The sequence below is a fragment of the Leucobacter sp. USHLN153 genome (assembly GCF_037145615.1).
Taxonomy (GTDB): domain Bacteria; phylum Actinomycetota; class Actinomycetes; order Actinomycetales; family Microbacteriaceae; genus Leucobacter.
In genome coordinates this window covers 113,873-575,245 of record NZ_JBBCXE010000002.1, presented here as the reverse complement: position 1 = coordinate 575,245, position 461,373 = coordinate 113,873, and the positions used below count along the sequence as shown (strand labels likewise).

Below are 461,373 nucleotides of genomic sequence, written 5' to 3'. Positions count from 1 at the left end.
ACTTTTCGGTACGGCAATTGATGCAGCAGCGCGGCGAGCTCCCGGCCGATCACTTCCGCATCGGCGTGTACTTCGCGGATAGCGACGTCAACATATATCAGATGCGCCAGTGGTACGCGCCGCTTCGAAAGCTCTCCGAGCAGTGGCCGGTGCTCGTGCTCGCGCGTAACGCTGCCGGCGCGAGCGCACTCATGCGGGAGAGCGGGCTCGATGTGGAGTTCGTGCAGCGGGTGACCGACCTTGAGCGCACGGTCGCCTCCCAGCGACTCGACGTGGTGCTCTACGTGAATCAGAACACGCGCAACTTTCAGATGATGCGCTACGGGCGTCGCTTCCACGTGTTCGTGAATCACGGCGAGAGCGACAAGATGTATATGACGAGCAATCAGCACAAGGCGTACGATTTCGCGTACGTCGCGGGTGATGCGGCTCGCGAACGGCTGTCACGAGCGCTGTGGGAGTACGACGTCGAGGCGCGCACGATCCCGATCGGTCGTCCCCAGGCGGACCACCTCGTCGGCGAGCCTCCCTTCACCCCTGATGAGCGCACCGTCGTACTCTACGCACCGACGTGGGAGGGGGACCGACCCGCCGCGAGCTACGGGTCCATCGCCTCGCACGGCGAGACGCTGGTGCGGCAGCTGCTCGCGACCGGTCGCCACCGCGTCGTCTATCGCCCCCACCCGCGCAGCGGCGTCGTCGACAGCGACTTCGGTGCCGCGAACGCGCGTATCGTCGCCATGCTTGAGGAGGCGAATCGGGAGGACCCGCGAGCCCAGCACGTCTACGACACGAGCCCCGCGATCAACTGGCAGCTCAGCCTCCCGGATGTCGCGATCTGCGACATCTCCGCAATGGTGTACGACCGCCTCGCCACCGGGAAGCCGCTCATGGTCACGCGGCCGACATCGCCCGAGGCCGTGGTCGACGAGGGCGGTTACCTGAGCGTGTGCGAGTGGCTCGACGCTGGTGAGACACTCGACATCGCGGCCGTGCTCGATCGCGTCATTGGGGACGACACCGCACGCGAGCGCCTTGTGACCTGGTCCCAGCACTACTTCGGCGATACATCTCCGGGCGCTCCGACGCGTCGTTTCCATGCGGCGATTGCGGATCTCCTGGCGCGTGCCGACCTGCACAGGTCGAACGAAGCGCGCCGAGCCGGGGAACCGCGCCAGGCAGGGGAGCCGCTGCAGGAGGCGGAACCGCTCGATTAGGCGGGGTGGTCGGCGTTGTAGCGATCCACCACATCGTCGATGGGCCCGTCGAGCACCAGCTTGCCTCGATCGAGGTAGAGACCACGCGTGCAGAAGGTCCGAAGGTCGCGCTCGTTGTGCGACACCATGAACAGCGTCTTGCCCTCGGCGAGGAGCTCCTCGATGCGGCCGTAGCACTTCGCGCGGAACGCCTTGTCGCCGACCGCGAGCACCTCGTCGACCAGGAGCACCGGCTCGTCGAGCTGAGAGATCACGGAGAAGGCGACGCGCACCTTCATGCCGCTCGAGAGGTGCTTGAACGGGGTGTCCGTGACGTCCTCCGCGCCCGCGAAGCCGATGATCTCATCAAAACGCGCGGCGATCTCCGCGCGGCGCAGGCCGTGCAGGCCGGCCATCAGCCACACGTTGTCCCGTACGGTCAGGTCGCCGACGAAACCGCCGGTGATCTCGATCAGCGGGGCGACCCCGGCGTTCACGCGCACTCGGCCCTCGTCGGGGAACAGCACGCCGGCGACGAGCTTCAAGAGCGTCGACTTGCCCTGGCCGTTGCGGCCGACCACGCCGATGGCCTCGCCCGGGCGCACATCGAAGGAGATATCCCGGAGCGCCCAGAATTCGCCCGGTCGGCTGCGGCGCTTGCGCCCGGCGAAGAGGTCCTTGAAGTTGCGCCGGGAACCGCGGTTCCTGCGGAAACGAACGCCGAGGCCCGTCGCGGAGATGATGTGATCCGTTGTCGCGACGGACGCCTCGTGAGAGTTGCTGGACACGTTAGAGCTCCTTCAACACGCCGCCGATGGTGCGGCGGAAGACGAGAATGCCGACTCCGAGGAACACCAAGGTGATCAGCGCCGACACGCCCATGAGCGCCCAGTTGATCTGATCCGGGAAGAACCCAGCGCGGAACATGGCGAAAATGCCTGAAAGCGGGTTCAACCAGGCGATCGGCTGCGCGAACTCGGGGAGGTCCGAAGCGCCGTAGATGATGGGCGAGGCGTAGAAGAGCACGCGCAGCACGAGCTTCGTGGCGCGCTCCAAATCCCGGAAGTAGACGGTGAGCGGAGCGATGATGAGTCCGACGCCGAGAACGAGCGTCGCGAGCAGGATGACCGCGACGGGCAGCAACGCGAGCCCCCAGCCGACACGCGCACCGGTCGCGATCGCGAAAATCGCGAGTACGGGCAGGCTCAGCAAGAACTCGATGCCCTTCGAGCAGACGAGATGACCGACCCAGATCCAGCGCGGCAGAGATACCGAGCGCACGAGTTTCAGGTCGCGCTGGAATGCCTTCGAGGCATCCGAGATTGAGCCGTTGACCCAGACCCACGGCAGCATGGCGGTGAGGAGGAAGACGATGTAGGGCTGCTCGCCGACCGTGCGGTCGAACACCTGTGTGAAGACGAACCAGTAGATAAGGCTCATGAGCAGCGGATCGAGGATCGACCACACGTATCCGAGCAGAGAGGTCGAGTACCGCACCTTCAGATCGCGCTTGGTGAGAAGCCACAGCGTCGACCAGGCGCTCGCGCGTCGGGATAGCTGGCGGGGTGCAGAAGTCACACGGCTATTCTGCCGCGTTCTCGAGCGCGCGGTCGCCAGACGACTGCTCGGAATACTTTGCTAAATTAGATGCCGTGCCGCCCGTAACTCCGTCAGCCATGCCCGCGCCCGATCCCCGAGGGGGGTCGACGCCCGGCGAACCGGCGGCAACGGGAGACCGAAGCGCCAGCGCCGGCGCGGCGTCTCGAGTGCGATCGAGCCGATCCGTCGGTGCGCAAAATGCACCGGTTCGCCCCGGCAGCGGCTCATTCGAACCCGCCGCTGACGCCGAGCCGGAAGCGCAACCCGCGTCGAGCAAGGAAGAGCCCGCGGCGGAGACGCGATCGCAGCGCACCGGCCGTGTCGAGGTGCCCGTGCCCTCCGTCGTGCGGGCTCGCGAGCGCGGTCGTATCGCCGAGCAGAATCCGGTCGTGCTGCGTACCGAGATGCTGACCAAGACCTACGGTTCCGTGGTCGCAGCGGGCGACGTCTCGCTCGATGTGCACGCCGGGTCGTTCACGGGTTTCGTCGGGCCGAACGGCGCGGGTAAGACCACGACCCTCTCCATGATCAGCGGGCTGCTGCGTCCCACGTCGGGACGCGTGACGGTCGGGGGAGTCGATGTTTGGACCGACGGCCCCGCTGCCAAGCGTTTGATCGGCACGCTGCCTGACCGACTGCGGCTCTTCGACCGGCTCACGGGGGCTCAGTTGCTGTATTACAGCGGCGTGTTGCACGGGGTGAAGGAGGCCGCCGTAGCTGAACGCACCGCAGAGCTCTCCGAAGCGTTCGGGCTCGAGTCGGCGCTCGGTCGACTCGTCTCGGATTACTCCGCGGGAATGCAGAAAAAGATCGCTCTCGCGTGCTCGATGATCCACGCACCCGAGGTGCTCGTGCTCGACGAGCCGTTCGAAGCGATCGACCCGGTTTCCGCCGCGAACGTCACCGACATTCTCGAGAAGTACGTCGCGGGTGGTGGCAGCGTCGTGATGTCGAGCCACAGCCTCGACCTCATTCAGCGCGTCTGCGATCACGTGTCGATCATCGTCGACGGCAGCGTCATAGCGCAGGGAACGGTTGACGCCGTGCGCGATGGCATGAGCCTCGAGGAGCGGTTTGTGCAGCTCACGGGTCAGAGCGAAGCAAGGAAGGGGCTCGAGTGGTTGTCCGGCTCTTCCGACTCCGAGTAGCCCTTCTCGGCGGAGGCTTCCGCGGCTCGTTCGGCCGGGCACTTCGCACCACGGTCGGGTATCTCGTCCTCGCGGCGCTCGCGCTGCTGCTCGCCGCAGCGCCCCGCACGCTGCTCGATGACGTTGGGCAGCGCGCCGTTGCTGACGTCATCATCGGCGGAAGCCTGCTCGCCGCGGTCTTCATCGTTCCGTTCTTCGAGAACCGTCGCATGCTTGAGCCGCGCCAGTTCGCGCAGTTTCCCTCGGGCGCGGGTTCGGTCGGAGCATCGCTCCTCCTTTCCTCGGTGCTCACCTGGTCGTTCGTGCTCCTCGTACTGTGGCTGCTTGCGCTGGCGGTGCTCCGCCCGGAGTGGGGCGCAGCGGGAGCCATGGTTCCGTCAGCCCTCGTGCTCGCGGCGGTGCTTGCAATCTGCAGTGCTCGCGTCACTGCCCTGATTTCGCGGTTGCTCGCGGGCGAGCGGTACGCGGGTGCGCTTCGCACCGTCGGCGTCGTGCTGGTGGTTGCGCTCCTACCGCTCGCCGTGTTCGCGGGTGAGAGCGTCTTGGGCGCGGGGGGCGCGCAAACGGCCGCGGGAGCTGCCGATGTTCTCGCTCTGACTCCCTTCGGAGCTCCGTTCGCGGCGATTCAGCAGGCCGCTGCCGGTGATGGCGACGCTGCTCTCACGTCGCTGGGGCTGCTCGGCGGGGCGATCCTTGTGTTGCTCGCGATCTGGTTCCCGCTCGTGGCTCTGGCCAATCGCAGCATCGAGCGGCCGATCTCGCCGGGTACCGCTCGCGTCGGGCTGGGATGGTTCGAGCGCTTCGCCGCCACGCCCGCGCAAGTGATCGCTGCCCGCGAACTCACGTACTGGTCGCGCGATCCGCGTTATCGCGTGGCGCTCTTCGCGATCCCGCTCGCGCCGATCCTGATGCTCGTGGCCTTTTGGGTCGCCGGCGCGGACCTGCGGGCGCTTGCGCTCGTGCCGCTCCCGGTGATCCTGCTGCTGCTCGGGTGGTCGCAGCACAACGATGTCGCCATGGATTCGACGGCGATCTGGGAGCACGTGGCCAGCGGCACCCGGGGCCGCGCGGACCGGGCGGGACGCCTCGCTCCGGTGCTCATGATGGGCGTGCCGCTCGCCGTTATCGGTTCGAGCATCACGGTGACGATCGTCGGGGACTGGCGGGTGCTGCCCGCGGTCATCGGCATGAACATCGGCGTGCTGCTCGTCGCCTGCGCGGTTGCGTGCGTCTTCTCCGTATTGACACCGTACCCCGCCACTCGGCCCGGTGACAGCCCGTTCGTGCAGCCGCAGTGGTCGGGTTCGGGATCGGGGCTCGCGCAGACGCTCTCGATGATCCTTGCTTTGGTGCTCGCTCTGCCACCCGTGTGGTTCGCGGTGCAGGCGATCATCGATGTCGAGTTCGGGCCGAACATCGCCGCGCTGGCAATCGGCATCGGCTACGGGATCGTCGTGCTGATCCTCGGTGTGCTCATCGGCGGGTGGCTCTTCGACCGGAGCGGCCCCGAGCTCATCGCGGTGGCCCAGGTGTTCGACTAGCCCGTGAGAGGCGGATCGCGCCGGGAGCAGTCGCGCTGCCCCGATGCCGCCGGAGTACACTGTGCGCATGGGATTCTTCACGCGTAATGACTCCGACACCGCGGGCGGCACCGATGTGCTCGACCGCGATCTCGAGAAGCTGCTCGAGGACGCGAAGATCGAAGACGGCGACCACGAGCGCTTCTCGCACTATGTTCCCAAGGACAAGATTCTCGAGTCCGCGGTGACGGGCAAGCCGGTGCGCGCTCTGTGCGGCAAGAAGTGGACGCCCTCGCGCGATCCCGAGAAGTTCCCGGTGTGCCCGGATTGCAAGCGGGTTTACGAGCGCATGAAGAAGTAGCTGGCGATCAGCGGTACTCGGTGGGAATCGCGGGGTCGCCGCGAGTGAGACTCATGGCTACCGGCGGCAGCTCGGCCAGTCGCGCCGCGTGACGCTCGCGCGCGGCTGCGATGCCGTCGCGGCCGGCGTGCTGCCGCTGCACCTCGCCATCGATGACGAGCGGTTCGAGCACGGATCGACCGTCGGCGTCCGTCCCCTCGGCTGTGCCGCTCGGTCCGTCGCCGAGGAAGATCAGCTCGGCGGTCGCGACTCCTGCATTCGAGTAAGCGCGGCGCACGCTCTTGCGCCCTCCGACCGAGGCTTTCTCCGCGGACTTCTTCGCGACCGACACCCACTCGCCCCGGTCGTTCTCGTGAGCGACGAGCTTGTAGACCATGCCCATGGTCGGGGTGCCCGATCCTACGACCACCGAGGTGCCCACGCCGAAGCTGTCGACGGGCGCCGCGGCGAGGGCCGCAACGGTGTGCTCGTCGAGGTCATTCGTGACGGTGATGCGGGTGCGCGTCGCGCCGAGGTCGTCGAGGAGTCGCCGTACGCGCGCCACCACGATCGGCAAATCGCCGGAGTCGATGCGCACCGCACCGAGTCCGGTGCCCGCGACTTCGATCGCCGTGCGCACGCCTTGATCGATGTCGTAGGTGTCGACGAGGAGGGTGGTGCTGGTTCCGAGGGCGTCGACCTGAGCCTGGAAGGCGGCGCGCTCGCTGTCGTGGAGGAGCGTGAAGCTGTGGGCGGCAGTGCCCATCGTGGGGATGCCGTAGCGGCGCCCGGCTTCGAGGTTCGAGGTCGCGGTGAAGCCGGCGATGTAGGCGGCACGGGCCGCTGCGACGGCGCTGTACTCTCCAGTGCGGCGGGATCCCATCTCCGCGAGCGGCTTGCCCGCAGCGGCGTGGCTCATGCGCGAAGCGGCGGTCGCAACTGCCGAGTCGGCGTTCAGGATGCTCAGTGCGAGCGTCTCGAGGAGCACGCCCTCGGCGAATGACGACTCGACCGTAATGAGGGGAGAGCCGGGGAAGAACACTTCGCCCTCGGGGTAGCCCCAGATGTTACCGCTGAAGCGGAAGTCGGCGAGCCAGTCGAGGGTGCGCGCGCTCACGACCTGCTCCGTGCGGAGGAACTCGAGCTCCGGCTCCGTGAAGCGGAACTGCTCGATGGCGTCGAGGAGGCGCCCGGTTCCCGCGACGACGCCGTAGCGACGGGCGCCCGAGAGCCGCCTCGCGAAGAGTTCGAATACGCTGCGTCGATGGGCGGTGCCTGCCTGCAGCGCGGCGTCGACCATCGTCAACTCGTAATGGTCGGTGAGCAGCGCCGTCGAGGAATGCACGCCGTCAGCTTAGCCGGTGGGGTGCCCGGCTGGCGTACCGTGAGCCGGTCGTGGACGGGAGCGGAGCGACGGCACGACGGTGCGGTTGCCTGGAAGGGTTCGCTGCAGTGGAGCGCGGTGCGGTTGCCTGGCGAGGGTCGGAGCGCGGTGCGGTTGCCGGGCATGGGTTCGTTGGCGGCGGATCAGCGGAAATCCCGTGACGCCACTCCGACTGGCGCCGCCAGCGGTTCGAAGGTCTGGGCGATGACGTTGATCACCCCCTCGGGAGAGCGCTCGAGCACGCCGCGGATGATGAGCGCCGGCGACGCCCGCGCGACGAGACGGTTGCGCGCCCACACCTGAGCCCAGGTGACGATATTGACGGTGCCGGCCTCGTCTTCGAGTGTGAGGAAGGTGATACCGCTCGCGGTGCCCGGCCGCTGGCGGTGCGTCACGAGCCCCGCGACCTCGACGATGCTTCCGGGAGGGGTGTGCAGGGCGCGATCCGAGCGGATTATCCCGCGTGCGTCGAGCCCTTCGCGGAGCAGTGCGAGCGGATGGGTGCCCGTCGCCACCCCCGTGGTCCACAGATCGAGGGCGGTCTGCTCTGCCGCGCTCAGCACCGGGAGCAGCGGCGGCTGCACGTGCACCGCGATGCCGGGGAGGAAACGCTCGCGGTTGTCCGAGGCCGGGGCTGCCGCCCACAGCGCCTCGCGTCGGTCGAGGCCGAGGCTCTCGCACGCCCCCGAGGCGGCAAGGGCCTCGAGCCGGGTGCGGTCGAGGTCGGCGCGCCGGGCGAGGTCTGCGAGGTCGCGGAACGGCCCCGCCTCGCGGGCGCGGGCGATGCGCTCCGCGGTGTCGAGCTCGATGCCGCGGATCTCGGTGAGGCCGAGGCGCACCGCGAAGGCGCCGTCGCGGCGGTGCAGCGCGCTCGTATCGGGGGCGCTGCGGTCGAAGGGGCCCGGCGCTGGATGCTGCAGCACGAGGCAGTCGTCGGAGCCGGTCGGGGCGCGGCGATCAGCCGCCTGCGTGCCCTGTGCGCCTTGCGCACCCGGGGCACCTTCCGTGCCCTGCGTACCCTGCGTACCCGGGGTACCTTGCGCGCTCTGCGTACCCCGCGTTCCCGGGGTACCTTGTGCGCTCTGCACCCCCTGCGCGCCCCGCTCATCGGACGCATCGAGCGGCTCGAGCCCCGACAGCGCTCCCGAGCGCTGCACATCGGGCGGTCGCACCTCGACCCCGTGGCGGCGCGCGTCCTCGACGAGCGACCGAGGTGAGTAGAAGCCCATGGGCTGCGCGCGCAGCAGGCCTGCGAGGAACGCGCCCGGGTAGTGCAGCTTGCACCACGAGCTGACGTAAACGATGAGCGCGAAGCTGATCGAGTGGCTCTCCGCGAAACCGAAGCCCGCGAACGCCTCGATCTGCTCGTAGACGCGCACGGCCTCGTCGCCGGTGATGCCGTTGCGCGCCATACCCTCGAACAGCTTCTCCTTCAGACTGTCGATGCGCTCCTGACCGCGCTTCGACCCCATCGAGCGGCGCAGCAGATCCGCGTCCTCGCCGCTGCAGCCGCCGATCGTCATCGCCATCTGCATGAGCTGCTCCTGGAAGAGCGGCACGCCCATGGTGCGCTCGAGCACCGGGATGAGTTTCGGGTGGGGGTAGGTCACATCCTCCTGCCCGTTCTTGCGGCGAAGGTAGGGGTGGACAGCGCCGCCTTGGATGGGGCCGGGACGAATCAGCGCGATCTCGATGACGAGATCGTAGAACCGGCGGGGGAGGAGGCGCGGCAGCGTATTGAGCTGCGCCCGGCTCTCGACCTGGAAGACGCCCACCGCGTCGGCTCGGCACAGCATGTCGTAGACGGCTTCCTCCTCTTTCGGCACGGTCTCGAAGGTCAGCCGCTCACCGGTGGCCGCGGCGATGAGGTCGAAGGTGTGGCGCAGCGCGCTCAGAATGCCGAGCCCGAGCATGTCGAACTTGACGAGACCCATGGTCTCGCAGCCCTCTTTGTCCCACTGCAGCACGGTGCGGTGCTCCATGCGCGCGTGCTCGATGGGGCAGACCTCGCCCACGGGGCGCTCCGTGAGTACCATGCCGCCTGAGTGGATGCCGAGATGCCGGGGAGCCTTCAGAAACTCCTGGGCGAGTCGCTGCACGGGTTGGGGGATCGGGCTCTCCGGATCCTCCTCGATCGTGCGGCGCCGCTCGAGCCCGCGCGTCCAGGCGCGCTGCTGCCCCGCGCTGTACCCGAGCGCCTTCGCGGCGTCGCGCATCGCGGCCTTGGGCTGGTAGCTGATGACGTTCGCGACCTGGGCGGCGTTGCGCCGGCCGTAGCGGTCGTAGACGTACTGGATGATCTCCTCGCGCCGCTCCGAGTCGAAGTCGACGTCGATGTCGGGCTCCTCGTCGCGCAGGCTCGACAGGAACCGCTCGAACGGGAGGTCGTAGTAGATGGAGTCGACCGAGGTGATGCCGAGCACGTAGCAGACAGCGGAGTTCGCGGCCGAACCGCGCCCCTGGCACAGAATATCGCGGCTGCGGGCCTCGCGGACGAGGTCGTGCACGATGAGGAAATAGCCCGGGAAATCCTTCTGCTCGATCACCTCGAGTTCGCGTTCGATGCGGGCGCGATGCGACTCGGGCATCGACGCGCCGTAGCGCCGTTCGGCACCATCCCACACGAGCGAGCGCAGCCACGACATCTGGGTGTGCCCCTCGGGGAGGTCGAGCTTCGGGAGTTTCGGCCGGGCTGCGCGCAGCGGGAAGGCGAGCTCGCGCGCGAGCGGCACAGTGCGGGCGACGGCGTCAGGGAAGCGCGAGAAGCGTCGCAGCATCGCGACTCCACTGCGCAGGTGGGCGGCGCCGGATGCCGGCAGGTACGAGTCGAGCTCGGCGAGGCTGCGTCGCGCGCGGACCGCGGCCATCGATTCGGCGAGCGGCGCCTGCGCGGCGGTCGCGTAGTGCACGTTGCCGGTCGCGAGCGTGGGCAGGCCGCTGAGAGCGGCGAGTTCGGCCAGCCGATCGTTACGGGGGTCGTCGCCGGGGTGGCCGTGCTGGGTCAGTTCGACGTGCACATTGTCGCGACCGAAGAGCGCGGTGAGTCGGTCGAGTTCGGCGAGCGCTCGGGTGTCGCCATCGGTGCGGTTGGGCGCGGTGTCGAGGGAGCGTCTCACAGCACCCTTGCGGCAGCCGGTCAGGATCGCCCACTCGCCGCCCGCCGCAGCCGCGAGGGCCTCGAGTTCGTAGACCGGCCGCCCCTTCTCGCCGCCGCCGAGCTGGGCCTCGGTGATGGCCGCGGCGAGACGGTGGTAGCCGCCCGTGCCACGTGCGAGGACGAGGAGATGGGTTCCCATGGGGTCCGCAGCTCCGAGCTGCGGCGCGTCGAGGTCGAGGGAAAGTTCAGCGCCGTACACGGTGAGGGGTGGCGGGGGCGGTTCGGGATCGCCCGCTGCGCGGGCCGCCTCGGCGCGGTCTGCCTGGCGGCGTGCCGCGGCGTCTGCGGCGTCGGCGAATGCGGCGGCTCCGTAGAACCCGTCGTGATCGGTGAGCGCGATGCCCGTGAGGCCGAGGCGGGCGGCCTCACCCATGAGGTCTTCGGGAGACGAGGAGCCGTCGAGGAAGCTGAAGTGCGAGTGCGTGTGGAGCTCGGCGTACGGCACGAATCCCGGCGCAGTGGATACCTTTGTGCCGGCCGCGCTCTCGGGAGGCGCTCCCGTGTCAGCCGATTTCGCGGGCTGCACCTCGGGAGCCCGGCCCGAGAGTCGACGCTCGAACTCGGCCCAAGAGAGGTCGGAGTTGCTCCAGCGCATGCGCTTCCTCCCGTTCTGTGATCAATGCGGTGGTCAGGGTGGTCAGGGTGGGTTGGTCAGGGTGGTTAATGGCGGTCAAGGGAGATCAGGGTGGTCAAGGCGGATGGGTGCGGTCGAGGGCAATTAGTCGTATCGGCCCTCCGCGACCCACGCGCCGCCGTGAAAGACGAGGAGCCATGCATCGCCGTCTGCGAGCTGCACCTGGAGGCGGAACCGCTCCGAGACGCCCTCCCACCAGCGCTCGCGCACCGCCCACGGCTGCGACCACGCCGTGACGGTCGGGGCGAACGTCGTGTCGCCGACGCGCAGGTGGGCGGGCTGCGCGGTAAGCAAGTCGTCAGCGTCGACACCCACGATCTCACCCGCGGTGTCGAGAAGCGCGGCTTGCGGAGGCCGAGGAAACACACGGCTGGGCGCGGGGCCCGCGAGTGCACCCGGCCAAGGCCCCGAAGCCGCCCGCCTCCCGCGCTGCCCCGACCGCGCGGTGCTCCACGGCACGAACTGCTGCCGATCGCTCAGCATCCTGCCCCCGGTGAGCGTCATCGTGCCGACGCCGGTGTGACCGAGGCGACTCTGTGCGCGACTGAGGTGGTGGTGCACCCGCTCGTCTGGCTCGGTGCTCCACAGACCCGGCTCGTGCGCTGCCACGCGGTCGGTGTGCACGGGAACAATGCGCACCCGTACGACGCCGGCTCCTCCGCGCTCGGTCTCCCGCGCGGCCGAAGCAGCCTGCCAGCGAATTCGGCCCAGGGTGTCGACCGCGGTGAAGTGCCGGGGATGCGCCCACTCCCGCTCGTGCCGCGAGCCGACATCGTCGGTGAGTTCCACGCGGAGCGCCGTGCACACGAGGCGCTCCTCGATCAACCCGCTGATGAAGCGCTCCGCGAGGGTGCTGCACGCGAACGCCAGCTGCTCGGCGGTGTCGACGGGGGCGTCGAACTCGAGCTCCACGGCGAGTTCGCGCACCGGCGCGCGCGGGCGCACCTCGGCGCCGTGCAACGCACCCGCGGCGGTCGCGCGCCGGTGAGCCGTAAGCCCCTGCGGGCCGAACCGCTGCCGCACCGACTCCTCGGGCAGCGCGGCGAGCGCGCCGAGCGTACGGATGCCGAGCCCCTGCATGGTCTCGGCGAGTGCGGGTTCCATCGCGCGAGTCACCGGGAGCGGTGAGAGGAACGCCGCCGAGGCCCCGGCCGCGACGATGCGAAGTCCTTCGGACGGCGCGGAGACTTCAGGGTCGCTCGGCGCGGATCGCGCGGCCTGCTCCGCCGTGAACCGGCCATCGGCGATCCCGATGCGGATCTCAGGGAGCCCCAACTCCGCTGCGAGCCCGAGGAGCGCGGATCCCGCGGGCTCCTCTCCGCCGTAGTAGCGCGCCGGCCCGCGCGCTCGCATGGCGCAGAGCCCGGGCCGCACGACCTCGACTCCCGGCACCAGCTGCTCCAGGCGGGCGACGATGGGAGCGAATCGACGTTCATCGGTCTCGGGTCGATGCGGGTACACGGCGAGTTCGGGGCAGCGGGTCTGCGCTTCACGCTCGCGGAGTCCCGTGCGCACGCCCTCCTGCCGGGCTGCTTCGGTGCACGCGATGACGATCCGGTTCGCGATGAGAGCGAGCGGCGCCTCGATGGTGAGCCCGTCGGCTCCGTCATCACGCAGCAGTGCGTGCACAGGCCAGTCTGGAACCCAGAAGACGAGTGTGCGTTCGGCGGTCATGAGGCGACCAGACGACGAACCGGAGCGGTGCCGGGCTCGGCAAGTGAGCCTCCCGCGAAGTGCACAGTGTGGTGGCGAGCGCCACGCCGATCCTGCGACTGCACCACTAACTCTCGGTCGGAGAGCAACCCCGAACCCTGACCCAACCCCTGCCAGCGCACCTGGGTGACGCGGAGCGTGGATTCGGGGCGGGGCCAGTCGCCCGTGACGACAAGCGCGGCATCGTGCTCCCGCAGCCGCGCCGAGATGCGCTCGGTCTCGCCGGGGCTGGGGCGCGACGTCGGGGTGAGTAGCACGAGGGTGAGCACCTCGGCGAGCGCGCCGGTCAGACCCATCGCGTCGTCACCGGGGTCGGGGATCACCACGCAGCGCTCGAGCGAGATGCCGAGGGCCGCAGCCGCCTCCGCGCCGAAGGTCGGATCACCGATGACGCCGCACCACAGGCCCGACTGCGAAGCCTCCGAAAGTAGCGCGAGAGCGAGCTGGCGCGAGCCGTGCACGGCGTAGCTGCCACCCATGCGCAAGCCACCGCCGGGGAGTAACGGACTCAGCCCCGCATGGGTCGGAAGCACGCGCTCGTCGAGCCGCACCGGCTGCATCTCGGAGATGCGCTGCTGCAGCGAACGGACGGTCGCGGGGGAGTTCATGCAGGTATCTTCGAACATATGTTCGAATAAATCAACTTCGGATTTACGGCGCGTCGAGTCGGCAAAACTCCTCCGAATCGAGGCTCTCCGACGGCGGTAGGATGGGGGAGATGAACGAGGACGAGCTAGACGATTACGAGCGCGAAGCCGAGCTGTCGCTGTTCCGCGAATACCGAGATATCGCGAGCCAGTTCCGCTATGTCGTCGAGACCGAGCGGCGCTTCTACCTGGCGAACGAGGTCGACCTGAAGCGCCAGGACGCGGGCAGCGATTTCTACTTCGAACTCGCCATGACCGACGTCTGGGTCTGGGATGTGTACCGTGCCGACCGCTTCGTGAAGTCGGTGCGCGTGCTCACGTTCAAGGACGTGAACGTCGAGGAGCTGTCGGCACGCGAGTTCGCGCTGCCGCAGGAGCTCGCGCTCGACGAGTAGTCGTGCGACGCTGAGTCGGCTGTCGTTGAGATGAAGCGGGCCCAGATCGCGCGGGGCCCGATGATGCGGGCCCTGATGTAGCGGGCCCTGATCGCGTGAAACCGGATGGGGTAAGGCGGCTTGCTGCCTCTGCCGGTTGGAAGCGGCAGCCCCGATGAACTGCTCACAGCTCGAACCTTCCGGGTGATCCGCCGACTTCTCCACAGTTCCGACTGAAGCGCTCTTCCCCGCACCCACCAGCGACGAGGCTGGTGTGCCAGGAGGTGCATCATGGAGCGCACAGCAGCAACGACGGAAGTTCCGAACCGTACGCAAGGGAGCGACGAGCAAGCCCCACTCGCGCACAACCAAGAGCTCGGAGCGCGGGGCGAGGCTCTCGCGGCGGAGTACCTCGAGGGCTTGGGGTACCGCATCCTCGAACGGAACTGGCGCATCCGCGGTGGCGAACTGGATCTGATCGCGCTCGAGAGCGGCACGGTGGTCGCGGTCGAGGTGAAGACCCGGAGCGGCGACGGATACGGGAGTCCGTTCGCCGCGATCACGGCGCGGAAAGCGGCGAGGCTGCGCAGGCTCTTGCTCGACTGGGTGCGAAGCCACGAAGTCGGGGCGGGGCGGTTGCGGATCGACGCGGTCGCGATCACTTTGCGTTCCGGGGCCTCTCCGCGCATTGAGCACCTGCGAGGCATCGCGTGAGCGGGGTCGTCTGTCGGGCTGCTTCAGTCGCCCTCACCGGGCTCGAGGGTACGACCGTGATGGTGGAGTCCGCGGTGTCGCAGCAGCTCCCCGGGATCGCGATCATCGGTCTCCCTGATACGGCGCTTGCAGAGGCGAAACTGCGGGTGCGAACGGCGACCGCGCAGGTCGGGCTGCCCTTATCCGACCGCTTTCACACCATAAATTTAAGCCCAGCCTCCCTGCCGAAACACGGGTCTGGCTTCGACCTCGCCATCGCGCTCGCAGCGCTCGCCGCATCGCGTCATCTCCCACCCGAGGGGCTCGAGAGCGTGGCGCACCTCGGAGAGCTCGCCCTCGACGGAGGGCTCCGCCGGCCAGCGGGCCTCCTCTCCCTCGCCTCTGCGGCCAGGGCACTCGGTTTCCGAAGAGTAATGGTGCCCGAGGAATGCGGGGAGGAGGCGGCGCTCGTCCCCGGCATCGAAGTGGTCGCCGTGCGTGATCTCGGGAGCGCAGTCGCGTGGTATCGCGGGGAACTCGACCGCGGTCGGATCGTGCTCCCAGGAGCGGAGCCGAGCGGTACGGGCGCGAACCGCGACGGGTTTCACGGAACGCAGGGTGCCGCCGTCCCCGACATGCGCGACGTCATCGGGCAACCCGAAGCGGTGGAGGCCATGGTGATCGCGGCCGCGGGGCGGCATCACCTCTCGTTGCTCGGCCCGCCCGGAGCGGGGAAAACGCTGCTCGCGACACGTCTGCCCGCGCTGCTGCCCCCGCTCACCGATGATGCCGCGCTTGAGGCGAGCAGCATTGCGTCGCTCGGAGGATCGACGGTGACCGAGTTGGTGCGACACCCGCCGTTTGAAAGTCCGCACCACACGGCCTCGGCCGTCTCGATCATCGGTGGGGGTCAGGGGAGCGAGGTGCGGCCGGGCGCGATCACGCGCGCCTGCCACGGCGTCTTGTTTCTCGACGAGGCGCCCGAGTTTCCACGGATGGTGCTCGATGCGCTCAGGCAGCCGCTCGAGACGGGAAGGATCGAGATCCATCGCTCTCGGCTGCGAACGGTATTGCCGGCGCGGGTGCAACTCGTCCTCGCTGCGAACCCCTGTCCGTGCGGCAACGCCGGTTCGCCAGACACGGCTTTGCGCTGCCGGTGCACTCCGCGTGCGCGGACCTCGTACCAGCAGAGAATCTCGGGTCCGCTCTCCGACCGGATCGACGTGCGGCTGACGCTGCACCGTGTATCGCGGGTGCTGCTGGAGGAGCCGGAGGAGCATCGTCCATCGAGCGAGGAGTTGCAGGCGCGCGTCATCGCCGCACGCGCCTCAGCGGCCGAGCGGTGGAGGGGCGCCCGGTGGTCGGTGAACGCGGATGTGCCCGGCACCTCACTGCGGAGCGGGCCGTTCCAACTTCCGCGCGGCGACACCGCGGTGCTGGACCAGGCCCTCGCTCGAGGCGCGCTCACGCTGCGCGGGTACGACCGTGCGCTGCGCGTGGCATGGACGATCGCGGATTTGGCCGGGCGCGACAGGCCGCGTCGGGCCGAGGTCGCGCAGGCGCTCGTACTTCGCGGAGGTGATTTCGGATGACGAACGTTGCGCTGCAGGTGCACGAAGACGCACAGGTGATGCGGCTCCTCGCGCGGTTGGCTCCGTCCACGGTAGATGATGAAATTGCGCCGACAGTCGTATTCGCGCGAGCGGTGTGGTCCCGGCTGATCGAACCCGGGGACGCGATCGCGGGCGAACTGATCCGCGGTCTCGGCGCCGTCGAGGCGCTCGAAACACTCCTTTCGTTGGATGGAGCGAAGGCAATCGCGCAGGCCGCGGCCAGCAGAGGGACCGAGCTCGACTGGCGCGCGCTCGCCGCCGCACTCAAACGGTGGCTCCCGAGGCTTGATCGTGCGGAATCCGTGCGTGACCTCGAGGGCGCCGTCGCAGCGGGGTTGTCCATCGTCGTGCCCGAGTCCTCAGAGTGGCCGCCGACGCTCGATGACCTGGGTCCGCACGCTCCGCAGATGCTCTGGGTGCGCGGTGACGCGTCCGTGCTGGGTATGACGTCGCTCGCCGTCGTCGGCGCACGCGCCTGCACTGGCTATGGTTCGCACGTCACCGCGGAACTGACGGATGCCGCCTGTGCCGCCGGCGTAGCCATCGTTTCGGGCGCGGCCTACGGCATCGATGGGGTGGCGCACCGCGCTGCGCTCGCCGCAGGGGCTCCGACGATTGCCGTGCTCGCGGGTGGTGCGGACCGCCCGTATCCGAACGCCCACGATTCATTACTGAATCGGATCGCCGAAGCGGGAGTGGTGTGTTCCGAGATGGTGCCGGGCTCAGCGCCCACTCGTTGGCGCTTTCTGCAGCGGAACCGGTCGATCGCGGCGCTGGCGCGGGCGACCCTCGTGACTGAGGCGGGATTCCGTTCCGGGTCGCTGAACACTGCCGGGCACGTGGCCGAGCTCGGTCGGGACCTCGGGGCGGTTCCCGGCCCGATTACGAGCGCCGCGTCGGCGGGTTGCCACCGACTCATCCGTGAGTATGGCGCGACGTTGGTGACGAACGGGGCGGAGCTTCGAGAGTTTCTCGACGTGTCGCCCGGAACGGGGTCGCTCGTGAGCGAAGCCGGGGCACCCGCGAGCGCTACGGATGGCGGCGGTTCCCGGGGCGGTTCAGAGGAACGCCAGCCGTCGTTACATCGACGCCTGATCGATGCGCTCCCGCTCCGGGGCGCGCGCTCCACCGACGAGGCCGCGTTGGCGGCCGGGGTAACGCGGGTGGAAGCGCGCTCCGGGTTCGCGGAGCTTGAAGTGCTCGGCCATGTGGCTCGTGCGAGGGATCCTAATGGGGGAGAACCCCGCTGGCGATTGGTGAAGCAGTGATGAATGCGCTGCGAACTGATGAGCCGACGCCGGAGGTCTCACGCTCCGCAGTGCGTTTTCCGTGTTATATGCCGCTTATGCGGCAAGTGCGCTATTCGTGTTGTACGCCGCTTATGCGGCGAGAAGCGGGTTGCGCTGCACCCACTTCGAGGCTTCCGTTTCCGACAGCACGGCGAGGCCCCGGGGCGTGTGCGAGATCGCGAGCAGCGCCTTGATCCACTCGGGATTGAGCTGCGGCGATTTTCCGCCGGAGAACCGGAATGCGATCGGGGAGTGCTCCGAAATCCACACCTCGTGCCGACCGCTTCCCTGGTTGACCCCGAGCGACCAGCTCAGGAAGAAGCCCTCCCGCTTGGCGAGCTTCATGCCGATCACAGCCTTGATATGCGCAAGCGTGCGATCTTCGAATTCGTATTCCCGTTGTCCGTGCAGTAAGTACCCCATGTCTGAAGTATGTCAGAAATTAAGCAATTAAAAAAGTAAATACTCGATGAACGCGCGCTGCGGGTGGCCGAGGAGTGATTCGGGCCCGAGCGAGGACAATGTATATATGCAAGTGACGGTGGATCTCGCGGTCGATCGGTTCCTCTCCGCTGTGGAACTCGAGTACGGCTATTCCGAGCACACGGTGCGGGCATATCGGCGGGACCTCGTCGACTTCGTCGCCTACGCAGAGGAGCAGGGCGTGTCGAGCGTCAACGCCTGCAATATCGAAGTGATGCGCGGCTGGCTCTGGGCTCGCCAGCAACGGGGTCTCGCGTCGGCAACCCTCGCTCGCAACGTCGCCACGCTCAAGTCGTTCGGTGCCTGGCTCGAGCGCACGAGACTCGTTCCGGGAAATCCGGCGTCGCGACTGCGCGCTCCGAAAGCCTCCCGAGAGCTTCCCCGGGTCCTCGCTGATGAGCAGATGTCGCGTGTCCTCGAGCGGGTCGCCCGGCGCGCGGATCCCGATCGGCCCGAGACGCTGAGAGATCACGCGGTGCTCGAGCTCCTCTACGCCTCGGCTCTGCGCGTCTCCGAGCTCTGCGCACTTACGGTCGCCGGAGTTGACCGTCGCGAGCGTACAGTGCGCGTTCTCGGCAAAGGGAATAAAGAGCGGATCGTGCCCTTCGGGGTCCCGGCGGCACATGCTCTCGAGGCTTATCTGAATCACGGGCGTCCGCAGTTGCTCGTGCGTGCGTCGAACGCGCAGACAAGGCAGGTGTCAGCCTCGGCTGCGGATTCGGGGGAGCGGTCAATCGCTGGGGAGAAGGGCGCAGTCGGTCGAAGCGGCGCGGCCGGAGGGCATGAAATCTCCGTGCAATCTCTCTTCCTCGGCAATCGAGGGGGAAGACTCACGACCAACGCGATCTACCGGATGGTGGCGCGCGAACTCAAGGGCGAGCCCGGTGGTGGGCCGAAGGGTCCCCACACGCTGAGACACACCGCGGCAACTCACCTACTGAATGGTGGTGCTGATCTACGCGTGGTGCAGGAGATGCTCGGGCACTCGAGCCTCTCGAGCACGCAGGTCTATACGCACGTATCGACCGAGCGTCTCGCGCAGAGTTATCGGCGCGCTCACCCCCGCGCGTAGCAGCGTCGGCGCCGAGTCGCTCCTACCAGGGCAGCAGCACTGGGCGCGTGAAGAAATACCTCGCGGGATCGACGTAGATGTTGTCGACTCGTACCCCGAGGTGTACGCACGCTTCGACGCAGTGGCCGCCCTCGCCGACAGTGCCGAGCTTCGCACCGAGTCCGACCCGGTCACCCTTCGAAGGCTCGGTCTGATCCGCATCGACCGGCTCCAGCGAATAGGTGATGCGCTCATCGACTCGAACGGAGACGACTCCGCGACCGGCCACTCGCCCGGCGAAGGTCACCACACCACCTGCGGGAGCACTCACCGAGGCGCCAGGCTGCGCAGCCAGATCGAGCCCGCGGTGTCCCGGTCCGTACTCGTGCGTCGGTGCTTCGAATCGCGCAAGAATGTCGAGCCCGCTCGCGATCGGTGGAAGCCACCGCACGGGAACCGGCTCCTCCGCCCACGACGCTGCCGGTGATAGAGGGAAGAGAGCGAGCGCTGCGACCAGGAGCACGAGAAGAAATGGACGCCGCGGTGGAGGGCGAAATGTCTGGATCATGCCTCGAGCATCGCAGCGGGGAGGAGGCTCGAGCCTCCGGGAATCGATGCTTGTGGAGCGAAGCAGTCCGGCGCATCAAGACTCGGGTCTGTGGACGCATCAATCCGCGCCTTCCGCTGGTGTACACTAGTCCAGCACCTTGTAAGAGGTGACTTCGCGTGCCCACGCATCGGAGAAATGCCGACGGTCCTTGTTCTTTCGAGAGCGAGGTGGCTGATCCCGAGGGCACCAGGATCGGGTCGCAATCGCGACTGATGACAACCGCATATAGGCGCGCCCGGGAGGGTGCCCAGAATAGGAGGACGGCAATGGCCGTCGTAACCATGCGCCAGCTGCTCGACAGCGGCGTCCACTTCGGACACCAGACCCGCCGTTGGAACCCGAAGATGAAGCGCTTCATCTTCACCGAGCGCTCGGGCATCTACATCATCGACCTGCAGCAGTCGCTCGGCTACATCGACGCCGCGTACGACTTCGTCAAGCAGACCGTTGCCCGTGGCGGCAACATCCTCTTCGTGGGCACGAAGAAGCAGGCCCAGGAGGCTATCGCCGAGCAGGCGACCCGCGTCAACCAGCCCTACGTGAACCAGCGCTGGCTCGGCGGTCTGCTCACCAACTTCCAGACCGTGACCGGTCGCCTGGAGCGCATGAAGGAGCTCGAGCAGCTCGACTTCGAGGGCACCACGAGCGGCTTTACGAAGAAGGAGCTCCTGCTCAAGAAGCGCGAGCTGGAGAAGCTGCAGAAGTCGCTCGGTGGTATCCGCAACATGGGCAAGACCCCGTCGGCGCTCTGGGTGGTCGACACCAAGAAGGAGCACCTCGCGATCGACGAGGCGAAGAAGCTCGGTATCCCCGTGATCGCCATTCTCGACACCAACTGCGATCCCGACGAGGTCACCTACCCGATCCCGGGCAACGATGACGCAATCCGCTCGGTTGCGCTCCTCACCCGTGTGATCGCCGACGCTGCGGCCGAGGGCCTCATGGAGCGTCACCAGAAGCCCTCCGAGGGTGCTGAGCAGGCCGCTGAGCCGCTCGCCGAGTGGGAGGTCGAGCTGCTCAACGCCGACGCTCCTGCCGCTACCGAGGCTCCGGCTGAGGAGGCCCCGGCTGCTGAGGCGCCCGCCGCGGAGGAGGCTCCGGCCGAAGCCGCTGCCGAGACCCCGGCCGCCGAATAGTCCACCTCTGACCGTTCCATCGAACGACCACATAAGGAGTCACACATGGCTGCAGTAAGCATGGCCGCTGTGAAGGAGCTGCGCGACCGCCTCGGCGCCGGCATGCTCGACAGCAAGAACGCCCTCATCGAGGCTGACGGTGATATCGAGAAGGCCATCGAGATCCTGCGTCTCAAGGGTCTGAAGGGCGTCGCCAAGCGCGGCGACCGCGAGGCGAGCGAGGGTCTGGTCGCAGTCCGTCAGGCTGAGGGTTCTGCGACGATGATCGAGCTCGTTTGCGAGACCGACTTCGTTGCGAAGAACGAGAAGTTCATCGCGCTCGCTGAGCGCGTGCTCGACTCGATCGTTGCTGCCGGCGCGTCCACGGCCGAAGAGGCCCTCGCGGCTCCCGCCGAGGGCAAGACCGTCGCTGACGTCATCACCGAAGAGGCCGCCATCATCGGCGAGCGCATCGAGATCCGGAAGGTCTCGCGCATCGAGGCTCCTGCGACCTCGGTGTACCTGCACCAGACCTCGAAGGATCTGCCCCCGCAGATCGGCGTGGTCGTGGGCTACGAGGGCGACGACGCCGATGCTGCGCTCAGCATCGCTCGTCACATTTCGTTCGCGGATCCGCTGTACCTCGACCGCGAGGACGTTCCCGAGGCTGATGTCGAGAAGGAGCGTGCGCTCGTTACCGAGATCTCGAAGAACGAAGGCAAGCCCGAGGCGGCTCTGCCGAAGATCGTCGAGGGTCGTCTGACCGCGTTCTTCAAGCAGGTCGCGCTGAACGAGCAGGTGCACGCCCTCGACGCTGACAAGCGTGAGGTGCGCAAGGTGGCCGAGGCCGCCGGCATCAAGGTCACCGGCTTCGCGCGCAGCAAGGTCGGCGCCTAGCCACAGACACCAGGACCCGGGCCGAGAGGCCCGGGTCCTGTGCTGTGTCCGCACTATCATGGCCTCGGGCGCACGCGCGCAACACCCACGCGCCCGAGTCCACCTGAACGACTCAAGGAGAGACACCACATGACGAAGACCGCCGATCGCAAGCGCCGAGTAATGCTCAAGCTCTCGGGAGAGGCGTTCGGAGGTGGAACTCTGGGTGTGAATCCCGACGTCGTGAGTCAGATCGCGCGCGAGATCGCGGGTGGTCTCAGTGACGCCGAGGTCGCCGTGGTCGTCGGCGGCGGCAACTTCTTCCGCGGCGCTGAGCTGTCGCAGCGCGGAATGGATCGCGCCCGCGCAGATTACATGGGCATGCTCGGAACGGTGATGAACGCGCTCGCGCTGCAGGATTTCTTGGAGCAGGCGGGTGTCGAGACCCGTGTGCAGTCAGCCATCACGATGACGCAGGTGGCCGAAACATACATTCCGCTCCGTGCTGTACGGCACCTCGAGAAGGGCCGCGTCGTGATCTTCGGCGCCGGCGCCGGCCTGCCGTACTTCTCCACTGACACGGTCGCCGCGCAACGTGCGCTCGAGATCGAGGCTGACGAGGTGCTCGTCGCGAAGAACGGCGTCGATGGCGTCTACACCGCCGACCCGCGCCATAACCCGGACGCGACGCGGATCGACCAGATCACCTATAACGATGCGCTCGTCCAGGGCTTGAAGGTGGTCGACTCGACTGCTTTCAGCCTCTGCATGGACAACGGCATGCCCATGCGAGTATTCGGCATGGAACCCGCTGGCAACGTGACCGCGGCGGTGCGCGGAGAGGTGCTGGGCACGCTCGTCCATCCGTAGTCCTCGGGCCGGATCTATGTCCGTCCCGCCCGCTAAGCTTGAACCACGAGCGTTTTCACTAAGGAGTACACCGTGATCGATGAAGTCTTCGCCGACGTCAAGGAACGTATGAACCGGGCAGTCGAGTCAGCGAAGGAGAACTTCGCGACGGTGCGCACCGGCCGGGCGAACCCGTCGCTACTGCAGAACGTGCAGGTGGACTACTACGGCACGCCCACCCCGCTGTCGCAGCTTGCCTCTGTTCAGAATCAGGACGCGCGCAGCCTCCTGGTCACCCCTTACGACAAGGGCGCGATGAAGGACATTGAACAGGCGATTCGCGATATGCCGAACTTGGGAGCGAATCCCTCGAACGACGGCACCGTCATTCGCCTGTCGCTTCCCGAGCTTACGGCCGAGCGCCGCAAGGAGTTCGTGAAGATCGTCAAGAGCAAGGCGGAGGACGCACGCGTCGCGATCCGCAATGTGCGTCGCTCTGGTAAGGACGACTTCGACGCGCTCAAGAGCGAGGTCGGTGAAGACGAGCTCGCACGCGCAGAGAAGGAGCTCGAGGCCATTACCAAGCAGTTCATCGAGCAGGTAGACGAGGCGCTGAAGCGTAAAGAAGCCGAGCTGCTGGAGGTCTGATCCGGATGGCCGGTTCAGAACGACGCGACGAGATTCGGCACGCGCTCGAATCAACTCGGGCTCAGCTCGAGGCGACGAACGCGCGGATCGAGGCGCGAGCCGGCCGTAACCTGGTCTTCGCCATCACCTCGGGCGTCGTGTTCGGCGCCGTCTTTCTCGCGAGCCTGTTGCTCGTGAAGCAGCTGTTCGTCGTGTTGGTCGCCGCCATCGTGGCGATCGCGCTGGTCGAGCTGGCTGCGGCGTTCCGCGTCGCCGGTCGGCGTGTCTCCCGAGTTGGTGCGGCGCTCGGCGGCGTTGTCGTGGTGGGCGGAGCCGCGCTCTGGGGCCCTCAAGGCATGCTGCTCGGTCTCTTCGCGGGATCCCTGCTCCTTATTGTCTGGCGTGTCATCGAGGGTGTCGCTCGCGCGGGCGAGGTTCCAGCGAAGACCGTTGTTCGTGACGTGTTCTCCGGCCTGTTCACGCTGGTCTACGTCGCGTTCCTCGCGTCGTTCACGGTGCTGCTCGTGGCCGCTGAGAACGGGCAGTGGTGGGTGTTCGCGCTCGTGGTCGTCGTCGTCTCGGTCGACGTCGGTGCGTACGCCGCGGGCGTGACGCTGGGCAAGCACAAGATGACGCCCCGCATTAGCCCGAACAAGACATGGGAAGGGTTCGCGGGCGCGGCCGTGGTCGCGGCCGGAGTCGGCGTTCTGGTGTCAGTATTCACGCTCGATCAGCCTTGGTGGGTCGGCATCATTCTCGGCGTCGTTGTGCTCTTCACAGCGACGGGTGGCGACCTCACGGAATCCTTGATCAAGCGCAATTTGGGAGTGAAAGACATGAGCTCATGGATCCCGGGCCACGGGGGGTTCCTCGACCGTCTCGATTCGATTCTTCCGTCAGCGGTGGGCGTGTACGGCGTCGCGCTCATTGCGGGGGTGGTGTGATGCCTCGTCGTTCTCAGCGAACCAATGAGCAAGCGGACGAGAATGGGCGGGTGCACACGTCCTTCCCACTGGCCGCCGGGTCGCAACTCGGTTACGACCAGACTCACGTTGAAGACTTTCTCGCGTCGGCGCGCGTCGCGTATGAGGGCTCGAAGAGTGGCAGCGCATTGACCTCGGACGATGTTCGGCGCACGGCCTTTCCGATGAAGCGAGGAGGGTACGCGCCGCGCTACGTCGACGCTGCGATGGATCGCCTGGAAGAGGTGTTTTTCGAGCGAGAGCGGCGCGCCCGCATGCGCGAGTCCGGCGAGGATGCCTGGTGGGAGGAGACACGTCAGCTTCTTTCGGAGGTTCGAGGCCGAATTCGCCGGGATCGTGGCAAACGCTTCCACCGGCGTGGGTGGTTCGCCACTGGCTACCGTCGATCGCAGGTCGACGCGTTTCTCGACCGTATCGGCGAGATGTTCGATAAGCGCGAGCTGGGGCTGCAGCCGGCAGAAGTTCGCGATGTCGTGTTTCATTCGGAGTGGCGCGGTTACGACGAGGAGCAAGTGGATGCACTTCTCGACAGCGTTGTCGAACTCATTCTCTCGACGCGCTGACCGAGCCTAGGATTGCATCCACTGCCACTCGGGTGACATATTGCAACGCTTGAGGCGGCTTGTCTCCCGTCACAAGCTGAGATAGAATCGTTACATTGTGTCTGTTGTGAATGCGAATCCCGTTTCCCGCTGGTCGAGACTGCGCGGCCCCTTCGCTGGTGTCGCGGTTGCCGGGTTCCTGAGCGCCGCCGTCGTGGCCCCGTTGGCCATGCCGAGCGCTCCTGCCGACGCGGAGACCATGGCATTCCAGCAGCGTATCCATCAGGAGTTTGTGCCGAACACTACTGAGGAAGCGGATCTCGTCTTCACGGACGTGGGTGTCGTCGAGCTTCCCGACCCTGAAGAGGTACGGAAGAAGCAAGAGGCGAAAGAAGCCGCGCAGGCGCAGAAGGAAGCTGAGGAAGCTGCCGCTCGCGCTGCTGAAGAGAACGCCGGTACGAGCGGCGACGCGGGTGTGGGCGCACCGCCGAAGTACACCGGCGGAGGGTCGCCTGCGGAGTGGATGGCCGCAGCAGGTATCGCTGAGGCCGATTGGGGCTACGTCGATTACATCGCCTCGAAGGAGAGCGGTTGGAATCCCAATGCCACGAACGCGAGCTCCGGCGCCTGCGGTCTGATCCAGGCACTGCCGTGCAGCAAGGTGCCGGGCAGCGGCTACGATCCAGTGGATAATCTCCGTTGGGCATCTGGCTACGCCACCGGTCGCTATGGCAGCTGGGCGCAGGCGTACGCATTCTGGACCGCGAACCACTGGTGGTGATTGGTCGCTATGGCGAAGAGCCGGCGGCCCAATAAATATCAGAGAGCTGCTGCGGCACCGGAGCGGGATCTGAGCGCCCTCGCAAACGGCGGCGCTCGCCGGGAAGTGCGCGCTGGCGGGGAGTGGTGGGTTCGAGAGATCTCGTCTCAGCGCGCTGCAAAGATATACGTGTGTCCGCTGTGCGGCACCGACGTGCCTCCGGGGCAGGCGCATGTCGTTGCCTGGCGCGCTGATCACCTGTTCGGCGACGACGCGGCGGTGCGCGACCGGCGCCACTATCACGCACACTGCTGGCGCCTGCGGTAACTCAGCGCCCGGCGGCGTTGCTCAGAAGAGCGTCGGGGGAGCGGCAGCCGCCTCGACCTCGACGGTCGGTGACGGCGCGGCACCCGCAAGTCCCGGCCCGACCTCCGGCTCGCGTCCCGCCTGGAATGCCGTGGCGACTGCACGCGCGCGCAGATCCGCCGCCTCGTTCAGCGGGTGACCGGCGTGCCCCTTCACCCACTCGAACGTCACGTTTCGGCCCTGGAGTGCCGCGTCGAGCCGCTCGAGCAGCTCGCGATTCAATACCGGCTTCCCGTCGGCCTTGCGCCATCCCCGACGCTTCCAGCCGGGCATCCACTGGGTCAGCGAATTGATGACGTACTGGCTGTCGCACAGGATGCGGAGCGGCTCGTCCGAGCGATCCGCGGTGGCGGTGAGCAGGTCGAGGACGGCCATGAGCTCACCCTGATTATTGGTGGCTCGCGGCCATCCGCCCGCGCGCCACTGCGTGTCGTCGACGACCCACGCCCAGCCTGCGGGCCCCGGATTACCGAGTGCCGATCCGTCTGCTGCTGCCGTGAGTACCATGCCTTCCATCCTGCCAGAACCGCAGCTGCGCGCCGGATAGGCTGGAACGGTGAGCCGCTACGAGAGGATGGTCGATGCCTGAGATCACGAGCAACACGGTGCTGCGTTCGCGGCGCGAAGACATCGAACTGCATACGGAGGACGGCCTGACGCTCTACGGCGAGCTCGCGCTCCCCGCAGATCACGAGCCGCTCGCGACGCTGGTGACGTTGCATCCGCTACCAACGGCGGGCGGCTTCATGGAGTCGCACGTGCTGCGGAAGGCAGCCAACCGGCTTCCCGAGCTCGCTCGTCTCGCGGTGCTGCGCTTCAACACCCGGGGCACGTCATCGCCTCGTGGCACGAGCGAGGGGACATTCGGCGACGGCATCTCCGAGCGTTTCGACGTCGCGGCCGCGATGGCGTTCGTGCGCGAGCGCAATCTGCCTCACCCGTGGCTGTTGGGATGGTCGTTCGGCACCGAGCTGGCCCTGAAGTACGGCCTGGAGCACGACATCGACGGCGCTATTCTGCTCTCGCCTCCGCTGCACCGAGCCACGCCCGCAGAGGTCGCCGCGTGGCAGCAGGCGGAGCCCGAGCTCGTCGCGGTCATTCCCGAGTTCGATGACTACCTGCGCCCCGATGCGGCCGCTGAGCGCTTCGCAGCTGTGCCACGCATGCGCCTCGTCCCGGTCGAAGGCGGCAAGCACCTCTGGGTGGGGGAGAAGCAGACCCGCCGGGTGCTCGACGAGATCGTTGAGACTGTCGGGACCGCCGAAACGCCGCTGCCGGGAGAGGTGCCTGACTCGCGTCTCCAGGCTTGACGCGGCCTCCCACCCTGACGCTCGCCCCGAGCCCGACTCTCCTCTTCAATCCTCGTGTGCGCCTCCAGGTGCGGACCTCTGAGCAGGCCGGCGAGACGAGGGATCGAGGCGGGCAAGACTTGCCCGCCTCCCAGCGCCAGGGTCAGTCGCGGCGGGCCTCCGCGTCGTCTTCGCTGGCTTCGGCCGTCGATGAAGATTCGGCCACGAAGTCGGCAGCGCCGGCCTCGAGTTCGAGCTCCCGAGTGTCGGCACGAACGGCTTCATCGATCGGAGGCTCGGACGCCCCGGGGGCGAGTGCCTCCGCGACAGGCTGATCTACGAGTCGACCAGCGACCGAGCTCATCTTCTGAGCGTTGGTGATGACTTCGCCGAGGCTTTCAAAGTAGCGAGCAACGGCGCCTCGCTCGACCTTCAACTGCGTCATGCGATCTTCTGCGGCGGCGAGCACCCGTGTCGCGCGGTCCTCGGCTGCGACGAAGGTCGCCTGCGCGCGCCGCTCGGCCTCGAGGACGATCTCCGCTGCCTGGCGTTCTGCCGTCGCGCGCACATTCCGTGCGTCCTGAGTGGCCTCCGCGCTCACGCGCTCGTACTCTTCCCGGGCTGCTTCGAGCTGCACGCGCAGTTCAGCGAGCTCTGCCCGCGTGGCCGCGATCTCGCGTTCTGCGACTTCCGCGGCGGCGTGCTGGCGCTCCGCCAGCTCGCGCTCGGTCCTCTCGCGCTGCTCCGCGGTTTCGCGCGCGAACTCCGCACTTTCGCGCTCGATCCGCTCTGTCATCTCCTGCACTGCCTGTTCGGTCTCGGACCGGAGCTCCGCAAGGCGCGTCTCCTCCGCGTGCCGGTGCTCGGCGAGCTCAGCAAGGGTGTCGACCCGCAGCAGATCGGTCTCCTCGGTGACCTCTGCGCGCTTCGCCGCGACCTCTCGAGCGATCGCCGCCTCGTGGGCTTCTCGTTCCTGCTGCAGGTCAGCCGCGTGCTGCTCGCGCGCCGTTGCGATCTCTCGCTCGTGCTCTGCGCGTTCGCGTGCAACATCTTCCGCGAGCTTGGCGCGCTCGCGCTCGATCTGGAGTTCGAGCGTTTCACGTTCGAGGCCGATCGCTTCCGCCGCCTCCTCACGAGTGATGCGCAGGCGTTCCGTCTCCGCGGCGCGTTCGGTCTCGAGGCGCTGCTCGTGCTCACGTACCTCTGCGGCCAGGCGCTCCGAGTGCACGGCGTCTTCGTCACGGAGGCGAGCAGCGAATTCAGCTTCAGCCCGTTCGTGGGCGCGGCGCTGCTCCTCGCGCGCAGAAGCGATCTCGCGCTCATGAGCCGTGTTCTCCGCGGCGATCCGCTCGCTGTGGGCGTCCCACTCCGAGATCACGCGATCCTGGTGCGCCGCCAGCTCGGCACCGAGCCGGGCGTCGTGCGCCTCGGACTCTGCGGTGATACGACTCTCGTGCTCCTCGCGGGCCGCGGCGAGTTCGGCGAACAACTCTTCGCGCTGTGCGTCTCGATCCGACTCGAAAGCGGCGCGCTCCCGCGCAATGCTCTGCTCGTGCGTCGCGCGTTCCGCCGCCATCGTCTGCTCGTGCGTCGACCGCTCCACCGCGATGTCGCGCTCGTGCGCCGTGCGCTCCGATACGAGCGCGCTGCGGTGCTCCTCGAACTCTCGGGAGATCCGTGCGTCGTGGGCTTCCCGCTCACGCGCGATGTTCTCGTCGTGGGCGTCCCGCTCCGACGCGATGGCGCTCTCATGGGCGGCCCGCTCCGTAGCGATCGCGCTCTCGTGCTCTGCCCGCTCCGCAGCGATTGCATCGTTGTGAGCACGACGCTCGCGCACGATGAGCGCGTCGTGCTCCTCGCGCTCGCTCGTGATCGAGTGCTCGTGCGCGGCACGCTCCTGAGCGAGGCGTGAAACGTGCGCCGCAAGCTCATCGGAGAGACGGATGTCGTGCTGCTCCCGCTCGGCGCTGAGCTCCGCTTCCTGTGCGGATCGCTCAGCGCTCAGAGCCGCATCGTGTGCCTGCCGCTCAGCGTCGATCGACTCCCGGTGCTGCGCGAGTTCGACGGCGATGGTCGCGTCGTGCTTATCGCGCTCATCTGCGAGTGTGTTGCGATGCGTTGCCAACTCCATCGCCAGCGTGGCCTCGTGCGCTTCCCGAAGTTCGACGAGCTCGGCATGGTGACGCGCAGTCGCGGCCTCCCGCTCCTCGCGCGCGACGCTGTCCGCCTGCTCTCGCTGGCGTTCGGCCTGATTGGACAGTGTGGCAATCGCGCTTGCGGCGGATTCGCGTTCGCGGGTGAGTACGGCCTCGTGTTCGGCTCGCTCCTGCGCGAGGCGCGCCGTGTGCGCCTCGAGCTCACCGGCGATACGGCGCTCGTGCGCCGCGCGCTCGTCAGCGATCGCCGCGTCGTGTTCAGCGCGCTCCTGAGCGATGCGCCCGCGAAGGGTCTCCTCCTCAGCCGCCAGCGCCCGCTGCTTCGCGCTGAAATCCGCCTCGAGTGCCCGCTGGCGCTCCGTGTGCAGCTCCTCGAGTTCGGCTTCTTCACGCTGCCGCCGGGCCTCGAATTCCGCGCGAGCGCGTTCGCTCTCCTGCACGAGGCGCGAGCGCTCGAGCTCGGCATCGCGCTCGCTTTCCGCGCGCTGCCGCTCGAACTCTTCGGCCTGCCGCTCGGTCTGCAATTGCAGCTCCAGCGCAGTGGAGCGCGCTTCCGAAGTGACGCGTTCGGCCTCGAGGTGAGCTGCCGCGAGCGTAGCAGCCCCGTCGCGCTCAGCTGTTTCACGTGCCGCGATCGCCTCGCGCTCGGCGGAGCTCCGCGTCAACTCGGCCTCGCGCCGGGCTTCCTCGATCAGTCGCTCCCGCTCGGCGTTCGATTCCGCACTCTGCGTCGCGATATCAGTGCGTGCGCCCGTCAGGATGATCTCGGCCTGCTCGGACGCGGAGACGAGGAGCTCATCTGCACGGGTCTGCGCCTGGGCGAGAACGCGACGCGCCTCTTCCTCGGTCGTGCGACGCAACTTCTCCGCGTCGAGATCGGCCTGGGCCATGAGACGCTGTGCGTGATCCTCTGCAATCTGCAGACTCTTCTCAACCCGGAGACCGAGCCCGGAGTAGCCGGAAGCGCCGAGCTCCGCGATCTGCTCCTGCAGCTCTGAGATCAGGGCGCGCTGATCTTCTCCCGTTTTCGTCGCGTCCCGGTGCGCCGACTGCAGGGCTTCGATGTGCGACTGCAGCATGGTGATGTGCCCCGTGAGGGCGCTCATGCGCTCGTCTACCTCTTCACGGTTGTAACCGCGGAATGCGGGGGAGAACGGCTGAGCTGTATCGGACACGGGGCCTCCGGTGTCTGGCAATCGAATCGGCGCTTCGGCACGGCGATGCCGCGGCGCGAACAGAAGTGTTCCCCACGATAGCGCAAGCCACACCGGGTGACAGGGCCGGTCAAAGGCCGTGCAGCACGCTCGCGCGGTGCCTTGCAGCATGCCTGCACAGCGCGACCCAGTACGCGACCGCGAGGCGCTTCGCCGCCGACGAACCGCTACCCGCCCGCACCCGCGCGCAGACGGTGCTCGACGGCGTTCAACATATCCCAGGGATCCTCGGGTAGCGTTGCACGGTAACGTTTCTGTGCCACAGGGGCGCGGAAAGTGGCGGACGTGCAGTCGTGCGCGTCCTCGTCCTAAGACCTTATTGACCATCGAGCTCGCCGAGTAGAGGAGATCCTGTGCGACATGCGATAGCGATCGCGGTGCTGGTGCTTTCCGGGGTTCTCCTGCTTCTGGGAATCGGGCAGCGCACCTTCCTCGCGGGGCCGTCGGAGATCCGCCTCCCGGTCGATACTCAGTCGGAGACGCCCTTCGCCGTCATTGACGGTGCCGAGTTCGCGAAGCTTCCCGGCCAGGCGAATGTCGTGGTGACGGGCAAGGATGCATTTGTCGCAACGGGCATGAACCGAGACGTCGCGGGCTGGGTTGAACCGTTCCCGCACGCCGAACTCTCGATCGACGATCGCGACCAGCAGCTCCTCAGCGCCCTCATCCCGGCGGCGTCCGACGAGGATGCTGAGAAATCCGAGTCGGTTCCCGAGAAGGGGTTGGACCCGCGGGGAAGCGACCTGTGGCTCGAATCGCGCATGATCGAGGGGGCGGGCTCGGGTACGGAGCCGGGCACCTTGCGCGTGCCGGTATCTCTGGCCCCGGACCAGTCCGTCATCATCGCGACTACGGGAACCGCGCCGATCCCGCAGGACATGGCGCTGGTGTGGGTTCAGGACCGCGAAACGCCGTGGGCCGGGCCGCTCCTGGTGTCCGGTGCGATCCTCGCCCTGGTCGGCGCGGTGCTGTACTTGCTCGCGGTCGACTACGACCGACGCGCGTTGGGGCCGCGCCGAGGGCGCCGAGGTCCGCTGCAGGGGATTCGCAATGTCTTCGGCGGCTCGCCCCGGAGGCGCGCGTCCCAGAATCCGCCCGTGGTTTCGGAGCGCAGTTCAGAGGGGGACTCATGAATTACGACGTGCAGGATCGCGCTGCCGACGTGCGTGCCCGCGGCGATCAGCAGAAGCGCGTCCGACATGCCCGGCGAGTGCTGCCCGTGATTGGCCTTGCAGCTGTGCTCGGTCTGACCGGCTGCTCTGCCGACTACTGGCCCCAGTTCGGTGAGCGGCAGACGGAAGAAGCGCCGTCCGCGCAACCCTCGTCGATCGCTCCGGTGCCAGTGTCTTCGGCCCAGCTGCATCGGATCGTCGAGCAGGTTGCGGCAGATGCGAACGCCGGTGACGACGCCCTGGACGCATCCAAGATCGAGGATCGCTTCGTCGAAGACGCGCTCGAGCAGCGCGCATCGAACTACAAGATCAGGTCCGCGGTCCCGGATTATGCAGTAGTGCCGCCTCGAATCACCGATGACGAGCTCGACTACTCGTTGGTGCAGAGCACCGAATCGTGGCCGCGCACGGTGTTCGTCACGGTCGCGTCGACCTCGGGCGAGACGACGGCGGACGCCGCTGCCGACGGCACCGCCGATGCGAGTGCAGATGGTGCGGACGGCGGCGACGACGCGGAAGCGAAGAAGACGTCACCCTCGCTGGCGCTCATTCTGACGCAGCAGTCGGCCCATGAAAATTTCCAGGTTTCCCGAGTGATCGCCCTCCAGGGCGGCATTTCGATGCCTGAGGCCGCACCCGCGGAAGACGGTACGGCGCTCCTGGCGAACGACATTTCGACCCTCGTGCTGGCGCCCGAAGACGTCGGCGATGCCTACGCCGCCGTTCTGCAGGACGGCACGGACGTTCCGGAAGCCAAATACTTCTCGCTCGAGGGCGACACGATCCTCGAGAACTACGGCAAGGCGCGCGCGAAGACGGCGCAGGCGACCGCCGACGACAAGGGGCAGACCATGAAGTACTCGGCGGTCGCCCGGCAGGGTGAATCGCCGGTGGTGGCGCTCTCGACAGGAGCGGGCGGAGCACTCGTCGCGACAACGGTGATGGACGAGCAGATCGTTGACGCGGCGGGCGGGCGATACAAGCCGCAGGCGCAAGCCGCGATCACGGCTCTTTCAGGGCTTGAGGGCGAGCAGGAGCGGATCGTGCAGCAGGTCGCACACCAGATGTTGTTCTTCGTACCCAGCAAGAGCAGCGACGATCCGAAGATCACGCTGCTCGGCGTCACGAGCGAGCTCGTCGGCGCCTCGAACTGAGCGGAATGGAGCGAGAGAGATGAGTCAGCAGATGCCGGAGCGTATCCCCGGGGGCGGGATCGACCTGAGCCACATTGCCGCGCGCAACTCGTCGGCCGGGTCGGCCCAGCCGACAGCCGGAGCACCCGCGGGAGGTGCGCCGTCGACTTCCGCGGGCACCGTGGTCGACGTCCCCTCCCTCGTGCTCGACGTCACGGACGCGACGTTCGAGCAGGCGGCGCAGCTCTCGACGATCGTGCCGGTCGTGGTCGATCTGTGGGCCGAGTGGTGCGAGCCGTGCAAGACGCTCGGTCCGGTGCTCGAGAAGATCACGCGCGAGCTCGGCGGGCGCGTGCTGCTCGCGAAGGTCGATGTCGATGCGAATCCCGGCCTCGCTCAGGCGTTTCAGGCGCAGTCGATCCCGACCGTGGTTGCGCTCGTTGGCGGCCGCCCGGTGCCGCTGTTCCAGGGCGCGCTGCCCGAGCAGCAGGTGCGGGAGTTCTTCGGTCAGCTGTTGCAGCTCGCGGAGCAGCACGGCGTCAGCGGGCGCGTGAGCGCGCCGGACGCGGTTGACTCGGAGGAGAGTGGCGAACCCGCTGAGCCCGCGATCCCCGCGGCGCACCTGCCGGCCGTGGAAGCCGCCGAGCGCGGTGATTACGCCACGGCGATCACGGAGTGGGAAGCCGTGCTGACGCGCGCCCCCGCCGATGCCGAGGCCCGCGCAGCGCTGGTCCAGGTGAAACTGCTCCATCGTTTGCAGGGCAAGACGGCCGACGCGATCCGCTCAGCCGCCGCTGCGGCGCCCGGCGACGTCGACGCTCAGCTCGCTGTTGCCGATCTCGATGTCTCCGGTGGGCACGTCGAAGACGCGTTCCTCCGCCTGCTCGACCTCTTCCCGGCGCAGGACGAGACGGGCCGCACCGCGATCCGCGAGCGCCTGCTTGAGCTGTTCGAGGTCGTGGGCGTTGCGGACCCGCGCGTCATCGCGGCGCGCGGCCGCCTCGCAAGCCTGCTCTACTGAACGGAGCCCGGTGATGGCGGCACCCCGCGCCTACCTCGATCACGCGGCTACCTCGCCGATGCCCCGGGATGTGCTCGCCGCGTACACGGCAGCGCTCGGAACGGTCGGCAACCCCGCGTCCACGCACGGTCACGGTCAGCGCGCGAGCGAGGCGCTGGAGGAGGCGCGAGACCGCGTCGCCCGCGGTCTCGGTTGCGACCGGGCGGAGCTCATCTTCACCGCGAGCGGCACGGAGTCGATCAATCTCGCCATCAAGGGCCTCTACTGGGCACGGCGACGCGCCGGCTCGGGGCCGGTGCTCCTCATCGCAGACGGCGAGCACCACGCAACGATGGAGGCGGCCGAGTGGCTTCGCGACGCGCAGGGGGCGCGGATCGTCGGTCTCGCGCTCGACGCGGCGGGGAGACTCGATCCGGTAGACCTCGAACGAGCCATCGCCGAGCACGGCGCTGAGCAGATCGCGCTCGTCTCGTTTCTCTGGGCGAACAATGAGGTGGGCACCGTGCAGCCCGTCGCGGAACTGTGCAGGATCGCGGCCGCCCACGGCATTCCCGCGCACGTCGACGCCGTCTCCGCGCTGGGGCAGGTGCCCGTCGATTTCGCCGCTTCGGGAGCATCCGCGGTCAGCGTGTCGGCGCACAAGATCGGCGGCCCCGTCGGCGTCGGAGCGCTCGTGCTCGGGCGGCGGGTCGTGGCGGATGCGCTGCTGCACGGTGGGTCGCAGCAGCGCTCGCGATCCGGAACCCAGAATGTCGCGGGGGCGGTGGGCTTCGCGGCGGCACTGGACCTCGTGCTCGACGCGAAGACCGATCCCGCACCTGAGCGAACGCGCCGAATGAAGCGGATGCGCGATCGTCTGGTGGCGGGCATCCAGGCGGCGGATCCTACCGCCGTGCTGCGCGGCGCGCCTCCGGGGCCGGAGCGGCTGCCCGGCAACGCGCACTTCACGTTCCCGGGGTGCCAGGGCGACTCGCTCGTGTTCCTGCTGGACCGGGCGGGGGTGTCGGTGTCCGTCGGGTCAGCGTGCCAGGCGGGCGTCGCCGAGATCTCGCATGTGCTCCTTGCAATGGGGCTTCCGCCCGAGACCGCCGCTGGTGCGCTGCGATTCACGCTCGGCCCTGAGACGACGGACGAGGAGATCGACGCGCTGCTTGAAGCGCTTCCGGCTGCGCTCGAGTCGGCTCGCGCGGCCGGTCTGAGCTAGGCGCGCCGGTCGTCTTTTCGGGACTCGACGGGCTTCGTACCCTCGACTAGGCTGCTGCGGTGAAGATTTTGGCAGCCATGAGTGGCGGGGTGGACTCAGCGGTAGCCGCGGCGCGCGCCGTCGAAGCCGGCCATGAGGTCGTCGGAGTGCATCTGGCGTTGAGCCGGATGCCGGGCACGATCCGCACCGGCTCGCGCGGATGCTGCACGATTGAGGACGCGATGGATGCGCGCCGTGCGGCGAGCCTGCTTGGCATTCCTTTTTACGTGTGGGACCTGAGTGAGCGCTTCGCGGAGGATGTGGTCGACGACTTCATCTCGGAGTACGCCGCGGGTCGCACGCCGAACCCGTGCATGCGATGTAACGAGAAGATCAAGTTCGCAGCGCTCCTCGATAAGGCGATCGCGCTCGGGTTCGACGCGGTCGCGACGGGGCACTACGCCACCCTGCAGCCGGGAACGCACGGCACGGAACTGCACCGCGCGAGTGCGTGGGCGAAGGATCAGTCGTACGTGCTCGGTGTGCTCACCGAGCGCCAGCTGGCCCACTGCTACTTCCCGCTCGGAGACACGCCGTCGAAAGAGCTGGTGCGAGCGGAAGCCGCCGAGCGGGGCTTGCAGGTCGCGCAGAAGCCGGACAGCCACGACATCTGCTTCATCCCCGACGGCGACACGCGCGGATGGCTTTCGGATCACGTCGCGCGCGAGCCCGGCGAGATTCTTGACGAGGCGGGCGAGGTGGTCGGGCAGCACGACGGCGCGCACGGCTACACCGTGGGTCAGCGCCGCGGACTACAGCTCGGCCGACCGGCCGAGGACGGGAAGCCGCGTTACGTGCTGTCGATCCGTCCGGTGTCGAATCAGGTCGTCGTCGGACCGAAGGAGCACCTCGCGATTTCGCGGATCGCGGGCGGGCGATTCAGTTGGGCGGGGGATCCGGGTTTCGACCTTGAGGAACGGTTCGCGTGCGAGGTGCAGATTCGGGCGCACGCCGAGCCCGTCCCGGCGTTCGCGCGGCTCGAAGCGATTCGCGAGGAGGAGCGGACCGAGCAGCACCGCGTCGGCGCGACGCACGAGGTCGTCGTTGATGTGGACCTTGAGCACGCAGAACCGCTGATGGGAGTCGCTCCCGGGCAGACGGCCGTGCTCTACGTCGGCACCCGTGTGCTCGGCCAGTTCACCATCGATCGTGCCGTGTCGGCCGAGGTTCTCGCAAGCCGCTCATGAATGTCTGAGGCGGCTCCTACACTGGAACCGTGAGCACCACCGCGCAGATTCCCGAAGATTTTGAGGCCGCCCGCGAGGAGGCCGCGCGCCTCTCGGAGGAGATCGCGCGGCTGCGCGTCGCCTACTACTCGGAGGGTGCGAGCCTCGTCTCGGATGCCGAGTACGACGAGATGTTTCATCGCCTCGAGGCGATCGAGCGAGAGTTCCCGGAGCTCGCGGGCCAGGACAGCCCGACGCGCGAGGTGGGAGCGGCGATTGTCTCCGCGGGCTTCCCCGAGCATGAGCACGCCGAGCGCATGCTCAGTCTCGACAACGTGTTCTCGGTCGAGGAGTTTCGCGACTGGGCGGTGAAGACGCGATCGGCGGCTGGCAGGGAGGTGCGCTGGCTCTCCGAGCTGAAGATCGACGGCCTCGCGATCAGCCTCGCCTACCGCGACGGAGCGCTGGAAACCGCGACCACGCGCGGTGACGGTCGCGTCGGCGAAGATATCACGGAGAACGTCGACCTCATCCCGGTGATTCCGCGGAGGCTGACGGGCGATAGCTTTCCTCCCTTCTTCGAAGCGCGCGGTGAGATTTTTCTCGAGAGCGAGCAGTTCGAAGCTCTGAATCGGCGGCAGCACGAGCTGCAGGCGGCCTTCTTTGACGAGCAGCGAGCAAAGGGGCGAAGCGAGGAGCAGATTCCGGTGCGCTACCCGGAGTTCGCGAACGCGCGCAACACCGCCGCTGGGAGCCTGCGGCAGCGGGCGGAGAAGAAATCGGAGGCCGACCTCGCGCTGATGCGGGATCGGTTGGGCCGTCTCTCGCTGTACGTTCACGGCATCGGAGCGTGGCCCGACCCACCGATCGCTCACCAGTCGGAGGCGTACGACCTCCTCGCCCAGTGGGGCCTGCCGGTGTCGCCGCACTCCCGAGTGTTCGACTCCATCGACGAGGTTGTCGCGTTCATCGAAGATCGAGGGGAGCATCGACACGATGTCGAGCACGAGATCGATGGCGTCGTAGTCAAGGTGGACGAGCTCTCGCTCCACGACGAGCTCGGGGAGACGAGCCGGGCTCCGCGCTGGGCCATCGCCTACAAGTACCCGCCGGAGGAGGTGCACACGCGGCTCCTCGACATCAGGGTTGGCGTCGGGCGCACCGGGCGCGCAACGCCATATGCGGTGATGGAGCCCGTGAAGGTCGCGGGCTCGACGGTCAGCCAGGCGACGCTGCACAACCAGCAGGTGGTTCGGGCGAAGGGCGTTCGCGTCGGCGACACCGTGGTGCTCCGCAAGGCGGGAGACGTGATCCCCGAGGTGCTCGGAGCGGTACTCGAGCTTCGCGACGGCAGCGAAGAGGAGTGGCAGATGCCGGAGAACTGCCCCGAGTGCGGCACTCCGCTGCGCCCGATGAAGGAGGGTGACATCGACCTGCGGTGCCCGAATGCTCGGGCGTGCCCGGCGCAGGTGCGCGGGCGCGTGGAGCACATCGGTTCGCGAGGTGGTCTCGACATCGAGGTACTCGGGGAGATCACAGCGGCAGCGCTCACTCAGCCCGAGATTCCGGCCGAGCCACCGCTCGAGACCGAGGCGGGGCTGTTCGATCTCACGGTTGAGCAGCTGGTGCCGATCGAGGTCATCGTGCGCGACAGCGAGACGGGGGAGCCGCGTCGAGAGGAGAACGGGGAGCCGCGTCGCCGCAAGCCGTTCCAGAAGACCGAACGCTATTACCCGGAGCCCTGGGACCGGGCGTCTGCCGCCGCGCGGCGAAAGGCCGGCGTGAAGCAGGAGGAGCGGGTCGTCGCGTCGCGGGATGCGGAGACGCTCATCGCCGAGCTCGAGAAGGCGAAGACCAAGCCGCTGTGGCGGCTCCTCGTCGCCCTGAACATCCGGCACGTCGGGCCCGTGGCGGCGCGCGCGGTCGCCGAATGGTTCGGTTCGCTCGACGCCATTCGTGCAGCCTCGCAAGCGGAGCTCGCGGAGGTCGAGGGCGTCGGGGGAATCATCGCGGAGTCGCTCATCGACTGGTTCGAGGTCGACTGGCACCGAGAGATCGTGGATCGCTGGACCGAGGCGGGCGTGCAGTGGGCGACTCCCGGGCACCCGGGTCCCGGAGCGGCCGCGGCCGCGGGAGGCGTGCTGGCGGGGCTCACCGTCGTCGCAACAGGGTCACTCGAGGGCTTCACGCGCGACGGCGCGAAAGAAGCCATCATCTCAGCGGGCGGCAAGGCAGCCTCGAGCGTGTCGAAGAAGACCGACTTCGTCGCCGCGGGGCCCGGTGCGGGCTCGAAGCTGACGAAGGCCGAGGAGCTCGGCATCCCCGTGCTCGACGCCGAGCAGTTCGCGGTGCTTGTGCAGCAGGGGCCGAGCGCGCTGCAGCTGGGCAAGGAGTCGGGCGAGGCCGAGGGGTCTGACGGCGCGGAAGACGTCCCCGCAGCGACGTCATGAGCTGACTTATGCACACGTTATCCACACATTGTGAATGAGTCGTGAGTTTCCTATGAGTTGCAGGTAGCGTCTCGAGTGAAGCCTGAGCGACCCATGTACGGATCGCGATGCAAGACGGAAGGAGCGGTGATGACGACGAACTCGGGAACGGTGCAGCGCGCGGCGTGGGCGACGCAGGATCCGCTGCTCACGGAGTATTACGACACCGAATGGGGGATGCCGCTCTTCGAAGACGATGAGGTGTTCGAGCGGCTGAGCCTCGAGGCATTCCAGTCTGGTTTGTCATGGCTGACGGTACTCCGTAAGCGAGAGGCCTTCCGTGAGTCGTTTGCAGGCTTCTCGATCGAGCGCGTGGCGGCATTCGACGACGCCGATATCGAGCGGCTCCTCATGGACGCTCGGCTGATCCGCAACCGACGAAAGATCGTCGCTACGATTTCGAATGCCCGAGCGGCAATCCGCCTGCGCGAGGAAACCGGTGCGGGGATCGCCGAGTGGGTCTGGCGATACCAGCCCGAGCGATCGCCGGCTCCGCGAACAGAGGAGGAAGTGCCGAGCGTCTCGCCGGAGTCGCGAGAGCTCGCGAAAGAACTCAAGCGTCGCGGCTTCTCGTTCGTGGGGCCGACGACCGTGTACGCGCTGATGACTGCGATAGGAATTGCTGACGCTCACCTGCTCTCGAGCCACCGAAGGGGCTGCTCAGGTCTCTGGGCGGCCGGCGGGAGCCGAACGGAGCTGCCGCTCCCATTCACGAGGACGTTCGTCGCCGGCAAGGAAGTGGTTCTGCCCGAGCCTTCAGGGGTCGCCGTCGCGGCGGAGCCGCGGGGCGCTCAGCGCGCCGCCGATAAGATGGAGCCCGTTCCCAACAGACCCCTCCCGATGGAGCAGCATGCCTGAACCTAGCGCGGCGAGCACCGAGATCACGGCATCGACCGTGGAGCATCTCGCGGGCCTCGCCCGGATTGCCCTTACTCCCGACGAGATCACATCGCTCACGAGCGACCTCGATTCGATTCTCACCAACGTGGCGAAGGTGGGCGAGGTGACGAACGCCGACGTGCCGGCCACGAGTCATCCCATTCCGATCAACAACGTCACTCGACCGGACGTGGTTGCCGACGTGCTCACACGCGAAGAAGCACTGGCGAACGCGCCCGAGGTGACCGACGGAATGTTCCGGGTGTCCTCGATTCTCGGTGAAGAGCAGTAGGGCGGGGCAATGACTGAACTGACGCAACTGACCGCCGCGGACCTCGCGGCGAAGCTCGCCTCCGGTGAGGTCTCCTCGGAGGAGGCCACTCGCTCGCACCTCGACCGCATCGCCGAGGTCGACGGAGCGCTGAACGCGTTCCTCGCGACCGACCGCGAGGCGTCTCTCGCAGCCGCGCGCGCCATCGATGCGCGCCGTGCGGAGGGCGCGGAGCTCGGCGAACTCGCGGGCGTGCCGATCGCGATCAAGGACGTGCTCGTCACGACGGACATGCCGTCGACCTCTGGCTCGAAGATTCTCGAGGGCTACCGCTCACCGTTCGACGCGACCGCGGTGGCGCGGGTGCGCGACGCTGGGCTCGTGTCCATCGGCAAGACGAACATGGATGAGTTCGCGATGGGCTCCTCGACGGAAAACTCCGCGTATGGCCCCACGCTGAACCCGTGGCGACTCGATCGAGTACCGGGCGGCTCGGGCGGTGGCTCGGCTGCCGCCGTCGGAGCCTTCGAAGCCCCGCTCGCGCTCGGTTCGGACACCGGCGGTTCGATCCGTCAGCCCGCCGCACTCACGGGAACAGTCGGCGTGAAACCGACTTACGGGGGAGTGAGCCGCTACGGCGCGATCGCCCTCGCATCGTCGCTCGACCAGATCGGCCCTTGCGCGCGCACCGTGCTCGACACCGCGCTGCTGCACGACGTCATCGCGGGGCACGACCACCACGATTCGACCTCGCTCGACCATGCCTGGCCGTCGATGGCGGGGGCCGCTCGCGGCGGCTCCGACCCCGCGAGCCTGCATGGGCTCCGCGTCGGCGTCGTGAAGCAGTTGATGGTCGATGGCCTGCAGACGGGCGTCGCCGAGCGGTTCGAGCAGGCGCTCGCGCTCCTCACCGAGCAGGGTGCGGAGATCGTCGAGATCGACGCACCGCACTTCGAGTACGCGGTTGCCGCCTACTACCTGATCCTTCCCGCGGAAGCGTCGAGCAATCTCGCGAAGTACGACTCGGTTCGCTTCGGCCTCCGCGTCGCTCCCGAGGGCGGCGGCACCGTCGAGAGCGTGATGAGCGAGACTCGGGCCGCTGGGTTCGGACCCGAGGTGAAGCGACGCATCATCCTGGGCACGTACGCCCTTTCGGCGGGCTACTACGACGCCTATTACGGCAGCGCACAGCAGGTGCGCACCCTCATTCAGCGCGACTTCGCCGCCGCGTTCGAGCAGGTCGACGTCATCGCGTCGCCGACCGCTCCGACGACGGCGTGGGCACTCGGTGCGCACGCGGGGGATCCGCTGCGCGACTACCTGAACGACGCCACGACGATTCCGGCGAACCTCGCGGGTCTCCCGGGCATGAGCCTTCCGATCGGAACGGCGAGCGAAGACGGCATGCCCGTCGGCCTGCAGCTCATGGCCCCCGCGTTCGAGGAGGCACGCCTGTATCGGGCCGGCAGCGCGATCGAACAGCTCATCACCGACCGCGACGGCTCACCGTTCTGGGCACAGGCCCCGGCTCTTGACGCGGCATCCATTGCATCGGCTTCGACCGGAAAGGCAGCGAACTGATGGCGAAGACGAAGCTCATGGACTTCGACCGCGCGCTCGAACTCTTCGAACCCGTGATCGGGCTCGAAGTGCACGTCGAGCTCAACACGAAGACCAAGATGTTCTCACCCGCGCCGAACGTCTTCGGCTCGGAGCCCAACACGAACCTCGCACCGGTCTGCCTCGGCCTCCCCGGCTCGCTCCCCGTGCTCAACCACGAGGCGGTGCGCTACTCGATCAGCCTGGGCCTCGCGCTCGGCTGCGAGATCGCCGAAGTGTCGGGCTTTGCCCGCAAGAACTACTTCTACCCGGACATGGGCAAGAACTACCAGATCTCCCAGTACGACGACCCGATCGCGCACGACGGCTCCGTCGAGATCGAGCTCGCCTCAGGTCGCGTGGTGCACGTGCCGATCGAGCGGGCGCACATGGAGGAGGACGCCGGAAAGCTCAACCACGTCGGTGGTTCGACCGGTCGCATTCAGGGCGCTGAATACTCGCTCGTCGATTACAACCGGGCGGGTGTGCCGCTCGTCGAGATCGTCACCCGACCGATCTTCGGCGGTGAGGCGGACACGCCGGAGATCGCGGCGACATACGTCTCCACGATCCGCGACATCGTGACGGCGCTCGGTATTTCCGATGCCCGCATGGAGCGCGGCAACCTGCGCTGCGACGCGAACGTCTCACTGCGCCCGCGTGGAAACGAAGACGCCGGTATGACCGTACTCGGCACGCGCACCGAGACGAAGAACGTCAACTCGCTGCGGTCGATCGAGCGCGCGGTGCGGTTCGAGATCCAGCGGCAGGCGCAGATCCTCTCCGACGGTGGCTCGATCACCCAGGAGACGCGCCACTGGCACGAGGACACGGGGGAGACCTCGCCCGGCCGTCCGAAGAGCGACGCGGATGACTACCGCTACTTCCCGGAGCCCGACCTCGCCCCGCTCACGCCGTCGCGCGACCTCGTCGAGGAACTGCGCGCCCAGCTGCCGGAACACCCGACGCTGCGCCGCCGCCGCCTTCGCGAGTCGTGGCAGTTCTCGGCGCTCGAGTTCCAGGACCTCGTGAACGCGGGGCTGCTCGCGACGATCGAGGCGACCATCGCCACGGGCGTCCCGCCCCAAACCGCACGCAAGTGGTGGACGGGCGAGATCGCGCGCATCTCGAACGAACGCGGCGCGGTCTCCTCCGACCTCATCACCCCCGAGCAGGTGGCCTCGGTCGTCGAGCTGATCGACGCGGGCACGCTGAACGATAAGCTCGCGCGCCAGGTCATCGCGGGGATCATCGACGGGGAGGGCACCGCGACCGAGATCGTCGAGGCCCGCGGACTTGCGATCGTCTCCGACGACGGCGCCCTCATTGAAGCAGTCGACGCGGCGCTCGCGGAGCAGCCCGACGTGCTCGCGAAGATCCGCGACGGCAAGGTGCAGGCCGCCGGCGCCATCATCGGCGCGGTGATGAAGGCCATGCGCGGTTCAGCTGACGCGGCACGAGTGCGCGAACTCGTGCTCGAGCGGGCCGGACAGGCTGGCGAATAGTCCGGCGCGAACACCCTGCGGGCCCCGTGTGCGATAGCTGCACACGGGGCCCGCTCGATGTGCCGGGGGGGGGGATGTTAGCGCGAGTCCTCGTCGATCCAGTCCATCGACTTCGTGACCGCCTTACGCCACTGGCGCAACAGGCGCTCGCGCTCGGCGACGTCGAGCTGCGGTTCCCAGCGCCGATCCTCTTGCCAATTCGCGGTGAGATCCTCGAGCCCGCCCCAGAAGCCCACGGCCAGCCCCGCGGCGTAGGCCGCACCGAGCGCAGTCGTCTCGGCGACGACCGGCCGTACCACTGGCACTCCGAGGATGTCGGCCTGAAACTGCATGAGCGCGTCGTTCGCCACCATGCCTCCGTCGACGCGAAGCTCGGAGAGGGCGACGCCCGAATCCGCGTTCACCGCGTCCAGCACGTCGCGCGTTTGATACGCGACCGCCTCGAGGGCGGCGCGCGAGATGTGCCCCTTGTTCGCGAAGCGAGTCAGCCCGACGATCGTGCCGCGTGCCTCGGGCCGCCAGTACGGCGCATACAGACCCGAAAACGCCGGGACGATGTAGACGCCACCGTTGTCGGGCACCGTCCTCGCCAATTCCTCCACTTCGGGTGCGCTGCCGATGATCCCGAGCTGATCTCGAAGCCACTGGATCAGTGAGCCCGTCACCGCGATCGACCCCTCGAGCGCATAGTGCGCGGGCCCGTCGCCGAGCTGATAGCCGACCGTCGTGAGCAGCCCGTTTTTCGAATGCACGATTTCTTCGCCCGTGTTGCAAATGAGGAAGCAGCCCGTGCCGTAGGTGTTCTTCGTGTTGCCGACCGAGAACGCGGCTTGCCCGAAGGTCGCCGCCTGCTGATCCCCGAGGATGCCCGCGATTGGCGTCTCCCGCAACAGCGACGACGCCTCCGCGACGCCGTACACCTCTGACGAGGATCGAATCTCGGGGAGCATCGCACGCGGCACCCCGAACACCTCGAGGATGTCGTTTCGCCACTCCAGCGTGCGCAGATCCATGAAGAGCGTGCGCGATGCGTTCGTGACGTCGGTCACGTGCACGCCGCCCTCCGGTCCGCCCGTGAGATTCCAGATGATCCAGCTGTCGGTCGTGCCGAACAGCAGGTCGCCGGCTTCGGCTGATTCGCGGGCGCCGGGCACATTCTCGAGGATCCACGCGACCTTGGTCCCGGAGAAGTAGGTCGCGAGCGGCAGGCCCACGGTGCCCTTGAAGCGGTCAACGCCGCCGTCAGCGGCGAGTCGGTCCACGATGTCCTGCGTCCGGGTATCCTGCCACACGATCGCGTTGGTGACCGGCCTGCCGGTGCGCCGATCCCACACAACGGTCGTTTCGCGCTGGTTAGTGATGCCGATCGCCGCGATGCCGTGCCGCGTCAGGTCGGCGCGCGCGAGCGCAACGCCGATGACTTCCTGCACGTTGCGCCAGATCTCGAGCGCGTCGTGCTCGACCCAACCGGCACGCGGCATGATTTGCGCGTGCTCCTTCTGGCCCGACGACACGATGGTGCCGCGATCGTCGAAGATGATGGCGCGGCTCGACGTGGTGCCCTGGTCGATCGCGATGATGTAGTCGGACATCAGTGGCCTTTCCCGGAAGATCGAAGCGGAGCGTCGGCAAGGAGGCCCAGATCGACGCGGTGATGCGTTCGCAGCAGGAGGGCGCAACGTTCGATCTCCGCCGAGATCTCGGCCTCGTCCCAGCCGAGGGCCGGTGCGATCGCCTCCGCCGCAGCGCGCACCCGCGAGGTCTTGAGCCCGCCGCGGAACGCGAGGGACGTGCGGCGCAGGAGGAGATCGTCGAGGTGTACGACATCCTCAATGGCTGCGAGATGCGCCAGCTCGTCAGCGGTGTAGCCGGGGAGCTGCTCGAGTTCGGGATCGTGCTCGGGCGTCGCCCCGAGCACCTCCACCGCGCGCGTGCCGTATCGCTCGAGCAGCTGCTCGACGCGCGCGCGATCCCGCCCGTCGGAGTGCTCCGCAATCCACCGCGTGCGCGCCGCGTCACTCCGTGGGAAGCGTTTGCCGCCGCCGATGCTGAGCGACTCCGTGGTCATCTTGCGTGCCGCGCCCAAGATAGCGAGCGTATCGTCGGCCAGGTGAGCCGCGAGCGCCCGGAAGGTCGTCCACTTGCCTCCGATGAGGCTGAGGATCGGCACGCCCTCGCGGTCCGCGCGCTCAATGCGGTAGTCCCGTGAGACGAACCCGGGCGCGGTGTCGTCGTGCCGCGGAAGCGGACGGATGCCGGAGAACGTGTAGACGATGTGCGAGCGGTCGACCGTGATGCTCGGGAACACGCGCGCGATGAGCGCGAAGAAGTAGTCGATCTCCGCGTCGGTGCAGACCGCGGGCTCGCTCGGGTCCGCGTCGATGTCGGTGGTGCCGACCAACACGCGGCCGCCGAGCGGGTAGATCAGCACGATGCGCCCGTCGGAGTGCTCGAAGAACACCTCGCGCCCTCGCGTCGCGGCGAGGAGCTCGGGGTGGTCGAGCACGATGTGGGAGCCCTTCGTGCCGCCCATGAACGCGGTCTCCTGACCGAGCGCGCGGTTGGTGAGATCGGTCCACGGCCCGCTGGCATTGAGGATCACCCGGGCGGTCACATCGAACTCGCTGCCGGCGACTGCATCCCGGAGTCGCACCGCGCCCCGCTCGAAGCCGATCGCCGAGACGTAGTTCGCCGCCCGCGCGCGGCTCCCGCCCGCCACGCGACCGTCATGCAGCACGTCGAGCGCAAGCCGTTCCGGATCGTGCATCGACGCATCGAAGTATGTCGCGGTGTACCGTACATCGGGGTGCAGATCCGGGAGCTCGCGGAGGGACCGTCGCCTCCCGATGAAGCGGTGGCGGGGGAGCTGCCCGCCGTCACGGGAGAAGGTGTCGTAGAGCGTGAGCCCGATCTTGATGAGCGCGGCGCCCCGTTCCCGCGGCTTCCCGCGACCGTGCGTGACGAGTAGGCGGAGGGGCGCTGAGAGCAGGCCCGAGAACGTCGAGTAGATGGGGATGGTGGTCTGCAGCGGACGTACGTAGTGAGGTGCGGTGCGGAGCAGCCGGTTACGCTCCGCGACGGCCTCTTTGACGAGCCGGAACTCGCCATTCTCGAGGTATCGCACCCCGCCGTGCACCATATGGCTGGACGCGGAGGAGGCGCCCGAGACGAAGTCGCCGCGCTCGACGAGTGCGACGTCGACGCCCTGCAGTGCGAGCTCGCGGAACGTCGCGATCCCGTTGATGCCGCCCCCGACGATGAGCACATCGGCTTGGGGCCGATCCCGCAGACTCGCGACCGAAGGGCGGAGAGATGGGCGGCGTTCGTTCATCGGTGCAGACCCTTTCGACGTTGTGGCCAGCCTGTCGTATGAGCCCGCACCCGTGCAAGCCGCCCCGCCCGCGCGGCTAGAACGCGCGCGCACCCGAGGCCGGGAGTCGTGACCAAGAACACGGCGGCCGAGCAGCTCGCAGCCCGACTCCATTCGTGATGAAATAGCACATATGTTCGAAGCGCCGCGTGAGATTGCTTCCATGCTGCATGTCGACATGGACTCGTTCTTCGTGTCGGTCGAGTTGCTCGATCGGCCGGAACTGCGCGGTCTTCCGGTCGCAGCAGCCCACGACACGGCGCGCTCGGTCGTTTCGAGCGCGAGCTACGAGGCACGTCGCTTCGGCGTGCGGTCCGCGATGCCGGTGGCCCGGGCGAAGCAGCTCTGCCCGCATCTCGTGCTCGTCCCACCGACATTCGCGAAGTACCGCGCCGCCTCGCGCGCCGTCATGGCGATCTTCGAGGAGTTCACCCCGCTCGTCGAACCGTTGAGCATCGACGAGGCCTTCCTCGATGTCGCGGGGAGCGTGCGCCTCTTCGGGCCGCCCGCCGAGATCGCGCGTGCGATCCGCAGCCGCGTGCGGGAGCGTACGGGTCTCCCGGCTTCTGTGGGTCTCGCCGGCACCAAGTTCGTCGCGAAACTCGCATCGCAGCGCGCGAAGCCCGACGGCATCCTGGAGATCCCGCCGGAGCGCACGCTCGAATTTCTGCACCCGTTGCCGATCGGCGCCATGTGGGGCGTCGGGCAGGCAACGGAGCGGGCGCTCCACTCACGCGCGATCCGCACCGTAGGAGATCTGGCGCGCGAGCCCGTGCACTCGCTCGAGCGCCTCGTCGGTGCCGCCAGCGCGCATCGCCTGCACGAGCTCGCGAATGGGCGCGATGCCCGCCGCGTGGAAACGTCGCGCAGCGAGAAGAGCATCGGGCATGAGGAGACCTTCGAGCACGACGTCACGGATGCGGCGACCCTGCACCGGGAACTGCTCCGACTCGCGACGCGCACCGCGGAGCGACTTCGGGCGGCGGAGATCGAGGCGCGCACCGTGTCGATCAAGGTGCGCTGGAGCAACTTCGAGACGATCACGCGTTCGCGGACGCTGTCACAGGCCAGCGCGGCGACGCAGCGGCTGTATCAGACAGCCCGGGAGCTGTTCGACGCACTCGGTGAGCGAGGCCGCGCGGTGCGGCTTATCGGAGTTCGCGCCGAGCAGCTTATCCCTGTCGGCACTGACATGGCGGCCCTGTGGGGCGATGATGATGAGTGGCGCGCGGTCGATGACGCCGTCGACGAGGTGCGCGGCAAGTTCGGGGCGGCGGGCGTGAGCCCGGCGAGTCTGCTCAAGGGGCGAGGCACGGTGGTGGATCCGCGATCCCTCGAGGCGCCCGGCCAGGCCGGCGACTAAGCGCCGACGGGCTCAGCTGTCCTCGTCCTCATCAACGGCATCGTCGTCGGCATCCGCGCCGGACTCACCGGCGGCGAAGATCGCGAGCACGGACTCGAGAATCGCGGCGAGCCAGTCGAAGACCAGCACGGTGCCTCGCGTCTCCTCGTCCTCGAGGAGTCGTTCGCGATCGTCCGACTGGTCGAGTCCGATGCGGGCCGCAATCGCGAGACGGAGCGCGGTCAGGGTGCGCACCCAGGCGGGAAGCGTCTGCGGCGTGATCTCCACCTCGACCGGCGAGGTGCTGGGCGCGCCCCCTCCGAGACCGAGCGCCGCGGTCACGTCCATGGCGTCCTGCAGTTTTCGATTGATGAGACCCTGCTCGGTGACGCTGCGGTACGCGCTCGCATCCGCCTGGCCCGAGTATGCGTCGGGAAACAGACGCGCGAGCGCCGGATCCTCAGGAGTCTCGTCCGACCCGCCGACCTCGAGGCTCGCGAACAGCGGATCGGGATCGAGCGTCGTGCTGCTGTGGCTCTCGAGCAGCTGGCGCAGCTGGGTGACGAGCTGGTCGAGCATCGCGGCCTCGTCGAGATCGAGCAGCAGCCGCAGGCCGCCACCCGAGAGGGGAAGAAGTTTCACTGTTCGCCCGCCTGCCGCACCGTCGCCCAGAGCCCGTATCCGTGCATCGCCTCGACGTGCAGCTCCATCGCCTCACGCGATCCTTCGGCTACCACGGCGCTGCCGTCGTGGTGCACGCGGAGCATGAGGACCTCCGCGCGATCCGCCGAAAAACCGAAGTGCTGCTGAAACACGAACGCGACATACGACATCAGGTTCACCGGGTCGTCCCAGACCACCGTCTGCCACACCGGCTCCTGCATCTCCTGGGGCGCCTCCGAGCGCTGCGTCTGCGTCGCGTGCATCATCCCCACCCGAGTTCGTGGATGCGGTTCTCGTCGATCCCGTAAAAGTGCGCGATCTCGTGAACGAGCGTCACCCGGATCTCGTGGGCGAGCTCTGTGACGTCTTCGCAGTGCTCGAGCAAGTTCTCGCGAAACAGGATGATGCGATCGGGCTCCTCGCCGTACCCGTACACGCCGCGCTCGGCGAGCGAGAACCCCTCGTAGACGCCGAGCGTGTCGCTGCCATCCTCCGGGCGATCTTCGACGAGGAAGATGACATTGTCGAGCCGCGAGAGCATGTCGTCATGCAGCGAATCGAGGCCGTCGGCGACCATCGATTCGAACGCCTCGTGCGAGATGTCGAGCATGTCATCACCCTACACAGAAGCCACGGGCCACGGGGAGGAGCGTCGCGCCCGCCGGAATCGAACTCGGCATGATGAGCAGCGCACCGTCGCCGATACACTAACTCGTGGGGCACCACGGGAAAAGGGGACTGAGTGGCATCTGCACGCGCGATGGTGAGGGACCGGGTGTTTGCTGCGCCCTTCGTCGTGGTCGCACTGGCCGCTCTGATCGTGGGGATCGTGGGGCTCTTGAGCGCGGATCCGCGTTCGTGGACTCTGGTGCTCACCGTGATCGCGGGCGTCGTGCTCTGCGGACCATTTCAAATGGGAATCGGGCACGGGCGCGGGTATCCGACAATGGGCGTCGCCATCATCATGCTCTCGGTCGGTCCGGTCACCGGAGACCCGGTGCTCGACGTGTGCGTTTGGGCCATCGGCGTCGCGATTTCGCAAACGGTGCTGCGGCGAAGCGTGATGCACACGCTCTACCTCACGGGCGCGAGCACGGTGAGCGCGATCGGCTTCGAGGCGGTGAGCGAGGCGTTCCTGTTTCTCGGAAACTGGCACTGGATCGCCTATCTGCCCGCGAGCATCGCCTATTACGGCATCTTCCTGCTCGTTGAATTCATCCGTCAGCGCACGAGGTCGTCGGCAGACCGCGGCGTTTCGGCGGCGGAGGTGCACCCGGGGCGCCTGGCGCTCGTCGCCGTCATTGCGGCGGGGACCGCGATGCTCATGGAATACGTCGACACGATGGTGATCCCCTGGCTCGAGCGAGGGAACGATGTGGATCGCAGCCCGTTCGTCGTGCTGCTCGCCGGGGCGCTCTTCTACGTCTTCGCCCAGCGCTCGCGGTCAGCGGACGTAGAGGCGCGCCTGGGAGCGGTCGCGAACGCGGCGATCGAACTCCCGCGACAGGACAGCTCGGCGCTGAGTTCCACCCTGGTGGCTCGTGCGCGATCGATCGTTCGCGCCGACGATGTGGAGTTGCGCAGCACGGCGCCCGAGCGGCACGAGATCGGGGCGGAAGTTCGGCTCGAGTCTGGGCTCGGGCAATACCTGGTCGCGTCCCGCAAAATCGGCGGCGGATCCTTCACCAGAGACGATGAGAGTTCACTCGCGACCCTCGCCCACATGGCGAGCGAGGCCGCCCGCGTGCAGGAAGAGGTGGACACGCTCGAGCACCGTGCGAACACCGATCCGCTCACCGGCCTGCCGAACTACGGGTCGTTCCAGAAGGCACTCGTCACCGCAAACGAGTACCGCGCCTACCACCAGGGCATCGCGCTCCTTTTCATCGACCTCGACAACTTCAAGCGTTTGAACGACACGTTTGGGCATCGCGCCGGCGACGAGTTGCTGCGCTCCGTCGCCGAGCGACTGCAGCGCTCCGCCGGCGGTGGCGACTTCGTGTCGCGCGTTGGCGGGGATGAGTTCGTCGTGATCCTCACGGGCCTCATGACGGTCGATCACGCGAAGGAATCGGCGGATCGGATCGTCGCCGCGCTCAGTGAACCGATCGAGCTCGAGGGCCATACAATGCGTCCGCTCGTGAGCGCGGGACTCGCGTTCTCGAGCCACCGCGAGATCGACGCGCAGTCGCTCGTGGAAGACGCGGATCGCACGATGCTCAGCGCAAAGCGCTCCCGCCGAGCGGAGGGGTCGATCGAGGGGAGCACAGTCAGTGTGTCGTCTCACCGCTCGACGCGACTCAACGAGATCGTCGCCCGAGCCATCCAGAGCAACCGGCTCATTCTGGCGTTCCAGCCGATCATCGACATGTCGACCGACCGACTCTGGGCGTTCGAGGCGCTCACGCGCTACGTGGATCCCGAGCTGGGGCCGATCTCCGCGCCCTCCCTCATCGCGCGTGCGAAGAGTCTCGGGCTCATGAACGAGCTCACGAAACAGGTCATTACGAAGGCGCTCGACGCGGCCGAGCAGTTCCGTGCGCTCGCTCCGACCGTCGACTGCATGACGGTCAATCTCGAGCTCGGCCAGATCAGCGACTCGGAGTTGGGTCCGTTCATCCGCGAGGCAGCGGCCGCGCATCCCGACATCAAACTCTGCATCGAGCTCAACGAGCGCTCCCTGCGCACGGTTAATGACGAGCTACGCCGGGACGCCGAGCGGCTCCAGGAGGCCGGGGTGATCCTCGCGCTGGATGACTACGGCTCGGATGACTCGGTCGTCGGCGCGCTCGTGCACTTCCCGATGGACATTCTCAAGATCGACCGGGGGTTGATCGACAATCTGAAGGACGCACGCCAGCGCGAAGTGGTGAAGGCACTGCAGGGGTTTGGCGACAACCTCGGACACACGGTGATCGTCGAGGGCATCGAGACGCGCGAGATGGCCGATGTATTGCAGGGGCTCGGTGTGCGCGACGCGCAGGGCTACTACTTCGGGCGGCCCCAGCCGTTTGCAGTGACGATGGAGCGGCTACGCAAGTACGGCATCACGGCCGACCTCAACGCCGCGACCGCTGCTTCCTAGAAGGGTTCTCCGCCGGGCGAGGGGGGAGTGACGTCGACTCCGCCGCTCAGCCGCGAGATCGCCTCCTCAGCATCGAACGCGGGGTCCGGCTCGATGAACGCATCCACGACACCCATGAACGAGAGCGCGGCAACTGACCACGACTCCTCGTCGACGCCATTCGCTCGCTCGATCGAACGCGTGAAGTGTGCTTCGACCAGCGGGGGCACGGTTGCGCGCACAATCCCAAGCCCCTCGATCACTGAGGCGGCGGCGACGGCGAACGGCTGATAGTCGTTGTTGAACATCGGCCGAAGGCGATAACCGACGGTGGGCAACACGTTGCGGTAGAAGTTCTCCATGGTTTCGACGAACGACATTTCGCTCGCGCGCAGCGCCTCGAGCACTCGAGCGCGCGCTTCGCCCTCGGGCCATGCGCTGATCGTCGTGGAGAGCGCCGCGTAGGTGCGCCACTTGCTCGAGGCGGTGACGACTTCGAAGTTGTACTCAGCCGCGGTGCGGATGATGTCGATCAGCACACTTCGACGGCCCTCCGCGGAGCGGAGGTCGCCGACCCGCATGCTCAGGTACTGCCACGTCGTCAACAGCGTCTCGGTGTCGGCACGATCGATCTGAGCCTGGTTCGCGAGTTCAATGAACAGGTCCGCAAGAAATGCGTCATGTGAGACCCACGATTGGGCGAACTGCTTCGGGCTGAGCCCTGCCTCAGCGGTGAGGCGATCGATCACCGTGCCGTTGATGCCGAGTGAGAGTCCGACGGTCTCCACATGCCGCACAGCGGTCGCCAGCATCTTCGCGCGAAGGTCCGTGCTGTCGGAGCGTGAACCCGCATTTCCGGGCCAGTTCCAGTTGTCTACTTGCACCGTGCCCCCTCAAATTCGGCGAGTGTAGTGCCTCATCGTATCACCCGAGCTTTCACCCTCCGAGGGACGCGCGGGCGCGCGTCCGCGAATCTCGTTTTCGTTTTTCGGCGGATTATGTCGAAACGACTCGCCGAAGGTTGTGTTCGGTGCAACAAGCAGCACTTCTGGTGCAAAATGTGAGTACACAGGAGCTGTTCGTGGACCGATTGGGGTTTCATGGCGCTTCCATAGCCCATCCGGCTGTGCAGCCTCAGGAGGACCCGGCGTTGTCGCACATTGATCGATCGGTCACGAACCACGATGTCATACCAGTCATCGACTCCGACATCTTTCTCGACCGGCCCGACGCCCGATTTTCTGTCGGGCTCATCGCCGTCAACGACGTCGCGTTGCCGGGCCTCGAGTCCGAGTACGTCGCGCACTTCGAGCTGCGCCGCAAGGTATATGTCGATCAGACCGGGCAGCTCGACGCGAGTGAACTGCAAGACGACGGCACCGACCGCGATCCCGACGACGCGCGATCCGTCACCTTCGCAGTCTTCGAGAACTACGACGACGGCGTGCGCGTGCTCGGTGTCTCGCGGCTGATCATTCGGGGAGACGATCGGCCGCTCCCCGTCGAGGAGTTCTGCCCGGATTCGTTCACGGGTCGCGAGCTCAGCGCACGGAGCGTCGAGGTGTCGCGGGTGATTGCGCGCCACGAGAAGGCCGTGATGCAGGAACTCGTGCAGTGGCACCTTTTCGCGATCATGCTCGCCTACATTGCGAACCACGACCTCGAGCGCACCTTCGCGATCATCGAGCCCTGGCTCGAACGTCACCTCCAAGGGTCAATCGCGATTTCGCGGATCGGCAAGCCTCGCTACGTCGAGCACTACCTCGACTACAACCTCCCCATCGAGATCGACATTCCCGCTTCCGCAGAGCGTGTGAACGCACGGAACGGTGGCTTCATCGATCAGTATCGCGAGGCTGAGGGGCTCATGACATATGTGGGCCGCCTGCCCAAGCGATCCGCTCATGAGGTTGTGCGTTGATCGCGAAGACGGTTAGCGCTCCGGAATTCTCCCGCAACTACGGGTTCTGGAACGAAGACGAACAGCGTGCGCTGACCCAGTCGCGCGTGGCGATCGCGGGCGTCGGCGGCGACGGCTTTCAGCTCGGCTTGAAGCTCGCGCGCATGGGCGTGCCCGCGTTCAGCGTCGCGGATCCCGAGGTGTTCGAGCCCGAGAACATGAACCGGGTCGAGGGCGCGACAACGTCGACGTTCGGGCGGCGCAAGGCCGAGGTGTTTCGCGAGCGCGTGCTCGACATCAACCCCGACGCTGTGGTCGAGGTCTTCTTCGACGGTGTGATTCCCGAGAACGTCGAGCCGTTCATGCATGGCGCGTCGCTCGTGCTCGACGAGTCGGAGCTGACGCGGCCGGAGATCGGCTCGCTGATCGCCCGGCGGGCTCGAGCGCAGGGGATTCCCGATCTCCTGGTGATGAATGTCGGCTTCGCCGCTCAGGTGACGTCGTTCGCCCCGCAGTCGGAGTGGACCTTCGAACGGTTCATGGGCTTCCGCGCGGACACGCCCCTCGACGAGATCGCAGAAGCGGGCGTCGATCTCTCCCGGTGCCTGCCCTATATACCCGCATACACCGACCTGCGCTCTCTGCAGACGGTCATCGGGGAGGAGGGGCACCCGCCCGCGTCCCTGCCGTCGATCTCCATTGGTGTCGATGTCGCGTCCTCGATCGGCAGCGCGCAGGCGTTCCTGCACCTCACCTCGGGCGTGCGCAACCGCCGCCGGTCACCGATTTGGGCGCCGCGGATCGCCTACACCGACGCGTACCGACTGCGCACTCGGGTGGTGCGCGCCGGCAAGGCTGCGCACACGCGCGGGCTGCTCATCGCCGCGGTGCGTGACCGGCTCGGTATGAACCCGCGCGGCGCCTACACGCACGCGGATATCGCGCGCCGCGCCTCCCACTGAGCGGGCATCGTCACGCGGCCGCTCCTGGTCATTGCCGCATCAGCAGCAGTTTGCGCCTTGAACACACGCCGTTACTCGTTTGCGGGTGTGATGCAGGCGGAATCTCCGACGTGTGCTGCTGACTCACCCTGTCTGGCCTGAGTAGTGGGTCTACGCGGCCGCGACGTATCCGACGAGCGCGAGCGCGACGCACGCGATGAGGATGCCGACGCCGTTCAGCGCGGCGGACCAAGCTCGGCGGTCCAGCGCCAGACGCACGGTCTCGATGCTCGCGGTGCTGAACGTCGTGTAGCCGCCGAGCACGCCGATCGCGACGGCCTCGCCCCAGAGCGTCGGCGCACCGCGGCTCATCAGCCCGGTGACGATGCCGAGCGCGAACGACCCCGTCAGATTGACGAGCGCTGTGCCCCAGGGGAATCGGGCGCGCACCCGTGCAGGAACCGCGTTGTCGACGAGATAGCGGAGGGCGGATCCGACGCCTCCCGCGAGCGCGACGACTACCACGGTGAGCGCGTTCACGACCGCACCTCACGCTTCTGCGAGACGCGCCTGGCGAGGAGGATCCCGAGAACCGACGCTACCGCCCCGAGCAGCACCGTTCCAACCGCGTAGAGTGCGGCCGTACCCGCGCGCCCATCGTGGATGAGCAGCGCTGAATCGGTGGCGAGCGTGCTGTAGGTCGTGTAACCGCCCAGTACGCCGGTGCCGAAAAACAGCCTGGCGATCCTGCGCCCGCCCGTGTCGGAGCCGCGCAGCGCGAGCGCCTCGAGAAGCACGCCGAGGATGAAAGCGCCGGTGAGGTTGATGAGGAGGATCCCGACCGGCACACCCCCGGCCTTCGGGATCGCCTCGCTCAGCAGGAACCTGGCCGCGGTGCCGAACACGCCGCCCGCGCCGACCAGCAGGGCAGCGCGAAGGTGTTGCGCGAACCCGGGGCTCGGGGGAGCAGTGGCGCTCGGTTCGATTTCCATGGAACCTCCTCGCCTTCGAGTATGCCCCTCGTGAGCGTCGAACTCTGACGCGCCCGTCGGCGAGGGAGTCCCGCTCGCCAGACAAAAGAATCCCCGGTGCGCATTGCACCGGGGATTCATATTCGGGGTGGCTAACGGGACTTGAACCCGCGACCACCGGCACCACAAGCCGGTGCTCTACCGACTGAGCTATAGCCACCATGCTGTCCTTACCCACCGGAGCGGATCAGGCAACCCCACAATCATAACGCATAGCCGAGGTGCGTTGCCAATCGCGTCCCCTCTGGGGGATTTTCGGCGTGTTGCAGGGGAGAGGGCCCGCGCTACTCCGAGCGCTGCACGAGATCCGTGTACAGCTCGCTCGCCCGCTTCGCGAGTTCAGCAGCACCCGCCTTGTCAGGCCCCGGCTGTGCCACCATGGTCGCGTCACGGAAGTAGGCGAGCTCCTGAATCGACTCCGCGATGTCCGCGAGCGCTCGATGTCCACCGCGCTTCTCGGGGGCGCCGAAGTACGCGGCAGGGTACCAGCGGCGAGCGAGCTCCTTGATCGTCGACACGTCGATGCTGCGGTAGTGCAGGCGCTCCTCGAGCGTCGGCAGGTACTTCGAGATGAAGCGGCGGTCCATGCCGATCGTGTTCCCGGCGACGAGCGGCCGGCGCCCTGCGGTGACGAAGCGCCCGAGGTACTCGATCACCTGCGCTTCGGCGTCTGCGAGGCTCGCGCCCTCCGCGATCCGCGACAACAGCCCCGACTTCTCGTGCATCGAGCGCACGAAATCGTTCATCTGCGCGAGCGCCTCTTCGCCGGGGTTGATGACGATCTCGAACCCCGGGTCGAGCGGCTTGAGATCGAAGTCCGTGACGATGATCGCGATCTCGCAGAGCCCATCGGCGTCGACGTCGAGCCCGGTCATCTCGCAGTCGATCCAGACGATCTGCTCTGCTGGGGTGTTCGACACGCTTGCTCCTCGCTTCTGCTGCTTCGCGCGGGCGCTGACCCGCATCGTTGCAGTCTACTGCGGCGGTTTTTGGAAAGGCCGGGCGCGCCAGGCTGATGCGGTACGGAGTGCAGGATCGCGGTAGGTCGACGCCGTCCCTCCGCGACGGCCCGTCCGCGCACACCGACTAAACTGGACGCTATGGCAGTGCTTCCCATCGTGATCTCCGGCGAGCCCGTGCTGCATCGCCCCGCGGCCCCCGTCACCGAGTTCGATACTGAGCTGCGAACGCTCGTCGACGACATGTTTGAGACGACGGTCGCCGCTCCCGGAGTGGGTCTCGCAGCCCCTCAGGTGGGCGTGGGCAAGCGCATCTTCGTGTGGATCTACGACGACCAGGACGAGGCACCCGAGCGCGGGGTCGCCATCAACCCGGAGTTGTGGATCACTCCCGCGGATCCTGGCCTCCCCGACGAGGACGAGGTCGAAGGCTGTCTCTCGTTCCCGGGGGAGCGCTTCGCCCTTCGCCGTTCTCCGCGCGCCCTGCTGCGGGCGCAGGACATCGACGGAAAGCGCTTCGAGATCACCGCCAGCGGGTGGTTCGCGCGCATTTTGCAGCACGAGTACGACCACCTCAACGGCCTGCTGTATGTCGATCGACTGGTGCACCCGGAGAATCGCGGGGCGCAGAAGGCCCAGCGCAAGAACGGCTGGGGTAAGCCGGGCCTGAGCTGGATGCCGGGCGTCGACGACCTCGAAGGTTAGCGCGTCGATCTGACGGTGCCTCGAGATTGCGTCGCAGTGCCGACATTTCCCGGCAGTCTTTGGCAGACTGATGCCATGAGCCTGCACCTCACTGATGATCCCGCCGCCGACAAGCTTCTTTCGGAGAACCCCCTCGCATTGCTTATTGGAATGCTGCTGGATCAGCAGATCGCGATGGAGGTCGCGTTCGTGGGTCCGCTCAAGATTCAGGAACGTGTGGGCGCGGTCGACGCGGAGAAGATCGCGCAGGCGGATCCCGAAGAGTTCCTCGCCGCCTTCAAACAGACTCCTGCGGTGCACCGCTTTCCGGGGTCGATGGCCACACGCGTGCAGACGCTCTGCCAGACCATCGTTGACGAGTGGGGCGGAGACGCCGCAGCACTCTGGACCGAAGGCTCGCCCGACGGCAAGACCGTGCTGAAGCGCCTGCGCGCGCTCCCCGGCTTCGGCGAGCAGAAGGCGAAGCTCTTCCTCGCGCTGATCGGTAAGCAGCTCGGGTTTTCGGGCGCCGGTTGGCGAGAGGCCGCGGGCGCGTACGGCGAGGAGGGCTCGTACCGAAGTGTCGCCGACATCACATCGCCTGAGTCGTTGCTCAAGGTGCGCGAGACGAAGCGGGCCGCGAAGGCTGCGGCGAAGCGCGGATCGGGGGCGTAGCGGCGTGCAGGGGAAACTGGGGGAGCCGGCAGCATCGGAAACGCTGCCGAACGGGGCTGCTGCGTTCACCACGTCTGCGGAGCGCGTTGTCGCGTATCTGCAGAAGCACACGCCGCTGACGGACTGGTCCGTTTCGCGCGTTACGAACGGCGAGCAGATCCACGTGCACGTGCAGGAGACTGAGGTGATTTCGTCGGGTGCCCGTATCAGTTGGGATGAGTCGTTCTGCAGCCGAATGTCGGCGGGTGCGGCTCACGTCGTGCGTGATTCCCTCGCCGACCCCGACTACTCGGACCTTCGCTTCGCGGAGCGGATCGGCTCGTACGCCGGGTACACGATCCATGACGACCGTGGTGAGCTGTTCGGCGTGCTGTGCGGAGCGCGTACGACGCCGCTTGAGACCGAGGAGACGATCGACGAAGAGCTGATCCGCCTGCTCAGCGAGCTGCTCTCCACGCAGCTCGAGCTCTCCCGCCGGATCGACCGCGAACGGCGGAGCATTGCCATCGCTGATGCCCTCGCGCACTCGGATGCGCTCACCGGCCTGCTGAACCGGCGCGGTTGGGATCGTGTAGTCGCGGATGCGCAGGAACGCGTCGATGCGTTCGGAGATCCGGTCGCCGTCGCGATCCTTGATCTCAACGGGCTGAAATCAGTCAATGACAGTATCGGCCATTCTGCGGGCGACGGGTTGCTCGAACGGACGGGTGTAGCGCTGAAGGAGGCTGCGGGCCCCGAGCATCGGGTGGCGCGGATCGGCGGCGACGAGTTCGCGATACTCGCCAATGGCGTGAGTCCGCGTCAGGTGCCGGAGCACTTCGAGCGCTTCACGCGCCGGCTCGAGGCAGCGGGAATCTCGGCGTCGCTCGGGGGAGCTGCGTCCATGCCCGGGCGAGTCACGCTGCGCGAGGCGATCGATGTTGCCGACGCCGAGATGTATGCACGAAAGCAGGCGGCGCGCGCTTCCTAGGGGTCGGTGCTAAGCGAGCCTTGTGAGGCGACGGCACTGGTCGACAAAGCTTTGCTTTGGCGGAATGAGTGCCCCCGGCAGGATTCGAACCTGCGACCAACGGATTAGAAGGCCGTTGCTCTATCCACTGAGCTACGGAGGCGCCCTACGAGCGTACACCGAGACGAGCAGGCGAATTGCGCAGCCCACCGACTGAGGTGGTGCCCCAATTCCTGCCAAGCGCACTGCGTGCGAAATGTGCCGTCGCCCCATCGGAACTTCCGCACCACACCCGTGACCAGAACACCGCTCCGCAATTCGCGCTAGCGTTGCACGTGCTGTGCTCACTGCCCGTCCGGCGGCAGACTGCGATGCGCAGCGAAGAAAGAAGGCGTTACAGCGTGTCAGGTTCGAGGCAGCGGCTCCCGTTCGAGGTGTGGGCGCTCGTCGCCGGCGGGTTTACGGTTGCGCTCGGCTACGGCGTCGTGGCCCCAGCGATTCCGCAGTTCGCGCTCGAGTTCGATGTGTCGGCGTTCGCGGCGTCGGCGATCGTCAGCGCATTCGCCCTCATGCGGCTCGTCTCTGCACCGCTCGCGGGATGGGTGGTCGACCGCCTCGGCGAGCGGCGCACGTACATCATCGGGATCCTCATCGTTGCCGTCTCGACGGGCGCCGCGGCACTCGCCGGCGATTACGTGCAGTTCGTCGTGCTGCGGGGCGTCGGCGGTATCGGTTCGGCGATGTTCACGGTTGCCGCGACCGCCCTGCTCATCAAGGTCAGCCCGCCCGCGGCGCGGGGACGAGTCGCGAGCGTGAACGCAGCCGGATTCCTGCTCGGTGGCTTGCTCGGCCCGGTTCTCGGTGGCGCTGTCGCGGTCTTCGGGCTTCGCGCGCCGTTCGTCTTCTACTTCGTGATGCTCATCATCGCCGCGAGCGTCGTCGCTATCGCGCTGCGCACATCGACGCACGCCCGACGCGCCCCGCGCGGCGCCGAGAAAGCGGAAGACGAACTCTCGTTCCGCGCGGCCCTCCGCATTCCCCAGTACCGCACGCTGCTCCTCTCGGTCTTCGCGTTCGGGTGGTCGTCGTACGGCGTGCGCGTATCGGTGATCCCGATCCTCGTGGCCGTGACCTTCCACGGCGACGCGACGCTCGCGGCGTGGGTGCTCGCCGCGTACGCCGCGGGCAACGCGATCCTCATCTTCCCGTCGGGACGCTGGAACGACACGATCGGCCGAAAGCCGCTGCTCATCACCGGGTCCGTGATCCTCGCCGCCGGGTACGTAGCGTTCCCCGCCGCGCCGCACATCTGGGTGGCGATCATAGTGATGTTCGTCGCGGGGGCAGGATCCGCACTCGTGAATCCGGGTCAGCAGGCAGTGCTCGCAGACATTCTGGCCCAGCGACGGGGCGGCAGCGTGGTCGCCGCCTACTCGATGACGAGCGATCTCGGCGGGGTGCTGGGCCCGTTGGTCGCCGGAGCGATCGTCGACGCGGCGGGCTTCGGATGGGCGTTCGGAGTGACGGCGGCGCTCATCGCGCTCGCGGCGGTAACGTGGGTGCTGACCCCCGCGACGCACCCGCCTCGCGACCTCCCGGCCGCCGAAGCTGCAGTCAAGCGCTAACCGTCATCAGCGAGTCCGCTGCCAACATACAAATATGTGCAATTGCGGCTGTGTTGAACGCGGATCGTGTGTTGAACGCGGTCGAAGGCGGTTGAACGCGTGACACAAGTCCCGAATGCACGCCAACCCGCCGCCTACTCGAAGCGGTTCACCATCGCGTGGGCCGCGCGCTCCACATAGTCGCGGAACGCTGCGTCGTGCATCGGAGGCAGCGCGACCTCGTCGAGGGCTGCGAACATGTGTTTCAGCCAGCGGTCCCGCGCGTCCGGCGTCACCGCGAAGGGCTGATGCCGCATGCGGAGGCGCGGATGCCCCCGCCGCTCCGAGTACGTGGTCGGTCCGCCCCAGTACTGCTCGAGGAACGCCTGCAGCCGCCAGGTCGCGCCCTCCCAATCAGCATCGGGGTACATGGGGGAGAGCACCTCGTCCTCGCGCACCCCGCGGTAGAACGCCTCCGCGATGCGGCGAAACGTCTCGGTACCCCCGACCTGCGACCAGAGCGTCTCGGTTACCGCGTCCCCGCCCTCGCCCGAGCGAAGTGTGAGCCGCGGCACGGGCGTCGGCCCCGGCGCGGACCCGGCGGAGCTCGAGCCAGAGTCGGGGCCGGAGCCGGGCGTGAGCGGAATGTTCGTCATGCGGTGCCTCCTGGGGGCCGGGGGAGTTCGTCGGCGAGCGTGATGTCGTGCTCGCGATACGTGCGGCGCAGTTCGGCCCGGATACCGCGCTGCACCTCCCACTGCGCTTCGGGCCGTGTACGCACGGTGAGCCGCAGGGTCGCGCGATCACCGTACACGCTCTCGAGGCCGAGAAGCTCGGGTGATCCGGTGACTTTGCGCGCGTAGCGCTCGGAACGCAGCAGTTGGTTCGCCGCCTCGAGGGTGACGTCGGAGACGTGTGCGAGATCCTGCCGGGCGTCGACCGTGATGTCGATGACGGCCTGGCCCCAGCCCTGGGAGGCGTTACCGAGCGTGAGAATCTCGCCGTTGCGGATGAACCACAGCGTGCCGTCCATCGCGCGCACCTGGGTGACTCGGATGCCGACGTCCTCCACTGTTCCGCTGATCGCGCCGATCGTCACGATGTCACCGACACCGAGCTGATCCTCAAACACCATGAAGATGCCGTTGAGGATGTCCTTGACGATGTTCTGCGCGCCGAAGGCGAGTCCGGCGGCGACGATTCCCGCTGAGGTGAGGAGCGCAGCGAGGTTGACGCCGAGCTGGCCGAGAATCAGGATCAGCGCGATCACGACGATGGTCCACGTGATCACGGCGCGCCCCACGGTTCCCAGCGTCCGCGTGCGCTGCACCGCCCGAGCGCTCACGTAGGGAGCAGCGCGGATCTCGGAAGTCGCGTCGACGTCCTGCGCCTTCTTCACGCCGCGCACCACATGTGTGACGGTGCGCATGAGGAGGCGGCGCAGCAGCCAGTTCAGGAGCACCGCGAAGATCACGATCACCGCGATCGTGAGCGGCACCTGGTAGGTGATCAGGAACGTGTGAAACGCGTTCCCGACCACCTCCTCAACGCCTTCGCCGTCGTCCATGGACTACGCCTCCTGGTCGGCCGCCTGCACGCGCAGTGCGCGCTCGACGCCGGCGAGGTGCTCGCTGACCATGCGGCGGAGCGCTGCCGGTGCCTCCGCGTTGGCGCCCAGCCAGGCACGCGTCGCATCGGTCAGTGCCTCGTTCGCGAGTTCGGCCGGGAAGAAGCCCTCGACGAGCTCCTCGGCGATCGCGTAGCTCCGCGACTCCCAGACGGGGAGCAGCGCGCCGAAGAAGCGCTCGACGTAGGGCTCGAGTAGCGCGAGGTCGTGCGTGCGCGTGAAGCCCGCGGCCGTCGCCCGCACGATCGCGTTCGGCTTGTCGGCATCGTCGAAGACCGACGCCCAAGCGCGCGCCTTCGCGTCGGCGGTCGGCAGCGCCGCACGAGCGTGAGCGGCCGACTGGTTGCCAGTTGCGGTGCGATCCTCGTCCTGCCGCGCAGCGATCTGCTCCTCGGTAGCGCGACCGCCAGCGGCGAGCGAGACGAGCAGCTCCCACCCGAGGTCCGTATCGATGTCGAGACCGTCGAGCGTGAGTGCACCGTCGAAGAGGCCCTGCACGGTGTCGAGCTGCGCGTCGGTGCGAGCGAGCTGCCCGAAGGACTTCACGAACTGGAACTGACGGTCGGAGTCCGGTTCCGCGTTCACGGCGAGCTGCCAGAGCGCATCGGCGACGCGCTCGAGCGTGGTGTCACGACGATCACGCGCGACGTAGCTCGCGGATGCGAGGAGCAGCTGACCGAGCAGGGTGCGCAGCGTGGTGGAGGCCGACTCGCTGCCGACGTGCGCGAGCACGATGTCGATGAAGCGGCTCGCGGGGAACTCGCCGTCGCGCGTCGCATCCCACAACGTGCCCCAGAGCAGGGCGCGGGTAAGCGAATCCTCCGCGCTCCCCAGGTGCTCCGCGGCGGTCGCGAGCGATCGCTCATCCAGGCGGATCTTCGCGTACGTGAGATCGTCATCGTTGAGCAGCAGCAGCGCCGGCTGCTCAGTGCCCACGAGCTCGGGCACCTCGGTGCGCTCGCCGTCGACGTCGAGCTCGATCCGCTGCGTCCGCCGCAGCACGCCGTTCTCGACCGCATAGAGTCCCACAGCAATGCGGTGGGGGCGGATCGTCGGGTACTCGGCGACCGCGGACTGCGCGATCTCGAAGCTCGCGTACCGGCCCTCGTCGTCCAGCTCGAAGACGGGCCGCAGGGTGTTCACGCCCGCGGTCTCGAGCCACAGTTTCGACCACCCGGTCAGGTCGCGCCCGCTGCGCGCCTCGAGCTCGGCCAGCAGATCCGTCAGCTCAGTGTTGGAGTGATGGTGCTTCACGAAGTAGTCATGCACCCCCTGCATGAACGGCTCGCGGCCCACCCACGCGACGAGCTGCTTCAGCACGGAGGCGCCCTTCGCGTACGTGATGCCGTCGAAGTTCACGAGCACGTCTTCGAGGTCGCGGATCGGGGCGACGATCGGGTGCGTCGACGGCAGCTGATCCTGCCGGTACGCCCACGACTTCTCGGAGGCGACGAACGTCGTCCAGCACTCGGTCCACTCCGTCGCCTCCGCAACCCCGAGCGTCGACATGTACTCCGCGAACGACTCGTTCAGCCACAGGTCGTTCCACCATCGCATCGTGACGAGGTCGCCGAACCACATGTGCGCGAGTTCGTGCAGGATCGTGACGACGCGACGCTCGCGCATCGCGTCGGTCACCTGGCTGCGGAAGACGTACGCCTCGGTGAAGGTGACCGCACCCACGTTCTCCATCGCGCCCATGTTGTACTCGGGCACGAAGAGCTGGTCGTACTTGTCGAAGGGGTAGGGGTAGTCGAACTGCTCCTCGAAGAACGCGAAGCCCTCGCGCGTCTTGTCGAAGATGTAGTCGGCGTCGAGGTAGGGCGCGAGCGACTCGCGGCAGAAAACGCCGAGCGGGATCGTGCGGCCGTCGCGGCTCGTGAGCTCCGAGCGCACCACGTGGTACGGGCCCGCGATGAGCGCCGTGATGTAGCTCGACATCACGGGAGTCGGTTCGAACGTCCAGGTGGAGATCGCCTGATCCGCCCAGTCCGCACCCTGCGCTTCTGCGCGCGACCCCGCCGAGACCGGCTCTGGTGTCGGCTGGTTGCTGACCACCTGCCAGCGCGCGGGCGCCGTAATCGTGAACCGGAACGTCGCCTTCAGATCAGGCTGCTCGAAGACCGGGAACATGCGTCGCGAATCCGGCACCTCGAACTGCGAGTACAGGTAGACCTCGCCATCCGCGGGATCGACGAAGCGGTGCAGGCCCTCGCCCGTGTTCGTGTAGCGCTGCGTCGACTCGATCCGCAGCACGTTCTGCTCAGCGAGGGTCGGCAGCAGGATCCGCGAATCCTCGAACACGACAGCGGGGTCGAGCGCGTCGCCGTTCAACTCCACCCGCTCCACCGACTCGGCAATGAGATCGATGAAGGTCGCCGCACCGGGGGTACCCGTGAAGTGCACCGTCGTGACCGCGCCGAAGTGCTGCGCACCCCGCGTGAGGTCGAGCGCCACCTCATAACGATCGGTCGAGACGACTGCGGCGCGCTCCTGCGCCTCCGCGCGGGTGAGGTTCGTTCCTGGCACTGATGCTCCTGACGATCGGGGATACGTAATGCACCCAGACTAGGCCCGGGACTTATCAACGCGCTCAGAGCGGGGCGGTGCGTTCGATGCGGAAAGCCGCCGCGCTCGCCGCAGTGTCGGTGGGCGCGCGTAGAGTGACGATCATGGCTCGCACACTCGGATCTTCGGACCTCGTCGTCTCCTCCATCGGCCTCGGCTGCAACAACTTCGGGAGGCCGGGCAGCCCGACCGAGGGCCAGAACGGCACCGACGCGGTGATCGGCGCGGCGATCGACGCCGGCATCACGCTCTTCGACACGGCCGATCTGTACGGCTACGCGCACGGGCGCAGCGAGGAGATGATGGGGCGCGCGCTCGGCGCACGCCGCGACGAGATCGTGCTCGCCACGAAGTTCGGGCATCCCGACTCGGGCGCTCCCTATACCGGGAAGCGCGGGTCGCGCGAATACATCCGGGCCTCGGTCGAGGGGTCGCTGACGCGGCTCCGTACTGACCGGATCGACCTCTACCAGATGCATATGCCGGATCCGGAGACCCCGATCACCGAGACCCTTGCCGCGCTCGACGAGCTCGTGGAGGAGGGCAAGGTGCGCGCGTACGGCCACTCGAACTTCTCTGGTGAGCAGATGCGGGAGGCAGCGCGGGCCGCGCAGCAGCTAGGCGCCCGTCCCTTCATCTCCGCGCAGAACGAGCTGAGCCTCGTACAGCGGGCGGCGGATCGCGAGGAGGTTCCAGCCGCCCGCGAGCTCGGGCTCGGCTTCCTCCCGTTCTTCCCGCTCGCGAACGGGCTCCTCACCGGTAAGTTCGCGCGGGACCGCTTCCCCGCGGACAGCCGCATCATGCGGCAGCGCCCGCACATCGCGGAGGACGCGGACTGGGACGCGCTCGACGCGTATCGGGAGCTCTGCGCCGAGTGGGGCGTCACGATGCTGGAGGCGACTCTCGGCTGGCTGCTCGAACACGAACCGATCTCGAGCGTGATCGCCGGAGCGACCTCCGTCGAGCAGGTGCGGCAGAACGCCACCGCGGGGGAGCGCTGGCGCCCCGATCACGCTCAGCGCGAACGCATCGAGGAGCTCTTCCCGGTGCCGACGGGCCGGAAGTAGGCTGAGCCGCATGAGTATCGAAACGTCAGCAGCAGTGACATCCCCGGCCGTCTCCGAGTCGCCCGCCGTGGAGTTCTGGTTCGACTCGATCTGCCCGTGGTGCTGGATGACGAGCCGCTGGCTTTCAGACGTTGCTGAGCAGCGCGGCTTCATGGTGCAGTGGCACCCGGTGAGCCTGCAGGTTATCAACGAGGGCAATGACGTCGGGGATCACGCGGCAGGCATGCGTCAGGGTCACCGACTCGGGCGGGTCGCGGTGGCGGTGGGTCGGGAGCACGGCGCCGAGGTCGTCGGCAAGCTGTACACGGAGTTCGGCACCGCGATCCACCCCGGTTCGCGCAGCGACTTCGACGGGATCATCGCTGACGCGCTCGAGAAGCTCGGCCTCGACGCAGGGTTTGCAGCGGCCGCTGACGACGAGCAGTACGACGAGGAGCTGCGTGGGAACAGTGCGCACGCGCTGGAAATCGCCGGCCCGGACGTGGGGGTTCCGGTGATCTCGGTGAACGGCGTCGCGTTCTTCGGCCCCGTGGTGACGCCCGCGCCCCAGGGCGAGCAGGCGCTGCAGCTGTGGGACGGAATCGTCGCCGCCGCGAGCGTGCCGGGCTTCTACGAGCTCAAGCGGGGCCGCACGAAGGGCCCGCAGTTCTAACGCGCTGAGTTGCTGCCGTAGCGTGCGCGTCGGCGTCGCCCCGGCCGCGCGCCGCTGACGGCAACCGCACCGATAGAATCTTCGCCATGCGTATTCACGTCGCCACTGACCACGCCGGACTCGAATTCAGCCAGCAGTTGCAGGATCATCTGCGCGCCGAAGGGCACGAGGTGATCGATCACGGACCCGCCGAATACGATGCGCTCGACGATTACCCGTCGTTCTGCATCAACGCGGCTGTCGGGGTCGCGCGTGATCAGCGGGACGGGGTCGAAGCGCTCGGCGTCGTATTCGGGGGCTCCGGGAATGGCGAGCAGATGGCCGCGAACAAGGTGGTCGGCATCCGCGCGGCGCTCGTCTGGAACGAATCGACCGCGGCGCTCGCGCGCGAGCACAACAACGCGAACGTGATCTCGATCGGTGCGCGTCAGCACGACGTCGCCGACGCGATCCGCTTCATTGACCTCTTCATCGCGACGCCGTTCTCGGGCGACGAGCGCCACGTGCGGCGGATCGGGCAGCTCGGCGAGTACGAGCGCACCCGGGAGATCGTCGGCAAGCAGGTCGACAGTCTGTAATGCCTGAAGGCACCAAGCCGCTTCATACGAAGCATGGCTTCGCGCGGCGTATGTGCCGAGGCCGCCCTCGGCCTCGGTTGATCGAAATGCACCAAGCCGCTTCAGGCGAAGCATGGCTTCGCGCGGCGAACGTGCCGAGGCCGCCCTCGGCCTCGGAGAGTGAAATGAGCGAGTAACGATGCCTGAAGGCACCAAGCCGCTTCAAGCGAAGCATGGCTTCGCGCGGCGTATGTGCCGAGGCCGCCCTCGGCCTCGGTTGATCGAAACGGGAGCACATGCCTGAAGGTCATTCCGTCCACCGCATCGCCCGGCAGTTCGCGGTCAATTTCGTCGGCACCGCTCCCGAGGTGTCGAGCCCGCAGGGGCGCTTCGCGCAGGGCGCGGCACTGCTGAGCGGTCGCGAGATGCTCGACGCGCGCGCCGTGGGCAAGCAGATGTTCCTCGAGTTCGCGGGCGACCACTGGCTGCGCGTGCACCTCGGCATCTATGGTGCGTGGGACTTCTCCGGTCAGGTGCGGGTGCACCCATCGATCCAGATCCACGGGCAGACTCCGGGTCACTCGAAGCTCGGACAAACGGGGGAGTACTCGCGCCCGGACCGCCCCGTCGACCGCGACGCCGAGGACTCGGTGACCTCGATCGGAGCCCCGCGCCGCGTGCGCATGGCCGAAACCGATCGCGCGACTACGGAACCGACAACGTTCCCGCCCGAACCGGTCGGTCAGGTGCGCGTGCGCCTGCTGAACAACCTCGTGTGCGCCGACCTGCGTGGTCCGACCGCCTGCGAGGTGCTCACACCGGGCGAGGTCGATGCCGTCGTGCAGAAGCTCGGCCCCGACCCCGCGAACGCGAACACCCCCGCGGAGCGCGAGCGCTTCGTGGAGCGGGCGCTGCGGAAGAAGACACCGATCGGGCTCGTGCTCATGGATCAGTCGGTGATCGCGGGCATCGGCAACGTCTACCGGGCAGAGATGCTGTTCCGCGCAGGCCTGGATCCGCACACCCCCGCGAACACCCTAGACCGCACGGTGCTCGAGGCGCTCTGGGACGACTGGGCGCACCTGCTCGAAATCGGCATCACGGTCGGGCAGATGATCACTATCGACGGGCTCACCGGAGACGCCTACCAGCGTGCGCTCATGGATCGCGACGAGCGCCACTCGGTCTACAAGCTCGAGGGCACGCCCTGCGCGCGGTGCGGCACGAACATCTCGCTCGAGGAGTTCGGTGCCCGCAAGCTCTACTGGTGCTCGGGCTGCCAGACCTGACGCAGTCAGGTGAACGGCCATTTCTGGCCGTTCATGCAGCCCCCGGTGCCGTCTCGGCGCCGGTGCAGCGCGTTGCTCAGCGCACGCGCGTGGCTGTCAGACCTAGACCGCGCGTAGCCGGGAGTAGCGGGCACGCTGGCCTTAGCCACCCGATCGTGCTCCAGCACACGCGATCCTGCCCCTGCGATGCTGTTATGGCCAGATCTTCTGTTGAAGGCGGATCGTGCGATCCTGACTGCGCGCAGCGATCCCGAGAAGTGTGGCATAATTGAACCTTGTGCCACGGTGCGGCACTGCCGCGAGGGTCCGCACGAACCGTGAGCCTCTTACTTCAGTACTTTTCGATATCCGCGTTCCGACTTGCGGCGGGCGCAGAGAGTAGACAACCATGCAGAAGCTTGACCTGGTCGATGCCGCGTCGCTCAAGAGCGACATCCCCGATTTCCGCGCCGGCGACACCGTCAAGGTGCACGTGAACATCGTCGAGGGTAACCGCTCGCGTGTTCAGGTGTTCCAGGGCATCGTCATTGCTCGCCACGGCGAGGGCGTCCGCGAGACCTTCACCGTCCGCAAGATCAGCTTCCAGGTGGGCGTCGAGCGTAAGTTCCCGGTGCACTCGCCCGCGATCGACAAGATCGAGGTCGTGAGCCGCGGTGACGTGCGTCGTGCGAAGCTCTACTACCTGCGCGGCCTCACCGGCAAGAAGGCGAAGATCAAGGAGAAGCGCGAGGTCTAAGCCCCGCTTCTTACCGACGTGCCACTGGCATGCGGCTTTCAGGCTCCCCCCGGGAATAGGGTGGGAGCCTGAAGTGTCTAATGCGCGGCGCGTGCCCGCACGTTCCCAACGACAGGGGCCCTACATGAGTGAAGCCGAGGCGACCGCCTCTTCGCGACACACCCGTCGAGGAGGTGTCATCGGTTTCCTCCGTGATCTGCTCGTCATCATCCTGATCGCGGTACTCCTGTCGTTCTTACTCAGGACGTTCTTCGTGCGGAGCTTCTTCATTCCGTCGGAGTCGATGCAGCACACGCTCGAGATCGACGATCGCATCCTGGTGAACCAGTTGGTGCCCGAGCTGGTGCCGGTGCATCGCGGCGACATCGTCGTGTTCAAGGATCCGGGCGGCTGGCTGCTGCCCCGTGGCACCGAGCCTCCCCGCGGCTTCGCGAAGTTCCTGCAGTCGATCGGGCTCGCCGCAGACACGAGCAACGAGTACGTCGTCAAGCGCGTCATCGGCGTGGGCGGCGACCGGGTCGCCTGCTGCGACGCGCAGGGGCGCATGACGGTGAACGGGGTGCCCCTGACCGAGCCGTACATCGTGAAGCCGGAGGGCGAGGAGCGCGCCTCGGCGATCGACTTCGACGTCACGGTGCCCGAGGGGTCGCTCTGGGTGATGGGCGACAACCGCTATCAGAGCAAGGACTCGCGCTACAACCAGGATCAGCCGGGCAGGGGCTTCGTTCCCGAAGACGAGGTTGTGGGTCGCGCCTTCGTGCTGAACTGGCCGCTCGATCGGTTCACGTGGCTCGGCTCACCGAAGGGAACCTTCACGGGCGTCGACGCCGCGAAGGAGAACTGAGTGACCGGGGTGATGGCGCCGGCGGGTGAGCGGCGCGCGGCACCGAGAGCGGCGAAGGATCCCTCGCCCTCGAAGGACCCGACCCTCGAAGCGGAACTCGCGTATTTCGCCGCGGGAGCGGAACTCGTCATCGGGATCGATGAGGTGGGACGCGGCGCGATCGCGGGGCCCGTCGCCGTCGGCGTGCACGCCGTGGTCGCCGGCACGATCGCGTTCCCGAAGGGCCTCAGGGACTCGAAGCTGCTCAGCGAGAAGCGCCGCGATGTGCTTGCACCGCTTGTGCACGCGTGGGGCGCCGGCGGCGTCGGATACGCGAGCGCGCAGGAGATCGACGAGCGCGGGATCACCTCAATGCTCGGAGAGGCCGCGCGCCGAGCACTGTTGCAGCTCCGAGCGACCGGGGTGGCGGTGGAGCGCGCCGTGATCCTGCTCGACGGCTCCCACGACTGGCTGTCGCCGGTGCTCCGCGCACCCCTCGACGTGTGCACCCGGGTGGGGGCGGATCGCGAGTGCGCGAGCGTGGCCGCCGCCTCAGTGCGGGCGAAGGTCGCACGCGACGCTCTGATGCGCGAGGCGGACGAAGCGCACCCAGAGTACGCGTGGGCGTCGAACAAGGGCTACGGTGCGCGCGCCCACTACGCGGCGATCGAGACAGTGGGGCTCACCGAACTCCACCGCCACACCTGGATCAAGCGCGGTAGTCTGAACGGGTGAGTTCGCAGGTTACCGACGTGTTCGCGCCCATCGGGGTGTTCGACTCGGGCGTCGGAGGCCTCACGGTCGCGCGAGCGATTCGCGACCAGCTGCCCGGCGAGTCGATGATCTACATCGGCGACACCGCTCGCACGCCCTACGGGCCGCGGCCGATCGCCGAGGTGCGGCAGTTCGCGCTCGAGATCCTCGATGGGCTCGTCGAGCAGGGCGTGAAGATGCTCGTGATCGCCTGCAACACGGCCTCCGCCGCAGTGCTGCGCGACGCGCGCGAGCGTTACGACGTGCCGGTCGTCGAGGTCATCGGGCCGACCGTGCGGAGCGCCGCAGCGATCACGCGGAACCAGCGGGTCGGCCTCATCGGCACCCAGGGCACGATCCAGTCGCGCGCGTATGACGACCTCTTTGCAATGCGCCCCGAGATCCGCCTCACCTCCGCGGCCTGCCCGCGCTTCGTTGATCTGGTGGAAGCGGGTGAGACCAGCGGACCGCTCGTGCACGAGATCGCCGAGGGGTATCTCGCGCCGCTCGTCGCCGAGGGCATCGATACGCTCGTGCTCGGCTGCACGCACTACCCCTTTCTGCGCGGTGCGCTGCGTCAGGTCGTGGGACCCGACGTCGCACTCGTGTCCAGCGACATCGAGACGGCGAACGAGGTGTTTCAGGTGCTCACGGAGCGCGGGCTGCTGCGCCCTCCGAATTCCGGTGAGCCCGAGCTGCGCTACGAGGCGACCGGCCCGGACACGGCGAGCTTCGTCGAGCTCGCGCGGCGCATGCTCGGTATCGGCATCGACTCGGTCGACCGAATCGAGACGGGCGCGATCCGCCTGCCGGGTTGATGACCCGAGGCTGGAGGGCCCGGCGCGGCCCTTGCCCGCTACTTCTGGCCGAACCGCCAGAACGAACCGCCTGAACCAGTTTTTATTTCACCAGCAAGCCTTTCGGCTCAACCGCAACGGGAGCACCACATGACCGAGACACTTCGCACCGACGGGCGCACCCCGCAGCAGACACGCCCCGTCACGATCGAGCGCGGATGGAGCGCTCAGGCCGAGGGCAGCGCGCTCATCTCCTTCGGCGCGACGAAGGTGCTCTGCACCGCGTCGTTCACGCCGGGCGTGCCGCGCTGGCTCATGGGCAAGGGCACCGGCTGGGTCACGGCCGAGTACTCGATGCTGCCCCGCTCGACGAACGAGCGCATGCAGCGGGAATCGGTGAAGGGCAAGATGGGCGGACGCACCCACGAGATCTCGCGCCTCATCGGGCGCAGCCTCCGCGCGGTCATCGACACCCAGGCCCTCGGTGAGAACACGATCGTGATCGACTGCGACGTACTCCAGGCCGACGGCGGCACGCGTACCGCGTCGATCACGGGCGCATTCGTCGCTCTGGCCGACGCCCTCGAGTGGGCGCGGGCGCAGGGCCACATTGCGAAGAAGGCGCAGCCGCTCACCGATAGCGTCTCGGCGATCTCAGTGGGCATCGTTGACGGCGTGCCGCTCAGCGACCTGGCGTACGTCGAGGACTCCCGCGCTGAGACCGACATGAACGTCGTCGTGACGGGATCGGGCGACTTCGTCGAGGTGCAGGGCACCGCCGAGGGGGCGCCGTTCAAGCGTGCGGAGCTCGACGCGCTGCTCGACCTCGCGCTTGCGAGCAACGCTGAGCTCGCCGAACTGCAGCGGGCGACACTCGCGGAAGGACGCTGATCATGGCAACCGTGGTGCTCGCATCGCACAACGCGCACAAGCTCGAGGAGCTGCGACGAATCCTCGGCCCGCTGATCCCCGGCATCGAACTCGTGGGTTACGACGGCCCCGAGCCGGTCGAGAACGGACTGAGCTTCGAGGAGAACGCGCTGATCAAGGCGCGCGCCGCTGCCGCTCACACCGGGTTGCCCGCGATCGCCGACGACTCCGGCATCGCGGTCGAGGTGCTCGGCGGCTGCCCGGGAATCTTCTCCGCTCGCTGGGGCGGGCCGGCTCGCGACGATCGCGCGAATGTCGATCTGCTGCTCTGGCAGCTGACCGACGTCGCTGATGAGCATCGCGAGGCCGGCTTCGTGTGCGCGGCGGCGCTGGCGCTTCCGCCAGAGGCGGACGCGGACGCGGTGGAGGCGGGCGTGGACACGGCAGATGCGGACGCGGATGCAGCGGAGTCGGACGCGGACGGGGCAGCGCGCGACACCGACACCGACACCGATGCCGCGATCGCTCCGCGCGAGATCTGCGAGCTGGGCGTCTGGCCCGGTCGGGTGCTGCGTGAGCCCGCGGGGGAGCACGGCTTCGGATACGACCCGATCTTCCAGCCGGAGGACGAGACGCGATCCGCCGCCGAACTGACGAGCGCCGAGAAGGACGCCCGATCGCACCGCACGCGCGCGTTCACCGCACTCGCTCCGGCGATCCGCGAGCTCGTCGGCACCGAGGGAACGGGTGCCGGGGAAGCACACACTGCGGAAGCAAGCGCCGGGGGAGCCAGTACCGCGGAAGCAAGCACCGCGGAATAGGCACTGCGAAAAACGCAAGAGACCCAGCGCGAGCAGCGCGCCGAAGACGTCGGCTTGTGCGGCCCCATGGCCCGAGCCCGAGTGCCCCGAGCGGAAACCTCGCACCGAGGTCCGCGACGACGCGGCACCCAACACACGAGTGACATCATTTCGACATCAGAGATGGAGACCACACGATGAGTGCAACATCGCCGGGTGGCTTGGTGCGCCCGGATGTGACCGAGGCCGACGCCGTAACGATTGCTCGCGAGTGCTACGGGCTGGAGGTGACCGCAACCGAGCTGGGCAGCAACCAGGATCGGAACTTCGCCCTCACCGAGCCCGACGGAAAGCGGAGTGTACTGCGGGTAGATAACCCGGTATTCGAGGATGACGCCAGAGAGTCGCAGCACGCGGCGCTCGAGGCCTATCGCGAGGCGGGCGTCGCCGCTGCAGCGGTGCTGCCGGGCCTCGACGGGAAGCTGACGCAGCGGTGGAACGGGTTCGCGGTGCGCCGGAGCGAGTTCGCGGCGGGGGAGCCGATGGTCGATCTCGGCTACTTCGCCCCCGTCGTGCTTCAGGAGTTCGGTGCACTCGCGGCCGCGTCGGTCAACGCGCTCGCTGCGCTCTCGCACCCCGGGCTCGGCCGCGCCCACATGTGGGACATGCGCGTCGCGTTCGACGAAACCGTGCAGCTCGCGCCCTCGATCGACGACGAGGAACTGCGGGAGCGGGTGCTGCTGGCGGCGAGGGAGGCGTGGAGCGCCCTGACGCCTTTGGTCGACGCGCTGCCGGTGCAGGCGATCCACGGCGATCTCACCGATGACAACGTGATGGGGCGTCGCGCGGATGACTCGCGCGTGCACCCTGCGACCGTGCTCGATCTCGGCGACCTGTCGTACGGATGGCGCGTCGCCGAACTCGCCGTCACCGCGAGCTCGCTCCTGCACCACGAGCCCGAACGACCGCTGCGGCTGCTCGACACGATCAGCGCGTTCCACGCCGACGCGCCGCTATCGGCCGCCGAGGCGCGCGCGGTCTGGCCGCTGGTCGTGCTGCGCGCGGCCCTCCTCGTCGCGAGCGGCTGGCGCCAGCTCGAGATCGACGGTGACAACGAGTACGCGCGCGAGCGCACGGATGGGGAACAGGCGATTTTCGACGCAGCCACCTCGGTGCCGCTCGCCGAGGTGACGGAGCAGGTGCTCGCGGTGCTGGGGTTCGCCGGGGTGCCTCACGGTGATGGACTGCGGCTCACGGCGGTGCCGCGCGTGGAGCGCGCGAGTGGGCAGGCGGGCGAGACGGGCTCTACGCGCGCGGTCGAGACCGGCCCTGCCGATCCGCTCCGCACCCTCCTTCCCGCGCTCGAGGGATCGGTCGCGATGATCGATCCGGGCGTCGAAGCAGAGGATCTCGCCTCGGGCGCCTGGCTCGCGGACGACGCGGAGGCGGCGCTCGTTGATCGCGCTCTCGAAGCCGGCCATGGTGCGGCCGTGCTGCCCTACGGAGTCTTCCGTCTGACGCGCACCGAGATCGACAGCGCGGACGCCGGGGACACCTGGCCGATCGCAGCCGAGGTCTGGGTGGCGCCGGGCGAGGAGCTCTCCGTCGTCGCTCCCGTCGGCGGCACGGTCGCGGCCGCGACGGAACAGGGCCTGCTGCTCGAGCTCGCTGACGGCTGGCTCCTCGCGATCGATGGCGCCGGATCGCGTGTCGCCGACGGCGCCACCGTCGCGGGCGGAGAGATCGTCGCGTCGCTTGCGGTCTCGACCGATCCGCGCCCGCTCGCCATTACGCTGTGCCGGGACCACGCGCTCGAGGGGGCGGAGCCCCCGATCCTCGCCGTGGAAGAACCCGAGCCCGGCCGTGCGCCGCTCGTCGCTCCCGAGCGCGTGGCCGCCTGGCGCCGCCTCACGCACGACCCCGCCGTGCTGCTCGACCTCCCGAGCCTCGCGCAGCACGACGAGGCCAGCGACGAGCTGACGCGACGCGAGCAGATCTTCGCGAGCGCGCAGGAGCGCTACTACGAGCGCCCCATGCAGATTGAGCGGGGCTGGCGGCACCACCTCATCGACACGACCGGTCGCTCATACGTCGACATAGTGAACAACGTGACCGGGCTCGGCCATGGGCACCCCGGCGTGGCCGACGCCATGAACCGCCAGATCCGCCTGCTGAACACCAACTCGCGCTTCCTCTACCGCGAGCTCGCCGAGTACAGCGAGCGCCTCCTCGCGCTGCTGCCCGAGGGCTCGGGGCTCGACACGGTGCTGCTCGTCAACAGCGGATCCGAGGCGGTAGATCTTGCGCTGCGCCTCGCGCAGGCCGCGACCGGGCGGAAGACCGTTGTCGCGCTGCGGGAGGCGTACCACGGGTGGACGATGGCGTCGGACGCCGTCACGACGAGCGCCTACGACAATCCCTTCGCGCTCGAGAACCGACCCGAGTGGGTGCACGTCGCCGACGTGCCGAATCGCTTCCGGGGCACCTACCGCGGCGACGACACGGGCGCGCAGTACGCCAGCGACCTGGGTCGCGACCTCGATACGCTCGCGGCCGAGGGGCGCGACGTGGCCGGCTTCATCTGCGAGTCGGTGCTCGGAAACGCGGGCGGCGTGCTGCTGCCCGACGGATACCTCGCGGAGGTGTACGAGCGGGTGCGAGCGGCCGGTGGTCTCTGCATCGCCGATGAGGTGCAGGTCGGCTTCGGGCGCATGGGGTCGAGCTTCTGGGGCTTCGAGCAGTCGGGGGTCGTTCCCGATCTGATCACGATCGCGAAGCCCATGGGCAACGGGTTCCCGATCGGCGGGGTCATCACGTCGAAACGCGTCGCCGACGCGCTCGCGACGCAGGGCCAGTTCTTCTCGTCGGCGGGCGGCAATCCGCTGAGCTGCCGCGTCGGGCTCGCGGTGCTCGACGCGATGGAGCAGGAGGGGCTGCAGGAGAACGCGCGGGTTGTCGGTGAGCGGCTCGCGAGCGGCTTCCGCGCGCTCGGGGAGCGGCACGATATCATCGGCCCGGTGCACGGCGAAGGGCTGTACCTCGGGGTCGAGTTGGTTCGGGATCGCGGCACGCTCGAACCGGCCACCGCCGAGGCAGCGGCGATCTGCGAGCGCCTGAAGGAGCTCGGCGTGATCGTGCTCACGACGTCTGAGCGTTCGAACGTGCTCAAGGTGAAGCCGCCGCTCTGCCTCACCGCGGAGAGCGCCGAATTCGTGGTCACGACGCTCGATCGGGTGCTCACCGAGGGCTGGTAGGCCGGGTGGGGCGCGTGGCGCCCCACCGATCCGCCCCGTGGTGGGGCGCGTGGCGCCCCACCGATCCGCCGCCTTGCATCGATGCGACGCAAGTGGGCGTTTCGCGCTGCCCAAGCGGCTATTCGCGTCCCATCGCCGCGCATTGCCGACCTCGTCAAGCCGTTTACCGCGACGACACTTGCGCGACCCGGTGGTGACACTCGTACGCCGCGAGCGCGACATGCAGCGCTGGTGTGATGAATCCGACACTGCCCCGACTGTGAAGGACCTGTGGTGCCCAAACTCATACACATTAGAAATGCGGCTGTGACGCTCGGCGTCGCGTCGATCCTGCTCTCCGGTTCGACGGCCGCGGTTGCGGCGCCCGGAGCCCCAGTTCCAGATGACACGGCCGGAGCTGCCGACGCCGCGCCGGGTCTCGTGATCAATGAGATCGAGACCGACGGGACCCCCGACTGGGTCGAGCTCTACAACGCCGGCGATGCGGATCTCGACGCGTCGTCGTTCGTCGTGCGCGACCGCGAGAACGGCGTCGAGAAGGTCATCCCAGAGGGGACCACGGTGCCCGCGGGCGGCGTGTACCTGCTCGAGGGCGACGACGTCTTCAAGTTCAAGAAGAACGACCGGCTGAGCCTGTTCTCGACGGACGAGACGCTGCTCGATGCGTACGAGTGGGGCGACTTCCATCTGAGCACCTGGGGTCGCGTGCCGAACGGCACCGGCGATTTCGTGCAGCTCGCGGAGAAGACGCCGGGCGCGCTGAACCCTTCGGGTGCGGCCGAGGAGCCGGGGGAGGAACCCGGCGAGGAGCCGCAGCCAGAGACCCAGCCGTGGCAGAACATCCGCCTGAACGAGGTGACGTCGGCGAACGACGACCCGTATCACGACGCCTACGAGCTCTTCAACAGCGGCGAGGTGGATATCGACGTTGCCGCCTGGCTGCAGAGCGACAGCGGCAGCACCCCGGCGCCGCTCGACGCGCCGAACGGCACGATTGTTCCCGCGGGTGGCACGCTGGTGCTGCTCTCGAATCAGGGTCTCAGCAGCGACGGCGACTCGGTGAAGCTGTTCCTGGCGGACGGCACGACGCTCGTCGACGCGGTCTCGTGGAATCAGATGGACGCGCAGCCCGGTTCATGGTCGTTCTGCACGATCGACGGCGTCGACGGCTGGGCGCACACCGAATACGACAGCTGGGGTGAGGCGAACGACGAGTCGTGCGCATCGCGCATCATCGATCCGCACGACCCCGCCGGCGAGGTCGACTGCCAGACCGAGCCGCCGAGCGACCTCGGCGAGGCACTCGCGGGCGGAGTCGCGTGGCCAGGCAGCCAGGACTGGCGCGTCGCGGACGAGCTGTGCCAGTTCAACTCCGCTGTGTCGGGCCAGGACGTCTCCGGACTCGACATCGACCCGAACGCTCCCGATGTCATGTGGGCGGTCAAGAACAAGAGCCATGTGTATCGCCTCGTGAAGCAGGGCGAGCTCTGGGTGAAGGACACTGCGAACGACTGGGCCGAGGGCAAGAGCCTCGTATTCCCGAGCGGTGAGGGCCAGCCCGACACCGAGGGCATCACGGTCGGCGCCGACGGATTCCTCTACATGACCACCGAGCGCGACAACCTCAATAAGAAGGTCGCCCTCGAGAGCGTGCTGCGCTACGACCCGAGCGAGGCCGGCACCGTGCTGCACCCGACCGCGCAGTGGGTTGTCACCTCCGACTTCGCAGACGTCATCGACCCCGCGAACGGCGACGACTCGAACCTCGGCTTCGAGGCGATCACGTGGGTGCCCGACGCGTTCCTCGTCGAGCACGGTTTCGTGGACCAGAACACCGGTGAGGCCTATGACCCCGCCGACTACCCGGGCCATGGCACGGGGCTCTACTTCCTCGGACTCGAGAAGAACGGGCACCTCTACGCGTACGCACTGGGCGAGGGCGGCTCCAGCGCCGAGCGCGTCGCGACCGTCGATTCGGGAATGCCGCGCATCGCCGACGCCCAATGGGATGCGGACGCGCAACGCCTCTGGGCGGTCGCCGATGACAGCGTCGGCGGATCCGCCACGCTGCTCGAGCTCGGCGCCTCGGGCGAGTTCGCCGTCGATCGCGTCTTCGACCGCCCGACCGGCCTCGCGAACCTCAACCTCGAGGGCTTCGCGATCGCGCCCGACGCGACGTGCGTCGACGGTGTGAAGGAGGTCGTGCGCTCGGACGACGGCAATAACGGCGGGCACTCGCTGTGGACGGGCACGATCGCGTGCGACTTCCTCGCGGGCGGTGCTGGTGGCGGCGGTGCCGGCGCTGGTGCCGGTGCCGACGGTGGTGCAGATGGTGCTGGTGCGGTCGGCGGCGGATCGGCGGCTGACCCCGCGCCCGTCCTCAACGACGCAGCGCCGGGAGCCGCGAGCACCGCGAAGACCGGCGCGCTCGCGTCCACCGGCAGTGATGCTGCAACGCCGGCGCTCCTCACGGGAGGTGCCGTGCTCCTCCTGCTCGCGGGCGCCGCCGCGTTGACCGCTCGGCGCCGCCGCGCGTAGCCACCGAGCGAAGGCGCACGTAGCGTCGCGGACCCCGCCTGCGCGAAGGCGCACGTAGCGTCGCGGATCCCGTCTGCGCGAAGGCGCACGTAGCCTCGCGTACCCCCCCCGAGACCGAGTGTCTTTGCCGAAACTGAGCCTCTTTTACCCGCGAAGACGCTCGGTCTCGGCGAAGACACTCGGTTTCGGCGTTCGTAGGATCGGCGCTCGGCCGCGGGCGGGCGACGCGGTACCGCATTCGCGCGCGCGTGGTGTCGGCGCCGAGCGATCCGCCGCCGCGCCCCGCGCGCTCATGCGTATCCTTGAACCGCGCTGCGAGGTCTCGGAGGTGCGCGCGATGGAGAAGATCGACTTCAAGAGGTCGCTCGACGGGTTGCAGGCCCGACGGGGCGAATTCCGGGTGCTGGAAGTTCCCGAGACGCGGTACCTCATGATCGACGGGCACGGGGATCCGAATACGTCCGCCGGGTACGCCGAATCGCTCGCCGCGCTCTACCCGGTGGCGTATCAGCTCAAGTTCATGAGCAAGCGCGAGCTCGGCCGCGACTACGTCGTGCCGCCGCTCGAGGGCCTCTGGTGGGCGACGGACATGGAAGCATTCACGGTCTCGCGCGACAAATCGCAGTGGGACTGGACCATGATGTTGATGGTGCCCGAGTGGCTCGACGATGAGAACGTGGAGCGCGCCATCGAGCGGGCGGGGGAGAAGGAGGCTCGAGCGCTTCTCAGCGCGGTGCGTTTCGAGGGGCTCTCGGAGGGGATCTGCGTGCAGACGCTGCACGTCGGCTCGTTCGACGACGAGGGTCCGGTGCTCGAGCGCATGCACGACGAGTTCATGCCGGCGAACGGGCTCCGCTTCGCCGGTAAGCACCACGAGATCTACCTGAGCGACCCGCGGAGAACGGCCCCGGATCGCCTCCGCACGATCCTTCGCCAGCCGGTCGTGCGCGTTTCACCCGCCGAGATCGACCCCGATCCACGACTTCGACCGCGATCCCGGTGAATCCGGGGTCGAAGTCGGTGGCGCGGGTCGATCTCGACGCAGGACGGGTGCGCGGGTGCGCCGTTCAGCGACGCCCGGGCCGCCCCGGCCGCTAGTGGGCGCCCGGGTCCTGCTCCTCGCGGGGATGCGGCTCGGCGACGCCCAAGTGCAGGTGCTCGCCGCGCGCCCGCGCGTCGCGGTTCGCCTTCACGAGGCTCGCAACCGTGGCGATCGCCATCGCCACGACGATGAACCCGAGCGACACCCACGTCGAGATCTCGGGCACGGGAACGTGGTGGCCTCCGTTGATGAACGGCAGCTCGTTCTCGTGAAGCGCATGGAAGATGAGCTTCACACCGATGAACGCGAGGATCGCGGCGATACCGAACTTCAGATACTCGAGACGCTCGAGCAAGCCACCCAGCAGGAAGTAGAGCTGCCTCAGGCCCATGAGCGCGAACACGTTGGCGGTGAACACGATGAAGGCGCTCTGCGTGATCCCGAAAATCGCGGGAATCGAGTCGAGCGCGAAGAGGAGGTCGGTGACGCCGAGCGAAATGAGTACGAGCAGGAACGGCGTGAACATGCGCTTGCCGTCGACGGTCGTGCGGAGCTTGCCGCCCTCGTACTGCTCGCTGAACGGCATCACCTTCTTGACCTGGCGGGTGATCCAGCTCTCGCCCTCCTCCTCGTGGGCGCCGGGCTTCACCTGCTGCCAGGCGGTCCAGATGAGCCACGCGCCGAAGATGAAGAAGACCGCGATGAAGCGCTCGATGATCGCCGCGCCCACCAGAATGAACGCGCCGCGGAAGATGAGCGCGAGCACGATCCCGATCATGAGTGCGCGCTGCTGATACGCGTGCGGCACCTTGAAGCTCGCGAGGATCAGCACAAACACGAAGAGGTTGTCGATCGAGAGGCTGTACTCCGTGAGCCAACCCGCCAAGAACTCCGTGCCGTGCTGCACGTCGCCGAGCAAGAAGATCGCGCCGGCGAAGATCAGCGCGAGCAGCACGTAGAAGCCAACCCAGAGGCTCGCCTCCCGCATCGACGGGACGTGCGGCCGGTGAATGATGAGCGCGAGATCGATGACGAGGATCGCGACGAGCGCGATCATGGATCCGATTTCGAACGCGAGCGGGAGGACTGATGTCACCGGCGTGTACTTCCTTCGGCAGGGCGCGGCGGGCGCGCGAAATGGCCGAAAGTCTCTTCCCGACGCCGCCGGCCTGAGCCGGGACGCCGCGCCCGCACCGGCGACGCTACGGAGCGACGCGTATTGACGACACGGGCGAAACGGAATACTCCCCTTCGTTCGGCCCAGTGTACTGGGTCGTGCGCGCGGGCGGCCCATAGGAGCGCGGGGCTGCAATGCGAGCGTGGCGATCCGCCCCCTCCGCTGGGTTCGAGCGCGGCGGGGTGTGCGAGACCGATACCGCACGCGCGGCACCTCACCGAATCCGAGGGTGCGCCGCGCTACGATGTGCTCACCGAAATCGGACGAGAGGGCCCACCACGTGAGTAAGCGACCCACACCCATCCAGCGCAGTGCGGAGACCGGCCCCGGGCCCGCGTCACGCACCCTCGCCGCGTTCATCTTCGCGAGTCGTTGGCTGCAGGCGCCGCTGTACCTCGGGCTGATCGTTGCGCAGGCGGTCTATGTGGTGCTCTTCTTCGTGGAGCTGTGGCACCTGATCGAGAACGTGATTTCGACCGGCCACATCAGCGAGACCGATGTCATGCTGAGCGTGCTTGCGCTCATCGACATCGTGATGATCGCGAACCTGCTCATCATGGTGATCATCGGCGGATACGAGACCTTCGTGTCGAAGATCCGCGTCGAGGGGCACCACGACGAGCCTGAGTGGCTCTCGCACGTGAACACGAACCTGCTCAAGGTGAAGCTCGCGGTCTCGATCATTTCGATCTCGTCGATCCACCTGCTGAAGACCTTCATCGAGGTGGGGCGCATGGACGAGGGAGTGGTGCGCAACGCCGACGGGTCCGTGCTCTACTCCACCGAGGGCGTGATGTGGGAGGTCGGGATCCACCTCGCGTTCATCGTCTCCGCGCTCGCGCTCGCGTGGATCGACCGTATGAACCAGCACCACGCGGCCGCACCGCAGGGCGGGCTCAGCGCGGGCCGGATCGAGGCCGGACTTCGGGGCGATGGAGGCGCCGAGGCGGTGGCCCAGGCGGCGGATCGCGCCGTCGATGACGGCGACTTCGTGACGGTGCGCGTTCCCGCAGGCACGCAGCTCCCTCCGGGTTTCGAGGTGGTGAGCAGCGACCGCTAGGGTGGGATGCGGCCGGGCCTCCCGGCGCACGCGCGAGTGGCGGAATTGGCAGACGCGCTGGATTTAGGTTCCAGTGTCCTCGGACGTGGGGGTTCAAGTCCCCCCTCGCGCACGAACGGAAAGCGACCTCATCTCAGATGGGGTCGCTTTCTTCGTTCGTGCTGGCGCGAGGGGGGACTTGAACCCGTGAGGGCGTGGGCAGCGGGAGCAAGCGTTGCTTGCGATCTGCCCGCGACGGAAGTGGCATCGGAGATGCCGCGAGCGGGGCGGATTGTCGCCGCAGGCGGGGATCCGCGCAAGTCCCCCCTCGCGCACGAACGGAAAGCGACCTCATCTCAGATGGGGTCGCTTTCTTCGTTCGTGCTGGCGCGAGGGGGGACTTGAACCCGTGAGGGCGTGGGCAGCGGGAGCAAGCACCGCCCGAGCATCTTTGCTCTGCCCGAGTGTCTTTGCGAGTACAAGACGCTCGGTTAGGGCAAAAACACTCGGTTTGGCGTGGACAGTACCGCGGGGCGAGCCCGGGCCCACGGCGCGTATGGCGCAGAGCCCAGATGCGTGAGTCTCAGGCCCAGCGGAATCGCGGTGGTAGACTCCTGCTATGCGTTTGCGGGCTCTGCTTCTTCACTGCCGCGACGGGGCTTAGTCCATCGGCCACCCGTCGCGGAGTTCGCGCACGGTCGATCCACCGCACATTCGATGCGAAATAGTTTCGCTTGAGTCGGTGTTGAACAGCACGGCGGCGTGAAAACGCAGTGGTTGATTTGCACGGTGCCAGGTGCACAGAACCGGGAAGAGAAGCAATATGAGTGAGCAGACCGCGTCAGGGGCGACCGCAGGGCCGCGGACCCTCGCCGAGAAGCTGTGGGACGACCACGTCGTCGTCAAGGGTGAGAACGGTGAACCGGATCTCATTTACATCGACCTCCACCTCATCCACGAGGTGACGAGCCCGCAGGCCTTCGACGGCCTGCGCGTGGCGGATCGCCCGCTGCGCCGGGTCGATCTCATGATCGCGACCGAGGATCACAACACCCCGACGCTCAACATCACGCGCGAAATCGAGGATCCCACCAGCCGCCTGCAGATCGAGACGCTTCGGAAGAACGTCGCCGAGTTTGGCGTCCGCGCGCACCCGCTCGGGGATTCCGAACAGGGCATCGTGCACGTCGTCGGACCGCAGCTCGGGCTCACCATGCCCGGCATCACCGTCGTGTGCGGAGATAGCCACACGTCGACGCACGGCGCGTTCGGCGCGCTCGCATTCGGCATCGGCACCAGCGAGGTCGAGCACGTCATGGCGACGCAGACGCTCCCGCTCAAGCCGTTCAAGACCATGGCGATCAACGTCGAGGGCGAGCTGCGTCCGGGCGTGACCGCGAAGGACATCATCCTCGCGGTCATCGCGAAGATCGGCACCGGCGGCGGGCAGGGCTACGTGCTCGAGTACCGCGGCTCTGCGATCCGCGGACTGTCGATGGACGGCCGCATGACAATCTGCAACATGTCGATCGAGGCGGGCGCCCGCGCAGGAATGGTCGCGCCCGACGAGACCACCTTCGAGTACGTGAAGGGCCGCCCGCACGCCCCGCAGGGCGCTGACTGGGACGCGGCGGTCGAATACTGGAAGACGCTGCCCACCGACGAGGGTGCGGTGTTCGACGCCGAGGTCTTCATCGACGCGAACGAGCTCGAGCCGTTCGTGACCTGGGGCACGAACCCCGGCCAGGGCGTGCTGCTGAGCGACACCGTCCCTGATCCTGCCACCATCGAAGAGCCCAACGAACGCGCCGCCGCTGAGCGGGCGCTCGAGTACATGGACCTGACTGCCGGTACTCCCATGAAGGAGATCCCGGTCGACGCCGTGTTCATGGGCTCGTGCACGAACAGCCGGCTCGACGACCTCCGTACCTTCGCCGAGCTCATCAAGGGCAAGCAGAAGGCCGAGGGCGTGCGCCTCATGGTCGTGCCGGGCTCCGCTCGCGTGCGCGCCGAGGCGGAGGCCGAAGGCATCGATCGCATCGTCGAGGCGTTCGGCGGAGAGTGGCGCTTCGCGGGCTGCTCGATGTGCCTGGGAATGAATCCGGATCAGCTCGCCCCGGGCGAGCGCTGCGCATCGACCTCGAACCGCAACTTCGAGGGGCGCCAGGGCAAGGGCGGGCGCACGCACCTCGTGTCTCCGCTGGTGGCCGCGGCGACCGCGATCCGCGGCACGCTCTCGAGCCCGTGGGATCTGCAGGAGGACGCCGCGCGCGGCATCACGCACGACGCCCTTGAGGGCTCCGAGGCCCCGACCCGCCGCCGCATCCCGATCATGCCCGTTTCCGAGACGGCAGGAGCCTGAGCCATGGAGAAGTTCACCACGATCACCGGCGTCGCGGCGCCGCTGCAGCGCTCGAACGTCGACACCGATCAGATCATCCCCGCTGTCTTCCTGAAGCGGGTGACAAAGACCGGCTTCGACGACGCCCTCTTCTACCACTGGCGGCAGGACGAGAACTTCGTCTTGAACCGGCCGGAGTTCCAGGGTGCGGAGATCCTCGTTGCCGGCCCCGACTTCGGTACGGGCTCCTCGCGCGAGCACGCCGTCTGGGCGCTTCGCGATTTCGGCTTCAAGGTCGTCATCTCGCCGCGCTTCGCCGACATCTTCCGCGGGAACTCCGGCAAGCAGGGTCTGCTCGCAGCGCAGGTCGAGGAGGATGACGTGAAGCGCATCTGGGCCGCCATCGAGGCGCAGCCCGGCGTGCAGCTCACGGTGAGCCTCGAGGACCGCACGGTTTCGGTGGGCGACCTGACCGTGCCGTTCCAGGTCGACGACTACACTCGTTGGCGCCTCATGGAGGGCCTCGACGATATTTCCCTGACGCTCCGCAACGCGGATGCGATCACCGAGTTCGAGGCGAAGCGCCCGAACTGGATGCCGACGACAACGCCCGTGGAGGCTGTATGACCGAGCAGGTCGACGCACAGACAGATACGATCGACGCCGCAGCCGAGGCCGAAGGGCTGAAGCAGGACGCTCAGCGCGCAGGCGCTCGCGTGGGGCTGACCTCCGATGAGATCATCATCAACGGCGGCCGCCCGCTGCAGGGCCGCATCGAGGTGCGCGGGGCGAAGAACCTCGCGACGAAGGCGATGGTCGCGGCACTCCTCGGCAAGAGCCCGAGCATCCTGCGCAACGTCCCGAACATCTCGGACGTGCGCGTGGTTGCAGGTCTCCTCGCTCTGCACGGCGTGCTCGTGACGAAGGGTGAGCAGCCCGGAGAGTGGCGGCTCGATCCCTCGAACGTCGAGGTCGCGCACCAGGCCGACATCGACGCGCACGCGGGTTCCTCGCGTATCCCGATTCTGTTCTGCGGCCCCCTGCTCCATCGCTTGGGCGAGGCGTTCATTCCCGATCTCGGGGGGTGCCGGATCGGGGATCGCCCGATCGACTTCCACCTTGATGCCCTCCGCAAGTTCGGTGCGGTGATCGAGAAGCTTCCGAGCGGCATCAGCCTGACGGCGCCGAACGGTTTGCACGGCGCGGACATCGAGCTGCCGTATCCGTCGGTCGGCGCGACCGAGCAGGTGCTGCTCACGGCGGTGCTCGCCGAGGGCCAGACGGAGCTGCGCAACGCCGCGATCGAGCCGGAGATCGTCGACCTGATCTGCATCCTGCAGAAGATGGGCGCGATCATCTCCATGGAGCCGAACCGCGTCATCTTCATCGAGGGTGTGTCGGAGCTTCGCGGCTACGACCATCGCGCGATTTTCGACCGCAACGAGGCCGCGAGCTGGGCCGCTGCCGCTCTCGCGACCAAGGGCGACATCTTCGTGGGCGGCGTCGAGCAGGAAGAGATGATGACCTTCCTCAACGTCTTCCGCAAGGTCGGCGGCGACTTCGACGTGAAGGACGACGGGATCCGCTTCTGGCACCCGGGCGGAGAGCTCAAGCCCGTCACCATCGAGACCGACGTGCACCCCGGTTTCATGACCGACTGGCAGCAGCCGCTCGTCGTCGCGCTCACCCTCGCTCAGGGCCAGTCGACGATCCACGAAACGGTGTACGAGAACCGCTTTGGCTTCACCGATGCGCTCGTGAAGATGGGCGCCGACATCGTCGTGTACAAGGATGGCCTCCAAGACGAGAACCGTCGCGTGAAGCGCCGCGAGTTCGAGCAGGCCGCGGTCATCACGGGGCCGACGCCGCTCCACGGCGCCGACATCGAGGTGCCGGATCTGCGGGGCGGGTTCAGCCACCTCATCGCGGCTCTGACCGCCGAGGGGCAGTCGAAGGTCACGAACATCGGCATCATCTCGCGCGGGTACGAGAACTTCATCGAGAAGCTCCGCTTGCTCGGCGCCGACTTCGTATACAACGGCTGAGCGCCCTCGCGCAGACCGCTCGATCAGGAGAAGCTGCGAATGCGGCGGTGACCGCGAGGCGCATGCCTCCGGAAACCGCCGCTCCGCGATAATGGACGTATGACTGACACGGTGAAGTTCCGCAGCCGGCTTTCCGCGGAGAAGCGCCGACCTTCCATTTTTTGGGTGCTCGCCAGCCTGATCCTTCCGCTGTGGTCGCTGATGGTGCGGTACCGGTTCACGCCCGCTTCGAAGCTGCCCGAGCGGGGGCCGTTCATCCTCGCGCCGAACCACTACAGCGAGATCGACCCGATCGCGATGGGTGCGGCGGTGTGGCACCTCGGCCGCCTGCCGCGCTTCATGGCGAAGGCGAGCCTGTTCAAGATTCCGGTGTTCGGTTGGCTGCTGCGTTCGTCGGGGCAGATCCCGGTGCAGCGCGAGGGCGTCGCGCGCAGCGCGGGCCGCGATGGCAACCCGATGAGCGCTGCCGCCCAGCTCATTGAGCGCGAAGCCGGGGTGATCGTGTACCCGGAGGGGACGCTGACCCGCGATCCTGACCTCTGGCCGATGCGCGGAAAGAGCGGCGCGGTGCGCCTGGCTCTCGAGTCGGGGATGCCGCTCATCCCGGTGGCGCACTGGGGCACGCAGGAGCTCATGCCGCGGTATGCGAAGCGCCTGCACCCGTTCCCGCGGAAGACGATTCACGTTTCGGTGGGGCAGCCGATCGACCTGAGCCAATACGCTGGCCGGCCGCTCGATCAGAAGGTGATCAACGAGGCGACGCGAGCGCTGATGGACGCGATCACGGCGCTGCTCGAGGAGCTGCGCGGGGAGCAGGCTCCGAAGGAGCGGTGGGATCCGAGTAAGCACGACCAGAGCGAAACGGGACGTTTTTGAGCGCGAAGACCGCACCTGCGACCGAAGGAAGCGCAGCCCGCAATCGCGGCCGGAAGGTGGCGGTCATCGGCTCCGGCAGCTGGGGCACGACATTCGCGAAGGTCCTCTCCGACGCCGGATGCGATGTCACCATTTGGGCGCGACGCCCGGAGGTCGCGAATGAGATCCAGGTGGCGCGACGCAACAGCCAGTACCTCCCCGGCGTGAACCTTCCCAAGTCGCTGAGCGCGACGACCGAGCTCAGCACTGCCCTCGCCGGCGCCTCGCTCGTCTTCCTAGCGGTCCCGAGCCAGACGCTGCGACAGAATCTGCTCGACCTCGAGCCCTACCTCGATCCGCGATCCGTGCTCGTCAGCCTCGTGAAGGGCGTTGAGAAGACGACGACCATGCGCATGTCCGAGGTGATCGCGGACACGCTGGATCTCGATCCCTCGCGGATCGCTGTCCTCTCGGGGCCGAACATCGCCCTTGAGATCGCCAAGGAGCAGCCGACGGGGGCGGTCGCGTCCTGCGCCGACCTCGCCGTCGCTCAGGAGGTCGCGACCGCGGCGAACGCTCCGTACTTCCGTACCTACGTCAACACCGACGTGACCGGCACCGAGCTCGGCGGTGTGCTGAAGAACCTCATCGCGCTCGCGATCGGCATCGTCGACGGCGTGGGCTACGGCGAGAACACGAAGGCCGCGATCATCACGCGCGGTCTCGCTGAGATGACCGAGTTTGCGGTGGCTTCGGGGGCGGATCCCGCGACGCTCTCCGGGCTCGCCGGTCTCGGCGACCTCATCGCGACCTGCCAATCGCCGCTCTCTCGAAACAACACTGCCGGCCGGCTCATCGGCCAGGGCTACTCGCAGGAGGAGACGCGCGAGCAGATGCAGCAGGTCGCGGAGGGCATCACCTCGGTGCCGCCGGTGCTCGAACTCGCTCGCGAGAACGGGATCGTCATGCCGATAGTCGAGCAGGTGCAGATGGTGCTGAGCGGCAAGATGGCGCCGAAGCACCTGGGCCCGCATCTCGCGACCGAGGATGACGTGCCGCAGGCTGAGCTGACCCTCGGCGCCCCGCAAACGAGCAGGTTGAAGCGCCTGCTGAACCGTCTTAAAGGAGAATCCGCGTGACCGTGACTGAATCCGATCATGCAGCGTCCGCACAGACGGCGGAGAAGCGCACCGTGGTGCTGCTTTTCGGTGGACGGTCCAGCGAGCACGGTATTAGCTGTGTAACGGCCGCCGGCGTGCTTCACGCCATCGATCGCTCACGCTTCGACGTGATTCCGGTCGGCATCACGAAGCAGGGTGCCACGGTACTCATGCAGGAGGAGGACCTCGCCGGCTACCGCCTCGATGCGACCGCGCTGCCCGAGGTGCCCGACAACGGCACCCGCGTGCTCTGGCCGGCATCGACGGCGACGCGCGCGATCACCGTCATCGATGAGTGCGGGTCCCTCCGGAGCCTCGGCCACGTCGACGCCGTGTTGCCGATGCTGCACGGACCATACGGCGAGGACGGCACGGTGCAGGGCATGCTCGATCTCGTTGACCTGCCCTATGTCGGCAGCGGCGTGCTCGGCTCGGCGCTCTGCATGGACAAGCACGCGGTGAAGACAGTGCTCGCGGATGCAGGTATCGCCGTCGCGCCCTGGAACACGGTGACGCGTTCGCAGGTGGAGCAGGATTCCTCGGGCCTGAGTTCGCTCGATGAGGGCCTCACCTACCCGCTCTTCGTGAAGCCCGCGCGCGCCGGGTCGAGCGTCGGGGTGAGCAAGGTGACGGAGCCCGCGGGTCTTGCTGCGGCGCTCGAGGTGGCGTTCGCAGAGGATCGCACGGTGCTCATCGAGTCGGCGATCGTGGGCCGCGAGGTCGAGATCGCGGTGCTGGAAGGGCGCGGAGAGTCGCGCCCGCGCACGAGCTCGGTCATCGGCGAGATCGTGATTTCGGGGAACGGCTTCTACGACTTCGAAGCGAAGTACCTCGGTGGCGCGGGTGTCGAGCTCGAGCTGCCCGCCTCGGTGACGGATGCAGAGTTCGCGGCGCTGCAGCGCGATGCGGTATTGGCCTTCGAGATAGCGCAGTGCGCCGGGCTCGCGCGCATCGACTTCTTCCTCACGGAGGAGGGGCCGGTGCTCAACGAGGTGAACACGCTTCCAGGGTTCACGCCGATCTCGATGTATCCGCGTCTCTGGGAGGAATCCGGGCTGGGCTACACCGAGCTGATCACCGAGCTGATTGAACTGGCGATCGAGCGGCGTCCCGCGTACTAGGGAGGCGTTGACTCGCGGGGTGCAGGGCCTCCTCGAGGATGCGCCCCGGGCCTACTGCTTCTCGCTCGGGATCTCGAAGGTGTCGGAGAGCGCCGTGCACTCGCGCTCCTGGGGGAGCTGCTGCACCACCGCGTTCAGATCGACCGTGGTCTCGGTGCCGCTGACCTGCTCCGAATCGACGTAGACCGAGATGCCGGGCGTGCGCCCGTAGGGCTCGAAGCGATAGATCGGGGCAGCCGAGTCGTCGATGACCCAGTCGACTCCGTTGACGTCGACGCACTCGTCGGTTGTGGGGCCCGTGGGGTCGGTGCCGCAGACCAGCTGCACGGCACCGTTGCCCCAAGCGCCGGTGGACTGGGCGTTCGTCGTGCGGCGATCCTGCCCCGCAACAGTATCGGGCAAACGCACGATCACGCTGGCGCAGGCGGGATCGTTCGCGCCGGGGGCCGCCTCCATCGGGATGGTCGGTGCGCAGCCCGCGAGCGTCGCGCCACCCAGCAGCGCGAGGGAGAGTGCAGCGGTACGGCGGGCGCGAGAATTCACGTCTGCAAGCCTACTCGGGGCTGGCTGGTCGCTGGCCGGACGCGAGGGGCGGTGGCGCAGTGGTGCGGAGGGGGCGGCGGCGCGGCCGGGCGGCGAATGCGACGGAGCGAAGAAGCGGCACCCGGTAGCTTGGAACCGTGCAAGATCATGAGGGGTCAGGGGTGACCGTCGGTGAGCTGGGGGAGCGGGACGTGCTTGCGCGGGTGCTTGCGCGGCTCGGTGATGCGGACGCGTCCAGCGTCGGCCCCGGTGATGACTGCGCGGTGCTGCGACACGCCGGCGACGTGGTGGTGACGACCGACACGATGATCGAGGGGCCCGACTTCCGCCTCGCTTGGCACGACGGTTTCGAGCTCGGCTGGAAGCTCGCGGCGACCAACCTCTCGGACGTCGCGGCTATGGGCGCGCGACCGACGGCACTCACCGTGGCACTGGCGGTGCCGCGCGAGACCCCGGTTATGCTGCTCGAGCGCATCTCGGAGGGGCTCGACGCGGCCTGCCGGGCGCTGGCGCCGGGCTGCGGGGTCGTCGGCGGCGACCTCGGGCGCGCTCCCGTCGTGACGGCGGCCGTGACCGCCCTCGGCGACCTCGAGGGCCGGGCGCCGGTGCTGCGCTCGGGCGCCCACTCGGGGGACGTCATCGCGTACGCGGGCGAGCTGGGCCTCGCGGGACTCGGGCTGTCCCTCCTCTTCGCCGAGGCAACCGACGTCGATGGTACGGCGCACAACCGCACGCTGGGCCAGCTCTGGAGCGAGCAACCGGAGGCGCTGGCCGCACAGCTCGCACCCGCTCCGCCCATTCCGCTCGGGGTCGCCGCTGCGCTCGCGGGCGCGACCGCGATGATGGATGTCTCCGACTCGCTCTCCATCGATGCCGAGCGGCTATCTCGGGCGAGTGGCGTCCGCCTCGATCTCGATCCCTCGCTGCTCGAGGCCGGTTTCGGCGAGCAGCAGGGCATCTCGGTGTCGGTCGAGGCGATGCTCGCGGGCGGGGAGGATCACGGTCTGCTTGCCACCTTCCCCTCGGGCGCCGAACTCCCCGCCGGATTCCGCGCGATCGGTGCGGTGCGCGAGGCTGGCGCAGGCGGTGCGCTGCTGCTCGACGGGGAGCCCCGAAAAGCCCGCGGCTGGGACCCGTACACGGTGCGGCTGCCCGGCTCGAACTAGTACGGGCTCGGCCCGCCCGCACCCGCTACTGCGCGCGGGCCGTCAGCCGCAGCGCCGCCCAGAGCTCGGCTCGCGTGTCAGGGGATTCGAGGTCTGACTGGAGCAACTGCCCGGCCGTCTGCACCCGCGTGCGCAGCGTGTGGCGGTGCAGGCCGAGCTCGGTCGCGGCGGCGCTCGTCTGCCCGTGGTGAGCGAGCCACGTGCCGAGCGCCTCCTCGATGCGGTCGCCGTGGCGTTCGTCGTGCTGCCGCACCGGCGCGAGGAGCAGCATGGCCCGGCGCCGCGCCTCCGGCTCCTCGTCGAGGAGGTGCAGCACGCCCTCGTGCAGGGCCGGCAGGTAGTCGATCGGGCCCGTCGACGCCGAGGCGACCGCGCGATCGAGCGCGAGCCCGGCCTCGACGACCGAGGCGCCGATGCGGTCGAGCGGGCCACGGCCCGAGATGCCCGCGGGCAACTCGTGAGTGGTGAAGAGGCGGCGGATCGCGGGGAGGTGACGAGCCTCCGCCACGATGAGCGGAGACCCGTCGACCGTCGCGGTGAAGAGGCCGGGGCTCCCGGCATCGAGCGACTGGAGATCCTCGGCGAAGCTCGGCGCCGGGTGATCCGCCGCCGCAAAGCGCACCACCACCACATCGCCCACCGGAAAACGACTCAGCACGCCGTGGGAGAGGCGTTCGGCGAGATCGAGGTGCTCGGCGATGAGGAGCTCGGCGATCGCGTTGCGGAGCGCAGCCTGAGCCGAGCGGATGCCGCTGCGATGCTCGAGCTGCACGGTGGCGAGTGCGGCGACGAGCCCGTGCAGTGCGCGCTCCGCGGTGTCGGGCACGCCGCGCTCCTCGATCGCGAGCACGCCGAGTACGTGGTCGTGGCGGCCGAGCGCCTGGAGCTGCATCCCGGATCCGTCCTGCGCTTCGATCCGCGCCGCGCTCACCCCTCGGTCGAGAATGCGCCTAGCCTCGCGCCGCACGCCGTCGGCCGGGAACCCGGCGCGCTCTGACTCGGGCGAGAACTCGACGAGCCGCCCGAAACGATCGACGATGCACACCCAGCGTCCGAGCCGCGCCGATGCCTCGCGCACCGCAGCACCGAGGCCGTCGCGGTGCAGCGACGCGTTCGCGACCGCGCGTTGCGATTCCAGCGACCACAGGTCGCGATCTCGCGTCTTGGCTTCGAGCAACCGCGCGGCCGTCTGCACGATCTCGATGAATGCCGTGTCGTAGGGGACGCGGAAGAGGGGGAGGTCGAGGCGATCGCACGCCGCGACCACGGGCGGCGGCACGCGGTCCCAGTGCAGGCCCACCGCGAACCCGAGCGCGGTCACGCCCGTCTCGATCAGGCGTCGCACATAGTCTTCGGCGTCGGCGGCTTCGTGCATAGTGCCGAAACGTGCTCCCGTTGTGAGGAGCACGGTGCGCGGTGTGAGAAAAGGCGTGGGATCTTCAAGCTCACTCACGTGCACCCACTGGACCGGTCGAGCCGCTGCCTCAGGGCTCGCCCCCGCGATCATCGCGAGTTGCAAGTGGTATTGATGGAGGAGTTCGCCGAGTTCGATCGTGGGGGAGAGCGCCGGCGCTGAGACGCTCGCCGCGGGGCTTGAGGGCGGGACGACGTGGACGCTCGCGCTCGATGCCATCGCAACCTCCTGCTACTCGTGCCGCTGTGGCGAAACATGCTCGGGTAAAACATCATTCTGGCAGATTACGAACCATGTCACACCGGATAGGCTGAACCGCGAACCACAAGCCCGAGGCAGTGCGCAGCGGGCGCCCTTCGAACCTCAGAGGAGTTTCAGTCATGGTCGATGTCATCGGCGGCCCGTCGCTTCCGCAGGAGCGCAAGCTCGTCACCAGCATTCCCGGCCCGAAGTCGCAGGAGATGCTCGCACGCAAGAACGCCGCGGTCGCCGCGGGCGTCGGCGTAGCGCTCCCCGTATCCATCGTTGCCGCGGGTGGCGGCGTGATGGTCGACGTCGACGGCAATTCGCTCATCGACCTCGGCTCCGGCATCGCCGTGACCGGCGTGGGCAACGCGGCTCCCGCCGTCGTCGAGGCCGTCACCAACCAGGTGCAGCAGTTCACGCACACCTGCTTCACGGTCACCCCCTATGAGGGCTACGTGCAGGTTGCGGAGAAGCTGAACGAGCTGACGCCCGGCGATCACGAGAAGCGATCGGCGTTGTTCAACTCGGGCGCCGAGGCTGTCGAGAACGCGATCAAGATCGCTCGTCACTACACCAAGAAGAACGCGGTCGTCGTCTTCGACCACGCGTACCACGGTCGCACCAACCTCACGATGGGCATGACCGCGAAGAACACGCCCTACAAGGACGGCTTCGGCCCGTTCGCGCCTGAGGTCTACCGCGTGCCGACGTCGTACCCCTTCCGCGACGGCCTCTCCGGCGCCGACGCGGCAGCCGTTGCGCTGACCCAGATCGAGAAGCAGGTCGGCGCGAGCAACCTCGCCGCGATCATCATCGAGCCCATTCAGGGCGAGGGCGGCTTCATCGCTCCGGCCGAGGGCTTCCTTCCCGCGCTGCAGGAGTGGGCGACCGCGAACGGCGTCGTCTTCATTCTCGACGAGGTGCAGACCGGCTTCGCTCGTACCGGCGACCTGTTCGCAGCGAACCACGAGGGCGTCGTGCCCGACCTCGTCACCACGGCGAAGGGTATCGCGGGCGGCCTGCCGCTCTCCGCGGTGACCGGCCGCGCCGAGATCATGGACTCGGCTCACTCGGGCGGCCTCGGCGGCACCTACGCCGGCAGCCCGATCGCGTGCGCCGCTGCGCTCGCGACGATCGAGACCTACCAGCGGGAGAATCTCACCGAGCGCGCCCGTGAGATCGGCGCCATCATCGGCGAGTTCTTCGCCGATCTCCAGAAGAACGACGATCGCATCGGAGACATCCGCGGCCGCGGCGCCATGCAGGCGATCGAGCTCGTCGAGTCCGGTTCGAAGAAGCCCGCAGCGGCGCTCACCAGCGCAATCGCGAAGGCGGCAGGCGAGAAGGGCGTGATCCTCCTCACCTGTGGCACCTACGGCAACGTGATCCGCTTCCTGCCGCCGCTCGCGATCTCGGACGAGCTGCTGCGCGAGGGCCTCCAGGTCGTCGCTGACGAGCTCGCCGCCAACTGATCCAGCACCGCAGAAGAATTCGAAAGGACACCGAACATGGCTTTGAAGCCGAACGAGCAGGAACTGCTCAACCGCGTGGAGTCCGGCCTCGGCATCGGGGGCAAGTGGGAGCCCTCGAGCTCCGGCAACACCCTTGACGTGCATGACCCCGCAACCGGCGAGGTCATCAAGTCGATCGCAGACGCGACCGTCGAGGACGCCGTGCGCGCGCTCGACGCCGCGGTGGACGCGCAGGCCAGCTGGGCGGCCACGCCGAGCCGTGAGCGCTCCAACATCCTCCGTCGCACCTTCGACCTCCTCATGGAGCGCAAGGAAGAGTTCGCGCTCCTCATGAGCATGGAGATGGGCAAGCCCATCGCCGAGGCTCGTGGCGAGGTCAACTACGGCGGCGAGTTCCTGCGCTGGTTCTCCGAGGAGGCCGTGCGCGTCCCCGGTGACTACCGCCAGAACCCCGAGGGCACCGGCACGATGATGGTCTCGCAGATGCCCGTGGGCCCCTGCTACTTCATCACCCCGTGGAACTTCCCGCTCGCGATGGCGACCCGCAAGATCGCTCCGGCGCTCGCTGCGGGCTGCACCGTCGTGATCAAGCCGGCGGCGCTGACCCCGCTCACCACGATCTTCTTCGCGCAGCTGCTCGAAGAGGCGGGCCTGCCCGCAGGTGTCGTGAACGTGGTCGCAACGTCGAAGTCGAGCGCGCAGTCGAGCGCTCTGCTCGCCGACACGCGCCTGCGCAAGCTCTCGTTCACCGGCTCGACGCCGGTCGGCGTGAAGCTGCTCGAGGCGGCCGCGCAGAACGTGCTTCGCACCTCGATGGAGCTGGGCGGCAACGCGCCGTTCATCGTCTTCGAGGACGCGGATCTCGATAAGGCCGTTGAGGGCGCGATGCTCGCGAAGTTCCGCAACGTGGGCCAGGCCTGCACCGCGGCGAACCGCATCATCGTGCACGAGTCAGTTGCTGACGAGTTCGCGCGTCGCGTCGCCGAGAAGGTCGCCGCGATGACCATCGGACGCGGCGCCGAAGAAGGCAACGACATCGGCGCGCTCGTCGAGGAGAAGGCGGTCACCAACACCGCTCGCCTCGTGCAGGACGCTGTCGAGACCGGCGCGACCGTGCTCACCGGTGGAGAGGCGCTCGACGGCCCCGGCTACTTCTTCCAGCCCACCGTGATCGACAAGCTCACCCCGCAGGCTGCGATCATGCGCGAGGAGATCTTCGGGCCGGTGCTCGGCATCATCCGCTTCTCCACCGAGGAGGAGGCGGTCGAGATCGCGAACAACACCGAGTACGGTCTCGTGAGCTACGTCTTCACCGAGAACATCGGTCGCGGTCACCGCATGATCGAGAAGCTCGAGACCGGCATGATGGGCCTGAACACCGGGCTCGTGTCGAACGCGGCGGCTCCGTTCGGTGGCGTCAAGCAGTCGGGCATCGGGCGCGAGGGCGGCTTCGAGGGCATCCACGAGTTCCTCTCGTCGAAGTACACGCTGCTGCCCCGCTAAACGGGCAAGCGTTTCGGGATCGGCGCGATCCTCCGCACTCACTGAGTAGCGGGGGATCGCGCCGATTCTTTTTGCCCACGCTCGCCACCGCATACCGGGTTGCGCGTCGCGGCTGTTTCACGTCGTAGTCCGTCGATGTGTTCCTTTCGAGTGAAGCGCGGTGGTCGCGCTGAAGTCGGGTCTCCGGGACGCGCATACCGGTCCCTCAGGGTAAAGCGTGGGGAAAGAGATTTCAAACACTGCAAACCTTGAAAAAAGGCGGCGAAACCCCATTGGTTAATGACACGTTTAGCTCCGTTAGGTCTTGATGTTCGTCGAGAGAAGGGCACGAGAGAACTGACACCCCACCAGGAAATAGGCGGCACCAATGTTCAAAGGAGATCGTATGAAGCACAAATTCGCAAAGATGACCGGAGCCGCAGTGCTTGCTGTGGGGCTCGCCGTTAGCGGCGCGGGCACCGCTAATGCTGCCAGCCAATTCATTCACGACGGTTATTGGCAGTACGGGGTGAGCAGCACTGTCAATTGGACGGCTTTCACACCCAATAAGTATCCCTCCAAGCTAAAGAATCTGGTGTTGCAACAGGGCGCCGCGGTTAACCGCTTCAACTTCGACCATTGGGTTGTTGTTGCCAATGTGCAAATGAAGCGCCACCCGACGCAGAACTGGCAGGGCATCAACTGGTAAAGAGGCTGGAATTTTAACGCATCTAGTACGTTGTGCCCGGATCGCGCATGGAAGCGTAGACGCGAGCCGGGCTTGTAACCCAAGGGTGATTTCACATGAAGAAGCTGAACGCGAGCATTGCGATCGCCACGGTGTTGCTCCTCACCGGGTGCGGCGGCGCAGATGTGGCGAACGAGAAGAGTGACGCCGAGGCCAGTTTTTCCGGGCCCTATGCGGCCGAGTTCAAGGAATCGTATGAGCAACTCGAAGACGCGAAGGTCAAGGAGTACTTGCGCGACGGAAAAATATCGGAAGCCGAGTTCCAAGCGGTGAGTGCGGACCTTGTTGCTTGCCTAGAGCCTCAGGGGATCACCTTCAAAGGTTATGACGAGTACGGAAATTCGAGCTTGGAGGGCGACCCTGCGCGCGTAGCAAACGAAGACCTGCAAGAGCGCATAAGCGAGTGCACGACTTCCACGGGCGAGTCAGTTGTTGCGCATTTGTACTTCATGGCCAAGCGGGACCCGGGAAGAGAAGTCACTGAGCAGACTCAAGTCGATTGTCTCATCCGGGCAGGGGTCGTGCCTCCCGAATTCACTCTCGAGGAACTCAACGCTGGCGCGCTTAATGAGATGTATCCCCCCGAGTTTTTGTATGAACCGCCCGGCGAAGAAGTCCGAACCAAGATGGAAACGTGCCAAAATGACCCGCTGCATGCGTACCAAGATCAATGACTCTTCGGAAGCCGAAACTGCGTCAGATTCTCGGCTCCGCGCGCTCGGAGAATCGAGGATTGTCGCGTCAATCAGGTCCGCGAAGGGGTGGCGCTGTAGCCATCCTGTTCATCGGAGCCGTCGCAGTTCTTGTCGTGGGCGTTGCCGCAGGGCAATACCTCGTGCCCAGTCAGGTACCTCCATCGCTCGCGGAGGCAGCCGCCACGACCTCATTTGATGTTGAGGAAGTGAGCTTTGATGATAAGCGCACCGTGCAGCTCGCTCTGGAGATTGGCGAGGACAAGGTCCTCCCATTCCCCCTCGAAGGTAGGGTGACCGGAACGTCGTGCGCAGCAGGATCAGAGATCCACTCCGGCCATGTGATTGCAGAGGTGAGCGGCAAACGCGTGCTCGCCCTCAGTACGGCTGTTCCTCTCTGGAAGTCACTGGAGCCGGGTGACGAGGGAGCAGAGGTTGACGCGCTTCGGCGAGAATTGATTCGGATGGGCGCGGATCTCATGGAGACCGGGCCCGCGAATCAGGCGGTTCTCGACGTGCTTGATGCGTTGTTCTCCGCCGATGCAGAAGTGCCCCCTGCGAAGCTAGAAGAGGTTCCCGCGGAGCAAATCATGTGGATTCCAGCCCCCGCAGTCACAATGTTGAAGTGCGGCGGGGCCATCGCGGACGAGGTGACAGCCGGAGACGAATTCGGGACGATTGCGGGTGCTCTGACGGCCGCTCGTCTGACGCCGATGCCGGACGATCTCGTGTCGGGGGCTCGGGTGCTGAGAGTCGCCGGGCTCGAGGTTCCGATGGATAAGACGGGTGTCGTGTCTGCGCCGGAATCACTCGCTGCCATTGCAGAGTCCGCGGACTACCGAGCGATCCGTTCTGCCGCGAGTGCCAGCGGAGAAGAACGGGCGGAGGCCGGCCCCTCGCTGATTGGAGAACTTGCGCTCAAATCCTCGAAATCCGCTTGGGCGGTGCCCGCGTCGACCGTGTACGAAGCGGTCGAAGATGTGGGCTGCGTCGCATTCACGGGCGGCACCATCACGGTAAGGATCGTCGGCTCACGTCTGGGGAAGACCTACGTGCTTCCTGCTCAAGAGGCAGAAGAGATGCCCGCACGAGTTCACGCGCCCGGACAGCAACCAGAATCGTGCTCGGCGCCATGACGCTTGAACTTCGAGGTCTCGGGCATCGCTTTAGCGCCGCGAATCCTTGGCTCTTTCGCGGCGTCAACGAGACTGTGCTTCCCGGTGAGCGATGTGCGTTGACTGGCCCGAGCGGGAGCGGCAAGAGTACGTTGCTTTCGGTCATCGCTGGGTGGCTTGCGCCCCAAGAAGGCGAGGTCTTACGAGAGGGGCTGCACCGCGTGCAATGGGTGTTTCAAAACCCCCACGGAGTCGCACGCAGGTCAGCTATCGATCATGTGTCTCTCCCGCTCCTCGCGAGCGGTGTGCGGCCCTCGTCGGCGGACGCGCAGGCGGGCGAATTGTGCGACCGAGTCGGATTGCCCTACTTGCGAGATCGTCGACCGTTCGCGATGCTCTCTGGTGGCGAAGCGCAACGACTGATGCTCGCGAGGGCGTTCGCCTACAAGCCGGACTTGCTGCTCGTCGATGAGCCGACTGCGCAGCTGGATCGCGCGAGTGCGGCAAACGTGAACAGTGCGATCGCGGCGCTCGGGTCGGAGGGAAGCACCGTGCTCATCGCGACGCATGATCCCGACACGGCGAACGCCTGTGACCGGCAAGTTGATCTCGCACGCTATCGCACGAATGTCACTCATTGCAGCGAGGTCAGTTCGTGAAAGCTGCCGGAGTTTTCCGTGAGGCCAAAAGGGACATGGAAAGCGGCGCATCGCGCACGCTCATGCTCTGGATCGCATTCGTCGCGCTCACCGCACTGCTGGTCATGTACGAGCTGTTCTCGATCATAGGAATTATAGATGAGGCAGTTGCATTTCAATCAGCGGGTGCGAATACTCGCATTGTGAACGCTCCGTCGCGAATCGATGGGGCGGCGTGCGATGCGCTGTCGCGCGAGCACGACATGCAGAGTGCCGCCTTCCGCGCCGAACCCACCCAGCTGAAGATCTCAGCCATGAAGTCAGTGCCTCTCGAGCAGTGGATCGCTACTCCAGGAATTGCTGCGGTTCTGGCCGCGACGGACTCAGAAGGACGTCCCGCGACGGGCGCCGGAGCTCTCGTCAGCGAACAGGTGGTGGAGCTTCTTGGATCAGGAGGCATTCCCATAGGTACGAACTCTGGGAAGCTCACGATCGCCGGAGTATTTCCCCATCCCGACGACGGAAGATCCACGGGCATCGGATTTTCTGCCGTATATCCAGACGTCGTGCAAGAAGCTCCGTACGATCAATGCTGGGTGAAGAGTTGGCCCGAGCACCCTGAGGCGCTGTCGCTCCTCAACTCGGTCGTCATTCCCAGCACCGACCCGGATGTGGAGCCGGCGCAGCTGACCCAGTGGAACACCACTCTCGGCGCAAGTTTCGATGGTGCTCACCAGTTCGCTTATCGTCTGAGCAGGTTCACTAGCTACGTTTCGCTCCTCATTGGCGTGTCCCTCGGCTTTTTCGCAGTGCGTACTCGAAGGCTCGAAATCGCCTCGGCGCTTCACGCGGGTGTCTCAACGCGTGCGCTCGTGGCGATTCAGCTTCTGCAGCAGAGCGTGTGGGTGTTCCTCGCAAGCGTCGTCGTCGGCAGCGCCGCATGGGTCGTTGCGGTGACTCACAGAGGCTCGCTCGAGTCGCTCATGGATGCGGCCTCGCGGATTATCGTGCTCGGAGGAATCGGTGCGCTGGGTGGCGTCATCGCGGCTGTGTTCACGATTCGAGAGCGCGCGCTCTTTATGTACTTTCAGAACAGGAGTTAGCGGCCTTCGGTCGAGAAATGGAGTACAGAATCCCTGAAGGTGTAAGAGTCGAAGCCTGTGTGCCCTGCTGCCCGATGCCACACTTTGCAATTTCGTTCTGGAACATGAACGAGCGGTTTTGCTGAGGGACGGCTTTGCTGGCGCACGCCCGTAACGGTCGCGAGAGGACATTCGCCTACGACGCGCGGCTCAGCGTCCCAATCACGTCTCCGTCGACGTCGCTGACCTCGAGCTCGTCGCCAGACACCTCGGCCGTCGCGAGATCAGCCAGCCAGGTGTCGACGTCTTCGCAGGCCATGAGCGTGGTTGCGACTTCGCCGAAGTCGATCGAGTTACCGTCGATCTCGGCGGTCCCAGTCAGGCGGTTGCACCCGTCGCTCCCTGAGAACGAGCCGTCCTCCTCGATCGTGAGAAACGGCATTCCTGGGCTGCCCTCGTCACCCCAGGTTGCGGCGACCGCGGCCGAATCGCCGCTCGCGCAACTCGCGAGAGAGACGAGGCAGGCGGTGCCCAAGAGTGCCAGGGCGGTGCGTCGGAGTGAACGGTACATAGCGTGATTCCTTTCGATGCGGGTACTGAAAAGCGGGTGCGGATCGGGCGGAGCGCCGCGCGGGGCGCGACCTCGAGGCGCCGCCCCGCGCTCAGTCCTCGGAGCCCACGGCGCCGGCCGGAATTTCCTCCGGCCGATAGCGCGGCAGTCGGGACGCGGGAATTGCGGCCAACGCGCTGACGCCCGCGAGCAGCAGGAAGCCGAGCTTCAGCGTCCGGAGGCGCTGCTCCTCGTTGATCGCGATCGCCGCCTCGACCTGCGCGTCATCCGCGGTCGTCGCCGAAAGCAATGAACGCAGTTCATCGTTGCTCACGAAGTTGGCGTTGTCGAGGTCGACCTGGGCGACGAGCTCCGGCGGCAGATCGGGGTGGTCGGCAACGGCGCTGCCGATCCCGAGCCCCAACGTGGTCACCAGCACCGCACCCATCACCGCGGTGCCGACTGCCGATGCGAGATTCTGCGCGGTGCCGCGGATCGAGCCGACGTCGCCCGCCGCGTGCGTCGGAGCGGCGGTGACGAGCACGTTGAAGACGAGCGTGACGAGCGCGCCCTGCCCGATGCCGAAGGCGATGAGGCCGATGATCGTCGGGAAGGTCTCCCAGTTGTTGTTGACGACGAACGCGAGCCAGAGCAGCGCGATCGTGGTGAGGCCGAACGAGAAGAGTGCGATGGTGCGGGGGGTGTAGCGCTTGTAGAAGCGCACGATCAGCGTGGCGGTGACGAACACGGTGAGGTTGAACGGCATCATCGCGAGCGAGGTGTCGAACGGTGTGCGGCCCTGCACGACCTGGATGTACGTCGGTACCGTGAAGTTCACCGCAGCCTCCATCGCCACGATGATGAACATGGCGTAGACGGCGGCGCGTTCGGTGGGCTCCTTGAGCACGCTCAGGTCGACGAGCGGCACTTTGCCGCGGGCTGCCCGGCCGTTGGTCCACAAGAAGAACGCCTGCCCGAAGATCAGGCCGATCACCACGAGCAGGGGAGCGGGGGAGAAACCGAAGATGCTGAACGGGGCGCCCGGTTCGGCGAAGAGGATCCCCCAGCCGTTCAGGTTGTTGAAGCCGAGGGTGAGGAGCACGATGCCGACACCGATGAGGAGGGAGGCGATGAGGTCGATCTTGATCGCGGAGTTGCCGTGATCCTTCCGCAGCCGGAAGCTTAGGACGAACACGAGCGCCGCGAGTAGCAGCGTGATGCCGAACACCGGACGCCACCCGACGAGCGTGCCGAGCGTGCCGCCGATGAGGAACGCGCTGACGCCCGAGAAGGCCCGCGCCGACCCGAGGGAGCCGACCGCCGTGGCCTGCTGGTCTCCCTCGTAGTTCTCGGCGATGAGCGCGACGAGCGCCGGCACGATGATCGCGGCGGAGGCCCCCGCGAGCACCTGGCCGGTGATCGCCCACTCGACGGTCGGGGAGAGGATCATCATGAGCGACGACCCCGCGAAGACCAGGACGACGATGCGGAAGATGAGCACCCAGCCGACGCGCTGCCCGAGCTTCGCGCCCGTCATCACGAGCGCCGCGACCGCGATGCCGTAGACCACGATGGTGGTGCTCGCCACGGTCGGCGGTACGCCGAAGTCTTCGACCATTCCGCCGAGCGAGATGGGGAGCGCCGCGACGTTGAACGACATTAGCACCTGGGCGAGGAAGAGCCCGACCATCGGCGCCCAGGAACGTCTGGGTGCGGTGTCGGATGCTGCACGAACGTGCGTGGACGGGTTACTCATGGGATTCCTCCGATCCGGAAGCGCCGCCTCGTGCGGAGGCGAAGAGGTTGAGGCCGAGCGAGCGCGACAGGTGCGCGCACACGCGTTGCCCGCGCACGCTGTTGCCCGCCGCATCGAGGAGCGGGGAGTAGGCGCCGATGCCGCCCTTCCCCGGTGAGATGGCGACGACGCCGCCGGAGACGCCCGATTTTGCCGGGAGCCCGATTTCGAAGAGCCATTCTCCGGATCGCTCGTACATCCCGCACGACGCGAGCACCGTGAGCGTGTCGCGGCACACCTCTGACGAGACGACCTGTTCGCCGGTGATGGGGTTCACGCCGCCGTCGGCGAGGGTCGCGCCCATCACGGCGAGGTCGTGCGCGGTCACCGAGAGCGCGCACTGCCGCGTGTACACGTCGACGGTTTCGAGGGGATCGGGATCGAGCCGCCCGTAACTCTGCAGCAGCTTGCCGATGGCGCGGTTGCGGTGGTTCGTCGCGGTCTCGGAGCGGTACACGACCTCGTCGACGGTGAGTTCTCGCGCCGCGAACCGGGAGAGGCCCTGGCGCACCCGCTCCCAGCGCTCGTCCGATGACGCCGCGGGAATCAGGGCCGTCGTCGCGATCGCCCCGGCGTTGACCATCGGGTTCATCGGGCTCCCGTCGTTCAGCTCCATCGCAATGAGCGAGTTGAACGGGAGGCCCGTGTTGTTCACGCCGACGCGCTCGTGGACTGCGGCGTGCCCGATCTCGTCGCAGACGAGCGCGAACACGAACGCCTTCGAGATCGATTGGATCGAGAAAGCGATGCCGGTCTCGCCCGCCTCGTGCAGCGCGCCGTCGGCCCCGACCACGCTGAGGCCGAATGCTGCGGGATCCGCCTCGGCGAGCTCCGGAATGTAGTCGGCGACGGTGCCTTCTCCGAGACCCGTGTATCGCGCGTGCGCCTCATCGACGATTCTCTGCACGATCGGGGGCGGGGGCAACGAGCCCGTCGAGACCTGCTGCGCAACTCCGAGAGCATCGTGTTCGAACATTCGATCTCCTCCCCCTATGGAGTGCACCGATACGTCGCACGATACGCCTGAGGTTCACTCATGGGAAGATGCGAATCTGCTTTTTCTTCCCTATACGAGGACCGAAGGCGAGCGGGGCGCGCGGCGCACGGAGGACAGGGAGGGAGCCGCGTCTCAGGGAAATCGGATCGCTATTCCGCGACGGGCTCGGCCCACCACAGCACGGTCTCGCCGTACCGCTTCTCGCGAATCGGCTCGAGCCCGCCCGGCCATCGCGGCTCGGGGGAGCGACTGCTGCGCTCGACCAGCACGGCCCCGCCCTCGGCGACGAGCGGCGCGAGGGCGACGAGATTCTCGGCGAGCTCTGACTCGGCAAGGTCATACGGCGGATCCAGCATCACGACGTCCCAGCTCCGCCCGGAAGGCTGTGCCGAGTCCAATTCCGCGTACGCAGCGAGAAAGGCCTGTACTGACTGGCGAACGACGTCGATCTCGGGGGCCTCGGCGGTCGCCTTCGCGAACGCCTTCTGCACGGTGCGCGCGTTGCGACGCGCCACGTCGGCGGCCGGAGGGTGCTTCTCGACGAGCGTCACCGAGCTCGCGCCGCGGCTCGCGGCCTCCAGGCCGAGCGCGCCCGAGCCCGCATAGAGATCGAGTACGCGGGTGCCCTCGATGAGGTCCCATGATCCGAGTGTCGAGAAGATCGCCTCGCGCACGCGATCGCTCGTCGGACGGGTGCCCGCCTTCGGCACATCGAGGCGCAGGGATCCGGCGGCCCCCGCAATGATTCTCGTCACGCCTCGAGCGTAGCGCGTCGGAGGTCGGCGATACGCTGGAGACATGTCTCGCGCGACCCTCAGCACGCCACTCCCGGGCGTGGTCGGCGCGCGCACGGCGAAGCCGCTCGAACAGGCCTTCGGCATGCGAACGGTGGGCGACCTGCTGCTGCACTTCCCGAGGCGCTACTCGAGGCGCGGCGAGCTGACCCCGCTGAGCGGCCTTCCGGTGGGTGAGCAGATCTCGGTCGTCGCTCAGGTGCTCGACGTGCGCCAGCGGCAGATGCAGCGCCGCAACGGCAAGCTGCTCGAAGCACGGATCACCGACGGCACGGGAACGCTCACGCTCACCTTCTTCAACCAGGAGTGGCGCGCGCGAGAGCTGCTCCCCGGCAAGCGGGGCCTCTTCGCCGGCAAGGTCAGCGAGTATCGGGGCGCGCTGCAGCTGCAGCACCCGGTCTACGAACTCTTCGACAACCGCGATGACGCGCCCGGTGCCGAGCAGCTCGACGAGGCAGCGGCGAAGGCGTGGGCGGAGACGCCCGTGCCGATCTACCCGGCGACGGCTCAGCTGCCGACATGGACCATCGGGAGCGCGGTCGGGCTGGCGCTCGACGCCCTCGGCGAGGTGATCGATCCGTTGCCGACCGAGCTGCGCGAATCGGAGGGCGTGCTCGCGCTCGGCCTCGCGTTCGAGCGAATCCACCGCCCGCAGCACGACGCTGACTGGCGCGGCGCGCGCGATAGCTTCCGGTTCCGCGAGGCCTTCGAGCTGCAGCTCTCGCTGCTGGACCGCAGAAGGCGTGCGGGGCTCGAGCCGAGCACTCCGCGGCAGCCGCGCCTCGAGGGTGGCGCGCTCGCACGGTTCGACGCGGCGCTGCCGTTCGCGCTCACGGGCGACCAGTCGCGTGCGGGCGCGACGATCGCGGCCGAGCTCGCAGCTCCGCACCCCATGCACCGTCTCCTGCAGGGCGAGGTCGGCTCCGGCAAGACCCTCGTCGCCCTTCGCGCGATGCTGCAGGTCGCCGACGCCGACGGGCAGAGCGCGCTGCTCGCGCCGACCGAGGTGCTCGCGTCGCAGCATTATCGGTCGATCGTCGAGGCGCTCGGGCCCGAGCTGTGCGCCGAGCTGAACCCCGTGCTGCTCACCGGTCGCATGCCCGTGGCCGAGCGCAAGCGCGTGCTCCTCGCGCTCGTCTCGGGGGCGGCGCACATCGCGGTGGGCACTCACGCGCTGCTGAGCGAGGGGGTGACGTTTCTCGACCTCGGGCTCATCGTCGTCGACGAGCAGCACCGCTTCGGTGTCGAGCAGCGCGAGGCGCTCAGGCAGAAAGGTTCGCAGCCGCACGTGCTCGCGATGACGGCGACACCAATTCCGCGGACCGTCGCGCTGACGGCCTTCGGCGATCTCGAGGTCACGACCATCCGGGAGCTGCCGCCGGGGCGCCAGGGCATCGAGACGTTCACGGTGCCCGAGATCGAGATGCCGAATCGGGCGGCGCGCGTGTGGGCGCGCGCGGGCGAAGACGTCGCGGCCGGTCGGCAGATCTACGTGGTGTGCCCCGCGATCGCGCCGGGTGAGACCGAGGACGACTGGGAGTCCGAGCAAGAAGCGGAGGGCGCCGCGGAGCGGGGAATTGCGAACGTCGAACAGACGATCGCGGAGCTCCGCGCGAAGCCGGAACTTCAAGGCGCCGTAGTCGCGGGGTTGCACGGCGGAATGCCGTCGGACGAGAAGGACCGCACGATGCGAGGTTTCGCCTCGGGTGACATCGACGTGCTCGTCGCGACGACGGTCATCGAGGTCGGTGTGAACGTGCCGAACGCCTCCATCATGATCGTGTGCGACGCCGACCGCTTCGGTATTTCGCAGCTGCACCAGCTCCGCGGCCGGGTGGGGCGCGGCGAACACGCGGGCCTCTGCCTCTTGATGACGCGGGCTGAAGCCGGGTCCCTTGCGCGCGAACGCATCGAGGCCATCGCGGCGACCTCCGACGGCTTCGCGCTGGCGGAGGTCGATCTCGAACTGCGCCGCGAGGGCGACATCCTGGGCACTGCGCAGTCGGGCGGACGCTCGACGCTTCGCCTCCTTCGGGTCGCCGAGCACGGGCCGCTGATCGCGCACGCCCGCGAACTCGCGCGAGAGATGCTCGAGCGCGATCCCGAGCTGGAGTCTGCCCCCGAGCTCGCCGCGATCGTTGCTCGTGAGCACGAGGCCGGTGTGCTCGACAACCTCGCGAAGTCGTAGAACGGTACCTCAGTACCATCCTCGTCATCCCGGGGAGCGATGCGTGCGAAGCGCACTCAGACCTACCGTGGAACTGTCACCGCACGATGCGCACGCAGCGCTCGTGTGATCACGACGAAGACGGAGGAAACATGATCGAGGCGCGAGGTCTCACGAAGCGCTACCGGGGCAAGACCGCGGTCGACGACATCAGCTTTACCATTCGACCCGGGCAGGTCACCGGCTTTCTCGGCCCGAACGGCGCCGGCAAGTCGACGAGCATGCGCCTGATGGTCGGGCTGGATCGGCCGAGCGCCGGCACGGTCACCGTCAACGGGGAACGCTACGCCGACGCGCCCGCGCCCCTCGCGGAGGTCGGCGTGCTGCTCGACGCGAAGGGCGTGCACCCCGGCCGCAGCGCACGAAGCCACTTGCGTGCGCTTGCGGCGACGCACCGGATTCCTGATCAGCGCGTGACAGAGGTGCTCGAGCAGACCGGGCTGTCGAGCGTCGCGCACCGCCGCGTCGGCGGCTTCTCTCTCGGGATGGGGCAGCGCCTCGGCATCGCGGCCGCACTGCTGGGGGATCCGCGGGTGCTCATCCTTGACGAGCCGGTGAACGGGCTCGACCCCGACGGCGTGCTCTGGGTGCGGCAGCTGCTGCGCCACCTCGCGTCCGAGGGCCGCACCGTGCTGCTCTCGAGTCACCTCATGAGCGAGATGGCGCAGACCGCTGACCACGTCATCGTGCTCGGCCGCGGCAAGGTCGTCGCTGACGCGCCGATCGGCGAATTCACGGCGACGGGTCGAGCCGAGCGCGTCACCGTGCGCAGCCCGCAGGCAGCCCGATTCGCGTCGGTGCTCATGCAAGCGCGTCCGAACGTCGCGCTCGAGCCGCTCGGAGACGAGGGCTTCACCGCGCAGGGCGTGTCCTCCGCCGAGATCGGCGACCTGGCCGCGATGCACGGCGTCTCGCTGCACGAGCTCACGCCGATCCGGGCGAGCCTCGAAGACGCCTACCTCGAACTCACGCGCGGCGAGGTCGAGTACGCCGCACCGCAGGCGCGCTGATCCGCTATCGAAGCAACGAAACGAGATACACATGACTTCCACACTGACTTCCGCGGGCGGCGCAGCCGCCGCTGATCCGCGCCCGGCCGCCGCGTCGCCGCGCCCCTCCGTCACCCGTCGCGCCACCTTCGGCGGCGTCGTGAAATCGGAGCGCATCAAGCTCTTCTCACTCCGCAGCATCAAGCTCACGCTCGGCATCACGGTGCTGTTCGGGATCGGACTCAGCGCCCTGGTCGCGATCGTGTTCAGCGGCGAACTGCGCGATGCGGCGACCGGTGGCGGGATGGGGTTTCTGACCACGGACGACGCGGGGCTCAGAAGCTACCTCATGCTGGTGGCGACCGTGGCGACCCCGTTCCTCGCCCTCATCTTCGGCGTGCTGGGCGTGTTCTCGATCTCGAGCGAGTACTCGAGCGGCATGATTCTGTCGACGCTTGCCGCGGTACCGAAGCGCTGGCCGGTCTTCTTCGCGAAGGGCCTCGTGCTCGCGCTGGTCGCGGGCGTCGCTGCCATCGTGCTCACCGCAGGTGGGCTTGCTGCCGCAGTGCTCTGCTACCCGGACGCGGCGCCGCAGCTCGCGAACGGGATGGTGATCTCCGGCGCGCTCGGGGCGGTGGCTTACCTCGTGCTCACCGCGCTCCTCGCCTTCGGCGTCGCGGCGCTGCTGCGTTCGACGGCCGGCGGCATCGCGGTGATCGCGGGCCTCGTGTTCGTGCTGCCCATCGCCTTCGAGCTGCTCAGCATGACGGGGTGGGAGTGGGTTTCGGAGCTCGCTCGGTTCCTGCCGTCGCAGCTCGGCCAGGTGATGGGCGCGGGAATTAGCGAGTCGACCACGAGCGCGGCCGTCGACCCGGCAATGGGAGAATCCACGGGGCCCGATCCGCTCACCTTCTGGGGCGCGTTCGCAGCGATGGGAGCTTGGGTCGTCGTATTCGTCGCCCCCGCGGCGGTGCTCTTCGCTCGTCGCGACGCGAAGTGAGGTACGTGGGATCGGCCGCGTTCGCGTGGCCTGCGCCCGGAGCTCGACAGTTAGGGTGAACCGTATGACGCCTGCGTCCGAGGTGCGCCTCCCGAACCCGCCCGGGGTGATCCGGCGGGCGATGGCGGCGCACCCGCGCGCGGTCGATGTCACGATCGTCGTCTGGTACTTCATCGGCAGCGCGTTCGGCATTGTGCTCGACGTCATGACGTCGTGGAGCTGGAACGAGGATGCGCAGGCGGGCGAGTGGGGCGGCATGCCGCTGCAGCTCACCTGGCCGTGGGTGCTCATCACGATCGCTCGCATCTTGGTGATCGCCGCGGCGCTGCTGTTCCGGAGGCGATTCCCGCTCGCGGGGCTGATCGCAATCGTCGTCGTGACGTTCGGCGAGCAGGGCATTCAGGCGGTGGCGAACGGGGTCGCCCTCATGTTCCTCGTCTATGCGGTTCCGGTCTACCGCAGCGTGGCGGCGGGGTGGCTCGGCTACGGGATCGCGGTCGTCGGGGGAGCGCTGCAATCCGGCGTCGCGCTCCTGCGGGGGACCGGCAGTCTGGGCGGCGCCAACCCCGTCGATGTGTTCGTCGCCGAATCGAGCGCCGTCACCAGCGTGGGTGAGTTCGTCACCATCACCGTCATGGGCGCGATCTGGTTGCTCGCGGTGCTCATGCTCGGCATCAACCTCGGCAACCGGCGCCGCTACCTCGCGGCCATCATCGACCGGGCGCACCAGCTCGCGCGGGAACGCGACCAGCTCGCCCAGCTCGCGGTGGCGGAGGAGCGTTCGCGGATCGCGCGGGAAATGCACGACATCGTGGCGCACTCCGTTTCCGTGATGATCGCGCTCTCGGAGGGGGCGGCACGCGCTGCAGCCGCCGCGCCCGAGGCCGCGGTGGACGCGATGCAGCGCAGCGCCGAGACGGGGCGCACCGCGCTCGCCGAGATGCGCCGGCTGCTCGGGGCGCTGCACGCGCCCGATGAGCAAGCGGCGCTGCTGCCGCAGCCGGGGGTCGAGGACCTGCCCGAGCTCGTCGAGGGTTTTCGGGAGGCGGGCCTCGACGTGGCGCTTTCCGTCTCCGGTGACGCGGCGGGGGACCGCGGGCAGGATCTTGCGATCTATCGGATCGCGCAGGAAGGGCTCACGAACGTGCTGCGCTACGCCGGCACGGGTGCGCGGGTGCAGGTCGAGCTGCAGCGCGACGAATCCCGCACGACGCTGCTCGTCCGGGACTTCGGGCCCGCCCTGGGCCGGCCGTCGCCCGTCTCCGGCGTTGGATCGGGCCGGGGCCTTGCGGGGCTCGCCGAGAGGGCGAGAGTATTCGGCGGGCGGATCGAATCGGGCGCGGTACCCGCTGCCGAGGGTGACGGCTGGCGGCTGTGGGCCGAGCTTCCCGTCAACGCCGAGGCGCGCGGGTCAGAACACGCTGAGCGCGAAGACGAATTGAGCACGAGGGACAACATGCGATGAGCAACGAAACCATTCGGGTCATGCTGGTCGACGACCAGGAACTCATCCGCACCGGCTTCCGCCTGGTGCTCCTCGCGGAGCCCGGGGTCGAGGTGGTTGCTGAGGCGTCTGACGGCGCGGAGGCACTGCAAGCGATGGAGAGCCTCGAGCCGGACGGTTGCGACATCGTGCTGATGGACGTGAGGATGCCGGGCATGAACGGGATCGACGCGACCCGCGCGGTCGTCGAGCGCTTCCCGCGAGTGCGCGTGATCGTGCTCACCACCTTCGACCTCGACGAGTACGCGACGGGGGCGATCCGCGCCGGCGCCAGCGGATTTCTGCTGAAGGACGCTCGCCCGACCGAGCTCGTCGATGCGATTCGGAGAGTGGCCGCGGGCGACGCGACGATGGCCCCGAGCGTGACGCGGCGCTTGCTCGAACAGCTCCGCGGCGGCAACGCGACGCTGCTCGACCCCGAGGAGTCCAGCGCGGGCGGTCTCGATGACGCGTTCGGGGCGCTGACGGAACGCGAGCTCGACGTGCTGCGCCGCATCGCGGAGGGCAAGAACAACGCAGAGATCAGCGCGGAGCTCTTCCTGTCGGAGTCGACGGTCAAGACGCACGTGGGGCGCGTACTCGCGAAGCTCCAGTTGCGCGATCGGGTGCACGCGGTGATCTTCGCGAAGCAGCACGGGCTGTAGCGGGCATGGCGCCGCCCGGCGGCCCGAAAAACTCTCGCGACAACATCGTACGAAGTGTAAGCTTCCTAAAGTCTGATGATTCGAACCAAGGAGTTCCGTTGCGCCCGTACCTGAAGCATTCCCGCCCCGCCGCCCGACGCGCAGCCCTCGGCGGTGTCGCCGTGTTCGCGCTGCTCCTCACCGGCTGCGCCGGCAGCTCGAATGCGGCGGAAGGGTCCGGGGCGACAGAGGACTCCGCGGACGCGGGCGCGTTCCCCGTGACGATCGAGCATGCGCTGGGGGAGACCACGATCGAAGCCCAGCCTGAGCGGCCGGCGGCTGTTGGTTGGGGAAGCGCCGACGTGTCGATCGCACTCGGATTCGTGCCGGTGGGGATGCCGGAGCAGGCCTACGGGGACACCGATGGTGACAACCTGCTCGAGTGGGTGCGCGACGCGATCGACGAGGCCGGCGCTGAGGTGCCGCCGCTCTACTCGGAGGTGGACGGCGTGCCGTTCGAGGCGATCGCCGACACCGAGCCCGACGTGGTGCTCGCCGCGAACTCGGGCCTCTCCGATCAGGACTTCTCGACGCTGAGCGAGATCGCGCCGACCGTCGCGTACCCCGATCAGCCCTACGGCACCGGCTGGCGTGAGACCACGGAGCTCGTCGGCAAGGCGCTGGGCAAGGAGACCGAGGCGAAGGATCTCGTGGCCGAGGCCGAGCAGACGATCTCGGACGCCCTCGCCGAGCACCCCGATCTCGAGGGGAAGACCGCCATGGTGGCGTGGGTCGACGCCCAGGATCTCGGCAAGATTCAGGTGTACACGCCCGCGGACACGCGCGTGCAGTTCCTGGAGGACCTCGGCTTCACGATTGCTCCGGGAGTCGTCGAGCTCTCCGAGAATCAGGACGGTTTCGTCTTCAGCATCAGCGCTGAGGAGGCGGACAAGCTCGACGCGGATCTCGCGATCATGTTCGTGCAGGGCGGCGACCTCTCGACGATGGAGAAGGACCCGCTGTTGAGCAAGATTCCCGCCGTAGCGAACGGCACCGTCGCGCTGATCAACGACGAAGACCTGCTCATGGCGCTTTCCTCGCCCTCGGTGCTGTCGATCCCGTGGGCGATCGACGAGCTCACGGATCGCCTCGACGAGGCCGCGGCGAACGTCCGGTGACCGTCGCCGCGGAGACCGCGCAGAGGAGGCGACGCTCGGTCGTCGCCCCGGCGGTGCTTGCCGCCGCTCTGCTCGGCGCCGCGGTGCTGCTGTCGCTCGCGATCGGCGCGCGCAGTGTGCCGATCGCAGAGGTCTGGGCGGCGTTCTCCGCTCCCGAGCTTGACTCCACCGATCAGGCGGCGGTGCTCTCGCGAGTGCCGACGGCGATCACGGGTCTGCTCGTGGGTGCGGCCCTCGGGGTGGGAGGTGCGCTCATGCAGGGTATGGCGCGCAACCCGCTCGCCGATCCGGGCCTCCTCGGTGTGAATGCGGGCGCGGCGCTCTTCGTCGTGCTCGGCATGTCGGTGATGGGCGTGCAGCAGCCCTTCGGTGTGGTGTGGCTGGCGTTCGCCGGGGCGGCGGCGGCCGTGGCGTTCGGCTACGGCGCCGCGGCGGCGAGCCCCGGTGGAGCGACGCCCGTGACGCTGGCGCTCACGGGTGCGGCCATCACGGCGCTCGCCGGTTCGGGCATCGCCGCGATCGTGATCGCGGACGAGGCGACCCTCGACCGCTACCGTTTCTGGCAGCTCGGTTCCCTCACCGGGGCGCCCCCGCAGACCCTCGCTCAGCTCGGAGGATTCCTCGTACTCGGCCTCGCGGTCGCCGTGTTCTGCTCAGGTAAGCTCAACGCGCTCGCCCTCGGCGACGACGCCGCCCGCGGGCTCGGCGTGCGCGTCGGGCTGGTGCGCGTGATGAGCGCGGCCGCGGTGGTGCTCCTCTGCGGCACCGCGACCGCGCTCGCCGGCCCCATCGGTTTCGTCGGACTCGCGGTGCCCCACGCGGTGCGCGCATTCGCGGGTACGGACTATCGGCGGATCGTGCCGCTCTCTGCCGCCGTCGGCGCCGCCTTCCTGCTCGCGTGCGACATCATCGGGCGTCTCATCGCGCGCCCCGGCATCCTCGAGGTCGGGCTCGTCACCGCGGCCGTGGGCGCGCCCATCTTCATCGTGCTGCTGCGACGCGGAAGGATGGTCGGCGTATGAGTGCGTTCGCGACGCTGCGCCGCCGCGAGAAGGCCCGTCGTCCCGCAAGCCAGCTTGCCGACGTTCGTTCTGCCGAGCGTGTCGTTCCCGACCGCCTCCGCCACGACCGGCGCCGGCGAGCCCTTCGCGACGCCGGGCTCATCGTCGTGCTTGCCGTGCTCGTCCTCGCCCTCGCCGCGCTCACGCTCACGTGGGGCACTCGATTCACGCCGCCGGCCGACGTCTTCGCCGCGCTCACCGGCGAACGCGTGCCGGGCGTCTCGTTCTCGGTCGTCACGATCCGGGCGCCGCGCGCGCTGGGCGCGATCCTTGTCGGCTGCGCCTTCGGGCTCGGCGGCATCATGTTCCAGACGCTGCTCCGCAATGTGCTCGCGAGCCCCGACGTCATCGGCATCTCCTCGGGTGCGAGCGCTGCCGCCGTCGTCGCCATCGCATTCTTTGCCGCGTCGGGCACGTCGGTGATGCTCGCTGCCACCGTCGGGGCACTCGGCGCGGCTCTCCTCATTTGGGCCGTGGCATGGCGGCGCGGGCTCTCGGGAATGCGCTTCGTGCTCGCCGGCGTCGCGGTGGGCGCCGGTCTGCAAGCGGTCATCGCCTACGCGCTCACGCGCACCGACGTGAAGCAGGCGCAGGAGGCGCTCGTGTGGATGTCGGGGTCGCTCTCGCGCAGCCTCTGGGATCAGGTGCGGCCGGTCGGCCCGATCCTGCTCGCTCTCATCATCGTGGGCCTCATCGCCGCCCGCCGTCTGCCGCTGCTGGCCCTGCACCCCGATACTTCCCGGGCACTCGGCGTGCGCGAACAGCGGGAGCGCATGCTCCTGATCGTGCTCGCCGTACTGCTCATCTCGGTCGCGACGTCGCTCGCCGGGCCGGTCGCGTTCGTCGCGTTCCTGTCAGGCCCGGTGGCCGCGCGGCTCGTTCGGCGGACCGAATCCAGGCCGATCGCCGCGGCGCTCGTCGGCGCGATCGTGGTGCTCCTCGCCGACGCCGTCGCCCAGCACGCCTTCCCCGCGCCGCTGCCGGTCGGCGTCATCACCGGCGCCATCGGCGCGACGTTCCTCATTGTTCTGCTCATGAGAGGGAGGACCCGAGTATGACCTCGCATCGCCTCGCCGCCACCGGCCTGACCGTCGGGTACGACGCCGAACCCGTGATCGCGGATCTCGACCTCGCGCTCCCCGAAAGCGGCATCACGATGATCGTCGGCGCGAACGGCTGCGGCAAATCGACGCTACTGCGGGCGCTGGCTCGGTTGCTCCCCGCGCGGGACGGCGCCGTGCTGCTCGACGGTGAGCCGATCCACCGCATGCGCACGAAGCAGGTCGCGCGCGTGATCGGACTGCTGCCGCAGGCCCCGATCGCGCCCGAAGGGATCACGGTCGCCGAACTCGTCGACCGCGGCCGCACCCCGCATCGCGAGTGGTTCGGGCGACGCCACGGGCGCGACGACGAGGTGGTCGCCGAGGCGATCGCGCTGACGCACCTGGAACCGTTCGTGGATCGCCCGATTGACTCCCTCTCGGGCGGCCAACGGCAGCGCGCGTGGATCGCGATGGCCCTCGCCCAGGAGCCGGACATCCTGCTGCTCGACGAGCCGACGACGTATCTCGACCTCGCGCATCAGGTCGAACTGCTCGAGTTGCTCGTCGACCTGCAGCGCCGACGCGGCACGCAGATCGTCGTGGTCATGCACGAGCTCAACCTCGCGACGCGGTACGCGGATCATCTCATCGCAATGCGGCACGGCCGCGTGATCGCGCAAGGACCCCCGGCAGAGGTGGTCACCGATCGACTCATCGCTGACGTCTTCGGGCTCGCCGCGATCGTCGTGCCGGATCCCGTCGCGGGAACGCCGATGGTGGTGCCACTCGGTTCGCCGCGGCCGGTCGAGTCGGCTCCCGCGGCGTCTGGTGGGGAACCGTCGCCTCCAGCCGAATCCGCTCCAGCCGATTCCGCTCCAGACGGATCCGCTTCAGTCGAATCCGCGCCCACCGGACCCGCGCCAACCGGCCCCGCGCCCACCGGACCCGCTCCCGTCAGAAAAGCAACGAGCACAGAGGAGAACGCCGCATGAGCCTGAACGCCTATCGGGTCTTCGACGTAACCGCGGTCGACGTGAGCCGCCCATCCCCGAACTTCGTGCGCGTGGTGCTCGGGGGCGCGGACCTCGCGAGCTTCGGTTTCGTCGGCATCGACCAGCGCGTGAAGCTCCTCCTGCCGAACCGACTCGGGGAGGTACCCGAGTTCCCGGGCGAGACCGGATGGTACGAGGCGTGGGCCGCGCTCCCAGACGAGGAGCGGCCGCCGATGCGCACCTACACGCCGCGCAGCATCTCGGGTAGCGGCGCCGACACGCGCCTCACGATCGACTTCGCACGGCATACCGCGGATCCCGGTCCGGCCTCGAGCTGGGCCGAGACCGCGAAGGCGGGCGATGTGCTACGGATCGTCGGGCCCGACGCCGCCTTCGACGGGCCCAATCGAGCGCTCGGCTGGATCCCGCCCCGCGACGCCCGGCGGTTCCTCATCGTCGGCGACGAAACCTCACTCCCGGCGATCGCGGGCATTCTCGTGACGCTCGAGTCTCGCGACTGCGCCAGGGTGATTCTCGAGGTGGCGGATCGCGAAGATGCCGCGCTCCTCTGCGCCGACGCTCTGATCGCCGCGGGCACCGTGAAGCTCACCGTGCTCGAGCGGGATCCCGCCCAGCCGGGCGCGGCGCTCGTGGACGCGGTGCGAGCCCTCGACGAGGTGTTCCCCGGCGCGCCGGCCGATCCGCATGTGTTGCCCCTCAGTGGGGACGAGTTGCGCGAGATCGACGTCGACCGCGAGGTGCTCTGGGAGGTGCCCGGGATGGACGAGCTCACCGGCGCGCCGCTCGACAGCGATGCGCGGCAGTCCGAGGGGTACGCCTGGCTCGCGGGGGAGGCGGGAGCGATCAAGGCGATCCGCCGCCACCTCGTCGCCGAGCGGGGAATCGATCGACGGTTCGTCGCGTTCATGGGGTACTGGCGCCGCGGGCGATCCGAGAACTGATGCTCGGAGAGATGCAGCGTCCGATCCGCATTCCGCAGTGCAAACAATCAGCGAAACCCGCGCCCCTCACCTCTAGGCTGAAGTCATGACGAATATCGCTGTGGTTCCCGGCTCCTTCGATCCCGTCACGATGGGGCACCTCGACGTGATCCTGCGGGCCGCCGGCATCTTCGATGAGGTGCACGTGCTCGTCGTGCACAATCCGGGAAAGTCCGCGATGCTGCCGATCTCGGAGCGCACCTCGTTGATTCAGCAGTCGCTCGCGGACGCGAACGCGCCGTCGAACATCACCGTAGCGTCGTGGTCCGTGGGGCTGCTCGTCGACTACTGCACCGAGGTCGGCGCGTCCGTGCTGGTGAAGGGGATCCGCTCCCAGATCGACGTGTCGTATGAGACGCCGATGGCCATCATGAACCGCAGCCTCGCCGACGTCGAGACGGTGTTCATGCTGCCGGACCCCGCGCATGCGCACGTGTCGAGCACGCTCGTGCGGCAGGTGTCGGAGATGGGTGGCGACGTGAGCCTCTACGTGCCGTCGGCGGTTGCGCGCTTCCTGGAGCGGCGACGGCCGGCCTGAGCGGGGAGTGGCGCCCCGGGCTTTGACAGCCGCGCGGGGTAGACTGCTGCGGTGAATACGAGCCGTGTCTATCAGGAGAACATCCGCGACATCATCAATCGTCCGGGGGAGATGCGTGAGCGTTCGCGCACGCTGACGGTGCCCGAGAAGTTCGGGGAGGGGCTCGCCGAGATTCGAGAGGGTGCCGAGCTGCGGCTCGACGTGCGACTCGAGTCGGTGCACGAGGGGATCCTCGTCTCCGCTGACGTCGAGACGACCATGCACGCGGAGTGCGGCCGCTGCCTGAAAGATTTCACCACGCCGTTTCAAGTCGAGTTCCAGGAACTTTTCGCGTATACTCCTACGGAGGCCGACGAGTATGGGGTTCACGGTGATCACGTGGATCTTGAACCCCCGCTCCGAGACGCGGTAGTGCTTGCACTGCCGTTCCAGCCTGTGTGTCGCCCGGACTGTCCGGGGCTCGATCCCGAGTCCGGTGAGCTGCGTGATGCCGAGGCTGCGGCGACGAGCACTGCGGGAACCGACCCGAGGTGGGCGGCGCTGGCGGGTTTTGCTTCGCAAGAGGCAGGCGCTTCCCAGGGGGCGCAGACCAACGCAGTTGAGGCTGAAGAAGACCACGGCTCGGGTGAGATTCCCGGGTCTGAAAGCAAGTAGGAAAGAGAGCATCATGGCTGTTCCCAAGCGGAAGACGTCGCGATCGAACACCCGCCACCGCCGTTCGGCGTGGAAGGCGGAGGCGCCCACTCTGGTGAAGACCGTCGAGAACGGCCGCACCGTCTACAGCCTCCCGCATCGCGCTCGCGTCGTCGAGGACTCGCAGGGCAACGCCCTCTTCCTCGAGTACAAGGGCCGCAAGGTCGCCGACGCCTGAGTTGACTCAGAGTGTTGCAGAGCCGTCGGGCTCCTCGAAAGGGGACCCCGGCGGCTTTCTCCATGCATTCGGGGTTCGGGCCGATCCCGAACTCGTCGAGCTCGCGCTAACCCACCGCTCATGGGCGTATGAGCACGGCGGCACCCCGCACAACGAGCGCCTCGAGTTCTTGGGCGACTCGGTGCTCGGGCAGGCGGTCACCGTCAAGCTCTTCGAGACCTTTCCCGACTTCACCGAGGGCGAGCTCGCGAAGCATCGCGCTGCCCTCGTGTCGACGGTTGCGCTCGCAGAGGTCGCCCGGGAGCACGGACTCGGCGAGATGCTGCGCCTCGGGCGCGGCGAGGAGCTGACGGGCGGGCGCGAGAAGGAGTCGCTGCTCGCGGACGCGGTCGAGGCGGTCATCGGCGCGGTGTACCTGTCGACCGATCCCGAGACGGCGACCCGGTTCGTGCTCGATCTCATTGAGCCGCTGCTCGACGACGCCGACCGGTTTCTCGAATCGCTCGAGTCGTTGGACCCCAAGACGTCGCTGCAGCAGGAGGCGTCCCGGCGCGGTCTGCCGCAGCCGCCGTTCGAAACCTCGGGCACGGGGCCGGATCACGATCGGCGCTACCGCTCGAAGGTGAAGCTCGACGGCGTGACCGGCGTTGGCGAGGGCACGAGCAAGAAGGCTGCAGAGCTTGCGGCGGCGCGCGACGCTGTGAACAATCTCCGTCGGCCGGCGAAGCGCGGGCGTGCCTGAACTTCCCGAGGTCGAGGTGGTGCGGGCGGGGCTCGCCCCCGCGGTGACCGGCGCGCGCGTTGCTGCGGTGCAGGTGCTCGACCCGCGCGCGCTCAAGCGGCACCTGCCCACCGCCGGTGACGACGGGCTCGGCGGGCACGGGGTGACGCTCACCGCTGCCGCCGGGGCCGCGCGCAGCGCCGACTTCGAGCGTCGCGTCGCGGGCATCACGCTCGGTGCCCCCGAGCGGCGAGGCAAGTTCCTGTGGATCCCGACCTCGGCTGCGGCCGTGAGCGGCGAACCGCTCGCGCTGCTCGCGCACCTCGGGATGAGCGGGCAGATGCTTTTGCGCGCGCACGACGCTGACGACGACCGGCACGTGCGGATCCGGATGTGGATCGAGCACCCCGATCACGGCGAACTGCGCGTCGACTTCGCCGACCAGAGGCTCTTCGGATCCCTCGCCCTCGACGCTCTGCGTCCCGCAGCCGATGGACCGGACCTCGTGCCGACGCAGGCCGCGCATATCGCGCGGGACCCGCTCGACCCGGCATTCGACGACGCCCGCTTTCTGGCGCTGTTGCGGACGCGCGCTTCGGGCGTGAAGAAGCTCCTGCTCGACCAGACGCTGGTCAGTGGCGTCGGCAACATTTACGCCGACGAGGTGCTGTGGCGCGCGCGATTGCACCCTGAGACACGGGGGGTGCGAGTCGGGCCGCGCAAGGCGGTCGAGCTGCTCACGGCGCTGCGGGCGGTGTTCGCGCAGGCGCTCGCGGAGGGCGGCACGAGCTTCGATGCGCAGTATGTGAACGTGAACGGTCAGGCGGGCTACTTCGCGCACAGCCTCAATGCGTACGGTCGCACTGGAGCGCCATGCGCCCGCTGCGGCGAGCCGATCCGCCGCCTCGTCATCGGAGGCCGCTCCTCCCACTTCTGCCCCCGCTGCCAGCGGCGTCGATAGCGCTCCTGCGGGAGCGGTCGCGCTGCTCGCCTAAAATCCGCGTCCGCCCGGGGCGAAGGCTCTTCGCGGGCGCGATGGTACGCGAGTAAGGGTCGGAGATTATCGGATCATCTACGTCGTTCAGGACGCTGTCTTGCTAATCGTGGTTGTCGATCTGGGGCACCACGAGTGCGTGGCAATAGCTTCAGTGGGCGCCAAGCGGTTGAGCAAGACGAGACCGGGCGTGGGGGAAAAGAGGGACGCCAAGATCGAGCCACTCGGGCTGCTGATCTCCATACGGCATTGCTTGCGGGTGAGTCGAGCGGCGAAGCCGAACCGTTCGACATCGACGTCTTTATGACCGATGTGAAGCGTTGACTGCGTACCGGCTTATCCCGGATGAACCCGTTTCGGTACTTCGACTGAGGGCCCCGTCAGCCGGAATTGACCCTATGCGCCGCCAGCGACGCGGATCGTGTAGGGGCTACCGTCGACGCTCCAAGCAGCCACGGAGGCGCCTGAGGTCGGCACGCACCATCGCCGCGTCGCGCGCGAAATCGGCGTCGGTCACCCCCGGCAGGCGGTAGACCGTGAACACCACTTCGGCGCCGTCATCGTTGCGCAGCACGCGCAGCGGATTGTGCACGACGCTGCCGTCCGGCAAAACGACGTCGTGGTCGAGGATCCCGAACTCGACCGGTCCCGTAAACCGCACCTCGACCGTGCCCATCGGCGAATCGGTGATCCACCGCCCGCCCTCGTTGCGGATGCCGGCCGAGAGTCCAGCCGCCCAGCGCGGCAGGTTCGAGGGATCGCCGGCGAATTCGGCGACGCGTTCAGGTGAGCAGTCGATGCTCTGGGCGATGTGTTCGGCGGTGAACGTCATGATCCCAGTATCGCCGCGTTCGGCTCAGGGGATCGAGGTAACTTGCGACGCGTGTCGGTGCGTATCCTCGGACGACACGCACCGAAAGTTGCCCGGATCGCACCTGCATCGCGGGGGGAGGGCGGCTCCCTGCCGGCAGTGTCGGTACGCTGGGAGCGTGCGAGAACGGAAGCGTCAGCTGTGGCATCAGACCCCCTGGGACGGGCAGCCGGGGTTTTGGGCGGCTTGGCGGCGGTTCTTCTATCAGTTCGAGGGCACCGCGCAGCTCGGCGACCCGAACGAACCCGCGTACGTGGCGCCGAAGGATCCCGCGTGCCCGATTTGCGGCGCCCCGATGAGCGAGCACGAGATCAACCGCGGTGGCCCGGGCAAGCCGACGCACCTGAAGTGCCCGCCGCGGGATGCGGCCGCAGAGGCGCCCTCGAGCGCCCAAGACTAGCTCCCGTTACCTGATCCCGTCGAGGATCGTCCGTGCCCGCTCCGCCTCCGCGGCCGCGATAGTACCGAGGTCGCCGGCATCGCCGAGCTCCGCGCCCTCTTCGGGGTCCTCGATCTCCGCGGGCGACGCCCGAGCATCCTCCGCCAGAGCGACGGCCTCCGCGAGTGCCGCCTCTGCGGCCGTCGCTTGCCCGCCCGTCAGGAGCGTCTCGCCCAGTGCGACGCCGGCCCGCACACGCAGATCCAGATCGACCGGCGCATCAAGCAGTGCTTCGAGGGTGCGGATCGCCTGAGCGTTAGCACCCGCATCGGCCAGGGCTAGGGCGCGCTGAAGTGCGAGCTCCGGGTCGTAGGTCTCACTCGAAGGCGTAGCGGGATCACGAGGCATGAGAGGATCCCGCGCGGCCATGATCACAGCGTACGCCGCTCTACCGACAGCGAAAGAGAAAGTTCGGCCCCGCACGAGCCTCGACCTCGACCTCGCCCCCGCGCAGCGCGCCGAACGCGCCGCGCGCCACCCGTGCCCTAGTGTGATCACACAACGGCAGGAAGGATCGGCGTGCACCTCAAGAGCCTCACGCTCAAGGGCTTCAAGTCCTTCGCGCAGCCGACCACCTTCCAGTTCGAGCCCGGCGTCACCGCGATCGTGGGGCCGAACGGCTCTGGCAAGTCGAACGTCGTCGACGCGCTCGCGTGGGTCATGGGGGAGCAGGGCGCGAAGACGCTGCGCGGCGGCAAGATGGAGGACGTCATCTTCGCCGGTACTTCGACGCGTGGTCCCCTCGGCCGCGCGGAGGTGAAGCTCACGATCGACAACTCCGACGGCGCGCTGCCGATCGAGTACTCCGAGGTCACGATCAGCCGCACACTCTTCCGCAACGGCGCGAGCGAGTACGCGATCAACGGCGACTCGTGCCGCCTGCTCGACGTGCAGGAGCTGCTGAGCGATTCGGGGCTCGGCCGCGAAATGCACGTGATCGTGGGGCAGGGCCAGCTCGACGCGGTGCTGCGCGCGACCGCCGAGGATCGCCGGGGTTTCATCGAGGAGGCCGCGGGCATCCTGAAGCACCGCCGCCGCAAGGAGCGCACGCTCCGCAAGCTCGAGGCGATGGAGACGAACCTCACCCGGCTGAACGATCTCGCGGGGGAGATCCGCCGCCAGCTCAAGCCGCTTGGTCGCCAGGCCGAGGTGGCGCGCGCCGCGAAGGGCATCGCGGCCGAGGTGCGCGACGCGAAGGCGCGACTGCTCGCGGACGATGTGCACCGCCTGCGCACTGAGCTCGACGAGCTGGCCCGCGACGAGTCCGAGCAGCACTCCGAGCGCATCGTGCTGCAGGAGCAGGTCGAGCAGAAGCAGCTGCGCATCGAGCGGATCGAGCAGGAGCAGCAGAGCGACGAGCTCGATGCGGCGCGGCGCGTGACGATCGGGCTGGAGTCGGTGCAGTCGAAGCTGCGCGGCCTTTACGCGCAGACGCAGCAGCGCCTGACGTTCCTCGCGACGCAGGCCGAGGCGCCCGAGCAGCTCACCCGCGTCACGCGCGCAACGGTCTCGGATGCCGCGGAGGAGGCGCAGAGCCTCGACGCGCTCATACCCGACGCCGAGGCGGCCTGGCAGCGCGCGCAGTCGGCGACGCGAGGCGCCCAGCAGGCGCTCGACGCGATCGACGAGCACATCGCGGAGCAGAGCGAGCTCGTCTCGAAGCACGACCTCACTCTGTCGCAGCTGCGTGGCCGCGCCGAGGCCGCCGAGCAGAAGCGCGCGACGGTCGCGCAGGAAGTCGAACGGCGCGAGCACGCGGTGGAGCAGGCCGAGGCGCGCGCGGAGGCCGCGAGGCTCGAGCTCGAGAACTTCGAGGAGCGCGAACAGCTCGCCGATGCCCCCGAGGAGATCCCGGCGGAGGAGCGCGATCGGGACTACCGTGACGCGCAGGATCGCCAGGCGCTCGCAGACCAGCGCCGCGACGAGGTTCGAGATCAGCTGCACCGTCTTGAGCAGGAGCTCGCCGGACTCGAGGCCCGCGCTGCGGCGCTCACCCGCACCCTCGATCAGCGAGACGCCTCGGCGGCGCTGCTCGACGCTGCGCCAGATGGGGTGCGCGGTCGCGTGGCTGACCACGTGCGGGTCGTGGAGGGTGCGGAGGCGGCGGTGGCCGCGGCGCTCGGCAGCTTCGCCGACGCGTTGCTCGCGGACGACGCCAAGGCCGCGGGCACCGCGGTGGAGTCGGCGCGAACCGAGGATCTCGGACGCCTGCGGGCGGTCGTCGCGCACGGCACCGCTGGCGACGACACCGCGGTCGCAGGCGCGACGCCCGTGCTCGGGGCGCTCATCGAGGCGCCCGACGGCGTCCGCGCCATGCTCGCCCGCAGCTACATCGCGGAAGACCTCGAACACGCGTTCAGCGTCGCCGAAGCGCTCGGAGAGCGATGGCCGGAGGGCGGCTTCTCCGTCGTGACGAGCGAGGGCGACGTCGTCACAGCCCAGACGGTGAGCGGCGGATCGGGCCTCGCGCCGTCCCGCCTCGAGTTGACGGCCGAGCTCGAGCAAGCGGTGCAGCAGCGCGCCGCGGTGGCGGAGGCCGTTGCTGAGCACGAGGCGGAGCTCGCCGAGCTGCGCGCCGCGTCGGCACGGGCGAAGTCGGACGCGCAGGAGGCGTTCGCCGCGATGCGAGCGGCCGACGCCCGCCTCGCGGAGGTATCGAAGGAGCGGAATCGGCTGTCGGCGCGCGCTGAGTCGGCCGCGGCCGAGGCGGAGCGGGCGCGGCAGGCGCTCGTGGCGGTCTCCGCGACGGCCGAAGGCGCTGCCGTGGAGGCCGAGCGCGCGGAGCAGGCCCACGCCGATGCGGCGTCGAAGCCCCGTCCGATCCTCGACGCGAGCCAGCGAGCTGGTCTGCTCGCCGAGGTCGAGCGCGCGCGAGCGGCTGAGCTCGAGTCCCGGCTCGCGCTCGAAACCTCCCGAGAGCGCGCCCGAGCCGCGCACGCCCGAGGCACAGCGCTGGAGGAGCAGTTCCAGGCCGAGCGGCGAGCCGCTGAGGAGGCTGCGCGCCGCGCGGTGCTGCGTTCGCGGCAGGTCGCCCAGGCAGAGCGCGTGGCCCAGATGCTCCCGGCGATCCTCGACGGCTGCGACCGCTCGCTGACCGAGGCGCGCCTGGAGCAGCAGCGCGCGGAGCAGGAGCGCGCCCGCCACAGCCAAGAGCTCACGCTGCTGCGCTCGGAGGAGTCGGAGCTGCGGCGGAAGCTCCAGAGCCTCACGGAGCGCGTGCACGGCGCCGAGCTGAAAAGCTATGAGCGCAAATTGCAGCTCTCGGCGCTGCTCGAGCGCTCCGGCAACGAGCTCGGGCTCGTCGAAGACGTGCTCGTCGCCGAGTACGGGCCGCACGTCGGCATCCCGATTGAGCCGGAGGGCGGCGAGACGGTGGCCGAGAACACCTCGAGCGCCGACGCGACGACGACCTCGCACGCATTCGCGAACGATCTCGAAGCGGAGCTCGCCGCAGAGTTGGGCCTGGCACCGGCGGCGGATCCGCCCCCAGTCGCCCCCGCTCGCACCGGCGAGCTCGCCGACCCAAGCGCCGACAGCACCGGCCCCGACACCGCCGACGCCCAAGCCGCAACGACCTCGACAACAACAGCTGTCGCGACGGCCACACCAACCCGCCCGTTCGTCCGTGCTGAGCAGGAGCGCCGCCTCGCCCAGGCCGAGCGCCGCCTCGCCGAGCTCGGGCGCATCAACCCGCTCGCGCTCGAGGAGTTCGCGGCGCTGGAGCAGCGGCACACCTTCCTCTCTGAGCAACTGCAGGACCTCACGAAGACCCGCTCCGATCTGCTCGCGATCATCGAGGAGCTCGATGCGAAGATGCAGGGCATCTTCGCGGCCGCGTTCGAGGACACGCGTGAGGCGTTCGCCGAGGTCTTCCCGATCCTGTTCCCGGGCGGATCGGGGGAGATCGCGCTGAGCGACCCCGACGATCTGCTGCGCACGGGCATCGACATCGCGGTGCGGCCGGCCGGCAAGAAGGTCGAGCGCATGTCGCTGCTCTCGGGCGGGGAGCGCTCGCTCGCGGCGGTCGCCTGGCTAATGGCGATCTTCCAGGCGCGCCCGAGCCCGTTCTACATCGTCGACGAGGTCGAGGCAGCGCTCGACGATGCGAATCTCGGGCGACTGCTGCAGGTGTTCGAACGCCTCCGCGAGAACTCGCAGCTCATCATCATCACGCACCAGAAGCGCACCATGGAGATCGCCGACGCGCTCTACGGGGTGTCGATGCGGCACGACGGGATCTCGGCGGTGGTCGGGCAGCGCGTGGGGCGCGAGGAGGCATAGGCGACCGCGATCCTGCCACCCTTCTGAGCGAGCGGAGACCGGCGCGCAACCGGCGTGGCGCCTGGGAAGTACGTACTTCTGGTCACAGGATGCTCACGATCGAGCTCGGCGTGCGTCTCGGCACCAGATTCCGCGTGCATCTCGATATGCTCGACGTGTATGTCGCAGAGGCGCGACATCGTAATGCGAAAGGCAACATTCATGCGGAGAATTTCTCGAACAGCTCTCGGTGGGATTGCATTGCTCGCGAGTGCCGGATTGGTGTTGAGCGGTTGCTCGACGACCTCGACCGAGGGCGGCGGGGCCGAGGGAGGCTCCGACAGCGACGCGGTGACCGAGCTGAAGATCGCAACGCTGCTGCCGCAGACGGGCGCGCTGGAGCACCTCATCTACGGACCGCAGGGGGCTGTCAAGCTGGCGATGCAGAACATCAACGATGCGGGCGGCGTGCTCGGCAACGATGTCACGGTCGTCGCCGAGGGCAACGAGGGTGACAGCAACGACCCCACCGTGATCGCGAAGAGCGTCGACGACATCATCGGCGCCGAGCCGGCATTCGTGCTGGGCGCAATGGGCACGAGCAACACCAATGCCGCGATGCCGAAGCTCACTGAGGCCGGCATCCTCATGGGCTCGCCGTCGAACACGGGCATCGCGCTCGCGGGCATCAACCCGCTGTACTTCCGCACGATCGCGTCCGACACCATTCAGGGCAAGGCGCTCGGCAACCTCGTCGTCAAGGACGGCCGCACGAGCATCGGCATCCTCGCGCTGAACAACGACTACGGCCAGGGCCTGCGCGACAACCTGCAGAGCACGGTCGAGGATGCCGGCGTGGAGGTGACCTACGGCGCCAAGGGCGACGGGCAGGAGTTCCCCGAGGGCCAGACCTCGTTCTCGTCCGAGGTCTCCGCGGTGCTCGCGACCGACCCCGAGGCGATCGCGATCCTCAGCTACATCGAGGCGCAGCAGATCATTCCCGAGCTCAAGGCGCAGGGCTTCGACCTGTCGAAGCTGTACCTGGTCGACGGCAACACCACGCCGTACCCGGACCTCGACCCCGGCACGCTCAAGGGTGCGCAGGGCACAACCCCGGGCCGCACCGTCGATGACGGCTTCGAGGCGGAGCTCGCCGAGGTGTTCCCCGACGTGTCGAAGAGCCTGAACTTCGCTCCCGAGGCGTACGACGCGGTCATGCTCGTCGCGCTCGCTGCGCAGCGGGGCGGATCGGCCGATAGCGAGACCATCCGCGACAATCTGCTGGCCGTCTCCGGTGCCGACGGTGGCGAGAAGTGCTCGACGTTCGAGGACTGCCTCGCGCTGCTCGAGGACGACAAGGACATCCAGTACACGGGCCGCGCCGGCATTGGGCCGTTGAACGAGGACAACGAGCCCTCGACCGCCCTCGTCGGCATCTACCAGTTCGACGGGGAGAACACTCCGGTCCCGGTCGACGAGATCCAGGGCTAACACCCAGCGCACGCAGCGGGCGGGCCGGTTCTTCGAGGAACCGGCCCGCCCGTTCTGTGCGCGCGATGCTATTCAGCGTCAGTGCCGGCGCCGCGCGCCCGCTCGGCCTCGGCCGCGCCGCGATCGGCCTTCGCCTCGACATCGGTGGCGAGCGTGCCGAGGTAGAGCTCGATCACCCGCGGGTCACTCGCGAGATCGCGGCCCGTGCCCTCGTAGGCGTTCGCGCCCTGATCGAGCACGTAGGCGCGGTCGCAGATCTGGAGGCAGCGACGGGCGTTCTGCTCTACCATCACGATGGTCACGCCCGTCCGGTTGATCTGCCGGGTGCGGATGAACGTCTCGTCCTGACGCACGGGGGAGAGGCCCGCGCTCGGCTCGTCGAGGAGCAGCACGCTCGGCTCCATCATGAGCGCGCGGGCCATCGCGACCGACTGGCGCTCGCCACCCGACAGGGAACCCGCCTGCTGCCGGCGCCGCTCCGCGAGCATCGGGAACAGGTCCCAGATTTCCGCGATCCGTCGCGAGAACTGCCTCGGGCGGAGGTACAGCCCCATCTGCAGGTTCTCCTCGATGGAGAGCGACGGGAACACGTTGTTCGTCTGCGGTACGAAGCCGACGCCCTTGCGCACGAGCTGGTTCGTACGGGCCGAGGTCACGTCCTCGCCCTTCAGTGTGACGGTGCCCGAGCGAATGTTCACGAGCCCGAAGAGCGACTTCAGCAGCGTCGACTTCCCGGCCCCGTTCGGGCCGATGATGCCCACGAGTTCGCCCGACCGGGCCTCCAGGCTGCAGCTGTTCAGAATGTTGACGCCCGGCAGGTATCCCGCGTCGAGACGGTCCGCCTTGATGACGACGTCGCTCGACGTCGCTGCTGCCGATGCTGCTGGTGCGGTGGCGCTCATCGCTGCTCCTCGGTAGTGGCGTCTTCGGCCTGGGTCTCGGCGGCGACCTCCGACGCGATGGCGGTGAGCACACCGGTGGTGAGCACGTCGTCGTCTCCGAGGTCGCGATCGTGGTGGGCGCCGAGGTAGGCGTCCACGACGGCCTCGCTCGTCATGATCTCCTCCGGCAGGCCCTCCGCGATGATCCGCCCCTGCGCCATCACCACGACCCAGTCAGAGATGTGGCGCACCATGTGCATGTCGTGCTCCACGAACAGCACGGTCGTGCCGGTGTCGCGGAGCTGCTCGATGTGCTCCAGGAGACTCTGCGTGAGCGCGGGGTTCACACCCGCCATCGGCTCGTCGAGCATGATCATCGCGGGCTCTGACATCAGTGCGCGCGCCATCTCGAGCAGCTTCTTCTGCCCGCCCGAGAGACCGCCGGCGAGATCGTCGCGCTTCGTGTCGAGCTTGAACCGCGCAAGGATCTCCTCGGCGCGCTCGACGTTCTCGCGTTCGCGCGCGGCCCAGATGGGCTTGATGAGTCCGGCGAAGAGGTTCTCGCCGGGCTGGTTCTTCGCGCCGACGAGCATGTTCTCGAGCACGGTCATGCGCGACAGTGCCTTCGTGAGCTGGAAGGTGCGGATCATGCCAGAACGCGCCACGCGTGACGCGTTCGTGCGGGTGAGCGCCTTGCCGTTGAAACTCCAGCTCGCGCGGTCGGGGCCGGACGAGAACGGACGCGCGGCGTTCGAGGGCGCGTCGAAGCCGGTGAGGAGGTTGAAGAACGTGGTCTTGCCGGCGCCGTTCGGGCCGATGAGCGCGGTGATCGCGCCCCGCTGCACCTCGAGGTGATCGACGTGCACGGCGACGTTGCCGCCGAAGCGACGCGTCACCTGATCCACCGTCAGAATCGAGTCGGGCTTCGATACCCCGGGCTGCTGTTCGAGCAGCGCGAGCTCCCGGCGCAGCGCCGCGCGGTCGTACGGGTATTCAGACATTGAACGACAGCTCCTTCTTATCTCCGAGGATGCCCTGCGGTCTGAATATGACGAGCAGCATGAGCATCACTCCGATGAGCACCCAGGCGAGCTGCTCGGTCTGCTGAGAGTTGAGAATGGAATCCGGCACGAACTCTCCGGCAACGCTCGTGATCACGAGGCGCACGACGAAAAAGAGGATCGCGCCGAGGAGCGGCCCGAGGATCGTCGCGGCGCCGCCGAGCAGCATGATCATCCAGAGGTTGAAGGTCGTGGGACGCCCGAAGCTGTCGGGGTTGATCGACGCGGGCAGCGACATGAGGATGCCGCCGAAGCCGCCCATGACACCGCCGATAACGAGCGCCTGCAGCTTGTATGAGACCGTGTTCTTCCCGAGGCTGCGCATCGCGTCCTCGTCCTCGCGAATGCCCTTGAGCACCCGGCCCCACGGGCTCCGCATGAGGAGCCAGGTGATGAGCAGGAAGAGGAACACCAGCGCCCAGGCGACGAGGCGGCTCCACCAATCGTCGACCCCGACGTTCGTGTAAGTGAAGCCGAGGATCGTCGTGCGCCCCTCGGGGAACGGCGACAGAGCGTTGAACTCCTCGCGGAAGTTCGGGCTCTGAATGCCGCTCGGGCCGCCGGTGATGGGCGTGAGGTTCGCGAGGCGCGCGACGTTGCGCACGATCTCCGCGGCGCCGATCGTGACGATCGCGAGGTAGTCGCCGCGGAGCTTCAGCGTCGGGATCCCGAGCAGCAATCCGAAGACCGCCGAAGCGAGGATCGCGATGACGATCGCCGGCCAGAAGCCCAGGCCCGCCATCACTGAGATGACGAAGCCGTAGCCGCCGATCAGCATGAAGCCGGCCTGGCCGATGTTCATCAGGCCGGTGAAGCCGAAGTGGATGTTGAGGCCGATCGCCGCGACCGCGAAGGCCGCCGTCGTCGGCGAGAGCGCGGTCTGCACGATCGAGCCGAGCAGGTCTGTCCAGAATTCCATGTGTCCGTCCCCGCCCCTTAACCGATCCGCTCTTTACGCCCGAACAGGCCCTGCGGCCTGACGAGCAGCACGATGATCAGAATGAACAATGCCGCGGCGTGCTTGAGATCGCCGGGCAGCCAGATGTTCGCCATCTCGACGACCAGCCCGATGAGCATGGCGCCGACGAACGCACCGAACGCCGTGCCAATGCCGCCGAGCACCACCGCGGCGAAGAGCAGCAGCAGGAAGTACCAGCCGGTGTTCCACGCGACGCCGTTGAGCACGAGGCCGAGGAGGATGCCGGCGAGACCCGCGAGCGCGGTGCCGACGGTCCACACGCCGCGGATCACGGTGTCGACGTTGATGCCCGAGGCCTCGGCGAGCGCCGGGTTGTCGGAGACGGCGCGCGTGGCACGGCCGAAGCGCGTGTACTTCATCGCGATGCCGACCCCGATGATGGCGAGGAGCGCGATGCCCATTGCGACGTACGACTGCACGGTGAGCGTGATGCCCCAGATGGTGACGGTATCGGGCGTGCGGGTGACGATGCGCAGGATGCTCGCGCCGAAGAAGAACTGGAAGAGGTTCTGCAGCGCGATCGAGAGACCGATGGATACGATCATGAGCTGCATGAGGCTCAATCGTCGCTTCCGCAGCGGTTTCCAGAGTCCGACGTCCTGCAGGTAGCCGAACGCGGCCATGATCGCGACCGTGATGAGCCCCGCAACCCAGACGTTGCCCGTGAGGCGCATGAACAGGAAGGCGAGCATGCCGCCCATCGTCACCATCTCCGCGTGCGCGAAGTTGCTGATGCCGGTCGTGCCGAAGACGAGCGAGAGTCCGAGCGCCGCGAGCGAGAGCAGGAGGCCCATGCGAATGCCCGAGGCGAACTGCTGCCAGAACCGCGGCCATGAGAAGCCGTCTCCCGCGGTCGCCTGCGCGGCGCCGGGGGTGGCTGTACTCGCGTCGGCCCCAGCGTCAGCGCCGGGGACGTCGGTGCCGGACACGTCGGTGCCGGGCTCGGCGGCGCCATCGGCGGTACCGCTTGCCGGGGCCTCGTCGTTGGGCTCGGGTGTTGCCTCGGAGTCGGGCGTGTCGGCGGGAGCTTCGGCCGCCGCCTCGTCGTCGGTCAGTGGGAAGAGGGCGCTCGTGGAGTCGTAGAGCGCGACCTCGAGATCGCGGCTCGACGCGTTCTTGAAGAACTGCCCCTTCGGCAACGTCGCTGCGTCGACGCTCACGGTGTATGTGCCAGCCTCGGTCACCTCGAAGCTCCAGCGGCCGTCATCGCTCGTCTCCGTGTTCTGCTCCTCGGCCTCGCTTCCAGCCGGGCCCGAGAGCTCCAGGGAAACGCCGGGCGCCGGATCGCCGGCACTCGTCTTGATGATGCCCTGCACACAGCCGGTGTCGGGGCTCGGCGCGCAGTCCGCGGCGTGCGCGGCCGCGGGAAGCCAGAGTGTGGTGAGGATCGCGATGAGGGCGGCGCAGATCAGCGTCACGGCGAGGCGAAGCCTGCCGAGCTCTGCGCGCGAGCCCGCGCGGGTGAAACGGGAGCGGACCAGGGGTGACGTCACGCTGCCTCCGATGGATTGCGCGGCGTCGACTCCCCGTCGACGCTGCTGGGAAGGTTCAAATACAGCTTGATGCTAGCGGAGTCGCGGGACGTCGTGGAACCAGTACCCGCCGCTACGGCACCGGTAGACTCGTCGCATGGCTGAGCGATCCTGGTCCTTTTCCAAAGCGTTCCGCAATCTGTTCAGCGGTCCCGAACTCATTACCGAGGAGACCTGGGACGACCTCGAAACCGCCCTCATCACCGCAGACTTCGGCCCCGATGTGACGGAGGCGGTGCTCACCACGCTGCGCAGCAATGTGGAACGGCACCGCGTCACCGAGGTCACCGAGCTGCGGCGCATGCTGCGCGATGCGATCGAGGAGCGGCTTGCTGCCTACGATCCCACGCTGCGTCTCTCCGAGCGCCCCGCGGTCATCCTGGTCGTCGGCGTGAACGGGGTGGGCAAGACCACGACGATCGGTAAGTTCGCGAAGTATCTGACGGCGTTCGACAAGCGGATCATCGTGGGCGCGGCCGATACGTTCCGAGCGGCGGCCGTCGAACAGCTCGGCACCTGGGCGGATCGCGCGGGCGTCGACATCGTGAAGCCGCAGCAGGCGGGGCAGGATCCGGCATCCGTTGCATTCCAGACCGTGCAGCGGGCGATTGAGCAGAGCTACGACATCGCCATCATCGATACGGCAGGCCGTCTGCAGACCAAGGGCGGGCTCATGGACGAGCTGGGCAAGGTGAAGCGCGTGATCGAGAAGCAGGCCCCGGTCGCCGAGGTGCTGCTGGTGCTCGACGCCACGACCGGTCAGAACGGGCTCGCGCAGGCGGAGGCGTTCATCGAGCACGCCGGCGTGACGGGGCTCGTGCTCACGAAGCTCGACGGCTCCGCGAAGGGCGGCTTCGTGCTGTCGGTGCAGGAGAAGACCGGGCTCCCCGTGAAGCTCGTCGGGCAGGGCGAGGGGATCGGAGACCTCACGGGCTTCACGCCCCACGTCTTCGCTCAACAGCTCATCGGCTAGGGCGGTTGGGCGAGCACGGAAGCTCGTCGGCTGAAGCGGTTGTTCGGGGCGCGGCGCCCCGCTGATCGCCGTGCGCGAAAACCGGAGCGAAAGCTCGTGCGGGGGAGTAGACCTGAGCGTGAGGCCAGACGGCCACTGCACCCAGATGCGCCGCCGAGCCCCTTCTCCCCACCCGGGAGGAGACTTCGAGAAAGGCAGCACATGCAGCACCTCACCGTCCTCGGCACCGGAGTCCTCGGCTCCCAGATCATCTTCCAGGCCGCGTACTTCGGCAAAGACGTGGTTGCGTACGACATCAATGACGAGATTCTCGCGAAGCTTCCCGAGCGCTGGGAGTATCTGAAGCCGCAATACGCGCGCGACCTCGGCGCCTCTCCCGAGGATCTCGCTGCGGCCGTGAGCCGCATTCGGGCGACGACGGATCTCGCCGATGCGCTGGCGGAGGCCGAACTCGTCATCGAGGCGGTCCCCGAGAACCTCGAGATCAAGCGAGACACCTGGAAGCGGGTCGGTGACTTGGCCCCCGCCTCGACGATCTTCGCGACGAACTCGTCGACGCTGCTGCCGAGCGATATCGCCCCGTCATCGGGCCGCCCGGAGCGCTTCCTCGCGCTGCACTTCGCGAACGAGGTGTGGAAGAACAACACGGGCGAGGTCATGGGGCACGCGGGAACCGATCCCGAGGCGTTCGAAGCGGTGGCCCAGTTCGCCGAGGAGATCGGTATGGTGCCGATCCGCGTACTCAAAGAGCAGCCCGGTTACGTGCTCAACTCCTTGCTCGTTCCGCTGCTCGACGCGGCGAGCGACCTGCTCATGCGCGGCGTCGCGACCCCGGAGGACATCGACCGCACGTGGCGCATCGCGACGGGCGCTCCGCTCGGCCCGTTCCAGATCTTCGACGTTATCGGCATGATGACGCCGTACATGCTGAACAAGGACAGCGACAAGCCGGGTGCGCGCGAGTTCGCCGAGTACCTGAAGCGCGAGTACATCGACAAGGGCTACCTGGGTAAGGGCAGCGGGCGCGGGTTCTATCGCTACGAGTAACGATAGAATGGCGGCGCTATGGCTACTTTCGGAAACCTCTCGGCGCGACTGACCGACACCCTCAAGAACCTCCGTTCGAAGGGCAAGCTGTCGGCGTCCGACGTCGACAGCACGGTCAGGGAGATCCGCCGTGCGCTGCTCGAGGCGGACGTCGCGCTCGACGTCGTGAAGGCTTTCACCGCGACGGTGCGCGAGCGTGCGCTGGGCGACGAGGTGAACCAGGCGCTCAACCCGGCGCAGCAGGTCGTGCAGATCGTGAACGAGGAGCTCGTCGCGATCCTCGGCGGCGAGCAGCGTCGTCTGCAGTTCGCGAAGAACCCGCCGACCATCATCATGCTCGCGGGCCTGCAGGGCGCCGGTAAGACGACGCTCGCGGGCAAGCTCGCAAAGTGGCTCCGCGACCAGGGGCACACGCCGCTCCTGGTCGCGTGCGACCTGCAGCGACCCAACGCGGTAACGCAGCTCGGTGTCGTCGCCGAGCAGGCAGGCGCTGACATCTACGCGCCCGAGCCGGGCAACGGAGTCGGTGACCCGGTGAAGGTGGCGAAGGACGGCGTCGCCGAGGCCAAGCGCACGCAGCACGACTTCGTGATCATCGACACCGCCGGTCGTCTCGGCGTCGACGCTGAGCTTATGCGCCAGGCGTCCGACATCCGCAAGGCGACGAACCCAGACGAGGTGCTCTTCGTCATCGATGCCATGATCGGCCAGGACGCGGTCGCGACGGCGCAGGCGTTCCAGGAGGGCGTCGACTTCACCGGCGTCGTGCTCACGAAGCTCGACGGCGACGCACGCGGTGGCGCGGCACTCTCCATTCGGAGCGTGACTGGGCGGCCGATCCTCTTCGCGTCCACGGGTGAGGGCCTCGGCGAGTTCGAGCCGTTCCATCCCGATCGCATGGCGAGCCGCATTCTCGACCTCGGTGACATCCTCACGCTCATCGAGCAGGCCCAGCAGGCCTTCGACGAGACCGAGGCGCGCAAGGTCGCCGAGAAGATCGCGAAGGACGCCTTCACGCTCGACGACTTCCTCGGGCAGATGCAGCAGTTGCGCAAGGCGGGCTCGCTGAAGAAGATGATGGGCATGCTGCCCGGCATGGGCAAGATGCAGGCGCAACTCGACAACTTCGACGAGCGCGAGATCGTGCACACCGAGGCGATCATCCAGTCGATGACGAAGGCGGAGCGAGAGAATCCGAAGCTGCTGAACGGCTCGCGGCGCCTGCGCATCGCCAAGGGCTCGGGCATGACGGTGACCGACGTGAACCAGCTCGTGCAGCGCTTCGAGCAGGCCGCGAAGATGATGAAGACTGTCGCTCGAGGCGGCGTGCCGCAGATCCCCGGAATGGGGCCGATGCCCGGCATGGGTGGCGGCAGCGGGCGCAAGAAGCAGCAGCCGAAGGGCAAGGGCAAGCAGCGCTCGGGGAACCCCGCGAAGCGCGCACAGGAGGCCGCGGGCGTTGCAGCGAAGGCCGCTGCCGCTCCGGGTGGGTCCGGTTTCGGGCTCGGCGCGGGAGGCGCGCAGCCGAGCGAAGAGGACCTCGCGAAGCTGCAGCAGATGCTGGGTAAGGGCCTCCGGTAACTCTCTCTCGGGCTAAAACCCCTGATCCCGACAAAAATTGCATTTCGCGCCCGAGTGTGGCACGATTGATGAGTTCGCGCATCTCGCGCGCCCACGCTTCCGCACCCGGCCGTTCCGAGCAGGGGTGGCGGCACCGTTCACCACTGCAAGGAGTCACTCATGGCTGTCAAGATTCGTTTGAAGCGCCTCGGCAAGATCCGCGCGCCCTACTACCGCATCGTCGTCGCTGATTCGCGCACGAAGCGCGACGGTCGCGTCATCGAGGAGATCGGCAAGTACCACCCGACCGAGCACCCTTCTTTCATCGAGGTCGACTCGGAGCGCGCGCAGTACTGGCTGAGCGTCGGCGCGCAGCCGACCGAGCAGGTCGCCGCGATCCTGAAGCTCTCGGGCGACTGGGGCAAGTTCAAGGGCGAGGGCAACACCGAGTCGCAGATCCAGGCTCCCGAGGCGAAGGCGGTCTTCGAGGCCGACGCCGCGAAGAAGCCCGTGCTGCGCCCCAAGGCTGAGAAGAAGGCAGAGGCGCCCGCCGCCGAGTCGACCGAGGCTCCTGCCGAAGAGGCCGCCGCTGAGACGACCGAGGCCTAATTCCCTTGGCTGAACAGGCGCTCGCCGAGGCGCTCGAGCACCTCGTGCGCGGCATCGTCGACCACCCGGAGCGCGTGCGCGTCGACGCGCGCGACTCGGGTCGGGGCGACGTGCTCGAAGTGCGGGTCCACCCGAGCGACCTCGGCCGCGTCATCGGCCGCGGCGGTCGCACGGCTTCCTCGCTCCGCACCCTCGTGTCATCGCTCGCGAGTGGCGACCGCGTGCGCGTCGACGTCATCGATACCGATGCGTCGAGGGCTGATGAGGCCGACGATTCCGGCGATTCGGGATCGGAGCGCGACGTCTAATGGCCACTCCCTCTGGGCGTGCACAGGCTCCCCGTCCCGCGAGCGGGGCGGGGAGTTTGCGCGTGGGGCGCCTCACCAAGCCCCACGGGCTGAAGGGCGGCATCAAGCTCGAGCTCTTCACCGATAATCCCGAGCTGCGCTTCGTTCCCGGCGCGGAGTTCGCTCTGCAGGTGCCCACGGAGTCACCGTGGTTCGGGCGCACGATCACGCTCCGTGAGCTGCGCTGGTTCAATGAGTCGCCGGTCGGGTTCTTCGACGAGGTGGCGGATCGCACCGCAGCCGAGAGCATCGTGCGCGCGATCCTCTGGATCGACGAGCGGGCCGTCGCCGAGGGCGCCGAGGAGAACGCGTGGTACCACCACGAGCTCGTCGGGCTCGACGTGGTCCGCGAGGCTTCGGCCGAGGGCGCCCCGGCCGGCGAACGAGTGAAGCTCGGCGTCGTCGCCGAGGTGCAGCACCTCCCCGCACAAGATCTTCTGGTCGTGAATACTCTGAACGGCACCGTGCTTGTGCCGTTCGTCGAGGCAATCGTGCCGAGCGTTGACGTCGCCGCGGGTGTGGTGCTCGTGACGCCCCCGCCGGGGCTCTTCGACGAGTCCGAGGCCGAATCCGACGGGACGGACGGGCCGAGCGACAGTGAGTCACAGGCCGAAAGTAATGCAGACGGTGCCGGCGACGCGAGCGGCCCCGCGTCGTGAGAATCGACGTCGTCTCAATCTTCCCCGGCTACTTCGACGCGCTTGAGCTGTCGCTCCTCGGCAAGGCGCGGCAGCGCGGCGTGATCGACCTGCGGGTCCACGACCTCCGCGACTTCGCGCACGACCGTCATCGCACCGTCGACGACACTCCGGCCGGCGGTGGCGCGGGCATGGTCATGAAGCCCGAGCCCTGGGGCGAGGCGCTCGACAGCGTGCTGGCGGAGGCGGAAGCCGACGCCGATCCGCTGCTGATTTTCCCGTCGCCAGCGGGTGAGGTCTTCACGCAGGCGACCGCGCGCGAGCTCGCCGCTGAGCGGCACCTGGTGTTCGGTTGCGGCCGCTACGAGGGCATCGACCAGCGCGTGTTCGATGAATACGCGTCGCGGGGCCGCGTGCGCCTCATGAGCATCGGCGACTACGTGCTCAACGGCGGCGAGGTGGCGTCGATCGCGATGATCGAAGCGATCGGGCGGCTCGTTCCCGGCGTCGTCGGCAACCCCGAGAGCCTCGTCGAGGAGTCGCACGAGGCCGACGGCCTGCTCGAGTACCCGAGCTACACGAAGCCCGCTCGCTGGCGCGACCGCGAGGTGCCGCCAGTGTTGCTCAGCGGCAATCACGCCGCAATCGCTACGTGGAGGCAGGAGCAGCGGGTCGAGCGCACGCTTCGCGTGCGGCCCGAGCTGGTGCCACGAAACATGCTGCCCGAGGAGCTCCGGGGGAGCCGCGGCCGGCACGCTGCGGGCCGGGATTAGCGCAATCAGGCTCCATAGCGGCGCGCACGAAGCTGAGTGTCGGCGGCTCCCTCTAGGCTGGTGGCATGCGTGATGTGCTCTCGGCCGTGATCGGTAAGACGGTGCGCCAGGTCGCCCGCCTGCGCGGCGGCGGCTCGGCCCTGCCCGGCCTCGTCATCGAGAAGCTCGACCCCGGGTTTCTCGGGCGCGTGCTCGGGCGGTTGCCGTACGGCGTGGTCGCGATCAGCGGCACGAACGGCAAGACCACCACGACGAAGATGGTCGTGGAACTGCTCGAGTCGCGGGGCCTGCGCGTTTTCACCAACCGCACGGGGTCGAACTTCTCGCGCGGTGTGGTCGCCGCGGCGATCCAGGAGGGTGACCTGCGCGGAAGGCTCCACGCGGACATCGCGGTGCTCGAGCTCGACGAGGCGCACGCCATGTACTTCATCGACCGCGTGCGGCCGCGCTTCACCCTGCTGCTCAACGTGCTGCGCGACCAGCTCGATCGCTTCGGCGAGATCGACGCGACCGCTCGACTGCTGCAGCGCATCGCGGACGCGACGACCGAGGGCCTGGTCGTCAACCGGGAGGATCGGCTCGTCGCCGAGATCGGCGAGCGCACTCGGCAGCGCGCGGCGTTGGCTGCGGGCTCGGCCGCGGGCGGGTCGGCGGCGGCGCCCGAGGTGCGTGAGTTCGGGCTGTCGCCCGCGCTCCGTGCGATGTTCCCGAGCGATGACGAGTTCCACGTCTCGGGGCCGAGTGAAGGCGGCGGATCGGTGAGCGAGACAGACTCCGTGACTCACGCCCCGGCGGCGCCGAGCACCGCTGACGTCACGCTGCTCGAGGTCGGCGATCACGCGGCGCGCTTCGCCATGGACGGGGTCGAGTACGGCACGACACTGAAGCTCGAGGGACTCTACAACACGTTCAACGCGGCGTCGGCGCTCGCGCTCGTGCGCCAAATCCTGGCGGCCGGCCCCATAGCCCCGGGAGTGACGACAGCCGTGACCGCGTCGAACGACGAGCTCGTCACCGCCCTCGCGGAGGTGCGTCCCGCCTTCGGACGCGGGGAGCAACTCGTGCTCGACGGGCAACCGCTCGAACTCGTGCTCGTGAAGAACCCCGCGGGGTTCCGCCTGGGTCTCGCGTCCTTCGACGCGACGGGCGTTGCCGCGATGATCGCGATCAACGACCAGTACGCTGACGGCCGCGACATGTCGTGGCTGTGGGACGTCGACTTCACGTCGCTCGCCGAGTCGGGTGTCGACACCGTGGCGGGCACGCGGGCGTGGGACATGGCTCTCCGGCTGGAGCACGACGCAGTCGTGGTCGGTCACGTGGCTGAGTCGCTCCGCGAAGCGCTGACCACGTTCCGGGAGCGCACCATGGGGCGGCCTCGCCGTATTTACTGCACGTACACGGCGATGCTCGAGCTGCGGAAGGTGCTCGCTGAACTTACGGATGTGGAGGACGTCTGGTGACGAATCAGGAGCTCACGATCGTCTCGCTCTATCCGCGAGACATGAACATCTACGGGGACCGCGGTAATGTGCTCGGGCTCACCCGGAGGGCCGAGGCGCACGGATTCGCCCCGCGCGTCGTCGAGGTGAACCCGGGTGACCCGCTACCGAGCGACATCGACATCGTCGTGGGAGGCGGCGGTCAGGACTCCGGCCAGGGGCGCGTCGCGCGCGACCTCGCCGTGCGCGCCGACGAGATCCGCGCGCTCGCGAGCGACGGCGTGCCGATGCTCATGATCTGCGGGCTCTACCAGCTCTTCGGGCACCGCTTCGTGACGTACACGGGGGAAGAGCTCACCGGCATCGGCGTACTCGACGTCGAGACCCTCGGCGGCACCGAACGCATGATCGGCAACATCGTGCTGGAGACCGAGGAGTTCGGCGAGATCGTCGGCTACGAGAACCACAGCGGGAGCACGCACCTCGGGCCCGGCTCGCGACCGCTCGGCCGGGTCGTGCAGGGCGCCGGCAACGCGCCCGACGCGGGCGTCGAGGGCGCGCGCACCGCGAACGTGATCGGCAGCTACCTGCACGGCTCGCTCCTGCCGAAGAACCCGGCGATCAGCGACTTCCTCATCGGGGAGGCAGCGCGCCGCCGCTACGGCTCCTTCACGCCGCGCGCGGGCGAGAGCGAGACGGTGCGGCGCGCGCGAGAGAGCTCGAAGCGGCGCCCGCGGTAGCGCGGCGCGCCCGGGAAGCGCATCGCAAATCAATTTCGCACATCCAGGAATATTCGTCTGCATGTAATCGTTGTTGTCTGCATGCCGGGGGCAACAGCCCAGAAGCAGCCGCATCTTGCGGCGCGGAGCCGGCGCACATCGAACGAAAGGCAGCGCATGACCATCACGACTGAGCAGATCCCCGGATACCGCGTCGGCACCTGGACCGTCGACCCCACCCACTCGGAGGTCGGCTTCTCGGTGCGTCACCTCGCGATCAGCAAGGTGAAGGGCAAGTTCGAGTCCTTCGAGGCGACGTTCACCACCGCCGAGAACCCGCTCGACTCGACGGTTACCGCGAGCGCCGACGTCGCATCGATCAACACAAACGAGAAGAACCGCGACGGCCACCTTGTCACCGGCGACTTCTTCGCGGCCGACCAGTTCCCGAAGCTCACCTTCGTCTCGACCGGCGTGCGCGAGGAGAACGGCGAGTTCTTCGTCGACGGCGACCTCACCCTCCGCGGCGTGACGAAGCCCGTCACCTTCAACTTCGAGTTCGGCGGTTTCGGCGAAGACGCCTACGGCAACTACAAGGCCGGCTTCACCGCTACCACCGTCGTGAAGCGCGAAGACTTCGGTCTCACCTGGAACGCACCCCTCGAAAAGGGCGGGCTGCTCCTCGGTTCCGACGTCACCATCACGCTCGACGTGCAGGCTTCGCTCGTCAAGTAAGCGCGTGAACTCGCGCTCCAGAGCGAGAGCAGGATCCGAAGTGCCGGCCCCGAGTACGGGGTCGGCACTTCGTTGTGTGCCGGGCTCGGGCGATCGCTCGCGGAGCATCGGGGACGGCACTCGTCTCTATCGGAACTCAGTCGAGCTCGCCCGTGATGCGGCCGCGCACGCGGCGCAGGTCCTCGAGCATCGAACCGATGAGCACCCAGTGCTGGGGGTTCGGCTGGGGAATGACGAGGGGCCGAGTGAGGGCGGGAGGCTCGGCCTCCACGCGATCCGCCGCCCCACCGACCGTGGAGACCAGCAACTCGAGGTCGTGCCCCGCCCGCCGCATCTCCTCCGCCATTCCCGCGACCGCGGGGTCCTCCGTCAGGTCGGCCGCGTAGTTGTCCGCGAGCGCGCGCGCCATGCCGATCACCTGCGTCACGATGCGCTGCAGCCGCTGGAACTGGTCGTCGTCATCGCCGAGCTGCTCGCGGTATCGCCGGCTGCGCGGGTTGAAGCGGAGGCTCTCGCGCGCTTGACGCAGGAGGCCGTGCACCCGCGTGCGCTCGTCCTGTAGGCCCCGTGCCTCCGCAAGCATCTCCTCGAGCCAGGGCGCGTCGCGCGGGGCGCTGAGCGCGTCGGCCATGCGCCGCAGCACGTCGGCCGTGTGCCGCGTGAGGTCGACGATGGCGAGGTGCACCGAAGACGTGCGCACTGGCGCGACGACGAGCGCGTTGAGGAGCACCCCGATCGCCGCCCCGATCGCCGTCTCGATGAGGCGCTCGGCGCCGTAGTGCAGCTGGATGCCGCCGAGTGCGATCATGAGCAGCGCGCTGATCGCGACCTGATTCGCGGCAGACGGGGTCATGCGCAGCACCCAGCCGACCGCCATCGCCACGATGATCGCGGCGATGAAGAGCCACGACTGCGGCCCGAAGAGCGCCCCGGCGCCGATCGCGACCGCGACGCCGACGAGCACCCCGACCACGCGCTCGATGCCGCGCGTCAGCGACTGGTCGACGTTGTCCTGCATCACGATGAGCGCCGCGATCGCGCCGAAGATCGGCAGCTGCTCGGGGAAGATCGCGAGGCACACGAACCACGTGATGATCGCGGCGGCCGCGCCCTTCGCGAGCTGCAACCAGGCGGGACGCACCGCGACGGTGAAGCGGCCGGTGAGGTCGCGGTTGAATCGTCGCCAGGGGCGCGTGACCGGGCTCGTCACAGCAGTCCCAGCTTGCGCAGCTCCTCGCGTAGCGTCGCGCCGTCGGGACCGTACACCCAGGGCACCCCGCTGGTCGTGCGGTGCAGTTGCGCCTTCGAGCGGCCGCCCGCGAGCACGGCCTCACCGACCGAGAGCTGGCGGATCAGCACGGCGGACACGCTCTCGGGGTGTGCCATCGCGAACTCGTGATACAGCGTCTCGTCGTGCTGCCCGTCGTCGCCGATGAGCACCCACTTCACGCCGGGGAACTCGCGCGCGAGGCGCCGCAGCTCCTGACGCTTGTGCTCTTGGCCGCTGCGGAACCATCGGTCGTGCGTCGGCCCCCAGTCTGTGAGCAGCAGCGGACCCATCGGGTAGAGGTTGCGCGCGAGGAAGCGGCTGAGCGCCGGCGCCGCGTTCCAAGCGCCGGTGGAGAGGTACATGACCGGCGTGCCCGGGTGCTGAGCGACGAGATGGTCGAGCATCACCGGCATTCCGGGGGTGGCGGATCGCGCGTGCTCGTCGAGCACGAAACTGTTCCAGGCGGCGACGAACGGCCTCGGCAGCGCGGTGATCAGGATCGTGTCGTCGATGTCGGAGATGACGCCGAGCTTCGCCTCCGGGTCGACGATGTTGACGGGGGCGTCGGCGGCCTCGCTGTCGCCGGCCTGCAGCGTGACGGTGTGCCAACCGGGGGTGAGGGGCACGGGGACGATCGCGTCGATGACGCCCCCGCGATCCGCCGTCACCTCGGTGACCGGTTGGCCGTCGATGAGCACGCGGACGACCTGGCCGGGCACGGAGAGGCTCGTGAAGGTGCGCCAGCCGCGCACGCGGGAGACCTCTGCGACGTCGGGCCGGTAGCGGGTGTGCTCGCGGCTTTCCGGGCGCAGATAGAGCACCCGCCCCAGCACGCGCACCCATTCCGTGGTGCCGTAGCCGATGTACGGGATCACCGAGGGCTTCTTTCCGCGGGAGATGGCGCGGCGTGCGCGGCGACCGTGCAGGCGATCCTCGAGGCGCGCCGCGAAGCGGGGCCGGTGGTCGGGCTGCGAGGGCGAAGTCACCGTGCCAGTCTAGGTGCCCGACTGATTCCCGGGTCAGCGAGCGCACCGTTTTCACATGGCCGGTACCGTGGCAAATGTGCTGCATCACTCGACGTCGAGTGACATTCGTTTTGCTGCCGAGTGAAATGTGTCTCGACCCAGAAGCGCATTCGCAGCAAACTCACAGTCTCGCTACGCTCAAGGGTGTCGGCGACCTGCCGGCGGTCCGGATCGGAGCGGCATTCAGCGCGACTCCGATCAGTGGGCCCACTTGGGGAGGACGCGCTCGTGAGCGCGCGATCCCTCCGTTCGGGAGCGGAAATTGAACGAGATCCTTGACCCGCTTGTGCTGTCTCGATGGCAGTTCGGGCTGACCACGCTGTATCACTTCATCTTCGTGCCACTCACGGTTGGCATGTGCCTACTAGTCGCGATCCTGCAGACCGCGTGGGTGGCCACTGGCAAGGTGAAGTTTCTGAGGCTGACCCGCCTCTTCGGCAAGATCTTCCTCATCAACTTCGCGATGGGCGTCGTCACGGGCATCGTGCAGGAGTTCCAGTTCGGTATGAACTGGTCGAACTACTCGCGCTTCGTCGGCGACATCTTCGGCGCACCGCTCGCGATGGAGGGGCTCATCGCCTTCTTCTTCGAGGCGACGTTCATCGGCCTGTGGATCTTCGGGTGGGACAAGCTGCCGAAGCGGGTGCACGTGCTCACCATCTGGTGCGTGTGGATCGGCACGGTCGCCTCCGCCTATTTCATCCTCGCGGCGAACGCTTTTATGCAGAACCCCGAGGGCTTCACGATCAACGAGGAGCGCGGTCGGGCCGAGCTCGAGAGCATCGGTGCCGTGCTGGCGAACCCCGTCGCGCTCACGCAGTTTCCCCACACGATCTTCGCGGCCGTCATGTTCGCGGGCGTCGTCATGGTGTCGACCGCGGCGTGGCACCTGCGCCGCCGCCAGCACATCGATGAGATGCGCACCGCCCTTCGCTTCGGCGCGTGGACGAACATTGTCGCCTTCCTCGGAGTCGGTCTCACCGGGCACACGCTCGGGATGGTGATGACCGAGACCCAGCCCATGAAGATGGCCGCGGCCGAGGCGCTCTACAACACGGCCTCCGGGCGAGACGCCTCGTTCTCGATCTTCAGCCTCGGCACCCCCGACGGGGCGCACGAGATCTTCTCCATCCGCGTCCCGTACCTGCTCTCGTTCCTCTCGAACGGCAACTTCAGCGGCTCGGTTGAGGGCATCCGTGATCTGCAGGCCGAGTACACCGCGCAATACTGCGGTGCCGACTCGCTGCTCACCTGCCCGAGCGACGGTCAGTTCGCTCCGATCATCTGGGTCACCTACTGGGCGTTCCGGTGGATGATCGGGCTGGGTGCCCTGGCGGCGCTCGTCTCCGCGGTGGGGCTGTGGATCACGCGGAAGAACCTCGACCTTCCTGACTGGGTGTGGCGGGTTGCGGTCTGGACCGCTCCGCTCCCGATGCTCGCCTCGCTCGTCGGATGGATCTTCACCGAGATGGGCCGGCAGCCGTGGATCGTCTTCGGGGTCATGACGACTGAGCAGGGTGTGTCACCGGGGGTGCCCGGATGGGCGATCCTCATCTCGCTCGCGGTCTTCACCGTCGTATACGGGGCGCTCGCAGTCGTCGAGTTCAAGCTCATCACCCGCGCTGCGAAGGAGGGGCCGCCCGAGATCGAGCTCGCGTCCCGGGGCGAGGGATCCGCCGACGAGCCGGACCACCTGCGGCTCGCAACGGTCTACTGAACGACGATCACGAGGAAACGAACATGGATCTCACGACTCTCTGGTTCTGCATTGTCGGCGCGATGCTCGTCGGCTACTTCGTGCTCGACGGCTTCGACTTCGGCGTCGGCATGGCGCTCCCGTTCCTCGGGCGCGATAACACCGACCGCCGCGTCATCATCAACACCATTGGCCCCGTCTGGGATCTCAACGAGACCTGGCTCATCGTGGCGGGCGCCTCGCTCTTCGCCGCGTTCCCCGAGTGGTACTCGACGATGTTCTCGGGCTTCTACCTGGCGCTCCTCGTGATTCTCGTGGCGCTCATCCTGCGCGGGGTCTCGTTCGAGTACCGTCACCTCGGGAAGGGCCGACGCTGGACGCGCTGGTTCGACCAGTTCATCTTCTGGGGATCAGTCGTGCCGCCGCTGCTCTGGGGCGTGGCATTCGCGAACCTTGCGCAGGGCCTCCCGATCAGGCCGATGGAGATGGGCGGGTGGATCTACGAGGGTACGCTGCTCACGCTGTTGAACCCCTACGGTTTGCTTGGCGGCGTCACGATGCTCCTGATCACCTTCACGCACGGGCTCGTTTTCATCTCCTTGAAGACCGCGGGCGAGATGAGGGATCGGGCTCGCGCGCTCGCCACCCCCGTGGGTGTCGCGGCCATCGTCGCGGGCGCCACATTCCTGGTGGTGACCGTCGTGCAGCACCTCGATAGCCCCCACCTCTGGGCGATCGTGTTGAGCGCGGCGCTCGCGGCGCTCGCGCTCGTCGGCGCGTGGGTCGGCAACCTGCTGGGTCGCGAGGGGTGGGCGTTCGCCGGCAACGCCGTCGCCATCGCTGCGGCCCTGCTCACGCTGTTCCTCGCGATGTTCCCGAACCTCATGGCGTCGACCATCGATCAGGCGTACTCGATGACGGTGGAGGGCGCTGCGAGCTCGACCAAGACCCTGGAGCTGATGACCTGGGTCGCGGGCGCAACGCTCCCGCTCGTGCTCGCGTACCAGGCGTGGACGTATTGGGTGTTCCGCAAGCGCCTCACGCGCGAGGCGATCCCCGTGGCGCACTGACCGTGCCCGCGCTGGACGCGCTGCCCGCCGAGCGCGCAGCCCATCAGACAGTGGATAGCCCGTGAAACGGTTCGAAACACCGGAAATCGATCCGCGCGACGGGTGATCCACTGCACGATGGGCGTGAGCGCTGGCCCCGGCACAGCTCCCAGCACCGCCCCCAGTAAACTGCGACGGGCGAATCCGCCCGAGACCTCTTCAGGAACCAGCACGTGAAACCCTTCGATCCGAGACTGCTCCGCTACGCGCGCGCTGCCCGCGGAGTGCTCCTGATCGGAGCGGGCCTCGGCCTCCTGCGCACGTGCGCCGTGATCGTGTGGTCGTGGTGTCTCGCGCAGGCGATCGTCGCTGCGGCGCTCCCCGCGATGAGCGGGATACCGGGGCTTCGGGGGCGTGTCGACGAGGGGTCGTTCGCGCCGGCGCAGCTTCCCTGGCTCGTCGGGGGAGCGGCCTCCGCGCTCGTCGTGCGCTCGCTCGCGAGCTGGGGCATGGACGCGGTCGCGGCTCGGGGCGCGGTGCGTGTGAAGGCCGAGCTGCGTGCCGCAGCGCTCGACGCCCTCGACGGTGGCGACGGGGGTGGCGGATCGCCGCAGCGTAGATCGCAGGCCGACGCTGTACGGGGCGGTGACGCCGAGCTCGCCACGGTGCTCGGCCGCGGCCTCGACGCGCTCGACGGCTACTTCTCCGGTTACATCCCGCAGCTCGTGCTGACCGCGGTCGCCTCGCCGATCCTCATCCTTGCGGTGCTGCTCGCGGATCCGCTCAGCGGGCTCATCGTGATCATCGTCTTCCCGGTGATTCCGATCTTCATGATCCTCATCGGCCTGGCGACGCAAGCGGTGCAGGATCGCCAGTGGGCCGGGCTCGAGCGTCTGTCGTCGTCGTTCCTCGACGTCGTCGCGGGGCTCTCGACGCTGCGGATCTTCGGCCGCGAACAGCGCCAGGTCGACCGGATCGCGCGCGAGACCGAGGAGCAACGCGCGCGGACGATGTCCGTGCTGCGCGTCACCTTCCTCTCGGGCTTCGTGCTCGACCTCGCGGGCACGTTCTCGATCGCGCTCGTCGCCGTGACGGTGGGCACGCGTCTGGTGTCGGGGGAGTTCCCGCTCGGCCTCGGACTCTTCGTGCTGCTCCTCCTCCCGGAGACCTTCGTGCCGATCCGCCAGGTCGGTGCGGCCTTCCACGCGTCGACCGAGGGACTCGCGGCGGCCTCGCGCGTCTTCGCGATCATCGAGGGCGGGGCCCAGAGTGCGGTCGGGAGTTCGACCCAGAGTGCGACCGTGAGCGCGGCTGTGGGCGCGGGCGCCGACACCGACGCCGATGCGGCAGCTGCCCGCCTCGATCCCGTTGCTTCCGCGCAGCCCGGCATCCGCTGCGACGACGTGACGATCGCCCGCGACGGGCGCCGTGTGGTCGGTCCGCTGTCGTTCGCGGTCGAGCCGGGCGAGGTCGTGGCTCTCGTGGGGCCGTCGGGGGTCGGCAAGTCGACGCTCCTCGCGGCGCTGCTCGGCTTCGTCGACCCGGTGCGGGGCTCGGCGCGCGCGGGAGGCCGCGTCGCGTGGGCGGGGCAGCGACCCGGGCTCATGCACGGTTCGATCGCGGAGAACGTCGCGCTCGGGGCGGATCGCATCGATGACGGGCTTGTTCGCGCGGTGCTCGACGACGTCGGGCTGGGTGAACTCGACCCCGCGGCCACGCTCGGCGTCTCGGGAGCGGGCGTGTCCGGCGGTCAGGCGCAGCGGATCGCGGTGGCTCGGGCGCTCTATCGCGCTCGCGCGCTCGATTGCGCCGCCCTCCTCCTCGACGAACCGAGCTCCGCGCTCGACGCCGAGAACGAGGGGCGGATCGCGGCCGTGGCGCGAGCCGAGGCGTCGGCCGGGCGTGCGGTGCTCGTCGTGACGCACCGGGAAGCGCTCGAGCGCGCGGCGGATCGCGTCGTTCGGGTCGAGGCCGCGGCCCCCGCAGTCGCGGGAGGTGCCGCATGAGCCGAGGGCCGATGGAACTCGCGTCGAAAGACGACGCTGCATTCGAACGCACCGTGCTCGCGCGCGCGATGCCGAGCCGCCGCCGCCGCGCGCCCGGCGTGCTGCTCGGCGTGCTCGCCGACGCCAGCGTGGTGGGCCTCCTCGGACTCAGCATGTGGCTGATCGTGCGAGCGGGGGAGCAGCCGCCGATCCTGCACCTCACCTTCGCGATCGTCGGCGTGCGCGCCCTCGCCATCGGCCGTGCGGCCTTCCGCTACGGCGAGCGTCTCGCGAGCCACAACGCGGCGCTCGCGCAGCTCGCGACGCTCCGGTCCCGCACCTTCGCCGCGCTCGTGCCGCGGGTGCCGGGGGCGCTCGAGTCGCACCGTCGCGGCGAGGTGCTCGCGGCGTTCGTCGATGATGTTGATCAGCTGCAGGACGAGCCGCTCCGCGTGCGCCAGCCGCTCCTCGTGAGCGGCATCGTTACGAGCCTGAGCATCGTGCTCGTCGCACTGATCTCGGTGCCCGCCGCGCTCGTGCTGCTCGGCGCGCTCGTGCTCGGCGGCGGCTCGGCCATCTGGCTCGCGACGCGCATCTCGGGAGACGACGATCGCGCGCTGAGCGCCGCCCGCGCCCGGCTCGTCGACGCGCTGCTCGAGCGTTTCGCGGCGGCAGACGTGCTCGCCGCGTTCGGGGCGCTGCCTCGGCAGCGGGAGCGGATCGCCGACGCCGAGCGTCGGCTCGCGCGCGTGCAGCTCAGACGCGCACGCGCGGCCGGCCTCACCGGAGCGCTGCTCGGGCTGGCCGCGGGCGCCGCGTCGCTGGGCGCGCTGCTCGTGATGCTCCCCGCGCTCGGAGTCGGAGGTGCGGTCGTGAGCGCGTCCGGCGCCGCAGCCGGTGAGCTCTCCGCGCCGCTCTTCGCGGCCGCCGTCGTCGTGCCCGCCGCCGTGTTCGAGATATTCGCGCAGGTGCCCACGGCCCTCGCCGCGCGCCGCACGGTCCGCGCGAGCGCCGGGCGCGTTGCCGAGCTCACCGAGCGCCCGCTCCCGCCCGAGATCGTGGGGGCGGGCGACGCGGAGGCGATCCCGGCGACCTCGCGCACGTCGAGCGTGGCGGATCCTGCCGCCCCGCTCATCGAGGTCAGCGATTTCACCGCGCGCCACCCGGGCGCCGAGCAGGACGCGATCGCTCCGGTGTCGTTCGCGCTCTCCGCGGGAGAAACACTGGTGATCACGGGCCCGAGCGGCGCGGGAAAGAGCACGCTCGCCCTCGCGCTCGTGCGGTTCCTCGAGTACCGCGGGGAGTACCGGCTGTGCGGAGACGATGTGCGGAGTCTCGCGCCCGAGGCCGTGCGCCGCGTCGTCGGTCTCTGCGAGCAACGCCCCTATCTCTTCAACGCGGATCTGCGCCAGAATCTCCAGTTCGCCCGCGACAGCGGCGGCAACGAGGAAGGCGGCGACGCAGCGCTATGGTCGGCGCTCGACCGCGTCGGCCTCGCGGAGTGGGCGGCCGAGCGCGGCGGACTCGACGCGAAGCTCGGCTCCGACGGGGCGTGGGTGTCGGGCGGGCAGGCGCAGCGCATCGCGCTCGCGCGTGCGATCCTCGCCGATTTTCCGGTTGTCGTGCTCGACGAACCGACCGCTGGCGTCGACCGCGAGCTCGCGGATCGCCTGCTGACCGACCTCATGGGCGCCGTGCCCGATGATCGCGCGGTGATCCTCATCACGCACACCGAGGTTCCGAAGGGTCTCGAGCGCCAGGAGTTGCGCCTCGGCTGACCGCCGCTGGCAGCCTTCCTCAGGCCCTCGTGTCAGCCCGTCAGACTCTCTCGTCGGCTCGTCAGCGCCCGAGCACCGGCTCCCAGGCGTGATCGAGCACCGCCCGGGCCGCGGCGAGGCGCGCCGGATCCGCGGGCGGGAGCGGCGATCCGTTCAGGCGGGTCGCGGGCCGCACCCCGTGCAGCGCGTTCACGGCCCACACCTCGGAGCGTGAGAGCTCGTCGACCGTGGCGAGCGCGGGCATGAGATCCGGAAGAGCCTCCCGCAGCGTCGCCTCCATCACCGATGCGACGCGCTGAGGCAGCGCCGACACCTGGCCGCGGGCCTCGCACTTACTGCCTTCCGGCCACCAGACGAGACTCGTCGTCGCGCCCTCCGCGACGTGTCCCGCGGCATCCACCAGCAGCGGCTCCTGCGCCGCTGCGCCGACACTGAGTTCGCGCGCGAGTGCCGCATAGCGCGCGATGTTCGGCCCCTTGCGCTCGGGGTGTTCGCGTTCGGGCACCATCGTCGCGGTTCCCGCAGGCGGCGCGACGAGCTCGATGTCGTCGCGGAGCGGGGGGAGAGGGCGGATCGCGAGAGCGAGGTGCGGCTCGGCCGAGGGCGCGCGATCCGCCGCCGTTCGCTCCGGGCCGAGGCCCGCCGTTTGCCCGGCGCGCGGGGGCGTTGCCGGGGCCCACAGCTCGAGCCGAGGGAATCCCTCGCCCGCCTCCGCGATGCGCGTTCGTGCCTCCGCAAGAAACCTCGTGAGCGCCGCGCTCACCGCGTCGGGCTGCGCGCTCGGGTCGGCATCGAGCCAGGCGGCGGTCGCGGTGGCGGTGAACCGCGCGAGGTGCCGCTCGAAGCTCCGCACCTCCGCGCGCCCGTGGGCGACGCGCACGCGGAAGGAGTCTGCGGCGAGCAGCGCGCTTTCGGTGGCGGGCGACGCTGTTTCGGTGCCGCGCGGAGCGCTTTCGTTGCCGGGCGGCGCGCTCACCGTGCGCTCACCGTGCCGAGTCGTTCGCTCACGATGCTGGGTCGCGTACGGCGCCGAGCTGGCCGAGAACGGAGTAACGCTCGGGCAGCGGTCCGCGCCCCGTGGCCGCGAGCAGCAGCGCGCTTCCCACGCCTCGCCGCGCCGCGATCGCGCCGGCCAATTCGAGAGCCTCACCGAGCACGGAGGCCGGGGGCTCCGGCGGCGGGGCCGACGCGGCGTGCCCATCGAGCGCGATGACGGCGGCGCGGACGTCGAGGCCGTGCACCACGAGTTCGAACGCGCGGGTCGGCAGGTAGGCGGCGAGGCGCATGCCCCCGACGATGGTCTCGATCAGGGGGTTGCCCGCGTCCTTGACAACCCCGAGCACGCGGCCCGCGATTTCCGCGAAGGCGAGCGCCGGGTCGTCTCCGAGCGCCGCGCCGGCCTCGATCCCGCGCTGTAGCACGGCGGTGTCGCTCGCGCCCGGCAGTTGGAGCGAGCGGGCAAAATACTCGTCGGCGCTGCGCGCGGCTTCGGCGTGCGCGGGGCGGGCGAGGTACTGCTCTACGGTGAGCAGCGCGCGGCTCGTGTGCCCGACGAGGGCGCGCAGGTCCCAGTCGCCGAGTCCCGGCGCATCCCAGCCTGACGCCGGCACAGCGTCGACCACTTCGACCGCCCACGCGGCGGCCGCGGCAAAGTTCGTGCGGGCTTCAGCCGCCCCATCGGCCTCGTGCATGTCGCGAGCGTATCACCGCCGCTACGCTGAGACGATGCTCATTCGTGAGATCGTGTCGGGGGTCGCGGGAGGCGCTGGTGGTGCTGGTGATGCTGGTGCTGGTGCTGGTGCTGGTGCTGGTGCTAGTGCTAGCGCTGGCGGTGCTGGCGCGGTTGTCTCCTCCGACGAGCTCGCGTTGCGCTGCGCCCGGCGAATGGCGGCGAGCGGGCGACCCTGGTTCTGGCTCGATGGAGCGGGAGCGCCCACGGGAGAGCGACGCGTGTCGCGGATCGGTCTCGCGAGCGAAGTCCGGGAGGCTCGCGGGGCTGTTGGTGCTGGAGGGATTGCCAGTGCTGGAGGGGTTGCCGGTGCTGGTGGTGCTGGCACACTGCGCGGCGACGATGCGCGCGGTTTTCTGAAGGAGCTTCGCGGCGGAGACTGGGTGCTCGCGCTCGGGTACGAGTTCGGGCTCGCGCTGCTCGACGCTCCCGGGGTTCATGACGCGTCTGCGCCGCGTGCCTCGGCCAGTCCTGCGCGGAGCGCGTCGGCCGCTGCCTCCCTCGGTTTCGCGCTGCGGAGCGACGTTACGATCCTGATCGATCACGACTCCGGATCCGCCTCGCTATGCGGTCCCGACGCCGCGGCGATCGACGCATGGCTCGCAGAGAACGGCGGGCTGCTCGCCGGGCTGGGTGATCCGCCGTCTGAAGGTGGAGCGCGACACCCGAGCGCCTCGCCCGCCTTCTCGGCTACTACCCCGCGCGCCGGTGCATCCACAGGCTCGACCACCTCGCCCATCACCCCAGAGCGCGCGCACCACCCGCGCTGGCGCATGCCCGATGCGGCGTATGCCGAGGCCGTCGAGCGCTGCCGCGCCGCGATCGCCGAGGGTGAGGCGTACGTGCTGTGCCTCACCGACACCGCTGAGGTGAGCGTGGCGCAGGGGCACGGCTTCGATCCCCTCGCGATCTACGAGCGACTGCGGGTCGGGGCGCCGACGCGGGGCGGGGTGATCGTCACGGGGGATCGCGCGCTGGTGAGCGCGAGCCCGGAGCGGTTTCTCTCGGTGCGCGCGCGCCGCGTCGAGACCCACCCGATCAAGGGCACGCGGCGCCGGGGTGCGTCGCCGGATTCCGACCGTGCGTCGGCCGCCGCACTCGGCGCTGACCCGAAGGAGCGCGCGGAGAACCTGATGATCGTCGACCTCATGCGCAACGACCTGAGCCGGGTGTGCGAGCCGGGGTCCGTGCGGGTCGAGGGGTTTCTGCGCGTCGAGTCGCACGCGCACGTGCACCAGCTCGTGAGCACGGTCTCGGGCACGCTCGCGGAGGGGCGCGACGTCTGGGACGTCATCGCGGCCGCCTTTCCGGGCGGGTCGATGACCGGGGCGCCGAAGCGGCGGGCCGTCGAGTTGCTCGCGGAGCTGGAAGCCGGCCCGCGCGGGCTCTACTCGGGGTGCTTCGGGTGGGTGGACGGGAACGGTGACGGCGAGCTCGCCATGACGATTCGCGGGATCGAACTCACCGGATCCTGCCCTGATATTTCCGCTGGATCTGCGTTCGCGAGCGAGCCCCGCACCCGGCCCGACAGCGCTCCCGAGCGCCGCTTCACCCGGGCGCTCGTCGGGGCGGGCGGGGGCGTGACAATCGACTCGGACCCGGCGCGCGAGGTCGCCGAAAAGCACGTGAAGGCTGCGGCGTTGCTCGCGGCGCTTCGGGGGTGAAGATCCGCCCGGTCGAAGCGGTATTCTGGTCGGAAGTGTGCGCTCGCGTCGGCGGGCGATTCGTGACGAGATCGAGGTATGTGTGACCGAGCAGCAGGGGCGCGACGCCGAGGGCTACGACTTCCGGGCGATTCAGGAGCGATGGCTCCCGGTCTGGGACGATCTGAAGCCCTTCGAGGTGAGCACCGACCCCGCTGCCGATTCGGGCCGGCCGAAGAAGTACGTGCTCGACATGTTCCCGTACCCCTCGGGCGACCTCCACATGGGGCACGCTGAGGCCTTCTGCTTCGGCGATGTGCTCGCGCGGTACTGGCGCGGGCGCGGCTACGACGTGCTGCACCCGATCGGCTGGGACTCGTTCGGCCTGCCCGCCGAGAACGCGGCCATCAAGCGCGGCGTCGATCCTCGCGAGTGGACCTATGCGAACATCGCGCAGCAGAAGGCGTCGTTCCGTCTCTACGCGCCGTCGTTCGACTGGAGCCGCGTGCTCCACACGAGCGACCCCGAGTACTACCGTTGGAACCAGTGGCTGTTCCTCAAGTTCTACGAGAAGGGCTTGGCGTACCGCAAGGCGAGCTGGGTCAACTGGGACCCGGTAGATCAGACCGTGCTCGCGAACGAGCAGGTGCTGCCCGACGGCACCTCCGAGCGCTCGGGCGCAATGGTCGTCAAGAAGAAGCTGACGCAGTGGTACTTCCGCATTACTGACTATGCGGATCGGCTGCTCGACGACCTCGACAAGCTCGAGGGCCAGTGGCCGTCCAAGGTGCTGAACATGCAGCGCAACTGGATCGGTCGTTCGCGGGGCGCCGAGGTCGAGTTCGAGATCGAGGGGCGCGACGAGCGCGTGCCGGTGTTCACGACGCGGCCCGACACGCTGCACGGCGCGACGTTCATGGTTGTCGCGCCCGACTCCGACCTCGCGGCGGAGCTCGCGGCCGGCGCATCGGACGAGGTGCGCGCTGCATTCGAGGAGTACCTCGCGGCGACGCAAAAGCAGACCGAGATCGAACGGCAGAATGCGGATCGCGAGAAGACCGGCGTCTTTCTCGATCACTTCGCCGTCAACCCGGTGAACGGTGAGCGGATTCCGGTGTGGGCTTCTGACTACGTGCTCGCGGACTACGGTCACGGCGCGATCATGGCGGTGCCCGCGCACGACCAGCGCGACCTCGACTTCGCGCTGAAGTTCGAGCTGCCCGTACGCGTGGTCGTCGACGTGCGCGACGCCGACGGCGAGCCGCTCGCCGACCCCGCCGAGAGCGGCGTGGCCACCGCCGGCGACGGCGTGCTCGTGAACTCCGCTGAGCTCGACGGGCTGCGGAAGACCGAGGCGATCGCCCGCGCGATCGAGGTGCTCCAGGAGCGCGGGACCGGTCGCGCCTCCACGACGTACCGCCTGCGCGACTGGCTCATCTCGCGTCAACGCTACTGGGGCACGCCGATCCCGATTCTGCACGGTGCCGATGGCGAGATGCGCCCGGTCGACGCCTCCGCGCTTCCCGTCGAGCTGCCCGCTTCGGAGGGACTCGACCTCAAGCCGAAGGGCTCCTCGCCGCTGGGCGCGGCGACCGAGTGGGCGACCGTCGTCGACCCCGAGACGGGGGAGGGCTGGACTCGGGATCCCGACACGATGGACACCTTTGTCGACAGCTCCTGGTACTACCTGCGGTTCCTCTCGGCGAACGACTCGACGCAGGCGTTCGACCCGGCTGCGGTCAACGCGTGGGGCCCGATCGATCAGTATGCGGGCGGCGTCGAGCACGCGATCCTGCACCTGCTCTACTCGCGCTTCATCACTAAGGTGCTGCACGATCTCGGCTACCTCGAGTTCGACGAGCCTTTCACCGCGCTCCTCAACCAGGGAATGGTGCTGCAGGACGGCGCGAAGATGTCGAAGTCGAAGGGTAACCTCGTCGAGTTCGCGAGCGAGTTGCAGTCGCACGGCGCCGACGCGCTGCGCGTGACGCTCGCGTTCGCCGGGCCGCCGGAGGACGACATCGACTGGGCCGACGTGTCGGTGCAGGGGTCGGCGAAGTTCCTCGCGCGCGCCTGGCGTGTTGCCGATGACGTTGCTACTTCTGGTGCACCTCGCGGCGTCGACTTCTCGGGCGGGGACGCGGGCTTGCGCCGCGCGACGCATCGCCTGCTCGCGGACGCCCCCGGGCTCGTCGAGGCGTACAAGTTCAACGTGGTGGTCGCCCGCCTCATGGAGCAGGTGAACGTGACGCGCAAGGCGATCGACTCGGGCGCCGGCGTAGCCGACCCCGCAGTGCGCGAGTCGGCCGAAGCGATCACCGTGATCCTGTCGCTGTTCGCGCCCTACGCTGCCGAGGACATGTGGGCGAAGCTCGGCTTCGAGCCGACGGTCGCGCTGGCCGAGTGGCCCACCGCCGACGAGTCGCTGCTCGTCGAGGACGAGGTCACGATGGTGGTGCAGGTCGATGGCAAGGTGCGCGATCGGCTCACGCTGCCCGCGTCCGTTTCGGAGGCCGACGCCGAGGCCGCGGCGCGGGCTTCCGCCGCCGTACAGCGCGCCGTGGGCGATCGGCAGATCGTCAACGTGATCGTGCGCGTGCCGAAGATCGTGAGCATCGCGACGAAGCCCGCGGCGTAGTTCGGGGGCGAGATGCGACATTTCGACAGCCGCACGGCTCTGACAGGCCACTTCTGCTAGACTTGGTTCTTGGCTTGCGTGTGGTCATCACCACACCCCCGTAAGGTGCCCTCTCTCACCGTGCGGAACAACCCGTCAACTGGATCTCAAAGGACACATCTCAACGTGGCAAATATCAAGTCGCAGCTCAAGCGCATCAAGACCAACCGCAAGGCTACGGAGCGCAACAAGGCGTACAAGAGCGAGCTCCGCACCGTCGTGCGCGCAGCGCGCGAGGCGATCGCCGCTGGCGACAAGTCGGTTGCCGAGGCCAAGCTGAAGGCTGCCGGTCGCAAGCTCGATAAGGCAGTTTCCAAGGGCGTCATCCACAAGAACCAGGCAGCGAACCGCAAGTCGAAGCTCGCTTCGCAGGTCGCCGGGCTCTAAACAGGTTTTCGCGCTTAGCGCTTCGAGGAGGGCTCCGCTTCGGTGGGGCCCTTTTTCGTGTGCCTGCGGTGGCGGTGGCGGTGGCGTGCGCGGTGGCGTTCGCGCGAAACCACGGCTTGTCCTCGCTCTCTCAGCTGTGGAAGCCGGCGGAATTTCTCGCGGCGACTACGCGGTACGGCCCCGTCCGTCGACCCGCCCACGCCGAGCGATGAAGAGCAGATACTTTTCGAGCGCGTACTCTGGGTCACGGCTGCCGCCCTTCAGCAGCCACTCGGTCTCGGCGGCGAGGTCGATGGCGCGCGCCAGGTTCTCCTCGCTCCACCCTCGGACTTCGCGAAGCGCGCGGTCGACCTGCCACGGCGCCATGCCGAGCTCTTTGGCGAGCTGACCGCCCGATCCGCCCGCCCCGTAGACCCGCGCCATCGCGCGTACCTTCATGTTGAGCGCGGCGAGCATGGGGATGGGGTCAGTGCCCGTGGAGAACGCCTGCCGCAAGAGCACGAGCGCGTCCGCCGCGCGACCCGCGGTCGCTGCATCAGCAACGCGAAAGGCATTGGTCTCGACGCGTCCCTCGGTGGCGCGGGTGACCTCTTCCTCGGTGATCCGCGTGCCGACGTCGGACACCAGCTGACCGATCGCGCCTGCGAGTTCGCCGATGCCCCCCGCGTACGCGGCCGCGAGCTGCCGCGCCGCGCCCGGGGTTGCCTGCGCACCCAGCCGTCGGAACTCCGCCTGCACGAAACCGAGACGATCCTGGTCCTTCTTCATCTCCGGACAGACGACCTCGATGCCATCGCCCGCACCGCCCCGCACGAGGTCGAGCAGTGCCTTGCCTCGCTGGCCTCCGCTGTGTCGCAGCACGAGCGTTGTGTCGTCGGCGGGGCTCGCGACGTACCGCTTCGCGTCCTCGAGGAACGCGTCGGAGCACTTCTCAACGCTGTCCACCCGGATGAGACGGGGCTCAGCGAAGAGCGACGGGCTCGCGATCGTGAACAGTTCGCCGGCCGTGTATGAGGCCGCGTCCATGTCGTGTACCTCGAGCTCAGCGTTCGTCGCCGCAAGTGCGGTCTTGATCGCCTGACCGGCGCGATCCGCGAGAAAGGCCTCGGGACCCGAAACCAGCACCACTGGCGCGGGCCGTGCCTCAGTCCAATCGAGTTGCGCGATCTTCGCTTTCGAGGCGCTCGCGCGCGGTGCGGTCTTTCGTGCCTGTGCCACCACTTCAGCCTACCGTCGGCGGACGGGGTGTTGATTTCGCGCATCGCTCGCCTCACTCTCCCCGCTCCGCCCACACTCGGAGGTTCCCGGGTGCACCGCTCACGGCAATCGCCCCGAGCTCGTCGGTGCGTAAGACACGTGTTCCCGCTTGACGCAGCTCCTCGAGTGCTGACGTTGCCGGGTGTCCGTAGGCATTGTCGGCCCCGACCGACACGAGCCCGATCTCCGCGAGCGCGTTACCGAAGAGCGCGGGATCGTGATCCGAGGAGCCGTGGTGCGCGACCTTGATCACGTCGACCTGCAACGAACTCACGCTCCTCGCGAGTGCGCGTTGTTCATCCTCGCCCGTGTCCGCGAGGAGAAGTACGGATACCGGGCCGGCCTGAACCCGGAGCACCTGGCTCGCGCCGTTTGTGTCGTCGGGAAGGCTCCCGGGAGGCGGAGCGAGCACCTCCCAACTCAGGTTCCCGAGCGCACCGCCCGCCCCAGCTTCCCCGAAGTCGTAGGGCACATTCGCTGCGTCGAGCATCGCCGTGACCCGACGCGCGGTCCCGTCCTCGCGGTTATTCGGTGCGACGAGAGCGCGATCAACTCGGTCGAGGATCCCGTCCGCGGCTCCTACGTGGTCCCGATCGTCGTGGGTGAGCACGAGGACCGCGATGCGCGTCACACCGAAGCGGTCGAGGCAGGAGTGCAGCAGTTCGGGTGTCTCGCCTGTATCCACGAGCATCACGTTCTCTGGCGCCTCCGGGTCGCGGAGCAGTAGGGCGTCACCCTGACCGACGTCACATGCAACGACGCTCCAGTCCTGCGCCGTGTCCCAGCGTGTCGCTATCGGAGCGACGAGCGTCGGGCCGACGAATATGCCGGTGGCGGTGCAGATCAGCGCCGCAACCGCCGCGCGGATGATCGTCGGCCTACGCCGTTCCAACAGCCAGGGCCGTGGCCCGCTTGCGGGGGCGGTGGCTCGCGGACCGCCTTCGCCAACGCGCTCCCGCAGCACCCACCACGCGACCAACACCAGGCCTTCGACCACGGCGAGTAGCGCCGCGCCACCCCACCCACCTGGCCAGGGCCATCGAGACGCTGGGAGCGCTGCGGTGACCTGAGCTGTGGCCGCTATCCACCGTGCGGGAAAGGCCGCGCACGTGGTGATGAATTCAGCAAGCTGCGTAGATATCGGTGCTGCGAGCATCGCGAGTAACCCGAGGCCTGTTCCCCAAGGAGCGGCAGGCGCGGCGAGTACGTTCGCGAGGAGGCCGGCGGCCGGAAAGCCGTCTTGCACGAGTAACAGCAGTGGCCCGCACGCGAACTGGGCGGCGATCGCGACGGCGACCGGCAGCAACGCCCACCGCGGTGCCGGTGCGATTCTCGAAAGCATGCTCGAGATCGCGGGCGCCCAGAGCAGGATCCCGGCGGTTGCGGCCACGGATAGGGCGAAGCCCGGCTGCAGCGCCTGCCAAGGATCGATGAGGAGCAGAATCAAAATGGCGATCCCGAGGCTCGGTAACGCGGCGTTCCGTTTTCCGCCGTATCCAGAAATGAGCATCACTGACGCCATGACCGCCGCTCGCTGCAGGCTCGGATCGGGTCCGACGACGACCACGAACGCCCCCAGTGTGAGGCCCGAAACCACGAGCCGTCCGCGGCGCCTGATGCGGCACAGCGCCGCCACTCCCGCGATCGCGGAGACGACGAGCGCGCAGTTCGCCCCGGAAACGGCGACGAGGTGGGTGAGTGAGCTCTGTTCCATTTTAGAGGTGACTTCTGCAGGGACGAGCGAGGTGTCGCCAACCGCGAAGCCCGGAACGAGTTGGGCGCCCGGCACCGTCGCTGCGACGGCGCGGAGACCCGCGCGAAGCTGTGCGGCCGTTGCGCTCGCTGCGCCCGTGAGCGCCCCGGCCATGCTCGTGAAGTCGATCGCGGTGCTGTTGCCCGGACCCTCGACAGCGTTCGTCGAGTGTTCTCGAGTCGGCGCCGTCGCCGGTACGTTCTGAATACTCGAGACGCGGACGCCGTAGGCAGCCGACGAAGCGGGACCCAGCGCTACCAGTGCTCCCGTGATTCGGAGCCGAGTACCCGGCGCCCAGGAGTCTAAGTCCGCCTTCGCCGCATCGCTGCCGTACCAAAGCACCACGGGCATGGCGCCACTCGAACTTGCGGCGCGAGCAAGAACCCATCCGCCGAGCCCGCCGCGCGATGCGTCGTTCAACGCGCCATTCGCGCCCGGACTGTGCCGAGGGAAGCCCCGCAGTGTCACGTCAAGATTCACTGAACTTCCGCGCTCGGCCGCGCTCGAGAAACCAGGGTCCGAGCGCACCGCCTCCAGCGCGCTCACGCGAGCGCCCAGCACGAGGAGCACCGCGCAGGGGATCGACACCAGCGCGAGCACCACCCGACCGCGGTGCCCGCGAAGCGCGACCACGGACGTGGCTGCCGAGCCGACCGTGACGGCTCCCCATGCGATCCACACTCCTGATCCGGGGAGAGTGACCGCGCCTGCGCTCACCACCCACCCGGCTACCGCGGGGGCGAGCAACCGCCACGTGCCGGGCAGGCGTTCCGCGCGCGGCGCGCTTGCGGGAACCGTCGTACGCGCGCTCGTAGGGACGGCCGTATGCGCGCTCGCACCCGTACGTCCGCGAGCGCCGAACTCGCCTGCTGAGGTCGGGGTCACGGTGTTACCAGGTCTCGAAACCCATCGAGCGTCTTCTCGCCGATGCCGGGGACGTCGAGGAGCTGATCGACCGAAGCGAAGCCACCGTTGGCTTCCCGATAGTCGACGATGTGCTGGGCGAGCGCCGGGCCGATGCGAGGCAGCGTTTGAAGGTCCTCGGAGGTCGCCGAATTCAAGGAGAGTAGCCCAGAGCGAGACCCGCCGCCCGCCGACGTCGCTCCGCCCGCCGCGGTTCCGTTCCCGGAAGGTCCTGTGCTTGCACCCACGCCTGCTCCCGCGCTGGCATTCCCGCCAGAAGCCCAAGCCTCCGCGAGCGCTGCGTCGGGAACAACGATCTGTTCTCCGTCGACGACCGCTCGCGCAAGGTTGAGCGCCTCGAGCGCGGCGACCTTGGTTTCTCCTCCCGCAGCTGCAATCGCATCCGAAACTCGCGCGCCCGGCTCGACCGTGACGACTCCCGGCGAGGTCACCTCGCCGACGACGTGCACAGTGAACTTCGCCGTATCACTCCCCGCCGGCAGCCCATCTCCTCCCGTTGCACCGCTCGCTCCCGGCGTGTGTTTCCCGACTTCCACAGGTCCCGGTACCGCGCCGCTGGCAGATTCCTCATCAGACGCCGACCCGGCACTCGCCCCTTCAGAAGACACCGGGTCGATCGCGGTCCCCGGGACCTCGTGCCCATGAAACATCGTGATACCTATGGCCACGGCCACAGCCGCCGCGAATACGACGATTCCGACGAGCACCGGGACCGCGATCGCCGCGCGCACCCGGTCGCGAAGCCGGGTGAACGGCACCCACGTGAGCGGATTCGGATCCGCACCCTCCGTTGATGCTCTGGCACCGCGGCGTCGCATTGATCTGTCTGGCTTCCGTTGCGCTTCGGGCTGCACCCGGGCCCAGTGGCCCCGTTCAAGGAGGGCCTCGGATGACCATGGAGAATGAGCTGGAGCGGGCGTTTCGTGAGCCAGGACTTCCGTTGCGGGTTCGCGAAGCGTGGCATGCGGGTCGAAGCCCGCTTCTGATTCGATCGCCCCGCCGTCGGCGGACAATGCTGCGTTCTGGCCCAAGCGCGCGTCGCTCAGGTCGATCGGCGGTCCGCCTGTCGCTACGCCGCCGAGGGCCGTTTCCTGTCGCATGGTGAAACGGTAGGGCGACGGGACGCACGCTTTCGCCGGGCATCTTCACTTTGTGAAGAAATCGTTCGAACCTTCAAAATTGCCACGACTGTGAGTAATTCATGCAAAATCCATGAATGTCGGAGGTTCAAACTTTACTAGAGCCATGAACGAATTGCTGTTTTCGCTCCCGCCAGCGGTCGGTGCCGCTTCGGCGGTCCCGACAGGCGTTGAGACAGACCCGGCCCCGGCCACCGAGGCTTCTCGGAAGTACATTGAGGAGCTCCTACGATGGATCGAGCAACTCGAACAGCACCAACGCGTGGTTGATGCCGCGCGCATGGAATTCCTCGCGGCGGCACTCTCGTTCACCACTGACCCGGCAAGACCAGCAGATCGCGAGCTCGAGTATCGCGCACTGCGTGCAGAGGTGGCGGCGATTCTGGGCGTCAGCGAGTATGCAGCGGAAGCGCAACTCAACACCGCCTACACGGTGCGCCGCTCCTACCGCGCGACCCTGTCCGCTCTCGCATCGGCGGAGATCGGAGTTGCTCATGCGCGAGTCATTGCTGACGCGGGCGTTCGTATCGGGGTGGGGATAGACCCGCTCGTGCAAGCGCGCCGAGCCGCCTTCGAAGAAGCCGTGCTTGAGCATGCGCGGAGGGAGACACCAAACCGCTTACGTCCCATCGCTCGACGCATTGCAGAAGGACTGACGCCCGAACCGCTCGACGAGATGCATCGATCCGAAGTGCGACGGCGGCGAGTGACGGTGCGCGAGGGAGAGTACGGCATGTCTGAGCTCACGGCGTTCGTGCCGACCATTGAGGCGTTCGCGATTCACGACCGACTCACCCAGATTGCGCGTGAAGTTGAGCGGGTGCGGGTCACTGCGTGCGCACCCCGAGATCCCGGCGCCCTCTCCGACGAGCCGCATACGTGCAGTCCGAGCGGCCACCTATCTCGTGATGAGATCCGCGCAGACGCGTTCGTTGAGCTCCTACTCGGGGCTGATACGTCGCGGGTCGCGGGCTGCGAGCAGGCCGGGTACATTCGCGCACGCGTCCAGGTCGTGACGCCGATTGAAGCCTTAGAAATCACAAGTGTCGAGCCCCTACGCTCTGTGGGGCTCGAGGCTCAGGGTTGTGTCGGCGCGGCGGTCTCGCAACAGCGCATATCAGACGAATCCGAAAACCGCTCCGATATGGGAGCGCCCGTTTGGGTTGGTGATCTGAAGCGAGCGAGTGAGATGACAGGGAGACGGGGATTCCGCAACGGTGGTGATGCCTCCATACATCGGGGCAGCCTCGTGGCTGAGCTTGTCGGAGCTGGACCGATCCCGATTGAAGGCGCTCGTCGCGTTGCAGCGGCTGCTTCCAGCTGGGACAGGGTCGCGTTCGATTCGGAGTCAGGGCGCGTGCTGACCGTCGACCGGTATCGACCGAGCGAACAGATGCGCCGCCTGCTCGCCGCGCGTGATCAGCACTGCAGGTTTCCGGGATGCCGAGTACCCATCGCTCGATGCGACCTCGATCACACGATCGACGCTGCCACGGGTGGGTCCACGTCGACGGACAACCTCGCTCACCTCTGTCGCGGCCACCACGTGGTCAAGCACCACACGGCTTGGGCGGTGCGACAGCGCCCCGGGGGAGAGCTCATCTGGACGAGCCCCAGCGGGCGGAAGTACCGGGACCGACCGGCATCTCAAGTTCGATTTGCGCCGGTATCGCAAGGGGCGGCGGGGCAGCCGGCGATAACGGGACACCCGGCGAAAATACCCGCCACTGAAACCTGCGAGCATCGGGAGCCTTTCTGATGCGCGCCCGAACCTCGGCACAAAAGCTACGCCGCGTCACCCAGTTGCAGCCGATACCCCATGCCCGCCTCGGTGAGGAGGTATCGCGGGTTCCCCGGTACCGGTTCGAGTTTCTTGCGAAGCTGAGACACGTAAAGGCGGAGATACCCGGTGTCCTTCACCTGCTCCGTGCCCCAGATGCTGGTGAGGAGCATCTGGCGCGTCACGAGCCGGTTCGCGTTTCTGATGAGCAGCTCCATGATCTGCCACTCTGTAGGAGTCAGACGAATACTGCGCGAACTCTGTGCATCGTTATCAACGACCGTATGGGCGCCCATGTCGATGGTGATCGAGCCGAGCCGCGCAACGGGCGCTGTGGCGGTGACAGCGGCGCCCGATCCGCCGCGACGCGTCAGCGCTCGGATGCGAGCGAGCAGTTCCTCGATGGAGAACGGCTTGACGACGTAATCGTCGGCCCCCGCATCGAGTGCTTCCACCTTGTCGTCCGCGCCCGCCCGACCCGAAACGACCAGAATCTGCATCTCGGACCACCCGCGAATCGCCTGGATCACCTCGACCCCGTCGAGTCGTGGCATGCCGAGATCGAGGAGCAGCAACTCGGGATGGCGATCCGCCGCCAGCGACACCGCCTCCGCCCCGTCAGACGCGGTGAGCACCTCGTACCCCTTGGCGGTGAGCGTGATGCGCAGGGCACGGAGCAACTGCGGATCGTCGTCCGCGATGAGAATCTTCATCGAGTCTCCTCCTCGTCGGCGGACGCGTCGACCCGGGGGAGCGACGCGACCATGGTGAGCCCGGTGATCGGGGTTGGTTCGGCGCGCAGCTCGCCCTGCATCGCCTCGATGAACCCGCGGGAGAGTGCGAGGCCGAGTCCGAGGCCCGTCGTATTGTCGGTATCCCCGTGGCGCTGGAACGGTTGGAACACGCCTTCGAGGCGATCCGGCGGGATCCCGGGCCCCTCGTCGACGATGCGAATCTCGATGCGCTCGCCACGCACAGCGGTCTCGATCCGCACGAGGCTGCCGCGCGGGGCGTACCGCACCGCATTCGCAACGAGATTGACGATTGCGCGCTGCAGGAGCACCGGGTCGCAGCTCACGCGAGCGTTGCCATGCTCGAATGCGAGCCGCACCTGTCCCGGGCCCAGGTCGAGCTCTTCGAGGGCTGGAAGCACCACTTCCGTGGGATCGATCGCGATGCGGGCCGCGACGAGCACGCCCGACCGCAACCGGCTCGCGTCGAGGAGATCGGTGACCAGCGTCGTGAGCGCCGCGAGGCTCTCGTCGGCGGTTTCGAGGAGCGCGTCTCGATCCTCGCTCGACAGGGCGGAACCCGCGCTTCGCAGGCCACCGACGGCAGCGGTTGCGGAGGCGAGCGGTCGGCGCAGATCGTGGCTTACTGCCGAGAGCAGCGCCTCGCGCAGGCGGTCGGATCCCGCGACGGTCTCGATCTCATCCTCCGAGGCCTCGAGTCGTCGGCGAGTCCGCGCGCTCCGACCGACCGCGACGCCGATGAGCACCGCGATCACCACGTGCATGAGGAGCGCGAGCGCATGAATCGGATCGGCGATCGTGATCTCGCGATACGGCGCAATGAACGCGAGGTCGATCACCGCGCCCGAGACGAACGCGGCAACAAGCGCGGGCCATATGCCTCCGACGAGCGCGACCACCACGACGAGGAGCTGGTAGCTCAGCACCTCGACCGTCGTCGTCGCGGGCGAGTGGAAGTAGCGGAGGGGGAGCAGGAGGAGGAGTCCGCCCCCAATGGCGAGCGCGAAACCGATCAGCCGCCGTTGTACGCTCAGCCCGTCCGGCGCGCCCCGCGCGGCAGACCCACCGCCGAGACCGCCGATTCCGCCGCGACCGCCGACACCGCCGAGACCGCCTCCACGCTTCATGTCCACAGTATGACGCGATCCAGCCAGCGGGGCACGCCGAGTACGCGGACTATGCAGATCATGCAGACCCGATACGCCGCCGGCACCACTCAGGCCGCATGCACCCACGGCCGCTCGGTCACGTCGCCCTCCGCTTCACGAATCACCTCGCGCGTCATCGGGGCGATCTCTCCGTCTCCGAGAAACAGGTAGCGGATCAGATTATGCAGCGGATGCCCCTCCGTCCACCGAAAGTAGACGTGCGGCGTGCAGCGCACTTCGCGGCTGAGATACAGCGCGATGGCCGCGAGCGCGTTCGACACCGAGCTCGCCTGCGCGGTCAACACATGGAACCCGTGCCGCTCGACGCCCCGCACCAGCAGCTCATTCTCGAAGTCGGAGCTGTCGTCGACCTCGATCTCGATGAACAGCACCCGATCGTCGGGGAGCCCGTGTGCCGTCCGCGCGTGGGCGAGCTTCTCGCGGTAGCGCCTCGCGCTCACATCGTCGGGTGTATGGGCGATGAGCCGCACGGCGCCCGGCGGGCAGGCGTCCACGAAGGCGACGGCCGCGTCATCGAACCTCACGGAGGTCGCTCGAAGCTCGGTCGAGCGCGCCACCCGCGACACGAAGCTCACGCCGACGATCCCGACGATGAAGCAGAGCGCGATCTTCATGCCATCGGGACGCTCCACGATGTTCGCGACCGTCGTATAGAGGAAGATCGCGGTGATTGCGCCGAAGCCGATCGTTGCGGCGCGTTCCCGGCGACGGCGGGCCACGAGGGTCACGGCGAACGCCGCTGACGTGATGAGCACGAGCACGCCGGTCGCGTACGCGCCGCCCTGAGCGTTGACGTCAGCACGGAAGATCAGCGTGATCACGGCCGCCGTCAGCGTGAACACGAGCACCAGCGGTCGCGTCGCGCGCGTCCACGCGGGCGCCATGCCGTAGTGCGGGAGATAGCGCGGAACGATGTTGAGCAGGCCGGCCATCGCCGACGCCCCGGCGAACCACAGGATCGCGATCGTCACGACGTCGTAGAGCGTGCCGAAGCCCTCTCCCAGGTACGCGTGCGCGAGGTACGCGAGCGCGCGGCCATTCGCGGATCCGCCCTCCTCGAATTCCCGCGCCGGAATGAGCGCGACCGTGGTGACCGAGGAGGTGATGAGAAATCCGCTCATGATGAGCGCTGACGTCGTGAGCAGCCTGCGGGCGCCGCGGATCCGACCGTCGGGTCTCCCCTCGGTGTCGCTCGCTTCGCCGCGGATCTGCGGCATCACCGCGACTCCGGTCTCGAAGCCGGAGAGCCCGAGTGCGAGCTTCGGAAACACGAGCAGCGCCATCGCGATGACGAGCAGCGGATCACCGTGCTGCGTCGTCAGCGTGCGCCACCAGTCGCCGACGAACATCGGGTGGGTCATCAACTGCCCGATCGCCACCACGAGTACGACGAGATTCAGTGCGAGGAACACCGCGACGAGCACGGTGGCCAGGCGGATCGCCTCGCGGAACCCGCGCAGAAAGACGGCGCCGAGCGCCGCGAGCAAGAGCAGGGTGACGAGCACCTGTTGCCCGTCGAGCGCGGCGGGTGCGAACGGATTCTCGATGAGGTGCGCCGTCGCATCCGCGGTGGAGAGCGTCATCGTGATGATGAAGTCGGTGCCGGCGAAGCCGAGGAGCACGAGGACGACGAGCTTTCCGCGCCACCGCGGCAGGAGTTTGGCGAGCATCGCGATCGAGCCGGTGCCGTGCGGGCTCTCACGCGCGACCCGTCGATACACGGGGAGCGCTCCGAACAGTGTCACCAGCACCAGCACGATGGTCGCGATGGGAGCGACGGCGCCCGCCGCGAGTGCCGCGATCGCGGGCTGATAGCCGAGCGTCGAGAAGTAGTCGACACCGGTGAGGCACATCACCCTCAGCCAGTGGGTCCGCCGGTGCTGTTCGGGGCGGCCGTGAGGCCCGGTCTGCCGGCCGGGGGATTCCGCGGTGTCGGCAAGGAGCCAGCGGCGGAGCGCGTGCGGCGCGTGGCGCGGCGGCGGATCCTGGGGAAGGCGTTCGAGTGACGAGGTCGTCGAAGTCAGTTGCACATCTTCAGTGAACTGCGGGCGCGGCACGGTGAGCGCGATCCTCACGGTTTCCATACAGGAGAAGCCAGCACCCTCGCGGAACCCGTGCACGCTGGGGCGGATCCGGAGCAGTTCTGCAGCAACACCTCGAGGCGCGAGCATCGTCGCGGGCCCGAACGCGACGCGCGCTGTGGGATAATTGCCGACAATGTCTCCACGCAGCGTGAACCCCCCAGCTCCGGCGTCGACCGACCCCGCGAAGATCCGCAACTTCTGCATCATCGCGCACATCGACCACGGTAAGTCGACCCTCGCCGACCGCATGCTGCAGGTCACGGGCACTGTGCCCGACCGCGAAATGCGCGCCCAGTACCTCGACAAGATGGACATCGAGCGCGAGCGCGGCATCACCATCAAGTCGCAGGCGGTGCGCATGAACTGGCAGACGACTGCCGGCGACTTCGCGCTCAATATGATCGACACCCCCGGGCACGTGGACTTCAGCTACGAGGTGTCCCGCTCACTCGCTGCGTGCGAGGGGGCGATCCTGCTCGTCGACGCGGCGCAGGGTATCGAGGCGCAGACCCTCGCGAACCTCTATCTCGCGATGGAGAACGACCTCGAGATCATCCCGGTGCTGAACAAGATCGACCTCCCCGCGGCGGATCCGGAGCGCGTCTCGCGCGAGATCGCGGATCTCATCGGGGGCGACCCCGACGACATTCTGAAGGTCTCGGGCAAGACCGGTTCCGGCGTCGAGGAGCTGCTCGACCGCGTCGTCGAGCGCATTCCGGCCCCCATCGGGGTCGCGGATGCGCCGCCGCGCGCCATGATCTTCGACTCCGTGTACGACCCGTATCGCGGTGTCGTGACGTACGTTCGCATGATTGACGGCAAGCTCACGCCGCGCGAGAAGATTCAGATGATGTCGACCGGCTCGGAGCACGAAGCGCTCGAGATCGGCGTTTCCGCCCCGGAGCCGAAGCCGACGCAGGGGCTCGCGGTCGGCGAGGTCGGCTACCTCATCACGGGCGTGAAAGACGTGCGTCTCTCGAAGGTCGGCGACACGGTGACCGCGAAACGCCGCCCCGCCACCGAGGCGCTCCCCGGCTACACGGACCCGAAGCCCATGGTCTTCTCCGGTCTGTACCCCCTCGACGGCTCCGACTACCCGGTGCTCCGCGAGGCTCTCGACAAGCTCAAGCTCGAGGACGCGGCGCTGCAGTACGAGCCCGAGACCTCGGTCGCGCTCGGTTTCGGCTTCCGGTGCGGCTTCCTCGGCCTGCTGCACCTGGAGATCATCTCCGAGCGCCTGCGTCGCGAGTTCGACCTCGACCTCATCGCGACCGCCCCGAGCGTGATCTACCAGGTGACGAAGGAGGACGGCACCGAAGTGACGGTGACGAACCCGTCTGAATACCCCGACGGCAAGATCCGCAATGTGCGGGAGCCGGTCGTGAAGACTGCGATCCTCGCGCCGAAGGATTACGTGGGCGCGATCATGGAGCTGTGCCAGAGCCGGCGCGGAAGCCTCCTCGGCATGGAGTACCTCGGCGAGCGCGTCGAGCTCCGCTACAGCATGCCGCTCGGCGAGATCGTGTTCGACTTCTTCGACCACCTCAAGAGCCGCACGCAGGGGTATGCGAGCCTCGATTACGAGCCGATGGGGGAGCAGGAGGCCGACCTCGTGAAGGTCGACATTCTGCTGCAGGGCGACACGGTCGACGCGTTCAGCGCGATCGTGCACCGGGACAATGCCTACCACTACGGCACGATGATGGCCGAGCGCCTCCGCAAGCTCATCCCGCGCCAGCAGTTCGAGGTGCCGATTCAGGCGGCCATCGGCGCACGCGTGATCGCGCGAGAGACGATCCGCGCGATCCGCAAAGACGTGCTCGCGAAGTGCTACGGCGGCGACATCAGCCGTAAGCGCAAACTGCTCGAGAAGCAGAAAGAGGGCAAGAAGCGCATGAAGATGGTCGGTCGCGTCGAGGTGCCGCAGGAGGCCTTCATCGCCGCACTCTCGGGCGACGTGGAGGGCAAGGAAGGGTCGAAGCGATGAGCACGGAGCAGCCGATCCGCCGCAGCAGCCACGTCGAGATGCCGGTGACGTACGCGGCCGTCGGCGCGTCGAAGAACGCCGACATCGTTCGTTTCCCGCCCGAGGGTATGACGCCCTACGAGGAGGAACTGCGTCTGGGGAGCGGGCACGACCGCTTCCTCCTCGCATCCAGCCTGCTCATGACCTGGGGCGCACAGCGCGGCGCCGGAGTGAGCGTCACCGACATTGTCCGCGGCGACGGCGAGGAGTACGTCGGCCTGACGTTCTCGGGCGACGGTGTGCCCGAGGCTGCGGGCGTCATTGAGGAGCACTTCGGGCCCGATGGCGAACCGTACATTGTCGCGGGTACGACCGCGACGCTCGAGATCGAGGGGCAGGATCCCCGTGGCGTTCTCGTCATCTACACGATCAATGAGGAGCGCCGCGTCGGCTTCGCCTGGGGCACGCGCGATGAGGCAGGTGCCGTCGGCGAGCAGCTCTTCGTCGTCGATTTCCGCGCCGACGACACGGTGTGGGCGGTGGCGCGGGGCTTCGTCGCGGCGCCGAAGAACGGACTCCTCGGGCTCAAGGCGCGCGCCGACGTGCGGAACGCGCTCGACGCGGTGAAGCAGCAGATCGCGGCGCTCGCGCCCGGTGCGCAGCCCGTGCGTGACGCGACGGGCGAAGCTGCACAGGCGAACGAGGCTGAGCAGGCGAGCGAAGCTGAGCAGGCGAGCGGTGCTGAGCAGGCGAGCGATGCTTCGCAGGCAGGCACCGCTTCGCAGGCAGGTGACGCTGCGCAAGACGCAGAGCACCCGAGCGCCGTGCAGCAGGAGCCCGCGCCCCCCGCCACCCACCAGCGCCGCCCGTCCCAGGCCAGGTGATCCGCTGTGCCGAGCGCACTTCCCGAGGGTGACCCGGCTCCGGCCGACGGCTCTCTGCCGGCGAGCGTCGTCGAGGGGGCGGATTCCCGCAACTTCGGCGTCTACGTCCACGTCCCCTACTGCCGCGTGCGCTGCGGCTACTGCGACTTCAACACCTACACGGCGAGCGAGTTGGGCGGTACGACCCGCGACGATTACGCCGCGCAGGTCGGCGGCGAACTCGCGCTCGGCGCGGGCGTGATGCGCTCCGCCGGGCTTCCCGAACGCCCGGTCTCGACTGTGTTCTTCGGCGGTGGCACGCCGACGCTGCTCCCGGCGACCGACCTCGCCTGCATGCTCGATCGCATTCGCGCAGAGTGGGGCCTCGCGCCGGGCGCCGAGGTGACGACCGAGGCGAACCCCGATTCGGTCGACGCCGAGTACCTCCGGACGCTCGCCGACGCCGGCTTCACGCGCGTCAGCTTCGGCATGCAGTCGGCGGTGCCGAGCGTGCTCGCAACACTCGACCGCACGCACACGCCCGAGCGCGTGCCGCTCGTCACGCAGTGGGCGCGCGAGGCGGGCCTGCAGGTGAGCGTCGACCTCATCTACGGCACGCCGGGGGAGACCCTCACCGACTGGGAGCGCTCGATCGACGCCGCCCTCGCTTGCGAGCCCGACCATATTTCGGCCTACGCGCTGATCGTGGAGCGGGGCACGAAGCTCGCGGCGCAGATCCGCAGGGGCGAGGTCGCCGAGCCCGACGAGGATCTCCACGCCGAGATGTACGAGCTCGCCGACGCGCGCTTCGCCGCCGCGGGCTTCGCCTGGTACGAGATCAGCAACTGGTCGCGCACCCCCGAGACCCGCTCGCGCCACAACCTCGCCTACTGGACCGGCGAGGACTGGTGGGCCGCCGGCCCCGGCGCGCACAGCCACATGGGCGGCGTGCGCTGGTGGAATGTGAAGCATCCCGGCGCGTACGCGCAGCGCATGCACGCGGGCGTGAGCCCCGCGCACTCCCGTGAAACGCTCACGGATGAGGCGCGGCGCGAAGAGCGCATTTTGCTCGAGACGCGGATCGCGGAGGGTCTGCCCACGGACGTGCTCACGGCCAGTGAGCGCCGGGCGATCCCGGCCCTCATCGCCGACGGCCTGATCGACGGGCGCGCCGCGATCAGCGGGCGCGTCATTCCGACCCTCCGCGGGCGTCTGCTCGCGGACACCGTGGTGCACCGCCTCATCGCCACCTGAAACGCGCGCTGCGGCACGCGCCCCGCGATCCGCCCCCCGCCCACCGCCCCGACGCCGCCCACACCCGCCCGCACCCGCCCCGCGTTCGCCCTCGGTGAGCACAGCGCCCGCTCGCAATCGCCTGCGCTAGACTTGGCACTCATATGGAACGAGTGCCAAGCGCGCCGTTCCGGGGGAAATCGAGTCGAGCGTCCGAAGGAGAGGCAATGGTGTCGGAGCGCAGCCTCGCGGTGCTGCACGCGATCGTCAGCGACTATGTCGCGTCGAACGAGCCGGTGGGCTCGAAGGCGATCGTCGACCGACACAGCTTCGGCGTTTCCGCGGCGACGATCCGCAACGACATGGCGCTCCTTGAAGAAGACGAGCTGATCGCGCAGACGCACACGTCCTCGGGCCGCATCCCCACCGACAAGGGCTACCGCCTGTACGTCGACACGCTCGCGCGCATCCGGCCGCTCACTGCGGCCCAGCGCGCCGCCATCGAGCGCTTCCTCGGCGAATCGACCGACCTCGAAGACGTCATGGCGCGCACGGTGCGCCTGCTCGCGCAGCTCACGAATCAGGTCGCGGTGGCCCAGTACCCGTCGCTGCGGCGCACCGTCGTGCGGCACATCGACCTCGTCGCACTGGGGGAGGACCGCGTGCTCAGCGTGCTGATCCTCGGCAGCGGCGTCGTCGAGCAGCAGGTCGCGTGGCTCCCCGCCTCGCGCGTGACCGACGCGTGGGTGCACGGGCTGAGGCAGCGGATCGCCGACGCCGCAGTCGGGAGCGACGTCGAATCGGCCGCGGCCGGGGTGACGGAGCTCGAGTCGACGGTCGAGGAGTGGGCGCAACCCGACGAGATCGAGCTCGTGCGTCGCGTGCTCACGGTGGTCTCGGAGCAGCTGCAGGCGAACCGCAACGAGCGCATCGCGGTCGCGGGTGCGGCGAATCTGTCGCGCCCCGGCGGCGAGTTCGCGGGATCGCTGCCGGTGGTGCTCGAGGCGATCGAGGAGCAGGTCACCCTGCTGCGGCTCTTCGGCGAGCTCGTGCACGACGGCCGCGACGTCTCCGCGTCCATCGGGCGCGAGAACGAGCCGTACGGACTCTCGCAGACCTCGATCATCGCGTCGAACTATGAGGACGGCGCGGCGATCTCGAAGCTCGGTGTGCTCGGTCCGCTCCGCATGGACTACGCGAGCAACATCGCGACGGTGCGCGCCGTCGCACGATATCTCAACCGATTCTTGGGCGAGGAGCGGTAATCCGCTCCCGTTCGACACCCTTCATCACCAACCCCTGAGGAGCGAATCAGCGTGGCCGACCATTACGAGACTCTCGGAGTGACCCGCGAGGCGACCCCCGAAGAGATCAAGAAGGCCTACCGGCGCCTGGCGCGTCAGTTGCACCCGGATGTGAATCCGAGTGAGGAGGCCGCAGAGAAGTTCAAGGACGTCACCCACGCGTACGACGTGCTCAGCGACCCCGAGCAGCGCCAGCGGTACGACATGGGCGGCGGCCCCGGGGGAGCCGCGGGCTTCGGCGACATCTTCGAGACGTTCTTCGGCGGCGGATTCGGCGGGGGTGCCCAGCGCGGGCCTCGCTCGCGCTCGGAGCGCGGCGACGATGCGATGATCCGCGTCGATGTCTCCCTCGAGGACGTCATCTTCGGTACGCAGCGCGAGATCTCGGTCAACACCGCGGTGCTCTGCAGCGTGTGCCAGGGCAGCTGCTGCCAGCCGGGCACGCACCCCGTCACCTGTGACGTCTGCGGCGGCCAGGGCCAGGTGCAGCGTCAGGTGCGCTCGCTCTTCGGCAATGTCGTCACGATGCACCCGTGCGGCAGCTGCCAGGGCTACGGCACGATCATCGAACATCCCTGCGTCGAGTGCGCGGGCAAGGGGCGGGTCCGCGAGCGCCGCACCTTCCCGATCGACGTGCCCTCGGGCATCGACACGGGCACCCGCCTGCAGATGCGCGGCGGTGGCGAGGTCGGCCCGGGCGGCGGCCCGAACGGCGACCTCTTCATCGAGTTCCGCGTGCTGCACCACGACATCTTCAGCCGCGACGGCAACGACCTGCTCTGCACGATGCAGCTTTCGATGACCGACGCGATCCTCGGCACCGACGCGAAGCTCGCGGGTCTCGACGGCGACGTGCAGGTGACCGTGGAGCCGGGCATCCAGTCGGGCGACATGCTCACGGTGCGCGGCCGCGGCATCCAGGGGCTCCGCAGCACCACGCGCGGCGACCTCAAGATCGCGGTCCAGGTCACCACGCCGACGAAGCTTTCGAACCGCGAGAAGGACCTCATGCGGCAGTTCGCGTCGCTGCGGAAGGACGAGCAGCCGCACCTCGGCGAGTTCCATCAGGGCTTCTTCGGCAAGATCCGCGACCGCTTCTTCCGCCAGGGCTGACCGTGGCGAACCTCTATTACCGCGAGGATCTCGGCGACGCGGCGTTCGCGCCGGGTTCGGTCGTCGAGATCACCGGTGAGGAGGCGCGGCACGCGGTACGGGTGAGCCGGCTGCGGCAGGGCGAGCGGATCGCGGTCGGAAACGGAGCCGGTGCGCTTGCTGAGGGTCTCGTCGAGCATGTGGCGAAGGATCGCTTCAGCGTGCGCATCGAGCACGCTCTGGGCGCTGCCGCGGTCTCCACCGACGGCCCCCGACTCGCGCTGGTGCAGGCGCTCGCGAAGGGCGACCGCGACGAGCGCGCCGTGGAGCAGGCGACGGAATTCGGAGTCGACGCGATCGTTCCCTGGCAGGCCGAGCGCTCGGTGTCGCGGTGGGACGGCGCCGGAGGCGCTGAGAAGGTCGCGAAGGGCGTCGCGAAGTGGAGTCGCGTCGCGCGAGAGGCGTCGAAGCAGGCGATGCGCGCGCGGATTCCCGAGGTGCAGGGGCCCGTGTCGCTCGCGCGACTCTGCGAGCTGGCGCGCGAGCCGGGCACGGAAGTCGTCGCGCTGCACCCTCGGGGAGCGCGCACGCTTTCGGACTGGGCGCGCGCACGCGCGACCAGATCCGCCGCCGATGCTGGCGCAACGCCGCACGCAGCCGAGATACTGCTCGTCGTCGGCCCCGAGGGCGGCTTCTCCGAAAGCGAGCTCGACGCGCTCGAGGCCGCGGGTGCGAGCGTGCTCCTGCTCGGCTCGACCGTGCTCCGCACGTCTTCGGCGGGCCCCGCCGCCCTCGCAGTGCTCAACACCGCGTTCGGCCGCTGGTAGCGCGGGGCGCGCCGGGTGCTCGCCTCGAGTGCCCTCCCCGGGCGAGTGTCGGTGGCTCCGTCTAGACTGGGGGCATGGCAGCAGACACCGTGTTCGGCAAGATCGTGAGCGGCGAGATCCCCGCGGAGATCCTCGTGGAGACCGATCGCGTCATCGCGTTCCCCGACATCGCGCCGCAGGCTCCGGTGCACGTGCTCGTGATCCCGAAGACCAGCGAGTACGCGAACGTCACCGAGCTCGCAGCGGGCGATCCCGAGCTGCTCTCTGAGATGGTTGCGGTCGCGAAGCAGATCGCCGATGAGCGGGCGAACGGCGAGTACCGCCTCATCTTCAACAACGGCGAGTCTGCGGGCCAGACCGTGTTCCACGTGCACGCCCACGTGCTCGCCGGCAACCTGGAGGAGCGATCCCTCGGTGGTTCCTGAGTCTCCCGAGCTGCAGCGCACCGTCCTCCTGGCAGGGGTCGACCTTGCGTCGTTTCTGGGTCATCGGGATCAACTGATCGCCGACCTGGAGGCGCAGCACCCGGAGGTCGTCTTCCACTCCCGGGACCAGGTGCTCACCCTGCGCGGCCCGGCCGAGGCAGTGCGGGCGGCGGAGCAGGTCATCAATGAGATTGTCGAAGTCGCGCGCCGCAGTGGTGCGGTCTCGCGACGCGATGTGCAGGAGGTCACCCGCATGGTGCATGAGGGGCAAGGCGAGACAGCGGCCCAGGTGCTCAGTGAACCGATTCTCACGGTGCGCGGGCACTCGGTACGCGCGCAAACCCGGGGCCAGCGAGCCTACGTCGACGCGATCGACCAGAACACGGTGGTGTTCGGGGTCGGCCCCGCCGGCACCGGCAAGACGTACTTGGCGATGGCGAAGGCCGTACAGGCGCTGCAGCGGCGCGAGGTCGCGAAGATCATTCTGACGCGCCCCGCGGTCGAGGCGGGAGAGCGGCTCGGCTACTTGCCGGGCACGCTCGAGGACAAGATCGACCCCTACCTTCGGCCGCTCTTCGACGCGATCGGGTCGATGATGGATGCCGACGTGGTGCCGAAGCTGCTCGCGAGTGGCACGATCGAGGTCGCCCCTCTCGCCTACATGCGCGGACGCACGCTCAACGAGTCGTTTGTGATTCTCGACGAGGCGCAGAACACGACGCCCGAGCAGATGAAGATGTTCCTCACCAGGCTCGGCTATGGCTCGAAGATGGTGGTGACCGGCGATATCACGCAGGTCGATCTTCCGATCGCGGCGAGCGGACTGCGCGTGGTGAACCGGATCCTCCGAGGCGTCGAAGACATTCACTTCGCCGAGCTCGGATCCGACGACATCGTGCGCCACAACCTCGTGAGCCGCATCGTCGACGCCTACAGCGCATACGACGAGTCAACCAGACGTGAGCACGAAGATTCCGCGCAGCGGCAGAAGGGAGACGCACGGTGAGCGTCGAGATCAACAACGAGTCGGGCATCGAGGTCGAGGTCGGCCGCATGCAGCGGCTCGCGGCGTTCGTGCTGGAGTCCCTCTTCGTGCACCCTGACACGGAGGTGGGGGTGATGCTCGTAGACGAGGCGTCGATCGAGCGCCTGCACGTGCAGTGGATGGAAGAACCGGGTCCCACCGACGTACTGAGCTTCCCGATGGACGAGCTGCGGCCCGGTCGTGTGGACGCGCAGACCCCGGCCGGCCTCCTGGGCGACATCGTCATCTGCCCGCAGGTCGCCGAGGTGCAGGCCGAGGCCGCCGGACACGACCTCCAGCAGGAGATCTCAGTGCTCCTGACGCACGGCATGCTGCACCTGCTCGGATTCGACCACGCGACACCCGAAGAGGAAGCCGAGATGTTCGGGCTGCAGCGCGATTTGCTGCTCTCGTTCGCGATGCACGAGCGAGCTCGATGAGCGTCGCCCTCGCAGTTCTCTTTCTCTCTGCGGCAGCCGTGCTGCTCGCGATCGGTGGCCTGCTCGCCGCGACCGACGCGGCCCTCAGCGTGCGTTCGCGCGCCGAGTTGCTGGCGCTCGCGGACGAGTCTCCGCGCACGGGCAAGGCGATCAGGGCACTCGCGGCCGATGAGGCGCGCCATGCGAACGCGCTGAGCTTCGCCCGCGTCTTCGCCGAAACGCTCTCGGCAGTGCTCATCACGCTCGTGCTCGCGTACTCGCTCCAGCAGTTGTGGCTCGAGCTGGTGCTCGCCACACTCATCATGACGGCGGTGACGTTCGTGCTGGTCGGTTCGAGCCCTCGCACCGTCGGCTCGCATCACCCCGATGCAGTGATCCGCTTCGCCGCGCCCATGCTGCGCGCGCTGCGCGTCATCCTCGGGCCGATCGCCACCGGGCTCGTGCGCTTCGGCGACCGTGTCACCCCGGGCCGCGGCACCAACCGCAGCATTCGCGACGAACAGCAGTTGCTGTCGATGGTGGATCAGGCCGCCGAGCAGGAGGTGCTCGAAGTCGACGACCGCGACTACATTCACTCGCTCGTCGAGTTCGGTGAGACCCTTGTGCGCGAGGTGATGGTGCCGCGGATCGACATGATCACGGTCGATGCCGACCAGAGCGTGCGCGATGTGCTCGAGCAGATGCTCGCCTCGCGCCACTCCCGCATCCCCGTGATCGACGGCGACGTCGACGACGTGGTGGGCATCGCATACCTGCGCGACGCGAGCGGCTTCGTGCTGCGTCGGCCCGACGAGGCGGACCAGGCGCCGATCACGCGCCTCACGAAGCCCGCGATCTTCGTGCCCGAGGTGCAGCGCGCCGATCGGCTCCTGCGTCAGATGCAGCAGGAGTCGAACCACTTGGCGCTCGCGGTCGACGAGTACGGCGGCATCTCGGGGCTCGTGACGCTCGAGGACCTGATCGAGGAGCTGCTCGGCGACATCTCGGACGAGCACGACCGCGAGGTTCCCGAAATGACGCTCCGCGAGGACGGGTCGTTCGTGCTCAGCGCGCGACTCTCGGTCGGCGACCTCGGCGAGCTCTTCGGCATCGAGCTCGAGGACGACGAGGTCGAAACCGTGGGCGGGCTGGTCGCCAAGACCCTCGGGCGGCTGCCCGAAAGCGGCGACTCGGTGGTGGTTGCGGGCATTGAATTGACGGCGCTCGACACGGAACGGCGCAGGCAGCGCCTCCGCACGGTGGAGGCGCGCTGGATCGGGGAACGCGAGGGAGAGGTCGAAGTATGAGTGAGCGCGATCAGGAGCAGGCGGGGGAGTCGGCGGAGCCGGCGGAGCTCGCAGAGCCTGCGAAGTCAGCAGGCATGGCGCAGCCAGGAAAGTCGACGAGGCACGACGAGCAGCCCGAAAGCCCCGCGTTCCGCGCGGGCTTCGTCTCGTTCGTCGGACGTCCGAACGTCGGAAAGTCGACGCTCACGAACGCGCTCGTCGGCGAGAAGATCGCGATCACGAGCCCGAAGCCGCAGACGACGCGTCGCGCGATTCGAGGTATCGCGCACCGGCCCGACGGCCAGCTGATCATCGTCGACACGCCGGGCCTCCACCGCCCGCGTACGCTGCTCGGTGAGCGTCTCAACGCGCTGGTCGAAGCGACGCTCGGGGACGTCGACGTCATCGGGTTCTGCGTGCCGGCGAACGAGAAGCTCGGCCCCGGCGACCGCTTCATCAACGATCGGCTGAACGACTTTCCGCGCGCGAAGAAGGTCGCGGTGCTCACCAAGGTCGATGAGGCGTCGAGCAGTGAGATCATCGAGCAGCTCACGCGCCTCGGCGAGCTCCGCGAGTGGGACGCGGTCGTGCCGATCTCCTCGGTGACGAACGATCAACTCGACGTGCTCACCGCGGTGCTTCTGGAGCTCATGCCGGAGTCGCCGCCCCTGTACGAGGAAGCGCAGACCACGGACGAGGGCGAGGACGACCGGATCGCGGAGCTCATCCGGGAGGCGGCGCTCGAGGGCGTCCGCGACGAGCTGCCGCACTCGCTCGCTGCGACTGTCGAGGATCGCGAGGAGCGCGAGGACGGGCTGCTCGAGATCTACGCGAACCTGTATGTCGAGCGCGACAGCCAGAAGGGCATCATTATCGGCCACCGCGGTTCGCGACTCCGCGACGTCGGCGAGCGGGCGCGAAAGGAGATCGAGGCGCTGCTCGGGCGCCGGATCTATCTGTCGCTCCGGGTGAAGGTGCTCAAGGAGTGGCAGCGGGACCCGAAGGCCCTCGGAAAGCTCGGCTTTAACTAGGCGTGGTGAATCGGGATCGGTGCGTGCAACGGTCCTTCCGCCTGGGCTCGTGCAGCTCGGTGCTATAGTGAACTCATGCTGTTCGGCTCGCTTCTCCTTAGCTGCCGCGACGAGTCCTCGACTTCTCACTAATCAGTCTCAGGCCTCCCTCGTCGCGGTGTTCGTGTTTGGCTGAGCAAGATTCCGACGAGAAAGACGAGTCCATGCAGAACCTGCAGCAGCCCTCCGGGATGCCGATCCATCGTTACCGCCCGTTCCACGAGATCATCGACGTGGATCTGCCCGATCGCACCTGGCCCTCCCGCCGCATCACCGAGGCCCCGCGCTGGTGCGCGGTCGACCTCCGCGACGGCAACCAGGCCCTCATCGACCCGATGAGCCCCGAGCGCAAGCGCGTCATGTTCGACCTGCTCGTGCGTATGGGGTACAAGGAGATCGAGGTCGGCTTCCCCTCGGCGAGCCAGACCGACTTCGACTTCGTGCGCCATCTGATCGAGGACAACGCAATTCCCGACGACGTCACGATCCAGGTGCTGACCCAGGCGCGCGAGCACCTCATCACCCGCACCTACGAGTCGCTGATCGGCGCGAAGCGCGCAATCGTCCACCTGTACAACTCGACGAGCATCCTGCAGCGAGACGTCGTGTTCCGCTCGGATCGCGCGGGCATCAAGCAGATCGCGGTCGACGGCGCGAAGCTGTGCAAGGCGAGCGAGCACATCTGCGCGGGCACCGAGATCTTCTACGAGTACTCGCCGGAGTCGTACACGGGCACCGAGCTCGACTACGCCGTCGTGGTCTGCAATGACGTGCTCGAGGTGTTCGAACCGACCGAAGAGCGGAAGGTCATCATCAACCTCCCGGCGACCGTCGAGATGGCGACGCCGAACGTGTACGCCGACTCGATCGAGTGGATGAGCCGGCACCTGAATCACCGCGAGAACGTGATCCTCTCGCTGCACCCGCACAACGACCGGGGCACGGCGGTGGCCGCGGCGGAGCTCGGCTACCAGGCCGGCGCCGACCGCATCGAGGGCTGCCTTTTCGGCAACGGCGAGCGCACGGGCAATGTCGATCTGGTCGCGCTCGGCATCAACCTGTTCACGCAGGGCATCGATCCGCAGATTGATTTTTCTCGCTTGGACGAGGTGCGCCGCACTGCGGAGTACTGCAATCAGCTCCGGGTTCCCGAGCGCAGCCCGTGGGCGGGCGACCTCGTGTACACCGCCTTCTCGGGCTCGCACCAGGATGCGATCAAGAAGGGCTTCGAGCGGATGGCCCAGGACGCCGAGGCCGCTGGCAAGACCGTCGACGACATCGAGTGGGCCGTGCCGTACCTGCCCGTGGACCCGAAGGATCTGGGGCGCTCGTACGAGGCCGTCATTCGCGTGAACTCGCAGTCGGGTAAGGGCGGCGTCGCGTACCTGCTGAAGACCGACCACCACCTCGACCTGCCGCGCCGTCTGCAGATCGAGTTCAGTTCCGTCGTGCAGGGTGTCACCGACACCGAGGGCGGCGAGGTGTCGAGCGAGGACATCTGGCGGATCTTCCAGGACGAGTACCTGCCGGCGCAGAGCGAAGGCGCGGAGCGCTGGGGGCGGTACGAGATCTTCCGCACGTCCACCACGAGCGCCGGTGACGGGGTCACGGAACTCACGGTCGACTACCGCGTGGGCGACGAGGATCGCCAGACGACGGCGCGCGGCAACGGGCCGGTCGACGCCTTCATCAACGCGCTCAACGACGGCGGCCACGCCGTGACGCTCTTCGACTACGTCGAGCACGCGATGAGCTCGGGCGGCGACGCGGTCGCGGCGGCGTACGTTGATCTCGAGGTCGACGGGCAGCGCCTGTGGGGCGTTGGCATCGACCCCGACACGAGCCGCGCGACGCTGAAGGCGATCGTGAGTTCGGTGAACCGCGCCATCCGGAATGGTGTGACCGCTGAGCCGGTGAGCGTCGGCGCATAACGCCGTTCCGCTCTGCGACACGGGCCGCGCCCGCCGAGTTTCGTACGTATGTTCGAATCTTCGGTGTGGCGCGGCCCGCTTTGTCGGTGGCTGCTTCTAGGCTGAGATCGTGATTGCTTCGATTCGCGGGCCCGTGCTCGCTGCGGGTGCCGGCTGGGTTGTCATCGAGGTCGGCGGGCTCGGCATGCGCGTCGAGGTTCCGAGCGGGCGCGTCGGTCAGGCGGCCGTGGGGGAGTCGGTGCAGCTCCACACCTCGCTCGTCGTCCGCGAAGACTCACTGACCCTCTTCGGCTTCGCGACGGTGCAGGAGCTCGAGGTGTTCGGGCACCTCATTGCGGTCTCGGGCGTGGGCCCGCGCAGCGCGCTCGGTGTGCTGTCGGCGCTCGCGCCCGCGCAGATCGCCGCGGCGGTTGCGCAGGAGGACGAGAAGCCGTTCCGCAAGGTGCCCGGCATCGGCCCGAAGACTGCGAAGCTCATCACGGTTTCGCTTGCCGGCAAACTCTCGGAACTGGCGTTCGCCGAGGAGGCGGGCGCGGACGGTGCAGGGGCGCCGATGCTGAACGCTGCGGATGCGACGGCGGAGGCGGTCGCCGAGGGCCTGACCGGCCTCGGGTGGAATGCCGCGGAGGCCGCTGGCGCGGTGCAGGACGCGCGTGACGCGGGGGCACCCGACGAACATGCGGCACTGCTCCGTGCGGCGCTCGCGCTGCTGCAGGCGAGCCGCGGTGGGGCGAGATCCGCGCGAGGAGTGCGATGAGCGCGATGAGCGGCGAGTTGTCGCCTCAGGCGACGCCGTCGGAACAGGGCTACGAGGGGGCGCTCAGGCCCGCGACCCTGTCCGAGTTCGTCGGACAGGCGAAGGTGCGGCGGCAGCTCGGGTTGCTGCTCGACGCTGCGACCATGCGGCGGCACACACCGGACCACATTCTGCTCGCCGGCCCGCCGGGCCTCGGCAAGACGACGCTGTCGATGATCGTCGCGGCTGAGCTCGACAAGCCACTGCATCAGACGTCCGGCCCCGCGATTCAGCACGCGGGCGATCTCGCGGCCGTGCTCTCGGCGCTGACTCCGGGTGAGGTGCTCTTCATCGACGAGATCCACCGCATGGCTCGGAGCGCGGAGGAGATGCTCTACCTCGCGATGGAGGACTTCAAGGTCGACATCATGGTCGGCAAGGGTGCCGGCGCGACGTCGGTGCCGCTCGACCTTGCGCCGTTCACCCTAGTGGGCGCGACGACGCGCGCGGGACTCCTGCCGAACCCCCTGCGCGATCGCTTCGGTTTTACCGCGCACCTCGAGTTCTACGCGGACGACGAGCTGGCCCGAGTGGTGCGCCGCGCCGCGGGCTTGCTCGGCTTCGAGCTGTCGGAGACGGGCATCGAGGAGATCGCGGGCCGATCCCGGGGTACGCCGCGCATCGCGAATCGACTGCTCCGACGCGTCCGTGACTACAGCCTCGTGCACGATGCGCCGGGTGGCACGGAGACCGTGCGCGCGGCGCTCGCGCTGTATGACGTGGACGAGCACGGGCTCGACCGACTCGACAGAGAGGTGCTGCGCGCGGTCGTGGAGCGCTTCAACGGTGGCCCGGTCGGCCTGTCGACGCTCGCGGTCTCGGTGGGGGAGGAAGCGGAGACGATCGAGGCAGTCGTCGAGCCGTTCCTCGTGCGTTCGGGTTTGCTCTCACGCACTCCGCGGGGGCGGGTGGCGACGCGCTTGGGATGGGAGCATGTGGGCGCAGTCCCGCCCGCTGCCGGGTGAAATTCAGGAACGCCGACCTCGATTCTCAGAGTGACCCGGATACACTGGAGAAATCTGTGCCTCAGTAGATGCACAAGTACCTCTTTGAAAGGACCATCGTGGCTCTGGACCCGATCACCATCGTGATGTTCGCGCTGATCGCGCTGCTCATCTTCTTCATGTTCCGCAACGGTAAGAAGCGTCAGGCGGCGATGCAGCAGCTGCAGAGCAGCATGCGTCCGGGTGCCGAGGTGATGCTGCAGTCCGGCATCTTCGGCACGATCGAGTCGATCGACGAGGAGGAGAACAAGGTCACGGTGCGCAGCGGCACGAGCACGCTCGTCGTGCACCGCAACGCGGTCTCGCAGGTGGTCAATGCTGCTGATGCGCCTGTCGAAGAGCCCACTTCGGAGATCGCGCCCGACGACGATCCCGCGTTCGGCGAGCGCCTCGGTGGCATCGAGGCGACGGACCGTCCGGTGACCAGCGCTGAAGATACCGTCCGGGGGAACGGTATCGAGGCAGACACCGACACCACCGGCAAGCCCGGTGAGACCCCCGATAGCAACGAGCAGGGGAACGGTACGGCCCCGAAGGCCTGATCCGTCGGTCGCGGCCGCGCCGCCGCGACCGATCCCACTCGCGTTGAGAGAAAGCAGTTAGTCTTGGCGTCTTCACCCGCCGTGCGGAAAGCCCTTCGCTCCCTCGTATTCCTCCTGGTGATCATCGTCGGTCTTGCCGGCCTGATCTCCTACGGTGTCTTCCGCAGCAATGCGACCTGGACGCCGAAGCTCGCGCTCGACCTCCAGGGCGGCACGCAGATTCTGCTCGCCGCGGAGCAGACCGGCGGCGATGCCGTGGACGGTGATCAGCTGCAGCAGGCAGTTTCGATCATCCGTCAGCGCGTCGACGCTGCGGGCGTCTCCGAAGCGGAGATCACGACCCAGGGCAGCCGCAATATTTCGGTATCGATTCCCGGGAAAGCCGACGAGGCCACCCTCCAGCGCATCGAGGCTTCGGCGAATCTCGCCTTCCGGCCCGTGCTCACGTACGACGTGTCGGCGAGTGCTGAGGAAGCCGATGGCGGCGACGCCGACGGCGCCGAGGCGAACAGCGCAGAGGACACGAAAGCCGACGCGGAGGAGAAGACTGACGCGGAGGAAGCCGACACGGCTAACGCGAAGCAGGACGACGCGGAGAAGTCCGATGAGGCGAACAAGGACGATTCGGCGGACACCTCCGCGCTTGATCCCGAGGAGCTCCCTGAGGGGGCCGGTGATCTCGAGTGGATCACCCCCGCGCTTCAGGAGAAGTTCACCGCATTCACGTGCGACTCGGAAGACGCCCTCGCTGCGGGCGAGGCGCCGACCGACCGGCCGCTGATCACCTGCGATGACTCCGGAACGATCAAGTACATTTTGGGCCCAGTCGAGCTCGACGGCTCCGTGATCACCGACGCGACCGCGCAGGTCGCGACGACCTCCACCGGTGCTACGACCGGTGAGTGGGTCGTGCAGATCGTGATGAACAAGGAGGGTACCGAGAAGTTCGGCAAGATCAGCACCCGCCTGTACGGTCAGGCCGAGCCTCAGAACCAGTTCGCCTTCGTGCTCGACGGTCGCGTGCTGTCGGCGCCGACGATGCAGGCGCAGATCCTCGACGGGCGCCCGTCGATCAGCGGACAGTTCACGCAGGAGTCTGCGGCAGCTCTCGCCGATCAGTTGAAGTTCGGTGCGCTGCCCATCGACTTCACGGTGCAGAGCCAGGAAGACATCTCTGCGACGCTGGGTACGAGCCAGCTCGCAGCGGGTCTGCTCGCCGGACTCATCGGCCTGCTGCTCGTCGTGATCTACTCGGCATTCCAGTACCGCGCCCTCGGTTCGCTCACGATCGCCTCGCTGGCCATCGCTGGTGTGCTGACGTATCTGCTGCTCACCTTCTTCTCCTGGCGGCAGGGCTACCGGCTCTCGCTCGCGGGTGTCGCGGGCATCATCGTCGCCGTAGGCTTCACGGCGGACTCGTTCATCGTCTACTTCGAGCGCATTCGAGATGCGCTGCGCGACGGGTTCTCGATCGAGAGCGCGGTTGAGCATGGTTGGAAGCGTGCCTTCCGCACGGTGCTTGCGTCTGACGGCGTCAACTTCCTGGCGGCGTTGATCCTGTTCATCCTCGCCGTGGGCAACGTGAAGGGCTTCGCATTCACGCTCGGTCTCACGACCCTGGTGGACGTCATTGTCGTCGCGTTGTTCACCCACCCGCTGATGACATTGCTGGCTCGCACCCGCTTCTACCGGACCGGCCACAAGTTCTCGGGCCTCGACCCGAACGGTTTGGGCGCGGTATACCGCGGCCGACTCCAGTTCAGCGATCCCGTCGTGACTGGCGCGGGCGGCAGCAAGAAGAACGCGCGGAGTCGCGCAGAGGCTGCTCGCCGCCAGACGATTGCTGAGCGCAAGGCCGCTGCGGCGGATGCGTCGACCGGAAAGGAGAGCTGATCATGGCTCGTCGCTCATTCGCCGAGTTCGGCAACGCGCTCTACACCGGAGAGAAGTCGATCGACTTCGTCGGCCGGCGCAAGACCTGGTACCTCATCTCGATCATCCTGATTATCGTGTCGATCGTCGGCCCACTGCTCCGCGGCGGATTCACCTTCGGCATCGAGTTCACCGGTGGAAGCCAGTTCCAGGTCCACCTGACCGAGGGGCAGGATCGCGACCCCGCGGTCGCCGAGAATGCCGTTCAAGAGGTGCTCCCGTCGAGTGCTCCGCGTGTCTCCTCGCTGGGCCCGACGGACATCCGAGTGCAGACCGAAGCGCTCTCCGACGAGGAGAACCGTGCGGTCGCTGAGGCCTTGGCCGAGGAGTACGGCGTCTCCGCTGATGAGGTGACCACTTCGTACATCGGCCCCGCGTGGGGTCAGGACATCACGCGCCAGGCGATCATCGCGCTGATCGTGTTCATCATCTTCGCGGCGGTCGTCATGGCGATCTACTTCCGCACGTGGAAGATGTCGCTCGCGGCGATCATCGCGCTGCTCCACGACCTCGTGATCACGGCCGGCATTTACGGCATTTCAGGGTTCGAGATCACGCCGGCGGCGATGATCGGCTTCCTCACGATCCTCGGCTACTCGCTCTACGACACGGTGGTGGTGTTCGACAAGATTCGCGAGAACACTGCTCCTGGCGAGTTGAACGACCGTCGCACCTTCGCCGAGTCGGTCAATCTGGGCGTGAACCAGACGCTGGTTCGTTCGATCAACACTTCGATCGTGGCGCTGCTTCCCGTCGGCTCGATCCTCTTCATCGGCGCGTTCGTGCTCGGTGCGGGCACGCTTCGCGACATCTCGCTGGCGCTCTTCATCGGCATCTTCGTCGGCGCGTACTCGACGATCTTCATCGCTTCTCCCGCTTATGCGCACCTGCGGGAGCGCGAGGTGTCCGTAAAGAAGCACGACGCGAAGGTGCTGCGCACGCGTGCCGCTGCGGGCGAGGTCGCTGACGCGGCTGAGGCCGGCGACGCCGCCGCTGATGCGGCAAGCGGACGCGGACGAGCGGTCCGCTAAATGCAGTGTCGTGAGGCGCCGGAGAGGAAGACGTTCGTCCTCCCCGGCGCCTTGCTGTATCTCGGCCGAATGCTTCTGCGAACTCGTTTTGCGGCCCGCGCACCGCGGGGTGTAGCGTTCAATCAGTTCAGGAGGTGAGCGGTGGCGACACAGGATGCGATGACGGGTGGAACGACTGCGCTGCGCCGCCTCGTGCCTCGAATTTTCTCGCGGGGCAGTGCTCCCGGCGCGGTGGATCAGCTGGTCCGAACCGTGCGCGCCAACTATCCGCGCGCCGACCTCTCCGTCATTGAGCGCGCGTACGCGGTCGCGGAGCGGGCGCATCGGGGTCAGAAGCGCCGCAGCGGTGAACTGTACATCACCCACCCCATCGCGGTCGCCCAGATTCTCGCGGACCTCGGCGTCGCCCCGGTCGCCATCGCGGCGGCGCTGCTGCACGACACCGTCGAAGATACGGAGTACACCCTCGACCAGCTGACGCAGGAGTTCGGCGAGGAGATCGCCATGCTGGTCGATGGCGTCACCAAGCTGGACAAGGTCAAGTACGGCGATTCGGCTCAGGCGGAGACCGTACGCAAGATGGTGGTCGCGATGTCGAAGGACATTCGCGTGCTCGTGATCAAACTCGCCGACCGCTTGCACAACGCTCGTACGTGGGGCTTCGTGTCGGGCGACTCTGCGAAGCGCAAGGCGCAGGAGACCATCGAGATCTACGCCCCGCTCGCGCACCGGCTCGGCATTCAGTCGATGAAGACTGAGCTCGAAGACCTCTCGTTCGCCGTGCTCAAGCCGAAGCTATATGCCGAAATCCAGAACCTCGTGACGCAGCGCAATCCGCAGCGTGACGAGCTGGTGGGCGACGTGATCCGGTCGATCGAGGGCGACCTACGCGAGGCGAAAATCCGGGGCGAGGTGACAGGGCGCCCGAAGGAGCTGTATTCCATCTATCAGAAGATGATCGTCCGGGGGCGCGACTTCGACGACATCTACGATCTGGTCGGCATTCGCGTACTCGTGCAGTCCATTCGTGACTGCTACGCGGTGCTGGGATCGGTCCACGCGCGGTGGACGCCGATTCCCGGGCGCTTCAAGGACTACATCGCGACGCCGAAGTTCAACCTCTATCAGTCGCTGCATACGACCGTGATCGGACCCGACGGACGCGCGGTCGAGATTCAGATCCGCACCATCGAGATGCACCAGCGTGCCGAGTTCGGAGTCGCAGCGCACTGGAAATATAAGCAGCGCCAGCAGGGGCAGGGACAGACGCAGTCGTCAAACGACATGGCGTGGCTCGCGCATATTTCGGACTGGCAGGCCGAGACGGAGGACCCGAGCGAGTTCCTCGACGCATTGCGCTACGAGATCGGCGCGAAGGAAGTGTATGTCTTCACACCGAAGGGCCGCGTGATCGGGCTTCCGGCTGGCGGGACAACGGTCGACTTCGCATATGCGGTGCACACCGAGGTGGGGCACCGGACGATGGGCGCGCGGGTGAACGGCCGACTCGTGCCGCTCGAGACGCCGCTGCAGAACGGCGACGTCGTCGAGGTCTTCACCTCGAAGGATCCGAACGCGGGGCCGAACCAGGATTGGCTCGCGTTCGTCAAGAGCAAGCGGGCGCAGAACAAGATCCGCCAGTGGTTCACGAAGGAACGTCGCGACGAGGCGGCGGAAACCGGGAAGATCGAGATCACGAAGGCGCTGCGCAAGCAGGGTCTCCCGCTGCACCGCGTGATGAACTCAGCAGCGCTCCAGCAGATTGCGCTGCAGCTCCGATACGTCGACGTCACCGGGCTGTACGCCGCGGTGGGCGAGGGCCACGTCTCGGCGCAGTCCGTGGTGGAGAAGGTCACGGCGCTGGTATTCGACGAGCAGACGTCGACGGAGCCGGCGCTCGCCACGCTCCCCATCATCGAGGCGCCGCGGGCGCCCCGCCCGACCGACTCCAGCGGGGTCGTGGTCACGGGAGCCTCCGACGTGCTCGCGAAGCTCGCGAAGTGCTGCACGCCGGTGCCGGGGGACGAAATCCTCGGGTTCGTGACGAAGGGGCAGGGTGTCTCGGTGCACCGCGTCGACTGCCACAACTTCATCAACCTACGCGCGCAGGAGGATCGCGTCGTGGGCGTCGAGTGGGCGCCAACGTCGAAGAGCGTCTTCCTGGTGCAGATCCAGGTGGAGGCGCTCGACCGCTCTGGTCTGCTCTCCGACGTGACGCGCACGTTGTCCGAGCATCACGTGAACATCCTTTCCGCATCCGTTAACACGTCGAGCTCGCGCCTGGCCATCAGCAAGTTCGTCTTCGAGATGGCGAACGCGACGCACCTCGATCACGTGCTCAACGCCGTGCGCCGCATCGACGGCGTGTACGACGTTTACCGCATCACGAACTAACTGCCCGGCTCAGCCCCGAGCGTTTCAGAGCTCCGCGAGACGCCTCCGCGCGACCTGCCTCCTCCGGCGCGCACCCTCGGCGAGGTGTTGACACGCGCCCGCGCGTCCGGCGGGCAGCCGCAGGAGCAGAAGCCGGCACGCCACGCGTTCCACCCGGGAGAGCTCCTCGCTCGAACGCAGCACGTCGCAGAGCGTACGCGCGGGAGTCGTCACCCCGCCTCGGCCGAACCAGACGATGTCATGTTCATCGAGCGAATAGTGGTGCAGCTTCACGCGTGAGTGAGGGGGAAATTGGCGGCGCTCGCGACCGATGGTCGAGCACTCGAGCAGCGTGTGGGGCGTGCGCATCGCGCCCCACACCCACGCAGCTGTCGCGCCCACCGCGACGACCGGTCCGCCCGACTTGGGTGTGAGCCACGGCGCCAGCGCGGAGAGTCGCACGCGCGGCGTCTCGGGCCAGGCGACGGGGCGGAGGCCCGGACCGCAGCGGACGAGTGTGCCCCTGAGCCGCTCCGCGGAGCGGATGGCCTCGGGCCAGTGCTCGAGTGCGGGGACGCGCAGTGTGGGGCGGCGCGGGGGAGCCGAGGCAGAAAATGGTGCGGCGAGGGCGAGCGAGGGCGGTGGAATGTAGCGGGTCATACTCCCCATGCTGCCGGAGCGGGCGCACAGCCGAGCGCCCCGGTGCGGCATCTGTGGAAAAGTTGCCGCGCCCGGGGCGCTCAGTGTCGTGGGGAAAGTTCTAGTCGCCGATCGCCGCGAGCCAGGACTGCTGCGTTGCGAGCTTCTCCTCGGCCTCGCTGACCTTCTTCGCGTTCCCCGCGGCGCGGGCCGCGTCGAGCTCTGCCGTGAGGTCGGCGATCGATGCTTCGAGCTGACCGCGCAGGCCCTCGCTCCGCGCCTTCGTCTCCGGGTTGGTCTTCTGCCAGTGCTCTTCCTCGAGCTGCTTCACGTGATCCTCAATGGCGCGCAAGCGCCCCTCGATCTCGCGCAGCGATTCGCGGGGCACGCGGCCGATCTCGTCCCAACGGATCTGGATCGCGGTGAGCTGCTTGCGCGCGGCCGCGTGGTCGCGGACCTGCAAGATGGGCTCAGCCTCGTCGAGCAGCGCGCTCTTCGCCGTCAGATTCTCGGCGTACTCCTCGTTGGTCTGCGCGACCTCCGCGGCCTTCGCCTGGTACAGCACGTCGCCGGCCGCCTTGAAGCGCGCCCAGAGCTGGTCATCGAGCTTGCGGCTCGCTCGACCGGCAGCCTTCCACTCGTCGAGGAGCGAGCGATACGCGGGGATGCCCTCGATGCCGCGAGGCGCGAGCGCCTCGGCGGCCGCGATGATGCGCTCCTTGCGCTGCTTCACGTCCTTGTTATTCGCGTCCATCTGCGCGAAGTGCGCGCGGCGAGCGGAGTCGAAGCTCTGGCGAGCGGTGCGGAAACGCTTCCATAGCGCGTCGGCCTGCGACTTCGGAATCTGCGGACCGGTGCGCTGCGCGGTCTGCCAGTCGGTGAAGAGCTGCTCGAACGCCTGGCTCGTGTCCTTCCAGCGGATCGACGCCTCCGGCTGCCCGGCGAGACGCTCTGCTTCGGCGGCAATCGCCTCGCGCTGCGCTACGGCTTCCTGGCGGGCGGCCTCCCGCTCCGCCTGCTGCTTTTCGCCGAGGGCAGCCGTCTTCTCGCCGAGCTTCTCGACGCGCGCACGGAGGCTCGCGATATCGCCCACGGCGGCCGGCTCGACGAGCTGCTCGCGCAGCTTCGCGACGCTGTCTGCCGCAGATGCGTCAGCGGTACCACGCGCCACACGAGCCTCGAGCAGCGTGACCTGGCCCTCGAGGTCGGCGAACTTTCGCGTGAAGTAGGCGAGCGCCTCCTCGGGAGTGCCGTCGGGGTAGGAGCCGACCGAGCGCTCGGTATCTCCCTCGCGCACGTAGACCGTGCGATCCTCGTCGACTCGTCCCCAGGACGTCTCGTTGCTCGATTCGCTCACGATTCTGCTCACCTGTCGTGTGTGGGGCCGGCTCGCCGGCCAGACGGAATAGTCACCCCCACTATGCCATACCGTGCGGGCGCGGGTTCGGGCGCGCGGCGGCTGCAGTAGCGCGGCTCCCGGCCGCCTCCGTCAATGTCGGTGGTGGTCGATAGCATGGTGCCGTGGAATCGAGACCCGCTCCTGCGCAGACAGCACCGCTTGCGGTGCGCATGCGGCCGCGCTCGCTCGATGAGGTGGTCGGTCAGCAGCGCCTGCTGAAGCCCGGCTCGCCGCTCCGCACGCTCGCGGCGGCGGGTGACGGTGGCGGGGGAGCCGTGTCGGTGATTCTCTGGGGGCCACCGGGCACGGGAAAGACGACGCTCGCGCAGGCAATCGCCCACTCGAGCGGTCGGCGCTTCGTCGAGCTCTCCGCCGTGACCGCCGGCATTAAAGACGTGCGCACGGTGATGGAGCGCGCACTCAACGACCGCGATCTCTACGACATCGCAACGGTGCTCTTCCTCGACGAGATCCATCGCTTCACGAAGGCGCAGCAGGACGCGCTGCTTCCGGGTGTCGAGAACGGCTGGGTCACGCTCGTCGCTGCGACGACGGAGAACCCATCGTTCTCGGTGATCAGCCCGCTCCTCTCCCGCTCCCTGCTGCTGACCCTCGAGCCCCTCGCGGATCCGGACCTCCGCGAGCTCCTCGAGCGGGCCGTCACCGACCCTCGCGGCCTCGGGGGAGCCGTGTCGGTAGAGGGCGAGGCGCTCGACGCGCTCGTGCAGCTCGCGTCGGGTGACGCCCGTCGGGCGCTGACCGCGCTCGAGGCCGCGGGATCCTCGGCCATCGCGAGCGCGGAAGACAACGAGCCCGCGATCGTCACGGCCGAGACCGTCGCGATCTCGGTCGATCGCGCGCTCCTGCGTTACGACCGCAACGGCGATCAGCACTACGACGTCATCAGTGCGTTCATCAAGTCGATGCGCGGCTCGGATCCCGACGCGGCGATCCACTACCTGGCGCGCATGATCGAAGCGGGGGAGGATCCGCGGTTCATCGCCCGGCGGCTCATGGTGCACGCGGCCGAAGACGTGGGGATGGCGGATCCGCAGGCGCTGCAGATCGCGGTGGCAGCGGCGGAGGCGACGCAGCTCATCGGGCTGCCCGAGGCGCGGATCCCGCTCGCGGAGGCGACCATATATATAGCGACCGCCCCGAAGTCGAACGCCGTGATCAGCGCGATCGATGCGGCGATCAGCGACGTGAAGGCGGGCCGGTTCGGTCTCGTGCCGAAGCACCTCCGCGACGCGCACTATCCGGGGGCGAAGAAGATGGGCCACGGCAAGGGGTACCGCTACCCGCACAGCGACCCGCGCGGCGTTTCCACACAGCAGTATCTCCCCGATGAGCTGCGGGACCGGGTGTATTACGAGCCGACGCAGCACGGCAACGAGCGCGAGGTGGCGGATCGCCTGGAGAAGATCCGCCGGATCACGAGGGGCTGACCGCGCTGAGCAGAGCCCATACGCGCCGGCAATCGCCCGTGTCGCGATCAGGGTCAACGCCCGACCCGCAAAGCTGCTAAGCTTTTCGTTGGCCAACATCGCCCTCGCTGCCGGCTGCACGCGAGCGGTGACTGGCAGTCGCCCTGTAGCCGGGTTGCTGCACTGGTCGTTCCCTCACCGAAACACGGTTCGCTGAGTCGCGTGCATCACTCGTTGATGCGGGCTCAGCATGGCCGAGAGAACATTGCGCGCCACTCTGGCGCTGCACAGCAAGTAACCCGAAAGGACCCACGTGTCGACTACGTCGCGTACCCGTTCCCAGACCCGCCTCTCCCGTTCGCTCGGGATCGCGCTGACGCCGAAGGCTGCACGCTACCTCGAGAAGCGCCCCTACGGCCCCGGCCAGCACGGCCGCACCAAGCGCAAGAGCGACAGCGACTACGCCGTTCGTCTGCGCGAGAAGCAGCGTCTTCGCGCCCAGTACGGCATCCGCGAGAAGCAGCTGCAGATCGCGTTCAAGGAGGCGCGTCGCCAGGACGGCCTGACCGGTGAGAACCTCGTCGAGATCCTCGAAATGCGTCTTGACGCGCTCGTGCTCCGCTCGGGTCTCGCGCGCACCACGGCGCAGGCTCGTCAGCTCGTCGTGCACCGCCACATCCTCGTCGACGGCAAGATCGTCGACCGTCCCTCCTTCCGCGTGAAGCCGGGGCAGCTCATCCACGTCAAGGAGCGCTCGGAGGGCCTCGAGCCGTTCCAGGTTGCAGCCGCCGGCGGTCACGCCGAGGTGCTCCCGAACGTCCCGGGCTACCTGGAGGTCGAGCTCGACAAGCTCCAGGCTCGCCTGGTGCGTCGTCCGAAGCGCGCCGAGGTTCCCGTGACCTGTGAAGTTCAGCTCGTCGTCGAGTACTACTCGGGCCGCTAAGCAGCACGTTTCCGTTCAGACGGGGCGCCGGATTCGTTCTGGTGCCCCGTTTGGCGTATCACCGGGAGGCGCGAAGGCCCACCCGCTAAGCTTGATGAGTGCTGCGGCGCCCTCGGCGCGCCCCGCGCATCGCCGCCATTGGAGGGAAGACACATGGGCAAGCTGTTCTGGCTGCTGACCGGAGTCGTACTTGGATTTGTCGGTGCGCACTTCGTCAACCAATCCCCGGAGGGGCGCCGCTTCTTCGAGCGGCTGAACCGCGGGGTCGATGAGTTCGGACGCGCGTTCGCCGCTGGCTACGAGGCCGAGGTCGACGACGACCCCGAGGATGAGGCGGCAGAGGACGCCGAGGCACTCGGCGCCGCCCTGCGTGCGCGCGGCTGATCCGCCACCGCCTCACCGCCCCCGTCGCACCCCCAACCACAGACTTTCGCCACCACTCTTCACAGAAAGACCACGGATGCAGACTGCCGAAATCCACCGTCGCTGGCTCGACTTCTTCGAGAAGAAGGGCCACACCGTGGTCCCGTCGGCGTCGCTCATCAGCGACGACCCGAGCCTGATGTTCACGGTGGCCGGCATGGTGCCGTTCGTGCCGTACCTCTCCGGCATGGTGCCCGCACCCTATGAGCGCGCGACGAGCGTGCAGAAGTGCATCCGCACGAACGATATCGAGGAGGTCGGCAAGACTCCCCGCCACGGCACGTTCTTCCAGATGGCCGGCAATTTCTCGTTCGGCGACTACTTCAAGGAAGATGCAATCCGCTTCGCGTGGGAACTGCTGACGACGAGCGAGGCGGACGGCGGCCTCGGCTTCGACGCGAAGGACCTCTGGGTCACGGTGTACGAGGAGGATGCGGAGGCGCTCGCCCTGTGGCAGCAGCACTCGACGCTGCCCGACGATCGCATCCAGAAGCTCGGCAAGGACACGAATTACTGGTCGACCGGCCAGCCCGGCCCCGCGGGCCCCTGCTCCGAGATCTTCTACGATCTCGGCCCCGAGTACGGCATCGACGGCGGCCCGGCGACCGACGACGACCGCTACGTCGAGATCTGGAACCTCGTGTTCATGCAGTACGAGGTCACGAACGTGCGCTCGAAGATCGACTTCGACATCGTCGGCGAGCTGCCGAAGAAGAACATCGACACCGGCCTGGGCCTCGAGCGCGTCGCGTTCATCAAGCAGGGCGTGCAGAACATGTACGAGATCGACCAGGTGCGCCCGGTGCTCGATCGCGCGGCTGACCTGGCGGGCAAGACCTACGGTGCGGATCACGCGGACGACGTGCGACTGCGCGTCATCGCGGACCATGTGCGGAGCGGCCTGATGCTCATCGCCGACGGGGTCACGCCGTCGAACGAGGGTCGGGGCTATATCCTCCGTCGTCTCCTCCGCCGCGTCACGTTGTCGATGCGCCTGCTCGGCGTCGAGGGTCCGAGCTTCGCGGAGCTCTTCCCGGTGTCGCGCGACGCGATGGCGGCGGCGTACCCGGCGGTCGCGAACAATTTCGACTTCATTTCCCGCGTCGCCTACGCCGAGGAGAAGACGTTCCTCCGGACCCTCGCCTCCGGTATCCAGATTCTCGATTCCGCGGTCGAAGAGGCGAAGTCGGCCGGTGCGGCCGTGCCGGGCGACACCGCGTTCCTGCTGCACGACACCCACGGCTTCCCGGTCGAGCTGACGCTCGAGATCGCGGAGGAGGCGGGCGTGCCCGTCGACGCCGAGGTGTTCGCGACGCTCATGCAGGAGCAGCGCGACCGGGCGAAGGCCGACGCGAAGGCGAAGAAGGGCCAGCGCGCCGACCTCTCCGTGTACAAGGAGCTGCGCGGCCTCGGCGAGACGCTCTTCACCGGCTATGACGAGCTGGTGCACGAGAGTCGCGTGCTCGGCATCGTCGTCGATGGCGCTCCGGTCACCGAGGCGCACGAGGGCGATATCGCCGAGCTCGTGCTCTCGGAAACCTCGCTCTTCGCTGAGTCGGGCGGCCAGGATTCGGACCAGGGCGTGATCGTGGGCGACGGCTTCGAGGCCGAGGTGCTCGACGTGCAGAAGCCCGTGCAGGGCCTCATCGTGCACACGGTCAAAGTCGTGATCGGCACGGTCGGTCTCGACGCGCGCGCGGAGACCCGCGTCGACGCCGACTACCGCCGCGGGGCAACTCAGGCGCACTCGGGCACCCACATCGTGCACGCGGCGCTGCGCGAGGTGCTCGGACCGAACGCGCATCAGGCGGGCTCCTACAATAAGGCGGGGTACCTCCGCCTCGACTTCACGCACTCCGATGCGCTCTCGACGGAGACGAAGAGCGAGATCGAGGAGATCTCGAACCTCGCGATCCGCTCCGACTACGAGGTCGTGACGCGCGAGATGCCGCTCGACGAGGCGAAGGCGCTCGGCGCCATGGCGCTCTTCGGCGAGAAGTACGGCGAGCGTGTGCGTGTCGTCGACATCGGCGGCCCCTGGTCTCGCGAGCTCTGCGCGGGCACGCACGTGTCAAGCTCCTCCGAGATCGGCATGATCAGCCTCGTCTCCGAGAGTTCGGTCGGCTCCACGAACCGTCGTGTCGAGTCGCTCGTCGGCATCGAGGCGTTCCGCAACTTCGCTGCCGAGCGCGCGATCGTGCAGCAGCTCACGGGCGGGCTCAAGGTGCCGCGCGCCGAGCTCGTGACGAAGGTGCAGGATCTCGGCGCGCAGCTGCGTGCGGCGGAGAAGAAGATCGCGGCGCTCGAGGCTGAGAAGCTCGGTCAGCGCGTGCCCGAGCTCATCGCCGGCGCTGAACAGCTCGGCGGCGTACGCGCGGTGCTCGCATCGCTCGGAGACGTCGGTTCGGCCGACGACCTGCGCGGGCTGGCGCTCTCGATCCGCGAGCAGCTGGGCGCCACGCCCGGCGTCGTGGTGCTCGCGGGCGTGGCGGGCGGCAAGCCGGTCGTCATTGCGGCGACGAACCCCGCGGGCCGCGAGGCGGGCGCCCGCGCGGGCGCGCTCGTGCGCGTCGGAGCGCAGGTGCTGGGCGGCGGCGGCGGCGGTAAGGACGACCTCGCGCAGGGCGGCGGAACCGACGCTTCTCAGATCGATGCGGCGCTCGCCGAGATCCGACGGACGCTGAGCTGAGCGTGCGAACCGGCGTTCGGCTCGGGATCGATGTGGGCAAGGCTCGCATCGGTGTAGCGCGGTGCGACCTGCACGGCATGATCGCGACTCCGGTCGAGACGGTGCCGCGAGCGGCGAGCGGAAGTGCGGACACCGCGAGGATCGCCGAGATCGCGCGCGAGCTCGAAGCAATGGAGGCCGTGGTGGGTCTGCCACTGAATCTGCGCGGCGAGCGGACTCCGTCGACGGAGGACGCGGTAGCATTCGCGGAGCGGCTGGCCGCTCACCTCGCGGCCGATGGTGTCGCGGTGCGTCTCGTCGACGAACGCCTATCAACGGTCTCGGCGCAGGGGCAGTTGCGCCAGGCCGGGAAGAAGACGAAGCAGAGCCGCTCGGTGATCGACCAGGCAGCGGCCGTAGTGATCCTGCAGCACGCCCTCGATATCGAGCGAGCGAGCGGCCGAGCACCGGGGCAGCCGGTGGATCTCGAGGAAGCGACCGAGGAGGGCGCGGAATGAATGCACGGAGTCGAGGCGCTCGAAGCGAGCGAAGCCACGTCGGTCGGCGCGTACTGATCTCGCTGATCGTCGCCGTGGTGCTCCTCGGCGGACTCGCCGCGGCGGGCTCTTACGTCTGGTCGCAGTTCGGCCCGGCCATCTCCGAGACCTTCGGCTGGACGTCGAACGACTACGAGGGCAAGGGCAAGGGGAAGACCGTCGTGGTCATCACCGAGGGCGAGATCGGCGAGGACATCGCGGCGTCGCTCGCAGAGGCCGGCGTCGTCAAGACCTCCGAAGCGTTCTACGAGCTGCTGCTCGATCAGGACGAGGAGGTCGCGTTCCAACCCGGTTCCTATCAAATGAAGCTTCAGATGAGCTCGCAGGCGGCGCTCGATGCCCTGCAGGATCCTGAGAATCGCATGGCGTTCACCGCGATGATTCCCGAGGGCAAGACCGTTGAACAGACGCTCGAAATCGTCTCCGCGGGAGCGGATATCCCGCTCAAGGAATTGAAGCAGGCGGCGAAAGATCCGGCAGCGTTCGGCCTGCCCGAGGGAGTCGAGAGCCTTGAAGGCTGGCTGTTCCCCGCGACCTACGAGTTCGAGAGCGACACGACGGGTGCTCAGGCGATCCAGCGGCTGGTTGACACGCAGGTGCAGGTGCTCGACGAGCTCGGCGCGCCCCCCGAGTCGCGCGAGGAGGTGCTCACGAAGGCGTCGATCGTGCAGCGCGAGGGCGGCCGCATCGAGGACTTCCCGAAGGTCGCGCGCGTCATCGAGAACCGCCTCGCGAGCGGCATGCTGCTGCAGATGGACTCGACGGCGCAGTACGGCTTCGGGCAGCACGAGGACGGCAACGTGTGGTCGACCGACGAGGCGCTGGCCGACGACAACCCCTGGAACACGTACGTGAACGAGGGCCTGCCCGCGGGCCCGATCGCGAACCCGGGTCGTGATGCGATCGCCGCGGTGCTCGACCCGCCCGCGGGGGACTGGATCTACTTCGTCGCGGTGAACCTCGACACGGGCGAGTCGGTGTTCTCGTCGACGCAGGAGGAGCACGACGCGGCGACGGCGCAGCTCAACGAGTGGTGCCTCGCGAACCCGGGCAAGGGCTGCTGAGTGCCCCGTCGACTCGCGGTGCTCGGTTCGCCGATCCACCACTCACGGTCACCGCGTATTCACGCCGCGGCCTATGCGGTGCTCGGGCTCGACTGGTCCTATGAGGCCATCGAGCGCACGGAGCCCGAGCTCGAGGGCTTCCTCGGCTCTCGCGGCGACGAGTGGCTCGGGTTCTCGCTCACGATGCCGCTGAAAAGCGAGGGGCGCCGGATCGCGCGTGAGCTCGACCCGGTCGCCGTCGAGAGCGGTGTCGTGAATACGCTCCGTAAGCTGCCCGAGGGCGCCTGGGCCGGCTACAACACCGACGTCGCCGGGCTCGCCGCGGCGATCCGGAAGGCGGAGCTCGACGTGACGAGCACCTGGGTGATCGGCTCGGGGGCGACGGCGGTCTCCGCGATCATGGCGGCGCGGAGCCTCGGTGCGCGGCACGTCGAGGTCGTCGCCCGCAACGTCCAGGCGGTGAGTGATCTCGTGGCGCGGTTCGGCGGCGAGGGGCGCGGGTTGCACATGAGCGGGACGCCGCTTGAGCGTGCCTCGGCGTCGCTGCGCTCCGCTTCCCGCCCGACCCTCGTCATCTCGACGCTGCCCGGGCCCGCCGCCGCAACGATCGCGCTGTCGGGCGAGCTCATGCAGGTTCCGCTCTTCGACGTCGCCTACGACCCCTGGCCGTCACCGCTCGCCGAGCGCTGGCGCGCCGCAGGAGGCGTCGCGACTCCGGGCACGGAGATGCTGGTCGAGCAGGCCCTGGTACAGGTGCGGATCTTCACGAGCGGCGATCCCGAGCTGCCGCTCGATCGCGAGGAGGCCGTGCTCGCCGCAATGCGCGCGGCGGTGTGACCGGCGGCGTGCTCGGAACCTGATGGGCGCCTCCGCCCCCGTCCGCGCAAACGGCTCCGCTCGGTGTGGGAGGATAGCAAGTATGCTGCGTTGGCTGACCGCCGGAGAATCTCACGGCCCTGAACTGATCGCCGTCCTTGAGGGGCTGCCCGCGGGCGTCCCCGTTTCGCTCGATGGGATCCGCGAGGATCTCGCCCGTCGCAAGCTCGGCTATGGCCGCGGCTCGCGCATGAAGTTCGAGCAGGACGAGCTCCTCGTGTCGGGCGGCGTCGTGCAGGGCGTCTCGATCGGCGGCCCGGTCGCGATCCGGATCGGCAACACCGAGTGGCCCAAGTGGACCGAGGTCATGTCGGCCGAGCCGACGGAACTCTCCGAGAAGTCCCGCGGTCGCGGCGCGCCCCTCACCCGGCCGCGCCCCGGCCACGCCGACCTCACCGGGATGCAGAAGTACGGCTTCGATGAGGCCCGCCCGGTGCTCGAGCGCGCGAGCGCCCGGGAGACGGCGGCCCGCGTCGCCCTCGGCGCCGTCGCGCGCGCGTTCCTCGCGGAGCTCGGGATCCGCCTCGTGAGCCACACGCTTTCGATGGGCGACATCGTGGTGCCCGAGGGGTCACCGCTGCCGCGTCCCGAAGACGTGGCCGCGCTCGACGCCGATCCGCTGCGCTGCTTCGATGCCGACACGAGCGCGCGCATGGTCGCGGAGGTCGACGACACGAAGAAGTCGGGCGACACGCTCGGCGGCATCGTCGAGGTGCTCGCTTACGGGCTCCCGCCCGGGCTCGGCTCCTACGTGCACTGGGATCGTCGCCTCGACTCCCGCCTGGCCGGAGCGCTCATGGGCATCCAGGCCATCAAGGCGGTCGAGGTGGGCGATGGCTTCGAGACGACGCGACGCCGCGGTTCTGCCGCGCACGACGAGCTCCACATCGACGGCGGGCGGATCGCGCGCGAGACCTCGCGCGCCGGCGGCATCGAGGGCGGCATGACGACGGGGCAGGTGCTGCGCGTGCGCGCCGGTATGAAGCCGATCGCGACCGTGCCGCACGCGCTCCCCACAATCGACGTGGCGACCGGCGAGGAGTCGAAGGCGCACCACCAGCGCAGCGACGTCTCGGCGGTTCCGGCCGCGGGCGTCGTCGCCGAGGCGATGACCGCGCTCGTGCTCGCGGATGCCGTCACCGAGAAGTTCGGCGGCGACAGCGTGGCGGAGACCCGACGGAACCTCGAAGCCTACGTCGCGGCGATCCCGGAGCGGCTGTCGACCGTCATCGAGTCGTGAGCGGGCGCGCGCGGTGAACGCCAAGCGACGGGTTGCCCGCGACGCGGGTCCGCCCGCGGAGCGGCCGAAGCCCACGCCACCGACGCAGCCGCTGCACGTCGTCACGCCTGAGGAAGCCGAGGCCGCTGCGCGCGCGAAACGCGGGTCCGCCGAGAGCGGCGCCCCGGCGGCGTCGCCGCGATCCCGAGCCCGCAGGCGGCGGCGACGTCGTTCGACCGCGGCGCTGCCCGATCGCGCGATCGTGTTCGTCGGGCCGATGGCCGCGGGCAAGACCAGCCTCGGAAAGCGCGTGGCCCGGGAGCTCGGCGTGCCGTTCGTCGACACCGATGCCGTCATCGTGCGGCAGCACGGGGCGATCACTGACTTCTTCGCAAAGCACGGGGAGCCGGAGTTCCGCCGCGTCGAGGCGGAGGTCATCGCTGAGGAGCTCGCCGCGGAGGGCTGCCGCATCGTCGCGCTCGGCGGCGGAGCGGTGCTCACGGAGCGCACCCGCGAGCTCCTCGCGGCGCATCCGGTCGTGCTGCTCATGACGACGCAGGCGGCGGTCTTGCGCACCGCGAACCTCTCGCGCAGGCCGCTCCTGCGCGACGACCCCGAAGCGTGGGGGCGGATCCTGAAGGAGCGCCGCCCGCTTTACGAAGCCGTGGCCGATGTCACGTTCCGCACGGACCGCGCCACGCAGGAGCAGCTCGTGCGACGCGTCGCCCAGTGGGCGCGGGCGTACGCGCGACGACAGCGATCCGCCGCCCCTCGCGGCGAGAAGGAGTAGGAATGACGAACGCAGCAGCGGACGGCCAGGAGACTCAGGGCGTGACGGAGATCGCCGTCACGGGGGAGAGCTCGTACACCGTGACGGTCGGCCGGGGCGTGCTCGACCGGGTGCCCGAGGCGCTCGGTGATCGCGTGAACCAGGTGCTCATCGTGCACACGCCGACCGTGGGCAAGATCGCGAACGACCTGCGCGAGTCGCTGCAGGGGCGGTATGCGCAGGTGCTGCTCGCGGAGGTGCCGGACGCCGAGTCGGCGAAGCGGGTGGAGGTCGCGGCGTTCTGCTGGCAGATCCTCGGGCAGGCCGACTTCACGCGCACCGACGCGGTGATCGGGCTCGGCGGCGGTGCCGTCACCGATCTCGCGGGCTTCGTCGCGGCGACCTGGCTGCGGGGCGTGCGCCTCGTGCAGATTCCGACGACCGTGCTCGGCATGGTCGACGCCTCGGTGGGCGGGAAAACCGGTATCAACACGGCCGAGGGCAAGAACCTCGTGGGCAGCTTCTACGCGCCCGCCGCGGTGATCTGCGACCTCGACCTGCTGGGCTCCCTGCCCCGCAACGAGATTCTTGCGGGCTTCGCGGAGGTCGCGAAGTGCGGGTTCATCGCCGAGCCCGAGATCCTCGACATTCTGGAGCGCGACGTGGAGCGGGCGACCGACCCGTCGACGCCCGAGTTCCAGCGCGTGGTCGAACTCTCGATCGGTGTGAAAGCGCGGGTCGTGTCCGAGGACTTCCGCGAGGGAGGCCTGCGCGAGATCCTCAACTACGGCCACACGCTCGGCCACGCGATCGAACACGCCGAGCGCTACCAGTGGCGGCACGGCGTCGCGATCTCGATCGGCATGATGTACGCGGCCGAGCTGGGGCGACTCGCGGGGGCGCTCTCGGACGAGGCCGTGGATCGGCACCGGCAAATCCTCACCTCGCTCACCCTGCCGCTCTCGTACCCGGCCGGCCGCTGGCCCGGGCTGCTCGCGGCCATGCAGCGCGATAAGAAGGCGCGCGCGGGCATGCTGCGGTTCATCGTGCTCGACGAGATCGGCAAGCCGCGGGTGCTCGCGGGCGTCGACGAGTCGATGCTGCAGTTCGCGTACCAGGAGATCGCAAGCTAGGCGGAAGCGCTCCCGATCCGGAACCCCTGCCCCTCGAGGATCATCGCGAGCACGCGGCGGTCCTCGCGGTGCATCACGCCCTCGACGAAGCGGGTGAGCGCGCGATCGAGCGGCACGGCGCCCGCGCTCCCGGCGACCTTCTGGAGGATCGCGACGAGGGTGCGCGGCGCGAGCACGGCCTCCTCGAGCCCAGGCCTCCCGTCGATCTCGCGCTCCGTGCTCACGTAGTCGGAGAAGCCCTCACCGTGCTCGCCCGCGAAGACCTGCTGGCTGATAAAGGCGGCGCGCGCGACGCGGAGCAGCTCGTCCGCGGGGAGCCCGGGAGGCAGCTCGCCCCGCGAGTCGACCACCGCGGCCGTCGCGAGCAGCGCGTTCTCAGCGGGCAGCTCGTCGTAGGAGCGCCCGGTGTCGGGGTAGTGCACGCGGTAGGCGTTGGCGCCGAAGCGGTTCACGAGCTCGGCACTCAGCCGGTCGAGGCCGCGGTAGCGGTGGGGCGTCTGCTCATTGGCAGTGGCGAGGATCGCGAAGCCCGGGGCGATCCGCACCTCCCGGCCGCCGTTCTCCTGGACCCCGAACGCGTCCCCGGGGCGGAGCTGGAGAATGCGGTTGAGGCGCTTGAGAAATTCCGCGGGCATGGCGTTGAGCTCGTCGAGGATGACGGGTCGGCCGTCGGTCATCGCGCGGAGGAGGGGCCCGGCGATGAACACGCTCACCGTGGCACCGTTCTCGGAGCGCAGCTCATGCGTGCCGATGAGCTGCGCTCCCGTGATGTCGCCGTAGCCCGATACGAACTCGGGCTCGGAACCCACCGCGCGCCGCGAGAGGTGCTCGGCGAGCGCGGTTTTCGCGCCGCCGGTCTCGCCGACGAGGAGCACCGGGTCGCCGCGGAGCACGGCGGGCAGCGCCTCGGAGATGATGCCGCGCATCTGGTCGGTCTCGAGGAGTCCGTCGCGGAGCTGGCGAGCCGCTTCGGCGAGGCGGGCTGCGCCCAGCACGTCGAGCACGGCGTCGCGGCGTTCGGGGGAGTCGATGCGTTCGCGCCAGGCGGCGCTGGTACGGGCTGAGCTGGCGCCCTGGGCGCTCTCGTCCTCGTGGGCCCGCCCGCCCGCCCGGAGCTCGCGCACCCGCACGCCCTCGCCCGCGGTGAGCGCTCGCCCCGCGGCGACGGCCCGAGCGACGAGCGCGTCTGCGGCGGCGAGGCGCGCTTCGCGGGCGGCGCGTTCCCGCTTCGCGTCGACGGCGATGCGGAGCACGCGCGCACGCTCGTCGAGGGCCGCGTCGATCATCGCGCGGTGGCTGGCATCGCTCAGGATCGCGTCGAGGCGGGATTCGAGCGCGGCGAGATCCGTGCGGTGCTCGGCGATCTCGCTGGGGCGTGCGGCTGTGGAGAGGGCGCGGCGCACGCGGCGGCGCTCCGCGGCGAGGGATCGTGCCTCACGGAGCACCGGGTCAGCGTCGAAGGCCAGCATGCCCGTCACGCTACCATCGCGGGCGCGGCGCGAACCTCGAGCGCTGCCCGCGCAGCTGCCGGTGCTGCTCGCGCCGCTTGCGCCGCCGACGCTGCGCGCGCCGCCCGCCCGACTCGATACAGTGTGGGCATGGGTGAGGCAGGCGCGCCGGACCCGGCTGGCGCAGCTGGCCCCGCGGGCTCCGGCGTCGAGGAGCGGGAGCGCTTGCGCGCGGCGGGTGCGCTTATCGGCGTGCCGGTCGAGGTCACTGAGGCCGACGAATGGGTCCTCGACGGCTCGGGGTTGCGGGTCGGTCTCGGCTGGTACGCCCGCCGCGGGCACGGCCGTGAGGAAGCGGTGGCCCTTGCGCTGCTGCAGCTCTGGGAGAGCGTCCGCGCGGAGCGTGTGGCCCCCGAGCGCTCGCGCCGCGCGCGCTCGATCGCCGCGGCGCGGCCTGAGCTGCACCCGCTGGTGGCCGCCGTCGTCCGGCTGCAGGCCGCCTCGGAGATGCTCGCCGCGATGCCGGGGCTGCGCGCTCGCCTCGCGACCGCCCTGGCGCGCGGCCTCGCTGACGGGCTCGGCGACGCGGGTCTCGGCGCGCAGCCGCGCCACCTCCAGTGGGTCGCGCTCCTGCTCGCGGCCGGCACGGGCGCGGGCGCGCCGCTCGATCAGGCCGCGCCGGAGGTGGTTGCTGAGTGGGAGGCGCTGGCAGAGATCGAACGACTTATCGCGTCTGCACCAGAAGAGGTGCTGAGGCGGGTGCTCGCCCCCGACCATCGCCGCACCCCGCTCGCGCGGTTCGAGCGGGCGCTCGCGCTCCTCATTCCGTCGTACGAGCGGCTGCTCGCGCGCGACGCTGAGGAGCACGGCCTGACTGACGCGGGAGCGGTAGGGGACGGGCAGACCAACGAAAACGACGCCGCCGCGGAGGCCCTCGGCGCCTCGGCGCCGGGCGCAAAGGCGGACGACGCGGGCGCGGGTGCCGAGGACGACGCTGCGGCCGACCCGACGGCGACACCGGGCGACGACGAGCGCGCTCGTGCCGGTGAGGGGCGCCAGGCCGCCGAGGGCGCCGACCTCTTCGCCGCGGAGCAGGCGGGATTCGTGGACACGGTGCTCGCGACGCCGCTCCCCGCGGAGGGGGCGCTGCTCGAGGCGCTCGAGCTCGCGGATCAGGAGAGCTCCGCGCGGGCGAGCGACGCGCCGAGAGAGGCCGGCGGGGGAGGCGCCGCCTCGAGCGGCAGAGGGATCGCGGACTACCGCGTGCGCGCCCAGGCGCTCAGCGAGGCGATCGAGCGGATGCGCGACGTGTGGGCGCGGGTCATTGCTGAGCGCGCGGCTGAGGTGCGCGCGCCCGGGCGCCGGCCCGCGCCCGACGGAGAGACGCTGAGCCCGGACGCGCTCGCGCGGGTGGTAGCCGAGGCCCGCGCCGGAGCCGCACACCCCGCCGCCTTCGTTCCCCGCGAGTCGCGCCCCCGCCGCAGACACCGCTCCGGAAGCACCGACTACGTGCTGCTCGTGGATCGCTCGGCGTCGATGCAGGGACGCTTCGCCGACGCGGCGGCGGATGCGGCGCTCATCATGATGGAGGCGCTCGCCGGCGTCGAGCGCGACATCGAGAATGCGGAGAGGCGGTCGCGGATCGAGCTGGAGCTCGACATCCGCACCGCGCTCGTGCTCTTCGACGCAGAGGCGCACGTCGTGAAACCGCTGAGCCGCGGGCTCGACGACGCGGTGCGCAGGGGCATGCACACGGGAATCCGCACGCCGCGCGGATCCACCAACGATGGGGCCGCACTCCGGGCGGCCGCGGCAGAACTCGGAATCAGGCACCGGGGGATCGGGAGCCGGGGGATCGGGAACCGGGGCATCAAGAGCACGTCGCCGGCCGCCGGTGACGGGACCGAGCGGCGTCGCATCGTGCTGCTCGTGAGCGACGGCGGCTCGAACGACCCCGCGGCGGCGGCGCGGGAGCTCCGGGCGCTCCGGGCCGCGGGCGTCGAGGTGCACGGCATCGGGGTCGGTTCTGACGACGTGACCCACCGCTACGCCCCGACGAGCCGCCGCATCGACGAGCCGGGGGAGATCGCGGCGGCGATACTCGACCTGATCGAGCGCGAGCTCCCCTGAAAGGCTGGCCCGAGGGGCGGCTCCCCACTCGAACTCGCGCGGGCATGAGCTAGCGTGATGGTGAGCACACCGGGGAGGGGAGGCACATGAGCGCGCCAGATGACGCGGGGCGGATCCGCCTCGTCCGTGCGATCTTCCCCGATCTCGCGGGCGAACTCGATGCTGCACTCGCGCGCCACGGGAACGCGCAGGGGTCGGCGGGCGGCGATGCGTTCGACGCGTGGCTGGATGACGAGGTGGAGCGCGTGATCGGCGAATCCCTCGGAGCGGTCGGTTTCGCCGACGTGGACGACGAGGTGCAGCGCGCCCGTTTCGAGCGCGCCTTCGAGGCGGCTCGGCGCGCGGCCGCGTGGGCGGGAGTCGAACTGCCGCAGCCCGAGGCGTTCGCCCTGGCGGGCGCGAACCTCGCTCGGCTCGGCGCGGCGCTTGCCGCGGACGACACGCTCGTGCCGGTGCCCGCGCCGTACGGGCTCGGCACCGCCGGCTGGCGGCGGGCGTTCGAGCGCGCGGCCGACGAGTCGTCCGCCTTCGGCACGCAGGGTGACGCCTCGCCCCTCGTGCTCGCGAGCGAGGCGGAGCGGGAATTCTCCCTGCTCGACCAGGCGCCGGCGGCTGTGCACTTCGTGCGCGAGCGGAGCGGTGCGGTGCGCGGATGGACGCTCCGGCTGGTGCCCGCCGCACCCGCCCCCGCGGTGGTCGGGCTGAGTTTCGAGCACGGGCCGCACCTCACGCTGCCCGAGATGCTCATGTTGCAGCTCATGCGCGCGGCCGAGGGGGAGCCGCTCGTCGACGCCCGCACGTTCACCTGGCTCGCGCACCCGCTCGCGGACGGGGTGCTCGCCGCCCGGCACGTCTACGACGAGAGCGAGCGCGCGATCCGCATCAGCTGCCGCGAGACCGGCAACCAGGGCCCGCACCTCGGTGCCCGCCCGCCGATCGCCTGAGCTGCCGTCGCGGACTTAGCAGGAGCCCGAGCCCGAATGCGACGCACTGTTACAGCGCGATTCGGCGCGCGCCGCGACTTGAGGCAATCTCATACGCATGCCCGAAACCCTCGAAGCGCGCCGCGACGCCGCTGCCGGCCGCGTGCAGGTCGCCGATATCGGGCGCGTGTTCCCCGCGAAGGAGGGCCCGCGCACGGTGCTGCGCGACCTCACGCTGGACGTGGTGCCCGGGGAGATCATCGCGGTGGTCGGCCCGTCCGGCTGCGGCAAGTCGACGCTGCTGCGGCTGATCGGCGGCCTCGACGCTCCGACGTCCGGTGCCATCTCGCTCGACGGCGCGACGATCCGCGCCCACGACGACTCGACCGCGATCGCCTTCCAGGAGCCGCGCCTGCTTCCCTGGCGCACCATCGCGCAGAACGTTGCGCTCGGGCTCCCGCGCGGGGTGCGCGGCCGCGAGGCGCAGGATCGCGTCGCCGAGCTGCTCGACCTGGTCGGCCTGTCGCACGCCGCGGACCAGCGCCCGCGCGAGGTCTCGGGCGGCATGGCCCAGCGCGCCTCGCTCGCCCGCGCTCTCGCACGGAGCCCCCGCGTGCTGCTGCTCGACGAGCCGTTCGGCGCGCTCGACGCCCTGACACGCCTCAAGATGCACGACCTGCTGCTCGAGATCCACCGCGCGCAGCCCACCACCGTGGTGCTCGTGACGCACGACGTCGAGGAGGCGCTGTACCTGGCGGATCGCGTGCTCATGCTGCGCAACCTCCATGCGGTGCAGGCAGCGCCCGAGCGGCCGCGGGCGCGCATCGTCGCGCTCGGCTCGTCCTCGGGCATCGACGCGCTCGGGGCCTCCTCGGGGGCGCGCGGCACGGGCGCGGCAGGCGGCACACGTGGCGCGAACGGCACGGCGACGGAAGTACACGGGCCGGCCGATCCGCCCCGCCCCGAGGGCTCTGTCGCGCGCCTCGTCAGCGTCCCCGGCGCGCGCCCCCGCGATCGCGGCGCCCGCACCTTCACCGATCTTCGCACCAGCCTGCTCGACGGTCTGGGCGTCCGGAACCGGCTCACGATCAAGGAGAACACATGAGCGCCATCACCCGACGAATCATCCCCGCGACCGCGCTGGCCGGCGCGATGGCGCTGCTGCTCGCCGGTTGCGTGCAGGGCGAGGGCAGCGGCGAGGCCGCCGCGAACGCCGACAGCGAGGGCGGCAAGTGGTCGACGAGCGAGCTCTCAATCGACTGGGCGACCTACAACCCGCTCAGCCTCGTCGTGAAGGATCAGGGCCTCATCGAGGAGGCGCTCGGCGACGACGTGACCGTGAAGTGGGAGCAGTCGGCCGGCAGCAACAAGGCCAACGAGCTGCTGCGCTCGGGCTCGGTCGATGTGGGCTCGACCGCGGGCTCTGCCGCGCTCTTTGCCCGCGCGAACGGCTCGCCCATCAAGGTCATCGACATCTACTCGCAGCCGGAGTGGTCGGCGATCGTCGTCGGCAAGGACAGCGAGATCACGGATGTCGCGCAGCTGAAGGGCAAGTCGGTCGCCGCGACCAAGGGCACCGACCCCTACTTCTTCCTGCTGCAGTCGCTCGAAGAAGCCGGCCTGACGCTCGACGACGTCGAGGTGCAGAACGTGCAGCACGCTGACGGCCGGGCGCTGCTCGACGGCGGCTCGGTGCAGGCGTGGAGCGGTCTCGACCCGATCATGGCGGCGGCCGAGTCGGAGTCGGGCGCGAAGCTCATCTACCGCAACGTCGACTTCAACACCTACGGCTTCTTGAACGCTACAGAGGAGTTCATCACCGACCACGCGGATGTCGCTCAGGTCGTGGTCGACGCCTACGAGGACGCGCGCGCGTGGGCGCTCGAGCACCCCGAGGAGACGGCGGCGCTGCTCGCTGACGCCGCCTCGATCGACCCCGCGGTCGCTGAGACCGTGATTTCGGAGCGCTCGAACCTCGACGTCTCGGGCGTTCCCGGCGACGCGCAGGTGCAGGTGCTCCAGAAGATCGCGCCGATCATCGCCGACTCCGGCGACGTCTCGGGAGGCCAGGAGGCCCTCGACGCGGCGATCGACAGCATCGTCGACGACACCTTTGCGCGCAAGGCGACCGAGTGACCGCAGACGTCAGCGCGACGAATCGGGCGGGGGAGCAGGGCGAGGCGCTGCGTCCCTCGCCCTGGTCGCGCTCGTGGGTGCGGATCGCGGGCGGTCTCGTCGTCCCGATCCTCATCATCGCCGTGTGGCAGTACGTTACGGCCTCGGGCGCCGTGCCGCCCTATCGCCTGCCCGGTCCGTGGGCGGTCGTGGAAGCCGGCATCGAGCTCGCCGAGCGCGGCGAACTCTGGCTGCACATCGCGATCTCGGTGCAGCGCGTCATCATCGGCTTCCTGTGCGGATCGGTCATCGCGCTCGCGTTCGCGGCCGTCGTGGGCCTGTCGCGCGCCGGAAACATCCTGCTCGCGCCGCTCCTCGTGGCGTTGCGCGCCGTGCCGTCGCTCGCGTGGGTGCCGCTCCTGATCCTTTGGTTCCAGGTTGGTGAAGAGTCGAAGATCATCCTCATCGCGATCGGCGCCTTCTTCCCGGTCTACACGACCGTCGCCGATTCCTTGCGGCATGTGGATCCCCAGCTCGTCGAGGCGGGCCGCACCTTCGGGCTGCGCGGGTGGTCGCTCTTCCGCACGGTGCAGCTGCCCGCGGTCGTGCCGTCGGTCGTCTCGGGGTTGCGCCTCGCACTCGCCCAGGCGTGGCTGTTCCTCGTGGCCGCGGAGCTGATCGCGGCGTCGATGGGCCTCGGCTGGATGCTCAACGATTCACAGCAGACGGGCCGCGTCGACCGGATCCTGCTCGCGATCGTGCTGCTGGCGCTGCTCGGCACGATCTCGAACGCGATCCTCGTGCTGCTCGAGAAGGCGGTGTTCCGGAGGTGGATGTGACGGCCCTGGTGGAGGAAACAGAACCGAGAACGGAAGCGCAGGCCGGCCCGGGCGCCGCGGCCGACGCCGAGGCTCGCCTCAGCGAGGCGCGCGTGTTCCCCGCGCCCGCGGGGTTCGCCGCCACCGCGAACGTCGACGCCTCGGAGTACGAGCGCGCGGCCGCAGACCCGATCGCGTTCTGGGAGCGCGCGGCCGAGCGGCTCGACTGGGCCGAGCTGTGGCACACGGCCCGCTCGTGGGAGCCGCCGGTCTCGGGGCCCGAAGGACTCACCGTGCCGCGCGCCGAGTGGTTCGTCGGCGGCAAGCTGAACGTCGCGCACAACTGCGTCGACCGGCACGTCGAGGCGGGCCGCGGCTCGAAGGTCGCGCTGCACTTCGAGGGGGAACCCGGCGATCGCGAGTCGGTCACGTACGCCGAGCTGCAGCGACGCGTGGCGCGGGCCGCGAACGGGCTCATCGAGCTCGGAATCGCGCCCGGCGACCGCGTCGTCGTGTACCTGCCCGTGCTCGTCGAGACCGTCGTCATCGCCCTCGCGTGTGCGCGCGTCGGCGCAGTGCACTCGCTCGTCTTCGGCGGCTTCTCGGCGGAAGCGCTGCGCTTTCGGCTGAGCGACACCGGCGCGAAGCTGCTCGTCACGAGCGACGGGCAGTACCGCCGCGGGAAAGCGGTCGAGGTGAAGTCGGCCGCTGACGAAGCGGCTCGGGATCTGCCGGATCTCGAACACGTGCTCGTGGTGCGGCGCACCGGCCAGGAGGTTCCCTGGAGCGACGGCCGCGACCACTGGTGGCACGAGGCGATCGAGACCCAGCCCGACGTTCACGAAGCCGAGGCGTTCGACGCGGAGCACCCGCTCTTCATCATCTACACCTCGGGCACCACCGGAAAGCCGAAGGGCCTCGTGCACAGCTCCGGCGGCTACCTCACACACGCGAGCTGGGCGCACTGGGCGCACTTCGACGCGAAGCCGAGCGACGTGCACTGGTGTACCGCGGACCTCGCGTGGGTCACCGCGCACACCTACGAGATCTACGGCCCGCTTTCGAACGGGCTCACGCAGGTGATCTATGAGGGGACGCCCGACGCACCGCACCGCGAGCGGCACCTCGAGATCATCGAGCGCTACGGGGTGACGGTCTACTACACCGCCCCGACGCTGATCCGCACCTTCATGACCTGGTTCGGCGACGCGCTTCCCGGAGCGGGCACCGCGAATGCGCACGACCTCTCGTCGATCCGCCTGCTCGGCACGGTCGGCGAGGCGATCAATCCCGAGGCGTGGGTGTGGTTCCGGCGCAACTTCGGCCGTGACGAAGTGCCGGTGGTCGACACGTGGTGGCAGTCGGAGACGGGGGCTGCGATGATCGCGCCGCTTCCCGGTGTCACGGCGCTGAAGCCCGGCTCGGCGACCGTCGGGCTGCCCGGCATCGACGTCGCCGTCGTCGACGACGCGGGCGAGCCGGTCGCGCCCGGCCGCTCCGGCACGCTCGTCGTACGGAGCCCCTGGCCGGGCATGGCGCGAACCGTCTGGGGCGACGCCGAGCGCTACCGCGACTCGTACTGGGCGCGCTTCGCCGGTCACGGCGAGCACGGCGCCTACTACATGGCGGGCGACGGCGCGACGGTCGACGCGGACGGCTACGTGTGGATCCTCGGCCGCCTCGACGATGTCGTGAATGTGTCGGGGCACCGTCTCTCGACCATCGAGATCGAGTCGTCGCTCGTCGCGCACCCCGCCGTCGGCGAGGCGGGCGTCACCGGTGTTGCCGACGCGGTCACCGGCCAAGCGGTCGCGGCCTTCGTCGTCGACGGGGCCGCGGGTTCCGCCGATCCTGCACACCTCCGTGCGAAGGTGGCGCGCGACATCGGGCCCGTCGCGAAACCGAAGATCATCGTTCGCGTCGCCGAACTGCCGAAGACGCGCTCGGGGAAGATTCTTAGGCGCCTGCTCGCGCAGATCTGGCAGGGAGATGAACTCGGCGACCTCACCAGCCTGCAGAACCCCTGGGCCGTAGACGACGTGCGCGAAGCCGTGCGCCTGGCCCAGCATCAGCTTGTTCCAACGAAGGAGACCACATGAGTGAGCATCGATTCGGGTTCCGCACCCGAGCCCTGCACGCGGGCGGCACCCCCGACGCCTCGACGGGCGCGCGTGCCGTTCCGATCTACCAGACGACCTCGTTCGTCTTCGACGACTCGAACGACGCCGCGAACCTCTTCGCGCTGCAGAAGTACGGCAACATCTACTCGCGCATCGGCAACCCGACGGTCGCCGCGCTCGAGGAGCGGATCGCCTCACTCGAGGGCGGCATCGGCGCGGTCGCGACCGCGAGCGGCATGTCCGCGGAGTTCATCACGTTCGCCGCGCTCGTCGGGCAGGGCGACCACATCGTCGCCTCCGCGCAGCTGTACGGCGGCACAATCACCCAGCTCGACGTGACGCTCCGCCGCTTCGGCGTCGACACCTCGTTCGTCGCGAGCTCCGATCCCGAGGAATTCCGCAAGGCGATCCGCGCGAACACGAAGGTGCTGTACGTCGAGGTCATCGGTAATCCCGGCGGTGAGATCGCGGATCTCGAGGGTCTCGCGGCCGTCGCGCACGAGGCGGGCATTCCGCTCGTCGTCGATGCGACGCTCGCGACTCCCTACCTCGTGCGCCCGATCGAGCACGGCGCCGACATCGTGATCCACTCGGTCACGAAGTTCCTCGGCGGCCACGGCACGACCCTCGGCGGCATCGTCGTCGAGGCGGGAACCTTCAACTGGGGCAACGGCAAGTTCCCGTCGATGACGGAGCCCGTGGACTCGTACGGTGGGATCCGCTGGTGGGACAACTTCGGCGAGTACGGCTTCCTCACGAAGCTCCGCAGCGAGCAGCTGCGCGACATCGGCCCGTCGCTCAGCCCGCAGTCGGCCTTCAATCTGCTGCAGGGGGTCGAGACGCTTCCGCAGCGGATCGACGCGCACGTCGCCAACGCCCGCGTCGTGGCGGAGTGGCTCGCGAGCGATCCGCGCGTCTCGTTCGTGACGTGGGCGGGGCTCGAAGGGCACCCGCACCGGGAGCGCGCGCAGAAGTATCTGCCGCTCGGGCCCGGATCGGTCTTCGCGTTCGGCGTGCGGCCGTCGGGGGATTTCGCCTCGGAGGGCGAGCGCCTGCAGGCCGCGCGGGAAACGGGGGCGACGTTCATCGACTCCCTGCAGCTCGCGAGCCACCTCGCGAATATTGGGGACGCCCGCACGCTGGTGATCCACCCGGGTTCGACGACGCATCAGCAGCTCACGCCGGAACAGCTCGAGGCCGGTGGAGTCCCTGCCGACCTCATCAGGATCTCAGTGGGCCTCGAAGATCCGGAGGACATCGTCTGGGACCTCGATCAGGCCCTGACCGCAGCAACGGGAGTAGCGCGATGAGTGAGCAGAGTTCGAATTCGGCAGCGGCCGGCGCGTCTGGAGCCGCGTCGCAGGGGGCCGCGTGCGCGCTTCCCGCGCCCGGTGCCTCGGGCGGTGCAAGTGCAGCGGCCAGTGCTGCCGAACGCAGCTGGCAGGCCCCCGGGGCCGCCGCGCGCCTCGGTATCTTGCGCCGCGCGAAGTCCATCGCGATCGTGGGCGCGTCGAACAATCCGGCGCGCGCGAGCTACTTCGTCGCGACCTACCTGTTGTCGAGTTCGCCCTACGACGTCTACTTCGTGAACCCGCGGGCCGACACGATCCTCGGACAACCGGTCTACGCGTCGCTCGCTGACCTCCCGGTCGTGCCCGACATCGTCGACGTGTTCCGCAAGGATGAGGATCTGCCGGGCGTCGCGCGCGAGGCCGTCGAGGTCGGCGCGAAGGCCCTGTGGCTGCAGCTCGGATCGTGGAACGAGGAGGCTGCCGCGATCGCGGAGGATGCCGGGCTCGACGTGGTGATGGATCGCTGCGTGAAGATCGAGCACGCGCGCTTCCACGGCGGTCTGCACCTCGCGGGCTTCGATACGGGCGTGATCTCGTCGAAGCGCCAGGTGGTGTCGCGCTAGGCGCTCCACGCGCCGAGGGCCCGGTCCGCGCACGCCGCGGGCCGGGCCCTCGAACGTCAGCGCCGGACCCTTGGCCAGTCAGCGCAGGCGGGTCGCCTCGGAGTCGGCGTCGATTGCGGCGGCCGCGCGCACCTCGTCGCGGCGGCCGACCGCGGAGAGCGCGAGGCCCGTGGCGCCCGCCGAGAGCAGGTGCTTCAGCGCGCGCGTGAGCGGACGGAAGCCCTCGGTTGCGACCGCGACGTCTGGGGCCGAGTGATCGAGGCCGAGCGCGGAGAGCGCGTCGCCGACCGCGCCCGCGGCGAGGTAGTCTTCGACTGCGAAGTCACCGTCGTCGCCCACGAGCACGAGGTTGATCGCCGTGCGGCCACCCCGCTCCACCTGTTCGTCGACGATCGCGCGGGCCGTCGCCGTCGCATTGCGGAGCGAGGCCGTGAACACCGCGGGCTGATCGGGGAGAGCGAGGGCGCGCGCGATCAGCGCTTCGCTGCCGGTGGCTTCGCTCTCGAGCGCGTCCACGATCACGACGATCCCGGCTGTGGCGAGGCGCTCGAGCCCCGCGACTCCCCAGTCGAGGCGAACCTGGTACGTCGTCTGCGCGCGAAAGTCAGTCACCTCGCCAGTTTAGGATTCTGCGGCGGCCGCCGAGGCGCGCGCGTCACGGGGCGTCACACTGCGCCCGATTCCGGGTTACCTGACCGCCCGTACGGGTCGCCGACGTAGAATCGGCCCATGGCATACGAAGTTTCGAAGACCGAAGAAGAGTGGCGTGACGAGCTCGGCGACGAGCAGTATGCGGTGCTGCGGCAATCCGCTACGGAACGAGCCTGGACCGGCGAGCTGCTCGATGAGGATCGCGCAGGCTTCTACACCTGCGCCGGCTGCGGCAACGAACTCTTCAAGAGCGGCACGAAGTTCGATTCGCACTGCGGGTGGCCGAGCTTCTACGAGTCCGTGCGCCCGGACGCGGTAGAGCTGCTCGAGGATCACTCGCTCGGCATGGAGCGCACAGAGGTGCGTTGCGCGAAGTGCGGCGGCCACCTCGGCCATGTCTTCCCCGACGGCTTCGGCACGCCCACCGGCCAGCGCTACTGCATGAACTCGCTCTCGCTGAACTTCACGCCCGAGCAGTAGGCGGGGCCCTCGCGCGCGCTTCGCGATCCTCACCGAAGACGTCAGCCCGTGCAAGTCCCGCTGCAACAGAGCGACTTCTGCGGTAACAGAGCGGCACACTCGAGCAAGCGCGCGAGCGCCTCGGTACGTTCGGATGGTCGGCCACGGTGGCCGATCCTCGCGTCCGAAGGAGCCAGACCGATGTCAGCAGCCATCCCGCGCAAGCAGATCCGACTCAACGCGTTCGACATGAATTGCGTCGCCCATCAGAGCTCCGGCCTGTGGAGGCACCCCGAGGATCAGGCGTGGCGGTATAAGGACATCGAGTACTGGACGAACCTGGCGCGGATTGCCGAGCGAGGGCTGTTCGACAGCATCTTCATCGCGGACGTGCTCGGCACATACGACGTGTACGGCGGGAACGACGTCGCGGCGATCCGCAATGGTGCGCAGGTGCCGGTGAACGACCCGGTGCAACTCGCCGCGGTAATGGCCGCGGTCACGGAGAACGTTGGATTCGGCATCACGGCCGGTACCGCATTCGAGCACCCGGTGCCGTTCGCACGCCGCCTCTCGACGCTCGACCACCTCACGAAGGGGCGGGTCGGCTGGAACGTAGTCACCGGCTACCTCCCCTCGGCTGCCCGCAACCTGGGCCAAGAGGATCAGCTCGCCCACGACCAGCGCTACGACCACGCGGACGAGTACCTCGAGGTCGTTTACAAGTTGCTCGAGGGGTCGTGGGAGGACGACGCGGTCATCCGCGATCGCGAGGCGGGGGTGTTTGCGGATCCCGAGAAGGTCCACCACATCGGCCACCAGGGGAAGCACTTCACTGTGCCCGGGATCCACCTCTCCGAACCCTCCCCGCAGCGCACGCCGCTCGTGTTCCAGGCCGGAGCGTCGCCGCGCGGCATCAACTTCGCCTCGAAGCACGCCGAGGCGGTCTTCATCGCCTCGCCCACGACCGCGGTCGCTCGGAAGAGCGTCGACGCGATCCGCACGGCGCTCGTCGAGGCCGGGCGCGCGCCCGAATCCGCGAAGATCTACCTGCTCCTCACAATCATCGTCGACGAAACCGATGAGCTCGCCCGCGCGAAGCACGAGGACTACCTCTCATATGTGAGCCCCGAGGGCGCGCTGACCTTCCTGTCCGGCTGGATGGGCATCGATCTCTCGCAATACGAACTCGACGAGCCGATCGGCAATGTCGAGAGCAACGCGATTCAGTCAAGCGTGGCCGCGTTCCAGGAGGCGAATCCCGAGGGTCGCGCTTGGACGGTGCGCGACATGGTGGAGTGGAACGGCATCGCCGGCCTCGGCACTACGGTGGTCGGTTCGCCGACGACGGTCGCCGACGAACTCGAGCGCATCGTGGCCGAGACCGGTATCGACGGTTTCAACCTCGCCTACGCGGTGACCCCGGGCACGTTCGAGGACGTCGTCGAGCACGTGGTGCCGGAGCTGCAGCGCCGCGGTGTCTACCCGACCGAGTACGCTCCCGGCACGCTGCGCAACAAGCTCTTCGGGGCGGGGGATCGGCTGCCCGACGACCACCACGGCGCACAGTACCGCGTCGGCGCCCCGCTCTCGACTGTCGATGATTCGGTACGCGAGGTCGCGGGGGCGGCCGGCGGCTGATCGTCCGCTCAGGCGCGCTCGGGGCGCCGTGTAAACTGGTCCGGCGCTGCTGCGGCGCTTGAACCCGATAGAACCCGGAGAACCACTGCATGGCCACCTCGAACGACATCAAGAACGGCACCGTTATCAAAGAGAACGGTCAGCTCTGGAGCGTGGTGGAGTTCCAGCACGTGAAGCCGGGCAAGGGCGGCGCGTTCGTGCGCACTAAGCAGAAGAACGTCGTCTCGGGCAAGATCATCGACAAGACGTACAACGCTGGTGCGAAGATCGAGACCGCGAACGTCGACCGCCGCGACTACCAGTACCTGTACCAGGACGGTCAGGACTTCGTCTTCATGGATCAGTCCGACTACGACCAGCTCACCGTATCGAACGCCGTCGTGGGCGACGCGTCGCGCTTCATGCTCGAGAACCTCCAGGTGCAGATCGCGCTGCACGAGGGCGAACCGCTCTACATCGAGCTCCCTGCGTCGGTCGTGCTCGAGGTTACTTACACCGAGCCCGGTCTGCAGGGCGATCGCTCGACCGGCGGCACCAAGCCCGCGACGGTCGAGACCGGTGCCGAGATTCAGGTGCCGCTGTTCCTCGAGACCGGCACGAAGGTCAAGGTCGACACCCGCACGGGTGACTACCTCGGCCGCGTCAACGACTAGTCGCCAGTGTCAGCACGCACCAAGGCGCGCAAGCGCGCGCTCGACATGCTGTACCAGGCCGATCTCCGCGGTGAGTCGATGGCGGCGATCGTCAACGCCGAGGCCAAGCGCGCCGCGAGCGAGCCCGACCGCGCGGCCTCCTGGCTGTACGCGCGCGAGATCGTCGACGGTGTCACCGATCACCGTGATCGGATCGATGAGCTCATCGTCAGCTACGCGCAGGGGTGGACGCTCGACCGTATGCCGCACGTGGACCGCGCGCTGCTCAGGCTCGCGGCCTGGGAGATCCTCTTCAACGAGGAGGTCCCCGCGGCGGTCGCGATCGACGAGGCGGTGGAACTGGCGAAGGAGTACTCGACCGATGATTCGGGTCGCTTCGTGAACGGGGTGCTCGGCAAGATCGCGGATCACGCCGCGGCCTAGCACCGAGATCGACCCCGAACGGCGACTTCGACTCGAAATCCGCAGTTTTCGGGGTCGATCTCAGGAACGGGAGTCGGTCTTAATGCTGAGGCGCGCGTCTCGAATACGTTAGACTGGCGGGGTTGCAAGCTTTTCTTTTAATTCCGTCCAGTGAGGCGGGGAAGGGGGGCTCGGCTTTGGAAACGCGAACAGTGCTGGAGAGCGCTGAGATTTCGCGGGCTCTGACCCGAATCTCGCACGAAATCATTGAAGCGAACAAGGGCGTCGATGGGCTCGTTCTCGTGGGCATTCCGACCCGCGGCAGCCATCTCGCACGCCGCATCGCAGACATCATCTCCCGCATCGAGGGGGTCGAGGTGCCGGTCGGCAGCCTCGATGTCACCATGTACCGCGACGATCTCGCGCATCACCCGACGCGGACCCCGCTTCCCACCGACATGCCGGTGATTGGGATCGACGGCGCGACCGTGGTGCTCGTCGACGACGTGCTCTACTCCGGTCGCACGGTTCGCGCCGCCCTCGACGCGTTGAACGACCACGGGCGCCCCCAGGTCGTGCGCCTCGCGGCCCTGATCGATCGGGGGCATCGCGAGCTGCCGATCCGCGCCGATTACATCGGAAAGAACCTCCCGAGCGCGAAGCACGAGCGGATCGCCGTGCGCCTCGCGGAGCACGACGGGGAGGACTCGGTCACAATCACGTCCGACCGCGACGGCACTGCCGCGGCGGCCGCAGACGGCCGCGCGAGCACCGAACCCGGCGCGAGCACGGAGCCCGTCGCATGAGGCACCTGCTCGACACGCGCACGCTGTCGCGCGACGAGGTGATCCTCATCCTCGACACCGCGGAAGAAATGGCGGCGACGCAGCAGCGCGAGATCAAGAAGCTGCCGACGCTCCGCGGCAAGACCGTCGTCAACCTCTTCTTCGAGGACTCGACGCGCACGCGTATCTCGTTCGAGGCTGCCGCGAAGCGCCTGAGCGCCGACGTCATCAACTTCAGCGCCAAGGGCTCCTCGGTCTCGAAGGGCGAGTCGCTGAAGGACACGGCGCAGACCCTGCAGGCGATCGGTGCTGACGGTGTGGTGATCCGCCACCCCGCCTCGGGCGCCCCCGCGAAGCTCGCCGGAAGCAACTGGATCGATGCCGGCGTGCTCAACGCGGGCGACGGCACCCACGAGCACCCGACGCAGGCGCTGCTCGACGCGTTCACCATGCGCCGGCGGCTGTTCGGCGACGCGAGCCGGGGCCGCGACCTCGACGGCGTCTCCGTGGTCATCGTCGGCGACATCGCGCACTCGCGCGTCGCTCGGTCGAACCTGTGGCTGCTCACCGCGCTCGGAGCGAAGGTGAGCTTCGTGGCACCGGAGACACTGCTGCCCTACGGTTCCCGCGCCTGGCCCGTGACGGTGCACCACTCGCTCGACGACGCGCTGCGCGAGGAGCGACCCGACGTGGTGATGATGCTCCGAATCCAGAGCGAGCGGATGCACGCTGCGTTCTTCCCGAACGAGCGCGAGTATGCGCGCGTGTGGGGTCTCGACGACGCCCGGCTCGCCGCGCTGACGGATCGCGCCATCGTGATGCATCCCGGCCCCATGAACCGCGGGCTCGAGATCTCCTCGGCCGCCGCGGATTCCCCGCGCTCGACCGTGCTCGAGCAGGTCGCTAACGGCGTCTCCGTGCGCATGGCGGCCCTCTATCTTCTTCTTTCCGGCGATCGAACGGAGCAGTCATGACGCAGCCCACCACTCAGTTCCTGATCCGCGGCGCGCGACTCGCTGCGGCCCTCACCGAGCGCGGACAGGCGTTCGCTGACGCGCCCGCGGTGGATCTGCGGATCGATGGCGGACGCATCGTGGAGCGCGCGACCCAGGCTGCGGGCGGCCTCGAGCCGCGCGCGGGGGAGCGCGTGATCGAGGCGGAGGGGCTGGTCGCGATGACCGGTCTCGTCGACCTGCACACGCACCTGCGCGAGCCCGGCTTCGAGCAGTCGGAAACCGTGCTCAGCGGCACGCGCGCTGCGGCAGCCGGCGGGTTCACGAGCGTCTTCGCGATGGCGAACACGCTGCCGGTGCAAGACACGGCGGGCGTGGTCGAGCAGGTGCAGGCGCTCGGGGATGCGGCGGGCTACGCCACGGTGCGCCCGATCGGTGCGGTGACCGAGGATCTCGCGGGTGAGCGACTCAGCGAGATCGGGGCGATGGCGGGATCGCGCGCGGCCGTGCGCGTCTTCTCCGACGACGGCAAGTGCGTGCACGACGCGCTGCTGATGCGCCGCGCGCTCGAATACGTGAAGACCTTCGACGGCGTCATCGCGCAGCACGCGCAGGATCCGCGCCTCACCGAGGGCTCGCAGATGAACGAGGGCGCGCTCTCGAGCGAGCTGGGACTGAAGGGCTGGCCCGCGGTCGCCGAGGAATCGATCATCGCCCGCGACGTGCTGCTCGCGGAGCACATCGGCGCGCGGCTCCACATCTGCCACCTGTCGACCGCCGGCTCGGTCGAGGTCGTGCGCTGGGCGAAGGCCCGCGGCGTCGAGGTCACCGCGGAGGTGACGCCGCACCACCTGATCCTCACGGAGGAGCTCGCGCGCAGCTACGACGCTCGCTACAAGGTCAACCCGCCGCTCCGCCGCGAGGAGGACGTGCGAGCACTGCGCCAGGCGGTGGCCGACGGCGTCATCGACATCGTGGCGACCGACCACGCGCCGCACCCGGTCGAGGCGAAGGACTGCGAGTGGGACGTCGCGGCGTTCGGCATGGTCGGCCTCGAGTCGGCGCTGCCCATCGCGCTGCTGACGCTCGTGCAGGAGGGTCATGCGAGCTGGGCCGAGCTCGAGACGCTGCTCTCGCAGCGGCCCGCGGAGATCGGGCGGCTCGTGGGTCATCCCAACGACCTCGACGCGGGCCAGCCGGCCGACCTCGTGCTCGTCGACCCGAGCGGCGTCAGCACGTTCTCGACCGATCACCTGCGCGGGCAGAGCGTGAACTCGCCCTTCCTCGGCATGGAGTTGCCCGGGCGCGTGGCCTACACGATGCGTCACGGATATCTCACGGTCGACGACGGGCAGGTCGTCGATGCCGAGACGGTCGCGCGGGCTGCCGGCGCGGGGGTGCACGCGTGAGCCGGAGCGTCTTCGCGATCATCATGATCGCCATCGTCGTCGTCATCCTGCTCGGGATGTGGCTCGGATGGCGGGCTCGCGCCCGACGCCACGCCGGCATCACCGAGTCGGGGCCGGCACTGAGCGGCGGGGTGCTCGTGCACTTCCCGCGGGCGAGCTACGTCTCCACCACCCCGGAGGGGCAGCCGCTCGAGCGTCTGTCGATCCCGAGCCTGCGGTACAAGGGCTTCGCCGAGCTCACGGTCCGCACCGACGGTGTGACGATCGCGGTGACGGGTGAGGATCCCGTGCACTTGCCAGCCGACCGCGTACTCGGGAGCGGCATCGCGAGCCGCCGCGTCGGCAAAGCCGTGGAGCGCGACGGCCTGTCGCTGCTGCGGTGGCGCGCGGCCGACGGCAGCGAGGTGGAGTCGAGCTTCCGGCTCACCGATCCTTCCGAGCAGATCGCGCTCGAGCGCGCGCTCGACCAGATTTCCTCGCCCGCTGATGCGTCAGCCGAGGCGACCCAGACCCATATCACTTCCCACACCACCCAGGAGGATGCGTGACCACGAACACGACCGAGCAGACGGTGGACGCAGCGGCGTCGACCGGCGTGACGGCACCCCCGAGCAGCGCAGTGCCGCAGGGCGGCGCAGTACTGGTGCTGGAAGACGGACGACGATACGCGGGCCGCGCCTATGGGGCGACCGGCCGCACCCTGGGTGAGGTCGTTTTCTCGACCGGCATGACGGGGTACCAGGAGACGCTCACGGATCCCTCCTACGCGGGGCAGATCGTGCTCATGACGGCCCCGCACATCGGTAACACCGGCGCGAACGACGTCGACATGGAGTCGCGGAAGATCTGGGTCGCCGGGTTCGTCGTGCGCGATCCCGCTCGCCGCGTCTCGAACTTCCGCGCCGAGCGATCCCTCGATGAGGATCTCGTGAACGACGGCGTCGTGGGGATCTCCGGCGTCGACACCCGCGCCATCACCCGCCACATCCGCTCGGCGGGCGCGATGCGCGCCGGCATCTTCTCGGGCACGGACTTCGAGCTCTCGGACGACGAGCAGCTCGCTCTCGTGCGCGAGCAGGAGCCCATGTCGGGCAAGAACCTGTCGGAGCTCGTCACCACGCCGGAGCGCTACGACGTGCCGGCCGCCGAGGGCGTGGAGCGCGTCGGTTCGATCGCGGTGCTCGATCTCGGGATCAAGCGCGCGACCGTGCAGTACCTCTCCGACCACGGCTTCGACGTGATCGTGCTGCCCGCCTCGACCTCGCTCGAGGAGATCCGCGAGATCGCACCCGACTCGCTCTTCTACTCGAACGGCCCGGGAGACCCGGCCGCGAGTGACGCGCAGGTCGACGTGCTGCGCGAGCTGCTGCGCGACGGCCTGCCCTACTTCGGCATCTGCTTCGGCAATCAGCTGCTCGGCCGCGCGCTCGGCTTCGGCACTTACAAGCTGCCGTTCGGGCACCGCGGCATCAACCAGCCGGTGCTCGACAAGCGCACCGGTCGCGTCGAGATCACGGCGCAGAACCACGGCTTCGCGGTCGACGCGCCCATCGACGGCGAGCTCGACGCTCCCGCCGGCCTCGGCCGCGTGCAGGTGAGCCACTTCAGCCTGAACGACCAGGTCGTCGAGGGCCTCGAGTGCCTCGACATCCCCGCGTTCTCGGTGCAGTACCACCCCGAGGCGGCCGCCGGCCCGCACGACGCCTTCTACCTCTTCGATCGATTCCGCGCTTTGGTCACCGAGCGCAAGACCACCGCCACGGAGGCCTAAGCCATGCCCAAGCGTTCAGACATCAACTCCGTTCTCGTCATCGGCTCGGGCCCGATCGTCATCGGCCAGGCCTGCGAGTTCGATTACTCGGGCACCCAGGCCTGCCGCGTGCTCCGTGAAGAGGGCGTGCGCGTCATCCTCGTCAACTCGAACCCCGCCACGATCATGACCGACCCCGACTTCGCCGACGCGACCTATGTCGAGCCGATCACGCCCGAGGTCATCGAGTCGATCATCATCAAGGAGCGCCCCGACGCGATCCTGCCGACGCTCGGTGGCCAGACGGCGCTCAACGCGGCGATCGCGCTGCACGACCAGGGCATTCTCGAGAAGCACGGCGTCGAGCTCATCGGCGCGAAGGTAGAGGCGATTCAGCGCGGTGAGGATCGCCAGATCTTCAAGGACCTCGTGATCGAGTCGGGCGCGGACGTCGCGCGCTCGCACATCGCCCGCACTCTCGAGGAGGCGAAGGAGTTCGCGAAGGACCTCGGCTACCCGCTCGTGGTACGCCCCTCCTTCACGATGGGCGGCCTCGGCTCGGGCTTCGCCTACACCGAGGAAGACCTCGTGCGGATCGCTGGTGACGGTCTGCACTACAGCCCGACCACCGAGGTCCTCCTCGAAGAGTCGATCCTCGGCTGGAAGGAGTACGAGCTCGAGCTCATGCGCGACACCGCCGACAACACGGTGGTCGTCTGCTCCATCGAGAACGTCGACGCGGTCGGCGTGCACACGGGCGACTCGATCACGGTGGCGCCCGCGCTCACCCTGACCGACCGCGAGTACCAGAAGCTCCGCGACATCGGCATCGACATCATTCGTCGCGTGGGCGTCGATACCGGCGGCTGCAACATCCAGTACGCGGTCGACCCGGTGACGGGGCGGATCATCGTCATCGAGATGAACCCCCGTGTCTCGCGCTCTTCCGCGCTCGCATCGAAGGCGACCGGCTTCCCGATCGCGAAGATCGCGGCGAAGCTGGCGCTCGGCTACCGCCTCGACGAGATCCCGAACGACATCACGCAGAAGACGCCGGCGAGCTTCGAGCCGTCCATCGACTACGTGGTCGTGAAGACGCCGCGCTTCGCGTTCGAGAAGTTCCCGGCCGCCGACGACACGCTCACCACCACCATGAAGTCGGTGGGCGAGGCGATGGCCATCGGCCGCAACTTCACGACGGCGCTGCAGAAGTCGCTGCGCTCGCTCGAGAAGCGCGGTACCTCGTTCCACTGGAGCGAGGAGACGCGGCCCGTCTCGGAGATCCTCGAGACCATCCAGCGCCCGACCGACGGCCGCATCGTCGACGTGCAGCAGGCGCTGCGACTCGGCGCGACGATCGAGCAGGTGTTCGACGCGACCGCGATCGATCCGTGGTTCCTCGACCAGATCCAGCTCATCAACGAGGTCGCCGAGGCCGTGCGCCAGGCGCCGCAGCTCACGCTCGAGGTGCTGCGCGAGGCGAAGGATCACGGCTTCTCCGACGTGCAGATCGCCACCATCCGCGGCGTCTCCGAGTCCGAGATCCGCGGCCTCCGCCACGGCCTGGGCCTCCGCCCCGTGTTCAAGACGGTCGACACCTGCGCGGGCGAGTTCCCGGCGCTCACGCCGTACCACTACTCGTCCTACGACTTCGAGACCGAGGTGCAGGCGAGCGATCGCAAGAAGGTCGTCATCCTGGGCTCCGGCCCCAACCGCATCGGGCAGGGCGTCGAATTCGACTACTCCTGCGTGCACGCCTCGTTCGCCCTCTCCGAGGCCGGCTACGAGACGATCATGATCAACTGCAACCCCGAGACGGTCTCCACGGACTACGACACCTCCGACCGCCTGTACTTCGAGCCGCTGACGCTCGAGGACGTACTCGAGGTCATCCACGCGGAGCAGGCGTCGGGCGAGCTGCTCGGCGTGGTCGTGCAGCTCGGCGGCCAGACGGCCCTCGGCCTGGCGCAGCCGCTGAAGGACGCGGGGATCCCGATTCTCGGCACCACCCCCGAGGCGATCGACCTCGCGGAGGAGCGCGGTGCGTTCTCGCGGATTCTCGAGCGCGCGGGCCTCACGGCTCCCCGCAACGGCACGGCGATCGACGAGGAGGGCGCTGTTCGCATCGCCGAGGAGATCGGCTACCCGGTGCTCGTGCGCCCGTCGTTCGTGCTCGGCGGCCGCGGCATGGAGATCGTGTACGACACCGAGTCGTTGCACGGCTACTTCGGCCGCATCGAGGGCCACGCGCTCGTGGGCCCCGGCCACCCGCTGCTCGTCGATCGCTTCCTCGACGACGCGATCGAGATCGATGTCGACGCGCTCTACGATGGTGAGCAGCTCTACGTCGGTGGCGTCATGGAGCACATCGAGGAGGCCGGCGTGCACTCGGGCGACTCGAGCTGCACCCTGCCGCCCGTGACCCTCGGTCACGACCAGATCGCCCAGGTGCGCGAGGCGACGCTCGGCATCGCCGAGGGCATCGGCGTGCGGGGCCTGCTCAATGTGCAGTTCGCGATCGGCCAGGGCGTGCTCTACGTGCTCGAGGCGAACCCGCGCGCGTCGCGTACGGTGCCGTTCGTTTCGAAGGCGCTCGGGATCCCGCTCGCGAAGGCGGCCTCGCGCATCATGGCGGGCGAGACCATTGCCGAGCTCATCGCGGCCGGTTTGCTGCCGGAGCGGGATGGCTCGCGCGCGCCGATCGACGCGCCGATCGCGGTGAAGGAGGCCGTGCTCCCGTTCAAGCGCTTCCGCACGAACGACGGGCTCGTCGTCGACTCGCTGCTCGGGCCCGAGATGCGCTCGACGGGTGAGGTCATGGGCATGGACCGCGACTTCCCGACTGCGTTCGCGAAGAGCCAATCGGCGGCGGGAAGCGAGCTGCCGAAGTCGGGCACCGTGTTCCTCTCGGTAGCGGATCGGGACAAGCGCTCGCTCGTGCTGCCGGCTCTCCGCCTCCAGGAGCTCGGCTACCGCATCCTCGCCACGCAGGGGACGCAGGTGGTGCTCGGCCGCAACGGTATCGCCTCCGAGGTCGTGCGCAAGCACAGCGCCCACGCGGATGGCGACACGATCGTCGACCTCATCAATCGCGGTGACGTCGACATGATCGTGAACACCCCCTCGGGCAGTGCCGCGCGCGCTGACGGCTACGAGATCCGCGCGGCGGCCGTCGCGGCCGACAAGCCGATCTTCACGACGGTCTCGGAACTGTCGGCGGCGGTCGGGGCGATCTCCGCGCAGCGCGACGGCTTCGACGTCAAGTCGCTGCAGGAGTACCAGGCCGACCGCGCTGCGGCGCTCGCGGGCTGATGATGGCAGCGAGTTTCGGTGATCGGCTCGCGGCGGAGTTCGCCGCGGGCCGCCACCTGTGCGCGGGGATCGACCCGCACGCCGGTCTGCTCGACGCCTGGGGTGCGGGCGATGACGTTGCCGGGGCGGAGCGCATGGGGCGCGAGGTCGTGGCGGCGGCCGCAGGGGTCGCTGCGTGCGTCAAGCCGCAGATCGCGTTCTTCGAGCGCTTCGGGTCTGCGGGCTTCGCGGCGCTCGAGCGCGTGCTCGCGGACGCACGCGCCGCGGGTCTCATGGTGATCGCCGACGTGAAGCGCGGGGACATCGGCTCGAGCTTCGGCGCGTACGCCGACACCTGGCTCGCGCCCGGCTCGCCGCTCGAGGCCGACGCGATGACGGTCGTCGCCTACCAGGGCTTCGGCACGCTCGCGGGCGCGCTCGACTATGCGGCCGGCGACGGCAAGGGGCTCTTCGTGCTCGCTGCGACCTCGAACCCCGAGGCGGCCGACGTGCAGCGCGCGCGCCGCGCAGACGGGCGCACGGTCGCGGCTGCGATGGTCGACGACGCGGCGGAGTGGAACCGGGCGCACGGCACCGCGAGCGTCGGCTCGGTCGGCGTCGTGCTCGGCGCGACCCTCGACCTCGCGGCGTTCGAGATCGACGTCGCCGAGCAGCCCGCCGGCTCCGCGCTGCCGGTGCTCGCCCCGGGCTTCGGCCACCAGGGCGCCCGCATCGAGGACGCGCGACGCATCTTCGGGGGGATCGGCCGCGCGCTGCTCGCCAATGAGTCGCGGAGCATTCTGGCTGGCGGATCCGCTGGCCTTGCCGACCGCATTCGCGAGCGAGCCGACGCCGTCCGCGTCGCGCTGGGCTCCGAAGCGGCCTAGGCTGTACTTCGATCTGAGTGAGGCGCCGCGCGAGGCCGGAGTGCACCGCGAAATCAGGCACAGGGAAGTAGGACGAGTGACGATGAGCGAACGGACGATGCCGGAAGTGGATCGGGTCGCTGCGAACCGTGCTGCCATCGCGGCGCGCCAGGCTCGCGCGGAGTTGAAGCGTCGTCTGCGTTCGGGGGAGGTGTCGCCGTTCCGCGTGCTCGAGCAGTCACGTGTACCCGGCACGCCCGCGGCCTCGCTGCGCATCACCGATTTCCTGCTCTCGTTTCCGGCGATCGGCGCGGTGAAGGCCGAGCGGGTGCGCGACGAGCTCGGCATCTCGGAGCGTAAGCGCCTCGGCGGTCTCGGGAAGCTGCAGCGCGACCGGCTCGAGGAGTTCGTGCGGGATCGCACGGGCGCCGTGCAGCGCGGCCCCCGGCCGCCCCTCACCGTTCTCGCGGGGCCGACCGCCGTCGGCAAGGGCACCGTCGCGAGCTACATCCGCGAGCACTATCCGGAGGTGCAGCTCTCCGTCTCGGCGACGACCCGCGCGCCGCGCCCGGGCGAGGAGCACGGGCACCACTACTTCTTCGTCGACGACGAGGGCTTCGACCGCATGCTCGCCTCCGACGAGCTGCTCGAGTGGGCGACCGTGCACAACAAGTACCGCTACGGCACGCCGCGGCAGCCCGTGCTCGACGCGGCCGCCCGCGGTGCGCTCATGCTGCTTGAGATCGATCTGCAGGGCGCGCGCCAGGTGCGCGCGAGCATGCCCGAGGCGCAGCTCGTCTTCCTCGCGCCGCCGAGCTGGGAAGAGCTCGTCGATCGCCTGGTCGGCCGAGGCACCGAGGACGCGGAGGAGCGCGCTCGGCGCCTCGAGACCGCGCAGGTCGAGCTCGCCGCCGCCGACGAGTTCGACGAGGTGATCGTCAATGACGAGGTACCGCGCGCGGCGGCCAGGCTCGTGGCGTTGATGCGCGGCGAGCGCTAGGGCGCCGGCGGAGATGTCGACACTCGAACCGCAGCAGTACCTCGGAATCCCGCTCGCGCTCATCGGCGCGGCGCTGCTCGCCTTCGGGGCGCAGTACCAGTCCCGCGGGCTGAATAAGGTGGAGCGCCTCACCGGCGTGAGCGCCGGCTCGGGGCTGTCATGGCGTCACATTTCGCGGCTCGTCCGTCGGCCCTCCTGGGTCGTCGGCACCCTGTTTCTCGGGCTCGCGGTGGTGTTTCAGATCGGATCGCTGTCGCTCTCGCCCCTCATCATCGTGCAGCCCATCGGCGTGGTCGGGCTGGTCATCACGTCGATCCTGAACGCGCGCGTCAGCGGGGTGCGGCTCGGAAAGCGCGTGCAGTCCTCGATCGGGCTTGCCGTGCTCGGCATTGTGACGTTCGTGACCGTCGCGGCGTTCACCGCCTCGAACCAGATCGTCACCGACACCAAGCTCATCGAGATCCTCATCACCTTCGCGGTGGTGTTCACGGTCACGCTCGTCCTCTTCATCGCGTTCCGGCACCGGAGCGTCGCCCTCGTCTACATCGTCGGGGCGGGGGTGCTCTACGGTTTCGTCGCGACCTTCGCGAAGGCGGTGATCGGGCGCCTGCAGCAGGGGGAGTTCGAGTGGCTCACCTGGGCGTGCGTGCTCGCGCTCATCGCGGGCGCGGTCGTTGGAATGGTGTTCGTGCAGAACGCCTACTCCTCGGGTCCGCCCGATTTGGTCGTCGCGGGGCTCACGGTGATCGACCCGATCGTCGCGGTGCTCATCGGCATCGTGGTGCTCGACGAGGCGGCCGCTGCGCCGCTCTGGGCGATCGTCGCGTTCGTGCTCTCGGGCGCGGTCGCGGTCGTCGGCGTGCTGGGCCTCGCGAAGTTTCACCCCCAAACGGGCGCCTCCGCCCTCGACCCCCGCTAGCCGCGCGCCGCACCGCCCCGCCGCACCACCCCCAACACCTGCGATCGGGGTAAGTTGCGGCGCGTGTCGCAGCGCCCAGCGAGGCGACACGCGCCGAAAGTTACCTCGATCCCAGAGGGTACGGGCGGCCGATGGAGGCGGGCCGTAGGGCGCCGCGGCCCGGGCGGAACGCCGACACCGATCGCTCCTCCGGGAGCCAGAAGCGCCACGGAAAGTCCTCGCCGCCGGGCACGCCGGCGACACCGACGCGGGGGCCGTGCAGTACGTCCGGCGCGATCTCGGCCGGAAGCTCCAGGGCGAACGGGGCGCTGAAGAGGCTAAGGCCGTCGTGCGTCTCCCGCCTGATCCCGAGCGCCTGCGCGACGTTCCCGGGTCCGCGAGCAAGCTGGTGATGGGGCAGGATCGCGCCCGGGCGCCGTTCCGTGCGCCGCCGCTCCGCGAGTTCCGCGCCCTGCACCACCTCGCCGGCCCGAATCAGCACTCCCGATGCGGCCCCCTCCGGCGAGCAGACGAAGTTGATCGCGAAATGCATGCCGTAGCTGAAGTAGACGTAGGCCCGGCCCGGCTGACCGAACATCGAGGCGTTGCGGTCCGTGCGGCCATTGCGCGCGTGCGACCCGGCGTCGGCCACGCCCTCCGTGCCGACGCCGTGATACGCCTCGACCTCGGTGATGCGGATCGTGACGGCGCCCGCGGGCGACTCGGTCGTGAAGCGCGCACCGAGCAGCTGCGGAGCGACCTCGAGGGCGGGGCGTGAGAAGTCGGCAGGAAGCATCCCCTCCATTCTCGCAAGTCGCGTCGCGGAACGGGGTGGCCCGGAATACGCCTCTGGCGATCATGGGGAGAGTGCGGGTGCCGGTGCAAGCGCCATCGGGGCGCAGACGAGACGTTCGCCCTACGATGGAGGTATCTCGCTGACGCTCCGCTCGCGCCGCGTCACTCGCCGCTCCGGGAACCTTGGAGGAACGCCGTGTCCCAGCAGCCCATCCCATTCGGCCCGAACGACCCGCGCGCCAGCGGCCCCGGGCCCGTCCCCGGCGCCGCGAGAACCGCCTCGCTGAAGACGACGGCGATCACCATCGGCGTGATCGTCGCACTGCTCGGCCTCGGGCTCGTCGTCTGGCCGTTCTTCGCCGCGAGCTGGATCCTGGTGCTCCTCTTCGGCACCGCGCTGATCGCGAACGGAATCGCCCTCCTGGTCGGCGGCCGCAGCTCGGCCCTCGCGGTGTTCGGCGGGGTGCTGCTGATCGTGGCCGGGCTCATCTCCTTCGCGTTCACCGGCGCAACCGCGCGCGTGCTCGTGAGCTTCGCGGGCTTCGGACTGATCGGGATCGGCGCCCTCTGGATCGCCATCGGCGCGAGATGGGCGCGGCTGCGGCCCGGGATCGCGATCGCCCCCGGCGTGGTGCTCGTTCTCGGCGGAATTCTCGCGATCGTCTGGCCGGGCATCGCCCTCGTGCTCGCCGCGATCGTCGCGGGCGCCGTGCTGCTCGCCATCGGCGTCGCGATCATCGTGGGCGCGACGCGTGCCCGCGTGCGGCCGGAGGAGCCGGGGCAGACGACGATCATCATCTAGAGCCGGGCGCGGACGCTCGGGTGGCTCCCCGGGAGGACGGGGCTTCTCGAGAAGCGCAGAGCGCGAGCTACGCCGAGCGCTCCTCGCCGTCGACGCCGAACGCGGTCACCGTGCCGCTCGCGGTGCTCCCGTTGAGCTCGACGTACACCTGGCCTTCCGTTCGGGAGACCGCGAGCGTGTTCCGCCGCTCGAGCGCGGCGACCGTCTGCGCGACGAGCGCCGGCTCGACCGCGTACAGCACGACCTCTTCGGCACGATGGATGCGCTTGCCACCCCATGAGCGAAGTACGTGCGCGGGATCGCGATGCGTGTACACCACCGCGCGATCCGCCAGCTTGCTCCCGGAATGCACCCGAGCCGCGTCCGGAGCGCCGACCTCGATCCAGGCGGTCACCGCGCCAGTGAGGTCGCGCACGAGCACCGCGGGCTCCTCGCTCGTCGAAACGCCGCCGCCGAACACGATGCCCTCGCGGTACTCGAGGCAGTACGCCAGGATCCGCGTCACCATGAACTCCGCCGTCTCAGACGGATGACGCGCCACGCGCAGCGCGAACTGCTCGTACACGCCGCGGTCGACATCGGCGAGATCGACGTCGAAGGTGTGCATCGTAGATCCGATAGCCATAACAGCCGAGTCTACGGGCTGCCGGAGCGTGGGACGGACGCCGGTAAGGCGACCGCCTGACGCGAACCTGAAGTCCGCGAGTCGATCGCCGTGGCTGCTCCTCAGGCGAGGAACTCCGAAACGTCGCGGTCGGGTCGCCAGCCGCGCCACACCGCATGTCGCAGCCGCCCCTCGGAGGTGCGCTCGCGGAACGTGACCTCGCCGACGCGCCGCGGCGTCACCCAGTGCGCTTCCCGGAGCGCGTCGCTCGGCACCTCGACCGGCGGGGTCTTCCGCTCCGAGCGGGCGAGCTCCGCGCGGATCCGAGCCCGCTCCACGCTGCGGAACCCGCTCGCCACTCGTCCGCTGTAGACGAGGCCGGCCCTGGCTGCAGGTTTCGAAGCAGAGGATTTCGCGGCAGCGGGTGCGGCGGCAGCGGATCCCGTGGCTGCGGGCGCCGCGAGGAGCAACGAGGCGAAGCCTCCCGGATCCGCGTCGCTGTCGCGCCACCCGATGACCACGACCTCCGCGGTCTCGAACAGTGGCAGTTTCAGCCAGTCGGCCGAGCGGCGCCCCGAGCGGTACGGGCTCGAAACGCGCTTCGCCACGATGCCCTCCAAGTGCAGCTGACGAGCGGCGGCCACCGCGTCGGACGCGGCGTTCCCGGAGTCCGCGTCCGACTCCCCATCGGAGGCCCCACCCTCGAATGCCGCGGGCACGGCGAACACGCGCTCGAGCTCAGCATCGGCGGCGAGCGCGAGCAGAAGCTCTCGGCGCTGGGCATAGGGGAGCGCGCGGCAGTCGTTTCCGTTCAGCTCGAGCAGGTCGAAGGCGAGATACTGCACGCCCACGCTCTGCTGTGCTCGGCGCACCTCGCGCGGGTCCGAGAGGCCCATGCGCTGCTGGAGGCGCTCGAAGCTCGGTGCGTCATTCGCCCCGAGCGCCACCACCTCCCCGTCGAGCACGGCGCTCTCAACACCCAGCGCAGGCCCGATGTCCAGGAGCTCGGGGAAGGTGGAGGTCACGTCGCGGAGCGACCGGCTCGTGAGGCGCGTCAGCGGATCCTCGTTCGCCGCACCGCCCGCATCGCCCGTATCGCCCCCGGTGCCCGCCGCGATGCTCATGAGCAGCCGCATGCCGTCCCATTTCATCTCGAACGCCCACTCGCCGGCGTCGAGCCGGTCGATCTCGGCCGCGGGTGCTCGGGTCGCGAGCATAGGCTTCAGCGATACCCCCGAGCCCGACGCGTCGTCCCCGGGCGTCGCCTTCGGAACGGGGCCGCGGCGCGCGCTCCCGGCGCCTCGCGCGGAGCGGGTCGAGGCGCGCTTCTCGCGAGCGGCGCGGGGTTCCCGATCCATGAGGTGGATCATCCACTGCGGGGGATCTGCCTGCGTGCGAAAGAGCACCAGACGCCGCGGTTCACCGAGACCACCCTCGCGCTCGCCCGTCAGCGTCACGATGATCTCGTCCCCCCGCCACTTCTCGAGCTCATACGTGCCCGAGTCCCAGATCTCGACCTCGCCCGCTCCGTACTCGCCCTTCGGGATCGTGCCCTCGAAGTGCCCGTACTCCATCGGGTGATCCTCGGTCGGGACCGCGAGGTGATTGCGCTTCGGGTCGGTCGGCACCCCCTTCGGCAGCGCCCAGCTCACGAGCACCCCGTCGTGTTCGAGGCGGAAGTCGTAGTGGAGTCGACGGGCCTGGTGCCGCTGGATCACGAACACGTGGGAGGCTCCCGGTTCGGCCGCGGTCCCGCTCGCGGACGCGGCACCGCCGCCCGGCCCCGGCACCGGCTCGGGCGTCCGCGAGGCGTCGCGCTTCTCGCGGTACAGCTCGAGACGCTCGGAGGTGCGGTAGGCGTCGGCCGCCCGCCCCAGCTCGGCGAGCGGATCGCCCCGCGACTCGACGCGGTCGAGCGCCTCCGTGAAGAGCAACTGTTTCAGGTGGGGTGATGCGAGCTCGCGCCAGGTGCGAGGCGCGGCGACGGTCGGGCGCGCCCGCCCGCGCAGGGAGTACGGCGCGATCGTCGTCTTGTTACCGTTGTTCTGGCTCCAATCGATGAAGACCTTGCCCGCGCGGAGTTCCCGCTTCATCGCGCTGATGATCTCGTCGGGGTGATCCGCCTCGAGCGAGCGCGCGAGCTCCTTGGCGACCTGCGACACCTGCTCGGAGGTCTGCCGCCCGTCGAGCGCCGCGTACAGGTGGATGCCCTTGCTGCCGCTCGTCACCGGCACGGACTCGAGCCCCATCCCCTCGAGGATGTCGCGCACGCGCCCCGCCACGCGCGCGCACTGACGCAGATCGACGCCCGGGCCGGGGTCGAGGTCGAGCACCATCCGGTCGGGGCCCAGACGCGGATCGGCCTCACCGTCGCCGCCGGACCCCTTGCCGCTCCGGTCAAAGCGCCACTGCGGCACGTGAATCTCGAGCGCCGCGAGCTGCGCGAGCCACACGAGGGTCGCCTCGCTGTTCACCAACGGATACGCGTTGGTGTGATCGCGGTGGGCGATCCTGCCCGTCTCGATCCAGTCGGGAGCGTCCCCGCCGATGTCCTTCTGGAAGAAGCTCTGCGCGTCGCCCTCCTCGCCCACTCCGTCGGGCCAGCGTTTGCGGGTCGCAGCCCGGTCGCGGCAGTGGGTGAGCATCGTCTCGGCGATCGAGCTGACGTAGCCGATGACCTCGCCCTTGGTGGTGCCGGTCGCCGGGTAGAGCACTTTGTCGAGGTTCGACAGGCGGATCGAGTGCCCGTCAACCCGAACCGTCTGCTGCGCTCCCGCCATGGCTACAGCATGCCCCCGAGCGTGCGCAAGGCGTAGCCGGTTGACGCCAGGATTGGGTCTACTGTACTCATGAGAGCCATCTGGACCGGGGCGATCACCTTCGGGCTCGTCAATGTGCCGGTGAAACTGTTCAGCGCGACCGAAGATCACGATGTCGAGCTGCACCAGGTGCATGCTCGCGACGGGGGCAGGATCCGCTACCAGCGGCGCTGCGAGGTGTGCGGAGAAGCGGTCGAGTACGCGGACATCGATCGCGCGTATGTCGAGGACGATGAGACCGTTGTGCTGACGAAGGACGAGATCGGGGCGATCCCGCAGGAGCGCAACCGGGAGATCTCGGTCGTGGAGTTCGTGCCGACCGAGCAGCTCGACCCGATCATGTTCGAGAAGAGTTACTTCTTGCGCCCCTCCGGCAAATCGTCGAAAGCGTACGTGCTGCTGCGGCGCACGCTCCAACAGACGGACCGCACGGCGATCGTGCAGTTCGCGCTGCGGCAGAAGACGCGGATCGCGGCGCTCCGCGTGCGAGACGACGTGCTCGTCGTGCAGAACCTTTTATGGCCCGACGAGGTGCGCGAAGCGGAGTTTCCGGAGCTTGAGGAGAACGTGCGGATCTCGGCGAAGGAGCTGGAGCTGTCGTCGGCGCTCGTCGAGAGCTTCTCGGCGGACTTCGACGCGAGCGAATTCCACGACGAGTACCAGGAGGAGCTGCGGAAGCTCGTGCAGGCGAAGCTCGAGCAGGGGGACGCGCTCGACACCGACGCGACCTTCGGCGAGGCGGAGGAGTCGGGCGGGGCCGAGGTGATCGACCTCATGGAGGCACTGAAGCAGAGCGTCCAGCGCTCGCGCGACGCGCGGAAGGGCGGTGGGGGCGCGAAGAAAGCCGCATCGTCGAAGAAGTCGGCGTCGAAGCCGGCCGCGAAGAAGAGTGGGTCGGAGAAGTCGACGGGCGCGAAGTCGGCCGCGAAGAAGCCAGCTGCGAAGAAGTCAGCCGCCAAGAAGCCCGCTGTGAAGAAATCATCGACGAAGAAAACCGCGTCAGCGGCGGCAGAGAAGAAGGCCAGCTGAGCGAGCCCGCCCAGCGAACACGCAGCGACCTCTCGACTATCGCTCACCCTATCGTTTTATATTGTTGACTATCGTTCACGCCGATCATGGAGGCGCTCATGCACCAGTCATTCAATTCATTCGGGTTCGGCTCGGGCTCTGCGGGGGAGTCGCTCTGGGAGGCGATGGATCAGCTCCGCAGCGGCTTTGAGAAGCGCGCGGGTTCCCGCATGGCGCGCGGCGACGTGCGCGCCGCCGTTCTCGCGCTGCTCGCCGAAGAGCCGATGCATGGGTATCAGATCATCCGGGAGATTGAGCAGCGCAGCGGCGGCTCGTGGAAGCCGAGCGCCGGGTCGGTGTACCCCACGCTGCAGCTGCTCGCGGATGAGGGTCTGATTCGGGCGGAGGAGTCGCAGGGACGCAAGACGTACTCGCTGACGGAGGCCGGGCGCGACGCGATCGCGGAGGGCGAGGGAAAGGCGCCCTGGGCGGCGGGTGGCGGCTCCGGGTCCGAATCGCACTCGCGACGCGGCGCGCTGGCGCAGGCTGGATTCGAGCTCGCGCAGGCCGCCGCGCAGGTCGGGCGATCCGGGTCCCAGGAGCAGGTGCAAGCCGCAGTCGACACCCTCGACGAGGCCCGCCGGGAGCTGTACCGCATCCTCGCGCAGGCGTGACGGTGGTTGCCGGAGTGGCTGAGCCAGGCGTCGGATCTTCCGGCGGCGCTGCGACCGTGCGCGCGGACGAGCTCGCCAGCGCCGACATCGATCGCGTGCGGTACCGCCGCATCCTGCGCTTCGCCGCCCACTACCTCGCGATCAACTGGTGGTACGAGCTGGCGCTGCCGCGGCTCGGCCTCGCCCGCGTCGCTGAGCGCACGCGAGCCAGGCGCATGCAGACGTTCGCGCGCGCCTTCCACGGCTTTGCCATCGATCTGGGCGGCCTCATGATCAAGGTCGGCCAGTTCATGTCATCCCGGCTCGATGTGCTGCCGCCCGAGGTGACCGCGGAGCTCGAGGGGCTGCAGGACGAGGTACCGCCCGAGCCCTTCAGCGATATTGCGCGGCTCGCGGAGTCGGAGCTGCGGGTGCCGCTTGCCACCGTGTTCGCGGACGTGGATCCGACGCCGCTGGCCGCGGCGTCGCTCGGGCAGGCGCATCGCGCCCGCCTGGTCGCGCCGCTCGCGTCAGACGCCGGGTTCGAGCGCGCGGTCGTGAAGGTGCAGCGGCCGGGGATCGACGGCGTGGTCGCGGTGGATCTCGCGGCGCTACGTCGCGTCGGTCGCTGGCTCAGTCACGTGCGCCTCGTGTCGCGGCGGGTCGACATGCCGGCGCTCGTCGAGGAGTTCGCGACGACGAGCCTCGAGGAGATCGACTACCTGCACGAGGCCGCGAACGCCGAGCGCTTCCGCGAGCAGTTCGCGGACAATACCGGGGTCGCGGTGCCGGACGTCATCTGGGAGCGCACGAGCCGCCGCGTGCTCACGCTGCAGGATGTCACCGCGATCAAGATCACCGACGTCGACGCGCTGCGCGCCGCGGGCATCGATCCGCACGAGGTGGCGCTCCGCTTCGCCGCGGTGATGTTCGAGCAGTTGTTCAGCCACGGCTTCTTCCACGCCGACCCGCACCCGGGAAACGTGTTCGTGAGCGTCGACAGCGATCCGGCTCCGAGCGACCCGAGCCCGAGCACAGCGCCCGACTGGCGCCTCACCTTCATCGACTTCGGCATGATGGGCGAGGTCCCGCCCGGCACTCGGGGCGCCCTCCGCTCGCTCCTCGTCGCCGCCGCCTCCCGCTACGGTCGCGGCCTCGTCGACGCGATGGGCGAGGTCGGGGTGCTCCTGCCGAGCGCGGACACCGCGGAACTCGAACGCGCGATGACCCAGCTCTTCGCGCGGTTCGGCGGCATGGGCTTCGCCGAGTTGCGCGAGGTCGATCCGCGCGAGTTCCGAGACTTCGGCCACCAGTTCAGCGACGTGATCCGCACCCTGCCGTTCCAGCTCCCCGAGAACTTCTTGCTCATCGTCCGCGCGATCTCGCTCACTTCCGGCGTGTGCAGCGCGCTCGACCCGCGCTTCAACCTGTGGGACGCCGTCGAACCCTACGCCCAGCAGCTCATTCGTGAGGAGCGCGGAGGAATCGTGCGCGAGGCGGCGGGCCGCGCGCTTGCACTCGGGCAGGCCCTGCTGCGCGCACCCGGTCGGGTCGACGCGATCCTCGACCGTGTCGAGCGCGACGAATTCGAGCTCAGACTTCCGAAGCTCGAGCGCCGGGTGCGCCGCATCGAGCGGGCGCAGCGCGGGATCATCGCGGCCGTGCTGTTCGCGGCGCTCGCGGTGGTCGGCGTCGTGCTGCGACCGGAGCTTCCCGGCCTCGGCACCACTCTGCTCGTCGCCTCGGTCGTGCCGCTCGCCATCGGCGCCGCAGCTCTCTTGCGCCGCGGCGGGTAGCGGGTGCGCCGCGGCCCGCGCCGCCTCTAGGATGAAGAGAACTGCGCAATCGGGGGAGGACGCATGTTCGACGAGGAGCGACGGCTCGCGGCACTGCAGGAGATGGGCGTGCTCGACACACCGCCCGACGAACGCGTCGATCGCGTCGCGCGACTCGCGAAAGAAATGTTCGGCGTACCGATGGTGAGCGTCTCCCTGCTCGATCGCGACCGGCAGTGGCGCAAGACCCAGATCGGCCTCGGTGGCAACGAGGCGCCCCGCGAGGATTCGTTCTGCGACTACACCGTGCGCGAGAGTCGCATGGTCGTCGTGAAGGACGCGAGCAACGAAGCCATGTTCGCCGACAACCCGTTCGTCGTCGGCGATCCGCACCTCCGCTTCTACGCCGGACACCCGCTCTACGCGCCGGGCGGCGAGCCCGTGGGCACACTCTGCGTGATCGACACGGTGCCGCACGAGTTCACGGAGGGCCAGGGTGAGCTGCTCCGCGATCTCGCGGGGTGGGTGCAGGCCGAGCTCACTCGGGATGAAGAGCTCGACCACGCGGCGATCATCCAGCGCGCGCTTCAGCCGAGCCGCGTGCCCGAGATTCCCGGCTTCGAGATCGCCGCATCCGCGGTGGCGCGAGGCCAGCTCTCCGGCGATTTCTACGACCTCCTCGTGCTCGAGGACTCGCTGCGGATCACCGTCGCTGACGCCATGGGGAAGGGTGCCGGCCCCGCGATCTTGGCGGCGGGCGTGCGCGCATCGCTGCGCACGCTTCCCGGACGCGGCCTGGCCGAGGCGATGACCGAGGCCGATCGCGTGCTCGAGGAGGATCTCGGCGATACCGGCATGTTCGTCACCGCCGTCCACGCCGACATCGACACTGGCACCGGCGAGATCGAGCTCGTCGACGCCGGCCACGGGCTGTCCATCATCGTGCGCGCGGACGGCTCGTGGGAGCACCTGCGCTCCGCGGGTCTGCCGCTCGGGATGGGGTCGGCGGATCTGGCGGAGCGTCAATCCATCCGCACCGCCCTCGGCCCCGGTGACACGTTCGCCTGCGCGAGCGACGGCCTCCTCGACGTGCTCGACCCCGAGCAGCCGCTCGTCGAGTGCGCACGGCTCATCCGGGAGCTCGGGCCCGAGGGGGTCGTTCGCGCGGCGGCGGATAGAGCCCGAGGTGCGACCGCGATCGATGACGTCACCGTCGTGGTCGTGAGGCGAAACGCATGACCGCGCGCTTCGTGCTCATCCGGGTGCTGGCCCTGCTGTCGGTGCTCTTCGGCGCGAATTACGTAGTGTGGCGCTGGCTCGACTCGGTGCACTGGGACGCGTGGTGGATCGCCGTGCCGCTCGTGCTCGCCGAGACCTACAGCCTCATCGACACGTTCTTCTTCAGCCTGACGATGTGGCGCGCACGGGAGCGCCCGGCCCCCGTGTCTCCGCCGGAGGGCACCGTCGACGTGCTCATCGCGACGTACAACGAGCCCATCGACATGGTGATGACGACCGCGGTGGCAGCGAAGCGGATCGCCTACCCGCACGAAACCTGGATCCTCGACGATGGTGCGCGACCCGAACTCGAGCGCGCTGCACGAGAGGCGGGCGTTGGGTACCTGACGCGCTCGGAGGACTGGGACAACAAACCGCGCCACGCGAAGGCGGGAAACCTGAACAACGCGCTGTTCGAGACCGACGGCGAGTTCCTCCTCGTGCTCGACGCCGATCAGATCCCCGATCCGCTCATTCTGCACCGCACCCTCGGGTACTTCGCCGACGACCCCGCACTCGCCCTCGTGCAGACCCCGCAGTGGTTCTCGAACGTCGACGAAGCCGACCCCCTGGGCAGCCAGGCCCCCCTCTTCTACGGCCCGATCCAGCAGGGCAAGGACGGCTGGAACGCAGCCTTCTTCTGCGGTTCGAACGCCGTGCTGCGGCGCGAGGCGCTGATGCAGCTCGGCATCGTCGGGTACGTGCGCGACGTCACCACGTCGACGAAGCGGGCGCTCAAGGTCGCCGAGTCGCTCATCGCACGCGAGGTGAAGAGCGCGCAGGATCCCCAGCTCGCGAGCGAGCTCGTACGATTGCGCGAGACGATCTCGACCGCCCGCACTGACATCGCCCGCGGTGCGCCCATCGCCGACGCGACCTTCGCGGTGCGCACGGCGGTCGAGCGGGCGTCGGAGGCGCTCGTGGCACGCGATTTCAGTGCGATCCGCGCCGACCTGGAGGTCATTGCGCAGATGCCGATCGAGCGCGACGCCGAAATCGACGCGGTCGTCATCGACGAGGTCAAACTCGATCGACTCGCGACGGCCGAGCTCTCGCCGCTCGGAGCCGTTGAGGCCGTGACCGGGCTGCTCGACGCGCTCCGCATCGATCGCGGTCACGAGGCGCAGCCGGTGCAGCCGCTCGCGACGATCTCGGTGACCGAGGACATGGCGACGGCGATGCACCTGCACGCACTCGGGTGGCGCAGCGCCTACCATCACGAGATCCTTGCGCGCGGCCTCGCCCCGGAGGATCTGCGCACGATGCTCACCCAGCGCCTCCGCTGGGCGCAGGGCACGCTGCAGGTGATGCTCCGCGACAACCCGCTCGTGAAGCGCGGCCTGTCAGCGGGGCAACGGCTCATGTACTTCGCGACGATGTGGAGCTACCTCTCCGGCTTCACCGCCGTGATCTACCTCGCGGCTCCCGTCTGCTACCTGGTGTTCGGGGTGCTGCCCGTGACGGCCTGGAGCGTCGACTTCTTCGCGCGGTTCCTGCCCTACTTCATCGTGAACCAGCTGCTCTTCCTCGTGATCGCGCGGGGCATGCGCACGTGGCGCGGGCAGCAGTACTCGCTCGCGCTCCTCCCCGTCTGGATCCGCGCGTGCGTGACCGCGGCCGGCAATGTGTGGTTCGGACGTTCGCTGAGCTTCGCGGTGACGAAGAAGGACGGGCGCGACACCCGGGGCGTGCCGTGGCGCGAAATCTGGCCGCAGCTGACCGCGATGATCGTGCTCGCGGTCGCGCTCTGCATCGGGCTCGTGCGGCTCGCTGTGGGCACGGCCGATGGCACCGGTACGCTCGTGAACACCGTGTGGGTGATCTACGACCTCGTCGTCTTCAGCGTCATCATCCAGGCGGCCAGGTATCGGGGACCCCAGCGCGACAGCGCCAACGTAGCAGCAGCAGAAGGAGCGGCATGAATCTCGCGACCAGCGACCACGACGACTTCTCGGTGATCGCGATCACCGGGCGCCTCACGGCCTCGGGAGCTCCGCTGCTGCGCAACGCGGTCGGCGACCTCGTGGAGAGCGGTAAGCCGAGGATCGTCGTCGACCTCTCCGGCACCGAATTCATCGACTCGTCGGGCCTCGGAGCCCTCATCTGCGGCTTGAAGCGCGCTCGGGTCAGCGGCGGCGATCTGCGGATCGCAGCGGTGCCGGATCAGGTGCTCGCGGTGCTGCGCCTCACGAATCTCGACCGGGTCCTCAGTCTGCACCCAACGCCGGAATCGGCGTTCGATGGGCGCTGAGCCGCCGCTCGGCAACACGCTCGAGCTCCGCGGCCCGGCGGATCTCGCGTTCGTCGACCGCGCGCTCGACGCTCTCGAGGCGCTGTGGCTCGACGCGGAGCACGTCTCGCCGATCGACCAGACGATGTTCGCGCTCGCGCTCAGCGAGATCCTGACGAACATCGCGACGCACGGAACGGGCGAGGCAGGCAGTCCTGCTGACAGCGCCGAGAGTCGCGCCGACAGTGCCGCGGATGGTGCCGCCGCCGGCGCCTCGCCGGAGCCTCGCGACGTCGAGATCGAGCTGCGCATCGAGGCGGATCAGCGCGCGCTCACCGCGACCATACGCGACACGGCGGCGCCCGCGTCGATCGTCTGGGGTGAGGTGGAGATGGCGAGCACCGAGGCCGAGTCGGGCCGCGGACTCGCGCTCGTGCGCGCCGCGCTCGACGAGGTCGAGCACACCGCGACCTCGCAGGGCAACACCTGGCGCCTCCGCCGAAGCATCGCCCCAGAGGGCTGACAGCCCCCGTTCCGCGCGTCGGCTGCCCCCTGCGTCACCGATATGATGGGGGAGTTGTGCCAGGGGCGTTAGCTCAGTCGGTCAGAGCAGCGGACTCATAATCCGTCGGTCGCGGGTTCAAGCCCCGCACGCCCTACTGCATCCTGCGCAGACCCGCAGGAGCTGCGCCCGCCTTATACGCGCGCCGCGCTCGCATCACCGGATGCCGCGCCCGACTCTGCACCGGGGTCGTAGCCCGCGTCGATGAGCGAGGCCGCACGCTCGGTCTGCTGCCCGAACTCGAGCATGTCGGTGCGGAGGCCGAGGTCGCGATCGACGTGCAGCGCCATCGAGTGCGCGGCGCTCCGCACGTCCCGCTCCTCGATCGCCTGCAGCACGGCGCCGTGATCGAGGTGCATTGTCGCGAACGTGGTGCCGAGAATCACCCGGCCCTCCGTACTCGCGCGCTGTAGCACCGACATGACGCCGAGGTAGAGGTCGAGCAGCAGTTTGCTTCCGCTCGCCTCGACGACGAGCAGGTGGAACGCGCCCGGGTTCGTGCTCTGCTCGCACGAGGTCACGCTGTCGTGCTCGGCGTGCTCGTCGCGCTGCGCGGCCTCCCGGAGCGCCGCGAGGTGCGCCTCGGTGCGGTGCACGGCGGCGTGCTGCGCCGCCTCGATCTCGAGCGAGCGACGGTACACGAGCACCTCTTCGAGGTCGTGGTCGCCGAGAAACTCGGTCAGGAGCGTGCTGACGGGTGTGCGCGAGCGCACGAAGGTGCCGACGCCCGGCACCGTTTCGAGCATGCCGAATGCCGCGAGCGAGCGCACCGCCTCGCGCACGGTGGACTTGCCCACGCCGATGAGCTCCATGAGCTCCTGCTCTTTCGGAATGAGATCGCCGACTGACCAGGCGCTCGTGGAGATCTTGTCGCGGAGGTAGTCGAGGGTGTCTCGAGCCTTCTGCGAGCCTCGGATGGCACTGGACATGGCGAACCTCTTGTTGCGCTGGGAGATGGTGCTCTTATCGTAACGGACGCTCGAACGGCCCCCGCGGTCACATCTGCTCTAATACATCAGATCTACAGGTAGGGCGGTGGTAGCGTGCAAGATATGACCGGTTCTGCCCTCCCGTACGACGCACTGCTCCTCTGCTCCTTCGGGGGCCCGAACGCCACGGACGACATCATTCCGTTCTTGAAGAATGTGACCCGCGGCAAGGGCATCCCTGAAGAACGGCTCGCCGAAGTGGGGGAGCACTACCACCGCTTCGACGGGCGCAGCCCCATCAATGACCAGAATCTGGCGCTGCTCGAGGCGCTGCAGAGTGAACTCGATCGCCGCGGCGTACGCCTCCCCGTGATTTGGGGCAACCGCAACTGGCACCCTTACACGGTCGATACGCTGCGTGACGCGCGGGCGTTCGGGGCCCAGCGGATCCTCACTCTCGTGACAAGTGCCTACGCCTCGTACTCCGGAAGCCGTCAATATCGCGAGCACCTCGCCGATGCGACCGCGCTGCTCGGCGGCGATGCGCTCGAGATCGACATGCTGCGCCCGTTCTTCAACGATCCGGGCTTCGTGCACGCGAACCGCGAGGCGATCGAGGAGGCCGCGGCGCAGCTGAGCGGTGGCCTCGAGGGCGCGCACATCATCTACGTCACGCACTCGATCCCGGACACCATGGAGGAAGCCTCCGCGGTGACCGGCCCGAGCTACCGCGAGCAGCACGAGGACGTGCGGGCGACGATCGACCGAGAGCTGCGCGAGCGCCACGGCGCGAACTTCAGCTCCTCGCTCTCGTATTGCTCGCGTTCGGGCAACCCGCGCACGCCATGGCTTGAGCCGGATATCAACGATCACATCGAGGCGCTGGTCGAGCAGGGAGTGCGGCGGATCATCATCGCGCCGATCGGCTTCATCTCGGACCACATGGAGGTCGCGTTCGACCTCGACGTCGAGGCGCTCGAGACCGCCGCGGAGCATGGCATCGAGGCCGTGCGGGCGGGCACGGTCGGCGTGCGCCCGACCTTCGTTGGCGGGCTCGTCGACCTGATCCTGGAGCGCGCCGCTCGCGAGCGCGGCGAGGCCACCGAGGCCAGGGTCGCGGGCGAGCTCCCGGCGTTGCCGGACGAAGCGCCGGCGGGGAGCTGCCGGATGCGGCACGGCGAGGTCACCGGTCTCCCGGTGCTCGCGGGCGTGCTTGACTGATACCGACGGCCTCAGTCACCTGAGAATCCACCACCGACGTGCTTGCAACCGAGGCGAGCACACACCACCTCCGAGGGGAAGCGCATGACCACCGCCGAACGCCCGTACATCGACCACAGCCACGTGGCCGAAGAGATCAACGCCGCAACGAACTTCGCGCTGTACGCGGTGTTCAAGGAGACCCGCGTATCCGGCTCGGACGCGTCGACGCCTGTTTCGTCCGAGCAGGTGCGCAGCATTCTCGCCGAGCTCGATGAGATCGAGGGGCTGACGACGCGCGGCTGGTACGACGTCTCGGGCTTCCGGGCCGACGCCGATGTGCTGATCTGGTGGCACGCGCCGACGTCGGAGGCGCTGCAGCGCGCCTACCGCACGGTCTGGGAGCGCAGCGAAGGTCGGCTGGCGCCGGTCTGGTCGAACATGGGCGTGCATCGCACCGCGGAGTTCAACCGCGGGCACGTCCCGGCGTTCCTCGCGGGCGAGACCCCGAAGGAGTACGTCTGCGTGTACCCCTTCGTGCGGGGCCGCGACTGGTACCTGCTGCCCGACGCCGAACGCGGCAAGATGCTGCGCGAGCATGGCGCCGCGGCGCGCGACTACGGCGACGTGCTCGCCAACACGATCGCGTCGTTCGCCCTCGGCGATTACGAGTGGCTGCTCGCGTTCGAGGCCGATGATCTCGTGCGCATCGTGGACCTCATGCGCGAGCTGCGCGCCGTCGAGGCCCGCCGTCACGTCATCGAGGAAACACCGTTCTTCACGGGCCCCCGGCGCGATGCGGCGGAGCTCCTCGGCCGGGCGCTTCGATAAGTTTTCGGCCCCGGATCGGGGTGTTCGCTCGAATGAAGCGTAGCCTCGCCTTCCTTGCGCGGGCCTGAAATCGGCGTAGTGTAAAGCACGAACCAGGTACACCGACGAAAGGGATTCATTCGATGTCTACGAAGCAGATCACCGTTCCCGCAGCTCAGGGCGACCTGCACCGCCCCAGCGGAGTTGCGCAGTACCTTTCGCCCGTGGTGCACGATCTCGTCGCCCTCGCGGTCAATGGCAAGCAAGCGCACTGGCACGTCCGTGGTGAGAACTTCATCGGCGTGCACGAGTTCCTCGATGAGGTCGTCGCGCACGCTCAGGACGCGGCGGACTCGGTCGCCGAGCGTATCGTCGCCCTGGGGCTGCCGATCGATGCCCGCGTGGGCACGGTTGCAGCTCGTACCTCGACGCCGGAGCTCAGCGATGGGTTCCAGCAGTCGAACGTGACGGTCCGCGAGATGGTGGCGCAGCTCGACGCCACGCTCGAGACGATCTACGCCGCGGTGAAGGGCCTCGACGATGTCGACCTCGTCAGCCAGGACGTGGTCATCGCTATCGCGCAGCAGCTCGACAAGGACCGCTGGTTCCTGTCGTCGCACTTCGCGGAGTAGCAGCGGAGTCAGGCTCCGAGACTCACGGGCCCGGTACGCGCACTGAGAAAGGCGGGTGCGATCCTCACGGATCGTGCCCGCCTTTTCCGCGTTCCGGCGCAGTGACAGAGCGCGTTCATCTGATGTGCTAGATTCGTAAGTGAGGGGGGCCTTACTTAGGTCACACGTAGGCGAAAGGCCCGCTGCATGATTGGAACGCTGCTCATTGGCCTCCGTGAGGGGCTCGAGGCCGCGCTGGTGGTCAGCATTCTACTGGCGTACGTGCGGCAGCTCGGTAGGCGCGACGCGGCCATCAAGATTTGGGTAGGTGTCGGCGCCGCGATCCTGCTCTCGCTCATCGTCGGCGGCGTGCTGACCTTCGGGGCGTACGGCCTGTCGTTCCGCGCCCAGGAGGCGATCGGAGGATCGCTCTCGATCCTCGCGGTCGGCATGGTCACCTGGATGGTGTTCTGGATGCTGCGCGCCTCACACGGCTTGAGCGCCGAGCTGCGGGGCCAGGTCGATCGCGCGATCATCGGCAATGGCTGGGCGGTCGCAGCGCTCGGCTTCGTGTCGGTGGGTCGCGAGGGTCTCGAGACCGCGCTCTTCATCTGGGCGACCACTCGCGCGAGCGACCTCTCTCCGCTCGTCGGTTTCCTCACCGCGGTCTCGGGAATTCTGCTCGCCGTGATCCTCGGTTACGCCCTGTTCCGCGGCATGATCCGCGTCAACCTTTCCCGCTTCTTCCGTTGGTCGGGCGTGCTCCTTGTCGTGTTCGCGGCCGGCGTGCTCGCCTACGGCATCCATGACCTGCAGGAGGCGGCACTGCTTCCGGGGCCGTTCGCTGAAGCACCCGCGGGCGCGAGCGGTGTCATCGCGAGCTGGTACGGCGAGTCCGCCTGGGCCTTCCGCGTCTCGCACGTCATCGCGCCCGACGGCGTGCTCGGTGCGCTGCTGAAGGGCACGCTCGGCTTCTCGCCCGAGATGACGTGGCTCGAGGTCATCGCCTGGCTGGCGTTCCTGATTCCCACGCTCACGATCTTCCTCCGCGCATCGTTCGCGCAGGATCGGGCCGCACGCGCGCAGCGCGCAGCCCTCAAGACGACCACGGTCGCTCGCCCCGAGCCCGTGACCGCTTCCTCGAAAGGAACCCCGTGAATCCCGTGTCCTCCCGACGCGCCGCCTTCGGCATCCTCGCTGTGACCTCCGGCGCGCTGCTCCTCACCGGCTGCGTGCCGAACGCCGCCCCGAGCGGCGAGTCGATCGCCGTGACCGCGAGTGACACCGACTGCGCGGTCGAGACGACGAGCGCCCCGAGCGGCACGGTCACGTTCACGGTGAAGAACGACGGTTCGAAGGTCAACGAGTTCTACGTGCTCGGCAGCAACGAGCTCACCATCGTCGGTGAGGTCGAGAACATCGCGCCGGGCGCGAGCCGCGATCTCACCGTGCAGGTGGGCCCGGGTGAGTACTTCACGAGCTGCAAGCCCGGCATGATCGGCGCGGGCGTCGGGCAGGCGGGCTTCACCGTCGAGGGCGACGCGCTCGAGACCTCGCCCGAGGACGCCGCGATGGTGGAGCAGTACGTGGGGTACGTGAAGGCACAGACGGAGGAGCTGCTGCCCGAGGTGCAGGCCTTCGTGGACGCCTACACCGCGGGTGACGATGAGGAGGCCAAGCGGCTGTTCCCGCTCGCTCGCGTGAACTACGAGCGCATCGAGCCGACCGCCGAGCAGTTCGGCGACCTCGACCCGAAGATCGACTACCGCAAGCCGGGCGCCGACGAGGAGGGCATTCCCTTCACCGGCTTCCACCGGATCGAAATGGATCTCTGGAACGACGCGGCAGTCGCGAACGGCGACTACGCCGGCGATCCCGATCTCACCCCGCTGACCGATGCCGAGCGCAAGGATCTCGGTGCGCAGCTCGTCGCCGACGTCACGGAGCTGAAGGACAAGGTCGCGGACCCCGAGTTTACGCTGACGCTGGCGGACATCACCGAGGGTGCGAAGGGCCTGCTCGATGAGATCGCGGCGCCCGACGGCAAGCTTCCGGGCGAGGAGAACGAGTTCGCTCACACGGACCTCTACGACTTCACGGCGAACGTCGAGGGCGCGCAGGTCGCGTTCGACACGGTGCGGGCGGCGGCAGAGGCGAACGGTCACGAGGATCTCGCCGCCGAGCTCGAGAAGCGCTTCGACAGCATGCTCGAGCTCCTCGCGAGCTACGGCAACTACGAGGATGGCTTCGTCTTCTACGACACCGTGACCCAGGAGGAGCGCAACGCCCTCGCGGCGCAGCTCACGGCCCTCAGCGAGCCGATGTCCGAGCTCACCGCAGCGGTGATCGCGAACTAACACGATGCAGCACGATTCCGATACCGCGAGCGAGGTGAGTGAGGCGAGCGAGGGCCCGAAGCTTCGCCCGTCACGCCGTGGGCTGTTCGGCCTGGTGGGCGCGGGCGTCGCGGGTCTCGCCGTCGGCGCTGCGGGCGGAGCCGCGCTCGCAGCTCCCGCTTTGGCAAGCGGCGGATCGGGCGCGGTGCCGTTTCACGGAGCGCACCAGGCGGGCGTCACCACGCCAGCGCAGGATCGCCTCCACTTCGCCTCGTTCCGCATGCTCGCGGGCGCGACTCGCGAGGATCTCATCGAACTCCTCCGGGATTGGACGACCGCTGCAGAATCCCTGACGCGCGGTCTCGCGGTCGGCACCGGCGTCGAGCCGGAGCACGAGTTGCTGCCGCCGGAGGATACGGGGGAGGCGGAGGGGCTCGATCCTGCCCACCTCACCCTCACCTTCGGCCTCGGCCGCTCCCTGTTCGAACCCCGCGACGGCGTCGACGACCCGTTCGGTATTGCCGAGCGCCTCCCGGCGGCGCTCAAGCCGCTGCCCTCGTTCGCCTTCGACCTGCTGGAGCCCGAGCAGAGCGACGGGGATCTCTGCGTGCAGGCGTGCGCCGACGATCCGCAGGTCGCGGTGCACGCGATCCGCAATCTCGCCCGAATCGCCGCGGGCCGCGCCCATCTCGCGTGGAGTCAGCTCGGTTTCGGCCGCACGGCGTCGACCTCGCGAGCGCAGGACACGCCTCGCAATCTCTTCGGTTTCAAGGACGGCACCGCGAACATCATGGTCGAGGAGTCAGCCGCGCTCGCCGAGCATGTCTGGGCCGGCTCGGAGGCCCCCGCCTGGATGCAGGGCGGAACGTATCTGGTCGCGCGCAAGATACAAATGACCATCGAGAGCTGGGACCGTGCGTCGCTCGCGGAGCAGGAGCGCGTCTTCGGCCGCACGAAGCGCGAGGGCGGCCCGCTGTCGGGCGGCGGAGAGTTCGAGGAGTTCGACTTCACGGCGCCCGACCCGAGCGACACGACGAAGCCGGCGGTGGACATGGCGGCGCACGCGCGGCTCGCGCACCCGGAGAACAACGGGGGAGCTCGCCTGCTGCGTCGCGGATACAACTACGTCGATGGATCGAACCCGCTCGGCCAGCTCGGCGCGGGGCTCTTCTTCATCACGTTCCAACGCGATCCCGAGGCGTTTGTGACTGTGCAGCGCTCGCTGAAGGCGGATCTGCTCAACGAGTACATCCGTCACGTCGGTTCGGGGCTGTGGGCGGTGCCGCGCGGCGTGCAGCGCGGGGAGTACCTCGCTCAGGCGCTCTTCGAGTAGCTCGGCGACTCGGCGAGCGGGCTGCGGTCGCCGCGATTCGAGTCCAGGTACTCCTCGACGAAGCGCGCCAGCACCATGTGGGATGCCCGCACGTCAGCGGCCTCGGCGGTCGCGATAATCGCTTCCGCCTGCGACGGCTCGAAGTAGCCGTGCCCGGCGTAGGACCGCACGCGCGAACTGAAGGCGGCGGTATCGAGCTCCGGGTGGAACTGCGTCGCGTAGACGTTCCGACCCACGCGGAAGGCCTGCACCGGGCACGTGGGGGAGCTCGCGAGCACCGTAATGCTCGCGGGCACCTCGCTGATCGCCTCCTTGTGCCCGACGAACGCGTCGAAGGACTCGGGGAGCTCGTGCAGCAGCGCGTCGACTCGCCCGGCGTCCGTCAAGCTGATGCGCACCGCCTGCGAGGGCTCGCCGTAGGTGCGGTCGACGCGCGCCCCCTGGTGCGAACCGATAGTGCCGACCCCGTAGCAGACCCCGAGGAAGGGAAAGTCGCGGCGCACGACCTCGTCGAGCAGCACCGCGAGATCGCGCTCGACGCGACGCTCGGTCGCGGACTTGCGCTCCTCGGGCTCGCTGACCGTGAAGGGGCTCCCCGCGAGGATGATCCCCGAGAACTCCGCGAACTCGATCGGCTCGAGCGGCGCGCGATCCGCCCGGATCCACGCGAGATCCTCGGGCAGCAAGCCGGTCAAGCGGCAGTACGCAGCGTGCTCATCGGCAGCGACATCGTCCTCGCTGCGCGTCGTGATGAGCAGGAACGGTTTCATCCCTCTACCGTACCGCGGGAGCCGCGGGTTACTCGTAGGAGCGGATCGCGAGCACGGCGTTGTGGCCGCCGAAGCCGAAGGAGTTCGAGATCGCCAGCTGCGGGCCATCGCCGAGCTGCTGCGCGCTCCCCGAGACCGAGAGCGGAATCTCGGGATCCTGGTCGACGAGGTTGATCGTCGGCGGGGCAACGCGCTGCTGCACGGCCAGCACCGAGAAGACGGCTTCGAGAGCGCCCGTCCCACCGAGGAGGTGGCCGGTCGCTGCCTTCGTCGCCGACACCGGGATCTCGGTGACGCGGTCGCCGAAGACGTTGCGCAGCGCCGTGTACTCGGCGATGTCGCCCACGGGCGTCGAGGTCGCGTGCGCATTGATGTGCGTGACATCCTCGGGCGTCGCGTTCGCGCGCTCAAGGGCGAGGTGCACCGCGCGGATGGCGCCCTTGCCCTCGGGGTCGTTCGCCGTGATGTGGTACGAATCAGCGGTCACGCCGCCGCCGGCGATCTCCGCGTAGATCTTGGCGCCGCGGGCGAGCGCGTGCTCTTCGGTCTCCAGCACGAGTGCGGCAGCGCCCTCGCCCATGACGAAACCGTCGCGGTCGATGTTGTAGGGGCGGGAAGCCGTCTCGGGGGAGTCGTTGCGCTTCGACAGCGCCTGCGCCGAGTTGAAGGCGGCGAGAGTAATGGGGTGGATCGCGGCTTCGGCGCCACCGGCGATTACCACGTCGGCGAGACCGAGCTGCAGGTGCTCGTACGCGTTCACGACGGACTCGGTGCTCGACGCGCAGGCCGAGGCCACGGTGCGCGCATACGCCCGAGCCTCGAGGTGCATCGACACCGCCGCTGCGGGTGCGTTCGGCATCAGCATGGGCACGGTGAGCGGCATGACGCGGCGCGGTCCCTTTTCGCGGAGCGTGTCCCAGGCATCAAGCAGGGTCCAGAGACCGCCGATGCCTGTGGCCCAGTCGACGCCGAGGCGCTCGGAGGCGACCTCGGGGGAACCGGCGTCGGCCCACGCCTCGATCGCGGCGACGAGCGCGAAGCGGCTCGAGGGGTCCAGCCGCTTGGCGACCGGCCGATCCAGCACTTCCGCAGGATCGACCTTCGCGGTACCCGCGAAGGTCACCGCAAGACCGTACTCGTCGGCCCAACCGTTGTCGAGCGAGCGCACACCGGACTCGCCGGCGAGCAGTGCCTGCCAGCTTTCGGGTGCCGTTCCGCCGATCGGCGAGGAGGCTCCAATGCCGGTAACGACAATCTTCTTCGTCATGTGTGCGTGCTCCGCGATGTGGGGTGGGGCCGGAAAGATGGGGGTCGGAGAGAGCGGGCGCGGCGGCTGGTGGCCGCTCGGACGCGGGCCACGGAAAGCCGCCGCGCCGCGCTCAGCACCGAGTGCTTAGGCCTGAGCCTTGACGATGAAATCGACGGCGTCGCCCACGGTCTTGAGGTTCTTGACTTCCTCGTCCGGGATCTTGACGTCGAACTTCTCTTCAGCGTTCACGACAATGGTCATCATCGAGATCGAATCGATGTCGAGGTCATCGGTGAAGGACTTGTCCAGAGCGACAACGTCCGCCGCAATGCCGGTCTCGTCGTTGACGAGCTCCGCCAGACCAGCCAGGACCTCTTCGTTGCTGAATGCCATGTGTATTTCTCCTTGATATCGATTTGGGTCGGTGAAAGTGTATGTCGCCGCGGCGCCCCGCGGGTTTCGGCGCGCGAGTGTCGCGCAGCGCATCAGGGGATCTCGACCACCTGAGCGCCGTAAACGAGGCCCGCGCCGAAGCCGATCGTGAGGGCGAGCCCGCCTGACAGCTCGGGTCGCTCCTGCAGCAGCGCGTGCATCGCGAGCGGAATCGACGCGGCCGAGGTATTGCCCTGCATCTCGATGTCGCGCCCGATCGCCACGGTGTCGGGAAGCTTCAGCTGCTTCGCGAACTCGTCGACGATGCGCATATTGGCCTGATGGGGAATGAACGCCGCGAGATCCGCCGCCTCGATGCCCGAGGCCTCGAGCGTCTGCCGAGCGACCTTGGCCATTTCCCAGACCGCCCAGCGGAAGACCGTCTGGCCATCCTGACGAAGCGTCGGCCACGGCACGACGCCGGGGTTGTTGCGGTACTCCTCGAAGGTCGAGGTCACCCGGATGGTGTCCCACTTCTCGCCGTCGGAGCCCCAGACGGTGGGGCCGATCCCGGTGTGATCGCTCGGGCCCACGACGACCGCTCCCGCGCCGTCCGCGAGGAGGAAGGAGATGCTGCGGTCGCTGGGATCCACGATGTCGGAGAGCTTCTCCGCGCCGATCACGAGGACGTTGCGGCACACGCCCGAGCGCACGAGCGCGTCGGCCTGCGCGACGCCGTAGACGTAGCCCGCGCACGCAGCGGAAATGTCGAAGGCAGCCGCGGGAGTGAGGCTAAGCCGGTGGGCTGCGAGCGAGGCCATCGACGGCGTCACCGCGACGTTCGAGATCGTGGAAATGATCACCCCGTCGATCTCTGAACGGTCGAGACCCGACTTCGTGATGGCTTCCTCGCCGGCGGCAACGGCGAGGTCGACCGCCTCGACCGAGCGGCTCGCGCGACGGCGCTGGATGATGCCGGTCCGCTGACGGATCCACTCGTCCGAGGAATCGATCGGGCCGACGAGGTCGTCGTTCGGCACGTCGAGGTCGCCGCGGGCGGCGCCGATCGAGAGGATGCGAGTGTGCGCGGGGCCCGAGGGCTGCACGAGAGCAGGCATTTGCAGATTTCCGTTCCGGTCAGGCCGCGGCACCAGTGGCGAGAGCCACGGCCGCGTCCAAGTCTTCGGGGGTCTTGATGGCGACGGCGGGCACGCCCTTCAGTGCGCGCTTCGCGATGCCGGAGAGGGCGCCGGCCGGGAGCAGCTCGATGAGCCCGCTGATGCCGGCCTCCTGGAAGCCCGACATGCAGAGATCCCAACGCACCGGGCTAGCGATCTGCGACACGAGGCGCGCGACGAAGTCGGTGCCGCTCGTCACACGCGAGCCATCGGCGTTGGTCCAGAGCGGGTGACGCGGATCCGACGGCGTCACACCCTCGGCCGCCTCGCGCAGCACCGGAATCGCCGACGACATGGCGTCGGTGTGGAAGGCGCCTGCCACCTGCAGAGCGATCACACGGGCACCGCGGGGCGCGTCGGCCGCGAGTGCCTCGAGCGCCGGGCGCGGCCCCGCAGCGACGATCTGCCCGCCGCCGTTGCGATTCGCCGGGGTGAGCCCATGCTCCTCGATCTTGGCGAGCACATCGGCCTCGACACCGCCGACTACCGCCGCCATGCCCGTCTCAACACGAGCGGCCGCCTCGGCCATTGCGCGCCCGCGCACAGCCACGAGACGCAACGCGTCGCCCTCCGAGAGCACTCCCGCGGCTGCCGCGGCCGCGAACTCGCCCACCGAGTGACCCGCGAGGCCCGCGTCCGCGATCGAGACGCGAGCCGAAAGCTCACGCCACGCGAGGATGCTCGCCGCAACGATCAGCGGCTGCGCGATCGCGGTGTCGCGGATCGTGTCCGCGTCGCTCACGGTGCCGTGAGCGATCAGGTCGATGCCGGCGTATTCCGACGCATCACCGAGGAAGTCGCGCGCGCCGGGAAGTTCGAGCCACGGGGCCAGAAAGCCGGGTGTTTGAGAGCCCTGTCCGGGGCTGGCGATGACAATCACGTGTTCCAGTTTCTCAGATAGAAGCGGCAAGACATGCATATTACCGACCACAGTTCGTGGATTTCTTTGTCGGAAAGCGCAGCAGACGTGGCGCTCGGGGCGGTCACCTCGTTACTGCCGAGGCCCCTCGCGCTTGCGCAGCGACGGGCGACGGCCGTGCTGCGCGATCGATCCCGCGATGAGCGCCGACTGCAGAATCAGCGCCTCGCGTGCGCCCGTCGCGTTCCAGCCGATGACGTCCGAAACCTTCTTGAGCCGGTAGCGCACCGTGTTCGGGTGCACGAAGAGCTCGCGAGCCGTCGCCTCCAGCGAGCGCCCGTTGTCGAGGTAGCACCACAGCGTCTCGAGCAGCTCACCCGAGTGGGCCGCCAGGGGCTCGTAGATCTGCTCGATGAGCGTGCGACGCGCGAGCCCGTCACCCGCGAGCGCCCGCTCAGGGAGCAGATCGTCGGCGTGCACCGGTCGGGGGGCGTGGCGCCACGACCGGGCGACCGCCACACCCGCGAGAGCCGCGCGCGCACTCCGCGATGCGTCCACCAGGTTGTCGACGGTCGGTCCGAGCACGAGCGGTCCGTCCGAGAAACCGTCCGCGAGCCCCGTCGCGATCTCGAGGAACGTCAGCGGTTCCTCCTCGGAGCCCGGTTCCTTCGCAGCACTATCGACGCGACCGAGCACGAGCACGAGGCGCGTACCCTGCAGGCCGATCAGCACGTCGGCACCGGCGTGACGCGCAGAGCGGCGCAGCTGATCCACATCGACGAAACGCTCTGCCGTGCCCACGAGCACCGCGGCCTCGCCGTCGCCATGCCACCCGAGGGCGGCGATGCGGCTCGGCAGCTCATCGTCGCTCTCGCCCGTGAGGATCGAGTCGACGACGAGAGCCTCGAGGCGAGCGTCCCAGAGCCCGCGTGCCTCAGCGGCCCGGGCATACACGTCAGCCGCGGCGAACGCCACGTCGCGTGAGTAGTGCAGCACCGCCTCGCGCAGCGCCTCACTCCGCGGGGCGACGCGCTCCTCGACGACCGACACCACAACGCGGATCAGCTGCAGCGTCTCCTGCAAGCTGATCGAGCGCAGCAGCTCGCGCGGCGCGGAACTGAACACGTCGGACGCGATCCACGGCGTCGACGTCGGATCCTCGTACCACTGAATGAACGAACTAATACCCGTCTGCGCGACGAGCCCCACTGCGGAGCGGCGGCTCGGCGGCATGTTGCCGTACCAGGGGAGCGTCTCGTCGAGACGAGTGATCGTTCTCGTCGAGAGCTCCCCGGTGATGGTGCGCAACCAGGCGAGTTCCCCTGCCTTCATCTGGTCCATGCGCGTGACTTCACGAAGCCTTGACGCTCACTCAGGACTCTCCACCCGCTCCGCCCGTGGTGCCGGCGTTCACGTCGCTGAGACGGTACTGCTCGGCGGCGCGGCGGGGGACATCCGCGTCGATCTTGCCCTGCAGTGCGAGACGCTGCAGCACCTTGACGACGACCGACTCGCGGTCGATGCCGAAGTAGCGGCGAGCGGCGGCGCGGGTGTCGGAGAAGCCGAAGCCGTCGGCGCCGAGCACGGAGTAGTCGCCCGGTACGAACGGGCGGATCTGCTCCGGCACCTGGGTGGCCCAGTCGCTGACGGCGACCACGGGGCCCTCGGCGTCACGGAGCTTCTCGGTGAGGTACGGCACCTGAGGATCGTCGCCGAAGTTCTGGAAGTTGTGCTTCTCGGCGGCGACGCCGTCGCGGCTCAGCTCGGTCCAGCTCGTGACGCTCCAGACATCGGCCGCCACGTCCCAGTCGCGGGCGAGGATCGCCTGGGCCTCGAGGGCCCAGGGAACCGCAACGCCCGACGCGAGGATCTGCGCGTGGTGCGTGCCCTCGGAAGCGGGGCGCACGCGATGAATGCCGCGGACGATGCCCTCGACATCGACGTTCTCCGGCTCGGCCGGGTGCACGATCGGCTCGTTGTACACGGTGAGGTAGTACATGACGTTGGGGTCCGGGTGCTGCCCGCCGTACATGCGCTCGATGCCCGAGCGCACGATGTGACCGAGCTCGTAGCCGTACGCGGCGTCGTAGGAGACGACAGCGGGGTTCGTCGCCGCGAGAGCGATCGAGTGACCATCCGCGTGCTGCAGGCCCTCGCCCGTCAGTGTGGTGCGACCCGCGGTGGCGCCCACGACGAAGCCGCGCGCCATCTGGTCACCGGCCGCCCAGAAGGCGTCACCGGTGCGCTGGAAGCCGAACATCGAGTAGAAGATGTAGATCGGGATCAGCGGCTCGCCCTGGGTCGAGTACGAGGTGCCGACCGCGGTAAAGGCAGCCGCAGCGCCGGCCTCGTTGATGCCGACGTGCAGGAGCACGCCCTGCGGGCTCTCCTTGTAGGCGAGCAGCAGCTCGCGGTCGACGGAGACGTAGTTCTGCCCGTTCGGGTTGTAGATCTTCGACGTCGGGAAGTACGAGTCCATACCGAAGGTGCGGGCCTCGTCGGGAATGATCGGCACGATGCGCGGCCCGAAGGACTTGTCGCGCATGAGGTCCTTCAGCAGACGCACGAACACCATCGTGGTCGCAGCTTCCTGCGTGCCCGAGCCCTTCGCGGCGATCGCATAGGTCTTCTTCTCGGGGAGCGCGAGCTCGGTGTGCTTGGTGCGGCGCTCCGGCAGGTAGCCACCCAGCGCGCGGCGGCGCTCGTGGATGTACTGGATCGCCTCGTCGTTCTCGCCCGGGAAGTAGTAGGGCGGGCGGTAGGGATCCGCCTCGAGCTGCGCGTCGCTAATGGGGATGTGCATGGTGTCGCGGAACGTCTTGAGGTCGTCCAGCGTCATCTTCTTCATCTGGTGGGTCGCGTTGCGGCCCTCGAAGTGCGGGCCGAGGCCGTAGCCCTTGACCGTCTTCGCGAGGATCACGGTCGGGCGGCCCTTGTGCGCGAGTGCGGCCGCGTATGCCGCGTATACCTTGCGGTAGTCGTGGCCGCCACGGCGGAGCTTCCAGATCTGGTCGTCGGTGTAGTCGTCGACGAGGTGCAGAGCGCGCTCGTCCTTACCGAAGAAGTGGTTGCGAATGTACGCGCCGTTCTCGGCCTTGTACGTCTGGTAGTCGCCATCGGGCGTCGTGTTCATGACGTTGAGCAGTGCGCCGTCGATGTCGCGCTCGAGCAGGTCGTCCCACTCGCGGCCCCAGATGACCTTGATGACGTTCCAGCCCGCGCCGCGGAAGAAGCTCTCGAGCTCCTGGATGATTTTTCCGTTGCCGCGCACCGGACCGTCGAGGCGCTGCAGGTTGCAGTTGATCACGAAGGTGAGGTTGTCCAGGCCCTCGTTCGCGGCGACCTGCAGCTGGCCGCGGCTCTCGACCTCGTCCATCTCGCCATCGCCCAGGAACGCCCACACATGCTGGTCCGAGGCATCCTTGATGCCGCGGTTCGTGAGGTACTTGTTGAGCTGCGCCTGGTAGATCGCGTTGATCGGACCGAGGCCCATCGACACCGTGGGGAACTGCCAGAACTCGGGCGCGAGGCGCGGGTGCGGGTAGCTCGGCAGGCCGCCGCCCGGGTGCGACTTCTCCTGACGGAAGCCGTCGAGCTGATCCGCAGTGAGCCGACCCTCGAGGAAGGCGCGGGCGTACATGCCGGGGGAGGCGTGGCCCTGCGCGAAGATCTGGTCGCCGCCGCCCGGGTGATCCTGCCCGCGGAAGAAGTGGTTGAACCCGACCTCGTAGAGCGAAGCCGCCGAGGCGTACGTCGAAATGTGACCGCCGACGCCGATCCCGGGCGCCTGCGCGCGATGCACCGTCATCGCAGCGTTCCAGCGGAGCCAGGAGCGGTACTTGCGCTCGAGCTCCTCGTTGCCCGGGAACTCCGGCTCGTCATTGGAGGCGATGGTGTTCACGTAGTCCGTAGTAGGCACCTGCGGCACGTTGAGGTGCAGCTGACGCGAGCGGTCGAGCAGGCTCGTCATGATCTCGCGGCCTCGACCGGCACCGCGTTCCTCGACGACGGCGTCGAGGGACTCGCGCCACTCAGCCGTCTCCTGCGGATCCTGATCGTTGTTGTCCCGTGCGTACGGATCCTGCGTGTTCACAGCCAAGATTTGTGCTCCATTCACCATGAGGCGTGCGCGAGCTGGGGGCCGGTTGTTGCCTGAGCGCGCAGCACGAAGGCGCCCGCTGGATTCGCGGGTGTGTCTTCAGACTATCGAACTTATGTGAGGATCCCGACAAAGGGTCGCGGGGAAGGCTAGGGTAAAACCGGCAAAATCCACTGCACGAGGGGCGTTCACCGCCCAGAACTGGAGACGCACATGGTGCCCGCGGCCGGCGAAATCGCCCCCGATTTTACACTTTCGGATCAGCACGGCGAGGAGCTCGTGCTGTCGGAACTCGTCACCGACGGGCCGGTCGCCCTCGTGTTCTTCCCGCTCGCGTTCTCGGGCATCTGCACCGGGGAACTCTGCGCGCTCCGCGACAACCTCGCGCTGTTCGAGGAGCGCGGTGCGCGGCTCCTCGGCATCTCCGTCGACTCCGTGCACGCGCTCCGAGCCTGGGCGGCGCAGGAGGGCTACGACTTCTCGATCCTCTCGGACTTCTGGCCGCACGGAGCGACCGCCCGCGATTACGGGGTCTTCGTCGAGGAGGCGGGCATCGCGACCCGGGCGACGCTCTTGATCGGGCAGGATCGACGCATTCTGGCGTCCTTCGAAACCGCTCCGGGAGAGGCCCGCGATCTCGCGGCGTACCGCGAGGCGCTCGCGACGCTGGCGTAGGGCTCAGCCGTGAGGAGGTTCCGCGGCGCGCGATTCGCTCCCGCCCCGCGGTTTCCCCTATGCTGTGTGAGGTCGGAATCCGCTTGCGCGTTCCGGTTTTGCGCCTGTAGCTCAGTTGGTTAGAGCATCTCGTTTACACCGAGAGGGTCGGGGGTTCGAGTCCCTCCGGGCGCACCGTATTGATCGGCCGGACGTTCGGCGCGGGGCCCGATCCGCCACTTAGCGGGGGAGCGCGGCCTCGATCGCCGCGATGACCGCCGGATCATCGGGCTCGGTGGTCGGGCGGAAGCGCGAGACCGAACCATCGGGCGCGACGAGGAACTTCTCGAAGTTCCACTTGATGCGGCCGGCCTTGCCGTCGGCATCCGGCACCTCTCGCAGCTGCTCGTACAGCGGGTGCTTGTTGCGGCCGTTCACCTTGATCTTCTCCATCAGCGGGAACGTCACGCCGTATGTCGCTGAGCAGAAGGTCGCGATAGTCTCGGCGTCCCCTGGCTCCTGATTCATGAACTGATTGCAGGGGAACCCGAGCACCGTGAGGCCCCGATCCTCGTACCGCTGCTGCAGCGCCTCGAGTTTCGAATACTGGGGCGTCAGGCCGCACTTCGACGCGACGTTCACGACGAGCACGGCGCGTCCCTCGTAATCCGCGAGCGATGCCGGCTCGCCATTGATAGTGGTGAACGGGATTTCTCGCAGTTCCATGACGCCAGCTTACGCTTCGGCCCAGGAATGTCGGCGGTCGACGATATGTTGAGGTACATGACGAGCAGGGCGCTCGAGTGGGCAATCGATGAGAACTGCGCTCGAGTTGCGCTCGCGCTGCCCCGCGATCGGGGTCGCGCACGAAGACGAGAGGCAGGGACCGCATGAGCCTGGCAACGGAGAAGACGACGGCGCTTCCGAGCGCAGTAAGCGCGGAAGAGGCGGCGGATCGCGCCGAAAAGCTGGTGCTTTCCGGCGCCGAGGCGCTCAAGGCTGCGTTCCGTGAGCACCCGTCGGGTGTCTCGCTCATCACGGCCATGACCCCGGAGGGTCCCGTCGGTCTCACGGCCTCGAGCGTGGCGTCGGTGGGTATCGATCCGCCGGCGATCGCCTTCTCCGTGACGCGCGCGACCGGCAGTGCGGGTGGCGTGCTCGGCGCGGAGACCCATCTGGTCCACCTGCTGGACTCGCGTCACGCCGCGGTTGCGCAGGCCTTCGCGGTGTCGGGAGCCGAGCGTTTCACCCCCGAACAGGGGTGGAGCTTCCTCGAGACCGGTGAGCCCCACCTCGAAGCCACCCGCGTCGCGCTCCGCTGCCGTCCGATCCAGACGACTCCCGTCGGCCCGTCCGTCGTCGTCATCGCCGAGGTGATCGAGGCGGTGTTCGGTGAATCGGCCGACCCGATGGTCTATGTGAATCGGGAATTCCACACCCTTCCGTCGGCGGATCGCCCCTAGCATCGAAGCAGCTGCGTGCGACGAGCAGACCGCTTCGCACGCGGGGCGCGTCGCGGCGAGCGGCGCGCAGAGCTGACCGCAGTACTGACCGAACGGGGGCACCGATGGCTGAGCGCACTGACGAGCAGCGGATTGAGCAGCAGACCGAGCAGAGCATGGGGAGCTATGTGACGGGAGGCCAGGCCTTCGAGCGCGACACGCAGTACATCGAGGATCGGATCGTCGCCGAACCCGACGCCGTGCGGAACCTCCCCGCGCCTCCCGCTTCGAAGATCGGCTCGCTCGGCTACGGCCTGAGCGACGGCGCCGAAGCATGGCCCGTGGAGCCGGGCCGTTACCGACTCGTCGCGGCGGCCGCGTGCCCCTGGGCCAATCGCACACTCATCGTGCGGCGCTTGCTGGGCCTCGAAGACGTGCTCTCGCTCGCGCAGCCGGGCCCGATCCACGACGCGCGATCCTGGACCTTCGATCTCGACCCCGACGGTCGTGACCCCGTGCTCGGAAGCGAGCGGTTGCAGGAGCACTACTTCCGGCGCTTCCCGGGCTATCCGCGAGGCATCACCGTTCCCGCGATCGTCGACATCCCGAGCGGCGGGGTGGTCACCAACGACTACCCGCAGATGACACTCGACTTCTCGACGGAGTGGCGCGAGTTCCACCGTCCCGGTGCGCCCGACCTACTGCCGGCGAACCTCTTCGATGAGATGTGGCCGGTGATCGAGCGGATCTTCACCGAGGTGAACAACGGGGTGTACCGCTGCGGCTTCGCCGGCAGCCAGGAGGCCTACGACGCAGCATACGAGCGCCTCTGGACCGCGATGGACTGGCTCGAAGAGCGGCTCTCGACGCGACGCTACCTGATGGGCGAGACGATCACCGAGGCCGACGTGCGCCTCTTCACGACCCTCGCACGCTTCGATCCCGTGTACCACGGGCACTTCAAGGCGAACCGGAACAAGCTCAGCGAGATGGAGCACCTGTGGGGCTACGCGCGTGACCTCTTCCAGACGCCAGGTTTCGGCGACACCATCGATTTCACGCAGATCAAGCAGCACTACTACGGCACGCACGCCGACATCAATCCAACGCGGATCGTGCCGCTCGGGCCCGACCTCGCGAACTGGCGCGACCCTCACGGGCGCGAGCGCCTCGGGGGAGCACCGTTCGGTGATGGTACGCCTCCGACACCCCTCGCCTAGCGGCTACTCCGTTCCGACCGGCTGAGGCACTCGGATCCCGACAGTGTCGAGATTGTTAGCCTTGTCGCGGCGTTCCACAGCGACGGCCGCGAGCGCGAGCACCAAGCCGGCTGAGGCCAGCGAGACGCCCACCCACCCGGGCGCCAAATAGCCGAATCCGCTGGCGATAACGAGACCGCCGAGAGCCGCTCCCAGGCTGTTTCCGATGTTAAAGGAAGCGTGATTCATTGCAGCGCCGAAGAGTTCCGCTTTCCCCGCGACGCGAATCAAGCGGGACTGGATGGACGGAGTCAACATCGACGAGGTGGCGCCGAGCAGGAACGTGCAGATGACGAGGCCCGCGGGGCTCCAGGCGAGCAAAGAGTATGCGATCAGCACGACGATGAGTCCGCCGAAACCGATGAGCGTCGTGCGATTGATGTTCTTGTCGCTCGCCCAGCCACCCACAACATTGCCGATCGTCATTCCGACGCCGAGTCCGGCGAGCACCCACGGCACGGTGCTGGGAGCGAGACCTGCAACGCGCGTGGTGACCTCGGCGATGTACGAGTACACCGCGAAGAACCCACCGAATCCGATTGCGCCCACAGCGATCATGAGCCAGAGACGCGGGTTGCGAAGCGCAGACAGCTCCTTCAGGGGACTGCGCTCCGGGTTGCCCGGGTAGCGGGGGAGGAAGACCAGGCAGAGGATCAGCGTCGCCGCGAAGATCACGGCGACTAGCACGTACGCCCATCTCCACCCGGCGGTCTGCCCGATCCACGTGGCGAGCGGCACGCCGATGACATTCGCCACCGCGAGGCCAGAGAGCGCGAGGGCGATCCCGCGCCCCTGCATCCCGGGACCCATGATGCGGGCGGCGAGCAGCGAGGCCACGCCGAAGTAGGCCCCGTGTGGAAGAGCGGAAATGAAGCGCGCGACGAAGAGCGAGCCGAACGTCGGCATGAACACGGAGGCCAGCGTGCCCAGGATGAAGAGCCCGAGCAGCAGGAACGTGAGCTTCGACTGCGACATCCGGGCCGCGAGCACGGCGAAGGTCGGCGCCCCCACCACGACCCCGAGCGCGTAGGCAGTGATGAGCCACCCCGCCTGCGCGATCACCGTGGTCGGCGACTCGGCGAAGCCTGGCAGCAGGTCAGCGGCGATCTGCGGGAGCACACCCATCGTCGCGAATTCGGTCACGCCGATCCCGAACCCGCCGAGAGCAAGCGCGAACAGTGCGAAACCTCGCCGGAGCGGGGTGAGCTGAGTCATCTGCGGAGACCTTCCCGAGAAATGGATCGTCGGCAGCGGTCGGCGCAGGCCGGTCTGCGAAGCGCTGCCGCACGAGGGCAACCTGAATAGCCTAGTCGCTTTCGGGCCGGGCAGTGTCAGAAGCCGCGTGCCCGCCAAGCGTCGAGGTCGGGTCGCTCGACCGCGATCGTCGTGGAATCGCCGTGACCCGGGCGCGCGACCGTTTCTCCAGGAAGCGTGAACAGGCGCGTCTCGATGGAGTCGAGGATCTGGTCGAAGCTCGAGTAGTCCCAGCGAGTCGCCCCCGGCCCGCCGGAGAAGAGCGTGTCGCCGGAGAACACGGTGTCGAGGGCCGGAGCTGCGAAGCAAACGGAGCCAGGGGTGTGGCCCGGAGTGTGCAGCGTCGCGAGTTCGACGCCGGCCACGAGAAACGTTGCGCCCTGGGCGAGTTCGATGTCGGGCGCGGAATCGGCGCCGTAGGTGCTCTGCCAGAGGAACAGATCAGCGGGATGCAAGTAGACGAGCGCGTCGAGACGTTCCGCGAGTTCGACGGCGGCGTTCACGTGATCGTTGTGCCCGTGAGTGAGCAGAATCCCGAGCGTCTCACGGTCGCCGACCGCCGTCGCGATCGCCGCGGCATCGTGGCTCGCGTCGATGACCACCACCTGCTCGTCGTCACCGACGATCCACACGTTGTTCTCGATCGGGAGCGCCTCGGGTTCCGGGCCGCCCCGATCGACGAGAAGACTGCCGTGCGTGACGACCCGCTCGATGCGTGCGTTCATGGTGCGCCTTTCTGTGTCGTTCGTCTCGAGTCAGGGCTTCAGAATCACGCGACAGGCCGCGACGCCCGCCGCGCGACACCGCGAGCTATGCGCGAGTGACGATGGTCGGGCAGGGGAGCGCCTGCAGCACTCCGTGACTGACCGAGCCGAGGAGCAGACGCGTGATGCCACCGCGACCGCGGCTGCCGACGACCAGCAATTCGGCACCTTCGGCGGCTTGCACGAGTGCAGCGACAGGCGGCGACTGCACGATCTCGCGTCGCACCTCGAGGTCGGGGTAACGCTGAGTGAGGCCCGCCGTGCCGATGGCGATGGCCTCTTCGGCAACCGCGCGCTGCGACTCAACGAGTTCCTCGCTCCACAGGTACTCGAGGCCCGGCGTGAGCGGCGGCATCCACGCGTACACCGCGACCAGCGGGACATCGCGGCGGGAAGCCTGTTCGGCGGCGAACTCGATAGCCTTGCGCGACGCCTCGGAGCCGTCGACGCCGACGACGACCGGCGCGTTGGGCGACGGTTCCGTCTTCGGGATCACGGCCACAGGGCAGCGGGACGTTGCGGCGACCTTCACGGCGCGCGTACCGAAGAACGAGCCGGAAAAGCGCCCACCCTGGTGTGCGCCTAGAATCACGAGGTCCGAGCGCTTCGACGCCTCTTCGACCTCGGCGATCGGGTGTCCCACCACGGCGGTGCCGACGATGGGACCGGTGAAGCCCAGCGACCGCGCGTATTCTGTCTCGACCTGGAGCATCTGCTCAGATGCGGCCTGCGCCTCCGAGAGGAAGGCAACGCTCTCGGAGAGGAACGAGTCGTCGGCGACGTGGATGAGTTCGACTGCCGCCCCGCGCTCGGTTGCGCGCGCGAGGCCCCAGGCGAGGGCGACCCTGCTCTGCTCGGATCCATCGACTCCAATGAGGTACTTCTCAGACATGATCTGTCCTTTCTCTCTTTCGACGTGGGTGGCGAGCAGGGCCGCGACGACTCAGCTTTCGAGCGCCGGCAGGTGCGCCGGGTGCACGCCCGCGAGGTGCTCGACGATGCGGACGACCTGGCAGCTGTAACCGTACTCGTTGTCGTACCAGACGTACACCACTGCGCTGTCACCGGTGACGATGGTCGCGAGACCATCGACGATCCCGGCGCGGTTCGAGCCGACGAAGTCGGTCGACACGATCTCGTCGGACTCGACGTAGTCGATCTGCGTGCGCAGGGCCCCTGTCAGCGACACCTGCTCGAGCGCCGCATTAACCTCTTCACGCGTGGTCTCCTGCTCGAACTGCAGGTTGAGCACCGCCATCGACACATCGGGCGTGGGAACGCGGATCGCGTTGCCGGTCAGCTTGCCGGCGAACTCGGGCAGCGCCTTCGCGACGGCCTTCGCTGCACCGGTCTCGGCGAGCACCATGTTCAGCGCGGCGGCGCGGCCGCGGCGGGCGCCCTTGTGGAAGTTGTCGGTGAGGTTCTGATCGTTCGTGTACGAGTGCACGGTCTCGACGTGCCCGCGGCTCACTCCGAAGCGGTCGTTCAGCACCTTCAGCACCGGCGTGATCGCGTTCGTCGTGCACGATGCCGCGCTCAGAATCGGCTGATCCGTGATCGCGTCGTGATTCACGCCGTAGACGACGTTCAGCAGGTCGCCCTTTCCGGGCGCGGTGAGGAGCACGCGCCCGATCCCGGTGTTCTTCAGGTGCTGCTCGAGGCCCTCGGCATCGCGCCAGCGGCCCGTATTGTCGACGAGGATCGCGTCCTCGATGCCATACTGCGTGTAGTCGACGTCCGCGGGGTCGTTCGCGTAGATGACCTGGATGCGCACGCCGTTCGCGAGGATCACGTTCTCGTCCTCGAGTACCTTGATGGTGCCGTTGAACGCGCCGTGCACCGAGTCGCGCTTGAGGAGATTCGCGCGCTTCTCGAGGTCGTTCTCCGAACCGCGACGCACGACTATGGCGCGCAAATTGAGGCCGTTGCCGCTGCCCGAGTGCTCGATGATGATACGAGCGAGCAGGCGCCCGATCCGCCCGAAGCCGTAGAGCACGACGTCGGTGCCGCCGCCGGGCTGCGCACCGATCGCCGGTGCGAGAGCCGACCGCAGGAAGCCGTCGAGGTCGTCGCTGCCGGAAGCGCGGAAGTCGTTCGCGAGCAGCGCGAGGTCGACCGACACGGGGCCGGGCTGGATCTCCGCGATCGCCGAGACGATGGCCGAGGTCTCTTCGAGCGGCAGTTCGACATCGTCGATCTTGCGCGCGAAGCTGTGCGCCCGGATGATGTCGACGGGTGAGCGGCCGATCAGACTGCGGCCGTGGATGGACATCACGACGTCGTGGTCACGGTACAGCTGGCCGATGAGCGGGATCATCCGCTCGGCGAGTTCCTGCTTCGCCTTCCACGCTTCGAGATGAGCATCAGCACGATGGTTCATGTGAACGGTGGGTTCCTTCCAAGGGATGACATGGGGGATCGGCCTGCCCGCCGGAGACGTTGGACGCCTGCCTCCAGTATCCCATGGACCACCCCCGCGCCAGGCTGAGCGCGCCATGACGCTGTGTGACACGAATGATTTCGTCAGGACGGCTCTGTAGCGCATGCTGGAATGCGACAGCAATTCCCGCGGCAGGGCCCGCAGCTCCGAGTGCCCGCCCGTATCGATGTATTGAGGACTGACGATGACCTTCACCAAGCGCGGCACCTGGGCCGCTTCGCTCACCGCCCTCGCCCTCGCCACCGCGACGGCGCTCACGGGCTGCTCGGCTTCCGACGACGGCGGCGATTCCGGCGCCGACGAGACCGTCAAGATCGGCGTCGTGGGCGCGAGCGACGCGTACTGGGAGACGTTCACTGACGCCGCCGCGGAAGAGGGCATCAACGTCGAGCTCATCGACTTCACCGACTACAACCAGCCGAACCCCGCGCTGAGCGAGGGCGAGCTCGATCTGAACCAGTTCCAGCACATCCAGTACCTCGCCGACTACAACGTGTCGAACGACGACGATCTTGTCACCATCGGCGCGACCGCGATTTACCCGCTCGGCATCTTTTCCACGAAGCACGACACCCTCGAGGACATCCCGAAGGGCGGCACCGTCGCAGTGCCCTCCGACCCGAGCAACCGCGCGCGTGCGCTGAACGTGCTGCAGGCGGCCGGCCTCATCGAGCTCTCCGACGGGGGCACGCTGTTCTCCACGCCCGACGATGTCGACACCGCGAAGTCGAAGGTGGAGGTCACCGAGATGGACGCGTCCTTCACCGCGACCTCGCTCGCGGACGTCGACGCGGCGGTCGTGAACAACGACTTCGTCACCGACGCGGGCCTCGAGTTCTCGGAGGCGCTGTACCAGGACGATCCGAGCGACGAGGGCGCGAAGTACTTCATCAACATCTTCGCGGCGCGGGCTGAGGATCAGGACAACGAGACCTACCAGAAGCTCGTGGAGATCTACCAGACGAACCAGGACGTTCAGGACGGCGTGATGGAGAACTCCGGCGACTCGGCGATCCTGCTCGATACCCCGGCAGATGAGCTGCGTGAGATCCAGGATGACGCTGAGGCGCAGATCCGGGAGAACCAGTAACCGTCAATGTCGTAAGCACCGCATAGGATCGGGGCGTTCGGAAGTTTCCGAGCGCCCCGTTTCCGTGATCCGAAGGGAGACGCGATGACCCGCGTCCAGATGATCGGCGTGTCGAAGCGCTACCCGGGCCGCGGTGGGAACGCCGCTCCGGTGGTCGCCGTCGACGACGTATCGATCGACGTCGCATCCGGCGAGATCCACGCCATCATCGGCTATTCCGGGGCCGGCAAGAGCACGCTGCTCAGGCTCGTGAACGGCCTGGAGCACGCGACGGGCGGGCGGATCCTGGTCGGCGAGGACGAGATCACCGCGCTCCCCGAGTCGAAGCTGCGAGACGTCCGCGGCCGCATCGGCATGATCTTCCAGCAGTTCAACCTCTTCCACTCGAAGAAGGTTGCGAAGAACGTCGAGTATCCGCTCATCGTCGCAGGAGTACCGGCGGCCGAGCGCAAGCGCCGCGTTGCGGAGATGCTCGAGTTCGTCGGCCTCGCCGACAAGGCGCAGGCGTTCACGGACCAGCTCTCGGGCGGTCAAAAGCAGCGCGTCGGCATTGCGCGCGCCCTCGCGACGAGCCCGGGCGTGCTCCTCGCCGATGAGGCGACGAGCGCGCTCGATCCGCAGACCTCGCGAGAGGTGCTCGCGCTGCTGCAGCGAGTGAATGCGGAACTCGGCATCACGATCATCCTCATCACGCACGAGATGGAGGTCGTCCGCGAGATCGCGCACCGCGTGACGGTCATGGACTCCGGTCGCGCCGTCGAGCAGGGCGAGGTCTTCGACGTCTTCTCGGCGCCGCAGTCCGACACGACGCGGCGCTTCGTCGCGACCGCGCTGCCGACCGAACCCGCTGCCGAGCACCTCGAGGAACTGCGCAAGCGGCACCGCGGCCGCCTCGTGTCGCTGACCTTCCGAGACGGCGATGTGGATCAGCCGCTGGTGTTCCGCACCCTCGCCGAGCGCGGCGTCGGCGTGAACATCGTGCACGGCGGCATCACGGACGTCGGCGGGCGCAGTTTCGGGCGGCTCACGCTCGAGCTCATCGGTGAGGACCTGAAGGTCGAGCACGCCGTCGCTGCGCTCGCTCAGGAGACGACGCTGGAGGTGCTGGCCTAAATGGACAACCTGCTCGAACTGCTGCAGAACGGCAAGTTCCTCGACGCGACCGTGCAGACGCTGACCTACGTCGTCATCGCCATGGGCCTCGGCGGCCTGCTCGGGCTCCTCATCGGGGTTCTGCTCACGGTCACGCGCCAGGGCGGTATCTTGCAGAACCGCGCCGTCTACTGGGTGCTGAACTTCCTCGTGAACTTCTTCCGGCCTATCCCGTTCGTCATTCTCATCGCGGCGATCCAGCCCCTGGCACGCGTCGTAGTCGGCACGGGCATCGGCGATCCGGCCCTGATCTTCGTGCTCACCTTCGCGGCGACCTTCGGTATCGCGCGGCTCGTGGAGCAGAACCTGCTCACGGTGCCTCCGGGAGTGATCGAGGCATCCCGAGCGATGGGAGCGGGCCCGATTCGCTCGATTCTCGCGGTGCTCATCCCCGAGGGGCTCGGGCCGGTCGTGCTCGGTTACACCTTCGCGTTCATCGCGGTCGTCGATATGACCGCGATGGCGGGTGTCATCGGCGGCGGCGGGCTCGGAAACCTGGCGCTGCAGTACGGCTACCGGCAGTTCAACCCCTGGGTGACCTGGGCCGCGGTGCTCATCATCATCGTGATCGTGCAGATCGTGCAGTTGCTTGGCAATCTGCTCGCGCGAAAGCTGCTGCGGAGGTGAGCGGGATGGGTGAAGAGGTAATAGTCGAAGAGCACTCGCACACGCTCAGTGAGTTGCGTGAGATTGCTGACGAGTTCTGGCCCGTCTCTACCGCGGAGAGCTGGGATCGCGTGGGGCTCGTGTCGGGGGCGGACGACGCACCGCTCCGCCGCGTGCTGCTCGCCGTGGACGCGACCCGCGTCACCGTGGACGAGGCGCTGGCGTGGGGCGCGGACGCGCTGTTCACGCATCACCCGCTCCTGCTGCGCGGCGTTCACACGCTCGCCGAGGACACGTCGAAGGGGGCACTGCTCGCGCGCCTGATCCGGGGCGGGTGCGGGCTGTACGCCGCGCACACGAACGCGGATCAACCCGCGGGCGGCGTCTCCGCGGTGATCGCGGAGCGGCTCAGGCTCCTGGGTGCGACGCCGATCGTGCCGCACTCGAGCGATCCGACGATCGGGATCGGGCGCGTCGGCGAGCTGCCCGAAGCGATGAGCCTCGCCGCGTTTGCCGAGCGGGTGGCCGCGGTGCTGCCCGAGACGGTGTCGGGCGCCCGCGTCGCCGGCGATCCTGGCCGCCTCGTGAAGCGGGTGTCGCTCCTCGGAGGCGCTGGTGACAGCCTGCTCGATCACCCGGTCGTGCGTTCCTCCGACGTGTACGTCACCTCGGACCTGCGCCACCACCCCGCGCAGGAGGCGCTCGAGAGCGCGATCGCGGGAGGGGGGCCAGCGCTCATTGACGTCGCGCACTGGGCGAGCGAGTCGCTCTGGCTCGAGGGCGCGGCGCGTCGACTCGCTGCGCGGCTCCCCGGCACTGAGTTCCGAGTGAGCACCGCCCGCACTGACCCGTGGGTGTTCTCGGTCGGGGCGCGCGAGCGATGAACGTACTGAGCGGGCCAGGATCGGCCGCGATAGGGTTGCTCCTATGAAGGCCAGCCCGCGCCAGCAGCGTCTCCTGCTCGATCTCCAAGACCTCGACAACACCCTCGCACGGCTTCGCCGCAAGCGCGCGACCCTCCCGGAGCGCGAGGAGCTGAACGGCCTCGCAGCTGAAGCAGCATCGGCGCGCGAGCAGTTCATGGCCGCCCAGCGTGAACTCGACGCGCAGACCGCGGAAATCACCCGAGTGGAGTCGGACGTCGCGCTCGTGCAGCAGCGCCGCGACCGCGACGAGCAGTTGCTCGCCGCGAGCACGTCGAGCAAGGAGGCGCAGGCGCTGCAGACGGAGCTGGAGACGCTGACGCGCCGGCAGTTCGAGCTCGAGGATCGGGAGCTCGAACTCATGGAGGTCCAGGAGCGCGCCCAGGCTGCGTTCGCGGAGGCGCAGACCGTGCTCGCGGGCGTGGATGCGCGGCGCGCGGCGATCCAGCAGCAGATCTCCGAAGCCGAGCAGCGCATCGACCGCGACCTCGCGTCGAACTCGGAGGAGCGCGACGGGCTCGCGGCCGAGCTGCAGCGGGATCTGCTCGGCGTCTACGAAGATCTGCGCGCGCGGATCGGTATCGGAGCCGCACGATTGCGCGGGAATGTTTCCGAGGCGAGCAACATGGCGCTCGCGCCCGCCGAACTCAGCGGAATCCGCGCGGCCGCGCCCGACGAGCTCGTGTTCTGCCCGGGGACCGGCGCGATTCTCGTTCGCGCCGAGGACGCCGAGGCGTAGCAGGCGGAGGAGCGCTCTCCGTCGCGTGGAGTCGTGCGAGCGCCCGAGACCCTCTCACCCGTGCCCTAGACTTGAGCACGGAATGGGTCGGTGAGACGGTCGCGTCAGAACGGGGTTTTGGCCCCGTATCTGCCGAGGAACGTCCGGGCTCCGCAGGGGAGAACGGTGGGTAACGCCCACCCGGGGCAACCCGCGAGAAAGTGCAACAGAGAGTAGACCGCCCCACGGCTCGCCGTGCGGGTAAGGCTGAAAGGGTGGTGTAAGAGACCACCGGCGTTCGTGGTGACACGGGCGGCCAGGTAAACCTCGTTCGGAGCAAGGCCAGACAGAGGATGATGACGCGCCCCGCCGAGTCCTCGGGTAGGCCGCTAGAGGGTGCCGGCAACGGTACTCCGAGAGAGATGACCGTCACCGAGCAGTTCGCTGCTCGCGACAGAACCCGGCGTATGATCCGGCCCATTCCCCTTCTCGCTTCGTTTTCGAGCTGCGCGACACACCCCTCGTGCAGGGGCCCGCGTTCCCCATAGGCTGGAAGCGGACGGCGCGGACGCGTCGCCTCCGGTCGGCATGGCGCGTGAGCGCGGGGAGGAAGATCGATGAGCAAGCAGGAGTGGGGGATCGACGATCCCTCGGAGACGTACTGGTACAACTCGCGCACCGGTCAGGTCGAGGAGGGGCCGCAGTCGCTCTCGGTGGATCGCATCGGCCCGTTCACCACGCGTGAAGAGGCGGCCCGCGCAAACGAGATCGTCGCGGAGCGGTCGAAGGCCTGGCGCGATGAAGAGGCCGCGGAAGACTGAGGCAGCACTGAAGCAGTGCCCTGACGCAGTGCACTGAAGCGATCACCGGCGGCCGTAACACGATTGTCACCGGTGCTCGATAGTCTGAACGCAGTCATCGCACGCGGAGCGGGATCACCCTCCGGGCGAGGCGTCGACGAGCGGAGGTAGCGTGAGCAAGCAGCGCGATTTTGTTCTGCGAACGATTGAGGAGCGCGGAGTGCGCTTCGTGCGGCTCTGGTTCAGCGATGTGTCAGGCACGTTGAAGTCCGTGGCGCTCGCGCCCGCGGAGGTGGAGAGCGCGTTCAGCGAGGGCATCGGCTTCGACGGGTCTGCGATTGAGGGGCTGACGCGGGCGTACGAGTCCGATCTGCTCGCGGTGCCGGATCCCTCGACGTTTCAGCTCCTGCCGTGGCGGAGCCAGACCGCCCCGACCGCGCGCATGTTCTGCGATATCCGCACGCCGAACGGCGAGCCGGCCGTCGCAGACCCGCGGAACGTGCTCAAGCGCACGCTCGCCCTCGCTGCCGAGGAGGGGTTCTCGTTCTACACGCACCCCGAGATCGAGTTCTATCTGCTGAAGTCCAAGGAGTTCGACGAGCGCGGGCCGGTGCCGGTCGACCGAGCGGGCTACTTCGACAACGTTCCCGGCGGCACGGCGCACGACTTCCGCCGCGAGAGCGTCAACATGCTCGAGGAGCTCGGGATCTCGGTGGAGTTCAGCCACCACGAGGCAGGCCCCGGCCAGAACGAGATCGATCTGCGCTATGCGGACGCGCTCACTACCGCCGACAACATCATGACGTTCCGCACGGTCGTGAAGGAGGTCGCGATCTCGCAGGGGGTGCACGCGACCTTCATGCCGAAGCCGCTCGCGGGCCATCCGGGCTCGGGCATGCACACGCACCTGTCGCTCCTTGAGGGCGATTCGAACGCGTTCTACGACGCCGGCGCGCGCTATCAGATCTCGCAGACCGGCCGCCGCTTCATCGCGGGGTTGCTCCGCCACGCGCCCGAAATCACCGCGGTGACGAACCAGTACATCAACTCGTACAAGCGACTGTGGGGGGGCGATGAGGCGCCGTCGTTCGTGAGCTGGGGGCACAACAACCGCTCAGCGCTCGTGCGCGTACCGATGTACAAGCCGGGCAAGGGCGACGCGGCCCGCGTCGAGTACCGCGGCATGGACAGCGCGGTGAACCCGTACCTGGGATTCTCGATGCTGCTCGCCGCCGGTCTCAAGGGCATTCGCGAAGAGTACGAGCTGCCGCCGGAGGCGGAGAACAACGTGTGGGCGCTCAGTGACGGGGAGCGTCGCGCGATGGGCTTCGATCCGCTGCCGACGAGCCTGGACCACGCGCTCGCGGTCATGGAGCGCTCGGAACTCGTCGCCGAGACACTCGGTGAGCAGGTCTTCGCGTACTTCATCCGCGACAAGCGCCGCGAGGTCGCGGAGTACCGAAGCCAGGTGACGCCGTACGAGCTCAGCTCGATGCTCGACACGATCTGAGCGGGCGCAGGGCAGGCGTATGGCACGGGATCAGTCAGCGATCACGCTCTCGGCCGCGGCTCGAGCGGGCTTTCAAGATCTCGGTGAAGCGCGCGATGCGCTGACTGAGCTCAGCGACCGTCTCGGCCAGGCGCCGGCGGCACTGCTCGAAGCGTTCTCCGGCGCGGCCGATCCGGATGCCGCCCTGCAGCGCGTGCGCTCGCTTGCCGATGAGCACCGCGATGCACTTGCGACAGTCGAGGCTGGTGACTTGGCACTGCTGTGTGTGCTCTTCGGCGCGTCACCGGCGCTCGGCGATTTCTTCGTACGCCGACCGAAGCGCCTGCCCGAGATTCTGAGGTCCGGAGGCGGGGTCGTCACTGCGGCTCGCGCCCACGATGAGCTGCAGGAGGCGGTGCAGGATCCGCACACCGGCGAAACCCTGCACGCCGAGGCGGGATGGGTCGCCCTCCGCGCACGCTATCGCGAGCTACTCGCCGAACTCATGCTGTACGACCTGACCGCGGGGCGCGAGGGGCGAGCGGCGGAGGTGTTCGAGTCGGTGGCCTCGTCACTGTCGGGCCTCGCGGCAGCCGCGATCGATGCGTCGCTCGCCGTGGCGCGCGCCTCATGCGCGGCGGGGAGCTCCGGCACACCGATCAGCCGCGAGCGGCTCGACGCCGTGCGACTCGGCATCGTGGCGATGGGCAAGTGCGGCGCGGAAGAGCTCAACGTCGTGTCCGACGTCGACGTCATTTTCGTCGTCGAGAGTGCGGACGCCGAAGTGCTCGACGGCGACGCACTCGTGCGCGTCGGCACGCGTCTTGCGAGCGAGGTCATGCGGGGTATCCACGACCCGGCCGTCGAGCCGCCGCTCTGGCAGCTCGACGCGAACCTCCGACCCGAGGGCCGACACGGCGCACTCGTGCGGACCCTCGGATCGATGCGTAGCTACTACGAGCGCTGGGCGAAAGCGTGGGAATTCCAGGCGCTGCTCAAGGCGCGACCTCTCGCCGGCGACCTCGCGATTGCCGGGGAGTTCGTGGCCCAGACCCGCGATGCGGTGTGGGCCTCCGCGTCGCGCGAGGACTTCGTCGGCTCGGTGCAGCGCATGCGTGAGCGCGTCACGGAGCACATCTCGGATGATGAGCTCGAGGTGCAGCTGAAGCTCGGGCCGGGCGGGCTGCGAGATATCGAGTTCAGCGCCCAGCTGCTGCAGCTCGTGCACGGGCAATACGACACGCGCTTGCACGTGCGCGGCACGCTCCCCGCCCTCCGTGCGCTCGTCGCGGGCGGCTACGTTGCGCGCAGCGACGGTGAGCGGCTCGCAGAGGATTACCGCTTCCTCCGCGTGCTCGAGCATCGCCTGCAGTTGCGCGCCCTGCGGCGCACCGCCATCATGCCGACCGACGAGCACGGCCTGCGCGTACTCGCCCGCGCCACCGGACTCGCGACCAGTGCGAACGGACTTCGCGAGCGGTGGGAGCGCACGAAGCTCGAGGTGCGCGAGCTCCACCTGAAGATCTTCTACGCGCCGCTGCTCAGCGCCGTCGCCGCGCTGCCGGAAGAGGAGCTGGTGCTCGGCAGCGATGAGGCCCGCGTACGTCTGCTGAGCATCGGCTTCCGCGATCCTGACGGAGCTATGCGACACATGATTGCGCTCACCCGAGGCACCACGCGTCGCTCGCGTATTCAGCGCAACCTCATGCCGGTGCTGCTCCGCTGGCTCGCAGACGGCACCGACCCCGATTTCGGTCTGCTCGCCTTCCGTCGAGTGAGTGAGGCGAACCGCGAGTCGCCCTGGTACCTGCGGTTGCTCCGCGACGGCACCGAAGCGGCCGAGCGCCTAACCCGCGTGCTCGCGAATTCCCGGTACGCCGCGGAGTTGCTCGAAACCATCCCGGAGGCCGTCGCCTGGCTCGAACGGGACGATCGGCTGCAGCCGATGCCCCTGGCCACGCTCTTCGAGGAGATGCGCGCGATCGCATCGCGACGCGCAGGCCTCGACTCCGCAGCATCCGCACTCCGGATCGTGCATCGGCGCGAGATCCTCAGGCTCGCGATGGGCCGCCTCGTCGGGGTGATCGATGACGCGCAGGTCGCGGCCGGACTCGACGCCGCGCATACTGCACTGCTCGATGCCCTCTTGCTCGCAGTGCGCGCGGAGCCTCGAGATCGTAGCGCAGCGTCCGCACCACCGCTCGAGCTCGCGCTCATCGGGATGGGACGCTACGGGGGGAGCGAGCTCGGCTTCGCGTCCGACATCGACGTCGTCGCCGTCTACCGCGCGCCGGAGGGGTCGCCTCGGGAGGTCGCCGCGAAGGAGGCGACCCGTCTCGTGTCCGAGCTCCGTCGAGCGGTTGCGGATCCGCGATTCCCGGTCGACCTCGACTTCGATCTCCGGCCGGAGGGCAAGAACGGGCCGCTCGTGAGAAGCCTCGAGTCCTATCGCGCGTACTACGGGCGCTGGTCGGTGACCTGGGAAGCGCAGGCGCTTCTGCGCGCCCGACCGGTCGCGGGCGACGCGGGGCTCGGACGCGACTTCATCGCGCTCGCTGACGAGATTCGCTATCCCCAGAGCTTCGGCGATGCCGCGACCCGAGAGGTGCGCCGTATCAAGGCGCGCGTCGAAGCCGAGCGACTGCCCCGCGGCGCGGATCCGAAGCGGCACCTCAAGCTCGGTCCTGGCGGAATCAGCGATGTCGAGTGGTTGGTGCAGCTCCTGCAACTTCGACAGGGCGCACGGCATGCCGAACTGCGCACCGTCTCTACGCTCGGGGCGCTGCGAGCCGCGCGCGACTTGGGCCTATTGAGCGAAGACGACGGCGGGCACCTGCTCGACTCCTGGACCTTCGCGAGCAGCGTCCGCTCAGCACTCAAGCTGTGGACCGGTCGCGGATCCGACTCGCTGCCGACTGACTGGAACGATCTCGCGGGCATTGCGGGAGTGCTGGGCCGATCGCGCGAACACACGTCGGATCTCGAAGAACACTGGTTCGCGGTCTCTCGGCGGGCGAGGGCGGTGTTCGAACGGGAGTTTTTCGGGTACGAGGAAGAGCCTCGGTTCCCGCTGCACTAAGCCCACGGGGCTCCGTGCACTCATCTCTCGCTGCGGGTCGCTGTGCGTCGCCGCGAGTTGCTGCACGTCGCCGCGAGCTGTTTGCACACAGTTCACTTTCAGGTCTAGCGCACTTCGTTACCGAAGTGTAACTTTATCGTTATGCAGTACTTGAGAATCTTCCTTGAGGCGTTGCTCGCTGAAGACGGCGCCGAGTTCGACGACGAACTGGAATCCTAGGCGTCTCGACGCTCCGTGACCGGCGGTCGCGGAGCTCTGCACGCTGCGTTCTGCGGCGGTGCGTTCGAGAAGTAGGTCGACAACTGTGACAAGGCGTTGACAGTCGCATAGGTGCCATCGCGCCGATACGCTTTTTGGGTGGCTACAACCCGACCGGGTTTTTCGGCACCAGCTCGGTGCCATGCACGCGCCACGGGAAGGCTCAGGTATGAGCATTGTCCTTCCGCCCCGGACTGAAGTGACGTGGGCGAAAGTTGAAGACGGATTCTATGTGGGCAGCAGCGGCGGTGAGTTCCGCGGTTACATTGACGAGGATCCCAGCGGTCTCTTCGTCGCGAGCAATATGTTCTCGCGCGTTATCGGGGAATTCGCGGCGCTGAGCGATGCGATGCGCGCGGTCGACACGGCTCATGAGCAGAGCGGCGTGCACGGAGAGGTGAACTGAGATGGACCTAGAAACCCGCCACCCCGGCGCGCTGAAATTCCTGGTGTACACGAGCGCTGCGATCACCAAGTTCTACGAGGACGACCTCGAGGAGCTTCTTCGCTTTGCACGCGCGGAGAACCAAGCGGCCGACATCACCGGCATCCTGCTCTACAAGAGCAATCGCTTCATCCAATTTTTGGAGGGCCCACCCGCCGCGATCGACGCGCTGATGTCGCGCATCCGGCAGGATCCGCGACACACGAACGTGCGCGTTGTCGTCGAGGAGCTCGCGCTCTCACGCCAATTCACCGATTGGAGCATGGGCTACCAGGTCTCGAAGGGCGACACGGCTCCGCTCCCGGAGGGTTTCCGCGACTCATTCGCGGACATCGAGGAGGCGCCGGACGCCTTCACGACCGGACGCGCCGCGAAGGAACTGGCGCTCTGGTTCCGCGTGCGCGCCGCTCGAGCGTCGCATCTGGCCGCGTAGGAATACGCCGAGGAGAGCGCCGAGGGCCTGCACCGGCCCCGACGCCGCCCCGCCGATACCCTCGATCGACCGGCACCGCGGACGATCGAGGTGTGGCTGAGGCTCAGGACCGTTGCGAAAGAAGCAAATGTCTCGAGAGCAGATAAGCTCTCATGCGGGGGATTTGCTTTGCTCTGGAGACCCTGTGCAATTTCATTCTCGCGCCAACGCCCTGAAGTTCGCTACCGTTGCGACCGCTATCGCGCTCGTGCTCACATCGGCGCCACCCGCCTCTGCGGAGAGCGCGGACGACGCACATTAGACGAAGCCCGCGTTCGAGGCTGTTTCTGCCCCCACAATGGATCGAGCGGATCCCGCCACGGGCGACGACTCGACCGCGCCCCAAGAAGCGGTTCCTGTCCAACCATCGAGTGCGCTTCGGACCGAAATCGAGGTGCGCCTTCGGGGCGACGAAGACCCAATTCCTGCGCCGACGGAGCCTGCTGCGCCCGCCGGCCGAGACGAGATTGCCGCGGGAGAGGTCCTGGTCCTTGGCGCGCCCTCGGTGGGATCGGTGCTTCGCGCAGACCTTGAAGGGTGGGATCCCGATGTCACCCTGGCGTTCACCTGGCTCCGCGATGGCGTGCCGTTGCCCGGGGCGGTGAGCGATGAGCTGACGATCTCGGCGGAGGACGCCGGCACCGAGCTCGCCATGCGCGTGACTGCCGTGGCGGACGGCGCTGCGCCCGTGACGGTCGAGTCTCGTCCCGTGCTGGTGCCCGGGGATGTAGCAGCCGCTGAGCCGACGGTCACCGGGACCCTCGTCGTCGGGAAGACTCTGACTGTCCGTCCCGGCTCCTGGGCTGAGAGAACGACGTTTACCTCGCTGTACTCGCGGATGAACTGGTCGGCTGTCTCCGCGGGATCCTCGGCGCGGTCGAGCGCCGCGTTTGCCTTGGCCGTGAACAGGCGACGGAATCGGGTCCAGAGGGTATTCTTCTTCATCGGTCCTCCTTGTCGGTGGGTACGGTCGTGCGGGCGCCCAGAGCGCGCTGCGCGAGTTCCGCGAACACCTGGTCGCCGAGGTCGTGCAACTCGTCGGCCGCCATCTGGGCGAGGGGCTTGGCGAGAGTCACCTTTGCGTACGGCTTGCCGCTCTGCTTCGCGTTCTCCGCGGTCGCGGGCTCGTCGCCTTCGAGTAGCACGATGGTGCCGTCGGGAGCGATGGATGCGCGGTAGAGGATCGACTGGGCCTTGCCGATGGACGCGACCCAGTTGCCGTCCGCGGCGGGTACGACCTCGAATACGGTGAGCCCGGAGGCCTTGTACCCGTCGAGCACGGATCCGGTGATGGTGTCGGCGACGGCTGAGTTCGCCTGGCGGGTCTCGCCCTTCGGGTAGCGGTAGACCGTGTAGTTGTTGAGCTCACCGGCTTCCATCGTGGATCCGGTGATCGTTCCGATGCCCACGATGGAGGCGCTGGTGCCGCGCGGGTTCAGGGGAGTGACGTAGTCGTGGCTCAGCTTTTTTCGCTGGCCTGTCGTGCGAGGCCGAAGTCTGCGCGGTTCGCACGGTTCGGGTCGTGCTCGTCCTTGCCGGTGTCTTCGTAGCCGACCTTCCCGAACTGCCAGTCGAAGTAGCTGCCGGTTGCCGCGGTGGATTCGCGCTGCATGGTTGCGATCGACTGCGGCCACATGCCGCTGTCCGCGACGATCACGCGTCCAGGGATTGCGCGCCGATCGTCGTCTGCGCGGCCTGAACAATAGGATCCCGAGACCAATCGCGATGCCGACAATCGCTGTAGCCGATATTGCGCCATTGGCGGATTCGTCGGCCCCAGTCGCGGCCAGGTTACCGGAGGAGATAGCAGTGGGCAGGTCGGGCGCCGAGGGAGGCGTCGGAGTCGGGGGAGGCTCGAGCGTCGGCGGCTGGGGCGGTTCCGGGGGCTCCGGCGCGACGAATGCGGTTGTCGCAGAACCTTCCGCGCTCACCGCAGTTCCGGCACCGATCGCGCCTGCTGCCGCGGTGTTCACGATCTCGCCCGCGCTGAAATCCGTTTCCGTGACCTCGTAGTCGCAGGTGAATGATTCTGATGCAGCGACCGGGATCTCCGTCGCGCTGCCCTCGAGGGTGCAGAGCGGGTCGTTGACCGTGAGCTCGGTCACCGGGACGTTTCCAGTGTTGCTCACGATCACTGTGTATGTGAGCACTTCACCGGCCTCTGAGTATGTGCTGGAGGACACGGCTTTTGTCAGCGCGATCGCGGGCGCCGGCTCGACGACCGTAACCGCCCAATCTTTAACCTCACCTGAGTCAATAGCTGCTGTCGGAAGCGGTGGCTCACCGCCGGGATGGGACAGCCGTAGCCGGAGCCATGTTTGCCCGAGCGTGCTGATCGCTGGCAGTTCGAGTTGCACAGTGCTCGTTCCTGAGCCAGCCGCGACCGGCACCTGGGTGAGTGACTCTGCTTCGTCGAATACCCCGTCGAAATCGGAGTCGATCCAGCCGACGAGCGCTGCATCCTCATCGGCCGCGTTGGTGACTGTGACCTCGACGCTTGAGGTGAAGGACTGCACCAACTTCGGTGCGGCGCTCAGCGCATCATCAACGTCCCCGTCGACGGGCAGCCCGTCCGTCTCCCGAGTCACGTCCGCACCCAGCATGAGCGGAGCCGCGAGCGTTTGCTCGTCGAAGCCCTCGAGCCCGTGGCGCGCGCCGTCGTCGGCGAGCAACGTCCCATACGATTCGGGAGCGTCTCCGAAATCGAGGGGGACCGCCATGCCAATGCATCGAGCTCCGTCGTTGATGACGGACGGGGGGACCGTCAGCGAACTCCACGAACGTTCCCGCATTGACGACGATACGAATGATCAGTCCGCTGAGATTATCCGACGCGTACAGATAACCGTCCGCGTCTGCGTACATTGCGCCGAACGTGTCCCTGCCGGAAGTCCCGACAAAACCGAGCACCGCAACCTGCTCAGTCGTCCCGGTTTCCATATCGAAGCGCTCGAGCACTGACTGGCCGCGGTCTGTGCGGAGCTGGCTGATGCCATACAGGTAGCGACCCTGCCCCGGAACGTACGCTCAGTCGGCCGACTGCCCAATACCCCCATAACTGACGTCGTCACCGGACGCTACTACCTCACCGAAGGTACTGGATCCGGGCCTCACATCGATCTGCACCCACATTCGCGTCCCGCTCTGCATGAGCCACATGAAGCCTTCAGGGTCCACATCGCCCATGTTCCAGTTGCCGATGGCCATGCCCTCGGGGAGCCCGAGCGGCTCATACTCGAGTCCGGCACCGAACCGGCCGATCCCGCCCGATCCACCGTCCCAGACGTAGAAATTGCCGTCCAGCACATTGAACCCAGCGCCGTTCACTTCGGTCGGGAGATTGCCCACGAGCTCGCTTTCCCCAGTGGCGAGATCCACAGACCACACTCCCTCCGCATGCGTCAGCAGCACTTCATTGGAGCATGCGACGGGCGGCGGGGCTGCCTGGGCAGGTGGTGCGGCGGACAGCAGGGCTATCCCTGCGAGAAGACTGCCGACGGTTAGCGCTCCAAGTACCGCTCTTGTCCCCATGAGCTTCACCTCGCCCGATCATCGCACCCCGCATGCAAGGCTCAACCTCATCCGGAACGCAGACGGCGGGGCTCGACATTATGCGGCGCCACACTGCATCAGATCTGAAGGGTCAGATCGTTACCCTCTCTGGACAACCTGGTCAACAGCACCTCTGCATGTAGCAAAGCCACGGCCACTGAACACTGCATCGCTCACGGCCCGAGCCGCATGACGCTGTTGCGTGCTGCGGGGTTGTGCTCGCGGTCGTAGACGTTCACCGTTTCAGCACGCCGCCACCGCCCCGCGCGCATGATCTCCTCAGTCGGTTTACCGTTCCGCCGCGCCTGCGTGACGTGCCCGGCGCGCAGCGAGTGGAAGCCGTACCCGTCCGCTCCAATGCCCACGCCTTCGAGCCGGACGAGCAGCATCGCGTGGAGGGCGTCGCCGGAGACACCCCGGTCGTGGATCCTGGCGCTGTGCCGGTTGCGGTACACCGCGCGGAGGAGCGGCGCGCTCGAGCGGAAGTCCTCGGGCTTCGCGAGCGGCGCCCGCTTGCTGCCGGGCTTCCCGCAGACGTGGCCGTTCCACTGCACCTCGCGGAGGAGCCGCGCAACGTCGGTGACCCAGGCGGCGTTTCCCGCGCGCTCGGCTCGGAGGAGCGCGACCCACCGGTGGACGGCGCACGGCGCGCAGGTGCTCGGCCGCTCACTGTAGGGGAGCACGACGACATCGGGCAGCACGTTCTCCTGGTCGGTCTTCGACTTGCCGACGTGGACATGAACGCCGTCCTGGCGCTGCAGCTCGAGGCTGTCGAGCCTGAGCGCCGCGACCTCGCCGCGGCGGAGCGCGCCGGCGAACCCTAGCCATATCGCGAGAGTGTCGCGCCCGGAGCTGATGCCGGCAGGGAAGGAGCGGTGATCCATCGCACGGATCACCCGGCGCACGTCGTCGAGCAGCGCCCGGCGCGCGCCGCGCCGGGCGCTGCGGCGACTTCTTCTGGTGGCCGCGCAGCAGGTCCTCGACCCCGCGGTGCCTGCCGGGGTCGAGGTGACCTTCACGAAGGTGCCGCTCTGCGATCGCTGCGAGCCGCTGCCTGATCGTGGACATTGAGTACGGCTCGCGGCTGCTGCCGGAGACCATCGAGGCGCAGAACCAGCGGACAGTCTCCGGGAGCGCGGGGAGAGGCTGCAGTCCGTGCTCGGCGCAGAACGCGGTGAACGCGCGCCACCCCTGCTCGTGCGCGCGCCGCGTCGCCGGAGCGTGCGCGTGGGACTCGATCTCGCGGCTGAGGAGTTCCAGCTCGTGGAGCTGCCCGGTGCCATCGACGAGCGTGACGGGCGCAGAGGCCCGCGCGACAGATGTTGGACCCCCAGTATGGCCAGGTTGTTGGTTCGTAACTACCTCCTGGTGAGACTGATCTCGCGTAGAGGCCCGGCCTACGGCTGTCGACGGGCGCGACAATCGGGCGGGCGCGGTCGGCCTTATGGATCACACCCACCCGGCTGCCACGCTGTTACGCGTCAAGATACGACGGTGATGTTGACCTACTGCCTACTCTGGAAGCACATGATCAGGACTCACAGCGCCCGCGACCGGGAGGCCAAAACACTCCCTGGCGTTGAGCACCGGCTGGGAGAGCAGATTGTCTGCAAGCTCGCCGCCGCAGCCGACAAGGGTGAAAGCGAGATCGGGCTCTGAACACACGACAAATCTATGGTCGTCTGCCCAAAGAAACGACTGCGGGAGGAATCCTCCTTCATCATTCGAGGCATCAACGAAAGAGCATTCCGATAGCTGGCCTGAGCCGATGAAGTACGGGAGCCTAGCTTCAGTAGACAGGTATCCCTTCTCGACCAACTTTTCTCCCGCGGCAGCGCCCAGGAAACCGCCATATCTCGCGAACGAGCATGCCACATCGGCCCCATAGGACTCGATGAGCGCGCGATCGAGAGTACGCGCCTGGTCTTCACTCATGTCCTCATCGGCTGCGTCCGGCCCCGTGAACGGCATCGCGGTGTCGCCCGTCTCGGTCGTCCCCGGATGCAAAATTGCTATGCAGCGAGGGTACGCCGCCGGCAGAAATCCGTCATCCGCCTTTGCCCAGCCAGAAAACCACATGACCTGCGGGCGTGCAGCCGACCTCACCAATCTGCACCTTGCCTCTGTCGCTCACTATCCGGCAACACACTTCCCTTTCTTAGAGCCAGACGCCGCCAGCTTGAACTTGAGCTTCTTGCTGAACTTGCTGTACGAACCAGTCGTGGGTTTGTATCCTGCTGGCCACGTTACCTTGTAAGATCCCTTCGCCTGGAACGTCTGAGCCTTCTTCACGCAGCTCAAGTCGCCGCCAGTGCTGGCTGTCTTCTTCGCCGACTTCATGCTCAACGCACCTACTCGACCGTTGGTCGTAGTCATCTTCGATTTCGCAACGATCTTCACCTTGGAGGCGTCAGTGCCCACACACGTTACTTTGAGGTGAGCATTGATCTTTTTGTAGCCCGATGACTTACTGGGGTGCGGGTTGTCATACGCGCTCTTACAGCCGAGCACCGCTCCCGAAGCAGAGACCGCTTTAAGAGTGCCAGGTTCGAAAGTCTCGGGTGAAGCGTGCGCAAATGCTGAGCTCTGTGGGGCGGTAGTCGGCCCGCGTGACGCTGATCCGGGAGCCGCGTGCGCGGCCGTTCCGCTGAAGAGCATCGCCCCAACGATTCCGACTGCAAGGGTGCTTTTGCTTACTCGCGCTGACAAGGACGTACCGACAGTTTGTCTCATGGATGAAACTTGGCGCACTGGCACCAACAGCCCTCTCGGGAGTGAGGCTTGTCGGTATCGAAGACGACTGCGTTAAGTGATCGGGAAAACGACTATGCAGCGCCGAGCCATGTATTGCGGCGAGCACCTAACTGGAGTCTGCGTCGACCCCCTTACTGCGCGCCTCTCAGCGGAGCGGGCAGCACCCATCGCAACTGCTCGAGAGACGGGTCTCTGATAAGTGCAATTCTCATGGCATGGAGATCGTAGGACGACGGATTCCCGAGACCGACTGCGGCTCGGTCGCCTCACCTAGAAACGATGCGACTCAGTATCCGGCTTGGCAAATTAAGCACGGACTCGGTGCGCCCCCAGACCGAATCCTGCCGAGGGGCGTGCAGACGAGCGAGCAAGAAGCGCGTCAATTACTCGAAGGACTGATCAGCGACGAGCGCGATCCGTGGTCGTTCACGCCGCGCTGACCGCCGCTCCGGCGCCAGAGAAAATCACGAGTGGATAGAGTCGCGCACTGCCACGCGGAGGCGGCATCAGACGAAATCTACCGCGCGACATCGGCCGGCATCGCGGCCCGGCTCAGCAGCTTCGAGATGCTCCCTGGAGCACGAAAAAGCGCCTCACCCGATGCGAGCAGATGAGGCGCTTTTCACGACCCGTTGCGGATGCGATCCGGACGTAAGCTGGACGTATCACAACCGATTTTGATGGATTTTGATGTACTTAGATGTAGGTCAGATTTCTTCGAAGTTTGACTCTACGACTGGTATCGGGGCAGAAATTCCAGGTCAGAGGCCATACCCGATTTTGCCCGCTCTTACACGCCGTAGTAGAGCTCGAACTCGAACGGGTGCGGGCGCAGCGCCATCGGCGCGATCTCGCACTCGCGCTTGAATGCGATCCAGGTCTCCACGAGCTCCTCCGTGAAGACTCCGCCCTCGAGAAGGAACTGGTGATCCGCCTCGAGCGCCGCAAGCGCCTCCTCGAGCGATCCCGGCACCTGAGGAATGTTCTTCGCCTCCTCCGGGGGCAGCTCGTAGAGGTCCTTGTCGATCGGCTCCATCGGCTCGATGCGATTGCGGATGCCGTCGAGGCCCGCCATCATCTGCGCGGCGAACGCGAGGTACGGGTTGCCCGAGGCGTCGGGAGCGCGGAACTCGATGCGCTTCGCCTTCGGGTTCGATCCGGTGAGGGGGATCCGCACCGCCGCGGAGCGGTTGCCCGCCGAGTACGCGAGGTTCACCGGTGCTTCGTACCCCTTGACGAGGCGGCGGTAGCTGTTGATCGTCGGGTTCGTGAACGCGAGCAGCGCGGGGGCGTGGTGCAGGATCCCGCCGATGTACCAGCGAGCGATGTCCGAGAGCTGCGCGTACCCGTTCTCGTCGTAGAAGAGCGGATCGCCACCCTTCCAGAGCGACATGTGGGTGTGCATGCCTGAGCCGTTGTCGCCGAATACCGGCTTCGGCATGAACGTCGCGGTCTTGCCCCACAGCTCGGCCGTGTTCTTCACGATGTACTTGAACTTGAGCACGTCGTCCGCGGCCTTCACGAGCGTGTCGAAGCGGTAGTTGATCTCGGCCTGCCCAGGCGCGCCCACCTCGTGGTGCGAGCGCTCGAGCTCGAGGCCCGCCTCGATGAGTCGCAGCGAGATGTCGTCGCGCAGATCCGCCTGCTTATCGACGGGGGAGACCGGGAAGTACCCGCCCTTTTCGGGGGTGACGTTACCGAGGTTGCCGCCCTCGATCTCGCGAGCCGAGTTCCAGCTCGCCTCCTCCGAGTCGATCTCGAACATCGTGCGGCGCGGCGTCGTCTCGTAACGCACGGAATCGAGGATGTAGAACTCCGCCTCCGGGGCGAAGAACGCGGTGTCGGCGATGCCCGTCGAGATCAGGTACTGCTCGGCCTTCTTCGCGACCTGGCGCGGATCCTTGGAGTAGATCTCGCCGGTGCGCGGGTTGAAGATATCGCAGATCACGATGAGGGTGCGCTCGGCGCGGAACTGATCGATGTACGCCGTCGTCACGTCGGGGATCAGCTGCATGTCCGATTCCGCGATGCCCGCAAAGCCGCGGATGGAGGAACCATCGAACATCTGGCCGACCTCGAAGAAATCCTCGTCAACGGTCGCCGCCGGAATGTTGAAGTGCTGCTGCACCCCCGGCAGGTCCGTGAAGCGAATATCGACGAACTTAACGTCGGTTTCCTTGATGAAGTCGATGACTTCCTGCGGGGTGGTGAACATGCTGCTCCTGAGGTTCATTTCGGCCGGCAATCGGATCGTGATCCGCCGATCGTGCGTCTCTAGCCTACGCGAGCACCGTTTCGGAACCGTGAGTTCGATGTTTCCTGCGTGTTACGGCAGTGCGCTTGCGATTGAAGAACGGCTTCGACACGGTCTTCAGCTGCGGATCAGCACGGTGCCGGCGATCTTGTCGTGGAAGGCCCGTTGATCCGAGTCCCAGACGAGCACCGGAATGACGAGACAGAGGAGCAGGGTGCGCAGCACCGGACGCCACGGCCCGATCCACCCGCCTGAAATCGGAACGACGCGCATGCCGAGCAGACGGTGCCCGATAGAACCGCCGATCGTCGGGATGAAGACGATCTGCAGCACCGCGAAGATGAGCACGTTCCACAGCTCGGGGTGACGCCCGCCGATAAGGAGATAGGCCGGAAGGGCGGCGAGGGCCCAATCGATGAGGATCGCCACGACGCGCCTGCCGAACCGCGCCACCGAGCGCGGCCCCTCGTCGGGGAGACCGAGGCGCTCACCAGGCCACTGACTCGGTTCGAGGTCACCGAACCGCTGAGGTGCGGGTGCCGACATCGATCAACGGGGGCGCTGCGAGCGCATGCGGTTCGGGTCCATGCCCTTCGGGATGCCGACGGGCGCGCCCTGCAGCGCCGAGAGGCGACTGTAAACAGCGTCAACCTCCGCGCGGCTGAGCACGGGCTTCAGCTTGACGAGTGCGCGTGACAGCTTGGGGAGCGGAACACCGTCGCCGTCCGGGCCGACGTAGAGGTGCACGACGGCGACGTTGCGGAGGGCGCGCTTGACCTTGCGCTCCTCGTCCGATGCCATGCGCTGCGTGCGCTGCCGCGAACCCTCAGAAATCAGGACGACACCGCCGCGACCCACAACGCGGTAGACCGCGTCCTGGTTGCGGTTGATCGCGACCGGGACCTCGGAACCACGCCACGATCGGCGCAGGGCGCTCTGCACGACCGCGCCGACGGCGCCCGGGCGCCCCTCGATCTGCTGGTACGCCGTGCGTTCGGCGCGACGACCGAGCACGATCATGACGAGCAGAATGCCGACGAGGATGCCGGTGACGGGCCACAGAATCCACGCGAACCAGCTGCCGGGGAGGAGCCATGCGAGCAGTACCGCAACGATGATCGGGGCGACGAAGCACAGCAGCAGGATCCACGGCAGTTTCGTATCGTGGGTCTTCGTCGTGCGATAGACCTCGATCATCTGCCGGATGCGCCCGGTACGCTTCGCCTGCTCTGCTGCCATACCTTCCAGGATACCGTCTTCTGGGCGCGCGCCGCGCCGCGGCTCGCACGCTTTATGGGAGCGGGAAAGCGCCACTCAAGCGGGGCCGCTACCGCATGATTCCGGCGGCGTACGCTCTCGCGCGGATTGATGCGTGCACAGCGGCGGGCCCAGTGAGATTGCGGGAAGTTATTCACTGCAGCTCGTTTACGGGCTCCAAAGGTGCGGCCGAGGTTCCAGAGTGGAGAAAACCGGGATGGAGGCCGTCAGATGTCAGCACAGCGCCCAGCGGGCACCGGTGCCCGGCTCGCCCGCCACGCTTTGGAGTGGTGTGAGCGCGCGATGCCCGCGCGGGAGGCCGGCCGCTGCGGGGTGAATGCCACGAGAGGCGAGGAGGCACCGGATGCACGCTCGCGCGCACGAGCGGCCAGGCGCCACCGCCGACACGGACACGACGAGGGATGTGCGGGGATCGGCGCGCCGCTTCACGAGCTGCGCCGGGAGCTCCGTGGTGTCGGACCGCCCGAAGCCGCCGAGTTCGTCGCGGAAGCGATCACCGATGCGGCGCGCGAGCTCGCCCTGCGAGGTGAGCGTTGGAGTGCAGAGGACGCACGGCAGACGCTCGCTGAGTTCGTCGAGCGGCGGATCACGCCCCTGCCCAGCTCGCGGGCGTCGCCCGGGTTCGTCACGGCGACCGCTGCGCCGCTGCCGTTCGCGACCCCAGCAGGCTCAGCAACGCCCCCGACACACAGCGAAGCGCCGCGGTCGCTCCGAAGAGCAACCGCGGCGCCAGCTCGGCACGCTGCTTAGAAGCCGAGGTTGCCCTCGAACTGCCCGGCCTCGAGACGCTCGCGCACGAGCGACAGGAAGCGAGCGGCGTCGGCACCGTCGACGATTCGGTGATCGTAGGAGAGGGCCAGGTAGGCCGTCGAGCGCACGGAGATCGAGTCGCCCTCGGGCCCCGAGATAACGACGGGTTTCTTCACGACTGCACCGGTGCCCAGGATCGCGACCTGCGGGAGGAATACGAGCGGGGTGTCGAAAAGCGCTCCGCGCGAGCCGGTGTTCGTCAGCGTGAAGGTGCCACCGCTGAGCTCATCGGGAGTCAGCTTGTTGTCACGGGTGCGCGCCGCGAGATCCGCAATCTCGCCGGAGATCTGAGCGAGGTTTTTCTCGCCTGCGTCACGCAGCACGGGCGTGAGGAGGCCGCGCTCCGTGTCGACGGCGATGCTGATGTTCTCGGTGTCCGGGTACACGATCGAGTCGCCATCAACCGTGGCGTTGATGATCGGGTACGTGCGCAGCGCCTCGGCCGCGGCCAGAGCGAAGAACGGCAGGAAGGAGAGCTTCGAGCCCGTCTTCGACAGGAACTCGTCCTTCTTCTGCTGACGAAGCATCGCGATGCGGGTCACGTCGACCTCGACAACGGTCGTCAGCTGAGCCGTCGACTGCAACGAGGCGACTGCACGCTCGGAGATCACCTTGCGCAGGCGGGTCATCTTCTGGGTCGTACCGCGCAGCTCCGAGATCTCGACCTTGGGGGCGGCCGCGGGCGCAGCCGAGTCAGCGGCCGGCTGTGCGGTGCGCTTGGCAGCCTCGAGCACGTCATCCTTCCGGATGCGTCCACCGACTCCCGTGCCGGTGATCGTGGAAAGGTCGACGCCCTTCTCGTGCGCGAGCTTGCGGACGATCGGCGTGACGTAGCCGGCGTTGCTCTCCGAGGAGCTTGCGGACGAATCCGCAGCAGAAGCGGCCGGAGCCTTCTGCTCGGGAGCAGCGGGAGCCGCAGGAGCAGCTGCTTCGCGCGCGGCCGGGGCCTGCTCTGCGGCGGGTGCTGGAGCCTCGTACCCGGACGGCAGATCCTGCTTCGGTGCTTCCTGCTTCGGTGCTTCCTGCTGCGGCGCCTCCTGAGCGGCGGCCGCGGCGGGTGCCTCTGCAGGGGCGGCAGCCGGGGCCGCGCCGCTGCCTATGCGGGCGAGATCTGCGCCCACCTCGACGGTCTCGTCCTCCTGCACGAGGATCTCCTGCACGATGCCGGCGATCGGCGACGGCACCTCGGTGTCGACCTTGTCGGTCGAGACCTCGAGCAGGGGCTCGTCCACCTCGACGGTGTCGCCGACGTTCTTGAGCCAGCGCGTCACGGTGCCCTCAGTGATGCTCTCGCCGAGCGACGGAAGCTTCACGCTCTGCGAGTCGCCGGAGCCACCCGAGGCGCCCTGCGCGGGCGCTGCCGGAGCCTCATTCTGCGCCGGCGCGGCAGGCTGAGCGGGTGCGGAAGCCTCAGCCGCGGGTGCCTGCTCCTCAACGGCGGGAGCCGCAGACGACTCAGCAGGCGCCTCACTCGGAGCCTCCGATGCAGCGCTTGATCCGCTGCCATCGCCGACCTTCGCCAGCACCGCGCCGACCTCGGCCGTCTCGTCCTCCTGGACCAGGATCTCCTCGAGCACGCCCGAGACGGGCGACGGGATCTCGGTGTCCACCTTGTCGGTCGATACCTCGAGCAACGGCTCGTCCACCTCGACGGTGTCGCCGACGTTCTTCAGCCAGCGGGTCACCGTGCCCTCGGTCACGCTCTCGCCCAGTGCGGGGAGTACCACCGATTCACTCATCGTGCATTTCTCCGTTCGTAATTCTGACTGTGTGCAGCGCTTAGATGGCGTGCAGCGGCTTGCCGGCGAGCTTCAGCATGGTCTCACCGATGGTCTCGTTCTGGGTGGGGTGGCCGTGCACCAACGGAGCGACGTCCTCCGGGTAGGCTTCCCAATTCACGATGAGCTGCGCTTCTCCCACGAGCTCGCCGACGCGAGCGCCGATCATGTGCACGCCGACCACGGGGCCATCGTTGACCCGTACGGCCTTCACGCTGCCCGCAGTGCCGAGGATCGAGCTCTTCGCGTTGCCCGCGAGGTTGTACTCGTAGCTCGTCACCTGGTCGTCGCCGTAGCGCTCCTTGGCCTTCGCCTCCGTGAGACCGACCGATGCGATCTCGGGGTCGCAGTACGTCACCTTCGGAATGTTCACGTCTTGCACGACGACCGGGTTCAAGCCCGCGATCTCTTCTGCGACGAAGATGCCCTGCTGGTAGCCGCGGTGCGCGAGCTGCAGACCGGGGACGATGTCGCCGATCGCGTAGACGCCCGGCACGTTCGTCGCCAGGCGCTCGTTGGTGAGCACGAAGCCGCGGTCCATCTCGACGCCGACCTCTTCGTAACCGAGGCCCTGAGTGACCGGGCCACGACCGACAGCCACGAGCAGGTAATCGGCGTCGATCTGGGTGCCGTCCTCGAGCGAGATCGACACGCCGTCGGCGTTCTGGCTCACCGACTGGAAGCGCACGCCGAGCTTGAAGTCGATGCCGCGCTTGCGGAACGCGCGCTCGAGCTGCTTCGAGATCGACTCCTCCTCGTTGGGAACGAGGTGGGGGAGGCCTTCGATGATGGTGACCTCGGAGCCGAAGGACTTCCACACGCTCGCGAACTCGACGCCGATGACGCCACCGCCGAGAATGGCGACGCGCTTCGGGATCTCGTTGAGCTCGAGCGCCTGCTCGCTCGTGATCACGCGGCCCTCGATCGTGAGGCCCGGGAGCGACCGCGAGAAGGAGCCGGTCGCGAGCACGACGTTCTTGCCGACGATGCGGTCGGAGCCCACCTGCACAGTGTTGGCGTCGACGAGCTTGCCCTCGCCTTCGATGACGGTGATCTTGTTGGCCTTCAGCAGCCCCTGCAGCCCCTTGTACTTACCGGCGACGAGCGTCTCGCGGAACTTCGTCACGGCCGCGATATCAATGCCCGCGACGCTGGACTTCACGCCGTACGCCTCGCCATCGCGCGCGACGTCGGCGATCTCCGCCGAGTGGAGGAGCGCCTTCGTGGGCACGCACCCGCGGTGGAGACAGGTACCACCCAGCTTGTCTTTCTCGATGACTGCGGCGCTGTAGCCGAGCTGCGTCGCGCGGATCGCCGCCGCGTAACCGGCGCTGCCGCCGCCCAGAACTACAATGTCAAACTGCTGATCGGCCAAGTGGGGTCTCCCTCGGAATACTCGCAATGTGAAAGGCGTCCTGAATCGTGCCGGGCGCACCTATCTCAGCCTACACCGGCTCTACACGCTCCGATTCGGCTCCGTTTCGCTGTGGGCGTGACGAAATCGCCGTCGTTGCTTCCCGTCATTCGTAGGATTGAGGTGTGACCGATTCCATCTTCTCCGCCGACTATGCCGAGCGGCGCGCGCGCGTTCCGCGCGGGCTGCCGCTGATCGTTGCGATGCAGGGGCTGACGGACGCGGGCGGAGCGATCGCGCAGCTCGAGGAGTACCTCTGGAAGCACGGTTCACCCGAGGAGCTCGTGCGCTTCAACGCCGACATGCTGCTCGACTACCGCGCGCGGCGCCCGGTCATCACGTTCAACGAGGACCACTTCGTCGACTACGCGCCGGAAGAGCTGACGCTCACGCTGATGCACGATGAGCTCGGCGCGCCGTTCCTGCTGCTGAGCGGCTACGAGCCCGACTTCCGCTGGGAGCAGTTCATCGACACGGTGCTGCTGCTCGTGCACGAGTTCGAGGTCTCGATCACCGTGTGGTCGCACGCCATTCCGATGCCGGTGCCGCACACGCGCCCGATCTCCATGACGGTGAGCGGATCGCGCGACGATCTCATCGAGGCCCGTTCCGCCTGGAAACCGACGACCAAGCTGGCCGCATCCGCCTCGCACGTGCTCGAGTACCGACTCCACTCGCTGGGGGAGGAAGTCGCCGGGTTCGCGCTGCTCATTCCGCACTACCTCGCGAACACGGAATACCCCGACGCGCTTTATGCAGCCCTCGACGGCATCATGGCAGCGACCGGGCTGATCCTGCCCACCGATGAGGTGCGACGGCTCGCCGGCCAGTTCAACGCGCAGGTCGACAGCCAGATCGCCGAGAACGCCGAGTCACTCGAGATGGTGCGGACGCTCGAGCAGCGCTACGACGCGTACATGCAGGATCAAGAACCGCGATCGCCACTGGTCGCCGAAGACGGCACGATTCCGACGGCGGATCAGCTCGCGAGCGAGCTCGAGCGTTACCTTGCCGAGCAGCAGCGCCGTGGCTCGGACGACGACAGCACCGAGCGGCCGTAGGCGGCGCGAGAGCGAACAGCACCGAGCGGCCGTAGGCGGCGCGAGAAAGAACAGCACCGAGCGGTCGTAGAAAATAGCACTGGATCCCGCTCGCGGCAAGAAGGGGTTCCGAGACGTGCAATAATTGACTCGCAGCCCATTCAATCCGGCTTCGTATTCTCGCCCGCGGGAATACGCCGGGCTTGACATGGGTTTTCATGCTGTGAGCACTCGTCGGCGAACTTCGTCGGCGGCACAGGCCGGAGATCTGAACGAGAGGCGGCTGCGTGGCAACTGCATCCACGACCACATCCCGAGCATCCAAGACGGGTGCGCAGCAGGGAGCAGAAACCGAGGAGGCCGGTGAGATGACCGAGACCACGACGACTCCACGCAAGAAGACGGCGACCAAGGCGTCGACATCGAAGACCGCGGCGGCGAAGAGGCCGGCTGCGAAAACTGCGAGCAAGACGGCTGCGAGCAAGACGGCTGCGAAGACTGCTCCGGCGGCGACGAAGGCCAAGCGCGCGAAGAAGAGCGCCGAGGACGAGATCGATATCGATGCTCCCGAAGTCGACGAGGAGATCGTCGAGGAGGAGAAGCCGGCGCCGGTCGTGACCGAGCCGCTTCCCACGGGCGCGATCGTGCTCAAGGCGGGCGACGAGGAAGACGTGCCCGCGATCACGACCGCGATCCCCGGGGCGACCGCGGACCCGGTGAAGGATTACCTCAAGCAGATCGGCAAGGTCGCTCTGCTGAACGCGGCCGAAGAGGTCGAGCTCGCGATGCGCATCGAAGCGGGCCTCTTCGCTGAGGAGAAGCTCGCGACCGAGAAGGGCCTCCCGAAGAAGCTCGAGCGCGAGCTCAAGTGGGTCGCCCGCGATGGTCAGCGCGCGAAGAGCCACCTGCTGGGCGCGAACCTGCGCCTTGTCGTATCGCTGGCGAAGCGCTACACCGGCCGCGGCATGCAGTTCCTGGATCTCATCCAGGAGGGCAACCTCGGACTCATCCGCGCCGTCGAGAAGTTCGACTACACCAAGGGCTTCAAGTTCTCGACCTATGCCACGTGGTGGATCCGTCAGGCCATCACGCGCGCAATGGCGGATCAGGCCCGTACCATCCGTATCCCCGTCCACATGGTCGAGGTCATCAACAAGCTCGCCCGCGTGCAGCGCCAGATGCTGCAGGATCTCGGTCGTGAGCCCACGCCCGAGGAGCTGAGCCGCGAGCTTGACATGACGCCCGAGAAGGTCGTCGAGGTGCAGAAGTACGGCCGCGAGCCGATTTCCCTGCACACCCCGCTCGGTGAGGACGGTGACAGCGAATTCGGTGACCTTATCGAGGACACCGAGGCCGTGGTGCCCGCAGACGCGGTCGGCTTCACGATGCTGCAGCAGCAGCTGGAGCAGCTCCTCGACTCGCTCTCGGAGCGCGAGGCGGGTGTGATCCGGATGCGCTTTGGTCTGGGCGACGGCATGCCCAAGACGCTCGACCAGATCGGCGACACGTTCGGCGTCACGCGCGAGCGGATTCGCCAGATCGAGTCGAAGACGATGGCGAAGCTGCGCCACCCGTCGCGGAGCCAGCAGCTGCGCGACTACCTCGACTAAGCGTCGTCTCGGACGCTCGCGCCGACGACGTGCGGTGCGAGCGTCCGGTCGCAAGCGGGGCGGTCATCCGAGGCCACCCCAGACACAAGAGAACGGCCCCCGGAGAAGCTCGCTTCCCGGGGGCCGTTCTCTCGTGTGCGCGGTCTACGCGCTGAGCTTGTGGGTCTCGTCGTGCCACACCTCCGCCATCGGGCGGAGCTTCGACTCGTGCTTGTGGGCGTGATGCGCGCAGAAGAGCAATTCACTTCCGCCCAACAGCACTCGGACGTAGGCCTGGGCACCGCAGCTGTCGCAGCGATCCAGCGCACTCAGGGGGCGATCGGCGGCGTCGACTTCTTCGACCCGATCCTGTTCGAGTGTCGTCATGGCAACCTCCTCTATCCTCTTCTCGCTTGGCTCCCATCCAAGCACGGCGGGCTCGGAAACACCGCATTGCGATGCGCGGGTTCGCTGACCGCGTAGTGTCCCGCTCGCGCGGTCACTCGCCGGGTCGCCTGACCGTCCGTGTCGGCGGCGTGTCCTAGTGTTAATCGAGTAACGAACTGAGGAGATCCAAGCCGTGGCAGATTCCAGCTATTCCGCGAGACACCTCACCGTTCTCGAGGGTCTCGAAGCGGTGCGGAAGCGGCCGGGCATGTACATCGGTACCACTGATTCCCGCGGATTGATGCACTGTCTGTGGGAGATCATCGACAATTCGGTCGACGAGGCGCTCGGCGGCTTCGGCAACGAGATCGGTGTGACGCTCCACGACGACGGCAGCGTCACTGTGGCAGACAACGGTCGAGGCGTGCCGATCGATGTGGAGCCCAAGAGCGGCCTCACGGGTGTCGAGCTGGTGTACACGAAGCTGCACGCAGGAGGCAAGTTCGGCGGCGGCGGGTACCAGTCCTCGGGCGGCCTGCACGGCGTTGGCGCATCCGTCGTGAACGCGCTCTCATCTCGCCTCGATGTTGAGGTCGACCGCGAGGGTAAGACCTGGGCCATGTCGTTCCGCCACGGGGAGCCCGGCGTGTTCGCGGGTGACGGGCCTGACAGCCCCTTCACGCCGTACGAGGATTCGTCGGAGCTGCGGGTGGTCGGCAAGGTAAAGCGCGGCGTTACCGGCACGCGCGTGCGCTACTGGGCGGACCCGCAGATCTTCCTGTCGACGGCGCGCTTCGAGCCTGACTCGCTTGTGGCGCGCGCCCGGCAGACGGCGTTTCTCGTACCGGGACTCGCGATCGAGATCACTGACGAGCGCGCGGAGTCGCTCGCCGAGGATGGCGCGCCCCAGGTGCACCGCTTCGCTTACGAGGGCGGTATCTCAGAGTTCGTCGAGTTCCTCGCCGTCGATCCGCCGCTCACCGACACCTGGCGCATCACTGATGCCGGTACCTTCACCGAGACCGTCCCGGTCATGGACGAGAAGACCGGGCATCTGGTCTCGCGCGAGGTCGAGCGCCGGTGCGAAGTCGACGTGGCGCTCCGGTGGGGCACTGGGTACGACACCGAGATCCAGAGCTTCGTGAACATCATCTCGACGCCGAAGGGCGGCACGCACCTCGCAGGCTTCGAGCAGGGGCTGACCCGCTTCTTCCGCAAGCAGATCGAGGCCAATGCTCGCAAGCTGAAGGCGGGCAGCGATAAGCCCGAGAAGGACGACATTCTGACCGGTCTCACGGCGGTCGTCACGGTGCGCGTTCCCGAGCCGCAGTTTGAGGGCCAGACCAAGGAGGTGCTTGGCACCGCGGCCGTGCGCGCCATCGTCACGAAGGCGATCGTCGCGGGCCTCACCGAGCGCTACGAGTCGTCGAAGAAGCACGACAAGACGCAGTCGAGCGCGCTTCTCGAGAAGATGGTCTCGGAGATGAAGGCGCGGATCGCGCTGCGCGCACAGCGCGACACCGCACGACGCAAGAGCTCGCTCGAGAGCTCGTCGCTCCCCGCCAAGCTGATCGACTGCCGCTCGAAGAACGTCGCTGAGACCGAACTCTTCATCGTCGAGGGCGATAGCGCGCTCGGCACGGCACGACCGGCGCGAGACAGCGAGTTCCAGGCGCTGCTGCCCATCCGCGGCAAGATCCTGAACGTGCAGAAGGCCTCGGTCGCCGAGATGCTGAACAACGCCGAGTGCGGTGCAATCATCAAGGTGATCGGCGCGGGGTCGGGCCGCGACTTCGAGCTCGACGCCGCACGCTACGGCAAGGTGATCCTCATGAGCGACGCCGACGTTGACGGCGCGCACATTCGCACGCTGCTGCTCACTCTCTTCTTCCGATACATGCGCCCGATGCTCGAGGCCGGCCGCGTGTACGCGGCGGTGCCGCCGCTGCACCGCGTCATCGTGCAAAACGCCGGGCGCAAGGCGAACGATGTCATCTACACGTACAGCGAGCGCGAGCTGAACGCGCTGCTCGCGGACCTGAAGAAGCGCGGCAAGAAGTACCAGGAGCCGATCCAGCGCTACAAGGGCCTCGGTGAGATGGACGCCGATCAGCTCGCTGAGACGACCATGGACCGCGAGCACCGCGCGCTGCGCCGGGTGCGCGTCGAGGACGCCCACCAGGCCTCGCAGATCTTCGAGCTCCTCATGGGCAACGAGGTCGCACCCCGCAAGGAGTTCATCATCGACAACGCCGACGACCTCGATCGCGAGCGCATCGACGCGTAGCGCTCGCCGGGAGGTGCAACAAAGGGGCGGAGGCGCGGGCAATAGGTGCCGCGCCTCCACCCCTTCATTGCTGTGAACGCCTTCACGGGGAAGCCAGTTCCCCTCGCGGGCGGGCCGTCACCTCCAAGCGACGGCTACGGCGCGACGCCGACGTACGCGGCCGCGCCGTCGATCGGCTGCCCCGACCCGTCGCGCTTCGCGAGCTCGCTCGGAAGCGTGCGGGCGCTCCCATCGGCGGCAAGCGCGCGCGGATCGCCGGCGCCGACCCAAGCGCAGGCGATCTGATCCTCCCATTTCAAGAAGCGCTGCACTCGCACGCCGCCGGTCGCGCGCCCCTTGGCGGGAATCTCGGCCCAGTCCGACACCTTCGCGGTCGCGACATCGGTACCCGGAAGCGTGATGGAGCTGTCGGCGATCGTCACGACGCGCGCCTCCGCGCCCGCAGCAACAGCGCCCGCGAACACGACACGCGCCTCCGCGCCCAAGCGAATGCCGGCCATGCCGCCGGCCGGGCGACCCTGCGGTCGCACCGAGGAGGCTGCGAAGCGCAGCAACTGCGCGTCGCTCGTGACGACGGCGAACTCCGAGTCGTCGGGCGCTTCGAACGCTCCGACGAGCGCGTCACCGTTCTTGAGGCCGATGACCTCGAACTCCGGGCGCGCCGGCAGATCTGTGAGCACCACGCGCTTCACGGTGCCCTGCGCGGTGAACAGTCCGATCGGTGTCTCCGTGTCGAGGGGCACGATGCCGACGATGCTGAGCTTCTTATCGGAGACGCCGATGTACTCGAGCAGCTTCGCGCCGGCGGAGAATGCGACGCTCGCGGCTGGCACGAGCGGCAGGTCGACCGGAGTGAAGCGATGCAGCGTACCGTCCGAGAGGATTGCGCCGAGCTCGCCACGAACCGTGCCGTCCACGCGCGCGAGGACCGCGCCGTGCTTCGTGGCGCGAGGCGCGGGGCGAATCGCGGCCGGCGCATCCGGATCGCGGTCGACGCGGAGTGCGCGCCCCGTCACCGAGAGCAGCACGGTACAGGGGGTGTCGGCGACCTCGAGCGACGCGGGCGATGCGGCCGCCCGCGAGGGACGCACCACCGCGCCGGTGAGCACCGTGCGGCGCGGCGTGCCGAACGCCTCGGCGGCTGCGTCCATCTCGGCGGCGACGACCGCGAACAGCCGCTCCTCGCTGCCGAGAATCTCGAGCAGACGCTCGATCTCCGCCTGCAGTTCGTCGCGCTCGGCCTCGAGCTCAACGCGAGAGAACTTGGTGAGGCGGCGCAGGCGCAGTTCCAGGATGTATTCAGCCTGCGCCTCGGACAGATCGAAGACCTGCATGAGACGCGTGCGCGCGGTCTCCGCGTCGTCGCTCGTGCGGATGAGTTGAATGACCTCGTCGATGTCGAGGATCGCGATGAGCAGCCCCTCCACGAGGTGCAGGCGCTCCCGCCGCTTCATCAGGCGGAACTCCGAGCGCCGCTTGACGACCGAAATGCGGTGGTCCAGGAAGACGCGCAGCATCTCTCGGAGACCCAGCGTCTGCGGCTGGCCCTCCACGAGCGCGACGGAGTTGATGTTGAAGGAGTCTTCGAGCGGGGTGTAACGGTAGAGCTGCTCGAGCACGGCCTCGGGTGAGAACCCGGTCTTCAGCGTGATGACGAGCCGCAGGCCGTTCTTGCGGTCGGTGAGGTCGGCGACGTCGGAGATGCCGCTGAGCTTCTTACCCTCGACGCCCTGCTTGATCTTCTCGATCACGCGCTCGGGGCCGACGAGGTAGGGGAGCTCGGTGACGACGAGGCCCGTGCGCCGCGGCCCGATCTGCTCGACCGACACCTTCGCCCGGGTGCGGAACGCGCCGCGACCGGTGCGATACGCGTCCTTCACTCCGTCGAGCCCGACGATGATGCCGCCGCCCGGAAGGTCGGGACCCGGAATGAACTCCATGAGCTCATCCACCGTCGCCTGCGGGTGCATCAGCAGGTGCTTCGCCCCGTCGACCACCTCGATGAGGTTGTGCGGTGCGAGGTTCGTCGCCATGCCCACCGCGATGCCGCTCGCCCCGTTCACGAGCAGGTTCGGCACCGCGGAGGGGAGCACCTCCGGCTGCAGGATCTGGTTGTCGTAGTTCGGCACGAAGTCGACGACGTTCTCGTCGAGCGACTCCGTCATCGCGAGCGCCGCCCCCGCGAGCCGTGCCTCGGTGTACCGCGAGGCCGCGGGCCCGTCGTCGAGCGAACCGAAGTTGCCGTGCCCGTCTACGAGCGGCAGGCGCAGCGCGAAGCCCTGCGCGAGGCGCACGAGCGCGTCGTAGATCGACGAGTCACCGTGCGGGTGGAGCTTGCCCATCACCTCGCCGACGACGCGCGCCGACTTCACGTGCCCCTTCTCCGGGCGCAGGCCCATGTCCTGCATCATGAAGAGAATCCGTCGCTGCACCGGCTTCAGCCCGTCGCGCGCATCGGGGAGCGCGCGCGAGTAGATCACCGAGTACGCGTATTCGAGAAACGATCCCTCCATCTCCTGCGAGATGTCGATGTCTTCGATGCGTTCGCCGGCGAGTTCGTGCGGGTGATCGGGGGTCGCGGCGGACGTACTACTGGGGTCGGTCATAATGGACTTCATGCTACCGACGACCGCCGACAACGGTGCGAGGCTTGCCGCGATTCTGCCGAGCGGGCTCGCCGCGGTCGCGCGGGGGACGGGAACTCAGCTTCCTGCCGACCTCGCGTACGCAGCGTCGGAGGCACTCCCGTCGCTTCGGGCCTTCGTGCTCATCGTCGTCGACGGGCTCGGTAGCGCGAACCTCGCGGCTCGCATCGGCCACGCACCGAACATCGGGGCGCTGCAGCGCAAGCGGATCGAGACCGTCGCTCCATCGACGACGGGCGCGGCACTCACCACGCTCCTCACCGGTCGCCTGCCAGGTGAACACGGGCTCATCGGCTACCGCATCCGCCACCCGGAGGCGGGCCTCGTCACGACGCTCCGGGACTGGGACGAGATCGCGGACCCGAGCAGCTGGCAGCGCGCCACGCCGCTGCTCAGCCGCGCGACCGAGGTCGGCGCGCGCGCCATCGCCATCGGCCGCCCGGCGCACGCGACCGGCGGGCTGACGGAGGCGATTCTCAGCGGCGCTGACTACCTCGGTGGGCAGCGGATCGCGGATCGCTTCGCGCTCGCGTCACAGGCGCTGCGCTCGGGCGACCCCGCGATCATCTACCTGTACGTCGACGAGCTCGACAAGGCGGCGCACGAGTCCGGCTGGCAGAGCGAGGCCTGGGTGCGGCGGCTCGAGCAGCTCGACGCCGCGCTCGGCGATTTCCTCCGCACCCTTCCCGGGGACGTGGGGGTCGCACTCACCGCTGACCACGGCATCGTCGACGTCGCCTCGCACCAGCAGGTCATGCTCGATGCGGATCCGCCGCTGCTTGAAGACGTCGAGGAGATCGGGGGCGAACCTCGGTTCCGTTCCCTGTATGTGCGCGAGGGTGCGGACGCGGATCGCGTCGCCGCGGCGTGGTCGGAGGCCGAGGGCCAGCGCGCGTGGGTGATGACGCGTGAGCGCGCGATCGAGGCGGGGTACTTCGGGCCGGTGCAGCCTGAGGTGGCGGATCGGCTGGGCGAGGTCCTGATCGCGGCGCGGAAGCAGGTCGCCTACTACTCCAGCTCTGACGACCCGCGAGCGCTTGCGATGGTCGGCCAGCACGGCTCGTTCACGGACGAGGAACGCGGGGTGCCCCTCGCGCTCGGCGGTGCTCTCGCGGGATCCGGCTTCGCCGCGGCTGTGGCTCGCGCGGCCGCTCAGCCGCGCTGATGCAGGCCGGGCACGGCGACGACCACAAGAGTTCGGCTCGGAGCGGGAAAGCGGCGTCTACTTCGCGGGGTCCTCGTCGCTGCGGGTACCGAACAGGATGGCGTCCCAGCTCGGGATCGAGGCACGGCCCTTCCTGGCCGGACGCTCGGCGTCGGAGCCGCTCGATTCCTCACGAGGTGCCTCTGAGTCCTCCGCGGTCGATGCGTCAGAGTTCTGAGTGCCGGCGACGGGGCGAGGCGCAGCGGGGCGCGTGGGCGAAGCGGGAAGCGAGCTCGATACCCCGGCGTTGCCCCAGATGCTGCGCGGGGACGCGCTCGAGTCGCGGACGGGAGCCTCGGGCGCGATCCGCTGCGGACCCTGTGGACTCGTGTCGCGCGAGGACGTCGGGGCCGAGCCTTGATCGGCCCTGTCGCTGCCCTCACCGCTGTCTCCGAGCGCGTCAAGATCGAGCGGCTGCGGACGCAGACCCGCTTCCTGCTTACCCTGGTTCCGCTCCCCGCGCCGCTTGCGAAGCGCGTCGAGCAGATCCGCGGTCTGGCTGAAGTCGACCGGCTCCGCCGAATCGCTCGAAATGGCGCGCTGATCGATCTCTTTGCGGCGCTGGTACTCGGCGTTCACGTCGCCCGAGGCCGCATCCTCGCCGGCGGCCTCCAAAGCGCCGTCAGCGTCGGCGCTCTGGCGTTTCGCTTCTTCGACGCCGGCACTGGCGCCCGCGAGTTCTTCGGAGTCGAACGCGCCGGAGTCGAAACGCTCGGACTGTTCCGAGTGCTCTCGTGAGTCGACCGCGCGGAGCTTCGGGATCAGGCGGTCGCCGACGTCACCCTGCTTCGAGAGGTTCACGGCGTCGGAGTTGACGGGGGAGAGCACGCCCTTGCGGTGCTCGAACGACCACACCGCCTCATGGGCCACATCATGGGAAATGAATTCGAGGCTGACCATCCAGCCGCGCTCGGGGTCGCGCCACGCCGACCACTCGCTCGTGTCGGAGCCGAGGGAGACCAGGCGATCCGCAATCACCTCGCCGAAGCGCTGATCGGTATCGCCGTGCGTACCCGTGCGGACCGGCACCGCGTGCGCGCGCTCGAGAATGTACCGGCGCTCGGCGAGCACGGGCTCCTCGTACCGCTCAACGTCGGCATCCGCGAGCCCGGTGAGCGCGACGACCTCGGCGCGCGTCTTACCGGCACGGATGAGAGCCTGGATCTCGCGCGGGCGAACGGGAGCAGCACTCGTCTCGCGGCGGCTGAGGTGCCGTAGCTCGCTCAGCGCAGCGTCGTCCACGACGAACCGGAACTCCTCACCGGAGTCGTTCGCCACGATTAGCGAGCGGTCATCTCGGCGCACAAAGCGCAGTTCGTCCATCGCGCATCTCCTTCGTGAGTCGCGACCCAGCGTCGCATACTGGCCGCCGGATCGCGAGCATTGACGCGGCGCGTGGCGAAGGAGGCTCGTCGAGCACCCGCAGACTTCGCGCACAGAGAACTCCAAGGGTCAGAGTTTGCGCGGGGTGCCTTCGGTGGGGCAGACTATGGCCGCTCGAAGGATATGTGCTGGCAGACCGGCACGGGAACGCAGGAGAGAATGGCCACCGATTACGACGCCCCGCGAAAGACTGAAGAAGACGCAGAATCAATCGAGGCGTTGAAGGAGCGAGGACCCGCCAAGGGCGCCTCGGGACTCGACTCGGAGGATGCCGACAACCCGAGCTTCGACCTCGGTGGGAACGACCTCTCGGACGTCGAACTCGACGTCGTCGTGCTGCCGCAGCAGGATGACGAGTTCACCTGCGTGAACTGCTTCCTTGTGCGTCACCGCTCGCAGATCGATCACGAGACCGAGCTCGGCCCCGTCTGCCGGGAGTGCTCGAACTAAGACTTGCGCTTGCGCAGCGCGTGCGCGCGCCTGCACCGGTGAGGAGCTATCGCTGCTGCACGCTGCATTGAACGGCCGCTCGGTTTTCACCGGGCGGCCGTTTCATCGTGCCGTGCTGGCGTTCAATTGCGGTGCGCTCTTACGCCGCCCGGGCCGCTTCGATCGCCTCCGCGAGACGCTGCGGATGCCGGCTGGTCAGGACCCAGTAGGGTGCCGGGTCGACTGGATCGACATTTGCGATCTTCACGCCGCGATGGATCCAGCCGCGCAGCAGCAAGAACGCGCGAGCGTCGGCTCCCGGGCCGATCGCTGCTCTGAGGCTCTCGGCGCCGAGGAGTTCTACGTTCCCGAGGAGCGAAACCGGGATCTCAGCGCGACCGGCGGTGAGCCGGCCGTCACTCACGATGATCACCGGGCTGAGCAGCAGGAAGGTCACCGCGAGGATGACGTAGATCAGCACGCCCGCGGGAATCGCCCACTGCCCGTTGATCGGCGTCAGCACGAGCGCGACCGCCGGAATCACGAGTACGAGTGCGATGAAGAGACTCGGTCCGGGAAGCAGCCGCTCGCGGTATGAGACGGGGGAGGGCGAGGCGTCGCGGGTCATGGCTCCATTATCCCGCGCCCGCGCCCGCGCCTGTGAGCTCGTTCCGAGCTCACGCCGTGAAGCGGTGAATGTCGGTGGTGATCCGATAGCCTGTGAGCGTGACTGACGTGGTGAACGTACCGATCGTGGCCGAGCTTCCCCCGAGCTACGCGCATGCCGATGACGCGGGGGCGGATCTGCGCGCCGCGGAGGCGGTCGTGCTGGCCCCGGGCGACCGCGCGCTGGTCGCGACCGGCGTCTCGATCGCTCTGCCTGACGGGTACGCGGCATTCGTGGTTCCGCGCAGCGGTCTCGCTGCGAAACACGGCATCACCGTGGTGAACGCCCCAGGCACGGTTGATGCCGGTTATCGCGGAGAGGTCAAGGTGACGCTGCTGAACACCGACCGCACCGAGCCGTTCTCCGTCGAGATCGGCGATCGCATCGCGCAGATGATCGTGATGCCCGTAAGCCGCGCGGTATTCGTGCCCGTAGATGAGCTTCCGAGCAGTGAGCGCGGTGCCGGCGGCTTCGGGTCGACGGGCGTTCGCGGTTAACGAGCGCGGCGGCTGCGGCCGCCGAGAGCGGCCCAACCAGGCCGATGGATGGAGTAATCACACATGAGCGAAGAACAGAACGCCGCATTGGGCGGCGACGAGATCGAGCTGAGCGAGCAGGCCCCTGGGGTCGTCGACGATAGCAAGTCTGCGCCGGAGGACCGCGCGACGGCCGGCCCGTTCGACGCGAGCGAGGTTCCCTCGATGCGGCCATATGTCGATCTCGGCGGCATCAAGGTTGCGCCGCGAGAAGGCTTGCAACTTCGGCTTGAGGTTGACGAGCGTGCGAACCGCGTGGTCGCGGTGTCGCTGGAGTACGCAGAGTCGCTGCTGCAGGTGCAGGCGTTCGCCGCGCCCAAGAAGACCGGCCTCTGGCACGGGGTGCGGGCGGAGCTCGCGAAGCAGATGGCCGCGCAGGGCGGCACGATCACCGAGGAGGACGGCACGCTTGGGCCCGAGCTGCTCGTGCAGACGCCCGCGCCCGCTGATCAGGGTGGAACTCGCGTCGCGCGCTTTGTCGCGGTCGACGGGCCCCGGTGGATGCTGCGAGGCGTGATCATGGGCAAGGCTGCCACGGACGCTTCCGCGCGCGAGCGCGTGCTCGACCTCTACCGTGAGCTCGTGGTGGTGCGCGGTGAGCAGCCGATGCCCCCGAGCGAGCTGCTGCCGCTGAAGGTCCCCGCCGGAGTGCAGGGCCAGCGACAGGCGCCCGAGGGCGGAACGCTGCAGGTGTGAGCGCGCACGACGAACCGCAGCGCGATCTCGGAGCTGAGGAACCGCGAGCAGCGGAAGCGGGCGAGGTGCGAACTCCGCTGACGCCGCCGCTCCCGAGCAGCGATCGGGTGAGCGGTGAAGAAGTCGCGAGTGGTGCGGGCCCGGTGAGCGGCGCCGGCGCCGCGAACGAGCCGGCTCCCTTCGGCGGAGCCCTCGGCCGTTCGGTGCGAGCCGGTCTCTCCGGTGAGGCCGTGTCGGGGCGCGGCGTGCTCGAGGCGATCGGCGGCTGGCGAGGGATCGCGGAGACGCTCGTGCCGGGGGTACTGTTTCTGGCGCTCTACACGTTCACGCGCGACGCGCGCATCTCGGCGATCGCTCCCGCCGCGCTCACGACGATCCTGATGGTGATCCGGTTGCTGCGGCGGGAGCCCCTGGTCTCGGTCATTTCGGGAGCAGCCGGTGTCGCGGTGGCCGTCGCGGCGACGCTCGTGACCGGGCGGGGAGCCGATTACTACCTGCCCGGGTTCATCACGAACATCGCCTGGGGTGGCGCTCTGCTCCTCTCCGCGCTCGTCGGATGGCCGCTGATCGGACTCGTGCTCGGCGCACTTCGCGGCGACCTCACGGGCTGGCGGAAGTCACGCCCCCTGAAGCGCGCCGCGACGTGGCTGACCCTCGTGTGGGCATCGCTCTTCATTGCGCGTCTCGCGGTGCAGGTGCCGCTGTACTTCGCCGCACGCGAAGACGACGGCTCGGCGACCGACGCCCTCGGGATCGCGCGGCTCGTCATGGGCGTGCCGCTGTTCGCACTCGTCGTGATCCTCACCTGGTTTGTATTGAGCCGACTCGCGCCATCGTCAGATGATTCCGCGAACAACCCTGAGACCACCCCTGGGCAAAACACCCCGATGGCGTGACAATTGGGGTGTCGGCCACGGGTATAGAATTATCTTGACATCGAGAGACATTGGAGGAGCTCAATGGGAGCCGTCAACAGCTTCGACGCGAAGAGCAGCCTCGCCGTCGGCGAGAAGGAATACGGGATTTACCGCATCGACAAGGTCCCCGGGCACGAGCGGCTGCCCTACAGCCTGAAGGTGCTGCTGGAGAACCTGCTGCGTACGGAGGACGGCGCGAACGTCACCCGTCAGCACATCGAGGCGCTCGGCGGATGGGATCCCTCCGCTCAGCCCGATACCGAGATCCAGTTCACCCCCGCACGCGTGATCATGCAGGACTTCACGGGCGTTCCCTGCGTCGTCGATCTGGCAACGATGCGCGAGGCCGTAGTTGACCTCGGCGGCACGCCCGACAAGATCAACCCGCTCGCTCCGGCCGAGATGGTCATCGACCACTCGGTGATCTCTGATGTGTACGGCACGCCCGGCGCCGCCGCGCGCAACGTCGAGATCGAGTACCAGCGCAACGGTGAGCGCTACCAGTTCCTCCGCTGGGGCCAGGGCGCGTTCGACGAGTTCAAGGTCGTTCCTCCCGGGACCGGCATCGTCCACCAGGTGAACATCGAGTACCTCGCGCGCGTCACCTTCACCCGCGAGATCGATGGCGAGCTGTTCGCGTACCCCGACACCTGTGTCGGCACGGACTCCCACACGACCATGGAGAACGGTCTCGGCGTGCTCGGCTGGGGCGTCGGCGGCATTGAGGCGGAGGCGGCCATGCTCGGCCAGCCCATCTCGATGCTCATCCCGCGCGTCGTCGGCTTCAAGCTCTCGGGGGAGATTCCCGCGGGCGTCACGGCGACCGACGTGGTGCTGACCATCACGCAGATGCTCCGCAAGCACGGCGTGGTCGGCAAGTTCGTCGAGTTCTACGGCGAGGGCGTCGGTTCGGTGCCGCTCGCGAACCGCGCCACGATCGGTAACATGAGCCCCGAGTTCGGCTCCACGGCGGCGATCTTCCCGATCGACGACGTCACGCTCGATTACATGCGCCTGACCGGGCGTCCGGAGGAGCAGATCGAGCTCGTCAAGGCATACGCGCAGGCTCAGGGCATGTGGCACGATCCCTCGCGTGAGCCGGAGTTCAGCGAGTACCTCGAGCTCGACCTCGGGACGGTCGTGTCCTCGATCGCCGGCCCGAAGCGCCCGCAGGATCGCATTGAGCTCTCGAACGCGAAGAACCAGTTCGAGAACGACCTCAAGAACTACGCGCAGGCTGCAAACCCCGCGAAGGTCAAGGACGAGCAGGGCCGCGAGTTCGAGCTCGATCACGGCGCAGTCACGCTCGCGTCGATCACCTCGTGCACCAACACGTCGAACCCGTCGGTCATGCTCGCGGCGGGCGTGCTCGCGCGGAACGCCGCGGCCAAGGGCCTCAAGGCGAAGCCGTGGGTGAAGACCACGCTCGCACCGGGCTCGAAGGTCGTTACCGATTACTACGAGAAGTCGGGCTTGAACCGCGACCTCGAGGCACTCGGCTTCTACACCGTTGGCTACGGCTGCGTGACCTGCATCGGCAACTCCGGTCCGCTGAACCAGGAGATCTCGGATGCGGTGAACGAGAACGACCTCGCGGTCACCGCGGTGCTCTCGGGCAACCGTAACTTCGAGGGTCGCATCAACCCCGACATCAAGATGAACTACCTCGCGAGCCCGCCGCTCGTGATCGCGTACTCGCTCGCCGGCACCATGGACTTCGACTTCGAGACCGAGGCGCTGGGCCAGGATGAGCAGGGCAACGACGTCTTCCTGAAGGACATCTGGCCGGACCCGGTCGAGGTGCAGCGCATCGCTGACGCCTCCATCGACTCGGGGATGTTCGAGGCGAAGTACGCGACCGTGTTTGATGGCGACGAGCACTGGACCTCGCTGCCGACTCCCGACGGCGACACCTTCGCCTGGGACGAGAAGTCGACCTACGTGCGCAAGGCCCCGTACTTCGACGGCATGGAGCGCGAGCCGGCACCGGTCTCCGACATCTCCGGGGCTCGCGTGCTGCTGAAGCTCGGCGACTCGGTCACGACCGACCACATCAGCCCCGCGGGCAGCTTCAAGGCGGAGACGCCGGCCGGCCAGTACCTCGTCGCGAACGGCATCGCGCCGAAGGACTTCAACACCTACGGCTCGCGCCGTGGCAACCACGAGGTCATGATCCGCGGCACCTTCGCGAACATCCGCATTCGCAACCAGCTCCTCGACAATGTCGAGGGCGGATTCACGCGCGACTTCACGCAGGAGGGCGGCCCGCAGGCGTACGTCTACGACGCGGCGCAGAACTACCTCGCGCAGGGCACGCCGCTCGTGGTGCTCGGTGGCAAGGAGTACGGCTCCGGCTCGTCGCGCGACTGGGCAGCGAAGGGTACGAGCCTCCTTGGCGTCAAGGCGGTCATCACCGAGAGCTTCGAGCGAATTCACCGCTCCAACCTCATCGGCATGGGCGTGCTGCCGCTGCAGTTCCCCGCGGGCGAAAACGCTGACTCCCTGGGACTCGACGGAACCGAGACGTTCGACATCTCGGGTGTCACGGTGCTGAACGAGGGCACGACCCCCAAGACGGTCGCGGTGAAGGCGACGAAGGCCGACGGCTCGGTCGTCGAGTTCGACGCGGTCGTCCGCATCGACACCCCGGGTGAGGCGGACTACTACCGCAACGGTGGCATCCTCCAGTACGTGCTCCGCTCGCTCGTCTAAGCGACAGCGCGGCCCCGCTCCTCGCTGAGGTAGGGGGGCCACGCTGATCACGCGCTGCAGGAGTACAGCACAAGACCCCCGCCTTCGGTTGAGGAGCGGGGGTCTTGTCGTACCCGGTGTCGTCAGAAACTACGCTGTGAAGCTCACGCTGTTTGCTGCTTGGGTGTTCACGGTCAGGGTGAAGACGTCGGGCCGCGCGTAATGCCCGACGGAGTCGAAGTCGAGGTGAGACTTGCTCTTCACATCGAGATCGATGTCGGCATACAACACCGTTTCTTCTCCGAACACCGGCCCGGCGAGTACCTTGCCGGTCGGATCGATGATGACACTTCCTCCGCGCATGAAGTCGTCCCCGAAGGCGGGTTCGAAATCCACCTGATGCTCTGGAGGGAAGGAGTCTCGGTGAATGTACTGGCATGCGGACAACACGAAGACGCGCCCTTCGAGCGCGATATGCTGCATGGTCGATTGCCAGGTGTCCCGGTCGTCAGCGGTCGGGACGCAATAGATCTCAGTACCCTTGGCGTACATTGCCTGCCGCATCAGCGGCATGTAGTTCTCCCAGCAAATCACGGATCCGACGCGGCCGACCTCGGTGTCCATGACGTCGAGAGTCGATCCATCGCCGAAACCCCAGATGAGACGCTCGGTGCCCGTCGGCATGAGCTTCCGGTGGAAACCCACCAGGCCATCCTGAGGGTGAATGAGCAGCGCCGTGCAGTACAGGGTGTTCCCGAGCTTCTCAATCACCCCCATGACCATGGATATGCCGTGTTCCGCGGAGGCCTCAATCAGGCGGCGCACCTCGGGGCCGTCGATCGACACTGCGCTGTTGACGTAGCGAAGGTACTCCTCGCGCCCGACCTCCGTGCGCACCCCGATGGCTGCGCCATATGCGCTGCCTTTGGGATATCCGCCGAGAAACGCCTCGGGGAAAACCACGTGCTGTGCACCATTCGCGGCAACTTCAGCGATGTACTTGAGCGCCTTTTCCGTCGAAGCCTCGGTGTCGAAAATGACACTGCCGGCCTGCACTACTGCGACCTTGCTCATGAGTCTGTACCTTTCTGAACGATTAGCCGTGGCTGATATCGACGTGGCGGGTTTCCTTTAGCATCGGAACGAGCACGACGAGGGCGAGAACCGCAACCGCCATGACGTAGTAGGCCGGAGAGATCAGCGATCCGGTGCTTGCGACGAGCCATGCCGCAATGAGGGGACCGGGGCCCGCGAGCAGTGCGTAGGAGATGTTGTAGCCGAGCGAAGAACCGGTGGATCGAACCGATGCCGGGAACACCTCGACGAGCAGCACATTGCACATCACCGCGCAGCACGCGACGAAGAACGAGAACACGGTGAGTCCGAGGAACGCCAGGAACGGGACGCCGGTGTTCATGAGCATGAAGGCCGGAATGGCCCAGATGAGGAGGCCGACCACACCTGTGAGGAGTACCGGTCGACGGCCGATGCGATCCGCGATACGGCCGACCAGCGGGTTGAACGCGACGTAAACCACCATCGCTGAACCGGTGGCGAGCAGCGAGTTGAGTCGCTCCATGCCCACCGAGTTCGTGAGGTGATTATTCGAGTACGTGACGAAGTAGTAGAGACCGACGCCGAAGATGCCTGCGAAAGCGAGGGTGAGAACGAATGCGCGGAACTTGGTTCCGAGCGTCGTGATCTCGATGGTCCCGGTGGCCCGCTTGCGTTCGATCTCCTCGTACACCGGGGTGTCCTCGAGCTTCTGACGAATGTAGACGGCAACGATCGCCATGATGAGCGAGAAGAGGAACGGCACTCGCCATCCCCAGCTACTGAGCGCGGCCTCGCTCATCGTCGCCTGCAGAATCGCCGCGACGATCGTGCCCACGAGGAAGGCGATACCCGCCGTTGCGGTAACGACGCTCGCGAACTGAGCCCGCTTGTCCTTCGGCGCGCTTTCGCCGATATACGCAGCGGCGCTCGTCCATTCACCGCCGACCATCATGCCCTGAAGCAGACGAAGTGCGACGACGATGATCGGCGCAGCGACACCGATCTGTTCGAAGGACGGTGTGAGACCGATCAGCGTCGTAATGATGCCCATGCTGAGCACCGTGATGATGAGAACCGTACGCCGACCGAACTTATCTCCGATCGGACCGAGGAAGAGCGCGCCCACCGGACGGGAAATGAACCCGACGGCGAAAACCGCAAGCGACGACAGCATTTCCGCTGTGGGGTCACCCGACGGGAAGAAGGTCGCGCCGATGATTGCGGCGAAGTACCCGTAAATGGCGAAGTCGAACCACTCCATGAAGTTGCCGATACCGACAGCGAATAAGCGCTTGCGGCGATCGGCCTTCGAAAGGTCGAGGAGGTCGGCGTCGCTCCGAGGCGCGGCGCTGGTCGGTTGCTGCATGTGAGATCTCCTTCGTTCACTGCGCAGATAGATTCCACACCACTGTGCATGCCCACCTCTGTATCGTCAAATTGATAGTTAGAATGAGCTATATGAATCCGACTGATCTTCGTCGCATCGACCTCAATCTGCTCGTCATCTTCCAGGCGCTCATGCAGGAGGGGAACGTTACCCGAACAGCAGTGAAGCTCGGCTTAAGTCAGAGCGCCGTCAGCGCGGCGCTCTCACGGTTGCGCAAGCTGTTCAATGACCCCCTGTTCGAACGGTCTCGTACCGGGATGCTTCCGACCTGGCGCGCGCTCGAGATATCCGCGCGGCTGGGCCCGACCCTGTCATCCATCGCCGACGTCGTCTTCGACGAACCGGACTTCGAACCGACGACCGGAAGCCGGGTGCTCCATCTCGCCATGTCGGACGACATCGAACTGGTGCTGGCGCCATGGCTCGCAGAGCGCAAGGAGCGTCTGGGATGGACGGTGTCGTTCGCGATCCACCAGACCAACAGCACGCTCTGGAGAACGAGCCTGGAGAGCGACCGCATTGATGTCGCGCTCACCATGGCGCCGACGCAGCTTTCCTCTTCTCATCAGGCTGAAACGCTCTTCTCGAGCGGCTATCTCTGTCTCTACAACCCAGCACTTCTGGACCTGTCCGAGCCCATCAGCTATGACGAGTACCTCGAGCAGGGACACGTGAGGGTGTCGTTCGACGTGCAGCGCGGTTGGGTCGACGACCTGATGGCAGCTCGTGGCCACCAACGAAGGGTGCTGTGTTCGGTAAGTCACTTTTCCGCTCTGACGTCACTGCTCACCCGATTGCCCGGAATCGCAACATTTCCGGAGTACGCAGCGCGAGCACTCGCCGAGGCGACGGGGTTCAAGCTGAGTCGATGCCCGCTTCCCGCGCCGCGTTTCTCGATCGCCGCCATCTGGAACTCTCGCGCCGACGGGTCACCGGAGAACCTGTGGCTGAGGAAGATTCTCGGAGAGTTCGCCGATGAGATGCGGCATTCAGATCTCGACATATGGGCGAAGGCCGAATCGCCGCAGAGTTGATAAACCGAAGTGAATGGTATTACCGTAATCTCTCGAGAGGAGGCGCTCGTGACCAATAAGCAGGCCGCGCCCCTGAGGGAGCAGGCGGTTGCTACGCTTCGTGAGCGCATCGTTCGCGGGGAGTTTCCATCAGGGAGCAGACTCAAAGAGCGGGTGCTCGTCGAGGAGATCGCCATGAGCCGCACGGTGATCCGCGAGGCTCTTCGACAGCTCGAGAGTGAACGTCTCATTCACATCGAACCGAATGTCGGTCCGGTCGTTTCGGAGTTGAGCCGCGACCAGGCGCGACAACTCTACGAGGTGCGGGCTGCGCTTGAGGGAACTGCCGCCAGACTCGCAGCAGAGAACCGTACGCGCGACGAGCTCAAAGAACTGCATGATGCGTTGCTCAACATCGATGCGCACTTCGAGCCGTTCGACGACCTCCTGAGAGCGAAGGAGCGCTTTTACGCGGCGCTCATTCGGGCGAGTCACAACGACATCATCGGCGAGCAGCTCGCCGGCGTGCAGGCGCGGATCAGTCAGCTCAGAAGGGTGACGCTGCAGCAGGCGGGCCGAGGGCGCCGCATGGTCGGCGAACTTCAGCGCGTCGTGAACGCCGTGGCCGCGGGCGATGGCGAAGCGGCCTATCTCGCGAGCATCGAGCACGTTCAGGTCGCTGCTGCAATTGCGCTCGAACATCTCCAACAGCACACGGAAGCAGGCAAATGAGTACATCACTCTTCATCGGTCTCGGCCGAATGGGGCGGCCGATGGTCGGCCACATCGCACAGCGGTTCGACACGGCCGTATATGACATCGTTCCCGAGGTCACGAAGGACGTCGCGCAGGAAATCGGGGCGACCCCGCACTACGACCTGGCGCACCTCGAAGGAATCGACACCGTCATCCTGATGGCTCCGACGAGCGCGATCGTCGAATCGATCCTGATCGACTCCGGCGTTCTCGACGGGCTCAGCACGGGTTCGCTCATCATCGATATGGGGTCGAGTGTGCCTGCGAGCACCCAGAAGCTCGCGGCCCTCGCAGCGGCGCGGGGAATCGATTACGTCGACGCTCCTGTGTCCGGCGGCATCGCGAAAGCTGCCACGGGCGAGCTCGCGATGCTCGTGGGCGGGGAGCCGAGCGCGATCGAACGGGCCATGCCGTTCATCGAAGCGGTCGGTGCGGACGTCGTGGTCGTCGGCGGAAGCGGCGCGGGGCATGCCGCCAAGGCGATCAACAATCTCGTGAGCGCGAGCAACCAAGCTATCGTCGCCGAAGCGCTCATTCGCGGGAAGGCCGCCGGGATCGAGCCCGAGCGAATGGTCGCGGTACTGAACTCATCGACAGGCATGAGCCAGGCCAGCCAGGTGAAGTTCCCGAACCACGTGCTCACCGGCACGTACGCATCGAAGTTCTCCTATGACCTGATGCTCAAGGACATGGGTATCGCGATGGGCATCGATGCGCCCGCGGCATCCACTCCGCTTACTCAGGCATCTTACGAGCTGCTCGTTCGCGCGCGGGAGACGCTCGGCGAGGCGCCCGATCACACGGAGATCACGCGCGGCTATGAACGACTTTTTCACACCACCATCGTCAAGGAGGAAGCATGACCGACAATTCCACAACCCCGCAGGAATACATCGACGAAATGGCCCGCAAGCGCGGGTATGTGCTCGATTACCACAAGAAGATGGCGCAGGCAGACTTCGAGGTGCTGCAGGCGGCGAACGGTATCGTATCGGCGGCCTACCTCAACCAGCGGAAGCTCGATCGCAAGGTGAAGGAGCTCATCTTCATCGTGTCGCTCACCGTGATGCGCGCTTCAAAGGGTCATATTCAGTCCCACATTCGCGTAGCGCTCGATCTGGGGGTGCCCGCCGAAGAGATTCTCGAGGCGATCGAGATCGCGCTTCCCGAGGCCGGTGTTGTCGCGTTCCAGACGGGCTTCGACGCGTGGGCAGAAGTTGTGGGCATCGAGGGCCTCGAGCCATCCGTGAAGGTGCACGAGGGCGGATCAGGCTCCGCGGAATAACCTGCAACAGAACGAGAAGGGCCGCGCATGACCTCGTCTGACTCCTGGGAGATCACCGTCATTCGCCACGGCATCCGCCATGCGACGCGGAGTGAGGCGTACATGAGCTACGGCTTCTATGGCGAACCCGATGGCGAACACACCACCGCCTACTACCTCTGGATACTTCGCAACGGTGACCAGGTGATTCACGTCGACACCGGGTACTCGACGGCGGGCGCGCGCAAGCGAGGGCGCACCGTTCTCATCGATCCGTTGGAGGCGCTCGCTCACTTGGGGTGCAGCGCCTCCGACGGGAACCCGGTCGTAGTGACCCACGCGCACTACGACCACATCGGCAACGTCGCGGCCTTCGACCGCTCGCCGATCTATATCGCCGCGTCTGAGTTCGAGTTTTGGACCAGTGACCTCGCGCCCCGAACGCTCTTCTCGCACTTCGGCGATCAAGATGAGGTCGCGCACCTGGTCGCTGCTCGCGCTGACGGGCGACTGCGGGAATTCAGCGGCCGACTGGAACTCGCCCCCGGGGTCGAACTCATCGAAGTGGGTGGGCACACGCCCGGCCAGCTTGTCGTGCTCGTGAACACGCGGGCGGGCCGCGTGTTGCTCGCCTCGGACGCCGCGCACTTCCACGAGGAACTGGAACGGGACATGCTCTTCGCGTCCATGGCTGACCTCCCGCAGTCCTATCGAACTCTCGATTGGATTCGTGAACAGGAAGACCTCATTGTGGTGACCGGTCACGATGAAGCCGAGCTGGGTCGTTTTATTCCGCTCGAGGGGCCGCTCTCCGAGCACGCGGTCAAAATTGGAGGCTCTGATGACAGAAGGTAAAGTTCGAACTCCTGCGACCCGCCTGTCGCGCCGTGCCGAGGCGGCGGCGAACGATGCGGCGGTCGCCGCGATCTCGCGCGGCGCGTCGGTCGCATTCCGACTCATCGGCGATTCATTCGACGTCGGCCTCCGGGTGGATTCCGGAGAAGTCAGTCTTTCGAAGGACTCCCACGGCCTCGATTGCGATTTCACGCTGACTGCGGCTGATGACGTATGGGAGGGCCTCACCGACGACGAGCCGCCCGCCGGCGAGCACAGTGTGGTCACTCTCGTCAGGCAGGGCCTCGTGAAGCTCTCGGGGGAGCAACTCGCCTACGACCGGCACGTGCAGATCGTGCGAGCATTCGTCGACGCGATTCGCGAAGCGAGATCCACCGCGCCCCTCGGCCGTCCGCTCACCGCAACCGGGAGCTACCACCGCATTGAAACATCGCTCGGCGTGACCGACGTGTATGTCGAGCGTCAAGGATCGGGCCCGCAGCTGCTCGCCTGCGCGACAGCGGGGAGCCAGACGTCGCAGTGGCACGGCATCATGACGCACACCGACCTCACGGATCGATACGAGCTCATCACGGTCGACCTGCCCTGGCACGGACGCACATCGCCCGCATGGGATCAACCGGTGGGCAGCTATCGCCTCACACCCGACCGTTACACCGAGTTCCTAGTCGCCGTCGCCGACGCTCTCGAACTGGAAGCTCCCATACTCGTGGGGGTGTCCATGGGCGGCGCCGCCGTCGTGCACGCCATCGCAACACACCCGAAGCGATTTGCGGGTGCCGTCGGTTGTCAGGCCGGGCCGTCGGTCACCGCGCGAGCGAACGAGCATCTCCGAGGCACCCGCGTCAACCCGGCCCTCTTCATTCCGGAGTGGACCTACGGGCTCATGAATCCGGCCTCACCCGAACCGTTCAAGCAGCGCGTGTGGTGGGGGTACTCTTCCGGCGGGCACGGACTCTACGCCGCCGACATCGACTCGTATTTGAGCTGGAACGTCGACAGCGTGCAGACGAAGCTCACTCCCGAGCTGCCGCACATCGCGATACTCAGCGGTGTGTTCGACACGAGCGTTCCGAGCTCGGCGTCCGAAGAGCTTGCCCGTCGAATTCCGAATGCTTCGTTCCGCACGATGCCGGAACTCGGTCATTTTCCGCACGCGGAGAACCCGCCGATCTTCGCCCGGCACCTTGAAGCGGCTCTCGAGCGCGTGCAAGCTGGTGCGGAGGGGGGATCACTATGAACGAGTCACTTCTGCAAACCGCGCTTCCGCTCGTCGCCGCACCCATGGCCGGAGGAACCACCACGGTGGCGCTCGTCGAATCCGCGGCTCGCACCGGTGCACTCGGCATGGTCGCCGGTGGGTATCTTTCCGCCGATGCGCTCGCGAGTCAGATAGGGGAGGTGCGCGGTCGAGGCCTCGAGCACTTCGGAGTGAATCTCTTCGTCCCCGACGAATCGGCTGTCGACTCCGAGGGGTTCGCGCAGTTCGCTCGCGAGATCTCTGATGAAGCGGCAGCCTACGGCTTGGAGCTCGATCCGCATCCCCGCAGCGATGACGACGGGTGGGATGAGAAGGTGGATCTTCTTTGCAAGGATCCGGTGCCGCTGGTGTCGTTCACCTTCGGGCTCGCGCCAACCGCGGACATCGTTCGACTCCAGCGGGCAGGCTCAGCGGTCGTCGCCACGGTGACCAACGCCGCTGAGGCTCAGGCCGCGGGTGAAGCCGGCGTCGACGCTCTCATCGTGCAGGGGCCGCGGGCCGGCGGGCATTCCGGCGCGTGGGATCCGCATCGCGGTATCGCGGATGCGCGGACCGCTGACGTGGTCGCGGCGGTGGGAGCGGTCACGCAGCTCCCGCTTATCGCTGCGGGCGGAGTTGACGGGCCCGCCGCCGTGCAGGCGCTCTTGAGCGCAGGGGCGACATCCGTTCAGGTCGGAACGTTGCTGCTGCGAAGCGATGAGGCGGGCACTAAGGATGTGCACCGTGAGGCGCTCGCTGATCCGCATTCGCCGGACACCGCGATCACGCGGGCGTTCACCGGGAGGCCGGCGCGAGCGATTCGCAACGGCTTCGTGAGCCGGCACGAGCGTCACGAGATCACGGCCTATCCTGCCGTGCACCACCTCACGCGCGAGCTCCGCAGTCGCGCGGCTGCGGCGGGCGATCGCGACCGAGTGCACCTGTGGGCGGGTACCGGGTATCGCGCGGCCCGCGATGGAGCGGTCGCGGACACGCTTCGCTGGCTCGCAAGTTCACTCTGACCGGAGGACGACGCATACGCTCCGCGGATCCGCCGATGCCCCGTGGCTAGACTAAGGAGATGCTCCGCTCGCCCGGGCGGACGGAAACGGAGGTCCACGCGTGGCGATCCTGGATCGCATCGAAGGCCCCCGTGATCTCGATGCGCTAACGCCGGAGGAGTGTAGCGAACTCGCCGCGGAGATTCGCGAGTTCCTCATCGAGGCCGTGACGCGCACCGGAGGGCACCTGGGCCCGAACCTCGGCGTCGTCGAACTCACGATTGCGCTCCACCGGGTATTCGACTCGCCGCGAGACCCGATCGTCTTCGACACGGGCCACCAGAGCTACGTCCACAAGCTCCTCACCGGACGCAAAGATTTCTCGGCGCTCCGCACCCGGGGCGGGCTCGCCGGCTACCCGCAGCGCGCCGAGTCGGAGCACGACATCGTGGAGAGCTCGCACGCCTCAAGCTCGCTGAGCTGGGCCGACGGCATCTCCCGGGCGTTCGCACGCCGCGCCCAGAGCGACCCCTCCCAGCAGCACCGCCACGTCGTCGCGGTCGTCGGCGACGGCGCGCTCACGGGCGGCATGACCTGGGAAGCCCTGAACAACATCACCGACGACAACGACCGCGACCTCGTGCTCGTGGTGAACGACAATGGCCGTTCCTACGCCCCGACCATCGGCGGCATGGCGCGCTTCTTGAACTCGGTCCGCTCGAAAGAGGCGTATCGCGAGCTCCAGGAGGGCAGCGAGAAGCTGTTCTCGCGCCTGGGCACACCGGGTCGCACCGTCTACCGCGCCGCGCGAGGCGCCATGCGCGGCTTCGTGAGTCGCGCCTCGAACAACCAGGATCTCTACTCGAACCTCGACATCAAGTACCTCGGCCCCGTCGACGGCCACGACCTGGCCGCGGTAGAGGAGGTGCTGCGGCAGGCGAAGGGCTACGGCCGCCCGACCCTCGTGCACGTCATCACGGAGAAGGGTCGCGGCTACGCACTCGCGGAGAACGACCTCGCCGACCAGTTCCACGCGATCGGCCAGATCGATCCGGGCAGCGGCGAGCCGCTCGAGGCCTCCCGCGGCCGCAGTTGGACCTCGGTGTTCCGGGATCGCATTGTCGAACTCGCCGAGGCAGACGAACGCATCGTCGGGATCACCGCCGCGATGCTCGCCCCGACCGGCCTCGACCGTCTCGCGGCGCTCCACCCCGGCCGGGTCATCGACGTCGGCATCGCCGAGCAGCACGCGGTGGCGAGCGCCGCGGGACTCGCCTACGGTGGCATGCACCCCGTCGTTGCCGTGTACGCGACCTTCATGAATCGCGCGTTCGACCAGCTCCTGATGGACGTCGCGCTGCACCGGGCGGGCGTCACCTTCGTCCTCGATCGCGCGGGCATCACCGGCCCCGACGGGGCGAGCCACAACGGAGTCTGGGATCTCGCCACGCTCCAGGTCGTTCCGGGCATCCGGATCGCCGCGCCCCGTGACGCGGCAACCCTCGAGGAGCTCCTCGGCGAGGCCGTCGCGATCGATGACGGCCCGACGGTGATCCGGTATCCGAAGGGCGCGGTGGGGGAGGCGCTCCCCGCACTCGCGCGCACCGCGGACGGCGTGGACGTGCTTCGCGCTGCGGGCGGATCCGCCGCCCCGACGGGCCACGGCGACGTCCTCTTCATCGCGGTCGGGCCGATGGTGCAGGTCGCGCTCGAGGCCGCCGAGCTGCTCGAGGCGGAGGGCATCACGGCCACGGTGCTCGACCCCAGATGGGTCGTGCCGGTCGCCGAGTCGCTCGTCTCCGCCGCTCGCGATCACCGCCTCGTCATCACGATCGAGGACGGCATCCGTGTCGGCGGCGTCGGCACCCGCATGCGCCAGGCCTTCCGCGACGCGGGGGTCGACACGCCCGTCAGCGAGCTGGGCACGCCCGACGCGTTTCCGGATCACGCCTCGCGCTCCGAGCTCCTCGCCGACGCGGGCCTCACGGCGCCTCAGATCGCGGCGACGGTCACCGAGCAGGTCAGAGGGCGGCGGATCCCCTTCGCCCGACCCACCGCGCGCTCTCAGGCGTAACCGCGTCTCCGACACCAATTGGGCGCCCGGTGTGCACGATCCGGAGAACGTGTGCGTCGGGCGCCCAAAGGTGCTCGGTGCGAAGCGGAGCTACTCGGAGCGGCGGCCCGCCACGCGCGGCTCGTGGAACGTACCACCGAAGACGCGCTCGCTCGCGCCGGAGCGGTCGAGGTACGGCGTCGCCCCGCCCGCCTGGAACGGCCAACCGGCGCCCAGAATCAGGCAGAGGTCGATGTCCTCGGCTGCGGCCACGACTCCACCCTCGGGATCCGAGTCGTCGAGCATGATCCGGATTTCGCGGGCGAGCTCGTCCTCCACGCGACGCAGGATCTCCTCCTCGGTGACCGCCGTCTTGCCCAGGGTCACGGCCTTGCGGCCAGCCTTCGACAGATCCTCGACCTTGCCCGACTTCGACTTGGTGAGCGGCCCGTCGACCTCAGCGAGGCGGTGCAGATTCTCGGAGGCGTAGAAGCGATCCGGGAAGGCGTGAACCATGGTGTCCTGCACGTGCGCCGCGACCTTCCAGCCGACCAGATCGATGAGCTCGAACGGACCCATGGGAAGCCCGATCGGCGCCAGCGACCGCTCGACGACCGGCATCGGCGTGCCCTCGTCGAGCGCGCGAGCCGCTTCGCCCATCACCTTCGCGAGCAGGCGGTTCACGACGAAACCGGGGCGATCCGCAGTGATAACCGCGCTCTTGCCGAGCTTCTTCGCGATGAGCATCGCGGTCGCGAGCGTCTCGTCGTCGGTCGGTCCCGTGCGCACCACCTCGATGAGCGGCATCACGGCGACGGGGTTGAAGAAGTGGAACCCGACGAGCCGCTCGGGGTGAGCGAGCTTCTCGCCGATCTCGTCGACGGAGAGCGAGGAGGTGTTCGTCGCGAGCACCGCGGTCTCCGAGATGATCGGCTCGATCTCCGCGAACACCTGCTGCTTCACGCCGAGCTCCTCGAACACGGCCTCGATGACCCAGTCGCAGTCGGCGTACTCGGTCTTGTCCGTCGTGCCCCTGACCAGCGCGGTGATCTGATTCGCATCGTCTTCGCTCAGACGACCCTTGTCACGCATCTTCGCAATCTCACCGCGGATGTAGTCGAGGCCCTTGTCGACGCGCGACTGGTCGAGGTCGGTGATGAGCACCGGCACGCGCAGCTTGCGCGCGAACAGCAGCGCGAACTGGCTCGCCATGAGTCCGGCGCCGATCACGCCGACCTTCTGCACCGGCTTGGCGAGCGACTTGTCGGGCGCGCCCGCAGGTCGCTTCGCGCGCTTCTGCACGAGGTCGAAAGCATAGATCGACGCAGCGAACTGGTCGCCCGAGATCAACTCGGCGAGCGCGTCATCTTCGCGCTCGAACCCGCGCACCATGTCGTTGTCGCGCGCAGATCCCAGCAGTTCGAGCGCGACATACGGGGCACGCGCCGCCGTGCCGATGCGCGACTTCAAGGTCTCCCGCGCGATCTTGATCGCTGCCGGCCACTTCGTCAGGCGCTCGAGCTTGCCGGGCACGTGCGGGCGTTCGACCGCGACCGAGCCCTGAAGCACACCGTCAGCCCACTGGATCGAGCGCTCCAGGAAGCTCGCAGCACCGAAGATCGCGTCGAAGAGCCCCAGTTCGAAGGCCTGCTGGGGCTTCAGCGTGCGGTTGTTCTTGAGCGGGTTCGAGACGATGACCTCGAGCGCGTTCTCGATGCCGATGAGGTTCGGCACGATGGTGGCTCCGCCCCAGCCGGGAATGATGCCGAGGAAGACCTCGGGGAACGCGAGCGCCGCGGCCGACGCATCGACGGTGCGGTAGGTGCAGTGCAGTGCGATCTCCATCGCGCCGCCGAGCGCGAGGCCGTTCACGAACGCGAACGATGGCACGCCGAGCTGCCCGAACTTGCCGAGCACGAAGTGCCCGTACTGCGCCATGAGTCGCGCGTTCTGCTCCGTCGCCAGCGACGACACCTTCGACAGGTCCGCGCCCGCCGCGAAGATGAAGGGCTTGCCTGTCACGGCGACGGCGGTGATCTCGCCCGCGGCGGCGCGTTGCTGCAACTCGTCGAGCACGCCGGAGAGCGCCTCCAGACTGCGAGGGCCCAGGGTGTTCGGCCTCGTGTGATCCCGCCCGTTATCGAGCGTGATGAGCGCGAGCGTGCCGCCCGAGGGGAGCGCGATGTCGCGCGCGAAGGCCTCGGTGACGACCTCGTCTTCAGACGCCTCGATGAGCGGTGAGAAATCGATGCTGCGGTAGTCGGTCATGGCCTACTTCCTCTTCTTGCCGTCGAAATGCGGGTTCTCCCAGATTGCCGTGCCGCCCTGGCCGAGGCCCACGCACATCGCCGTGACGCCGTAGCGCACGTCGGGCCGCTGCGAGAACTGGCGCGCGAGCTGCGTCATGAGACGCACGCCCGAGGCCGCGAGCGGGTGCCCGAACGCGATCGCACCGCCCCACGGGTTCACTCGGGGATCCTCGTCGTCGATGCCGAAGTGGTCGGTGAACGAGAGCACCTGCACCGCGAACGCCTCGTTGAGCTCGAAGAGGCCGATGTCGTCGATCGTGAGGCCGGCGCGCTTCAGCGCCTTCTCCGTCGATGGCACCGGGCCGAGGCCCATGACCTCGGGCTCGACGCCGGCGAAGCCGAAGCCGACGAGGCGCATCTTCGCGCTGAGCCCCAACTCCTTCGCGGTGTCGGCGCCTGCGAGCAGCGACACGGTCGCACCGTCGGTGAGCGGCGAAGCGTTGCCCGCCGTCACGCGCCCGTGCGGGCGGAACGGCGTCTTCAGCGTCGCGAGCGCCTCCATTGTGGTGCCGGGGCGGCGGCCCTCGTCCTCCGTAGCGAGCCCCCAGCCCGACGCGGTGCGCGTCGCGACCGGAATGAGATCCGCCTGGATGTCGCCGCGGTCGTAGGCCTCCTGCACCTTCTGCTGGCTGCGCATGCCGAAGCGATCGGCGCGCTCCTTTGTGAGGGCGGGGAAGCGGTCGTGCAGGCGCTCAGCGGTGATGCCCATGTTGAGTGCGTCCGGGCTCACGAGCTTCTCGGCGACGAACCGCGGGTTCGGGTCGGCATCGAGGCCGATCGGGTGCCGCCCCATGTGCTCGACGCCGCCGGCGACCGCGATGTCGTACTGCCCTGCGCCGATCGCGGCACCCATGAAGGATGCGACCGTGAGCGCGCCCGCGCACATGCGGTCGAGGGCGAAGCCCGGCACCGTCACCGGGATTCCCGCGAGCATCGACACAGTGCGGCCGAGCGTCAGCCCCTGATCGCCTTGCTGCGTCGTCGCGGCGATTCCCACGTCATCGATGCGATCGAGCGGGAGCTCGGGGTTGCGCTCGATGAGTCCCTGCAGCGCCTTGACCGCGAGGTCGTCGGCTCGAGTTCCTGCGTACATTCCCTTGTCGCCGGCTCGACCGAACGGGGTACGCACCCCGTCTACGAACACGACGTCTCTCATTGCGGCCACTTCGCCTCCATCAGCATTGGTGATCTGCGTCCTCATCTATCCTAGAGAGACGGAGTGTCAGCGGGAACCGTCCGCGCGCGCATCCACGGAGATCACGCGGATCTTCCGGCGCCGAGTTATGCGAGGTCTACAAAAGCCTCGGCGATGATTGGTGCAGTAATGCCAACCTGCCAGTTGCGCGCGCCGAGTTCGGTGAGACGGAGTGCGATGCCCTCTGCAGAGCGATCACTCGGAGGGCGATAGGCGATCCTGCGCAGGGTGTCGGGAGTCAGCAGATTCTCGAGCGGGATCCGCCGCTCGTTCGCCTCCGCCTCGATCGCGGGGCGCGCCGCTTCCAGACGAGCCGCCGCTTCGGGATGCCGCTGCGCCCACCCGCGATGATGCGGAATGGAATCGGGATCGCGCTCCTTCTGCCCGGGGAGATCGTCGGTCGTCTTACCGCGAAGGATCGCGGCCCACCAGCGATTGAGCTCGGTGCGGCTCGCCCTCCCGCGGAAGGTCGCCATGCGCGCGAGGTCGCCCGCGGAGCGAGGGTTCGCGACGGCGGCGGCGACGATCGAGACGTCCGGGATCAGCCGACCGGGGGCGACATCCCGCTCGCGCGCCAGCGCATCGCGGACGAGCCACAGCTCACGCGCGATCGCGAGGGCGCGCGGCGTCTTGATCACGTGACCCCCGGAGAGGCGCCGCCAGGGATCCTTGGCTCGGGGCTTCTCCGGCCGGAGGCGCACCGCTTCGAACTCCTGCCGCGCGAACTCCGCCTTCTCCTGCTCGTCGAGCTCGGCCGCGATCACGTCTCGCAGATCCGGGAGCAGCGCGACGTCGAACGCTGCGTACTCGAGCCACGACTCGGGCAGGGGCCGCTGCGACCAGTCGGCGGCGGAGTGTGCTTTCTCGAGCGTGATGCCGAGCGTCGACTCGACGATCGTTCCGAGGCCCACCCGCTCGTACCCGAGCAGCCGGGCGGCGAGTTCCGTGTCGAAGATCCGCTCCGGCACGAGGCCGATCGCGGCGAGGCACGGCAGATCCTGGGACGCCGCGTGGAAGACCCACTCGGCCGCCGCGATAGCGCGCTGCAGCGGCATGAAGTCGGCGATCCCGATCGGGTCGATCAGGAAAGTCCCGGCACCGCGGCGGAACACCTGCACGAGGTAGGCCTCCGAGCCGTAGCGGAAGCCGGATGCCCGCTCGGCGTCGATCCCGACCGGACCCTCGCCTGCGGCCAGAGCTGCGGCCGCGGCGGAGAGCCCCTCCGGGTCGACGACCATGTTCCAGTGGACTTCGAGCTCCGACTGGGAGATCGTCATGCGGTTATGCCCCTTCTGCAGCCTGACGCGAGCGTCGCGCCGCGATGGAGTCTATTCCCTCCGCATGGGGCAGACCGGCCAGGAGGCACAGCAGCTCGGACCACACCTCCGCGTGCGCGCTGAAATCGGGGCCGTGCGGAGTCCACGAGGCTCGCAGTTCGATCTGCGCGGAATCACCGCGCGCTTCGAGGGCACCGTAGCTGCTCGACAGGGTCTTCGTCGCCGTCGCGGAGAGATACGTGTATTGGGCGTCGCGCGAGTCGAGCGCATCGACGAGCCACGACCACGCGACATCGGTGATGAACGGGTCAACGCCGATCTCGAGCTCGAGCGGCGCCTGCGCGAAGCACACGATCCGATACTCGCCGCCCCACTCCTCGACCGCATCGGGGTCGTGCATCAGCACGATCCGCCCCGCTCCGTAAGGTGAATCGGTCGCCATGTCGTCGCCATCGTCGCGTTGCGCCCCGCGAGCGACTCCGGCGGCGAGAGCGATCGACCGCGGCGCGATCCGCTCAGGCGCCGGAATCTCCTGAGAGACGAGCTCGTTGCGCAACCGAGCGCCTCGGAGCTGCGCTGCTGCCGCGTCGAAATCGACCGGGGCGCCCTTGATGCGTGCCATCACACAGGCGACACTAGAGTTTGTTGTACGTGACGCACAGGTGCCACGCCGGGGAACGCGCGAACGCAGGAGGGAATGGCGCAGATGCCGCAGGGGAGCCGAAGGTCGACGCGCGACGGGGGAGCCGGGCGCCGGATCGCGTGGGCTGCGGGCGTGAGCGCGCTCACGGGCGCGGCGGCGGTCGGCGCAGCGGCGGCCACGCTCGGAGGTGTGGCGCTGGCGCGGCGCGCGGTGACGCCGACGGCGGTACCCGAGAACCCGCTCGAGGTGCTCGAGGTCACGCGCGACGGCGCGAAACGTCGTTCGAAGAACAGCGGGGGCGGATCGCAGCGCGCACTCGGCACCATCCGACTGCGCGGCGTCGACGCCGACCTGCCGGGTCAGTTCTCTCTGCTGTTCGACGGCACCGCCGGGCACGCGAGGATCGGCGAAGTGCTGAAGCACCGCGGCGACGTGACGCTGCGCGAGCTCGTCTCGGTCGAACGCGGCGATCTGCAACCCGGCGCACGCGCCCGCATCACGGGGTGGTGGTACACCGAGCCCGAGGAGCTCGGGTACCGCACCGAGCACATCACCTACCCGACCGAGCTCGGGGAGGCCGAGGCGTGGATCATCTCCCCGCGCAGGCGCCGGAAGCACCGCTGGGCCGTGCACGTGCACGGGCGCGGTGCGCTTCCCGCGGAGACGCTGCGGGGCGTGAGTTCGCTCGCGCGGAGTGGGGTGACGAGCCTCGTGATCAGTTATCGCAACGATCCCGGCGCGCCTTCCGGGGAGGGCGGCCGCTATGGCGTCGGCTTCTCTGAAAGCCGGGACGTGGACGCGGCGATCGCGGAGGCGCTGCGGCGCGGGGCGGAGCGCGCCACCCTGGTGGGGTGGTCGATGGGCGGCACCGCCTGCCTCGTTGCGGCGACGCGCGGCACGCATCGAGGCGTGATCGATGGCCTGATCCTCGATTCTCCCGCCGTCGACTGGGACGCGCTCCTCCGCTACCACGCAGCCGCGGCCTCGGCGCCCGATGCCATCGCGCGGCTCGGCGTGAGCCTGCTCACTCGAGGGTGGGTGCGGGGCGGGGAGGCCGGCGGGTTGCCGATCGGCGAGCTGCACCCCGAAACATTCGCCCGTGCGCTCGACGTGCCCGTGCTGATCCACGCGAGTCGCGGCGACACGTACGTGCCCTCGACGGGGGCCGAACGGCTCGCGGCGCTGCGCCCCGATCTCGTGCACCTTCGCCTGCACCCGACCGCCGAGCACGTGCGCATCTGGAACGTCGATCGCGAACGCTGGGAGCGGGCGACGCGCACCTTCGCTCGAGCGCTGCCGCACCCGCCCTGGCGCGGATAGTCGCGTGCTTCGCGGCGCGCGGTCGCGCGCGGGTAGACTACCGCTGATGTCCTCAGACTCCCAGCACAGCAGCGCCCGTCTCGTCGACCGGCGGCCCACGATCACCGGCACCGAGCTCGTTGCGACGCTCGTGCCCCCGCCGCAGTTCGACCGCGCGTCGTTCGACTCGTACCGGCCCGACCCGAACTACCCCTCGCAGGAAGAGGCGCGTGAACTGCTGCGCGCCTTCGCGGCCCCCGCACCGACGGTGTCTCGCGGTGGCCTCTTCGGCTTCGGCCGCAAGAAGAGCCCCGACCCCGCGGCGAACACGCCGACAAAGCCGGGCGTCTACCTCGACGGCGGCTTCGGCGTCGGCAAGACACACCTGCTCGCCGCGACCTGGCACGCGACGACCGGGCGCAAGTACTTCGGCACGTTCATCGAATACACCGCACTCGTCGGCGCGCTTGGCTATAACGGCGCCGTGAGCGTGCTCCAGGGCGCGCGCCTCATCTGCATCGACGAGTTCGAGCTCGACGATCCAGGCGACACGATGCTGATGACGCGGTTGATCGGCGACCTCACCGCCTCAGGCACGAAGTTCGTCGCGACCTCGAACACGCCGCCGAATGCTCTCGGCGAGGGGCGGTTCGCAGCGGCGGACTTCCTGCGCGAGATTCAGGCGATGGCTGACCGCTTCCAGACGATCCGCATCGATGGTGTTGACTACCGCCAGCGCGATCTCGAGGGCGAAGCGGTCGCCCTCAGCGACGACCAGTACCTTTTCGCACTGGCGGATGTCGCATCTTCGCACGAGCGCATGACCGACGACGGATTCTCCGAACTCATCGAGCACCTCGCGACCGTGCACCCCTCGAGCTACAGCGGCCTGCTCTCGGGTGTGCAGTGCATTGGCCTCCGCGACGTGCACGAACTCACGGACCAGTCGTCGGCGCTTCGCTTCGTCGCGTTCATCGACCGCGTCTACGATGCCCAGATCCCGATCCGCGCGACCGGCACCCCGCTCACGTCGATCTTCGGCGGCGGCATGCTCGACGGCGGCTACCGCAAGAAGTACCTCCGCTGCATGTCGCGCCTGAACGCGCTGACCGCGAGCGAGATCGAGCGGTAGTGTTCGGCGGCGAGGCTGCCCCTCGGCGGGGTGCGTGGTGAGCGCTCGGCGATCCGCCCCCGCCTGGGCGCGCCTGCTCGGCGGGGTCGCCCGATCCGTGGCCTCGTCGCTGCGCGGCGGTCAGGATCCGCGGCAGAGCGGCGGCGGTCACGCGCGTCGCTCCGGCGGGGCGGCGGATCGCGGTCGGGTCGCGCTTCCGCGCGTCGACGCGCCCGAGCGCCTCGAGGGCACTGAGAGCCCAGGCCGCTTCGGACCGGCGGCGACGCGCGATCTCACGGCCGCCGAGATCCGCTCGCTGCGCCCGAGTTACAGCCCGAGCACTGACGGCGACCCCGACCCCGGTGAGGTCGTCTGGACGTGGGTGCCGTATGAGGAGCACGACGGCCGCGGCAAGGACCGGCCGGTGCTCATCATCGCGCGGATCGACGACGAAGCCGTTGCGGGCTGCGCGCTCAGTACGAAGGAGCACGCGGGCTTCGTCTCCGTCGGGTCGGGTGCGTGGGACTCGCAGGGGCGCGAGAGCTTCCTCTCGCCGGAGCGGGTGCTGCGCGTCTCGAACGACGGCATGCGCCGCGAGGGTCACGTGCTCGGGCGGCAGCGCTTCGCCGCGGCGGTCGCGGTGGTCGCGCGCATGCACGGCTTTCGGGCCGAGTAGGGTCGCTGCGGCCGGGGCGGATCCTTCGCCTCGCACGGGATTCGCGCTTCGCTCCGGGTTCGCGCCTGCCGTAGCTCGCGGGTGCGCTCAGCGGACGGTGCAGAACGGGTGGCCGACGGGGTTCGCGCTCGGTGCATCGCGCGGGTACCTCACCGGACGGTGCAGAACGGATGACCGACCGGGTCGCGGTACACGCGGAACGTGTCGTGCGACTCGAGGTGCTCTGCACCGATCGCGAGCAGCGCGTTGTGGGCCGCCTCGAGGTCCTCGACGGCGACGTCGAGGTGGACCTGCTGATCGCCGTCGTCACCCGGCCAGACGGGTGCGATGTATCCCGGCGACTCCTGGAAGGCGAGCTGCGCTCCCGGCCCGTCCGAGACGAGGTCGACCCAGTCGTCGCCGTCGGCCGTGACACTGCCGCCGAGGATCTTGCGGTAGAACTCGGCGAGCGCCGCCGGATCCGGGCAGTCGAGCACGACGCTGTGGAGGGTCGCGATGGGCTGCTCGGTCCCGGCGCTCGGCGATGCTGCAGCGCTGGGTGTCGCTGCGGCGGTGGCTGACGTTGCAGCGCTGGGTGACGTTGCGGCGTAGGGGGAGTCCGATGCGGTTGTCGACATGTTGAGCTCCTTTGCTCGGGGGCCGTGTGGTATTTCAGTGTGGTGTTCCAGTGTGCCGTGCGCGACCGGCCGCGGCAACGGTGCGCTAGCGTGGGCCATGCCGATCCGCCGCGATCGTCTGCCGGCTCGCGCTCGACGTGCGCAAACCGGGCATCATCACCTCCCGAGCCATCGAAACGAGCCTCCATGCACCCGAGTTCCGACGCCCCTGACCGCGCGCCGCGCGTCGCCCTCGTCACCGGGGCGGGGAGCCCGAGCGGCATCGGCTTCGCGGCGGCCCGCGCGCTCGCGGAGGCGGGTCTGCGCGTCGTCATCGCGGCCACGACGGCCCGCATCGAGGATCGGGCTGCCGAGCTCCGGGCACTGGGCGCCGAGGTGCGTGCGGTCGTCGGCGACCTGACGGACCCGGGAGAGGCGAAGCGCATTGTAGACACGGCGGTGTCCGCGTTCGGTCGACTCGACGTGCTCGTCAACAACGCGGGGATGACGTCAGTGAGCGACCCGGAGCAGCCCGCCGCGATCGGGGAGATCTCGGACGCGCAGTGGAGTGCTGCGCTACGGCGGAACCTCGACACGATGCTGTTCGTCACGCGCGCGGCTACGCCGGCGCTGATCGCGAGCGGATCGGGGCGTGTCGTGAACGTCTCTTCGCTATCTGGGCCCGTCACTGCATACGCGGGCGACGTGGCGTATCACGCGGCGAAGGCCGGTGCGGTGGGGCTGACCCGAGCTGCCGCGATCGACCTCGCGCCGCACGGGGTGTGCGTGAACGCGGTGGCGCCCGGCTGGATCGAGACGGGCTCGTCGACGCCGCACGAGATCCGCATGGGGGAGGCGACCCCGCTCGGCCGCCCCGGCACGCCCGACGAGGTGGCGAGCCTGATCGCGTTCCTCGCGAGCCCCGGCGCCTCCTACGTCACGGGCCAGGCACTTGTTGTCGACGGGGGCAACTCGATCATGGAGGACCGCGGCTGACGCTGTGCTGGCGCTTCGCGTCGAGGTTGCGCCCGCGCTTCTGCACCAGGTTGGGCCCGCGCTTCCGCCTCATCACCTGATCGAGCTCCAGCAGACCGAATGGCCCTCAATCCACTCTGATGAGGCAAAATCTACTGCTGACGCCCGCTATATCGAAGCGTGCTCACTCCAAGATGTATGTTCGAGAAGCCATCGGCCGAGTCCTGGATTACGTGGCAGCAGGTTATGGTGTGGTGGCGCAGCCCCTCATTCTGTTGCCTGGTCGGCCCTCGACTTTGCTGAAGGAGCTGCTGAGACTAGAGATCATCCTGCTCGTTCCGAAGCGCGAGGCTGAGTTGTCACTTTCACAAAGGACCGTTTTCGGCAAGGGTGCTGTTCTAGACCGAACTCGCGCCGGAATTCGCACAGTTGTTAGTGAGGGGTGAGGATCATGTGAGCGGCTTCTTTTGCTACCCGCATGGGATCCTCGAAAGAGTGAGTGCCAAGCGTCACCAGCGCACCCTCCAGAATGAGCAGGAGATGTTTGCCCGTCTCGTCGGGTCGCGCCATACCCGCCTCGGTGCATAGATCAACAAAGCTACGGAGCATCCATCGTTTCTGCTCCATCACTTCTCTCACCACCAGGTGCTCTTGCACCTCCGGACCTTCTTCTGCGCGGGCATTCACTGCGCTGCAGCCTTTCAGGGAACGCCCGGTGTACCAGGTATCAGCGGCATCAAACACTGCGAGTATGCGCTCTGTGCCGGGGATCGGATGCGAGCGAAGTTCGATACTGAGCGCTAGACGCCACTGGTCTTCACGGCGCCTCAGATACGCGAGCACCAGTTGCTCTTTCGAACCAAAACGGTCGTACAACGTTTTCTTGGTGACACCAGACTCGGCCACGATCCGGTCAACACCAACTGCGTGTATGCCGTATGCGTAAAAGAGTTCTGACGCTGTGGCGAGGATCTTTTCGGCGGCGGGCGTCAGGGCACTCGATGGTGAAGCTATCGCGTTCATGTACGAATTCTCCCACCTATACTGACCTGTATAGTTGCTTTCGACTTATGCCGGGGAAGTTGCAAAGGAGTGCATGTTGGAATTGCGCATGAATGCTGTCGTTGTCAGTGAGCCGGGTGGCCCCGACATGCTCCAGATTCAAGAAGTGAATCGCCCAAAGCCCGAGTCGCACCAGGTACTCGTCAGGGTTGAACTCGCAGGGGTGAACTATCTGGACGTCATGCAGCGATCCGGTGGAACTGGTCGCGAGGTGCCTTTCATTGCTGGCGTAGAGGGTATGGGGATCGTGACCGCACGTGGTGACGGCGTCGCGGACATCGCAGTAGGGCAGCGTGTAGGTTGGATGGCCGGATCGCAGGGTAGCTTTGCTGAATACACGACCGTTGATGAGAGCAAAGCCGTTGTAATCCCGGATTCGTTGAGTGATGCGACTGCGGTTTCGTCTCTCATGCAAGGGATTACCGCTCAGTACCTCGTCAACGAGACGTATCCAGTGATCAAGAGCGATGTTGCTGTGGTCCACGCCGCAGCTGGCGGTGTAGGAAGGCTCCTCTTGCAAATGGCGAAGCTGCGCGGCGCAACCGTGATCGGCACGACTTCCACAAAGGAGAAATCACGTTTTATTCGAGAACTCGGCGCAGATTATGTGTTCGGATACGACGACTTTGACACCCGAACAAAAGAGGTGACAGACGGCTTAGGCGCCAGTGTCGTTTTTGACGGCGTGGGAGAAACCACATTCTCGCGGAGCCTTGCGGCCCTGCGAATTCGCGGCACGCTCGTCGTGACCGGCGCCGCCAGTGGCCCTGTGCCACCGCTTGATGTGAATGGGTTGAACACCGGCGGATCGCTGTACCTCACTCGCCCCACTGTCGCGCACCATATTCGCACCAAATCAGAGATCCAGCGCAGAGCCGGTGAAGTGTTTAAACTGCTCGAAACCGGGAAACTACACCTAGGGGATGCGACCGAATACCCCATCGCTCAAGTCCAGGATGCTTTTACAGCGTTGGAGGATCGACAGACCACGGGCAAGCTGATTCTTCGGGTAGCGGGCGGTTTTACCCAGTAATGACGAAGACCATTCGCGGCACAATCGCGGTGCTCGGCGCCCTGCTGACCGATCGAAGCAAAATTGGGACGGCCTCGCTATGGCGCTACTAAGGTGTCGAGATATCAACATCATGATTTCCAGCGCGGACGCGGATCCTGCGCAGGTCGAAGCAACTCGCGCTGACGGTACATCGGTTGAGCCAACGGAGAGCGCTTGAGTGCGGGACCCTCAAGAAGCGAGACCGACCGCGACGGCGTAACCGACGTTCGTTGGGCTGGCCAAGACTCGCCCTGTCCGTCTACTCCGAAGCGTCGCGCTCTTCCACACCTTCCAGCAATTCGGAGAGGGCGTTCGGTGTCGCGCCAGAAGCCTCCGCAAGTTCGCCGAAGCGGGCGTCGGTGGCCGCCTGCTGGGCGTCGTCAGCGTGCTCGAAGAGCGAAAGGTACTCCGTGTCGCCACCCGTTTCTTCGACTGACTGCACGCGGATAAGCCAGCAGGTTACATCCGGAGTGGTACCCGCTCGGACCTCCCACGCGATTGCAAGCGCACCGATGCAAACGGTATTGGCATCGAGGAGATCGGTGGCCGTGGCGTCGTCCTGCACGAGCGCCAATTCGAAAAGATCGGCCATCGTGTGCGTGGGTGAGATACTCGCGTCGCTCGAAAGGAACTCGTCCGCGACCTCGCGGTGCTCGTCGCAAAGGAACCGGGCGGCGAGCCATGTCATCGCCGGATCCTCGAGTTCTGATATTTCGGTCGCGCTATCCGCTCGAGTGCAAGCGTCGAGCCCCATACTCACCACGGTCTCTCGAACCGTCGGGTCAGCATCGTCCCACGCTGTCGGCTCGACGGAAGCCCAGGAGGATGAAGGGTCGACGCTTGCCACCATCGGGACCATGAGCATCGCATTGTCGAAGAACTGCTGCTGCGCGACTGCGTTTCCGCGGTCATCCGCAGCATGGGATTCGGCCAAAGCGCCCGAAGAACCCTCGTCCACAAGAAGACTCGGCATCAGGCCGCACCCGCTCACGAGCAGGGATCCGGCAATCGCTGCGCTGGCGGTCAACGCCGACCGTGTGCGCCGTGATCGTGACATCGACATTGCCAATCTCCCCACTCTTCCGTGATCCTCAACGGAAGAAGACCCCGGAAAACCTTCTGGTCTGCCTCCTGCATATTATCGTGGGAACTTTCTTCAGTTGAGCGATCACGGAAAGCTCGGTTCGAGAGAATTCTGCGCTGCTTAGGATCGAACCAGCGCGAGAATCTCACTGCGAAGGCATCGCGTTCGCGATTCTCGCGACGTCACTGCGTTCCATCCCAGCATCGCGCACACGAAAAAAGCCCCTCCGAAGAGGGGCTTTTGTAGTGCGCGATACTGGGATCGAACCAGTGACCTCTTCCGTGTCAGGGAAGCGCGCTACCGCTGCGCCAATCGCGCCTAAGTACCAGATAGTTCAGTATCAGGCTATTCAATTATCAGGCGAGGTGGCGACGGGATTCGAACCCGTGTATACGGCTTTGCAGGCCGCTGCCTCGCCTCTCGGCCACGCCACCGTAGTGGTTGCTACCACAAGCGGCCGAGCAAGCTCGGCCACTGGAGCGGATGACGAGACTCGAACTCGCGACCCTCACCTTGGCAAGGTGATGCGCTACCAACTGCGCTACATCCGCATTTCGCCGCGTTTCCGCGACCTGTTTAACTATAGGGAAGCTCCCCCGGGGGTGCAAATCAGGCCGCTCATCCCGGGCGTGCCGCTCCGAACTTCCGCGAAATCATGCGGCGGAATGGTGATCAGCCCTACCCAGCAAGGCATCCTCGCGGATACTGTGGTTGCATGTCCAAGGGCGCGGGGGCGACGGTGAGGCGGTGGGTTGGGTTCGCCGCGTTTCTCGTCGTCGTCGCACTCGCAGTCACGGCGATGATGCACCGTCAGGAGCTGAAGGACCGTTTCGCGACCATCGGGTACGAGGCGAGCCCCCGAATCGCGGAACTCGCGACGGACCTCGATCTCACGAGCGCTGGGCATCGGATATTCCTTGCGACGCACCCGACGGTGGATGGCAGCCAGCACTTCAACGATCAGTGCGCGGACGTCGATCACTCGGAAGAGGGGCACGTGCTCGGCTGCTACACGAAGGATCGGATCCACCTGTTCGACGTACGGGACGAGCGCGTGAGTGGCATCGTCGAGGTGACCGCGGCACACGAGCTGCTGCACGCGGCCTTCGCCCGCCTGGGGGAGGGCGACCGCGCGCTCCTGTCCGCGCGCCTCCGCGATGTCTACGACGAGCTGGCACCGAACAACCCGCAGCTCGCGGAGCGCATGGAAGTCTACGAGCACCTGTCGGACGCGGCGTTCGCGAACGAGCTGCACTCCGTGCTCGGCACCGAGGTGCAGGAGCTCCCGGACTGGCTCGAGCAGCACTACGCGCAGTGGTTCGATGATCGCGGTGCCCTGGTCGACGCGTTCGATCGCTACCACACGGTCTTCGACGACCTGCAGGATCAGGCGGAGGCGCTTGAGGCCGAAATGACATCGCTGCGGAAGGATGTCGAGCGGCGAAAAGCCGAGTACGACGAAGACGTCGCTCAGTTCAATGCGGACGCGAGCGCATTCACGAAGCGCCTCGACGCCGCCGAGTTCGCTGACGATCCCGATGGTCTCGCTGCAACATCGGCGGACTTGGAGGCGCGCCGCGACGCCCTCGAGGCGAGTCTCACCGATCTGCACGAAGATATCGACCATTACAACGAGCTGCGGGACCATCTCCAGTCACTCAGCGAGGTGAGCGCTGAACTCGACGAGCAGCTCGACAGCGAGCTCGCACCGATTACGACACGCCCGGATGGGTAGGTGATCCGCCGCGGAATCTCGGGGGACTCGGGCCCGCGCGCCGACGCTCTCCGGGGGCCGTGTATGATTTTCGAGGTTGGCACGGATCGGTCCCGAGGATCGCTTCGCTGCACACGGGCGATTGGCGCAGTTGGTAGCGCGCTTCCTTCACACGGAAGAGGTCATCAGTTCGAGTCTGGTATCGCCCACCACCTCCTCTCACTCTCGTAAGGCTGATGCGCATGTCGAACGCACTGAGCGTCGCAGCGCTCGTGTCGCCGGCGCTGACCGCCGCCGATGTCGTTCCGGTGATCCCGGTGATTGCCGCCCTGACGCACGCGGTGCTCGGACTTCTCGCGATCCTCTCGCTCGCGAAATTCGAGAAGCAGCTCACCTGGCCGAAAATGACGCTCTGGATACTCTTCATCGCGATGATCCCGCTCATCGGCGGCATCGTCTGGTTCGCGTTCGGGCGACGCAGCTTTGTCGGAGGGACGCAGTAGGATCGAACGGTGATCGGCGCTCAGCTGATCCCGCGTCTCGCACGCGCCCGAACCGACCTCCACAGTGAAGGAGCTCACCCGTGGCCGATGGCTTCTCCCGTTTCACCGATCGCTCGATCGTCGCGATGCGCGTCGATGGCGAATTGCGCGACCTCGCGGCGGAGATCCCGGAGACGGCGACGGTCGAGCCCGTCACGATCGACTCTGAGGACGGGCTGGCGATCCTGCGTCACTCCGCGGCCCACGTGCTCGCGCAGTCGGTGCAGCGCGTCAACCCCGAAACCAAGCTCGGCATCGGCCCGCCCATCACCGACGGCTTCTACTACGACTTCGACCCGGCCGCGCCCTTCACTCCTGACGATCTCAAGGTGCTCGAGAAGGAGATGCAGAAGATCGTCAAGCAGGGCCAGCGCTTCGTGCGACGCGTCGTCACTGAGGACGAGGCGCGGGCTGAGCTCGCGGATGAGCCGTACAAGCTCGAGCTGATCGGGCTGAAGGGCGGGGCGGATCAGGGCGACTCCGGCGAGCAGGTAGAAGTCGGTGGCGCCGAGCTCACCATCTACGACAACGTCGACCCGAAGACCGGCGAGCTCTGCTGGAAGGATCTGTGCCGCGGCCCGCACGTGCCGAACACTCGCATGCTCGGCAACGGGTGGGCGCTCATGCGCTCGGCCGGCGCGTACTGGCGCGGCAGCGAGAAGAACCCGATGCTGCAGCGCATCTACGGCACGGCGTGGCCCACGAAGGACGAGCTGCGCGCGTACCAGACCCGGCTCGAGGAGGCGGCGAAGCGCGACCACCGCAAGCTCGGTGTGGAACTCGACCTCTTCAGCTTCCCCGACGAGATCGGCTCGGGTCTCGCGGTGTTCCACCCGAAGGGTGGCATCATCCGCCACGAGATCGAGTCGTTCATGCGCTCGGAGCTGCTGAAGAACGGCTACGAGGTCGTGAACAGCCCGCACATCACTAAGGGCACGCTGTTCGAGACGAGCCAGCACCTGAACTGGTACAAGGACGGCATGTTCCCGGCGATGCACCTCGATGCGGTTGAGGATACCGCGACAGGCGAGGTCGTGAAGCCCGGCCAGGACTACTACCTGAAGCCGATGAACTGCCCGTTCCACAACCTGATCTTCCGCGCCCGCGCCCGCAGCTACCGCGAGCTCCCGCTCCGACTCGCGGAGTTCGGCACCGTCTACCGCTACGAGAAGAGCGGCACGCTCTCCGGGCTCACGCGCGTGCGCGGCCTGACGCAGGACGACGCGCACATCTACGTGACCGACGACCAGGTGAAGGACGAGATCAAGCGTCAGCTCGAGTTCGTCTTCGCGACGCTCCGTGCGTACGGTCTCGACGACTTCTATCTCGAGCTGTCGACGCGGGATCCCGAGAAGTCGGTCGGCACCGACGAGCAGTGGGAGATCGCGACCGAAACGCTGCGCCAGGTGGGCGAGGAGTCGGGCCTCGAGCTCGTCGCGGACCCGGGCGGCGCGGCTTTCTACGGTCCGAAGATCTCGGTTCAGGCGCGCGACGCGATCGGCCGCACCTGGCAGCTCTCGACCGTGCAGCTCGACTTCAACCAGCCCGAGCTGTTCGAGCTCGAGTACGCGGCGGCCGACGGCACGCGCAAGCAGCCCGTCATGATCCACCGGGCACTCCTCGGTTCGGTCGAGCGCTTCTTCGCGATCCTGCTCGAGCACTATGCGGGAGCGTTCCCGGTGTGGCTCTCGCCCGTGCAGGTCGTCGGCATCCCCGTCGCCGATCAGTACGGCGAGTACCTCGACGGCGTCATCGCCCAGCTGCGCGAGCAGGGGGTGCGCGCGGAGGTCGACCACGGCGACGACCGCATGCCCAAGAAGATTCGCACGCATACCAAGGCGAAGATCCCGTTCCAGCTCATCGCGGGCGAGGAGGATCGCGCGGCCGGTGCCGTCAGCTTCCGCTTCCGTGACGGCACCCAGCTGAACGGGGTGCCCGTTGCGGACGCGATCGAGCGCATCACGCGCGCGATCCGCTCGCACGAACAGGTCTCGACCGCATGGGACGAGTAGCGGGCGCGGCGGATCCGGGCACGCCTGCCGACCGCGGCGCGGGTGCGTCGTTCGAGCCGTACGGGGAGAGCGCGGCGACCGGAGTGACGGACGAGCTGCAGCGCCTGTGGGTGCCGCACCGCATGGTCTACGTCTCGGATCACTCGCAGCCGCAGGAACACGACTGCCCCTTCTGCGCGTCGCCTGCGCGCGACGACGCCGACGCGCTGATCGTGGCGCGGGGAGCGCACGCGTATGTGCTGCTCAACCTGTTCCCGTACAACAGCGGCCACCTGCTCGTGTGCCCGTACCGTCACATCTCGACCTACGACGAGGCGAACGACGACGAGGTCGCCGAGATCGGCGCACTCACGCAGACGGCGATGCGCGTCGCCCGCGAGGTGCTGCACTGCGACGGCTTCAACATCGGCATGAACCAGGGCGAAGTCGCGGGCGCCGGCATCGCAGCCCATCTCCACCAGCACGTGGTGCCGCGCTGGAAGTCGGACGCGAATTTCTTCCCGATCATCGCGAAGACGAAGGCCATGCCGCAGTTGCTCGGCGAGGTGCGCGAACTCTTCGCGGCCGCATGGCCAGCGCAACCCTAGACTGATCCATCGAACCATCCCTTTTCCAACACGATTACAGAGGAGCTCCCGTGTCAGGACACTCCAAGTGGGCGACGACCAAGCACAAGAAGGCCGTCATCGACGCGAAGCGAGCCAAGGCGTTCGCGAAGTACATCAAGAACATTGAGGTCGCGGCCCGCATCGGTGGCGCTGACCTCGCGGGCAACCCGACGCTCGTCGACGCCGTGCAGAAGGCGAAGAAGAACTCCGTTCCTGGCGACAACATCGATCGCGCCATCAAGCGCGGTGCCGGGCTCGACGGTGACGCGGTCGAGTACTCGACGATCATCTACGAAGGCTACGGCCCAAACGGTGTCGCGCTCATGATCGAGTGTCTGACCGACAACAAGAACCGCGCCGCCGCCGAGGTGCGCACCGCGCTGAGTCGCAACGGCGGTTCGCTGGCGGATCCCGGGAGCGTTGCCTACAACTTCGCGCGCAAGGGTGTCATCACCGTACCCGCGGAGGGCACGACTGAGGACGACGTGCTCACGGCCGTGCTCGACGCGGGCGTCGAGGAGGTCAACCCGGCGCCGAACGGTGAGACCTTCGAGGTCGTCACCGACCCGTCTGACCTCGTGGCGGCGCGCACCGCGCTCGTCGACGCCGGGATCGACTACGACTCGGCCGACGCCGAGTTCGTGCCGAACCTGAAGGTCGAGGTCGACGCCGACACCGCACGTAAGGTCTTCCGCCTCATCGACGCGCTCGAAGACAGCGACGACGTGCAGAACGTGTTCTCGAACTTCGACCTCACCGCAGAGGTGCAGGCGGAGCTCGAAGCAGACGAGTGACCCGGCACGCGGGGGCGACCCGCCCGCCCGCCGGGCTCGGTGATCGATGACGCGCATCATCGGTATCGACCCCGGCCTGACCCGTTGCGGCATCGGCGTGGTGTCGACGTCGGGTGGTCGGCGTGTGACGTTCGAGCACGTTGAGGTGCTGGGGAGCCCGGCGAGCGCCGAGCTCCCGGCGCGCCTGCACCAGCTGGGCTCCGCGATCGAGCGCCTGCTCGACGGCGAGAAGCCCGCCGCGATCGCGCTCGAGCGCGTGTTCGCGCAGCAGAACCTCCCGAGCGTGATGGGCGTCGCCCAGATCAGCGGCGTCGTGATGTTCCTGGCCGAGCGCCGCGGCATCCCGGTGGCGTTGTACACGCCGAACGAGGTGAAGGCCCAAGTCACGGGCTACGGCAGCGCCGACAAAGCGCAGGTCACGACGATGGTGACGCGGCTCCTCGGTCTCGCGGCCCCACCGAAGCCCGCCGACGCGGCCGACGCGCTCGCACTCGCGATCACGCACGCGTGGCATGTGTCGCGGGGCGGATCGGCCGACCGCTCGTCTCACGGGCGCGCACCGACGGGGGAGACGCCTGCCCAGCGCGCGTGGCGCGAGGCAGAGGCGAAGCTCGGTCGCAGGCGCAGCGGCCCTGACGGGCGCAACTAGCGCCTGTCTGGCGCCGCACTCCCGCGCCGGTGCGCCGCTTGCGATGCTCGGTCGGCCGCCTCGCCCGTCGGACAATGGATCACCCGTCGTGCGGGCCGACACGCCGTGAATCGATCCGCACGGGCGGCTTTCCACTGCACGACGGGCGTGCCAAGTGCGGCTACTCCGCGGCACGAGGCGGGGGATCGCCCGCCTCGTCTTCGGGCAGCGTGATCGGCAGCGTGAGGGTGCCTGTCTGCAGCGCCACCTCGATCGCCTGCTCGACCTGGCGCTGGCGACGCAACCGGATGCGGCTGAGCGCCCGCTGCTCGGGGAGGCTCCACCCGAAGCGCACGGCGAGCAGCCGCACGAGCGCCGTCACGATCGCGCACACGACGCCGGCGGTGATCACAGGCACACCGAAGGCGAGCAGCGCCGTGAGCACGATGACTCCGACGAGGCTCGCCACTGCGTAAAGCGAGCCGACGTGCATGAGCGCGATCGGAATGTTGAGCATGAGGTCGCGCAGCACGCCCCCTCCCACCGCGGACACCGTGCCGATGAAGAGCGCGGGCACCACCGGCATGCCGAGCGCGAGCGCCTTCGTCGTGCCGATCGCCCCGAACATGCCGATGCTGACGGCGTCGAGCGCGGTGATCACGGGGTCGGCCTTCACGAGCAATCGCTGGAGCAGCATGCCGATGAACGCCGCGCCCGTCGCGGCGATGAGGTACCAGTTGTTCGAGAACGCGGCGGGCGTGGTGCCGAGGAACACATCGCGGAGAAAGCCGCCGCCCACGCCCGAGAAGATGCCGATGATCGCGACGCCGAGCAGGTCGATGCGCTTGAAGCCCGCAGCGAAGAGCGCGCCCTGCAGGCTTCCCACCGCCACCGCGGCGAGGTCCGCGTAGAGCGGCATGCGGAACGTCTCGTCGATCACCGCACCATTCTCGCGCACGCGGGTGAGCGCGTTCCAGGTGCGGTGCGCGCCGCCCGCTACGCAACCACGCCCATCAAGCAGTCGAAAGCCCCAGGTGCGGAGCGACACGCCGCGGATCGACCCGCGCGACGAGCGATCCACTGTCTGACGGGCGCTCGCGTTCAGCCGTCCGCGGACGAGACCGCCGCCCACGGCCACCCGAGCGCCCCCTGCGCGATACTTGAAGCGTGCCCCTGTACCGCGAACAAGGTGTCGTGATCCGCACCCAGAAGCTGGGTGAGGCCGACCGCATCGTTACGCTGCTCGCGCAGCAGCGCGGGTTGCTGCGCGCCGTCGCGAAGGGCGTGCGCCGCACCTCGTCGAAGTTCGGCGCACGGCTCGAGCCGTTCATGGTCGCCGACCTCCAGTGCTACGAGGGCCGCAGCCTCGACACGATCACGCAGGCCGTGACGCTCGGCGCCTACGGCCCGCCGATCAGCGCGGACTATGACCGATATCGCGCGGGCAGCGTGATCGTCGAGACCGCCGAACGCCTCGCCGAGGGTGACCCGTCGCGGGAACTCTACGCGCTGCTCGTCGGCGCGCTCCGCACACTCGCTGCCGGAAAGCTACCGCCCGAGCTCGTGCGCGACGGCTACCTGCTCCGAGCGCTGTCGATCGCGGGCTGGACCCCGGGCTTCACCGACTGCGTGCGGTGCGGTGCCCCCGGCCCGCACACCGCGGTCGCGGTTCAGCTCGGCGGCGTCGTGTGCGAGGCGTGCCGCATCCCAGGGTCGCCCCGCCTCGATCCCGGCAGCATCGAGCTGCTCCAAGCGCTCCTCGCGGGTGACTGGGATCGCTCGGTCGACACGAGCGAGCGGGAGCGGGGCCAGGCGGCCGGGATCGCGGCCGCGTACACGCAGTTCCACCTCGAGCGCGGGCTGCGCTCGTTCAGCGCGCCCCGGGCGTAACGCTACGCAGCGCGCCTGACGACTGCGCAGGAACGGCGCTCAGCGATCCGCCGGCAGCCCGCCCCGCGCCTGAGCGCTGCGCAGGAACGGCGCTTCGCGATCCGCCCGCCCCTCGGCCGCCCTACACTGGCAGGCATGCACCAAGCGCCCTCGACGCTCGTGCCGGTCGACTGGACCGGCGAGCATCCGCCGAAGTTCGCGGGCCCCGCCCCGAAGCACGTCGCGATTGTGATGGACGGCAACGGGCGATGGGCGAACCGACGAGGGCTGCCCCGCGTCGAGGGGCACCGCATGGGGGAGCAGGCGCTGCTCGACGTGGTCGCCGGCGCGATCCAGGCGGGCGTGGGCCACCTCAGCGTCTACGCGTTCTCGACGGAGAACTGGCGGCGCTCACCCGACGAGGTGCGCTTTCTCATGGGCTTCAACCGCGACGTGCTGCGCCGCCGCCGCGCCCAGCTCGACTCCTGGAACGTCCGGATGCGCTGGGCGGGCCGCCGGCCGAAGCTGTGGGGCTCCGTGATCAGCGAGCTGCAGGCGTCGGAACGCGCGACCGCCACAAACACCGGCCTGACCCTGACCATGTGCGTCAACTACGGTGGCCGCAACGAGATCACCGACGCCGTGCGCGCCATTGCCGCCGACGTCAAAGCGGGCCGGCTCTCCCCGAACGGCATCACCGAGCGCACGATCGAGCGGCACCTCTACGTGCCCGAGCTGCCCGACGTCGACCTGTTCCTCCGCAGCTCGGGGGAGCAGCGCACCAGCAACTTCATGCTGTGGCAGTCGGCCTACGCCGAGATGGTGTTCCTCGACACCCTGTGGCCCGACTTCGGCCGCAAGGAGCTGTGGGAGGCGATCCGCATCTACCACGAGCGCGATCGTCGCTTCGGGGGCGCAGTCGACACGCCCACCGGATCCTGATCTGCGAGAATAGTCGGGATATGACTTCCCAGACTCTCGATCCCGCAGCGCCACCGCGCGGCGCGGCCCAGCCGCAGCCCAGCCTTCGCATCGGATCGCTCGAACTCGCCGTGCCCGTCGTGCTCGCGCCGATGGCCGGCATCACGAACACCGCCTTCCGACGGCTGTGCCGCGAATACGGCGCCGGCCTGTACGTGAGCGAGATGATCACGAGCCGCGCCCTCGTCGAGCGCACTCCCGCATCGCTCCGCCTCATCAAGCACCACGAGAGCGAGACGCCCCGGTCGATCCAGCTCTACGGCGTCGACCCGAAGACGGTTTCGGAGGCCGTGCGGTTCCTCGTCGACCAAGATCTCGCCGACCACATCGACCTGAACTTCGGTTGCCCGGTTCCCAAGGTCACCCGCAAGGGCGGCGGATCCGCGCTGCCGTGGAAGAGCGACCTGTTCAGGGCGATCGTCGAGGGTGCCGTCCGGGCCGCGGGCGATATTCCGCTCACGGTGAAGATGCGCAAGGGCATCGATGAGGATCACCTGACGTACCTCGACGCGGCGCGTGCCGCTGAGGGCGCGGGGGTCGCCGCGATCGCGCTGCACGGGCGCACCGCGAACCAGTTCTACTCGGGTCACGCCGACTGGAACTCGATCGCGACGCTCAAGGAGACGATCACGAGCGTGCCGGTGCTCGGCAATGGCGACATCTGGGCGGCGCAGGACGCGATCCGCATGGTGCGCGAGACGGGCTGCGACGGCGTCGTGGTCGGCCGCGGCTGCCTCGGGCGGCCCTGGCTGTTCGGCGACCTCGCTGCGGCGTTCCGCGCCGAGGCCGGCGAGATCTCGTTGGAGGAGGCGGAGGACGCAATCGCGAAGCCGCCGCTCGGCTTCGTCATGGACGCGATGCGCCGCCACACCGAGTTGCTCGTGGAGTTCTACGACGATGACGAGCCGCACGCGTGCCGCGACATCCGCAAGCACGTCGCCTGGTACTTCAAGGGCTACGGCGTCGGTGGCGACACCCGCCGCGCCCTGGCCGCGGTCGAGTCGCTCGAGCAGATGGACGAAATCTTCGCGACGATGGACGCCTCGCTGCCGTACCCCGGAGAGGGCGCGGAGGGGCAGCGCGGGCGGGCGGGCAGCCCGAAGCGCGTCGTACTGCCGGATCGCTGGCTCGAGAGCCGCACGAGCGATGGAATCGACTACGCCGACCTCGCTGAGGCCGAGCGAGACGACTCCGGTGGGTGAGCGAGGCTCGCTCGCGCAGCCGAGCCTCCCCGCGGGCTACGGCCCGGCGGACGCCGAGCGACTCGTACCCGAAACCCACGGCGGCGGGCGCAGCGATTTCGCGCGCGACCGCGCCCGCGTGCTCCACTCGAGCGGCTGGCGCCGGCTCGCCGCGAAGACGCAGGTGCTCAGCCCCACCGCGGGCATCGACTTCGCGCGCAACCGGCTGACGCACTCGCTCGAGGTCGCGCAGATCGGGCGCGAGCTCGCGGTGGCGTTGCACCTCGCCCAGGATGTTGTCGACACGGCGTGCCTCGCGCACGACCTCGGGCACCCGCCGTTCGGGCACAACGGTGAGCGCGCCCTGAACGATTGGGCCGCCGACGCGGGCGGCTTCGAGGGCAACGCGCAGACCCTGCGCGTGCTCGCGCGGCTCGAGCCGAAGCGCTTTACCGACGCGGGAGAGAGCGTGGGGCTGAACCTCACCCGCGCGACGCTCGATGCGAGCTGCAAGTACCCGTGGAGCCTCGAGGAGGCCGAGCCCGGGAGCGCGAAGTTCGGCTACTTCGCCGACGACGAGCCGGTCTTCGCGTGGCTGCGGCGGGGCGCGCCCGACCGCCTGAAGTGCGCCGAAGCGCAGGCGATGGACCTCTCGGACGACGTCGCCTACTCCGTGCACGACTTCGAGGACGCCGTGGTGAGCGGCTTCATCGATCCCGAGATTCTGACGTCGAGGTCGGGTCACGACTCGCTGATCCGCGACGTCTCCGAGTGGGCTGGTGGATCGTTCACGAGCGACGAACTCGGCGCGGCGTACGACCGGATCGCCGAGACGCCGAACTGGCTGACGCGCTGGGATGGTACCCGCGCGCACCAGGCGCAGCTGAAGAACTTCACGAGCGACATGATCGGCCACTTCGCGCGCGGTTCGATCGCAGCGACGCTCGAGGAGGCCGACGGCGCGCCGCTCGCGCGCTACGGGGCCGCGATCATCGTGCCCCGCGAGATCCGCGCGGAGATCGCGGTGCTCAAGGGGATCGTCGCCGCGTTCGTCATGGCGAGTGGGCGTCGCCAGCCGACGTACCGCCGGCAGCGCGAACTGCTCGAGGAGCTGCTCGAGGTGCTGTGGGAGTCGGGGGAGAGCGAGCTCGAACCGGCGTTCGCCGCGGACTTCCGCGCCGCGGGCGATGACGCGGGGCGCAAGCGCGCGGTTGTGGATCAGGTCGCCTCGCTCACCGACCAGTCGGCGATCGCGTGGCACAAGCGCCTCTGCGACGTCCCGCTCGTCTGACGCGCCGCAGCGCCCGCGCCCCCACCCCGCCCGCCCCTGGGATCGGGGTAACTTTCGTAGCGTGTCGGCGCAACTCCGCCCTCGACACGCGCAGCAACTTACCCCGATCCCAAGGGTGCGGAGGGTGGGGACGGACGGGCCGCCCGCGGCAGTAGACTCTCGCTCATGGCAGGCCGGATCCGCGCGAGCGACATCGAAGAGGTGAAGCGCCGCACGAATCTGGCCGAGCTGGTCGGCGACTACGTCACGCTGAAGAACGCGGGCGCCGACTCGATGAAGGGGCTCTGCCCGTTCCACGATGAGCGCAGCCCGAGCTTCCACGTGCGACCCGTGCTCGGCTACTTCCACTGCTTCGGTTGCGGCGAGTCGGGTGACGCCTTCACCTTCCTGCAGCGCATGGACCACCTCACCTTCACCGAGACGGTCGAGCGCCTTGCCGCCCGCGCCCACTACGTCCTCACCTACGAGGAGGGCTCGTTCACCCGCGAAGACGGCCCGAACCGCGCGCGCCTGCTCGCCGCGAACCAGGTGGCCGCCGCGTTCTTCATCGAGCAGCTCGCGAGCGAGGAGGCCGCGGTCGCGAGGGAGTTCCTCGCGGGGCGCGGTTTCGACGCGGCGGCGTGCGAGCGCTTCGGAGTCGGCTACGGCCCGCGCGGCTGGGACGGCATGACGGGCCACCTGCGCGCGAAGGGCTACACCCCGCAGGAACTCGTGCAGTCGGGGCTCGCCTCCGAGGGCCAGCGCGGCGCGTACGACCGGTTCCGAGGTCGAATCGTGTGGCCGATCCGCGACACCAGCGGCCAGACGCTCGGCTTCGGCGCCCGCAAGCTCTATGACGACGACAACGGCCCGAAGTACTTGAATACGCCCGAGACGCCGGTCTACCACAAGTCGCAGGTGCTCTACGGGCTCGACCTCGCGAAGAAGGCGATCTCGCGCGGCAAGCGAGCGGTCGTCGTCGAGGGCTACACCGACGTGATGGCGTGCCACCTCGCGGGGGTCGACACCGCGGTCGCGACCTGTGGCACCGCGTTCGGCAAGGACCACATCGCCGTGCTCCGCCGCATCATGGGCGATGACTCCGCGGCCGAGGTCGTGTTCACCTTCGACCCCGATGAGGCCGGGCAGAAGGCCGCGCTCCGCGCCTTCGCCGAGGAGAAGCGCTTCACGGCCCAAACGTACGTCGCGGTCGCACCCGAGGGGCTCGATCCCTCGGACCTCCGTCAGCACCGCGGCGACGAGGCCGTCCGCGAGCTCTTCACCCGCAAGGTGCCGCTCTTCGAGTTCGCGCTGCGCCAGTCCATCGCGCGCTTCGACCTCAACAGCGTCGAGGGACGCGTGTCGGCGCTCCGCGAGGCCGCGCCGATCATCGCGGAGATCAAGGATCCCTCGATCCGCCCGGGCTACGCACGCGAGCTCGCCCGCATGCTCGGCGTCGAGCTCGGCGAGGTGCAGCACGCGGTGCGCGGTGCGGAGGCGGCGAAGCGCGGGCAGCAGGGGCGGCCCGGAGCGGGGCAGCAGTCCGGCCAGCAGCGCGCGGCCGGCCCGCAGGTGGGATACGGCGCTCGGCAGACGGCGGGTCCGCAGAGGCCCGCGGCGCAGAACGGTGCGGATCGCTTCGGGCCGCGGCCCGAAGCCGGTGCGCCGACCGACCCCTGGCAGGGAGGTGGAGACACGCTCGGTGATCCGCCCACCGCGAGAAGGATCGGCCTTTCCACTCTGCGGAATGCCCCCACGACCCGGCTCGAGCGGGACGCGCTCATGGCAATGCTGCAGCAGCCGGAGGGTGTCGGCACCGACCTCATGCACCAGGCGGTCACGGCACAGGTGTGGGATCCCGAGTTGCGCGTCGTGCGCGACGCGATGGCCGCTGCACTGCCGGCGCTCGGCGCGCCGGGCTGGCTCGAGGCCGTGCTCGGCGCGACACCGGAAACCCACCAGGGCCTCATCCGCGAGCTCGCGATGGTGCCGATTCCCGAGCGGCGCGTCGAGCACCTCGTCGCGTACGCTCGCGGCGTCGTCGTGTCCCTCCTCGACCGCGATCTCGTCGAGCTGAAGCGCGAACTCCTCGCGCGCCACCAGCGCATCGGCGATCCATCGGACGCGGCCGCTCGCCGCATTCAGCAGCAGCTCGCGGCGCTCGAGGCGGCGCGACGGAGCCTGCGGGAGGAGTAGCCGAGGGCCGCGCGTCCCGAAGCCGCGCCGAGCATGCCCTAGGCTTCCAAGAGCCCTGCACGCGAACACCGAGGAGCCTCCAGGATGCCCCACCCCGTCATCGAAGCCGATCCGGCGATTCACGCTTCCGATCTCTCGCTGTCGTACCCGGCCCACGCGGGCGGCCGTCAGTTCGAGGCCGTCGAGGGCATCAGCTTCGACGTGGCGCGCGGCGAAGTCGTCGCGCTGCTCGGCGAGAGCGGATCCGGCAAGTCAACCCTCGCGAAGTTCCTCGCGGGCCGCGGCCGCGACGCGCGAGACAAGGCGTCCCGCATCCACTTCAGCGGTGGCGAAGCGAGCGTGCTCGGGGTCCCCATGCAGGGCGTCGGGCGGCGCACACGGGCCCGCCTTACCGCGCACGTCGGCCACCTCTCGCAAGACGCGGGCGCGACGCTCTCTCCCGAGCTCAACGTCGGTGACATCCTCTTCGAACCGATCACCGAGCGCACCAAGCGCTTCGACCGCGGGTCGCTCGGGGAGCGCATCGCTGAGATGATGGACATCGTCGCACTGCCGCTCGCGAAGCTGCAGGAGTACCCGTACGAACTCTCGAAGGGCCAGCGCCAGAGAGTCGCGGTGATCCGCTCGCTCATGCTCGACCCGACGCTGCTCATCGTCGACGAACCGACGCTCGGAGTCGATGCCAATAACCGCCCGAAGATCGTGGAACTGCTGCGCTGGTACCGCGAACGCACGAACGCGAGCATGTTGCTCATCAGCCACGACATCGGCATGCTCGAGGCGCTCGTGCAGGAGGTGCTCGTCATGCAGCAGGGGCGTCTCGTCGGCCGCGGCGACATCAACGAGATCTTCCGGGATGCGGATCACGGCTACGTGCAGCGGCTCGCCCAGGCGCTGCGGGCGACCGCCTACGACGAGGTCGCCGACGAGTAGCGCGCGGCGGGCAATTCGGGGGAGCGCCCGCGAGAATCGCCCGGGTCCGGCCGATTTGCACTGCTCGAATGGCCCTTGCTAACCTTATGGGGTTGCTGAGGCAATGATCCCCTGTAGCTCAGTTGGCAGAGCGCTTGACTGTTAATCAGGATGTCGCTGGTTCGAGCCCAGCCGGGGGAGCGAGCAAAGCCCTTACCATTTCGGTAGGGGCTTTTTCGTTGCGTCCGCGGCTCGATGCGCGGTGCGCCCTCTGATCGGAGGAATCAATGGTGGATCGCGAGAGCAGCACGCCTACGCCGCCGACGGCCTGTGACGCGCACGGACGCGTGATCGCGGTGCCCGCATACGGCGCGCCCGAGATCGACGCGAGCGCGTGGATCGCGCCCGGCGCGGTCGTCGTCGGCAACGTGCGCATCGGAGCCGATACGAGCATCTGGTACAACGCCGTGGTGCGCGGCGACTCCGACGCCGTGCGCATCGGGGCCCGCTCGAACATTCAGGACGGCGCGGTCGTGCACACGCAGCGCGGGGACGCCGCCGTGATCGGCGACGACGTGTCGGTCGGGCACCTCGCGGTCGTGCACGGCGCGACCGTCGAGAACGGATGCCTGATCGGCATGCACTCCACTGTGCTCACCGGCGCGGTCGTGGGCGAGGGAAGCCTCGTCGCCGCCGGTGCCGTCGTGCCGCAGGGGATGGTCGTGCCACCCCACTCGCTCGTCGTCGGCGTACCCGGCCGCGTCGTACGTGAACTCCGCGACGACGATCGCGAAGCCGTGCGCCTCAACTCCGAGCGCTACCTCACCACCACGCAGCACCATCGCGACGCGACACGCGACGACTGACCATCGGTTCGTGCGAGCGAGCCGCATGCAGTATGCTCGACGAGGTGCTTCGGCACCACGCGCTGCGAGCAGCTCGGGGATGTAGCTCAATGGTAGAGCCTCAGTCTTCCAAACTGATTACGCGGGTTCGATTCCCGTCATCCCCTCCGAAAAACAGCCCCTGGCCCTTGGCCGGGGGCTGTCTTCGTCGGGGACGACGGGAATCTTTGAGAACCCGGAACTGGCGGCGCAGAGCGCCACCAGCGGCGTGGCCGTGCAACGCGATGCGTTGCTTCGAACGGCCGGCCGGGGTTCGATTCCCTCCAGCCCGCCACTCCCGGGGGTGGGCGGGTGCCGGTGGGGGCGCGCATCGGCTAGACTTGCTCGGGTTGTGCGCGTTCGCGCGCCTGCACACGGGACACCCGGTTCACCGGGGCGTAGCTCAGCTTGGCTAGAGCGCCCGCTTTGGGAGCGGGAGGTCGCAGGTTCGAATCCTGTCGCCCCGACCAGGGTCCGCCGGCCCGAAACCGGCATCCGACAGACATTCCGATGATGAGAGGCCAAATTGCCGAAGACGACAGCTGAGAAGCTCACTGCCACCCGCGCCAAGCTGAGCGTGGAGGTCACGCTCGACGAGCTGGAGCCCTACCTCAAGCAGGCGTACAAGACCATCGCTGAGCAGGTCTCCATCCCCGGCTTCCGCAAGGGCAAGGTTCCCGCGCCGATCATCGATCAGCGCATCGGCCGCGAGGCCGTCGTGCAGGAGGCCGTGAACGCCTCGCTCGACGACTTCTACCAGGCCGCACTCGCAGAGGCCGACGAGCAGCCGATGGGCCGCCCCACGGCCGACGTCGAGCAGTGGCCCGATGCCAAAGATCCCAAGAGCACGCTCGTTCTCGTCTTCGAGGTCGAGGTCCGCCCCGACTTCACCCTCCCGAAGTACGACGGCATGAAGCTCACCGTCGACAACGTCGAGGTTGATGAGGACGCCGTCGAGGCGGAGATGACCAAGCTGCGCGAGCGCTTCGGCACCCTCGTCACCGTCGACCGCCCCGCCAAGAACGGCGATTTCGTCGAGCTCGACCTCACCGCCCGCATCGACGGCAACGAGGTCGACCAGGCGAGCGGCGTCTCCTACGAGGTCGGCGCGGGCAACCTGCTCGCCGGCACCGACGAGGCGATCGAGACTCTCACCGCGGGTGAGACCACGACCTTCACCTCGCAGCTGCTCGGCGGCGAGTACGAGGGCCAGGACGCCGAGGTCGAGGTCACGCTGACCGCCGTCAAGGAGCGCGAGCTGCCCGAGGCCGACGACGAGTTCGCACAGCTCGCGAGCGAGTTCGACACCATCGACGAGCTCCGCGAGAGCCTCAAGGAGCAGGCGTCGAAGGCTTCGGTCTTCGCGCAGGGCCAGCAGGCTCGCGACCTCTTCACCTCCACCCTCATCGAGCAGGCCGGTATCCCGGTCTCCGAGGAGCTCGTTGAGGAAGAGGTGCACCGCCACCTCGAGAGCGAAGGACGTCTCGAGGACGACGAGCACCGCGCCGAGGTCCGCAAGTCGGCCGAGGAGCAAATCCAGATGCAGCTCCTGCTCGACGCGATCGTCGAGGCGGAGGGCGTGACGCCCACGCAGAACGAGCTCTCGCAGTACATCTTCCAGTCGGCTCAGCAGTACGGCATGGAGCCCACCCAGTTCCTCCAGGCGATCAGCCAGGGCAACCAGATGGGCGTCATTCTCGGCGAGGTCACCCGCAACAAGGCACTCGCCGTCGCGCTCGCCAAGGCTGAGGTCGTCGACCAGGCCGGCAACCGCGTCGACCTGAGCGAGTTCACGGCGGTCGACTCCGACGACGAGTCGGGCGACGAGAGCGGCGCCGACGAGAACGCTGCCGAGGCGCCCGAGACCGAGGCTTCCGCGAAGAAGGCGCCCGCCAAGAAGGCCGCCGCCAAGAAGACCGAGTCCGACGACGCCGCTTCCGACGAGGAGGCCAAGAAGGCCGCTCGCTCGGCCGCAGCGAAGAAGGCCGCAGCCACTCGCGCGGCGAAAAAGGCCGCTGCAGAGGCTGAAGAGGCCGGCAAGTAACGGTCTTCCACGCACCGCGATCCCTCGTTTCCCAGTGAAGCGGGGGATCGCGGCGTTTCATCCCCATGCGCCCACGGCGAACAGAGCGAACGGGCGACGAGCGAATCGGTACGCTCGAATCAAGCAACTACGAATGGAGCGCCGCATGGCTGAACAGACGCCACCGAACAGCGTGTTCGAGCGATTGCTGAAGGATCGCATCATCTGGCTCGGGTCGGAGGTGCGCGACGACAACGCGAATGAGATCTGCGCGAAGATCCTGCTGCTCGCCGCTGAGGATCCGGAAGCGGACATCTACCTCTACATCAACTCGCCCGGTGGCTCGATCACGGCCGGCATGGCGATCTACGACACGATGTCGTTCGTCCCCAATGACATCGTCACGGTCGGTATCGGCATGGCAGCGTCCATGGGCCAGTTCCTCCTCACCGCCGGCACCCGCGGCAAGCGCTACATCACGCCGAACGCGCGCGTGCTGCTGCACCAGCCGCACGGCGGCTTCGGCGGTACCGCGAGCGACATCCAGACGCAGGCGCAGCTCATCACGTCGATGAAGAATCGCCTGGCGGAGATCACCGCCGCGCAGACCGGCAAGAGCGTTGAGCAGATCAACGAGGACGGTGACCGCGATCGCTGGTTCACCGCCGACGAGGCGCTCGAGTACGGCTTCGTCGACTTCATCCGCGATTCGGCCGCCGACGTCGTCGGTGGCGGCGGAACCAGCAAGTAACGTCACGGACAGGAAGCAATCGATTCGATGAATACCTCATTCATGCCGCAGTCCGGCGGGCAGAGCCTGCAGATGCCCGATTCCCGCTACGTGCTGCCCTCCTTCGAGGAGCGCACCGCCTACGGATACAAGCGCCAGGATCCCTACGCGAAGCTCTTCGAGGATCGCATCATCTTCCTCGGTGTGCAGGTCGATGACGCGTCCGCGGACGACGTGATGGCCCAGCTCCTCGTGCTCGAGAGCCAGGATCCCGAGCGCGACATCACGATGTACATCAACTCGCCCGGTGGATCGTTCACGGCGATGACCGCGATCTACGACACGATGCAGTACATCCGCCCGCACGTGCAGACGGTGTGCCTCGGCCAGGCGGCCTCGGCTGCGGCCGTGCTGCTCGCGGGTGGAACGCCCGGCAAGCGCCTCGCGCTCCCGAACGCGCGCGTGCTGATCCACCAGCCGTCGACCGGTCAGGCGGGCCACGGCCAGGCCTCGGACATCGAGATCCAAGCGCGTGAGATCCTCCGCATGCGGGAGTGGCTCGAGGAGACGCTCTCGAAGCACTCGAAGCGGAGCATCGAGGAAGTGAATCGCGACATCGATCGCGATAAGATCCTGAGCGCGCAGGAAGCCTTCGAGTACGGGCTCGTCGATCAGGTGTTGACGAGCCGGAAGAACCCGCAGCCCGTTCTTCCTCAGTAATCGTTCGGAGCCCCGGGGCCACCTCGGGGCTCCGGCGTGCCGCCCATCAATGTCGGAGGCTCCCGCTAGTCTCGTAAACACCGGATCAGACCGAGTAGGTGAAGGAGCTCCGCATGGCGAAGATCGGCGAAAGCAGTGAACTGCTGAAGTGCTCATTCTGCGGAAAATCGCAGAAGCAGGTTCAGCAGCTCATTGCCGGTCCGCAGATCTACATCTGCGATGAATGCGTTGCGCTGTGCAATGAGATCATCGAAGAGCGCCTCGCCGAGCACCAGACCACCGAGAGCTCCGACTTCACGCTGCACAAGCCGCGTGAGATCGCCGACTTCCTCGACCAATACGTGATCGGGCAAGACCGAGCGAAGCAGTCGCTCGCGGTCGCTGTGTACAACCACTACAAGCGCGTACGTGCGTTGTCGTCGCTCGCGAGCGCAGAGGTGGCGTCCGAGCAGGTCGAGATCGCGAAGTCGAACATCCTGCTGATCGGCCCGACCGGCTGCGGCAAGACGTATCTCGCCCAGTCGCTGGCGCGACAGCTCGGCGTGCCCTTCGCGGTGGCCGACGCGACCGCGTTGACCGAGGCTGGGTACGTGGGCGAAGACGTCGAGAACATCCTGCTGAAGCTCCTCCAGGCCGCCGACTTCGACGTGCAGCGAGCCGAGACCGGCATCATCTACATCGACGAGATCGACAAGATCTCGCGCAAGGCCGAGAACCCCTCGATTACGCGTGACGTTTCGGGCGAGGGCGTGCAGCAGGCGCTGCTCAAGATCCTCGAGGGCACGGTTGCGTCGATTCCGCCGCAGGGCGGGCGCAAGCACCCGAACCAGGAGTTCATCCAGCTCGACACCACGAACATTCTGTTCATCGTCGCCGGCGCGTTCGCGGGTCTCGAAGAGATCATCGGCTCGCGCCTCGGCAAGGGCGGCATCGGCTTCGGGGCACCCGTGTCGAGCAAGCGCAACGACGACCAGCTCTTCGCGCAGGTCCAGCCTGAAGATCTGCACAAGTTCGGGCTGATCCCGGAGTTCATCGGGCGTCTGCCAGTCGTCGCGACGGTCGACCCGCTTGACGTCGAGGCCCTCACGCGCATTCTGACCGAGCCGAAGAACGCGCTCGTGAAGCAGTACCAGCGCATGTTCGAGCTCGACGGCGTCAGCCTCGAGTTCGAGGATGCGGCCCTCGAGGCGATCGCAGATCAGGCGGTGGAGCGGAAGACGGGCGCACGCGGTCTGCGTGCGATCCTCGAGGGGATCCTCGGGCCGGTCATGTTCGAGGTACCCTCCGACGGGGACATCACCAAGGTCATCGTGACCCGCGAGTCGGTAACGGGGGAAGCGACGCCGCGCGTGCTGCAGGCGCGTGGAGGCCGCGAGAGCGCGTAAGCGCGTAGTCCTGGCACCTACGCGCTCGGAGGAGCCGCCTCAGCACCGCTCAGCGACCACGGCGCACCCTCGAACTGCTCGATGCGCCACCCGCCGTCGGAATCGCGCTCAAGCTCGGCAACGCCGACGTTCGGGATCCGCGGCACACTCTGCACCTCGACGCCCGCGAGGTGCGCCAGCAGGTGTCTGATGAACGAGCCGTGGGAGACCGCGATAACGCGCTGCCCCGGGAAGCGCGAGGCGATCGCCGCGAGTGCGCGTTCTCCGCGCACCGCCGTCTCGTCGGGGTGCTCCATCTCGGGGTAGACGCGCGTCGGCCACCGATCGCGAGCCTCGTCGGGCGAGAGCCCCTCAGCGTGCCCGAACGAACGCTCCACGAGACCTTCGCACGGCACCACCTCGGATATTCCGAGCTGCTGCGCGAGCAGTTCCGCGGTGCTCGCCGCGCGCGCGAGCGGGCTCGTCACGACGGCGTGCCACGGCCCCTGCAGCGAGAGCCGCGCAGCGAGCTCGAGAGCCTGGCCCCGCCCGGTCGCATTCAACGCCGTGTCGGTGCGGCCCTGCATGCGGCCCGCGAGGTTCCAGTCCGTCTGGCCGTGGCGGATCAGCGCGACACGCATAGGCTCAACCCGCGACGGCAAGGTCGTAGCTCAACAGCACCGTGCCATCGTCCTGGGGGATGAGCAGGGCGTCGGCGACAAGTCCGTTCCCGCGGTAGGCCGTCGAGACGCTCCCGTCGTCGCCGGCTTCCGACGACTCTGCAACAAGACCGCTCTGCGCCGCGACTGCTTGCCACACGGAGTCACCGGTAGCGCGGTCAGGAGCACGGAACACGATGAACCATTCGGTCTCGGAGCGCTCACCAGCGTCGTCCACGACGGCGCCCGAGGGGATCACGAAGCGGTCGCTCGGGAACGACTCCGGCACCTCCGCCGACTTTCCGTCGCCCCCGCCCGGCACACCGGTTTCCTCCCAGCTCTTGCTCCCGCCGTTTCCGTCTTTCCCGGCGGTTGCATGGGCGTTCGCATCGGCGCTATCAGCTCCTGCGTCAGGATCCGCCTGTGCACTCGATGCGTCCGCGCTGCCTTCCGCCGTCGAAGAAGTCTTCCCGTCCGAGCCCGCGCCGCCGTCTGCTGCGGGCTCGGGCGCACAGGCCGTCAGCGATGCCAGAAGGATCGCTCCAGCCGCGGCAGCAGCGCACCCGCGCAAGGCGGGGTGAGTTTTCCACACGTTCATCGTCTCCTCAACTCAGCCAATCGTCGTCGTCCGCGTCATCAGCACCCGCGTCGCCCGGCTGATCCGCGGGGCCGCCAGAGCCCGGCGCCCCGGGCTTCGCGCCAACCGAGCCGCTCAGCACGTGCCCGAGAGCATCAACGCCCACGTATGCAACGTCGTCGAGCTCGCAGCGCGGACGCCCCTCGAGCCATGTCAGCGTCCAGGAGTCGCTCTTGGGGTGGGCAAGCTCCTGCTCCGCGATTGCACCGTGCAGCAGCACGGGCACGCTCCGGTGCGGCGGATCGCCCACGCGCCAGCGCGCCCCCAACTGCATCTCAAGACTCCGCGGGAGCGAGCTCGATCTCGGCGACGCGCACGCGCGCGCCCTCCTCGCTCAGCTCGGCAAAGTTCAGCGACACGATCCGTCCGACAGCCGCGAGATCCGCGCCCGCCGATTCGAGACGCGCTCGATCCGCCTCGGACGCCTCGATCACCGCGAGCGAGACCGGAGTCTTCTGCGAGGCCTTCGCTGCGGTCTTCGCGCCGCGGATACCCACGAGCGCCTCTCCGACGAGATCGAGCAGCCCCGCGTCCGCGCCGTCACCGGCGAGCAGCGAAGCCTCCGCCGCCTCAGGCCACGCGGCGCGATGCACCGAGCCCTCGCCGAACCACGACCACACCTCCTCTGTCGCAAAGGGGAGGAAGGGCGCGAGCAGGCGCACGAACACCGAGAGCGCGGCGCGCAGCGCGGTAACGGCGGAGGCCTGCCCGGCTCCGTCAGCCACCGAGCCGTGTGCGCGCTCCTTGACGAGCTCGAGGTAGTCGTCGCAGAAGGTCCAGAAGTACGACTCGGTCAGCTCGAGCGCGCGAGCGTGGTCGTAGCGCTCGAAGGCGCGCGTCGCGTCCTCGATCACGGTCGCCAGGCCAGCGAGCATCGAGCGGTCGAGCGGCTCCGTCACTTCACCGGCGCCCGAGGCGTCGAACGAGAGCGTAAACTTCGCGGCGTTGAGCAGCTTGATGGCGAGTCGGCGGCCGATCTTGATCTGGGTCGGGTTCTGCGGGTCGAACGCGGCGTCCGTGCCGAGCTTCGCCGAAGCCGCCCAGTAGCGCACCGCGTCGGAGCCGTGCTGCGCGAGCATGCCGGCGGGCGTCACCACATTGCCCTTCGACTTCGACATCTTCTTGCGATCCGGGTCGAGGATCCAGCCCGAGATGCCCGCGTTCTTCCACGGCAGCTGCCCGCTCTCGAGCTCCGAGCGCAGCAGCGTCGAGAAGAGCCAGGTGCGGATGATGTCCTGGCCCTGCGGGCGGAGATCGTAGGGGTACACGAGATCGAAGAGTTCGGGGTCGCGCTCCCAGCCGCCCGCGAGCTGCGGCGTCAGCGACGAGGTCGCCCAGGTGTCCATGACGTCGACCTCGCCCTGGAAGCCGCCCGGCACGCCGCGCTGCTCGGCGGTGTATCCGGCCGGCACGTCGCTCGAGGGGTCGACGGGGAGCTGATCCTCAGAGGGCAGGATCGGCTGATCGAACACGGGGTTGCCGTCCGCATCGAGCGGATACCAGACGGGGATCGGCACGCCGAAGAAGCGCTGGCGCGAGATGAGCCAGTCGCCCGACAGCCCCTCGACCCAGTTCTCGTAGCGCACGCGCATGAAGTCGGGATGGAAGGCGAGCTCCTTGCCGTGCGCGAGCAGACGCCCTCGCAGCTCCTCGTCGCGCGCGCCGTTCACGATGTACCACTGGCGGGTAGAGACGATCTCGAGGGGCTTGTCGCCCTTCTCGAAGAACTTCACGGGGTGGGTGATCTTGCGGATCTCGCCGACGAGTTCGCCCGAGGCCTGCAGCGCCTCGACGACTGCCGCCTTCGCGCTGAAGACGGTCTTGCCCGCGATCGCGGCGAAGGCCTCGCGGCCCGCCTCGCTCGTGATCGCCTCGGGCGCCTCCGAGATCACGCGCCCATCGAAGCCGAGGATCGCGCGATTCGGCAGGTTGAGCTCGCGCCACCACACGACGTCGGTGACGTCGCCGAAGGTGCAGATCATCGCGATGCCGGTGCCCTTGTCCTGCTGCGCGAGGTGGTGGGCGACGATCGGCACCTCCACGTCGAAGAGCGGGGTGCGCACGGTCGTGCCGAAGAGCGGCTGGTAGCGCTCATCGTCGGGGTGCGCAACGAGGGCGACGCACGCTGCGAGCAGTTCGGGGCGCGTGGTGTCGATGAGGATGTCGCCCGAGCCGTCCGACTTGTGGAACGCGAGCGTGTGGTACGCGCTCGGTTGATCGCGATCCTCGAGCTCCGCCTGCGCCACCGCCGTGCGGAACGTCACGTCCCACAGCGTCGGCGCCTGCGCCTGGTACGCCTCGCCGCGCTCGACGTTGCGCATGAAGGCGAGCTGAGATGCGCGCAGCGACTCCGCGCCGATCGTGCGGTAGCTCTGCTTCCAGTCGACCGAGAGGCCGAGCGTGCGCCACAGGTCCTCGAACTGGCGCTCGTCCTCCTCGGTGAGACGCTCGCACAGCTCGATGAAGTTGCGGCGGGAGATGGGCTGCTGATCCGCCGCCTTGATGCTCTTGCCGTCACCGCCCTCGTGCGGGGGAACGAAGCCCTCCTCGTAGGGGAGCGAGGGGTCGCAGCGCACGCCGTAGTAGTTCTGCACGCGACGCTCGGTCGGGAGCCCGTTGTCGTCCCAGCCCATCGGGTAGAACACGCGCTTGCCGCGCATGCGCTGGAAGCGGGCGACCGTGTCGGTGTGCGTGTACGAGAAGACGTGACCGACGTGCAGCGAGCCCGAGGCGGTCGGCGGAGGGGTGTCGATGCTGTAGACGTCCCCGCGATCCGCACCCGCGCGGTCGAAAGCGTAGGTGCCCTGCTCTTCCCAGAGCGGGCCCCACTTGGCTTCGAGACCTTCGAGTGCCGGCTTGTCGGGGATCGCGCTCATGCGTGGGGCTCCGCTTCTCGGCCCGCAGCGCGCGGAACCGGGTCTCGATGTGGACGGCACCGCGTGATCGTGCGCTGGTGAGCGGCGCACTGGTGCCTGATGGTGTGCGCCCAGTTTACCGGGCGTCAGCGGGGCGCGAGGGGCACGCCCAGCAGCGTTTCGTTGCCCGCGGGGTCGCCTCCCGGCACAGGCTCCGTCAGGTACTGCTCCCACGCGAGTTCGCCCGGGGTCTCGCCGCGCTCGACGATCCACGCGTAAAGCCGTTCGTACCCTGCGGCAATGCCTGCGTAGTCGCCCCTGACCAACAGGGTCGCGGTGCGCGCGGCAGGGAGGGTCTCGCTCGTAACGGAGGCATCGCTGACCCCATCGGTCACGGCGAGGGGGCGAGGGATCGGCACGGCCGCCGAGAGGTCGATCCCCGCGGGACCGGGAGCGCCGTGCACCACGCCCATGGGAGGGGCAGCCGGGCTGATGCCGAGTCGCTGGAGCTCCGCGAAGATGGCCGAGTAGCCCCGGTCGTAGAGCTCGGGGATGCGGTCCATAGGCACGATCTCGCGGACGACGGCGAGGTGGATCTCGGGGCGTTCCACAATCTCGGGTTCCGCGGGGGCGGTCGATGCGGTGGCGGGCTCGGTTGGGCGTTCGGTCACGGGGACCTCCTCGGCGCTCTGAAGTGGGGCTATGCCCAGGGTACGCGCGCGGCCTCCCGCACGACAGAGGCCGCCTTCCTAACAGGAAGAGCGGCCTCGTGCGTGACGCGTGCTTACTCTCTGAGCATTCCGTCGAACGCGTCCGGGTTCTCCTTGACGAACGCGTCGACCGCGGCCTCGACGTCGGCCTCGTTGCGGTCCGGATCCTCGGTCACGAGCGCCTCGAGCGCACCGAACGACTCGTCCGACAGCTTGATCTTCGAAATCAGGTCAGCGGCCTCCGGGAACTCGTCGGTGAAGCCGTCCTTCGCGAGCTCGTTGAGCGTCTCGGGCTTACCCATCGCGCCCTTCGGGTCCTCGAGGTCCTTCACGTTGTACTCCGAGTGGCCCCAGAACGGCGTCCACAGCGTGACGACGATGTCCTCTTCGTTCTCGATCGCGTCATCGAGCGTCGCGAGCATGGCCGCGGTCGACGAGGTGGCGAGGCTGTACTCACCGTCGAGCCCGTACTCGGGCATCATGCTGTCCTGCGTCACGCCGGTGAGACCCGCACCGGGCTCGATGCCGATGATCTTGCCGTCGAAGCGATCCGCCTGGCCCTTGAGGTCCTCGATCGAGTTCACGTCGTCCATGTACTCGGGCACCGAGATCGTGAGCACGGCGCCATCGTAGTAGGCGGTCAGATCCTCGAGATCCTCGCCGACCTGCTCCATGTACTTCTTGTGGGTGACCTGCGGCCACGCCGACGGGAAGACGTCGAAGTCGCCCTCCGAGAGGCCCGCGTAGAGCACGCCGGCGTCCGAGAACTCCTCGACCTCGACCTCGTAGCCGAGCTTCTCGAGCTGATCCTTGGTGAGGTAGGTGAGCGCCTCGCCGTCGGTCCAGCCGGTGACGTAGCCGAGGGTGATGGTGCCGCCGGCCTCGCCGTCCGAGCCTGAGTCGCTGCCGCTGTCGCCCGAGCAGCCGGTGAGTGCGAGGCTGGCAGCAGCTCCGAGCGCGATGATTCCGGAGAGGTGTCGCTTCTTCATACTGTTTCCTTTCGTTCCCGCGCGGGGGAGCACGGGGGATTCTGGATGGGTTGTGGGGTGCGGACGCTGGGAGCGTCAGCCGCGGCGTCCGTTAAGTCCGTCGAGAGCAGCGGATCACGCGGCAGCGCGCGCTGCGCCCCGCCGCTTCTTCAGCGTGCCGATCAGCGAGCTCTTGTACTCGGCCGGGTTGCCGAGCGCCGCGGTGACGCGATCGAGGAAGACCGCGACGATCACGACTGAGAGGCCCGCTTCGACGCCCTGCGAGATGTTCAGCGTGTTGATCGCCTGCACGACCTCCTTGCCGAGGCCGTCGGCGCCGGCCATGCCCGCGACGACCGCCATCGATAGCGCGAGCATGATGACCTGGTTGATGCCGGCCATGATGGTCGGGGTCGCGAGGGGCAGCTGGATTCCGCGGAGGATCCGGCCGGGTGTCGCGCCGAACGCCTGCCCCGCCTCGACGGTCTCGGAGTCGACGCCGCGGATCCCGAGCTCGGTGAAGCGGACGCCCGGGGCGAGCGAGAACAGCACCGTCGCGAAGACGCCGGGCACGAAGCCGATGCCGAAGAACAGCACCGCGGGAATCAGGTAGACGAAGGAGGGCATCGTCTGCATGAAGTCGAGCACGGGCTTGATCGCGGCGCTGAACGCGTCGTTTCGAGCGGCGAGAATGCCGAGCGGAATGGCGATGAGGATCGCGATGACGGCGGCGACGAGCACGAGCGCGAGCGTGAGCATCGCATTCTCCCACTGACCCATGCTGTAGACGAGCAGCAGCGTGATGACCGTTCCGAGGGCCAGCTGCCACGAGCGCACGAGCCAGCCGACGAGCGCGAACACGACGATGAGCACGCCGAACGGGACCGCGAGGAGCCCGTCGCCCAGACCGTCGACGAGGAAGCCAATGACGAGCGCGACGAAGTCGAGCAGCCACTCGAACACGTCTTTGAACCAGTCGAGTGCCGCGTCTGCCCAGTCGCCGACCGGAATCGGGAAGCCGTCTGCGAACCAGTCGCCGATAGATGCGGGGCGCATGATCACGGGCGCACCTCCGTTCCATTCTCAGAGACGTTTCCGACCGCATCGCCGCCGCCACCGTGGTGTTCGCCGAGGGTCTCGGTGATCATTGCCGCCGGCACGGTCGGCGTCGGCTCGATCACCGGGATCTCCGTGGTGACCGTCGGCAGGTCGGTCAGCGCCGCCAGCAGGGTGACGCGCGGCACGACGCCGATGAGGCGATCCTGCTCGTCGACGACCGCCACCGGCAGTGGGCTCTCGACCGCGAGCTCGAACAGCTCGGAGATGAGCTGGTCGGGGCGCACGATCGACGGCGTCGGGCGCAGCCGCTCGGTGACGTCGGTGCCGCCCTCGCGGACCTGGCGCAGCACGTCGCGATCGCGCACGACGCCGAGGAGCTTCCGCGATCCGCTGGTCACGAAGCAGGCGGACGTCTGCAGATCGCGCATCGTGCGCAGCGCTGTGCGCGGGCCGGCGCTCGCGGGTACGACCGAGCGCGGCGGTTCCATGACGTCGCCCGCAGTGAGCACGCGGGCGCGGTCGACGTCCTGCACGAACTGCGCGACGTAATCGTTCGCGGGGTCGGTCAGGATATCGTTGGGAGTGCCGACCTGCACAATGCGGCCGTCGCGCATCACGGCGATGCGATCCCCGAGGAACATGGCCTCGTTGAGGTCGTGCGTGATGAAGACGATGGTCTTGTTCAGCTCCTGCTGCAGCTCGACGAGCTGCTCCTGCATCTCTCGGCGGATCAGCGGATCGAGCGCGGAGAACGCCTCGTCCATGAGCAGCACATCGGTGTCTGCGGCGAAGGCGCGCGCGATGCCGACGCGCTGCTGCATGCCGCCGGAGAGTTCACCGGGGAGGTGATTTTCCCACCCCGAAAGACCAACGCGCTCGAGCCAGTGGCGGGCTCGAGCGCGGCGCTCGTCCTGGCCGACGCCCTGGAGCTCGAGTCCGTAGGCGATGTTGTCGAGCACCGAGCGGTGGGGGAGCAGTGCGAAGTGCTGGAAGACCATCGACATGCGGTCGCGGCGCAGCGCGCGAAGATCGGGCCCGCTCAGGCCGACGACCTCGGTACCGAACACCGAGATGGAGCCGGCCGTCGTCTCGTTCAGCCCGTTGAGCATGCGGATCAGCGTCGACTTGCCGGAGCCCGACAGCCCCATGACGACGAAGATCTCGCCCGGCTTGACGGTGAAGCTCGCGTCGATCACCGCGGCGGTGCCCTGCGCACGCACGGCGTCGCGCGTCTCGCCCTTGCGAAGCCGCTTCACGACCTCCTTCGGGCGTCGCCCGAAGACCTTGAAGGCGTGAGACACCTCGATTGCGGGCCCATCAGTAGTACCTGTCACATTCAACTCCTCGATTGTTGGCACGACAGCATCGGGGCACGCCGGATCGATCCGAGAGCGGGCCAGTTTTTGGGCGTGTCTCGGTCGGCGGCCCCTCGATCGAGCCAGTTGCATATTGCGGAAACGTTGGCCGCACTCGACCTCCGCCGCCCCGGGCACCGAATTTCGGCAGAACTCACCCGAGTCAGAGCAGAAGGAATGGCACGCGGCCTGCCTCAACGCTGTGTGCGACGCTAACAACGTTCGGCGTGTCACTGCAAGGCTCGGCGCAGCGCGACACGCCCGGGATACGTCGTTTTACAGCGGCTGATCTGGGCTTTTGCATAATCACCATCGTTACCCGTTCGTTACGGGAGTGGCGGATCGACCACCGTTGAGCGCTTCGCGCCTGCCCCTGGACCAGCCCCGCAACCCGCCAGCACCCTGCGGTAAGCTGGTCAGAACGACTGTGAACCGGCCATCACCGGGGAGTCTTCGGAAGAACCGCGTCGCTTCCCCCGCTCGCCGGGAGCAGCTCGCTCAGTAGAACCGAACGGGTACGGCCCGTCATAGCCAAATGAAGCGGCCGACGGGTTCCCGAGCACTCGGGAGAACCGGCGGCAAGCGGGGTGGTACCGCGGGGTGACGGATCGCGATCCGTGTCTCGTCCCGGCAGAGAGAACGCAGCGCAACAGCCAGCACACCTGTCCGACTCCGAGAAGGAACCCATGCCGTACCCCCAGCAGTCCACGGGCACCCAGTCCACGAACGCCGCCGCCTCCGCGGCTGACGCCGCCGCGAGCGAGCAGTCCGCCGGCGCGTCCCCCGCGAGCGGCGCCGCGTTCGGCGTTTCGCCTTCGCCGAAGTTTCCCGAGATCGAGCAGCGCGTGCTCGCATTCTGGGCTGAGGACGACACGTTCCGCGAGTCGATCCGCCAGCGCGAAAGCGCAGATGAGTGGGTCTTCAACGACGGACCGCCCTTCGCGAACGGTCTGCCGCACTACGGGCACCTCCTCACGGGCTACGCCAAAGACGTGTTCCCGCGGTTCCAGACGATGCGCGGCAAGAAGGTGGAGCGCCGCTTCGGCTGGGACACGCACGGCCTGCCCGCCGAGCTCGAGGCCATGAAGCAGCTCGGCATCACCGAGAAGTCCCAGATCGAGGAGATGGGCGTCGCGGCGTTCAACGGCAAGGCTCGCGCCTCGGTGCTGCAATACACGCGCGAGTGGGAGGACTACGTCACCCGCCAGGCGCGCTGGGTCGACTTCGAGCACGGCTACAAGACGCTCGACCTCTCTTACATGGAGAGCGTGATCTGGGCGTTCAAGAAACTCTACGATCAGGGGCTCGCGTACGAGGGATCGCGGATCCTGCCGTACTGCTGGCGCGACGAGACCCCGCTCTCGAACCACGAGCTGCGCATGGACGACGATGTCTATCAGATGCGGCAGGATCCCTCGGTCACGGTCGCCTTCCCCTTCACGGGCGACCGCGCCGACGAGCTGGACCTCGCCGGCGTGCGCGCGCTCGCTTGGACGACGACGCCTTGGACGCTGCCGACGAACGCTGCGCTCGCGGTCGGCCCCGAGATCACCTACGCGATCGTCCCCGCCGGACCCGCGGGCGCGGGCGACGGGGGAGCCGAGGGTGCCGCGCGGTACCTCCTCGCGCAGGATCTCGTCGGCGCGCACGCGAAGGACCTCGGTTACGCGTCGGCCGACGAGGCCATCGCCGCGGTCGCCCGCACGGTGCTCGGCACCGAACTGCTCGGCGTGCGCTATGAGCCGCTGTTCGATTATTTCACCGACGCCGAGACCTGGGGAACAGAGGCGTGCTGGCAGGTGCTCGTCGACGACTACGTTTCGACGACCGACGGTACGGGCCTCGTGCATCAGTCGCCCGCCTACGGCGAGGACGACTACCGCATCACTTCCGCCGCGGGCATGCCCACGATCGTGAGCGTCGACGAGGGCGGCCGCTTCATCTCGGCCGTCACTGACGTCGCCGGGCAGCTCTGGATGGACGCGAACCGACCCCTGATCCGCCTCGTCCGCGAGCGCGGCCGCCTGCTCCGTGAGCAGAGCTACGAGCACTCGTACCCGCACTGCTGGCGCTGCCGAAACCCGCTTATCTACAAGGCGGTCTCCAGCTGGTTCGTGCGCGTCACGGACATCAAGGAGCGCATGCTCGAGACCAACGAGCAGATCACCTGGGTGCCCGAGAACGTGAAGCACGGGCAGTTCGGCAAGTGGCTCGAGGGAGCGCGCGACTGGTCGATCAGCCGCAACCGCTACTGGGGCAGCCCGATCCCGGTGTGGAAGAGCGACGACCCCGAGTACCCGCGCGTCGACGTGTACGGCTCGGTCGCGGAGCTCGAGGCCGACTTCGGCGAGCTGCCGCGTAACGCCGACGGCGAAATCGACCTGCACCGCCCCTACATCGACCAGCTGACGCGGCCGAACCCCGATGATCCGACCGGCCGCTCGACCATGCGCCGCATCGAGGACGTGCTCGACGTGTGGTTCGATTCGGGCTCGATGCCGTTCGCGCAGGCGCACTACCCGTTCGAGAACCAGGAGTGGTTCGACACGCACCAGCCCGCCGATTTCATCGTCGAGTACATCGGGCAGACGCGCGGGTGGTTCTACGTGCAGCACGTGCTCGCAACCGCGCTCTTCGACCGCCCGGCATTCAAGAACGTCATCAGCCACGGCATCGTGCTCGGCTCCGACGGCAACAAGATGTCGAAGTCGCTGCGCAACTACCCCGATGTGAACGAGGTGTTCGATCGCGACGGCTCCGACGCAATGCGCTGGTTCCTCATGGCGTCGCCCGTCGTGCGCGGCGGCAACCTCATCGTCACCGAGGAGGGCATCCGCGAGGGTGTGCGGCAGTTCATCCTGCCGCTCTGGAGCACGTGGTACTTCTTCTCCCTCTACGCGAACGCCGACGGGCTCGAGGCGGTGCGCCGCACCGACTCGAGCGATCCGCTCGATCGCTACATTCTCGCGAAGACCGGGCGTCTCGTGCGCGAGGTCGAGGCGCATCTCGAGGCGCTCGACACGACCTCCGCGGCCGATGCGCTGCGCGGCTACGCCGAGGTGCTCACGAACTGGTACGTGCGGCGCTCGCGCGACCGCTTCTGGGAGGGCGTCGCTGGCGGTGAGGACGGCCGGGGCAAGCCCGAGAACCGTCAGGCCTTCGACACCCTTTACACCGTGCTCGAGACCGTGGCGCGCGTCGCCGCACCGCTCGCGCCGCTCGTCACTGAGGAGCTGTGGCGCGGGCTCGGCTACACCGGCGGCCTGAGCGAAGGGCGCTCGGTGCACCTCGAGGACTGGCCCGACGCGTCCGAGTTCCCGTCCGACGACGTGCTCGTCGATGCGATGGACGAGATCCGCCAGATCACCTCGCAGGCGCTCGCGCTGCGCAAGAGCCGCGGTCTCCGCGTGCGCCTCCCGCTCGCTGAGCTGACGGTCGTCGCCGAGCACCCGGCCGCGCTCGAGCCGTTCGTGGACATCCTCCGCGAGGAGCTCAACGTGAAGTCGGTACGCTTCGTGCAGCAGACCCCCACGAGCGCCGAGGAGCACGGGGTCGTGCAGACGCTCGCCGTTAACGCGCGCGCTGCCGGCCCGCGACTCGGCAAGCAGGTGCAGCTTGCGATCAAGGCCGCGAAGTCGGGCGACTGGGCCGAGGAGAACGGTGTGGTGATCGCGGGCGGCATCTCGCTCGAGCCGCACGAGTACGAGCTCACGTTGCGAGCGGGGGCTTCCGACGACGCCGACGGAGGGCCGGCGCTCGCGCTGCTGCCCGGCGGCGGATTCGCGCTGCTCGACACCGTCACGACTCCGGAGCTCGAGGCCGAGGGCGTCGCTCGCGACGCGATCCGCGCCGTGCAGGAGGCCCGCAAGAACGCCGGGCTCGACGTGAGCGACCGGATCGTGCTCGCGATCAATGCCGAGCCCGCGCACGCCGCGGCGCTCGAGGCGCATGCGTCACTCATCGCCGCCGAAACCCTCGCCGAGGGCTTCGCGGTGCAGGAGGCGATCGGGATCGACGCGATCGTCGACGACCTGTACTCGCCCGGCAACGGGGTGCACGTCACGGCGGCGCGGGCGATCGGCGTGGAGAAGACGCCCATCGTCATCACGATCGACGCGACCGAGTCGGCCTCGACGCTGGGGCGCCGCGATGCGGAGCTGCAGGGCGCTCGCGCGCAGGACGCCGGCTCGCGTGCGGGAGGCGCCAAATGAGCGGCGGGCCGTTCGAGGACGCCGCGGCCGAGCGGGTCTACGCCGAGCTGCTCGAGCGCGTCGGCGAGGCGAACCCTCGGCCGCGCATCGACCCCGTCCGTCGCCTCGCCGAGCTCGCGGGGTCTCCGCAGCTCTCGTACCCCGTGATCCAGGTCGCGGGCACGAACGGCAAGACCTCGACGAGCCGCGCGATCGCCTCGCTGCTGCAGGCGCACGGGCTCCGCACGGGCCTCTTCACGAGCCCGCACCTCGTCGATTTCACCGAGCGCTTCCAGCTCGACGGTGAACCGGTCGACAGCGCCGTGCTCGGCTCGGCCTGGGACGAGCTGAAGCTTCCGCTCGAGGTGGTGGACGCCGAGCTGGAGGCCGCGGGCCACGGGCGGATCACCTTCTTCGAGGCGCTCGCCGTGCTCGCGTTCGCGGTCTTCGCGGACGCCCCGGTGGAGGTCGCCGTCATCGAGGTCGGCATGGGCGGCGAGTGGGACGCGACGAACATCGTCGACGCCCAGGTCGCCGTCTTCACCCCGATAGGGCTCGATCACACCGCGATTCTCGGCCACGACATCGCGACGATCGCGCGCACGAAGGCCGGCATCATCAAGGACGGCGCGACCGTCGTCACGGCGGAGCAGGACGCGGACGCCCTCGCGGAGATCGCGGACGCTGCGGCGCGGCACGGAGCCGAGGTCCGGGTGCAGGGCCGGGACTTCGCGCTGCTCGAGGATCGTCTCGCGGTCGGCGGCCGTCAGATCGAAATGATCGGCCTGTCGCGGCAGTCGTACGATCCCATCTTCGTGCCCCTCTTCGGTCGGCACCAGTCGGAGAACGCGGTGCTCGCGGTCGCGGCGGTCGAGGCCTTTTTCGGGGCGGATCGACCACTCCCCGGCGAGGTGCTCGACTCCGGGTTCGGATCCCTCACCTCACCCGGCCGCCTGCAGCTCATCGGCACCGATCCGATCGTCTACGTGGATGCGGCCCACAACCCGCACGGGGCGGCGGCACTCGTCGACGCGGTGACGGAGTCCTTCTCGTTCGCCGAGCTTGCGGTTGTCGTCGGCGTCCTCGCCGACAAGGACGCCGCGGGGCTCCTGGCGGCGCTCGCGCCGATCGCGCACCGCGTCACGGTGACCCCGGTCGATTCACCGCGCAGCACGCCGAGCTCTGACCTTCGCGCGCTCGCGGAGGAGGAGATTCCGGCGACACCCGTGGAAGTCGCGGAGTCGCTGCCCGAAGCGCTCGACGAGGCGCGCGCGTGGGCCGCGCGCGCCGAAGGGCGCGCCGTGCTCGTCGTGGGCTCGGTGCTCCTCGCGGGCGAGGCCATCGCGTTCGCGCGCGCCGAGGGTTGGAGCGCCGCATGAGCGCGTCGACGCCCGCACCGGGCTCCCCCGAGGGGCAGCCCGGCGATCCCGAACTGGTCCTGTCGCCGTCTGAAACCGCGGCCCACAATTCCGCGATGCGCATCGCCAGCGGGCGCGGCGCCGCCGCCTCCACGCAGAAGGCCCTCGCCTCGATCGTGCTCGGCTTCGAGCTGTTCATCGTCGTGCTCATCGGTCTCACCCTGTTCGGGCTCAGCACGCTCGAGCCGCGTGAGCTCGGTCTGTACCTGGGCGGCGGGCTCGCGGTCGTGATCCTCGTCGGGCTCGCTGCGATGCGCCGCGGCCGCGCGGGCATCATCATCGGGTGGATCGTGCACGCGCTCATGCTGCTCATCGCCATCGTGCTCCCGATGTCTCTCATCGTCAGCGTGCTGTTCACGGCGCTCTGGGTGTACTGCATGGTGCGCGGCGCGCGGATCGACCGCGATCGGGCAGCGTGGATGGCCGCCCAGGGCGACTGACCCCACTCGCTAGACTCAAGCAGGGGTGAAACGCACCCCGTCGACTTTGGTATTGAAGGAGCGTGCATGTCCGCTGAAGAAACCCTCATCCTGGTGAAGCCCGACGGCGTGGCCCGCGGCCTCACAGGGGAGATCCTGCGTCGCATCGAGGCGAAGGGCTACACCATCGCCGACCTGCGCATGGTGCGGGCAGATCGCGAGCTGCTCGCAGCGCACTACGCCGAGCACGAGGGCAAGCCCTTCTACGAGCCGCTCATCGAGTTCATGAGCTCGGGCCCCGTCGTCGCCGTGCGCGCGCAGGGCGAGCGCGTCATTGAGGGCTTCCGCTCGCTCGCGGGTGCGACGGATCCGACGACCGCGGCGCCCGGAACGATCCGCGGCGACCTGGGCCGCGACTGGGGTCTCAAGGTGCAGCAGAACCTGGTGCACGGCAGCGATTCGACGCTCTCGGCGGAGCGCGAGCTCGGCCTCTGGTTCGCCTGACGCCGAGCTGATCCGCTAGCCCATCGCTTCGCGCACCGTGGAGTCCCTGAGCCTGGCCGAGGCGGGCCGCGTCGCCCTCGCCGCTCAGGGCTTCACGAACGCGCCGAAGCTCAGGCGCCGGCGTCCGTTCGACGCCGCGCTCGACGCGCTGCATGTTCTCCAAATCGACTCGGTGAACGTGTTCGCCCGCAGCCACTACCTTCCGGTGTTCTCGCGGCACGGTGCATATGACGCGGAGGCGCTCGATCGGCACCTCTGGCAGAGCGGTGAGTTCACCGAGTACTGGGCGCACGAGGCGGCGTTCATTCCCGTCTGCGATCGCCCGCTCTTCGCCTGGCGCATGGACGAGTACGGCGAGCGCTACCGGCGCGACGGCCGCGTCGAGGCGCTCTCGCCGACGCTCGATCACGTGCGCAGCGCCCTCGCAACCGGCGGGCCGCAGTTCGTGCGTGAGCTCGAGCTCGGCCCGCGCGGTGCCCGCGGCCCGTGGTGGGACTGGAGCGACACGAAGCGCGCAGTCGAGATGCTCTTCGCGTGGGGCGAGGTGGTGGCCGCGGAGCGTGTCGGGTTCCAGCGCCGTTACGCGCTCGCGGAGCACGTGCTCCCGGCTCCCGCGCTGGAGCGGTTCGAGCGCGCCGATGCGCAGCGGCAGCTCGTGGAGCGCGCGGCCCGATCACTCGGCGTCGCCACGCTCGCGGACCTCGCCGACTACCACCGCTTGAAGTCGGCCGACGCGCGGGTGGCCGTGAGCGCGCTCGAGGAGGAGGGCGTGCTGATCCCGGTGCGAGTGAGCGGCTGGGGGAGCGCCGAGCGCCCCGAACCGGCCTGGCTGCACCGCGACGCCCGCGTGCCCGCCCGGCTCGCCCCCGACGCTCTGCTCACGCCGTTCGACCCGGTCGTCTGGTTCCGGCCGCGCGCCGAGCGCCTCTTCGACTTCCACTACCGCATCGAGATCTACACCCCGCGCGAGCAGCGGCGGTACGGGTACTACTGCCTCCCGCTCATGGTCGGTGGCCGGCTCGCGGGCCGCATCGATCTCAAGGCCGAGCGGCCTCGGCGGGCGGCGGATCGCGGCGCCCTGCTCGTGCAGGCCGCCTGGCAGGAGGATCGCGCGCCCGCACGCACCGGTGCGGCCGCCGTCGCGCTGCTCGCTCGGGCCGCCGCGTGGCAGGGGCTCGACGAGGTGCGCGTGTCGGGCGCGGGGAATCTACCGCTCCCGGAGCGCTTCGACGCGGCGCCGCGGGGCTGAGCGGCCCGCGTGGCCCGCGCGGCATGGCCCACCGTGTGGCCCGCGCAGCGTGATCCGCCCGCGCAGCGCGATCCGCCCGCGCCCTTTAGACAGTGGATAACTCCTCAGACGGACGATTTCCCCCGAAACGACCCGTTTCACCGGCTTTGCACTGTCTGACGGGCGCGGACTCCGCGTCGCCTCGCCGCAGAACCCTCCACTCGCATGCGGTGTGCGCTGAAGAGACCGCGCGCGGCGCGCTACTCGGCGAGCAGCGGCAGCAGTTCGGTGAAGAGCGCCGCGGGGAGGTCGGGGTCCTCGCCCGTGCCGTTCACGAGGATCGCCACGACGTCTGCGCTTTCGGGCTCGTACATGACTAGGGCTTGGAACCCGAGTCCGTTGCCGGTGTGGCCGATCCACCCCTCGATCTCGCCCATTGCGAAGCCGTACCGGTCGTACTCGGGGCTCTGCGGGTCGTCGTCGATCGAACCGAACTGCTCGAGCCGCTCCTGCTGCGTCGTCTCTTCGAGGAGCTCACCGGAGCCCAGCGCGCGCCCCCAGGTGGCGAGATCCCGCACATCGCCCGTGAGTCCGCCCGCGGCGCCGAACCAGCCGGGCGCGACCGTGGGGAGTTCCTCGGCCTCGCCGTCTGAGAGCTGAAATCCGGTGGCATCCTGCTCCGCGCTGGTGAAGCCGTAGGCCGCGGAGTCCATGTCGAGGGGGCGCAGGATTCGATCCGCGACCTCCTGCTCCCATGAAGCGCCCGTCACCGCCTCGATCACCTCGCCGAGCAGCAGCGTGTTCGTGTTCGAGTACTCGTACTCCTCGCCCGGGGCGAAGTCGGCGGGCTCGGCGAACGCGAGTTCGAGCAGCTCATCGACCGCGGGCTCGCGGCCGGGATCACTCGTGAGGAGCTCGCCGAGGCCCGGTGACGCCGAATAGTTCGGCAGCCCCGAGCGCATCGTCGCGAGCTCGCGCACCGTGATCCGCTCGCCCCCGGGCACGCCGTCGATATAAGAGCTGACGGGCTCGTCGAGGTCAACGGCTCCTTCCTCAGCGAGCTGCAGGATCACGGTGCCGACGACCGACTTCGTGATGCTGCGGTAGGCGAAGCGCGTGTCGGAGTCGACCGCCCGGCCCGGGCTCGCCTCGCCGATGAGCGCGAGGGTTTCGCCGTCGCTGTCGCCGTCGCCATCGCCGGCATCGATGAGGATCGCGGCGCCCGGAACTCCCGCCTCGTCGAGGGCGGGGGACACGGCATCGACGATCGCGCTCCGACTCGGTGCACCGCCGGCGCCTTCGGTCTTGCTTCCGCCTGCGGTGCCGCTTTCGCTCGGGTCTCCCGCGGCGCAGCCGGCGAGCAGCCCCACTGCCGTCAGCACGCAGAGCAGAGCGCGAGGTGCTGCGTGCGTCGGGCGCTTACGGCACGAGCGGATCGCGTTCATGCGGCTCATCGAACCACACGGGAGCCCCGCGCACCAGTACCCGGGGCCAGAATTATGCCAGGCGCTCCGCCTCCCGCGAACCCGGGCATGAATGTCGGTGGTCCCGAGTACGCTCGAAGACATGGAACCCACGCGCAGCGTTCGCCCATTCGAGGTGGTCAGCGATTACGAGCCGAGCGGCGATCAGCCGAAGGCGATCGAGGAGCTCGCGAAGCGCATCAACGCGGGTGAAACCGACGTCGTGCTGCTCGGCGCCACGGGTACCGGTAAGTCGGCGACGACCGCGTGGCTCATCGAGGCGGTGCAACGGCCGACGCTCGTGCTGGCGCACAACAAGACGCTCGCGGCCCAGCTGGCGAGCGAGTTCCGGCAGCTGCTGCCCAACAACTCGGTCGAATACTTCGTCAGCTACTACGACTACTACCAGCCTGAGGCGTACGTGCCGCAGACAGACACCTTCATCGAGAAGGACTCGTCGGTGAACGCGGAGGTCGAGCGTTTGCGCCACTCGACCACGAACGCACTGCTGAGCCGGCGCGACACCGTCGTGGTCTCGACGGTCTCCTGCATCTACGGCCTCGGCAAGCCCGAGGAGTACTACGAGGCGATGGTGCCGCTCGCGGTCGGCGACCGGCTCGACCGAGACGTGCTGCTGCGCCGCTTCGTCGACATGCAGTACCAGCGCAACGACATCGAGTTCGTGCGCGGCAACTTCCGCGTGCGCGGCGACACCGTCGAGATCATCCCGATGTACGAGGAGCTCGCGGTGCGCATCGAGTTCTTCGGCGACGAGATCGAGGCGCTGTACTACCTGCACCCGGTGACGGGCGACGTGATCAAGCAGGTGGAGACCATCTCGGTGTTCCCGGGCTCGCACTACGTCGCCAGCCGCGACGTGATGCAGCGCGCGATGCACCAGATCTCGCACGAGCTCGACAGCCGCACCCGCGAACTGAAGCAGCAGAACAAGCTCGTCGAGGAGCAGCGGCTGCGCATGCGCACGACCTTCGACCTCGAGATGATGGAGCAGATCGGCTTCTGCTCGGGCATCGAGAACTACTCGATGCACATGGACGGTCGGCACCCGGGCGAGGCGCCGCACTGCCTCCTCGACTATTTCCCCGACGACTTCCTCGTGGTGATCGACGAGTCGCACGTGACGGTGCCGCAGATCGGCGCGATGTACGAGGGTGACGCGTCGCGCAAGCGCACGCTCGTCGAGCACGGCTTCCGCCTGCCGAGTGCGCTCGACAACCGACCGCTGAAGTTCGACGAGTTCAAGCAGCGTGTCGGCCAGACGGTCTACCTCTCGGCGACGCCGGGCTCCTACGAGCTCGAGCGAGCCGACGGTGTGGTGGAGCAAATCATTCGCCCCACCGGGCTCATCGATCCCGAGATCGTCGTGAAGCCGAGCAAGGGCCAGATCGACGACCTGCTCGAGGAGGTGCGGGTGCGCACCGAGCGCGACGAGCGCGTGCTCGTGACGACGCTCACGAAGAAGATGGCGGAGCAGCTGACCACGTTCATGGAGGAGGCGGGCGTTCGCGTGCGCTACCTCCACTCCGACGTCGACACGCTCCGCCGCGTCGAGCTCCTCTCCGAGCTGCGCGCCGGCGTCTACGACGTGCTCATCGGCATCAACCTCCTCCGGGAGGGACTCGACCTCCCCGAAGTCTCGCTCGTCGCGATCCTCGACGCGGATAAGGAGGGCTTCCTACGCTCCAGCACCTCGCTCATCCAGACGATCGGCCGCGCCGCCCGAAACGTGTCGGGCCAGGTGCACATGTACGCCGACACCGAGACGCGCTCGATGCGGCAGGCGATCGAGGAGACGAACCGCCGCCGTGAGATCCAGATCGCGTACAACAAGGAACACGGCATCGATCCGCAGCCGCTGCGCAAGAAGATCGGTGACATCACCGAGATGCTGCAGCGGGAAGCCGCGGATTCCGAAGAGGTGCTGTCGCGTTCGAGCGCGCACGCCCAGCGCGGCAAGGGCGGGTCTCCGCAGCGCGGCAAGGGCAAGGCGGCGGCGCGAGCCGGAGCCATTGCGGGCGAGGGCGCGGCGAAGCTCGAGGAGCTCATCGCGGATCTCACGGACCAGATGCTGGCCGCGGCGGAGGAGCTCAAGTTCGAGCTCGCGGCGCGCCTCCGCGACGAACTCGCAGAGATCAAGCGCGAGTTGCGGAGCATGGATCAGGCCGGGCACCTGTAAGGAGGCGCGCGGTGAGTCAGAGCTAGCGCGGCGCGTTTGAGCCGGCGCAGTCCGTCTGAGCTGTAGCGGCACCTGAGCTGGCGCGGCACCTGAGCGCGGCACGCTGACTCACGGGGCGCTCGAGAGGCGGCGCTCGCGAGACTCGCTCAGAGCACGAGGTAGCTGTAGCGGTCCGCAATCCGATCGATCACGCCGAGGAGCGCGTCGATCCCGAGCGGCAGTAGCATCGTCGGGTGCCGGGGAAGCGCGTCGGCCGCGCCCGCCCAGAGCGCGACCACGCGCGCGCTCGGCACGAGCGACGACGCTGACACGACGCCGTCGAGTTCCGGGTAGCTCGCCGCGATCGCTCGCGCCCAGGCCCGCGAGTGCTCGCGGTCCCCGGAAGATATCGCGGCATTCCCCCCGGCGACCGTCACCCAGTCGCTGTCCGACAGGTCGAGGAGGCGAAGCGGGCGCGTCGTCTCGAACGCGGCGAGCGTGGGGAGCCCGTCGCGGAGGCGGATCATGCGCTGCGCTTGGAACACCTCGAGGAGCGCGGCAGCAAAGGCGCCGCCGACGGCGCTCGGCCGATCAGCCGCCGATTGTGTGTGAGGACCGCGCTCGAGCACGCCGTACATCACCGCGGCATCCTCGTGCTCGCCGACGGGAAGCGGGTGCGGGTCGAAGCGACCGTCGAGCGGCCCGAAGCTGCGGAACTCGTGCCAGGCGGTGGGGTGCGCGCCCCCGGCGCGAAAGATTCGCACGATCATCGCCCGCGCCGGCACCTCTCGCACCCATCGCGGGTCGTCGCCGAGCGCCGGAAGGCGCGCCGGGTCAGGCGGCGGAAGCTCCTCGCTCACGGGAGCCGGTTCAGCGCGTCGTCGACGGCCGCCGCCGCGAGAGCGGGATCGCCTCCCTGCGCCAGCCACTCGAGCGGCGCGAGGTCCTCGTCGTCGACGCGCAACCGCATCGCCGGCGAGGTGAGGGTGCGCTCGATCACGACGAGCGGGACGCCGGCCGGGATCGCCTGGGCGACGTGCGACCAGCCGGGCAACTCGCGACGATCCGGGAACTGGAACGCCGGAAGGAACCACCCGTCGCTGCGTCGCTGCGCAATCAGCGTGCGCGCCGCACAGCGCTGGCGCACCCGCGCGGGCGTGACCCCGATCATCTCGGCGGTCTCGCTGACGGTGTAGCTCTGCTCCGCGAGCTCGTGCTCCCAGAGCCGGCTCCGACGCGTGGCGGGGAGCGACGTCGGCTGACGCAGCTCCTGCTCGGTGACGCCGAGACGCGCCAGCACCTCCGTCTCGGTGGCGGTGAGACCGCGCACGTCAGACTCCTGGTGGGCAATGATGTCGGCGAGCAACTCCTCGGCGACGTCGAGCCGGTCGCTATCGAGCTGCGTGATGAGTGCCGAGAGCCGTGCGTTCGCGGAGCGCTGGCTGTCGTGCTCGCGCCCGTTCGTGGGGCGGGCGGGGAGGTGCGCGATCGACATCGGAAGTCCTTTCATCGGCTTACGTCAATAATAAACGAAAGCCCCACCTTCCGGAAGTGCGCTGGCGGCGAAACCGGGCGAAAGCTCGTACATACGTTCGAATTCTCAGCAAGAACCGACGTAAGATGGTCGGGTGACTTCGACGCCTGCCACCCCCATCAGATCGTCCGCCGCACACGCTCACATCAGCGTGCAGGGCGCGCGCGTGCACAATCTGCGGAACGTCGACCTCGCGATTCCACGCGACTCGATGGTCGTCTTCACCGGCCTCTCAGGCAGCGGCAAGTCGAGCCTCGCGTTCGACACGATCTTCGCGGAGGGCCAGCGCCGATACGTGGAATCGCTGAGCGCCTACGCCCGCCAGTTCCTGGGGCAGGTCGACCGCCCCGACGTCGACTTCATCGAGGGGCTGAGCCCCGCGGTGTCGATCGACCAGAAGTCGACGAACCGCAACCCGCGCTCGACCGTCGGCACGATCACCGAGATCTACGACTACATGCGTCTCCTCTGGGCGCGCGTCGGCATCCCGCACTGCGCCATCTGCGGCGAGCGGATCTCGTCGCAGACCGTGCAGCAGATCGCCGATCAGTTGATGGAGCTCGAGGAGCGCACGCGCTACCAGGTGCTTGCGCCGGTCGTGAGCAAGAAGAAGGGCGAGTTCGTCGACCTCTTCCAGGAGCTTGCCGCGGGCGGCTACTCGCGCGCGGTCGTCGACGGCGAGATGGTGCAGCTCTCCGACCCGCCGAAGCTCAAGAAGCAGGTAAAGCACGACATCTCGGTGGTCATCGACCGCCTCGTCGCTGGTCCGGAGATTCTCGGGCGCCTCACCGACTCCCTCGAGACAGCACTGCGGCTCGCGAACGGCATCGTCGCGATCGACTATGTGGATCGCGAGGTCGGTGCCGCTGATCGCGTACAGCAGTTCTCCGAGCAGCTCTCGTGCCCGAACCAGCATCCGGTGCAGCTCACCGAGATCGAACCGCGCACGTTCTCGTTCAACGCTCCCTTCGGCGCCTGCCCCGTCTGCTCGGGCCTCGGCACGAGCATGAGCGTGGACGAAGACCTGGTGCTCGGCGATCCCGAACTCTCGATCGCCGAGGGCGTCATCGTTCCCTGGACGAGCCAGGGTAAGAGCCTGTACCAGTACTACGAAAAGCTGCTCGTCGGTCTCTCCGACGACCTGAACTTCTCGCTTAAGACCCCCTGGTCCGAGCTCGAGGAGGACGTGCAGCAGGCCGTGCTCTACGGCAACAACTTCAAGGTGAATGTGCGGTGGCGCAACCGCTTCGGCCGCGAGGTGAAGTACTCTTCGGGCTTCGAGGGCGTGATCCCATTCATCGAGCGTCAGTACGCCGAGGCGGAGTCCGACGCGAAGCGCGACCGCTGGTCGGAGTTCCTGCGCGAGGTGCCGTGCCACGCCTGTCACGGGCAGCGGCTCAAGCCAGAGGTGCTCGCGGTGACCGTCGACGGCCAGTCGATCGCGGGCGTGGGGGAGTTCAGCCTCACCGATGCGAAGCGCTTCTTCGACGACGTCGTGCTGACCGAGCGCGAGGCGAAGATCGCGGCGCAGGTGCTGCGCGAGATCCGCCTCCGCTTCGACTTCCTCATCGAGGTCGGCCTCGGGTACCTCACCCTGGCGCGCGCCGCGGGAACGCTGTCGGGCGGCGAGGCGCAGCGGATCCGCCTCGCGACGCAGATCGGATCGGGCCTCACGGGTGTGCTGTACGTGCTCGACGAGCCGAGCATCGGCCTGCACCAGCGCGACAACCGCAGGCTCATCGAGACACTGATCAAGCTCCGGGATCTCGGAAACACGCTCATCGTCGTCGAGCACGACGAGGAGACCATCGAGGCGGCTGACTGGATTGTCGACATCGGCCCGGGCGCCGGCGTCGAGGGCGGCTCCGTGGTGCACTCGGGCGAGTACGACGAGCTGCTCCGCAACACCGAGTCGATCACGGGGGACTACCTCGCGGGTCGCCGCGGTATCGAGACGCCGAAGCGCCGCCGCAAGCGCGACCGTAAGCGCCAGCTGCAGGTGATCGGCGCGCGCTCGAACAACCTGAAGAACGTCGACGCGACGTTCCCGCTCGGCGTCATGACCGCGGTCACCGGCGTTTCGGGCTCGGGCAAGTCGACGCTCGTGAACGACATCCTGTACCGCGTGCTCGCGAACCAGTTGAACGGCGCGCGACTCGTGCCGGGCAAGCACACCCGCATTACGGGTCTCGAGCACCTCGATAAGGTCGTGCACGTGGACCAGGCACCGATCGGCCGCACCCCGCGCTCGAACCCGGCGACCTACACCGGCGTGTTTGACAAGATCCGCAACCTGTTCGCCGAGACGCCGGAGGCGAAGACCCGCGGCTATCTGCCGGGCCGCTTCAGCTTCAACGTCAAGGGCGGGCGCTGCGAGGCGTGCTCCGGCGACGGCACGCTAAAGATCGAGATGAACTTCCTCCCCGACGTGTACGTCGCGTGCGAGGTCTGCGGCGGCTCGCGGTACAACCGCGAGACCCTGCAGGTGCGTTACAAGGGCAAGAACATCTCCGAGGTACTCGAGATGCCGATCGCGGAGGCGGAGGAGTTCTTCGAGCCGATCTCGTCGATCCACCGCTACATGAAGACGCTCGTGGACGTGGGCCTCGGCTACGTGCGTCTCGGGCAGAGCGCGACCACGCTCTCGGGCGGCGAGGCGCAGCGCGTGAAGCTCGCGACCGAGCTGCAGAAGCGCTCGAACGGACGCAGCATCTACGTGCTCGACGAGCCGACCACCGGCCTGCACTTCGAGGACGTGCGCAAACTCCTGCTCGTGCTCAACGGTCTGGTCGACAAGGGCAACACGGTCATCACGATCGAGCACAACCTCGACGTTATTCGCAGCGCCGACTGGGTCATCGATCTCGGCCCCGAGGGCGGCTCAGGCGGCGGCACGATCATCGCCGAGGGCACGCCCGAGCAGCTCGCCGAGGCGTCGGAGAGCCACACGGGCCAGTTCCTGAGCGAGGTGCTGCACGGTCGGGCGAAAGCCTCGGCTTGAACGCCACAGACCACCGAGTGTCCTTCCGCCCGGCGACGGGGGAGATCCCCACGTCGCCGGGCGTCTACCGCTTCAGCGACCGCCACGGTCGCGTGCTCTACATCGGCAAGGCGAAGAACCTGCGGGCGCGCCTCGCGAACTACTTCCAGCCCGAGCACTCGCTCATGCCGCGCACCCGCACGATGCTCATGCTCGCCGCGAAGCTCGACTGGACCGTCGTCGCGACCGACACCGAGTCGCTCGTGCTCGAGCACACCTGGATCACCGAGTACAAGCCGCCCTTCAACGTCCAGTTCAAGGACGACAAGTCGTACCCGTACCTCGCGGTCACCCTCCGCGAGGAGTCGCCACGACTCGTGATCACCCGCAACGAGCGGATTCGCGGGGCGAAGTACTTCGGCCCGTATCCGAAGGTCTGGGCGCTGCGCGAGACGACGAGCCTCCTGCAGCAGGCGTTCCCGATCCGCACCTGCAACGACGCCGACTACCGGCGGGCGATGTCCACGGGCCGGCCGTGCCTCGCGGGCCAGATCGGTCGGTGCAACGGGCCGTGCTCCCACAGGGTCACCATCGCGGAGCACCGCGAGCGGGTGAACGAACTCGTCGCGTTCCTGAACGGCGGCGACACGAGCCACCTGAAGCGACTGCAGCGCCGGATGAAGGAAGCCGCCCAGGAGCAGCGGTACGAGGAGGCAGCGCGCCTGCGCGACCAGGCGCAGGCCGTCGAGCACGTGATGGAGAAGAACGCCGTCGTGCTCGGCCTCGACGTCAACCTCGACGTGTTCGGGCTGCGGTCGGACGAGCTCGCGGCGGCAGCGCACCAGTTCATCATTCGCGGGGGGCGGATCCGAGGAGAGCGAAGCTGGATCGTAGACGTCGAACTCGACGATTCACCCGAGACGCTCCTCGAGCAGGTGCTGCAGTCGGCGTACGAGGGCGAGCGCGAACCACCGCCGCAGATCCTCGTGCCGCAGCTTCCAGCGAACTCAGGGGAGTTGGAAGAGGCGCTGTCGACGCTCCGACCGCGCCGCGGCCGCGTGACCATCCGCGTGCCCGAGCGCGGCGACAAGGTGCAGCTCATGGACCGCGCGGTGCTCAACGCGGGCGAGCACCTGATCCGCCACAAGCTCAAGCGCGCCGCTGACCTCACCGCGCGCACCGACGCACTGGCGGAGCTGCAGCGCTCGCTCGGTATGGACGAGCCACCGCTCCGGATCGAGTGCATCGACGTCTCGCACCTGCAGGGCACCGGCGTGGTCGCCTCCCTCGTGGTCTTCGAGGACGGCCTGCCCGCGAAGGGCGCGTATCGCAAGTACCGCATCGAGCAGACCACCGACGACACCGACTCGATCCACCAGGTCGTCTCGCGTCGCGCGGCGCAGCTCAACGCGGCGCGGGAGGCCGACCTGCCCCCGAGCGGCGTTTACCGGGACCGCCCGCAACTCCTCATCGTCGACGGCGGCGAACCGCAGGTGAAGGCCGCCGCGCGTGCGCTCGCGGAGGCCGGCATCGACGACATCGCCCTCTGCGGCATCGCGAAGCGCCTCGAGGAGATCTGGCTCCCCGGCGACCCGTTCCCCGTGATCCTGCCGCGGACGAGCGAGGCGCTGTTCCTCGTGCAGCGCGTGCGCGACGAGGCGCACCGCTTCGCGATCACGTTCCAGCGGCAGCGCCGCAGCACCTCGATCGCGAGCCGGCTCTCCGAGATTCCGGGTCTCGGCCCCAAGCGCGTGCAGGCGCTCCTCAAGTATTTCGGCTCCGTGGCGCGCCTGCGCGCCGCCTCGCTGGCCGAACTCTCCGCCGCGCCCGGGGTCGGGCCGAAGCTGGCCGAGCAGATCCTCAGCCACCTGCAAACGCCCCAGGCGCCGGACGCTAAGCTAGACGACGAAGTTGAAGCAGGGCGGGGAGAGGAGAACGGCGCATGAACGACGCGGTGTCCCAGCAGGAGATCCTCATCGTCACTGGAATGTCGGGCGCCGGGCGCAGCACGGTGGCGAACACCCTGGAAGACCTCGGCTGGTACGTCGTCGACAACCTCCCGCTCGCGATGCTGAAGACGCTCGCCGACATGGCGGATCGCTCCGGGGGAGCGCTGCCGAAGATCGTCGCGGTGGTCGACGTGCGCGGTCGCGACCTGTTCCAGGACATCCAGGCAACGGTGAGCGAACTGCGCGGCAACGCGACGGTGCGCGTCGTGTTCCTCGATGCCACGGACGAGATCCTCGTGCGACGCTACGAATCGGTGCGGCGCCCGCACCCCCTGCAGGGGGAGGAGCGGAGCCTGCTGGAGGGGATCCAGCTTGAGCGGGAGCGTCTCCGCGAGCTGCGCGCTTCGAGCGACGTCGTCATCGATACGTCTCGGTACAACGTGCACGATCTCTCGACGGCGACGCGCGAGCTGTTCTCAGACGACGACACTCCCGGCCTGCAGCTCTCTGTCTCGAGCTTCGGCTTCAAGTACGGTGCCCCCACCGACGTTGATCTCATGGTCGACATGCGCTTCCTCCCGAACCCGTTCTGGGAGCCCGAGCTGCGGCCCCTCACGGGCGTCGACCGCGAGGTCAAGGAATACGTGCTCAGCCGAGAAGGCGCCGCCGAGTTCCTGGACAACTACGTGGCCGCACTCGCTCCCGTGCTCGCCGGGTTCCAGCGCGAGAACAAGCGCCACGCATCACTCGCGGTAGGATGCACCGGCGGCAAGCACCGTTCGGTGGCCACCGCCCGAGAGCTCGCAGACCGCCTCGCCGGCCTGCCGGGCGTGAGCGTCAGCTTGCGCCACCGCGACCTCGGTCGCGAATAGTCGAATAGTCGCCAGCGCGACGCCTCACAAACTTCTCACATACCTGTTCCTGAAAGGACCCCATTCGTGCTGTCTACCCCCGAGGTCAAGAGCGAACTCGTGCGATTCGCGGTGCAGCGCACCGGCGAACGCGTCGCCGAGGTCGCCACGATCCTCCGTCTTGCAGGCGGACTGCACACCATCTCCGGCCGCATCGCCCTCGAGGCCGAGCTGCACACCCCGCAGATCGTGCAGCGCGTGCGCAAGGACCTCGCAGAGCTGTACGGCATTCGGTCCGACGCGAAGCAGTTGCCGCCGTCGAGCACCCGCCCGGGTGCGCCGCAGTTCCTCGTCCGCGTGATCGACGGTGAGACCCTCGCCCGTCAGCTCGGGCTCCTCGACCAGCGACGCCGTCAAATCCGCGGCCTCCCGAACCGACTGACGACCGGAGCACAGGCCGAACTCGCGGCGATCTGGCGCGGCGCGTTCCTCGCACGCGGCGGGCTCACGGCGCCGGGCCGATCCGCCAGCCTCGAAATCGCGTGCCCGAGCAACGAGGTCGCAATGGCGCTCGTGGGCGCGGCGAGCAGGATCGGCGTCGACACGAAGAGCCGCGAGATCCGAGGCCAGCACAAGGTCCTGATCCGCGACAGCGAGGCGATCAGCCAGATGCTCGGCCTGATGGGCGCGGAGCAGGCCCGCACGAGCTGGGACGAGCTCCGCCGCGCACGGGAGACGCGCGCGACCGCGAACCGCCTGGTGAACTTCGATGACGCGAACCTGCGGCGCTCCGCTCAGGCCTCGGTGGCTGCCTGCGCCCGTGTGGAACGCGCGCTGGAGATCCTCGGCGACACCGTTCCCGAGCACCTGCGTTACGCAGGTGAGCTGCGCCTCAAGCACCGCGAGGCGAGCCTCGACGACCTCGGTGCGCGCGCGGAACCCGTGCTCACGAAGGATGCGGTCGCGGGGCGGATCCGCCGCCTGCTCGCCATGGCCGACAAGGAAGCCTCCGTGCGCGGCATCCCCGGTACCGAGGCGAGCCTGCCCGACGAGCTCGACTCGATATAGCGGAGAGCGAACATCGGCGGATCGGCCACTGAGTGCGACCGGTTTCCCGCCCGAGGGGCCGTGCCGCGCCATAGACTGAGAAGGACCACTGTTCCTCGAGAGATTGGAGCGCCACATGGCTGCTTACTCACTTCCTGATCTTCCTTACGATTACGCCGCTCTCGAGCCGCATATCAGCGGCAAGATCATGCAGCTGCACCACGACAAGCACCACCAGGCTTACGTGACCGGCGCGAACAACGCCCTCGAGCAGCTCGGCGAAGCTCGCGAGAACAACGACTTCGCGAACATCAACCGCCTCGAGAAGGACCTCGCGTTCCACCTCGGCGGTCACACGAACCACACCGTCTTCTGGAACAACCTGTCGCCGGAGGGCGGCGGGGAACCCGAGGGCGAGCTCGCTGCGGCGATCAAGGATCAGTTCGGCTCGTTCGCCGCGTTCCAGGCGCAGTTCGCCGCCGCGGCGAACGGCATCCAGGGCTCGGGCTGGTCGGTGCTCGCGTGGGACTCGATCGGATCGCGCCTCTCGATCTTCCAGCTCTTCGATCAGCAGTCGAACGTGCCGCTCGGCCTGACGCCGCTGCTCATGCTCGACATGTGGGAGCACGCCTTCTACCTCGACTACCTCAACGTCAAGGCGGACTACGTCAAGGCGTTCTGGAACCTCGCGAACTGGCAGGACGTCGCTGCGCGTTTCGATCGCGCGCGCACGCAGACCCCCGGCCTGATCTAAGACCCGCGACCCGAGGAGTACACGCACCCCATGCGCACCATAGAAACCCTGGGATCACTGCGTTCGCGGACGGTCATCGTCCGGTGTGATCTCAATGTGCCGCTCAGCGACGGCGTCATCACCGACGACGGACGGATCCGCGCTTCGCTCGCGACGATCCGCGAGTTGCGCGACGCCGGCGCGAAGCTCGTGCTCATCAGCCACCTGGGCCGCCCGAAGGGCGAGCCCGATCCGCAGTTCTCACTGCGACCGGTGGCCGAACGCATGAGCGAGCTCCTGGGTGCGCAGGTGCGCTTCGTCGAGGAGACGGTCGGAGATGCCGCGCAGGCCGCGGTCTCCGACCTCTCCGACGGCGAGGTGATGCTTCTCGAGAACCTCCGGTTCAATGCCGCGGAGACGAGCAAGGACGCTGCCGAGCGGCGAGCTTTCGCGGAGCAGCTGGCCGCATATGCCGATGCCTTCGTCTCGGACGGCTTCGGCGTCGTGCACCGCAAGCAGGCGAGCGTGTACGAACTCGCGCAGCTGCTCCCGAGCGCCGCGGGGCGCCTGGTCGCGGCGGAGCTCGAGGTGCTCGAACGCCTCACCGTGGATCCGAAGCGGCCCTACACGGTCGTGCTCGGCGGCTCGAAGGTCTCCGACAAACTCGGCGTGATCGCGCACCTGCTCGATCGGGTCGACACCCTCCTCATCGGCGGCGGCATGCTGTTCACGTTCCTCCGCGCACAGGGCCACGCGGTCGCCTCCAGCCTCCTCGAAGAGGACCAGCTCGACACCGTGCGCGGCTATCTCGCCGAGGCAGAGCGGCGGGGCGTGCGGATCGTGCTGCCCACCGACGTGGTCGTCGCCGAACGCTTCGGCGACGATGCCGCCCACGAGGTCGTCGCCGCGGACGCGATCGAGTCATCGAGCTTCGGTGCCTCCGGCATCGGGCTCGACATCGGACCCGATTCGGCCGAGGCCTTCGCGCGTGAGATCGCCGGCTCGCAGATCGTCTTCTGGAACGGGCCGATGGGCGTCTTCGAAATGGAGGCCTTCGCATCGGGCACGCGCACGGTTGCCCGCGCGCTGACCGAGACTTCGGCGTTCACCGTCGTCGGCGGGGGAGACTCCGCTGCAGCAGTGCGCGCCCTCGGCTTCTCCGACGATCAGTTCGGTCACATCTCGACCGGCGGCGGAGCGAGCCTCGAGTTCCTCGAGGGCAAGTCGCTCCCCGGTCTCGAGGTGCTCGCGTGAGCGGCGCCGCGGCCGAGGCCGCTGAGTCCGGCGCAGCGTCGGTCGACAATGCAGCGCAGCGCGAACCGCTGCCGTTTGTCGAGCGCACCCCGCTCATCGCCGGCAATTGGAAGATGAACCTCGACCATCTGCAGGCCATCGCGTTGGTGCAGAAGGTCGCATGGGCACTGCAGGATGCGCGCCACGACTACGCGGCCACCGAGGTCGCGGTCTTCCCGCCGTTCACGGACCTGCGCTCGGTGCAGACGCTCCTCGCGGCCGACAAGCTCTCGCTCGCGCTCGGTGCCCAAGACCTGTCTCCCCATGAGTCCGGCGCGTACACGGGCGACATCTCCGCGGCGATGCTCGCGAAGCTCGATGTCGCCTACGCGCTCGTCGGCCACTCGGAGCGACGCGGCGGGCACGGCGAAAGCGATGAGACGGTGGGCCTGAAAGCTCGCGCCGCCAGCGCAGCGGGTGTCGTGCCGGTCATTTGCGTGGGCGAGACCGCGGAAGACCTGGAGCAGCATGGCGCCGCGGCGATCCCGCTCGCTCAGATCACCGCTGCCCTCGAGCACCTGCCTCGAGACGCCGAGTTCGTGGTGGCGTATGAGCCAGTGTGGGCGATCGGCAGCGGTCAGGCCGCAACGCCGCAGCAGGCGGAGGACGTCGCGCGCGCGCTCCGGGAGCGCCTGCGAGACGTGCGCGACGACGAGCGGGCGGCCGCGACCCGGATCCTCTACGGTGGATCGGTGACCAGCCAGAACATCGCCGGCTTCCTCGGTCAGCCGAACGTGGACGGCGCCCTCGTGGGCGGCGCGAGCCTGAAGGCGGACGAGTTCTCGCGCATCGTGCAGTTCAAGAAGCATGTGACGGCGGCCTGACCTTCCGCTCACCGGTATACTGGAATTTGGCTGTTCGCGCCCGAACCCCGAAAGGTGCAACTTCGTGCTCATCCTCAAGATCATTCTGCTCGTCATCCTGGTGCTCACGAGCTTGCTGCTGACCCTGTTCATCCTGCTCCATAAGGGGCGCGGCGGCGGTCTTTCCGACATGTTCGGCGGGGGCGTGACTTCAAGCCTGGGCTCTTCAGGCGTCGCAGAACGCAACTTGAACCGCATCACCATCGTGGTGTCACTCGTGTGGTTCGCATCGGTCGTCGGTCTCGGGCTCATCGCCCGGTTCTCCGTCGTCTGATTAACAGCAGTAGAAAGGCAATTCGTGGCAGGCAGCAACGCCATTCGCGGCGCCCGCGTCGGATCCGGCCCCATGGGGGAGAAGGATCACGGCTCGCGCGCCGAGCGCACGCAGATCTCGTACTGGGACGCCCTTGGAAATGAGACGGTCCGCTACTTCGCAGCGGACGTCCCCGAGGAGGAGATCCCGGATCAGATCGACTCCCCGACGACCGGACTTCCGGCGGGGCGCGACCGGGAGAACCCACCGCAGCTCCTGAAGAACGAGCCGTTCAAGACGCACCTCGCGTACGTCAAGGAGCGCCGCACGCCCGAAGAAGCGGAGGAACTGCTCGAGGCCGCGCTCGAGAAGCTGCGCATGCGGCGCGGAACGGCGCGGAAGTCGGCGTAACGCCGAACGGGACGTTGTCGAAACGCGAAAGGCCCCCGGGGAGATTTCCCACGGGGGCCTTTCGCGTTTCACTGTTCGGAACGGCTGGCCCGAACGATCGCGAGCGGGCGCTACTCGGCGCGTTCGAGCGCCTCGATGAGCGCGCGGATCGTCGCCGCGGGATCCGAGGCCGCGAGTGCGAACACGGGGCGCTCGCGCTCCGCGAGGACGCCGCGGTCCCCACGCGCCTGGGCGGTGATGAGCGCGTCGAAGCCCCGCTCGGCGCCCGGAATCGGGAGCGGCTCGGGATCCGCCGCCGAGAGCTGCAGGAAGAGCGCAGCCGAGGGGCCGCCCTTGTGCAGCTGACCGGTCGAGTGGAGATAGCTCGGGCCCCAGCCGAGTGCGACGGGCACCCGGAGCGAACGCGCGAGCAGGTCGCGCAACTCGCGCAGCGGATCGGCGACCTCGCCCTGAGGGTCGAGGTACGCCTGCAGCGAAACGTAACCGGCACCGACCGCCGCGTCGCGCAGGGCTCGCGCGAGCGCGTCGGCGTCGGCCGCGGTGCCCTCGAGCTCGACGCCCTCCGGCGCCGCGAGCAGGCGTGCGCCCGCGAGGCCGGGGAGCGTCGTACCGCTGGGCTCAGCGGCGGCATCATCACTCGCGAGCGCCTCGCGCGCCGCGACCTTTGCGGACTCCACGTCGGGCTGATTGAACGGGTCGATACCCATGAGTCGGCCGAGCGCTGCGGTCGCGACCTCCCAGACGAGGAACTGCGCGCCGAGCGACGCGGCGACGCTGATCGCGGGGTCGGCCGGGGCGAACAGGGCCGCGGTATCCGCGCCCGCAGTGCCCGAGTCGGACACACCGACAACGACCGCGCTCTCGGGCACGTCCGTCAACTCGGGCGCCGAGGCGTCGAGCGCGATCGGCAGCACCCCCTGCCCGTCCTTGCCCGTCGACTCAGCGACGAGCTGCTCGATCCAGCGCCCGAGACCCCACTTCGCGGTCGGCGACTCGGTGACGGCGAGCACGAAGCGCCGGGGGAGACCCGCAGCGATCGCAGCTGCGACCTGGAGCGCCGGGTTCTCGGGCGAATCCGCCGCGACCGCCTCGCGCACCGCGGCAGCGTTGTCGAGCAACCGCTCGAGGTCCACGCCCGCGAGACCGGACGGCACGAGGCCGAAGGCCGTCAGCGCGGAGAATCGCCCGCCGACGTTCGGGTCGGCCGTGAAAACGTGGCGGCCTGCGGCGCGCGACTCCTCCTCGAGCGGCGAGCCCGGGTCGGTGACGATGACGATGCGGCCCGCGGGCTCGATCCCCGCCGTGCGGAAGGCGTCCTCGAACGCGGCCAGGTGGCTGCGTGTCTCGATCGTGCCGCCCGACTTCGAGCTGACGATCACGGCGGTGCGCGACAGGTCGCCCGAGAGCACGCGCCGCACCGCCGTCGGGTAGGTCGAGTCGATCATGGTCAGATCGGCGCCGGCCCACTGCGTGATGACCGCGGGCGCGAGGCTCGATCCGCCCATCCCGCAGAGCACGAAGCGATCGACGCCATCGGCGTGGAACTCCTCGCGGAGACGCGCGATGCGCGGGAGGAGCTCGGCCGCGGCAGTGGCGACCTCGGTCCACCCGAGCCGGATCGCGGCCTCCTCCGCAGCGTCAGCGCCCCAGAGCGAGGCGTCGTGCGCGAAAATGCGCGAGGCGACCTGATCCTCGACGAGCTGGGTGAGCGCCGCATTCGCCTCGGCCACTCCCGTGGGAACCGACACCTCGACGGCCGACATCAGCGCGCCTCGCGAAGCGCCCGCTCGACCGTGCCCTGCAGCTCGGCCCAGGAGTCGTCGAACTTCTGCAGGCCCTCGCGCTCGAGCAGATCGGTCACCTCGACGTACGAGATGCCCTGCCCGTCGATCGCGTTGAGCAGCTGATTCGCCTCCGCGTAGCCGCCCGTGACGGTGTCGCCCGTGACCTCACCGTGGTCGGCGAATGCGTTCAGCGTCGCCTCCGGCATGGTGTTCACGGTGCTCGGGGCAACGAGGCCGGCGACGTACGCGGTGTCGGGGAGCGCCGGATCCTTCACGCCCGTCGACGCCCAGAGCGGCCGCTGCGGGTTCGCGCCGAGTTCGATGAGGAAGCGCGCTCGCTCCGTGTCGAACGACTGCTCGAACACCTCGTAAGCGAGACGGGCGTTGGCGATGCCCGCCTGACCGGTGAGCGCGAGCGCCTCGGGGGTCCCGACCTCGCGCAGTCGCCGATCCACCTCGGTGTCGACGCGCGACACGAAGAAGGAGGCGACCGAGTGGATCGTCGAGAGGTCGATACCCGCGGCACGCGCCCGCTCGAGACCCGAGAGGTAGGCGTTGATGACGGCGCGGTACCGCTCGAGGCTGAAGATCAGGGTCACGTTGACGCTGATGCCCGCCGCGATGGTCTCCGTGATCGCGTCGAGGCCCTCGACGGTCGCGGGGATCTTGATCATCGCGTTCGGGCGGTCGACGCGCTGCCACAACTCCCGGGCCTGGGCCACCGTGCCGGCCGTGTCGCGGGCGAGGCCGGGCTCGACCTCGATCGACACCCGGCCGTCGCGCCCGTCCGAGGAGGCGTACACGCCGGCGAACAGGTCGCAGGCGTCCGCGACGTCGGCCGTCGTCAGCTCGACGATCGCGGCATCGGTGTCGAGACCGCGGCCGGCGGCGTCCGCGAGCCGGTCACCGTATCCGTCGCCCCCGCCGATGGCGTTCGCGAAGATCGTGGGGTTCGTCGTCACACCGACGACGTTCACTTCCTCGATGAGCCGAGCGAGCTCACCGCTCTCGAGGCGCTTCCGCGAGAGATCGTCGAGCCAGATGCTGACGCCCGCCTCGCTCAGAGATGCGGTTCGTGAATTCGACATCGCGTTCAGTCCTTTCGATCGGGGTCGGGGTTACGCGGCGAGCGACGCCTGGGCGGCGGCCACGACGGCGTCCGTCGTGATCCCGAACTCCCGGAACAGGGTCTCGTAGTCAGCCGAAGCGCCGAAGTGCTCGATGGAGACGGAGCGGCCGCGATCGCCGACGAAGCGCTCCCAGCCGAGCGACAGGCCGGCCTCGACGCTCACGCGCGCGGTGACGGCCTTCGGCAGCACGCTCTCGCGGTACTCCTCGCTCTGCTCCGCGAACCACTCGAGGCAGGGGGCGGACACGACGCGCGCGCCGACACCCTCAGCCGCGAGACGCTCGCGCGCCTCGACCGCGAGCTGCACCTCGGAGCCCGTCGCGATGAGCAGCACGTCGGTCGATGCCGTGGGCGAGTCGGCGAGCACGTAGGCACCGCGGCGCACGCCATCGGCAGCTTCCTCGACCGAGGCGAAGTCGCCGCCGCGGGGGAGCACCGGCACGTTCTGACGGGTCAGCGCGAGCCCGGCAGGCCCCGCGGTCCGCGTGAGAATCTCGTGCCAGGCGATCGCGGTTTCGTTCGCGTCCGCCGGACGCACCACCGAGAGGTTCGGGATCGCCCGGAGCGTTGCCAGCTGCTCGATCGGCTGATGCGTCGGGCCGTCCTCGCCGAGCGCGATCGAGTCGTGCGTCCACACGAACACCGACGGCACGTTCATGAGCGCCGCCAGGCGCACGGCCGGGCGCATGTAATCGCTGAAGATGAGGAAGGTGCCGCCGTAGCTACGGGTCTTGCCGTGGAGCTGAATTCCGTTGAGGATCGCCCCCATCGCGTGCTCCCGGATGCCGAAATGGAGCACGCGCCCGTAGGGGTCGCCCTGCCACGACTTCGTGGAGTGGTCGGCGGGCACGAAGGAGGGCGCGTTCGGAATCGTGGTGTTGTTCGATCCTGCGAGGTCAGCGGAGCCGCCCCACAGCTCGGGCATCACGGGGCCGAGCGCGGCGAGCACCTTGCCGCTCGCTGAACGCGTCGCGATGCTCTCGCCCGGCTCGAACGCGGGCAGCACCGCGAGCGCCTCTGCGGGAAGTTCGCCGGCCTCGAGCCGATCGAACAGCGCCTTGCGCTCCGGATTCGCGTCCGCCCAGGCGTCGAAGCCCGTCTGCCACTCCTTGCGCTTCTCAGCGCCGCGCTGCACGGCGCCGCGCGCGCGCTCGATGACCTCGGGCGCGACAACGAAGTGCTGATCCGGATCGAAGCCGAGCGCGTGCTTCAGGCCCGCGATCTCCTCGCCGCCGAGCTTCGAACCGTGGATGCCGCCCGTGTTCTGCTTGCCAGGGGAGGGCCAGCCGATGATCGTCTTCAGGATGATGAGGCTCGGCTTCGCGGTCTCGGCCTGCGCCGCGGTGATCGCCGCGTGGAGCTCGTGGATGTCTTCGGCGTAGACGCCGGTCTTCTTCCAGTCGACCTCGAGCACCTGCCAGCCATAGGACTCGTAGCGCTTCGCGACGTCCTCGGAGAAGGAGATGTCGGTGTCGTCCTCGATCGAGATCTGGTTCGAGTCGTAGATCGCGATGAGGTTGCCGAGCTCCTGGTGGCCCGCGAGCGAGGACGCCTCGCTCGTCACGCCCTCCTGCAGGTCACCGTCACCCGCGACGACGTAGATGTGGTGGTCGAACGGGCTCGTGCCCGGAGCCGCCTCGGGGTCGAACAACCCGCGCTCGTACCGCGCCGCGTAGGCGAAGCCCACCGCCGAGGCGAGGCCCTGGCCGAGAGGGCCGGTCGTGATCTCGACGCCGTCGGTGTGTCCGTACTCGGGGTGACCCGGGGTCTTCGAGCCCCAAGTGCGCAGACTCTTGAGGTCTTCGAGCTCCAGCCCGTAGCCGCCCAGGTAGAGCTGCACGTACTGGGTGAGCGAAGAGTGGCCCACCGACAGGATGAAGCGGTCGCGGCCCACCCACTTCGGGTCGGTCGGGTCGTGCCGCAGCACCTTCTGGTGCAGCAGATAGGAGAGCGGCGCCAGGCTGATCGCGGTGCCGGGGTGGCCATTGCCCACCTTCTCGACGGCGTCAGCCGCCAGCACGCGTGCGGTGTCTACCGCGCGATCGTCGAGCTCGTCCCACTGCAGTTCGTTTGCCAAGAGATCCCTTTCCACCGGAGGCGGTACACGGCCTACCCGCACCTCGCACAATCTTATCGAACGGGGAGGTACCATAGGAGGTGATGTCCACGCAGATCTCAGCCCAGACTCAGCACCGCCCGCATGGCGGGCGCCCCGCGTTCTCACGGACCCTGAAGAACTACGTCGCGCTCACGAAGCCGCGCGTGATGGAGCTGCTACTCGTGGTGACGGTCCCCGCGATGATCCTCGCTGAGGGCGGGCTCCCGAGCCTCTGGCTGGTGCTCGCGACCCTCATCGGCGGCGCGATGAGCGCGGGCTCGGCGGGCGCCTTCAACTGCTACATCGATCGCGACATGGATCGCAAGATGAAGCGCACGGAGAACCGGCCGCTCGTCACGGGTGAGATTTCGGATCGCAACGCGCTCATCTTCTCGTGGGTCATGGGCCTCCTCTCCGTCGTCTGGCTCGCCGCCACGACGAACTGGCTGGCCGCCGGGCTGTCCGCGCTCGCAATCTTCTTCTACGTCGTCATTTACACGATCGTGCTCAAGCGTCACAGCGAGCAGAACATCGTGTGGGGCGGCATTGCCGGGTGCTTCCCGGTGCTCATCGGCTGGGCCGCGGTCACCGGGTCTCTCGACTGGCCCGCGTGGGTACTCTTCCTCGTCATCTTCCTCTGGACGCCGGCGCACTACTGGCCGCTCTCGATGAAGTATCGCAACGACTACGCGAACGCGGGTGTGCCGATGCTCGGCGTCGTGCGCGGGCGCGTCACCGTGGGGCTGCAGGTCATCCTCTATACGTGGGCCACGGTCGCCGCGAGCCTGCTGCTCATCCCGGTCGCCGACATGGGCTGGACGTACACGGTCGCGTCGCTCGTCTTCGGCGGGTATTTCATCTTCCAGGCGCATCAGCTCTACAGCCACGCGATCCGCGGCGAGGCCGGCAAGCCCATGCAGGTCTTCCACACCGCGAACATCTACCTCTCGGTGATCTCGCTGCTGATCGCGGTCGACGCGCTGCTGCCCTTCTAACGCGGGCTGCCCGGGGGCGTTGCGATCCGCCGCTCGTTCTCCGTGCCCGCACGTCGCCAAAAGTGCTCTTTTGGCGAGAACCACCGCCGCGAAGCGACCAAATCTGAGCTTTCGAGCCCCTCGGCGGCTGTCGCCGCCCTGATGCCCGCCCTCTCCCCGCGGTAATCCCGTCCCGGGTCCGCCTCTCCGCCGCTGGTCCCCGCCTGCACGTCGCCAAAAGTGCTCTTTTGGCGAGAAGCACCGCCGCGAAGCGACCAAATCTGGGCTCTCGAGCCCCGGGACGTGTTCGCCTCTCGCGTCGTCCCGGCCCGTCGCCGAAAGTGCATTTTCGGCGGTGTTTCGGAGGGGAAGGTCGTACGTTTTGCCCCCTCACCGCCATCGGGTGCGCGTTCGCTCGGGTCGTTCGTGTCCTCGATGCACGCTTCCTTGAACTCTTCACAGATTCCGAATTTCGGGGATGCCGGGCGAATTTCGGGATTCGTTGTGGATAAGCCCGGAACACGGGCATCGAGTCGCGAAACTCGAGGCATGGACCACGTTCTCCAGAGGATCTCCCACCATTTCGGCACCCGCCCGTTCTCGGTGCGTGAAGGGGCGACTGCGGGATTCACTCCGGCAGAGCTCCGCAATCGCGGTCTTCATGCCCCACATAGCGGTGTGCGGATCGCCGATGCATCCGCGACTTCCCTGGTCGCACGGGCACTCGCGTTGCTCCCGAAGCTTCGTCCCGGGGATCGCTACAGTCACATCACAGCTCTCGCACTCATGGGCTGCCCAGTACAAGTGCCGGTGGGTGCTCCCGTTGACGTCGCCGCGCCACCCGGCGTCGCCCCGATACGACGGCGTGGCGTGAGGGGGCACCGAAGCTCACACCGATACCTGCTGCTGCTCGATACACCTGCAGAGATCTGGACCGATCACCCACTGCTTCTTCCTGTATCGCCGCCCCTGACCGCGGTCGTCGAGGCGGCGGCGGGCACTCCCGGGCCTGAGCTCGTTGTCGCGATGGACCATTTGCTCAGGACAGAGCCTCACTGGGACCGTACGGTCATCGTGACCCCGGAGCACCTCACCGAGTCGGTCACCAAGTTCACGCACGCTCGAGGCGCCGCGAGATTTCGCCTTGCTGCCACACTCGCGCGACAGGGCGCGGACTCACGTATGGAGACGTTACTCCGACTCGCCGGCGAGTCGGTCGGCATCGACGACCTGGAACTGCAAGGCGTCGTTTTTGATGCAGAAGGGCTGCGGATCGGCCGTTTCGATCTCGTCGATCCTGTCACACGGCGGTTCCTCGAATATGACGGAGAGCAACACCGCACGTCTCGCGTGCAATACCTCCGAGATATCGAACGTCTCGATCGTGCCTACAACGCGGGTTGGAGAGGCGAGAGGTTTCACGCTGAAGATCTGCTGGGGGATCGGCAGGTCACCGCCACGCGCATGCTCCTTCGATTGGAGCGCGAACCCCGGCGCATTACGCCGGAGCTCGCGCGCTTTCTCGATGAGACTTGGGGCTGTCCTACCGAGCGTGCAGGCCACTAGCTCACCCGCAGTTCAAGTGGACCCAGGCGACCCATGCAGGGAAGGGGGGCAACGCCCGCCTATTCTGGCTCATCGGGCGCTCGGGCGGAAGCGATGGCCAGGAGTGGGATACTCGGGCCCAGCGGGACGCTCAGAAGACCAGCGACGAACGGCGCGAAAGCTCAGTTTCTGTGGGCCGCGCCCCAGTTCTAGAGCACAAAATGCGCTCTCGTGCGCCAACGGCGCCCCGAGAGAACGAACTACTACGCTACGGTCGACTACGCGGACGGCGCAGCAGACGCACCAGGCGCAGCAGACCCGGCAGACGCAGCAGCCTCGGCCCCCGCGACCACAGGGCGCTTGAGCCGCAGCACCACGACCGTCATCGTCGCGGCCGTCAGCGCGGCCAGCACCATGTGCACGCCGACGGCGAGCGGGGGCAGCCCGTGCCGCGCCTGGAAGATGCCGACCCAGATCTGCACGATGAGCGCGGCCATGAGCGTCACGACCCACTTGAGCGGCCGCAGCCGAGCGCGCGCCGCCCACCCGAGCACCGCGGCCGTCAGCAGGAAGGCCCCGTACCCGGGGAAGGAGTGCACGTGGCTCATCAGCACGGCGTCGACGCCGTCGCGCTGGATCGTCGCGTCGCCCGAGTGCGGCCCGGCAGCGGTGGTGAGCACGCCCACAATGACCGTAATCGCCATGAAGAACGTCGTGATGTGGGTGAGGATCGCGAAGCCCTTCGGCACCGCGCGCTCGCGGGGCACGGGCGGCTCGTACATCCGCACGAGGTAGGCGGCTGTGATGCAGACGAGCGCGAGGGAGATCACGTAGTGCACGCCGACGAGGTTCGCGTTGAGGTGCAGCCACACGATGATGCCGCCGATAAGCGCCTGAAGCGCAACGAGCCCGAGCACCACGAAGGAGAGGACCGACAGGTCTCGACGCGAGTTTCGGATGCGCCACGTGAGCACCACGACCAGAATCGCGCTGACGAGCAGCGGCCCCGAGATCGTCCGATTACCGAACTCGATGAGCGAGTGCCAGCTCAGCTCCTCGGTCGGCACGAGCGATCCGGGCGCGCAGAGCGGCCAGTTCGGGCAGCCGAGCCCCGACCCGGTGAGACGCACCGCGCCGCCGGTGCCGATGATGACGGCGTTCAGCACGAACGAGATCCAAGCGACGACGCGCAGGAAGCGCGAGGGACCCGCGGCGCGCGGAGTGTGCGCGGAATCAATAGGGCTGGCGGTATGCGCGCTGGACAACGAGGCTCCTCTCGGGTGCTTCCCAGACTCCGGTCGCCCTGAGCGGACAACCCCCCGGAACACCGGGAAACCTGTAGAATGAGAAGCTGTGGTTGCGAACGACGACCCGGGAGTTCGATGCTCGCCGTCGACACCCCGCGTTCCGTCCGAAGCCCAGAATACTGCACCGCTGCAGGGAGCCCGATGTGCGTCGACGCCCGCGAGGGTGCGAGCACGTCTCCGGCCGGAGCCCTCCGGTACGGCGGGGTTTCCGCGCGAGACGATGGAAAAGGGAGGGATCATGCCAGAGGTACTGATCGACCGACCCGAGCTCGAAGGCTTGGGCCAGTACGAGTTCGGCTGGCACGACAGCGACGAGGCCGGCGCGATTGCGAAGCGCGGCCTGAGCGAGCAGGTCGTGCGCGAGATCTCGGCGCTGAAGAACGAGCCGGAGTGGATGCTGCAGCGGCGTCTCAAGGCGCTGCAGATCTTCGGGCGCAAGCCGATGCCCGCCTGGGGCGCGGATCTCTCTGAGATCGACTTCGACAACATCAAGTACTTCGTGCGCTCCACGGAGAAGCAGGCCACCACTTGGGAGGATCTGCCCGAGGAGATCAAGGAGACCTACGAACGGCTCGGGATCCCCGAGGCCGAGCGCCAGCGTCTGGTCGCGGGCGTCGCCGCTCAGTACGAGTCCGAGGTCGTCTACCACCAGATCCGCGAGGATCTCGAAGCGCAGGGCGTGCTCTTCCTCGACACCGACACGGCGCTCAAGGAGCACCCTGAGATCTTCGAGCAGTACTTCGGCACCGTCATTCCCTCGGGAGATAACAAGTTCGCGGCGCTGAACACCGCGGTGTGGTCCGGCGGATCGTTCGTCTACGTTCCCAAGGGCGTCCACGTCGAGATCCCGCTCCAGGCCTACTTCCGTATCAACACGGAGAACATGGGCCAGTTCGAGCGCACGCTCATCATCGCCGACGAAGACAGCTACGTGCACTACATCGAGGGCTGCACGGCGCCGATCTACCAGTCCGACTCGCTGCACTCCGCAGTCGTCGAGATCATCGTGAAGAAGAACGCCCGCGTGCGGTACACGACGATCCAGAATTGGTCGACCAACGTCTACAACCTCGTGACGAAGCGCGCGATCGCCGAAGAGGGCGCGACGATGGAGTGGGTCGATGGCAACATCGGCTCGAAGGTCACCATGAAGTACCCGTCGATCTACCTCACCGGTGAGCACGCCAAGGGCGAGACGCTCTCGGTCGCGTTCGCGGGCCCCGGCCAGCACCAGGACGCGGGCGCGAAGATGATCCACCTCGCTCCCCACACGAAGTCCTCGATCCTCTCGAAGTCGATCGCTCGAGGCGGCGGCCGCACCGGTTACCGCGGTGAGGTCCGCGTCGAAGCCAACGCGCACCACGCCGCGAACTCCGTGGTCTGCGATGCGCTGCTCGTCGACACGATCTCGCGCAGCGACACGTACCCCGCGATCGACATCCGCACCGACGACGCCGAGCTCGGCCACGAGGCGACGGTGTCGCGCGTGAGCGAGTCCCAACTGTTCTACCTCATGAGCCGCGGCCTGGCCGAGGAAGAGGCGATGGCGATGATCGTGCGCGGCTTCATCGAGCCGATCGCGCGTGAGCTGCCCATGGAGTACGCGCTCGAACTGAACAAGCTCATTGAGATGGGCATGGAAGGATCCGTCGGATAATGACCGAAGCTGTTGCTACGAACACCGTGCTCACGGCGCAGGGCGAGCCCGCTCAGCACGGCCTGAAGGAGCACTCCGACGGGGACTGGGCGAATCGGGTGCCGGTGCAGACCCGCTCCGAGCGCCCGAAGTCGACGGACGTCGCCGATTTCCCGCAGGTCACCGGCCGGGAGGCCGTGTGGAAGTTCACGCCCGTCGCGAAGCTCGACGCGCTGCTGAACGGTGAGCTCGACGGCTCGCGGATCCCGGTTTCGGTGTCCGAGGCCCCGGGCGTCGCCGCTGAGTGGGTCGCGCGCGGAGACGCGCGCATCGGCCGTGCGGGTGTCCCGGAGGAGCGCGGCGCGGCCGCGGCCTGGTCCGCGTTCGACGAGGCGCACCTCATCACGGTCGCCTCCGAGGAGTCAACCACGGTGGTCGTCGATCGCAGTGCGCTCGACGCGGCACCGCGCGCGGCGCACACCGTGATCGAAGCCGCGCCGCACGCGCAAGGCCTCATCATTCTCGAGAACTCGGGCTCGGCCCAGCTCTCCGAGAACGTCGAGATCGTCGTCGGGGACGGCGCGAAGATCACCGTCGTGAGCGTGCAGCAGTGGAACGACGAGGCGATCCACCTCGCGAGCCACTACGCCACTGTGGGGCGCGACGCCTCGCTCACGCACATCGTCGTCTCGCTCGGCGGCGGCATCGTGCGCCTCAACCCTTCGATCCACCTGGACCACGAGGGCGCGAACGGCGAGGCGTTCGGCGCATACTTCGCGGACGCCGGTCAGCACCTGGAGCACCAGGTGTACCTCGACCACGACGCTCCGCACACCCGCAGCCGCGTCACCTACAAGGGCGCACTGCAGGGCGAGGGGGCACACACGGTGTGGATCGGCGATGTGCTGATCCGCAACAGTGCCACCGGCACCGATAGCTACGAGCAGAATCGCAACCTCGTGCTCACCGAAGGCACACGCGCGGATTCGATCCCGAACCTGGAGATCGAGACGGGCGATATCGAGGGCGCGGGTCACGCGAGCGCGACCGGCCGTTTCGATGACGAGCACATCTTCTACCTCCAGAGCCGCGGTATTTCGGCTGAGGAGGCGCGCAAGCTCGTCGTCCGCGGATTCCTCATCGAGGTCATCTCGCAGATCGGCGACCCCGCCACGGTGGAGCGCTTGCAGGCAGCAGTCGAGGCTGAACTCGACGACTCCGTTCGCTGATGGCGCGGCAGAAGGTGCTCGCCGTGAGCGACCTGACGCAGGATCAGGCGGTCCGCGTCGTCGTGGACGACGTGCCGATCGCGGTCGTGCTCGACAGCCACGGCGAGGTCCACGCAATCGGAGACACGTGCACGCACGGCCAGATCAGCCTCTCCGAGGGTTTCGTCGAGGACGACACGCTCGAGTGCTGGGCCCACGGCTCGGCGTTCTCCCTGCACACCGGCAAACCGCAGAACCTTCCGGCGTATGAGCCGGTGCCCGTCTTCATCGTCGAGATCGAAAACGGCGACGTGTACATCGACCCCAACGTTACGAAAGAGATTGAACAATGAGCTCCGTTCTGGAAATCAAGGACCTGCACGTCAGCGTCGAGACCGAGCAGGGTGCGAAGCAGATCCTCAAGGGGGTCGACCTCTCCATCACCCAGGGTGAGACCCACGCCATCATGGGTCCCAACGGCTCGGGCAAGTCGACGCTCGCATACGCGATCGCCGGGCACCCGCGCTACGAGGTCACGAGCGGATCGATCCTGCTCGACGGCGAAGAGGTGCTCGACATGGGCGTCGACGAGCGCGCTCAGGCGGGCGTGTTCCTCGCGATGCAGTACCCGGTCGAGATCCCGGGCGTGACGAACGCTAACTTCCTCCGCACCGCCAAGACCGCGATCGACGGAGAAGCTCCCGCGATCCGCACCTGGATGAAGGACGTCAAGGAGGCCATGCAGAACCTGCGCATGGACGAATCCTTCGCCTCGCGCAACGTCAACGAGGGCTTCTCGGGCGGCGAGAAGAAGCGCAACGAGATCCTGCAGCTCGAGCTGCTGAAGCCGAAGTTCGCCGTCCTCGACGAGACCGACTCGGGTCTCGACGTCGACGCGCTGAAGATTGTCTCGGAGGGCGTCAATCGCGCCAAGGAGCAGACCGGCCTCGGCGTGCTGCTCATCACGCACTACACGCGCATCCTCCGCTACATCAAGCCCGACTTCGTGCACGTCTTCGTCAACGGTCGCGTCGCCGAACAGGGCGGTCCGGAGCTGGCGGATCGCCTCGAGAACGAAGGCTACGACCGCTTCCTCGCCTCGGCGTAGGACGCAGGGCGTAGGCTGGACGTATGAGCGAGGAAACCACGAAGGTCCCGCAGTCCATCGATCCCGAGTTCCGTGAGCAGGCGCTCGAGGCGTTGAAGAATGTTTCGGACCCGGAGCTTGGCGTGAACATCGTCGACCTCGGGCTCATCTACGACCTGGCGTTCGACGAGGAGCACGATGCGCTCGTGATCAGCATGACGCTCACGAGCGCGGGATGCCCGCTCACCGACGTCATCGAGAACGACATCGCCGAGGCGCTCGACGGGCTCGTGACCGCATTCCGCATCAACTGGGTGTGGATGCCGCCGTGGACCCCCGAGCGCATCACCGATGACGGGCGCGATATGATGCGCGCGCTGGGCTTCGCGATCTAGCACGCGTGGATCAGACGGTCGGCGGCTCAGCCGCACACGGTCGAGGAGCGGGGTCGGACGGAGCTTCCGTCGGACCCCGCAACCCGCTGCGCTCGCTCGATGACCCGCGCCTGAATCGCATTGCGGGTCCGAGTTCACTCGTGATCTTCGGAGTCACGGGCGACCTCTCGCGGAAGAAGCTGATGCCCGCGGTGTATGACCTTGCGAACCGCGGGCTGCTCCCGCCGGGCTTCGCACTCGTCGGCTTCGCCCGCCGCGACTGGAAAGACCGCGACTTCGCGCAGATCGTGCACGACGCCGTGCGCAAGTACGCGCGCACGCCGTTCCGCGAGGAGACCTGGGAGCAGCTCGCCGAGGGAATCCGCTTCGTGCAGGGTCAGTTCGACGACCCTGAGGCCTACGACCGCCTCCGCGACACGGTCGAGACGCTCGACCGTGAGCGCGGCACGATGGGTAATCACGCCTTCTATCTGTCGATTCCGCCGACCGCGTTTCCCGAGGTCGCGAAGCACCTCTCGAGCTCCGGGCTCGTCGATCGCGAGGCCGACGACGACCGCTGGCGCCGCGTCATCATCGAGAAGCCGTTCGGGCACGATCTCGCCTCGGCGCGAGAGCTCAACGACGTGCTCGAGTCGGCGTTCCCCGCGGACTCGATCTTCCGCATCGACCACTATCTCGGCAAGGAGACGGTGCAGAACATTCTCGCGCTCCGCTTCGCGAACGCGATGTACGAGCCGATCTGGAACCGAAACTACGTCGATCACGTGCAGATCACCATGGCGGAGGACATCGGCGTCGGAGGCCGGGCCGGCTACTACGACGGCGTGGGCGCGGCCCGCGACGTGATCCAGAACCATTTGCTGCAGCTTCTCGCACTCACAGCAATGGAGCAGCCGATCAGCTTGAGCGCGCGGCATCTTCGCGCTGAGAAGGAAAAGGTACTCGAGGCGGTGACGCTGCCGAGTGATCTCGAGCAGGCGACCGCGCGCGGGCAGTACGCCGCGGGATGGCAGGGCGGCGAGCTCGTCAACGGCTTCCTCGACGAGGAGGGGATGGATCCCGAGTCGCGCACCGAGACATTCGCCGCGATGAAGCTGCACGTGAACACACGCCGCTGGACCGGCGTGCCGTTCTATCTGCGCACCGGCAAGCGCCTCGGGCGACGCGTCACCGAGATCGCGGTCGTCTTCCGCAAAGAACCGGGCGATCTGTTCGGGCGGGCCGATCGCTCGGAGCAGGGCTCGAACGCACTCGTGATTCGCGTGCAGCCCGACGAGGGGATCACGATCCGCTTCGGCGCGAAGGTGCCGGGGAGCGGCACGCGGGTGCGCGACGTGACCATGGACTTCGGCTACGGGCACGCGTTCACCGAGGCGAGCCCCGAGGCCTATGAGCGTCTGATACTCGACGTGCTGCTCGGCGACGCCCCGCTCTTCCCTCGGCAGGCCGAGGTCGAGCTGTCGTGGCGCATCCTCGACCCGATCGAGCAGCACTGGGCTGAGCGCGACGAGCCGGTCGAGCAGTACGTGCCGGGCTCGTGGGGGCCGGCTTCGGCCGACGCGATGCTCGCGCGCGACGGGCGCACCTGGAGGCGGCCATGATCGAGACTCTGCCGAACACGACGGTGAGCGCGGTGACGCGTCGACTCGTGTCGATGCGCCAGGAGAGCGGCGTTTCGGCGCTGGGCCACGTGCTCACGCTCGTCATCTCCGCCTCGGGAGGTCTCGATGAGTCGGTGATCGAGGCGGCGAACCATGCGTCGAGCGAGCACCCGATGCGCGTGATCGTGCTACTCGAAACGCCCGATGCCGAGCCCCGCCTCGACGCGGAGATCCGCGTGGGCGCCGACGCCGGCGCGAGCGACGTCATCGTGCTGCGGGCGTTCGGCGAGGTCGCGAGCGGTGTCGAGGCGCTCGTCACGGGCCTCCTCCTGCCCGACGCGCCTGTCGCTGTCTGGTGGCCCGATGAGGCTCCGGATCGCCCGGGCGCCGACCCGCTCGGCCGTATCGGGCAGCGCAGGATCACCGACGCCGCCGCGCCCGATGGTTCCGGGTGGGCGACGCGCACCGCGGGCTACACGCCGGGGGACACCGATCTCGCGTGGACGCGCTTGACCCGGTGGCGGGAGTACCTCGCCGCGATCCTCGATCAACCGCCGCACGAGCCCGTGACAGCTGTCGAGGTCGTCGGATCCGAGGCGTCGCCGTCGACCGAGCTGCTCGCGGCATGGCTCGAACTCGCGCTCGGCGTACCGACGACGTGCACGCTGCTCGACCGGAAGGTGCACGCGGAGGGGCTGCACTCCGTGCGGCTGTCACGCCCGGGAGGCGACGCGGTGCTCGAGCGCCAGTCGCCGGTGCACGCGGCCCTCAGCCAGCCGGGCCAGCCGACGCACCAGATCGTGCTGCCGCGCCGCACGCTGAGCGAGTGTCTCGCGGAGGAGCTCCGTGGACTCGGCGAAGACGTGATGTACGGGCGCGTGCTCGAGCAGCTCGCGCGAATGCGCGCCGCGGCCTCGGCTGTGGCATCGCACCAGGATTGATACAGAGACGAAGGAGCAAGCGTGACCGAAGGCGCAGCGAACATCGGGGTCGTGGGCCTCGCCGTGATGGGCGCGAATCTCGCGCGCAATCTCGCGAGCCGTGAGGGCAACACCGTGGCGGTGTTCAACCGCAGCCCGGAGCGCACGCAGACCCTCGTTTCCGAGCACCCCGAGGCGGGCTTCGTGCCCGCGTTCTCTTACCAGGAATTCGCCGCGTCGCTGCAGAAGCCGCGCACCGCGATCATCATGGTGAAGGCGGGCGAGCCCACCGACGCGACGATAGACGCGCTCGTGGAGGTGTTCGAGCCGGGCGACATCATCGTCGACGGCGGCAACGCGTTCTTCCCCGACACGATCCGCCGCGAGCGAGCGGTGCGCGAGACGGGCATCAACTTCGTGGGCGCCGGAATCTCCGGCGGCGAGGAGGGCGCGCTGAACGGCCCAAGCATCATGCCCGGCGGCTCCGACGAGGCGTGGCAGACGCTCGGCCCGATCCTGCGCTCGATCGCCGCGGTCGCCGAGGGCGAACCGTGCGTGACGCACATCGGGCACGACGGCGCCGGGCACTTCGTGAAGATGGTGCACAACGGCATCGAGTACGCCGACATGCAGCTCATCGCCGAGGCGTACGACCTGATCCGCCGCGGAACGGGGAAGACGCCCGCGGAGATCGCCGATATCTTCGCGGAGTGGAACCGCGGCGAGCTCGAGTCGTACCTGATCGAGATCACCGCGGAGGTGCTGCGGCAGGTCGACGCCGCGACGGGCGCACCGCTCGTCGACGTCATCCTCGACCAGGCCGGCGCGAAGGGGACGGGCGCTTGGACGGTGCAGACCGCGCTCGCGCTCGGCGTGCCGGTTTCGGGGATCGCGGAGGCGACGTTCGCGCGTTCGCTGTCCTCACACCCGGAGCAGCGCGCGGCAGCCGCTTCGCTGCCGGGGCCGGCCACGGACGCCGATCTCGACGACGAGGCCGCCTTCATCGAGGACGTGCGCCAGGCGCTCTACGCGTCGAAGATCGTCGCCTACTCGCAGGGCTTCGACGAGATCCGCGCCGGGGCCGCTGAGCACGGCTGGAGCATCGATCTCGGTGCCGTCTCGCGCATCTGGCGCGCCGGCTGCATCATTCGCGCCCAGTTCCTCAACCGCATCGCCGACGCCTACGCGTCCGAGCCCGGGCTTCCGCTCCTCATGAGCGCCCCGTACTTCGCGGAGGCCCTCACGCGCGGCCAGGAGGCGTGGCGCCGCGTCGTCGTGCACGCGGCCGCGAGTGGGATCCCCGCGCCGGCGTTCTCGTCGTCACTGGCGTACTACGACGGGCTCCGTGCCGAGCGGCTGCCGGCGGCCCTGGTGCAGGGGCAGCGCGACTTCTTCGGCGCGCACACGTACCGTCGCGTCGATCGCGAGGGCGTCTTCCACACGCTCTGGTCGGGCGATCGCTCCGAGATCGAGGCGTAGGGCGGCGCGGGCCATGCGCATCGAGGAGCGGGCGGATCTCCGCGAGCTTGCCACGGCGATCGCGGGCGCGGCCATCAGCGTGTGCCGCGAGCGGCAGGCGGGTGGGGGCGTTGCTCTCGCATCCGACGGCATCCCGTGCGTTGTGCTCACGGGCGGCGGCGGGGGAGCGGCGGTGCTCGAAGCGCTCGCTGAGCACCCCGACCGCGACACCGTCGACTGGACGCGCGTGCGCTTCATCTGGGGCGACGAGCGCTGGGTGCCCGCCGGCCACGAGGACCGGAACGACCTGCTCGCCGACCGCTCGCTGTTCGCCGTCGTGCAGACCGACCCCGCCCTCGTGCACCGCGTGCCGGCCTCCGACTCCGGCCTCTCGCTCGATGAGGCAGCGGCCGAGTACGCCGCGGTGATCGATGGCATCGAGCGGATCGACCTCGCGTTCAATGGCGTCGGCCCCGACGGTCACGTCGCGTCGCTGTTCCCGGGGCGCGACGAGCTGGCGGCCGTGGGCGCCGACACGCCCGCCGCCCTGCCGATCCGCAACTCACCGAAGCCGCCGCCCGAGCGCGTCACGCTCACGATGCCGGTGCTCTGCCGCGCCGAGCGCGCGTGGGCGATCGCGGCCGGCGAGGGGAAGGCCGACGCCGTCGCCGGCCTGCTGGAGCCGGGGGAGACGCCGCTGCCGATCGCGCGCGTGCGTGGGAGCCGCGAGACGGTGCTGTGGGCCGATACGGCCGCCCTCGCCCGCGTCTAGGGCGCCACGCGACAACGCCAAGACCCCGCGACCCCGCGAGCCCGCCCCCGGGCGTTCCTCCCAGACCCGTCCACTAGACTGTTGCGGTTGCCGTGCAGTCGCACGGACGTTGTTCCCGGGAGTCCCTCAGCATGATTTCGGTCGAAGACCTCGCCATCGACGTCGGCGCTCGGCGCCTCATGTCGGGGGTGACCTTCCGCGTGAACCCGGGCGACAAGATCGGACTTGTGGGGCGCAACGGCGCCGGCAAGACGACGCTCACGCGCACCCTGTCGGGGGAGCTGCAGCCGGCCGAGGGACACGTCACCGTGACCGGCGAGCTCGGCTTCCTGCCGCAGGATCCGCGCACCGGCGACCCCGAGCAGATCGCGCGGCACCGCATCCTCGATGCGCGCGGACTCGGCTCGCTCCAGCAGAACATCGCCAAGGCGACGGAGGACATGGCCTCCGAGGATCCCGCGGTCGCGGAGAAGGCGATGAAGCGCTTCGGCAACCTCACCGACCGCTTCCAGGCGCTCGGTGGCTATGCAGCCGAGTCCGAGGCCGCCTCGATCTCGAACAACCTCGGCCTGCCCGATCGTATTCTCGACCAGCCGCTGAAGACGCTCTCGGGCGGTCAGCGCCGCCGCATCGAACTCGCGCGCATCCTGTTCTCGGACGCCGACACGATGATCCTCGACGAGCCGACGAACCACCTCGACGCCGACTCGATCGTGTGGCTGCGCGACTTCCTGAAGAACTCGAAGGCCGGCGTCATCGTGATCTCCCACGACATCGACCTCGTGGGCGAGACGGTCAACCGCGTCTTCTACCTCGACGCGAACCGTCAGGTCATCGACGTCTACAACATGAATTGGAAGCTGTATCAGCGCCAGCGGGCCGCCGATGAGGAACGCCGCCGCAAGGAGCGCACCAACATCGAGAAGAAGGCCTCGGTGCTGAAGGATCAGGCCGCGCGCTTCGGGGCGAAGGCTTCGAAGGCCGCTGCCGCTCACCAGATGGTCGCGCGAGCCGACAAGATGCTCGCGGGTCTCGAGGAAGAGCGCCAGGTGGATCGCGTCGCGAAACTCCGCTTCCCCGACCCCGCGCCCTGCGGTAAGACCCCGCTCATGGCGGAGGGGCTCTCGAAGTCGTACGGCTCGCTCGAGATCTTCGCCGGCGTGGACCTCGCGATCGACCGCGGTTCGAAGGTCGTGGTGCTCGGGTTGAACGGCGCCGGTAAGACCACGCTGCTGCGCCTGCTCGCGGGCGTCGACGAGCCCGACACCGGTGAGCTCATCGCGGGTCACGGCCTCAAGGTCGGCTACTACGCTCAGGAGCACGAGACGCTCGACGTGAAGGCGAGCGTGCTGCACAACATGGTCTCCGTGTCGCAGCACCTCACCGAGACCGAGGCGCGGCGCGTGCTCGGCTCGTTCCTCTTCACCGGCGACGACGTGCACAAGCCGGCCGGCGTGCTCTCGGGCGGGGAGAAGACCCGCCTCGCGCTCGCGATGCTCGTGGTCTCGAGCGCGAACGTGCTGCTGCTCGACGAGCCCACGAACAACCTGGACCCGGCGAGCCGCGAAGAGGTGCTCGACGCGCTCGCGCACTTCTCGGGCGCGGTCGTGCTCGTCTCGCACGACCCGGGCGCGGTTGAGGCGCTGAACCCGGAGCGCGTGCTCATCATGCCCGACGCGACCGAGGATCACTGGTCGAAGGAGTACCTGGAGCTCATCGAGCTCGCGTAGCGCGGCTGTGATGCCCCGCGCCCCGCGCCGGGTGACTCGCGCCCCGCGCCGCGCGCCGCGCCCATCAGACAGTGGAAAGCTCTCCACGCGGACCCACCCTCGGCGTGTCGGCCCGCACGACGGGTGATCCACTGTCTGACGGGCGCGTGAGCTCTGAACCAGACCGCTGAATGGTCCAGGTGGATGCTGCGGCGCGCGTTGCGCGCCTACCGCTGCTTCGGGACCCGCGGCGCGCCGATCTCCTCGAGCCGCGTGATCACGAACGCCGCCCCGTCGGCCGGCATGCCATTCGAGTAGTAGGCGACATGCGGCTGCTCGTCGAAGTCGAGGCTGCTCTGGCAGATGAAGTCGCCCTCCACGCAGTAGTCGCGGATGCGGTCGGCGAGCGGCTCGAGGGCGGCCTCGGGGCGGGGGAGCAGCCCGTCGAGGTCGGGATCGTAGCTGCCCGCGTTGTACTCGGCGTCGCCCTCGAAGCGGGGATCTCCGAAGAGGACGACGGCCGCGATCCGCCCCATCGCCTCGCCCGAGACCTCACCCACGGTCTCGCCGACCATCCGATACTTCGGCGCTGACAGCGCGTCGCCCACCACGAGCGCACCCTGCGAGTAGCCGAGCAACACGAACCGCTGATGGGGGCACGCGTCTGCCTGCACGTTGAGCACGTCGATGAGGGTGCGCGCGCCGATCGTGGCGCCCTCCTTCACGTCGCTGTCGGCGGGGTAGTCGAGGTCGAGCACGCGCACGTCGCCGGGTCGCGCGGCCGAGATGGTGCGGGCGGCCGGTGCAACGAGTTGCCCGGAGCTGCCCTCGCCGGTGCCGCGAGCGGTGATGACGAGATAGGGATCGCACTCGCCCGGTTCCACCACCGGCTCGGGGTGCAGTTCCGCGCTGTACTCCTCGGCCGCACTCGGCTGCGCGGGATCCTCGGTGACGTCCGACAGCGATTCGCGCGTCTGCTCGGGGTCCACCTCGCTCGCGCAGCCCGAGAGCGCGAAAAGTGCGGCGAGCACCCCCGCGAACACCGCCAAAAACGCACTCTTGGCGATCCTCGGGTGGGGAGACACGCGTAGGGCGCCGGGGTTACGCATCAAGCAGCGCGTCCTCGATGTCGGCGTCGCTCGGGCCGCGACGGCGCTTCCGCTCGACGCTGCGACGATCCTGCTCGATCACGTCGTCGCTCTCTGCGTTCAGGTTGCGGTACTCCCGCCGCGCCGCATAGACCACGCCGATGCACGCGATCAGGATGAAGATGTACCACTGCACCGCGTAGGAGAGGTGCGGACCCTCGTCGCGCTCGGGCTTCAGCGGGAGGGTGCCGTGCTCGCCGGCCGGGTTCTCCTCGACGAGCATTCCGTAGGCCGCGGTGTAGGCGTCGCCGGTCGCCCCGGCAAGCTCCGCGAGCTCGGGCACCTCGATGCTCGCCACGGCGCGCCCCGCGGTCGTGCGCCCGGCGATCGCGGGTTCCGACGCGCGCAGCCGCACCTCGACGGTGGTCACGCCAGATGGGGGAGCGGGCAGCTCCGCCGGATCCACGTGCTCAGCGGCCGCCCCGTCGACCGGAACCCAACCGCGATCGACGAAGAACAGCATGCCGTCGTCAGTGCGGAGCGCCTGCAGCAGGTCTGACCCGACGCCCTGCGGCCCGGGCCGGTTGCGGGCCAGGAACGGCTCGCCGACGTACTCGCCCGTGACGAGCACGGTGCGCCACTTCTGGCGATCCTCGTCGAACTTCGCGGGATCGGGCAGCTCTTCCGTGAGCGCGACCGGCTCCGCGTCGTAGTTGTTGTCGATGCGGTCGATCTCCGCACGCGCCTCGGCGCGCCGCGAGAACTGCCAGTTGCCGAGCAGCACGCACGCGATCGAGAAGATGACGAGCATCGCCGCGTACCCGGCCCAGCGTCCCGAGCGCAGGAAGCTCCAGCCGACGGCCTGCACCCCGCGCCCCTCACTCATCGAGCTCACCGACCTCACGCACCTCGAGCGGAAAGTCCCGCGCCTCCAAGAATTCCCGCAGCACCTCACGGTGGTCCTCGCACGCGAGCCACGTCTTGCGGCGCTCGGGCGCGTGAATCTTCGGGTTGCGCCAGAGAATCGCCCACTCGGCGGCGGCGCGGCACCCCGCACGGGAGCACTCGAAGCGCTGCTCAGGCTGCCCGCCCAGGGTCAGCGACGAGCTGATGACACCGCTCACGAGGCGGCTCCCGGTTCCGGTCGCGGGCCTGCAGGATCGGCTGAGCCGGCTGCGGCCGCACCGTCGCCGCCCGTTCCGCCGTCTCCGCCAGAAGCGCTGCCAGACGCACCGCTCGCACCACCCGCGCCGCGTCGCGCCGGTTCCACGTCGATCACGATCACCTCGCTCGCCGCGTCGGCCTGCGTCCGCTCCTCGGGCTCCGCCGAACCGAGTTGCAGCGGCTCGGGCGCGTCGGGCGTCTGCTCGCCGCCGTGCGCAACGGCGTTTCCGACCATCACCGCGAACCAGGGGAGGAAGATCGCGCCGGCGCCCACGAGCAGCACCCACCAGCCGTGCACCCAGAACAGGGAGACCACGCAGACGACGCGGAGCGCCATCGCGAGAAAATACATACGCATACGGTGCGCACGATCCTCGACGGGGTTCACCCCCGCCGTGGTCACGTCGTAACTCTTCGCCATGCGCCCCTTCTTCGTACCCGCCCAGCCTACGCGCTTCACCTGAAACCCAGCCGCCGATACGGCCCCGCCGCAGCGCCCCGCAACCCCGGCCTCGGTAGGCTGGAACGCAGTTGTCCGGATGGAAGGAACCCCATGACCACCTCGCGCACCGTACTCGTCACCGGAGGCAATCGCGGCATCGGCTACGCGATCGCCGAGCGCATGATCGCAGATGGTCACCGCGTCGCCGTCACCTCCCGCTCGGGCCAGGGACCCGAGGGATCCCTCACCGTGCGCGCAGAGATGACCGACGCCGCATCGATCGACGCCGCGTTCACCCAGGTCGAGGCGGAGCTCGGCCCGGTCGAGGTCGTTGTGGCCAACGCGGGAATCACGAAGGACACCCTGCTCCTGCGGATGACCGAGGAGGAGTTCACGAGCGTCATCGACACGAACCTCACGGGAACCTTCCGCGTGGTGAAGCGCGCCGCGAAGGGGCTCCTCAAGGGCCGCTTCGGCCGCGTCATCCTCATCTCGAGCGTCGTCGGCCTCTACGGCGGCCCGGGTCAGATCAATTACTCGTCGTCGAAGGCCGCGCTCGTCGGCTTCGCGCGATCCCTCACCCGCGAGCTCGGCTCCCGCAGCATCACCGCCAACGTAATCGCCCCGGGATTCATCGAGACCGACATGACGGCCGAGCTCCCGGAGGCTCAGCAGCAGCAGTACCTCGCATCGATCCCGGCGGGCCGCTTCGGGCAGGTCGCCGAGATCGCGGGCGCCGCCTCCTTCCTCGCGGGCGACGACGCGGCGTACATCTCGGGCGCCGTGATCCCCGTCGATGGCGGGCTCGGGATGGGGCACTAACTGGCACTCACCGCCTCCCGATGCTTGCGAAACGCTAGCCTGGAGCTATGAGTACACACACGAATCCCCGGTCCACCACCCGCGTCGCCGTTGACGCCCAGCGCCTCGCCGATCTGTACGCGGCTCCCGAGGCGCTCCGAGTCGTCAACGTGTGGGACGCGGCCAGCGCGCGCGTCGTCTCCGAACTCCCGGGCACGCGGGCGATCGCGACCGCCGGCCACGGCATCGCGGCGAGCCACGGCTACGCCGACGGGGAGCAGATTCCGCTCGACACGATGATTGCGGCGATCGCTCGTATCGTCTCCGCGACCGACCTGCCCGTCACGGCCGACCTCGACGGCGGCTTCGGCGACGCGGGGGAGACCGTGCGGCGCGTGATCGGGGCGGGGGCCTGCGGCGCGAATATCGAGGATCGGCTGCGCCCGCTCGACGAGTCCGTCGAGATCATGCGCGCCGCGGTCACGGCCGGAGAGCGCGAGGGGGTGTCATTCGTGCTGAACGCGCGCACCGACGCCTTCGTGCGGGGCGGGGATCGCCCGCGCGCCGAGTCCATCGACGATGCGATCGAGCGGGGGCGCGCTTACCTCGACGCGGGCGCGACCGCCGTGTTCGTGCCGGGCGTGCTGAGCGCCGACGATACCCGCTCGCTCGTCGCGGGTATCGGCGAGCGGAAGGTGAGCGTCATCGGTTTGCCGGGTGCGCTCACCGCCGCCGAGTACGAAGAGCTCGGCGTCGCGCGCGTCTCGTACGGCCCGATGCCGCAGAACGTCGCGCTCACCGCGCTCAAGCGCCTGGGGGAGTCGCTGTCGGACGGCGGCGTCATCCCCGAGGGCACCGAGGTGCTCAACAACTTCTGATCGAGCGCGCGGCGGGCCGGTTTCGCAGCTGGCCCGCTGCGCTCATCCATCGCCGCTGCACCTCCGAGCACCGATCCAGCGCCGAGCTATCACTTCCCGCGACAACTGATAGTCGCAGGCTCAATCGGTGCTCGAGGCGAAGCGCAGCTGGGCCGCTACGCTCACCCCTCGCCGAGCCGATCCAGCAGCGGAATTGCGAGCGCGAGATCGTCCTCGATCGACACGTCTGCGCGCTCGCGGACGACGGGCTTCCCGTTGAACGCGACGCCGAGGCCCGCGACCGCCATCATCTCGAGGTCGTTCGCCCCGTCGCCGATCGCCACGGTCGCGCTGAGCGGAATGCCCTCGGCCTCGGCCCACTCGCGCAGCGCCGCGGCCTTCGCCGACGCATCGACGATCGGGCCGACGGTGCGCCCGGTGAGCTCCCCGCCCACGACCTCGAGACGGTTGGCTCGCCAGTGATCGAGTGCAAGGTCGGCGGCGAGGGGATCCAGCACCTCGTGAAAGCCTCCCGAGACCACCGCAACCTTCCCGCCCCGCGCGTGCACCGCGGCGATGAGCTCGCCGATGCCGGGCGTCGGCCGCACGCGGGCGTACGCGTCGGCGAACACCGACTCGGGCGTGCCGGCGAGCGTCGCAACGCGCTCGCGCAGGCTCTCCGCGAAGTCGAGCTCCCCGCGCATCGCCCGCTCCGTCACAGCGGCCACCTCGTCGCGACTTCCAGCGACGTCGGCGAGCAGTTCGATCACCTCGTCCTGGATCGTGGTGGAGTCGCAGTCGAGCACGACCAGGGGGCGTGTGGCGCCGGAAGAAGTCATGATTCCCAGGATAGGCTGAGGCTCATGGTCAATGTGCTTCGCCTCACCGATGTCTCGTATGTGCGCGACCGCCGGCCGATCCTCGACGGGATCAACTGGTCGGTCGAGGATTCGGAGCGGTGGGTGATCCTCGGCCCGAACGGCGCCGGCAAGACCTCGCTCATGAAGCTCGCCACCGCGAACGACTACCCGACCCGCGGCACCGTCGACGTGCTGGGGGAGCGCCTCGGCAAGGTCGACATCTTCGAGTTGCGCACGCGCATCGGCTTCGTCTCCTCCGCGTCGTCGCGTCGCATCCCCGAGCAGGAGCTCGTCCGCGACGTCGTGCTCACCGCGGCCTACTCGGTCGAGGGCCGCTGGAACGAGCAGTACGACAGCATCGATGTGCGCCAGGCGGATCGCATCCTCGCCGAGTGGGACCTCGCCGAGTACGCGGATCACCGTTTCGGCACGCTGAGCGACGGGGAGCGCAAGCGCGCTCTCATTGCGCGGGCCGTGATGACCGATCCCGAGATGCTGCTGCTCGACGAGCCGAGCGCGAGCCTCGACCTCGGGGCGCGCGAGCGGCTGCTGCAGATGCTCTCCGGCTTCGCCGCTTCTCCGGCATCCCCGGCCATGATCATGGTGACGCACCACGTCGAGGAGGTGCCTCCGGGCTTCACCCACGCGCTGCTCCTGCGCGACGGCAAGGTGCAGGCCGCCGGCCCGATCGCCGAGACGCTCACCGCGGAATCGCTCGAGGCGACGTTCGGCATGCCGTTCGACCTCTCGGTTTCGGACGGGCGATACGCGGCGGTCGCACGCCGCTGAGCGGGCCGCGGCGCGCGACGTGCTCGCGGAGGCGCTGATCCGCCGCCGCGTTGCCGCGAACCGAATGCCGCAATTCGGCCGCGTCGCTGCTGAGCCGCACTCCCTCGCGATCTGCTACAGTAGAACGTTGGCGGTACGTCCGCCGATCCCAAGACCTCAGAGCGTGCTGCTACACGTTCACCCCAGGGCAACCACGAAGGAACTCTCATGAAGACCGACATCCACCCCGAGTACAACGCAATCGTCTTCCGCGACCTCGCGTCGGGAGAGACCTTCCTCACCCGCTCGACGCTCTCGAGCGACAAGACCATCGAGCTTGACGGCGAGACCTACCCGGTGATCGACGTTGAAATCTCGAGCGCCTCGCACCCGTTCTACACGGGCAAGCAGCGCATCATGGATTCGGCCGGCCGCGTCGAGAAGTTCAACCAGCGCTTCAAGGGCTTCGGCGCCTAATCTTCGCGCTGTAGCGCCCGCGACGCGGGGGAGCCTGCACGGCTTCCGACCCACGGCTCGCGGTACTGCAAGAACGGGGTTGGTGATCCTGCACGGGATCGCCGGCCCCGTTTGCTGTATCCGGGCGGGGGTGGTGGGGCGGCGGTTCGCGGTGCCGGTCGGTTCCATCGCGCCGGGCGGTTCCACCGTGCCGGACGCAGGATCTGCGGCGCCGGTCTGGTCACCGAGGCGGCGGCGGATCGGCGCGCGTGATCACCGCAGCGGCCAGCGCCCGTCCGCGACGAACGAGGGGTCGCGCACGCGACGCATGTAGTCCTGGAAGCTCGCCGCCTGCTCCGCCGCCCAGCCGACCTGCGCCCGGTGCAGCTCATCGAGCTCGCCCGGGATGACGTCGGCATACTTCGTGGCGATCCGCTGCAGCACCCGCCCCGCCGCGATCGCATCGTCGCCGGCATCGTGCGCGTTTCCGATCTCGACGCCGTAGTGCCCGGCCACGATCTCGAGCGTGCGCTTGCCCTTGCGGTATCGGTCGAACTGCTTGTCGAGGATCAGCGGATCGATGACGGGGGAAACCTCGTGGGGCAGGGGAGCGCCGTGCCGCCCCGACTCGGCAGCCAGCAGCGACAGGTCGTAGGGTGCGTTGTAGGCGACGAGCGGGAAGCCGCGCTCGATCATCTCGAGGAGCTGGCCCACGATCTGGTGCACGCCGACCGCGGCCTCGATACCGCTCGAGCGCGCGATCTCGTTCGTGATGCCGTGCACCTGCACCGCGGCGGGGGGAATCTCGACGCCCGGGTCGAGGAGCCAGTCGTAGCGCTCGCGCACCTCGCCGTTGCCGCCCAGCAGCGCGATGGAGGCGCTGACAATGCGTGCCTCGGACGTGTCGATGCCGGTGGTCTCGGTGTCAAACACGGCGAGGTCGGCCGCCCAGAGGGGGAGCGTTGCGATCACAGCAGTCCTTTCGTCATGGTCGATGCTATCGAGTGCGGAGGCGACCCGGTTTCGCCGCGCTTGCACGCGCGTCGGCGAGGCTCCTTGTCAGGGGCCACCGGTAGCATTTGAACTGTGACTCACCCCACGCGTACTCTCACGGTTTCGACCCTCGACGCGTCCACGCGCGCCTGGAATTATGGGGCGGAATCGGGGGAGACCCTCGTGCTCGTGCACGGGTTCCGGGGCGACCATCACGGGCTCGACGGGATCGCTCGGCGTGTCTCCGAGCTGCGCCCCGAGCTGCGGATCATCGTGCCGGACCTCCCGGGCTTCGGTGAAACGCCCGCGATTCAGGGGCGCACCCACGACCTCGCGCTGTACGGGGAGTGGCTGCGGGCCTTCATCGACGCCGTCGCGCCGGCGGGCGCCGACGTGCTCGGGCACTCGTTCGGCTCGCTCGTCGTTGCCTCCGCTATCTCCGGGGGGCTCGCGCCGCGGCGGCTGATCCTCGTCAATCCCATCTCGTCACCGGCGCTCGAGGGCCCGCAGGCGGTGCTCACCCGCCTCGCCCTGGGCTACTACCGGGCGGCCGAGGCGCTGCCGGAGGCCGCTGCTCGCCGGCTGCTCGGCAATCGGCTGATCGTGCGGGCGATGAGCGAGGTCATGGCGAAAACGGGGGAGCGGGAGCTTCGCTCGTGGATTCACGGGCAGCACGCGAGCTACTTCAGCACGTTCGCCGATCCGCGCACGCTGCTCGAGGCCTTCCGCGCGTCGGTGTCGCACACCGTACTCGAGTTCGCGGACTCGCTGACGATGCTGACCCTGCTGATCGCCGGGGACCGGGACGATATCACGCCGCTCACCGCGCAGTTGGCGCTGCAAAAGCGCGTGCCGGGTTCGGAGCTGCGGGTGATTCCTGGCGTCGGGCACCTCGTGCACTACGAGGCGGTCGCTGACGCGTCGGGCTACGTTGCTGACTTTCTCGCGCCGGCATCGGTGACGCGACCGGGCGAGATTGTCGACTCAGGCTCGGCCGACGGTGCGGCCGCGGGCGATGAGGCGCGCACCGGGTTCGGCGTCGAGGGAGCCGCGTGAGGGTCATCCGGATCGACGACCTCTCATCGCCCGAGCTCGCCGACTACACGCAGCTCACCGATGTGGCGCTTCGCCGCGTGCGGGAGCCCGAGGAGGGCCTGTACCTGGCGGAGTCGCCGAAGGTGATCGAGCGCGCGCTCCGCTCCGGGCACCGCCCGCGCTCGGTGCTGCTTCTCGAGGAGTGGCTGCCGCGGGTCGAGCCGCTGCTCGCTGACTACCCGGACGTTCCCGTCTATGTGGGGGAGTCGGAGCAGCTCGCGGAACTCACGGGCTTCCACCTGCACCGTGGCGCGCTCGCGTCGATGCATCGGCCGGCTCCGCGCGATCCCGCCGAGCTGCTGCGCGAGTCTCGCCGGGTCGTGGTGCTCGAGGCGCTCGCAGATCACACGAATGTCGGCGCGATCTTCCGCTCCGTCGCGGCGCTCGGCGCGGATGCGGTGCTACTGACGCCCGACTGCGCTGACCCGCTCTACCGCCGTGCGGTGCGCGTCAGCATGGGCGCGGTGCTGCAGGTTCCGTGGGCGCGACTGCCTGACTGGCGCGAAGCGGGTCCGATGATCCGCGACGCCGGCTTCGAGCTCACGGCGTTTGCGCTGCGCGACGACGCCGAAGATCTTGCAGAGTACGTGGGGGACTTGCCGCCCCGGCTCGCACTCATGTTCGGCACCGAGGGCGCCGGGCTGAGCCGGCGGGCACTCGCGGCCTCGACGCGCGCCGTGGTCATCCCGATGGAGCACGGCGTCGACTCCCTGAACGTTTCGACGGCTGCAGCGCTCGCACTGTGGGCCGTGCGTACCGCCGATCGACAGTCGGGCGCGGATGCGGGCGTTCCGCTCCGCGGGACGCCAGAGCACATGGATTTCGGTGAGATCCAGGCCTCGCCGCACGCGGGAGAACGATCCGCATGAGCGGGATCGCGCTCAGTGGACGCCGCCGGGCCGCTTGGTTTCTCGTGTTCTGGGTGGTCATCGGTGTCGCCTCGTACGTGCTCGGCGTGCGCAATCCGCTCGGACAGCGCGCGGAAGACAGTGTGCTCGGCGCGGCCGAGTTCACGACGGATCCGCCCGCGCCGCTGAACCTCGTGTCGGTGCCGAGTGTCGCGATCGCGCTCGTGCTCATCGGCGCTATCGCCTGGGTGGCGCACGGATTCCAGCGCGCCCTGGTCGTTACCGTCGTTCCCGCGGCTGCGGTCATCGCCTCGCAGCTCCTCAAACTGCGGCTGCTCAGTCGACCCGAATTGTTCTCACTCGATGCGCCGAACACGTTTCCGAGCGGCCACATGACGGTCTTCGCTGCGCTCACGGCTGCGCTGATCTGGGCCGTGCCGAGTGCCGCGCGGGCCTTCGTTTCGCTCGGCGGAACGGTGCTCGTCGCTGTCGCGGGGTGGCAATTGCTCGCGTACGGCTGGCATCGGCCGAGCGACGTGTATGGCGGTGTGGCGCTCGCAGTGGTCGCATTCGCGTGCGCGGCACTCGTACGCCCGGCGCGCTCCCGCGGCACCGCGGTGCTCGGACGGGTACTATCTGTGGGTCTCGCTCTGGTCGGATGGATTGTCGCGGGTGGGGCGATCATTCTCGCGGTTGCCGCCGCATACGCGGGCAACAGCACGCTGTTGCTCACCGCGGGCGAATTCGGCGCCGTCGGTGCGGCGGCTTTGGCGATGCGCTCGATGCTGTTGCTGGGATCCGGTCGGCGCTGATCACGGCTGTACGAGATGCAGGCGCTCGACGCTCGACGCTGAATCGTTCTCCAGCACACTATTCGCGCTGGTCACACGCGAATCACGCTGTCACGTTCTGCTGAGCGGCGATCCGATGCCGACGGCCGTAACTCGGCGCCTAGGCCGTTCAGATCGTCATCCTCACGCCGAGCCCGTATCGCATGATAATCTATATTATGTCAGCTCACGTGCAGAACCGCGCGGGTTTCCCGCTGAGCCGCGCTTCCCCGCGCGCACTGTCGAGGGCGCTGCCCACACGCCGCCGAGAACGCCGTGGGTGGTAACGCCCGGCGATCCGCCCCGCTCGTGAACGGCGGAACGACGCGCGCGACTCACCACAGTGACAGCAGCCGACAGCGACAGCAGCGCTGCACGCGCACCACCCGCACGAATCCCGGCTGGACACCTCACGGCGCACACCGGCTAGTCTGGAGTGTCGCTTCGAGCCCTCGGGCGCGGGACGACACAGAACACTCTGGAGGAACTCGCGATGTACGTGAAGATCTGCGGCCTGCGTAACCCTGCGCACGCGCGGCTCGCGGCGGAGCTCGGCGCCGATGCGATCGGCGTCGTCATGAGCCCGGGCACTCCCCGCGACACGACGCGCACGGAGGCCGCTGCGGTCATCGCCGAGGCGAGACGCACCCGCTCCGACATCGACACCGTGCTCGTCGTGAATACGCTCGACGCGGTCGAGGCCGCGGATATTGCCGCGGATCTCGGCTTCGACGTCGTGCAGTTGCACGGGGCGAAGTACGGTGCGGACGACTTTATTGCCGCGCAGCAGCGCGTGTCCCGGGTCTGGCGCGCGACCTCACTCGTGCACGCCCCCGACGTGCGGGCCGGTGAGTTCGGAGAAGCACGCCTCCTGCTCGACGGCGTCAGCCCTGGCTCGGGAAACCCGTGGGCGGTCGAGCATCTCGACGGTGCCGGCGATCTCCGCGAGCGCATCGGCTCCTCCTGGCTCCTCGCCGGCGGCCTCTCCCCCGCGAACGTCGCCGAGGCGGTCGCGGCCGCGCGACCCGGGGGCGTCGACGTGTCGAGCGGCGTCGAATCGGCTCGTGGGGTGAAGGATTCGGAGTTGATCAGGGATTTCATCACGGCCGTGCGCGAGTACGAGGTCAGTCTCCGCGAGCGCGGGGTGCAGGAGATGAGCGAGACACGCGCCAAATGACGCCCGATACTCCCCCACCGAATCTCGACGGAACCGTGCATCACGTCACACCGGCGCCCCGCCACAGAGTGCACGCCGAGCCTTCAGCGACCCCGAGCAGCACGACGCGGCGCAGCACGGCTGCTCGAGTCGTCGCGGGCGTCTCGGCGGGCGGCCTGCTCCTCGCACTCGCACTCCCCCTCGCCGGCCAACAGGACGGCGCTCCCGTCGCGGCAGTGCAGCAGCAACTCTTCTCCGAGGTCTCCGCAGACGACCTCCCCTCTTCGCTCGCCGACATCGAGATCGTCGACTCCGACACCCCGGCCGCCGTCGGCTATTCGGGCCGCGCCCGCTCGGTCGTCAACTACCCCTTCGCCTCCCCCGAGCCCCTCACCGACCCCTTCGGCTACCGCACAGCTCCCGTGGCGCAGTTCCACGACGCGCAGGACTTCGGTGCCGCCGCCGGCACCGAGATCCTCATCGTCGCCGATGGTGTGGTGCGCGAGGCGGGTCCCGCCAACGACGGATGCGGCTTCGGTCTGACGGTTGCTCACGAGATCGACGGGCACGAGGTCACGAGCCGCTACTGCCACATGGAGGACCACTCGCACGCCTGGTCACGGGGTGACACAGTGCAGATGGGCGATCACGCTGGCCGCGTTGGAGCGACCGGCCTCGCGTTCGGAGCGCACCTGCACCTGGCGATTCGCGTGGACGACGAGCCGGTCGATCCCATGCCGTTCCTGGCGAAGTACTACCACACCGACCGCGGCACGCTGGACGGCGGATCCCTCGGTCACGCTGACGTCCGTTAGCAGGCGGCGGATCCGCCCCCGGCAGAGCGGCCCGCCCCGAGCGATAGGTACCTCGACCTCAGGCCGTGCGGACGATCTCACAGCCCGAGGGCCAGCGAATGATTCTTGGGTCTTAGGCACGCGCGGCCGCGGTCGTCGCGTGCGCCCACTCGGCCAGTTTCGCCTCCGCGCGGCCGGAATCGATCGCGTCGGCGGCGACTCGGAGCTTCTCGTCGAGCCGCTCCAGGAGCGCACGCTCGGCACTCTCCGGGTTCTTCGCGAGGTCGAAGGCGACGAGCCCCGCGGCGGCGTTGAGGAGCACGATATCGCGCACCGGCCCGGTCTCGCCGGCGAATACCCGCCGGACGACAGCGGCGTTCTCGTCGGGAGTACCGCCCACGAGGTCGCGGATCTCCGCGCGAGGAATCCCGAGATCTCGCGGATCGAGGTCGTGCTCTGTGAGCCCACCTCGACTGACCTCCCAGAGGCGCGAATGCCCCGTCGTCGTGAGCTCGTCGAGCCCGTCGTCGCCGCGGAACACGAGCGCCGACGCGCCGCGAAGGCGGAATACGCCGACGAAGATCGGCACGCGCTCAAGATCGGCCACGCCGACGGCAGACGCTTCGGGGCGCACGGGGTTGCAGAGCGGCCCGAGGAAATTGAAGACGGTCGGAATGCCGAGTTCAGCGCGGGCGGGCGCGACGTGACGGAAACCCGGCAGGAAGCGGGATGCATGAACGAAGGCGATCCCCGTCTCTGCGAACGCACGAGCGAGCTGCGGTGCATCGAGCCCGAGTTCGATACCGAGCGCGCCGAGCACGTCCGACGAACCGGACTGGCTGCTCGCTGCCCGGTTGCCATGCTTCACCACGGGCGCTCCCGCGGCCGCGGCGGTGATGGAAGCCATCGTCGACACGTTCACCGTGCCGAAGCGGTCGCCACCCGTTCCGACGATATCGAGCGACATCGCCGGTAGATCGATGGGAAGCGCCTCCGCAAGGATCGCGTCGCGGAAACCGATCGTCTCGTCGACCGTCAAACCCTTCGAGCGGAGCGCCACCAGGAACGCGCCGATCTGCGCGCCCGACGCCTCCCCCGTCATAAACCGAGACATCGCCCACTCGGCTTGCGAAACGCTCAGATCGTCGCCCTCGAGAAGGGTCGTGAGTACCGTCGGCCAAGTGCGTTCGTCGATCATGCGTCGATTGTATCGGCGCGCCAACTTCCGCACGGTGACGCGCCTTCATCCGATGAAGTGGGGCCGTCTGCGGCGCCTGAGAGGTCGCCGAGAGGGTAGGCTAACGGGGAAGGTTGCAGAAACTGCGGCTCGCCGTGAGCGCGTGAAAATGCACACCTGTCTTTCAGCCATAATGGAGGGGTGACGACGACCACTATGAATACCAAGTCAGCCGTGCCTGCGGTAAAGCGACCGAATCTCGTCGCAGTAGGCACGATCGTATGGCTCGGCAGCGAGGTCATGTTCTTCGCGGGCCTCTTCGCGATTTACTTCACGCTGCGCGCAATGAACCCCGAGCTGTGGGCCGAACAGACCGAGAAGCACAACTTTACGTTCGCGCTGATCAACACGCTGATTCTGGTCGCCTCGTCGTTCACCGCACAGGCGGGCGTTTTCGCTGCAGAGCGGATGCAGCCGCGAGCGACGGGCGCGAGCCCCAAGAAGTGGGGAACGGTCGAGTGGTTCTACCTCACCTTCTTCATGGGCGCGATCTTCGTCGCCGGGCAGGCCCTCGAGTACGCGACCTTCGTGTCGGAAGGCATCACGCTCTCCTCTGATCCGTACGGTTCCGCGTTCTACATGACCACCGGCTTCCACGGAATTCACGTGTCGCTCGGCCTCGTCGCGTTCCTGCTGGTCATCGGTCGCATCTACGCCGTCAAGAACTTCACGCATAAGGAGGAGACCACCGCTGTCGTCGTGTCGTACTACTGGCACTTCGTCGACATCGTGTGGATCGTGCTCTTCCTCGTCATCTACGTCCTCAAGTAAGGTCAGGAGTCATCGACATTATGGTTCGCAGCAAGAAGAACCTGCGCAAGTCCGGCCGCCGGCATCCGCTCGCAACGGCCGCGCTCGTCGCAGTCGGTCTCCTCGTGACCGGTGCAGCGTACGCGGGATTCAGCCAGACCTCGGCTACCGCAGAGGTCGACCTCACCTCCCCCTCGACCATCGAGGCCGGCGAGAAGCTGTTCGGCGCGAACTGCGCCACCTGCCACGGCGCGGGCGCCCAGGGCACTGATGACGGCCCGTCGCTCATCGGCGTCGGCGCAGCATCCGTGAACTTCCAGGTCGGCACCGGCCGCATGCCGCTTTCGTTCCAGGGCCCGCAGGGCATGGTGAAGCCGCAGCAGTTCACCGAGGAGCAGACCCTCCAGATGGCGGCATACGTCGCGTCGCTCGCACCGGGACCCGGGCTCCCCGAGACCCAGTACCTCCAGGCCGACAGCGACGATGAGGGCATCGCCAAGGGCGGAGAGCTCTTCCGCATCAACTGCGCAATGTGCCACAACGTGGCCGCAGCGGGTGGCGCGCTCACCGAGGGCAAGTTCGCCCCGAAGCTCACCGGTGTCGCTCCCACGCACATCTACGAGGCGATGGTCACCGGGCCGCAGAACATGCCCGTCTTCAACGATGCGAACATCACGCCGCAGCAGAAGGCCGACATCATTTCGTACCTCAAGTACATCGAGAACAAACCCGCAGTCGGCGGCCTGACCCTGGGGTCGATCGGTCCGGTGGCAGAGGGTCTCTTCATCTGGGTGATCGGACTGGGCGCCGTTATCGGCCTCACCGTGTGGGTCACCGCGAAGTCGAACTAGTCGGCATCGCCGCTAAGCATTCATGAGTCAGGAGTCAAGGAGCAACATGGCAGAGGAAGCGCAGAACAACGGCGAGCACGCTGTTGTCGCCGCCGACGGCCACGGCTCGGGTGGAGCAGCCGTCGGTACAGCGGTCATCTCATCCGACGCCGTGCAGAATCCGGGCCTGCCGCCCCACCGCAAGCGTGTAACGGATCTTGATCCGAAGAAGGCGAAGCGCGCTGAGCGCATCGTCTACACGCTCTTCTACGTGTCGATCGCCGGCAGCCTCGGCGCCGTGCTCGCGTACATGTTCTTCCCGATCGAAACGGGAGATCTGCTCGCGATCCGCATGCACACGATGTTCGTCGGCCTCGGCATGGCACTCGCCTTGCTCGCCGTCGGTATCGGTGCGGTGCACTGGGGCAAGGCCCTCATGGCGGATCACGAGTCGATCGATATCCGTCACGACGTCGCGAGCGACGCGCCGACCCGCGAGGCGTCGGCCGAAGTCTTCAAGCTCGCCGACGAGGAGTCGGGCTTCTCCCGCCGCTCGCTGGTGCGCAATAGCCTCATCGGCGCGCTCATCGCGTTCCCGCTCCCCGGCATCACGCTGCTTCGCGGGCTCGCGCCGCAGGATCGCGACGCGGTCCAGCTGCTGCACCACACCATGTGGGCCGAGGGCGTGCGCCTGGCGCGCGATCCGTCCGGTGTGCCGATCAAGGCGAGCGACGTGACCATCGGTTCTGCGTTCCACGTCATCCCCGAGACCCTCAATCACGAGGACTTCGAGAAGATGACCCTCGAGGAGCGCGGCGGCAGCACGCACCTGCTCGACGCGAAGGCCAAGGCAATCGTCCTGCTCATGCGCCTCGACCAGAAGGATCTCAAGGAGCTTCCCGAGCGCGAAGGCTGGTCGTACGACGGCATCGTCGCCTACTCGAAGGTCTGCACCCACGTGGGCTGTCCTGTCGCGTTGTACGAGCAGCACACTCACCACCTGCTGTGCCCGTGCCACCAGTCGCAGTTCGACGTCGCTGAGCACGCAAAGGTGATCTTCGGGCCGGCGAAGCGTCCGCTCCCCCAGCTCCCCATCACCGTGGACGATGAGGGCTACCTCGTCGCTCAGAGCGACTTTCACGAACCTGTCGGCCCGAGCTTTTGGGAGCGCCTCAAGTGAGCAGCACCGTCACCGAAACACCGTCGAGCCCGCAGGCTCAGAGCGGATCCAGCCGCTTCACGGCTGCCGCGTCGAACTACATCGACGAGCGCACCAAGATCGGCGTCGTCGTCAAGGAGTTCGGCCGCAAGGTCTTCCCCGACCACTGGTCGTTCCTCCTTGGTGAGGTCGCGCTCTACAGCTTCGTCGTTATCCTCATCTCGGGTACGTTCCTGACGCTGTTCTTCCAGGCCTCCATGGTGGAAACGCACTACACCGGCCCGTACGTCCCGATGAAGGGACTCGAGATGTCGGCCGCCATGGCATCGACCCTCGATATCTCCTTCTCGGTGCGCGGCGGTCTGCTGATGCGGCACGTGCACCACTGGGCCGCCCTGCTGTTCGTGGCTTCCATCGGCCTGCACATGCTCCGCATCTTCTTCACGGGTGCGTTCCGCAAGCCGCGCGAGCTCAACTGGGTCATCGGCTTCGTGCTGTTCGTCCTGGCAATGGCAGAGGGCTTCACCGGCTACTCGCTCCCCGATGACGTGCTCTCTGGCAACGGCCTTCGCATCATCGACGGAATCATCAAGGCGATCCCCGTGATCGGTACCTACCTCTCGTTCTTCTTCTTCGGAGGCGAGTTCCCGGGTACCGCGATCGTCGGCCGCCTGTACATGCTGCACATCATGGTGCTGCCTGCTCTCGTCATCCTCTTCGTCGCGCTGCACCTTGCGTTCGTGGTCATCCACAAGCACACGCAGTACCCCGGGCCGGGCAAGACGCAGCAGAACGTGGTCGGCTTCCCCGTGCTTCCTGTCTACGCAGCGAAGGCCGGTGGCTTCTTCTTCATCGTCTTCGGTGTGATCGCGCTGATCGCCTCCCTGGTCGGTATCAACCCGATCTGGAACTACGGCCCGTATGACCCCTCACCGGTTTCGGCTGGCACCCAGCCCGACTGGTACATCGGCTTCGCCGACGGCATGTTGCGCCTCGTTCCGCCGGGGCTCGAGACCGAGTGGTTCGGCTTCACCTGGTCGTTCAACATGCTTATCCCGCTTGCGCTCATCGGCATCTTCCTGGTGCTCGTCGCGGCCTACCCCTTCATCGAGGCGTGGGTCACGGGCGACAAGCGAGAGCACCACATCCTCGATCGCCCGCGCAACGCGCCGACTCGTACCGCAATCGGCGCGGCCGGTGTGACGTTCTACGCGGTGATGTGGGCGGGCGCGAGCTCGGACCTCATGGCAACGCACTTCCAGCTGTCGATGGAGGGCGTGATCCACGCCCTCCAGTTCCTGCTGATTTTCGGGCCGATCATCTCCTACCAGATCGCGAAGCGCTCCTGCCTCGCTCTGCAGAAGAAGGATCGCTCGATCGCGCTCCACGGCTACGAGTCGGGCCGTATCGTGAGAATGCCCGGTGGCGAGTTCATCGAGGTGCACAAGCCGCTCGATGCATACGAGTCCTGGGAGCTGGTGAGCTACCACGACTACGCGCCGCTGATGCTCCGTCCGAACGACGACGGCCGCATCCCCTTCTCGAAGCGACTGCGTGCCGGCTTCACCCGCTGGTTCTTCGAGGATCGCATCGTTCCCCCGTCGAAGGGTGAGATCGAGCGCGGCCACCACGAGGGCCACTAAACGCTCCGCGTACTGAGGGAGGGCTTCAGCGAGATTCATTCTCGCTGAAGCCCTCCCTCTTTGTGTACCCGCGCCTCAAGACATCGCCCCCCCACGAGGGAGTTCGCTTTGGAGCTGCGGAGGCGGCCACGGCACAAGTTGCGACACACGGCGCCCGAGAGCTCGAATTCCGTCGCTTCACGACATCGGACGGCGTGAAAAAGCACTATTGGCGGTATTGAGGGGTGCTGATGGTCCACCGCCACGCACACCCGCGCCTGTGTTGTTCGGAGAGCGGGATCAGAAGGGGAGGCTTCTGGAACTGCAGAGAGCGGGCCTTGTCGAGAAGCTCATCGAGGCGCGCCGAGCTCGCGTAGAGCACACTAAAGCCCGGCGAGAGGGGGAAGCTCCTGGAGGCGCGGAGAGCGAGCCTAGAGCATGCCCGGCTGACCCGACACGGAGCCGTAGCGGTCTGACGGGGCTAAACCGTCGGGCCGGCGGCGCGCAGCGCGCCGAGGAGCAGCGACTCCCCCGTCGAGCCGAAACGCTCGCGAAAGTTCGAGGCCCCTTTGGCGTCACGAATGCGGGCGAGCGAACGCGCGAGGGGGGCGCCGAGCTCGGGGACGCTCAACGCGGCAATCGCCTGCAGCACAAGCCGCTCTGCCGCCTCGCCTGCAGGATGCGGCACCCCAACCTTCTCGAGCTCACGCTCGGGCTCGGGCTCGGGCTCGGGCTCGGGCTCGGGGCTAGGGTCGGGGTCAGGGTTAGGGTCGGGGCTAGGGGCGGGGTCGGACGCGGGCCCCGCGATACACGCAGGACCAGGCTCGAGGCCGGGGCCGGGGCCGGGAGCCGTCACCCCATTCACGGTTCCCGTCCCGAAGGATCCACCAGCTCGCGATAGCTGCACTGTGCGCGGAAGCGCAGACTCCGCGTCGTGCGCATGCGGAGTGTCCTCGTCCTCGAGGAGCTCCACCGCCAGCGCGACGCACGCGAGGAACAGTTCATGTTTCGTGCGGAAGCTCGCGTAGACGTGCGGCTGGGGCACGCCCGCCCGGGCAGCGATACGAGCCGTCGATGCCCCGTGTACGCCAAAGAGGCCGAACTCGGTGAGTCCGGCCTCTAGAAGGCGTTGGCGGTTCTCGCCGGGCTTTCTTCGAGCGCGACGTTCGCCCACTGCTATCCCAAATCGAGAAGCTTGCGGTAGTGCTCGCCCACCGCTTCAAAGCCTCGATGGTTGTAGAACGAGCCGATGCGCGCGGTCGACGCGGAAAGCTGACGAACACCGCGTCCCATGCAGTAGTGCTCGTTCGCATCCATGAGGCGGTCGCCGATCCCCTCGCCCCGAGAGGCCTCGTCGACGACGATCTCCTGCAGGTGCGCTGCCAGGCCCGAGGCGTGCAGCAGCCGAGACACGGTCATCAGCGAGTAGCCGACGATGTTTCCATCAACCTCGGCGACGAACAGTACGTTCGTCTCCTGGTCCCGGTGTCGCAAGACGTTGTCGAACGCGACCGAAAACTCATCGCGGCCGATGGGATCGCGGCCGGTGGTGAACTGTCGGGCCAGACTGAAGACGGCAGCGCCGTCCTCGGTCCGACCGCGGCGGATGATGATGCCCAATTCCAGCCGCCCTAGCGTGCGAAGTTGCCGCGGTAGTACTCGTAGACCCAGCCGACCACGCCGACGATCACGAGCGGGAGCGACAGGAAGGACAGCCAGAAGTTGAAGCCGACGCAGAGGCCCAGCACCACGACCGCCGCAGCGAACGCGAGCACCAGCGGCCACCAGCTCCACGGGCTGAACTCGCCGAGCTCGGGATCGCCGTCGTCGATGTCGGAGTCCATGCGGTCCTCAACGAGCACCCCGCCCTGCTTGCGCTGAACGAGCACCAGGTATGACGCGATGAACCCCGTCAAACCTGCCGACAGGAGAATTGCGGTGGATCCCGCCCACTCCGGGTAACCGTGAACGATCGCGTTCCACACGGTGTACACCGTCGCCAACAGGATGAAGTACGCCGTCAAGATCCAAAAGAGAACGATGCTAGATTTCATAACTCTGTACTCCTACACTCACTGCTTCTCAGCGAGCTCGCGCTCGGTCTGTCGCACCGGCTGCTCCACACCGCTGATCTCGGGGTGGTTGAGATCGAACGCCGGGGACTCCGAGCGGATACGCGGGATCGACGTGAAGTTGTGACGCGGCGGCGGGCAGGACGTCGCCCACTCGAGCGAACGGCCGAAGCCCCACGGATCATCGACGGTCACCTTCGGCGCGCGACGCGCGGTGAGGTACACGTTGAGCAGGAACGGGATCATCGAAGCACCGAGGATCATCGCGCCAATCGTCGAGAGCGAGTTGCCCCACGTCACGCCGTCCGACGGAAGGTACGTGTAGTAGCGGCGGGGCATGGCCATGACGCCCAGCCAGTGCTGCACAAGGAAGGTCGTGTGGAAGCCGATGAACAGCACCCAGAAGTGGATCTTGCCGAGGCGCTCGTCGAGCAGCTTGCCGGTCCACTTCGGCCACCAGAAGTAGAAGCCCGCGAACATCGCGAAGACGACCGTGCCGAAGACAACGTAGTGGAAGTGAGCCACGACGAAGTAGGTGTCCGATAGGTGGAAGTCGAGAGCCGGTGACGCGAGGATCACACCCGTGAGTCCACCGAACACGAACGTAACGAGGAACCCGAGCGACCACAGCATTGGCGTCTCGAACGTGATCGAACCGCGCCACATCGTGCCGAGCCAGTTGAAGATCTTCACGCCGGTCGGAACCGCGATAAGCATCGTCATCAGCGCGAAGAACGGCAGCAGCACCGATCCGGTGACGTACATGTGGTGCGCCCACACCGTCATCGAAAGTGCGGCGATCGCAATCGTCGCGTACACGAGGGTCTTATAGCCGAAGATCGGCTTCCGGCTGAACACGGGGAAGACCTCTGAGACGATGCCGAAGAACGGCAGCGCAATGATATACACCTCGGGGTGCCCGAAGAACCAGAAGAGGTGCTGCCAAAGTATGGCGCCGCCTTCTCCGTTATAGATCTGAGCGTGGAAGATTCGATCAGCTGCCAGCGCGAAGAACGCGGCGGCAAGAACCGGGAAGACGAGGAGCACGAGGATCGAGGTGATCAGGGTGTTCCAGGTGAAGATCGACATACGCCACATCGTCATGCCCGGAGCGCGCATCGTAATGATGGTCGTGATGAAGTTCACGCCGCCCATGATCGTGCCGAAGCCGGAAATGCCGAGACCGAGGACCCAGAGGTTACCGCCGACGCCCGGCGAGAACTGGGTGTCGGACAGCGGTGCGTAGGCGAACCAACCGAACGAAGCGGCGCCCTGCGGGGTGAGGAAGCCACCGACCGCGATCAGCGAGCCGAACGTGTAGAGCCAGAACGCGAAGGCGTTGAGTCGCGGGAACGCGACGTCAGGAGCACCGATCTGGAGCGGCATGATCACGTTCGCGAAGCCAGCGAACAGCGGCGTCGCGAACATCAGCAGCATGATGGTGCCGTGCATGGTGAACAGCTGGTTGTACTGTTCCTTCGTCGCCACGACCTCGAGACCGGGAGCGAACAGCTGCGCGCGGATGACGAGAGCCATGAGGCCGCCGATCAGGAACCACACGAAGGAGCTGATCAGGTACATATACCCGATCACCTTGTGGTCCGTGGACGTCAGCCACGAGACAATGACGTTGCCCTTCTTCATGATTTCGTATCCCTCTGCTACTCGTTCTGAGCCTTGGCCTGGTCGCCCTCGAAGTGCTCCTGATTCGGATTGAACTCCTTGCCGACCTGACCCTCATTGCCTGCGGCGCGCAGCGAATCAACGTACGCGTCGTACTCATCCTGCTCGACGACCTTCACCTGGAAGAGCATCATCGAGTGGTATTCGCCGCAGAGCTCTGCGCACTTACCCATGAACGTCCCCGTCTTCGTCGGCGTGAAGCTCATGTAGTTGGTCTGACCCGGAATCATGTCCTTCTTGTAGAGGAACTCGACCACCCAGAAGGAGTGGATGACGTCGCGGGTCTCGAGACGAATCTCGGTGGTCTTGTCGACGGGCAGGTAGAGCACCGGCATGGTGTCGGCCTCGGCCTCGCCATCGTCGTCCGTCTGCACCTGCACGCCGGAGAAGAACACGTCGTCATCTACGTAGTTGAAGTCCCACGACCAACGCTTGCCGATGACCTCGACCACGTTCTCGGGGTTGTCGTAGCGGGTCTCGATCTTGCTCTGCTCCTGCGCGGTGAACGCGAAGAAGCCGATCACGAGGATGACCGGAACGACGGTGAAGAACGTCTCGATCGGCATGTTGTATCGGAGCTGCACCGGAAGGCCGGTCTGGCCCTTGCGGCGGCGGTAGGCGATCGTCGCCCAGATGATGAGGCTCCACGTAATTACACCGACGGCCAGCAGGACGATCCAGGAAGTAACCCAGAGACCCGTGATGCCGTCGGTGAGGTTCGTGGCGCCCTCAGAGCCTGCGGGGAGAAACCCGCGCTGCTGCTCAGGGGTACAGCCCGCCAGAAGCAGCGCAGCGGAGAGCGCCACCGGGGCCGCGACCCATTTCATTCGACGATTGGAACGCACCGCATACCTTTCGAAAACATTGTTTCGCTCTGTTCGCACGCGTGCGAACGAAGCTGATGACTCCCTGACAGCTTAGCGCGATCCTGAGCGTTCCCCGAACCACGCGCGAGTGTCGCGCAGACTCCGCTGAGGCGCGAGCGGGTAGACGCGAACGGGGCAGGCGCGCGGATTCGTTCCGCACACCCACCCCGGACACTCACGCCAGCGCGCTCAGCTGAAGCTGTCGCCGCAAGCGCAGCTGCCCTGCGCGTTCGGGTTGTCGATCGTGAAGCCCTGCTTCTGAATGGTGTCCTCGAAATCAATCGTGGCGCCGTTGAGATACGGGATGCTCATCTGGTCGACGACGACCTCGACCCCGTCGTAATTGACGACGGCATCGTTGTCGAGTTCACGCTCATCGAAGAACAGCTGGTAGATCAGGCCGGAGCAGCCGCCAGGCTGCACGGCGATCCGCAGCCGAAGATCGTCACGCCCCTCCTGCGCAAGCAGGCTGCGCACCTTCTCCCGTGCCTCCGCGCTGAGCTGGACGCCGTGCGCCTGCTCTGCAACGGCAACGCCGCCCTCGGGTGCGATCGTTTCGGTGCTCATGCGTGCTCCTCCCTCACGTCGTGATAGGTCTCATGCAGTCTACTCCCGGGCGCGGCGGATCACCTCTGAAAGTCGGGGTACGCTGGAACTCTGTCGAATTCGACGTGATACCGGCGCGCCATTCGCGCGCTGACGACTTCCGCGCACGCGCGCGGTGAATGGAAGGACACCCGTGGCACAGAGGGGCGCTGCCGAGGAGAACGAGACACCGCAGGGCACCGGACCCGGCGTGGGCAAGGGGCGCCCGACGCCGTCGCGCAAGGAGGCGCAGGCCGCGAACGCCCGTCCCATCGTGGGCTCGCGCGACAAGGCGGCGGTCAAGGAGCAGCGCAGGCAGCAGGCCGAGGCCCGCGAGCGGATGCGCACCGGCATGATGCAGGGTGACGAGCGCTTCCTCGGCCCGCGCGACCGCGGCCCGCAGCGCCGCTACGTGCGCGAGTACGTCGACGCGCGCTGGAACGTCGGCGAGCTCCTGATCCCCATGATGCTCGTCGTGCTTGTGATGACGTTCATTCCCGGGCCCATCCAGGTCATCAGCCTGTTCGTCATCTGGGGCTTCGTGGGCCTCGCCGTGCTCGACGCGCTGTTCCTCGGCATGCGGTTGAAGGGCAAGCTCGCCGAGAAGTTCGGGGCGGATCGCGTGCAGCCGGGCTTCCGCTGGTATGCGGCGATGCGCGCGTTCCAATTCCGCCCGCTCCGCGCACCCAAGGCGCTCACGAAGCGCGGGAACTTCCCGAGCTAAGCGTTGTGGCCGCCCCGCGGCGCGGGCCCAACATTGCAGCGAGACCGCTAGGCCGCGGCGCCGTTTCCCCGGAACCCGGCGCGCACGAGCCCCCGGTTCACGCTTCGGGCCCAGAGCGGCCCCTCGTAGATGAACGCCGTGTAGCCCTGCACGAGCGTGGCCCCGGCACGGAGGCGCTCCAGCACGTCCGCGGCCGTCGTGACACCGCCTACGGAGATCACGCAGAAGTCGGGATCGGGTACGGCCGCTCGAATACGTCGGAGCACTTCGAGTGACCGTTCGCGCAGCGGCGCACCGGAAAGCCCGCCTGCGCCGATCCGCTCGATCTCCGCTTCCGACGCCCGCAAGCCCTCGCGCGCGACAGTCGTGTTCGTCGCGATGATGCCCTCGAGCCCGAGCCGCTGCGCGAGCCCAACGATGCCGTCGATCTGCTCCTCGCTCATGTCGGGCGCGATCTTCACGAGGAGCGGCGTCGATCCCGCTGCCTGACGCACCGCGGAGAGCAGCGGCTCGAGCATCTCCAGTTCTTGGAGGCCGCGCAACCCGGGCGTGTTCGGCGAGCTGACGTTGACGGCCAGGTAGTCAGCGATCGGCGCGAGCCGCTCTGCGCTCCAGACGTAATCGGCAACCGCGTTCTCGACCTCGGTGACGCGGCTCTTGCCGATGTTGACGCCGATGATCGGGCGCTGACGCGCGAGTCGCGCGCGCTGAATGCGAGGGATCGCGGCCGCAGACCCGCCGTTGTTGAAGCCCATGCGGTTAACGACGCCGCGGTCGTCGACCAGGCGGAACATGCGTGGCTTCGGGTTGCCCGGCTGCGCGTGGCGCGTCAGCGTTCCCACCTCGACGTGCCCGAAACCGAGCGCGCCGAGCCCACCGATCGCGGTGGCGTTCTTGTCGAAGCCCGCGGCGACGCCGAACGGACTCGGGAACGTGAGCCCGAGGGTCGACACTCGCAGCGAGGGGTCGGGGCGCGTCACCGCTCGGGCGAGGCGCCCGACGATGGGAAGCGCCTGGATCACGCGGAAGGCGAGGTGGTGGGCGCGCTCCGGATCCATGCGGCGGAGCACCGTCGAGAAGATGAACGGGTAGCAGCGCATGATCAGGCCTCCGGGGCTGACGAGGGTGCGGATGATGAAGTCGACCCAGGATTGTCGCTCGAATCGGGCCGCGCCCGCGGGCTCGAACGCAGCTCAGCGATCGCCGAATCGAAGTCGTCGAGCGACTCGAAGGCCTGGTAGACGCTCGCAAAGCGCAGGAACGCGACCTCGTCCAGCTGGCGCAGGTGCGGCAGGATCGCGAGGCCGATCTCATTCGCATCGAACTGAGCGATGCCGCTCGAGCGCACCGACTCCTCGACCTGCTGCGCGAGGACGGCGAGGTCCGCCTCGGTGACTGGGCGACCCTGGCACGCCTTGCGCACCCCGCTCATCACCTTCTCGCGGCTGAACGGCTCGACGACGCCGGACCGCTTGATCACGGTCAGGCTCGCGGTCTCGGTCGTGGTGAAGCGGCGGCCGCACTCCGGGCACTGGCGACGGCGGCGGATCGAGAGACCGTCGTCGGCGGTGCGGGAGTCGATCACGCGGGAATCCGGGTGGCGGCAGAACGGGCAGTGCATCAGCGCGCCTCCGCCCCGGGCTCGAAGCGGGCGCTCACTGCCTCGCCGTGCGCCGGTAGTCCCTCGGCGCGTGCGAGGGCGAGGAGCGGCTCGCGCACCTCGTCGAGTGCCGTCCGGTCGTAGCTGATGACCTGCTGCGGGCGCAGGAATGTGTGCGCGCCGAGCCCAGCCGCGAAGCGAGCGGTGCCGCCCGTCGGCAGCACGTGGTTCGAGCCTGCGAGGTAGTCCCCCAGGCTCACCGGCGTGTACGAGCCGACGAAGATCGCACCGGCGTCGGAAATCGTCGCGAGCAGCGCTTCGTCGTCGCGCGTGTGGAGCTCGAGGTGCTCAGGCCCGTACGCGTTGCTCACCCGCGCGGCCGCGGCGAGGTCGTCGACCAGCACGATCGCCGACTGGGGGCCCGCGAGCGCCGTGGCGACTCGCTCGGCGTGCGCGGTGCGGGGCGCGCGCTCGGCGACCTCCGCGGCCACGCGATCCGCGAGGGCGCTCGAGTCGGTCACCAGCACCGAGGCTGCGGCTTCATCGTGCTCGGCCTGGCTGATGAGGTCCGCGGCGACGAACCGAGGGTCCGCCGATTCATCCGCGATGATCAGGATCTCGGTGGTACCGGCCTCGGAGTCGATGCCCACGATTCCGGAGACCACCCGCTTCGCCGCAGCGACGAAGATGTTGCCCGGCCCGGTCACGACGTCCACCGGCTCGAGCCCGATCTGGGGCACTCCGTGCGCGAAGGCGGCGATCGCTCCGGCGCCGCCGATGGCGTAAACTTCCGTGACGCCGCAGATGGCCGCGGCCCAGAGCACGGCGGGGTGCGGTAGGCCGTCGTTGTCCCGCTGCGCGGGAGACGCGAGCGCGAGGCTCGGCACGCCCGCCGTCTGCGCGGCTACCGCGTTCATGACGACCGAGGACGGGTAGGCGGCCTTCCCACCCGGCGCGTACAGACCGACCCGGCTCACGGGCTGCCAGCGCTGGCGGATCACCGCACCGTCTGCAAAGCGCGTCTCACGCGGCTCCGGAACTTGAGCGGCAGAGCCTCGCCGCAGGCGGTCGACGAGCTCTCGCAGCGCGGCCTCTACGTCCGCGGGGCACGCGGACAGCGAATCGCGGATCGCGGCCTCCGGCACCCGCAGCGCGTGCGCCTCAACGCCGTCGAACTGGAGCGCCTGCTCACGGAGCGCCGTCTCACCGCGCGCGGCGACGTCGGCAACGAGCGGCCGGACGCGCTCAGCGGCGATATCGGCGCTCACCGCGGCCCGCGGCACGAGTTTCAACAGGTCTGAGCGTGACAGGTTCTGTCCCCGCAGATCGATCGTTCGCATCACTGAGCCAGTCTATCGGCGGCTGTTCCCACGCCCTGCTCGTTCAGGCGGGCGCGAGCATCCCGAACCACGTAAGCTCCCGCACGCTCGCGACGAGCGCGTCCGCGGCGGCCTCGGCGTCGACCTCGAGGAGGGTCGCGAGGGCGTCAGCGATCTGCGCCAGGGTCAACTCGCCATCGCACGCGCCGACCGCCGCGGCGAGCAGCGTGTCGGCGGAGACGCGACGGGCGATGGGGCGCTCCGTCGCGAGCACGATCGCCCTGGGCGCCTCCTCCCCCGGCTGATGCTCGCGCTCCTCGCGCACCTCGGGGTCGAGCACCCAGCGGATCGCGAGAATCTCCTCAGGTGGGAGCGCGGCCGTCGCCGAGCCCACGAGGAAGGCGCGCTGCAGCAGATCGCCGGGATGCCCGGCGATCGCACCGGCGGCGGAGTCGAGGTGCACGACGGTTCCGGCATCGGCTTCGGAGCTGGTTGCGGAGTTGGTTTCGGAGCCGCTTCCCGCACCAGCTCCCGCTGCAGTTTCGGCACCAGACCCCGCATCGGTCCCTGCACCAGGCCCGATGCCAGATGCCACACCGGACTCGGCCGCAGCCTCCGCCCGCCGCACGCGCACTGAACCGAGGCCCACCGCCGTCACACGACGGGCGGCGAAGTCATCGAGCCACAGCCCGAGCAGACGCTCGAACTCGTCGCTGCCCGGCCTCGCTCCTCCGTCGCGCACCCACGTCTCGGCGTAGCTCGCGGGATCGACTCGGTCGCGCTCGATCACCCAGGCGGAAAGCGGCCCAGCGCCCACGGCGGCCGCCTCGATCCACTCGCGCACGCGGCCGAGACCGTTGGCGCCCCAGGGCGACTCCCAGTTGGCGAGGCACAGCAGGGTGCCGCCAGGCGCGAGAAATGCAGGCCCGGATTCGACGACGGATCGCGCGAGCGCATCACCGGTCAGCCCACCGTCGCGGTACTCGTACACGGGCGCACCCGTCTCTCGCGGCGTGATGACGAACGGCGGATTCGAGAGCACGAGCTCGAACTGCTCGTCGGCGACGGGCGCGAAGCGGTCGCCGCGACGGAAATCGATTCGACCGCGGACCCCGTTGAGCGTCGCATTCGCCTCCGCGAGTTCGAGCGCCCGCTCCGAGATGTCCGTGGCGACGACGCGGTCGGCGAAGCGCGTGAGGTGCAGCGCCACGATGCCGCAGCCGGTGCCGAGGTCGAGCGCGGACGCCACCCGATCCGTCGGCGCCTGCGCCAGCAGCGAGCGCGTCGCGCCGCCCACACCCATCACGTGGTCCGGCCGCGCCGGCCCGCGCCGGAGCTGGTCGTCGAGGTCTGAGATCACGATCCACTCCTCGCCCTCCGTAATGCGGACCGGGTTCACGGAGAGCGCTGCTCGGAGGCGCGACTCGGAGGCCTCCTCCGGCCCGTGCGCCGCCGCCAGACCGAGCACGATCGCGCCCGCTGCTCCGAGTGTGGGGAGCGCGGCATCGACCTCCGACGCCTCGAGCGCCTCACCGAGCAGCAACAGGCGGGTGAGCGTCGCGAGCGCGTCCGTCGCTCCGCCCGCACTGGCGCGCTGCGCGATCGCCCGCCGCGCCGGTGCGAACACGCCGCGGTGACGCGCCGCCTCGGCGCCCTCGTCGAGGAGCGCCGTCACCGCGTCAAGGCCATACCCGGCGGATGCGAGGTCGGATCGGAGGTGTTCGACGAGTTCTAGCTGCACCCCCCCAGCGTAGCCCGCAGCCACCGACATTCATGGCGCGCGAACTGGCGGAGCAGCCGGGCGGACCGGAGCGAGCCCCGCCACTCCACACCAGCACGTTCACTCAGGCGAATGCGCGATCGTGCGCGGTGACCGGGCTGGGCAGCACGGTCTCCCCGGTGAGGAAGCGATCGACCGAGGCCGCAGCCGCGCGCCCCTCAGCGATCGCCCACACGATCAGCGACTGCCCGCGACCCGCGTCGCCCGCGACGAACACGCCCGGCACCGCGGTGGCGTAATCACGCTCTCGTTCGAACGCCCCGCGGGCGCCGCGCGCAAGGCCGAATCCGCCCGAGGCGGCACCGGCACCGGCGCCGCCGCCAGCAACACCCGCGACCGCAGCATCATCCACGATGTCCTCCGGCCCTGTGAACCCCATCGCAATGAGCACGAGATCGGCGCGCAGCACCTGCTCGGTGCCCGCGATCGGCACGCGTCCCGCCTCCGTGAAGCCGGTCTCCGCGACACGCAGCCCGGCGACCGTCCCGTCCTCGCCCGCCACGAACTCGACCGTCGACGCGAGAAAGCGCCGCTCGCCGCCCTCCTCGTACGAGCTCGACACCTCGAAGAGTGTCGGGTGCACGGGCCACGGCTGCGCCTCGGAGCGCGCGGCTCCGGGCTGCTTTCCGATCGCGAGCGTCGTCACCGACGCCGCGCCCTGCCGGTGGGCCGTGCCGACGCAGTCCGCGCCCGTGTCGCCGCCGCCGATGACGATGACATGCTTGCCAGCAGCGTTGAAGGGCGTCGCGGCAAGGGCGCCCGACTGCACGCGGTTCGACGCTACGAGGTAGTCCATCGCGGGCAGGATGCCCGCGAGATCCCGACCCGGAAGCGGGAGGTCGCGCGGCACCGTCGCACCGGTCGCCACCACGACCGCGTCGTAGCGGCGGCGCAGCTCACGCCAGCTCATGTCGCGACCGATCTCGATGCCGCAGCGGAAGCGCGTGCCCTCCGCCTTGAGCTGCTCGATGCGGCGCGTGACGAGCGACTTCTCGAGTTTGAAATCCGGGATGCCGAAGCGGAGCAGGCCGCCCGGCTCCTCATCGCGCTCGTACACCGCGACGGTGTGCCCGGCGCGGGTGAGCTGCTGCGCCGCGGCGAGACCCGCGGGGCCAGATCCGACGACCGCGACCGTTTTTCCCGTGAGTCGCGAGGGCGGCTGCGGCGTCACCCAGCCATTTTCGAACGCCTGATCGATGATGCTGTTCTCGATCTGCTTGATGGTGACCGCGGGCTGGTTGATACCGAGCACGCAGGCCGACTCGCAGGGTGCCGGGCACGCGCGCCCCGTGAACTCCGGGAAGTTGTTCGTCGCGTGCAGGCGCCCGATCGCGTCGTATCCGCGGCCCCGGTGCGTGAGATCGTTCCACTCCGGAATCAGGTTGCCGAGCGGGCAGCCCTGATGGCAGAACGCCACGCCGCAGTCCATGCAGCGCGAGGCCTGCCGCACGACGAGCTCGGGGTTCGCGGGGTCGACGACCTCGCGCCAGTCGCGCAGCCGCACCGCAACGGGCCGCTTCGGAGCGAGCTCGCGCTCGCGCACGCGCAGAAATCCGCGGGGATCAGCCATGAGTCGCCTCCAGAATCTCAGACCACACGTGGTCACCATCAGGGTCGATGCCCGCGACGCCGGCTCGCTCGCGGATCTCGAGCACCCGCGAGTACCCGCGCGGGATCAGCCGGGTGAAGCGGGCGAAGGTCGCATCGGCGTCGCGCTCGATCCCATCGAGCAGTTCGACCGCGAGCGACGATCCGGTCTGCTCGTGGTGCCGCCGGAGCAGCTCGACCACGGTCGCGCGGAGTGACGCCTCCTCACCGCTCGGCACCGCGGCGCCAAGAGCGCCACCTGCACTGAAAGCACCGTCCCCGCCACCCCCGCCGAAGCGCTGCAGCATGAGCGCTCCCGAAGCAACCTCCGCGGAGTTCACGTGCGCGGGATCCAGATCGAGCAGGATCGCCTCGCCGCCCGACATGCCCGCCCCGATGTTGCGCCCCGTCGGGCCGAGAATGAGCGCGAGGCCTCCCGTGAAGTACTCGAGCGCGTGGTCTCCCGTGCCCTCGACGACCGCGGTCGCGCCTGAGCCGCGCACGAGGAACCGCTCGCCCACGACGCCCGCGATCCACAGCGCACCGCCGGTCGCGCCATAACCGATGACGTTGCCCGCGATGACGTTGCCGCGCGCCGGGTGCGCCGCGTCGGGGTGCGGCCGAATCGCGATCTCGCCGCCCGAGAGCCCCTTGCCGACGTAGTCGTTCGCGTCCCCCACGAGGCGCAGCGTCATGCCGCGCGGCAGGAACGCTCCGAGCGACTGCCCGGCCGACCCCGTGAGCGTCACGTCGATCGTCTCGGGCGCGAGCCCCTCCGCACCGAAGCGCTTCGTGACCTCGTGCCCGAGCATGGTGCCCACGGCGCGATCGATGTTGCGGATCGGCAGATCGATCACCACCGGCGCCCGCTGCTCGAGCGCCTCCCGCGCCATCGGCATGAGACCCGCGTCGAAGTGGGTGTCGAGCTCGTGATCCTGCGCGCGCCCGTGACGGCGCGACTCACCCTCCGCGAAGACCGGGCCGCGCAGGATCGGCGTGAGGTCGAGCCCCGACGCCTTCCAGTGCCGGATCGCGTCGTCCACGTCGAGCGACGCCGTGTTTCCCACGGCGTCGGCGATCGAGCGGAAGCCGAGCGACGCGAGGATCTCCCGCACCTCCTCGGCGATGAACTGGAAGAAGTTCACGACGTGCTCCGCCTGTCCGGTGAAACGATCTCGGAGCTCCGGGTTCTGCGTCGCGACGCCCACGGGGCAGGTGTCGAGGTGGCAGACGCGCATCATGATGCAGCCGGAGACCACGAGCGGCGCCGTGGCGAAGCCGAACTCTTCAGCGCCGAGCAGCGCCGCGATGACGACGTCGCGCCCGGTCTTCATCTGGCCGTCCGCCTGCAGCACCACTCGCTCGCGCAGCCCGTTGAGCATGAGCGTCTGCTGCGCCTCGGCGAGCCCGAGCTCCCACGGCGAGCCCGCGTGCTTCAGCGAGTTCATCGGGCTCGCGCCCGTTCCCCCGTCGTGGCCCGAGATGAGGATCACGTCCGAGAGTGCCTTCGCGACTCCCGCGGCGACCGGCCCGATGCCCGACTGCGCGACGAGCTTCGTCGAGATGCGTGCCGCCGGGTTCGCGCGCTTCAGGTCGAAGATGAGCTGCTTCAAGTCCTCGATTGAGTAGATGTCATGGTGCGGCGGCGGCGAGATGAGCCCGACGCCGGGCGTGGCGTGCCGCGTGCGCGCGATCCACGGGTACATCTTGGTCGGCGGGAGCTGACCGCCCTCGCCGGGCTTCGCGCCCTGGGCGAGCTTGATCTGAATCTCGTCGGCGTGCGTCAGGTACATCGAAGTCACGCCGAAGCGGCCGGATGCCACCTGCTTGATCGCGCTGCGGCGCTCGGGGTCGAGGAGCCGGTCGTCCGCCTCCCCGCCCTCGCCCGTGTTCGAGCGCCCACCGAGGCGATTCATCGCGATCGCGAGCGTCTCGTGCGCCTCGGGCGAGATCGATCCGTAGCTCATAGCCCCCGTCGCGAAGCGCCGCACGATGTCGCTCACGGGCTCGACCTCATCGAGCGGCACGGGAGGACGCTGCGGCGCGAAGCGGAAGAGCCCGCGCAGAGTCATGAGCCGCTCCTGCTGCGCGTTCACGCGCTCGGTGTAGGCCGCGAAGATGTCGCGACGCCCGGTGCGTGTCGCGTGCTGCAGCTTGAAGATGGTCTCGGGGTCGAAGAGGTGGTGCTCCTCGCCGCGCCGCCAGCGGTACTCACCGCCGGTCTCGAGCGCGCGATGCGCGAGCGGCGCCTCGTCGTCCGGGTACGCGGAACGGTGCCGCGCCGCGACCTCGGCGGCGATCACATCGAGCCCGATCCCTCCGAGACGCGAGGTCGTGCCGGTGAAGAACCGATCGACGAGATCCTGCGCCAGCCCGATGGCCTCGAACGTCTGCGCTCCGCAGTAGGAGGCGACGGTCGAGATTCCCATCTTGCTCATGACCTTGAGCATTCCCTTACCGAGGGCCTTGATGAGGCCTGCGATCGCGTCGCTCTCAGTGACGTTCGGGATCGAGCCATCGCGCACGAGCAGCCCGACCGTCTCCATGGCCAGGTACGGGTTGACCGCCGCCGCGCCGTACCCGATGAGCGCGGCGACATGGTGCACCTCTCGGACATCACCGGCCTCCGCGACGAGTGCGACCTGCATACGCTGCCCCTCGCGAATGAGGTGGTGATGCACCGCGGAGACGGCGAGGAGCGACGGCACCGGCGCGAGGTCGCGGTTCGAGTCGCGGTCGGAGAGGATCAGGAACTCCGCGCCCGCCTCCACCGCGGCGCTCGCCTCCCGGCACATCGCTGCGAGCCGATCGGCGAGTCCGCGGGCTCCGGATCCCACCGGGTAGAGCCCGCGGATCGTAACGGAGCGTTCCCGTTCCGGATCGTCGCCGAAGTGCTGGATGCGCGCGAGCGCGTCGTTGTCGATCACCGGGAAGTCGAGAATCACCTGGCGAGCGTGTACCGCCGACTGCGTGAGCAGATTCTGCTGCGGCCCCATACCGGCGCGGAGGCTCGTGACGAGTTCCTCGCGGAGGGCGTCGAGCGGCGGGTTCGTGACCTGCGCGAATTGCTGCACGAAGTAGTCGAAGATGAGGCGCGGCCGTTCCGAGAGCGCCGCGATCGGAGTGTCGCTGCCCATCGCCGCGAGGGGCTCGTAGGCATCCCGCGCCATCGGGAGGAGCAGCAGGCGCACCTCCTCCTGCGTGTAGCCGAAGGTGCGCTGCCGGCGCTCGATCGATGCCGGCGGGTGCACGAGATGCTCGCGCTCGGGCTGCTCGGAGAGGCGGATCCGCCCCTCGGCGAGCCAGTCGCCCCACGGCTCCAGCGCGGCGAGTTCCGCCTTGATCTCATCGTCGTGCCGGATCGCGCCGGTCTCGAGATCGACGGCGAGCATGCGCCCGGGCTGCAGTCGCCCGCGCTGGGCGATCCGCTCGGGTGCGATGTCGAGCACGCCGGTCTCGCTCGCGATCACGAGCAGTCCGTCGGTCGTGACGAGGAAGCGGCCGGGGCGCAGTCCGTTCCGATCGAGCAGGGCGACGAGTTCCGTTCCGTCCGTCGCGATCATGGCGGCGGGGCCATCCCACGGCTCCATGATGAGCGAGTGGTACTCGAGGAAGTCGACGAGCGCCGGTGCGAGGCCCGTCTCGGATTCCCAGGCCTCGGGCACCATCATCGAGAGCGCGTGCGGCAGCGAGCGACCCGCCTGCACGAGCAGTTCGAGGACCTCGTCGAAGCTCGCCGAATCGCTGCCGCCCTCCGAGCAGATCGGAAGCAGCGGTGCGATCTCGCCGAGCCGGTCGGACTCGAGCTGCGCCTGGCGCGCGCGCATCCAGTTGCGGTTGCCCCGCACCGTGTTGATCTCGCCGTTGTGCGCGACCATGCGCAGCGGCTGCGCGAGGTGCCACGAGGGGAACGTATTGGTCGAGTACCGCGAATGCACGATCGCGAAGCGGCTCGTGAAGCGCGGGTCAGACAGCTCCGGGTAGAAGCCGGGCAGCTGCAGCGTCGTGACCATTCCCTTATATACGATCGTGCGCGCGCTGAGCGAGGGCAGATAGATGCCGGTCTCGTGCTGCACGCGCTTGCGCACGCGGTAGGCACGGCGTTCGAGCTCGTCGGTCTCCACGCGCGCACCCTCCGCCGCGAGCACGAGCTGCTCGATCCGCGGGCTCGCGGCGCGGGCGCTCTCGCCGAGCACGTCGGGACGCGTCGGCACCGCGCGCCAGGCGAGCACGCGGAGCCCCTCGTCGGCGGCGATCGCCGCGATGCGGAACTGCACGGCGCGGCGCTCGGTGGACGAGGGAGGCAGGAACGCGAGGCCGGCGGCGTAGGCGCCGTGCCCGGGAAGGCTGAGCTCGGGGGCGCTCTCAGCGAGGGACTCCCGGATGAGCGCATCGGGCAGGTCGGTGAGGATCCCGGCCCCGTCGCCCGTGCCCGCGTCGGAGCCGACCGCACCGCGATGCTCCAGGTGCTCGAGCGCCTCGAGCGCCTGCGACACGATCGCGTGGCTGGCCTCCCCCGTCAGCGCGACCACCGACGCGAGGCCGCACGCGTCGCGCTCATCCGCCGGGTCGTAGAGACCGACGGCTCGAGGTGCGACCGCGATTCGGGGCGCGGTCCGCACGGTCGGCGCGGTCCGCACGGTCGGCGCAGTCGGCGGGCGGCTGGGTGAGCGCTCGGGCATGGCGTCCTCTCGGTCGGCGGAGCGTCTCGCGCCCCGACTGGGCGCCGCGCACCTCGGGAGCTTGCGGAGGCTCGAGCGCGCGGTGGAGATCTGAACGTAACACTCGCTTTCTGCGGTGGTTCCGCTGCTCGGTCGAACCCGCTGCAATCGATCTCGCTGATCACCGCCACACTCCGAACATTATGCGGCCTTTGCGGCAACCCACCGAACGCTTCGACGCCATGAAACACGACCGAAACACGGCAACTGTGTAACACCGCGGGCATACGCAGAACGCGGTGTCCAATAATCGAACACGCCCCTCTGGGCGGTTCAATTATTGAACACCGCGTCGGTGCTCTCGAAGTGCCGCTCCCCTGCCGGGTCCGGCCTCCTCCCTACTCGCCTGAGCCGAAGCTCGAGATGTCGCCCACCAGGCGAGTGTGGTCCGCGGGAACCGGGTCCACAGCGGCGCGCGCGACCTCAGCCGCGAACTCCGCAACGTTGTACAGCTTGCCCGCCTGCTCGCGTCGCTCGTCGATCGCGCCGGGGTTCAGACGATTCAGCAGCGTCGCCGTCACGGTGCCCTCGATCATGTCGCCGGAGACCACCGTGAAGCCGATGCCGCGCTTTTCGAGTTCGGGGATGCGCTCGCGCAGGGCGTCCTCCCCGGCCCGCTTCGACTCGGCCACCGGCACGTACTCCGGCATCGTGGGGGTCGTGCGGATGAAGTGCGCCTGATGGCTGGTGACGAACACGACCCGCGATCCCTCGCCCATGAGCGGCAGTGCCGCGTCGAGCACCGAGAGCTGCGCGTCGCGGTTGAGCTTCAGCGCGTAGTCCTCTTCCATGCCGCTCTCCATGCCGCCGGAGGCATTGAGCACCAGAATGTCGAGGCCTCCGAATTCGCGCTCGACCGCGTCGAACATGCCCTGCACCGACGCGGGGTCGGTGAGGTCGGCGCCCTGTACGAGCGCGCGCACCCCGAGCTCGCGGAACTGGGCGGCGAGCTTCTCCGCACGCGGCGCCTTATTGCGGAAGTTGACCACGACGTCAGCGCCGGCCTCGGCGAAGTAGCGCGCAGTGTCTGCGCCGATCCCTCGCGACGATCCGGTCACCAATGCGCGGCGACCCGCGAGGCTGCCGGGCTCGAGAATCTGGGTCACATGAACTCCTCAGTTGTGCTGATATCTCCGTCAAGGGTACTGGAACCGAGGCGGGAAGCCGCTGGCGCCGCGATTGAGGGGACTGATCGCCGCGAGATCAAGGGGGTGAGCGGGGGCTATCGCGCGGACCAGAGCGAGAGGTACGCTGCAGGAGGAGGTACGGGCGCCTGCGACACGTAGGCGCAGACACGAGGGGGTTCCCAAATGGCCGATCGAACACTCCGCGGAACGCGCATCGGAGCGACCAGTTTGCAGGGCGAGGTGGGCGTCGAGCTCTCGCCGCGCAAGCCCGTCGAGTACCTGACGGATCGGGGCGCGCGGTTCACCGTGATGTTCGACGCCGACGCCGAGCCGCCGGTCGAGTGGTTCGACCAGAAGAGCGGCGAGGTCGGCTTCCTCGATGACGAGGCCGGACGCGCGGCGCGGGCCGAGTTCGAGGAGAAGGGATCCTCGCAGCGCACCCCGTGGGACATGCTCATCGAGCGGCGCTCGCGCGAGGAGCTCGAGGAGCTGCTCGAGGAGCGCCTGCAGCTCCTGCGCCAGCGCCGCGGCACCTCGAAGTAGCGAGCGCTACTCCGCGTTGTAGACCACCCGGCCCGCCACGATCGTGACGCGGTTCATGGTGCGGTAAATCTCGGCGCTCGGGCCCTGGAACGGATCGCGATCCGCGATCGCGAGATCCGCCACCTCGCCCACCGCGATCCGCCCGCCGGGCAGTCCCAGTAGGTCGTGCGACCCGAGCGTGTACGCGCGCAGCATCACGCTCAGACCGACCGCCTCCTCAGAGTTGAGCGCCGGCAGCTCCGTCTCCTCGGGCTCTCGCCGGTTGACCGCCACGTGGATCGCCTGCCACGGGTCGGGCGTCGACACCGGCCAGTCGGAGCCGCACGCGAGCGCCGCCCCGGCCCGCAGCAGCGAGCCGAAGGGGTACTGCCACTTCGCCCGCTTCTCCCCCAGCAGCGGCAGCGTCAGCTCGGCCATCTGAGGGTCGATCGCCGCCCACAGCGTCTGCAGGTTCGCCGTGACACCCAGCTCGGCAAAACGCGGGATGTCGACCGGGTCGACGATCTGCAGGTGGGCGATGTGGTTGCGCACGCGCGCGCGATCCCGCGCGGGCACGAGGGCGACCGCGTCGAGCGCGATTCGCGCGGCCCGGTCCCCGATCGCGTGTAAGTGCACATTGAACCCGTTCGCATTGAGCAGCGGGACGAGCTCGTTCAGCTCCTCCGGGCTGAAGTAGGCGAGTCCGGTCCCCCGCGCGCACGAGCACTCGTCGAGGTACGGGTCCTCCATCGCGGCGGTCTCGTTCTCCGCGACGCCGTCCACCATGATCTTCGCGGTGCTGAGGTCGAAGCCCTCAGCGCCGAAGCGCGCCCGACGCTCGATGAGGTCGTCGACGAATTCGGGGATGCTCTTGCCGTCGAAGCCCCGCGCAACCCAAAGGGCGCCGGTCGCCCGACCGACGAGTTCTCCCGAGTCGAACAGCGCGCGGTACTCGGGGGTGAAGTCCGGGTAGCCCGCGTACGCCCCGAGGATCGCCTCCTGCCACCCGACGATCCCGTACTCGAACAGTCGCCGCTGCCCCGCGAGGATTCCGGCGCGCACCTCGTCGCTCGTCGTGCGAGGGAGGACGTGGTCGAGCAGTTCCGCCGCACCCTCGTGAAGGGTGCCGCTCGGCGAGCCGTCCGCATCGCGCTCGATCCGCCCGTCGACCGGGTCCGGGGTGCTCGCGTCGATCCCCGCGAGCTCGAGCGCCCGGGTGTTCGCCCAGGCCCCGTGGTGGTCGGCGTTGATGAGGAAGACCGGTCGGTCGGGAACGACGCGGTCGAGCAGTTCGCGTCGCGGCGTGCCCCCCGGATAGTGCGGCATGTGCCAACCGCCGCCCACGATCCACTCGACCTCCGGGTGCGCGGCGGCGTACTCCGCGACCAGCGCGAGCGTCTCGTCGGCATCTGCCGCTTCGCTCAGCTCGCACCGCGTGAGCTCGATGCCCCCGATGCCCGCGTGCACGTGCGCGTCGACGAACCCGGGCGTGACGAGGCCGCCGGCGGCGTCGATCTCGCGCACCGCCGCGAACTGCTCGCGCAGCTCCTCCCCGCCGACCGCCACGATACGGCCGTCGCGGATCGCGATCGCCGATGCGCTCGCGCCCTCCTCGCCCGTCCAAACGGTGGCGGAGTGGATGAGCAGATCGGCGGCGTTGCCGGTCGTTGCGTGGGTCATGTGCGTTCCTGTCTCGATGGCGGATCGAAGCCTGCGGCTTCAGAGGGGTCGACGCCGAGGTGCAGCGCGAACATCTCGATGTACCGGCGCAGCAGGCTGAGGAACGTTGCCTCAGCGATGACTGGCTGCTCGGTGCGGTCGCGGGTGATCTCGGCGAGAAGCGGGGCGCCGTGCCGCAGCGCGAGGCCCGAGTCGAGCATCAGCTCCTCGGCGTTCCACTCGTACGCGAAGCCGAGCGCGAGGTGTTCGAGGCCGATCACCGCCTCGTAGGAGCGCGTAAGATCCCAACCGGCCTCCGACATCATGCGGAGAAACCCCTCGTACATGCGCAGGGTCGGCGCGTCGCGCACCGGTGTGGTACTCAGCGTCTGGATCGTGTTGGGGTGCGTCGCAAACGCGCGGTAGTAAGAGACCCCGAACGCGAAAAAGGCCTCCCGCCACTCGAGACCGGACTCGGAGGGATCGATGATCCCCTCGATCACGAGCCCTCGCACGAGGTCGACGATCTGATCCTGACCCTCGATGTGGTGGTACAGCGATGGCGCGCGCACGCCGAGGCGGCTCGCGAGCGCCAACATCGTGCACCCGGCCCATCCTCGCTCGTCGATGATCTCCAGCGCGGCCTTCGCGATCACTCCCCGGTCGAGGGGCGGCCTCCGGGGTCGCCCCGAGCGACGAGGCGACTGCACGTCCTCTGCCACTCCGCCCATCATGCCTCCTCAGCCTCGTGGAGCATCGCCCGACCCTCGACGCGAGCACACGGCGCACATCAGGTGAACACGTCATGTCTCGAATTGGTCACGCTGCCGCGTCAGTCGGCAATCGGGCCTTGCGCTTGAAATCTAACACCATTAGTTTTAGGCAGCACAAGAGCTTGCACCGGCGCAAGCGGATGCGGAGAAGGTACGCGCGCATGACCACGCCAATCCCCACCATCAGCAGTTTTGATCGAATCGATCCCCAGGATTCGCCCTCGCGCGAGCTGACCATCCGCGGGGCGAGCAAAACGTTCACGACACCCGAGAAGGCCGTCGTCCACGCGATCGACGACGTCTCGTTCACCATTAACCAGGGCGAATTCTTCGTCATGCTCGGCCCCTCCGGCTGCGGCAAGACCACCCTGCTGCGCAGCATCGCGGGCCTCGAGACGCTCGATGACGGCGAGATCCTGCTCGGTTCGCGGCGGATCGACCAGCTCGCTCCGCACGCGCGGCCGGTCAATACGGTGTTCCAGTCCTACGCCCTGTTCCCCCACCTGACTATCGCGGAGAACGTCGCGTTCGGGCTCGAGATGGAGCGGAAGCCGAAGGCGGAGGTGCAAGCGCGCGTCGCGGAGATGCTCGAACTCGTGCAGCTCTCGCAGATGGCGAACCGCAAGCCGGCGCAGCTCTCGGGCGGCCAGCAGCAGCGCGTCGCCCTCGCCCGGGCGCTCGCGAAGCAGCCCGAGGTGCTCCTCCTCGACGAGCCGCTCGCGGCGCTCGATCTCAAGCTTCGCCGCGGGATGCAGTCCGAGCTCAAGCGCCTCCAGCGCACCACGGGAATCACCTTCGTGTTCGTCACCCACGATCAGGAGGAAGCGCTCAGCATGGGCGACCGGATCGCGGTCTTCAACAACGGTCGCCCCGAGCAGATCGGCACGCCGGAGGAGATCTACGAGAAGCCCGTCAGTCGCTTCGTCGCCGACTTCATCGGCGAGACCAACCTCGTGAAGACCGAGGCGCAGCGCCCCGCCGGCCCCGATGGTCCGATCCAGGTCCAGTTGCCGGGCGGCGACCTCGTCGAACTCCCCAAGAACGTGCCGACCCCCGACGGCACCGTCACCTTCACGGTTCGGCCCGAGCGGATCAGCCTCACGCCGAGCGGCCCGAAGTTCGCGACCGGCACCGTGACCAAGCTCGTCTACATGGGCACCGACCTCCGCTGCGTCGTCGAGCTCGCGGACGGCACCGAGTTCGCCCTCCGCGTGCCGCCGCCCTTCCCCGAGGCGCTGCGCCCGGGTGCGGAAGTGCCCCTCCACGCCGAGCCGACCGCGCTGCGGCCGATCCTGCCCGACACCGAGCACGGTGCGGGTCGATGACCGCGCCCGCATCGGCCCCGGCTCCCGCCACGGAGGAGCCGCGCGCGATCCCGGATCCGGCGCCGCGTCGTGCGCCCCGCCGGGAACCGAAGCGTCCCGGCCAGTTCGGCTGGCTCGCGAGCACCCCGGCGATCCTGATCGGCCTGCTCTTCACGGTCGGCCCGCTCGCCATCATCGTGATGTTCTCGTTCATGTCACGGCCCCCGCAGGGCGGCGGCGTCGTGTACGAGTTCTCGCTCGAGCCCTACACGAGCTTCCTCTTCCAGAGCGACTTCCTCGGGAACACGAGCTTCGACCCCCGCTATCTCGAGGTCTTCGGCGACTCCGTATGGCAGGCGGCGGTGACCACCCTGGTGTGCCTCCTGCTCTCGTTCCCGCTCGCGCTCTGGATGGCGACGCGCACGGAGAAGCTGCAGAACTTCCTCGTGCTCATCGTCACGATCCCTTTCTGGACGAATCTCCTGGTGCGCACCTACGCCTGGATGCTCATCCTCAACGACAACGGGATCATCAACTCGGCGGCGAAGTCGATGGGCTTCGGTTCCCTTGAGCTGCTCTACACGCCGTTCGCCTCCCAACTCGGTCTGATCTACACGTTCTTGCCGTTCATGGTTCTGCCGATCTACTCGTCGCTCGCGGGCTTCGACTTCCGGCTCGCGGAGGCTGCGTACGATCTCGGCGCCCAGAAGATGACGGTGCTGCGGCGGATCATTCTGCCGATCGCGACCCCGGGGATCATCTCGGGCATTCTGCTGGTATTCATGCCCGCATTTGGTTCCTACGTGCAGCCGGTGCTGCTCGGCGGCGGCAAGGTGCTCCTGATCGGCAACCTGATCGCCTCGCAGTTCGGCGACGCGCGCAACTGGCCGTTCGGGGCGGCGCTCTCGGTGATCATCCTCGTCATGCTCATGATCGCGCTCATTGCGATCGCGTTCTACTCGCGCAAGTCGGGTCGAAAGGTGGAGATCTCACTATGACCGACGTCATCCGCACCCACGCGCCCTCGGGGCCGCGCGCGAAGAGCAAGCGCCCGAACCGCGCGCTCCGCCTGCGAGACTTCCCCGGCGTCGCCGCGATCTCGATCATCGCGCTCGTCTTCCTGTACGTTCCGATCGCGATCACGACGATCTACGCATTCAACGACGGCGACTCGGCGCTGATCTGGAAGGGGTTCAGCGTCCGCTGGTTCGGCGATGTCGCGCAGAACGCCAATCTCCTGAGCTCCGTGTGGATCTCGCTGCAGATCGCGATCATTGCGACCCTCGTCTCGACGGTGTTCTCGATTCTCTTCGCACTTGCAGTCGAGCGGCTTCGCAGGCAGGGAAGCGCGATCGCAACAGGCATCCTCACCGCACCGCTCGTGATCCCCGAGATCGTGCTCGCAGTCGCGACGCTCGGCTTCATCCGGCTCATCGGCCTGCAGCCCGGAATGCTTGCGCTGATCCTTGCGCACACCTCCTTCTGCATCCCGTTCGCACTCATGCCGATCCGCGCGCGCCTCAAGGGCCTCGGATCGAGCTACTTCGAGGCCGCGACGGACCTCGGCGCGAGCAGTTGGCAGATGTTCCGGCGGATCACGCTGCCGCTCCTGACTCCCGGCATCATCTCGGGCGCAATCCTCGCGTTCGTGATCTCGCTCGACGATTTCATCATCTCGAACTTCCTCTCCGCGGCCGGAGCGACCCCGCTCCCGGTCTACCTCTTCAGCATGATTCGCCGCGGTGCGAGCCCGGCAGTCAACGTCGTCGCGACGTTGCTGCTGATCCTCGCCATCGTGGTCACGACCATCACATTCCTGCAGTCACAACGAAGGAGCAAGCAGCATGACTAGCCGAATCACGGGGCCTCGCATTCTTGCGGCCCTCGCCCTCACCGCCGCGGGCGCACTCACCCTCACCTCTTGCGGCGGCGGGGTCAGCGACTCCGCCGGCGGAGGAGGTGGAGGCGGCGACACCGAGACCTCCACCGAGTTCGTCGAGGCGACGAGCGGGGAGGTGAACTTCTACACCTGGAGCGACTACTACCCCGAAGAGCTCGTCAAGAAGTTCAAGGAGGACACGGGCATCACGCTGAACGTCGACTACTTCGACAGCAACGAGAGCCTTGAGGCCAAGCTGCGCGCCTCTGACGGTGCGGGTTACGACGTCGTCGTGCCGAGCGACTACATGGTGCAGATCCTCGCGAACGACGGCCTGCTGCTCGACTTCGATTCGCAGAGCCTCCCGAACGGCGGCAACATCAAGGACGACTTCCTCGACGTCTACTTCGACGAGGGCCGCAAGTACTCGACGCCGTACCTCTACGGCACGACGTCGTTCGCGTACGACACCGACGTCATCAGCGAGGACCTGACCTCGTGGAAGGACTACTTCAACCCGCCGGAGTCCGCCGGCAAGGTGGGCATCATGAACGACCAGGTCGAGGTCGTCAACAGCGCGCTCCGCGCGACGGGAGGAGAGTTCTGCACGACCGACGGGGCGCAGCTCCAGGCGGCGCAAGACATCCTCACGGACTTTAAGCCGCGCGTGGGCACCATCAACAGCGACGGCATCCTCGAGCGACTCGCCAACGGTGAGCAGACCATGGCGATGATCTGGAATGGCGCGGCGCATCGCGCGATGCAGGATCGCCCCTCGCTGAAGTTCGTCTACCCCGAAGAGGGCATCGCGCTCTGGCAGGACAACTTCACGATCCCGATCGGCGCGAAGAACGTCGACCAGGCGAAGACGTTCCTGAACTGGATGCTCGAGCCCGAGAACATGGCTGTCGCGGTGAACTTCCAGGCGTACGCTTCGGGCGTCGAGGGCACCGACGAGCTCATGACCGACGAGCTGAAGAACAGCACGGCGATCACGATGCCCGAGGGCTACGACCTCGCGAAGCCGGTCGCTCCCTGCTCGAACGATGAGCTGAGCAACTACACGAAGATCTTCGAGACCTTCAAGGGCTAATCGGAGGATTCACCGGAAGGGGGCGTCGCGGCATCAGCCGCGGCGTCCCCTTCGTCGTGCCACGATCGAGCCGGTGGCGCCCGCGACGAAGCCGAGCGCGCCGATCGCGACGGCCGCGCTCGCGATCCCCGCGCCGAAGACGAGCGCCGGGGTCGTGCCGTTGACCAGCGGCACCGTGCCGAGCAGCGCGTCCGCGGTGAAGGGCTTGAGCCGGTCGACGTCCGAACCGTCCGGAGCGACGAGCGCGCTCGTGCCAACGGTCGAGATGTTCACGACCGCTCGCCCCGTCTCGATCGCCCGCAGGCGCGCGATCGCGAGCTGCTGCGCGCTCTCATCGGTACGCCCGAAGTCGGCGTTGTTCGTCTGCGCGAGGATCACCTCGGCGCCGTCCTGCACCGAGCGGACGGCCTGGTCGTCGAAGATGATGTCGAAGCAGATCGCGATCCCCGCGCCCACAACGCCGACCGGAGTGTCGAGCGGCAGCACGGGCGATCGCTCCCCCGATCGGTACTCGAGCTGCACCAGGTCGACGAGATCCGGCACGAGCGCGTGGAAGAAGTCGCGATTCGGCATGTACTCGGCGAAGGGCACGGGGAAGCGCTTGTCGTACCGCAGATCCGCCACCTCGCCGTCGCCGTCCCACACGAGCGTCGAATTCGTATAAGTGCCGTCGGGGTCGCGCAGCACCGATCCGACGACGATCGGAGCGCCGGCGCGCTTGGCGAGCTGCTGCACCCGGAGGCCGCCGAACACGTTGTCGCGCAGCTCGAACTCCGCGCTGTTCTCGGGCCACACGATAAGGTCGACCTGGTCCCCGGTCTCCTCGAGGCGGTCGAGCAGCTCGTCAGTCGCCGTCAGGTGATCGGCGAGCACCGAGCCGTTCTCGCGGTCGTCGAACACACCCGACTTTGAATTCCCCTGCACGGCCGCCACCCGGAGGCTGCCGGTCTCGGGGAGCGGCGCCGCCGGAACCACGGCGAGCAAGAGGAGGATCGCCACGGCGCACACACTGGCGGCAGCGCCGCGCAGCGACCGCGAGCGGCGAGCAGGCGCCGGAGTTCCCCCCACCGCGTCATCCGCCGCGCGTCTCCCCCTGGATCGGTCACTCGTTGTGGTTATGCGCTCGATTAACCACAACAACTGACCGGTCCAGGTGTTGCTCCCGGCCCGGGGCTTGCTCCCGGCCCAGGTGTTGCCCCGGCCCCAGTGCGAGAACAGCGCCGCGACGGGAAGCGCGCATGCGAGCGCGATAACGCCGCTGAGCCCGGCGAAGCCGAGCCACGAGACCGCCTGCGCGAGCGGGCCGTCGGCCTGGGTGTGGGCAAGCCGACCCCAGGCGAACCCGCCGTACGGCCACGCCCCCTGAATCTGCTCGCGGGCGACCCACAGCCCGGCGAAGGTGAACGCCTGGGCGGCGAGCAGCGCCCCCGGAGGGAGCCCCCGGCGGCGGGGACCCGGAGCGCGCTCGAGCCGATCCGCCGCCTGCACGAGCCGCGCGAGACCGCGCGTCGCGACCGCCGCGGACAGCCCGAACAGTGCGAACCACGCGGTCATCACGGCCACCAGCGCGGACCACGGGATCGGCCCGAGGTACAGGGTGAGCCAACTGATGTGCGGCCCCCAGAACGCGAAGCCCGCGAGCGCTCCCGAGAGCAGGCCGACCGCCGGGCACTGCTGCCAGAGCGCCGCGGCAATGAGCAGGGCGGCCGGGAACGCGAGGAACCACAGCGACAGCGACGGCCCGGAGGCGTCGAGCAGTAATCCTCCCGCTACTGCCGCGACGGCCGCGGCCCACCACCGGAGTCGAGGCGGCGCGGCCCACATGGTGCGACCACTCCCACGAGATGCGCGATCCGCCCCGCCACCCGCCAGCACGGCGAAGGCGGAGCGGGCCAGGGGGCCTCGCGCATCGACCCCGCTCACGAGGTGCTGGACGCTTCCACGATGCCGCGGCGCACGCTCCGCTTCGCCTCGCGGGCGAGCTTCGCGAGCGCCCCGAGGCGGTCCTCGTCGAGCCCGTCGAACACGGCCGACTCGCACGCCTGCGCGACCTGGTCGAGGAGGTCGATCGTCTGCTTCGCCCAGCGCACGAAGTCACCCGCGCCGATGCCCGAGGAGAGGAGCACCTGCTCGATCGGGCGGCCCGAAGCCCAGGCGTGCATGGTCGAGGCCATGCCGGCGTGCGGCATCTCACCGCGGGAGAGACGGGAGCGCTCGGCCAGGTCGTCGAGGCGCTCCCACGTGTCGAGCACGCGATCGTGCGCCGCAGCGAAGGCCGCGCCGCCGGGGAGTCGCGGCTCCCCCTCGTCGTCCCGTCGCGGCTCGTAGCTGAGCATGCAGCACATCGCGGCGAGGCCCGCCGCATCGAGACCGCGCCACGCGTCCTCGCGAATGCACTCGGCGACGAGTAGGTCTCGCTCGCCGTAGATGCGCCGCAGCAGGTTGCCCCATTGCGTGACGTTCAACTCGCCCTGGCGATCCTGCTCGAGGTAGTCGAGCTCGAGCAACTGGTCGACGACGCGGTCGAAGGTGCGGGCGATCGTGCCGGTGCGCGAGGCGATCTGACGGCGACCGCGCTCGATGCGACGGCGGAGTTTGCGCGCGCGATCCTCCCAGCGCTTCCGATCCGAGCCCTGCGCGCGCGCCGCTGCCTTATCGTAGCCCGCGAGCGACTCCTGCTCGCTCCGCAGCTCGCGCGCCTGATCGACGACGGCGCGATCCGCCTGGAACTGCGCGAACGACAGCTCGAGCATCTCGCGGGCGCGGGCGCGATCCATGCGCTGCAGCAGGTTCACCGCCATGTTCGCGGTCGGCCGGAAGCTCGACCGCACGGGGAAGGATCGCGCTCCCGCGAGGTGCGCGAGCGCCTCGAGATCGACGCCCTCGTTCCACACCACGACGGCGTGCCCCTCGTGGTCGATGCCGCGACGCCCTGCGCGGCCCGTGAGCTGAGTGAACTCGCCCGAGGTCAGCGGCACCCGCTGCTCGCCGTTGAACTTGTCGAGCCGCTCGATGACCACGGCGCGAGCGGGCATATTGATGCCAAGCGCGAGGGTCTCCGTCGCGAACACGAGCTTCACGAGCCGCCGCTGGAAGAGGTGCTCGACCACGGACTTGAAGGCGGGCAGCAGGCCGGCGTGGTGCGCGGCGACGCCCCGCTCAAGCCCGGCGAGCCACTCACGCACGCCGAGCACCCGCTGTTCTTCGTCGGTCATGCCCGCGATTTCAGCTCGGGCAACGCGGCGGATCTCCTCGCGCTCCTCGCGCGAGGTCAGAGCGATGCCTTCGACGAGGCACTGGCGCACGGCCTGGTCGCAGCCGTTGCGGCTGAAGATGAAGACGATCGCGGGAAGCAAGCTCGTTTCATCGAGCGCACGGGCGATGTCGGATCGCGAGATACGCTTCGTGCGTCGCACCGGGGGCCGCCCGCGTGAGCGACCCGAGCGGTAGCTGTCGCGCCCCGACTCCGAGCCGGGGCCGCGCCCGTTTCCACCGCCGCGCCCGTTGCCCCCGCCGCGCCCGCCACCTCGCCCGTCGAGCGCGTAGAGCTCCGGGTTCACGCGGCCCCCGGTGCTGCGCTCCCCCGCGCGGTCGACGTAGAGCGGCAGCAGCGCACGAGACGTCAGCACGTGCTGGTAGAGCGGCACCGGCCGGTGCTCCGAAAGCACCACGTCGGTGTCGCCCCGCACCGCGTGCATCCAGTCGCCGAACTCCTCGGCGTTCGACACGGTCGCCGAGAGGCCGACGATCTTCACGCGCTGCGGCAGGTGGAGAATGATCTCCTCCCACACCGCGCCGCGGAAGCGATCGCCGAGGTAGTGCACCTCGTCGAGCACAACGCACTCGAGCTCGTCGAGCGCGTCGGAGCCCGCGTAGATCATGTTGCGCAGCACCTCGGTCGTCATGACGATGATCGGGGCGTCGCCGCGGAGGTTGACGTCGCCGGTGAGGAGTCCGACCTCGTCCTCACCGTACACGTCGCAGAGCTCGTGGAACTTCTGGTTCGACAGCGCCTTGATGGGCGCCGTGTAGAAGATGCGCGCGTTGCGCTCGCGGCGCGCGAGATACACGGCGAACTCCGCGACCGTCGTCTTGCCGGAGCCCGTGGGCGCGGCGACGAGCACGCTCCGGCCCTCCTCGAGCCGCTCGCACGCCGTACGCTGGAACGCGTCGAGCGGGTAATCGAGCCCAGCCGCGAATGCGTCGACGGCGCTCTCCCCCGCTGCCAAGCCAGTGCTCATGTCATCCCCTCGCCGACTGTGCCTAAACCGAACCGCCTGTGCCTACTACCTACTGCATCCTGCGAGTCACCCGCCGCGCGTCGCAAGCGGATCAGTCGCGCCGCGAACCGCGGCGCCGATCCTCGGCCCCACCGAGGCTCTCGGGCTCATCGTCGAGCCCGTACTCCGCGAACTCGGCCGCGCGGCGCTTGTCGACCCGCCGATCATGCATGATCGCGACCCCAGCCGCTCCGAAATACAGCACGATGATGGGTGCCGCGAGGAGGAACATGCTCATGAGATCGGCCGCGGGCGTCGTGATCGCGGCGAACAGCACGATGAGCAGGATCGCGATGCGCCAGCTCTTCAGGATCGACATGCCGCGAAGCACCCCGATGAAGTTGAGCATCACCAGCAGCACCGGAAGAACGAAGCCCACGCCGACGGCGAGCAGCAGCTTGACCGCGAAGTCGAGGTAGGTGCGCGCATTGAGGTTGAACGTGTCTTCGGTCGGCTGGAAGCTCGCCATGAGGCGCACGATGTTCGGGAGCACCATCCACCCGGCGAACGCGCCGCCGAGGAAGAGCGGCACTGCGGCCGCGAGGAACCCGACTCCGGTCAGCTTCTCCTTGCGCGTGAGACCGGGCGCGAGGAACGCCCAGATCTGATACAGCCACACGGGCGAGGCGATGATCACCGCGATGAAGAGCGAAATCTGCACCTTCGTGTCGAAGCCGCTCGAGATGTCGCCGTACGAGATCTGCGCGTCGCGCCCCACATTGGCGAGATCCGTGATCGGGCGGCGCAGCATGTCCCACACCCAGCCCGAGAGCAGCCAGCCCGCGACGAGTGCCACGGCGATCGCGATCGCCGCGATCATGAGGCGCTTGCGGAACTCCACGAGATGCTCTCCGAGACTCATCCGCCCTTCCGGATTGCGCCGATTCCGCCCCTGCTCCGCCATTGCTTTAGTGTATCCCAGCGCGCCCGGCAAACCGGCGCGTCACCAGCCGTACGCTGCGAGAGCGCGGGCCGACCATTCGCGCACACTCGCGCGCGCTCCCTCGGGTGAGACGATCTCGATCTCCCCCGGGAGCACCTGCACGATTTGCACCGACGCGCCCGGGTGCCACGCCTCGACGCGCAGGCGTACGCGGCCGTCCGCTTCCTCGCCGAGGATCTCGGGATCGAAGGCCCCGAGACGCGGGAGGGCTCGGCGGGTCGCGAGCGCGACGATATCGAGCGAGCGCCCGTCGTGGCCGGAGGTACTGGTGGCGCTGGAGGTGCCGGAGGTATCCGCGCGGGGCGCGTGCGCTTCCGAGGGCGCCGGCTCCCCCGCCACCCCACGAGCGTCGCACGGTGCGGCTTCCGCCCACCCGAGCTCACTCATCTGGTCGACGCGGAACGTGCGATCCGCCGCCCGATCCCAGCAATATCCCCGCAGATACCAGCTGCCGTCGCGCTGCGAGAGCGAGTCCGCGCGCACCCGGCGGCGCGACTCGGCGCCAGAGGCGTCGCGGTAGGTGAACGCCACAGAGCGATCCGCCTCGACGGCCTCGATCAACCAGGGCAGGCGCGGATCCGCCTCGCGCTCCGGGAGCGACACGCCGACCGCGCCCGAAGCGCCGAGCGACCCGCCGAGCTTCGCCGCCGTCCGTCGGGCGAGTTCAGCGTCGTCAGCGCCGAGCATCGGGGTGAGCGCTTGCAGCCCCGCGATGAGCGCGGCCGTCTCGAGCGGCGAGAATCGGGGCGCCTCCTCGACCGCGACCGTGCGCGTGAGGCTCACGAGGTCGTGCTGCTCGAGCGCTTCCCAGTCGATGTCGAAGAGATCTTCGTCCTGGTAGCTGAGCGTCTCGCCCGGCACGCCCGCGGTGCCCAGGAACCGCACGAGGGTGCGCACGAGCGGTGGCTGCACGCCGAATCGCTCGGACAGCTCGGTCACTGTGGCGGGGCCGGACTCGCGGAGGTAGGCGACGAGCGCGAGCAGAAAGGTGACGCGATCGGGAGCGAGGAGGGCCTTACGCACGGGCGGCCTCCTGGGGCACATGGGCGGAGGCCGCGATGCCGCGACCGTGGGCAGCCGCGATTTTGCGGATTCCCTCGATCACCAGCTCGCGCAACTCCTCGGGTTCGCACACCGAGACGTCGGGGCCGAACCCGATGAGCTCGTTCGCGAGCACGAAGCGGTCGAGCACCCCGAGTTCGAGGAACACGTGGTCGCCCTCCGAGCGCGTCACCTGCGCGTCCGCGCGGGAGGAGAGTCGCGCTTCGGCGATGCTCCCCCGCCGTACGCGGAGCAGCGCACGGTGGTCGGCGCGCAGGCGCTCCAGGTCGGCGACGGCGGGCTGGATCGCCTCACGCAGGGCGGGGTCGAACTCGTCAGCGAGCACGCGCACCTCACCCTCGATCCGCGCGAGCAGGAACGTGCGGGCCGCATCGCGCTCGAGATCCCACGACACGAGGTGCCACCGGCCCTCAGCGCGGTGCAGCTGCAGCGGGGCGACGCGGCGCGCAAGCGCTGCGTCGCGATCCGGCATCCGGTAGTCGAAGGACACCGCACGACCCGCGTCGATCGCGCGCTGCAGCGGCGCCGCCGCGGGTTCGACCGAGCCGAGGCGCGGCGCGACGCCGAGGTGCTGCACGTCGAGCCCGGCACCGAGCGCCTCGAGCTTCATCGCGGCACGGCGCGATTCGGCGCTCAGGCTGCCCTCGCTCCAGGCGAGCGCAGCGAGGCGCAGCAGCATGAGCTCCCGCTCCGTGAAAGTGAGCCCTCGTGGGAACTGCAGCACATCCTTCGCGATCCGGTAGCGCGTCAACTGGTTGTTGCCGACCTCGCCGGGGTCGTCGAAGGTCTCGATCTGAATGCCGAGCGAGCGCAGCTGATCCTTGTCGCGCTCGAACTGCTTCTCGAGGGCGACGGACGCCGCGCCGTGCTCGTAGCGCTCGCGATACCCGTAGACGGTGGAGAGCAGATCACGCTTCGTCGCACCCTGCGGGCTCACGACGAGAGCGAGCACGAGGCTGAAGAGCCGCTGTTCGCCGGGCACCGAAGAGCGCGGGGCCCGCGGCGCCCCCTGCGACTCCGTGGAACTCCCGGGCATCGAGTGCCTCAGTTGACTCCGACGATGTCGACGACGACGACCCGCGCCAGCCCGCCGGACTCGTGCTCGACGATCACGACCTGCGACCCGACCTTCGCGCCCGTGAGCTCGGTGCGGAAGGTGTTGCCCGACATCTCGATGTCGTCCTGCGAGCCGATCATCACGACGCCCGAGTCCCACGTGTTCTGCTGAATGGTGCCGTTCCAGTCGACGGAGAGCACGTGGCCGATCACCGCGTCGCCCGCCTGCACAACCTTGCCGTCGCCCTCGATGCGCACGCCTGAGTGCATGCCTTCCGGCGCCTCCGTCGGGGGCAGCACGATGCCGGGCTGACCCTCATCGTTCGTGACCACCGCGGGGAAGCCGTTCGGCAGACCGCGCACGGGGCCGTCGGTGGCGCGCAGTGCAGAGCTCGTCCGCACGTCGATCACGCCGACGAGCGTGTCACCGGTCGGAGCGCCGAGCTGCGCACCCAGCTGAGCACTGTCCTCCGGGGAGAGCGCGAGCACCACGCGATCGCCGGGCACGCTGCAGCGCACGGCTTCACTGAGGGGATTCGCCGCGTCCTCGTCGACGAGCAGCATCTCGGGCATCGCGTTCGGGTCGTCGAAGCCGGGGCTCTGATAGAGCGCGTCGCCGCCGGAGGCCGCGAAGAACGCCATGTTCACGCCGACAAGCGAGTCCTCCACGGCGACGCGGCCGTCCTTCTCACCCTCTGCGACGACGGTCCGCTGGGTCGAGCTGATGGAGAGGTCCTCAGGAACCGAGATCTCTGGAATCTCGCCGAAGCTCCCGAGCACCTTCGTGCCGTCGCTCAGCGCACCGGGCTGCATCTTCGCGGAGCAGTCAGCGGCCTGCGCCTCCTGCGCGCTGCAGCCGGTGACCCCGGCGAGGAGCAGCACAGCAGCTGCGGTGGCGGGAAGGATGCGACGAAGCATGGGCACCTCTCGGAGAAGGATACGAACCCGGCTATCTTATCGAACCGGCACTGGGAGATTTCGTACCGCGCGGGGAGCGTTCGCAGCGGCACTCGCACCGTTCACAGCGGTCCGCGGGCTTTCGGACGAGCACCGCGAACTTTCGATGCAGGATCGCGGGTCGCCGGGCGGCTCGGCGCTGCGGGCCCGCCCGCGTCGCGCCGCTTACGCCTCCGGCAGATCCGCCCCGCGCTCCTCAGCGAACTGCCGCGCCTCCCGCACCTTCTTACGGAGCACCTTGTCGCTCTTCACTCGCTCGCCGACCGCCTCCGGCGACCACACCTCGTCGCTCGACGGAGCAGTGCCCTCGGGGCCGAGGTCGGGCAGCCAGTTGCCGAGATCCTCGTCGCTGAAGTCGCTCTTCGATGCGCGGCGCTTCAGCTCCGGCAGCACCGTGCCCGGGGCGAGGCGCCGCGCGGTGACGAGGAAGCCGGTGTGGCCGACCATGCGGTGATCGGGGCGCACGGCGAGGCCCTCAACGTGCCAGCCGCGCACCATGGTCTCGGAGGCCTGGGCGTGCGCGAAGGATCCGCTGCGACGAATCTGCTCGACCGTGCGCGAGAGCTGCGTCACCGTCGCGACGTAACAAATGAGTACGCCACCGGGCGTGAGCGCGTCGGCCGCGACATCGACGCACTCCCAGGGCGCGAGCATGTCGAGCACGACGCGGTCGACGGTGCCGTTCGCGCAGGTCGCGGGGAGCGTCTCCTGGAGGTCGCCGACCGTCACCGTCCAGTTCTCGGGCACGCGCCCGGAGAACGCGGCGACGTTGCCCCGCGCGACCTCGGCGAACTCCTCGCGGCGCTCGAACGAGAAGAGCTCGCCCGCGTCGCTGACGGCGCGCAGCAGGTGCAGCGAGAGCGCGCCGGAACCGACGCCCGCCTCGACGACGCGTGCGCCTGGGAAGATGTCGGCGAGCGAGAGGATCTGCGCGGCGTCCTTCGGATACACGATCGCGGCCCCGCGAGGCATCGACATCACGAAGTCGGAGAGCAACGGGCGCAGCGCGAGGTACTCCTCACCGCTGCTGTTCGCGACGACCGAGGCGTCGGGAAGCCCCACGATGTCGGCGTGCGGGATCACGCCGCGGTGGCTGTGGAACTCGCCACCCTCGATGAGCGTAATCGTGTTGAGGCGGCCCTTGGGCCCGGTGAGCTGTACGCGATCGCCGTACGCGAGCGGGCCGCGAAGCGCGGGGCCCGGCGCGGGAGCCGGGGTTGCGGGGCGGGCAGGATCGGCAGCGCCGGTCTCCGCTGCACCATTCACTCCGGCGCCGTCCTCGGCGTTCCTGAGCTTCGAGAACCGCGCTGCGAGTTCGCCGGCGTCGACGCCGTCGAGCGTGTCCCAGAACGCGTGGGCGGGCGCACCGGTCAGGTCGACCAGGTTCGGCACGCCGATCGCCACCGCACCCGAAGCGTGCGCAGACCGGAGGCCCGTCACCGAGTCCTCGAAAGCGACGCACTCATGAATGTCGACACCGAGCAGTTCCGCTCCGCGGCGGTAGGGCTCAGGGTGCGGCTTCTCGTGCGCGACCTCGTCACCCGCGACGATCGCCGAGAACAGCCCCTCGGGCAGCAGTTCAACGACGGCGTCAGCGATCCCTCGCACCGACATCGTCACGAGCGCGGATGGAATGCCGGCTTCGCGGAGCGACTGCAGCAGTTCGACTGCACCGGGCCGCCACGGTGGCGTCGGCTCCATGCGCAGGCTCGCGATGACCTTCGACGCCCACTCGGAAATGATCTCGTCGATCGCGAGCGGCACCCCGAGCTCCTGGAACCGCGACGCCGCTGCACGCAGGCCCGACCCGACGAGCGACTCGCGCACGTCGGTGGTGAGCTCGATGCCGTAGCGGTCGAGCATCGCGAGTTCCGCTTCGAGCCAGGCCGGCTCCGAGTCGATGAGCGTGCCGTCCATGTCCCAGAGGACCGCGGCGGGGCCGGCTGCCACCGCGTTGGAGCCGGCCTGCTCGGCGGTGTCATTGGCGGTGTGCTCGGCGGTGTCGCCTCCTGCCGGTCCGAGGGTCCGCTCAGGTGCCGGTTCAGGTGTCCGCTCAGAGAGGAATGCGTTCATCCGACCGAGTCTACCGGCCGGCAGCAGATACCCTGAAGGTATGTCCGTTCCTGCCCCGCAGCCCCGCGTACTGATCGTCGCGTTCCAGGGATGGAGCGATGCCGGCGATGCGACGACCGACGTGCTCCAGCACCTCGGCGGACTCATCGACGCGGAGGTGCTGCACGTCATTAGCGCCGAGGGCTACGTGGACTTCCAGGTGCACCGACCGAAGCTCATCGTCGACGAGACCGGCAAGCGTGAGCTCGAGTGGCCCGATACGAGGCTGTTCGGCCCCGTGCAGCGTCCCGGCGCGTCGTTCGGGCCGCTCGACGAGCTGCCGAGCAAGACGTTGGGACTGCTCTCGGATTCGCCCGATCCCGATGCCGAGCGCGTGCGCCGCATCGACGGCACTCCCGTCACCGATCTGTTCCTCCTCGCCGGCGTCGAACCGGCCCGCGACTGGCAGAACTTCGCGGACGAGATCGTCGAGCTCGTCGACGTGTGGGCGATCGATCTTGTCATCATGCTGGGCGCCATGTACTCCGACGCACCGCACACGCGGCCCATCGTCACGACGGTGACCTCCGAGAACGAAGCACGCCGCGCAGAGATCGGGGCGGTCCGCAGCACCTACGAGGGGCCCGCAGGCATTTCCACCGTTGTCGATCTCGCGCTCGGCGAGGCCGGCGTCGAGACGCTCTCGCTGTGGGCGCAGGTGCCGCACTATGTGCACAGCACGCCCTCCCCGAAGGCGACGCTTGCGCTGCTCGACAAACTCGAGGAGCTCCTCGACATCGTGATCCCGCGTGGGGAGCTGCTCGTGCAGGCGAACGAGTGGGAGGCGAATATCAATCGCATCGCGGAGTCCGACGAGGACATGACGCGGTACATCCGCCGCCTCGAGGAGAATCGCGACGAGGAGCTCGCGGCCGAGACGACCGGCGACGCGATCGCCCTCGAGTTCGAGAAGTTCTTGAAGGGCGGGCCGCGGTTCGCGCGCGACATCGAGGTGCAGGCGCCGGGTCAGGGAGTCGACGTGCAGGGGCCTGAGGCCCAGGGGCAGGCGCAGGATCGCGCGGGCGCCGCGCATGCTCAGCCCGATGACGCGGCTTCCGAGCCGAACGACGGGAGCCAGGCGGAGCGCCCGACTCAGGCGGAGCGCCCGACTCAGGCGGAGCGCCCGACTCAGGCGGAGCGCCCGACTCAGGCGGAGCGCCCGACCGAGCTGGGGAATCCCGAACCCGACCCCTCGGACCCCGATGCAGAGAGCCCAGCCGCCGACGGTGATGACCGGCCCTGAGCGGTCCCGCTCCTGGTTACAGCTGCACACCGAGCAGCGCGAGCACCGCGTCGGCGATGAGACCCGGCGAGTCGACACCGCGATCGAGTGCGGCGTCGAGCGTCGCGAGCATCACGGGCGTATCGAGGTCGTTCGCGATCGCTGAGCGCAACTGCCGCAGCACCGCCGCAGCCGCCACCGGCTCGTCGCTCTGACGCGTCAGGCCTTCACGCCACGCCTCGAGCCGCCGGCGCGCGGTCTCGAGGTCACCGTCGTACCATTCCCACTCCGAGCGGTAGTGGTGGGCGAGCAGGCCGAGTCGGATGGCCGACGGATCGGCTCCCCCGTCGAGCAGCCGCGAGACGAAGACGAGGTTGCCGCGCGACTTCGACATCTTGTGCCCCTGGTACGAGACCAGCCCCGCGTGGCAGTAGGCATGCGCGAGCGGCGTGCCCGAGAGCGCGGTTGCGTGCGCCGCCGTGAACTCGTGGTGCGGGAAGACCAGGTCTGATCCGCCGCCCTGCACCGTGAAGGCGCCTCCGAGCGCACCGCGGGCGATCACGGAGCACTCGACGTGCCATCCCGGTCGACCGACACCGACCGACGTCTCCCAGCTCGGCTCCCCCGCGCGCGCGGCGCGCCACAGCAGCGGATCGAGCGCTCCGCGCTTCCCCGTCCGCTCGGGGTCTCCCCCGCGTTCGGCGCTCAGGCGCAGCATGAGCTCGCGGTCGTAGGGGGCGACGTCGCCGAGACGCCACTCCGAGTCGCGAGAGGCGCCCTCGGTATCGAAGTAGATGTCGTCGCCCTCGGCGTCGTCAGTGGGCACCGAGTAGGCGTAACCGAGCTCGCGCAGCTCGCGAACAGCATCCGCGATCTCATCGATCTGCTCGGTCACCGCGACGTAGTGCTCCGGCGGCAGCATGCCCATACGGAACATGTCGGAGCGGAACAGCCCGATCTGCTCGTCGGCGAGAGCGCGCCAGTCGACGCCGGTGTCGTTCGCCCGCTCCAGCAGCGGATCGTCTACGTCGGTGATGTTCTGCGCGTAGACCGTCTCGATGCCCGCGTCGCGCCAGGCGCGCTGCATGATGTCGAAGGTCAGGTACGTGAACGCGTGGCCGAGGTGGGTCGCGTCGTACGGCGTGATGCCGCAGACGTACAGCAGCGCTTTGCCCTCGGGGATCGCGGGGTGCTCGAGGCGGCCCGTCGCGGTGTTGAAGAGCTTCGGGGCGACGCCTTGACCGGGGAGCTCGGGGATCTCCGGAGGTGTCCAGGTTCTCACAGCACTCCTCCAACGGACAGCGCATGGGCGGTTTCGGAGGCCTGGGCGACGGTAGTGCCGCCCTCGGCCGAGAGCACTCCGGTGCTGAGCAGCACGATGACAACGACGCCGAGGAGTACGCGGTAGATGACGAAGGGCATGAAGCTGCGCTTCGAGATGTAGCTCATGAAGAATTTGATGATGACGATCGCGACCACGAACGCGATGACGGTCGCGACGAGCGTCATCGACATCGGGGCGCCGCCGCTCGGCTCGCCGATCTCCTTGAAGAGCTTGTAGAAGCCCGAGCCGAGCACGGCGGGAATGGCGAGCAGGAAGGAGTAGCGCGCGGCCGCCTCACGGCGGTAGCCCATGAGCAGGCCGGCGGTGATGGTGCCGCCGGAGCGCGAGACGCCCGGGATCAGGGCGAGCGACTGTGCGAGACCGTAGACGAGTCCGCGCTTCCACGTCAGCTGCTCGATAGAGAGCTCTTTGCGCCCCACGCGATCCGCGATACCGAGGAGGATGCCGAAGACGATGAGCATGGTCGCCGTGATCCAGAGCGAGCGGAGGGTCGTGTCGATCGCGTCCTGGAACAGCAGCCCGAGCACGACGATCGGGATCGAGCCCAAGATGATCCACCAGCCCATGAGAGCGTCGGGATCATTGCGCGCGACCCGCTTGCCACCGAGCGATTGGAACCAGCGCCCGATGATCCGCACGATGTCGCGCCAGAAGAACACGATGACCGCAGCCTCCGTGCCGATCTGCGTGATCGCCGTGAACGCGGCACCCGCGTCGCCGATGCCGAGCAGCTCGCTCGCGATGCGCAGGTGCGCGCTCGACGAAATCGGGAGGAACTCGGTGAGCCCCTGGAGGATGCCGAGGAGGATCGCCTCGAAGATACCCATGTTTCCTTTCCTGGGCCCCGGCCCGCGTACGGCGGCAGGCTATTGGGCCGCCGACCAGACTAGCCCACGGTGAGCGACCGCGGCCTGATCGCGGTGCACATACGGCACGAATCCACTGCCTGCGGGCGGCGCGGAGGCGAACGCGTGCTAGTACGTGCGGAGCAGGTCCGCGAGCACCGCGTGGCCGAAGTCGAGCGCGTCGAGCGGCACGCGCTCGTCGACGCCGTGGAACATGCCCGGGAAGTCGAGACCGGCCGGCAACCGCAGCGGCGCGAAGCCGTACCCCGCGATGCCGAGGCGTGCGAGCGACTTGTTGTCGGTGCCACCCGAGAGCAGATACGGCAGCACTCGCGCCTCGGGGTCCGCTCGCTTCAGACTCGCGGTCATCGCGTCGACGAGTTCACCCGAGAACGGCACCTCGAGCCCGATGTCGGAGTGGACCTGCTCGAGCTCGATGTCGTCGCCCACGATCGCGCGAATCTGATCGAGCACGGTCTCCTGGTCAGCGGGAAGTGCGCGCACGTCGATGAGCGCCTCCGCCGTGTCGGGGATGACATTGTGCTTGTAGCCTGCCTGCAGCACGGTCGGGTTGCTCGTGCTGCGCAGGCTCGCCTGGATGAAGCCGCCGGCCATGCCGAGTTGCAGCACGACGGTCTCGGCGTCGACCTCGTGCCGATCCTCCCCGAGGATGTCGGCGATCGCGTCGACGAGCTCGCGCGTGGTCTCGGTGAGCGTCACCGGCCACTCGTGGCGCCCGAGCGCTGAGACCGCTTCCGCCAGCCGCGTCACCGCGTTGTCGTGCCAGACCCGCGAACCGTGGGCGGCCGTGCCCCGCGCCCGCAGCCGGATCCACTCGAGCGATTTCTCGCCCGTCTGCACGAGGTACGCGCGCGTGCCCGCGATGTCGATGGAGTACCCCCCGACCTCGCTGATCGCCGTCTTGGCACCGGCGAAGAGCTCCGGTCGCTCGCGCACCAGATACTGCGCGCCGTAGACCCCGCCGTTCTCCTCGTCGGCGAAGAACGCGAGAACCACGTCGCGTCGAGGGCGCTCCCCCGCCCGCAGCAGCTCGGCAATGGCCGTCAGGATCATGGCGTCCATGTCCTTCATATCGACGGCCCCGCGACCCCACAGCATGCCGTCTTGCACGACGCCCTCGAACGGATCGACGCTCCAGTTCGCTCGGTCCGCGGGAACGACGTCGAGGTGCCCGTGGAGCACGAGCGCCGGGAGCGACGGATCGGCTCCCGCGACTCGCGCAACGACGCTCGCGCGTCCCGGATCAGACTCGATGATCTCGGGATCGAGGCCGAGCTCGCGCAGGTACGCGGCGACGTACTCGGCCGCCGGTCGCTCGGGCTCCGCATCGCCGCCACCGCGGTTCGTGGTGTCGATGCGGATCAGGTCGCGCGCGATCCGTGCCGTCTCCGACAGCGCGGCATCAGGGGTCTCGAGGCTCATGGTTCTAGGGTAGTCGGAGCCTCCGACATTCATCGAGCGAGCGACAGAACCGTTCGCGCCGCAGCAGGGAATCCGGGTCGGAGCCGCGGCCGATCCGCACCCCAGCCTGCCTTCTCCACGCCGTGCAGTAGGCTGCACCCGTGGAAATTGGCGGAGCTTCACCCGGTTCGACCCTCTCGTGACCGCGGCGCGCACCCGGCTCCCGCCGTGGAGCGTCGCCGTCTCCGCGATGTTCCTGATCCAGCTCTCGAGCGCGCTCTCGGTCGGCCTGATCGCCGAGGTCGGCCCCGCGACGACGTCGTGGCTGCGGCTCCTCATGGGCGGCCTCATCTTCATCGCGATCGCGCGCCCGAAACTGCGCTCGATCCGCCGAGACGATGCGCTCCCGCTCATCGGTCTGGGCGCCGCGAGCGCGCTGATGAGCGTCGCGTTTCTCGCCGCCGTCGACCGTATTCCGCTCGGCACCGCGGTCGCCATCGAGTTCCTCGGCCCGCTGACCGTCGCCGCCATCAGAAGCCACTCGCGCCGCGCGCTCGCGTGGCCGTTCCTTGCGCTCGCGGGCGTCGTGCTCCTCACCGAGCCCTGGCACGGGGCGGTGGATCTCGGCGGCATCGCCTTCGCCCTCCTCGCGGGCGTGGGCTGGGGCAGCTACATTCTGCTGACGCAGCGGGTCGGTGACCGCTTCCCCGGCATCAGCGGCCTCGCCGTCACGATTCCCATCGCCGCGGTCTGCTCCGCCGTCGTCGGCGTCCCTGGCCTCGTCGCGAACTTCGAGTGGCGCTTTCTGCTGATCGCGCTCGGGCTCGCCGTGCTCGCGCCGGTGCTGCCGTTCTGGCTCGAGATGTCCGCGCTGCGCCGCATGACCCCGGCCGCATTCGGTACGCTCATGGCCGTCGAACCGGCGGTCGGCATGCTGCTCGGCGCCATCGTGCTCGGCCAGCTGCCTTCCGCGATTCAGCTGACGGGCGTCGCGCTCGTGGTGCTGGCCGGCGCGGCCGCGCAGCGGGGCGGATCGCGGGAAGTCGCAGGCGATCCCGATGTGGCGCCGCTCTCGCCGGAGCACCTGGAGGATCCTGACGACCCCGACCGCCCGTCGAATCCGGAACCGCCCGCGCACCCCGAAACGCCGGACGCCGACCGTCCCAAAGACTACGAATAGCACCGCGCCTTGCGGCTCCGCCGCGAGCTTCTACGGGTCGAACCTCTCCTCTTGAGACTCCGCAAGCTGATCTTCGAATAGTGAAATGTCGACGTCCGGGCGCGAGGGCCCGATGCGCGGCGCGCGTTGACGGGTGTCTCCCCCGCCGACCCTGTTGCTACGCTCCGTGAGCGCCACCAGCGCAAGGTGACCGTCGGCGGTCCAGCACACAAGACGCCCGCGCTGGTCTTTCGTGCGCCCAAGGACGCCTGCCTCGAGCAGCTCGCCGAGCGCTCGATGCGCGGCAGCAGGGGACACACCGAGACGTCCGCTGACGGAATCGGCGGTCAGCACGGGATCCGAAGCGAGAGTGTCCAGAATGCGTCGTACGACCGCGTCCTTTCGTGGAACCGCGGGATTCAGACCCTTTTCTTTTCGGAAGGACACGAGCTGGTCGAACACCGTACGATCAAGCGCGGCGATACGCTCCGCCAGCCTCACAGCATTACCCGCCGCTCGCTCGGTCGCCTGAGCGAAACTGATCACCCACTCGTCGAGCCGCACCGGGTCAGCGCGGTACCCGGTCAGCCCCGCGATATACGCGTCAGTGTCTCCCGCGAACACCGTACTGATCGGGATAAGCACGTTCCGCAACGCGTCGGTGCGGCGCAGGACCGTGTGAATGAGTGCCCGCCCCGTGCGCCCATTTCCGTCGATGAACGGGTGAATCGTCTCGAATTGCGCATGAGCGATTGCGGCGCGAACGACCGGGTTTCCCTCTGTTTCGGTCACAAAACTGGCGAGATCTTCGACGAGGCGGGCTACCTCAGTTTCTGGGGGTGGCACGAACGCTGCCCGCAGCGGCGACCAGCCTGGTCCACCGACCCAGTTTTGCTCCTGGCGCAGCCCGCGTTCGAGTCGCGGTTCGATGACGTGCTGCAAGTCGACGATGTCATCGGCCGTGATCGTGCGAGTGAGGTCAGTCAGTCCGGCGATTGCCGCTTCCGTCGCGCGCACATTCGCGACGACATCGAGGGCTTGGCGGGGGCCCTGATGCAGTACTTCAGCGATTGCGAGTCGCTTGGGGGTGACTCGATTCCCTTCGATCCAAGAGGATGAAATCGACTCCGATCGAATGAGGAGATGATTGAGGTATTGTCCTCGCTCACCAATCCTTTCGTCCGCGCGGGCGAGCACAGCAAGTGCATCCTCGGCCGCGCTTTGCGCTGCAGCGCTCGGCGACGGGAGCGAGGTCCCTAATTCATCCGGAACATACGCGAGGTACCGGCCAGGCTGGCGATCGCGACGGCTCAGACCGCCGGCAGCCTCAGGATGCCAGAGACGTTCGACGTGATATCCCACAGCCCACCTCCTTCGCGCTTCTATTTCTACTTTAGATGCTCTAAGTGAGAAATAGGGCGATACGGCGAACGGTTACTGGCATCAAGTCCCCGACGCACAGCCCAAAATTCAACAACGCGAAAATGGCCTCCGAGCCGGAGTCGAAACCCCGGTCGGAGACCATTTTTCGTTCGTGCGCGGAGGGGGACTTGAACCCCCACGCCCTAATACGGGCACTAGCACCTCAAGCTAGCGCGTCTGCCATTCCGCCACCCGCGCGAACGATCCGGAACCGTCATCGGCCGAACAGAAGATAACTTAGCACGGATTTCCAGGGCGACTCGAATCGGTCCGGGATCTCGCGCGCGTCGCGCCCACGCGCCCCGCAATCGCCGGATACCGACGGCCGAAATGCCGCAGGCACGCGCACGGGCGTCAGGGCCGCAGTCGTCGCCGCAGCAGCTCGATCCGCTTCTGCAGTTGCGTCACCGACGCCTGCGCCACCGCCGGCCCGCCGCACACGCGCCGCAGCTCCGTGTGGATGTCCTTGTGCGGCTCCCCCGACACCTTCGAGTACATGCCGACGAGCGAGTTCAGCAGCTTCCGCTGCTCGCCGAGCGTGCGGTGCAGCGCCTCGGGCGCCTCCGCCTTCTCGGGGGCGTGCTCGAGGATCCCCTGTCGGTTCGCGCTCCGCCGCGCCTGCCGCGCTTGCCGTTGCTGCAGCAGCGCCTTCACCTCCTGCGGCTCGAGCAACCCGGGGAAGCCGAGGAAGTCGAGCTCCTCCTCCGACTCGACCTCGGCGTACCCGCCGAACTCGGCGCCATCGAACACAGCCCGGTCGAAGTGCGCATCCGAGCCAAGCGCCTGGTAGACGAAGTTCTCGCCCTCGACGAGCTCGGACGACGCCTGATCCCCCCGCTCCGCATCCGCCATGAGCGCGGCCTCGGCGTCCCACATCTCCTCTGCGCTCTTCGGCCCCTCGAGTACGTGGTTCCGCTCCTTCTCGAGCTCGGAGGCGAGCTGCATGAGGGCGGGCACGTTCGGAATGAACACCGACGCCACCTCGCCGCGACGCCGCGACCGCACGAAGCGACCGATCGCCTGGGCGAAGAAGAGCGGCGTCGACGAGCTCGTCGCGTAGACGCCCACCGCGAGGCGCGGCACGTCGACGCCCTCAGACACCATGCGCACGGCGACCATCCAGCGAGACTCCCCCTTCGAGAACTCGTCGATGCGCTCGGAGGCCCCGGAGTCGTCGGAGAGGATCAGCGCGACCTCCTCCCCCGTGATCGCCGCGAGCTGCGCCGCGTACGACTTCGCGGCGGCGTGGTCGGTCGCGATCACGAGTCCGCCAGCGTCGGGAATCTGCTGCCGCACCTCGGTGAGACGGCGATCGGCGGCGCGCAGCACCTTCGCGATCCAGTCCCCGGCGGGGTCGAGCGCCGTACGCCACGCCTGCGACGTCACGTCCTTGGTGTTGCCCTCGCCGAGCGCGGCCTCCATCTCCTCGCCCGCCGAGGTCTGCCACCGCATCTTCCCCGCGTAGACCATGAAGATCACCGGGCGCACGATCCCGTCGGCGAGCGCGCGACCGTAGCCGTAGTCGTAGTCGGTGAGCGAGAGGCGCGATCCGTCACCCTGCGGCGCGTACTCGACGAACGGGATCGGTGCGTCGTCGGAGCGGAACGGCGTTCCCGTAAGCGAGAGCCGCCGCCGAGCGTTGCCGTACGCCTCGCGAATCGCGTCGCCCCAGCTCAGCGCGTCGCCGCCGTGGTGCACCTCGTCCATAATGACGAGCGTGTTCTCGTGCTCGGTGAGCAGCCGGTGCTGCACGGGCTTCATCGCGACCTGCGCGTACGTCACGGCGACCCCGTGGAAGTGCCGCCCGTACGCGAGCCCGTCGCTGTTCGAGTAGTCCGGGTTCAGGCGGATCCCGGCGCGCGCGGCCGCGTCAGCCCACTGCGACTTCAGGTGCTCCGTGGGGGCGACGACGATGATCTGCCGCACGGTGTGATTCGAGCGCAGGATCGCCGCGAGCCTCAGCGCGAACGTCGTCTTACCGGCGCCGGGCGTTGCCGACGCCAAGAAGTCGCGCGGGTTCGCGTCGAGGTAGCGCTTGATCGCCTCTTCCTGCCAGGCGCGCAGCGTTCCAGCCGTACCGTGGGCGGCCCGCTCGGGATAGGCCGGTGGCAGGTGCTCGGCTGCGCTGGTCCCCGGAAGGTGGAGGCCCGATTCCGAATCTGTCACAACGTTC

401 protein-coding genes, 13 tRNA genes, 1 other RNA gene and 2 pseudogenes (1 of these 417 running past the window's edge) are annotated in these 461,373 nt (G+C 68.2%); 271 read left to right on the top strand and 146 right to left on the bottom strand.

From position 1 onward, the window contains the following. On the top strand, positions 1-1,217 hold the 3' portion of the coding sequence (locus WFH00_RS05805; RefSeq protein ID WP_336659717.1) for a CDP-glycerol glycerophosphotransferase family protein. Its footprint begins 70 nt before the window's first position; only the last 1,217 of its 1,287 coding nucleotides appear in the window; the start codon falls outside the window, past its left edge; the stop codon is at positions 1,215-1,217. On the opposite strand, the gene WFH00_RS05800 is transcribed toward WFH00_RS05805, so the two are convergent. Next, positions 1,214-1,939 (bottom strand): ABC transporter ATP-binding protein, encoded by a 726-nt coding sequence (locus tag WFH00_RS05800; protein ID WP_336659755.1) that lies wholly within the window; start codon positions 1,937-1,939, stop codon positions 1,214-1,216. The two genes, WFH00_RS05805 and WFH00_RS05800, sit on opposite strands and share 4 nt — an antisense overlap. Before the next feature lie 46 nt (positions 1,940-1,985). Then, a complete protein-coding gene (locus tag WFH00_RS05795) occupies positions 1,986-2,774 on the bottom strand; it encodes an ABC transporter permease (protein ID WP_336659716.1) in 789 nt (262 codons plus the stop codon). A 98-nt stretch (positions 2,775-2,872) separates the two neighbouring features. Between WFH00_RS05795 and WFH00_RS05790 the strand changes: the two genes are divergently transcribed. The 3 genes from WFH00_RS05790 (at position 2,873) to WFH00_RS05780 (ending at position 5,824) form a co-directional block, all read left to right on the top strand. Further along, positions 2,873-3,943 carry an ABC transporter ATP-binding protein gene (locus WFH00_RS05790; RefSeq protein ID WP_442918801.1) on the top strand — a complete coding sequence of 357 codons (1,071 nt, stop codon included), beginning with the start codon at positions 2,873-2,875 and terminating at the stop codon, positions 3,941-3,943. Next, on the top strand, positions 3,913-5,484 hold the full coding sequence (locus tag WFH00_RS05785; protein ID WP_336659714.1) for a hypothetical protein: 1,572 nt from the start codon (positions 3,913-3,915) through the stop codon (positions 5,482-5,484). Before WFH00_RS05790 ends, WFH00_RS05785 begins: the two co-directional genes overlap by 31 nt. A 67-nt stretch (positions 5,485-5,551) precedes the next feature. Continuing rightward, positions 5,552-5,824 (top strand): DUF3039 domain-containing protein, encoded by a 273-nt coding sequence (locus tag WFH00_RS05780; protein ID WP_336659713.1) that lies wholly within the window; start codon positions 5,552-5,554, stop codon positions 5,822-5,824. A 7-nt stretch (positions 5,825-5,831) separates the two neighbouring features. Here WFH00_RS05780 and WFH00_RS05775 read toward each other — a convergent pair whose 3' ends face one another. From WFH00_RS05775 to WFH00_RS05760, 4 genes are all read right to left on the bottom strand, one after another. Next, positions 5,832-7,148: a nicotinate phosphoribosyltransferase gene (locus WFH00_RS05775; RefSeq protein WP_336659712.1), complete on the bottom strand. Its 1,317-nt coding sequence runs from the start codon at positions 7,146-7,148 to the stop codon at positions 5,832-5,834. A 182-nt stretch (positions 7,149-7,330) separates the two neighbouring features. Beyond that, the gene (locus tag WFH00_RS05770) at positions 7,331-10,939 is read right to left on the bottom strand and encodes an error-prone DNA polymerase (protein ID WP_336659711.1); all 3,609 of its coding nucleotides are present in this window, start codon (positions 10,937-10,939) and stop codon (positions 7,331-7,333) included. A gap of 123 nt (positions 10,940-11,062) precedes the next feature. Beyond that, on the bottom strand, positions 11,063-12,652 hold the full coding sequence (locus WFH00_RS05765; RefSeq protein ID WP_336659710.1) for a DNA polymerase Y family protein: 1,590 nt from the start codon (positions 12,650-12,652) through the stop codon (positions 11,063-11,065). Then, positions 12,649-13,299, bottom strand: coding sequence for a hypothetical protein (locus WFH00_RS05760; protein ID WP_336659709.1), 651 nt, complete (start codon positions 13,297-13,299; stop codon positions 12,649-12,651). The genes WFH00_RS05765 and WFH00_RS05760 overlap by 4 nt, the downstream gene beginning before the upstream one ends. Before the next feature lie 110 nt (positions 13,300-13,409). Between WFH00_RS05760 and WFH00_RS05755 the strand changes: the two genes are divergently transcribed. The 4 genes from WFH00_RS05755 to dprA all read left to right on the top strand — a co-directional run bounded on the left by WFH00_RS05755 (position 13,410) and on the right by dprA (position 17,286). Further along, positions 13,410-13,733, top strand: a complete 324-nt coding sequence (locus tag WFH00_RS05755) for a DUF2469 domain-containing protein (protein ID WP_336659708.1) — start codon at positions 13,410-13,412, stop codon at positions 13,731-13,733. A gap of 270 nt (positions 13,734-14,003) precedes the next feature. Further along, positions 14,004-14,426 (top strand): YraN family protein, encoded by a 423-nt coding sequence (locus WFH00_RS05750; protein WP_336659706.1) that lies wholly within the window; start codon positions 14,004-14,006, stop codon positions 14,424-14,426. Beyond that, positions 14,423-15,997: a YifB family Mg chelatase-like AAA ATPase gene (locus WFH00_RS05745; RefSeq protein WP_336659705.1), complete on the top strand. Its 1,575-nt coding sequence runs from the start codon at positions 14,423-14,425 to the stop codon at positions 15,995-15,997. Before WFH00_RS05750 ends, WFH00_RS05745 begins: the two co-directional genes overlap by 4 nt. Further along, positions 15,994-17,286 carry a DNA-processing protein DprA gene (gene dprA, locus WFH00_RS05740; RefSeq protein WP_336659704.1) on the top strand — a complete coding sequence of 431 codons (1,293 nt, stop codon included), beginning with the start codon at positions 15,994-15,996 and terminating at the stop codon, positions 17,284-17,286. Before WFH00_RS05745 ends, dprA begins: the two co-directional genes overlap by 4 nt. A 111-nt stretch (positions 17,287-17,397) precedes the next feature. Here dprA and WFH00_RS05735 read toward each other — a convergent pair whose 3' ends face one another. Next, positions 17,398-17,730 (bottom strand): DUF7882 family protein, encoded by a 333-nt coding sequence (locus WFH00_RS05735; RefSeq protein WP_336659703.1) that lies wholly within the window; start codon positions 17,728-17,730, stop codon positions 17,398-17,400. Between the two features lie 106 nt (positions 17,731-17,836). On the opposite strand from WFH00_RS05735, the gene WFH00_RS05730 reads away from it, so the two are divergent. Next, positions 17,837-18,862 carry a tyrosine recombinase gene (locus WFH00_RS05730; protein ID WP_442918800.1) on the top strand — a complete coding sequence of 342 codons (1,026 nt, stop codon included), beginning with the start codon at positions 17,837-17,839 and terminating at the stop codon, positions 18,860-18,862. Positions 18,863-18,884: 22 nt separating this feature from the next. Here the strand turns inward: WFH00_RS05730 and WFH00_RS05725 are convergent, their stop codons facing one another. Then, the gene (locus WFH00_RS05725; RefSeq protein ID WP_336659701.1) at positions 18,885-19,364 is read right to left on the bottom strand and encodes a murein hydrolase activator EnvC family protein; all 480 of its coding nucleotides are present in this window, start codon (positions 19,362-19,364) and stop codon (positions 18,885-18,887) included. Positions 19,365-19,717: 353 nt separating this feature from the next. Between WFH00_RS05725 and rpsB the strand changes: the two genes are divergently transcribed. The 7 genes from rpsB to WFH00_RS05690 all read left to right on the top strand — a co-directional run bounded on the left by rpsB (position 19,718) and on the right by WFH00_RS05690 (position 25,224). Beyond that, on the top strand, positions 19,718-20,587 hold the full coding sequence (gene rpsB / locus WFH00_RS05720) for a 30S ribosomal protein S2 (protein WP_336659700.1): 870 nt from the start codon (positions 19,718-19,720) through the stop codon (positions 20,585-20,587). 45 nt (positions 20,588-20,632) lie between these two features. Beyond that, positions 20,633-21,463 (top strand): translation elongation factor Ts, encoded by an 831-nt coding sequence (gene tsf, locus WFH00_RS05715; protein WP_336659699.1) that lies wholly within the window; start codon positions 20,633-20,635, stop codon positions 21,461-21,463. Between the two features lie 129 nt (positions 21,464-21,592). Then, positions 21,593-22,312 (top strand): UMP kinase, encoded by a 720-nt coding sequence (gene pyrH, locus WFH00_RS05710; RefSeq protein ID WP_336659697.1) that lies wholly within the window; start codon positions 21,593-21,595, stop codon positions 22,310-22,312. A 72-nt stretch (positions 22,313-22,384) separates the two neighbouring features. Continuing rightward, complete coding sequence (frr, locus tag WFH00_RS05705; RefSeq protein WP_336659696.1) at positions 22,385-22,939, top strand: ribosome recycling factor; 555 nt, start codon at positions 22,385-22,387, stop codon at positions 22,937-22,939. Positions 22,940-22,944: 5 nt separating this feature from the next. Beyond that, positions 22,945-23,862 (top strand): phosphatidate cytidylyltransferase, encoded by a 918-nt coding sequence (locus WFH00_RS05700; RefSeq protein ID WP_336659695.1) that lies wholly within the window; start codon positions 22,945-22,947, stop codon positions 23,860-23,862. Between the two features lie 50 nt (positions 23,863-23,912). Continuing rightward, a complete protein-coding gene (locus WFH00_RS05695) occupies positions 23,913-24,464 on the top strand; it encodes a DivIVA domain-containing protein (RefSeq protein WP_336659694.1) in 552 nt (183 codons plus the stop codon). A 97-nt stretch (positions 24,465-24,561) separates the two neighbouring features. Continuing rightward, positions 24,562-25,224: a transglycosylase SLT domain-containing protein gene (locus tag WFH00_RS05690; RefSeq protein WP_336659693.1), complete on the top strand. Its 663-nt coding sequence runs from the start codon at positions 24,562-24,564 to the stop codon at positions 25,222-25,224. A gap of 327 nt (positions 25,225-25,551) precedes the next feature. On the opposite strand, the gene WFH00_RS05685 is transcribed toward WFH00_RS05690, so the two are convergent. Next, on the bottom strand, positions 25,552-26,076 hold the full coding sequence (locus WFH00_RS05685) for a ribonuclease H family protein (RefSeq protein WP_336659692.1): 525 nt from the start codon (positions 26,074-26,076) through the stop codon (positions 25,552-25,554). Positions 26,077-26,150: 74 nt separating this feature from the next. Here WFH00_RS05685 and WFH00_RS05680 point away from each other — a divergent pair, with 74 nt between their 5' ends. Beyond that, entirely contained in the window at positions 26,151-26,879 is a 729-nt protein-coding gene (locus tag WFH00_RS05680) for an alpha/beta hydrolase (RefSeq protein ID WP_336659691.1), read from the top strand. A 142-nt stretch (positions 26,880-27,021) separates the two neighbouring features. On the opposite strand, the gene WFH00_RS05675 is transcribed toward WFH00_RS05680, so the two are convergent. Next, entirely contained in the window at positions 27,022-30,189 is a 3,168-nt protein-coding gene (locus WFH00_RS05675; RefSeq protein WP_336659690.1) for a hypothetical protein, read from the bottom strand. Between the two features lie 392 nt (positions 30,190-30,581). On the opposite strand from WFH00_RS05675, the gene WFH00_RS05670 reads away from it, so the two are divergent. The 10 genes from WFH00_RS05670 (at position 30,582) to gatB (ending at position 42,706) form a co-directional block, all read left to right on the top strand. After that, complete coding sequence (locus tag WFH00_RS05670) at positions 30,582-31,361, top strand: hypothetical protein (RefSeq protein WP_336659689.1); 780 nt, start codon at positions 30,582-30,584, stop codon at positions 31,359-31,361. Then, positions 31,358-32,554 (top strand): hypothetical protein, encoded by a 1,197-nt coding sequence (locus WFH00_RS05665; protein WP_336659688.1) that lies wholly within the window; start codon positions 31,358-31,360, stop codon positions 32,552-32,554. Before WFH00_RS05670 ends, WFH00_RS05665 begins: the two co-directional genes overlap by 4 nt. Positions 32,555-32,573: 19 nt before the next feature. Beyond that, a complete protein-coding gene (locus WFH00_RS05660) occupies positions 32,574-33,554 on the top strand; it encodes a tetratricopeptide repeat protein (RefSeq protein ID WP_336659687.1) in 981 nt (326 codons plus the stop codon). 13 nt (positions 33,555-33,567) lie between these two features. After that, positions 33,568-34,758 (top strand): cysteine desulfurase family protein, encoded by a 1,191-nt coding sequence (locus tag WFH00_RS05655; RefSeq protein ID WP_336659686.1) that lies wholly within the window; start codon positions 33,568-33,570, stop codon positions 34,756-34,758. Positions 34,759-34,817: 59 nt separating this feature from the next. After that, entirely contained in the window at positions 34,818-35,984 is a 1,167-nt protein-coding gene (gene mnmA / locus WFH00_RS05650) for a tRNA 2-thiouridine(34) synthase MnmA (RefSeq protein WP_336659685.1), read from the top strand. 29 nt (positions 35,985-36,013) lie between these two features. Further along, complete coding sequence (gene ligA / locus WFH00_RS05645; protein WP_336659684.1) at positions 36,014-38,413, top strand: NAD-dependent DNA ligase LigA; 2,400 nt, start codon at positions 36,014-36,016, stop codon at positions 38,411-38,413. Positions 38,414-38,542: 129 nt separating this feature from the next. Then, positions 38,543-39,310 (top strand): DNA-3-methyladenine glycosylase I, encoded by a 768-nt coding sequence (locus tag WFH00_RS05640; RefSeq protein ID WP_336659683.1) that lies wholly within the window; start codon positions 38,543-38,545, stop codon positions 39,308-39,310. Next, positions 39,303-39,623: an Asp-tRNA(Asn)/Glu-tRNA(Gln) amidotransferase subunit GatC gene (gene gatC, locus WFH00_RS05635; RefSeq protein WP_336659682.1), complete on the top strand. Its 321-nt coding sequence runs from the start codon at positions 39,303-39,305 to the stop codon at positions 39,621-39,623. Before WFH00_RS05640 ends, gatC begins: the two co-directional genes overlap by 8 nt. Positions 39,624-39,632: 9 nt before the next feature. Continuing rightward, complete coding sequence (gene gatA, locus WFH00_RS05630; protein WP_336659681.1) at positions 39,633-41,183, top strand: Asp-tRNA(Asn)/Glu-tRNA(Gln) amidotransferase subunit GatA; 1,551 nt, start codon at positions 39,633-39,635, stop codon at positions 41,181-41,183. After that, on the top strand, positions 41,183-42,706 hold the full coding sequence (gatB, locus tag WFH00_RS05625; RefSeq protein WP_336659680.1) for an Asp-tRNA(Asn)/Glu-tRNA(Gln) amidotransferase subunit GatB: 1,524 nt from the start codon (positions 41,183-41,185) through the stop codon (positions 42,704-42,706). The genes gatA and gatB overlap by 1 nt, the downstream gene beginning before the upstream one ends. A gap of 77 nt (positions 42,707-42,783) precedes the next feature. Here gatB and glpK read toward each other — a convergent pair whose 3' ends face one another. Together glpK and WFH00_RS05615 are read right to left on the bottom strand one after the other, a co-directional pair. After that, positions 42,784-44,298, bottom strand: coding sequence for a glycerol kinase GlpK (glpK, locus tag WFH00_RS05620; protein WP_336659679.1), 1,515 nt, complete (start codon positions 44,296-44,298; stop codon positions 42,784-42,786). Beyond that, positions 44,298-46,037 (bottom strand): glycerol-3-phosphate dehydrogenase/oxidase, encoded by a 1,740-nt coding sequence (locus WFH00_RS05615; protein ID WP_336659678.1) that lies wholly within the window; start codon positions 46,035-46,037, stop codon positions 44,298-44,300. Before WFH00_RS05615 ends, glpK begins: the two co-directional genes overlap by 1 nt. Before the next feature lie 202 nt (positions 46,038-46,239). On the opposite strand from WFH00_RS05615, the gene dinB reads away from it, so the two are divergent. Next, entirely contained in the window at positions 46,240-47,439 is a 1,200-nt protein-coding gene (gene dinB / locus WFH00_RS05610) for a DNA polymerase IV (protein ID WP_336659677.1), read from the top strand. Between the two features lie 12 nt (positions 47,440-47,451). Here the strand turns inward: dinB and WFH00_RS05605 are convergent, their stop codons facing one another. From WFH00_RS05605 to WFH00_RS05595, 3 genes are read right to left on the bottom strand one after another with little or no spacing between them, the layout of a single operon-like run. Further along, on the bottom strand, positions 47,452-48,060 hold the full coding sequence (locus WFH00_RS05605) for a DUF2017 family protein (RefSeq protein WP_336659676.1): 609 nt from the start codon (positions 48,058-48,060) through the stop codon (positions 47,452-47,454). After that, positions 48,057-48,347 carry an ATP-dependent Clp protease adapter ClpS gene (gene clpS / locus WFH00_RS05600; RefSeq protein WP_336659675.1) on the bottom strand — a complete coding sequence of 97 codons (291 nt, stop codon included), beginning with the start codon at positions 48,345-48,347 and terminating at the stop codon, positions 48,057-48,059. Before clpS ends, WFH00_RS05605 begins: the two co-directional genes overlap by 4 nt. Beyond that, a complete protein-coding gene (locus WFH00_RS05595; RefSeq protein ID WP_336659673.1) occupies positions 48,344-48,691 on the bottom strand; it encodes a metallopeptidase family protein in 348 nt (115 codons plus the stop codon). The genes clpS and WFH00_RS05595 overlap by 4 nt, the downstream gene beginning before the upstream one ends. 132 nt (positions 48,692-48,823) lie before the next feature. On the opposite strand from WFH00_RS05595, the gene WFH00_RS05590 reads away from it, so the two are divergent. Next, entirely contained in the window at positions 48,824-51,166 is a 2,343-nt protein-coding gene (locus WFH00_RS05590) for a putative bifunctional diguanylate cyclase/phosphodiesterase (RefSeq protein WP_336659671.1), read from the top strand. Here the strand turns inward: WFH00_RS05590 and WFH00_RS05585 are convergent. Further along, positions 51,163-51,957 carry a hypothetical protein gene (locus WFH00_RS05585; protein ID WP_336659670.1) on the bottom strand — a complete coding sequence of 265 codons (795 nt, stop codon included), beginning with the start codon at positions 51,955-51,957 and terminating at the stop codon, positions 51,163-51,165. The two genes, WFH00_RS05590 and WFH00_RS05585, sit on opposite strands and share 4 nt — an antisense overlap. Before the next feature lie 338 nt (positions 51,958-52,295). Between WFH00_RS05585 and WFH00_RS05580 the strand changes: the two genes are divergently transcribed. Both WFH00_RS05580 and WFH00_RS05575 read left to right on the top strand, forming a co-directional pair. After that, positions 52,296-53,066 carry a hypothetical protein gene (locus tag WFH00_RS05580; protein WP_336659668.1) on the top strand — a complete coding sequence of 257 codons (771 nt, stop codon included), beginning with the start codon at positions 52,296-52,298 and terminating at the stop codon, positions 53,064-53,066. Beyond that, positions 53,063-54,007 carry a ThiF family adenylyltransferase gene (locus tag WFH00_RS05575; protein ID WP_336659666.1) on the top strand — a complete coding sequence of 315 codons (945 nt, stop codon included), beginning with the start codon at positions 53,063-53,065 and terminating at the stop codon, positions 54,005-54,007. The genes WFH00_RS05580 and WFH00_RS05575 overlap by 4 nt, the downstream gene beginning before the upstream one ends. A 150-nt stretch (positions 54,008-54,157) precedes the next feature. Here the strand turns inward: WFH00_RS05575 and WFH00_RS05570 are convergent, their stop codons facing one another. The 4 genes from WFH00_RS05570 to orn form a co-directional block, all read right to left on the bottom strand. After that, positions 54,158-54,526 (bottom strand): fluoride efflux transporter FluC, encoded by a 369-nt coding sequence (locus WFH00_RS05570; protein ID WP_336659665.1) that lies wholly within the window; start codon positions 54,524-54,526, stop codon positions 54,158-54,160. Then, positions 54,523-54,978 (bottom strand): fluoride efflux transporter FluC, encoded by a 456-nt coding sequence (locus WFH00_RS05565; RefSeq protein WP_336659663.1) that lies wholly within the window; start codon positions 54,976-54,978, stop codon positions 54,523-54,525. Before WFH00_RS05565 ends, WFH00_RS05570 begins: the two co-directional genes overlap by 4 nt. A 126-nt stretch (positions 54,979-55,104) precedes the next feature. Continuing rightward, a tRNA-His gene (locus WFH00_RS05560) sits at positions 55,105-55,177 on the bottom strand. 124 nt (positions 55,178-55,301) lie between these two features. Next, positions 55,302-55,937 carry an oligoribonuclease gene (gene orn / locus WFH00_RS05555; RefSeq protein WP_336659662.1) on the bottom strand — a complete coding sequence of 212 codons (636 nt, stop codon included), beginning with the start codon at positions 55,935-55,937 and terminating at the stop codon, positions 55,302-55,304. A 180-nt stretch (positions 55,938-56,117) separates the two neighbouring features. Here orn and def point away from each other — a divergent pair, with 180 nt between their 5' ends. The 3 genes from def to WFH00_RS05540 all read left to right on the top strand — a co-directional run bounded on the left by def (position 56,118) and on the right by WFH00_RS05540 (position 58,305). After that, on the top strand, positions 56,118-56,681 hold the full coding sequence (gene def, locus WFH00_RS05550; protein ID WP_336659660.1) for a peptide deformylase: 564 nt from the start codon (positions 56,118-56,120) through the stop codon (positions 56,679-56,681). Between the two features lie 75 nt (positions 56,682-56,756). After that, positions 56,757-57,335, top strand: coding sequence for an HhH-GPD-type base excision DNA repair protein (locus WFH00_RS05545; protein WP_336659659.1), 579 nt, complete (start codon positions 56,757-56,759; stop codon positions 57,333-57,335). Between the two features lie 4 nt (positions 57,336-57,339). Continuing rightward, positions 57,340-58,305 carry a sensor domain-containing diguanylate cyclase gene (locus tag WFH00_RS05540; protein ID WP_336659658.1) on the top strand — a complete coding sequence of 322 codons (966 nt, stop codon included), beginning with the start codon at positions 57,340-57,342 and terminating at the stop codon, positions 58,303-58,305. Positions 58,306-58,374: 69 nt separating this feature from the next. Here WFH00_RS05540 and WFH00_RS05535 read toward each other — a convergent pair. Further along, a tRNA-Arg gene (locus WFH00_RS05535) sits at positions 58,375-58,447 on the bottom strand. Between the two features lie 238 nt (positions 58,448-58,685). Here WFH00_RS05535 and WFH00_RS05530 point away from each other — a divergent pair. Then, entirely contained in the window at positions 58,686-59,909 is a 1,224-nt protein-coding gene (locus WFH00_RS05530) for an MFS transporter (RefSeq protein ID WP_336659657.1), read from the top strand. Positions 59,910-60,043: 134 nt separating this feature from the next. Here WFH00_RS05530 and WFH00_RS05525 read toward each other — a convergent pair whose 3' ends face one another. Genes WFH00_RS05525 through pepN form a run of 3 tightly spaced genes read right to left on the bottom strand, consistent with a single transcriptional unit; the run spans position 60,044 to position 64,044 of the window. Continuing rightward, positions 60,044-60,544, bottom strand: coding sequence for a globin (locus tag WFH00_RS05525; RefSeq protein WP_336659655.1), 501 nt, complete (start codon positions 60,542-60,544; stop codon positions 60,044-60,046). Beyond that, positions 60,541-61,455 carry a mechanosensitive ion channel family protein gene (locus WFH00_RS05520; RefSeq protein WP_336659653.1) on the bottom strand — a complete coding sequence of 305 codons (915 nt, stop codon included), beginning with the start codon at positions 61,453-61,455 and terminating at the stop codon, positions 60,541-60,543. Before WFH00_RS05520 ends, WFH00_RS05525 begins: the two co-directional genes overlap by 4 nt. Positions 61,456-61,458: 3 nt before the next feature. Continuing rightward, positions 61,459-64,044, bottom strand: a complete 2,586-nt coding sequence (gene pepN, locus WFH00_RS05515; protein WP_336659652.1) for an aminopeptidase N — start codon at positions 64,042-64,044, stop codon at positions 61,459-61,461. Positions 64,045-64,187: 143 nt separating this feature from the next. Between pepN and WFH00_RS05510 the strand changes: the two genes are divergently transcribed. From WFH00_RS05510 to WFH00_RS05450, 13 genes are all read left to right on the top strand, one after another. Next, the gene (locus WFH00_RS05510) at positions 64,188-65,150 is read left to right on the top strand and encodes an aldo/keto reductase (RefSeq protein ID WP_336659651.1); all 963 of its coding nucleotides are present in this window, start codon (positions 64,188-64,190) and stop codon (positions 65,148-65,150) included. 10 nt (positions 65,151-65,160) lie between these two features. Continuing rightward, positions 65,161-65,802, top strand: coding sequence for a mycothiol-dependent nitroreductase Rv2466c family protein (locus tag WFH00_RS05505; protein ID WP_336659650.1), 642 nt, complete (start codon positions 65,161-65,163; stop codon positions 65,800-65,802). An 86-nt stretch (positions 65,803-65,888) separates the two neighbouring features. After that, positions 65,889-66,380 (top strand): ribose-5-phosphate isomerase, encoded by a 492-nt coding sequence (locus WFH00_RS05500; RefSeq protein WP_336659649.1) that lies wholly within the window; start codon positions 65,889-65,891, stop codon positions 66,378-66,380. A gap of 275 nt (positions 66,381-66,655) precedes the next feature. Further along, on the top strand, positions 66,656-67,648 hold the full coding sequence (locus tag WFH00_RS05495) for an Fpg/Nei family DNA glycosylase (protein WP_336659648.1): 993 nt from the start codon (positions 66,656-66,658) through the stop codon (positions 67,646-67,648). A gap of 388 nt (positions 67,649-68,036) precedes the next feature. Further along, positions 68,037-68,384, top strand: coding sequence for a 50S ribosomal protein L19 (rplS, locus tag WFH00_RS05490; protein WP_336659646.1), 348 nt, complete (start codon positions 68,037-68,039; stop codon positions 68,382-68,384). Positions 68,385-68,508: 124 nt separating this feature from the next. Further along, complete coding sequence (gene lepB, locus WFH00_RS05485) at positions 68,509-69,228, top strand: signal peptidase I (protein WP_336659645.1); 720 nt, start codon at positions 68,509-68,511, stop codon at positions 69,226-69,228. A gap of 12 nt (positions 69,229-69,240) precedes the next feature. Beyond that, positions 69,241-69,942, top strand: a complete 702-nt coding sequence (locus WFH00_RS05480; protein WP_336659754.1) for a ribonuclease HII — start codon at positions 69,241-69,243, stop codon at positions 69,940-69,942. Next, positions 69,939-70,778, top strand: coding sequence for a glutamate racemase (gene murI / locus WFH00_RS05475; protein WP_336659643.1), 840 nt, complete (start codon positions 69,939-69,941; stop codon positions 70,776-70,778). The genes WFH00_RS05480 and murI overlap by 4 nt, the downstream gene beginning before the upstream one ends. Positions 70,779-70,907: 129 nt before the next feature. Beyond that, entirely contained in the window at positions 70,908-71,648 is a 741-nt protein-coding gene (gene rph, locus WFH00_RS05470; protein ID WP_336659641.1) for a ribonuclease PH, read from the top strand. Positions 71,649-71,650: 2 nt separating this feature from the next. Then, positions 71,651-72,448, top strand: coding sequence for a non-canonical purine NTP pyrophosphatase (locus WFH00_RS05465; protein WP_336659640.1), 798 nt, complete (start codon positions 71,651-71,653; stop codon positions 72,446-72,448). A gap of 176 nt (positions 72,449-72,624) precedes the next feature. Continuing rightward, positions 72,625-75,681, top strand: a complete 3,057-nt coding sequence (locus WFH00_RS05460) for an aminotransferase (protein ID WP_336659639.1) — start codon at positions 72,625-72,627, stop codon at positions 75,679-75,681. 273 nt (positions 75,682-75,954) lie between these two features. Further along, a complete protein-coding gene (locus WFH00_RS05455) occupies positions 75,955-78,219 on the top strand; it encodes a lamin tail domain-containing protein (RefSeq protein WP_336659637.1) in 2,265 nt (754 codons plus the stop codon). Between the two features lie 337 nt (positions 78,220-78,556). Continuing rightward, positions 78,557-79,222 carry a GyrI-like domain-containing protein gene (locus tag WFH00_RS05450; RefSeq protein WP_336659635.1) on the top strand — a complete coding sequence of 222 codons (666 nt, stop codon included), beginning with the start codon at positions 78,557-78,559 and terminating at the stop codon, positions 79,220-79,222. A 91-nt stretch (positions 79,223-79,313) separates the two neighbouring features. Here the strand turns inward: WFH00_RS05450 and WFH00_RS05445 are convergent, their stop codons facing one another. Further along, on the bottom strand, positions 79,314-80,357 hold the full coding sequence (locus WFH00_RS05445; RefSeq protein WP_336659634.1) for a TerC/Alx family metal homeostasis membrane protein: 1,044 nt from the start codon (positions 80,355-80,357) through the stop codon (positions 79,314-79,316). Between the two features lie 361 nt (positions 80,358-80,718). On the opposite strand from WFH00_RS05445, the gene WFH00_RS05440 reads away from it, so the two are divergent. The 8 genes from WFH00_RS05440 (at position 80,719) to WFH00_RS05405 (ending at position 88,999) form a co-directional block, all read left to right on the top strand. Next, the gene (locus tag WFH00_RS05440; RefSeq protein WP_336659633.1) at positions 80,719-81,498 is read left to right on the top strand and encodes a TIGR00645 family protein; all 780 of its coding nucleotides are present in this window, start codon (positions 80,719-80,721) and stop codon (positions 81,496-81,498) included. A 30-nt stretch (positions 81,499-81,528) separates the two neighbouring features. Further along, a tRNA-Leu gene (locus WFH00_RS05435) sits at positions 81,529-81,610 on the top strand. Positions 81,611-82,300: 690 nt separating this feature from the next. Beyond that, positions 82,301-83,839 carry a 3-isopropylmalate dehydratase large subunit gene (gene leuC, locus WFH00_RS05430; RefSeq protein ID WP_336659632.1) on the top strand — a complete coding sequence of 513 codons (1,539 nt, stop codon included), beginning with the start codon at positions 82,301-82,303 and terminating at the stop codon, positions 83,837-83,839. 3 nt (positions 83,840-83,842) lie between these two features. After that, positions 83,843-84,445, top strand: coding sequence for a 3-isopropylmalate dehydratase small subunit (gene leuD, locus WFH00_RS05425; RefSeq protein ID WP_336659631.1), 603 nt, complete (start codon positions 83,843-83,845; stop codon positions 84,443-84,445). Further along, positions 84,442-85,863, top strand: coding sequence for a UDP-N-acetylglucosamine 1-carboxyvinyltransferase (gene murA, locus WFH00_RS05420; protein ID WP_442918789.1), 1,422 nt, complete (start codon positions 84,442-84,444; stop codon positions 85,861-85,863). The genes leuD and murA overlap by 4 nt, the downstream gene beginning before the upstream one ends. Positions 85,864-85,962: 99 nt before the next feature. Then, positions 85,963-86,739: a lysophospholipid acyltransferase family protein gene (locus tag WFH00_RS05415; protein ID WP_336659630.1), complete on the top strand. Its 777-nt coding sequence runs from the start codon at positions 85,963-85,965 to the stop codon at positions 86,737-86,739. Further along, positions 86,736-87,857 (top strand): NAD(P)H-dependent glycerol-3-phosphate dehydrogenase, encoded by a 1,122-nt coding sequence (locus WFH00_RS05410; RefSeq protein WP_336659629.1) that lies wholly within the window; start codon positions 86,736-86,738, stop codon positions 87,855-87,857. Before WFH00_RS05415 ends, WFH00_RS05410 begins: the two co-directional genes overlap by 4 nt. Then, the gene (locus WFH00_RS05405; RefSeq protein WP_336659628.1) at positions 87,854-88,999 is read left to right on the top strand and encodes a D-alanine--D-alanine ligase family protein; all 1,146 of its coding nucleotides are present in this window, start codon (positions 87,854-87,856) and stop codon (positions 88,997-88,999) included. Before WFH00_RS05410 ends, WFH00_RS05405 begins: the two co-directional genes overlap by 4 nt. A gap of 51 nt (positions 89,000-89,050) precedes the next feature. On the opposite strand, the gene WFH00_RS05400 is transcribed toward WFH00_RS05405, so the two are convergent. Continuing rightward, on the bottom strand, positions 89,051-89,542 hold the full coding sequence (locus WFH00_RS05400; protein ID WP_336659626.1) for a DUF3515 family protein: 492 nt from the start codon (positions 89,540-89,542) through the stop codon (positions 89,051-89,053). Positions 89,543-89,703: 161 nt separating this feature from the next. On the opposite strand from WFH00_RS05400, the gene thiL reads away from it, so the two are divergent. After that, positions 89,704-90,708 (top strand): thiamine-phosphate kinase, encoded by a 1,005-nt coding sequence (gene thiL / locus WFH00_RS05395; protein WP_336659625.1) that lies wholly within the window; start codon positions 89,704-89,706, stop codon positions 90,706-90,708. Positions 90,709-90,733: 25 nt separating this feature from the next. Here thiL and WFH00_RS05390 read toward each other — a convergent pair whose 3' ends face one another. Continuing rightward, the gene (locus tag WFH00_RS05390; RefSeq protein WP_336659624.1) at positions 90,734-92,341 is read right to left on the bottom strand and encodes a PucR family transcriptional regulator; all 1,608 of its coding nucleotides are present in this window, start codon (positions 92,339-92,341) and stop codon (positions 90,734-90,736) included. A gap of 161 nt (positions 92,342-92,502) precedes the next feature. Here WFH00_RS05390 and gabT point away from each other — a divergent pair, with 161 nt between their 5' ends. The 7 genes from gabT (at position 92,503) to WFH00_RS05355 (ending at position 99,618) form a co-directional block, all read left to right on the top strand. Further along, complete coding sequence (gabT, locus tag WFH00_RS05385; RefSeq protein ID WP_336659623.1) at positions 92,503-93,840, top strand: 4-aminobutyrate--2-oxoglutarate transaminase; 1,338 nt, start codon at positions 92,503-92,505, stop codon at positions 93,838-93,840. Positions 93,841-93,876: 36 nt separating this feature from the next. Next, on the top strand, positions 93,877-95,343 hold the full coding sequence (locus WFH00_RS05380; RefSeq protein WP_336659622.1) for an NAD-dependent succinate-semialdehyde dehydrogenase: 1,467 nt from the start codon (positions 93,877-93,879) through the stop codon (positions 95,341-95,343). A gap of 385 nt (positions 95,344-95,728) precedes the next feature. Then, positions 95,729-96,031 (top strand): hypothetical protein, encoded by a 303-nt coding sequence (locus WFH00_RS05375; protein ID WP_336659621.1) that lies wholly within the window; start codon positions 95,729-95,731, stop codon positions 96,029-96,031. Between the two features lie 95 nt (positions 96,032-96,126). Continuing rightward, positions 96,127-96,744 (top strand): hypothetical protein, encoded by a 618-nt coding sequence (locus WFH00_RS05370; protein WP_336659620.1) that lies wholly within the window; start codon positions 96,127-96,129, stop codon positions 96,742-96,744. 227 nt (positions 96,745-96,971) lie between these two features. Continuing rightward, the gene (locus WFH00_RS05365; RefSeq protein WP_336659619.1) at positions 96,972-97,898 is read left to right on the top strand and encodes a hypothetical protein; all 927 of its coding nucleotides are present in this window, start codon (positions 96,972-96,974) and stop codon (positions 97,896-97,898) included. Then, complete coding sequence (locus WFH00_RS05360) at positions 97,895-98,536, top strand: ATP-binding cassette domain-containing protein (RefSeq protein ID WP_336659618.1); 642 nt, start codon at positions 97,895-97,897, stop codon at positions 98,534-98,536. The genes WFH00_RS05365 and WFH00_RS05360 overlap by 4 nt, the downstream gene beginning before the upstream one ends. A 35-nt stretch (positions 98,537-98,571) precedes the next feature. Next, on the top strand, positions 98,572-99,618 hold the full coding sequence (locus WFH00_RS05355; RefSeq protein ID WP_336659616.1) for a hypothetical protein: 1,047 nt from the start codon (positions 98,572-98,574) through the stop codon (positions 99,616-99,618). Between the two features lie 175 nt (positions 99,619-99,793). Here the strand turns inward: WFH00_RS05355 and WFH00_RS05350 are convergent, their stop codons facing one another. The 4 genes from WFH00_RS05350 to WFH00_RS05335 form a co-directional block, all read right to left on the bottom strand. Then, on the bottom strand, positions 99,794-100,168 hold the full coding sequence (locus WFH00_RS05350) for an META domain-containing protein (protein WP_336659615.1): 375 nt from the start codon (positions 100,166-100,168) through the stop codon (positions 99,794-99,796). Positions 100,169-100,259: 91 nt separating this feature from the next. After that, positions 100,260-101,903, bottom strand: a complete 1,644-nt coding sequence (locus tag WFH00_RS05345; RefSeq protein ID WP_336659613.1) for an MFS transporter — start codon at positions 101,901-101,903, stop codon at positions 100,260-100,262. After that, entirely contained in the window at positions 101,896-102,918 is a 1,023-nt protein-coding gene (gene glsA / locus WFH00_RS05340; protein WP_336659612.1) for a glutaminase A, read from the bottom strand. The genes WFH00_RS05345 and glsA overlap by 8 nt, the downstream gene beginning before the upstream one ends. 170 nt (positions 102,919-103,088) lie before the next feature. Beyond that, positions 103,089-103,694, bottom strand: a complete 606-nt coding sequence (locus tag WFH00_RS05335; RefSeq protein WP_336659611.1) for an RsmD family RNA methyltransferase — start codon at positions 103,692-103,694, stop codon at positions 103,089-103,091. 43 nt (positions 103,695-103,737) lie between these two features. On the opposite strand from WFH00_RS05335, the gene WFH00_RS05330 reads away from it, so the two are divergent. From WFH00_RS05330 to WFH00_RS05255, 17 genes and pseudogenes are all read left to right on the top strand, one after another. Continuing rightward, the gene (locus tag WFH00_RS05330; RefSeq protein WP_336659610.1) at positions 103,738-105,921 is read left to right on the top strand and encodes an ATP-dependent DNA helicase RecG; all 2,184 of its coding nucleotides are present in this window, start codon (positions 103,738-103,740) and stop codon (positions 105,919-105,921) included. A gap of 131 nt (positions 105,922-106,052) precedes the next feature. Then, positions 106,053-106,970: an ABC transporter ATP-binding protein gene (locus tag WFH00_RS05325; protein WP_336659609.1), complete on the top strand. Its 918-nt coding sequence runs from the start codon at positions 106,053-106,055 to the stop codon at positions 106,968-106,970. A gap of 31 nt (positions 106,971-107,001) precedes the next feature. Next, positions 107,002-107,949: an ABC transporter permease subunit gene (locus WFH00_RS05320; RefSeq protein WP_336659608.1), complete on the top strand. Its 948-nt coding sequence runs from the start codon at positions 107,002-107,004 to the stop codon at positions 107,947-107,949. A gap of 64 nt (positions 107,950-108,013) precedes the next feature. After that, entirely contained in the window at positions 108,014-109,414 is a 1,401-nt protein-coding gene (locus WFH00_RS05315) for a sensor histidine kinase (RefSeq protein ID WP_336659607.1), read from the top strand. Then, positions 109,411-110,097 carry a response regulator transcription factor gene (locus tag WFH00_RS05310; protein ID WP_336659606.1) on the top strand — a complete coding sequence of 229 codons (687 nt, stop codon included), beginning with the start codon at positions 109,411-109,413 and terminating at the stop codon, positions 110,095-110,097. The genes WFH00_RS05315 and WFH00_RS05310 overlap by 4 nt, the downstream gene beginning before the upstream one ends. Before the next feature lie 98 nt (positions 110,098-110,195). Then, positions 110,196-111,254 carry an iron-siderophore ABC transporter substrate-binding protein gene (locus WFH00_RS05305; protein ID WP_336659605.1) on the top strand — a complete coding sequence of 353 codons (1,059 nt, stop codon included), beginning with the start codon at positions 110,196-110,198 and terminating at the stop codon, positions 111,252-111,254. After that, positions 111,251-112,276: a FecCD family ABC transporter permease gene (locus tag WFH00_RS05300; protein ID WP_336659604.1), complete on the top strand. Its 1,026-nt coding sequence runs from the start codon at positions 111,251-111,253 to the stop codon at positions 112,274-112,276. Before WFH00_RS05305 ends, WFH00_RS05300 begins: the two co-directional genes overlap by 4 nt. Continuing rightward, positions 112,273-113,373: a FecCD family ABC transporter permease gene (locus WFH00_RS05295; RefSeq protein ID WP_336659603.1), complete on the top strand. Its 1,101-nt coding sequence runs from the start codon at positions 112,273-112,275 to the stop codon at positions 113,371-113,373. The genes WFH00_RS05300 and WFH00_RS05295 overlap by 4 nt, the downstream gene beginning before the upstream one ends. Next, the gene (locus WFH00_RS05290; protein WP_336659602.1) at positions 113,370-114,350 is read left to right on the top strand and encodes an ABC transporter ATP-binding protein; all 981 of its coding nucleotides are present in this window, start codon (positions 113,370-113,372) and stop codon (positions 114,348-114,350) included. Before WFH00_RS05295 ends, WFH00_RS05290 begins: the two co-directional genes overlap by 4 nt. Further along, the gene (locus WFH00_RS05285; protein ID WP_336659600.1) at positions 114,347-115,312 is read left to right on the top strand and encodes a siderophore-interacting protein; all 966 of its coding nucleotides are present in this window, start codon (positions 114,347-114,349) and stop codon (positions 115,310-115,312) included. The genes WFH00_RS05290 and WFH00_RS05285 overlap by 4 nt, the downstream gene beginning before the upstream one ends. Before the next feature lie 85 nt (positions 115,313-115,397). Continuing rightward, the gene (gene coaD, locus WFH00_RS05280; protein WP_336659598.1) at positions 115,398-115,889 is read left to right on the top strand and encodes a pantetheine-phosphate adenylyltransferase; all 492 of its coding nucleotides are present in this window, start codon (positions 115,398-115,400) and stop codon (positions 115,887-115,889) included. A gap of 51 nt (positions 115,890-115,940) precedes the next feature. Continuing rightward, entirely contained in the window at positions 115,941-116,543 is a 603-nt protein-coding gene (locus WFH00_RS05275) for a YceD family protein (RefSeq protein ID WP_336659596.1), read from the top strand. A gap of 13 nt (positions 116,544-116,556) precedes the next feature. Next, the gene (gene rpmF / locus WFH00_RS05270) at positions 116,557-116,760 is read left to right on the top strand and encodes a 50S ribosomal protein L32 (protein WP_053353224.1); all 204 of its coding nucleotides are present in this window, start codon (positions 116,557-116,559) and stop codon (positions 116,758-116,760) included. Between the two features lies 1 nt (position 116,761). Further along, positions 116,762-117,502, top strand: coding sequence for a ribonuclease III (gene rnc / locus WFH00_RS05265; RefSeq protein ID WP_336659594.1), 741 nt, complete (start codon positions 116,762-116,764; stop codon positions 117,500-117,502). Beyond that, positions 117,495-118,442 carry a bifunctional DNA-formamidopyrimidine glycosylase/DNA-(apurinic or apyrimidinic site) lyase gene (mutM, locus tag WFH00_RS05260; protein WP_336659593.1) on the top strand — a complete coding sequence of 316 codons (948 nt, stop codon included), beginning with the start codon at positions 117,495-117,497 and terminating at the stop codon, positions 118,440-118,442. Before rnc ends, mutM begins: the two co-directional genes overlap by 8 nt. A gap of 70 nt (positions 118,443-118,512) precedes the next feature. Further along, positions 118,513-118,599, top strand: a pseudogene (locus WFH00_RS11900) (type II toxin-antitoxin system RelE family toxin); the annotation flags it as partial. A gap of 11 nt (positions 118,600-118,610) precedes the next feature. Next, positions 118,611-118,799 (top strand): type II toxin-antitoxin system ParD family antitoxin, encoded by a 189-nt coding sequence (locus tag WFH00_RS05255; RefSeq protein WP_442918788.1) that lies wholly within the window; start codon positions 118,611-118,613, stop codon positions 118,797-118,799. A gap of 106 nt (positions 118,800-118,905) precedes the next feature. On the opposite strand, the gene WFH00_RS05250 is transcribed toward WFH00_RS05255, so the two are convergent. Continuing rightward, the gene (locus WFH00_RS05250) at positions 118,906-119,307 is read right to left on the bottom strand and encodes an SRPBCC family protein (RefSeq protein ID WP_336659592.1); all 402 of its coding nucleotides are present in this window, start codon (positions 119,305-119,307) and stop codon (positions 118,906-118,908) included. Positions 119,308-119,464: 157 nt separating this feature from the next. Here WFH00_RS05250 and WFH00_RS05245 point away from each other — a divergent pair, with 157 nt between their 5' ends. Next, positions 119,465-119,746, top strand: coding sequence for a hypothetical protein (locus WFH00_RS05245; RefSeq protein ID WP_336659591.1), 282 nt, complete (start codon positions 119,465-119,467; stop codon positions 119,744-119,746). Between the two features lie 6 nt (positions 119,747-119,752). Here the strand turns inward: WFH00_RS05245 and WFH00_RS05240 are convergent, their stop codons facing one another. Continuing rightward, positions 119,753-120,154 (bottom strand): hypothetical protein, encoded by a 402-nt coding sequence (locus WFH00_RS05240; protein ID WP_336659590.1) that lies wholly within the window; start codon positions 120,152-120,154, stop codon positions 119,753-119,755. Between the two features lie 150 nt (positions 120,155-120,304). Between WFH00_RS05240 and WFH00_RS05235 the strand changes: the two genes are divergently transcribed. Continuing rightward, positions 120,305-124,066 carry a chromosome segregation SMC family protein gene (locus WFH00_RS05235; protein ID WP_336659589.1) on the top strand — a complete coding sequence of 1,254 codons (3,762 nt, stop codon included), beginning with the start codon at positions 120,305-120,307 and terminating at the stop codon, positions 124,064-124,066. Positions 124,067-124,306: 240 nt separating this feature from the next. Further along, on the top strand, positions 124,307-125,536 hold the full coding sequence (locus WFH00_RS05230) for an ABC transporter substrate-binding protein (RefSeq protein ID WP_336659588.1): 1,230 nt from the start codon (positions 124,307-124,309) through the stop codon (positions 125,534-125,536). 68 nt (positions 125,537-125,604) lie between these two features. On the opposite strand, the gene WFH00_RS05225 is transcribed toward WFH00_RS05230, so the two are convergent. Genes WFH00_RS05225 through WFH00_RS05210 form a run of 4 tightly spaced genes read right to left on the bottom strand, consistent with a single transcriptional unit; the run spans position 125,605 to position 129,950 of the window. Next, entirely contained in the window at positions 125,605-126,438 is an 834-nt protein-coding gene (locus tag WFH00_RS05225) for an ABC transporter ATP-binding protein (protein WP_336659587.1), read from the bottom strand. Continuing rightward, the gene (locus tag WFH00_RS05220) at positions 126,435-127,418 is read right to left on the bottom strand and encodes an ABC transporter ATP-binding protein (protein ID WP_336659586.1); all 984 of its coding nucleotides are present in this window, start codon (positions 127,416-127,418) and stop codon (positions 126,435-126,437) included. The genes WFH00_RS05225 and WFH00_RS05220 overlap by 4 nt, the downstream gene beginning before the upstream one ends. After that, positions 127,411-128,397: a branched-chain amino acid ABC transporter permease gene (locus WFH00_RS05215; RefSeq protein ID WP_336659585.1), complete on the bottom strand. Its 987-nt coding sequence runs from the start codon at positions 128,395-128,397 to the stop codon at positions 127,411-127,413. The genes WFH00_RS05220 and WFH00_RS05215 overlap by 8 nt, the downstream gene beginning before the upstream one ends. 17 nt (positions 128,398-128,414) lie before the next feature. Continuing rightward, positions 128,415-129,950 carry a branched-chain amino acid ABC transporter permease gene (locus WFH00_RS05210; protein WP_336659584.1) on the bottom strand — a complete coding sequence of 512 codons (1,536 nt, stop codon included), beginning with the start codon at positions 129,948-129,950 and terminating at the stop codon, positions 128,415-128,417. Positions 129,951-130,086: 136 nt separating this feature from the next. Here WFH00_RS05210 and ftsY point away from each other — a divergent pair, with 136 nt between their 5' ends. The 10 genes from ftsY to WFH00_RS05160 all read left to right on the top strand — a co-directional run bounded on the left by ftsY (position 130,087) and on the right by WFH00_RS05160 (position 138,832). Then, a complete protein-coding gene (ftsY, locus tag WFH00_RS05205; protein WP_336659582.1) occupies positions 130,087-130,962 on the top strand; it encodes a signal recognition particle-docking protein FtsY in 876 nt (291 codons plus the stop codon). A 201-nt stretch (positions 130,963-131,163) separates the two neighbouring features. After that, positions 131,164-132,009 (top strand): 3-hydroxyacyl-CoA dehydrogenase, encoded by an 846-nt coding sequence (locus WFH00_RS05200; protein ID WP_336659580.1) that lies wholly within the window; start codon positions 131,164-131,166, stop codon positions 132,007-132,009. Between the two features lie 18 nt (positions 132,010-132,027). Next, a complete protein-coding gene (gene ffh, locus WFH00_RS05195) occupies positions 132,028-133,590 on the top strand; it encodes a signal recognition particle protein (protein WP_336659579.1) in 1,563 nt (520 codons plus the stop codon). A 159-nt stretch (positions 133,591-133,749) separates the two neighbouring features. Next, positions 133,750-134,178, top strand: a complete 429-nt coding sequence (gene rpsP, locus WFH00_RS05190; RefSeq protein WP_336659578.1) for a 30S ribosomal protein S16 — start codon at positions 133,750-133,752, stop codon at positions 134,176-134,178. Between the two features lie 5 nt (positions 134,179-134,183). Then, positions 134,184-134,486: an RNA-binding protein gene (locus WFH00_RS05185; protein WP_336659577.1), complete on the top strand. Its 303-nt coding sequence runs from the start codon at positions 134,184-134,186 to the stop codon at positions 134,484-134,486. Continuing rightward, positions 134,486-135,184, top strand: a complete 699-nt coding sequence (rimM, locus tag WFH00_RS05180; RefSeq protein WP_336659576.1) for a ribosome maturation factor RimM — start codon at positions 134,486-134,488, stop codon at positions 135,182-135,184. The genes WFH00_RS05185 and rimM overlap by 1 nt, the downstream gene beginning before the upstream one ends. Further along, complete coding sequence (gene trmD, locus WFH00_RS05175; protein ID WP_336659575.1) at positions 135,181-135,936, top strand: tRNA (guanosine(37)-N1)-methyltransferase TrmD; 756 nt, start codon at positions 135,181-135,183, stop codon at positions 135,934-135,936. The genes rimM and trmD overlap by 4 nt, the downstream gene beginning before the upstream one ends. 65 nt (positions 135,937-136,001) lie before the next feature. Next, positions 136,002-137,399, top strand: coding sequence for a DUF1727 domain-containing protein (locus WFH00_RS05170; protein WP_336659574.1), 1,398 nt, complete (start codon positions 136,002-136,004; stop codon positions 137,397-137,399). Beyond that, positions 137,396-138,118, top strand: a complete 723-nt coding sequence (locus WFH00_RS05165; protein ID WP_336659572.1) for a type 1 glutamine amidotransferase — start codon at positions 137,396-137,398, stop codon at positions 138,116-138,118. Before WFH00_RS05170 ends, WFH00_RS05165 begins: the two co-directional genes overlap by 4 nt. A gap of 156 nt (positions 138,119-138,274) precedes the next feature. Beyond that, positions 138,275-138,832 carry a YceI family protein gene (locus WFH00_RS05160; protein ID WP_336659571.1) on the top strand — a complete coding sequence of 186 codons (558 nt, stop codon included), beginning with the start codon at positions 138,275-138,277 and terminating at the stop codon, positions 138,830-138,832. A gap of 136 nt (positions 138,833-138,968) precedes the next feature. On the opposite strand, the gene WFH00_RS05155 is transcribed toward WFH00_RS05160, so the two are convergent. Beyond that, positions 138,969-140,042: an FUSC family protein gene (locus WFH00_RS05155; RefSeq protein ID WP_336659570.1), complete on the bottom strand. Its 1,074-nt coding sequence runs from the start codon at positions 140,040-140,042 to the stop codon at positions 138,969-138,971. After that, on the bottom strand, positions 140,039-141,088 hold the full coding sequence (locus tag WFH00_RS05150; RefSeq protein WP_336659569.1) for an App1 family protein: 1,050 nt from the start codon (positions 141,086-141,088) through the stop codon (positions 140,039-140,041). Before WFH00_RS05150 ends, WFH00_RS05155 begins: the two co-directional genes overlap by 4 nt. Before the next feature lie 301 nt (positions 141,089-141,389). Here WFH00_RS05150 and WFH00_RS05145 point away from each other — a divergent pair, with 301 nt between their 5' ends. The 4 genes from WFH00_RS05145 to cydC all read left to right on the top strand — a co-directional run bounded on the left by WFH00_RS05145 (position 141,390) and on the right by cydC (position 147,635). Next, a complete protein-coding gene (locus WFH00_RS05145; RefSeq protein ID WP_336659568.1) occupies positions 141,390-142,844 on the top strand; it encodes a cytochrome ubiquinol oxidase subunit I in 1,455 nt (484 codons plus the stop codon). 23 nt (positions 142,845-142,867) lie between these two features. After that, complete coding sequence (gene cydB, locus WFH00_RS05140) at positions 142,868-143,893, top strand: cytochrome d ubiquinol oxidase subunit II (RefSeq protein ID WP_336659567.1); 1,026 nt, start codon at positions 142,868-142,870, stop codon at positions 143,891-143,893. Between the two features lie 212 nt (positions 143,894-144,105). Next, positions 144,106-145,878, top strand: coding sequence for a thiol reductant ABC exporter subunit CydD (cydD, locus tag WFH00_RS05135; RefSeq protein WP_336659566.1), 1,773 nt, complete (start codon positions 144,106-144,108; stop codon positions 145,876-145,878). Further along, a complete protein-coding gene (gene cydC, locus WFH00_RS05130) occupies positions 145,875-147,635 on the top strand; it encodes a thiol reductant ABC exporter subunit CydC (RefSeq protein WP_336659565.1) in 1,761 nt (586 codons plus the stop codon). Before cydD ends, cydC begins: the two co-directional genes overlap by 4 nt. Before the next feature lie 61 nt (positions 147,636-147,696). On the opposite strand, the gene WFH00_RS05125 is transcribed toward cydC, so the two are convergent. Next, positions 147,697-148,611, bottom strand: a complete 915-nt coding sequence (locus tag WFH00_RS05125) for an aminotransferase class IV (protein ID WP_336659564.1) — start codon at positions 148,609-148,611, stop codon at positions 147,697-147,699. Between the two features lie 28 nt (positions 148,612-148,639). After that, positions 148,640-149,326: a maleylpyruvate isomerase N-terminal domain-containing protein gene (locus tag WFH00_RS05120; RefSeq protein ID WP_336659562.1), complete on the bottom strand. Its 687-nt coding sequence runs from the start codon at positions 149,324-149,326 to the stop codon at positions 148,640-148,642. Between the two features lie 34 nt (positions 149,327-149,360). Here WFH00_RS05120 and WFH00_RS05115 point away from each other — a divergent pair, with 34 nt between their 5' ends. From WFH00_RS05115 to rpsT, 3 genes are all read left to right on the top strand, one after another. Further along, positions 149,361-151,028 (top strand): anthranilate synthase component I family protein, encoded by a 1,668-nt coding sequence (locus WFH00_RS05115; RefSeq protein WP_336659560.1) that lies wholly within the window; start codon positions 149,361-149,363, stop codon positions 151,026-151,028. Between the two features lie 82 nt (positions 151,029-151,110). Beyond that, positions 151,111-153,645: a leucine--tRNA ligase gene (leuS, locus tag WFH00_RS05110; RefSeq protein WP_336659559.1), complete on the top strand. Its 2,535-nt coding sequence runs from the start codon at positions 151,111-151,113 to the stop codon at positions 153,643-153,645. 165 nt (positions 153,646-153,810) lie between these two features. Then, the gene (rpsT, locus tag WFH00_RS05105) at positions 153,811-154,071 is read left to right on the top strand and encodes a 30S ribosomal protein S20 (protein ID WP_336659558.1); all 261 of its coding nucleotides are present in this window, start codon (positions 153,811-153,813) and stop codon (positions 154,069-154,071) included. A 165-nt stretch (positions 154,072-154,236) separates the two neighbouring features. On the opposite strand, the gene holA is transcribed toward rpsT, so the two are convergent. Genes holA through WFH00_RS05090 form a run of 3 tightly spaced genes read right to left on the bottom strand, consistent with a single transcriptional unit; the run spans position 154,237 to position 158,823 of the window. Beyond that, a complete protein-coding gene (holA, locus tag WFH00_RS05100) occupies positions 154,237-155,289 on the bottom strand; it encodes a DNA polymerase III subunit delta (RefSeq protein ID WP_336659556.1) in 1,053 nt (350 codons plus the stop codon). Between the two features lie 52 nt (positions 155,290-155,341). Further along, entirely contained in the window at positions 155,342-157,966 is a 2,625-nt protein-coding gene (locus tag WFH00_RS05095; RefSeq protein WP_336659555.1) for a ComEC/Rec2 family competence protein, read from the bottom strand. Further along, positions 157,963-158,823: a ComEA family DNA-binding protein gene (locus tag WFH00_RS05090; RefSeq protein ID WP_336659554.1), complete on the bottom strand. Its 861-nt coding sequence runs from the start codon at positions 158,821-158,823 to the stop codon at positions 157,963-157,965. Before WFH00_RS05090 ends, WFH00_RS05095 begins: the two co-directional genes overlap by 4 nt. A 394-nt stretch (positions 158,824-159,217) precedes the next feature. On the opposite strand from WFH00_RS05090, the gene WFH00_RS11895 reads away from it, so the two are divergent. Beyond that, complete coding sequence (locus WFH00_RS11895) at positions 159,218-160,903, top strand: DUF222 domain-containing protein (protein WP_442918787.1); 1,686 nt, start codon at positions 159,218-159,220, stop codon at positions 160,901-160,903. A 26-nt stretch (positions 160,904-160,929) separates the two neighbouring features. Here the strand turns inward: WFH00_RS11895 and WFH00_RS05080 are convergent, their stop codons facing one another. The 3 genes from WFH00_RS05080 to WFH00_RS05070 all read right to left on the bottom strand — a co-directional run bounded on the left by WFH00_RS05080 (position 160,930) and on the right by WFH00_RS05070 (position 164,698). Further along, complete coding sequence (locus WFH00_RS05080) at positions 160,930-161,637, bottom strand: response regulator transcription factor (RefSeq protein ID WP_336659552.1); 708 nt, start codon at positions 161,635-161,637, stop codon at positions 160,930-160,932. Then, the gene (locus WFH00_RS05075; RefSeq protein ID WP_336659550.1) at positions 161,634-162,803 is read right to left on the bottom strand and encodes a sensor histidine kinase; all 1,170 of its coding nucleotides are present in this window, start codon (positions 162,801-162,803) and stop codon (positions 161,634-161,636) included. The genes WFH00_RS05080 and WFH00_RS05075 overlap by 4 nt, the downstream gene beginning before the upstream one ends. 89 nt (positions 162,804-162,892) lie before the next feature. Beyond that, complete coding sequence (locus tag WFH00_RS05070; RefSeq protein WP_336659751.1) at positions 162,893-164,698, bottom strand: amino acid transporter; 1,806 nt, start codon at positions 164,696-164,698, stop codon at positions 162,893-162,895. Positions 164,699-165,062: 364 nt separating this feature from the next. Between WFH00_RS05070 and lepA the strand changes: the two genes are divergently transcribed. The 18 genes from lepA (at position 165,063) to WFH00_RS04980 (ending at position 186,068) form a co-directional block, all read left to right on the top strand. Then, on the top strand, positions 165,063-166,916 hold the full coding sequence (gene lepA, locus WFH00_RS05065; RefSeq protein WP_336659549.1) for a translation elongation factor 4: 1,854 nt from the start codon (positions 165,063-165,065) through the stop codon (positions 166,914-166,916). Beyond that, complete coding sequence (locus WFH00_RS05060) at positions 166,913-167,779, top strand: DUF1990 family protein (protein WP_336659547.1); 867 nt, start codon at positions 166,913-166,915, stop codon at positions 167,777-167,779. Before lepA ends, WFH00_RS05060 begins: the two co-directional genes overlap by 4 nt. A 6-nt stretch (positions 167,780-167,785) precedes the next feature. After that, positions 167,786-169,012: a radical SAM family heme chaperone HemW gene (gene hemW / locus WFH00_RS05055; RefSeq protein ID WP_336659546.1), complete on the top strand. Its 1,227-nt coding sequence runs from the start codon at positions 167,786-167,788 to the stop codon at positions 169,010-169,012. Between the two features lie 206 nt (positions 169,013-169,218). Continuing rightward, positions 169,219-170,256, top strand: a complete 1,038-nt coding sequence (gene hrcA / locus WFH00_RS05050; protein ID WP_336659545.1) for a heat-inducible transcriptional repressor HrcA — start codon at positions 169,219-169,221, stop codon at positions 170,254-170,256. A 51-nt stretch (positions 170,257-170,307) separates the two neighbouring features. Continuing rightward, positions 170,308-171,408, top strand: coding sequence for a molecular chaperone DnaJ (gene dnaJ / locus WFH00_RS05045; RefSeq protein ID WP_336659544.1), 1,101 nt, complete (start codon positions 170,308-170,310; stop codon positions 171,406-171,408). 2 nt (positions 171,409-171,410) lie between these two features. Continuing rightward, the gene (locus WFH00_RS05040; RefSeq protein WP_336659543.1) at positions 171,411-172,214 is read left to right on the top strand and encodes a 16S rRNA (uracil(1498)-N(3))-methyltransferase; all 804 of its coding nucleotides are present in this window, start codon (positions 171,411-171,413) and stop codon (positions 172,212-172,214) included. A gap of 74 nt (positions 172,215-172,288) precedes the next feature. After that, the gene (locus WFH00_RS05035; protein ID WP_336659542.1) at positions 172,289-172,639 is read left to right on the top strand and encodes a histidine triad nucleotide-binding protein; all 351 of its coding nucleotides are present in this window, start codon (positions 172,289-172,291) and stop codon (positions 172,637-172,639) included. Continuing rightward, positions 172,629-173,645: a PhoH family protein gene (locus WFH00_RS05030; protein ID WP_442918786.1), complete on the top strand. Its 1,017-nt coding sequence runs from the start codon at positions 172,629-172,631 to the stop codon at positions 173,643-173,645. The genes WFH00_RS05035 and WFH00_RS05030 overlap by 11 nt, the downstream gene beginning before the upstream one ends. Further along, positions 173,642-174,103 (top strand): rRNA maturation RNase YbeY, encoded by a 462-nt coding sequence (gene ybeY / locus WFH00_RS05025; RefSeq protein ID WP_336659541.1) that lies wholly within the window; start codon positions 173,642-173,644, stop codon positions 174,101-174,103. The genes WFH00_RS05030 and ybeY overlap by 4 nt, the downstream gene beginning before the upstream one ends. Next, positions 174,100-175,389: a hemolysin family protein gene (locus WFH00_RS05020; RefSeq protein ID WP_336659540.1), complete on the top strand. Its 1,290-nt coding sequence runs from the start codon at positions 174,100-174,102 to the stop codon at positions 175,387-175,389. The genes ybeY and WFH00_RS05020 overlap by 4 nt, the downstream gene beginning before the upstream one ends. A 74-nt stretch (positions 175,390-175,463) precedes the next feature. Further along, positions 175,464-176,399, top strand: coding sequence for a GTPase Era (gene era / locus WFH00_RS05015; RefSeq protein ID WP_336659749.1), 936 nt, complete (start codon positions 175,464-175,466; stop codon positions 176,397-176,399). Between the two features lie 203 nt (positions 176,400-176,602). Next, complete coding sequence (gene leuA, locus WFH00_RS05010; RefSeq protein WP_336659748.1) at positions 176,603-178,369, top strand: 2-isopropylmalate synthase; 1,767 nt, start codon at positions 176,603-176,605, stop codon at positions 178,367-178,369. A gap of 109 nt (positions 178,370-178,478) precedes the next feature. Next, positions 178,479-179,126, top strand: coding sequence for a Holliday junction branch migration protein RuvA (gene ruvA / locus WFH00_RS05005; protein WP_336659539.1), 648 nt, complete (start codon positions 178,479-178,481; stop codon positions 179,124-179,126). 5 nt (positions 179,127-179,131) lie between these two features. Beyond that, positions 179,132-180,130 carry a Holliday junction branch migration DNA helicase RuvB gene (gene ruvB, locus WFH00_RS05000; RefSeq protein ID WP_336659747.1) on the top strand — a complete coding sequence of 333 codons (999 nt, stop codon included), beginning with the start codon at positions 179,132-179,134 and terminating at the stop codon, positions 180,128-180,130. Positions 180,131-180,228: 98 nt separating this feature from the next. Next, entirely contained in the window at positions 180,229-180,711 is a 483-nt protein-coding gene (yajC, locus tag WFH00_RS04995) for a preprotein translocase subunit YajC (protein ID WP_336659537.1), read from the top strand. Positions 180,712-180,774: 63 nt separating this feature from the next. Further along, positions 180,775-182,604, top strand: coding sequence for a protein translocase subunit SecD (gene secD / locus WFH00_RS04990; RefSeq protein WP_336659536.1), 1,830 nt, complete (start codon positions 180,775-180,777; stop codon positions 182,602-182,604). Positions 182,605-182,606: 2 nt separating this feature from the next. Next, positions 182,607-183,674, top strand: coding sequence for a protein translocase subunit SecF (gene secF, locus WFH00_RS04985; RefSeq protein WP_336659535.1), 1,068 nt, complete (start codon positions 182,607-182,609; stop codon positions 183,672-183,674). A 159-nt stretch (positions 183,675-183,833) separates the two neighbouring features. Beyond that, entirely contained in the window at positions 183,834-186,068 is a 2,235-nt protein-coding gene (locus WFH00_RS04980) for a RelA/SpoT family protein (protein ID WP_336659746.1), read from the top strand. A 24-nt stretch (positions 186,069-186,092) separates the two neighbouring features. On the opposite strand, the gene WFH00_RS04975 is transcribed toward WFH00_RS04980, so the two are convergent. Further along, entirely contained in the window at positions 186,093-186,707 is a 615-nt protein-coding gene (locus WFH00_RS04975; RefSeq protein WP_336659534.1) for a hypothetical protein, read from the bottom strand. 100 nt (positions 186,708-186,807) lie between these two features. Then, positions 186,808-188,043 (bottom strand): DUF349 domain-containing protein, encoded by a 1,236-nt coding sequence (locus WFH00_RS04970; protein WP_336659533.1) that lies wholly within the window; start codon positions 188,041-188,043, stop codon positions 186,808-186,810. A gap of 212 nt (positions 188,044-188,255) precedes the next feature. Here WFH00_RS04970 and WFH00_RS04965 point away from each other — a divergent pair, with 212 nt between their 5' ends. The 10 genes from WFH00_RS04965 (at position 188,256) to aroB (ending at position 199,164) form a co-directional block, all read left to right on the top strand. After that, positions 188,256-189,533, top strand: a complete 1,278-nt coding sequence (locus WFH00_RS04965; RefSeq protein ID WP_336659745.1) for a replication-associated recombination protein A — start codon at positions 188,256-188,258, stop codon at positions 189,531-189,533. 292 nt (positions 189,534-189,825) lie between these two features. Beyond that, positions 189,826-190,455 (top strand): 30S ribosomal protein S4, encoded by a 630-nt coding sequence (rpsD, locus tag WFH00_RS04960; protein ID WP_336659532.1) that lies wholly within the window; start codon positions 189,826-189,828, stop codon positions 190,453-190,455. A 153-nt stretch (positions 190,456-190,608) separates the two neighbouring features. Further along, positions 190,609-190,839: a hypothetical protein gene (locus WFH00_RS04955; RefSeq protein WP_336659531.1), complete on the top strand. Its 231-nt coding sequence runs from the start codon at positions 190,609-190,611 to the stop codon at positions 190,837-190,839. 76 nt (positions 190,840-190,915) lie between these two features. After that, positions 190,916-193,567 (top strand): alanine--tRNA ligase, encoded by a 2,652-nt coding sequence (alaS, locus tag WFH00_RS04950; protein ID WP_336659530.1) that lies wholly within the window; start codon positions 190,916-190,918, stop codon positions 193,565-193,567. 2 nt (positions 193,568-193,569) lie between these two features. After that, the gene (ruvX, locus tag WFH00_RS04945; RefSeq protein WP_336659529.1) at positions 193,570-194,064 is read left to right on the top strand and encodes a Holliday junction resolvase RuvX; all 495 of its coding nucleotides are present in this window, start codon (positions 193,570-193,572) and stop codon (positions 194,062-194,064) included. Next, a complete protein-coding gene (mltG, locus tag WFH00_RS04940; RefSeq protein WP_336659528.1) occupies positions 194,061-195,167 on the top strand; it encodes an endolytic transglycosylase MltG in 1,107 nt (368 codons plus the stop codon). The genes ruvX and mltG overlap by 4 nt, the downstream gene beginning before the upstream one ends. Beyond that, a complete protein-coding gene (locus tag WFH00_RS04935; protein WP_336659527.1) occupies positions 195,168-196,004 on the top strand; it encodes a shikimate dehydrogenase family protein in 837 nt (278 codons plus the stop codon). Positions 196,005-196,086: 82 nt separating this feature from the next. Then, positions 196,087-197,283, top strand: coding sequence for a chorismate synthase (gene aroC / locus WFH00_RS04930; protein ID WP_336659526.1), 1,197 nt, complete (start codon positions 196,087-196,089; stop codon positions 197,281-197,283). 13 nt (positions 197,284-197,296) lie between these two features. Next, positions 197,297-198,052 (top strand): shikimate kinase, encoded by a 756-nt coding sequence (locus tag WFH00_RS04925; RefSeq protein WP_336659525.1) that lies wholly within the window; start codon positions 197,297-197,299, stop codon positions 198,050-198,052. Between the two features lie 2 nt (positions 198,053-198,054). Beyond that, positions 198,055-199,164, top strand: coding sequence for a 3-dehydroquinate synthase (aroB, locus tag WFH00_RS04920; protein WP_336659523.1), 1,110 nt, complete (start codon positions 198,055-198,057; stop codon positions 199,162-199,164). Here the strand turns inward: aroB and WFH00_RS04915 are convergent. After that, positions 199,161-200,633, bottom strand: coding sequence for an AAA family ATPase (locus WFH00_RS04915; RefSeq protein ID WP_336659522.1), 1,473 nt, complete (start codon positions 200,631-200,633; stop codon positions 199,161-199,163). The two genes, aroB and WFH00_RS04915, sit on opposite strands and share 4 nt — an antisense overlap. Positions 200,634-200,762: 129 nt before the next feature. Here WFH00_RS04915 and WFH00_RS04910 point away from each other — a divergent pair, with 129 nt between their 5' ends. The 8 genes from WFH00_RS04910 to WFH00_RS04875 all read left to right on the top strand — a co-directional run bounded on the left by WFH00_RS04910 (position 200,763) and on the right by WFH00_RS04875 (position 210,633). Then, a complete protein-coding gene (locus WFH00_RS04910) occupies positions 200,763-202,742 on the top strand; it encodes a vWA domain-containing protein (protein WP_336659520.1) in 1,980 nt (659 codons plus the stop codon). An 86-nt stretch (positions 202,743-202,828) separates the two neighbouring features. Next, positions 202,829-203,686, top strand: coding sequence for a hypothetical protein (locus tag WFH00_RS04905; protein ID WP_336659518.1), 858 nt, complete (start codon positions 202,829-202,831; stop codon positions 203,684-203,686). Between the two features lie 97 nt (positions 203,687-203,783). Continuing rightward, complete coding sequence (locus WFH00_RS04900) at positions 203,784-204,770, top strand: ABC transporter ATP-binding protein (RefSeq protein ID WP_336659517.1); 987 nt, start codon at positions 203,784-203,786, stop codon at positions 204,768-204,770. After that, positions 204,767-205,801 (top strand): aliphatic sulfonate ABC transporter substrate-binding protein, encoded by a 1,035-nt coding sequence (locus WFH00_RS04895; RefSeq protein WP_336659516.1) that lies wholly within the window; start codon positions 204,767-204,769, stop codon positions 205,799-205,801. The genes WFH00_RS04900 and WFH00_RS04895 overlap by 4 nt, the downstream gene beginning before the upstream one ends. Continuing rightward, positions 205,798-206,619 (top strand): ABC transporter permease, encoded by an 822-nt coding sequence (locus WFH00_RS04890; protein WP_442918784.1) that lies wholly within the window; start codon positions 205,798-205,800, stop codon positions 206,617-206,619. The genes WFH00_RS04895 and WFH00_RS04890 overlap by 4 nt, the downstream gene beginning before the upstream one ends. A gap of 8 nt (positions 206,620-206,627) precedes the next feature. Continuing rightward, positions 206,628-208,697 carry an acetate--CoA ligase gene (gene acs / locus WFH00_RS04885; RefSeq protein ID WP_442918799.1) on the top strand — a complete coding sequence of 690 codons (2,070 nt, stop codon included), beginning with the start codon at positions 206,628-206,630 and terminating at the stop codon, positions 208,695-208,697. Further along, positions 208,694-210,028, top strand: coding sequence for an O-acetylhomoserine aminocarboxypropyltransferase/cysteine synthase family protein (locus tag WFH00_RS04880; RefSeq protein ID WP_336659515.1), 1,335 nt, complete (start codon positions 208,694-208,696; stop codon positions 210,026-210,028). The genes acs and WFH00_RS04880 overlap by 4 nt, the downstream gene beginning before the upstream one ends. Continuing rightward, positions 210,025-210,633 carry a CoA-binding protein gene (locus WFH00_RS04875; RefSeq protein WP_336659513.1) on the top strand — a complete coding sequence of 203 codons (609 nt, stop codon included), beginning with the start codon at positions 210,025-210,027 and terminating at the stop codon, positions 210,631-210,633. The genes WFH00_RS04880 and WFH00_RS04875 overlap by 4 nt, the downstream gene beginning before the upstream one ends. A gap of 78 nt (positions 210,634-210,711) precedes the next feature. On the opposite strand, the gene WFH00_RS04870 is transcribed toward WFH00_RS04875, so the two are convergent. Next, positions 210,712-211,245 (bottom strand): 2-phosphosulfolactate phosphatase, encoded by a 534-nt coding sequence (locus WFH00_RS04870; RefSeq protein ID WP_336659511.1) that lies wholly within the window; start codon positions 211,243-211,245, stop codon positions 210,712-210,714. 117 nt (positions 211,246-211,362) lie between these two features. Between WFH00_RS04870 and msrB the strand changes: the two genes are divergently transcribed. From msrB to WFH00_RS04805, 13 genes are all read left to right on the top strand, one after another. Further along, on the top strand, positions 211,363-211,764 hold the full coding sequence (gene msrB, locus WFH00_RS04865) for a peptide-methionine (R)-S-oxide reductase MsrB (protein WP_336659509.1): 402 nt from the start codon (positions 211,363-211,365) through the stop codon (positions 211,762-211,764). A 180-nt stretch (positions 211,765-211,944) separates the two neighbouring features. Next, on the top strand, positions 211,945-213,384 hold the full coding sequence (locus tag WFH00_RS04860; protein WP_336659507.1) for an LLM class flavin-dependent oxidoreductase: 1,440 nt from the start codon (positions 211,945-211,947) through the stop codon (positions 213,382-213,384). A gap of 89 nt (positions 213,385-213,473) precedes the next feature. Next, a complete protein-coding gene (efp, locus tag WFH00_RS04855) occupies positions 213,474-214,037 on the top strand; it encodes an elongation factor P (protein ID WP_336659506.1) in 564 nt (187 codons plus the stop codon). A gap of 6 nt (positions 214,038-214,043) precedes the next feature. Then, entirely contained in the window at positions 214,044-214,460 is a 417-nt protein-coding gene (nusB, locus tag WFH00_RS04850) for a transcription antitermination factor NusB (protein ID WP_336659505.1), read from the top strand. A 176-nt stretch (positions 214,461-214,636) separates the two neighbouring features. Next, on the top strand, positions 214,637-215,245 hold the full coding sequence (gene pyrR / locus WFH00_RS04845) for a bifunctional pyr operon transcriptional regulator/uracil phosphoribosyltransferase PyrR (protein ID WP_336659503.1): 609 nt from the start codon (positions 214,637-214,639) through the stop codon (positions 215,243-215,245). Next, entirely contained in the window at positions 215,242-216,198 is a 957-nt protein-coding gene (locus WFH00_RS04840) for an aspartate carbamoyltransferase catalytic subunit (RefSeq protein WP_336659502.1), read from the top strand. Before pyrR ends, WFH00_RS04840 begins: the two co-directional genes overlap by 4 nt. After that, complete coding sequence (locus WFH00_RS04835; RefSeq protein WP_336659501.1) at positions 216,195-217,586, top strand: dihydroorotase; 1,392 nt, start codon at positions 216,195-216,197, stop codon at positions 217,584-217,586. The genes WFH00_RS04840 and WFH00_RS04835 overlap by 4 nt, the downstream gene beginning before the upstream one ends. After that, positions 217,583-218,134: a PH-like domain-containing protein gene (locus WFH00_RS04830; RefSeq protein WP_336659500.1), complete on the top strand. Its 552-nt coding sequence runs from the start codon at positions 217,583-217,585 to the stop codon at positions 218,132-218,134. The genes WFH00_RS04835 and WFH00_RS04830 overlap by 4 nt, the downstream gene beginning before the upstream one ends. A 47-nt stretch (positions 218,135-218,181) precedes the next feature. Further along, positions 218,182-219,357: a glutamine-hydrolyzing carbamoyl-phosphate synthase small subunit gene (gene carA / locus WFH00_RS04825; RefSeq protein ID WP_336659742.1), complete on the top strand. Its 1,176-nt coding sequence runs from the start codon at positions 218,182-218,184 to the stop codon at positions 219,355-219,357. Positions 219,358-219,360: 3 nt separating this feature from the next. Next, entirely contained in the window at positions 219,361-222,648 is a 3,288-nt protein-coding gene (gene carB / locus WFH00_RS04820) for a carbamoyl-phosphate synthase large subunit (protein ID WP_336659499.1), read from the top strand. Continuing rightward, positions 222,648-223,514 carry an orotidine-5'-phosphate decarboxylase gene (pyrF, locus tag WFH00_RS04815; protein ID WP_336659498.1) on the top strand — a complete coding sequence of 289 codons (867 nt, stop codon included), beginning with the start codon at positions 222,648-222,650 and terminating at the stop codon, positions 223,512-223,514. Before carB ends, pyrF begins: the two co-directional genes overlap by 1 nt. An 82-nt stretch (positions 223,515-223,596) precedes the next feature. Continuing rightward, positions 223,597-224,493, top strand: a complete 897-nt coding sequence (gene gmk / locus WFH00_RS04810; protein ID WP_336659497.1) for a guanylate kinase — start codon at positions 223,597-223,599, stop codon at positions 224,491-224,493. Between the two features lie 13 nt (positions 224,494-224,506). After that, a complete protein-coding gene (locus WFH00_RS04805) occupies positions 224,507-225,412 on the top strand; it encodes a DMT family transporter (protein WP_336659496.1) in 906 nt (301 codons plus the stop codon). Between the two features lie 100 nt (positions 225,413-225,512). Here WFH00_RS04805 and WFH00_RS04800 read toward each other — a convergent pair whose 3' ends face one another. Next, complete coding sequence (locus WFH00_RS04800; protein WP_442918783.1) at positions 225,513-226,187, bottom strand: DNA-3-methyladenine glycosylase; 675 nt, start codon at positions 226,185-226,187, stop codon at positions 225,513-225,515. A gap of 195 nt (positions 226,188-226,382) precedes the next feature. Here WFH00_RS04800 and WFH00_RS04795 point away from each other — a divergent pair, with 195 nt between their 5' ends. After that, positions 226,383-226,988, top strand: a complete 606-nt coding sequence (locus WFH00_RS04795) for an HdeD family acid-resistance protein (protein WP_336659493.1) — start codon at positions 226,383-226,385, stop codon at positions 226,986-226,988. Positions 226,989-227,055: 67 nt separating this feature from the next. Here the strand turns inward: WFH00_RS04795 and WFH00_RS04790 are convergent, their stop codons facing one another. Both WFH00_RS04790 and ligD read right to left on the bottom strand, forming a co-directional pair. Then, positions 227,056-227,613 (bottom strand): YaeQ family protein, encoded by a 558-nt coding sequence (locus tag WFH00_RS04790; RefSeq protein ID WP_336659491.1) that lies wholly within the window; start codon positions 227,611-227,613, stop codon positions 227,056-227,058. A 101-nt stretch (positions 227,614-227,714) separates the two neighbouring features. Continuing rightward, positions 227,715-230,372: a non-homologous end-joining DNA ligase gene (gene ligD, locus WFH00_RS04785; protein ID WP_336659490.1), complete on the bottom strand. Its 2,658-nt coding sequence runs from the start codon at positions 230,370-230,372 to the stop codon at positions 227,715-227,717. 69 nt (positions 230,373-230,441) lie between these two features. Here ligD and ku point away from each other — a divergent pair, with 69 nt between their 5' ends. The 8 genes from ku to WFH00_RS04745 all read left to right on the top strand — a co-directional run bounded on the left by ku (position 230,442) and on the right by WFH00_RS04745 (position 238,014). After that, positions 230,442-231,440: a non-homologous end joining protein Ku gene (gene ku, locus WFH00_RS04780; RefSeq protein ID WP_336659489.1), complete on the top strand. Its 999-nt coding sequence runs from the start codon at positions 230,442-230,444 to the stop codon at positions 231,438-231,440. Positions 231,441-231,538: 98 nt separating this feature from the next. After that, entirely contained in the window at positions 231,539-232,093 is a 555-nt protein-coding gene (locus WFH00_RS04775; RefSeq protein ID WP_336659488.1) for a PadR family transcriptional regulator, read from the top strand. Between the two features lie 14 nt (positions 232,094-232,107). Then, positions 232,108-233,868, top strand: a complete 1,761-nt coding sequence (locus WFH00_RS04770) for an ABC1 kinase family protein (RefSeq protein WP_442918782.1) — start codon at positions 232,108-232,110, stop codon at positions 233,866-233,868. A gap of 63 nt (positions 233,869-233,931) precedes the next feature. Further along, positions 233,932-235,086, top strand: a complete 1,155-nt coding sequence (locus WFH00_RS04765; RefSeq protein WP_336659487.1) for a PP2C family protein-serine/threonine phosphatase — start codon at positions 233,932-233,934, stop codon at positions 235,084-235,086. Further along, complete coding sequence (locus tag WFH00_RS04760) at positions 235,083-237,047, top strand: glycosyltransferase (RefSeq protein WP_336659486.1); 1,965 nt, start codon at positions 235,083-235,085, stop codon at positions 237,045-237,047. Before WFH00_RS04765 ends, WFH00_RS04760 begins: the two co-directional genes overlap by 4 nt. Beyond that, entirely contained in the window at positions 237,044-237,376 is a 333-nt protein-coding gene (locus WFH00_RS04755; RefSeq protein ID WP_336659485.1) for an STAS domain-containing protein, read from the top strand. The genes WFH00_RS04760 and WFH00_RS04755 overlap by 4 nt, the downstream gene beginning before the upstream one ends. Beyond that, entirely contained in the window at positions 237,366-237,878 is a 513-nt protein-coding gene (locus WFH00_RS04750) for an ATP-binding protein (protein ID WP_336659484.1), read from the top strand. The genes WFH00_RS04755 and WFH00_RS04750 overlap by 11 nt, the downstream gene beginning before the upstream one ends. Before the next feature lie 62 nt (positions 237,879-237,940). Further along, positions 237,941-238,014, top strand: a tRNA-Ile gene (locus WFH00_RS04745). A 37-nt stretch (positions 238,015-238,051) separates the two neighbouring features. On the opposite strand, the gene WFH00_RS04740 is transcribed toward WFH00_RS04745, so the two are convergent. Further along, complete coding sequence (locus WFH00_RS04740; RefSeq protein WP_336659483.1) at positions 238,052-238,846, bottom strand: FadR/GntR family transcriptional regulator; 795 nt, start codon at positions 238,844-238,846, stop codon at positions 238,052-238,054. Between the two features lie 123 nt (positions 238,847-238,969). On the opposite strand from WFH00_RS04740, the gene WFH00_RS04735 reads away from it, so the two are divergent. The 6 genes from WFH00_RS04735 (at position 238,970) to efeB (ending at position 245,136) form a co-directional block, all read left to right on the top strand. Further along, entirely contained in the window at positions 238,970-240,067 is a 1,098-nt protein-coding gene (locus WFH00_RS04735) for a ferrochelatase (protein ID WP_336659482.1), read from the top strand. 84 nt (positions 240,068-240,151) lie between these two features. After that, positions 240,152-240,877, top strand: a complete 726-nt coding sequence (gene hemQ / locus WFH00_RS04730) for a hydrogen peroxide-dependent heme synthase (protein WP_336659481.1) — start codon at positions 240,152-240,154, stop codon at positions 240,875-240,877. Between the two features lie 122 nt (positions 240,878-240,999). Next, the gene (locus WFH00_RS04725; protein ID WP_336659480.1) at positions 241,000-241,488 is read left to right on the top strand and encodes a Dps family protein; all 489 of its coding nucleotides are present in this window, start codon (positions 241,000-241,002) and stop codon (positions 241,486-241,488) included. 186 nt (positions 241,489-241,674) lie between these two features. Beyond that, the gene (gene efeU / locus WFH00_RS04720; protein ID WP_336659479.1) at positions 241,675-242,625 is read left to right on the top strand and encodes an iron uptake transporter permease EfeU; all 951 of its coding nucleotides are present in this window, start codon (positions 241,675-241,677) and stop codon (positions 242,623-242,625) included. Further along, positions 242,622-243,824 carry an iron uptake system protein EfeO gene (efeO, locus tag WFH00_RS04715; protein ID WP_336659478.1) on the top strand — a complete coding sequence of 401 codons (1,203 nt, stop codon included), beginning with the start codon at positions 242,622-242,624 and terminating at the stop codon, positions 243,822-243,824. Before efeU ends, efeO begins: the two co-directional genes overlap by 4 nt. 4 nt (positions 243,825-243,828) lie before the next feature. Beyond that, positions 243,829-245,136: an iron uptake transporter deferrochelatase/peroxidase subunit gene (efeB, locus tag WFH00_RS04710; RefSeq protein WP_336659477.1), complete on the top strand. Its 1,308-nt coding sequence runs from the start codon at positions 243,829-243,831 to the stop codon at positions 245,134-245,136. On the opposite strand, the gene WFH00_RS04705 is transcribed toward efeB, so the two are convergent. The 7 genes from WFH00_RS04705 to aceE all read right to left on the bottom strand — a co-directional run bounded on the left by WFH00_RS04705 (position 245,118) and on the right by aceE (position 253,663). Further along, positions 245,118-245,906, bottom strand: a complete 789-nt coding sequence (locus WFH00_RS04705; protein ID WP_336659476.1) for a glutamine amidotransferase — start codon at positions 245,904-245,906, stop codon at positions 245,118-245,120. The genes efeB and WFH00_RS04705 overlap by 19 nt on opposite strands. Positions 245,907-245,934: 28 nt before the next feature. Further along, entirely contained in the window at positions 245,935-247,173 is a 1,239-nt protein-coding gene (locus WFH00_RS04700; protein ID WP_336659475.1) for a beta-ketoacyl-[acyl-carrier-protein] synthase family protein, read from the bottom strand. Between the two features lie 126 nt (positions 247,174-247,299). Then, positions 247,300-247,548, bottom strand: coding sequence for an acyl carrier protein (locus WFH00_RS04695; protein ID WP_010157098.1), 249 nt, complete (start codon positions 247,546-247,548; stop codon positions 247,300-247,302). Positions 247,549-247,640: 92 nt separating this feature from the next. Further along, positions 247,641-248,645: a beta-ketoacyl-ACP synthase III gene (locus WFH00_RS04690; RefSeq protein WP_336659474.1), complete on the bottom strand. Its 1,005-nt coding sequence runs from the start codon at positions 248,643-248,645 to the stop codon at positions 247,641-247,643. Between the two features lie 19 nt (positions 248,646-248,664). Then, positions 248,665-249,585, bottom strand: coding sequence for an ACP S-malonyltransferase (locus WFH00_RS04685; protein WP_336659473.1), 921 nt, complete (start codon positions 249,583-249,585; stop codon positions 248,665-248,667). Positions 249,586-249,696: 111 nt separating this feature from the next. Beyond that, positions 249,697-250,905, bottom strand: coding sequence for a PucR family transcriptional regulator (locus WFH00_RS04680; protein WP_336659472.1), 1,209 nt, complete (start codon positions 250,903-250,905; stop codon positions 249,697-249,699). 31 nt (positions 250,906-250,936) lie between these two features. After that, entirely contained in the window at positions 250,937-253,663 is a 2,727-nt protein-coding gene (aceE, locus tag WFH00_RS04675) for a pyruvate dehydrogenase (acetyl-transferring), homodimeric type (RefSeq protein WP_336659470.1), read from the bottom strand. Between the two features lie 213 nt (positions 253,664-253,876). Between aceE and WFH00_RS04670 the strand changes: the two genes are divergently transcribed. Continuing rightward, a complete protein-coding gene (locus WFH00_RS04670; protein ID WP_336659469.1) occupies positions 253,877-254,338 on the top strand; it encodes a peroxiredoxin in 462 nt (153 codons plus the stop codon). 100 nt (positions 254,339-254,438) lie between these two features. Further along, positions 254,439-254,512, top strand: a tRNA-Val gene (locus WFH00_RS04665). A gap of 45 nt (positions 254,513-254,557) precedes the next feature. Here the strand turns inward: WFH00_RS04665 and WFH00_RS04660 are convergent. Beyond that, entirely contained in the window at positions 254,558-255,043 is a 486-nt protein-coding gene (locus WFH00_RS04660) for a glutathione peroxidase (RefSeq protein ID WP_336659468.1), read from the bottom strand. Between the two features lie 164 nt (positions 255,044-255,207). Here WFH00_RS04660 and WFH00_RS04655 point away from each other — a divergent pair, with 164 nt between their 5' ends. Continuing rightward, on the top strand, positions 255,208-255,780 hold the full coding sequence (locus WFH00_RS04655) for a flavin reductase family protein (RefSeq protein WP_336659467.1): 573 nt from the start codon (positions 255,208-255,210) through the stop codon (positions 255,778-255,780). 104 nt (positions 255,781-255,884) lie between these two features. After that, positions 255,885-256,979, top strand: a complete 1,095-nt coding sequence (locus tag WFH00_RS04650; protein WP_336659466.1) for a glutathione S-transferase family protein — start codon at positions 255,885-255,887, stop codon at positions 256,977-256,979. A gap of 3 nt (positions 256,980-256,982) precedes the next feature. Here the strand turns inward: WFH00_RS04650 and WFH00_RS04645 are convergent, their stop codons facing one another. The 4 genes from WFH00_RS04645 to WFH00_RS04630 form a co-directional block, all read right to left on the bottom strand. Further along, positions 256,983-258,233: an MFS transporter gene (locus WFH00_RS04645; protein ID WP_336659465.1), complete on the bottom strand. Its 1,251-nt coding sequence runs from the start codon at positions 258,231-258,233 to the stop codon at positions 256,983-256,985. Between the two features lie 116 nt (positions 258,234-258,349). Then, entirely contained in the window at positions 258,350-258,997 is a 648-nt protein-coding gene (locus tag WFH00_RS04640; protein WP_336659464.1) for an MBL fold metallo-hydrolase, read from the bottom strand. A gap of 85 nt (positions 258,998-259,082) precedes the next feature. After that, the gene (locus WFH00_RS04635; RefSeq protein ID WP_336659463.1) at positions 259,083-259,928 is read right to left on the bottom strand and encodes a universal stress protein; all 846 of its coding nucleotides are present in this window, start codon (positions 259,926-259,928) and stop codon (positions 259,083-259,085) included. A 51-nt stretch (positions 259,929-259,979) separates the two neighbouring features. Beyond that, a complete protein-coding gene (locus WFH00_RS04630; protein ID WP_336659462.1) occupies positions 259,980-261,416 on the bottom strand; it encodes a glyceraldehyde-3-phosphate dehydrogenase in 1,437 nt (478 codons plus the stop codon). A 244-nt stretch (positions 261,417-261,660) separates the two neighbouring features. Between WFH00_RS04630 and WFH00_RS04625 the strand changes: the two genes are divergently transcribed. The 11 genes from WFH00_RS04625 (at position 261,661) to WFH00_RS04575 (ending at position 272,469) form a co-directional block, all read left to right on the top strand. After that, complete coding sequence (locus tag WFH00_RS04625; RefSeq protein ID WP_336659461.1) at positions 261,661-262,566, top strand: MetQ/NlpA family ABC transporter substrate-binding protein; 906 nt, start codon at positions 261,661-261,663, stop codon at positions 262,564-262,566. Positions 262,567-262,650: 84 nt separating this feature from the next. Then, a complete protein-coding gene (locus WFH00_RS04620; protein ID WP_336659459.1) occupies positions 262,651-263,679 on the top strand; it encodes a methionine ABC transporter ATP-binding protein in 1,029 nt (342 codons plus the stop codon). Next, a complete protein-coding gene (locus WFH00_RS04615; RefSeq protein WP_336659457.1) occupies positions 263,680-264,345 on the top strand; it encodes a methionine ABC transporter permease in 666 nt (221 codons plus the stop codon). 5 nt (positions 264,346-264,350) lie between these two features. Beyond that, entirely contained in the window at positions 264,351-265,208 is an 858-nt protein-coding gene (locus WFH00_RS04610) for a Nif3-like dinuclear metal center hexameric protein (RefSeq protein WP_336659456.1), read from the top strand. 43 nt (positions 265,209-265,251) lie between these two features. After that, positions 265,252-265,986: a zinc ribbon domain-containing protein gene (locus tag WFH00_RS04605; protein ID WP_336659455.1), complete on the top strand. Its 735-nt coding sequence runs from the start codon at positions 265,252-265,254 to the stop codon at positions 265,984-265,986. Positions 265,987-266,069: 83 nt separating this feature from the next. Then, positions 266,070-266,449, top strand: an RNA gene (rnpB, locus tag WFH00_RS04600) — RNase P RNA component class A. A 133-nt stretch (positions 266,450-266,582) separates the two neighbouring features. After that, the gene (locus WFH00_RS04595) at positions 266,583-266,786 is read left to right on the top strand and encodes a methionine aminopeptidase (protein WP_336659454.1); all 204 of its coding nucleotides are present in this window, start codon (positions 266,583-266,585) and stop codon (positions 266,784-266,786) included. Between the two features lie 151 nt (positions 266,787-266,937). Then, on the top strand, positions 266,938-268,275 hold the full coding sequence (gene glnA / locus WFH00_RS04590; RefSeq protein WP_336659453.1) for a type I glutamate--ammonia ligase: 1,338 nt from the start codon (positions 266,938-266,940) through the stop codon (positions 268,273-268,275). A 19-nt stretch (positions 268,276-268,294) separates the two neighbouring features. Then, positions 268,295-271,333: a bifunctional [glutamine synthetase] adenylyltransferase/[glutamine synthetase]-adenylyl-L-tyrosine phosphorylase gene (locus tag WFH00_RS04585; protein WP_336659452.1), complete on the top strand. Its 3,039-nt coding sequence runs from the start codon at positions 268,295-268,297 to the stop codon at positions 271,331-271,333. Positions 271,334-271,760: 427 nt separating this feature from the next. Beyond that, the gene (locus tag WFH00_RS04580) at positions 271,761-271,997 is read left to right on the top strand and encodes a hypothetical protein (RefSeq protein WP_336659451.1); all 237 of its coding nucleotides are present in this window, start codon (positions 271,761-271,763) and stop codon (positions 271,995-271,997) included. 1 nt (position 271,998) lies between these two features. Beyond that, the gene (locus WFH00_RS04575; RefSeq protein WP_336659450.1) at positions 271,999-272,469 is read left to right on the top strand and encodes a BLUF domain-containing protein; all 471 of its coding nucleotides are present in this window, start codon (positions 271,999-272,001) and stop codon (positions 272,467-272,469) included. Between the two features lie 980 nt (positions 272,470-273,449). On the opposite strand, the gene WFH00_RS04570 is transcribed toward WFH00_RS04575, so the two are convergent. From WFH00_RS04570 to lpdA, 10 genes are all read right to left on the bottom strand, one after another. Beyond that, a complete protein-coding gene (locus WFH00_RS04570) occupies positions 273,450-275,228 on the bottom strand; it encodes a DUF11 domain-containing protein (RefSeq protein WP_336659449.1) in 1,779 nt (592 codons plus the stop codon). Positions 275,229-275,535: 307 nt separating this feature from the next. Continuing rightward, entirely contained in the window at positions 275,536-275,886 is a 351-nt protein-coding gene (locus tag WFH00_RS04565) for a hypothetical protein (protein ID WP_336659448.1), read from the bottom strand. A gap of 347 nt (positions 275,887-276,233) precedes the next feature. Next, the gene (locus tag WFH00_RS04560; RefSeq protein WP_336659447.1) at positions 276,234-276,944 is read right to left on the bottom strand and encodes a hypothetical protein; all 711 of its coding nucleotides are present in this window, start codon (positions 276,942-276,944) and stop codon (positions 276,234-276,236) included. Between the two features lie 628 nt (positions 276,945-277,572). Beyond that, positions 277,573-277,995 carry a hypothetical protein gene (locus WFH00_RS04555; RefSeq protein WP_336659446.1) on the bottom strand — a complete coding sequence of 141 codons (423 nt, stop codon included), beginning with the start codon at positions 277,993-277,995 and terminating at the stop codon, positions 277,573-277,575. A gap of 198 nt (positions 277,996-278,193) precedes the next feature. Beyond that, positions 278,194-278,481: a hypothetical protein gene (locus tag WFH00_RS04550; RefSeq protein ID WP_336659445.1), complete on the bottom strand. Its 288-nt coding sequence runs from the start codon at positions 278,479-278,481 to the stop codon at positions 278,194-278,196. 1,123 nt (positions 278,482-279,604) lie between these two features. After that, positions 279,605-281,029, bottom strand: coding sequence for a type I glutamate--ammonia ligase (glnA, locus tag WFH00_RS04545; RefSeq protein ID WP_336659443.1), 1,425 nt, complete (start codon positions 281,027-281,029; stop codon positions 279,605-279,607). A gap of 156 nt (positions 281,030-281,185) precedes the next feature. Further along, positions 281,186-281,614, bottom strand: a complete 429-nt coding sequence (locus WFH00_RS04540; protein WP_336659442.1) for an RDD family protein — start codon at positions 281,612-281,614, stop codon at positions 281,186-281,188. A gap of 3 nt (positions 281,615-281,617) precedes the next feature. Beyond that, entirely contained in the window at positions 281,618-282,307 is a 690-nt protein-coding gene (locus tag WFH00_RS04535; RefSeq protein WP_336659441.1) for a DUF4191 domain-containing protein, read from the bottom strand. Between the two features lie 785 nt (positions 282,308-283,092). Next, the gene (sucB, locus tag WFH00_RS04530) at positions 283,093-284,895 is read right to left on the bottom strand and encodes a 2-oxoglutarate dehydrogenase, E2 component, dihydrolipoamide succinyltransferase (RefSeq protein ID WP_336659440.1); all 1,803 of its coding nucleotides are present in this window, start codon (positions 284,893-284,895) and stop codon (positions 283,093-283,095) included. Between the two features lie 40 nt (positions 284,896-284,935). Then, positions 284,936-286,309, bottom strand: a complete 1,374-nt coding sequence (lpdA, locus tag WFH00_RS04525) for a dihydrolipoyl dehydrogenase (RefSeq protein WP_336659438.1) — start codon at positions 286,307-286,309, stop codon at positions 284,936-284,938. 164 nt (positions 286,310-286,473) lie between these two features. On the opposite strand from lpdA, the gene WFH00_RS04520 reads away from it, so the two are divergent. Both WFH00_RS04520 and WFH00_RS04515 read left to right on the top strand, forming a co-directional pair. Continuing rightward, the gene (locus WFH00_RS04520; protein ID WP_336659436.1) at positions 286,474-287,409 is read left to right on the top strand and encodes a proteasome assembly chaperone family protein; all 936 of its coding nucleotides are present in this window, start codon (positions 286,474-286,476) and stop codon (positions 287,407-287,409) included. A gap of 266 nt (positions 287,410-287,675) precedes the next feature. After that, positions 287,676-288,998 (top strand): RNA polymerase sigma factor, encoded by a 1,323-nt coding sequence (locus WFH00_RS04515; protein ID WP_336659435.1) that lies wholly within the window; start codon positions 287,676-287,678, stop codon positions 288,996-288,998. Between the two features lie 144 nt (positions 288,999-289,142). On the opposite strand, the gene WFH00_RS04510 is transcribed toward WFH00_RS04515, so the two are convergent. Continuing rightward, positions 289,143-289,364 (bottom strand): DUF7455 domain-containing protein, encoded by a 222-nt coding sequence (locus WFH00_RS04510; protein ID WP_336659434.1) that lies wholly within the window; start codon positions 289,362-289,364, stop codon positions 289,143-289,145. A 193-nt stretch (positions 289,365-289,557) separates the two neighbouring features. Here WFH00_RS04510 and WFH00_RS04505 point away from each other — a divergent pair, with 193 nt between their 5' ends. Beyond that, on the top strand, positions 289,558-291,651 hold the full coding sequence (locus WFH00_RS04505; protein ID WP_336659433.1) for a DNA gyrase/topoisomerase IV subunit B: 2,094 nt from the start codon (positions 289,558-289,560) through the stop codon (positions 291,649-291,651). Between the two features lie 134 nt (positions 291,652-291,785). Here WFH00_RS04505 and WFH00_RS04500 read toward each other — a convergent pair whose 3' ends face one another. Continuing rightward, positions 291,786-294,257, bottom strand: coding sequence for a DNA gyrase/topoisomerase IV subunit A (locus tag WFH00_RS04500; protein ID WP_336659432.1), 2,472 nt, complete (start codon positions 294,255-294,257; stop codon positions 291,786-291,788). Positions 294,258-294,267: 10 nt separating this feature from the next. Between WFH00_RS04500 and WFH00_RS04495 the strand changes: the two genes are divergently transcribed. Beyond that, positions 294,268-295,461 (top strand): alkaline phosphatase family protein, encoded by a 1,194-nt coding sequence (locus WFH00_RS04495; protein WP_336659431.1) that lies wholly within the window; start codon positions 294,268-294,270, stop codon positions 295,459-295,461. A gap of 57 nt (positions 295,462-295,518) precedes the next feature. Here the strand turns inward: WFH00_RS04495 and sepH are convergent, their stop codons facing one another. Then, on the bottom strand, positions 295,519-296,823 hold the full coding sequence (gene sepH, locus WFH00_RS04490) for a septation protein SepH (protein WP_336659429.1): 1,305 nt from the start codon (positions 296,821-296,823) through the stop codon (positions 295,519-295,521). A gap of 219 nt (positions 296,824-297,042) precedes the next feature. Between sepH and WFH00_RS04485 the strand changes: the two genes are divergently transcribed. Further along, positions 297,043-297,333, top strand: a complete 291-nt coding sequence (locus WFH00_RS04485) for a DUF4193 domain-containing protein (RefSeq protein ID WP_336659428.1) — start codon at positions 297,043-297,045, stop codon at positions 297,331-297,333. A 139-nt stretch (positions 297,334-297,472) separates the two neighbouring features. On the opposite strand, the gene WFH00_RS04480 is transcribed toward WFH00_RS04485, so the two are convergent. Next, the gene (locus tag WFH00_RS04480) at positions 297,473-297,940 is read right to left on the bottom strand and encodes a DUF3093 domain-containing protein (protein WP_336659427.1); all 468 of its coding nucleotides are present in this window, start codon (positions 297,938-297,940) and stop codon (positions 297,473-297,475) included. 98 nt (positions 297,941-298,038) lie between these two features. Here WFH00_RS04480 and dut point away from each other — a divergent pair, with 98 nt between their 5' ends. The 4 genes from dut to acnA all read left to right on the top strand — a co-directional run bounded on the left by dut (position 298,039) and on the right by acnA (position 302,840). Further along, positions 298,039-298,476 carry a dUTP diphosphatase gene (dut, locus tag WFH00_RS04475; RefSeq protein WP_336659426.1) on the top strand — a complete coding sequence of 146 codons (438 nt, stop codon included), beginning with the start codon at positions 298,039-298,041 and terminating at the stop codon, positions 298,474-298,476. A gap of 63 nt (positions 298,477-298,539) precedes the next feature. After that, positions 298,540-299,211 (top strand): DUF3710 domain-containing protein, encoded by a 672-nt coding sequence (locus tag WFH00_RS04470; protein ID WP_336659425.1) that lies wholly within the window; start codon positions 298,540-298,542, stop codon positions 299,209-299,211. Beyond that, positions 299,208-300,107 (top strand): DUF3159 domain-containing protein, encoded by a 900-nt coding sequence (locus WFH00_RS04465; RefSeq protein ID WP_336659424.1) that lies wholly within the window; start codon positions 299,208-299,210, stop codon positions 300,105-300,107. The genes WFH00_RS04470 and WFH00_RS04465 overlap by 4 nt, the downstream gene beginning before the upstream one ends. Before the next feature lie 63 nt (positions 300,108-300,170). Then, on the top strand, positions 300,171-302,840 hold the full coding sequence (acnA, locus tag WFH00_RS04460; RefSeq protein WP_336659423.1) for an aconitate hydratase AcnA: 2,670 nt from the start codon (positions 300,171-300,173) through the stop codon (positions 302,838-302,840). Positions 302,841-302,969: 129 nt separating this feature from the next. Here acnA and WFH00_RS04455 read toward each other — a convergent pair whose 3' ends face one another. Both WFH00_RS04455 and WFH00_RS04450 read right to left on the bottom strand, forming a co-directional pair. Continuing rightward, complete coding sequence (locus WFH00_RS04455; protein WP_336659422.1) at positions 302,970-303,893, bottom strand: carbon-nitrogen hydrolase family protein; 924 nt, start codon at positions 303,891-303,893, stop codon at positions 302,970-302,972. Positions 303,894-303,915: 22 nt separating this feature from the next. Continuing rightward, the gene (locus tag WFH00_RS04450) at positions 303,916-305,241 is read right to left on the bottom strand and encodes an MFS transporter (protein WP_336659421.1); all 1,326 of its coding nucleotides are present in this window, start codon (positions 305,239-305,241) and stop codon (positions 303,916-303,918) included. 44 nt (positions 305,242-305,285) lie between these two features. Here WFH00_RS04450 and WFH00_RS04445 point away from each other — a divergent pair, with 44 nt between their 5' ends. The 8 genes from WFH00_RS04445 (at position 305,286) to dxs (ending at position 313,465) form a co-directional block, all read left to right on the top strand. After that, positions 305,286-306,296: a LysR family transcriptional regulator gene (locus WFH00_RS04445; RefSeq protein WP_336659420.1), complete on the top strand. Its 1,011-nt coding sequence runs from the start codon at positions 305,286-305,288 to the stop codon at positions 306,294-306,296. A gap of 48 nt (positions 306,297-306,344) precedes the next feature. After that, complete coding sequence (locus WFH00_RS04440) at positions 306,345-307,007, top strand: GntR family transcriptional regulator (RefSeq protein ID WP_336659419.1); 663 nt, start codon at positions 306,345-306,347, stop codon at positions 307,005-307,007. Further along, positions 307,004-307,894 (top strand): NAD(P)-dependent oxidoreductase, encoded by an 891-nt coding sequence (locus WFH00_RS04435; RefSeq protein WP_336659418.1) that lies wholly within the window; start codon positions 307,004-307,006, stop codon positions 307,892-307,894. Before WFH00_RS04440 ends, WFH00_RS04435 begins: the two co-directional genes overlap by 4 nt. Then, entirely contained in the window at positions 307,891-308,316 is a 426-nt protein-coding gene (locus WFH00_RS04430; protein WP_336659416.1) for a carboxymuconolactone decarboxylase family protein, read from the top strand. The genes WFH00_RS04435 and WFH00_RS04430 overlap by 4 nt, the downstream gene beginning before the upstream one ends. Positions 308,317-308,343: 27 nt before the next feature. Beyond that, the gene (locus tag WFH00_RS04425) at positions 308,344-309,150 is read left to right on the top strand and encodes an N-acyl homoserine lactonase family protein (RefSeq protein WP_336659415.1); all 807 of its coding nucleotides are present in this window, start codon (positions 308,344-308,346) and stop codon (positions 309,148-309,150) included. Beyond that, positions 309,137-310,390, top strand: a complete 1,254-nt coding sequence (locus WFH00_RS04420; protein WP_336659414.1) for an alpha/beta hydrolase — start codon at positions 309,137-309,139, stop codon at positions 310,388-310,390. The genes WFH00_RS04425 and WFH00_RS04420 overlap by 14 nt, the downstream gene beginning before the upstream one ends. Beyond that, positions 310,387-311,412, top strand: coding sequence for a nitronate monooxygenase (locus WFH00_RS04415; RefSeq protein ID WP_336659413.1), 1,026 nt, complete (start codon positions 310,387-310,389; stop codon positions 311,410-311,412). Before WFH00_RS04420 ends, WFH00_RS04415 begins: the two co-directional genes overlap by 4 nt. 100 nt (positions 311,413-311,512) lie before the next feature. After that, positions 311,513-313,465, top strand: a complete 1,953-nt coding sequence (gene dxs, locus WFH00_RS04410; protein ID WP_336659412.1) for a 1-deoxy-D-xylulose-5-phosphate synthase — start codon at positions 311,513-311,515, stop codon at positions 313,463-313,465. 90 nt (positions 313,466-313,555) lie between these two features. Here the strand turns inward: dxs and WFH00_RS04405 are convergent, their stop codons facing one another. From WFH00_RS04405 to WFH00_RS04390, 4 genes are all read right to left on the bottom strand, one after another. Next, positions 313,556-315,712 carry a 3-hydroxyacyl-CoA dehydrogenase NAD-binding domain-containing protein gene (locus WFH00_RS04405; RefSeq protein WP_336659411.1) on the bottom strand — a complete coding sequence of 719 codons (2,157 nt, stop codon included), beginning with the start codon at positions 315,710-315,712 and terminating at the stop codon, positions 313,556-313,558. A gap of 3 nt (positions 315,713-315,715) precedes the next feature. Continuing rightward, entirely contained in the window at positions 315,716-316,918 is a 1,203-nt protein-coding gene (locus tag WFH00_RS04400; protein ID WP_336659410.1) for a thiolase family protein, read from the bottom strand. 116 nt (positions 316,919-317,034) lie between these two features. After that, a complete protein-coding gene (locus WFH00_RS04395) occupies positions 317,035-318,225 on the bottom strand; it encodes an HRDC domain-containing protein (RefSeq protein ID WP_336659409.1) in 1,191 nt (396 codons plus the stop codon). A gap of 4 nt (positions 318,226-318,229) precedes the next feature. Next, the gene (locus WFH00_RS04390) at positions 318,230-318,847 is read right to left on the bottom strand and encodes a DUF3000 domain-containing protein (protein ID WP_336659740.1); all 618 of its coding nucleotides are present in this window, start codon (positions 318,845-318,847) and stop codon (positions 318,230-318,232) included. Between the two features lie 75 nt (positions 318,848-318,922). Between WFH00_RS04390 and WFH00_RS04385 the strand changes: the two genes are divergently transcribed. From WFH00_RS04385 to WFH00_RS04375, 3 genes are read left to right on the top strand one after another with little or no spacing between them, the layout of a single operon-like run. Continuing rightward, a complete protein-coding gene (locus tag WFH00_RS04385; RefSeq protein ID WP_336659408.1) occupies positions 318,923-320,188 on the top strand; it encodes an alpha/beta hydrolase family protein in 1,266 nt (421 codons plus the stop codon). A 46-nt stretch (positions 320,189-320,234) separates the two neighbouring features. Next, positions 320,235-321,299 carry a cell division protein ZapE gene (gene zapE / locus WFH00_RS04380; protein ID WP_336659407.1) on the top strand — a complete coding sequence of 355 codons (1,065 nt, stop codon included), beginning with the start codon at positions 320,235-320,237 and terminating at the stop codon, positions 321,297-321,299. A 37-nt stretch (positions 321,300-321,336) separates the two neighbouring features. After that, positions 321,337-321,954, top strand: a complete 618-nt coding sequence (locus tag WFH00_RS04375) for a hypothetical protein (RefSeq protein ID WP_336659405.1) — start codon at positions 321,337-321,339, stop codon at positions 321,952-321,954. Positions 321,955-322,103: 149 nt separating this feature from the next. Here the strand turns inward: WFH00_RS04375 and WFH00_RS04370 are convergent, their stop codons facing one another. Further along, positions 322,104-322,571 carry a VOC family protein gene (locus WFH00_RS04370; RefSeq protein WP_336659404.1) on the bottom strand — a complete coding sequence of 156 codons (468 nt, stop codon included), beginning with the start codon at positions 322,569-322,571 and terminating at the stop codon, positions 322,104-322,106. 186 nt (positions 322,572-322,757) lie between these two features. On the opposite strand from WFH00_RS04370, the gene WFH00_RS04365 reads away from it, so the two are divergent. Then, entirely contained in the window at positions 322,758-323,546 is a 789-nt protein-coding gene (locus WFH00_RS04365; RefSeq protein ID WP_336659403.1) for an SDR family NAD(P)-dependent oxidoreductase, read from the top strand. Positions 323,547-323,957: 411 nt separating this feature from the next. On the opposite strand, the gene WFH00_RS04360 is transcribed toward WFH00_RS04365, so the two are convergent. After that, positions 323,958-324,548, bottom strand: a complete 591-nt coding sequence (locus tag WFH00_RS04360; RefSeq protein ID WP_336659402.1) for a TetR/AcrR family transcriptional regulator — start codon at positions 324,546-324,548, stop codon at positions 323,958-323,960. Positions 324,549-324,621: 73 nt separating this feature from the next. On the opposite strand from WFH00_RS04360, the gene WFH00_RS04355 reads away from it, so the two are divergent. After that, positions 324,622-325,620 (top strand): quinone oxidoreductase family protein, encoded by a 999-nt coding sequence (locus tag WFH00_RS04355; protein WP_336659401.1) that lies wholly within the window; start codon positions 324,622-324,624, stop codon positions 325,618-325,620. Between the two features lie 280 nt (positions 325,621-325,900). Here the strand turns inward: WFH00_RS04355 and WFH00_RS04350 are convergent, their stop codons facing one another. The 4 genes from WFH00_RS04350 to WFH00_RS04335 form a co-directional block, all read right to left on the bottom strand. Next, complete coding sequence (locus WFH00_RS04350; protein ID WP_336659400.1) at positions 325,901-326,668, bottom strand: hypothetical protein; 768 nt, start codon at positions 326,666-326,668, stop codon at positions 325,901-325,903. Between the two features lie 303 nt (positions 326,669-326,971). Beyond that, a tRNA-Val gene (locus WFH00_RS04345) sits at positions 326,972-327,043 on the bottom strand. A gap of 45 nt (positions 327,044-327,088) precedes the next feature. Next, positions 327,089-327,159, bottom strand: a tRNA-Cys gene (locus WFH00_RS04340). Between the two features lie 41 nt (positions 327,160-327,200). Then, positions 327,201-327,276: transfer RNA gene (locus WFH00_RS04335), tRNA-Gly, on the bottom strand. 164 nt (positions 327,277-327,440) lie between these two features. On the opposite strand from WFH00_RS04335, the gene WFH00_RS04330 reads away from it, so the two are divergent. From WFH00_RS04330 to ruvC, 7 genes are all read left to right on the top strand, one after another. Next, entirely contained in the window at positions 327,441-328,460 is a 1,020-nt protein-coding gene (locus tag WFH00_RS04330; RefSeq protein WP_336659399.1) for a hypothetical protein, read from the top strand. Positions 328,461-328,575: 115 nt separating this feature from the next. After that, positions 328,576-328,651, top strand: a tRNA-Val gene (locus WFH00_RS04325). Positions 328,652-328,681: 30 nt separating this feature from the next. After that, positions 328,682-328,942: a PLDc N-terminal domain-containing protein gene (locus WFH00_RS04320; protein ID WP_336659398.1), complete on the top strand. Its 261-nt coding sequence runs from the start codon at positions 328,682-328,684 to the stop codon at positions 328,940-328,942. An 80-nt stretch (positions 328,943-329,022) separates the two neighbouring features. Then, on the top strand, positions 329,023-330,993 hold the full coding sequence (thrS, locus tag WFH00_RS04315; RefSeq protein WP_336659397.1) for a threonine--tRNA ligase: 1,971 nt from the start codon (positions 329,023-329,025) through the stop codon (positions 330,991-330,993). Beyond that, positions 330,981-331,580: an HIT family protein gene (locus WFH00_RS04310; RefSeq protein WP_336659396.1), complete on the top strand. Its 600-nt coding sequence runs from the start codon at positions 330,981-330,983 to the stop codon at positions 331,578-331,580. Before thrS ends, WFH00_RS04310 begins: the two co-directional genes overlap by 13 nt. A 50-nt stretch (positions 331,581-331,630) precedes the next feature. Then, a complete protein-coding gene (locus WFH00_RS04305) occupies positions 331,631-332,395 on the top strand; it encodes a YebC/PmpR family DNA-binding transcriptional regulator (RefSeq protein WP_336659394.1) in 765 nt (254 codons plus the stop codon). A 46-nt stretch (positions 332,396-332,441) separates the two neighbouring features. Further along, positions 332,442-333,044, top strand: coding sequence for a crossover junction endodeoxyribonuclease RuvC (gene ruvC, locus WFH00_RS04300; protein ID WP_336659393.1), 603 nt, complete (start codon positions 332,442-332,444; stop codon positions 333,042-333,044). 160 nt (positions 333,045-333,204) lie between these two features. On the opposite strand, the gene WFH00_RS04295 is transcribed toward ruvC, so the two are convergent. After that, entirely contained in the window at positions 333,205-333,942 is a 738-nt protein-coding gene (locus WFH00_RS04295; RefSeq protein WP_336659739.1) for a trimeric intracellular cation channel family protein, read from the bottom strand. A gap of 248 nt (positions 333,943-334,190) precedes the next feature. Between WFH00_RS04295 and recO the strand changes: the two genes are divergently transcribed. The 14 genes from recO to clpX all read left to right on the top strand — a co-directional run bounded on the left by recO (position 334,191) and on the right by clpX (position 347,174). Beyond that, positions 334,191-334,913 (top strand): DNA repair protein RecO, encoded by a 723-nt coding sequence (gene recO, locus WFH00_RS04290; RefSeq protein ID WP_336659392.1) that lies wholly within the window; start codon positions 334,191-334,193, stop codon positions 334,911-334,913. Positions 334,914-335,048: 135 nt separating this feature from the next. Next, positions 335,049-335,834, top strand: coding sequence for an isoprenyl transferase (locus WFH00_RS04285; protein ID WP_336659391.1), 786 nt, complete (start codon positions 335,049-335,051; stop codon positions 335,832-335,834). Between the two features lie 20 nt (positions 335,835-335,854). Beyond that, a complete protein-coding gene (gene dusB / locus WFH00_RS04280) occupies positions 335,855-337,075 on the top strand; it encodes a tRNA dihydrouridine synthase DusB (protein ID WP_336659390.1) in 1,221 nt (406 codons plus the stop codon). Further along, complete coding sequence (locus tag WFH00_RS04275; RefSeq protein ID WP_336659389.1) at positions 337,020-338,345, top strand: deoxyguanosinetriphosphate triphosphohydrolase; 1,326 nt, start codon at positions 337,020-337,022, stop codon at positions 338,343-338,345. Before dusB ends, WFH00_RS04275 begins: the two co-directional genes overlap by 56 nt. 165 nt (positions 338,346-338,510) lie before the next feature. Continuing rightward, the gene (gene dnaG, locus WFH00_RS04270) at positions 338,511-340,520 is read left to right on the top strand and encodes a DNA primase (RefSeq protein ID WP_336659388.1); all 2,010 of its coding nucleotides are present in this window, start codon (positions 338,511-338,513) and stop codon (positions 340,518-340,520) included. An 84-nt stretch (positions 340,521-340,604) separates the two neighbouring features. Beyond that, positions 340,605-341,453, top strand: coding sequence for an ABC transporter ATP-binding protein (locus WFH00_RS04265; protein WP_336659387.1), 849 nt, complete (start codon positions 340,605-340,607; stop codon positions 341,451-341,453). 107 nt (positions 341,454-341,560) lie between these two features. Further along, positions 341,561-341,633, top strand: a tRNA-Asn gene (locus WFH00_RS04260). A gap of 86 nt (positions 341,634-341,719) precedes the next feature. Continuing rightward, a complete protein-coding gene (locus WFH00_RS04255; protein WP_336659386.1) occupies positions 341,720-342,298 on the top strand; it encodes a gamma carbonic anhydrase family protein in 579 nt (192 codons plus the stop codon). Between the two features lie 75 nt (positions 342,299-342,373). Further along, positions 342,374-342,444: transfer RNA gene (locus WFH00_RS04250), tRNA-Gly, on the top strand. Positions 342,445-342,708: 264 nt separating this feature from the next. Beyond that, positions 342,709-342,786, top strand: a tRNA-Pro gene (locus WFH00_RS04245). Positions 342,787-342,842: 56 nt separating this feature from the next. Next, entirely contained in the window at positions 342,843-344,360 is a 1,518-nt protein-coding gene (tig, locus tag WFH00_RS04240) for a trigger factor (RefSeq protein ID WP_336659385.1), read from the top strand. Positions 344,361-344,493: 133 nt separating this feature from the next. Continuing rightward, entirely contained in the window at positions 344,494-345,090 is a 597-nt protein-coding gene (locus WFH00_RS04235; RefSeq protein ID WP_336659384.1) for an ATP-dependent Clp protease proteolytic subunit, read from the top strand. Positions 345,091-345,117: 27 nt separating this feature from the next. Then, positions 345,118-345,789, top strand: a complete 672-nt coding sequence (locus WFH00_RS04230; RefSeq protein ID WP_336659383.1) for an ATP-dependent Clp protease proteolytic subunit — start codon at positions 345,118-345,120, stop codon at positions 345,787-345,789. Between the two features lie 113 nt (positions 345,790-345,902). Beyond that, entirely contained in the window at positions 345,903-347,174 is a 1,272-nt protein-coding gene (clpX, locus tag WFH00_RS04225; protein WP_336659382.1) for an ATP-dependent Clp protease ATP-binding subunit ClpX, read from the top strand. A 17-nt stretch (positions 347,175-347,191) separates the two neighbouring features. Here clpX and WFH00_RS04220 read toward each other — a convergent pair whose 3' ends face one another. The 8 genes from WFH00_RS04220 to WFH00_RS04185 form a co-directional block, all read right to left on the bottom strand. Further along, entirely contained in the window at positions 347,192-347,794 is a 603-nt protein-coding gene (locus WFH00_RS04220) for a histidine phosphatase family protein (protein ID WP_336659381.1), read from the bottom strand. A gap of 4 nt (positions 347,795-347,798) precedes the next feature. After that, entirely contained in the window at positions 347,799-348,410 is a 612-nt protein-coding gene (locus WFH00_RS04215; RefSeq protein WP_336659379.1) for a hypothetical protein, read from the bottom strand. A 7-nt stretch (positions 348,411-348,417) separates the two neighbouring features. Further along, entirely contained in the window at positions 348,418-348,723 is a 306-nt protein-coding gene (locus WFH00_RS04210) for a Fe-S oxidoreductase (RefSeq protein ID WP_336659377.1), read from the bottom strand. 1 nt (position 348,724) lies between these two features. After that, on the bottom strand, positions 348,725-351,325 hold the full coding sequence (valS, locus tag WFH00_RS04205) for a valine--tRNA ligase (protein WP_336659376.1): 2,601 nt from the start codon (positions 351,323-351,325) through the stop codon (positions 348,725-348,727). A 125-nt stretch (positions 351,326-351,450) separates the two neighbouring features. Beyond that, positions 351,451-351,975 carry a GyrI-like domain-containing protein gene (locus WFH00_RS04200; protein ID WP_336659375.1) on the bottom strand — a complete coding sequence of 175 codons (525 nt, stop codon included), beginning with the start codon at positions 351,973-351,975 and terminating at the stop codon, positions 351,451-351,453. A gap of 113 nt (positions 351,976-352,088) precedes the next feature. Beyond that, complete coding sequence (locus WFH00_RS04195; protein WP_336659374.1) at positions 352,089-353,003, bottom strand: glycine betaine ABC transporter substrate-binding protein; 915 nt, start codon at positions 353,001-353,003, stop codon at positions 352,089-352,091. A gap of 114 nt (positions 353,004-353,117) precedes the next feature. Continuing rightward, positions 353,118-354,038 carry an ABC transporter permease gene (locus WFH00_RS04190; RefSeq protein WP_336659373.1) on the bottom strand — a complete coding sequence of 307 codons (921 nt, stop codon included), beginning with the start codon at positions 354,036-354,038 and terminating at the stop codon, positions 353,118-353,120. 2 nt (positions 354,039-354,040) lie between these two features. Continuing rightward, positions 354,041-355,375 carry a quaternary amine ABC transporter ATP-binding protein gene (locus tag WFH00_RS04185; protein WP_336659371.1) on the bottom strand — a complete coding sequence of 445 codons (1,335 nt, stop codon included), beginning with the start codon at positions 355,373-355,375 and terminating at the stop codon, positions 354,041-354,043. A 707-nt stretch (positions 355,376-356,082) separates the two neighbouring features. Here WFH00_RS04185 and ileS point away from each other — a divergent pair. From ileS to WFH00_RS04160, 5 genes are all read left to right on the top strand, one after another. Then, positions 356,083-359,607, top strand: coding sequence for an isoleucine--tRNA ligase (gene ileS, locus WFH00_RS04180; protein WP_336659370.1), 3,525 nt, complete (start codon positions 356,083-356,085; stop codon positions 359,605-359,607). Further along, positions 359,604-360,965 (top strand): bifunctional folylpolyglutamate synthase/dihydrofolate synthase, encoded by a 1,362-nt coding sequence (locus WFH00_RS04175; protein WP_336659369.1) that lies wholly within the window; start codon positions 359,604-359,606, stop codon positions 360,963-360,965. Before ileS ends, WFH00_RS04175 begins: the two co-directional genes overlap by 4 nt. Beyond that, positions 360,962-361,444, top strand: coding sequence for a DUF4233 domain-containing protein (locus tag WFH00_RS04170; RefSeq protein ID WP_336659368.1), 483 nt, complete (start codon positions 360,962-360,964; stop codon positions 361,442-361,444). The genes WFH00_RS04175 and WFH00_RS04170 overlap by 4 nt, the downstream gene beginning before the upstream one ends. A 66-nt stretch (positions 361,445-361,510) precedes the next feature. Next, positions 361,511-361,927 carry a nucleoside-diphosphate kinase gene (gene ndk, locus WFH00_RS04165; RefSeq protein ID WP_336659367.1) on the top strand — a complete coding sequence of 139 codons (417 nt, stop codon included), beginning with the start codon at positions 361,511-361,513 and terminating at the stop codon, positions 361,925-361,927. 37 nt (positions 361,928-361,964) lie between these two features. Further along, entirely contained in the window at positions 361,965-363,176 is a 1,212-nt protein-coding gene (locus WFH00_RS04160; protein ID WP_336659366.1) for a winged helix-turn-helix domain-containing protein, read from the top strand. Positions 363,177-363,415: 239 nt separating this feature from the next. Here WFH00_RS04160 and WFH00_RS04155 read toward each other — a convergent pair whose 3' ends face one another. Beyond that, a complete protein-coding gene (locus WFH00_RS04155) occupies positions 363,416-364,609 on the bottom strand; it encodes a serine hydrolase domain-containing protein (protein ID WP_336659364.1) in 1,194 nt (397 codons plus the stop codon). Between the two features lie 112 nt (positions 364,610-364,721). Between WFH00_RS04155 and uvrB the strand changes: the two genes are divergently transcribed. Then, positions 364,722-366,815 (top strand): excinuclease ABC subunit UvrB, encoded by a 2,094-nt coding sequence (gene uvrB, locus WFH00_RS04150; protein ID WP_336659363.1) that lies wholly within the window; start codon positions 364,722-364,724, stop codon positions 366,813-366,815. A gap of 146 nt (positions 366,816-366,961) precedes the next feature. Here uvrB and WFH00_RS04145 read toward each other — a convergent pair whose 3' ends face one another. Continuing rightward, on the bottom strand, positions 366,962-367,654 hold the full coding sequence (locus WFH00_RS04145) for a hypothetical protein (protein ID WP_336659362.1): 693 nt from the start codon (positions 367,652-367,654) through the stop codon (positions 366,962-366,964). Next, positions 367,651-368,289 carry a hypothetical protein gene (locus WFH00_RS04140; RefSeq protein WP_336659361.1) on the bottom strand — a complete coding sequence of 213 codons (639 nt, stop codon included), beginning with the start codon at positions 368,287-368,289 and terminating at the stop codon, positions 367,651-367,653. The genes WFH00_RS04145 and WFH00_RS04140 overlap by 4 nt, the downstream gene beginning before the upstream one ends. A gap of 133 nt (positions 368,290-368,422) precedes the next feature. Here WFH00_RS04140 and uvrA point away from each other — a divergent pair, with 133 nt between their 5' ends. The 9 genes from uvrA to WFH00_RS04095 all read left to right on the top strand — a co-directional run bounded on the left by uvrA (position 368,423) and on the right by WFH00_RS04095 (position 378,708). After that, the gene (gene uvrA / locus WFH00_RS04135; protein ID WP_336659360.1) at positions 368,423-371,329 is read left to right on the top strand and encodes an excinuclease ABC subunit UvrA; all 2,907 of its coding nucleotides are present in this window, start codon (positions 368,423-368,425) and stop codon (positions 371,327-371,329) included. Further along, positions 371,326-373,254, top strand: coding sequence for an excinuclease ABC subunit UvrC (uvrC, locus tag WFH00_RS04130; protein WP_336659359.1), 1,929 nt, complete (start codon positions 371,326-371,328; stop codon positions 373,252-373,254). The genes uvrA and uvrC overlap by 4 nt, the downstream gene beginning before the upstream one ends. Continuing rightward, positions 373,251-374,129 (top strand): RNase adapter RapZ, encoded by an 879-nt coding sequence (rapZ, locus tag WFH00_RS04125; RefSeq protein WP_336659358.1) that lies wholly within the window; start codon positions 373,251-373,253, stop codon positions 374,127-374,129. The genes uvrC and rapZ overlap by 4 nt, the downstream gene beginning before the upstream one ends. 66 nt (positions 374,130-374,195) lie before the next feature. Next, the gene (gene whiA / locus WFH00_RS04120; protein ID WP_336659357.1) at positions 374,196-375,176 is read left to right on the top strand and encodes a DNA-binding protein WhiA; all 981 of its coding nucleotides are present in this window, start codon (positions 374,196-374,198) and stop codon (positions 375,174-375,176) included. A 115-nt stretch (positions 375,177-375,291) separates the two neighbouring features. After that, positions 375,292-375,909, top strand: coding sequence for a superoxide dismutase (locus WFH00_RS04115; RefSeq protein WP_336659355.1), 618 nt, complete (start codon positions 375,292-375,294; stop codon positions 375,907-375,909). A 30-nt stretch (positions 375,910-375,939) separates the two neighbouring features. After that, on the top strand, positions 375,940-377,142 hold the full coding sequence (locus tag WFH00_RS04110; RefSeq protein WP_336659354.1) for a phosphoglycerate kinase: 1,203 nt from the start codon (positions 375,940-375,942) through the stop codon (positions 377,140-377,142). A gap of 68 nt (positions 377,143-377,210) precedes the next feature. Next, entirely contained in the window at positions 377,211-378,005 is a 795-nt protein-coding gene (tpiA, locus tag WFH00_RS04105; RefSeq protein WP_336659738.1) for a triose-phosphate isomerase, read from the top strand. Between the two features lie 64 nt (positions 378,006-378,069). Then, complete coding sequence (gene secG / locus WFH00_RS04100) at positions 378,070-378,318, top strand: preprotein translocase subunit SecG (RefSeq protein WP_336659353.1); 249 nt, start codon at positions 378,070-378,072, stop codon at positions 378,316-378,318. A gap of 24 nt (positions 378,319-378,342) precedes the next feature. Further along, positions 378,343-378,708 (top strand): RNA polymerase-binding protein RbpA, encoded by a 366-nt coding sequence (locus tag WFH00_RS04095; protein WP_336659352.1) that lies wholly within the window; start codon positions 378,343-378,345, stop codon positions 378,706-378,708. Positions 378,709-378,818: 110 nt separating this feature from the next. Here WFH00_RS04095 and WFH00_RS04090 read toward each other — a convergent pair whose 3' ends face one another. Genes WFH00_RS04090 through tkt form a run of 3 tightly spaced genes read right to left on the bottom strand, consistent with a single transcriptional unit; the run spans position 378,819 to position 383,698 of the window. After that, the gene (locus WFH00_RS04090; RefSeq protein ID WP_336659351.1) at positions 378,819-380,471 is read right to left on the bottom strand and encodes a glucose-6-phosphate isomerase; all 1,653 of its coding nucleotides are present in this window, start codon (positions 380,469-380,471) and stop codon (positions 378,819-378,821) included. Then, positions 380,471-381,580 (bottom strand): transaldolase, encoded by a 1,110-nt coding sequence (gene tal, locus WFH00_RS04085; RefSeq protein WP_336659350.1) that lies wholly within the window; start codon positions 381,578-381,580, stop codon positions 380,471-380,473. The genes WFH00_RS04090 and tal overlap by 1 nt, the downstream gene beginning before the upstream one ends. Positions 381,581-381,610: 30 nt before the next feature. Then, positions 381,611-383,698 (bottom strand): transketolase, encoded by a 2,088-nt coding sequence (gene tkt / locus WFH00_RS04080; RefSeq protein WP_336659349.1) that lies wholly within the window; start codon positions 383,696-383,698, stop codon positions 381,611-381,613. 83 nt (positions 383,699-383,781) lie between these two features. Here tkt and WFH00_RS04075 point away from each other — a divergent pair, with 83 nt between their 5' ends. Beyond that, the gene (locus tag WFH00_RS04075; protein WP_336659348.1) at positions 383,782-384,714 is read left to right on the top strand and encodes a heme o synthase; all 933 of its coding nucleotides are present in this window, start codon (positions 383,782-383,784) and stop codon (positions 384,712-384,714) included. 1,170 nt (positions 384,715-385,884) lie between these two features. Here WFH00_RS04075 and WFH00_RS04070 read toward each other — a convergent pair. Then, positions 385,885-386,256 (bottom strand): hypothetical protein, encoded by a 372-nt coding sequence (locus WFH00_RS04070; protein WP_336659347.1) that lies wholly within the window; start codon positions 386,254-386,256, stop codon positions 385,885-385,887. 260 nt (positions 386,257-386,516) lie between these two features. Continuing rightward, positions 386,517-387,503 carry a COX15/CtaA family protein gene (locus tag WFH00_RS04065; protein WP_336659346.1) on the bottom strand — a complete coding sequence of 329 codons (987 nt, stop codon included), beginning with the start codon at positions 387,501-387,503 and terminating at the stop codon, positions 386,517-386,519. 280 nt (positions 387,504-387,783) lie between these two features. Between WFH00_RS04065 and sufB the strand changes: the two genes are divergently transcribed. From sufB to WFH00_RS04015, 10 genes are all read left to right on the top strand, one after another. Then, positions 387,784-389,202 (top strand): Fe-S cluster assembly protein SufB, encoded by a 1,419-nt coding sequence (sufB, locus tag WFH00_RS04060; protein WP_336659345.1) that lies wholly within the window; start codon positions 387,784-387,786, stop codon positions 389,200-389,202. Next, positions 389,202-390,410 carry a Fe-S cluster assembly protein SufD gene (gene sufD / locus WFH00_RS04055; protein ID WP_336659344.1) on the top strand — a complete coding sequence of 403 codons (1,209 nt, stop codon included), beginning with the start codon at positions 389,202-389,204 and terminating at the stop codon, positions 390,408-390,410. The genes sufB and sufD overlap by 1 nt, the downstream gene beginning before the upstream one ends. Continuing rightward, positions 390,410-390,742 carry a non-heme iron oxygenase ferredoxin subunit gene (locus WFH00_RS04050; protein ID WP_336659343.1) on the top strand — a complete coding sequence of 111 codons (333 nt, stop codon included), beginning with the start codon at positions 390,410-390,412 and terminating at the stop codon, positions 390,740-390,742. Before sufD ends, WFH00_RS04050 begins: the two co-directional genes overlap by 1 nt. Further along, positions 390,739-391,497: a Fe-S cluster assembly ATPase SufC gene (sufC, locus tag WFH00_RS04045; protein ID WP_336659342.1), complete on the top strand. Its 759-nt coding sequence runs from the start codon at positions 390,739-390,741 to the stop codon at positions 391,495-391,497. The genes WFH00_RS04050 and sufC overlap by 4 nt, the downstream gene beginning before the upstream one ends. Positions 391,498-391,520: 23 nt before the next feature. After that, on the top strand, positions 391,521-391,871 hold the full coding sequence (locus WFH00_RS04040; protein ID WP_336659341.1) for a metal-sulfur cluster assembly factor: 351 nt from the start codon (positions 391,521-391,523) through the stop codon (positions 391,869-391,871). An 86-nt stretch (positions 391,872-391,957) separates the two neighbouring features. Next, positions 391,958-393,472, top strand: coding sequence for a glucose-6-phosphate dehydrogenase (zwf, locus tag WFH00_RS04035; RefSeq protein WP_336659737.1), 1,515 nt, complete (start codon positions 391,958-391,960; stop codon positions 393,470-393,472). Next, the gene (locus tag WFH00_RS04030; RefSeq protein WP_336659340.1) at positions 393,469-394,413 is read left to right on the top strand and encodes a glucose-6-phosphate dehydrogenase assembly protein OpcA; all 945 of its coding nucleotides are present in this window, start codon (positions 393,469-393,471) and stop codon (positions 394,411-394,413) included. Before zwf ends, WFH00_RS04030 begins: the two co-directional genes overlap by 4 nt. 21 nt (positions 394,414-394,434) lie before the next feature. Continuing rightward, complete coding sequence (gene gndA / locus WFH00_RS04025; RefSeq protein ID WP_336659339.1) at positions 394,435-395,871, top strand: NADP-dependent phosphogluconate dehydrogenase; 1,437 nt, start codon at positions 394,435-394,437, stop codon at positions 395,869-395,871. 13 nt (positions 395,872-395,884) lie between these two features. Then, the gene (gene pgl / locus WFH00_RS04020) at positions 395,885-396,622 is read left to right on the top strand and encodes a 6-phosphogluconolactonase (protein ID WP_336659338.1); all 738 of its coding nucleotides are present in this window, start codon (positions 395,885-395,887) and stop codon (positions 396,620-396,622) included. Positions 396,623-396,753: 131 nt separating this feature from the next. After that, entirely contained in the window at positions 396,754-398,352 is a 1,599-nt protein-coding gene (locus WFH00_RS04015; protein WP_336659337.1) for an ABC-F family ATP-binding cassette domain-containing protein, read from the top strand. A 206-nt stretch (positions 398,353-398,558) separates the two neighbouring features. On the opposite strand, the gene WFH00_RS04010 is transcribed toward WFH00_RS04015, so the two are convergent. Genes WFH00_RS04010 through WFH00_RS03995 form a run of 4 tightly spaced genes read right to left on the bottom strand, consistent with a single transcriptional unit; the run spans position 398,559 to position 401,004 of the window. Next, the gene (locus WFH00_RS04010; RefSeq protein WP_336659736.1) at positions 398,559-399,374 is read right to left on the bottom strand and encodes a cutinase family protein; all 816 of its coding nucleotides are present in this window, start codon (positions 399,372-399,374) and stop codon (positions 398,559-398,561) included. Positions 399,375-399,432: 58 nt separating this feature from the next. Continuing rightward, the gene (locus WFH00_RS04005) at positions 399,433-400,305 is read right to left on the bottom strand and encodes an SURF1 family cytochrome oxidase biogenesis protein (protein ID WP_336659735.1); all 873 of its coding nucleotides are present in this window, start codon (positions 400,303-400,305) and stop codon (positions 399,433-399,435) included. Beyond that, positions 400,298-400,543, bottom strand: coding sequence for a hypothetical protein (locus WFH00_RS04000; protein WP_336659336.1), 246 nt, complete (start codon positions 400,541-400,543; stop codon positions 400,298-400,300). Before WFH00_RS04000 ends, WFH00_RS04005 begins: the two co-directional genes overlap by 8 nt. Then, a complete protein-coding gene (locus WFH00_RS03995) occupies positions 400,540-401,004 on the bottom strand; it encodes a DUF3099 domain-containing protein (RefSeq protein WP_336659335.1) in 465 nt (154 codons plus the stop codon). Before WFH00_RS03995 ends, WFH00_RS04000 begins: the two co-directional genes overlap by 4 nt. Positions 401,005-401,136: 132 nt before the next feature. Between WFH00_RS03995 and fabG the strand changes: the two genes are divergently transcribed. After that, positions 401,137-401,847: a 3-oxoacyl-ACP reductase FabG gene (gene fabG / locus WFH00_RS03990; RefSeq protein WP_336659334.1), complete on the top strand. Its 711-nt coding sequence runs from the start codon at positions 401,137-401,139 to the stop codon at positions 401,845-401,847. 47 nt (positions 401,848-401,894) lie between these two features. Further along, a complete protein-coding gene (locus tag WFH00_RS03985; RefSeq protein WP_336659333.1) occupies positions 401,895-402,704 on the top strand; it encodes an isocitrate lyase/PEP mutase family protein in 810 nt (269 codons plus the stop codon). Positions 402,705-402,865: 161 nt separating this feature from the next. Here the strand turns inward: WFH00_RS03985 and serB are convergent, their stop codons facing one another. Continuing rightward, entirely contained in the window at positions 402,866-403,522 is a 657-nt protein-coding gene (gene serB, locus WFH00_RS03980; protein ID WP_336659332.1) for a phosphoserine phosphatase SerB, read from the bottom strand. Positions 403,523-403,546: 24 nt separating this feature from the next. On the opposite strand from serB, the gene WFH00_RS03975 reads away from it, so the two are divergent. Both WFH00_RS03975 and WFH00_RS03970 read left to right on the top strand, forming a co-directional pair. After that, positions 403,547-404,332 (top strand): ABC transporter ATP-binding protein, encoded by a 786-nt coding sequence (locus WFH00_RS03975; RefSeq protein ID WP_336659331.1) that lies wholly within the window; start codon positions 403,547-403,549, stop codon positions 404,330-404,332. Positions 404,333-404,539: 207 nt separating this feature from the next. Continuing rightward, a complete protein-coding gene (locus WFH00_RS03970) occupies positions 404,540-404,788 on the top strand; it encodes a type B 50S ribosomal protein L31 (RefSeq protein ID WP_336659330.1) in 249 nt (82 codons plus the stop codon). A gap of 252 nt (positions 404,789-405,040) precedes the next feature. On the opposite strand, the gene WFH00_RS03965 is transcribed toward WFH00_RS03970, so the two are convergent. Continuing rightward, a complete protein-coding gene (locus tag WFH00_RS03965; protein ID WP_336659329.1) occupies positions 405,041-405,739 on the bottom strand; it encodes a 3'-5' exonuclease in 699 nt (232 codons plus the stop codon). A 114-nt stretch (positions 405,740-405,853) separates the two neighbouring features. On the opposite strand from WFH00_RS03965, the gene WFH00_RS03960 reads away from it, so the two are divergent. The 5 genes from WFH00_RS03960 to WFH00_RS03940 all read left to right on the top strand — a co-directional run bounded on the left by WFH00_RS03960 (position 405,854) and on the right by WFH00_RS03940 (position 410,504). Further along, positions 405,854-406,816, top strand: coding sequence for an alpha/beta fold hydrolase (locus WFH00_RS03960; RefSeq protein ID WP_336659328.1), 963 nt, complete (start codon positions 405,854-405,856; stop codon positions 406,814-406,816). Next, positions 406,813-407,724 (top strand): TrmH family RNA methyltransferase, encoded by a 912-nt coding sequence (locus tag WFH00_RS03955; protein ID WP_336659327.1) that lies wholly within the window; start codon positions 406,813-406,815, stop codon positions 407,722-407,724. The genes WFH00_RS03960 and WFH00_RS03955 overlap by 4 nt, the downstream gene beginning before the upstream one ends. Next, entirely contained in the window at positions 407,721-408,515 is a 795-nt protein-coding gene (locus WFH00_RS03950; RefSeq protein WP_336659326.1) for a phosphatase PAP2 family protein, read from the top strand. The genes WFH00_RS03955 and WFH00_RS03950 overlap by 4 nt, the downstream gene beginning before the upstream one ends. Before the next feature lie 511 nt (positions 408,516-409,026). Continuing rightward, on the top strand, positions 409,027-409,710 hold the full coding sequence (locus WFH00_RS03945; RefSeq protein WP_336659325.1) for a phosphoribosylanthranilate isomerase: 684 nt from the start codon (positions 409,027-409,029) through the stop codon (positions 409,708-409,710). Next, positions 409,707-410,504: a M23 family metallopeptidase gene (locus tag WFH00_RS03940; RefSeq protein ID WP_336659324.1), complete on the top strand. Its 798-nt coding sequence runs from the start codon at positions 409,707-409,709 to the stop codon at positions 410,502-410,504. Before WFH00_RS03945 ends, WFH00_RS03940 begins: the two co-directional genes overlap by 4 nt. 112 nt (positions 410,505-410,616) lie before the next feature. On the opposite strand, the gene trpD is transcribed toward WFH00_RS03940, so the two are convergent. Then, a complete protein-coding gene (gene trpD, locus WFH00_RS03935) occupies positions 410,617-411,681 on the bottom strand; it encodes an anthranilate phosphoribosyltransferase (protein WP_336659323.1) in 1,065 nt (354 codons plus the stop codon). Positions 411,682-411,876: 195 nt separating this feature from the next. Between trpD and ctaE the strand changes: the two genes are divergently transcribed. From ctaE to qcrB, 4 genes are read left to right on the top strand one after another with little or no spacing between them, the layout of a single operon-like run. Beyond that, on the top strand, positions 411,877-412,491 hold the full coding sequence (ctaE, locus tag WFH00_RS03930; RefSeq protein ID WP_336659734.1) for an aa3-type cytochrome oxidase subunit III: 615 nt from the start codon (positions 411,877-411,879) through the stop codon (positions 412,489-412,491). 20 nt (positions 412,492-412,511) lie between these two features. After that, a complete protein-coding gene (qcrC, locus tag WFH00_RS03925) occupies positions 412,512-413,321 on the top strand; it encodes a cytochrome bc1 complex diheme cytochrome c subunit (protein WP_336659322.1) in 810 nt (269 codons plus the stop codon). Positions 413,322-413,367: 46 nt separating this feature from the next. Continuing rightward, complete coding sequence (gene qcrA, locus WFH00_RS03920) at positions 413,368-414,480, top strand: cytochrome bc1 complex Rieske iron-sulfur subunit (protein ID WP_336659321.1); 1,113 nt, start codon at positions 413,368-413,370, stop codon at positions 414,478-414,480. Beyond that, positions 414,477-416,102: a cytochrome bc1 complex cytochrome b subunit gene (gene qcrB, locus WFH00_RS03915; protein WP_336659320.1), complete on the top strand. Its 1,626-nt coding sequence runs from the start codon at positions 414,477-414,479 to the stop codon at positions 416,100-416,102. The genes qcrA and qcrB overlap by 4 nt, the downstream gene beginning before the upstream one ends. Positions 416,103-416,562: 460 nt before the next feature. Here qcrB and WFH00_RS03910 read toward each other — a convergent pair whose 3' ends face one another. The 6 genes from WFH00_RS03910 to erpA form a co-directional block, all read right to left on the bottom strand. Beyond that, a complete protein-coding gene (locus WFH00_RS03910; protein WP_336659319.1) occupies positions 416,563-417,255 on the bottom strand; it encodes a TetR/AcrR family transcriptional regulator in 693 nt (230 codons plus the stop codon). A gap of 2 nt (positions 417,256-417,257) precedes the next feature. Continuing rightward, on the bottom strand, positions 417,258-417,701 hold the full coding sequence (locus tag WFH00_RS03905) for a GNAT family N-acetyltransferase (RefSeq protein ID WP_336659318.1): 444 nt from the start codon (positions 417,699-417,701) through the stop codon (positions 417,258-417,260). An 11-nt stretch (positions 417,702-417,712) separates the two neighbouring features. Next, complete coding sequence (ctaF, locus tag WFH00_RS03900; RefSeq protein WP_336659317.1) at positions 417,713-418,135, bottom strand: aa3-type cytochrome oxidase subunit IV; 423 nt, start codon at positions 418,133-418,135, stop codon at positions 417,713-417,715. Positions 418,136-418,153: 18 nt separating this feature from the next. Beyond that, positions 418,154-419,797: an aa3-type cytochrome oxidase subunit I gene (gene ctaD, locus WFH00_RS03895; protein ID WP_336659316.1), complete on the bottom strand. Its 1,644-nt coding sequence runs from the start codon at positions 419,795-419,797 to the stop codon at positions 418,154-418,156. Positions 419,798-419,814: 17 nt separating this feature from the next. Next, positions 419,815-420,663: an aa3-type cytochrome oxidase subunit II gene (ctaC, locus tag WFH00_RS03890; RefSeq protein WP_336659315.1), complete on the bottom strand. Its 849-nt coding sequence runs from the start codon at positions 420,661-420,663 to the stop codon at positions 419,815-419,817. A gap of 228 nt (positions 420,664-420,891) precedes the next feature. Then, on the bottom strand, positions 420,892-421,269 hold the full coding sequence (gene erpA / locus WFH00_RS03885) for an iron-sulfur cluster insertion protein ErpA (RefSeq protein ID WP_336659313.1): 378 nt from the start codon (positions 421,267-421,269) through the stop codon (positions 420,892-420,894). Between the two features lie 172 nt (positions 421,270-421,441). Between erpA and WFH00_RS03880 the strand changes: the two genes are divergently transcribed. Continuing rightward, positions 421,442-422,011 (top strand): DUF3043 domain-containing protein, encoded by a 570-nt coding sequence (locus WFH00_RS03880; RefSeq protein WP_336659312.1) that lies wholly within the window; start codon positions 421,442-421,444, stop codon positions 422,009-422,011. 47 nt (positions 422,012-422,058) lie between these two features. Here WFH00_RS03880 and WFH00_RS03875 read toward each other — a convergent pair whose 3' ends face one another. The 7 genes from WFH00_RS03875 to WFH00_RS03845 all read right to left on the bottom strand — a co-directional run bounded on the left by WFH00_RS03875 (position 422,059) and on the right by WFH00_RS03845 (position 434,124). After that, entirely contained in the window at positions 422,059-423,111 is a 1,053-nt protein-coding gene (locus WFH00_RS03875; protein ID WP_336659311.1) for a quinone-dependent dihydroorotate dehydrogenase, read from the bottom strand. A gap of 2 nt (positions 423,112-423,113) precedes the next feature. Then, a complete protein-coding gene (nrdR, locus tag WFH00_RS03870; RefSeq protein ID WP_336659310.1) occupies positions 423,114-423,632 on the bottom strand; it encodes a transcriptional regulator NrdR in 519 nt (172 codons plus the stop codon). Then, positions 423,632-424,951 (bottom strand): histidinol dehydrogenase, encoded by a 1,320-nt coding sequence (gene hisD / locus WFH00_RS03865; RefSeq protein WP_336659733.1) that lies wholly within the window; start codon positions 424,949-424,951, stop codon positions 423,632-423,634. Before hisD ends, nrdR begins: the two co-directional genes overlap by 1 nt. A 43-nt stretch (positions 424,952-424,994) precedes the next feature. Then, complete coding sequence (locus tag WFH00_RS03860) at positions 424,995-426,671, bottom strand: DUF7059 domain-containing protein (protein WP_336659309.1); 1,677 nt, start codon at positions 426,669-426,671, stop codon at positions 424,995-424,997. A gap of 103 nt (positions 426,672-426,774) precedes the next feature. After that, complete coding sequence (locus WFH00_RS03855) at positions 426,775-428,280, bottom strand: glutamate synthase subunit beta (protein WP_336659308.1); 1,506 nt, start codon at positions 428,278-428,280, stop codon at positions 426,775-426,777. After that, positions 428,273-432,979, bottom strand: a complete 4,707-nt coding sequence (gene gltB / locus WFH00_RS03850) for a glutamate synthase large subunit (protein WP_336659306.1) — start codon at positions 432,977-432,979, stop codon at positions 428,273-428,275. The genes WFH00_RS03855 and gltB overlap by 8 nt, the downstream gene beginning before the upstream one ends. 377 nt (positions 432,980-433,356) lie before the next feature. Continuing rightward, a complete protein-coding gene (locus WFH00_RS03845) occupies positions 433,357-434,124 on the bottom strand; it encodes an SDR family oxidoreductase (RefSeq protein ID WP_336659305.1) in 768 nt (255 codons plus the stop codon). A gap of 204 nt (positions 434,125-434,328) precedes the next feature. Here WFH00_RS03845 and WFH00_RS03840 point away from each other — a divergent pair, with 204 nt between their 5' ends. Beyond that, positions 434,329-434,688 (top strand): RNA polymerase-binding protein RbpA, encoded by a 360-nt coding sequence (locus WFH00_RS03840; protein ID WP_336659304.1) that lies wholly within the window; start codon positions 434,329-434,331, stop codon positions 434,686-434,688. Positions 434,689-434,694: 6 nt separating this feature from the next. On the opposite strand, the gene WFH00_RS03835 is transcribed toward WFH00_RS03840, so the two are convergent. Beyond that, complete coding sequence (locus tag WFH00_RS03835) at positions 434,695-436,347, bottom strand: amidohydrolase (protein WP_336659303.1); 1,653 nt, start codon at positions 436,345-436,347, stop codon at positions 434,695-434,697. Beyond that, on the bottom strand, positions 436,344-437,060 hold the full coding sequence (locus tag WFH00_RS03830) for a TetR family transcriptional regulator (protein WP_336659302.1): 717 nt from the start codon (positions 437,058-437,060) through the stop codon (positions 436,344-436,346). The genes WFH00_RS03835 and WFH00_RS03830 overlap by 4 nt, the downstream gene beginning before the upstream one ends. Positions 437,061-437,260: 200 nt before the next feature. Between WFH00_RS03830 and WFH00_RS03825 the strand changes: the two genes are divergently transcribed. Genes WFH00_RS03825 through WFH00_RS03810 form a run of 4 tightly spaced genes read left to right on the top strand, consistent with a single transcriptional unit; the run spans position 437,261 to position 441,375 of the window. After that, positions 437,261-438,424 (top strand): ABC transporter ATP-binding protein, encoded by a 1,164-nt coding sequence (locus WFH00_RS03825; RefSeq protein WP_442918781.1) that lies wholly within the window; start codon positions 437,261-437,263, stop codon positions 438,422-438,424. Next, on the top strand, positions 438,421-439,401 hold the full coding sequence (locus WFH00_RS03820) for an ABC transporter permease (RefSeq protein WP_336659300.1): 981 nt from the start codon (positions 438,421-438,423) through the stop codon (positions 439,399-439,401). Before WFH00_RS03825 ends, WFH00_RS03820 begins: the two co-directional genes overlap by 4 nt. After that, a complete protein-coding gene (locus WFH00_RS03815) occupies positions 439,398-440,255 on the top strand; it encodes an ABC transporter permease (protein ID WP_336659299.1) in 858 nt (285 codons plus the stop codon). The genes WFH00_RS03820 and WFH00_RS03815 overlap by 4 nt, the downstream gene beginning before the upstream one ends. Then, positions 440,248-441,375: an extracellular solute-binding protein gene (locus WFH00_RS03810; RefSeq protein WP_336659298.1), complete on the top strand. Its 1,128-nt coding sequence runs from the start codon at positions 440,248-440,250 to the stop codon at positions 441,373-441,375. The genes WFH00_RS03815 and WFH00_RS03810 overlap by 8 nt, the downstream gene beginning before the upstream one ends. A 33-nt stretch (positions 441,376-441,408) precedes the next feature. Here the strand turns inward: WFH00_RS03810 and lnt are convergent, their stop codons facing one another. From lnt to WFH00_RS03770, 8 genes and pseudogenes are all read right to left on the bottom strand, one after another. Continuing rightward, the gene (gene lnt, locus WFH00_RS03805; protein WP_336659297.1) at positions 441,409-443,298 is read right to left on the bottom strand and encodes an apolipoprotein N-acyltransferase; all 1,890 of its coding nucleotides are present in this window, start codon (positions 443,296-443,298) and stop codon (positions 441,409-441,411) included. Beyond that, positions 443,295-445,616 carry a DEAD/DEAH box helicase gene (locus tag WFH00_RS03800; protein ID WP_336659296.1) on the bottom strand — a complete coding sequence of 774 codons (2,322 nt, stop codon included), beginning with the start codon at positions 445,614-445,616 and terminating at the stop codon, positions 443,295-443,297. The genes lnt and WFH00_RS03800 overlap by 4 nt, the downstream gene beginning before the upstream one ends. Positions 445,617-445,707: 91 nt before the next feature. Beyond that, the gene (gene tatC, locus WFH00_RS03795) at positions 445,708-446,559 is read right to left on the bottom strand and encodes a twin-arginine translocase subunit TatC (protein ID WP_336659295.1); all 852 of its coding nucleotides are present in this window, start codon (positions 446,557-446,559) and stop codon (positions 445,708-445,710) included. Positions 446,560-446,598: 39 nt separating this feature from the next. Then, positions 446,599-447,621 (bottom strand): helix-turn-helix transcriptional regulator, encoded by a 1,023-nt coding sequence (locus tag WFH00_RS03790; protein WP_336659294.1) that lies wholly within the window; start codon positions 447,619-447,621, stop codon positions 446,599-446,601. Beyond that, on the bottom strand, positions 447,614-448,696 hold the full coding sequence (locus WFH00_RS03785) for a helix-turn-helix transcriptional regulator (RefSeq protein WP_336659293.1): 1,083 nt from the start codon (positions 448,694-448,696) through the stop codon (positions 447,614-447,616). Before WFH00_RS03785 ends, WFH00_RS03790 begins: the two co-directional genes overlap by 8 nt. A gap of 8 nt (positions 448,697-448,704) precedes the next feature. Then, the gene (locus tag WFH00_RS03780) at positions 448,705-449,634 is read right to left on the bottom strand and encodes a peptidylprolyl isomerase (protein ID WP_336659292.1); all 930 of its coding nucleotides are present in this window, start codon (positions 449,632-449,634) and stop codon (positions 448,705-448,707) included. Between the two features lie 204 nt (positions 449,635-449,838). Then, positions 449,839-450,939, bottom strand: a complete 1,101-nt coding sequence (locus WFH00_RS03775; RefSeq protein WP_336659732.1) for a tRNA (adenine-N1)-methyltransferase — start codon at positions 450,937-450,939, stop codon at positions 449,839-449,841. Positions 450,940-451,074: 135 nt separating this feature from the next. After that, positions 451,075-451,746: pseudogene (locus WFH00_RS03770) on the bottom strand (HAD family hydrolase); the annotation flags it as partial. A gap of 40 nt (positions 451,747-451,786) precedes the next feature. Here WFH00_RS03770 and WFH00_RS03765 point away from each other — a divergent pair. Further along, on the top strand, positions 451,787-453,028 hold the full coding sequence (locus WFH00_RS03765; RefSeq protein ID WP_336659291.1) for a PAC2 family protein: 1,242 nt from the start codon (positions 451,787-451,789) through the stop codon (positions 453,026-453,028). Positions 453,029-453,044: 16 nt separating this feature from the next. Here the strand turns inward: WFH00_RS03765 and mshC are convergent, their stop codons facing one another. The 3 genes from mshC to WFH00_RS03750 form a co-directional block, all read right to left on the bottom strand. After that, positions 453,045-454,289 carry a cysteine--1-D-myo-inosityl 2-amino-2-deoxy-alpha-D-glucopyranoside ligase gene (mshC, locus tag WFH00_RS03760; protein WP_336659290.1) on the bottom strand — a complete coding sequence of 415 codons (1,245 nt, stop codon included), beginning with the start codon at positions 454,287-454,289 and terminating at the stop codon, positions 453,045-453,047. After that, a complete protein-coding gene (locus WFH00_RS03755; protein WP_336659289.1) occupies positions 454,286-455,179 on the bottom strand; it encodes an undecaprenyl-diphosphate phosphatase in 894 nt (297 codons plus the stop codon). Before WFH00_RS03755 ends, mshC begins: the two co-directional genes overlap by 4 nt. A 147-nt stretch (positions 455,180-455,326) precedes the next feature. Next, the gene (locus WFH00_RS03750; RefSeq protein ID WP_336659288.1) at positions 455,327-456,640 is read right to left on the bottom strand and encodes a M20/M25/M40 family metallo-hydrolase; all 1,314 of its coding nucleotides are present in this window, start codon (positions 456,638-456,640) and stop codon (positions 455,327-455,329) included. Positions 456,641-456,869: 229 nt separating this feature from the next. On the opposite strand from WFH00_RS03750, the gene WFH00_RS03745 reads away from it, so the two are divergent. Then, positions 456,870-457,799: an EamA family transporter gene (locus WFH00_RS03745; protein WP_336659730.1), complete on the top strand. Its 930-nt coding sequence runs from the start codon at positions 456,870-456,872 to the stop codon at positions 457,797-457,799. 30 nt (positions 457,800-457,829) lie between these two features. Here WFH00_RS03745 and WFH00_RS03740 read toward each other — a convergent pair whose 3' ends face one another. From WFH00_RS03740 to WFH00_RS03730, 3 genes are all read right to left on the bottom strand, one after another. Continuing rightward, complete coding sequence (locus WFH00_RS03740) at positions 457,830-458,795, bottom strand: Fic family protein (protein WP_336659287.1); 966 nt, start codon at positions 458,793-458,795, stop codon at positions 457,830-457,832. 518 nt (positions 458,796-459,313) lie between these two features. Further along, a tRNA-Leu gene (locus WFH00_RS03735) sits at positions 459,314-459,398 on the bottom strand. Positions 459,399-459,554: 156 nt separating this feature from the next. Then, positions 459,555-461,366, bottom strand: coding sequence for a DEAD/DEAH box helicase (locus tag WFH00_RS03730; protein ID WP_336659286.1), 1,812 nt, complete (start codon positions 461,364-461,366; stop codon positions 459,555-459,557). Positions 461,367-461,373: the final 7 nt, after the last annotated feature.

Excerpts from the sequence above, each read along its gene's own strand:
- leuD (WP_336659631.1), top strand. The coding sequence starts at position 83,843 with ATGGAGAAGTTCACCACGATCACCGGCGTCGCGGCGCCGCTGCAGCGC.
- gatC (WP_336659682.1), top strand. The coding sequence starts at position 39,303 with ATGCCTGAACCTAGCGCGGCGAGCACCGAGATCACGGCATCGACCGTG.
- aroB (WP_336659523.1), top strand. The coding sequence starts at position 198,055 with ATGACGAACGCAGCAGCGGACGGCCAGGAGACTCAGGGCGTGACGGAG.
- WFH00_RS03840 (WP_336659304.1), top strand. The coding sequence starts at position 434,329 with ATGGCCGATCGAACACTCCGCGGAACGCGCATCGGAGCGACCAGTTTG.
- WFH00_RS04115 (WP_336659355.1), top strand. The coding sequence starts at position 375,292 with ATGGCTGCTTACTCACTTCCTGATCTTCCTTACGATTACGCCGCTCTC.
- glnA (WP_336659443.1), bottom strand. The coding sequence starts at position 281,029 with ATGTTCACCACCCCGCAGGAAGTCATCGACTTCATCAAGGAAACCGAC.
- WFH00_RS05790 (WP_442918801.1), top strand. The coding sequence starts at position 2,873 with ATGCCCGCGCCCGATCCCCGAGGGGGGTCGACGCCCGGCGAACCGGCG.
- glsA (WP_336659612.1), bottom strand. The coding sequence starts at position 102,918 with ATGTTCGAACACGATGCTCTCGGAGTTGCGCAGCAGGTCTCGACGGGC.
- WFH00_RS05495 (WP_336659648.1), top strand. The coding sequence starts at position 66,656 with ATGCCTGAAGGTCATTCCGTCCACCGCATCGCCCGGCAGTTCGCGGTC.
- WFH00_RS03800 (WP_336659296.1), bottom strand. The coding sequence starts at position 445,616 with ATGAGCACTGGCTTGGCAGCGGGGGAGAGCGCCGTCGACGCATTCGCG.
- hrcA (WP_336659545.1), top strand. The coding sequence starts at position 169,219 with ATGGTGTCGGAGCGCAGCCTCGCGGTGCTGCACGCGATCGTCAGCGAC.
- WFH00_RS05520 (WP_336659653.1), bottom strand. The coding sequence starts at position 61,455 with ATGGACGACGGCGAAGGCGTTGAGGAGGTGGTCGGGAACGCGTTTCAC.
- rpsP (WP_336659578.1), top strand. The coding sequence starts at position 133,750 with ATGGCTGTCAAGATTCGTTTGAAGCGCCTCGGCAAGATCCGCGCGCCC.
- WFH00_RS05370 (WP_336659620.1), top strand. The coding sequence starts at position 96,127 with ATGAAGAAGCTGAACGCGAGCATTGCGATCGCCACGGTGTTGCTCCTC.
- WFH00_RS05020 (WP_336659540.1), top strand. The coding sequence starts at position 174,100 with ATGAGCGTCGCCCTCGCAGTTCTCTTTCTCTCTGCGGCAGCCGTGCTG.
- WFH00_RS03785 (WP_336659293.1), bottom strand. The coding sequence starts at position 448,696 with ATGCCCGGGAGTTCCACGGAGTCGCAGGGGGCGCCGCGGGCCCCGCGC.
- ruvC (WP_336659393.1), top strand. The coding sequence starts at position 332,442 with ATGACGCGCATCATCGGTATCGACCCCGGCCTGACCCGTTGCGGCATC.
- hisD (WP_336659733.1), bottom strand. The coding sequence starts at position 424,951 with ATGCGAACGATCGATCTGCGGGGACAGAACCTGTCACGCTCAGACCTG.
- pgl (WP_336659338.1), top strand. The coding sequence starts at position 395,885 with ATGCGCATCGAGGAGCGGGCGGATCTCCGCGAGCTTGCCACGGCGATC.
- WFH00_RS04040 (WP_336659341.1), top strand. The coding sequence starts at position 391,521 with ATGAGCGAGGAAACCACGAAGGTCCCGCAGTCCATCGATCCCGAGTTC.
- WFH00_RS04385 (WP_336659408.1), top strand. The coding sequence starts at position 318,923 with ATGGCGCAGATGCCGCAGGGGAGCCGAAGGTCGACGCGCGACGGGGGA.
- WFH00_RS05450 (WP_336659635.1), top strand. The coding sequence starts at position 78,557 with ATGGAGAAGATCGACTTCAAGAGGTCGCTCGACGGGTTGCAGGCCCGA.
- ctaD (WP_336659316.1), bottom strand. The coding sequence starts at position 419,797 with ATGAAGAAGGGCAACGTCATTGTCTCGTGGCTGACGTCCACGGACCAC.
- leuA (WP_336659748.1), top strand. The coding sequence starts at position 176,603 with ATGCAGAACCTGCAGCAGCCCTCCGGGATGCCGATCCATCGTTACCGC.
- WFH00_RS04880 (WP_336659515.1), top strand. The coding sequence starts at position 208,694 with ATGAGTGAGCATCGATTCGGGTTCCGCACCCGAGCCCTGCACGCGGGC.
- WFH00_RS03940 (WP_336659324.1), top strand. The coding sequence starts at position 409,707 with ATGACGCCCGATACTCCCCCACCGAATCTCGACGGAACCGTGCATCAC.
- dinB (WP_336659677.1), top strand. The coding sequence starts at position 46,240 with ATGCTGCATGTCGACATGGACTCGTTCTTCGTGTCGGTCGAGTTGCTC.
- msrB (WP_336659509.1), top strand. The coding sequence starts at position 211,363 with ATGGCATACGAAGTTTCGAAGACCGAAGAAGAGTGGCGTGACGAGCTC.
- WFH00_RS04455 (WP_336659422.1), bottom strand. The coding sequence starts at position 303,893 with ATGAGCAAGGTCGCAGTAGTGCAGGCCGGCAGTGTCATTTTCGACACC.
- sucB (WP_336659440.1), bottom strand. The coding sequence starts at position 284,895 with ATGAGTGAATCGGTGGTACTCCCCGCACTGGGCGAGAGCGTGACCGAG.
- WFH00_RS05655 (WP_336659686.1), top strand. The coding sequence starts at position 33,568 with ATGGCGGCACCCCGCGCCTACCTCGATCACGCGGCTACCTCGCCGATG.
- zapE (WP_336659407.1), top strand. The coding sequence starts at position 320,235 with ATGTCCTCAGACTCCCAGCACAGCAGCGCCCGTCTCGTCGACCGGCGG.
- ileS (WP_336659370.1), top strand. The coding sequence starts at position 356,083 with ATGCCGTACCCCCAGCAGTCCACGGGCACCCAGTCCACGAACGCCGCC.
- WFH00_RS03835 (WP_336659303.1), bottom strand. The coding sequence starts at position 436,347 with ATGACCCACGCAACGACCGGCAACGCCGCCGATCTGCTCATCCACTCC.
- valS (WP_336659376.1), bottom strand. The coding sequence starts at position 351,325 with ATGAGCGCGATCCCCGACAAGCCGGCACTCGAAGGTCTCGAAGCCAAG.
- WFH00_RS05240 (WP_336659590.1), bottom strand. The coding sequence starts at position 120,154 with ATGGCCGCGCGGGATCCTCTCATGCCTCGTGATCCCGCTACGCCTTCG.
- WFH00_RS04630 (WP_336659462.1), bottom strand. The coding sequence starts at position 261,416 with ATGAACCATCGTGCTGATGCTCATCTCGAAGCGTGGAAGGCGAAGCAG.
- WFH00_RS04470 (WP_336659425.1), top strand. The coding sequence starts at position 298,540 with ATGAGCGAAGAACAGAACGCCGCATTGGGCGGCGACGAGATCGAGCTG.
- WFH00_RS04620 (WP_336659459.1), top strand. The coding sequence starts at position 262,651 with ATGACCCGCGTCCAGATGATCGGCGTGTCGAAGCGCTACCCGGGCCGC.
- WFH00_RS04800 (WP_442918783.1), bottom strand. The coding sequence starts at position 226,187 with ATGCTTCCTGCCGACTTCTCACGCCCCGCCCTCGAGGTCGCTCCGCAG.
- rpsB (WP_336659700.1), top strand. The coding sequence starts at position 19,718 with ATGGCCGTCGTAACCATGCGCCAGCTGCTCGACAGCGGCGTCCACTTC.
- qcrA (WP_336659321.1), top strand. The coding sequence starts at position 413,368 with ATGGCAGAGGAAGCGCAGAACAACGGCGAGCACGCTGTTGTCGCCGCC.
- tatC (WP_336659295.1), bottom strand. The coding sequence starts at position 446,559 with ATGGCGGAGCAGGGGCGGAATCGGCGCAATCCGGAAGGGCGGATGAGT.
- WFH00_RS05500 (WP_336659649.1), top strand. The coding sequence starts at position 65,889 with ATGCGTATTCACGTCGCCACTGACCACGCCGGACTCGAATTCAGCCAG.
- WFH00_RS03945 (WP_336659325.1), top strand. The coding sequence starts at position 409,027 with ATGTACGTGAAGATCTGCGGCCTGCGTAACCCTGCGCACGCGCGGCTC.
- WFH00_RS03950 (WP_336659326.1), top strand. The coding sequence starts at position 407,721 with ATGAGCGGGATCGCGCTCAGTGGACGCCGCCGGGCCGCTTGGTTTCTC.
- WFH00_RS04625 (WP_336659461.1), top strand. The coding sequence starts at position 261,661 with ATGACCTTCACCAAGCGCGGCACCTGGGCCGCTTCGCTCACCGCCCTC.
- WFH00_RS04075 (WP_336659348.1), top strand. The coding sequence starts at position 383,782 with ATGTCCACGCAGATCTCAGCCCAGACTCAGCACCGCCCGCATGGCGGG.
- leuC (WP_336659632.1), top strand. The coding sequence starts at position 82,301 with ATGAGTGAGCAGACCGCGTCAGGGGCGACCGCAGGGCCGCGGACCCTC.
- WFH00_RS04235 (WP_336659384.1), top strand. The coding sequence starts at position 344,494 with ATGGAGCGCCGCATGGCTGAACAGACGCCACCGAACAGCGTGTTCGAG.
- aroC (WP_336659526.1), top strand. The coding sequence starts at position 196,087 with ATGCTGCGTTGGCTGACCGCCGGAGAATCTCACGGCCCTGAACTGATC.
- WFH00_RS04680 (WP_336659472.1), bottom strand. The coding sequence starts at position 250,905 with ATGGACCAGATGAAGGCAGGGGAACTCGCCTGGTTGCGCACCATCACC.
- WFH00_RS05595 (WP_336659673.1), bottom strand. The coding sequence starts at position 48,691 with ATGCTCGACATCTCGCACGAGGCGTTCGAATCGATGGTCGCCGACGGC.
- gabT (WP_336659623.1), top strand. The coding sequence starts at position 92,503 with ATGGTCGATGTCATCGGCGGCCCGTCGCTTCCGCAGGAGCGCAAGCTC.
- WFH00_RS04485 (WP_336659428.1), top strand. The coding sequence starts at position 297,043 with ATGGCCACCGATTACGACGCCCCGCGAAAGACTGAAGAAGACGCAGAA.
- WFH00_RS04910 (WP_336659520.1), top strand. The coding sequence starts at position 200,763 with ATGGGTGAGGCAGGCGCGCCGGACCCGGCTGGCGCAGCTGGCCCCGCG.
- WFH00_RS05415 (WP_336659630.1), top strand. The coding sequence starts at position 85,963 with ATGACTGACACGGTGAAGTTCCGCAGCCGGCTTTCCGCGGAGAAGCGC.
- WFH00_RS04975 (WP_336659534.1), bottom strand. The coding sequence starts at position 186,707 with ATGACCCGCTACATTCCACCGCCCTCGCTCGCCCTCGCCGCACCATTT.
- WFH00_RS04860 (WP_336659507.1), top strand. The coding sequence starts at position 211,945 with ATGTCAGCAGCCATCCCGCGCAAGCAGATCCGACTCAACGCGTTCGAC.
- WFH00_RS04230 (WP_336659383.1), top strand. The coding sequence starts at position 345,118 with ATGAATACCTCATTCATGCCGCAGTCCGGCGGGCAGAGCCTGCAGATG.
- efeB (WP_336659477.1), top strand. The coding sequence starts at position 243,829 with ATGCAGCACGATTCCGATACCGCGAGCGAGGTGAGTGAGGCGAGCGAG.
- WFH00_RS04580 (WP_336659451.1), top strand. The coding sequence starts at position 271,761 with ATGAGCATTGTCCTTCCGCCCCGGACTGAAGTGACGTGGGCGAAAGTT.
- WFH00_RS04330 (WP_336659399.1), top strand. The coding sequence starts at position 327,441 with ATGTCCAAGGGCGCGGGGGCGACGGTGAGGCGGTGGGTTGGGTTCGCC.
- WFH00_RS05320 (WP_336659608.1), top strand. The coding sequence starts at position 107,002 with ATGACTTCCACACTGACTTCCGCGGGCGGCGCAGCCGCCGCTGATCCG.
- WFH00_RS04740 (WP_336659483.1), bottom strand. The coding sequence starts at position 238,846 with ATGTCCAGTGCCATCCGAGGCTCGCAGAAGGCTCGAGACACCCTCGAC.
- WFH00_RS05375 (WP_336659621.1), top strand. The coding sequence starts at position 95,729 with ATGAAGCACAAATTCGCAAAGATGACCGGAGCCGCAGTGCTTGCTGTG.
- WFH00_RS04660 (WP_336659468.1), bottom strand. The coding sequence starts at position 255,043 with ATGGAACTGCGAGAAATCCCGTTCACCACTATCAATGGCGAGCCGGCA.
- WFH00_RS05325 (WP_336659609.1), top strand. The coding sequence starts at position 106,053 with ATGATCGAGGCGCGAGGTCTCACGAAGCGCTACCGGGGCAAGACCGCG.
- erpA (WP_336659313.1), bottom strand. The coding sequence starts at position 421,269 with ATGAGCACCGAAACGATCGCACCCGAGGGCGGCGTTGCCGTTGCAGAG.
- dusB (WP_336659390.1), top strand. The coding sequence starts at position 335,855 with ATGACTTCCCAGACTCTCGATCCCGCAGCGCCACCGCGCGGCGCGGCC.
- WFH00_RS04790 (WP_336659491.1), bottom strand. The coding sequence starts at position 227,613 with ATGGCTATCGGATCTACGATGCACACCTTCGACGTCGATCTCGCCGAT.
- WFH00_RS05170 (WP_336659574.1), top strand. The coding sequence starts at position 136,002 with ATGCGTGATGTGCTCTCGGCCGTGATCGGTAAGACGGTGCGCCAGGTC.
- WFH00_RS05060 (WP_336659547.1), top strand. The coding sequence starts at position 166,913 with ATGAGCACGGAGCAGCCGATCCGCCGCAGCAGCCACGTCGAGATGCCG.
- WFH00_RS03970 (WP_336659330.1), top strand. The coding sequence starts at position 404,540 with ATGAAGACCGACATCCACCCCGAGTACAACGCAATCGTCTTCCGCGAC.
- WFH00_RS03815 (WP_336659299.1), top strand. The coding sequence starts at position 439,398 with ATGACCGACGTCATCCGCACCCACGCGCCCTCGGGGCCGCGCGCGAAG.
- lepA (WP_336659549.1), top strand. The coding sequence starts at position 165,063 with ATGTCTCCACGCAGCGTGAACCCCCCAGCTCCGGCGTCGACCGACCCC.
- murA (WP_442918789.1), top strand. The coding sequence starts at position 84,442 with ATGACCGAGCAGGTCGACGCACAGACAGATACGATCGACGCCGCAGCC.
- WFH00_RS04835 (WP_336659501.1), top strand. The coding sequence starts at position 216,195 with ATGACGCAGCCCACCACTCAGTTCCTGATCCGCGGCGCGCGACTCGCT.
- rimM (WP_336659576.1), top strand. The coding sequence starts at position 134,486 with ATGGCCACTCCCTCTGGGCGTGCACAGGCTCCCCGTCCCGCGAGCGGG.
- serB (WP_336659332.1), bottom strand. The coding sequence starts at position 403,522 with ATGACTTCTTCCGGCGCCACACGCCCCCTGGTCGTGCTCGACTGCGAC.
- WFH00_RS04955 (WP_336659531.1), top strand. The coding sequence starts at position 190,609 with ATGGGCAAGCTGTTCTGGCTGCTGACCGGAGTCGTACTTGGATTTGTC.
- WFH00_RS04495 (WP_336659431.1), top strand. The coding sequence starts at position 294,268 with ATGCTACCGACGACCGCCGACAACGGTGCGAGGCTTGCCGCGATTCTG.
- gltB (WP_336659306.1), bottom strand. The coding sequence starts at position 432,979 with ATGCCCGAGCGCTCACCCAGCCGCCCGCCGACTGCGCCGACCGTGCGG.
- WFH00_RS03810 (WP_336659298.1), top strand. The coding sequence starts at position 440,248 with ATGACTAGCCGAATCACGGGGCCTCGCATTCTTGCGGCCCTCGCCCTC.
- WFH00_RS04645 (WP_336659465.1), bottom strand. The coding sequence starts at position 258,233 with ATGACTCAGCTCACCCCGCTCCGGCGAGGTTTCGCACTGTTCGCGCTT.
- WFH00_RS04370 (WP_336659404.1), bottom strand. The coding sequence starts at position 322,571 with ATGTCGACAACCGCATCGGACTCCCCCTACGCCGCAACGTCACCCAGC.
- WFH00_RS04030 (WP_336659340.1), top strand. The coding sequence starts at position 393,469 with ATGATCGAGACTCTGCCGAACACGACGGTGAGCGCGGTGACGCGTCGA.
- WFH00_RS05700 (WP_336659695.1), top strand. The coding sequence starts at position 22,945 with ATGGCCGGTTCAGAACGACGCGACGAGATTCGGCACGCGCTCGAATCA.
- WFH00_RS05350 (WP_336659615.1), bottom strand. The coding sequence starts at position 100,168 with ATGTACCGTTCACTCCGACGCACCGCCCTGGCACTCTTGGGCACCGCC.
- dprA (WP_336659704.1), top strand. The coding sequence starts at position 15,994 with ATGACGAACGTTGCGCTGCAGGTGCACGAAGACGCACAGGTGATGCGG.
- WFH00_RS11895 (WP_442918787.1), top strand. The coding sequence starts at position 159,218 with ATGAATGTCGGAGGTTCAAACTTTACTAGAGCCATGAACGAATTGCTG.
- WFH00_RS04765 (WP_336659487.1), top strand. The coding sequence starts at position 233,932 with ATGTTCGACGAGGAGCGACGGCTCGCGGCACTGCAGGAGATGGGCGTG.
- WFH00_RS03765 (WP_336659291.1), top strand. The coding sequence starts at position 451,787 with ATGTCCGTTCCTGCCCCGCAGCCCCGCGTACTGATCGTCGCGTTCCAG.
- WFH00_RS05080 (WP_336659552.1), bottom strand. The coding sequence starts at position 161,637 with ATGAAGATTCTCATCGCGGACGACGATCCGCAGTTGCTCCGTGCCCTG.
- pyrF (WP_336659498.1), top strand. The coding sequence starts at position 222,648 with ATGATGGCAGCGAGTTTCGGTGATCGGCTCGCGGCGGAGTTCGCCGCG.
- WFH00_RS04110 (WP_336659354.1), top strand. The coding sequence starts at position 375,940 with ATGCGCACCATAGAAACCCTGGGATCACTGCGTTCGCGGACGGTCATC.
- WFH00_RS05120 (WP_336659562.1), bottom strand. The coding sequence starts at position 149,326 with ATGCACGAGGCCGATGGGGCGGCTGAAGCCCGCACGAACTTTGCCGCG.
- mltG (WP_336659528.1), top strand. The coding sequence starts at position 194,061 with ATGAATGCACGGAGTCGAGGCGCTCGAAGCGAGCGAAGCCACGTCGGT.
- WFH00_RS05760 (WP_336659709.1), bottom strand. The coding sequence starts at position 13,299 with ATGAACTCCCCCGCGACCGTCCGTTCGCTGCAGCAGCGCATCTCCGAG.
- WFH00_RS05730 (WP_442918800.1), top strand. The coding sequence starts at position 17,837 with ATGCAAGTGACGGTGGATCTCGCGGTCGATCGGTTCCTCTCCGCTGTG.
- WFH00_RS05330 (WP_336659610.1), top strand. The coding sequence starts at position 103,738 with ATGTCTCGCGCGACCCTCAGCACGCCACTCCCGGGCGTGGTCGGCGCG.
- pyrH (WP_336659697.1), top strand. The coding sequence starts at position 21,593 with ATGACGAAGACCGCCGATCGCAAGCGCCGAGTAATGCTCAAGCTCTCG.
- WFH00_RS05480 (WP_336659754.1), top strand. The coding sequence starts at position 69,241 with ATGGCGCCGGCGGGTGAGCGGCGCGCGGCACCGAGAGCGGCGAAGGAT.
- acnA (WP_336659423.1), top strand. The coding sequence starts at position 300,171 with ATGGGAGCCGTCAACAGCTTCGACGCGAAGAGCAGCCTCGCCGTCGGC.
- WFH00_RS04965 (WP_336659745.1), top strand. The coding sequence starts at position 188,256 with ATGCGGCCGCGCTCGCTCGATGAGGTGGTCGGTCAGCAGCGCCTGCTG.
- WFH00_RS04555 (WP_336659446.1), bottom strand. The coding sequence starts at position 277,995 with ATGAGTGAAGACCAGGCGCGTACTCTCGATCGCGCGCTCATCGAGTCC.
- WFH00_RS04175 (WP_336659369.1), top strand. The coding sequence starts at position 359,604 with ATGAGCGGCGGGCCGTTCGAGGACGCCGCGGCCGAGCGGGTCTACGCC.
- WFH00_RS04510 (WP_336659434.1), bottom strand. The coding sequence starts at position 289,364 with ATGACGACACTCGAACAGGATCGGGTCGAAGAAGTCGACGCCGCCGAT.
- WFH00_RS03825 (WP_442918781.1), top strand. The coding sequence starts at position 437,261 with ATGACCACGCCAATCCCCACCATCAGCAGTTTTGATCGAATCGATCCC.
- WFH00_RS05380 (WP_336659622.1), top strand. The coding sequence starts at position 93,877 with ATGGCTTTGAAGCCGAACGAGCAGGAACTGCTCAACCGCGTGGAGTCC.
- WFH00_RS04650 (WP_336659466.1), top strand. The coding sequence starts at position 255,885 with ATGGCTGAGCGCACTGACGAGCAGCGGATTGAGCAGCAGACCGAGCAG.
- WFH00_RS04360 (WP_336659402.1), bottom strand. The coding sequence starts at position 324,548 with ATGAACGCGATAGCTTCACCATCGAGTGCCCTGACGCCCGCCGCCGAA.
- WFH00_RS04700 (WP_336659475.1), bottom strand. The coding sequence starts at position 247,173 with ATGACGAAGAAGATTGTCGTTACCGGCATTGGAGCCTCCTCGCCGATC.
- WFH00_RS04285 (WP_336659391.1), top strand. The coding sequence starts at position 335,049 with ATGCACCAAGCGCCCTCGACGCTCGTGCCGGTCGACTGGACCGGCGAG.
- WFH00_RS04585 (WP_336659452.1), top strand. The coding sequence starts at position 268,295 with ATGGCACGGGATCAGTCAGCGATCACGCTCTCGGCCGCGGCTCGAGCG.
- WFH00_RS05585 (WP_336659670.1), bottom strand. The coding sequence starts at position 51,957 with ATGCTGGCGACCGCTGTGCGGCATGTGGAGACCGTCGGACTCTCACTC.
- WFH00_RS05510 (WP_336659651.1), top strand. The coding sequence starts at position 64,188 with ATGGCTCGCACACTCGGATCTTCGGACCTCGTCGTCTCCTCCATCGGC.
- WFH00_RS05780 (WP_336659713.1), top strand. The coding sequence starts at position 5,552 with ATGGGATTCTTCACGCGTAATGACTCCGACACCGCGGGCGGCACCGAT.
- WFH00_RS04540 (WP_336659442.1), bottom strand. The coding sequence starts at position 281,614 with ATGTCGGCACCCGCACCTCAGCGGTTCGGTGACCTCGAACCGAGTCAG.
- era (WP_336659749.1), top strand. The coding sequence starts at position 175,464 with ATGGCGCAGCCAGGAAAGTCGACGAGGCACGACGAGCAGCCCGAAAGC.
- rph (WP_336659641.1), top strand. The coding sequence starts at position 70,908 with ATGACCGAGACACTTCGCACCGACGGGCGCACCCCGCAGCAGACACGC.
- ctaE (WP_336659734.1), top strand. The coding sequence starts at position 411,877 with ATGAATACCAAGTCAGCCGTGCCTGCGGTAAAGCGACCGAATCTCGTC.
- WFH00_RS05460 (WP_336659639.1), top strand. The coding sequence starts at position 72,625 with ATGAGTGCAACATCGCCGGGTGGCTTGGTGCGCCCGGATGTGACCGAG.
- WFH00_RS04900 (WP_336659517.1), top strand. The coding sequence starts at position 203,784 with ATGCCCGAAACCCTCGAAGCGCGCCGCGACGCCGCTGCCGGCCGCGTG.
- WFH00_RS05355 (WP_336659616.1), top strand. The coding sequence starts at position 98,572 with ATGGAAAGCGGCGCATCGCGCACGCTCATGCTCTGGATCGCATTCGTC.
- WFH00_RS04895 (WP_336659516.1), top strand. The coding sequence starts at position 204,767 with ATGAGCGCCATCACCCGACGAATCATCCCCGCGACCGCGCTGGCCGGC.
- WFH00_RS04275 (WP_336659389.1), top strand. The coding sequence starts at position 337,020 with ATGGAATCGACTACGCCGACCTCGCTGAGGCCGAGCGAGACGACTCCG.
- WFH00_RS04750 (WP_336659484.1), top strand. The coding sequence starts at position 237,366 with ATGGGCGCTGAGCCGCCGCTCGGCAACACGCTCGAGCTCCGCGGCCCG.
- nrdR (WP_336659310.1), bottom strand. The coding sequence starts at position 423,632 with ATGCACTGCCCGTTCTGCCGCCACCCGGATTCCCGCGTGATCGACTCC.
- ligD (WP_336659490.1), bottom strand. The coding sequence starts at position 230,372 with ATGGCGGGAGCGCAGCAGACGGTTCGGGTTGACGGGCACTCGATCCGC.
- WFH00_RS05035 (WP_336659542.1), top strand. The coding sequence starts at position 172,289 with ATGGCAGCAGACACCGTGTTCGGCAAGATCGTGAGCGGCGAGATCCCC.
- WFH00_RS04295 (WP_336659739.1), bottom strand. The coding sequence starts at position 333,942 with ATGCCGCTCTACGCGGACCTCGCCGCGGTGGCGGTGGGAAGCCTGCAG.
- WFH00_RS04405 (WP_336659411.1), bottom strand. The coding sequence starts at position 315,712 with ATGACCGACTACCGCAGCATCGATTTCTCACCGCTCATCGAGGCGTCT.
- WFH00_RS05310 (WP_336659606.1), top strand. The coding sequence starts at position 109,411 with ATGAGCAACGAAACCATTCGGGTCATGCTGGTCGACGACCAGGAACTC.
- WFH00_RS05660 (WP_336659687.1), top strand. The coding sequence starts at position 32,574 with ATGAGTCAGCAGATGCCGGAGCGTATCCCCGGGGGCGGGATCGACCTG.
- rplS (WP_336659646.1), top strand. The coding sequence starts at position 68,037 with ATGCAGAAGCTTGACCTGGTCGATGCCGCGTCGCTCAAGAGCGACATC.
- WFH00_RS03995 (WP_336659335.1), bottom strand. The coding sequence starts at position 401,004 with ATGGCGAAGAGTTACGACGTGACCACGGCGGGGGTGAACCCCGTCGAG.
- WFH00_RS05290 (WP_336659602.1), top strand. The coding sequence starts at position 113,370 with ATGACCTCGCATCGCCTCGCCGCCACCGGCCTGACCGTCGGGTACGAC.
- WFH00_RS05285 (WP_336659600.1), top strand. The coding sequence starts at position 114,347 with ATGAGCCTGAACGCCTATCGGGTCTTCGACGTAACCGCGGTCGACGTG.
- ctaC (WP_336659315.1), bottom strand. The coding sequence starts at position 420,663 with ATGAAATGGGTCGCGGCCCCGGTGGCGCTCTCCGCTGCGCTGCTTCTG.
- secF (WP_336659535.1), top strand. The coding sequence starts at position 182,607 with ATGGCTCGTCGCTCATTCGCCGAGTTCGGCAACGCGCTCTACACCGGA.
- glpK (WP_336659679.1), bottom strand. The coding sequence starts at position 44,298 with ATGTCCGACTACATCATCGCGATCGACCAGGGCACCACGTCGAGCCGC.
- WFH00_RS04640 (WP_336659464.1), bottom strand. The coding sequence starts at position 258,997 with ATGAACGCACGCATCGAGCGGGTCGTCACGCACGGCAGTCTTCTCGTC.
- WFH00_RS05160 (WP_336659571.1), top strand. The coding sequence starts at position 138,275 with ATGACCATCACGACTGAGCAGATCCCCGGATACCGCGTCGGCACCTGG.
- WFH00_RS05765 (WP_336659710.1), bottom strand. The coding sequence starts at position 12,652 with ATGACCGCCGAACGCACACTCGTCTTCTGGGTTCCAGACTGGCCTGTG.
- WFH00_RS04415 (WP_336659413.1), top strand. The coding sequence starts at position 310,387 with ATGAACGAGTCACTTCTGCAAACCGCGCTTCCGCTCGTCGCCGCACCC.
- WFH00_RS05075 (WP_336659550.1), bottom strand. The coding sequence starts at position 162,803 with ATGAAGCGTGGAGGCGGTCTCGGCGGTGTCGGCGGTCGCGGCGGAATC.
- WFH00_RS03855 (WP_336659308.1), bottom strand. The coding sequence starts at position 428,280 with ATGGCTGATCCCCGCGGATTTCTGCGCGTGCGCGAGCGCGAGCTCGCT.
- ndk (WP_336659367.1), top strand. The coding sequence starts at position 361,511 with ATGTCCGCTGAAGAAACCCTCATCCTGGTGAAGCCCGACGGCGTGGCC.
- WFH00_RS04155 (WP_336659364.1), bottom strand. The coding sequence starts at position 364,609 with ATGAGCCGCATGAACGCGATCCGCTCGTGCCGTAAGCGCCCGACGCAC.
- WFH00_RS04840 (WP_336659502.1), top strand. The coding sequence starts at position 215,242 with ATGAGGCACCTGCTCGACACGCGCACGCTGTCGCGCGACGAGGTGATC.
- WFH00_RS03745 (WP_336659730.1), top strand. The coding sequence starts at position 456,870 with ATGTTCCTGATCCAGCTCTCGAGCGCGCTCTCGGTCGGCCTGATCGCC.
- WFH00_RS04390 (WP_336659740.1), bottom strand. The coding sequence starts at position 318,847 with ATGGCACGCATCAAGGGCGCCCCGGTCGATTTCGACGCGGCAGCAGCG.
- WFH00_RS03830 (WP_336659302.1), bottom strand. The coding sequence starts at position 437,060 with ATGATGGGCGGAGTGGCAGAGGACGTGCAGTCGCCTCGTCGCTCGGGG.
- ku (WP_336659489.1), top strand. The coding sequence starts at position 230,442 with ATGAGAGCCATCTGGACCGGGGCGATCACCTTCGGGCTCGTCAATGTG.
- WFH00_RS04615 (WP_336659457.1), top strand. The coding sequence starts at position 263,680 with ATGGACAACCTGCTCGAACTGCTGCAGAACGGCAAGTTCCTCGACGCG.
- WFH00_RS04635 (WP_336659463.1), bottom strand. The coding sequence starts at position 259,928 with ATGTCTGAGAAGTACCTCATTGGAGTCGATGGATCCGAGCAGAGCAGG.
- coaD (WP_336659598.1), top strand. The coding sequence starts at position 115,398 with ATGACGAATATCGCTGTGGTTCCCGGCTCCTTCGATCCCGTCACGATG.
- fabG (WP_336659334.1), top strand. The coding sequence starts at position 401,137 with ATGACCACCTCGCGCACCGTACTCGTCACCGGAGGCAATCGCGGCATC.
- WFH00_RS04915 (WP_336659522.1), bottom strand. The coding sequence starts at position 200,633 with ATGCTGGCCTTCGACGCTGACCCGGTGCTCCGTGAGGCACGATCCCTC.
- WFH00_RS05465 (WP_336659640.1), top strand. The coding sequence starts at position 71,651 with ATGGCAACCGTGGTGCTCGCATCGCACAACGCGCACAAGCTCGAGGAG.
- WFH00_RS05070 (WP_336659751.1), bottom strand. The coding sequence starts at position 164,698 with ATGTGCCTCACCGGTGTCGACTACTTCTCGACGCTCGGCTATCAGCCC.
- tsf (WP_336659699.1), top strand. The coding sequence starts at position 20,633 with ATGGCTGCAGTAAGCATGGCCGCTGTGAAGGAGCTGCGCGACCGCCTC.
- WFH00_RS04705 (WP_336659476.1), bottom strand. The coding sequence starts at position 245,906 with ATGAAACCGTTCCTGCTCATCACGACGCGCAGCGAGGACGATGTCGCT.
- qcrC (WP_336659322.1), top strand. The coding sequence starts at position 412,512 with ATGGTTCGCAGCAAGAAGAACCTGCGCAAGTCCGGCCGCCGGCATCCG.
- WFH00_RS03875 (WP_336659311.1), bottom strand. The coding sequence starts at position 423,111 with ATGCGCTGCTACCCGTTCATCTTCTCGACGGTGCTCCGCCGCATGGAT.
- WFH00_RS04560 (WP_336659447.1), bottom strand. The coding sequence starts at position 276,944 with ATGGATCACCGCTCCTTCCCTGCCGGCATCAGCTCCGGGCGCGACACT.
- sufC (WP_336659342.1), top strand. The coding sequence starts at position 390,739 with ATGAGCTCCGTTCTGGAAATCAAGGACCTGCACGTCAGCGTCGAGACC.
- tal (WP_336659350.1), bottom strand. The coding sequence starts at position 381,580 with ATGTCGAATTCACGAACCGCATCTCTGAGCGAGGCGGGCGTCAGCATC.
- WFH00_RS03750 (WP_336659288.1), bottom strand. The coding sequence starts at position 456,640 with ATGAGCCTCGAGACCCCTGATGCCGCGCTGTCGGAGACGGCACGGATC.
- WFH00_RS04875 (WP_336659513.1), top strand. The coding sequence starts at position 210,025 with ATGAGTGAGCAGAGTTCGAATTCGGCAGCGGCCGGCGCGTCTGGAGCC.
- rapZ (WP_336659358.1), top strand. The coding sequence starts at position 373,251 with ATGAACGACGCGGTGTCCCAGCAGGAGATCCTCATCGTCACTGGAATG.
- ruvB (WP_336659747.1), top strand. The coding sequence starts at position 179,132 with ATGAGCGGCGAGTTGTCGCCTCAGGCGACGCCGTCGGAACAGGGCTAC.
- WFH00_RS05665 (WP_336659688.1), top strand. The coding sequence starts at position 31,358 with ATGAATTACGACGTGCAGGATCGCGCTGCCGACGTGCGTGCCCGCGGC.
- WFH00_RS04610 (WP_336659456.1), top strand. The coding sequence starts at position 264,351 with ATGGGTGAAGAGGTAATAGTCGAAGAGCACTCGCACACGCTCAGTGAG.
- WFH00_RS04480 (WP_336659427.1), bottom strand. The coding sequence starts at position 297,940 with ATGACCCGCGACGCCTCGCCCTCCCCCGTCTCATACCGCGAGCGGCTG.
- WFH00_RS04195 (WP_336659374.1), bottom strand. The coding sequence starts at position 353,003 with ATGAAGAAGCGACACCTCTCCGGAATCATCGCGCTCGGAGCTGCTGCC.
- WFH00_RS04215 (WP_336659379.1), bottom strand. The coding sequence starts at position 348,410 with ATGAACGTGTGGAAAACTCACCCCGCCTTGCGCGGGTGCGCTGCTGCC.
- WFH00_RS03780 (WP_336659292.1), bottom strand. The coding sequence starts at position 449,634 with ATGCTTCGTCGCATCCTTCCCGCCACCGCAGCTGCTGTGCTGCTCCTC.
- alaS (WP_336659530.1), top strand. The coding sequence starts at position 190,916 with ATGCAGACTGCCGAAATCCACCGTCGCTGGCTCGACTTCTTCGAGAAG.
- efp (WP_336659506.1), top strand. The coding sequence starts at position 213,474 with ATGGCCACCTCGAACGACATCAAGAACGGCACCGTTATCAAAGAGAAC.
- WFH00_RS04420 (WP_336659414.1), top strand. The coding sequence starts at position 309,137 with ATGACAGAAGGTAAAGTTCGAACTCCTGCGACCCGCCTGTCGCGCCGT.
- WFH00_RS04760 (WP_336659486.1), top strand. The coding sequence starts at position 235,083 with ATGACCGCGCGCTTCGTGCTCATCCGGGTGCTGGCCCTGCTGTCGGTG.
- WFH00_RS04310 (WP_336659396.1), top strand. The coding sequence starts at position 330,981 with ATGGGACGAGTAGCGGGCGCGGCGGATCCGGGCACGCCTGCCGACCGC.
- WFH00_RS04695 (WP_010157098.1), bottom strand. The coding sequence starts at position 247,548 with ATGGCATTCAGCAACGAAGAGGTCCTGGCTGGTCTGGCGGAGCTCGTC.
- def (WP_336659660.1), top strand. The coding sequence starts at position 56,118 with ATGGCAGTGCTTCCCATCGTGATCTCCGGCGAGCCCGTGCTGCATCGC.
- ffh (WP_336659579.1), top strand. The coding sequence starts at position 132,028 with ATGGCTACTTTCGGAAACCTCTCGGCGCGACTGACCGACACCCTCAAG.
- gatB (WP_336659680.1), top strand. The coding sequence starts at position 41,183 with ATGGCGAAGACGAAGCTCATGGACTTCGACCGCGCGCTCGAACTCTTC.
- WFH00_RS04535 (WP_336659441.1), bottom strand. The coding sequence starts at position 282,307 with ATGGCAGCAGAGCAGGCGAAGCGTACCGGGCGCATCCGGCAGATGATC.
- WFH00_RS04320 (WP_336659398.1), top strand. The coding sequence starts at position 328,682 with ATGTCGAACGCACTGAGCGTCGCAGCGCTCGTGTCGCCGGCGCTGACC.
- WFH00_RS05295 (WP_336659603.1), top strand. The coding sequence starts at position 112,273 with ATGAGTGCGTTCGCGACGCTGCGCCGCCGCGAGAAGGCCCGTCGTCCC.
- WFH00_RS05735 (WP_336659703.1), bottom strand. The coding sequence starts at position 17,730 with ATGGGGTACTTACTGCACGGACAACGGGAATACGAATTCGAAGATCGC.
- WFH00_RS05770 (WP_336659711.1), bottom strand. The coding sequence starts at position 10,939 with ATGCGCTGGAGCAACTCCGACCTCTCTTGGGCCGAGTTCGAGCGTCGA.
- WFH00_RS05090 (WP_336659554.1), bottom strand. The coding sequence starts at position 158,823 with ATGCGACGCCGCGGTGCCAGAGCATCAACGGAGGGTGCGGATCCGAAT.
- clpX (WP_336659382.1), top strand. The coding sequence starts at position 345,903 with ATGGCGAAGATCGGCGAAAGCAGTGAACTGCTGAAGTGCTCATTCTGC.
- WFH00_RS05390 (WP_336659624.1), bottom strand. The coding sequence starts at position 92,341 with ATGGCATCGAGCGCGAGCGTCCACGTCGTCCCGCCCTCAAGCCCCGCG.
- WFH00_RS04725 (WP_336659480.1), top strand. The coding sequence starts at position 241,000 with ATGTCTACGAAGCAGATCACCGTTCCCGCAGCTCAGGGCGACCTGCAC.
- WFH00_RS05200 (WP_336659580.1), top strand. The coding sequence starts at position 131,164 with ATGCAGCACCTCACCGTCCTCGGCACCGGAGTCCTCGGCTCCCAGATC.
- WFH00_RS04395 (WP_336659409.1), bottom strand. The coding sequence starts at position 318,225 with ATGACGATCTCCCAGTCGGAGCTCGAAGTCCACTGGAACATGGTCGTC.
- WFH00_RS04450 (WP_336659421.1), bottom strand. The coding sequence starts at position 305,241 with ATGCAGCAACCGACCAGCGCCGCGCCTCGGAGCGACGCCGACCTCCTC.
- WFH00_RS04570 (WP_336659449.1), bottom strand. The coding sequence starts at position 275,228 with ATGGCGGTCCCCCTCGATTTCGGAGACGCTCCCGAATCGTATGGGACG.
- WFH00_RS05565 (WP_336659663.1), bottom strand. The coding sequence starts at position 54,978 with ATGGAAATCGAACCGAGCGCCACTGCTCCCCCGAGCCCCGGGTTCGCG.
- WFH00_RS04500 (WP_336659432.1), bottom strand. The coding sequence starts at position 294,257 with ATGACCGACCCCAGTAGTACGTCCGCCGCGACCCCCGATCACCCGCAC.
- WFH00_RS04670 (WP_336659469.1), top strand. The coding sequence starts at position 253,877 with ATGGTGCCCGCGGCCGGCGAAATCGCCCCCGATTTTACACTTTCGGAT.
- WFH00_RS04140 (WP_336659361.1), bottom strand. The coding sequence starts at position 368,289 with ATGTCGATCGCGCACCTCCCCGCCCGCCCCACGAACGGGCGCGAGCAC.
- WFH00_RS05640 (WP_336659683.1), top strand. The coding sequence starts at position 38,543 with ATGACGACGAACTCGGGAACGGTGCAGCGCGCGGCGTGGGCGACGCAG.
- WFH00_RS05505 (WP_336659650.1), top strand. The coding sequence starts at position 65,161 with ATGAGTATCGAAACGTCAGCAGCAGTGACATCCCCGGCCGTCTCCGAG.
- WFH00_RS04905 (WP_336659518.1), top strand. The coding sequence starts at position 202,829 with ATGAGCGCGCCAGATGACGCGGGGCGGATCCGCCTCGTCCGTGCGATC.
- WFH00_RS04050 (WP_336659343.1), top strand. The coding sequence starts at position 390,410 with ATGGCGCGGCAGAAGGTGCTCGCCGTGAGCGACCTGACGCAGGATCAG.
- ftsY (WP_336659582.1), top strand. The coding sequence starts at position 130,087 with ATGGCTGAGCGATCCTGGTCCTTTTCCAAAGCGTTCCGCAATCTGTTC.
- WFH00_RS04015 (WP_336659337.1), top strand. The coding sequence starts at position 396,754 with ATGATTTCGGTCGAAGACCTCGCCATCGACGTCGGCGCTCGGCGCCTC.
- WFH00_RS05115 (WP_336659560.1), top strand. The coding sequence starts at position 149,361 with ATGCTCATTCGTGAGATCGTGTCGGGGGTCGCGGGAGGCGCTGGTGGT.
- ctaF (WP_336659317.1), bottom strand. The coding sequence starts at position 418,135 with ATGAAATCTAGCATCGTTCTCTTTTGGATCTTGACGGCGTACTTCATC.
- WFH00_RS03755 (WP_336659289.1), bottom strand. The coding sequence starts at position 455,179 with ATGGGTATCTTCGAGGCGATCCTCCTCGGCATCCTCCAGGGGCTCACC.
- WFH00_RS05215 (WP_336659585.1), bottom strand. The coding sequence starts at position 128,397 with ATGGAATTCTGGACAGACCTGCTCGGCTCGATCGTGCAGACCGCGCTC.
- clpS (WP_336659675.1), bottom strand. The coding sequence starts at position 48,347 with ATGATGCACGCGACGCAGACGCAGCGCTCGGAGGCGCCCCAGGAGATG.
- WFH00_RS04005 (WP_336659735.1), bottom strand. The coding sequence starts at position 400,305 with ATGAGTGAGGGGCGCGGGGTGCAGGCCGTCGGCTGGAGCTTCCTGCGC.
- WFH00_RS04605 (WP_336659455.1), top strand. The coding sequence starts at position 265,252 with ATGAAGGCCAGCCCGCGCCAGCAGCGTCTCCTGCTCGATCTCCAAGAC.
- WFH00_RS04575 (WP_336659450.1), top strand. The coding sequence starts at position 271,999 with ATGGACCTAGAAACCCGCCACCCCGGCGCGCTGAAATTCCTGGTGTAC.
- WFH00_RS05525 (WP_336659655.1), bottom strand. The coding sequence starts at position 60,544 with ATGACGAACATTCCGCTCACGCCCGGCTCCGGCCCCGACTCTGGCTCG.
- sufD (WP_336659344.1), top strand. The coding sequence starts at position 389,202 with ATGACCGAAGCTGTTGCTACGAACACCGTGCTCACGGCGCAGGGCGAG.
- WFH00_RS04655 (WP_336659467.1), top strand. The coding sequence starts at position 255,208 with ATGAGCCTGGCAACGGAGAAGACGACGGCGCTTCCGAGCGCAGTAAGC.
- WFH00_RS05680 (WP_336659691.1), top strand. The coding sequence starts at position 26,151 with ATGCCTGAGATCACGAGCAACACGGTGCTGCGTTCGCGGCGCGAAGAC.
- WFH00_RS04365 (WP_336659403.1), top strand. The coding sequence starts at position 322,758 with ATGCACCCGAGTTCCGACGCCCCTGACCGCGCGCCGCGCGTCGCCCTC.
- carB (WP_336659499.1), top strand. The coding sequence starts at position 219,361 with ATGCCCAAGCGTTCAGACATCAACTCCGTTCTCGTCATCGGCTCGGGC.
- WFH00_RS04255 (WP_336659386.1), top strand. The coding sequence starts at position 341,720 with ATGGTGGATCGCGAGAGCAGCACGCCTACGCCGCCGACGGCCTGTGAC.
- WFH00_RS04265 (WP_336659387.1), top strand. The coding sequence starts at position 340,605 with ATGCCCCACCCCGTCATCGAAGCCGATCCGGCGATTCACGCTTCCGAT.
- cydB (WP_336659567.1), top strand. The coding sequence starts at position 142,868 with ATGGATCTCACGACTCTCTGGTTCTGCATTGTCGGCGCGATGCTCGTC.
- rpmF (WP_053353224.1), top strand. The coding sequence starts at position 116,557 with ATGGCTGTTCCCAAGCGGAAGACGTCGCGATCGAACACCCGCCACCGC.
- WFH00_RS04980 (WP_336659746.1), top strand. The coding sequence starts at position 183,834 with ATGACGGGTGGAACGACTGCGCTGCGCCGCCTCGTGCCTCGAATTTTC.
- WFH00_RS05315 (WP_336659607.1), top strand. The coding sequence starts at position 108,014 with ATGACGCCTGCGTCCGAGGTGCGCCTCCCGAACCCGCCCGGGGTGATC.
- WFH00_RS04755 (WP_336659485.1), top strand. The coding sequence starts at position 237,044 with ATGAATCTCGCGACCAGCGACCACGACGACTTCTCGGTGATCGCGATC.
- dnaG (WP_336659388.1), top strand. The coding sequence starts at position 338,511 with ATGGCAGGCCGGATCCGCGCGAGCGACATCGAAGAGGTGAAGCGCCGC.
- WFH00_RS05755 (WP_336659708.1), top strand. The coding sequence starts at position 13,410 with ATGAACGAGGACGAGCTAGACGATTACGAGCGCGAAGCCGAGCTGTCG.
- sepH (WP_336659429.1), bottom strand. The coding sequence starts at position 296,823 with ATGGACGAACTGCGCTTTGTGCGCCGAGATGACCGCTCGCTAATCGTG.
- uvrB (WP_336659363.1), top strand. The coding sequence starts at position 364,722 with ATGGAACCCACGCGCAGCGTTCGCCCATTCGAGGTGGTCAGCGATTAC.
- gmk (WP_336659497.1), top strand. The coding sequence starts at position 223,597 with ATGAGCGAACGGACGATGCCGGAAGTGGATCGGGTCGCTGCGAACCGT.
- WFH00_RS04190 (WP_336659373.1), bottom strand. The coding sequence starts at position 354,038 with ATGCGCCCCGCATCTATCGGCGACTGGTTCGCAGACGGCTTCCCGATT.
- cydC (WP_336659565.1), top strand. The coding sequence starts at position 145,875 with ATGAGCCGAGGGCCGATGGAACTCGCGTCGAAAGACGACGCTGCATTC.
- WFH00_RS03975 (WP_336659331.1), top strand. The coding sequence starts at position 403,547 with ATGGTCAATGTGCTTCGCCTCACCGATGTCTCGTATGTGCGCGACCGC.
- WFH00_RS04735 (WP_336659482.1), top strand. The coding sequence starts at position 238,970 with ATGACCGGTTCTGCCCTCCCGTACGACGCACTGCTCCTCTGCTCCTTC.
- WFH00_RS05220 (WP_336659586.1), bottom strand. The coding sequence starts at position 127,418 with ATGTCTGAATACCCGTACGACCGCGCGGCGCTGCGCCGGGAGCTCGCG.
- gatA (WP_336659681.1), top strand. The coding sequence starts at position 39,633 with ATGACTGAACTGACGCAACTGACCGCCGCGGACCTCGCGGCGAAGCTC.
- WFH00_RS05250 (WP_336659592.1), bottom strand. The coding sequence starts at position 119,307 with ATGACGTTCACCGCCGAACACATCGCCCAGAGCATCGACTGCTCACCT.
- WFH00_RS04355 (WP_336659401.1), top strand. The coding sequence starts at position 324,622 with ATGTTGGAATTGCGCATGAATGCTGTCGTTGTCAGTGAGCCGGGTGGC.
- efeU (WP_336659479.1), top strand. The coding sequence starts at position 241,675 with ATGATTGGAACGCTGCTCATTGGCCTCCGTGAGGGGCTCGAGGCCGCG.
- WFH00_RS05345 (WP_336659613.1), bottom strand. The coding sequence starts at position 101,903 with ATGAGTAACCCGTCCACGCACGTTCGTGCAGCATCCGACACCGCACCC.
- hemQ (WP_336659481.1), top strand. The coding sequence starts at position 240,152 with ATGACCACCGCCGAACGCCCGTACATCGACCACAGCCACGTGGCCGAA.
- WFH00_RS05615 (WP_336659678.1), bottom strand. The coding sequence starts at position 46,037 with ATGAACGAACGCCGCCCATCTCTCCGCCCTTCGGTCGCGAGTCTGCGG.
- WFH00_RS04435 (WP_336659418.1), top strand. The coding sequence starts at position 307,004 with ATGAGTACATCACTCTTCATCGGTCTCGGCCGAATGGGGCGGCCGATG.
- WFH00_RS04775 (WP_336659488.1), top strand. The coding sequence starts at position 231,539 with ATGCACCAGTCATTCAATTCATTCGGGTTCGGCTCGGGCTCTGCGGGG.
- WFH00_RS04170 (WP_336659368.1), top strand. The coding sequence starts at position 360,962 with ATGAGCGCGTCGACGCCCGCACCGGGCTCCCCCGAGGGGCAGCCCGGC.
- sufB (WP_336659345.1), top strand. The coding sequence starts at position 387,784 with ATGCCAGAGGTACTGATCGACCGACCCGAGCTCGAAGGCTTGGGCCAG.
- WFH00_RS04220 (WP_336659381.1), bottom strand. The coding sequence starts at position 347,794 with ATGCGTGTCGCGCTGATCCGCCACGGCCAGACGGACTGGAACCTCGCG.
- WFH00_RS05685 (WP_336659692.1), bottom strand. The coding sequence starts at position 26,076 with ATGGTACTCACGGCAGCAGCAGACGGATCGGCACTCGGTAATCCGGGG.
- WFH00_RS03820 (WP_336659300.1), top strand. The coding sequence starts at position 438,421 with ATGACCGCGCCCGCATCGGCCCCGGCTCCCGCCACGGAGGAGCCGCGC.
- WFH00_RS05750 (WP_336659706.1), top strand. The coding sequence starts at position 14,004 with ATGGAGCGCACAGCAGCAACGACGGAAGTTCCGAACCGTACGCAAGGG.
- WFH00_RS04805 (WP_336659496.1), top strand. The coding sequence starts at position 224,507 with ATGTCGACACTCGAACCGCAGCAGTACCTCGGAATCCCGCTCGCGCTC.
- lepB (WP_336659645.1), top strand. The coding sequence starts at position 68,509 with ATGAGTGAAGCCGAGGCGACCGCCTCTTCGCGACACACCCGTCGAGGA.
- WFH00_RS04090 (WP_336659351.1), bottom strand. The coding sequence starts at position 380,471 with ATGTCGGCCGTCGAGGTGTCGGTTCCCACGGGAGTGGCCGAGGCGAAT.
- WFH00_RS05360 (WP_336659618.1), top strand. The coding sequence starts at position 97,895 with ATGACGCTTGAACTTCGAGGTCTCGGGCATCGCTTTAGCGCCGCGAAT.
- WFH00_RS05545 (WP_336659659.1), top strand. The coding sequence starts at position 56,757 with ATGAGCCTGCACCTCACTGATGATCCCGCCGCCGACAAGCTTCTTTCG.
- WFH00_RS05225 (WP_336659587.1), bottom strand. The coding sequence starts at position 126,438 with ATGAGCGCCACCGCACCAGCAGCATCGGCAGCAGCGACGTCGAGCGAC.
- WFH00_RS04690 (WP_336659474.1), bottom strand. The coding sequence starts at position 248,645 with ATGCCTGCTCTCGTGCAGCCCTCGGGCCCCGCGCACACTCGCATCCTC.
- WFH00_RS04210 (WP_336659377.1), bottom strand. The coding sequence starts at position 348,723 with ATGCAGTTGGGGGCGCGCTGGCGCGTGGGCGATCCGCCGCACCGGAGC.
- WFH00_RS03985 (WP_336659333.1), top strand. The coding sequence starts at position 401,895 with ATGAGTACACACACGAATCCCCGGTCCACCACCCGCGTCGCCGTTGAC.
- WFH00_RS04430 (WP_336659416.1), top strand. The coding sequence starts at position 307,891 with ATGACCGACAATTCCACAACCCCGCAGGAATACATCGACGAAATGGCC.
- WFH00_RS04425 (WP_336659415.1), top strand. The coding sequence starts at position 308,344 with ATGACCTCGTCTGACTCCTGGGAGATCACCGTCATTCGCCACGGCATC.
- trpD (WP_336659323.1), bottom strand. The coding sequence starts at position 411,681 with ATGATCGACGAACGCACTTGGCCGACGGTACTCACGACCCTTCTCGAG.
- WFH00_RS04595 (WP_336659454.1), top strand. The coding sequence starts at position 266,583 with ATGAGCAAGCAGGAGTGGGGGATCGACGATCCCTCGGAGACGTACTGG.